430 protein-coding genes, 11 tRNA genes, 1 other RNA gene and 3 pseudogenes (2 of these 445 only partly in view) are annotated in these 456042 nt (G+C 68.3%); 220 read left to right on the forward strand and 225 right to left on the reverse strand.

Annotation, left to right across the window (positions count from 1 at the left end):
* The 8 genes and pseudogenes from xerD to der all read left to right on the forward strand — a co-directional run.
* Positions 1-613, forward strand: partial view of a site-specific tyrosine recombinase XerD gene (gene xerD, locus ABD188_RS10830; RefSeq protein WP_344061768.1) — the 3' portion only. 290 nt of this gene lie to the left of the window's left edge; the window shows 613 of its 903 coding nt (coding positions 291-903); the start codon falls outside the window, past its left edge; its stop codon occupies positions 611-613.
* A gap of 159 nt (positions 614-772) precedes the next feature.
* Positions 773-1606 (forward strand): ParA family protein, encoded by an 834-nt coding sequence (locus ABD188_RS10835; RefSeq protein ID WP_344067025.1) that lies wholly within the window; start codon positions 773-775, stop codon positions 1604-1606.
* The gene (locus ABD188_RS10840) at positions 1590-2429 is read left to right on the forward strand and encodes a segregation and condensation protein A (protein WP_344061771.1); all 840 of its coding nucleotides are present in this window, start codon (positions 1590-1592) and stop codon (positions 2427-2429) included. The genes ABD188_RS10835 and ABD188_RS10840 overlap by 17 nt, the downstream gene beginning before the upstream one ends.
* Positions 2419-3032 (forward strand): annotated as a pseudogene (scpB, locus tag ABD188_RS10845) (SMC-Scp complex subunit ScpB). The gene ABD188_RS10840 and the pseudogene scpB overlap by 11 nt, the downstream one beginning before the upstream one ends.
* Positions 3029-3913, forward strand: a complete 885-nt coding sequence (locus ABD188_RS10850; protein WP_344061774.1) for a pseudouridine synthase — start codon at positions 3029-3031, stop codon at positions 3911-3913. Before scpB ends, ABD188_RS10850 begins: the two are co-directional and overlap by 4 nt.
* Positions 3913-5067, forward strand: coding sequence for a prephenate dehydrogenase (locus ABD188_RS10855; protein ID WP_344061777.1), 1155 nt, complete (start codon positions 3913-3915; stop codon positions 5065-5067). The genes ABD188_RS10850 and ABD188_RS10855 overlap by 1 nt, the downstream gene beginning before the upstream one ends.
* Complete coding sequence (gene cmk, locus ABD188_RS10860; protein ID WP_344061780.1) at positions 5060-5800, forward strand: (d)CMP kinase; 741 nt, start codon at positions 5060-5062, stop codon at positions 5798-5800. Before ABD188_RS10855 ends, cmk begins: the two co-directional genes overlap by 8 nt.
* Positions 5790-7325: a ribosome biogenesis GTPase Der gene (gene der / locus ABD188_RS10865; protein ID WP_344061783.1), complete on the forward strand. Its 1536-nt coding sequence runs from the start codon at positions 5790-5792 to the stop codon at positions 7323-7325. The genes cmk and der overlap by 11 nt, the downstream gene beginning before the upstream one ends.
* 190 nt (positions 7326-7515) lie before the next feature.
* Here der and ABD188_RS10870 read toward each other — a convergent pair whose 3' ends face one another.
* Positions 7516-7929, reverse strand: a complete 414-nt coding sequence (locus tag ABD188_RS10870; protein WP_344061786.1) for a GNAT family N-acetyltransferase — start codon at positions 7927-7929, stop codon at positions 7516-7518.
* An 83-nt stretch (positions 7930-8012) separates the two neighbouring features.
* On the opposite strand from ABD188_RS10870, the gene ABD188_RS10875 reads away from it, so the two are divergent.
* The gene (locus tag ABD188_RS10875) at positions 8013-8915 is read left to right on the forward strand and encodes an NUDIX domain-containing protein (protein WP_344061789.1); all 903 of its coding nucleotides are present in this window, start codon (positions 8013-8015) and stop codon (positions 8913-8915) included.
* A gap of 30 nt (positions 8916-8945) precedes the next feature.
* Here ABD188_RS10875 and ABD188_RS10880 read toward each other — a convergent pair whose 3' ends face one another.
* The 4 genes from ABD188_RS10880 to ABD188_RS10895 form a co-directional block, all read right to left on the reverse strand.
* A complete protein-coding gene (locus tag ABD188_RS10880) occupies positions 8946-9317 on the reverse strand; it encodes an RNA-binding S4 domain-containing protein (protein ID WP_344067027.1) in 372 nt (123 codons plus the stop codon).
* A complete protein-coding gene (locus tag ABD188_RS10885; RefSeq protein WP_344061792.1) occupies positions 9317-10003 on the reverse strand; it encodes a lysoplasmalogenase in 687 nt (228 codons plus the stop codon). Before ABD188_RS10885 ends, ABD188_RS10880 begins: the two co-directional genes overlap by 1 nt.
* A gap of 73 nt (positions 10004-10076) precedes the next feature.
* Complete coding sequence (locus ABD188_RS10890; RefSeq protein ID WP_344061795.1) at positions 10077-10670, reverse strand: GNAT family N-acetyltransferase; 594 nt, start codon at positions 10668-10670, stop codon at positions 10077-10079.
* A gap of 100 nt (positions 10671-10770) precedes the next feature.
* Positions 10771-12765: an Rv1352/Rv1906c domain-containing protein gene (locus ABD188_RS10895; RefSeq protein WP_344061798.1), complete on the reverse strand. Its 1995-nt coding sequence runs from the start codon at positions 12763-12765 to the stop codon at positions 10771-10773.
* A gap of 279 nt (positions 12766-13044) precedes the next feature.
* Here ABD188_RS10895 and ABD188_RS10900 point away from each other — a divergent pair.
* Positions 13045-13118, forward strand: a tRNA-Pro gene (locus ABD188_RS10900).
* 87 nt (positions 13119-13205) lie between these two features.
* Here the strand turns inward: ABD188_RS10900 and ABD188_RS10905 are convergent.
* A complete protein-coding gene (locus tag ABD188_RS10905) occupies positions 13206-14327 on the reverse strand; it encodes an epoxide hydrolase family protein (RefSeq protein ID WP_344061801.1) in 1122 nt (373 codons plus the stop codon).
* Positions 14328-14435: 108 nt separating this feature from the next.
* On the opposite strand from ABD188_RS10905, the gene ABD188_RS10910 reads away from it, so the two are divergent.
* The 3 genes from ABD188_RS10910 (at position 14436) to ABD188_RS10920 (ending at position 17598) form a co-directional block, all read left to right on the forward strand.
* Positions 14436-15440, forward strand: a complete 1005-nt coding sequence (locus tag ABD188_RS10910) for a helix-turn-helix transcriptional regulator (protein WP_344061804.1) — start codon at positions 14436-14438, stop codon at positions 15438-15440.
* A 47-nt stretch (positions 15441-15487) separates the two neighbouring features.
* Positions 15488-16408, forward strand: coding sequence for a L,D-transpeptidase (locus ABD188_RS10915; RefSeq protein ID WP_344061807.1), 921 nt, complete (start codon positions 15488-15490; stop codon positions 16406-16408).
* A gap of 197 nt (positions 16409-16605) precedes the next feature.
* A complete protein-coding gene (locus ABD188_RS10920; RefSeq protein WP_344061810.1) occupies positions 16606-17598 on the forward strand; it encodes an aldo/keto reductase in 993 nt (330 codons plus the stop codon).
* Positions 17599-17705: 107 nt separating this feature from the next.
* Here ABD188_RS10920 and ABD188_RS10925 read toward each other — a convergent pair whose 3' ends face one another.
* On the reverse strand, positions 17706-19589 hold the full coding sequence (locus tag ABD188_RS10925; RefSeq protein ID WP_344061814.1) for a glycosyl hydrolase family 28-related protein: 1884 nt from the start codon (positions 19587-19589) through the stop codon (positions 17706-17708).
* A gap of 139 nt (positions 19590-19728) precedes the next feature.
* Positions 19729-20343: a GNAT family N-acetyltransferase gene (locus ABD188_RS10930; protein WP_344061816.1), complete on the reverse strand. Its 615-nt coding sequence runs from the start codon at positions 20341-20343 to the stop codon at positions 19729-19731.
* A gap of 91 nt (positions 20344-20434) precedes the next feature.
* Here ABD188_RS10930 and ABD188_RS10935 point away from each other — a divergent pair, with 91 nt between their 5' ends.
* The 3 genes from ABD188_RS10935 (at position 20435) to ABD188_RS10945 (ending at position 22072) form a co-directional block, all read left to right on the forward strand.
* Positions 20435-21250, forward strand: coding sequence for a glycosyltransferase family 2 protein (locus ABD188_RS10935; protein ID WP_344061819.1), 816 nt, complete (start codon positions 20435-20437; stop codon positions 21248-21250).
* Positions 21251-21300: 50 nt separating this feature from the next.
* Complete coding sequence (locus ABD188_RS10940; RefSeq protein WP_344061822.1) at positions 21301-21708, forward strand: SRPBCC family protein; 408 nt, start codon at positions 21301-21303, stop codon at positions 21706-21708.
* Between the two features lie 64 nt (positions 21709-21772).
* Positions 21773-22072: a DUF1905 domain-containing protein gene (locus ABD188_RS10945; protein ID WP_344061825.1), complete on the forward strand. Its 300-nt coding sequence runs from the start codon at positions 21773-21775 to the stop codon at positions 22070-22072.
* Between the two features lie 32 nt (positions 22073-22104).
* Here the strand turns inward: ABD188_RS10945 and ABD188_RS10950 are convergent, their stop codons facing one another.
* Positions 22105-23052, reverse strand: coding sequence for an NADP-dependent oxidoreductase (locus ABD188_RS10950; protein ID WP_344061828.1), 948 nt, complete (start codon positions 23050-23052; stop codon positions 22105-22107).
* A gap of 394 nt (positions 23053-23446) precedes the next feature.
* Here ABD188_RS10950 and ABD188_RS10955 point away from each other — a divergent pair, with 394 nt between their 5' ends.
* The 5 genes from ABD188_RS10955 to ABD188_RS10975 all read left to right on the forward strand — a co-directional run bounded on the left by ABD188_RS10955 (position 23447) and on the right by ABD188_RS10975 (position 27354).
* On the forward strand, positions 23447-23854 hold the full coding sequence (locus ABD188_RS10955) for a pilus assembly FimT family protein (RefSeq protein WP_344061830.1): 408 nt from the start codon (positions 23447-23449) through the stop codon (positions 23852-23854).
* Between the two features lie 8 nt (positions 23855-23862).
* Positions 23863-24687: a prepilin peptidase gene (locus tag ABD188_RS10960; RefSeq protein ID WP_344061833.1), complete on the forward strand. Its 825-nt coding sequence runs from the start codon at positions 23863-23865 to the stop codon at positions 24685-24687.
* A gap of 68 nt (positions 24688-24755) precedes the next feature.
* Entirely contained in the window at positions 24756-25757 is a 1002-nt protein-coding gene (locus ABD188_RS10965; protein ID WP_344061836.1) for a YihY/virulence factor BrkB family protein, read from the forward strand.
* A complete protein-coding gene (locus ABD188_RS10970) occupies positions 25750-26436 on the forward strand; it encodes an NAD(P)H-hydrate epimerase (protein WP_344061839.1) in 687 nt (228 codons plus the stop codon). The genes ABD188_RS10965 and ABD188_RS10970 overlap by 8 nt, the downstream gene beginning before the upstream one ends.
* Positions 26437-26757: 321 nt before the next feature.
* Entirely contained in the window at positions 26758-27354 is a 597-nt protein-coding gene (locus tag ABD188_RS10975; protein WP_344061842.1) for a TetR/AcrR family transcriptional regulator, read from the forward strand.
* Positions 27355-27360: 6 nt separating this feature from the next.
* Here the strand turns inward: ABD188_RS10975 and ABD188_RS10980 are convergent, their stop codons facing one another.
* Positions 27361-28092, reverse strand: a complete 732-nt coding sequence (locus tag ABD188_RS10980) for a glutamine amidotransferase (protein ID WP_344061844.1) — start codon at positions 28090-28092, stop codon at positions 27361-27363.
* Positions 28093-28202: 110 nt separating this feature from the next.
* Between ABD188_RS10980 and ABD188_RS10985 the strand changes: the two genes are divergently transcribed.
* The 3 genes from ABD188_RS10985 to ABD188_RS10995 all read left to right on the forward strand — a co-directional run bounded on the left by ABD188_RS10985 (position 28203) and on the right by ABD188_RS10995 (position 31669).
* Positions 28203-30728 (forward strand): glycogen/starch/alpha-glucan phosphorylase, encoded by a 2526-nt coding sequence (locus ABD188_RS10985; protein WP_425561341.1) that lies wholly within the window; start codon positions 28203-28205, stop codon positions 30726-30728.
* A gap of 64 nt (positions 30729-30792) precedes the next feature.
* The gene (locus ABD188_RS10990; protein WP_344061847.1) at positions 30793-31008 is read left to right on the forward strand and encodes a response regulator; all 216 of its coding nucleotides are present in this window, start codon (positions 30793-30795) and stop codon (positions 31006-31008) included.
* Positions 30983-31669, forward strand: a complete 687-nt coding sequence (locus ABD188_RS10995; protein ID WP_344061850.1) for a CYTH domain-containing protein — start codon at positions 30983-30985, stop codon at positions 31667-31669. Before ABD188_RS10990 ends, ABD188_RS10995 begins: the two co-directional genes overlap by 26 nt.
* A 9-nt stretch (positions 31670-31678) precedes the next feature.
* Here the strand turns inward: ABD188_RS10995 and ABD188_RS11000 are convergent, their stop codons facing one another.
* A complete protein-coding gene (locus tag ABD188_RS11000) occupies positions 31679-32554 on the reverse strand; it encodes an alpha/beta fold hydrolase (protein ID WP_344061853.1) in 876 nt (291 codons plus the stop codon).
* A 70-nt stretch (positions 32555-32624) separates the two neighbouring features.
* On the opposite strand from ABD188_RS11000, the gene ABD188_RS11005 reads away from it, so the two are divergent.
* On the forward strand, positions 32625-33128 hold the full coding sequence (locus ABD188_RS11005) for a PaaI family thioesterase (RefSeq protein ID WP_344061856.1): 504 nt from the start codon (positions 32625-32627) through the stop codon (positions 33126-33128).
* 95 nt (positions 33129-33223) lie between these two features.
* On the opposite strand, the gene lpdA (ABD188_RS11010) is transcribed toward ABD188_RS11005, so the two are convergent.
* Both lpdA (ABD188_RS11010) and ABD188_RS11015 read right to left on the reverse strand, forming a co-directional pair.
* Positions 33224-34621: a dihydrolipoyl dehydrogenase gene (gene lpdA / locus ABD188_RS11010; RefSeq protein WP_344061860.1), complete on the reverse strand. Its 1398-nt coding sequence runs from the start codon at positions 34619-34621 to the stop codon at positions 33224-33226.
* A 9-nt stretch (positions 34622-34630) separates the two neighbouring features.
* Positions 34631-35314, reverse strand: coding sequence for a copper resistance protein CopC (locus ABD188_RS11015; RefSeq protein ID WP_344061863.1), 684 nt, complete (start codon positions 35312-35314; stop codon positions 34631-34633).
* Between the two features lie 170 nt (positions 35315-35484).
* Here ABD188_RS11015 and ABD188_RS11020 point away from each other — a divergent pair, with 170 nt between their 5' ends.
* Complete coding sequence (locus ABD188_RS11020; RefSeq protein ID WP_344061867.1) at positions 35485-35886, forward strand: four-helix bundle copper-binding protein; 402 nt, start codon at positions 35485-35487, stop codon at positions 35884-35886.
* Between the two features lie 12 nt (positions 35887-35898).
* On the opposite strand, the gene ABD188_RS11025 is transcribed toward ABD188_RS11020, so the two are convergent.
* On the reverse strand, positions 35899-36249 hold the full coding sequence (locus ABD188_RS11025) for a hypothetical protein (protein ID WP_344061870.1): 351 nt from the start codon (positions 36247-36249) through the stop codon (positions 35899-35901).
* A 175-nt stretch (positions 36250-36424) separates the two neighbouring features.
* On the opposite strand from ABD188_RS11025, the gene ABD188_RS11030 reads away from it, so the two are divergent.
* The 3 genes from ABD188_RS11030 (at position 36425) to ABD188_RS11040 (ending at position 38286) form a co-directional block, all read left to right on the forward strand.
* Entirely contained in the window at positions 36425-36934 is a 510-nt protein-coding gene (locus tag ABD188_RS11030; protein ID WP_344061872.1) for an FHA domain-containing protein, read from the forward strand.
* Positions 36934-37626, forward strand: a complete 693-nt coding sequence (ftsR, locus tag ABD188_RS11035; protein ID WP_344061875.1) for a transcriptional regulator FtsR — start codon at positions 36934-36936, stop codon at positions 37624-37626. The genes ABD188_RS11030 and ftsR overlap by 1 nt, the downstream gene beginning before the upstream one ends.
* Positions 37627-37740: 114 nt before the next feature.
* Positions 37741-38286: a MerR family transcriptional regulator gene (locus ABD188_RS11040; protein ID WP_344061878.1), complete on the forward strand. Its 546-nt coding sequence runs from the start codon at positions 37741-37743 to the stop codon at positions 38284-38286.
* A gap of 46 nt (positions 38287-38332) precedes the next feature.
* Here ABD188_RS11040 and ABD188_RS11045 read toward each other — a convergent pair whose 3' ends face one another.
* Positions 38333-39142, reverse strand: coding sequence for a ParA family protein (locus tag ABD188_RS11045; protein ID WP_344061881.1), 810 nt, complete (start codon positions 39140-39142; stop codon positions 38333-38335).
* Positions 39143-39215: 73 nt separating this feature from the next.
* Between ABD188_RS11045 and ABD188_RS11050 the strand changes: the two genes are divergently transcribed.
* Genes ABD188_RS11050 through def (ABD188_RS11060) form a run of 3 tightly spaced genes read left to right on the forward strand, consistent with a single transcriptional unit; the run spans position 39216 to position 44711 of the window.
* Positions 39216-42623 (forward strand): pyruvate carboxylase, encoded by a 3408-nt coding sequence (locus tag ABD188_RS11050; RefSeq protein ID WP_344061884.1) that lies wholly within the window; start codon positions 39216-39218, stop codon positions 42621-42623.
* Positions 42624-42677: 54 nt separating this feature from the next.
* Complete coding sequence (locus tag ABD188_RS11055) at positions 42678-44213, forward strand: MinD/ParA family ATP-binding protein (RefSeq protein ID WP_344061887.1); 1536 nt, start codon at positions 42678-42680, stop codon at positions 44211-44213.
* Between the two features lie 6 nt (positions 44214-44219).
* Positions 44220-44711, forward strand: coding sequence for a peptide deformylase (gene def / locus ABD188_RS11060; RefSeq protein WP_344061890.1), 492 nt, complete (start codon positions 44220-44222; stop codon positions 44709-44711).
* A 147-nt stretch (positions 44712-44858) separates the two neighbouring features.
* On the opposite strand, the gene ABD188_RS11065 is transcribed toward def (ABD188_RS11060), so the two are convergent.
* Positions 44859-46685 carry an AMP-dependent synthetase/ligase gene (locus tag ABD188_RS11065; RefSeq protein ID WP_344061891.1) on the reverse strand — a complete coding sequence of 609 codons (1827 nt, stop codon included), beginning with the start codon at positions 46683-46685 and terminating at the stop codon, positions 44859-44861.
* A 149-nt stretch (positions 46686-46834) separates the two neighbouring features.
* Here ABD188_RS11065 and ABD188_RS11070 point away from each other — a divergent pair, with 149 nt between their 5' ends.
* The 3 genes from ABD188_RS11070 to ABD188_RS11080 are packed head-to-tail and all read left to right on the forward strand — an operon-like array spanning position 46835 to position 49845.
* On the forward strand, positions 46835-47770 hold the full coding sequence (locus ABD188_RS11070) for an ROK family glucokinase (protein ID WP_344061894.1): 936 nt from the start codon (positions 46835-46837) through the stop codon (positions 47768-47770).
* A 3-nt stretch (positions 47771-47773) separates the two neighbouring features.
* Complete coding sequence (locus tag ABD188_RS11075) at positions 47774-48460, forward strand: lysophospholipid acyltransferase family protein (RefSeq protein WP_344061896.1); 687 nt, start codon at positions 47774-47776, stop codon at positions 48458-48460.
* Between the two features lie 47 nt (positions 48461-48507).
* A complete protein-coding gene (locus ABD188_RS11080; protein WP_344061899.1) occupies positions 48508-49845 on the forward strand; it encodes a class II 3-deoxy-7-phosphoheptulonate synthase in 1338 nt (445 codons plus the stop codon).
* A gap of 7 nt (positions 49846-49852) precedes the next feature.
* Here the strand turns inward: ABD188_RS11080 and pknB are convergent, their stop codons facing one another.
* Both pknB and ABD188_RS11090 read right to left on the reverse strand, forming a co-directional pair.
* A complete protein-coding gene (pknB, locus tag ABD188_RS11085) occupies positions 49853-51787 on the reverse strand; it encodes a Stk1 family PASTA domain-containing Ser/Thr kinase (protein WP_344061902.1) in 1935 nt (644 codons plus the stop codon).
* A gap of 70 nt (positions 51788-51857) precedes the next feature.
* Positions 51858-53042, reverse strand: a complete 1185-nt coding sequence (locus tag ABD188_RS11090) for a LysM peptidoglycan-binding domain-containing protein (RefSeq protein WP_344061905.1) — start codon at positions 53040-53042, stop codon at positions 51858-51860.
* Between the two features lie 207 nt (positions 53043-53249).
* Here ABD188_RS11090 and ABD188_RS11095 point away from each other — a divergent pair, with 207 nt between their 5' ends.
* Positions 53250-53600 carry an Rv2175c family DNA-binding protein gene (locus tag ABD188_RS11095; RefSeq protein ID WP_344061908.1) on the forward strand — a complete coding sequence of 117 codons (351 nt, stop codon included), beginning with the start codon at positions 53250-53252 and terminating at the stop codon, positions 53598-53600.
* A gap of 36 nt (positions 53601-53636) precedes the next feature.
* On the opposite strand, the gene ABD188_RS11100 is transcribed toward ABD188_RS11095, so the two are convergent.
* Positions 53637-54731: a polyprenyl synthetase family protein gene (locus ABD188_RS11100; RefSeq protein ID WP_344061911.1), complete on the reverse strand. Its 1095-nt coding sequence runs from the start codon at positions 54729-54731 to the stop codon at positions 53637-53639.
* 65 nt (positions 54732-54796) lie between these two features.
* On the opposite strand from ABD188_RS11100, the gene ABD188_RS11105 reads away from it, so the two are divergent.
* The 21 genes from ABD188_RS11105 (at position 54797) to ABD188_RS11205 (ending at position 74532) form a co-directional block, all read left to right on the forward strand.
* Positions 54797-55180 carry a DUF3040 domain-containing protein gene (locus ABD188_RS11105; protein WP_344061913.1) on the forward strand — a complete coding sequence of 128 codons (384 nt, stop codon included), beginning with the start codon at positions 54797-54799 and terminating at the stop codon, positions 55178-55180.
* A 196-nt stretch (positions 55181-55376) separates the two neighbouring features.
* The gene (gene mraZ, locus ABD188_RS11110; protein ID WP_344061916.1) at positions 55377-55808 is read left to right on the forward strand and encodes a division/cell wall cluster transcriptional repressor MraZ; all 432 of its coding nucleotides are present in this window, start codon (positions 55377-55379) and stop codon (positions 55806-55808) included.
* A gap of 103 nt (positions 55809-55911) precedes the next feature.
* Positions 55912-56865 (forward strand): 16S rRNA (cytosine(1402)-N(4))-methyltransferase RsmH, encoded by a 954-nt coding sequence (gene rsmH, locus ABD188_RS11115; protein WP_344067032.1) that lies wholly within the window; start codon positions 55912-55914, stop codon positions 56863-56865.
* A complete protein-coding gene (gene ftsL, locus ABD188_RS11120; protein ID WP_344061919.1) occupies positions 56862-57482 on the forward strand; it encodes a cell division protein FtsL in 621 nt (206 codons plus the stop codon). Before rsmH ends, ftsL begins: the two co-directional genes overlap by 4 nt.
* A 4-nt stretch (positions 57483-57486) precedes the next feature.
* Positions 57487-59271 carry a peptidoglycan D,D-transpeptidase FtsI family protein gene (locus tag ABD188_RS11125; protein WP_344061922.1) on the forward strand — a complete coding sequence of 595 codons (1785 nt, stop codon included), beginning with the start codon at positions 57487-57489 and terminating at the stop codon, positions 59269-59271.
* 25 nt (positions 59272-59296) lie between these two features.
* Positions 59297-60709 carry a UDP-N-acetylmuramoyl-tripeptide--D-alanyl-D-alanine ligase gene (locus ABD188_RS11130; RefSeq protein WP_344061925.1) on the forward strand — a complete coding sequence of 471 codons (1413 nt, stop codon included), beginning with the start codon at positions 59297-59299 and terminating at the stop codon, positions 60707-60709.
* Entirely contained in the window at positions 60706-61815 is a 1110-nt protein-coding gene (gene mraY, locus ABD188_RS11135; protein ID WP_344061928.1) for a phospho-N-acetylmuramoyl-pentapeptide-transferase, read from the forward strand. The genes ABD188_RS11130 and mraY overlap by 4 nt, the downstream gene beginning before the upstream one ends.
* Positions 61812-63377: a UDP-N-acetylmuramoyl-L-alanine--D-glutamate ligase gene (gene murD, locus ABD188_RS11140; protein WP_344061930.1), complete on the forward strand. Its 1566-nt coding sequence runs from the start codon at positions 61812-61814 to the stop codon at positions 63375-63377. The genes mraY and murD overlap by 4 nt, the downstream gene beginning before the upstream one ends.
* Complete coding sequence (ftsW, locus tag ABD188_RS11145; RefSeq protein WP_344061933.1) at positions 63331-64578, forward strand: putative lipid II flippase FtsW; 1248 nt, start codon at positions 63331-63333, stop codon at positions 64576-64578. The genes murD and ftsW overlap by 47 nt, the downstream gene beginning before the upstream one ends.
* Positions 64579-64587: 9 nt before the next feature.
* A complete protein-coding gene (locus ABD188_RS11150) occupies positions 64588-65673 on the forward strand; it encodes a UDP-N-acetylglucosamine--N-acetylmuramyl-(pentapeptide) pyrophosphoryl-undecaprenol N-acetylglucosamine transferase (RefSeq protein ID WP_344061936.1) in 1086 nt (361 codons plus the stop codon).
* A gap of 110 nt (positions 65674-65783) precedes the next feature.
* Positions 65784-66170: a hypothetical protein gene (locus tag ABD188_RS11155; protein WP_344061939.1), complete on the forward strand. Its 387-nt coding sequence runs from the start codon at positions 65784-65786 to the stop codon at positions 66168-66170.
* A gap of 66 nt (positions 66171-66236) precedes the next feature.
* On the forward strand, positions 66237-67649 hold the full coding sequence (gene murC / locus ABD188_RS11160; protein ID WP_344061942.1) for a UDP-N-acetylmuramate--L-alanine ligase: 1413 nt from the start codon (positions 66237-66239) through the stop codon (positions 67647-67649).
* Between the two features lie 6 nt (positions 67650-67655).
* A complete protein-coding gene (locus ABD188_RS11165; RefSeq protein ID WP_344061945.1) occupies positions 67656-68759 on the forward strand; it encodes an FtsQ-type POTRA domain-containing protein in 1104 nt (367 codons plus the stop codon).
* A gap of 169 nt (positions 68760-68928) precedes the next feature.
* Entirely contained in the window at positions 68929-70074 is a 1146-nt protein-coding gene (gene ftsZ, locus ABD188_RS11170; protein ID WP_344061948.1) for a cell division protein FtsZ, read from the forward strand.
* A gap of 35 nt (positions 70075-70109) precedes the next feature.
* Positions 70110-70817, forward strand: coding sequence for a YggS family pyridoxal phosphate-dependent enzyme (locus ABD188_RS11175; protein ID WP_344061951.1), 708 nt, complete (start codon positions 70110-70112; stop codon positions 70815-70817).
* Positions 70818-70849: 32 nt separating this feature from the next.
* A complete protein-coding gene (locus tag ABD188_RS11180; RefSeq protein WP_344067035.1) occupies positions 70850-71311 on the forward strand; it encodes a cell division protein SepF in 462 nt (153 codons plus the stop codon).
* Between the two features lie 9 nt (positions 71312-71320).
* Positions 71321-71620, forward strand: coding sequence for a YggT family protein (locus ABD188_RS11185; protein ID WP_344061954.1), 300 nt, complete (start codon positions 71321-71323; stop codon positions 71618-71620).
* A 138-nt stretch (positions 71621-71758) separates the two neighbouring features.
* The gene (locus ABD188_RS11190) at positions 71759-72346 is read left to right on the forward strand and encodes a DivIVA domain-containing protein (protein WP_344061957.1); all 588 of its coding nucleotides are present in this window, start codon (positions 71759-71761) and stop codon (positions 72344-72346) included.
* A gap of 8 nt (positions 72347-72354) precedes the next feature.
* On the forward strand, positions 72355-73008 hold the full coding sequence (gene lspA / locus ABD188_RS11195; protein WP_344061960.1) for a signal peptidase II: 654 nt from the start codon (positions 72355-72357) through the stop codon (positions 73006-73008).
* A 1-nt stretch (position 73009) separates the two neighbouring features.
* Positions 73010-73930 carry an RluA family pseudouridine synthase gene (locus tag ABD188_RS11200; protein WP_344061963.1) on the forward strand — a complete coding sequence of 307 codons (921 nt, stop codon included), beginning with the start codon at positions 73010-73012 and terminating at the stop codon, positions 73928-73930.
* Positions 73931-73962: 32 nt separating this feature from the next.
* Complete coding sequence (locus ABD188_RS11205; RefSeq protein WP_344061965.1) at positions 73963-74532, forward strand: GNAT family N-acetyltransferase; 570 nt, start codon at positions 73963-73965, stop codon at positions 74530-74532.
* A gap of 18 nt (positions 74533-74550) precedes the next feature.
* Here ABD188_RS11205 and ABD188_RS11210 read toward each other — a convergent pair whose 3' ends face one another.
* Positions 74551-75024, reverse strand: a complete 474-nt coding sequence (locus ABD188_RS11210) for an NUDIX hydrolase (protein WP_344061969.1) — start codon at positions 75022-75024, stop codon at positions 74551-74553.
* Between the two features lie 245 nt (positions 75025-75269).
* On the opposite strand from ABD188_RS11210, the gene dnaE reads away from it, so the two are divergent.
* From dnaE to ABD188_RS11235, 5 genes are all read left to right on the forward strand, one after another.
* Positions 75270-78740: a DNA polymerase III subunit alpha gene (gene dnaE, locus ABD188_RS11215; RefSeq protein ID WP_425561372.1), complete on the forward strand. Its 3471-nt coding sequence runs from the start codon at positions 75270-75272 to the stop codon at positions 78738-78740.
* A 73-nt stretch (positions 78741-78813) separates the two neighbouring features.
* The gene (locus ABD188_RS11220; RefSeq protein WP_344061975.1) at positions 78814-79830 is read left to right on the forward strand and encodes a hypothetical protein; all 1017 of its coding nucleotides are present in this window, start codon (positions 78814-78816) and stop codon (positions 79828-79830) included.
* Positions 79831-79889: 59 nt separating this feature from the next.
* Positions 79890-81191 carry a histidinol dehydrogenase gene (gene hisD / locus ABD188_RS11225; RefSeq protein WP_344061978.1) on the forward strand — a complete coding sequence of 434 codons (1302 nt, stop codon included), beginning with the start codon at positions 79890-79892 and terminating at the stop codon, positions 81189-81191.
* 77 nt (positions 81192-81268) lie between these two features.
* Positions 81269-81787, forward strand: coding sequence for a transcriptional regulator NrdR (gene nrdR, locus ABD188_RS11230; RefSeq protein ID WP_344061981.1), 519 nt, complete (start codon positions 81269-81271; stop codon positions 81785-81787).
* Between the two features lie 39 nt (positions 81788-81826).
* Positions 81827-82897, forward strand: coding sequence for a quinone-dependent dihydroorotate dehydrogenase (locus tag ABD188_RS11235; protein ID WP_344061984.1), 1071 nt, complete (start codon positions 81827-81829; stop codon positions 82895-82897).
* Here the strand turns inward: ABD188_RS11235 and ABD188_RS11240 are convergent.
* A complete protein-coding gene (locus ABD188_RS11240) occupies positions 82872-83450 on the reverse strand; it encodes a DUF3043 domain-containing protein (RefSeq protein ID WP_344061986.1) in 579 nt (192 codons plus the stop codon). The two genes, ABD188_RS11235 and ABD188_RS11240, sit on opposite strands and share 26 nt — an antisense overlap.
* Before the next feature lie 47 nt (positions 83451-83497).
* On the opposite strand from ABD188_RS11240, the gene ABD188_RS11245 reads away from it, so the two are divergent.
* The 6 genes from ABD188_RS11245 (at position 83498) to ABD188_RS11270 (ending at position 89416) form a co-directional block, all read left to right on the forward strand.
* Complete coding sequence (locus ABD188_RS11245; protein ID WP_344061989.1) at positions 83498-84898, forward strand: dipeptidase; 1401 nt, start codon at positions 83498-83500, stop codon at positions 84896-84898.
* A gap of 86 nt (positions 84899-84984) precedes the next feature.
* Positions 84985-85350, forward strand: coding sequence for a HesB/IscA family protein (locus tag ABD188_RS11250; protein ID WP_344061992.1), 366 nt, complete (start codon positions 84985-84987; stop codon positions 85348-85350).
* Between the two features lie 166 nt (positions 85351-85516).
* On the forward strand, positions 85517-86410 hold the full coding sequence (gene ctaC / locus ABD188_RS11255) for an aa3-type cytochrome oxidase subunit II (RefSeq protein ID WP_344061995.1): 894 nt from the start codon (positions 85517-85519) through the stop codon (positions 86408-86410).
* 2 nt (positions 86411-86412) lie between these two features.
* Positions 86413-88170, forward strand: a complete 1758-nt coding sequence (gene ctaD, locus ABD188_RS11260; RefSeq protein WP_344061998.1) for an aa3-type cytochrome oxidase subunit I — start codon at positions 86413-86415, stop codon at positions 88168-88170.
* Entirely contained in the window at positions 88171-88605 is a 435-nt protein-coding gene (locus ABD188_RS11265; protein WP_344062001.1) for a cytochrome c oxidase subunit 4, read from the forward strand.
* Positions 88606-88609: 4 nt separating this feature from the next.
* Positions 88610-89416, forward strand: coding sequence for a PP2C family protein-serine/threonine phosphatase (locus ABD188_RS11270; RefSeq protein WP_344062004.1), 807 nt, complete (start codon positions 88610-88612; stop codon positions 89414-89416).
* Positions 89417-89427: 11 nt separating this feature from the next.
* Here the strand turns inward: ABD188_RS11270 and ABD188_RS11275 are convergent, their stop codons facing one another.
* The 5 genes from ABD188_RS11275 to ctaE all read right to left on the reverse strand — a co-directional run bounded on the left by ABD188_RS11275 (position 89428) and on the right by ctaE (position 94473).
* The gene (locus tag ABD188_RS11275) at positions 89428-89847 is read right to left on the reverse strand and encodes a rhodanese-like domain-containing protein (protein WP_344062007.1); all 420 of its coding nucleotides are present in this window, start codon (positions 89845-89847) and stop codon (positions 89428-89430) included.
* 188 nt (positions 89848-90035) lie between these two features.
* Complete coding sequence (gene qcrB, locus ABD188_RS11280; RefSeq protein WP_344067038.1) at positions 90036-91835, reverse strand: cytochrome bc1 complex cytochrome b subunit; 1800 nt, start codon at positions 91833-91835, stop codon at positions 90036-90038.
* A 65-nt stretch (positions 91836-91900) separates the two neighbouring features.
* Positions 91901-92980, reverse strand: coding sequence for a cytochrome bc1 complex Rieske iron-sulfur subunit (gene qcrA / locus ABD188_RS11285; RefSeq protein WP_344062010.1), 1080 nt, complete (start codon positions 92978-92980; stop codon positions 91901-91903).
* Positions 92981-93011: 31 nt separating this feature from the next.
* A complete protein-coding gene (gene qcrC / locus ABD188_RS11290) occupies positions 93012-93812 on the reverse strand; it encodes a cytochrome bc1 complex diheme cytochrome c subunit (RefSeq protein ID WP_344062013.1) in 801 nt (266 codons plus the stop codon).
* A 19-nt stretch (positions 93813-93831) separates the two neighbouring features.
* Positions 93832-94473: an aa3-type cytochrome oxidase subunit III gene (gene ctaE, locus ABD188_RS11295; RefSeq protein ID WP_344062016.1), complete on the reverse strand. Its 642-nt coding sequence runs from the start codon at positions 94471-94473 to the stop codon at positions 93832-93834.
* 175 nt (positions 94474-94648) lie between these two features.
* Here ctaE and trpD point away from each other — a divergent pair, with 175 nt between their 5' ends.
* From trpD to ABD188_RS11320, 5 genes are all read left to right on the forward strand, one after another.
* Entirely contained in the window at positions 94649-95710 is a 1062-nt protein-coding gene (gene trpD / locus ABD188_RS11300; protein WP_344062019.1) for an anthranilate phosphoribosyltransferase, read from the forward strand.
* Positions 95711-95809: 99 nt separating this feature from the next.
* On the forward strand, positions 95810-96313 hold the full coding sequence (locus ABD188_RS11305) for an aromatic ring-opening dioxygenase LigA (RefSeq protein WP_344062022.1): 504 nt from the start codon (positions 95810-95812) through the stop codon (positions 96311-96313).
* A 25-nt stretch (positions 96314-96338) separates the two neighbouring features.
* A complete protein-coding gene (locus ABD188_RS11310; protein WP_344062025.1) occupies positions 96339-97334 on the forward strand; it encodes a PHP domain-containing protein in 996 nt (331 codons plus the stop codon).
* Positions 97313-97876 carry a ClbS/DfsB family four-helix bundle protein gene (locus ABD188_RS11315; RefSeq protein WP_344062028.1) on the forward strand — a complete coding sequence of 188 codons (564 nt, stop codon included), beginning with the start codon at positions 97313-97315 and terminating at the stop codon, positions 97874-97876. Before ABD188_RS11310 ends, ABD188_RS11315 begins: the two co-directional genes overlap by 22 nt.
* A 10-nt stretch (positions 97877-97886) precedes the next feature.
* Positions 97887-99176 carry an MFS transporter gene (locus ABD188_RS11320; protein ID WP_344062031.1) on the forward strand — a complete coding sequence of 430 codons (1290 nt, stop codon included), beginning with the start codon at positions 97887-97889 and terminating at the stop codon, positions 99174-99176.
* Between the two features lie 50 nt (positions 99177-99226).
* On the opposite strand, the gene ABD188_RS11325 is transcribed toward ABD188_RS11320, so the two are convergent.
* The 5 genes from ABD188_RS11325 to ABD188_RS11345 form a co-directional block, all read right to left on the reverse strand.
* Positions 99227-99523 (reverse strand): SHOCT domain-containing protein, encoded by a 297-nt coding sequence (locus tag ABD188_RS11325; RefSeq protein WP_344062034.1) that lies wholly within the window; start codon positions 99521-99523, stop codon positions 99227-99229.
* Positions 99524-99658: 135 nt separating this feature from the next.
* Entirely contained in the window at positions 99659-100324 is a 666-nt protein-coding gene (locus ABD188_RS11330; RefSeq protein ID WP_344062036.1) for a response regulator, read from the reverse strand.
* Positions 100321-101487 carry a sensor histidine kinase gene (locus tag ABD188_RS11335; RefSeq protein WP_344062040.1) on the reverse strand — a complete coding sequence of 389 codons (1167 nt, stop codon included), beginning with the start codon at positions 101485-101487 and terminating at the stop codon, positions 100321-100323. The genes ABD188_RS11330 and ABD188_RS11335 overlap by 4 nt, the downstream gene beginning before the upstream one ends.
* A gap of 288 nt (positions 101488-101775) precedes the next feature.
* On the reverse strand, positions 101776-102699 hold the full coding sequence (locus ABD188_RS11340; RefSeq protein WP_344062043.1) for a 5'-3' exonuclease: 924 nt from the start codon (positions 102697-102699) through the stop codon (positions 101776-101778).
* Between the two features lie 48 nt (positions 102700-102747).
* Positions 102748-103356: a dihydrofolate reductase family protein gene (locus ABD188_RS11345; RefSeq protein ID WP_344062045.1), complete on the reverse strand. Its 609-nt coding sequence runs from the start codon at positions 103354-103356 to the stop codon at positions 102748-102750.
* A 46-nt stretch (positions 103357-103402) separates the two neighbouring features.
* Between ABD188_RS11345 and ABD188_RS11350 the strand changes: the two genes are divergently transcribed.
* Positions 103403-103708 (forward strand): putative quinol monooxygenase, encoded by a 306-nt coding sequence (locus ABD188_RS11350; protein WP_344062047.1) that lies wholly within the window; start codon positions 103403-103405, stop codon positions 103706-103708.
* Positions 103709-103718: 10 nt separating this feature from the next.
* On the opposite strand, the gene ABD188_RS11355 is transcribed toward ABD188_RS11350, so the two are convergent.
* The 3 genes from ABD188_RS11355 to ABD188_RS11365 all read right to left on the reverse strand — a co-directional run bounded on the left by ABD188_RS11355 (position 103719) and on the right by ABD188_RS11365 (position 105765).
* The gene (locus tag ABD188_RS11355; protein ID WP_344062049.1) at positions 103719-104378 is read right to left on the reverse strand and encodes a hypothetical protein; all 660 of its coding nucleotides are present in this window, start codon (positions 104376-104378) and stop codon (positions 103719-103721) included.
* Positions 104379-104512: 134 nt separating this feature from the next.
* On the reverse strand, positions 104513-105052 hold the full coding sequence (locus ABD188_RS11360) for a hypothetical protein (protein ID WP_344062054.1): 540 nt from the start codon (positions 105050-105052) through the stop codon (positions 104513-104515).
* Entirely contained in the window at positions 105049-105765 is a 717-nt protein-coding gene (locus ABD188_RS11365) for a Pr6Pr family membrane protein (RefSeq protein ID WP_344062057.1), read from the reverse strand. Before ABD188_RS11365 ends, ABD188_RS11360 begins: the two co-directional genes overlap by 4 nt.
* Positions 105766-106160: 395 nt before the next feature.
* On the opposite strand from ABD188_RS11365, the gene ABD188_RS11370 reads away from it, so the two are divergent.
* Genes ABD188_RS11370 through ABD188_RS11385 form a run of 4 tightly spaced genes read left to right on the forward strand, consistent with a single transcriptional unit; the run spans position 106161 to position 107970 of the window.
* Complete coding sequence (locus ABD188_RS11370) at positions 106161-106301, forward strand: hypothetical protein (RefSeq protein WP_344062060.1); 141 nt, start codon at positions 106161-106163, stop codon at positions 106299-106301.
* A gap of 42 nt (positions 106302-106343) precedes the next feature.
* Entirely contained in the window at positions 106344-106700 is a 357-nt protein-coding gene (locus ABD188_RS11375) for a TraR/DksA family transcriptional regulator (protein WP_344062063.1), read from the forward strand.
* A 53-nt stretch (positions 106701-106753) separates the two neighbouring features.
* Positions 106754-107137 carry a YchJ family protein gene (locus ABD188_RS11380; RefSeq protein ID WP_344067041.1) on the forward strand — a complete coding sequence of 128 codons (384 nt, stop codon included), beginning with the start codon at positions 106754-106756 and terminating at the stop codon, positions 107135-107137.
* 53 nt (positions 107138-107190) lie between these two features.
* Positions 107191-107970, forward strand: a complete 780-nt coding sequence (locus ABD188_RS11385; protein ID WP_344062066.1) for an isocitrate lyase/PEP mutase family protein — start codon at positions 107191-107193, stop codon at positions 107968-107970.
* A gap of 9 nt (positions 107971-107979) precedes the next feature.
* Here the strand turns inward: ABD188_RS11385 and ABD188_RS11390 are convergent, their stop codons facing one another.
* On the reverse strand, positions 107980-109005 hold the full coding sequence (locus ABD188_RS11390) for a serine hydrolase domain-containing protein (RefSeq protein ID WP_344062069.1): 1026 nt from the start codon (positions 109003-109005) through the stop codon (positions 107980-107982).
* A gap of 86 nt (positions 109006-109091) precedes the next feature.
* Here ABD188_RS11390 and ABD188_RS11395 point away from each other — a divergent pair, with 86 nt between their 5' ends.
* Entirely contained in the window at positions 109092-109757 is a 666-nt protein-coding gene (locus ABD188_RS11395) for an SDR family oxidoreductase (protein ID WP_344062072.1), read from the forward strand.
* Between the two features lie 9 nt (positions 109758-109766).
* Positions 109767-110816, forward strand: a complete 1050-nt coding sequence (locus ABD188_RS11400; protein ID WP_344062075.1) for a zinc-dependent alcohol dehydrogenase family protein — start codon at positions 109767-109769, stop codon at positions 110814-110816.
* A gap of 4 nt (positions 110817-110820) precedes the next feature.
* Here ABD188_RS11400 and ABD188_RS11405 read toward each other — a convergent pair whose 3' ends face one another.
* The 3 genes from ABD188_RS11405 to ABD188_RS11415 form a co-directional block, all read right to left on the reverse strand.
* Positions 110821-111171, reverse strand: a complete 351-nt coding sequence (locus ABD188_RS11405; protein WP_344062078.1) for a DUF805 domain-containing protein — start codon at positions 111169-111171, stop codon at positions 110821-110823.
* A 72-nt stretch (positions 111172-111243) separates the two neighbouring features.
* Positions 111244-111651, reverse strand: coding sequence for a VOC family protein (locus ABD188_RS11410; RefSeq protein ID WP_344062081.1), 408 nt, complete (start codon positions 111649-111651; stop codon positions 111244-111246).
* 58 nt (positions 111652-111709) lie between these two features.
* Positions 111710-112429, reverse strand: coding sequence for an MBL fold metallo-hydrolase (locus tag ABD188_RS11415; protein WP_344062084.1), 720 nt, complete (start codon positions 112427-112429; stop codon positions 111710-111712).
* A 108-nt stretch (positions 112430-112537) separates the two neighbouring features.
* Here ABD188_RS11415 and ABD188_RS11420 point away from each other — a divergent pair, with 108 nt between their 5' ends.
* From ABD188_RS11420 to ABD188_RS11440, 5 genes are all read left to right on the forward strand, one after another.
* The gene (locus ABD188_RS11420) at positions 112538-113062 is read left to right on the forward strand and encodes a TetR/AcrR family transcriptional regulator (RefSeq protein WP_344062087.1); all 525 of its coding nucleotides are present in this window, start codon (positions 112538-112540) and stop codon (positions 113060-113062) included.
* A gap of 215 nt (positions 113063-113277) precedes the next feature.
* Entirely contained in the window at positions 113278-114732 is a 1455-nt protein-coding gene (gene rpsA / locus ABD188_RS11425) for a 30S ribosomal protein S1 (protein ID WP_344062090.1), read from the forward strand.
* A 144-nt stretch (positions 114733-114876) separates the two neighbouring features.
* On the forward strand, positions 114877-115434 hold the full coding sequence (locus ABD188_RS11430) for a GIY-YIG nuclease family protein (RefSeq protein WP_344062093.1): 558 nt from the start codon (positions 114877-114879) through the stop codon (positions 115432-115434).
* Positions 115435-115471: 37 nt separating this feature from the next.
* A complete protein-coding gene (locus tag ABD188_RS11435) occupies positions 115472-117175 on the forward strand; it encodes a sensor histidine kinase (RefSeq protein WP_344062096.1) in 1704 nt (567 codons plus the stop codon).
* The gene (locus ABD188_RS11440) at positions 117172-118338 is read left to right on the forward strand and encodes a hypothetical protein (protein ID WP_344062099.1); all 1167 of its coding nucleotides are present in this window, start codon (positions 117172-117174) and stop codon (positions 118336-118338) included. The genes ABD188_RS11435 and ABD188_RS11440 overlap by 4 nt, the downstream gene beginning before the upstream one ends.
* Before the next feature lie 22 nt (positions 118339-118360).
* Here the strand turns inward: ABD188_RS11440 and ABD188_RS11445 are convergent, their stop codons facing one another.
* Positions 118361-119164 (reverse strand): response regulator transcription factor, encoded by an 804-nt coding sequence (locus ABD188_RS11445; RefSeq protein WP_344067044.1) that lies wholly within the window; start codon positions 119162-119164, stop codon positions 118361-118363.
* Positions 119165-119695: 531 nt separating this feature from the next.
* On the opposite strand from ABD188_RS11445, the gene coaE reads away from it, so the two are divergent.
* From coaE to ABD188_RS11465, 4 genes are all read left to right on the forward strand, one after another.
* Positions 119696-120316: a dephospho-CoA kinase gene (gene coaE / locus ABD188_RS11450; RefSeq protein WP_344062102.1), complete on the forward strand. Its 621-nt coding sequence runs from the start codon at positions 119696-119698 to the stop codon at positions 120314-120316.
* Positions 120317-120397: 81 nt separating this feature from the next.
* The gene (locus ABD188_RS11455; protein WP_344062105.1) at positions 120398-121039 is read left to right on the forward strand and encodes a hypothetical protein; all 642 of its coding nucleotides are present in this window, start codon (positions 120398-120400) and stop codon (positions 121037-121039) included.
* Positions 121040-121115: 76 nt separating this feature from the next.
* On the forward strand, positions 121116-123197 hold the full coding sequence (gene uvrB, locus ABD188_RS11460; RefSeq protein ID WP_344062107.1) for an excinuclease ABC subunit UvrB: 2082 nt from the start codon (positions 121116-121118) through the stop codon (positions 123195-123197).
* 107 nt (positions 123198-123304) lie between these two features.
* Positions 123305-124924 carry a hypothetical protein gene (locus tag ABD188_RS11465; protein WP_344062110.1) on the forward strand — a complete coding sequence of 540 codons (1620 nt, stop codon included), beginning with the start codon at positions 123305-123307 and terminating at the stop codon, positions 124922-124924.
* Here ABD188_RS11465 and ABD188_RS11470 read toward each other — a convergent pair.
* Positions 124908-125168, reverse strand: coding sequence for a hypothetical protein (locus ABD188_RS11470; protein ID WP_425561342.1), 261 nt, complete (start codon positions 125166-125168; stop codon positions 124908-124910). The two genes, ABD188_RS11465 and ABD188_RS11470, sit on opposite strands and share 17 nt — an antisense overlap.
* Positions 125169-125205: 37 nt before the next feature.
* Here ABD188_RS11470 and ABD188_RS11475 point away from each other — a divergent pair, with 37 nt between their 5' ends.
* The 12 genes from ABD188_RS11475 (at position 125206) to ABD188_RS11530 (ending at position 139968) form a co-directional block, all read left to right on the forward strand.
* Complete coding sequence (locus ABD188_RS11475; protein WP_344062113.1) at positions 125206-125679, forward strand: MarR family winged helix-turn-helix transcriptional regulator; 474 nt, start codon at positions 125206-125208, stop codon at positions 125677-125679.
* 143 nt (positions 125680-125822) lie between these two features.
* Entirely contained in the window at positions 125823-128462 is a 2640-nt protein-coding gene (locus ABD188_RS11480) for a 5'-nucleotidase C-terminal domain-containing protein (protein WP_344062116.1), read from the forward strand.
* Positions 128463-128577: 115 nt separating this feature from the next.
* Positions 128578-131478, forward strand: coding sequence for an excinuclease ABC subunit UvrA (gene uvrA, locus ABD188_RS11485; RefSeq protein WP_344062119.1), 2901 nt, complete (start codon positions 128578-128580; stop codon positions 131476-131478).
* A 20-nt stretch (positions 131479-131498) separates the two neighbouring features.
* Positions 131499-133454: an excinuclease ABC subunit UvrC gene (gene uvrC, locus ABD188_RS11490; RefSeq protein WP_344062122.1), complete on the forward strand. Its 1956-nt coding sequence runs from the start codon at positions 131499-131501 to the stop codon at positions 133452-133454.
* A 26-nt stretch (positions 133455-133480) separates the two neighbouring features.
* On the forward strand, positions 133481-134362 hold the full coding sequence (gene rapZ / locus ABD188_RS11495) for an RNase adapter RapZ (RefSeq protein ID WP_344062124.1): 882 nt from the start codon (positions 133481-133483) through the stop codon (positions 134360-134362).
* Between the two features lie 54 nt (positions 134363-134416).
* Positions 134417-135394, forward strand: coding sequence for a DNA-binding protein WhiA (gene whiA, locus ABD188_RS11500; RefSeq protein WP_344062127.1), 978 nt, complete (start codon positions 134417-134419; stop codon positions 135392-135394).
* A gap of 138 nt (positions 135395-135532) precedes the next feature.
* On the forward strand, positions 135533-136159 hold the full coding sequence (locus ABD188_RS11505) for a superoxide dismutase (RefSeq protein WP_344062130.1): 627 nt from the start codon (positions 135533-135535) through the stop codon (positions 136157-136159).
* Between the two features lie 105 nt (positions 136160-136264).
* Complete coding sequence (gap, locus tag ABD188_RS11510; RefSeq protein WP_344062133.1) at positions 136265-137275, forward strand: type I glyceraldehyde-3-phosphate dehydrogenase; 1011 nt, start codon at positions 136265-136267, stop codon at positions 137273-137275.
* Between the two features lie 9 nt (positions 137276-137284).
* On the forward strand, positions 137285-138499 hold the full coding sequence (locus ABD188_RS11515; protein ID WP_344062136.1) for a phosphoglycerate kinase: 1215 nt from the start codon (positions 137285-137287) through the stop codon (positions 138497-138499).
* The gene (gene tpiA, locus ABD188_RS11520; protein WP_344062139.1) at positions 138490-139281 is read left to right on the forward strand and encodes a triose-phosphate isomerase; all 792 of its coding nucleotides are present in this window, start codon (positions 138490-138492) and stop codon (positions 139279-139281) included. Before ABD188_RS11515 ends, tpiA begins: the two co-directional genes overlap by 10 nt.
* Before the next feature lie 82 nt (positions 139282-139363).
* On the forward strand, positions 139364-139612 hold the full coding sequence (gene secG / locus ABD188_RS11525; protein ID WP_344062141.1) for a preprotein translocase subunit SecG: 249 nt from the start codon (positions 139364-139366) through the stop codon (positions 139610-139612).
* The gene (locus ABD188_RS11530; protein WP_344062144.1) at positions 139612-139968 is read left to right on the forward strand and encodes an RNA polymerase-binding protein RbpA; all 357 of its coding nucleotides are present in this window, start codon (positions 139612-139614) and stop codon (positions 139966-139968) included. The genes secG and ABD188_RS11530 overlap by 1 nt, the downstream gene beginning before the upstream one ends.
* Positions 139969-140034: 66 nt before the next feature.
* Here ABD188_RS11530 and pgl read toward each other — a convergent pair whose 3' ends face one another.
* From pgl to tkt, 6 genes are read right to left on the reverse strand one after another with little or no spacing between them, the layout of a single operon-like run.
* Entirely contained in the window at positions 140035-140814 is a 780-nt protein-coding gene (gene pgl, locus ABD188_RS11535) for a 6-phosphogluconolactonase (protein ID WP_344062147.1), read from the reverse strand.
* Between the two features lie 29 nt (positions 140815-140843).
* Positions 140844-141809, reverse strand: a complete 966-nt coding sequence (locus ABD188_RS11540; RefSeq protein WP_344062150.1) for a glucose-6-phosphate dehydrogenase assembly protein OpcA — start codon at positions 141807-141809, stop codon at positions 140844-140846.
* Positions 141806-143398 (reverse strand): glucose-6-phosphate dehydrogenase, encoded by a 1593-nt coding sequence (zwf, locus tag ABD188_RS11545; RefSeq protein ID WP_344062153.1) that lies wholly within the window; start codon positions 143396-143398, stop codon positions 141806-141808. The genes ABD188_RS11540 and zwf overlap by 4 nt, the downstream gene beginning before the upstream one ends.
* A gap of 13 nt (positions 143399-143411) precedes the next feature.
* Positions 143412-145034, reverse strand: coding sequence for a glucose-6-phosphate isomerase (locus ABD188_RS11550; RefSeq protein WP_344062157.1), 1623 nt, complete (start codon positions 145032-145034; stop codon positions 143412-143414).
* Positions 145031-146149 carry a transaldolase gene (gene tal / locus ABD188_RS11555; RefSeq protein ID WP_344062160.1) on the reverse strand — a complete coding sequence of 373 codons (1119 nt, stop codon included), beginning with the start codon at positions 146147-146149 and terminating at the stop codon, positions 145031-145033. Before tal ends, ABD188_RS11550 begins: the two co-directional genes overlap by 4 nt.
* The gene (gene tkt, locus ABD188_RS11560; protein WP_344062163.1) at positions 146146-148263 is read right to left on the reverse strand and encodes a transketolase; all 2118 of its coding nucleotides are present in this window, start codon (positions 148261-148263) and stop codon (positions 146146-146148) included. The genes tal and tkt overlap by 4 nt, the downstream gene beginning before the upstream one ends.
* Positions 148264-148520: 257 nt before the next feature.
* Here tkt and ABD188_RS11565 point away from each other — a divergent pair, with 257 nt between their 5' ends.
* A complete protein-coding gene (locus tag ABD188_RS11565) occupies positions 148521-149462 on the forward strand; it encodes a heme o synthase (protein ID WP_344062166.1) in 942 nt (313 codons plus the stop codon).
* 201 nt (positions 149463-149663) lie between these two features.
* Positions 149664-151088: a glycoside hydrolase family 18 protein gene (locus tag ABD188_RS11570; protein ID WP_344062169.1), complete on the forward strand. Its 1425-nt coding sequence runs from the start codon at positions 149664-149666 to the stop codon at positions 151086-151088.
* Between the two features lie 57 nt (positions 151089-151145).
* On the opposite strand, the gene ABD188_RS11575 is transcribed toward ABD188_RS11570, so the two are convergent.
* Together ABD188_RS11575 and ABD188_RS11580 are read right to left on the reverse strand one after the other, a co-directional pair.
* The gene (locus tag ABD188_RS11575; protein WP_344062172.1) at positions 151146-151544 is read right to left on the reverse strand and encodes a dinucleotide-utilizing enzyme; all 399 of its coding nucleotides are present in this window, start codon (positions 151542-151544) and stop codon (positions 151146-151148) included.
* Between the two features lie 93 nt (positions 151545-151637).
* The gene (locus ABD188_RS11580) at positions 151638-152633 is read right to left on the reverse strand and encodes a COX15/CtaA family protein (protein WP_344062175.1); all 996 of its coding nucleotides are present in this window, start codon (positions 152631-152633) and stop codon (positions 151638-151640) included.
* A 251-nt stretch (positions 152634-152884) separates the two neighbouring features.
* Here ABD188_RS11580 and sufB point away from each other — a divergent pair, with 251 nt between their 5' ends.
* From sufB to ABD188_RS11655, 15 genes and pseudogenes are all read left to right on the forward strand, one after another.
* Positions 152885-154303 (forward strand): Fe-S cluster assembly protein SufB, encoded by a 1419-nt coding sequence (gene sufB / locus ABD188_RS11585; protein ID WP_344062178.1) that lies wholly within the window; start codon positions 152885-152887, stop codon positions 154301-154303.
* The gene (gene sufD / locus ABD188_RS11590; RefSeq protein WP_344062181.1) at positions 154304-155512 is read left to right on the forward strand and encodes a Fe-S cluster assembly protein SufD; all 1209 of its coding nucleotides are present in this window, start codon (positions 154304-154306) and stop codon (positions 155510-155512) included. It begins immediately after the preceding gene.
* Complete coding sequence (locus ABD188_RS11595; protein ID WP_344062184.1) at positions 155509-155838, forward strand: non-heme iron oxygenase ferredoxin subunit; 330 nt, start codon at positions 155509-155511, stop codon at positions 155836-155838. The genes sufD and ABD188_RS11595 overlap by 4 nt, the downstream gene beginning before the upstream one ends.
* Before the next feature lie 47 nt (positions 155839-155885).
* Positions 155886-156680: a Fe-S cluster assembly ATPase SufC gene (gene sufC / locus ABD188_RS11600; RefSeq protein WP_344062186.1), complete on the forward strand. Its 795-nt coding sequence runs from the start codon at positions 155886-155888 to the stop codon at positions 156678-156680.
* Between the two features lie 9 nt (positions 156681-156689).
* Positions 156690-157019 (forward strand): metal-sulfur cluster assembly factor, encoded by a 330-nt coding sequence (locus tag ABD188_RS11605; protein WP_344062188.1) that lies wholly within the window; start codon positions 156690-156692, stop codon positions 157017-157019.
* Positions 157020-157074: 55 nt separating this feature from the next.
* A complete protein-coding gene (locus tag ABD188_RS11610) occupies positions 157075-158670 on the forward strand; it encodes a serine hydrolase (RefSeq protein ID WP_344062191.1) in 1596 nt (531 codons plus the stop codon).
* Between the two features lie 147 nt (positions 158671-158817).
* Positions 158818-159993: a FecR family protein gene (locus tag ABD188_RS11615; RefSeq protein WP_344062194.1), complete on the forward strand. Its 1176-nt coding sequence runs from the start codon at positions 158818-158820 to the stop codon at positions 159991-159993.
* Positions 159993-161702 (forward strand): hypothetical protein, encoded by a 1710-nt coding sequence (locus tag ABD188_RS11620; protein ID WP_344062197.1) that lies wholly within the window; start codon positions 159993-159995, stop codon positions 161700-161702. Before ABD188_RS11615 ends, ABD188_RS11620 begins: the two co-directional genes overlap by 1 nt.
* A gap of 88 nt (positions 161703-161790) precedes the next feature.
* Positions 161791-162954: a MalY/PatB family protein gene (locus ABD188_RS11625; protein WP_425561343.1), complete on the forward strand. Its 1164-nt coding sequence runs from the start codon at positions 161791-161793 to the stop codon at positions 162952-162954.
* A gap of 101 nt (positions 162955-163055) precedes the next feature.
* A complete protein-coding gene (locus ABD188_RS11630; RefSeq protein ID WP_344067053.1) occupies positions 163056-164405 on the forward strand; it encodes an MFS transporter in 1350 nt (449 codons plus the stop codon).
* A 47-nt stretch (positions 164406-164452) separates the two neighbouring features.
* Positions 164453-165382, forward strand: coding sequence for a siderophore-interacting protein (locus ABD188_RS11635; RefSeq protein WP_344062200.1), 930 nt, complete (start codon positions 164453-164455; stop codon positions 165380-165382).
* Positions 165379-166392 carry a FecCD family ABC transporter permease gene (locus tag ABD188_RS11640; protein WP_344062203.1) on the forward strand — a complete coding sequence of 338 codons (1014 nt, stop codon included), beginning with the start codon at positions 165379-165381 and terminating at the stop codon, positions 166390-166392. Before ABD188_RS11635 ends, ABD188_RS11640 begins: the two co-directional genes overlap by 4 nt.
* Positions 166389-167447: a FecCD family ABC transporter permease gene (locus ABD188_RS11645; protein WP_344062205.1), complete on the forward strand. Its 1059-nt coding sequence runs from the start codon at positions 166389-166391 to the stop codon at positions 167445-167447. The genes ABD188_RS11640 and ABD188_RS11645 overlap by 4 nt, the downstream gene beginning before the upstream one ends.
* On the forward strand, positions 167444-168268 hold the full coding sequence (locus ABD188_RS11650; protein WP_344062208.1) for an ABC transporter ATP-binding protein: 825 nt from the start codon (positions 167444-167446) through the stop codon (positions 168266-168268). The genes ABD188_RS11645 and ABD188_RS11650 overlap by 4 nt, the downstream gene beginning before the upstream one ends.
* Before the next feature lie 24 nt (positions 168269-168292).
* Positions 168293-169198 (forward strand): annotated as a pseudogene (locus ABD188_RS11655) (iron-siderophore ABC transporter substrate-binding protein); the annotation flags it as partial.
* A 297-nt stretch (positions 169199-169495) separates the two neighbouring features.
* On the opposite strand, the pseudogene ABD188_RS11660 reads toward ABD188_RS11655, so the two are convergent.
* Positions 169496-170056, reverse strand: a pseudogene (locus ABD188_RS11660) (biotin transporter BioY); the annotation flags it as partial.
* 114 nt (positions 170057-170170) lie between these two features.
* On the opposite strand from ABD188_RS11660, the gene ABD188_RS11665 reads away from it, so the two are divergent.
* On the forward strand, positions 170171-171769 hold the full coding sequence (locus tag ABD188_RS11665) for an ABC-F family ATP-binding cassette domain-containing protein (RefSeq protein WP_344062210.1): 1599 nt from the start codon (positions 170171-170173) through the stop codon (positions 171767-171769).
* A gap of 62 nt (positions 171770-171831) precedes the next feature.
* On the opposite strand, the gene ABD188_RS11670 is transcribed toward ABD188_RS11665, so the two are convergent.
* From ABD188_RS11670 to ABD188_RS11685, 4 genes are all read right to left on the reverse strand, one after another.
* Positions 171832-172710, reverse strand: coding sequence for an SURF1 family cytochrome oxidase biogenesis protein (locus ABD188_RS11670; RefSeq protein ID WP_344062213.1), 879 nt, complete (start codon positions 172708-172710; stop codon positions 171832-171834).
* The gene (locus tag ABD188_RS11675; protein WP_344062216.1) at positions 172707-172937 is read right to left on the reverse strand and encodes a hypothetical protein; all 231 of its coding nucleotides are present in this window, start codon (positions 172935-172937) and stop codon (positions 172707-172709) included. Before ABD188_RS11675 ends, ABD188_RS11670 begins: the two co-directional genes overlap by 4 nt.
* Positions 172934-173299 carry a DUF3099 domain-containing protein gene (locus tag ABD188_RS11680; protein ID WP_344062218.1) on the reverse strand — a complete coding sequence of 122 codons (366 nt, stop codon included), beginning with the start codon at positions 173297-173299 and terminating at the stop codon, positions 172934-172936. The genes ABD188_RS11675 and ABD188_RS11680 overlap by 4 nt, the downstream gene beginning before the upstream one ends.
* A gap of 82 nt (positions 173300-173381) precedes the next feature.
* Entirely contained in the window at positions 173382-174026 is a 645-nt protein-coding gene (locus ABD188_RS11685; protein WP_344062221.1) for a DUF4190 domain-containing protein, read from the reverse strand.
* Positions 174027-174137: 111 nt separating this feature from the next.
* Between ABD188_RS11685 and ABD188_RS11690 the strand changes: the two genes are divergently transcribed.
* Positions 174138-174848, forward strand: coding sequence for a beta-ketoacyl-ACP reductase (locus tag ABD188_RS11690; protein ID WP_344062224.1), 711 nt, complete (start codon positions 174138-174140; stop codon positions 174846-174848).
* A gap of 16 nt (positions 174849-174864) precedes the next feature.
* Here ABD188_RS11690 and ABD188_RS11695 read toward each other — a convergent pair whose 3' ends face one another.
* Genes ABD188_RS11695 through ABD188_RS11705 form a run of 3 tightly spaced genes read right to left on the reverse strand, consistent with a single transcriptional unit; the run spans position 174865 to position 177532 of the window.
* The gene (locus tag ABD188_RS11695) at positions 174865-175557 is read right to left on the reverse strand and encodes an alpha/beta fold hydrolase (RefSeq protein WP_344062227.1); all 693 of its coding nucleotides are present in this window, start codon (positions 175555-175557) and stop codon (positions 174865-174867) included.
* Positions 175558-175603: 46 nt separating this feature from the next.
* Positions 175604-176242, reverse strand: coding sequence for a phosphoserine phosphatase SerB (gene serB, locus ABD188_RS11700; RefSeq protein ID WP_344062230.1), 639 nt, complete (start codon positions 176240-176242; stop codon positions 175604-175606).
* A gap of 45 nt (positions 176243-176287) precedes the next feature.
* Complete coding sequence (locus ABD188_RS11705) at positions 176288-177532, reverse strand: glucose-1-phosphate adenylyltransferase (protein WP_344062233.1); 1245 nt, start codon at positions 177530-177532, stop codon at positions 176288-176290.
* Between the two features lie 76 nt (positions 177533-177608).
* Here ABD188_RS11705 and glgA point away from each other — a divergent pair, with 76 nt between their 5' ends.
* The 3 genes from glgA to ABD188_RS11720 all read left to right on the forward strand — a co-directional run bounded on the left by glgA (position 177609) and on the right by ABD188_RS11720 (position 179989).
* Positions 177609-178802: a glycogen synthase gene (glgA, locus tag ABD188_RS11710; protein WP_344062235.1), complete on the forward strand. Its 1194-nt coding sequence runs from the start codon at positions 177609-177611 to the stop codon at positions 178800-178802.
* Positions 178803-178811: 9 nt separating this feature from the next.
* A complete protein-coding gene (locus ABD188_RS11715) occupies positions 178812-179597 on the forward strand; it encodes an ABC transporter ATP-binding protein (RefSeq protein WP_344062238.1) in 786 nt (261 codons plus the stop codon).
* Positions 179598-179731: 134 nt separating this feature from the next.
* Complete coding sequence (locus tag ABD188_RS11720; protein WP_018170680.1) at positions 179732-179989, forward strand: type B 50S ribosomal protein L31; 258 nt, start codon at positions 179732-179734, stop codon at positions 179987-179989.
* Positions 179990-180058: 69 nt separating this feature from the next.
* Here ABD188_RS11720 and ABD188_RS11725 read toward each other — a convergent pair whose 3' ends face one another.
* The gene (locus ABD188_RS11725; protein WP_344062245.1) at positions 180059-180790 is read right to left on the reverse strand and encodes an exonuclease domain-containing protein; all 732 of its coding nucleotides are present in this window, start codon (positions 180788-180790) and stop codon (positions 180059-180061) included.
* Between the two features lie 91 nt (positions 180791-180881).
* Between ABD188_RS11725 and ABD188_RS11730 the strand changes: the two genes are divergently transcribed.
* Positions 180882-181781 carry an alpha/beta fold hydrolase gene (locus tag ABD188_RS11730; protein WP_344062248.1) on the forward strand — a complete coding sequence of 300 codons (900 nt, stop codon included), beginning with the start codon at positions 180882-180884 and terminating at the stop codon, positions 181779-181781.
* Here ABD188_RS11730 and ABD188_RS11735 read toward each other — a convergent pair.
* Positions 181741-182295, reverse strand: a complete 555-nt coding sequence (locus ABD188_RS11735) for a CGNR zinc finger domain-containing protein (RefSeq protein WP_344062251.1) — start codon at positions 182293-182295, stop codon at positions 181741-181743. The two genes, ABD188_RS11730 and ABD188_RS11735, sit on opposite strands and share 41 nt — an antisense overlap.
* Before the next feature lie 71 nt (positions 182296-182366).
* On the opposite strand from ABD188_RS11735, the gene ABD188_RS11740 reads away from it, so the two are divergent.
* Complete coding sequence (locus ABD188_RS11740; protein ID WP_344062254.1) at positions 182367-183359, forward strand: EamA family transporter; 993 nt, start codon at positions 182367-182369, stop codon at positions 183357-183359.
* Here ABD188_RS11740 and ABD188_RS11745 read toward each other — a convergent pair.
* The gene (locus ABD188_RS11745) at positions 183331-183804 is read right to left on the reverse strand and encodes an Lrp/AsnC family transcriptional regulator (RefSeq protein WP_344062257.1); all 474 of its coding nucleotides are present in this window, start codon (positions 183802-183804) and stop codon (positions 183331-183333) included. The two genes, ABD188_RS11740 and ABD188_RS11745, sit on opposite strands and share 29 nt — an antisense overlap.
* Before the next feature lie 167 nt (positions 183805-183971).
* Here ABD188_RS11745 and pdhA point away from each other — a divergent pair, with 167 nt between their 5' ends.
* Genes pdhA through ABD188_RS11760 form a run of 3 tightly spaced genes read left to right on the forward strand, consistent with a single transcriptional unit; the run spans position 183972 to position 187515 of the window.
* Positions 183972-185138, forward strand: coding sequence for a pyruvate dehydrogenase (acetyl-transferring) E1 component subunit alpha (gene pdhA, locus ABD188_RS11750; protein WP_344062260.1), 1167 nt, complete (start codon positions 183972-183974; stop codon positions 185136-185138).
* Positions 185135-186145: an alpha-ketoacid dehydrogenase subunit beta gene (locus tag ABD188_RS11755; protein ID WP_344062263.1), complete on the forward strand. Its 1011-nt coding sequence runs from the start codon at positions 185135-185137 to the stop codon at positions 186143-186145. Before pdhA ends, ABD188_RS11755 begins: the two co-directional genes overlap by 4 nt.
* A complete protein-coding gene (locus ABD188_RS11760) occupies positions 186142-187515 on the forward strand; it encodes a dihydrolipoamide acetyltransferase family protein (protein WP_344062266.1) in 1374 nt (457 codons plus the stop codon). Before ABD188_RS11755 ends, ABD188_RS11760 begins: the two co-directional genes overlap by 4 nt.
* Before the next feature lie 102 nt (positions 187516-187617).
* Here ABD188_RS11760 and ABD188_RS11765 read toward each other — a convergent pair whose 3' ends face one another.
* Together ABD188_RS11765 and ABD188_RS11770 are read right to left on the reverse strand one after the other, a co-directional pair.
* Positions 187618-189474 (reverse strand): alkaline phosphatase family protein, encoded by a 1857-nt coding sequence (locus tag ABD188_RS11765; protein ID WP_344062269.1) that lies wholly within the window; start codon positions 189472-189474, stop codon positions 187618-187620.
* A gap of 10 nt (positions 189475-189484) precedes the next feature.
* Complete coding sequence (locus ABD188_RS11770; protein ID WP_344062272.1) at positions 189485-190081, reverse strand: SACE_7040 family transcriptional regulator; 597 nt, start codon at positions 190079-190081, stop codon at positions 189485-189487.
* Positions 190082-190185: 104 nt separating this feature from the next.
* On the opposite strand from ABD188_RS11770, the gene ABD188_RS11775 reads away from it, so the two are divergent.
* Genes ABD188_RS11775 through ABD188_RS11795 form a run of 5 tightly spaced genes read left to right on the forward strand, consistent with a single transcriptional unit; the run spans position 190186 to position 196475 of the window.
* Positions 190186-191790, forward strand: coding sequence for a carboxyl transferase domain-containing protein (locus ABD188_RS11775; RefSeq protein WP_344062275.1), 1605 nt, complete (start codon positions 190186-190188; stop codon positions 191788-191790).
* A 5-nt stretch (positions 191791-191795) separates the two neighbouring features.
* Complete coding sequence (locus ABD188_RS11780; RefSeq protein WP_425561344.1) at positions 191796-193961, forward strand: acetyl/propionyl/methylcrotonyl-CoA carboxylase subunit alpha; 2166 nt, start codon at positions 191796-191798, stop codon at positions 193959-193961.
* A gap of 14 nt (positions 193962-193975) precedes the next feature.
* Positions 193976-195127, forward strand: coding sequence for an acyl-CoA dehydrogenase family protein (locus ABD188_RS11785; protein ID WP_344067056.1), 1152 nt, complete (start codon positions 193976-193978; stop codon positions 195125-195127).
* Between the two features lie 5 nt (positions 195128-195132).
* Positions 195133-195654, forward strand: coding sequence for a MaoC family dehydratase (locus ABD188_RS11790; RefSeq protein WP_344062281.1), 522 nt, complete (start codon positions 195133-195135; stop codon positions 195652-195654).
* Positions 195651-196475 carry an HpcH/HpaI aldolase/citrate lyase family protein gene (locus ABD188_RS11795; protein ID WP_344062285.1) on the forward strand — a complete coding sequence of 275 codons (825 nt, stop codon included), beginning with the start codon at positions 195651-195653 and terminating at the stop codon, positions 196473-196475. Before ABD188_RS11790 ends, ABD188_RS11795 begins: the two co-directional genes overlap by 4 nt.
* Before the next feature lie 27 nt (positions 196476-196502).
* Here the strand turns inward: ABD188_RS11795 and ABD188_RS11800 are convergent, their stop codons facing one another.
* From ABD188_RS11800 to ABD188_RS11815, 4 genes are all read right to left on the reverse strand, one after another.
* On the reverse strand, positions 196503-197969 hold the full coding sequence (locus ABD188_RS11800; protein ID WP_344062288.1) for an HNH endonuclease signature motif containing protein: 1467 nt from the start codon (positions 197967-197969) through the stop codon (positions 196503-196505).
* 84 nt (positions 197970-198053) lie between these two features.
* A complete protein-coding gene (locus ABD188_RS11805; RefSeq protein ID WP_344062291.1) occupies positions 198054-198434 on the reverse strand; it encodes an iron chaperone in 381 nt (126 codons plus the stop codon).
* Between the two features lie 9 nt (positions 198435-198443).
* Positions 198444-199049: a histidine phosphatase family protein gene (locus tag ABD188_RS11810; protein WP_344062294.1), complete on the reverse strand. Its 606-nt coding sequence runs from the start codon at positions 199047-199049 to the stop codon at positions 198444-198446.
* Positions 199050-199098: 49 nt separating this feature from the next.
* Positions 199099-199950, reverse strand: a complete 852-nt coding sequence (locus ABD188_RS11815) for a Sir2 family NAD-dependent protein deacetylase (protein WP_425561345.1) — start codon at positions 199948-199950, stop codon at positions 199099-199101.
* A gap of 75 nt (positions 199951-200025) precedes the next feature.
* On the opposite strand from ABD188_RS11815, the gene ABD188_RS11820 reads away from it, so the two are divergent.
* Positions 200026-200835, forward strand: coding sequence for a TrmH family RNA methyltransferase (locus ABD188_RS11820; protein WP_344062297.1), 810 nt, complete (start codon positions 200026-200028; stop codon positions 200833-200835).
* A gap of 16 nt (positions 200836-200851) precedes the next feature.
* Here ABD188_RS11820 and ABD188_RS11825 read toward each other — a convergent pair whose 3' ends face one another.
* Positions 200852-201712 (reverse strand): SGNH/GDSL hydrolase family protein, encoded by an 861-nt coding sequence (locus tag ABD188_RS11825; protein ID WP_344062300.1) that lies wholly within the window; start codon positions 201710-201712, stop codon positions 200852-200854.
* Between the two features lie 149 nt (positions 201713-201861).
* Here ABD188_RS11825 and ABD188_RS11830 point away from each other — a divergent pair, with 149 nt between their 5' ends.
* On the forward strand, positions 201862-203745 hold the full coding sequence (locus ABD188_RS11830; protein WP_344062303.1) for a DEAD/DEAH box helicase: 1884 nt from the start codon (positions 201862-201864) through the stop codon (positions 203743-203745).
* Positions 203746-203870: 125 nt separating this feature from the next.
* Positions 203871-204959 carry a VIT1/CCC1 transporter family protein gene (locus ABD188_RS11835; RefSeq protein ID WP_344062306.1) on the forward strand — a complete coding sequence of 363 codons (1089 nt, stop codon included), beginning with the start codon at positions 203871-203873 and terminating at the stop codon, positions 204957-204959.
* Between the two features lie 9 nt (positions 204960-204968).
* Here the strand turns inward: ABD188_RS11835 and ABD188_RS11840 are convergent, their stop codons facing one another.
* A complete protein-coding gene (locus ABD188_RS11840) occupies positions 204969-205487 on the reverse strand; it encodes a hypothetical protein (RefSeq protein ID WP_344062309.1) in 519 nt (172 codons plus the stop codon).
* Between the two features lie 247 nt (positions 205488-205734).
* On the opposite strand from ABD188_RS11840, the gene ABD188_RS11845 reads away from it, so the two are divergent.
* The 3 genes from ABD188_RS11845 (at position 205735) to ABD188_RS11855 (ending at position 208105) form a co-directional block, all read left to right on the forward strand.
* Positions 205735-205819, forward strand: a tRNA-Leu gene (locus ABD188_RS11845).
* A 110-nt stretch (positions 205820-205929) separates the two neighbouring features.
* Complete coding sequence (locus ABD188_RS11850; RefSeq protein WP_344062312.1) at positions 205930-207231, forward strand: M20/M25/M40 family metallo-hydrolase; 1302 nt, start codon at positions 205930-205932, stop codon at positions 207229-207231.
* A 49-nt stretch (positions 207232-207280) separates the two neighbouring features.
* Complete coding sequence (locus ABD188_RS11855; RefSeq protein WP_344062314.1) at positions 207281-208105, forward strand: undecaprenyl-diphosphate phosphatase; 825 nt, start codon at positions 207281-207283, stop codon at positions 208103-208105.
* Between the two features lie 91 nt (positions 208106-208196).
* On the opposite strand, the gene ABD188_RS11860 is transcribed toward ABD188_RS11855, so the two are convergent.
* A complete protein-coding gene (locus ABD188_RS11860) occupies positions 208197-209060 on the reverse strand; it encodes a PAC2 family protein (RefSeq protein ID WP_344062316.1) in 864 nt (287 codons plus the stop codon).
* A gap of 137 nt (positions 209061-209197) precedes the next feature.
* On the opposite strand from ABD188_RS11860, the gene ABD188_RS11865 reads away from it, so the two are divergent.
* From ABD188_RS11865 to lnt, 9 genes are all read left to right on the forward strand, one after another.
* Positions 209198-209884, forward strand: coding sequence for an HAD family hydrolase (locus ABD188_RS11865; RefSeq protein ID WP_344062318.1), 687 nt, complete (start codon positions 209198-209200; stop codon positions 209882-209884).
* Positions 209881-210888: a tRNA (adenine-N1)-methyltransferase gene (locus ABD188_RS11870; protein WP_344062321.1), complete on the forward strand. Its 1008-nt coding sequence runs from the start codon at positions 209881-209883 to the stop codon at positions 210886-210888. The genes ABD188_RS11865 and ABD188_RS11870 overlap by 4 nt, the downstream gene beginning before the upstream one ends.
* Positions 210889-210928: 40 nt before the next feature.
* Positions 210929-211897 (forward strand): FKBP-type peptidyl-prolyl cis-trans isomerase, encoded by a 969-nt coding sequence (locus tag ABD188_RS11875; RefSeq protein ID WP_344062323.1) that lies wholly within the window; start codon positions 210929-210931, stop codon positions 211895-211897.
* A gap of 54 nt (positions 211898-211951) precedes the next feature.
* The gene (locus ABD188_RS11880; protein ID WP_344062325.1) at positions 211952-212947 is read left to right on the forward strand and encodes a helix-turn-helix transcriptional regulator; all 996 of its coding nucleotides are present in this window, start codon (positions 211952-211954) and stop codon (positions 212945-212947) included.
* Positions 212944-213906: a helix-turn-helix transcriptional regulator gene (locus ABD188_RS11885; protein WP_344062327.1), complete on the forward strand. Its 963-nt coding sequence runs from the start codon at positions 212944-212946 to the stop codon at positions 213904-213906. The genes ABD188_RS11880 and ABD188_RS11885 overlap by 4 nt, the downstream gene beginning before the upstream one ends.
* A gap of 84 nt (positions 213907-213990) precedes the next feature.
* Positions 213991-214257 (forward strand): Sec-independent protein translocase subunit TatA, encoded by a 267-nt coding sequence (gene tatA / locus ABD188_RS11890; RefSeq protein ID WP_344062329.1) that lies wholly within the window; start codon positions 213991-213993, stop codon positions 214255-214257.
* A gap of 65 nt (positions 214258-214322) precedes the next feature.
* Positions 214323-215084 (forward strand): twin-arginine translocase subunit TatC, encoded by a 762-nt coding sequence (tatC, locus tag ABD188_RS11895; RefSeq protein WP_344067062.1) that lies wholly within the window; start codon positions 214323-214325, stop codon positions 215082-215084.
* A complete protein-coding gene (locus ABD188_RS11900) occupies positions 215084-217597 on the forward strand; it encodes a DEAD/DEAH box helicase (RefSeq protein ID WP_425561373.1) in 2514 nt (837 codons plus the stop codon). Before tatC ends, ABD188_RS11900 begins: the two co-directional genes overlap by 1 nt.
* 38 nt (positions 217598-217635) lie before the next feature.
* A complete protein-coding gene (lnt, locus tag ABD188_RS11905; protein WP_344062335.1) occupies positions 217636-219210 on the forward strand; it encodes an apolipoprotein N-acyltransferase in 1575 nt (524 codons plus the stop codon).
* A gap of 3 nt (positions 219211-219213) precedes the next feature.
* Here the strand turns inward: lnt and ABD188_RS11910 are convergent, their stop codons facing one another.
* The 4 genes from ABD188_RS11910 to ABD188_RS11925 form a co-directional block, all read right to left on the reverse strand.
* Positions 219214-219597, reverse strand: a complete 384-nt coding sequence (locus tag ABD188_RS11910; protein ID WP_344062338.1) for an RNA polymerase-binding protein RbpA — start codon at positions 219595-219597, stop codon at positions 219214-219216.
* Between the two features lie 141 nt (positions 219598-219738).
* Positions 219739-220518, reverse strand: a complete 780-nt coding sequence (locus ABD188_RS11915; RefSeq protein ID WP_344062341.1) for a glycerophosphodiester phosphodiesterase family protein — start codon at positions 220516-220518, stop codon at positions 219739-219741.
* The gene (locus tag ABD188_RS11920; protein WP_344062344.1) at positions 220515-221507 is read right to left on the reverse strand and encodes an SPFH domain-containing protein; all 993 of its coding nucleotides are present in this window, start codon (positions 221505-221507) and stop codon (positions 220515-220517) included. The genes ABD188_RS11915 and ABD188_RS11920 overlap by 4 nt, the downstream gene beginning before the upstream one ends.
* Positions 221500-222003 (reverse strand): NfeD family protein, encoded by a 504-nt coding sequence (locus ABD188_RS11925; protein WP_344062347.1) that lies wholly within the window; start codon positions 222001-222003, stop codon positions 221500-221502. Before ABD188_RS11925 ends, ABD188_RS11920 begins: the two co-directional genes overlap by 8 nt.
* Before the next feature lie 120 nt (positions 222004-222123).
* On the opposite strand from ABD188_RS11925, the gene ABD188_RS11930 reads away from it, so the two are divergent.
* Together ABD188_RS11930 and ABD188_RS11935 are read left to right on the forward strand one after the other, a co-directional pair.
* Entirely contained in the window at positions 222124-222888 is a 765-nt protein-coding gene (locus ABD188_RS11930) for an SDR family oxidoreductase (protein WP_344062349.1), read from the forward strand.
* A 2-nt stretch (positions 222889-222890) separates the two neighbouring features.
* The gene (locus ABD188_RS11935) at positions 222891-224873 is read left to right on the forward strand and encodes a S9 family peptidase (RefSeq protein WP_344062351.1); all 1983 of its coding nucleotides are present in this window, start codon (positions 222891-222893) and stop codon (positions 224871-224873) included.
* 64 nt (positions 224874-224937) lie between these two features.
* Here the strand turns inward: ABD188_RS11935 and ABD188_RS11940 are convergent, their stop codons facing one another.
* Positions 224938-225492, reverse strand: coding sequence for an HdeD family acid-resistance protein (locus ABD188_RS11940; protein WP_344062353.1), 555 nt, complete (start codon positions 225490-225492; stop codon positions 224938-224940).
* Positions 225493-225677: 185 nt separating this feature from the next.
* On the opposite strand from ABD188_RS11940, the gene ABD188_RS11945 reads away from it, so the two are divergent.
* The 3 genes from ABD188_RS11945 to ABD188_RS11955 are packed head-to-tail and all read left to right on the forward strand — an operon-like array spanning position 225678 to position 227268.
* Entirely contained in the window at positions 225678-226271 is a 594-nt protein-coding gene (locus ABD188_RS11945) for a sulfite oxidase-like oxidoreductase (RefSeq protein ID WP_344062355.1), read from the forward strand.
* A complete protein-coding gene (locus tag ABD188_RS11950; RefSeq protein ID WP_344062357.1) occupies positions 226268-226993 on the forward strand; it encodes a ferredoxin reductase in 726 nt (241 codons plus the stop codon). The genes ABD188_RS11945 and ABD188_RS11950 overlap by 4 nt, the downstream gene beginning before the upstream one ends.
* Positions 226993-227268, forward strand: a complete 276-nt coding sequence (locus ABD188_RS11955; protein WP_344062360.1) for a DUF6510 family protein — start codon at positions 226993-226995, stop codon at positions 227266-227268. Before ABD188_RS11950 ends, ABD188_RS11955 begins: the two co-directional genes overlap by 1 nt.
* A gap of 4 nt (positions 227269-227272) precedes the next feature.
* Here ABD188_RS11955 and ABD188_RS11960 read toward each other — a convergent pair whose 3' ends face one another.
* The gene (locus tag ABD188_RS11960; RefSeq protein WP_344062363.1) at positions 227273-228193 is read right to left on the reverse strand and encodes an AEC family transporter; all 921 of its coding nucleotides are present in this window, start codon (positions 228191-228193) and stop codon (positions 227273-227275) included.
* A 50-nt stretch (positions 228194-228243) separates the two neighbouring features.
* Between ABD188_RS11960 and ABD188_RS11965 the strand changes: the two genes are divergently transcribed.
* Complete coding sequence (locus ABD188_RS11965; protein ID WP_344062366.1) at positions 228244-229140, forward strand: DNA-3-methyladenine glycosylase family protein; 897 nt, start codon at positions 228244-228246, stop codon at positions 229138-229140.
* A gap of 75 nt (positions 229141-229215) precedes the next feature.
* On the opposite strand, the gene ABD188_RS11970 is transcribed toward ABD188_RS11965, so the two are convergent.
* Both ABD188_RS11970 and ABD188_RS11975 read right to left on the reverse strand, forming a co-directional pair.
* Entirely contained in the window at positions 229216-230022 is an 807-nt protein-coding gene (locus ABD188_RS11970; protein WP_344062369.1) for an MBL fold metallo-hydrolase, read from the reverse strand.
* Positions 230022-230612 (reverse strand): dihydrofolate reductase family protein, encoded by a 591-nt coding sequence (locus tag ABD188_RS11975; RefSeq protein WP_344062372.1) that lies wholly within the window; start codon positions 230610-230612, stop codon positions 230022-230024. The genes ABD188_RS11970 and ABD188_RS11975 overlap by 1 nt, the downstream gene beginning before the upstream one ends.
* A gap of 69 nt (positions 230613-230681) precedes the next feature.
* Here ABD188_RS11975 and ABD188_RS11980 point away from each other — a divergent pair, with 69 nt between their 5' ends.
* On the forward strand, positions 230682-231176 hold the full coding sequence (locus tag ABD188_RS11980; RefSeq protein ID WP_344062375.1) for a winged helix-turn-helix transcriptional regulator: 495 nt from the start codon (positions 230682-230684) through the stop codon (positions 231174-231176).
* 24 nt (positions 231177-231200) lie between these two features.
* Here ABD188_RS11980 and ABD188_RS11985 read toward each other — a convergent pair whose 3' ends face one another.
* From ABD188_RS11985 to ABD188_RS11995, 3 genes are all read right to left on the reverse strand, one after another.
* The gene (locus ABD188_RS11985) at positions 231201-232103 is read right to left on the reverse strand and encodes a patatin-like phospholipase family protein (protein WP_344062378.1); all 903 of its coding nucleotides are present in this window, start codon (positions 232101-232103) and stop codon (positions 231201-231203) included.
* Positions 232104-232182: 79 nt separating this feature from the next.
* Positions 232183-233283 carry a ScyD/ScyE family protein gene (locus tag ABD188_RS11990; protein WP_344062381.1) on the reverse strand — a complete coding sequence of 367 codons (1101 nt, stop codon included), beginning with the start codon at positions 233281-233283 and terminating at the stop codon, positions 232183-232185.
* A 262-nt stretch (positions 233284-233545) separates the two neighbouring features.
* On the reverse strand, positions 233546-233809 hold the full coding sequence (locus tag ABD188_RS11995; RefSeq protein ID WP_344062384.1) for a DUF6458 family protein: 264 nt from the start codon (positions 233807-233809) through the stop codon (positions 233546-233548).
* A 151-nt stretch (positions 233810-233960) separates the two neighbouring features.
* On the opposite strand from ABD188_RS11995, the gene ABD188_RS12000 reads away from it, so the two are divergent.
* On the forward strand, positions 233961-234872 hold the full coding sequence (locus ABD188_RS12000) for a pseudouridine-5'-phosphate glycosidase (RefSeq protein WP_344062387.1): 912 nt from the start codon (positions 233961-233963) through the stop codon (positions 234870-234872).
* Positions 234872-235714 (forward strand): carbohydrate kinase family protein, encoded by an 843-nt coding sequence (locus tag ABD188_RS12005; protein ID WP_344062390.1) that lies wholly within the window; start codon positions 234872-234874, stop codon positions 235712-235714. Before ABD188_RS12000 ends, ABD188_RS12005 begins: the two co-directional genes overlap by 1 nt.
* A gap of 15 nt (positions 235715-235729) precedes the next feature.
* On the opposite strand, the gene ABD188_RS12010 is transcribed toward ABD188_RS12005, so the two are convergent.
* Both ABD188_RS12010 and ABD188_RS12015 read right to left on the reverse strand, forming a co-directional pair.
* Positions 235730-236176, reverse strand: a complete 447-nt coding sequence (locus tag ABD188_RS12010; protein ID WP_344062393.1) for an SRPBCC family protein — start codon at positions 236174-236176, stop codon at positions 235730-235732.
* Positions 236169-236531 carry an ArsR/SmtB family transcription factor gene (locus ABD188_RS12015; RefSeq protein ID WP_344062396.1) on the reverse strand — a complete coding sequence of 121 codons (363 nt, stop codon included), beginning with the start codon at positions 236529-236531 and terminating at the stop codon, positions 236169-236171. Before ABD188_RS12015 ends, ABD188_RS12010 begins: the two co-directional genes overlap by 8 nt.
* A gap of 115 nt (positions 236532-236646) precedes the next feature.
* On the opposite strand from ABD188_RS12015, the gene ABD188_RS12020 reads away from it, so the two are divergent.
* On the forward strand, positions 236647-237207 hold the full coding sequence (locus tag ABD188_RS12020) for a dihydrofolate reductase family protein (RefSeq protein ID WP_344062399.1): 561 nt from the start codon (positions 236647-236649) through the stop codon (positions 237205-237207).
* A 144-nt stretch (positions 237208-237351) separates the two neighbouring features.
* Here the strand turns inward: ABD188_RS12020 and ABD188_RS12025 are convergent, their stop codons facing one another.
* From ABD188_RS12025 to ABD188_RS12035, 3 genes are all read right to left on the reverse strand, one after another.
* Positions 237352-238113 (reverse strand): SGNH/GDSL hydrolase family protein, encoded by a 762-nt coding sequence (locus ABD188_RS12025; RefSeq protein ID WP_344062402.1) that lies wholly within the window; start codon positions 238111-238113, stop codon positions 237352-237354.
* Between the two features lie 18 nt (positions 238114-238131).
* Positions 238132-239487 (reverse strand): MFS transporter, encoded by a 1356-nt coding sequence (locus tag ABD188_RS12030; protein ID WP_344062405.1) that lies wholly within the window; start codon positions 239485-239487, stop codon positions 238132-238134.
* Positions 239488-239550: 63 nt separating this feature from the next.
* Positions 239551-240588 (reverse strand): LLM class flavin-dependent oxidoreductase, encoded by a 1038-nt coding sequence (locus ABD188_RS12035; protein ID WP_344062408.1) that lies wholly within the window; start codon positions 240586-240588, stop codon positions 239551-239553.
* Positions 240589-240679: 91 nt separating this feature from the next.
* Between ABD188_RS12035 and ABD188_RS12040 the strand changes: the two genes are divergently transcribed.
* Entirely contained in the window at positions 240680-241333 is a 654-nt protein-coding gene (locus tag ABD188_RS12040) for a phosphoribosyltransferase (protein WP_344062409.1), read from the forward strand.
* A gap of 121 nt (positions 241334-241454) precedes the next feature.
* Here the strand turns inward: ABD188_RS12040 and ABD188_RS12045 are convergent, their stop codons facing one another.
* Positions 241455-243128 carry a DUF885 domain-containing protein gene (locus ABD188_RS12045; RefSeq protein ID WP_344062410.1) on the reverse strand — a complete coding sequence of 558 codons (1674 nt, stop codon included), beginning with the start codon at positions 243126-243128 and terminating at the stop codon, positions 241455-241457.
* 44 nt (positions 243129-243172) lie between these two features.
* Entirely contained in the window at positions 243173-245827 is a 2655-nt protein-coding gene (gene polA, locus ABD188_RS12050) for a DNA polymerase I (protein WP_344062411.1), read from the reverse strand.
* A 126-nt stretch (positions 245828-245953) separates the two neighbouring features.
* Between polA and ABD188_RS12055 the strand changes: the two genes are divergently transcribed.
* Positions 245954-246349 (forward strand): hotdog fold thioesterase, encoded by a 396-nt coding sequence (locus ABD188_RS12055; protein ID WP_344067065.1) that lies wholly within the window; start codon positions 245954-245956, stop codon positions 246347-246349.
* On the opposite strand, the gene ABD188_RS12060 is transcribed toward ABD188_RS12055, so the two are convergent.
* A complete protein-coding gene (locus ABD188_RS12060; protein ID WP_344062413.1) occupies positions 246346-246966 on the reverse strand; it encodes an ANTAR domain-containing response regulator in 621 nt (206 codons plus the stop codon). The two genes, ABD188_RS12055 and ABD188_RS12060, sit on opposite strands and share 4 nt — an antisense overlap.
* 35 nt (positions 246967-247001) lie before the next feature.
* Between ABD188_RS12060 and ABD188_RS12065 the strand changes: the two genes are divergently transcribed.
* Positions 247002-247084 (forward strand) — tRNA-Leu (locus ABD188_RS12065).
* 41 nt (positions 247085-247125) lie between these two features.
* On the opposite strand, the gene ABD188_RS12070 is transcribed toward ABD188_RS12065, so the two are convergent.
* From ABD188_RS12070 to rpe, 16 genes are all read right to left on the reverse strand, one after another.
* The gene (locus ABD188_RS12070) at positions 247126-248316 is read right to left on the reverse strand and encodes a low temperature requirement protein A (RefSeq protein ID WP_344062416.1); all 1191 of its coding nucleotides are present in this window, start codon (positions 248314-248316) and stop codon (positions 247126-247128) included.
* Positions 248317-248349: 33 nt separating this feature from the next.
* Positions 248350-248727: an SHOCT domain-containing protein gene (locus ABD188_RS12075; protein WP_344062419.1), complete on the reverse strand. Its 378-nt coding sequence runs from the start codon at positions 248725-248727 to the stop codon at positions 248350-248352.
* A gap of 78 nt (positions 248728-248805) precedes the next feature.
* Entirely contained in the window at positions 248806-250257 is a 1452-nt protein-coding gene (gene pyk / locus ABD188_RS12080; protein ID WP_344062422.1) for a pyruvate kinase, read from the reverse strand.
* Positions 250258-250306: 49 nt separating this feature from the next.
* Positions 250307-251773, reverse strand: a complete 1467-nt coding sequence (locus ABD188_RS12085) for a glutamate synthase subunit beta (protein WP_344062425.1) — start codon at positions 251771-251773, stop codon at positions 250307-250309.
* Positions 251766-256373, reverse strand: a complete 4608-nt coding sequence (gene gltB, locus ABD188_RS12090; protein ID WP_425561346.1) for a glutamate synthase large subunit — start codon at positions 256371-256373, stop codon at positions 251766-251768. The genes ABD188_RS12085 and gltB overlap by 8 nt, the downstream gene beginning before the upstream one ends.
* A 69-nt stretch (positions 256374-256442) precedes the next feature.
* Positions 256443-257414 (reverse strand): prolipoprotein diacylglyceryl transferase, encoded by a 972-nt coding sequence (lgt, locus tag ABD188_RS12095; protein WP_344062428.1) that lies wholly within the window; start codon positions 257412-257414, stop codon positions 256443-256445.
* 24 nt (positions 257415-257438) lie between these two features.
* Positions 257439-258233, reverse strand: coding sequence for a tryptophan synthase subunit alpha (gene trpA / locus ABD188_RS12100; protein ID WP_344062431.1), 795 nt, complete (start codon positions 258231-258233; stop codon positions 257439-257441).
* The gene (gene trpB / locus ABD188_RS12105) at positions 258230-259507 is read right to left on the reverse strand and encodes a tryptophan synthase subunit beta (protein WP_344062434.1); all 1278 of its coding nucleotides are present in this window, start codon (positions 259505-259507) and stop codon (positions 258230-258232) included. The genes trpA and trpB overlap by 4 nt, the downstream gene beginning before the upstream one ends.
* Entirely contained in the window at positions 259504-260280 is a 777-nt protein-coding gene (trpC, locus tag ABD188_RS12110; RefSeq protein WP_344067071.1) for an indole-3-glycerol phosphate synthase TrpC, read from the reverse strand. The genes trpB and trpC overlap by 4 nt, the downstream gene beginning before the upstream one ends.
* Before the next feature lie 35 nt (positions 260281-260315).
* Entirely contained in the window at positions 260316-260546 is a 231-nt protein-coding gene (locus ABD188_RS12115; RefSeq protein ID WP_344062437.1) for an HGxxPAAW family protein, read from the reverse strand.
* 43 nt (positions 260547-260589) lie between these two features.
* A complete protein-coding gene (locus tag ABD188_RS12120) occupies positions 260590-261192 on the reverse strand; it encodes a Trp biosynthesis-associated membrane protein (RefSeq protein WP_344062440.1) in 603 nt (200 codons plus the stop codon).
* Entirely contained in the window at positions 261189-261554 is a 366-nt protein-coding gene (gene hisI / locus ABD188_RS12125) for a phosphoribosyl-AMP cyclohydrolase (RefSeq protein WP_344062443.1), read from the reverse strand. The genes ABD188_RS12120 and hisI overlap by 4 nt, the downstream gene beginning before the upstream one ends.
* Complete coding sequence (hisF, locus tag ABD188_RS12130) at positions 261551-262339, reverse strand: imidazole glycerol phosphate synthase subunit HisF (RefSeq protein ID WP_344062446.1); 789 nt, start codon at positions 262337-262339, stop codon at positions 261551-261553. The genes hisI and hisF overlap by 4 nt, the downstream gene beginning before the upstream one ends.
* Positions 262339-263181, reverse strand: coding sequence for an ATP phosphoribosyltransferase (gene hisG / locus ABD188_RS12135; protein WP_344062449.1), 843 nt, complete (start codon positions 263179-263181; stop codon positions 262339-262341). Before hisG ends, hisF begins: the two co-directional genes overlap by 1 nt.
* Positions 263182-263227: 46 nt before the next feature.
* Positions 263228-263491, reverse strand: coding sequence for a phosphoribosyl-ATP diphosphatase (locus ABD188_RS12140; protein ID WP_344062452.1), 264 nt, complete (start codon positions 263489-263491; stop codon positions 263228-263230).
* A gap of 91 nt (positions 263492-263582) precedes the next feature.
* Entirely contained in the window at positions 263583-264281 is a 699-nt protein-coding gene (gene rpe, locus ABD188_RS12145; protein ID WP_344062454.1) for a ribulose-phosphate 3-epimerase, read from the reverse strand.
* Between the two features lie 20 nt (positions 264282-264301).
* Between rpe and glsA the strand changes: the two genes are divergently transcribed.
* Positions 264302-265474: a glutaminase A gene (glsA, locus tag ABD188_RS12150; RefSeq protein WP_344062457.1), complete on the forward strand. Its 1173-nt coding sequence runs from the start codon at positions 264302-264304 to the stop codon at positions 265472-265474.
* Positions 265475-265486: 12 nt separating this feature from the next.
* Here the strand turns inward: glsA and ABD188_RS12155 are convergent, their stop codons facing one another.
* The 13 genes from ABD188_RS12155 to pyrR all read right to left on the reverse strand — a co-directional run bounded on the left by ABD188_RS12155 (position 265487) and on the right by pyrR (position 281152).
* A complete protein-coding gene (locus ABD188_RS12155; protein ID WP_344062460.1) occupies positions 265487-266857 on the reverse strand; it encodes an RsmB/NOP family class I SAM-dependent RNA methyltransferase in 1371 nt (456 codons plus the stop codon).
* Positions 266854-267777 (reverse strand): methionyl-tRNA formyltransferase, encoded by a 924-nt coding sequence (locus tag ABD188_RS12160; protein WP_344062463.1) that lies wholly within the window; start codon positions 267775-267777, stop codon positions 266854-266856. Before ABD188_RS12160 ends, ABD188_RS12155 begins: the two co-directional genes overlap by 4 nt.
* 7 nt (positions 267778-267784) lie before the next feature.
* A complete protein-coding gene (locus ABD188_RS12165) occupies positions 267785-269764 on the reverse strand; it encodes a primosomal protein N' family DNA-binding protein (protein ID WP_344062466.1) in 1980 nt (659 codons plus the stop codon).
* A gap of 20 nt (positions 269765-269784) precedes the next feature.
* The gene (metK, locus tag ABD188_RS12170) at positions 269785-270978 is read right to left on the reverse strand and encodes a methionine adenosyltransferase (RefSeq protein WP_344062468.1); all 1194 of its coding nucleotides are present in this window, start codon (positions 270976-270978) and stop codon (positions 269785-269787) included.
* Positions 270979-271101: 123 nt separating this feature from the next.
* Complete coding sequence (gene rpoZ / locus ABD188_RS12175; RefSeq protein ID WP_179438111.1) at positions 271102-271356, reverse strand: DNA-directed RNA polymerase subunit omega; 255 nt, start codon at positions 271354-271356, stop codon at positions 271102-271104.
* A gap of 66 nt (positions 271357-271422) precedes the next feature.
* The gene (gene gmk, locus ABD188_RS12180) at positions 271423-272331 is read right to left on the reverse strand and encodes a guanylate kinase (RefSeq protein WP_344062475.1); all 909 of its coding nucleotides are present in this window, start codon (positions 272329-272331) and stop codon (positions 271423-271425) included.
* Positions 272324-273172, reverse strand: coding sequence for an orotidine-5'-phosphate decarboxylase (pyrF, locus tag ABD188_RS12185; protein WP_344062478.1), 849 nt, complete (start codon positions 273170-273172; stop codon positions 272324-272326). Before pyrF ends, gmk begins: the two co-directional genes overlap by 8 nt.
* Positions 273169-276456 (reverse strand): carbamoyl-phosphate synthase large subunit, encoded by a 3288-nt coding sequence (carB, locus tag ABD188_RS12190; protein WP_344062481.1) that lies wholly within the window; start codon positions 276454-276456, stop codon positions 273169-273171. The genes pyrF and carB overlap by 4 nt, the downstream gene beginning before the upstream one ends.
* Positions 276456-277700 carry a glutamine-hydrolyzing carbamoyl-phosphate synthase small subunit gene (carA, locus tag ABD188_RS12195; protein WP_344062484.1) on the reverse strand — a complete coding sequence of 415 codons (1245 nt, stop codon included), beginning with the start codon at positions 277698-277700 and terminating at the stop codon, positions 276456-276458. The genes carB and carA overlap by 1 nt, the downstream gene beginning before the upstream one ends.
* Positions 277697-278206, reverse strand: coding sequence for a PH-like domain-containing protein (locus tag ABD188_RS12200; RefSeq protein WP_344062486.1), 510 nt, complete (start codon positions 278204-278206; stop codon positions 277697-277699). Before ABD188_RS12200 ends, carA begins: the two co-directional genes overlap by 4 nt.
* Positions 278203-279513, reverse strand: coding sequence for a dihydroorotase (locus tag ABD188_RS12205; protein ID WP_344062489.1), 1311 nt, complete (start codon positions 279511-279513; stop codon positions 278203-278205). Before ABD188_RS12205 ends, ABD188_RS12200 begins: the two co-directional genes overlap by 4 nt.
* Positions 279510-280496: an aspartate carbamoyltransferase catalytic subunit gene (locus ABD188_RS12210; protein WP_344062492.1), complete on the reverse strand. Its 987-nt coding sequence runs from the start codon at positions 280494-280496 to the stop codon at positions 279510-279512. Before ABD188_RS12210 ends, ABD188_RS12205 begins: the two co-directional genes overlap by 4 nt.
* Positions 280493-281152, reverse strand: a complete 660-nt coding sequence (gene pyrR / locus ABD188_RS12215) for a bifunctional pyr operon transcriptional regulator/uracil phosphoribosyltransferase PyrR (protein ID WP_344067074.1) — start codon at positions 281150-281152, stop codon at positions 280493-280495. The genes ABD188_RS12210 and pyrR overlap by 4 nt, the downstream gene beginning before the upstream one ends.
* An 8-nt stretch (positions 281153-281160) precedes the next feature.
* On the opposite strand from pyrR, the gene ABD188_RS12220 reads away from it, so the two are divergent.
* Genes ABD188_RS12220 through ABD188_RS12230 form a run of 3 tightly spaced genes read left to right on the forward strand, consistent with a single transcriptional unit; the run spans position 281161 to position 282492 of the window.
* On the forward strand, positions 281161-281499 hold the full coding sequence (locus tag ABD188_RS12220; RefSeq protein WP_344062495.1) for a PadR family transcriptional regulator: 339 nt from the start codon (positions 281161-281163) through the stop codon (positions 281497-281499).
* A complete protein-coding gene (locus tag ABD188_RS12225) occupies positions 281481-282302 on the forward strand; it encodes a hypothetical protein (protein WP_344062498.1) in 822 nt (273 codons plus the stop codon). The genes ABD188_RS12220 and ABD188_RS12225 overlap by 19 nt, the downstream gene beginning before the upstream one ends.
* Before the next feature lie 10 nt (positions 282303-282312).
* On the forward strand, positions 282313-282492 hold the full coding sequence (locus tag ABD188_RS12230; protein ID WP_344062501.1) for a hypothetical protein: 180 nt from the start codon (positions 282313-282315) through the stop codon (positions 282490-282492).
* Positions 282493-282508: 16 nt separating this feature from the next.
* On the opposite strand, the gene ABD188_RS12235 is transcribed toward ABD188_RS12230, so the two are convergent.
* Positions 282509-284086 (reverse strand): Rieske 2Fe-2S domain-containing protein, encoded by a 1578-nt coding sequence (locus ABD188_RS12235; protein ID WP_344062504.1) that lies wholly within the window; start codon positions 284084-284086, stop codon positions 282509-282511.
* 64 nt (positions 284087-284150) lie between these two features.
* On the opposite strand from ABD188_RS12235, the gene ABD188_RS12240 reads away from it, so the two are divergent.
* The gene (locus ABD188_RS12240) at positions 284151-285080 is read left to right on the forward strand and encodes a hypothetical protein (protein ID WP_344062507.1); all 930 of its coding nucleotides are present in this window, start codon (positions 284151-284153) and stop codon (positions 285078-285080) included.
* A 1-nt stretch (position 285081) separates the two neighbouring features.
* Here ABD188_RS12240 and ABD188_RS12245 read toward each other — a convergent pair whose 3' ends face one another.
* The 6 genes from ABD188_RS12245 to ABD188_RS12270 all read right to left on the reverse strand — a co-directional run bounded on the left by ABD188_RS12245 (position 285082) and on the right by ABD188_RS12270 (position 292438).
* On the reverse strand, positions 285082-288345 hold the full coding sequence (locus ABD188_RS12245; RefSeq protein ID WP_344062510.1) for a DEAD/DEAH box helicase: 3264 nt from the start codon (positions 288343-288345) through the stop codon (positions 285082-285084).
* A 44-nt stretch (positions 288346-288389) separates the two neighbouring features.
* Positions 288390-288800 carry a transcription antitermination factor NusB gene (nusB, locus tag ABD188_RS12250; RefSeq protein ID WP_344062513.1) on the reverse strand — a complete coding sequence of 137 codons (411 nt, stop codon included), beginning with the start codon at positions 288798-288800 and terminating at the stop codon, positions 288390-288392.
* A gap of 19 nt (positions 288801-288819) precedes the next feature.
* Positions 288820-289380: an elongation factor P gene (gene efp, locus ABD188_RS12255; RefSeq protein WP_344062516.1), complete on the reverse strand. Its 561-nt coding sequence runs from the start codon at positions 289378-289380 to the stop codon at positions 288820-288822.
* A gap of 155 nt (positions 289381-289535) precedes the next feature.
* A complete protein-coding gene (gene aroQ, locus ABD188_RS12260; RefSeq protein ID WP_344062519.1) occupies positions 289536-289994 on the reverse strand; it encodes a type II 3-dehydroquinate dehydratase in 459 nt (152 codons plus the stop codon).
* Positions 289995-290035: 41 nt separating this feature from the next.
* Complete coding sequence (locus ABD188_RS12265) at positions 290036-290584, reverse strand: GNAT family N-acetyltransferase (RefSeq protein ID WP_344062522.1); 549 nt, start codon at positions 290582-290584, stop codon at positions 290036-290038.
* 45 nt (positions 290585-290629) lie between these two features.
* Positions 290630-292438, reverse strand: coding sequence for a bifunctional sugar phosphate isomerase/epimerase/4-hydroxyphenylpyruvate dioxygenase family protein (locus ABD188_RS12270; RefSeq protein WP_344062525.1), 1809 nt, complete (start codon positions 292436-292438; stop codon positions 290630-290632).
* An 81-nt stretch (positions 292439-292519) separates the two neighbouring features.
* Here ABD188_RS12270 and ABD188_RS12275 point away from each other — a divergent pair, with 81 nt between their 5' ends.
* From ABD188_RS12275 to ABD188_RS12285, 3 genes are all read left to right on the forward strand, one after another.
* On the forward strand, positions 292520-293149 hold the full coding sequence (locus ABD188_RS12275) for a TetR family transcriptional regulator (RefSeq protein ID WP_344062537.1): 630 nt from the start codon (positions 292520-292522) through the stop codon (positions 293147-293149).
* A 126-nt stretch (positions 293150-293275) separates the two neighbouring features.
* On the forward strand, positions 293276-294151 hold the full coding sequence (locus tag ABD188_RS12280) for a shikimate dehydrogenase (RefSeq protein WP_344062540.1): 876 nt from the start codon (positions 293276-293278) through the stop codon (positions 294149-294151).
* Positions 294152-294168: 17 nt separating this feature from the next.
* Positions 294169-295488 (forward strand): MFS transporter, encoded by a 1320-nt coding sequence (locus ABD188_RS12285; RefSeq protein WP_344062542.1) that lies wholly within the window; start codon positions 294169-294171, stop codon positions 295486-295488.
* Positions 295489-295531: 43 nt separating this feature from the next.
* Here ABD188_RS12285 and aroB read toward each other — a convergent pair whose 3' ends face one another.
* From aroB to ABD188_RS12345, 12 genes are all read right to left on the reverse strand, one after another.
* Positions 295532-296611, reverse strand: coding sequence for a 3-dehydroquinate synthase (gene aroB / locus ABD188_RS12290; RefSeq protein ID WP_344062544.1), 1080 nt, complete (start codon positions 296609-296611; stop codon positions 295532-295534).
* The gene (locus ABD188_RS12295) at positions 296608-297192 is read right to left on the reverse strand and encodes a shikimate kinase (RefSeq protein ID WP_344062547.1); all 585 of its coding nucleotides are present in this window, start codon (positions 297190-297192) and stop codon (positions 296608-296610) included. Before ABD188_RS12295 ends, aroB begins: the two co-directional genes overlap by 4 nt.
* A 3-nt stretch (positions 297193-297195) precedes the next feature.
* The gene (gene aroC / locus ABD188_RS12300; protein ID WP_344062550.1) at positions 297196-298422 is read right to left on the reverse strand and encodes a chorismate synthase; all 1227 of its coding nucleotides are present in this window, start codon (positions 298420-298422) and stop codon (positions 297196-297198) included.
* Positions 298423-298451: 29 nt separating this feature from the next.
* Positions 298452-299297 (reverse strand): shikimate dehydrogenase, encoded by an 846-nt coding sequence (locus ABD188_RS12305; protein ID WP_344062553.1) that lies wholly within the window; start codon positions 299295-299297, stop codon positions 298452-298454.
* Positions 299291-300892, reverse strand: coding sequence for an endolytic transglycosylase MltG (gene mltG / locus ABD188_RS12310; RefSeq protein ID WP_344062556.1), 1602 nt, complete (start codon positions 300890-300892; stop codon positions 299291-299293). Before mltG ends, ABD188_RS12305 begins: the two co-directional genes overlap by 7 nt.
* A gap of 1 nt (position 300893) precedes the next feature.
* Positions 300894-301361, reverse strand: a complete 468-nt coding sequence (ruvX, locus tag ABD188_RS12315; protein WP_344062559.1) for a Holliday junction resolvase RuvX — start codon at positions 301359-301361, stop codon at positions 300894-300896.
* On the reverse strand, positions 301358-304015 hold the full coding sequence (gene alaS / locus ABD188_RS12320) for an alanine--tRNA ligase (RefSeq protein ID WP_344062562.1): 2658 nt from the start codon (positions 304013-304015) through the stop codon (positions 301358-301360). Before alaS ends, ruvX begins: the two co-directional genes overlap by 4 nt.
* A gap of 60 nt (positions 304016-304075) precedes the next feature.
* Positions 304076-304393: an ATPase gene (locus tag ABD188_RS12325; RefSeq protein ID WP_344062565.1), complete on the reverse strand. Its 318-nt coding sequence runs from the start codon at positions 304391-304393 to the stop codon at positions 304076-304078.
* A gap of 109 nt (positions 304394-304502) precedes the next feature.
* Complete coding sequence (gene rpsD, locus ABD188_RS12330; protein ID WP_344062568.1) at positions 304503-305132, reverse strand: 30S ribosomal protein S4; 630 nt, start codon at positions 305130-305132, stop codon at positions 304503-304505.
* A 163-nt stretch (positions 305133-305295) separates the two neighbouring features.
* Positions 305296-305628: an NUDIX hydrolase gene (locus ABD188_RS12335; protein ID WP_344062571.1), complete on the reverse strand. Its 333-nt coding sequence runs from the start codon at positions 305626-305628 to the stop codon at positions 305296-305298.
* Entirely contained in the window at positions 305601-307007 is a 1407-nt protein-coding gene (locus ABD188_RS12340; protein ID WP_344062574.1) for an HNH endonuclease signature motif containing protein, read from the reverse strand. Before ABD188_RS12340 ends, ABD188_RS12335 begins: the two co-directional genes overlap by 28 nt.
* A 107-nt stretch (positions 307008-307114) precedes the next feature.
* Positions 307115-308407 (reverse strand): replication-associated recombination protein A, encoded by a 1293-nt coding sequence (locus ABD188_RS12345; RefSeq protein WP_344067077.1) that lies wholly within the window; start codon positions 308405-308407, stop codon positions 307115-307117.
* Between the two features lie 224 nt (positions 308408-308631).
* Between ABD188_RS12345 and ABD188_RS12350 the strand changes: the two genes are divergently transcribed.
* The 3 genes from ABD188_RS12350 (at position 308632) to ABD188_RS12360 (ending at position 311389) form a co-directional block, all read left to right on the forward strand.
* Entirely contained in the window at positions 308632-308922 is a 291-nt protein-coding gene (locus tag ABD188_RS12350) for a dioxygenase (RefSeq protein WP_344062577.1), read from the forward strand.
* Positions 308923-309021: 99 nt separating this feature from the next.
* On the forward strand, positions 309022-310740 hold the full coding sequence (locus ABD188_RS12355; protein ID WP_425561347.1) for a DUF349 domain-containing protein: 1719 nt from the start codon (positions 309022-309024) through the stop codon (positions 310738-310740).
* 91 nt (positions 310741-310831) lie between these two features.
* Positions 310832-311389 (forward strand): type IV toxin-antitoxin system AbiEi family antitoxin, encoded by a 558-nt coding sequence (locus ABD188_RS12360; RefSeq protein WP_344062579.1) that lies wholly within the window; start codon positions 310832-310834, stop codon positions 311387-311389.
* Here the strand turns inward: ABD188_RS12360 and ABD188_RS12365 are convergent.
* From ABD188_RS12365 to ABD188_RS12400, 8 genes are all read right to left on the reverse strand, one after another.
* The gene (locus ABD188_RS12365) at positions 311368-313617 is read right to left on the reverse strand and encodes a RelA/SpoT family protein (protein WP_344062582.1); all 2250 of its coding nucleotides are present in this window, start codon (positions 313615-313617) and stop codon (positions 311368-311370) included. The genes ABD188_RS12360 and ABD188_RS12365 overlap by 22 nt on opposite strands.
* A 76-nt stretch (positions 313618-313693) precedes the next feature.
* A complete protein-coding gene (gene secF / locus ABD188_RS12370) occupies positions 313694-314686 on the reverse strand; it encodes a protein translocase subunit SecF (protein ID WP_344062584.1) in 993 nt (330 codons plus the stop codon).
* Entirely contained in the window at positions 314686-316419 is a 1734-nt protein-coding gene (gene secD / locus ABD188_RS12375; protein ID WP_344062587.1) for a protein translocase subunit SecD, read from the reverse strand. The genes secF and secD overlap by 1 nt, the downstream gene beginning before the upstream one ends.
* A gap of 40 nt (positions 316420-316459) precedes the next feature.
* Positions 316460-316894, reverse strand: a complete 435-nt coding sequence (locus ABD188_RS12380) for a preprotein translocase subunit YajC (RefSeq protein ID WP_344062590.1) — start codon at positions 316892-316894, stop codon at positions 316460-316462.
* A gap of 85 nt (positions 316895-316979) precedes the next feature.
* Complete coding sequence (gene ruvB / locus ABD188_RS12385) at positions 316980-318023, reverse strand: Holliday junction branch migration DNA helicase RuvB (protein WP_344062593.1); 1044 nt, start codon at positions 318021-318023, stop codon at positions 316980-316982.
* Complete coding sequence (gene ruvA, locus ABD188_RS12390; RefSeq protein ID WP_344062596.1) at positions 318016-318636, reverse strand: Holliday junction branch migration protein RuvA; 621 nt, start codon at positions 318634-318636, stop codon at positions 318016-318018. The genes ruvB and ruvA overlap by 8 nt, the downstream gene beginning before the upstream one ends.
* A 45-nt stretch (positions 318637-318681) precedes the next feature.
* Complete coding sequence (gene ruvC, locus ABD188_RS12395; protein ID WP_344062599.1) at positions 318682-319257, reverse strand: crossover junction endodeoxyribonuclease RuvC; 576 nt, start codon at positions 319255-319257, stop codon at positions 318682-318684.
* Positions 319258-319321: 64 nt separating this feature from the next.
* The gene (locus tag ABD188_RS12400) at positions 319322-320083 is read right to left on the reverse strand and encodes a YebC/PmpR family DNA-binding transcriptional regulator (RefSeq protein ID WP_344062602.1); all 762 of its coding nucleotides are present in this window, start codon (positions 320081-320083) and stop codon (positions 319322-319324) included.
* 154 nt (positions 320084-320237) lie between these two features.
* Between ABD188_RS12400 and ABD188_RS12405 the strand changes: the two genes are divergently transcribed.
* Entirely contained in the window at positions 320238-321605 is a 1368-nt protein-coding gene (locus ABD188_RS12405) for a pyridoxal phosphate-dependent decarboxylase family protein (protein ID WP_344062605.1), read from the forward strand.
* A gap of 24 nt (positions 321606-321629) precedes the next feature.
* Here the strand turns inward: ABD188_RS12405 and ABD188_RS12410 are convergent, their stop codons facing one another.
* The 6 genes from ABD188_RS12410 to thrS form a co-directional block, all read right to left on the reverse strand.
* The gene (locus ABD188_RS12410) at positions 321630-322316 is read right to left on the reverse strand and encodes a hemerythrin domain-containing protein (protein ID WP_344062608.1); all 687 of its coding nucleotides are present in this window, start codon (positions 322314-322316) and stop codon (positions 321630-321632) included.
* A 73-nt stretch (positions 322317-322389) separates the two neighbouring features.
* A complete protein-coding gene (locus ABD188_RS12415; protein WP_344062612.1) occupies positions 322390-322926 on the reverse strand; it encodes a DUF1697 domain-containing protein in 537 nt (178 codons plus the stop codon).
* Positions 322923-323540, reverse strand: a complete 618-nt coding sequence (pdxT, locus tag ABD188_RS12420; protein ID WP_344062615.1) for a pyridoxal 5'-phosphate synthase glutaminase subunit PdxT — start codon at positions 323538-323540, stop codon at positions 322923-322925. The genes ABD188_RS12415 and pdxT overlap by 4 nt, the downstream gene beginning before the upstream one ends.
* On the reverse strand, positions 323530-324426 hold the full coding sequence (gene pdxS / locus ABD188_RS12425; RefSeq protein WP_344062618.1) for a pyridoxal 5'-phosphate synthase lyase subunit PdxS: 897 nt from the start codon (positions 324424-324426) through the stop codon (positions 323530-323532). The genes pdxT and pdxS overlap by 11 nt, the downstream gene beginning before the upstream one ends.
* Before the next feature lie 96 nt (positions 324427-324522).
* Complete coding sequence (locus ABD188_RS12430; RefSeq protein ID WP_344062621.1) at positions 324523-325065, reverse strand: HIT family protein; 543 nt, start codon at positions 325063-325065, stop codon at positions 324523-324525.
* An 85-nt stretch (positions 325066-325150) separates the two neighbouring features.
* On the reverse strand, positions 325151-327184 hold the full coding sequence (gene thrS / locus ABD188_RS12435; protein ID WP_344062624.1) for a threonine--tRNA ligase: 2034 nt from the start codon (positions 327182-327184) through the stop codon (positions 325151-325153).
* Positions 327185-327289: 105 nt separating this feature from the next.
* On the opposite strand from thrS, the gene ABD188_RS12440 reads away from it, so the two are divergent.
* From ABD188_RS12440 to ABD188_RS12450, 3 genes are all read left to right on the forward strand, one after another.
* The gene (locus ABD188_RS12440; protein WP_344062627.1) at positions 327290-328438 is read left to right on the forward strand and encodes an alpha/beta fold hydrolase; all 1149 of its coding nucleotides are present in this window, start codon (positions 327290-327292) and stop codon (positions 328436-328438) included.
* 191 nt (positions 328439-328629) lie between these two features.
* A complete protein-coding gene (locus ABD188_RS12445; RefSeq protein ID WP_344062630.1) occupies positions 328630-331023 on the forward strand; it encodes a GMC oxidoreductase in 2394 nt (797 codons plus the stop codon).
* Positions 331020-332063: an alpha/beta fold hydrolase gene (locus ABD188_RS12450; protein WP_344062633.1), complete on the forward strand. Its 1044-nt coding sequence runs from the start codon at positions 331020-331022 to the stop codon at positions 332061-332063. The genes ABD188_RS12445 and ABD188_RS12450 overlap by 4 nt, the downstream gene beginning before the upstream one ends.
* Before the next feature lie 7 nt (positions 332064-332070).
* Here ABD188_RS12450 and ABD188_RS12455 read toward each other — a convergent pair whose 3' ends face one another.
* From ABD188_RS12455 to ABD188_RS12470, 4 genes are all read right to left on the reverse strand, one after another.
* Positions 332071-332739, reverse strand: coding sequence for a DNA alkylation repair protein (locus ABD188_RS12455; protein WP_344062636.1), 669 nt, complete (start codon positions 332737-332739; stop codon positions 332071-332073).
* A gap of 292 nt (positions 332740-333031) precedes the next feature.
* A tRNA-Val gene (locus ABD188_RS12460) sits at positions 333032-333103 on the reverse strand.
* Between the two features lie 27 nt (positions 333104-333130).
* Positions 333131-333204: transfer RNA gene (locus tag ABD188_RS12465), tRNA-Cys, on the reverse strand.
* A gap of 56 nt (positions 333205-333260) precedes the next feature.
* A tRNA-Gly gene (locus tag ABD188_RS12470) sits at positions 333261-333333 on the reverse strand.
* Positions 333334-333477: 144 nt separating this feature from the next.
* On the opposite strand from ABD188_RS12470, the gene ABD188_RS12475 reads away from it, so the two are divergent.
* Positions 333478-333550: transfer RNA gene (locus ABD188_RS12475), tRNA-Val, on the forward strand.
* Between the two features lie 49 nt (positions 333551-333599).
* Here the strand turns inward: ABD188_RS12475 and ABD188_RS12480 are convergent.
* The 3 genes from ABD188_RS12480 to zapE form a co-directional block, all read right to left on the reverse strand.
* Positions 333600-334124, reverse strand: coding sequence for a type II toxin-antitoxin system PemK/MazF family toxin (locus ABD188_RS12480; protein ID WP_425561348.1), 525 nt, complete (start codon positions 334122-334124; stop codon positions 333600-333602).
* Between the two features lie 81 nt (positions 334125-334205).
* Positions 334206-335480 (reverse strand): ammonium transporter, encoded by a 1275-nt coding sequence (locus tag ABD188_RS12485; protein ID WP_344062639.1) that lies wholly within the window; start codon positions 335478-335480, stop codon positions 334206-334208.
* Between the two features lie 199 nt (positions 335481-335679).
* Positions 335680-336705 (reverse strand): cell division protein ZapE, encoded by a 1026-nt coding sequence (gene zapE, locus ABD188_RS12490; RefSeq protein ID WP_344062642.1) that lies wholly within the window; start codon positions 336703-336705, stop codon positions 335680-335682.
* Between the two features lie 120 nt (positions 336706-336825).
* Between zapE and ABD188_RS12495 the strand changes: the two genes are divergently transcribed.
* Genes ABD188_RS12495 through ABD188_RS12505 form a run of 3 tightly spaced genes read left to right on the forward strand, consistent with a single transcriptional unit; the run spans position 336826 to position 338930 of the window.
* A complete protein-coding gene (locus ABD188_RS12495; RefSeq protein ID WP_344062645.1) occupies positions 336826-337728 on the forward strand; it encodes a sulfurtransferase in 903 nt (300 codons plus the stop codon).
* 37 nt (positions 337729-337765) lie between these two features.
* On the forward strand, positions 337766-338206 hold the full coding sequence (locus ABD188_RS12500) for a SufE family protein (protein ID WP_344062648.1): 441 nt from the start codon (positions 337766-337768) through the stop codon (positions 338204-338206).
* A 7-nt stretch (positions 338207-338213) separates the two neighbouring features.
* The gene (locus ABD188_RS12505; protein WP_344062651.1) at positions 338214-338930 is read left to right on the forward strand and encodes a dihydrofolate reductase family protein; all 717 of its coding nucleotides are present in this window, start codon (positions 338214-338216) and stop codon (positions 338928-338930) included.
* On the opposite strand, the gene ABD188_RS12510 is transcribed toward ABD188_RS12505, so the two are convergent.
* A complete protein-coding gene (locus tag ABD188_RS12510; RefSeq protein WP_344062654.1) occupies positions 338899-340119 on the reverse strand; it encodes an alpha/beta hydrolase family protein in 1221 nt (406 codons plus the stop codon). The two genes, ABD188_RS12505 and ABD188_RS12510, sit on opposite strands and share 32 nt — an antisense overlap.
* A gap of 25 nt (positions 340120-340144) precedes the next feature.
* Between ABD188_RS12510 and ABD188_RS12515 the strand changes: the two genes are divergently transcribed.
* From ABD188_RS12515 to ABD188_RS12530, 4 genes are all read left to right on the forward strand, one after another.
* A complete protein-coding gene (locus tag ABD188_RS12515) occupies positions 340145-340735 on the forward strand; it encodes a DUF3000 domain-containing protein (RefSeq protein ID WP_344062656.1) in 591 nt (196 codons plus the stop codon).
* Positions 340728-341927 carry a ribonuclease D gene (locus tag ABD188_RS12520; RefSeq protein ID WP_344062659.1) on the forward strand — a complete coding sequence of 400 codons (1200 nt, stop codon included), beginning with the start codon at positions 340728-340730 and terminating at the stop codon, positions 341925-341927. The genes ABD188_RS12515 and ABD188_RS12520 overlap by 8 nt, the downstream gene beginning before the upstream one ends.
* A 74-nt stretch (positions 341928-342001) precedes the next feature.
* The gene (locus ABD188_RS12525) at positions 342002-343204 is read left to right on the forward strand and encodes a thiolase family protein (RefSeq protein WP_344062662.1); all 1203 of its coding nucleotides are present in this window, start codon (positions 342002-342004) and stop codon (positions 343202-343204) included.
* 5 nt (positions 343205-343209) lie between these two features.
* On the forward strand, positions 343210-345369 hold the full coding sequence (locus tag ABD188_RS12530) for a 3-hydroxyacyl-CoA dehydrogenase NAD-binding domain-containing protein (RefSeq protein WP_344062665.1): 2160 nt from the start codon (positions 343210-343212) through the stop codon (positions 345367-345369).
* Between the two features lie 75 nt (positions 345370-345444).
* Here the strand turns inward: ABD188_RS12530 and dxs are convergent, their stop codons facing one another.
* The gene (gene dxs / locus ABD188_RS12535) at positions 345445-347394 is read right to left on the reverse strand and encodes a 1-deoxy-D-xylulose-5-phosphate synthase (protein ID WP_344062667.1); all 1950 of its coding nucleotides are present in this window, start codon (positions 347392-347394) and stop codon (positions 345445-345447) included.
* 120 nt (positions 347395-347514) lie between these two features.
* Here dxs and ABD188_RS12540 point away from each other — a divergent pair, with 120 nt between their 5' ends.
* Positions 347515-347694 (forward strand): hypothetical protein, encoded by a 180-nt coding sequence (locus ABD188_RS12540; RefSeq protein ID WP_344062670.1) that lies wholly within the window; start codon positions 347515-347517, stop codon positions 347692-347694.
* Positions 347695-347706: 12 nt separating this feature from the next.
* Here the strand turns inward: ABD188_RS12540 and acnA are convergent, their stop codons facing one another.
* The 4 genes from acnA to dut all read right to left on the reverse strand — a co-directional run bounded on the left by acnA (position 347707) and on the right by dut (position 352486).
* Positions 347707-350517 (reverse strand): aconitate hydratase AcnA, encoded by a 2811-nt coding sequence (gene acnA / locus ABD188_RS12545; RefSeq protein ID WP_344062673.1) that lies wholly within the window; start codon positions 350515-350517, stop codon positions 347707-347709.
* 138 nt (positions 350518-350655) lie between these two features.
* Positions 350656-351417: a DUF3159 domain-containing protein gene (locus tag ABD188_RS12550; RefSeq protein ID WP_344062675.1), complete on the reverse strand. Its 762-nt coding sequence runs from the start codon at positions 351415-351417 to the stop codon at positions 350656-350658.
* A complete protein-coding gene (locus ABD188_RS12555) occupies positions 351414-352037 on the reverse strand; it encodes a DUF3710 domain-containing protein (protein ID WP_344062677.1) in 624 nt (207 codons plus the stop codon). Before ABD188_RS12555 ends, ABD188_RS12550 begins: the two co-directional genes overlap by 4 nt.
* Positions 352034-352486, reverse strand: a complete 453-nt coding sequence (gene dut / locus ABD188_RS12560) for a dUTP diphosphatase (protein ID WP_344062679.1) — start codon at positions 352484-352486, stop codon at positions 352034-352036. Before dut ends, ABD188_RS12555 begins: the two co-directional genes overlap by 4 nt.
* A 12-nt stretch (positions 352487-352498) precedes the next feature.
* Here dut and ABD188_RS12565 point away from each other — a divergent pair, with 12 nt between their 5' ends.
* On the forward strand, positions 352499-352984 hold the full coding sequence (locus ABD188_RS12565; RefSeq protein ID WP_344062682.1) for a DUF3093 domain-containing protein: 486 nt from the start codon (positions 352499-352501) through the stop codon (positions 352982-352984).
* Here the strand turns inward: ABD188_RS12565 and ABD188_RS12570 are convergent.
* Positions 352959-353252 carry a DUF4193 domain-containing protein gene (locus ABD188_RS12570; RefSeq protein ID WP_344062685.1) on the reverse strand — a complete coding sequence of 98 codons (294 nt, stop codon included), beginning with the start codon at positions 353250-353252 and terminating at the stop codon, positions 352959-352961. The genes ABD188_RS12565 and ABD188_RS12570 overlap by 26 nt on opposite strands.
* A gap of 210 nt (positions 353253-353462) precedes the next feature.
* Between ABD188_RS12570 and sepH the strand changes: the two genes are divergently transcribed.
* Complete coding sequence (gene sepH, locus ABD188_RS12575) at positions 353463-354494, forward strand: septation protein SepH (protein ID WP_344062688.1); 1032 nt, start codon at positions 353463-353465, stop codon at positions 354492-354494.
* Here the strand turns inward: sepH and ABD188_RS12580 are convergent, their stop codons facing one another.
* A complete protein-coding gene (locus ABD188_RS12580) occupies positions 354495-355604 on the reverse strand; it encodes an alkaline phosphatase family protein (RefSeq protein WP_344062691.1) in 1110 nt (369 codons plus the stop codon).
* A 65-nt stretch (positions 355605-355669) separates the two neighbouring features.
* Here ABD188_RS12580 and ABD188_RS12585 point away from each other — a divergent pair, with 65 nt between their 5' ends.
* The 3 genes from ABD188_RS12585 to ABD188_RS12595 all read left to right on the forward strand — a co-directional run bounded on the left by ABD188_RS12585 (position 355670) and on the right by ABD188_RS12595 (position 358869).
* Positions 355670-358120 carry a DNA gyrase/topoisomerase IV subunit A gene (locus ABD188_RS12585; protein WP_344062695.1) on the forward strand — a complete coding sequence of 817 codons (2451 nt, stop codon included), beginning with the start codon at positions 355670-355672 and terminating at the stop codon, positions 358118-358120.
* A 79-nt stretch (positions 358121-358199) separates the two neighbouring features.
* Positions 358200-358415 carry a helix-turn-helix domain-containing protein gene (locus tag ABD188_RS12590; RefSeq protein WP_344062698.1) on the forward strand — a complete coding sequence of 72 codons (216 nt, stop codon included), beginning with the start codon at positions 358200-358202 and terminating at the stop codon, positions 358413-358415.
* Positions 358408-358869, forward strand: a complete 462-nt coding sequence (locus tag ABD188_RS12595) for a Clp protease N-terminal domain-containing protein (RefSeq protein WP_344062701.1) — start codon at positions 358408-358410, stop codon at positions 358867-358869. Before ABD188_RS12590 ends, ABD188_RS12595 begins: the two co-directional genes overlap by 8 nt.
* Here the strand turns inward: ABD188_RS12595 and ABD188_RS12600 are convergent.
* Entirely contained in the window at positions 358853-359296 is a 444-nt protein-coding gene (locus ABD188_RS12600) for an HNH endonuclease (RefSeq protein ID WP_344062703.1), read from the reverse strand. The genes ABD188_RS12595 and ABD188_RS12600 overlap by 17 nt on opposite strands.
* Before the next feature lie 74 nt (positions 359297-359370).
* The gene (locus tag ABD188_RS12605) at positions 359371-361479 is read right to left on the reverse strand and encodes a DNA gyrase/topoisomerase IV subunit B (protein WP_344067086.1); all 2109 of its coding nucleotides are present in this window, start codon (positions 361477-361479) and stop codon (positions 359371-359373) included.
* Between the two features lie 165 nt (positions 361480-361644).
* Here ABD188_RS12605 and ABD188_RS12610 point away from each other — a divergent pair, with 165 nt between their 5' ends.
* Positions 361645-361866 (forward strand): DUF7455 domain-containing protein, encoded by a 222-nt coding sequence (locus ABD188_RS12610; protein WP_344062706.1) that lies wholly within the window; start codon positions 361645-361647, stop codon positions 361864-361866.
* Position 361867: 1 nt separating this feature from the next.
* Here ABD188_RS12610 and ABD188_RS12615 read toward each other — a convergent pair whose 3' ends face one another.
* Positions 361868-362908 carry an alanine racemase gene (locus tag ABD188_RS12615; RefSeq protein ID WP_344062709.1) on the reverse strand — a complete coding sequence of 347 codons (1041 nt, stop codon included), beginning with the start codon at positions 362906-362908 and terminating at the stop codon, positions 361868-361870.
* Positions 362905-363564, reverse strand: a complete 660-nt coding sequence (locus ABD188_RS12620) for an alanine racemase C-terminal domain-containing protein (RefSeq protein ID WP_344062712.1) — start codon at positions 363562-363564, stop codon at positions 362905-362907. Before ABD188_RS12620 ends, ABD188_RS12615 begins: the two co-directional genes overlap by 4 nt.
* A 46-nt stretch (positions 363565-363610) precedes the next feature.
* Here ABD188_RS12620 and ABD188_RS12625 point away from each other — a divergent pair, with 46 nt between their 5' ends.
* Positions 363611-364633 carry a sugar-transfer associated ATP-grasp domain-containing protein gene (locus ABD188_RS12625; RefSeq protein ID WP_344062716.1) on the forward strand — a complete coding sequence of 341 codons (1023 nt, stop codon included), beginning with the start codon at positions 363611-363613 and terminating at the stop codon, positions 364631-364633.
* Between the two features lie 104 nt (positions 364634-364737).
* Here the strand turns inward: ABD188_RS12625 and ABD188_RS12630 are convergent, their stop codons facing one another.
* The 3 genes from ABD188_RS12630 to ABD188_RS12640 form a co-directional block, all read right to left on the reverse strand.
* Positions 364738-365433 (reverse strand): coenzyme F420-0:L-glutamate ligase, encoded by a 696-nt coding sequence (locus tag ABD188_RS12630; RefSeq protein WP_344062719.1) that lies wholly within the window; start codon positions 365431-365433, stop codon positions 364738-364740.
* On the reverse strand, positions 365433-366872 hold the full coding sequence (locus ABD188_RS12635; protein WP_344062722.1) for an RNA polymerase sigma factor: 1440 nt from the start codon (positions 366870-366872) through the stop codon (positions 365433-365435). The genes ABD188_RS12630 and ABD188_RS12635 overlap by 1 nt, the downstream gene beginning before the upstream one ends.
* A gap of 217 nt (positions 366873-367089) precedes the next feature.
* Positions 367090-368007, reverse strand: a complete 918-nt coding sequence (locus tag ABD188_RS12640) for a proteasome assembly chaperone family protein (protein ID WP_344062724.1) — start codon at positions 368005-368007, stop codon at positions 367090-367092.
* A gap of 105 nt (positions 368008-368112) precedes the next feature.
* Between ABD188_RS12640 and ABD188_RS12645 the strand changes: the two genes are divergently transcribed.
* The 3 genes from ABD188_RS12645 (at position 368113) to sucB (ending at position 372818) form a co-directional block, all read left to right on the forward strand.
* Positions 368113-369591 carry a leucyl aminopeptidase gene (locus tag ABD188_RS12645; RefSeq protein WP_344062727.1) on the forward strand — a complete coding sequence of 493 codons (1479 nt, stop codon included), beginning with the start codon at positions 368113-368115 and terminating at the stop codon, positions 369589-369591.
* Positions 369588-370961: a dihydrolipoyl dehydrogenase gene (gene lpdA / locus ABD188_RS12650; protein ID WP_344062730.1), complete on the forward strand. Its 1374-nt coding sequence runs from the start codon at positions 369588-369590 to the stop codon at positions 370959-370961. Before ABD188_RS12645 ends, lpdA (ABD188_RS12650) begins: the two co-directional genes overlap by 4 nt.
* Before the next feature lie 63 nt (positions 370962-371024).
* The gene (gene sucB, locus ABD188_RS12655) at positions 371025-372818 is read left to right on the forward strand and encodes a 2-oxoglutarate dehydrogenase, E2 component, dihydrolipoamide succinyltransferase (RefSeq protein WP_344062733.1); all 1794 of its coding nucleotides are present in this window, start codon (positions 371025-371027) and stop codon (positions 372816-372818) included.
* A gap of 11 nt (positions 372819-372829) precedes the next feature.
* On the opposite strand, the gene ABD188_RS12660 is transcribed toward sucB, so the two are convergent.
* Positions 372830-374122, reverse strand: coding sequence for a hypothetical protein (locus ABD188_RS12660; RefSeq protein WP_344062736.1), 1293 nt, complete (start codon positions 374120-374122; stop codon positions 372830-372832).
* A gap of 125 nt (positions 374123-374247) precedes the next feature.
* Between ABD188_RS12660 and ABD188_RS12665 the strand changes: the two genes are divergently transcribed.
* The gene (locus ABD188_RS12665; protein ID WP_344062739.1) at positions 374248-374958 is read left to right on the forward strand and encodes a DUF4191 family protein; all 711 of its coding nucleotides are present in this window, start codon (positions 374248-374250) and stop codon (positions 374956-374958) included.
* Positions 374959-375083: 125 nt separating this feature from the next.
* On the opposite strand, the gene ABD188_RS12670 is transcribed toward ABD188_RS12665, so the two are convergent.
* Complete coding sequence (locus ABD188_RS12670) at positions 375084-375485, reverse strand: RDD family protein (RefSeq protein WP_344062742.1); 402 nt, start codon at positions 375483-375485, stop codon at positions 375084-375086.
* A 134-nt stretch (positions 375486-375619) separates the two neighbouring features.
* On the opposite strand from ABD188_RS12670, the gene glnA (ABD188_RS12675) reads away from it, so the two are divergent.
* Positions 375620-377044, forward strand: a complete 1425-nt coding sequence (glnA, locus tag ABD188_RS12675) for a type I glutamate--ammonia ligase (RefSeq protein ID WP_344062746.1) — start codon at positions 375620-375622, stop codon at positions 377042-377044.
* A 102-nt stretch (positions 377045-377146) separates the two neighbouring features.
* Here the strand turns inward: glnA (ABD188_RS12675) and ABD188_RS12680 are convergent, their stop codons facing one another.
* From ABD188_RS12680 to ABD188_RS12690, 3 genes are all read right to left on the reverse strand, one after another.
* Complete coding sequence (locus ABD188_RS12680) at positions 377147-380149, reverse strand: bifunctional [glutamine synthetase] adenylyltransferase/[glutamine synthetase]-adenylyl-L-tyrosine phosphorylase (protein ID WP_344062749.1); 3003 nt, start codon at positions 380147-380149, stop codon at positions 377147-377149.
* A gap of 15 nt (positions 380150-380164) precedes the next feature.
* Positions 380165-381502, reverse strand: a complete 1338-nt coding sequence (gene glnA / locus ABD188_RS12685) for a type I glutamate--ammonia ligase (RefSeq protein ID WP_344062752.1) — start codon at positions 381500-381502, stop codon at positions 380165-380167.
* Positions 381503-381594: 92 nt separating this feature from the next.
* Positions 381595-381780: an SPOR domain-containing protein gene (locus ABD188_RS12690; RefSeq protein WP_344062756.1), complete on the reverse strand. Its 186-nt coding sequence runs from the start codon at positions 381778-381780 to the stop codon at positions 381595-381597.
* A 136-nt stretch (positions 381781-381916) separates the two neighbouring features.
* Between ABD188_RS12690 and ppgK the strand changes: the two genes are divergently transcribed.
* Positions 381917-382672, forward strand: a complete 756-nt coding sequence (ppgK, locus tag ABD188_RS12695; protein WP_344062758.1) for a polyphosphate--glucose phosphotransferase — start codon at positions 381917-381919, stop codon at positions 382670-382672.
* A 7-nt stretch (positions 382673-382679) separates the two neighbouring features.
* On the opposite strand, the gene rnpB is transcribed toward ppgK, so the two are convergent.
* The 5 genes from rnpB to ABD188_RS12720 form a co-directional block, all read right to left on the reverse strand.
* Positions 382680-383049, reverse strand: an RNA gene (gene rnpB, locus ABD188_RS12700) — RNase P RNA component class A.
* Between the two features lie 45 nt (positions 383050-383094).
* Entirely contained in the window at positions 383095-384840 is a 1746-nt protein-coding gene (locus ABD188_RS12705) for a bifunctional 3'-5' exonuclease/DNA polymerase (RefSeq protein ID WP_344067089.1), read from the reverse strand.
* Positions 384818-385261 carry a reverse transcriptase-like protein gene (locus ABD188_RS12710; RefSeq protein ID WP_344062761.1) on the reverse strand — a complete coding sequence of 148 codons (444 nt, stop codon included), beginning with the start codon at positions 385259-385261 and terminating at the stop codon, positions 384818-384820. Before ABD188_RS12710 ends, ABD188_RS12705 begins: the two co-directional genes overlap by 23 nt.
* Positions 385258-385989 carry a zinc ribbon domain-containing protein gene (locus ABD188_RS12715; protein ID WP_344062764.1) on the reverse strand — a complete coding sequence of 244 codons (732 nt, stop codon included), beginning with the start codon at positions 385987-385989 and terminating at the stop codon, positions 385258-385260. The genes ABD188_RS12710 and ABD188_RS12715 overlap by 4 nt, the downstream gene beginning before the upstream one ends.
* Before the next feature lie 66 nt (positions 385990-386055).
* Positions 386056-386128 (reverse strand) — tRNA-Val (locus ABD188_RS12720).
* A gap of 168 nt (positions 386129-386296) precedes the next feature.
* Between ABD188_RS12720 and aceE the strand changes: the two genes are divergently transcribed.
* From aceE to ABD188_RS12750, 6 genes are all read left to right on the forward strand, one after another.
* Positions 386297-389026: a pyruvate dehydrogenase (acetyl-transferring), homodimeric type gene (gene aceE / locus ABD188_RS12725; RefSeq protein WP_344062767.1), complete on the forward strand. Its 2730-nt coding sequence runs from the start codon at positions 386297-386299 to the stop codon at positions 389024-389026.
* An 8-nt stretch (positions 389027-389034) separates the two neighbouring features.
* Positions 389035-390255: a PucR family transcriptional regulator gene (locus tag ABD188_RS12730; protein ID WP_344062770.1), complete on the forward strand. Its 1221-nt coding sequence runs from the start codon at positions 389035-389037 to the stop codon at positions 390253-390255.
* Positions 390256-390339: 84 nt separating this feature from the next.
* A complete protein-coding gene (locus tag ABD188_RS12735) occupies positions 390340-391251 on the forward strand; it encodes an ACP S-malonyltransferase (protein ID WP_344062773.1) in 912 nt (303 codons plus the stop codon).
* Entirely contained in the window at positions 391248-392249 is a 1002-nt protein-coding gene (locus ABD188_RS12740) for a beta-ketoacyl-ACP synthase III (protein ID WP_344062776.1), read from the forward strand. The genes ABD188_RS12735 and ABD188_RS12740 overlap by 4 nt, the downstream gene beginning before the upstream one ends.
* A 72-nt stretch (positions 392250-392321) precedes the next feature.
* The gene (locus ABD188_RS12745; protein WP_045276804.1) at positions 392322-392570 is read left to right on the forward strand and encodes an acyl carrier protein; all 249 of its coding nucleotides are present in this window, start codon (positions 392322-392324) and stop codon (positions 392568-392570) included.
* Positions 392571-392669: 99 nt separating this feature from the next.
* Complete coding sequence (locus tag ABD188_RS12750) at positions 392670-393908, forward strand: beta-ketoacyl-[acyl-carrier-protein] synthase family protein (protein WP_344062791.1); 1239 nt, start codon at positions 392670-392672, stop codon at positions 393906-393908.
* A 198-nt stretch (positions 393909-394106) separates the two neighbouring features.
* Here ABD188_RS12750 and ABD188_RS12755 read toward each other — a convergent pair whose 3' ends face one another.
* Positions 394107-394610: a DUF3145 domain-containing protein gene (locus tag ABD188_RS12755; protein ID WP_344062794.1), complete on the reverse strand. Its 504-nt coding sequence runs from the start codon at positions 394608-394610 to the stop codon at positions 394107-394109.
* A gap of 184 nt (positions 394611-394794) precedes the next feature.
* A complete protein-coding gene (locus tag ABD188_RS12760) occupies positions 394795-395568 on the reverse strand; it encodes a hypothetical protein (RefSeq protein ID WP_344062797.1) in 774 nt (257 codons plus the stop codon).
* 226 nt (positions 395569-395794) lie between these two features.
* On the opposite strand from ABD188_RS12760, the gene ABD188_RS12765 reads away from it, so the two are divergent.
* Positions 395795-397801 carry a DUF262 domain-containing protein gene (locus ABD188_RS12765; protein WP_344062800.1) on the forward strand — a complete coding sequence of 669 codons (2007 nt, stop codon included), beginning with the start codon at positions 395795-395797 and terminating at the stop codon, positions 397799-397801.
* A gap of 56 nt (positions 397802-397857) precedes the next feature.
* Here the strand turns inward: ABD188_RS12765 and ABD188_RS12770 are convergent.
* Positions 397858-397931: transfer RNA gene (locus ABD188_RS12770), tRNA-Ile, on the reverse strand.
* Between the two features lie 56 nt (positions 397932-397987).
* Between ABD188_RS12770 and ABD188_RS12775 the strand changes: the two genes are divergently transcribed.
* On the forward strand, positions 397988-398278 hold the full coding sequence (locus ABD188_RS12775; protein ID WP_344062803.1) for a hypothetical protein: 291 nt from the start codon (positions 397988-397990) through the stop codon (positions 398276-398278).
* 12 nt (positions 398279-398290) lie between these two features.
* On the opposite strand, the gene ABD188_RS12780 is transcribed toward ABD188_RS12775, so the two are convergent.
* Complete coding sequence (locus ABD188_RS12780) at positions 398291-399412, reverse strand: DMT family transporter (RefSeq protein WP_344062806.1); 1122 nt, start codon at positions 399410-399412, stop codon at positions 398291-398293.
* A gap of 3 nt (positions 399413-399415) precedes the next feature.
* Between ABD188_RS12780 and def (ABD188_RS12785) the strand changes: the two genes are divergently transcribed.
* The gene (gene def, locus ABD188_RS12785) at positions 399416-399982 is read left to right on the forward strand and encodes a peptide deformylase (RefSeq protein ID WP_344062809.1); all 567 of its coding nucleotides are present in this window, start codon (positions 399416-399418) and stop codon (positions 399980-399982) included.
* 49 nt (positions 399983-400031) lie between these two features.
* Here the strand turns inward: def (ABD188_RS12785) and ABD188_RS12790 are convergent.
* From ABD188_RS12790 to dusB, 5 genes are all read right to left on the reverse strand, one after another.
* Positions 400032-400104, reverse strand: a tRNA-Asn gene (locus ABD188_RS12790).
* A 62-nt stretch (positions 400105-400166) separates the two neighbouring features.
* Complete coding sequence (locus tag ABD188_RS12795; RefSeq protein ID WP_344062812.1) at positions 400167-400955, reverse strand: ATP-binding cassette domain-containing protein; 789 nt, start codon at positions 400953-400955, stop codon at positions 400167-400169.
* Between the two features lie 51 nt (positions 400956-401006).
* Positions 401007-402845: a DNA primase gene (gene dnaG / locus ABD188_RS12800; RefSeq protein WP_344062815.1), complete on the reverse strand. Its 1839-nt coding sequence runs from the start codon at positions 402843-402845 to the stop codon at positions 401007-401009.
* On the reverse strand, positions 402845-404194 hold the full coding sequence (locus tag ABD188_RS12805; protein WP_344067092.1) for a deoxyguanosinetriphosphate triphosphohydrolase: 1350 nt from the start codon (positions 404192-404194) through the stop codon (positions 402845-402847). Before ABD188_RS12805 ends, dnaG begins: the two co-directional genes overlap by 1 nt.
* Positions 404195-404213: 19 nt before the next feature.
* Complete coding sequence (gene dusB / locus ABD188_RS12810; protein ID WP_344062818.1) at positions 404214-405380, reverse strand: tRNA dihydrouridine synthase DusB; 1167 nt, start codon at positions 405378-405380, stop codon at positions 404214-404216.
* A gap of 90 nt (positions 405381-405470) precedes the next feature.
* Between dusB and ABD188_RS12815 the strand changes: the two genes are divergently transcribed.
* Complete coding sequence (locus tag ABD188_RS12815) at positions 405471-405974, forward strand: glutathione peroxidase (protein ID WP_344062821.1); 504 nt, start codon at positions 405471-405473, stop codon at positions 405972-405974.
* An 18-nt stretch (positions 405975-405992) separates the two neighbouring features.
* On the opposite strand, the gene ABD188_RS12820 is transcribed toward ABD188_RS12815, so the two are convergent.
* The 3 genes from ABD188_RS12820 to recO form a co-directional block, all read right to left on the reverse strand.
* On the reverse strand, positions 405993-406667 hold the full coding sequence (locus ABD188_RS12820; RefSeq protein WP_344062823.1) for a DsbA family oxidoreductase: 675 nt from the start codon (positions 406665-406667) through the stop codon (positions 405993-405995).
* A gap of 99 nt (positions 406668-406766) precedes the next feature.
* Entirely contained in the window at positions 406767-407579 is an 813-nt protein-coding gene (locus ABD188_RS12825; RefSeq protein WP_344062825.1) for an isoprenyl transferase, read from the reverse strand.
* Positions 407576-408319, reverse strand: a complete 744-nt coding sequence (recO, locus tag ABD188_RS12830; RefSeq protein WP_344062827.1) for a DNA repair protein RecO — start codon at positions 408317-408319, stop codon at positions 407576-407578. Before recO ends, ABD188_RS12825 begins: the two co-directional genes overlap by 4 nt.
* Before the next feature lie 103 nt (positions 408320-408422).
* On the opposite strand from recO, the gene ABD188_RS12835 reads away from it, so the two are divergent.
* Entirely contained in the window at positions 408423-409109 is a 687-nt protein-coding gene (locus tag ABD188_RS12835) for a trimeric intracellular cation channel family protein (protein ID WP_344062830.1), read from the forward strand.
* 3 nt (positions 409110-409112) lie between these two features.
* Here ABD188_RS12835 and gad read toward each other — a convergent pair whose 3' ends face one another.
* A complete protein-coding gene (gene gad / locus ABD188_RS12840) occupies positions 409113-410537 on the reverse strand; it encodes a glutamate decarboxylase (RefSeq protein ID WP_344062832.1) in 1425 nt (474 codons plus the stop codon).
* 87 nt (positions 410538-410624) lie between these two features.
* On the opposite strand from gad, the gene ABD188_RS12845 reads away from it, so the two are divergent.
* Positions 410625-411284, forward strand: a complete 660-nt coding sequence (locus tag ABD188_RS12845) for a hypothetical protein (RefSeq protein WP_344062835.1) — start codon at positions 410625-410627, stop codon at positions 411282-411284.
* Here ABD188_RS12845 and leuA read toward each other — a convergent pair.
* On the reverse strand, positions 411281-413041 hold the full coding sequence (gene leuA / locus ABD188_RS12850; protein WP_344062838.1) for a 2-isopropylmalate synthase: 1761 nt from the start codon (positions 413039-413041) through the stop codon (positions 411281-411283). The genes ABD188_RS12845 and leuA overlap by 4 nt on opposite strands.
* 194 nt (positions 413042-413235) lie before the next feature.
* Between leuA and ABD188_RS12855 the strand changes: the two genes are divergently transcribed.
* Positions 413236-413877, forward strand: a complete 642-nt coding sequence (locus tag ABD188_RS12855) for a hypothetical protein (RefSeq protein WP_344062841.1) — start codon at positions 413236-413238, stop codon at positions 413875-413877.
* Positions 413878-413990: 113 nt separating this feature from the next.
* Here ABD188_RS12855 and ABD188_RS12860 read toward each other — a convergent pair whose 3' ends face one another.
* The 13 genes from ABD188_RS12860 to ABD188_RS12920 form a co-directional block, all read right to left on the reverse strand.
* Entirely contained in the window at positions 413991-414920 is a 930-nt protein-coding gene (locus tag ABD188_RS12860; protein ID WP_344062844.1) for a quinone oxidoreductase family protein, read from the reverse strand.
* Position 414921: 1 nt separating this feature from the next.
* Positions 414922-415905 (reverse strand): GTPase Era, encoded by a 984-nt coding sequence (gene era, locus ABD188_RS12865; protein ID WP_344062847.1) that lies wholly within the window; start codon positions 415903-415905, stop codon positions 414922-414924.
* Positions 415902-417263: a hemolysin family protein gene (locus tag ABD188_RS12870; RefSeq protein ID WP_344062850.1), complete on the reverse strand. Its 1362-nt coding sequence runs from the start codon at positions 417261-417263 to the stop codon at positions 415902-415904. The genes era and ABD188_RS12870 overlap by 4 nt, the downstream gene beginning before the upstream one ends.
* Complete coding sequence (gene ybeY / locus ABD188_RS12875; RefSeq protein WP_344062853.1) at positions 417260-417730, reverse strand: rRNA maturation RNase YbeY; 471 nt, start codon at positions 417728-417730, stop codon at positions 417260-417262. Before ybeY ends, ABD188_RS12870 begins: the two co-directional genes overlap by 4 nt.
* Entirely contained in the window at positions 417727-418842 is a 1116-nt protein-coding gene (locus ABD188_RS12880; RefSeq protein ID WP_425561374.1) for a PhoH family protein, read from the reverse strand. Before ABD188_RS12880 ends, ybeY begins: the two co-directional genes overlap by 4 nt.
* Entirely contained in the window at positions 418799-419146 is a 348-nt protein-coding gene (locus ABD188_RS12885) for an HIT domain-containing protein (RefSeq protein WP_344062855.1), read from the reverse strand. Before ABD188_RS12885 ends, ABD188_RS12880 begins: the two co-directional genes overlap by 44 nt.
* A 52-nt stretch (positions 419147-419198) precedes the next feature.
* Entirely contained in the window at positions 419199-419930 is a 732-nt protein-coding gene (locus ABD188_RS12890) for a 16S rRNA (uracil(1498)-N(3))-methyltransferase (RefSeq protein ID WP_344062859.1), read from the reverse strand.
* Positions 419931-419935: 5 nt separating this feature from the next.
* Positions 419936-421054: a molecular chaperone DnaJ gene (dnaJ, locus tag ABD188_RS12895; RefSeq protein ID WP_344062862.1), complete on the reverse strand. Its 1119-nt coding sequence runs from the start codon at positions 421052-421054 to the stop codon at positions 419936-419938.
* 54 nt (positions 421055-421108) lie between these two features.
* Entirely contained in the window at positions 421109-422149 is a 1041-nt protein-coding gene (gene hrcA / locus ABD188_RS12900) for a heat-inducible transcriptional repressor HrcA (RefSeq protein WP_344062865.1), read from the reverse strand.
* Positions 422150-422247: 98 nt separating this feature from the next.
* Positions 422248-423465 carry a radical SAM family heme chaperone HemW gene (hemW, locus tag ABD188_RS12905; RefSeq protein WP_344062868.1) on the reverse strand — a complete coding sequence of 406 codons (1218 nt, stop codon included), beginning with the start codon at positions 423463-423465 and terminating at the stop codon, positions 422248-422250.
* Positions 423466-423472: 7 nt separating this feature from the next.
* The gene (locus tag ABD188_RS12910) at positions 423473-424123 is read right to left on the reverse strand and encodes a DUF1990 domain-containing protein (protein WP_344062870.1); all 651 of its coding nucleotides are present in this window, start codon (positions 424121-424123) and stop codon (positions 423473-423475) included.
* 68 nt (positions 424124-424191) lie between these two features.
* Positions 424192-426045: a translation elongation factor 4 gene (gene lepA / locus ABD188_RS12915; protein ID WP_344062872.1), complete on the reverse strand. Its 1854-nt coding sequence runs from the start codon at positions 426043-426045 to the stop codon at positions 424192-424194.
* An 85-nt stretch (positions 426046-426130) separates the two neighbouring features.
* Positions 426131-427273: a pyridoxal phosphate-dependent aminotransferase gene (locus ABD188_RS12920; protein WP_344062875.1), complete on the reverse strand. Its 1143-nt coding sequence runs from the start codon at positions 427271-427273 to the stop codon at positions 426131-426133.
* Between the two features lie 43 nt (positions 427274-427316).
* Here ABD188_RS12920 and ABD188_RS12925 point away from each other — a divergent pair, with 43 nt between their 5' ends.
* On the forward strand, positions 427317-428042 hold the full coding sequence (locus ABD188_RS12925) for an alpha/beta fold hydrolase (RefSeq protein WP_344062877.1): 726 nt from the start codon (positions 427317-427319) through the stop codon (positions 428040-428042).
* Here ABD188_RS12925 and ABD188_RS12930 read toward each other — a convergent pair.
* Both ABD188_RS12930 and ABD188_RS12935 read right to left on the reverse strand, forming a co-directional pair.
* Positions 428031-429278, reverse strand: coding sequence for an MFS transporter (locus ABD188_RS12930; protein ID WP_344062880.1), 1248 nt, complete (start codon positions 429276-429278; stop codon positions 428031-428033). The genes ABD188_RS12925 and ABD188_RS12930 overlap by 12 nt on opposite strands.
* A complete protein-coding gene (locus ABD188_RS12935) occupies positions 429275-430624 on the reverse strand; it encodes a GH1 family beta-glucosidase (protein WP_344062884.1) in 1350 nt (449 codons plus the stop codon). The genes ABD188_RS12930 and ABD188_RS12935 overlap by 4 nt, the downstream gene beginning before the upstream one ends.
* Before the next feature lie 224 nt (positions 430625-430848).
* Here ABD188_RS12935 and rpsT point away from each other — a divergent pair, with 224 nt between their 5' ends.
* Positions 430849-431109, forward strand: a complete 261-nt coding sequence (gene rpsT / locus ABD188_RS12940; RefSeq protein WP_344062887.1) for a 30S ribosomal protein S20 — start codon at positions 430849-430851, stop codon at positions 431107-431109.
* Positions 431110-431244: 135 nt separating this feature from the next.
* Here rpsT and holA read toward each other — a convergent pair whose 3' ends face one another.
* The 5 genes from holA to pabB all read right to left on the reverse strand — a co-directional run bounded on the left by holA (position 431245) and on the right by pabB (position 439336).
* Positions 431245-432282 (reverse strand): DNA polymerase III subunit delta, encoded by a 1038-nt coding sequence (holA, locus tag ABD188_RS12945; RefSeq protein ID WP_344062891.1) that lies wholly within the window; start codon positions 432280-432282, stop codon positions 431245-431247.
* Between the two features lie 9 nt (positions 432283-432291).
* A complete protein-coding gene (locus ABD188_RS12950; RefSeq protein WP_344067098.1) occupies positions 432292-434649 on the reverse strand; it encodes a ComEC/Rec2 family competence protein in 2358 nt (785 codons plus the stop codon).
* 25 nt (positions 434650-434674) lie between these two features.
* Entirely contained in the window at positions 434675-435268 is a 594-nt protein-coding gene (locus tag ABD188_RS12955) for a ComEA family DNA-binding protein (RefSeq protein ID WP_344062894.1), read from the reverse strand.
* Positions 435269-435358: 90 nt separating this feature from the next.
* The gene (leuS, locus tag ABD188_RS12960) at positions 435359-437950 is read right to left on the reverse strand and encodes a leucine--tRNA ligase (RefSeq protein ID WP_344062897.1); all 2592 of its coding nucleotides are present in this window, start codon (positions 437948-437950) and stop codon (positions 435359-435361) included.
* A gap of 69 nt (positions 437951-438019) precedes the next feature.
* Positions 438020-439336 (reverse strand): aminodeoxychorismate synthase component I, encoded by a 1317-nt coding sequence (gene pabB, locus ABD188_RS12965; protein ID WP_344062901.1) that lies wholly within the window; start codon positions 439334-439336, stop codon positions 438020-438022.
* A gap of 42 nt (positions 439337-439378) precedes the next feature.
* Here pabB and ABD188_RS12970 point away from each other — a divergent pair, with 42 nt between their 5' ends.
* Genes ABD188_RS12970 through ABD188_RS12985 form a run of 4 tightly spaced genes read left to right on the forward strand, consistent with a single transcriptional unit; the run spans position 439379 to position 442810 of the window.
* Positions 439379-440065, forward strand: a complete 687-nt coding sequence (locus ABD188_RS12970) for a DedA family protein (protein ID WP_344062904.1) — start codon at positions 439379-439381, stop codon at positions 440063-440065.
* Positions 440066-440069: 4 nt separating this feature from the next.
* Complete coding sequence (locus tag ABD188_RS12975) at positions 440070-441107, forward strand: App1 family protein phosphatidate phosphatase (RefSeq protein ID WP_344062907.1); 1038 nt, start codon at positions 440070-440072, stop codon at positions 441105-441107.
* Positions 441108-441144: 37 nt separating this feature from the next.
* Positions 441145-441858: an SOS response-associated peptidase gene (locus ABD188_RS12980; RefSeq protein ID WP_344062910.1), complete on the forward strand. Its 714-nt coding sequence runs from the start codon at positions 441145-441147 to the stop codon at positions 441856-441858.
* A gap of 55 nt (positions 441859-441913) precedes the next feature.
* The gene (locus ABD188_RS12985; RefSeq protein ID WP_425561349.1) at positions 441914-442810 is read left to right on the forward strand and encodes a 3-methyladenine DNA glycosylase; all 897 of its coding nucleotides are present in this window, start codon (positions 441914-441916) and stop codon (positions 442808-442810) included.
* A 14-nt stretch (positions 442811-442824) separates the two neighbouring features.
* Here ABD188_RS12985 and ABD188_RS12990 read toward each other — a convergent pair whose 3' ends face one another.
* The 6 genes from ABD188_RS12990 to ABD188_RS13015 all read right to left on the reverse strand — a co-directional run bounded on the left by ABD188_RS12990 (position 442825) and on the right by ABD188_RS13015 (position 448739).
* Positions 442825-444024: a glycoside hydrolase family 3 N-terminal domain-containing protein gene (locus ABD188_RS12990; RefSeq protein WP_344062913.1), complete on the reverse strand. Its 1200-nt coding sequence runs from the start codon at positions 444022-444024 to the stop codon at positions 442825-442827.
* Between the two features lie 19 nt (positions 444025-444043).
* On the reverse strand, positions 444044-445723 hold the full coding sequence (locus tag ABD188_RS12995) for an acyl-CoA dehydrogenase family protein (protein WP_344062915.1): 1680 nt from the start codon (positions 445721-445723) through the stop codon (positions 444044-444046).
* Positions 445720-446805, reverse strand: a complete 1086-nt coding sequence (locus ABD188_RS13000; protein ID WP_344062918.1) for a zinc-binding metallopeptidase family protein — start codon at positions 446803-446805, stop codon at positions 445720-445722. The genes ABD188_RS12995 and ABD188_RS13000 overlap by 4 nt, the downstream gene beginning before the upstream one ends.
* A 49-nt stretch (positions 446806-446854) precedes the next feature.
* On the reverse strand, positions 446855-448033 hold the full coding sequence (locus ABD188_RS13005; RefSeq protein ID WP_344062921.1) for a PQQ-dependent sugar dehydrogenase: 1179 nt from the start codon (positions 448031-448033) through the stop codon (positions 446855-446857).
* A 37-nt stretch (positions 448034-448070) separates the two neighbouring features.
* Positions 448071-448547 (reverse strand): VOC family protein, encoded by a 477-nt coding sequence (locus tag ABD188_RS13010; protein ID WP_344062924.1) that lies wholly within the window; start codon positions 448545-448547, stop codon positions 448071-448073.
* Between the two features lie 119 nt (positions 448548-448666).
* Positions 448667-448739 (reverse strand) — tRNA-Ala (locus tag ABD188_RS13015).
* A gap of 415 nt (positions 448740-449154) precedes the next feature.
* Between ABD188_RS13015 and ABD188_RS13020 the strand changes: the two genes are divergently transcribed.
* From ABD188_RS13020 to ABD188_RS13030, 3 genes are all read left to right on the forward strand, one after another.
* Positions 449155-449514: a hypothetical protein gene (locus ABD188_RS13020; RefSeq protein WP_344062926.1), complete on the forward strand. Its 360-nt coding sequence runs from the start codon at positions 449155-449157 to the stop codon at positions 449512-449514.
* Between the two features lie 215 nt (positions 449515-449729).
* On the forward strand, positions 449730-449906 hold the full coding sequence (locus ABD188_RS13025; protein WP_344062929.1) for a hypothetical protein: 177 nt from the start codon (positions 449730-449732) through the stop codon (positions 449904-449906).
* Entirely contained in the window at positions 449903-450631 is a 729-nt protein-coding gene (locus ABD188_RS13030) for a hypothetical protein (protein WP_344062932.1), read from the forward strand. Before ABD188_RS13025 ends, ABD188_RS13030 begins: the two co-directional genes overlap by 4 nt.
* 147 nt (positions 450632-450778) lie before the next feature.
* On the opposite strand, the gene ABD188_RS13035 is transcribed toward ABD188_RS13030, so the two are convergent.
* The 4 genes in view from ABD188_RS13035 to ABD188_RS13050 are tightly spaced (each overlapping or abutting the next) and all read right to left on the reverse strand, a layout consistent with a single transcriptional unit that may run on beyond the window.
* Positions 450779-451531 (reverse strand): M48 family metallopeptidase, encoded by a 753-nt coding sequence (locus ABD188_RS13035; RefSeq protein WP_344062934.1) that lies wholly within the window; start codon positions 451529-451531, stop codon positions 450779-450781.
* The gene (locus ABD188_RS13040) at positions 451488-454580 is read right to left on the reverse strand and encodes a type I restriction endonuclease subunit R (protein WP_344062936.1); all 3093 of its coding nucleotides are present in this window, start codon (positions 454578-454580) and stop codon (positions 451488-451490) included. The genes ABD188_RS13035 and ABD188_RS13040 overlap by 44 nt, the downstream gene beginning before the upstream one ends.
* Complete coding sequence (locus tag ABD188_RS13045; RefSeq protein WP_344062939.1) at positions 454577-455818, reverse strand: restriction endonuclease subunit S domain-containing protein; 1242 nt, start codon at positions 455816-455818, stop codon at positions 454577-454579. Before ABD188_RS13045 ends, ABD188_RS13040 begins: the two co-directional genes overlap by 4 nt.
* Positions 455815-456042: the end of a type I restriction-modification system subunit M gene (locus ABD188_RS13050; protein WP_344062941.1), read on the reverse strand. It continues 2220 nt past the right edge of the window; the window shows 228 of its 2448 coding nt (coding positions 2221-2448); its start codon lies off the right edge, out of view; its stop codon occupies positions 455815-455817. The genes ABD188_RS13045 and ABD188_RS13050 overlap by 4 nt, the downstream gene beginning before the upstream one ends.

Raw genomic sequence — 456042 nt, forward strand, 5'->3', positions numbered from 1 at the left:
TCCGTCGACGCGGCTCCGGCCGCCCAAGCAGGCGCAGCGGCTGCCGAAGGCGTTGACGATCGACCAGGTGGAGCGGCTGCTCGACGCCCCCGACCGTGATTCCCCACAGGGCCTCCGCGACCGGGCGCTTCTCGAGCTGCTCTATGCGACAGGGGCCCGCGTGTCCGAGGTGGTGCAGCTCGATGTCGACGATCTGGCGCACGGTGATGTGCTGCGGGTGCGTGGCAAGGGATCGAAGGAGCGGATCGTGCCCGTCGGCTCGTACGCTCGCGCCGCGATCGACGCCTACTTGACGCGGGCTCGTCCCGAGCTGTCGCGTCGGGGAAGGGCCACGCCTCGGCTTTTTCTCGGCTCGCGCGGCGCACCGTTGTCGCGCCAGAGCGCGTGGCTCGTGATCCGGGATGCCGCGGAGCGGGCCGGTCTCACAGCGCACGTGTCTCCGCACACCATGCGGCACTCGTTCGCCACCCACCTGCTGCAGGGCGGTGCCGATGTGCGGGTCGTGCAGGAGCTTCTCGGTCACGCCTCGGTCGCCACGACGCAGATCTACACGCACGTCTCGGTCGACGCCCTGCGCGACGTCTACGCGACCTCGCACCCGCGCGCCCGGTGATATCCGAAACAGGGTCGCCGATTCCTGGCGGAGGGGGCTGATGCTCCCGGGGGACCGCCCTGCTGGTGGATAGAATCGGGGCACGGCAAGGTGAATCAAGGAGAGTCAGTGGCGGTCAGCAAACGGGGCGCGACGACGACCTCAGATGACGAGACCCCGATGGGGCCGACTGGACGCCCGTATCACGGCTTCCCGACGCCGCCCAAGCTCGACGGTCACGGGCCGGCTCGCATCATCTCGCTGTGCAACCAGAAGGGCGGCGTCGGCAAGACGACGACGACCATCAATCTGGCGGCGGCGCTCGCGGCCTACGGGCGCAAGGTGCTCGCCGTGGACTTCGACCCGCAGGGCGCGATGTCGGCCGGGCTCGGCATCCAGACTCACGAGATCCCGACCATCTACGACCTGCTGCTCGACAGCAAGCGCGATCCGAAAGAGGTCGTAGTCCACTCGCGCGTCGAGAATCTCGATGTGATCCCCGCGAACATCGATCTCTCGGCGGCCGAGGTGCATCTCGTCAACGAGGTCGCCCGCGAGCAGTCACTCTCACGCGCATTGCGTGGGGTGAGCGCCGACTACGACGTGGTGCTGATCGACTGCCAGCCGTCGCTCGGGCTGCTGACGGTGAACGCCCTGACGGCGAGCCACGGCGTCATCGTGCCGCTCGAGTGCGAGTTCTTCGCGCTACGCGGAGTCGCCATGCTGATCGAGACCATCGACAAGGTGCGCGACCGGCTGAACCCGACGATCACACTCGATGGCGTGCTCGCGACGATGTTCGACGCGCGCACGCTGCACTCGCGCGAGGTGCTCGAGAGAGTGGTCGACGCGTTCGGAGACGACGTGCTCGAGACCGTGATCGGTCGCACTGTGAAGTTCCCGGATGCCTCGGTCTCCGGCATGCCCATCACCGAGTTCGCGCCCGAGCACGCCGCCGCCCAGGCCTACCTGCGGCTGGCGCGGGAGCTGGTCGCCCGTGGCGCCGTCGCCTGACGAACGCGACCTTCCGGTCACCGAGCCCCTCGAAGAGGCGGGCGACGGATTCCGCGTCTCACTCGGCGTGTTCGACGGTCCGTTCGACCTGCTGCTGACCCTCATCTCGAAGCACGAGCTCGACATCACCGAGGTGTCGCTGTCGAAGGTGACCGACGAGTTCATCGCCTACCTCCGGCTGCTCGGCCCTGACGAAGAGCTCGATCAGGCATCCGAATTCCTCGTGGTCGCCGCCACCCTGCTCGACATGAAGGTCGCGGGGCTGCTGCCGCAGGGCGAGCTCGTGGACGCCGAGTCCGTCGCGCTGCTCGAGGCGCGCGATCTTCTGTTCGCGCGGCTGCTGCAGTACCGCGCCTTCAAAGAGGTGTCCGCGTGGTTCGCCCGGTGCCTGCAGCGGGAGGATCGCCGCCACACGCGCAGCGTGCGGCTCGACGAGAAGTACCGCAAGGCCGTGCCCGAGCTCGTGTGGACCCTGACCGCGGACGACTTCGCGGCGCTGGGGCTACTCGCATTGACGCCGAAGGAGATTCCCCACGTCGGTCTCGACCATCTTCATGCGCCGCTCGTCAGCATCCGCGAGCAGGCGGCCATCGTCGTGACGCTGCTGCGCGATGCGGGAACCCTCAACTTCCGCGAACTCGTCGCCGGAGTCGCCCAGCCGGGTGTCATCGTGGCGAGATTCCTGTCGGTGCTCGAGCTGTACCGCCACGCCGCCCTCTCGTTCGAGCAGCTCGAGCCGCTCGGCGAGCTCACCCTCCGATGGACCGCGCAGCGCTGGTCCGATGAGAACCTCGCGACTCTGGGAGCCGACTATGACCGATGACGCCGAATCCGTTGGCGCGGAGCTCGTCGAGCCGCCTGTCGCCGAGCGTGCCCAGCCGACGCCCGTGCCGGAGGTCGCTCGACGGCTCGAAGCGATCCTCCTCATCCTCGACGAGCCGCAGAGCCTTGTGAGTCTCGCCGCTGCCGTCGCGGCTCCCGTGCCGGCCGTGCGTCAGGCGATCGAAGGGCTCGTCGAAGACTACGACGGGCTCACCGGCGGTCCTCGCCGCGGTTTCGAGCTGCGTGAGGTGGGCGGCGGCTGGCGGCTGTACGTGCGAACTCGCAGGCTCCGTCGCGGCTGTCGCAGGCGGCGCTCGAGACCCTCGCCGTGATCGCCTACAAACAGCCTGTCACGCGCGGCCAGGTCGCATCGATCCGCGCCGTGAACGTGGATTCGGTGGTGCGCACGCTCCTGTCACGCGGGCTCATCACGGAGCTCTTCACGGATGCCGAGACCGGCGCCATCCACTACGGCACCACGGATGCGCTGCTGGTGAATCTGGGCATCAACTCGCTCGACGAGCTGCCGCACATCTCGCCGCTGCTCGACGGCGCGGACGAAGTGAGCGGCGCCGGTGGTTTCGACGACGGGATGCGGCGATGAGCCCTGCAACAGGTTCAGGGGCCGGAGCCGCAGACGAGCCCGGTGACGGCGAGCGGTCGACCGACGGCATCCGGCTCCAGAAGGTGCTCGCCAATGCCGGGGTCGCCTCTCGCCGAGTCGCCGAGAACCTCATCGTCGAGGGACGTGTACGGGTCAACGGCGAGGTCGTGACCGAGCTCGGCTCGCGGATCGATCCGACGACAGACCTCGTCGATGTCGACGGCACCGCAATCCAGCTCGATCCGTCGAAGCGGTACGTCATGCTCAACAAGCCCACGGGTGTGTTCAGCACGATGCGCGACGAGCGCGGTCGTCCCGATCTGCAGCGGTTCACAAACGAGTGGCCCGAGCGGCTCTTCAACGTGGGACGCCTCGATGCCGAGACCAGCGGCCTGCTCCTCCTCACCAACGACGGCGAGCTCTCGCACGTGCTCGCGCATCCGTCCTTCGGAGTCACCAAGGTGTACATCGCGAAGGTCGACGGCCGGGTGACGGCGCAGACCATCGCGACGCTGACCCGCGGCATCGAGCTCGAGGACGGTGCGATCGCGGCCGATAAGGCGCGACTGCTCTCGAGCTCGACGGATGGTGGGGGCTCGCTCATCGAGCTCACCCTGCATTCCGGCCGCAACCGGATCGTGCGTCGAATGATGGATGCCGTGGGACATCCGGTCGTCGATCTCGTGCGCCGCCAGTTCGGCCCCTTGCACCTGGGAACCCTGCCAGCTGGGCGGGCACGCGAATTGACTAAAGTGGAGCGGGGCGCCCTGCTGACACTGGCGCGCCCGGCCCCGAGCGGCCCGTCGCAGGTCCTTCCACAGGATCAGGAACCGCGCCGCGACGACGACCCGCATTCGGCGGGGAGCGACCAGGAGACATAGTGACCGATCACTCGGCAGCGCCGCGCGTCCGCGGCGAGCGAGACCGCGCCGCCGAGTCGACCCTCGCCTCCCGCGTCCAAGGCACAGTGCGCATCGTCGGCGCGGGCCTGCTCGGCTCGAGCATCGGCCACGCGCTCACAGCGCTCGACATCGACGTGGCCCTCGACGACACGTCGCCTGCTCAACTGCGCCTCGCGGTCGACTACGGTGCCGGCCGCCTCGCCGCCGCTGCAGACGATCCGTCGCTCATCGTCGTCGCCGTTCCGCCGGATGTCACCGCCGATGTCATCGAGCGCGAGCTCGCACAGCACCCGAACGCGGTCGTGACGGATGTCGCGAGCGTCAAGCTCGAGCCGCTGCGGACTCTTCGCGAGCGCGGCGTCGACCTCACCCACTACATCGGGTCGCATCCGCTGGCCGGACGCGAACGCGGCGGAGCGATCTCGGCTCGCGCCGACATCTTCGTCGGTCGTCCCTGGGTCGTCTGCCGCGACGAGGACACCCCAGCCGCCGATCTCGCGCTCGTCGAGGGTCTCGCCCTCGACCTGGGTGCGACGCCGCTCGAGATGACGCCCGAAGATCACGATCGGGCGGTCGCCCTCGTGTCGCACGTGCCGCAGCTGGTCGCCAGCCTGCTGGCCGGCCGCTTCGTCGATGCCCCCGATGGCTCGCTGCGACTGGCCGGGCAGGGTGTGCGCGATACGACGCGGATCGCGGCATCCGCCCCCGAACTGTGGGTCCAGATCCTCGGAGCCAACGCGGCGCCCGTCGTCGACGTGCTCGACGCCCTCGCCGACGACCTGTCGACTGTCGCCGATGCGCTGCGTGCCCCTGAGGCACCGGGCTCGCGTCGGGCGGTCGCCGACACGATCCGCCGGGGCAACGACGGCGTCGAGCGCCTGCCCGGCAAGCACGGCCAGAACCGCCGGTTCGACCAGGTCGTCGTCATGGTCGACGACACCCCCGGACAGCTCGGACGGCTGTTCGGCGACCTCGGCGAGCTCGAGGTCAACGTCGAGGATTTCCGGCTGGAGCACTCTCCCGGCGCACAGTTCGGCCTCGCCGAGATCAGCGTGGTGCCCGGCGCCGTGCGTCGCGCCGTAGACGGACTCGAAGCCCGCGGCTGGAAGATTGCGAGCACCACCAATGACTGACCCCTCGACCCCTTCGACACGCTCAGGGACCGGTGCGACCGAAAACCCCATCGTCGTCGCGATCGACGGTCCGGCCGGAAGCGGCAAGTCCAGCGTGTCCAAGCAGGTCGCGCGACGCCTCGGCTACGGCTTCCTCGACACGGGCGCGGCGTATCGCGCGCTGGCATGGTTCGCGCTCGAGCGCGGCGTCGACACGGCGGATGCGGCATCCGTCGAAGCCCTCGCGACTGACTTCGACTACGCGATCTCGCTCGACCCCGACGACTTCTGGGTCCGTGTCGGCTCGACCGATGTCACCTCCGCGATCCGCGAGGTGCGAGTGACGGATGCGGTGAGCGGCGTTGCGCGCGTGCCCGCCGTTCGCGAATCGGTCAACCGGCTCTTCCGCGCGCTCGTGGCGGCATCCGGACGCCCTGGCGTCGTCGTCGAGGGCAGGGACATCACCACTGTCGTCGCGCCGGACGCCCCCGCGAGGATCCTCTTGACCGCGGCGCCCGAGGTGCGCGCGGCGCGTCGCAGCAAAGAGCTGGTGACACAGGATGCCGCGACTGTCGCCGATGCGCTGCGACGCCGCGACGCGTCCGACTCCGCTGTGGTCGACTTCCTCACCGCGGCGCCTGGGGTCACCGTCGTCGACTCCACCGACCTTGATTTCGAACAGACCGTGGACGCCGTGCTCGGCGTCATCCGCACGGTCGTGTCTGCCCCGACAGGAGCCCCTGATGTCCGCTGAGGACCGCGACACCGAAGAGTACGAGGGCGGTCCCGACCACCTCGAAGCGAAGCTCGCCGACCTCGACGAGGAGCTTGCCGAGCAGCGGGCCGCGTCGCTGCGCGCCGGACTCGCCGATTACGAGCTCGACGACGAGGACGCCGAGCTCCTCTCGGGCGTCGAACTCGGCGAGGACGGCATCTTCTACTCGCCGGCGTTGCCGGTCGTCGCGATCGTGGGGCGACCGAACGTCGGCAAGTCCGCGCTCGTGAACCGGATCCTCGGCCGCCGCGAAGCCGTCGTCGAAGACACCCCCGGCGTGACGCGTGACCGCGTCACGTACAAGGCGGAGTGGATGGACCGGAAGTTCTCGCTCGTCGACACCGGCGGATGGGAGCCCGACGCGAAGGGCATCGACCGATCTGTCGCCGCGCAGGCGGAGGTCGCGATCGACCTCTGTGACGTCGTGCTCTTCGTGGTCGACGCGATGGTGGGCGCGACGTCCACCGACGAGCACGTGGTGCGGCTCCTGCGCAAGAGCGGAAAGCCCGTCTTCCTCGTCGCGAACAAGATCGACGACGCGCGGCATGAACCTGAAGCCGCCGCCCTGTGGAACCTGGGGCTCGGCGAGCCGCACCCGGTCTCGGCGATCCACGGCCGTGGGGTGGCCGACCTTCTCGACGAGATCATGAAGGTGCTGCCCGATGTGTCGGCGGTCGCGAAGCAGGAGATCGGCGGACCTCGCCGTGTCGCCATCCTGGGCCGGCCGAACGTCGGCAAGTCGTCGCTGCTCAACCGGGCGGCGGGCGAGGAGCGAGTGGTCGTCAACGAACTCGCCGGGACCACACGCGATCCCGTCGACGAGATCGTCGAACTCGGTGGCCGGATGTGGCGATTCGTCGACACTGCCGGCATCCGTCGTCGTGTGCACCTGCAGCAGGGCGCCGACTTCTACGCCTCGTTGCGCACGTCCGCCGCTCTCGAGAAGGCCGAGGTCGCCGTCGTCGTGATCGACGTCTCGGAGTCGATCTCCGAGCAGGATGTGCGCATCATCGACCTCGTGCTGGAGTCGGGACGCGCACTCGTGCTCGCTTTCAACAAGTGGGACCGGCTGAACGATGCGGATCTCGAGAACCAGGATCGTCGTCGCTACCTCGAACGCGAGATCGAGCAGGACCTCGCGCACGTCGCGTGGGCGCCGCGCGTCAACATCTCAGCGCGCACCGGTCGGCACCTCGAGCGGCTCGTGCCGGCACTCGACCTCGCGCTGGAGTCGTGGGACCGCCGCATCCCGACCGGCAAGTTCAACGCCTTCCTCTCCGAGCTTGTGGCCGAGCACCCGCATCCGCTGCGGGGCGGCAAGCAGCCGCGCATCCTGTTCGGCACGCAAGCGTCGACACGCCCGCCCACTTTCGTGCTCTTCACGACCGGGTTCCTCGATCCCGGGTATCGCCGGTTCATCCAGCGCCGCCTGCGCGAGCTGTACAGCTTCGAGGGCACTCCCATCGTCATCAACATGCGCGTCCGCGAGAAGCGGCAGCGCTGATCTCGGTGCTGCCGGCCGGGCTGATCCCCGGTCGCAGGCACCGGCTCAGCCTGAGACGGGGGAAAGGGTCGGTCTGTGGCAAGATGTCCCACTCTTCACGCTTCGTGTCCCGCTTTCCCCCGGTTAGTTAGCCGGGAGGCGGGGGAAAGTGGGACATGGCGGGATCTCGGTGCTGCCCGGCGCCATAGGATCAGCCCTGACGGCTGGGCCGGATCATCGCTGTGGCATCGGGGGCGCCGAAGCCGAACTGCTCGTAAAGCCCGTGCGCGTCGGCGGTGAAGAGCACCCAGCGGAAGTCGCGGCCGGGACCGTCGTCGATCATTCGCTGAATCAGCTGCTTGCCCAGCGCGTGCCCGCGGTGCTCGGGCAGCACGAAGACGTCCGCGAGATAGGCGAATCCAATGCCGTCCGACGACGCTCGTGCGAACCCGACCTGCGCGCCGGTATCGGCGCGATACGCGCCGACGACCCGCCACGCCGAGGCGAGCTGGGCTTCGATGTCGACACGCGTGCGCCAGCGTCCCCAATACGCATCGGTCGACAGGTAGGCCCACACCACGTCGGGTTGGATGCGCGCAGGGTCGTCATCGAGTTCGTAGTCCATGCCCCTATTCTCGCGAGACGCCGGATGACGGCACCGGGGCCGATCCGGAGTCCGTGGACTGCGCGGTGTGACAGGCTGAGCGGGTGACCATCGAGCCGCCCGTACCCGGAGGGCCGCGGCGTCCGCTCGGACCACGCAACCCCGGCGACGCGTGGGTCGAGGCGCCGACGGGGGAGCGGTACTGGGGCAGGTTCGGCGCCGCTGGTCTTCTCGCGCTCGATCCCCATCGCGGCATACTCCTGCAGCATCGCGTGTCGTGGAGTCATTTCGGTGACACCTGGGCACTGCCGGGCGGCGCCCGGCACCAGGGGGAATCGGCGAGCGATGCCGCTCTGCGTGAGGCCGCAGAAGAGGCCGGAGTGCCGAGAGGCGCGATCCGGCCACGTCTGCTCAGTGTCTTCGACCTCGGCTACTGGAGCTACACGACGCTCGTGGGCGACGTGACCACACCGTTCGAGCCCACGATCAGCGATCCTGAAAGTCACGAGCTCGCGTGGGTGCCTGCGGATGCGATCGATGATCGACCGCTTCACCCGGGCTTCGCATCATCGTGGGAACAGCTGCGTGCGGTGCTCGGCATCCGTCCGGCTGTCGTGGTGGATGTCGCCAACGTCATGGGGTCGACCCCGGACGGCTGGTGGCGCGACCGCGCCGGTGCCGCCGATCGGCTCATCGCACGGATCTCCGATCTCGCGGTGAGCGGGATACGGGCCGATGCGCTCGCGCTGTCCGAGCACCGCTGGTACCCCGAGTGGGTCGCCGTCGTCGAGGGCCAGGCGCGGCGGGCAGGGACCGATGCGTCGAGCGTCGACGTGGTCGCCGCGCCGGGATCAGGCGATGACGCGATCCTCGCCGAGGCGGTGCGGCTGGTGGCCGCAGCGCGCACGGTCACGGTGGTGACGAGCGATCGCGGACTCGCCGATCGGGTGACGGATGCCGGAGCCGCCGTCCGCGGCGCCCGCTGGTTGACGGAGCTTCTCGGCTGATCGATAGGTCGAGGTCGCTCTCGCTCCCGCTCACTCCTCGCGACCGCGGAGCCTGTCGATGTCGCGACGTTCGCGCTTGGTAGGTCGTCCCGCGCCGCGGTCACGAATAGGCACGAACGCGGTCAGCTCGCGCGGCGGCGGGGGAGGGGTCTGGTCATCGAGAGCCGCAGCCGCCTGCACGGCGCCGACACGCTTCGAGATCGGCTGACGCACGACGAGGATCCGGTCGAAGCCCGAGATGCGCACGCGGAGCTCGTCGCCTGGGCGCACCGGCTGGGCGGCCTTCGCACGGTCGCCGTTGACCCGTACATGCCCGGCGCGGCATGCGGTCGTGGCCGCGGAGCGCGTCTTGTACACGCGGACCGCCCACAGCCACGCGTCGACGCGAGCCGAACTCTCCATCATGGCGCGACCTCCGCCATTTCGGTGCTGGCAGCGGACCTTCGCAACCGGTCGGCCACGATGACGCCCGCCGCGATGAGTCCCTGCCCGAGACAGTACGCGAGCATGATCACCGGGCTCGACCAGGGCGGGGCAGCCGCGGGCGTGAAGATCTCGAACGCGAGGATCGTGTCAGAGGCGAGGAAGAACGCCCCGCCCACGGCGATGAGGGGGTGGCAGCGAGATGCCGCAACCGCCGTCCCCCCGAGGACCAGACCGTAGATCGCGACGGAGATGAGCAGACCGCCGAGCGCCGGCCACAGCACCGCGAGCAACAGGCCCCACCAGAGTCCGTACACGACGGCCCAGGGCGGAACCGGCCGCACCGAGAGGATGCGCCAGAACAGCCAGATGTAACACAGGTGAGCGAGGCCGAAGCAAACCAGCATCGTCGGAATGGTGGGCGCCGCAGGGAAGAAGGTGTCGGCGCCGTCCCCGAGCCACGAGAGCGCGATCGCAGTGAACAGGAGGGCAAAGGTCGTGCCCCAGCGAGAGCCGCATCCACCCCAGAGCACGGCGACGGCAAGCAACGGCATCAGGAGGAGCTTCGTCGGGGCTGCGATCGCGACAGCCTCGAGCGAGAGGGCGCCGACGTGAAGGACCGAGACGACGGCGAAGGGGATGAACCCGATCCAGAGCCGGTGCATGGTCCTCCTCATCGAGCGCACGACACCATCATCGTCGCACGTTCGGCAGGCCGGACCGGGCGCCCTGTGGAGGCTACGCGGTCAGATCGAGTGCGACGATCGCGCGATCCGGCTTGGGCCGGGCGACCTCGTGAAAACCGGCATTCTCGAACGTGGACACGACCCCCCGGAAGAGCGAGTTGGAGGACCTCTTCTTGCCTGAGGCGTCGATCGGCTCAGTCGGATAACCCTCGAGGAGCCGGGCGCCATTCGAACGGGAGAAGTCGATGGCCGCGTCGAGAAGGCGCGCGCTGAGGCCTTCGCCGCGATGCTCTCGCCGGACGACGAAGCACGTCACCGCCCAGACGTCGCCGTCCTCCCATGGCTCTTCGGAGTACGCGATGAACTCCTTCGTTCGTGCCAGCCGCTGCTGCCGGGTGCGAGGACCCACGCGGATCCATCCGGCGGCCTCGCCATCGACGTAGGCGATGAGAGCGGGCGGCGGCGCGACATCCATCTCGTCGTGCAGGAGCGCCTTCTTCTGGTCGCGCGTGGTCCGCTGGAAGTCGGCGTTCGTGATGGTCCACCACGCGCACTGGCACGAACTGCCGTCGCCGCCGCCCGTGAGCGCGTGCTGTGCGTCGTCGAATCTCTCGGCCGTCGCAGGTTCGATGGTGATGGTCGGCATGGTTCGACGCTAGGCCGGGGATCCGACATCGGCAACGACGAAGAGGTGTGCGACGGCCCAGAAGGACCGCCGCACACCTCGCCTCAGTTCAGGAGCCGAGTCAGGGGAGGTTGCCGATGCGCTTCCACGTTCCGCATCCGTCCGAGGTGAAGCCCTTGTCGGTCACGAAGATGTAGTACCGGTCACCCACAGCATCCACATAGAGGCTCTCGATCACGTCGACGTCGGCGATGCCGGTGAACGAGCTGTGGAAGACGACCTTGCACCGATCGCTCGCGAAGGGCCCGGAGACCTGCCAGATGCCGGGGCTCACATCCTTGCCGACGATCCAGGTACCGTCTGCGACGGCGGTCTTCACGCTGGTCGCCGGCAGCTTCCATACGCCACAACCCTCCGTGTAGAAGTACTTGTCGGTCGACTTGATCGTCACGACCTTCTGCCCGCCGTAGCCGGCGCTGTAGAAGTACTGCCAGCCGAGCGCACCGGCCTCAACTCCGACGTTCGCATCGGAGCGGCGTTCGAACCAGCAGTTGTTGCCGCCTGTCGCGACGTAGGTTCCCGGCGCGATGTGCTTGCCGACCTCGTACAGGCCGTCCCGGGTGATCGTGTTGGCAGGGACCACCTTCGCTGTCGCCGCACTCGTGACCGCGCGCGTCGTGTAGCCGGATCGCTCACCTGTGACGGTGACGGTGATGGTGCTTCCGACGTCCCTCGATGTGAGTCGGAATGTCGACGCTGTCGCTCCGGCGATGGCGACACCGCCCCGCTTCCACTGGTAGCTGAGCGTGGGCGTCGGCGACCACGTCGGCATCGAAACGCTCAGCGTGACACCGCCACGTGCCGCACCGACGATCTTCGGCGTCGTGACGCCGGCGAAGGGCTTCAGGACGGTCGTCGTCGGAACGCTGGTGCGCGTCGCGGTCGTGTATGACGTGCGCTTGGCCGTCACCGTCACGGTCATCGTCTTGCCTGCATCGCTCGTCGTGAGCTGGTAGGTCGACTTGGTCGCACCCGAGATGGCGGCGCCGCTGCGCTTCCACTGGTAGGTCAGTGTCGCTGCGGGTGCCCAGGTGCCGGCGGCTGCCGTCAGGGTGCTGCCGACCTGCTTGGCACCGCTGACGACAGGCGCGGGCGCCGTCTGGAAGACACCCGGTGCGATGGTCGCACTCGCGTTTCTGCGTATCGTCGGCAGGTGCCCGGGAGTGGTGCCCGTCACCTCCACGCTGAGCTTCTTGCCGAGCGTCGACGCCGTCGGTGTGTAGGACTGTGCCGTGGACTTCGAGTAGGTGACGACACCCTTGCTGTCGATGAACCTCCATCGGTAGGTGAACGTGGTGTCGGCCGGCCATGCGCCGGGCTGTGCCGTCACGACACTGTCGACGCGCACAGTGCCCGAAAGGGTCGGCGTCGGCGCGTCGGTGACCGGCTGCGCCGTCACAGCGAGCGCACCGCTCGTGGCGGTCTGCGTCGTGAAGCCAGGCGCGGCGAACTCCACGACCACGGTGATGGATGTCGAGACATCCTCGATCGCCACGGTGTACGTCGCAGCGGTTGCCCCGCTGATGGCCACCCCGTTGCGCTGCCAGCGGTAGGTCGCTGTGACGCCGGCGGGGACTGCCGCCGAGAGCGTTGCGGTGAGCGTCGCACCGAGCAGGCCCGATCCTGCGATCGACACCGCCGGGACTCCCGTCAGCACGCCCGCCGCGACGGGAGTCGCGCCGCCCACTACGATGCTCGCCGGGGTGAGTCCGTCGGCGGAACCGGTCACGACAGCCCACACGTATCGGCCGTTCAGCTCGGGACCGATGGTCAGGCTCTCGCTCGCAGCACCGTCGATGACCGTGGCCCCTGGGTTCTGGTCGACACCGTCGACGGGTGCGACATAGGCGGCGGACGATTGCCACCACGCGTACGCCAGAGTTGCAGACTCGGGAGTCCACGGCCCGGTCTGGACGGCGACCGTCGAGCCGACGCGCAGATCGCCGGTCAGCGACGACGTTGCCGGTGCAGTCACCGACACCGCATCGACGTCGTCCGCGAAGGCTGCGGGTGACGCGACCAACGGTGCGAAGACGAGAGCAAGGACGGTGACCACTGCTGCGAAGGTGCGTCTGTGCGACCTGGTCGCTGATGGATCGGTGGATGGATGAAATGCCGTCGCGGACGGCACGAAGACATTCGTCATCGAGATGTGACTTTCCCCAGTCAAGTGCGGCACTCGTCAGGATGTTGACGAATGTTCAGGGGAAATTGTAAGTACGGCGGTCGGCACGTTCGAACAGCCTGTGGATGAGTCTCGAGGAGCGCTCCGCGTTCGCGCCCATTGCGGCGCTCGGGTACGATGGGTGAGTTGTCCGCGCTCAGGCACGGGCATCGGGATGTGGCGCAGCTTGGTAGCGCACTTGACTGGGGGTCAAGGGGTCGCAGGTTCAAATCCTGTCATCCCGACAGTTGAAGAAAGGGTCGGCCGCAAGGCCGGCCCTTTCTTCACGTCAACCGTCCTGTCGAGGGCGTGACGATCCCGCGAGGACGGAATCAGCGGAGCGGACCGAAGAACGCCTGCACGTCTTCGGCGAGCACCTCGGGCAGTTCCATCGCGGGAAAGTGCTGCCCGTTTCCGAACTCGACCCAGCGCGCGTCCTCGGGCGAGCGCATCACCCTGCGAACGGTCTCGTCCGCACCGAAGACCGTGAAGGACTGCGGGACGGTCACCGGTCCGCCCCACTCGCTCGAGTGGGCCTGGTCGTAGAGCGTGTGCGCGGCCGAAGCGCCGGCTCGGCCGAACCAGGCCACGGAGACGAGGGTCAGGATCAGCTCAGGGTCGAGGTCGACATCCGTCCACTCCTGGAGCTTCTCGACGATCCATGCGAGCAGGAACGTCGGCGAGTCCGTCAGCCCGTAGCCGATCGTCTGCGGGCGCGTGTTCTGGATGGCGAGGTAGCCAGAGGCGTCGTTGCGGAAAGCGGCCATCCGCTCGAGGATGAGCTGATCGATCGGATCCGAGGCATCCAGGCTGTCAGCCATTCCCGGGATGAAGGTCGCCGCGCTCGCCGCGGTCATCGGGTCGGTCACGACGTGGATCCCGACGACATGCTCGGGATCACGGCTCGCGACCATGCCCGATACACCGGCGCCGATGTCGCCACCGTGCACGCCATACCGCCTGTATCCCAAACGGCGCATGAGTTCGATCCACGCGTCGGCGATCCTGCCCATCGACCAGCCGGCGCCGGAGAGCGGCGTCGAGAATCCGTAGCCGGGCAGCGACGGCGCGACGACGTGGAACGCTGGACCGTTCGACGGATCGGTCAGCAGGTCGACGAGCCGCGCGAACTCCACATTGGAGCTCGGGAATCCGTGCGTGAGCAGCAACGCGGGCGCGTCTTCGCGGTCGCAACGGGCGTGCAGGAAGTGGACGCGCTGACCGTCGATCTCCGTGACGAACTGCGGAATCCGGTTCAGCCGTTCCTCGTGGGCGCGCCAGTCGTAGTCGCTTCGCCAGGCGTCCGCGAGCTCGCGCAGTTCAGCTGCACGGATGCCGCGCTCGCGGCCGTCGGCGGGTGACTCGTCCGACCATCGGGTGCGGGCGAGCCGATCGCGCAGATCGTCGAGGTCGGCGTCCTCGACGGCGATGCTGAATGGCTGGATGTCGTTCATCGAGGTCTCCTCGCCGAGTCGTTCGTGGAAGTTCGGTGCGTCTTGCTGCGACAAGGCTAGGGCCCCATGCGGAACGCTTCTTTCCGCAATTCGTGAGATCGTGGGACCATGCTCGAAACCTCCGCTCGGCTGCTGCGCTTGCTCTCGCTGCTGCAGGTGCGCCGCGACTGGACCGGGCCGGCGCTGGCCGAGCGGCTCGAAGTGACGACGCGAACCGTGCGAAACGACATCGATCGTCTTCGCAGGCTCGGCTACCCGGTCGAGGCGAGCCCGGGAGTCGCCGGCGGCTATCGCCTGGGTGAGACGGTCACGATGCCGCCGATGCTCCTCGACGACGAGGAGGCGGTCGCGATGGCGATTGCGCTGCGGACTGCGACGTCGGCGACAGTCGAGGGGATGGGCGAGGCATCCGTCCGTGCGCTCGTCAAGCTGCAGCGACTGCTGCCGTCGCGACTGCGTGAGCGCGTCGAGTCGCTGCGGGTGGCCGCGCTGACCATCCCGACAGGCGGCGGACGCATCGACCCGGGAGTGCTCGTCACGATCGCGGCAGCGTGCCGCAATGCCGAGCGACTGCGTTTCTCGTACGAGGCTCATTCCGGCTCGACGAGCAGTCGCGACGTGGAGCCGTATCGACTCGTCACGAGGGACGGGCGCTGGTACCTCTTCGGATGGGATCGCGAGCGAGCGGGGTGGCGGACGTTCCGGGTCGACCGCATTCAACTGCGACTTCCCGTGGGGCCGCGCTTCTCTCCGCGTGCGACGCCGCCCGACGATGCCATCGCGGCCCACGTCGCGCGGGGGGTCGATCGCGGCACGTGGCGGTTCCGCGCGCGAGTCGTGGTGCATGCTTCGGCAGCGTATGTCAGGCAGCGGATCCTCATCCCGATCGAGATCACCGAGCGCGGGCCGGACCGCAGCGAACTCGTGCTGGGATCCGACGACCCCGGCATGCTCGCACTGCACCTGAGCATGCTCGACGCCGAGTTCGACGTGATCGACGCGCCAGCGCTCGTCGCCGCGCTGCGCGCGCTCGCGGCCCGGCTCGACCGCGCGGCGGGAGCATTCGTCGAGCCGGAGCCGGCAGCGACCATGCCGGTCCGCTCCGAGCGCTGACTGTCCCTGGCTTGCGGAGTGCTCAGCCGGACACCGACGATGGGGTCATGGGGGATTCGAGCGAGGCGGCGGTGCAGCCGCGTGGGCGACGCGCCGCGTGGATCTCCCTCGCGCTCGTGCTGGTGCTCGTCGTCGCGGGGCTCATCACCTGGGCATTGCGTCCGGCCGCGCCTGCGGCATCCGCTCCCACAGTGACGGCGACCCCCGTGCCCACCCCCACGCCGACACCGACCCCCACGCCGACCCCGACCGGGTATCCGGCGAACACCGCGTCGTACGACGCGGCGACGCTCCCGCAGGTGAATGTGTTCGCGGTGATCCCCGAGCTGCCCGTCGACGACGATGCCTACGGTGACTTCACGGGCGAGCACGCGGTGGCGCGGGGCATCGGAGCACCGGTGTTCGCCGATCCCACCACCCAGCCGGTCGCGTATCTGCCGAGTGAGTTCCCCTACGACGGCACGACGGTTCCGGTCGTGCAGAAGGAAGAGAACTGGGTCAAGGTGCTGCTCGTCGGGCGCCAGGCGACGCCGTCGCACGGAAACTCCGCACAGGTGACCGGGTGGCTTCGGACGCAGGATGTCGAGCTGGCTCCTGACGACACCGTCGTCGAAGTGAGCATCTCGGCGCGAACGGTCGACATCGTGCGGGCCGGCGTCACCGAGCGGGTGGCGACGGATTTCGCATGGGGCACCCCCGACACCCCGACCCCCGTCGGTCGCGCTTTCATCATGACGACGGCGGTCGTCCCGGAGTTCTGGTACACCCGCGGTCACCCGATCGTCTACCTGTCGGTGCAGTCGCCGACGCTCGACGGGTTCGGTGGCGCGGACGTGGCGATCACGGCATTCCACTATCACGATGAGCGTTCGGGGCCGATCTCGAACGGCTGCATCCGCCTCGACTCCGCGGCGATCGATCGGCTGGCCCAGCTTCCGCTCGGCACGCCCGTCGTCATAAGGGCCTGAGGATGCGGTGCTGCGAAGCGGCTTCGACCCGCGCGCCCTCGTCATCCACACAGCGGCGGTGGCGGCATCCGCCGTCGTGACCACGTGGTGATCCGATCGACGGCGCCGATGAACGCCCACCGTACGGGCCATCGCCGACCCCGAGTCTGACAAGCTGGAACGTGGGCGCGGCGACCGCGCCCCGAAGGAGATCTCCCATGGATCAGCGAGCCCTCGGGCGCACGGAACGCAAGGTATCGGCGATCGGCCTCGGCACATGGCAGCTCGGCGCCGACTGGGGTGCGGTGAGCGCCGAAGACGCGTCGGCGCTGATGGCGGCATCCGTCGAGCGGGGTGTGACGCTGTTCGACACCGCGGATGTCTACGGCGACGGGCGCAGCGAGTCGCTCATCGGGTGGTTCCTCGAAGGGCGGCCGGGCCACGACATCACGGTCGCGACCAAGATGGGCCGACGGATGCCGCAGGAGCCCGAGAACTACACGCCCGAGAACTTTCGCGCGTGGACGGATCGGTCGCGGCAGAACCTCCGCGTCGAGACGCTCGACCTCGTTCAGCTGCATTGCCCGCCGACGGCCGTGATCGAGGATGCCGCGACCTACGATGCCCTCGATGCTCTCGTAGACGAGGGAGTGATCGCCGCGTACGGCGTGTCGGTCGAGACCTGCGAACAGGCTCTCGCCGCGATCGCGAGACCGAACGTGACGAACGTGCAGATCATCTTCAACCCGTTCCGGCTCAAGCCGCTCGATGCGGTGCTTCCGGCCGCTGCGGCCGCGAAGGTCTCGATCTTCGCGCGGGTTCCGCTCGCTTCGGGCCTGCTGTCGGGCAAGTATTCGTCGGCCACCACTTTCGCCGAGAGCGACCACCGCACCTACAACCGTCAGGGTGAGGCATTCGATCGGGGCGAGACCTTCTCGGGGGTCGAGTTCGACACCGGGCTCGCGGCCGTCGCCGAGCTCGCGACGGCCCTACCGGATGGCGTGTCGCTGCCCGCGGCCACACTTGCGTGGATCGTTTCGCAGCCCGGTGTGACGAGTGCGATTCCCGGAGCACGGTCGGTCGCGCAGGCGACGACGAACGCCGACGCCGAGGCGCTGCTCGGCTCGGGGTTCGATGTGTCGGCGTTCGGTGCCGTCATCCGGGATGTGTACGACCGGCGGCTGCGAGAGGCCATCCACCCGCTCTGGTGATCGAGCCGGCGTCCCGCGGTGCCGTACGCGGCGGCGCGCGCGGCTCGCGCCGGCACGACCGAGCGCCCCGGCGCCGAGAGGCACCGGGGCGCTGGCCCCGTGGGGGGTTATGGGGTCGGGTAGTCCGTGATGTAGACGGGTGCCCCGACGCGGGTCGTATCCGCGGCGTCGCCCACGCCGTTCACGACGTGCTCGATCGTGCCTGCGCTGAGGTTCACCGTCATGATGTGGTGCAGCTGAACCCCGGGGCGCTGCGGTACTTCGAATCCGTCGGTCGTCGTGATCGACGGGTTGTTCTGGTTGAAGACGTAGACACCGCCGCCATCAAGGCGATGGGTCTTCACCTTCTTGTCGACCACGTACCCGGGGTAGCCGAGCGTGCCGTCGGGCTGGGTCCAGTCGGCCTGCAAGGGCGGGTCGTAGGGCAGTTCGTTCTGGTACAGGATGACGCGCCCGTTCTCGCCCTTCCAGAGCGTGTTGTAACGCTGGAAGTGCTCTACGAACAACCCCGTCGCGGTGACGTTGTCGCCGTTGACGATGACGCCGTTCTTTCCGGTGTTCGTGTTCCACCGGTCGGTGTCGCCGTTCACGCCGTTCGTGAAGCCTTCCACGCCGTGGTCACCGCGCCACACCCAGGTGTGGTCGATGAGCACGTTGTCGGCGTTGATCTCGAGCGCTGTGGTGGCCTTGCCGATGTGCGGACCGCCGACGCGGAAGTACACGTCGTTCAGCGTGATCGGGTTGTTCTTTGAGAGCTTGCTCGACAGATTGAGCGTCTTCGACAGCCCCACCTTGAGCAGCACCGGCGACAGCTTCTCGCCGGCATCGATCGTGATGCCCGCGACGACGATGCCCGGGACGTCCGCGATCGCCAGGGGAGTGGCACCCTTCTTGGCCGTGAGCGTCGCGTGCCCGAGACCGAGCACCACCGTGTTGGGCCGCCATACCAGCATCGTCGACGGGATGTCGTACACGCCCGGCGTGAAGATGAGGTTCTTGCCGAGTGCGAGCGCCGCGTTGATCTTCGTCACCGAATCGCCGGGCTTCGCGATGTAGAAGTCCTTGATCGGGATGCTGCGACCCGCCGTCTCGCCGGCGCCCCAGCTGATGCCGCTGGACTCGCGCTGCACACCCGGGACGCGGACGTTGTAGCGGCCCTGGTCGTCGACGTACAGGTACGGCTTCTCCCGGCTGATCGGCGTCTTGTCGATCGTCGTATATGGCGGGTCGGGGAACGCGGCGTCGCCTGGGGCGCCGACGACACCCGAGAACACCTGGTTCCACACCGCGTTGCTCCAGTTGGTCACCTCGCTGTTGCGGGTGAGCCACTGCTGCTGCGAGCCGTTGGTGACGGTCTGCAGGCGGGTGTCGCCGATGTACCCGCCGCTGGCATACTGCGGTCCGGCAGTGCAGTAATCCATGAGCGACACGTTGCCCGTGACGTCGACCCGACGCATCGAGACGGCTTGGGACACCGCCCAGAAGTTGGCGGTCTGGCGGCATCCGTCTTGGCCCGCCTTGTTCACGTCGATGGACAGATTCGAGATGGTGCGCCAGAAGTTGACCAGCGCGAGGCAGTTGCTGGTGCCTCCATCCGCGAGGCACCGGTTGTACACCTCTATGGCCCCGTTCACGTTGACGTCGCCCGGATCGGCGCCGAGGCCGGCAACCTCGGTGTAATAGCCCACCTCGAACTGCAGGGGAGCCTCATCCGTGCCGTAGTCGCCCGGCAGGAAGTACACCGCATGACGGGTCGTGCCCATCTCGGCATCGCGCTGCTGATCGGCGAGCGCATCGAGAGACGACTGGATGTCGGCGAGGGGGGTGTCGGGACTGAAGATCGTGACATTCGGGCCGAAGTCCGGATGTATGGGATCGACGGCCGCCGGAGCCACCGCGGCGGCAGGGGACGCCATGAGCGCTCCGGCGATCAGCGCTGCGCCGGTGACGGCCGCAGCCAGTCGTCGCGTGCGGGGGACAGGTGCGTGCATATTGCGAAGGTCCTCTCCGTCGAGGGATGTCCGCGGCGGGGAGCCGCCTCTACTTACAGGACAGTAACCAATCTGTGGGAGCGCTTTCAAGGGGGAAGCCGAGGTTGCTGCAGGACTGCTGGGCCGCGAGGCCGTCCCGTCAGGACGAAAGGTCCTTCCGCATGACGACGCGCCGCTTCGTGGGGTGGGTGACCTCGACGAACCCTGAAGCCAGGAATGGTCCCACTGGACCCACATTCATCTCGTCCCAGATCACCTGCTTGCCCTCGGTGACGAGGGGGTACCCCTCGATCGATGTGGCCCCGCGGGCGCGGGCGTGCTCGACCGCAGCGGCGACCAGCGGATACGTCAGTCCCCGGTTGCGAAAGCCCTTGCGCACGATGAGGCAGGCGATGGCCCAGACCGATTCATCGTCCTTGTCTTCGTGCCGGTCCTTCCACGGCACCGGTGAGCCGCGCACCCGACCGAACACGCTTCGCACGTCGACCGCGCACCAGCCGGCGGGCTCGTCGTCGATGTAGGCGACGATGCCGATGGTCTCGGTTGCCCGCGGGTCGTCGCAATGCGTCTCCTCGCGCAGGATCGCCGAGCGCTCTGCGACTGGGAGGTACCACCAATCGCGATCGCCGAGCCGCTGCCGCTGACACTGGCAGCGAGCTGCCGGGCCGGTGAGGATCGCCTGCAGATCCTCCCACGACGCTTCGTTGCTCGGCACGATCCGAATGATGCCGCTCGAGTCGCCCAGACCGCCCATGACGACAGGGTAATGCCGGGCAGCGACCCGGGCTCGAACCGCTCCCGCGCAGCTGCCGAACGAGGTGAGCGTCCGAGAGTATGGTGAAGCTGTGCCTCTGGTTCCGCGTGTGACGGTCGTCGTCCCGTGCCGGAACGACGCGGACTTCCTCGAGAACTGTCTCGAGGCGCTCGCCGCCCAGTCGCGTCTCGCGGATCGCGTGATCGTGGTCGACAACGGCAGCTCGGATGCGTCCGCCGCCGTCGCCCGTCGCTATGGCGCCACCGTGGTGGAGGAGCCGCTGATCGGAATCTGGCCGGCCGCGGCACGCGGGTACGACGAGGCCATGGCGGATGCCGAGATCATCGCGCGCATCGATGCCGACTCGAGGCCGCATCCCGATTGGGTCGCGCAACTCGTGCGTGCGTTCGTCGCCGATCCCGGTCTCGGCGTGCTCACCGGCGGAGCCGAGTTCTACGGCGGCAGTCCGATGACGAACTATCTCGGCGAGCACTGGTACATCGGCGGCGGGCATTACTGGATCAAGAAGTGGCTCGGCATCCCGCTCGTCTTCGGATCGAACTTCGCGATGCGCACGCGGGTCTGGGAGCGGGTCCGGGCGGAGGTGGATCGCACCAACGCGGGCATCCATGACGATCTCGATCTGACGATCCGACTGCGCCCGTCCGACGGCGTCCGGTACGACCCCCAGTTGCGCATGCCGGTGTCGGCGCGCCCCGTGCAGACGGTTTCGGGCCTGTCGCGGCGGGTCTGGCGGGTGGCGACCACATTCGCGTCGAGCTGGCCGGAAGGCGCCGCGTGGCGACGCAGAGCCGAACTGCGGCCGTCGACGGATGCCCCGTCCATCGCGACCGACTCCTCATGGGTACCCGCCGACGACGACTGGGCACCCGGCTTCGGGCGCTGAGCGACAGCCGGGGCGGCATCGGGACCACTCCGTCGGCTACCGTTGCCCACATGTTCGAGTTGACCGAAGAGACGCTGGTCGCAGCATCCGTCACCACGGTCTGGGCCGACTTCACGGATCCGACACGCCTTGCCGAGTGGTTCTGGCCGGCGCGATTCGAGGCCGAGGCATACATCGACCTGGCTCCGCGCGGGCATTGGCAGATCCGGTCACCCGTCGCCGGCCTCGAGATCGAAGCCCGCGTGCTGGCCACCGATCCGCCGCACTCGCTGCCACTCCTGTGGCGCGAGGCGCGGGAAGAGCACGAGACGGACGTCGAGATCACGTTCGAGCAGGCGGATGGCGCGACCCGCGTGATCGTCCACCACTCGGGGTTCCGCTCGGAGGAAGAGCGGGAGGATCACGTCGAGGACTGGTCGACCTCGCTGGCTCGCCTCGCCGCGCGCCACGCCGGCTGACCACCGGTCGACCGAGGACGGTCGACGCACACGCGCCGTCGGGGGTGCGGACTACCGTGGAGCCGTGATCATCGAGTTCGAGTCCGAGGTCTGGCAGTGGGGGGCACGCGACGACTCGTCATGGTTCTTCGCGACCGTCCCGCCTGAGCTGAGCGAAGACATCCGCGAGATCCCGCGCATGCCACGTGGCTTCGGATCCGTTCGCGTGCGGGCGCGGATCGGCGGTTCGGAGTGGACGACGTCGATCTTTCCCGACAAGGGGTCGGGTACCTATGCCCTTCCGCTCAAGAAGGCGGTGCGGGATGCCGAGGGCCTCGAGAAGGGCGCGAGCACTCTCGTGCGCCTGGAGGTCCTCGACGGCTGAGCCCGCCGCGCGGGACTGACCGGCGGCGCTTTCTAGTCGATCAAGACGACGATGTTGCCGATCGTGTGGGTGCCGTACTCTGCGAGCGCGGTGGCCACATCGTCGAAGGTGTGCTCGCGGTCGACGATGACCTGCAGCTGACCCTGGTCGGCGAGGTCGGCGAGGTAGCGCAGATCCGCCCCGTTCGGATAGGCCGCGATCGGCACGAAGGTGAGCCGTTCGGCCCCGGGCAGCTGGCTCGGGTCGTACACGAGCGGGGACGCGAAGACGCCGCCGTCCTTGACCAGCGACGCGACCGCCGCGGCATCGCCGCTCAGGTGCGCCGCCGCATCCACGCCGTCGGGCGCGAGAGCGATCACGGCGTCTTCCAGCTCGCTGTAGTCGACGGTTGCGCGCGCTCCGAGCTCTTCCAGCAGCTCTCGACCCTCAGCGGTCCGTCCGGTTGCGATCACGTTCACCCCCGCAGCCGCGGCGAGCTGGACGAGCAGGGTGCCGACCCCTCCTGTCGCACCCACGACCAGCAACGTCTTGCCTTCGGGCTCGTCGCCGAGTGAGCGGAGGATCGCGACCGCGGTCGATCCGGTGTGCGCCAGCGATGCGGCCGCCGAGTCGGTCAGGGCATCCGGAGCGAGCACGACCCCACTCTCGACCACCGCGGTGGTGTATTCCGCGAATGCGCCCTCACCGAGGTAAGGCTTCGAGACCACGCCGAGAACTCGGTCGCCGATGACCAGGCCGTCGACCCCGTCTCCGACCGCGTCGACCACACCCGCGAATTCACGCCCGAGGACGACCGGATAGCGGTACTCGAAGTAGGGGGTCATGTACCCCATCCCCACGGCGATGTCGAAGCCGTTGACGGATGCCGCGACCACGCGGACGCGCACCTCTCCGGGTCCGGGGTCCGGGGTGTCGATCTCGTGCTGTGCCGGCTGGGCACCCTCAGCCGGAAGGGCGAAAGCTTTCATGGCGAAGTCCATCCCCGGCGCATTCGTTCCCGAGGATCCGGGGGCGAGGCGAACGCGACTCAAGCACATCAATACACCCGGTCCCGATGGCGGCACAAGAAGGTCGTGCGTGCCGTCGCCGTCGGGCACGCGCGGCCCATGCTGGGGTCGACTTCCACCGCACCGGGCGACACTGTCCGGTTGCTCGAATCAACCTTGAGCCAAACCTGAGCGAATGCCGCGTCCGTGATTTGACTCCCGATCCGGGAACGCTGATGATTCTCGACGGGACAACGCACGTGCACTGCCCGACCTGGCTCTGGGGAGAACCAGGGGATCCGGAGGCGCGGCCGAATTCTGGGGATTCAGTCGAGTCTGGGCGTAGGAGCACCAGCAGCACGAGGACAACGCTCTGGGGGAACCGCACATGCGTGCAATGATCAAGAACTGCGTGGGCGCCGCACGGCACGATCGGCGAGCGAGCGTATCGGGCTTCTCGATCGTAGAACTGCTCGTCGTGGTGGCCACCCTCGGCGTCCTCGTCGCGATCGCCATCCCGCTGTTCAGCGCCCTCCAGGCGAACGCGCGTCTCGGCGATGCCCGGGTGGCTGCCACCGATGGCGCATCCCAGGTGGTCGCAGCCGTGGCCGACGGCACGCCGGCCGTTGCCGGCACGGTGCTCGAGAACCTGACGACGGGCAAGCTCACCGTGACGAATGAACTGCCGGCAACCGAGCCCGACCAGGTGTGCGTCTCGGCGGTGACCCACGGCTACGAGGATGCGACCTGGTTCGCCGGACCGGGCGCCACAGCGGACGGATCGGCCTGCAAGTAGTCCCGCACATGAACTCCGCAGCCGTGATCTTCGTCCTCGTCGCAGCGACGCTCCTCGGCCTCATCGTCGGGTCGTTCCTCAACGTCGTCGTCTATCGGGTGCCCGCCGGAATCCCGCTGACGAGGGGGAGCCGCTGTGCGCACTGCGACTCGCCGGTGCGCTGGTGGCACAACGTCCCGGTCGGGTCATGGCTGGCACTGGGCACCCGATGCGCGACCTGCCGATCGCCGATCTCGGCGCGGTACCCGCTCGTCGAAGCGACGACCGGTGCCCTCTTCGCCGTCGTCACCTGGTGGTTCGTGATCGAACCCCCGGCTCCGAGCCCCGCAGCGAGCTGGACGGTGGCGGCGGCCTTCCTCCACCTCGTCGCGATCAGCGTCGCGCTCACGCTGATCGACATCGACACCCATCGGCTGCCGAACGCGATCGTGCTGCCGAGCTATGCCGTCGCCGTCGTGCTCTTCGTCATCGCGTGCCTCCTCGGATCAGACTGGCGGGCCTTGGGCAGAGCGGCGATCGGGATGTCCCTCCTGTATGCGTTCTACTTCATCCTGCGCGTGGTGCGACCGGACGGGATGGGCGGTGGGGACGTCAAGCTCGCCGGCGTGCTCGGCCTGTATCTCGGCTGGCTCGGCTGGGGAGCGCTCGCGGTCGGAGCATTCGGGGCGTTTCTCCTCGGGGGCATCTTCGGGGCGCTGCTGCTGCTGCGCAAGCGGGCTGGGCGGCGTACCGCGATCCCGTTCGGGCCTTGGATGATCCTGGGCGCTTGGACAGGAGTGTTCGCCGGCGAGGCCCTCGGCAGCCTCTACCTGGGTGCCGCGACAGGACTCTGACGACAGCGGGCACGCGCGGCCCGCCGCGTAGCGCAGGCCGGCCCCGACGCGCGGCTAGTCTGGCGCTCATGGCCGACTTCATCGCCCGGATCACCGCGTGGGCGCTCACCCTCAAGCCGGTGCGCGCGTTCCTGCTGTACCTCGAGAACCGCGGGCCGATGCTGGCGGACAGCATCAGCTACCGCACGCTGTTCAGCGTCTTCGCCGGGGTGTTCCTGGGCTTCTCGGTGGCCTCGCTGTGGCTGTCGGGCAACCCCGACGTCTGGGACGCGCTCATCGAGCTCGTGGATGCCGCGATCCCCGGGCTGCTCGGCGAGAACGGGCTCATCGATCCGGCGACGATCTCTGCTCCCGCCGGCCTGACGTTGGCGAGTGTCATCGCGTTGGTCGCGCTGGTCGGCTCGGCGATCGGCGCGATCGGGTCGCTTCGGACCGGATTCCGCCAGTTGGCGCGGCACGTTCACGACGATGTCTTCTGGATCTGGGTGATCGTCCGCAACGTCCTCATCGCGATCGGCATCGGGGCGTTGTTCTTCGCATCTGCCGTCGCGACTTTCTACGGGACGGCGGGTATCGGTGCCTTCACCGAGTGGCTGGGGCGGGGACCGAACGATCCGCTCACCGTCATCGCCGCCAGCGCCCTGTCGATCTTCGTGGTGTTCGTCCTGGATGCGCTGTGCATCGGACTGCTCTTCCGCCTCCTCTCCGGCCTCAAGCCTTCGGTCCGGTCGCTCTGGAGCGGCGCGCTTCTGGGGGCGGTCGCACTCACCGTGCTGCAGCAGCTGTCCTTCCTGTTCGTCGGCGCGGTGGCATCCAACCCGATCTACACGTCGGTCGCGTCCCTGGTCGCCGTCCTGGTCTGGCTGAATCTGTCGGCGCAGGTGATCCTGATCTCCGGCGCCTACATCATCACGGGCGTCGCGGAAGAGAGGGATCGGGTGCGTGCCCGCTTCGGTGCGAGATCCTTCGCACAGCGACGCGTGCAGCAGGCCGAAGACCTCGCCCGGCTGGCGAACGATGACCTCAGGGACGCGCGGGCCGACGAAGAGAAGGAGCGGAAGGGTGCCTGAGGCTGTCCCGACCTATCGAGCCGAACAGGTCAGGGCTGCCGAGCAGCCCCTGCTCGCGGCCGGTGAGCCGCTCATGAGGAGGGCGGCCGCAGCGCTCGCGGCGATCGTGCGCGAACAGCTGGCGGATGCGGTGACCCCGCGCGTCCTCGTGCTCGTGGGGAGCGGCGACAACGGCGGCGATGCGCTGTTCGCTGCGGCTGACCTCCGCGGCGCGGCCGAGGTCGATCTCCTGCTCGTGTCGGAGCGGTTCCATCGACAGGCGCTCGATGCGGCCGTCGCGGCAGGAGCGCGGCGAATCGACCTGCCGACCGCGCGGGATGCGGCATCCGATTACGCCGTTGTCGTCGACGGGATTCTCGGCATCGGCTCTTCCGCCTCATCCGCACTCCGCGGCGTTGCACGCGAAGTGGTGGAGTCCCTGCTGCCCGCGGTCCGCGGAGGGCGACCTCGTGCGGTCGCCGTCGACCTGCCGAGTGGGCTGCATCCCGACACCGGTGAGGCGGATGATGTCGTGCTGCCGGCCTCGGTCACCGTGACCTTCGGCGCGGTGAAGGCGGGCTGTGCGAGGGCGCGGGGACCGGCCCTGTGCGGACGTGTGGTGCTGATCGACCTGGGGCTTCAGCTGAACGGAGCGGATGCGGTGGGGACGGCACCCGTCGACCGCGTCGTGAATGGCTGAGCGCGGGTCCCCTCGGCGGGGGCTTGCGGGCACGTCCCTCAGGGGCCGGGCCCCCAGAACCCGGTCACTGAGTGTGCCCCCCGATCATGACGTTGGACGCGCGGTCAGCCGTCGACGAACGCCCGTTGCGCGTGGCGTACGCGGTCGCCGACGAGCGCCTGCCGGACGGCTTCGGGGTCTTTACGGGTGACCTAATCGGACCACATCGTCCGATTAGTCTGGACAATAGCAGACCGCGCGAGCGGTCACAATGGACCGAGAAATCCTGAAGTCGGAGCCGGGGGCCAGGTGCGAGCGGACGCTGAGGCGAATCGTGGAAGAGTGCTGGATGCCGCAGCCGACGTCTTCGCGCAACACGGGATCGAGGCGCCGATGAACCTCGTCGCCGAACGCGCGGGTGTGGGAAAAGGAACGCTCTACCGGCACTTCGTCGATCGAGATGCGCTGATGCAGGGGCTCGCCGATCGGCTCCAAGAGCGGTACGCGACCATCGCCCGGGAGGCGGAGAACGCCGCGAGCGGGTGGGATGGGCTGCTCACCTACATCGACGGCGTGACGTCGATGTACTTCGAGCTGCCGTGGATGGTCGTGGTCCGCGCCCGCGCGCGCCGGGTGTCGAGTACGAAGGGACAAGCCGAGCGGGATTTCAGGCTGGTGCTCGAGCGAGCGTGGGCCGAGGGCTCACTGCGCACCGACGTCGACCTGACGGATCTGGCCTTCGTCACGTCGGCCCTGGGGGGTCTCGCCGAGATCTCCGAGCCGGTGCGATCGGTCGTCCTCGCGCGCCTGAGGGGCGTCGTGCTCGATGGGTTGCGCGCTGAGGGGTCTCCGCGTCCGCCGCTCAGCGCACCGCCCTTGGAAATCGAGCACCTGCGCGACTACCTGCAAGGGCAGGACGGCACCCCGGACGCGGACTGACGAGGCTCAGCGGCTGTAGCGGTCGACGAAGTTGCGCAGGATGCGGCTCGGGTGCGAGACCTCGGCACGTCGCACCGCGGTCAGGGTCAGCTCGAGTTCGTCGACGGCGAAGTATCCGTGATCGGCGTACGCGTGGATGCGGGTCGTTATGCCGTCGATGTCGAGTTCGGGGTGGAACTGGGTCGCGTAGACGTTCGCGCCGACACGGAACATCTGCACCGGGCACGCCGGAGACGATCCGAGCAGCACCGCGGACGGCGGCAGGATCGTGATCGCCTCTTTGTGACCGACGAAGGCATCGAAAGTGTCCGGCAAGCCGTCGAGAAGCGGGTCCGAGGCCCCGGCTTCGGACAGCGTCACGGGCACGATGCTGATCGGCTCGGGGTACGTGCGGTCGATGGTGGCGCCCTGGTGCACTCCGAGAGTCCCGATTCCGTAGCAGGCGCCGAGGAACGGGAAATCCCGCGCGACCACGTCGTCGAGGAGAGTCTGGAACTCCGCCTCGACGCGATGCTGCACGCTGGACTTCTTCTGGTCGGGGTCGGAGGCGTTGAACGGGCCACCGCCGACGAAGATGCCCGAGAACGCGTCGAGGTCGAACGCGGGCATCGGCCCGGACTCGAGCCGCACGCGGATCAGCTGGTCGGGTGAGAGCCCCGTGTAGCGCAGGAAGAGCGCGTACTCCTCGTCCGCCGGGCGGTCCTCCGCCCTCGTCGCCAGAAGTGCGAAAGGCCTCACTCCTCGAGCCTAAGTGAGGCCAGACGAACCCCAGCGCATGTTTCCAACGTGCAAACTCTCCCCCGAGAGCGCAGGCGAGTATGCGCGTCAGGACGAGAGGTGGGTAGCGTATGGGGGTGTCTGAAGAGAACTCCGCCTCCGTCTCGCCCGCCCACCGCCTCGGCGCGACGCACCCCCTCGCGCTCGCGCCGGTGATCTCACCCCCCGCGACAGTGGACGGGTTCGTCCGGCAGTTCCTGCAGAACCTCAACTTCGACCAGGGGGTGGCCCTGTCGGACTCGAGTTCCACTGACCAGTACCTCGCGCTCGCAGGCACCGTGCGCGACTACCTCATGGCACGCTGGCTCGACGACCAGAGCCGCCAGCGCGCGCAGCAGTCGAAGGGCGTGTGCTACCTCTCCGCCGAGTACCTGCTCGGACGTCAACTCGACAACAACCTGCTCGCCTCGCGCCTCACCGACATCGCGACCGAGTCCCTCGCCAAGTGCGGCATCGACATCGATGTGCTCCGTCAGGTGGAAGTCGAGCCGGGTCTCGGCAACGGCGGCCTCGGGCGCCTGGCCGCCTGCTTCATCGACTCGCTTGCGACGATGAGCGTCCCGAGCACCGGGTACGGCATCCGGTACGAGTACGGGATCTTCCGTCAGACCTTCATCGACGGACAGCAGGTCGAGCAGCCCGATGCCTGGCTCGCCCTCGGATCGCCGTGGGAGTTCCCCCACCCTGAGGCGGCACAGCAGATCTCATTCGGGGGCCACACCGAGACCTACGACGATGAGGACGGTGTCACACGCAGTCGCTGGATTCCCGCATGGCACGTGCAGGCGGTCCCCTACAACTACATGGTGCCGGGGTACCACAACGGCCGTGTCAACACTCTCCGCCTGTGGAGCGCGGTCGCCTCCGATGCGTTCGACCTGCGCATCTTCAATTCGGGCGACTACGAAGAGGCCGTCCGCGCGCAGACGTTCGCCGAGAACATCTCGAAGGTGCTCTACCCCGAGGACTCCACCCCCCAGGGCAAAGAGCTGCGTCTCCAGCAGCAGTACTTCTTCGTCGCCGCGTCGATCGGCGACTTCCTCGACAACGTGCTCCCGGAGGGCTTCGACCTTTCGAAGCTCCCCGACCGGGTCATCTTCCAGCTCAACGACACGCATCCCGTCATCGCCGTGCCCGAGCTGATGCGCGTCCTGGTCGACGAACGTGGGATCGAATGGGATGCCGCGTGGGCGATCACGCAGCAGTGCTTCGCGTATACGTGCCACACGCTCCTCCCCGAAGCGCTCGAGGTGTGGTCGGTCGATCTCCTGGGGCGCCTCCTCCCGCGCCACCTCGAGATCATCTACCGCATCAACGACGAGTTCCTCCTCGCCGTGCGCGAGCGCTTCGGCGATGACGAGCTCCGCATCCGCGCCATGTCGATCATCGGGGAGCACCCGTATCGCTCCGTCCGCATGGCCTATCTCGCGACGGTCGCGGGTGCGAAGGTCAACGGGGTCGCGGAGCTGCACTCGCAGCTGCTCCGAGAGAAGGTGCTGCCGGACTTCGACGAGTTCTTCCCCGGCAAGTTCACGAACGTCACCAACGGTGTCACGCCGCGCCGCTTCATCCGGCTCGCCAACCCCGACCTCGCAAGTCTCATCACCGAAGCCCTCGGGGCCGGCTGGACCGTGGACCTCGAGCGGCTGCGGGGACTCGAGGCCTTCGCGGCCGACCCGGAGTTCCGCGAGAGATTCGCCGCCGTCAAGGCGCACAACAAGGTGCGCCTGGCGTCGGTACTCCGAGAGCGCGACGGCATCGAGGTCGGCGATGGCCACATGCTCGACGTCATGGTGAAGCGTCTGCACGAGTACAAGAGGCAGATGCTCAAGGTGCTGCACATCGTCACTCAGTACGAGCAGGTCCGCTCGGGTGAGGTCGCCGCGTCCGACATCATCCCTCGCACGTTCATCTTCGGGGCGAAGGCAGCTCCTGGTTACACGATGGCGAAGCACATCATCCACCTCGTCAACGCCGTCGGAGAGGTCGTCAACAGCGATCCGGTCGTCGAGGGCCGACTCAAGGTCCTCTTCCCGCCGAACTACAACGTGACCCTTGCCGAGCGCGTCATCCCCGCCGCGGATCTCTCGGAGCAGATCTCTCTCGCAGGCAAGGAGGCATCCGGCACGGGCAACATGAAGTTCGCCCTCAATGGCGCCCTCACCATCGGCACCGACGACGGCGCGAACGTCGAGATCCGCAAACTCGTCGGCGACGACAACTTCTTCCTCTTCGGCATGAGCGAGCCGGAGGTCGAGGCGCTCTGGGCGAAGGGCTATCAACCCACCGAGTACTACCAGTCCGACGAGCGGCTGCGGCGTGCCATGGACCTCATCGCGTCCGGCGCCTTCTCGGGTGGCGACCGATCGGTCTTCGAGCCCATCGTCTCGAACCTCCTGTACGACGACCGCTTCATGGTGCTGGCCGACTACTCGTCGTACATCGAGGCACAGGCGAGGGTGGACGAAGCATACGCAGACCAGGACACGTGGAGCCGCTCTGCGATCCTCAACATCGCCCGGTCCGGCTTCTTCTCATCCGATCGATCGATCCGCGACTACATCGAGCGGGTCTGGCACACTCCACCGATGTTGTAGCCCGGGCCCGGCGCGAACCGCGTGTGCTCGACGGGCGTCGGCACGCCGGGGCTAGGGTGGGCTCATGGCGATTGCACGACTGCACGGAGGCCCGCTGGATCAGCAGCTGCTTCCTCTCGAGAGTCCGGAGCTGGACTCACTCATCGTTCCCTACGGCGAGGGGCAGGTCGTGTACCGCCGCGGTGGCGCCCTCGAGCACACCGGCGACGGCGACGGACCCACCGAGGCCGAGTTCTGGTTCGTCGAGGCGACGGATGAGATCGGACCCTCCGACGACTGAGCAGCCTCCGGGCGCCGGCTCGAGCCATTCGGTGGAGGTCGAGCGGAAGTTCGATGTCGACGAGGGCACTCCACTTCCCGACTGGCGGTCTGTTCCGGGCGTTGCATCGGTGGGAGACGCCGAGGTGCGGCAGCTCGACGCCCGCTACGTCGACACCGAGGATCGCGCGCTCGCGCGTGCCGGCTTCGCGTTGCGCCGTCGCAGCGGAGGACCCGACCAGGGATGGCACATCAAGGGTCCGCTGCACAACGGCGGCCGCATCGAACTCCACTGGCCGCTGGACGAGGGCGACCCGGACCCGGTTGTCGTTCCCGCCGCGATCCGCGCCCACCTGTCGACCCTGACGGATGCGGCGGGTGCGCCGGTGCTCGGCGGGGCGGATGCGCTCGAGCCATTGGCCCGGATCCGCAACACCCGCACCGCGTATGCGCTGCGTGCGGACGATGGCGGACTCGTGGCCGAGTTCGTCGACGACCACGTGGATGCCACGGACGAGCGATCAGGTGCGGAGCGTCCCTGGCGGGAGTGGGAGTTCGAACTCGGCCCCGCCGCACCGGACGACCACGAGGCGCTCTTCGCCGCAGTGGACGAGGCAGTGCTCGCGGTGGGCGGCAGGCATGCGGCATCCGCTTCGAAGCTGGCGCGCGCGCTCGGGGCCTGAACAGCGACCTCAGGGCAGGCGACACTCGCCGGTCAGCGGCCTCCAGCGGTGGTTGTCGCACTCCGGCAGCGGCTCGTTCGATCGCACCGCGTCGACCACGTCGTCGACGGCCCTGACGACCAGGGCCTCAGCGTCCCAGTGAACGGCGTGGCCGGCCTCGGTCGCAATCACATGGAGGACGTCGTCCGAGAGCGTGGCGAGCCGGTCCTGCGTCTGCAGCCACAGCTCGGGGTCGGGCCAATCCTCCATCGTCCCTTGCGTCAGCACGATCAGGGGGAGATCACCGAGATCGAGGCCATTCAGCTCATCGGTGGTCCTGGCGGTGTCGATGTCTCGGCCGCCCTCGGCCCACGCGAAGAAGTCCCACTCGGGTGAATCGAACAGCTCGGGGGTCGCCGCATCCTCGAGCACCAATCCGGCGAGCAGGTCGCCGTGCCGCACCGCGAATGCCTGCGCCACGACCCCGCCGTACGACCAGCCGAGCATGACATAGGGGCCGGGCTCTTCCCGTGCATCCAGTGTGGCGAGCAACTGGTCGGCGGCGTCGCCCGCGGACGGGTCGTCGAGGTGTTCCGGCCAGCTCGGGCTCCCTCCCAGACCCGCACGCGAGTAGCTGCACACCCGGTTCGTCTCCGCGAGCTCGTCCTGCAGCTCGAGGAAGGCACTTCCGTCGGTGCCCAATCCCGGCACGAGAACCACCGTGGGTGCGCCATCGCCGCTGCAGGTCATCGCGAGGTTCGCGGGGGCGACGCTCGCGGCGGGGGTGTTCGCGGGGGCCCGGGTCGTGTGTGCCGTGGTCCCGGAAGGACTCGCGCAGCCCACGAGCACTGCGACGAGGAGGATCAGCGTGCAGCTGGCCCGGATGCCCGGCTGTGCCGAGGTCATGGCGGGGACGATACTCCCCCCGGGTGCAGTCGTCGATGACCCGGGTGACGGTGCCGTTTAGTCTGGCGGCATGGCCACCGACGACGACCTCGCACGCTCGCGCACCTTTTCCTGGGACGATCCGGTGCCGCCGCTGGCGGCATCCCGCCAGCTGGACGGACTCACCTACCTGCGCGCGCTGATCTCGGGGGACTTCCCGCCGCCGCCGATCGCGCAGCTCATGAACTTCTGGATGATCTCGGCCGAGCCGGGTGTGGCGGTGTTCGAGTGCGAGCCGGGGGAGTATCACTACAACCCGCTGGGCCTGATCCACGGTGGCCTCGCATGTACCCTGCTCGACACCGTGGTGGGCTGCGCCGCGCACACGACACTGCCTGCGGGAGTGGGATACACGTCGATCGACCTCAACGTGTCGTACGTGCGCCCGATCCTCGCCACCACCGGCCTGCTTCGTGCACGCGGGCGGGTGGTCAAGGGCGGTCAGCGCGTGATCTTCGCGTCAGGTGAGTTGACGGATGCCGCAGGGGCGCTGCTCGCGACGGCGACGAGTTCACTGCTCGTCCTGCGGGGCTAGGTGCCGAGAAACCACGATCCCGCCGGGACCCCGCGCCGCGCGCGGGGTGTCAGCGGGAATGCGGTTTCTGAGCCCTGACGAAGCGTCAGCTCGGGTCAGAGGTTGATCATGTGGCCGGCGAGGCCGTGGAAGGCTTCTTGTACGGCTTCCGACAGGGTCGGGTGCGTGTGGACGTTGCGCGCCGCCTCGAGGGCGGTCAGGTCCCACTTCTGCGCGAGGGTCAGTTCGGGCAGCAGCTCCGACACATCGGGTCCGATGAGGTGACCGCCGAGCAGTTCCAGGTGCTCGCCATCCGCGACGAGCTTCACGAAGCCGATCGGCTCGCCCAGGCCGTTCGCCTTGCCGTTCGCCGAGAACGGGAACTTGGCGACCTTGACGTCATAGCCGGCGTCGCGCGCCTGCTGCTCGGTCAGACCGAACGAGGCGACCTGCGGGGAGCAGAAGGTGGCGCGCGGCATCATCCGGTAGTCGCCGAGCGCCATGGTCTCGGCCTTGCCGATGGTCTCGGCGGCGACGACGCCCTGTGCCTCGGCAACGTGCGCGAGCTGCAGTTTCGCCGTGACGTCGCCGATCGCGTAGATGTGAGGGACCGACGTGTGCATGAAGTCGTCGATCTCGATCGCGCCACGATCGGTCAGCTTCACACCGGTGTTCTCGAGACCGAAGTTCTCGACGTTCGGCGCGAACCCGATCGACATCATGACCTTGTCGGCGTCGATCGAGGCCTGCGCGCCGTCCTTCGGGGTGTACGTCACGGTGACGCGATCGCCGTGGTCGACGACGGTCTCGACCTTGGTCGAGGTCAGGATGTCGACGCCGTACTTCTTGTACTGGCGCGCGAGCTCCTTCGAGACTTCCTCGTCCTCCATCGGCAGGACGCGGTCGAGGAACTCGATGATCGTGACCTTCACGCCGTAGTTGACGAGGACGAACGCGAACTCCATGCCGATCGCGCCGGCGCCGACGATGACGATCGACTCGGGTAGGTCGCGAGCGAGGATCTGCTCCTCATACGTGACGACGTTGCCGCCGAGCTCGACGCCCGGCAGCAGGCGGACCTTCGAGCCGGTCGAGATGATCGCGTTGTCGAAGGTCACGCGCTCCGTCGAGCCGTCGGACTTCTTGACGTCGATGGTGTTCGCGTCGACGAAGGAGCCGCGGCCGTCGTACTCGGTGACCTTGTTCTTCTTCATCAAGAAGTGGATGCCCCTGACGTGCGTGTCGGCGACCTTGCGGCTGCGGTCCCAGGCGGCACCGAAATCGAACGTCACGTCACCCGAAATGCCGAACAGATCGGCCTTGTGGTTGAACGTGTGCGCGAGATCGGCGTTCTTGAGAAGCGCTTTGGAAGGGATGCACCCGACGTTCAGGCAGACACCGCCCCAGTACTTCTCTTCGATGACCGCGACGGAAAGGCCGAGCTGAGCGCTTCGGACGGCCGCGACGTAACCGCCGGGGCCGGCGCCGAGAATGACGACGTCGTAGTGAGGCATGGATCCAGCCTATCGGTCGGCGGGAGGCTCGCTCCCGGCCGCACGTGCCGCATCGGCCCGCAGCGCGGCCTTCTCCCGCTCACGCCTCGCGCGCGACACCAGGAGGTAGATGACGGCGCCACCCACGGCGGCGACGATGATCCCTCCGATGATCCAGGGCAGGGCCGCTTCGACGTCGCTGTCATCATCCGGCGCGACCGATGGCGAGGGCGTCGGGGTGATCGTCTCGATCGGTGAGGCGGTGGGCGCGGGCGTTGCGGTGGGCGTCTCCGTCGGAGTGGGCGTCGGAGCCGGGGCGACCGTGAAGGCGAGTTCGCCCGAGACCGGATGACCGTCGCTCGAGACGACCTTCCAGAGCACGGTGACGGCACCGGATGCTGCGCCCGCGAGTGGCTGTGTCAGCACGTTGTCCTGCACGGTCGGCGCACCAGCGGCGAGATTCGTGCCGGCGGCATCCGTCACCTGCACTTCGTTCGCACCCTCCTCGGTCGAGATGTCTGCGCTGAACGTGAGCGTCAACTGCGTGGGCAGTGCATCGAGGGTCGACTCCGCAGCCGGATCCGACGACACCAGCTCATCGTGTGCGAATGCGGGGGAGGCGACGAGCAGGCCGCCGGCGGACAACAGCACCGCTGCGAAGGCGGCGATCACGAAACGGACGGGGGAACGACGAGAGGAAGTCTGTGCAGGCATCCTCACCAGGCTACGCCCGCCGCTTTGCGGTGTTTCGAGATGTCGCACCGTATGACGGGCTTGTGAATTGCTTCTGAGTGCGGTCGAAACCCCGTGACGACGGGCGGTTCTCGGAGTAGCGTGCCGGTCAGGCGGTCATCTCCGCCGAGGATGAGAAGAAGGAGCCCGAGATGGATTCCATGATGATGGACGCCATGTCGAAAGACATGATGTCGATGCCCGGTATGGACTCGATGGACATGTCGGTCCTGCAGGCGTGTATGGACGCCTGCTCGGCCTGCGAGCAGGCGTGCACGGTGTGTTCCACTCAGATGATGGATTGCGCGCCCGCGTGCATGAACTGCGCGGACATGTGCAACACGATGATGCGCGCCATGATGCGGATGCAGGGCATGAACGCGGCGACGATGATGTCGATGCTCGACGCGTGCATGGCCATGTGCCAGCTCTGCATGGACGAGTGCATGAAGCACGCAGACATGAGCGAGGTCTGCAAGATGTGTGCTCAGGCCTGCCAGGCCTGCATGGACGCGTGCATGGCAGTCAAGAACTCGATGATGGCGATGGGCTGAGCCCGAACTGCATCAGCCTCGCTGGATGTTGAACCGCTGGCCTCCGACGGCCAGCACGTTGTAGCGCCCGTGCACAGCCACGGGTGAGCCCGGAGCGACGTGCGCCGCCGCACCGGAGGCGCTCCACAGCGCGATCGGCGCCGAGTCCGTGAGAGTGCGGACGATGACGACGCCGGTCGCGGCATCCGCCCACTCGACGATCGCGTCATCCCAGTCGGAGGGCGTCGCCGATGCGAGACGCGCCTGGATCAGGTGCAGCGCGTGCCCCGGTGCGAACGAGGAGCAGACGTCACCGTGGTCGCACATGCACGCCGCACGCTCCCGCACCTCGACGGGCGGGTTGTGGCGCTGCGGGCTCGACACGGGAGTTCTCCTTCTGGTCGCTTCGGACTTTCACTGAGGTTACGGTGCGGACCCGAGGCACCGCATCCCGAGCGACACGGTGCGAAACATTCCGGAATCGCCCCGCCCGGACGCACATCCGGCCTTTCGCGCCAGGGGCGATCGGATAGGCTTGCAGGCCAGAGAAGGGATCACCGTGGAGGACTACCGCCGACCCGAGCCGGATGAGATCCGCCGAGGTTCGAGCCTCAGTGGGGACGCCGGCGAAATCGATCGCGGCACCGACACGACGCAGACTTTCGGGCACGATTCCGACCTGTCGTTCGTGCCGTTCGGCAGCGATCTCTCGGCGGCGGAGCTCGAGGCGATCGACGCTCTTCCGAGCGGCGCCGCGCTGCTGATCGTCCGCTCCGGTCCCACTGCGGGCGCCCGCTACCTGCTCGACACCGACGTCACGACCGTCGGACGACATCCCGAGGCCGACATCTTCTTCGATGACGTCACGGTCTCGCGGCGTCACGCCGAGATCACCCGGGATGCGGCGAACTTCGAACTCGTCGACCAGCGATCGCTGAACGGCACGTATGTGAACGGCGAGCGCGTGGATCGAGCGGCGCTCATCAACGGCTCCGAAGTGCGCATCGGCAAGTTCCGGCTGAACTTCTTCGTATCGCCCGCTGACCTGGCTCAGCCCGCGGACGGGTGATGCCCGCCGCATCCGCCCGCGAACGTCCATCGTCCGCGGGTCTCCTGAGCATTGGGCAGGTGCTCGCGAGGCTCTCGCCGGAGTTCCCCACCCTGACCTCCAGCAAGCTCCGATTCCTCGAAGTGCAGGGCATCGTGACGCCCCTGCGAACCGAGTCGGGCTATCGCAAATTCACACCCGACGATCTCGAGCGTCTGCGACTCGCGCTCACGCTGCAACGCGATCACTACCTTCCCCTGGTCGTCATCCGCGAGTACCTGGAGGACGTCGATGCCGGCCGCGATCCGGCGACTCCGACCGCCGTGCCGCCGCCGTCGATCGTCCCGGCGCCCCGACGGTATCGCCGCGAAGAGCTGCTCGTGGCCGCGGGTGCCGCGCCGCAGCTGCTCAACGATGCGATCAGCACCGGCGTGCTGGTCGGCTCGGACTCCTACAACGACCAGTCCGTCGCGCTGCTGCGTGCGCTCGTCGCTCTCGACCGGCACGGCATCGAGCCCCGTCACGTGCGAGCGCTGCGCCAGAACGCGGAACGCGACGTCGCCCTCGTCGAGTCTGCGCTGGCGCCACTCTTGCGGCGGACGGACGCAGCTTCGCTCGGTCGAGCCGGGGAACTCGCCACCGAGCTCGCCAAACGTCTCGAGGAGGTGCGCGCGATCTTCGTGCGCTCCGCGCTCGACCGGCTGCTCTCCTGAACGCGGTCGACGAGCCCGCCGCACGCGACACGCCGACGGCTCGCGGCGGATGTCGTTGCCCGAGGCGGGGGGCTGATCTAGCGTGGACATAACGGGCCCAGAGGGGGGATGCGCATGACCGGTCGCGATTCAGGCGACGATCAGCCATTCGTGGCCGATCTCCTCTTCACCGACGGACTTCCGCAGATGGATGACGAAGTCGGCTATCGCGGCGCCGTTGCAGCGCGTGCCGCCGGCATCACCTACCGCCAGCTCGACTACTGGGCGCGAACCGAGCTGGTCGAGCCTACTGTGCGCGGGGCGACCGGCTCCGGTTCGCAGCGGCTCTACGGCTTCCGCGACATCCTGGTGCTCAAGCTTGTGAAGCGACTGCTCGACACCGGCATCTCGCTGCAGCAGATCCGCACCGCCGTCGAGCAGCTGAGGTCATCCGGCATCCGCGATCTTGCCGGCACGACGCTCATGAGCGATGGCGCGTCCGTTTACCTCTGCACCTCGAACGACGAGGTCATCGACCTCGTGAGCCGGGGCCAGGGTGTGTTCGGCATCGCCGTCGGCAAGGTGCTGAGCGAGGTGGAATCGACGCTCGTCGACTTCGACCCGCAGGCCCCCGACACGACGGACGAATTGTCGGCGCGTCGCGCCGCGCGGACGGCCTGACCTTCGATTCGGGCGCTTCGCGGCCCGCTCGACAACCGGGGCGGGACTATGCCCGGGCTTCGCCGGCGACGGGGATGCGTCCGGTGCGCATCACTCGGTCGAGCAGCGCGTCGAAGTCGGCCGCGAGCTCCTGAGCCGAGTCGCCCGGCCAGATGTGCAGCGGCTTCGCCGCACCCTGTGCCTGCTGGAGCGACGTGCGCTCGGGCAGCTGGGGTGCGAGTACGAGCGGGCCGAACATGTCGCGCAGCTCTTTGATGCGGAACTGGTGTTCGATCGACTGCGGGCGGACGCGGTTGACGACGATGCCGAGGGGCTGAAGTCGCGGCGAAAGTCCTCGGCGGATCTCTTCGATCGCGCGCAGGGCGCGATCGGCAGCCGCCACCGAGAACAGACCGGGCTCGGTCACGACGATGACGCGATCAGACGCGGCCCATGCCGTGCGGGTGAGCGCGTTGAGAGACGGAGCGCAGTCGATCAGCACGAGGTCGTAGTCGGCCTCGATCGTGGCCAGTGCCTCCTCGAGCTTCCAGACGTCGCGGACACTGGGGTGCGGGCCGTCGAAGTTGATCGCCGATGGACTGCCGATCATGACGTCGATCGTTCCCGGGTGGACCTTCGCCCAGCCGCTGGACGTGATCGCCTGCCGGACGATCTTCTCCTTCGGATTGCCGAGCACATCCGAGACGTTGAGCCGGCCGGCAACCTGGATGTCCATGCCCGTAGAGACGTCGGACTGAGGATCGAGGTCGACCACGAGCGTGCGAACTCCCCGCGCAAATGCGGCAGAGGCGAGTCCCAGCGTCACGGTTGTTTTACCGACCCCGCCCTTGAGCGAGCTGACGGAGAGTACGTGCACAAGGCTCTACGTTACCTTCCCCTAGGCTGATGGCACACTCAACCCGCTTCCAAGGCTGCTCAGCGAGGTGTGCATGTTCCGAAAGATCCTGGTCGCGAACCGGGGTGAAATCGCCATCCGAGCGTTTCGCGCCGCATACGAGCTGGGCGCTCGCACCGTCGCGGTCTACCCGCACGAGGACCGCAATTCGCTGCATCGGCTGAAGGCCGACGAGGCGTACCTGATCGGCGAGAAGGGGCATCCCGTCCGGGCCTACCTCGACGTTTCGGAGATCATCCGCGTGGCCCGCGAATCCGGTGCGGACGCGATCTACCCCGGCTACGGGTTCCTCTCGGAGAACCCCGACCTCGCCGAGCAGGCGGCCGCGAACGGCATCGCGTTCATCGGACCGCCCGCGAGCGTGCTCGAGATGGCGGGCAACAAGGTGACCGCGAAGCACCACGCGATCGCGGCCGGAGTGCCCGTGCTGCGCTCGACGGAGGCGTCCGACGATCTCGACGCGCTCGTCGCGCAAGCCGACGACATCGGCTTCCCCATCTTCGCCAAGGCCGTCGCAGGTGGCGGCGGTCGCGGCATGCGGCGTGTCGAGACGCGCGAAGAGCTCGCGCCCGCACTCGCCGAGGCCATGCGAGAGGCCGCCAGCGCGTTCGGCGACGCCCGGATGTTCCTCGAGCAGGCGGTGCAGCGGCCGCGTCACGTCGAGGTGCAGATCCTCGCCGACAAGACCGGCACGACAGTGCACCTCTTCGAGCGCGACTGCTCGGTGCAGCGCCGCCACCAGAAGGTGATCGAGATCGCCCCCGCGCCGAACCTCGACCCCGACGTGCGCGATGCGCTGCACCGTCACGCCGTCGCCTTCGCGGAGTCGATCGGGTACGAGAACGCCGGCACGGTCGAGTTCCTGCTCGAGACCGCCGGACCTCGCACCGGCGAGATCGTGTTCATCGAAATGAACCCGCGCATCCAGGTCGAGCACACCGTCACCGAGGAGGTGACGGATGTCGATCTCGTGCAGTCGCAGATGCGCATCGCGGCGGGTCAGAACCTCGCCGACCTCGGCCTGCTGCAGCACCAGATCCAGCTGCGCGGGGCCGCGCTGCAGTGCCGCATCACGACGGAGGACCCGACCCAGGGCTTCCGGCCCGACACGGGCAAGATCACCACGTACCGCTCGCCGGGTGGTGCCGGGATCCGACTCGACGGCGGCACGACAGCCGCCGGGTCGCAGATCAGTCCGCATTTCGACTCGATGCTGGCCAAGCTGACCTGCCGCGGCCGCGACTTCGGCGCCGCGGTCGTCCGGGCGCGGCGCGCGCTGGCCGAGTTCCGCATTCGCGGCGTGTCGACCAACATCCCGTTCCTGCAGGCGGTGCTCGATGATCCGGATTTCGTCGCGGGCAATGTCAGCACGTCGTTCATCGATGAGCGTCCGCAGCTGCTGCGCGGCCGCGAGTCGAAGGACCGCGGCACGAAGATGCTCAACTGGCTCGTCGATACCACCGTGAACCAGCCGAACGGCGAGAACCCGGTCACCGTCGATCCCCGGCTGAAGCTGCCGCGACTCGACCTGACCGTGCCCGCGCCGGCAGGGTCCCGGCAGCGGCTGCTCGAGCTCGGACCCGCGGGATTCGCGCGGGCGCTGCGTGAGCAGACCGCCCTCGGCGTCACCGAGACGACCTTCCGCGACGCACATCAGTCGCTGCTGGCGACCCGCGTGCGGACAAAAGACCTCGCCATCGTCGCACCCTACGTCGCTCGCATGACCCCGCAGCTCCTCTCGGTCGAGGCCTGGGGCGGTGCGACCTACGACGTCGCCCTGCGGTTCCTCGGCGAGGACCCGTGGGAGCGCCTGGACACCCTCCGCGGCGCCCTTCCCAACATCGCGATCCAGATGCTGCTGCGCGGCCGCAACACGGTCGGCTACACGCCATACCCGACCGAGGTCACCGACGCGTTCGTCCGCGAGGCGGCGACGAGCGGCATCGACATCTTCCGCATCTTCGACGCGCTCAACGACGTCAACCAGATGCGCCCGGCGATCGACTCCGTCCTCGCGACGGGAACCGCCGTCGCCGAGGTGGCCGTCTGCTACACCGGCGACCTGCTCAACCCGGCCGAGGATCTCTACACCCTCGACTACTACCTGCGACTGGCCGAGCAGATCGTCGACGCGGGGGCCCACATCCTCGCGATCAAGGACATGGCGGGCCTCCTGCGGCCGAGTGCGGCATCCCGCCTCGTCACGGCGCTTCGCGAGCGTTTCGATGTGCCGGTCCACGTGCACACGCACGACACCGCCGGGGGTCAGCTCGCCACCCTGCTCGCCGCGAGCATGGCGGGGGCGGATGCCGTCGACGCGGCCGCCGCGCCCATGTCGGGCACGACGAGCCAGCCCTCGCTCTCGGCGCTCGTCGCCTCGCTGTCCCACACCGAGCGCGACACCGGGATCGATCTCGACGCCGTGTCGGACCTGGAGCCGTACTGGGAGGCCGTGCGCCACCTGTATCGACCCTTCGAGTCGGGTCTGCCCGGCCCCACCGGTCGCGTGTACCACCACGAGATCCCGGGTGGGCAGCTGTCGAACCTGCGGCAGCAGGCCATCGCCCTGGGTCTGGCAGAGGACTTCGAGCTGATCGAGGACATGTACGCCGCCGCGAACAACATCCTCGGCCGCGTGCCCAAGGTCACACCCTCGTCGAAGGTGGTGGGCGATCTCGCGCTGCACCTCGCGGCAGTCAAGGCCGATCCGGCCGATTTCGCCGAGAACCCGCAGAACTACGACATCCCCGACTCGGTCGTCGGCTTCATGGCGGGTGAACTGGGTGATCTGCCCGGCGGCTGGCCCGAGCCGTTCCGCACCAAGGTGCTGCAGGGGCGTGAGGTGAACATCGCCGTCACGCCGCTCACGGCTGCCGAGTCGACGGCTCTGGAGGGGGATGCCGCGGCTCGCCGCGACATGCTCAACCGGCTTCTCTTCCCCGCCCCCACACGCGCGTTCCACCAGGTGCGCGAGGTGTTCGGCGATCTCAGTGTGCTCGACACGGTGGACTACCTCTACGGCCTCGCTCCCGGATCCGAGCACGTCGTCGAGATCGAACGAGGCGTTCAGCTGTTCGTCGGCCTCGAGGCGATCGGCGCCGCGGACGAAAAGGGCATGCGCACGGTCATGACGACGCTGAACGGTCAGCTGCGACCCGTCTTCGTGCGTGACCGCAGCGTCCAGGTGGATATCCGTCAGGCGGAGAAGGCCGACACCTCCATTCCGGGTCAGATCGCCGCCCCGTTCTCGGGAGTCGTGACGCTCAAGGTCGGCGTCGGCGACACTGTCGCGGCCGGTCAGCCAGTCGCCTCGATCGAGGCGATGAAGATGGAAGCCGCCATCACGGCACCCATCGAAGGTGTGGTCGATCGGCTCGCGATCAGCGAGACGCAGCAGGTGGATGCGGGTGACCTGTTGGTCGTCGTCCGTCCCGCCCGTTAGCCTTGGGATCATCTGCCCCGAAGGCACCCGACCTTTTTCTAGGAGAACCCCGCAGTGACGCCCGATCGCCCAGACCACACCGACGACGACGCAGCCCACGGCGTGCTCTCCGACAGCGGCAGCATCGAGACCAGCGGTCTCGGCATCCTCGGCGGCGCGACCGAGGGGTTCAGTGTGAGCCTGCCCGCCGCGTCGGACGATGATCTGACAGACGATGACGACGTCATCGGCGACGAGATGCCCCTCCAGATCGACACCGACCTGGCCACCGAGACGGCCGAGGGTGAGATCATCGATGTGAGTCCACTCGCGTACGACGAGTCGGACGGTCGGGGCGACGCCGTGGCGGGGCACGATGTGGAGGATGCTGAAGTGATCGACGATCCAGCGGCCAAGAACATCGATGGCGGATCCGCGGCACCGTCGCCTTCCGCCGACGCTGCATCGGGGTACGACGCGTTGATTGCGGGTGCCGTTGCGGCCGCGGTTGCCGAGCCGGAAACCGTCACCGGGTCCACGCCCGCCACCCGCCGCGAGGCCTACCACCCCGACAGTCTCGACCGCGTGCAGTCGGTGGAGCGCGTCACCCCGCACACCGAGGTGACGCTCACCTCGAAGCGTCTGGGTGAGTTCGACGGCAACCGCGAGTCGGCTGACCTGCTCACGGCCGACCGGCTGCTCGATCCTCACCAGGTCGTGCGTCCAGAGCCCGAGGGCGCCTGGCAGCACTTCGTCTACTCGATCTCCGGCCACCGCATCAATCTGGGTGACGGCAAGCGCGCCCGCGCGAGCAAGGAGCTCGATCGCCGCATCGCCGCGCCCCTGACCGGCGGAGCCCGATTCGTGCCGGTGCTCTCGCGCAAGGGCGGTGTGGGCAAGACGACCGTGACCACACTGCTGGGCATGGCCCTGGCAGATGCCCGCGACGACCGTGTCATCGCCGTCGATGCGAATCCCGACAGGGGCACGCTCGCCGAGCGCATCGCACGCAGCAGCGGCAAGACGGTACGCGACCTCGTCCGCGCTCGCGGGGAGGTCGTCGGATACAACGACCTGTCCTCCATCGTCGCTCGTGACGAGACGCGCCTCGACGTGCTCGCATCGGATGCCGACCCGCGCGTGTCGGAGGCCTTCAGCGACCGCGACTATCTCGATGTCGCCTCGCTCGCCGCTCACTACTACTCGATCGTCCTCACCGACACCGGAACCGGCATCGTGCACTCGGTCATGGGCGCGACCCTCGATCTCGCCGATCAGCTGGTCGTCGTCTCGGGGCTCAGCGTCGACGAGGCACGCCTGGCGTCCGAGACGCTCACCTGGCTCGAGACGAACGGCTATGCCGAACAGGTGCGCTCGGCGGTCGTGGTGCTCAACTCCGCCCGTCCCGGCACACCGCTCGTACGGCCCCAAGAGCTCGAGGGCCACTTCCGCACGCGGGTGCGCAACGTCGTGCGCATTCCCTATGACCCGCACATCGCGGCCGGGAGTGCCATCGCGTTCCGCGACCTGCAGCCCGCCACCCGTCTCGCGGCGCGTGAACTGGCAGCCTCGGTCGTCGAGGGCCTGCGCTCGCTCGCCCGCGCTGCCTAGGCATCCATGACCGTTCGTCCCATCCGTGTCTTCGGCGACCCCGTGCTGAAGTCCGTCAGTGCGCCGATCGATCAGATCGACGACGGCGTACGCGCACTCGTGCGCGATCTCATCGAGACCGTCGAGCTGCCAGGTCGCGCCGGGGTTGCGGCACCCCAGATCGGTGTCGGGCTGCGCGCCTTCAGCTACAACATCGACGGTGAGATCGGCTATGTGATCAATCCGGTCCTCGTCGAGGTGTCGGGTGAGCCGGAACCGGTCGGCGAGGGCTGCCTTTCGGTGCCGGGCCTCTGGCACGACGCGCTCCGCCATCCGTGGGCGAAGGTCGTCGGCATCGACCTCGACGGCAACGACGTCGTGCTCGAGGGGGAGGGGCTGCTGGCGCAGGCGCTGCAGCACGAGACCGACCACCTCGACGGCACCCTGTTCCTCGACCGTCTCACGCCCGAGAGTCGTCGCGTCGCGATGCGCGAGATCCGCGAGTCGGACTGGTTCTGACGCGTATCGCCCGTTGAGCGTCGGGCCCGGTTCGTCTCGCGGAGAGCTGCACTGAGCGAGTGGAGCGAGCCGCAGTGTCGCTCGACGACGGGGCGACGGAAAGCCCCGGGATGCGGCATCCCGGGGCTTCGTCGTCAAGCCGCTCTGCTACGAGAGCGACACGTTCGTCGTGCTCACCGGCACGCTGTAGAGCTCCTCGACCGCGATGGCGTAGTCGTCCATGATGACGTTCCGCTTGATGCTCATCTTCGGCGTCAAGTGACCGCTCGCTTCCGTCCACTCATCCGCGAGGATCACGAACTTGCGGATGGATTCGGCGCGCGACACGGACTTGTTCGCGTTGTCGATCGCCCGCTGCACCTCGGCGCGGACGGCGTCGTTCTTCGCGCAGTCGGCGAGCGGCATGTCGGCCGCCAGGCCGTTGTTGCCGAGCCATGTGGGCAGCATCTCGGGGTCGAGTGTGATGAGCGCCGAGATGAACGGCTTCTGGTCGCCGACGACCACCACCTGGCCGACGATCGGGTTGGCGCGGATCGGGTCTTCGAGGGCCGCGGGGGCGACGTTCTTGCCGCCCGCTGTCACGATGATCTCCTTCTTGCGGCCGGTGATCGTCAGGAAGCCCTCTTCGTCGAACGTGCCGATGTCACCGGTCTTGAACCAGTCGCCGTCGAACGCCGCCGCAGTGGCCTCCGGGTTGCGCCAGTACTCGCGGAAGACATTGATGCCGCGCACCTGGATCTCGCCGTCATCGGCGAGACGCATCCCCACGCCGGGGAGCACGGGACCGACGGTGCCGATCTTCGACTTCTTCGCGAGGTTGACCGTCGCGGGCGCCGTCGTCTCGGTGAGGCCATAGCCCTCGAGGATCGTGATGCCGAGGCTGTGGAAGAAGTGGCCGAGCCGCGAGCCGAGCGGCGCGGATCCCGACACCGCGAACTCGACCCGCCCGCCCATCGCGGCGCGGAGCTTGCTGTACACGAGCCGATCGAACAGGGCGAACTTGATCTTCATGAGGAAGGGGATCTTCTTGCCGTCCTGCAGCAGCTTCGAGTGCTCGATCGCGGTCTGCGCGGCGGAGCGGAAGATCTTGCCCTTGCCTCCCGCCTCGGCCTTCTGCTCGGCGGAGTTGTAGACCTTCTCGAACACGCGCGGCACGGCGAGCAGGTACGTCGGCTTGAACGAGGCCAGCGCGGGCAGCAGGTTCTTGGTGTCGGGCTGGTGCCCGGTCTTGACGCCTCCGACGACGTTGAGGATCGAGATGAAGCGCGCGAAGATGTGCGCCGTCGTGATGAACAGCAGGGTGGATGCTCCCGGCACCTCGACGACCTCGCTCAGCGCCTTGCCGGAGTTGCGGGTCAGCTCGACGAAGTTGCTGTGCGTGAGCACGCACCCCTTCGGCCGGCCCGTCGACCCGGACGTGTAGATGAGGGTCGCGATGTCGGCGCCGTTCGCGATGTTTCGGCGCCGCTCGATCTCGGCATCCGTCACCCCCGCGCCCTGTGCGCTGAGCGTGTCGAGGTCGCCGTTGTGCATCGCCCACACCGAGCGGATGAGGGGCAGATCGCTGCGCACCTCATCGAGTCGCGCGGAGTGCTCGGCGGACTCCACGATGCACGCCACGGCGCCCGAATCGGCGAGGTTCCACGCCACCTGCGCGGGCGAACTGGTCTCGTAGATCGGGACCATGACGGCACCCGCGAAGAAGAGCGCGAAATCGACGAGTGTCCACTCGTAGGTGGTGCGCGCGATGAAGCCGACCTTGTCGCCGGGCTCGAGCCCTGCCGCGGCGAAGCCCTTCGCGAGGGCGACCACCTGGGCGTGGAAGTCCGCGGCTGTGATGTCGCGCCATCCATCGCCCTCGGGGACGGCGAACAGGGCGAGCCCCGGGGTCGCCTTCACGCGTTCGACGAGCAGGTCGGTGACGTTCGCCTGCGGATCAGCAGGGACGATCGCGGGGACTTCGAATTGCACCACGGCAACTCCTTCGGTACCGGTTGAATCTCGGGATGAGGTCTGCGTCGAGTCTATCCTCGGGATGCGATCGCCACCGGGGGGTGTGGAACCGGCTCCGCCGCTAGACTGCAAGGCGCCGTCGCCTGAGCGCCGGTGGGAGAGGAACAGCGGTGCTCAAGGTCGGAATCGACATCGGCGGGACGAAGATCGCGGGAGGTGTCGTCGACGAGGACGGACACATCATCGAGAAGCTTCGTGTCGACACACCGGAAGATACGCGTGCACTCGCGGATGCCGTCATCGACATGACGCGGCATTTCAGCGCAGGACACGACATCGCGGCCGTCGGAGTGGCCGCCGCCGGATTCATCGACAGAGATCAGGCCACCGTCATCCACGCCCCGAACATCGCATGGCGAAACGAGCCGCTAAAAGCGACCCTCGAGGCGCGCATCGACGTGCCGGTCGTCATCGAGAACGACGCGAACGCGGCAGGCTGGGCCGAGTTCCGGTTCGGTGCCGGCCAAGGCGTCGGTCACATGGTCATGCTCACGATGGGCACCGGTGTCGGGGGAGCCGTCGTGCTCGACGGAAAGCTGTTCCGGGGCGGCCACGGCATCGCCGGGGAGCTCGGACACACGCGATTCATCCGCGATGGACTGCCGTGCGGCTGCGGGCAGAACGGATGTCTCGAACAGTACGCGTCCGGACGAGCCCTGCAACGGGCGGCGAACGAGATCGCGGACAGCGGAGGGATCGGCGAAGCGCTGGCCGAACTGCGGGCGGACAAGGGCACGATCAGCGGACCGGCCGTCTCACGCCTGGTCCTCGCGGGAGACCCGGGGGCGATCGAAGCCCTCCGGCGCGTCGCTACGGCGCTCGGCGAGGCGTGCGGCGGATTCCAGGCCGTGCTCGATCCCGAGCTGTTCGTCATCGGCGGCGGTGTCGCGCAGCTGGGGGAGGATCTTCTGACCCCGGTGCGGATGGCGTACGAGACGTCTCTGCCCGGATACGGCGACCGGCCCGTCGCTGCGTTCGCCATCGCCCAGCTCATCAACGATGCCGGCCTCATCGGCGCCGCCGACCTCGCGGTCGCGCAGGGATAGCGGATGTTCTACTGGCTGATGAAGTACGTGGTGATCGGACCGATCTCGAAAGCGATCTTCCGCCCATGGATCGTCGGCCGCCGCAATGTTCCCATCGAGGGCGGTGCCATCCTCGCGAGCAATCACCTGTCGTTCATCGACTCGATCTTCCTGCCGCTGATGATCGACCGGCGCGTCTCGTTCCTCGCGAAGAGCGACTACTTCACGGGCAAGGGTCTCAAAGGGTGGGCGACCCGGTTCTTCCTCAATGCGTCGGGCCAGCTTCCGATCGATCGATCCGGAGGAAAGGCGTCCGAGGCATCACTGAACACCGGTCTTCAGGTGCTCGGGCGAGGCGACCTTCTCGGGATCTACCCCGAGGGCACCCGCAGCCCCGACGGCAAGCTGTATCGCGGACGGACGGGCATCGCGCGCATGGCTCTCGAAGCGCACGTGCCGGTCGTTCCCGTCGTGATGGTCGACACCGACACCATGATGCCGATCGGTCGGCGCGTGCCCCGGGTGATCAGGATCGGCATCGTCATCGGCGAGCCCCTCGACTTCTCGCGGTTCGAAGGCATGGAGGGTGACCGGTACATCCTCCGCTCGGTCACCGATGAGATCATGGTCGCCCTGCAGCGGCTGGGGGAGCAGGAGTACGACGACGTCTATGCCTCGACGGTGAAGGAACGGGCCAAGGCGAAGTCCTGAGGCTGCCGGCGCGGCGTCACACCTCCCGGTCACAATAGACTTGGCGGATGCCTGAGCAGCCCGACCACCTCGACCACTGGCGCACCCTGCCCATCAAGCAGCAGCCGCAGTGGACGGATGCTGACGCTGTCGCCGCCGTCTCCGCCGAGATCGCGACGCTGCCGCCACTCGTGTTCGCCGGTGAGGTCGACAACCTGCGCGACCGGCTGGCGCGCGCGGCATCCGGTCGGGCATTCCTGCTGCAGGGCGGTGACTGCGCCGAGACGTTCGCCGGCGCCACCGCCGAGCAGATCCGCAATCGGATCAAGACCGTGCTGCAGATGGCGGTCGTGCTGACGTACGGCGCCTCGATGCCCATCGTGAAGATGGGGCGGATGGCGGGCCAGTTCGCCAAGCCGCGTTCGAGCGACACCGAGACCCGCGGCGACGTCACGCTGCCGGCGTACCGCGGCGACATCGTCAACGGCTTCGACTTCACCGAGAGCTCGCGGCGTGCCGACCCGGCGCGGCTCCTCAAGGGCTACCACACCGCCGCGTCGACGATCAATCTCATCCGCGCCTTCACCCAGGGTGGCTTCGCCGACCTGCGCGAGGTGCACTCGTGGAACAAGGGCTTCGCCGAGAACCCCGCCAACCAGCAGTACGAGCGGCTCGCGCACGAGATCGACCGCGCCATCAAGTTCATGGAGGCGGCGGGCGCCGACTTCGATGAGTTGCGCCGCGTGGAGTTCTACACCGGCCACGAGGGCCTGCTGATGGACTACGAGCGGCCGATGACCCGCATCGACTCGCGCACCGGCACCCCGTACAACACGTCGGCGCACTTCGTGTGGATCGGCGAGCGCACGCGCGACCTCGACGGCGCGCACATCGACTATTTCTCCAAGATCCGCAACCCGATCGGCGTGAAGCTCGGTCCCTCGACCACCGCGGACGACGCGCTGGCGCTGATCGACAAGCTCGATCCCGAGCGCGAGCCGGGTCGCCTGACCTTCATCACGCGCATGGGCGCCGGCAAGATCCGCGACGCACTGCCGCCGCTCCTCGAGGCCGTCCGCAACTCGGGAGCGACACCGCTGTGGGTCACCGACCCGATGCACGGCAACGGGATCACGACACCGACGGGGTACAAGACACGTCGCTTCGACGACGTCGTGGATGAGGTGCGGGGGTTCTTCGACGCGCACCGCGCGGTCGGCACGTTCCCCGGGGGCATCCACGTCGAGCTCACCGGTGACGACGTGACGGAGTGCCTCGGCGGCTCGGAGATGATCGACGAGGCGACGCTCGCGACCCGCTACGAGTCCCTGTGCGACCCGCGCCTGAACCACATGCAGAGTCTCGAACTGGCATTCCTGGTGGCCGAGGAGCTCGAACAGCTCTAGGGGCCTCCTAGAACACCCCGCCTATGACGAGCGCGATGTCTGTTCCTCTGACTCGCATCTCTCCGGCGTTGGGGTTCTGGGACTTCACCTGCGTGAACGGGTCCGGGGCGCCATCCCAGAACTCGTCGTACGAGATCGTGAAGCCCTCGGCTGCCGCCGCATCCCTCGCCTGGGCGAGCGTCTTGCCGCTCAGGTCGGGGATCGCGAACAGCGGTGGACCACTCGACACCACGAGCGTGACGGTTTCGCCGGGTTTCAGCCATCCGTCGTCGGGCCGGATCAGACGGATGACCTGGCCCGCAGCGACGGTGTCGCTCGCCTCGGTCTGGTCCTCGGCCACGACCAGGTTGAGGCCCTCCAGGGTGCTGCGAGCAGCCTCCGCGCTCTGACCCGCGACATCGGGGATGATCCCGAGCGACACCCACAGCGTCGCCTTGTCGCCCTGGTGGGCGGTGCAGCCCTCGCCGCACGCATAGGCTTCCGAGCCGTCGGCGGGCGCGAGCATCGTGCCGACGACGAGACCGGCAGCCGAACCGGTGTACCAGGTCTCGTTCTCGTCGGCGACGTCGATCACATTCGACTGCAGGATGCCGCGGGCCTCTGTCTCCGTGTGGCCGATGAGCTTCTCGATCGTCACTTCGGCCGGGCCGAGGGAGACCAGCACGGTGACCTTCGAGTCTTTGTCGACGCGGGTGCCGCTGGTCGGCTCGGTGCCGACGACGATTCCAGGCTCGGCATCGAGACTGCTCACGCCCTTCTCGACCGCGACGAGGGAGTCGTCGGCCAGGCGTGACTCAGCCTCGGCGAAGGTGAGGTTCTCCACATCCGCCACCGCCACCAGCGAACCCGGGCCCGAGCCGAACCACCAGCCGGCCGCCGCCGCGAGCGCGGCGAGCAGGATGACGAGCGTGATCAGCCACCACCCCTTGCCCTGCCGTCGCCTGGTGGCGCGGCGCAGGCGGGTGACGTTGTCGATGTCGCCGATGGTGGATGTCGGGCCGGTGGCGGTGAGCGGCAGCACCGTGGTGAGCTCGCCCGTCGTCGTGGCCTCGCGGATGGTGCCGGTCTGCGCGGTGCGGGCGATCACCGGGGTGATGCCGAGGTCGCGTTCGATCTCGCGCAGCCGGGTCAGCATCTCACCCGCGTCGACCGGGCGCTCATCGGGCGACTTCTCCGTCGCCCACAGCACGAGTTCATCGAGCTGCTCGGGTACCCCGGGATTCTTGACGCTCGGACGCGGCACCGAATCCGTCGCGTGCTGGAAGGCGATCTGCATGGGCTGCTCGCCTTTGTACGGCTGTTCGCCGGTCAGCATCTCGTAGAGCATGATGCCGAGGGAGTAGATGTCGCTGCGGGCGTCCGCGGTGCCGCGTGTGACGAGCTCGGGAGCGAGGTAGGCGATCGTGCCGAGCAGCTGGGCCCCGGTCGCCGTGTTCGCAGTGGTGGCACGGGCGAGCCCGAAATCGCCGATCTTGATCCGGCCGTCTTCTGCGAGGAGCACATTCTCGGGCTTGACGTCGCGGTGGACGATTCCCGCGCGATGCGCCGCCGACAACCCCGACAGGATCGCGTCCATGATCGTGATCGTCTGCGGGACGTTCAGCCTGCGCTGCTCGCGCAGCAGCTCGCGCAAAGTGATGCCGGGCAGGTACTCCATGACGAGGTACGCCATGTCGCCGTCCTGCCCCTGGTCGAAGACGTTGACGACGTGCGGGTCCGCGAGGCGGGCGGCCGCTCGAGCCTCTTGGATGAAGCGGCTCTGGAAGACGGTGTCGTCGCTCAGGTGACCATGCATCACCTTGAGCGCGATCCGCCGCTCGAGTCGCAGGTCGGTCGCCACATACACGGTCGCCATCCCTCCGCGCGCAATGCGTGCGCGGACCCGGTATCGGCCGTCGACGAGTCGGCCGATGAGCGGGTCGGTCTGCTGACTCGTGCTCACGCTGAGAGTCTACGGACGGGTACCTGCGAGGACGCGGAGCGGCTCACCCCGCTGTCGAGAGCGCCGCGCGTCAGCCGACCGCGGCAAGCCACGCCCAGGCCGACTTCTCCCACTTCGCGTAGGCGTCGGGATAGGCGGAGATCTGAACTGCCTGAGCCGCCTGCGCGAAGGTCAGACCCTGCCACCCGGGGATGTCGAGGAGTCCCTTCGTGCGGCTGCCGTTGGGGTCGGATGCACCGCCGTAGAAGGCCTTCACGGCCCGGACCGGGTCGCTGACCTCGGCCGCCGTGCCCCACCCGGTGCTTGGGCGCTGCTGGAAGAGCCCCAGCGAGTCCCGGTCGCCCCGGTCGAGATTGCGCATCGAGGACTCCTGCATCGCGGTGCCGAGTGCGATCGCGATGCCGCGGTCGGGCACACCCAGCTCGCGCCCGACGCGCACGATCAGCTGGGCGTTGGCGATCTGCTCGCCGTCGAGGCCGGCGCTCGCTGCTGCGGGTGCGGCAGCCGCGGGCATCGCACCGGGAATCGTGATCGTCTGACCGGGGTAGATGATGGACGACCACCCGAGCTTGTTCGCGGCGAGGACCGCCTGAATCGAGACACCGTGACCGGCGGCGATCGAGCTGATCGTGTCCCCGGCCTTGATCTTGTAGCTGCCGCGGGCAGCGGGCGCGGGCGCCTTCGGAGCTGCAGGTGCCGCAGCCGGCGCCTGCGGCGCGGCTGGTGCGGAAGCGGGAGCGGCCGCGAGCGCCGCCTTGCCCGGAATGACGAGTGAGTTGCCCGGGTAGATGATCGAGGACCATCCCAGCCCGTTCGCCGACAGCACCGCTTGGATCGAGACCCCGTGGCGGCTCGCGATCGCGCTGATGGTGTCACCGCGCTGGACGGTGTAGGTGCCGGATGACGCAGCCGGTGCGGCCGGGGCGGGAGCTGCGGGCGCGGCAGCGGCGGGCTTCGAGCCCGTGAGGCGCAGCACGTCGCCGGGGTGGATGATCGACCTCCAGCCGAGGCCGTTCAAGGCCAGGAGGTCGACGGTGCGGAGTCCGAACCGGGTCGCGATCGCACTGACGGTGTCGCCCTGCCTGACCGTATATGTCGCCGGGACGGCGCTCGCCACGACGCGGAGTGTGAGTCCGGAGCCGTGCGCCGAGGCGGGGAGCGCACGCAGCATCCGCTCGTCGGACCGGGTCTCGCTGGCATTCGCGGGTGTCGCGCTCAGAACGAGCGCAATGGATCCGGCGAGCGCAACAGGCACTCCTCCGGCGAGGACGCGCGAAGTGCGCCCACGGTGGATGTGGTGTTCGGGTCGCAAGAGATTCCCCCCTCTATCGACTCAGCAAACCGTGTCACGGAAGTGAATTAGTGTCAACTGATGCTACGCAAGGGGCTCAAGTGACCAATGGGGCGGATGTGACTGGGCAACCGGGATGCACAGGGATCGTTCCGGTGGGATAGTGGCTGGGTGACCGCTGACTCCGCGCCGCGAATCCAGACCGATTGGCTCAGCCTTCCCGAACTCGTGGAGGTGCTGGACGAGCCGCTCGGCCGTGTACGGCGCCTGCTCGACGAATCCCAGCTCGTCGCCACCCGACGAGACGGCGCACTGAAAGTGCCTGCCGTCTTCATCGTCGACGGACATCCGCTCTCATCGCTGCGAGGCACGATCTTCGTGCTGCACGATGCGGGATTCACCGACGACGAGGTCATCGACTGGCTGCTGGAGCCGGACGACTCGATCGGCATCCCGCCCATCGAGGCGCTGCGCGCAGGTCGAAAGAGCGAAGTGCGGCGCGTGGCGCAGAGTCTCGCCTGACGCCGGTTCGACGGGCACAGCGACCGGGGCGCACGCTCAGGTGACGCGGACCGTCGCAGACCGCGCGAGATCCCTCAGTTCGCCGACGGCACCGTTGCCGAGACGCGCTCCGGAGAGGGCACGGTCCGCTTCGCGGGCGTACTCCGCGATGAGTGCCTCGACGCGGTCGAGCGCTCCGGTGTCGGTGATGGTGCGCTGCAGCGATGCGATCTGATCGGCATCGAGATCCGGATCGCCGATGAGCTCGTCGACGATCCGCCGTGCCGACGGTGCGAGCGCTTCGCGTGCGAACGCGACGAGCACCGTACGTTTGCCCTCGCGTAGGTCGTCGCCGGATGGCTTGCCGGTCTCGCGCTCGTCGCCGAAGACTCCGAGCACGTCGTCTCGCAACTGGAAGGCCATGCCGAGTGGATGGCCGAATGCCGCCAGCGCCGCGGACTGCGGTGCATCGGCCCCGGCGAGCGCGGCGCCGAGCGCGAGCGGCCGCTGCACGCTGTAACGCGCGGACTTCAACGACGCGACGCGAAGCGCCCGGTCCGCATGCCGATCGTCGGGCTCGGAACGGAACGCAGACTCCTCGGCGATATCGAGGAACTGGCCGAGCGTGACTTCGCGTCGCATCGCCGCGTACTCCTCGCGTGCGGCCGGCGCGTGCGATCCGACGGCGGCGGCGAGCGCCTCCTCGAGCAGGTCGTCGCTCCACGCCACGAGCAGATCGCCGAGCAGGATGGCCGACGATCGCCCGAAGGCTGCGGCATCCCCGACCCATCCCGCCGAGCGATGCGCGCCCTCGAGCGCCCGATGCGCCGCCGGGCGCCCGCGGCGCGTATCCGAGTTGTCGATCACGTCGTCATGGACGAGCGCAGCGGCGTGGAACACCTCGAGCGCCGCAGCCGCTGTCACCACCGACGACGGTGCGTCGGCAGCGGGATTCGACGCTTCGGCGATGGCTCGCCAGCCCGCGATGCAGAATCGTCCGCGGAGTCGTTTGCCACCGGTCACCGCGACCGTGGCCGCGTCGACCAGAACGGCCGCCTCGGCGCCGAACTCGGCCGCTGCGCGGCGCTGACCTCCGATAAAGATGTCCAGTCGCTGGGAAATCGCTTCGACCGGGTCGATGGAGGCTGTCACGGGCCTAGCCTAGTGATCCAGGGCACGCGTAGAATCGACGTGATCGAGCCACCAGAGGGGGATGAATGCCACTCTCCGAACAGGAGCAGCGACTGCTCGATGAGATGGAACGCCATCTCATGCGCAATGACGCGGACGTCGTCAGTGCGCCCCGCGACGGTCGCACGCTGAGTTATCGCAACATCGTGTACGGCACCGTCCTGGTGCTGCTCGGTCTGGGCGGGCTCATCGTGGGCGTCGCCATCGGCCCCCAGGTCGCCGGCATCATCGTCGGAGTCCTCGGCTTCCTCGTCATGCTCGGCGGCGTCATCCTGGCCGTCACGCCGACGCGCGCCGTCGCGCCGTTGCCCACCGAGCCGGCGCGACCTACGGCCGTACCGCCTCGCGCCAATTCCTCCTTCATGGATCGTATGAACGACCGGTGGGACAAGCGGCAGGGCGAGCGCTGATCCGCATCCACCACTGAGTTCTACAGCTGAGCACCGACCTCCGGGTCGGTGCTTTTGTTTGCGCGGACGGTGGTGACGACTCCCCACCAGCGGATGCCGGCGGCGTTGCCGCGCATCGAATGGGTGACAAAGTGGAGGAAAGTGGAGTAACGTGGCGGGCAACCCGGGGGGCCGGAACAAAGGGGGGTGATGGCGGATGCTGTTGGGCACGCACACTCCCAAACTCGACGACAAGGGCCGCGTCATCCTCCCGTCGAAGTTCCGGGATGACCTCGGGGCCGGCATCGTCGTCACGCGTGGACAGGATCGTTGCCTGTACGTCTTCAGCACGCAGGAGTTCGAGCGGATCCATGAGCGGATCCGCGAGGCACCGCTGAGCAACAAGACGACGCGCGACTTCCTTCGAATGTTCCTGTCGGGCGCCAGCGCCGAGAAGCCCGATAGCCAGAACCGCATCACCATCCCCCCTCCGCTGCGCTCGTACGCCGGCCTCGAGCGCGACCTCGTCGTCACGGGCGTCGGCGCTCACGCCGAGATCTGGAACGCCGAAGCCTGGGCCACCTACGCCGAAGGCAATGAAGAGAGCTATGCCGAACTGGAGCAGGAGGTGATTCCGGGCCTGTTCTGAGGCCCCCCGGTCCTGACTCCCAGCCGCTCCCGCCCTGACGCACTTCCCCGGCGCCAGGTCAGAGCGGATGGGGATCAGGGCCTGGGGACCGGGACCCGACATCATGAACCTCCGCGACATCCATACCCCGGTACTGCTCGATCGCTGCATCGAGCTGCTCGCCCCCGCGCTCGAGCGCGACGGTGCCGTCTTCGTCGACGCCACACTCGGCATGGGCGGGCACTCCGAGGCTTTTCTCGAGCGCTTCCCGGCGCTGCGGCTCGTCGGCCTCGATCGCGACCAGGATGCCCTGCGCATCGCCCGCGAGCGTCTGGCACGCTTCGCCGACCGTGTCACGCTCGTGCACACCGTCTACGACGGCATCGCGGAGGCCGTGGCATCTGCCGGATTCGACGCGGCCGACGCGATCCTCTTCGATCTCGGCGTCTCGTCGCTGCAGCTCGATGTCGCCGACCGCGGCTTCGCCTACTCGCAGGACGCGCCGCTCGACATGCGGATGGACCAGTCCACCGGTACGACGGCGGCAGACATCCTCGCGACGTATGGCGAAGGCGACCTGCGCCGCATCTTCGAGCGGTACGGCGAGGAGAAGCTCGCCGGCCGTTACGCGCGCGCCATCATCGCGGCGCGGGCCCAGGCGCCGATCGAACGTTCGGGGCGCCTCGTCGACATCCTCGTGACCGCGACGCCCTATGCCGCGCAGCGCACCGGCCACCCCGCCAAGCGTGTGTTCCAGGCGCTGCGCATCGAGGTCAACCGTGAACTGGCGGTGCTCGAGCGGGCGATCCCTGCGGCTCTCGGCATCCTGCCGGTGGGCGGCCGGATCGTCGTGCTCGCCTACCAGTCGCTCGAGGACCGGCTCGTCAAGCGCGAGTTCGCGCGGTCTTCGGCATCGACGGCGCCATCCGGGCTGCCGGTCGAGCTGCCCGAGCACACCCCTCGCTTCCGGCTGCTGGTCAAGGGTGCGGAACTCGCGCCCGACGACGAGCGAGCCACGAACCCGCGTGCGACGTCCGTGCGGCTCCGCGCGGCCGAGCGAGTGGAGGCGGCGGTATGAGCGCCACGGCGACCGTACGTCCGGCGGCAGCACCCGCACCGCGCCGGAAGGATGCGCCGCGCGAACGCCTGCGCGTCGTCGAGGCGCCGGCGCGTCGGCGACGGCCGCGCCAGCTCTACGGGATCGTGGCGGTGCTCGGGGCCATCACGATCGGTGCGGCTCAGATGACGCTGTCCATTCTCACGACCCAGACGTCCTACGAGCTGTCATCGCTGGCCGGCGAGCAGCGGACCCTGACGTATCAGAAGCAGATGCTCTACGACGATGTCGCGGGCCTCAGCTCGCCGCAGTACCTGGCGGCGAACGCCGCCGCCCTCGGCATGGTCATCGACGAGTCGCCGAACTATCTGCGGCTGAGCGACGGCGCGCTCCTCGGCGCCGGCGATGTGTCGCTCGGCAAGTCGTCCGTCGATGCGATCGGCCGCGGAGTCGTCGCGAACGCGCTCATCACCGACACGCCGCTCGTCACCGACCCCGACGCCACGATCGAGGGCGTCCCGGTCGAGACACCCGCGGACAACAAGACCGGTGGCAAGAAGGCCGGCGGCAAGAAGGCCGCAGTCGCGAACACTCCGGCGCCGGTGACGGACGGACTCCCCACCCCGAGCACACACTGATCACATGGTGACGAGAGCAACGCGAAGCCCCCGCCGACGAACGGTCGTCGCGCTCGCCGTCGTGCTGGCGGTGCTGGCGGGCTTCATCGTGCGACTCGTCGACATCCAGGTCGTGAATGCCGATGAGCACATCGCAGAGTCGCTCGAGCACGCCCTCGGCGGCTCGCAGACGCTCTACGGCACGCGTGGATCGATCGTCGACCAGACCGGTCAGACGCTTGCGGGGAGCGTGCTGGAGTACGACTGTCAGCTGGACCCACTCCTGATCACCCAGATCGATCAGGACATCCTCGCCGAGACCTCGACCGCGAAGCCGTGGTCCGTGGTCTCCGTCGCGATCGCCGAGCTGACGGGCCAGAAGGTCAAGAAGGTTCAGAAGATCGTCGCGGACGCACTCGCGGAAGACGCCGGGTCACGGTACGCGATGCTCGCCCGCGGACTTTCCACGCAGGTCTACCGCGGCCTCGCCGACCTGGGCGTGCCGTACCTCGCCTGTCTGCAGCATCCGGCGCGCACATATCCGGACGGCGCCGTGGCCGGCAACCTCGTCGGCTTCATGGGCACCGACGGGGAGGCCCTCGAGGGCCTCGAGATGACCGAAGACTCCTGCCTCGCCGCCACCAACGGCACGCTCGCCTTCGCGCGCGGCAAGGACGGCGTGATCATTCCCGGCACGCAGCGCACGCAGCCTGCGGTGAACGGGGGAACGCTGCAGCTCACGATCAACCGCGACCTGCAGTGGTACCTGCAGCAGCTCATCGGCGAGCAGGCGCAGGACATGGGCGCGAAGAGCGGCGGGATCATGGTCGTCGAGACCGCCACCGGCAAGATCCGCGCCGCCGCGGAGTGGCCGAGCGTCGACCCCAACGATGTGACCGCCTCGAAGCCCGCGAACCGCGGCAGTCGCATCTTCCGGGCCTCGTTCGAGCCGGGGTCGACCTTCAAGGCGCTGACCGCATCCACCGTGATCGACGCCGGCGGTCAGTCGCCGACATCGACGGTCGTCGCCGCGAGCACCGAGATCTTCCCCAACGGCGCCCGCGTGCAGGACTCGTTCTCGCACGGGCCGTACACCTACACCCTCGCGGGTGTGCTGATCGACTCATCGAACGCCGGCATCTCCAAGTTCAGCGAGCGGGTGAGTCCCGAGACACGCTACGACTACTTCAAGAAGTTCGGCATCGGCGATGGCAGCGCCGTCGGCTTCAACGGCGAGCAGTCGGGCCTCATCTGGCCCGTCGATCAGTGGGACAACCAGACCATCTACAACACGGCGTACGGTCAGGGCCTCACCACCACGATGCCAGAGCTGGCCGGAGCCTACGACGCGATCGCCAATGACGGGGTGCGGATGCCGCTTTCGCTCGTGGAGTCGTGCACGACCGCCGACGGGCAGGTCGTCGAGCCGACGCTGCCTGATCCGGTGCGGGTGATCAAGAAGTCGACGGCGGCGCAGATGCGCGAGATCCTCGAGAACGTCGGACTCCAGGCCCTCTATGCCGATGCCATCAAGATCCCGGGCTACCGGATCGGAGTCAAGACGGGCACCGGCGAGAAGTCCAACGGCAGCGGTGGATACAAGGCCGGGGCGTACTACACCACGATGATCGGCATGGCACCGGCGGAGGAGCCGGAGTACATCGTCATCGTCACTCTCGATGAGCCGACGAAGGTAAAGTCGTCTGCGGCCAACGCGACCGCGTTCCAGAAGGCCATGACGCAGGTCCTCAAGACGTATCGCGTCATGCCCTCCACGACGGCGCCGGAGCTGCTGCCCAAGTTCGGGTGACACCTCCGATCCGGCCGGAGAACACATGATCGCCCTCACCCTCACACAGCTCGCCCACGCCGTCGGCGGCGAGATCCTGCTCGCCCCCCGCGACACCCCCGACACCGTGGTCTCCGGCGCGGTCGACACCGACTCGCGGCTCATCGGGCCCGGAGGGATCTTCGTCGCCAAGCCCGGTGAAGAGACCGATGGACACCTGTTCGTCGGGGCCGCCGTCGACGCGCGCGCGGTGGTCGCCATCGTCGAGCGGCCCGTCGCGGCGACCGTCACCCAGGTCGTCGTGCCTGATGTCGTCGCGGCCCTCGCCGACCTCGCCCGCGAGGTCGTCGCGCGCGTCCGCGAGCGCGGAGACCTCCGGATCGTCGGCATCACCGGCTCGAACGGCAAGACCACGACGAAGAACCTCCTCGCGCGAATCCTCGAGCCCGAAGGCGAGACGGTGTCGCCCAAAGCATCGTTCAACAACGAGGTCGGCGCGCCGCTCACGATGCTTCGCGTCACCGAAGGCACGAGATACCTCGTGAGCGAGTTCGGCGCCAGCGCGCCCGGCGAGATCGCCAGGCTGGCGGGGCTGGTCGAGCCCGACCTCGGCGTGGTGCTCATGGTCGGCATGGCGCACGCCGGAGGCTTCGGCGGGATCGAGGCGACGCTCGCGGCCAAGTCCGAGCTCGTCCGGGCGCTGCGTCGCGGCGGGTTGGCGGTGCTGAACGCCGACGACGCGCGGGTCGCGTCGATGGCGCCGCTCGCGGCAGAGCGGGATGCGGCCGTCCGCTGGTTCGGGCGGGGCCCCGCCGCCGACGTGCGGGCGGATGATGTCGAGGTGACCGCGGCCGGCACGACGTGCGTCGTGACCGCCGACGGCGAGTCGCTGCCGCTGCGCCTTCGCGTGCTCGGTGAGCACCACGTCATGAATGCGCTGGCCGCGATCGCTGCGGCCACCGCGCTCGGCGTGCCGCTTGCCGCGTGCGTGGACCGGCTGGAAGCCGTCGAGATCGCGGAGCGCTGGCGCATGCAGCCGCTCGGGTCCGAGCGGGTGCGCATCATCAACGACGCCTACAACGCCAGCCCCGACTCGATGTCGGCAGCCCTCCGCACCCTCGCGCAGATCACCGGCCCTGGCGAGCGGACGGTCGCCGTGCTCGGCGCGATGAGCGAGCTCGGCGAGTACGCCGAGGACGAGCACGACCGGGTGGGCCTCCTCGCCGTGCGTCTCGGCATCCAGCGCATCGTCATCGTGGGCGCCGGCGCCCGGAGGATGTTCCTCGAGGCCGTGGCGCAGGGATCGTGGGACGGCGAGGCCGTCTTCTTCGCCACGGCAGACGAGGCGTACGACTACCTCATGGGCGAACTGCGGGATGGCGACCGCGTGCTGGTCAAGTCCTCGAACTCCGCAGGTCTCCGGTTCCTCGGCGATCGTCTGGGAGAATCGTTCTCGTGAGATCACTCCTGACGGCAGCCGCGATCTCGCTCGCATTCACCCTGTTCCTGACGCCCGTCTTCCTGAGGCTGTTCCGGAAGTGGGGCTGGGGCCAGGTCATCCGGACGCCCGAAGACATCCGCAATCCGAGCCACGGCGAGAAGCGCGGAACGCCCACCATGGGCGGCACGATCTTCATCATCGGCACCATCGTGGGCTACCTCGTCGGCTGCTACACGGGCAACAACCCTCCGACGATCTCGGGATGGCTCGTCCTCTGGATGATGGTCGGCTTCGGCATCGTCGGCTTCATCGACGACTACATGAAGGTGCGCCGGCAGCGCAGTCTCGGGCTCACCGGCTGGCGCAAGATCGTCGGCCAGATCATCGTCGTCGTGCCGTTCGGCGTCGTCGCGCTGATGCTCCCCAACGCGTGGGAAGCAACACCCGCGTCCCCGTACATATCGGTGTTCCGTGACATCCCGGCGCTCTGGTTCTTCGTGCTCGGCCCCGTCGTCGGCTGGCTGCTGTACCTCGCATGGGTCACGTTCATCGGCGTCGCATGGTCCAACAGCACGAATGTCACGGACGGGCTGGACGGCTTGGCCGCCGGAGTCGGCATCTTCGTGACCGGCGCATACAGCCTCGTCGTGTTCTGGCAGTTCAACCAGAGCTGCCAGGCGCCGCAGATCCTGGCCGACACCGCGAACGCGTGCTACGCCACCCGAGATCCGTTCGACCTGGCGATCGTGTCGGCGTCCTTCGCCGCTGCGCTGATCGGCTTCCTCTGGTGGAACGCGCCGAAGGCGAACGTGTTCATGGGTGATGTCGGCTCCATGGCGATCGGCGGCGTCATCGCCGCGATGTCGATCCTGTCGCGCACCGAGCTGCTCGGAGTGCTCATCGCCGGCGCCTTCATCATCGGCCCGGGCTCGGTCATCCTGCAGCGGCTGTACTTCAAGATCACCCGCGGAAAACGGCTCTTCCTGATGAGCCCGTTCCATCACCATCTCGAGATGCGCGGCTGGTCCGAGATCTCGATCGTGGTTCGGATGTGGATCATCGCGGGCCTGCTCGCGGTCTCGGGCGTCGGCCTGTTCTACGTCGAGTGGCTTGCGCAGACATGAGCGCACGCCCCCGTTCAGAATCCCGGCTCGACGACCTCACGAGCTGGCGCGCGGATTGGAGGGGCCTGCGCGTCGCGGTGCTCGGTCTCTCGGTCACCGGCTTCTCCGTCGCTGACACGCTCGCCGAGCTCGGCGCAGACGTCCTCATCGTCACCGAGAAGGCCGACGGGGAGTACGAGCGTCTGCTCCCCGTGATCGGCGCGCGGCTGTGGACCGGCTCACTCGAAGGCGTTCCACAGGACCTCGTGGACTTCGCACCCGAGGTCGTCGTCGCGTCGCCCGGGTTCGCGCCGGCGCACCCGCTCATCCGGTGGGCGCAGGAGTCGGGCGTCGCCGTGTGGGGCGACATCGAACTGGCGTGGCGGGTGCGCGACAAGGTGCTGCGAGCGGATGGATCGCCCGCCGACTGGATCCTGGTGACGGGCACCAACGGCAAGACGACGACCACGAGACTCGCCGCGACCATGCTCGTCGAAGGCGGGCTCCGCGCGGCACCGGTCGGCAACATCGGCACGCCCGTGCTCGACGCCGTGCGCGACCCGAGCGGCTTCGACGCCCTGGTCGTCGAGCTCTCCAGCCACCAGCTCTGGTACCTGGGACTCCAGGGCGGTCCCGACCCGGTCTCACCGCACGCGAGCGTGTGCCTCAACCTCGCCGACGACCACCTCGAGTGGCACGGCTCCGCCGAGGCCTATCGCGATGCCAAGGCCCACGTGTACGATAACACCCGCGTCGCGTGCGTCTACAACAAGGCGGATGCCGCGACCCGGCGCATGGTCGAAGACGCCGAGGTCGTCGAGGGCGCTCGTGCGATCGGCTTCGACCTCGGCGTGCCGGGGCCGAGCGACCTGGGAGTCGTGGACGGCATCCTGGTCGACCGTGCCTTCCTCGAGGATCGGCGCACCAGTGCGCTCGAGCTGACCACCGTCGCCGAGCTGGCGGGACTCGGACTGGCCGCACCGCATGTCGTGGCCAACATCCTCGCGGCGTCGGCGCTCGCGCGCTCGCTCGACGTCGGGCCCGCGGCGATCCGCGAAGCGCTGCGCGGCTTCCGGCTGGATCCGCATCGCATCGAAGTCGTCGGCCTCGCCGCCGGCGTCACCTGGGTCGACGACTCGAAGGCGACGAACCCGCACGCCGCCGCCTCATCGCTCGCGGCCTACCCGGGCGCTGTCTGGATCGTCGGCGGTCTGCTCAAGGGCGTCGACATCACGGAACTCGTGGCCACGCGGGGTGCGGGCGCCAAGGCCGCCATCGTCATCGGGGTGGACCGGGAACCCGTCGTCTCCGCGTTCGCGCGACACGCGTCCGGGGTGCCCGTGTTCGAGGTCGACGCCGATGAGACTGAACAGGTCATGGCACGGGTCGTCGAACTGGCGGCGGGAATCGCACGTGACGGGGACGTGGTACTGCTCGCCCCCGCCGCGGCATCCTTCGATCAATTCGCCTCCTATGCCGACCGGGGTCGCCGCTTCGCGGCGGCCGTGAGTGATCTGATCGGAGCGGGGGCTGAGGATGACGACGACCCAGCCGCGGACCCCTCCTCCGCTGACGACGCCTGACCGCCCGCAGAAGCGGGGACTCGCGGCGCGCGTCTCGCTCGGCAAGGTGTTCGCGCCGGTCCCGAGCGAGTTCCTGCTGATCGCGTCGACCGCGCTCATGCTCACCGGCTTCGGGCTCGTGATGGTGCTGTCGGCGACTTCCGCCACCGCGACGGCGGCCGGCGAGCCGCCGTACGACGCGGTGATCAAGCAGGCCGTGTTCGCCGTGATCGGCATCCCCCTCATGTTCATCGCGAGCCGCCTGCCGGTGGCGTTCTGGAAGCGTGTGGCATGGCCGGCGCTCATCTTCGCGACGATCTTCCAGCTGCTGGTGTTCACGCCACTCGGCGTCTCGGCGCACGGAAACCGCAACTGGATCATGATCGCCGGCATCCAGGCGCAGCCCGCCGAGTTCCTGAAGCTCGGTCTCGCACTCTGGCTCGGCTACGTCCTGTACCGCAAGCAGACCCTGCTCGGGCTGTGGCGACATGTCTACATCCCCGTCGTCCCGGTCACCATCGCGGTCATCGCGACGGTCCTCGCAGGGCAGGACCTCGGCACCGCCATGGTCCTCGTGCTGATCGTGCTGGGCGCGCTCTTCTTCTCGGGCGTGAAGCTGCGGATCTTCATCCTCCCCGCGATCGCCGCGGTGGTCGCCGTCGGCCTCTTCGCCGTCACGAACCCCAACCGGCTCGCTCGCATCATGAGCTTCCTCGACCAGGACTGCATCGCCGACTACTTCGACAGCTGCTATCAGCCGCTCCACGGCGTGTGGGGCCTCGCCGGCGGCGGGATCTTCGGGCTCGGGCTGGGCAACTCACGCGAGAAGTACGACTGGCTCCCGGCCGCGGCGAACGACTACATCTTCGCGATCGTGGGCGAAGAGCTCGGACTGATCGGCTGCGCCGTCATCCTCGCGCTGTTCGCGCTGTTCGCCGTCGGCGCGTTCCACGTCATCCGCAAGACCGACGACCCGTTCGTGCGGATCGTCTCCGGCGGAATCACGGTCTGGATCGTCGGGCAGGCGCTCATCAACATCGGCGTCGTGCTGCGCGTCTTCCCGGTGCTGGGTGTGCCGCTGCCGTTCATGTCGCAGGGCGGCACATCGCTGCTGTCGGTGCTCGTCGCCTCGGGAGTGCTGCTCGCATTCGCGCGCTCCCTTCCCGCGAAGCGACCGGTCCAGCCCGTCCGTCGCGTCGCTCCGGTGCGCGCCGCTCGGTAGAGTCACCGGGTGACGACGTACCTCCTCGCCGGCGGCGGCACCGCCGGTCATGTCAACCCGCTGCTCGCGGTCGCCGACGCGCTGCGCGATCGTGATCCGGATGCCGTGATACTCGTGCTCGGAACCCGCGAGGGTCTCGAGGCGAGACTGGTGCCGGAACGCGGCTTCGAGCTGCTGTTCGTCGACAAGGTGCCCTTCCCACGGCGACCGAACCGCGACGCGGCCGCGTTCGTCACGCGCTTCCGCCGCGCCGTCGCCCAGGTCCGCGCGCATCTCACGTCCCGCGACGTCGACGTGGTGGTCGGCTTCGGCGGCTACGCCGCGGCACCCGCGTACGTCGCCGCACGGCGCCTGAAGGTGCCGGTGGTGGTGCACGAGGCGAACGCCAAGCCGGGCATGGCGAACGTCCTCGGTGCGCGCACCGCCGCACGAGTGGGTGTCGCGTTCCCCGGAACGCCGTTGAAGCGCTCACAGACCGTCGGGATGCCGCTCCGCCGGGAGATCGTCGGGCTCGACCGCGCCGCGCAGCGCGCCGAGGCGACGGAGCTGTTCGGTCTGGATCCCGATCGTCCGATCCTGCTCGTGTTCGGCGGGTCGCTGGGCGCCCTCAGGCTCAACGAGGCGTTCGGCGACGGGCACGGCGCCGCCTGGCGAGACGTCGTCGCGGCCGGCTGGCAGCTCATCCATGTGACGGGGGAGCGCTCCGAGCTCATCGACCCCGGTGCCACCGGATACGCGATGCGGCGATACGTCGACCGGATGGACCTCGCATTCGCGGCGGCCGACCTCATCGTGTCGCGGGCCGGTGCAGCCACGGTGAGCGAGATCAGCGCTCTCGGCATCCCCGCGGTCTACATCCCGTACGCCGTGGGCAACGGGGAGCAGGCGCTCAACGCCGCGGCCGCCGTCCGTGCCGGAGCCGCGATCCTCATCCCGGACGGGGAGTTCACGGCAGACCGCGTGCGCAGCGAGGTCATTCCGCTTCTGCTCGACGACCATCGGCGTGCCGCGATGACCGAGGCCGCGGCATCCGTCGGCACGCGCACGGGCACCGAGAACGTCGTCGCCATGATCGACGAGGCGCTGAGCGCCTGACCCACCGGCCCGCGACCAGCCGGCGCCGCATCCGCCGCGGGCGAGACGATCGCGCGCCCGCCGACACTGACGGAGTGAGACCGCAGCGCCGCGAACACGAGGAGGACCCGATGTCGAACGCCCTTCGCCGAATGGGAGCGCCCGCGGCGGCGCTCCTGCTCCTCGCTCTCGCCGGCTGTGCGACCGGCACGCCCGCGGCCCTCGACCTTCCGCCCTCGTGCGGCGAGTACACGCTGGGTCAGGGCGAGAGCATCCCCGATGAAGCGGTGGACTGCATGGCCGCGGCGGGCGAGGCCGGCGCGACGCTCACCGTCACGTCGCCCACGACCGAAGGCGACCCGATCCTGACCGTGTACACGGCGATGCCCGACGGCTCCGTCGAGGTTTACGCCGACATGACCGAAGACCGCTTCGGAGGCGGCATCTCGGTGCAGATCTGCCCCGAAGCGGTCTCGGTGCTCGACCTCGGCGGCTGCGAAGAGGAGCCCGTCGACTGACCGGCGATGACCACCCCAGCGCGCCCTGACCGGGGCTGCACGGACCCAACCTAAGATTGACGGGTCATGATCAGACCCGACTTGAGCCTTCCCATTCCCGAGCACATCGAGGCCGCGCACTTCATCGGCATCGGCGGTTCGGGCATGTCGGGGCTCGCGCGCATGTTCCTCGAGCGCGGCATCCGAGTGTCCGGCTCCGACCGCTCCGACAGCCAGGCGCTCCGTGATCTCGCCGCCCTCGGCGCGCGCGTGCACGTGGGCCACGACGCCGCGAACCTCGGCGACGCCGACACCGTCATCCACACCGGTGCGATCTGGCCCGAGAACCCGGAGTACGCGACCGCGAAAGAACGCGGGATGCCCGTGATCCACCGCTCGCAGGCGCTCTACTGGCTGATCGGCGGGCGCCGACTCGTCTCGGTCGCCGGCGCTCACGGCAAGACCACCTCGACCGGCATGATCGTGATGGCGCTGCAGACGCTCGACGCCGACCCCACGTTCGTCAACGGCGGCGTCATCTCGCAGCTCGGCATCTCGAGCGGAACCGGGTCGGACGACCTCTTCGTCATCGAGGCCGATGAGTCCGACGGCACGTTCCTGCTGTACGACACGTCCATCGCCCTCGTCACGAATGTCGACCCCGATCACCTCGACCACTACGGCACAGACGACGCGTTCCACGACGCGTTCGCCACGTTCGCGAACCGGGCGAGCGAGGCCGTCGTCATCTCAGCCGACGACCGCGGTGCGCGAGTCGTGACCGATCGCCTCACCCACCGGAACGTGATCACGTTCGGCGAGTCGGATGCCGCGAACGTCCGGGTCACCGACATCCTCACCGACGGCCCCGTCTCGTTCACGGTCACGTACGACGGCGCATCGGTCGCCGGCCGCCTGCCCATCCCGGGAGCGCACAACGCGATCAACGCCGCCGGCGCGGTCGCCGTGCTGCTGACGCTCGGCCACGGCCTCGAGCCGGCGGTGCGGGCCGTGGAACGGTTCGAGGGCACGGTCCGGCGCTTCGAGCTGCACGGTGTAGAGCGGGGGGTCAGCGTCTTCGACGACTACGCGCACCACCCGACCGAAGTCGCCGCCGCGCTCGAGGCGGCGCGCACCGTCATCGGCGACGGGCGGATCATCGCGATACAGCAGCCGCACACCTACTCGCGGACGCAGGAGATGTACCGCGAGTTCGCCGAGGTACTCGAGCGCTATGCGGACCACACCGTGATGCTCGACGTGTACGGGGCCCGTGAGGACCCGGTGCCGGGTGTGACGGGCGAGCTCGTGTCGGGCGCGTTCGCCGATCCGTCGCATGTCCACTTCGTCGCCGATTGGCAGCAGGCGGCCGACTACACCGCGACGGTCGCCCGGGACGGTGACTACGTCATCACCCTCGGCTGCGGCGACGTGTACCGGATCATTCCTCAGGTGCTCGACTCCCTGGCACGGACCGCTCCGGCGGATCCGGGGGAGTAGCCCCGCATGCGTCGGCCATCCCCGTTGCCGCCCACCGGCCGTGCCGCTCCGGCAGCCGACTCGGCGTCGGAGCCGGATGTCGAGACGTCCGCGCGACCGCTCGGCACGGGCGGCGCGGCGACGGTCGTCGAGGGTGCAGCGGCGCGGGGTGGTGTTGCGACCGGGTCGGTCACCGAGTCGGCGTCGGATGCCGATGAGCAGCCGTCCACGGGATCAGACTCCGCCGCGGCCGAGGATCGCCCTGCGGCGCCGGTCATCCCGCTCGGCTCGGCGGAACGCCCCGCAGAGCTCGACACGGCGGCGGGGCAGGGCCCGGCCGTCGAGACGCCCGATGCCGCAGACCCGCGCGTCGGGATCCGCGAAGTGTGGCGTGCGGCGCGAGCCCGCCGGCGGGCGCTGCGCGCGGAGGTACGCCGCTTCACGGTTCGCCAACGCCGGCGCCGCGCGGTGTGGCTGGGTGTCGCGGCATCGATCGTCGTCCTCGTCCTGCTGACGCTCGGCGCGGCCTACAGCCCGCTGTTCGCGGTGGAGACGATCACGGTGGAGGGCGCGTCGCAGCTCGACGCGGACGCCGTCGAGCAGGCGCTCGCCGATCAGCTCGGCACCCCCATGCCGCTCGTCGACGAGAGCGCCGTCAAGGCGGCGCTGGTGACCTTCCCGCTCGTCGAGTCGTACTCGCTCGAGGCCCGGCCACCGCACGAACTCGTGGTGCGGATCGTCGAGCGCACACCGGTCGGCTCGATCGAGAGTCTGGCCGGTTACACGCTCGTCGATGCGGCCGGCGTCGCCCTGTCGACCACACCGCAGCAGGTCGCAGGCAGCCCCCTGCTGACAGTCGACGGCGGCACCGACTCCAAGGCCTTCGAGGCGGTGGGCCAGGTGATGCGGTCGCTGCCCGCGGCCATTCGCGCACAGGTGACGGCGGTCGCGGCATCCACCCCCGACGATGTCACGCTCACGCTCGGCGGAACCAATACGCAGGTCGTGTGGGGGAGCGCAGAGGATTCCGCGCTCAAGGCCGTGGTCCTCCAGTCGACGATGGCCGCGCGTCCACCGGAGTCGGTGAGCGTGTACGACGTGTCATCGCCCCGCGCCGTCGTCGTCAGCTGAACCCGCTCGCACCAGTTCGACTGCGGGATGTCGCGACACGCCCACGATGCTCCGGCCTGAGCATCCGCGTCCGCTTACTTTCAATTCAGGAATTGCATACCGGGCAATTCTTTATACCTCTACTAGAGGTTGAAGGTTTTTTCACAGGTTCGGACAGACGGAGGCCGGCATGAGCCAGAACCAGAACTACCTCGCCGTGATCAAGGTCGTCGGCGTCGGTGGCGGCGGCGTCAACGCCGTCAATCGCATGATCGACCTCGGACTGCGCGGGGTCGAGTTCATCGCGATCAACACCGACGCTCAGGCGCTGCTGATGAGCGATGCGGACGTCAAGCTCGACGTCGGCCGCGAGCTCACCCGCGGCCTCGGCGCGGGAGCCGACCCCGAAGTGGGCCGGCGCGCGGCAGACGACCACGCGGAAGAGATCGAAGAGGCGCTCCGCGGCGCCGACATGGTCTTCGTCACGGCCGGCGAAGGGGGTGGCACCGGAACCGGTGGAGCGCCCGTCGTCGCCAAGATCGCGAAGTCGATCGGCGCTCTCACCATCGGCGTCGTGACCAAGCCCTTCTCATTCGAGGGACGTCGTCGACAGCAGCAGGCTGAGACCGGTGTCGCGAAACTGAAGGAAGAGGTCGACACGCTCATCGTGGTGCCGAACGACCGGCTCCTCGAGATCAGCGATCGCGGCATCTCGATGATCGAGGCGTTCGCCACGGCAGACCAGGTGCTCCTCGCCGGTGTGCAGGGCATCACCGACCTCATCACGACCCCTGGTCTCATCAACCTCGACTTCGCCGACGTCAAGTCGGTCATGCAGGGAGCCGGATCGGCACTCATGGGCATCGGCTCGGCCCGCGGCGCGGATCGCGCCATCAAGGCCGCCGAGCTCGCCGTCGAGTCGCCGCTTCTCGAGGCGTCCATCGAGGGTGCGCACGGCGTGCTGCTGTCGATCCAGGGCGGTTCGAACCTCGGAATCTTCGAGATCAACGATGCGGCGCAGCTCGTCAAGGAAGCAGCACACCCCGAGGCGAACATCATCTTCGGCACCGTGATCGACGACACGCTCGGCGACGAGGTGCGCGTCACGGTGATCGCGGCGGGCTTCGACGGCGGCGAGCCGTCTCTGCGACTCGACCCCGTCACGGCATCGCGGGTGATCTCGACTCCGGTCGTGCCATCGACGCCTGCCGTCGCGGCCGCTGCCGAGGCTGTACGCGAGAACGAGCCGGTGCCGGTCGGCGCCGTCGTGCCCGACGGAAGCTACGACTCGGCATTCGGGGACGATGATCTCGACATCCCCGACTTCCTGAAGTAGATCGTCGACAGGCTCAGGGACCGCGGTCATCACGCATGCCATCGCTCCCTGAGCCTGTCGAGGTGCTCGCCGCCCGCCTTGCGGACGTCGATGCCCGGATTGCGGATGCCGCGCGCGCCGCGGCCAGAGACCCCGCCGCGATCACGCGCATCGTCGTGACGAAGTTCCATCCGGCATCCGTCGTCCAGGCTCTCCATGACCTCGGAGTGCGCGATGTCGGTGAGAACCGCCAGCAGGAGTTCAGCGACAAAGTCACGCTCGTCGGCGACCTGCCCGGCTTGCGCTGGCACTTCATCGGGCAGGCGCAGTCCAACAAGGCACGGGCGATCCGGGCGGCGGCATCCGTCGTCCATTCGGTCGACCGCGTCCGCATCGCGGACGCCCTCGACGCCGCGGCGGCCGAGGACGACCCCGTGCTCGACGTACTGCTGCAGGTGAACCTCACCGACGACCCCGCGCGCGGTGGTGTCGCGCCCGATTCGGTCGAGTCACTCGCCGCGCACACGGCAGGATGCCGCACCCTCCGGGTCCGCGGGGTCATGGCGGTCGCGCCGCTCGATGAGAACCCCGCCGCGGCCTTCGAGCGGCTGAGCACGTACGCAGACCGGGTCCGGGCGGTCGTCCCGCACGCGGATTGGATCTCCGCCGGTATGACGGCGGACTTCGTCGAAGCGATCGCGGCAGGCGCGACACACCTGCGGATCGGCTCGGCAATCACGGGACCGCGCCCCCTGCGCGGTTAACCTCGGAACAGATGAGCACAACGGAGGATGCGATGTCGAACCCGCTCAAGAAGACCATGGTGTACCTGGGCCTCGCCGACGAGGAAGAGGTCTACGAAGAGCCCGCGCCGCAGCCGCGCGGTCGCAAGACCGAGACCGCCGTCGAGAAGACCGCGACGGTGACCCCGCTGCACCGGCCCACCGTGGTCCGTCAGCCCGCACCGTCCGCGATCAGTGAGATCCTGACCGTGCACCCGAAGCAGTACCGCGACGCGCAGGTGATCGCCGAGAACTTCCGTGACGGCATCCCCGTCATCATCAACCTCTCGCAGATGAGCGACGCCGACGCGCGCCGCCTCATCGACTTCGCGAGCGGACTGTCACTGGGCCTCTACGGACGCATCGAGCGGGTCACCAGCAAGGTCTTCCTGCTGTCGCCCGAGAACGTCGCGGTGTCGGGTGAGGGAGCGGTTGCACAGGCGGATGCGGACGCGGTGCCCTTCACTCAGCCGTAATCTGTCTATGTGGCAGTCGTTCAACTCATCGCATCCATCGTCAACATCGCACTGCTGCTTTTCGTGTTCGTGCTGTTCGCCCGGCTGATCCTGGACTGGATCCCGTTCTTCAACCGGGAATGGCGTCCCAAAGGCGCGGGCCTCGTGGCAGCCGAGGCCGTGTACACCGTGACCGATCCACCCATCAAGCTGTTCCGGCGTCTCATCCCGCCGCTGCGGGTGGGCGCTGTCGCGATCGATTTCGGATTCGCGCTGACCATGCTGCTGTGTTTCATCCTGCTCGCGGTCACGCGCACGCTCGCGGGCTGAGAATCCTCCCGCGACTCGGTGATTGCCCTTCCACACTCGCCGGATCGCCCGACTATGCTTGCCTGATACGACCAGCCGGAGATGGCGCGGTCGCCCCGGAATCGGCCAGCGACCTGAGCGCTCGAAAGAGGAACCACCATGGCATTGACCCCCGATGACGTCGTCACCAAGCAGTTCCAGCACGTTCGCTTCAAGGAGGGTTTCGACCCGGATGAGGTCGATGACTTCCTCGACGAGATCGTCGTGGAGTGGCGCAAGGCGATTGCTGAGAACGACGAGCTGAAAGCGAAGCTCGCAACGTACGAGTCCGGTGCGACACCCGAAGCACCTGAGGCTGAGCCCGTCGCAGCTGCTGCCCCGGCCCCGGCTGCGGCGCCCGAGACATCCGCATTGGCTGCTCCCGCCGCGAGCGCCGGCATCATCGAGCTGGCCCAGCGCCTTCACGACGAGCACGTCGCCGAGGGTCTCGCGCAGCGCGACAAGCTCGTCGCCGATGCGAAGGCCCAGGCCGCCCAGATCGTCGGCGACGCCGAGGCCCGCGGTCGCGAGGAGCTCGCGAAGCTCGAGCGCGAGCGCACCGGGCTCGAGGGCCGCATCTCCGAACTGCGTCAGTTCGAACGCGACTACCGCGCCCAGCTGCGCAGCTACATGGAGGGCAAGCTTCGCGACCTCGAGACCATGACGACCACCTCGGGATCGACGCCGGTCTCAGCCATCGGCCTCTAGGCCGGCCTTTGACAGGCCGCCCGCCACTTCGTCCATCGGCGGCCGGCGCCATCATCGCGGTTCTCGCGCTGGTGGTGCTGGCCGCTGATCAGTTCACGAAGTACCTCGCCCTCGCGAACCTGCCGCCCGAACAGCCGGTTCACGTGATCGGCGACTTCCTGATCTTCTACCTCATCCGCAATCCCGGAGCGGCGTTCTCGCTCGGCGAGGGCGTCACGTGGGTCTTCACGATCGCGCTCACGGCGGTTGCCGTGATCATCGTGTGGCTTGCCGCAACACGTGTCCGGTCGCGACTGTGGGCGGTGGCGCTGGGCCTGCTGCTCGGCGGCGTGCTGGGAAACCTGACGGATCGCGCGCTGCGCGAACCCGGGTTCCCCGTCGGTCACGTGATCGACTTCATCAACACGCCATGGATGATGCCGGCGATCTACAACGTCGCCGACATGTTCATCGTCACCATGATGATCGGCGTCGCGATCCTCGTGCTGTTCGGCCTTCGCCTGGACGGTCGGCGAGACCACCGGGCGAACGCCGAGGCGGGGGACGGCGACACGCCCCCGGCGGACGGCTCCGAGACCGCCGAGACCGCTGACCCCGCCGAGACGGCGTCGAGCTCTGCGACGGCAGCGGAGGATCCGCCGGGCACGACGGCGAAGGACTGACGTGGAGTCGCGCAGCCTTCCCGTTCCGGACGGTCTCGACGGCACCCGTGTGGACGCCGCGCTGGCCAAGATGCTCGGCTTCTCGCGGACGTTCGCGGCCGACGTCGCCGAGGCCGGCGGGGTGAGCATGGACGGCCGCGTGCTCTCGAAGTCGGACAAGCTCCATGCCGGTGCGTGGCTCGACGTCTCGTGGGCACCCAAAGAGGAGCCTCGCGTGATCCCGGTCGAGGTGCCCGATCTCGCGATCGTCTACGACGATGACGACATCGTGGTGGTCGACAAGCCCGCGGGTGTCGCCGCGCACCCGTCCGTCGGATGGGAGGGGCCCACCGTGCTGGGCGCCCTGGCCGCCGGCGGCTACCGCATCGCCACGACCGGCGCGGCCGAGCGGCAGGGCGTGGTCCACCGGCTGGACGTCGGCACGTCGGGGCTGATGGTGGTCGCGAAGACCGAGCGCGCCTACACCGTCCTCAAGCGGGCTTTCAAGGAGCGCGAGGTCGAGAAGATCTACCACGCCGTGGTGCAGGGGCATCCCGACCCGCTTGCCGGAACGATCGACGCGCCGATCGGCCGGCACCCCACGCATTCGTGGAAGTTCGCCGTGACGCCCGAGGGCAAGGATTCCGTTACGCACTACGAGACGCTCGAGGCGTTCCACGGCGCCTCGCTGCTCGAGATCCACCTCGAGACCGGGCGCACGCACCAGATACGCGTGCACATGGCGGCGCACCGGCATCCCTGCGTCGGCGACCCGCTCTACGGCGCCGACCCGACCCTTGCGGCGCGTCTCGGGCTCACCCGCCAGTGGCTCCATGCGCACCAGCTGTCTTTCGCGCATCCGAGCACGAGGGACTGGGTGACCTTCACGTCCGAGTATCCCTCTGACCTGGCGCACGCACTCGAGGTGCTGCGCGCCGAGTAGCCGGTGTCGGATGCCGGTGGGACAGTGGTCGAATGACGATCGAGGTGCGTCCGGCATCCGTGTTCGAAGATGTCAAGAAGATGGTCGGGCCCAAGAAGCCCGACTCGAATGTGTGCTGGTGCCTCAGCTACCGCATCCCGTCGAAAGAGAACCTCGCCCTCGCAGGGCAGGCGCGGGGCCGTAAAGTCGCCGCGCTGATGAAGCAGGGTCCACCGGGTGTGCTGGCGTATGACGGCGACGAGGTGGTCGGGTGGGCCGCGGTCCACCCTCGCGCCGACACGGCATTCGCGACCAACCGCAGGATTCCGCACGTGGATGATGTCGACGTGTGGTCGGTGTGGTGCATCCGTGTCCGTCCGGGGCATCGTGGCGAAGGCATCTCGCATGCGCTTCTCCGAGGCGCGGTGGATTTCGCCCGCAACAGCGGTGCGCCGGCGATCGAGGGGTACCCGGTCGACAACAAGGGCGAGAGGGTCGATCTCACGATGGCGTACGTCGGCACACGCAGGCTTTTTCAGAAGGCCGGGTTCCGCAAGGCGGCTGACACCGACTCGGTCCTGAACGGCTTTCCGCGCGTGCTCATGCGGCTCGATCTCGGCTGAACCGTCGGAGTGGTCGCCTCAGCGGCCACCCTCGAAGTGAGCTGGGTCGTCCTCCGCCATCGCGAGCGCGATGCGGCGAACGTGATCCGCGTCGAGGTCCCCGAGCTCTTCGAGCTTGCGGAAGCCGACCTCGGTCAGTTCGCCGTCGGCGGGGTGCGGCTCACCGGATACCCACGAGCAGCGGAAGACCAGATCGAGGTAGTCCACCTGGTCTCCATTGGCGTAGGTCACGCGCGGCACAGTCTGTACGAGCGCCAGGCGCTCGGCGCGCACCACGATGCCGGCCTCCTCCAGGCACTCCCGCACCGCGGCGTCCGCCGGCTCCTCCTGCGGATCCACGATGCCCGAGACGCACTGCACCCGCCCGTTGTCGGCGCGACGCCCGACCAGCACCTTCTCGCCGCGGAAGACGACCGCGGTCACGCCCACGAGCGACAGCGGATCCTGCCCGATGCGCCGGCGCAGATCGAGGACGAAGTCAGGGGTCGGCATCCCGCCACATTAGCGGGGCTCACAGACGCAGCCGACCCCGTCCCACGTCTCGCGGCAACGCGACGGACGAGCGCGGAGCGCGCAACCATCCACGAATCTCTCACCCTGAACTCGAACGTTAAGCGACATCCACGACACACGAACAGGACCCCCGCGCGCCCGGCAGGAGCGTCGCATCTCGTACGTAGACTCGTCGCGTGGCATCCGACTCCTTCGTTCACCTGCATGTCCACAGCGAGTACTCGATGCTCGACGGGGCTGCGCGAGTCGGGCCGCTCATCCAGGAGGCCGTGCGGCAGGAGATGCCGGCGATCGCCGTCACCGACCACGGCAACACGTTCGCGGCCTACGAGTTCTACAAGACGGCGAAGGATGCCGGCATCAAGCCGATCATCGGCATCGAGGCCTACGTGACCCCGGGCACCCACCGCTCCGACAAGGCACGCGTGCGCTGGGGAACGCCCGAACAGTCCGACGACGACGTCTCGGGCTCGGGCGCCTACACCCACATGACGCTGCTGTCCGAGACGACGGAGGGCATGCACAACCTCTTCCGACTGTCGTCGAGGGCGTCGATGGAGGGCTACTACTTCAAGCCGCGCATGGATCGCGAGCTGCTCCAGACCTATGCCAAGGGCCTCATCGCAACGACCGGCTGCCCGAGCGGCGAGGTCCAGACGCGGCTGCGGCTCGGACAGTACGACGCGGCACGCGCTGCCGCCGCCGAGTTCCAGGACATCTTCGGCAAGGAGAGCTACTTCGCCGAGATCATGGATCACGGACTGTCGATCGAGCGGCGGGTGATGACCGATCTTCTGAGCATCGCGAAGGATCTCGACATCCCGCTCGTCGGCACGAACGATCTGCACTACACGCACCAGCACGACGCCACGAGCCACGCCGCCCTGCTCTGCGTGCAGTCCGGATCGACGCTCGACGACCCCAAGCGGTTCAAATTCGACGGTGACGGGTATTACGTCAAGACTCCCGCCGAGATGCGTCAGATCTTCCGCGATCACCCCGAGTCGTGCGACAACACGCTCCTCATCGCCGAGCGCTGCGAGGTCGAGTTCAATACGGCGGCGAACTACATGCCCCGGTTCCCGGTGCCCGAGGGCGAGACCGAGGAGTCCTGGTTCATCAAAGAGGTCGAACTGGGGCTGCAGGATCGCTATCCCGCAGGCATCTCGTCCGAGGTTCGTGCTCAGGCGGAGTACGAGACCGCCGTCATCACGCAGATGGGCTTCCCCGGCTACTTCCTCGTCGTCGCCGACTTCATCAACTGGGCCAAGCGCAACGGCATCCGCGTCGGCCCCGGCCGAGGTTCGGGCGCCGGGTCGATGGCGGCGTACGCGATGGGGATCACCGACCTCGATCCGCTGCAGCACGGGCTCATCTTCGAGCGCTTCCTGAACCCGGATCGCGTGTCGATGCCCGACTTCGATGTCGACTTCGACGACCGCCGACGCGGCGAGGTGATCCAGTACGTCACCGAGAAGTACGGCGACGAGCGGGTCGCGCAGATCGTCACGTACGGCACGATCAAGGCCAAGCAGGCGCTGAAGGATGCCGGCCGCGTCCTCGGATTCCCGTTCAGCATGGGCGAGAAGCTGACGAAGGCGATGCCGCCTGCGGTGATGGGAAAGGACATGCCGCTGGAGGGCATGTTCGACAAGGACCACCCGCGCTTCAAAGAGGCGTCCGAGTTCCGGGCCCTCATCGACACGGACCCGGATGCCAAGACGGTGTTCGACACCGCCGTGGGCATCGAGAACCTGAAGCGCCAGTGGGGCGTCCACGCCGCCGGAGTGATCATGTCGAGCGAGCCGCTCATCGACATCATCCCGATCATGAAGCGGGAGCAGGACGGCCAGATCGTCACGCAGTTCGACTACCCGGCGTGCGAGGCTCTCGGCCTCATCAAGATGGACTTCCTGGGGCTTCGCAACCTCACGATCATCAACGACGCCCTCGACAACATCGAGGCCAACCGCGGTGTGCCGCTCGTGCTCGAGGATCTCGCGCTCGACGATGCGGCGGCCTACGAACTGCTCGCCCGCGGCGACACCCTGGGCGTCTTCCAGCTCGACGGCGGACCGATGCGGTCGCTGCTGCGGCTCATGCGACCCGACAACTTCGAAGACATCTCGGCCGTCATCGCCCTGTACCGCCCCGGCCCGATGGGTGCCAACTCCCACATCAACTACGCGCTGCGAAAGACGGGGCAGCAAGAGATCACGCCCATCCATCCCGAGCTCGAAGAGCCGCTCGCCGACATCCTCGACACCAGCTACGGCCTGATCATCTACCAGGAGCAGGTGATGGCCATCGCGCAGCGCGTGGCGGGCTTCACACTCGGCCAGGCCGACATCATGCGACGCGCGATGGGCAAGAAGAAGAAGTCCGAACTCGACAAGCAGTACGAGGGCTTCCAGGGCGGCATGAAGGCGAACGGCTTCTCGGATGCCGCCATCAAGACGCTGTGGGACATCCTGGTGCCCTTCTCGGACTACGCATTCAACAAGGCGCACTCGGCCGCGTACGGGCTCATCGCGTACTGGACGGCGTACCTGAAGGCCCACTATCCGGCGGAGTACATGGCCGGCCTGCTCACGAGCGTCGGTGACGCCAAGGACAAGCTCGCCGTCTACCTCAACGAATGCCGCCGCATGGGCATCAAGGTGCTCCCCCCTGATGTGGGGGAGTCGATCCGATACTTCGCCGCCGTCGGCGAAGACATCCGCTTCGGCCTGGGGGCGGTGCGCAACGTGGGCGCCAACGTCGTCGACGGCATCGTCGCCGCGCGCGCGGAAGATCGGTTCGACAGCTTCCACCACTTCCTCTCGAAGGTGCCGCTCCACGTTGCGAACAAGCGCACCGTCGAGTCGTTGATCAAGGCCGGGGCGTTCGACTCCCTGGGTTCCACCCGCCGCGCGCTGATGGAGATCCACGAGGACGCCACTGAGGCCGCAGTCGAGACGAAGCGCAAGGCCGCCACGGGTGCGATCGGCTTCGACTTCGACAGCCTCTACGACGAGGTGGAGGAGGTCATGCCGGCCAAGGTGCCGGCGCGGCCGGAGTGGACGAAAAAGGACAAGCTCGCGTTCGAGCGCGAGATGCTCGGCCTCTACGTCTCCGACCATCCGCTGGCGGGCCTCGAGATCCCCCTCGCCAAGCATGCGTCGACCAGCATCCACGACCTGCTCGCGTCCGAAGACATCAACGATGGTGACCAGGTCACTGTCGCGGGTCTCGTGACGAGCGTGCAGCATCGTGTCGCGAAGTCGAGCGGCAACCCCTACGGCATGATCACAGTCGAGGACTTCGACGGTGAGGTCACGGTGATGTTCATGGGCAAGACCTACACCGAGTTCTCGCCGATGCTCGCGGCCGACTCGATCCTCGTCGTGCGAGGGCGGGTCTCCCGCCGCGACGACGGCATGAACCTGCACGCCCAGTCTGCGTTCGTGCCAGATCTCGGCAATGTGGACGCCTCCGGCCCGCTCGTGCTGGTGATGCCCGAGCGGCGCGCGAACCAGTCGATCGTCGAAGAGCTGCTGCAGACCCTGAACCGGCACAAGGGAGACACCGAGGTCACCATCAAGCTGCACGCGGGTTCGACGACGAAGGTGTTCGAGGTGCCGCATCCGGTCCGCGTCACCGCGGACCTGTACGGAGAACTGAAGGGGCTGCTCGGCCCCCAGTGCCTCGGGTGACCTCATCGGCATCCGAGATGCCGATGAGTAGTATCAAAACGCTATACACGGCGCGTAGGCGCGGAGGGAAGGGATGATCGTGACAGACCAGCAGAGCGACCAGGATGTCGAGCTCGAGGAGGCTGAGCCGGTCGAGACCGCGCCGGCACCGCAGTACGGCGTCGGTCCCTTCACGGTGCGCGAACTGTCGCTCGTGGGCGTATGGGTCGTGGCGTTCGTCGTCTCGTTCTTCTCAATCGTCAATGACCAGCGCTACCCGACCCTGAGCGGCCTCGGCGCGTCCGTATGGACGACCGGGATCGAGTGGGTCCTCACGATCGGCGTTCCGAGCGTCGCGGTATTCCTCGTCGTCCTGCGGCGGTTCTCACCCGACGGCATCCGCCGCGTGGGCTCGCTCGCGGTCGACCAGTTCGCCTCGGTCGCTTTCTCGGTTTCTGCGGTCGTCTGGCTGACCTGGCTCTGGTCGAACATCGGCACAGCCATCGCCAGCGGAGTCTGGCTGTACAGCTGGGTCGTGTGGGTCGAGTTCTTCCTGATGCTCGTGGGTGTCGTGCTCACGGTCGCCGCGCCCTTCATCCCGCCGTTCGAGCAGGACTTCCAGGGTCGACCGGAGGTGCCCGCGCACCGCAACGCCAGCCCGGTGCGCGCGGTCACGAAGCGTCCTGCACCGGCACCGCGGGTCGTCGAAGAGACCGATGCCGCTCCCGCCGGCGTGATCGCCGGAGAAGTCGCGGACGCGGCGCCGGGCGCGGACGCGGCGCCGGGCACCGATGCGGCTCCGGTCGCCGATGCAGCGCCGGTCGCAGAAGGCGCCGCCGTCACGCAGAGCGAGCTGTGGGCCCCCTCCCATGCGCGCGATACGTTCGAGCCCATCGAGACCGCGCAGCCGTACGCGCGACAGCAGCAGGCCTTCTGGGCGCTCGCTCCCGAGGAGCGCGACGTCGTCGACGAGAGCGGCATCCCCATCTTCCGCATCGGTCCCACCGCGTGGGCCCTGGTGATCGAGGATCGCGGCAACGTCTTCGTCGTGCGCCACGAGGACGGCCGCATCGGCTACCTGCACGACACGTCGGGCGTCACCCGGGGGTAGCACGGCCCTACCGGCGATCGGCGGCACGCGAGCTCCGAGTGGCGCGCTAGCGTAGACGGATGCTTCGGACGATAGATCTGCGCGGTCGTGCGCTGTCACCGGCGGAACTTCTCGCCACCGTGCCGCGCGCGACCGCCGAGCGTGAACGGGCTCTTGCCACGGCCGCGCAGCTGGTCGCGGATGTGGCGGCCGACGGCGAGGCAGCGCTTCGTGCGCAGGCCGAGCGGTTCGACGGGGTGACGGGGCACGACATCCGGGTGCCCGCCGCGCACCTCGACGAAGCGCTCGCGGCGATCGATCCCGCGGTCCGCACCGCGCTCGAGACCGCGATCGATCGGGTTCGTCTCGCGTCGGCCGTCCAGGTTCCAGCCTCCGCTGTGACCGAGCTCGGCCCCGGCGCCCGCGTGCGCCAGCGATGGCAGCCCGTTCGCCGGGTCGGACTCTACGTGCCGGGCGGCAAGGCGGTGTATCCGTCGAGCGTCGTCATGAACGTCGTCCCGGCGCAGGTCGCGGGGGTCGGCCAGGTCGCCCTCGCGTCACCGCCGCAGCGCGAGCACGGCGGGCGCGTTCACCCGGCGATCCTCGCGGCCGCGCGGCTGCTCGGCGTCGAGGAGGTCTATGCGATGGGCGGCGCCAGCGCGATCGGCGCATTCGCACACGGCGTGGCCGTACTCGGACTCGAACCGGTGGATGTCGTGACCGGACCGGGCAACAACTTCGTGGCATCGGCCAAGCGTGTCGTCGCCGGACTCGTGGGAACGGATGCCGAAGCCGGCGCGACCGAGATCCTCGTGGTCGCGGACGACAGCGGCGACCCGCGGCTGATCGCGGTGGATCTGATCAGTCAGGCCGAGCACGATGAGCAGGCATCCGCGGTGCTCGTCACGGACTCCGAGACGCTGGCGGCGGCGGTCGCGGTGGAGATCGCTCCGCGGGTGGCGCGGACGCGGCATGCGGACCGTGTCGCGGCGGCGCTGTCGGGGCCGCAGTCCGCGATCGTGCTCGTCGACGACCTGGCAGCAGCGACGGCCTTCAGCAACGCCTACGCGCCGGAGCATCTCGAGCTGCACCTCGCCGACCCTCACCCCGACGAGTTCGTTCACGCCGGGGCGGTGTTCGTCGGCCCGGACTCGCCGGTGAGTCTCGGCGACTATCTCGCCGGCAGCAACCACGTGCTGCCGACGGGTGGTCAGGCGCGCTACAGCGCAGGACTGTCGGCGGCGACGTTCCTGCGCCCGCAGCAGATCATCGAATACGACCACCAGGCGCTCGCCGAGGTGCGCGATGCCATCGTGGCACTCGCTGAGGCGGAGCAGCTCCCCGCCCACGGCGAGGCGGTCGTGGCCCGGTTCGAGGCGTAGCGAAACCCACTGGGGCTCCGCCCCGAAACCTCCGGCTCGGTGCCGCACACCGCGCGCGGGCGTAGTCTGTCTCTGCCATGCACTGCCCGTTCTGTCGTCATCCCGACTCTCGCGTGATCGACTCGCGTACGAGCGACGACGGTCTCAGCATCCGTCGCCGGCGCCAGTGTCCCGAGTGCGGCGGGCGGTTCTCGACGATCGAGACGGCCAGCCTCAACGTCATCAAGCGGTCGGGAGTGATCGAGCCGTTCAGCCGCGAGAAGGTGATGTCGGGCGTCCGCAAGGCCTGTCAGGGTCGGCCCGTGACCGAAGGCGATCTCGCGGTGCTCGCACAGAGCGTCGAAGAGGCGGTTCGGCAGACCGGCTCGTCGCAGATCGACACGAACGAGATCGGCCTCGCGATCCTCGGCCCTCTCCGCGAGCTCGACGAGGTGGCGTACCTGCGCTTCGCCAGCGTCTACCAGGCGTTCGACTCGCTCGAGGACTTCGAATCCGCGATCTCGCAGCTGCGCGTCGACCACCAACGGCCCGAGGCGGTCGCGGCCGCCGCGAATGCGTCCCCTCGCGACGCCGGCGCCGGGCCAGGTGAGGACTGACGCCCGACACGCCGCCGGGCACCGGATACCCTGGACGGAATGTATCCGCTCCTCTTCCGCACCGTCCTGTCGCGGATGGATCCTGAGACCGCGCACCACGCGGCGATGATCGTCATCCGGGTGCTGGGCGTCCCGCCGTTCTCGTGGGCGGCCCGGGCCATGACGAAGCCGGCCGCCGCGCTCGAGACCTCGGCACTGGGGCTCCGGTTCGACTCGCCGTTCGGTGTCGCCGCAGGTTTCGACAAAGACGTCCGCGCGGTGCCCGGCCTGTATGCACTGGGTTTCGGCCATGTCGAGGTGGGCACACTGACCGCGATCCCGCAGCCCGGCAACCCCCGGCCCCGGCTGTTCCGGCTCATTCCCGACCGCGCCGTCGTGAACCGCATGGGTTTCAACAACAAGGGGGCCGCGGCTGCTGCGGAACGGCTGACGAAGATCCGCCGCCGCGCGAAGCGGGCCGTCATCGGCGTGAACATCGGCAAGAGCCGGGTCGTGGATGTCGCCGATGCGACAGCCGATTACGTGCAGAGCGCGACGCTGCTCGCCCCGCTGGCCGATTACCTCGTCGTGAACGTGTCCTCGCCCAACACGCCGGGGCTCCGTGGCCTGCAGGCGGTCGAGACGCTGCGACCGCTGCTCGAGTCGGTGCGTGATGCTGCGGGATCGACGCCGCTGCTGGTCAAGATCGCGCCCGACCTCCCCGACGACGAGGTGACGGCCATTGCGCGGCTCGCCGTCGATCTCGGGCTGGCGGGTTTGATCGCCACGAACACGACGATCTCGCGTGACCGGCTCAGCACCGCCCCCGACGTCGTGGCCGCGGCGGGGGAGGGCGGGCTCTCCGGGGCGCCGCTCAAGGCGAGGGCGCTGGCCGTGCTGCGCCTGGTGCGCGCCGAGGTGCCGTCGGACTTCTGCGTGATCTCGGCGGGGGGCGCCGAGACCGCTGCGGATGTGCTCGAGCGGCAGGATGCCGGGGCAACCCTGGTGCAGGGCTACACGGCTTTTCTGTACCGCGGTCCGCTGTGGGCGCGTCAGATCAACCGGGGACTGGCGAAGGGTCGCTCATACACGTCGACGGGCGAGGTCAGACGGGGCGGTTTCCGCGCTTGACCTGCGGCTTGGGCAGGCGCAGGAACCGCATCTGCACGATGCGCATCGCGCCGTACCAGCCGAGGCCCTTCTCGACCTTTCCGACGCCGAACTTGTCTCTCGCGGCGCGCTTCACGCGTATCGACGTGATGATCATGTCGCCGATGACGAAGAGGATGAAGATCCACAGGCCGACGAACGAGTAGAACTGGATCGCAGGCAACGGCACGAAGGTCGCGAGGATGACGACGACCATCGCGGGCATGACCGCCTCGGCGAGGTGCCAGCCGCCGTCCACGTAGTCGCGGACGAACTTGCGCTGCGGCCCCTGATCACGGGCCGGAAGGTACTTCGGGTCGCCGGCGGCCATTCCGACTCGCGCCTTGTCGCGCTTGGCGGCCAGTTCAGCCCGCGCTCGGGCCTTGGCTTCCTTCGTGTCTGGAACCAGCGGTCGCTTGCGCGCGGCCTCCTGCTCGGCGCGCGAGGGGGTCGCGCGACCCTTTCCAGCGGCCGTGTCGACCGACACGTCGGGCGGAACGTCCTTGGGTGCCGGGGCGGCGGGTGTCTTTGCCACGGGAGATCCTCGCAGATGCAGTAGGGGTTGGACTTAAGATTACCCGCATGACCTCCGACCTGACCCGACAGGATGCTGTGCGCGAAGCCGCGGCCACCGGCATCCCTTCCGCCCTCGCCGATCTGGGCGCCCTCGTCCGCATCCCCTCGATCGCATTCCCCGGTTTCGACCCCGCACAGGTGGAGCGCAGCGCAGAGGCCGTCGCGGAGCTCGTCCGCGGGACGGGGCTGTTCGAGATGGTCGAGATCCGTCGCGCGGCCATCCCCGGCACGTCCGAGACGGGGAATCCTGCGGTCCTCGCGACACGTGCGGCCCGCAACGGCCGACCGACGATTCTGCTCTACGCGCACCACGACGTGCAGCCGGTCGGCGACGAGGCGCTCTGGGAGTCCCCGCCGTTCGAGCCCACCGTGCGCGACGGCCGCATCTACGGCCGCGGGGCCGCCGACGACAAGGCCGGCGTCATGGCGCACGTGGCTGGGCTGCGTGCCCTGACCGAGGCGATCGGCACCGACTTCGATCTCGGCGTGGTGCTCTTCTTCGAGGGGGAGGAAGAGGCGGGCTCACGTTCGTTCGCGCAGTTCCTGTCGGACAACGCCGATGAGCTGCGGGCGGATGTCATCGTCGTCGCGGATTCCGGCAACTGGGACGACAAGACGCCCGCGCTGACGGTGTCGCTGCGCGGCAACACGCGATTCACCATGCGCGTGCGCACGCTCGACCACGCGTCGCACTCCGGCATGTTCGGGGGAGCGGTCCCCGACGCGATGATGGCGACCGTGAAGACCCTCGCGTCGCTGTGGGACGAGGATGGCGCGGTTGCCGTGGCGGGCCTCACCGAGCGGGACGCCGAGACCCCGGAGTACAGCGAGGAGACGCTGCGCGACGAATCGGGGCTGCCCGCCGGTGTGAGTCCGATCGGCACAGGAACGATTCTCAGTCGCATCTGGAACAAGCCGTCGATCACCGTGACCGGGATCGATGCGCCGAGCGTCGCGAACGCCTCCAACACGCTGAGCCCGGAGATATCGGTGGTGATCAGCGCCCGCATCGCCCCCGGGCAGCGAGCACGCGAGGCCTACGCAGCGATCGAGGTGCACCTGCGAGCGCACGCGCCGTTCGGTGCCCAGCTCGAGTTCACCGACCAGGACTACGGCGATCCCTTCCTCGTCGACACCAGCGGTTGGGCTGTGGGTGCGGCGCGAGAGGCGCTCCACGAGGGCTATGGCATCGAGCCGGTGGACATCGGCGTGGGCGGATCGATCCCTTTCATCGCCGACCTGGTGCGTGAGTTCCCGGGCGCCCAGATCCTCGTGACCGGTGTCGAGGATCCCCACGCTCGCGCCCACAGCCCCAACGAGTCGCTGCATCTCGAGACGTTCCGAAACGCGGTGCTCTCGGAGGCGCTGCTGCTCGAGAAGCTCGACCGCCGCGGCCCGCAGGCCTAGACCCGCGAGGCTCGGAGCCTGCGCGCGTCTACCGGGCGTAGAATCGAGGGAACCCGCCGCGTCCGCGGCCCGTCCGGAGGAGTGCCATGACCGACACTGCACTGTCGACCGCCCAGACCGTCCGCGAGCACGGCGTCCTCCTCACGGACACCGCCGCGCTCAAGGTGAAGAGTCTCCTCGGCCAGGAGGGTCGCGATGATCTGCGTTTGCGCGTCGCCGTCCAGCCGGGCGGATGCAGCGGCCTGATCTACCAGCTCTACTTCGATGAGCGGTACCTCGAGGGCGACAAGACCGTCGACTTCGACGGCGTCGAGGTCATCGTCGACGACATGAGCGTCCCGTATCTCGACGGTGCCACGATCGACTTCAAGGACACCATCTCCGAGCAGGGTTTCACGATCGACAACCCGAATGCCGCAGGCAGCTGCGCGTGCGGTGACAGCTTCCACTGACCTGATCCCAGCGGATTTCCGCGGGCCCGGTGCACTCGTCCGAGTGGGCCGGGCCCGAGCTTTTTTCCGCCACTGGACACAGTCGAACCTGGGCGCTTGGCCCGAATCCGCTGAGCGGTTGCCCTAGACTGGCGAGAGTCAGACGTTCGAGCCAGAAAGGGGCATCGTGCCCACGAAACGCCGTCTCCGCTGGGCCCTTCTCCCCGTCGGAATCGCAGCGGTCGTCGTCCTGGCCGGCTGCACGACGACCGAGTTGAACGGGTACCTCCCCGGTTTCGAGGAGGGCGCCGCGCCGACCACGGACCGCACCGAAATGGTGTCGGGGCTCTGGGTCAACTCGTGGATCGTCCTGCTCGCCGTGGGCGTCGTCACCTGGGGCCTCATGGGCTGGGCGGCCGTGGTCTACCGCCGCCGCAAGGGCCAGGTCGGACTCCCCGTCCAGCTTCGCTACAACATGCCGATCGAGATCTTCTACACGATCGTGCCCCTGATCCTCGTGGTCGGCTTCTTCGCGTTCACGGCGCGTGATCAGAACGTCCTCGAGACTCAGTACGACGATCCCGACGTGTCGATCACTGCGATCGGAAAGCAGTGGGCGTGGGACTTCCAGTACAACGGTGACACCGAGGACGACACGGTCTGGACCATGGGGGTCCAGGCGCAGACCGATCCGCAGGGCGGCGTCATGGGAGAGCTCCCCACGCTGTACCTGCCGGTCAACGAGACCGTGAAGATCAAGCTGCAGTCCCGGGACGTCATCCACTCCTTCTGGATCATCGACTTCCTCTACAAGAAGGACATGTACATCGGGCGTGACAACTACTGGTCGTTCACGCCGACCCGCGAGGGCGAATACGCGGGGCGCTGCGCCGAATTGTGCGGCCAGTACCACTCGAACATGCTGTTCAACGTCAAGGTCGTGAGCGCCGACGAGTACGAGTCCTATCTCGACTCGCTGCGCGCGGCCGGTCAGACCGGTGACATCGATGACGAGTACGACCGTCTTCAGAACCTGCCCGGTACGGGTACGACGACCAAGACCGAGGAAGAAGGAGGCTGATCATGGCGACGACGCTTCCGCTGCAGGAGCAGGGCCGTCCGACCACCCTGCCGCCCCGTCAAGCTGCTCTGCTCAGCGCCACGCGCGTGGATCAGAAGGGCAACATCATCGTCAAGTGGATCACCTCCACTGACCACAAGACGATCGGCTACCTGTACCTCATCTCGTCCGTCCTGTTCTTCATGCTCGGCGGGGTGATGGCGCTGATCATCCGTGCCGAGCTCTTCGAGCCCGGGATGCAGATCATCCCGACGAAGGACCAGTACAACCAGCTGTTCACGATGCACGGCACGATCATGCTGCTGATGTTCGCGACCCCGCTGTTCGCGGGCTTCGCGAACGTGATCATGCCGTTGCAGATCGGCGCGCCCGATGTCGCCTTCCCACGCCTGAACGCGTTCGCCTTCTGGCTCTTCCTCTTCGGGTCCACGATCGCCGTCGCCGGCTTCCTCACCCCGCAGGGTGCTGCCGCGTTCGGATGGTTCGCCTATCAGCCACTCGCGAATGCGAGCTTCTCACCGGGCATCGGCGGCAACATGTGGATGCTGGGCCTCGGTATGAGCGGTTTCGGCACGATCCTCGGCGCCGTGAACTTCATCACCACGATCATCACGATGCGCGCACCTGGCATGACGATGTGGCGCATGCCGATCTTCACCTGGAACACGCTGATCACCAGCATCCTCGTTCTGATGGCGTTCCCCGTGCTCGCTGCGGCCATCCTGGCGGCGGCAGCCGACCGCGTGCTCGGCGCTCACGTCTACGATCCCGCGAACGGCGGTGTGCTGCTCTGGCAGCATCTGTTCTGGTTCTTCGGGCATCCAGAGGTGTACATCATCGCCCTGCCGTTCTTCGGCATCATCTCCGAGGTCCTGCCGGTCTTCAGCCGCAAGCCGATCTTCGGCTACAAGACGCTCGTCTACGCGACGATCGCGATCGCGGCGCTCTCGGTCGCGGTGTGGGCGCACCACATGTACGTCACGGGCGCCGTTCTGCTGCCGTTCTTCGCACTCATGACGATGCTCATCGCGGTGCCGACGGGCGTGAAGATCTTCAACTGGATCGGCACCCTCTGGCGAGGGTCAGTGACGTTCGAAACCCCGATGCTGTTCGCACTCGGCTTCCTCGTGTCGTTCGTCTTCGGCGGGCTGACGGGCGTCATCCTCGCGTCGCCACCACTGGACTTCCACCTCTCCGACTCGTACTTCGTCGTCGCGCACTTCCACTACGTGGTGTTCGGCACCGTCGTCTTCGCGATGTTCGCCGGCTTCTACTTCTGGTGGCCGAAGTGGACGGGCAAGATGCTGAACGAGCGTCTGGGCGTCGTGCACTTCTGGATGCTGTTCATCGGCTTCCACATGACCTTCCTCATCCAGCACTGGCTCGGAGTCGAGGGCATGGTCCGCCGGTACGCGGACTACTCCGGGGCCGACGGGTTCACGCTGCAGAACCAGATCTCCACGGTGGGCTCGATCATCCTCGGCGCGTCGATGATCCCGTTCCTGTTCAACGTGTGGGTCACGGCCCGCAAGGCACCCAAGGTCACCGTCAACGACCCGTGGGGCTACGGCGCGTCGCTGGAGTGGGCGACGTCATGTCCGCCGCCGCGTCACAACTTCACGTCGATCCCGCGCATCCGCAGTGAGCGGCCCGCGTTCGACCTGAACCATCCGGAGGCGGGGATTCCGGTGGGCGTGGGTCCTGCCAAGGATGCACCCGACGCCCCGGTCATGGACGCCGAGACGGAAGAGGTCAAGTAGATGCGGACCAACACCGGTCTGTGGTGGCTGCTCGCCGCGTTCTTCGCTCTCGTGGCGGTCATCTACACGGCATGGAGCATCGTCGCCCACCCCGATATCCCGTGGGTCCGCGGGGTCGAGTGGGTCGGCAGCGTCGCGCTCCTCTTCACGGCGCTGATGGGTTCGCTCATCGCGTTCTACCTCGGACGCGTGCACCGCGCACAGCGCGGTGAGCTGCCCGAGGACATCCTCACGTCCGACATCGACGACGGCGACCCGGAGCTCGGCGAGTTCAGCCCCTGGTCGTGGTGGCCGATCGTCCTGGCGTTCTCCGCCGCGCTCGGCATGATGGGATTCGCGATCGGCAACTGGCTGCTGCCGATCGGCGTGGGCGTGTTCCTCGTCGCGATCGTGGGCTGGGTGTTCGAGTACTACCGCGGCTACTTCGCACGCTGAACACGTGCCAGTCCGGCTGAGAGCCGGTGCGGCCACCGACATCGGGCCCCACCGGAGCATCAACCAGGATGCCGCGTTCACCGCGCCCTGGGGCGTTGCGGTGGCGGACGGAGTGGGCGGCGGCCCGGCCGGAGATCTGGCGTCGGCTGCCTTCATCCATCGGCTCGCCGCAGGAATGGTCGGACCGCTCGACGCGGATCAGCTGGCCGTGCGCATCAGCGAGGCCAACTGGGACCTGCGGGCGCACGTGGAGCACGATCCGTCCCTCGACGGAATGGCGACGACGTTCACGGGCATCCTGGGCTCACGCAGCGGTGGTCTGCTGCTCGCCCACACCGGGGACTCCCGGGCGTACCGGCTCCGTGACGGCGTGCTCACCCAGCAGACGCGCGATGACTCGTATGTCCAGGCTCTCGTCGACAGCGGCCTCGTGGCGGCGGCGGATGCTGCATCCCACCCCCGCCGGAACCTCATCACGGCGTCGCTCAGCGGCGGTGAGCGGGATGTGGCGTCCATCGTCGAACACGACGCGGTCGAGGGCGACCGCTGGCTGCTCTGCAGCGACGGCCTCAGCGACTACGTTCCGGATGCCGTCATCGAGGCACTGCTCGTCCTGCACCCGGAGGCGGACGCCGCCGCCCGCGCGTGCGTAGACGTGGCTCTGGATGCCGGCACGTTCGACAACGTGACGGCGGTGGTGTGCGACATCCACGGCGCGACCCCCGGTGATGCGGCGGCGGACGCCGCCCGCAGGCCGGTGTTCCACGGCGCTGCGGCGGCGCGCTTCTGCGAGGACCTCGAGACGGCCTGAGCGAGTCTCGCTCAGCCTGCGACCGGCTGGCGGACGACCATCACGAGCGGGTCGAAGACGCGGGCGAGCGCACCCTGGTCGTTCTCGGTCGGCTGGCCCTCCCGGACCCAGTACTCGTAGCCGCCGATCATCTCACGGACGCGGTAGCCGAGCTTCGCGAACTCAGCGCCGCCTTTGGCTCCGCCGTTGCAGCCGGGGCTCCAGCAGTAGACGACCACCGGCACATCGGGGTCGAGTTCCCGCGGCGCGCGATCCGCGATCTCGCTGTGCGGCATGTGGATCGCCCCTGAGATGCGGCCCTGCGCCCATGCCTCGTAGCCGCGCACGTCGACGAGCACGAAGGCCTCACCGGTTCGCTGCGCCTCGTAGACATCGGAGGAGTCGGTCTCGAGGGCGAGTTTGGTAGAGAAGTATTCGAACGCGTCGGCCATGGCCCCACCCTATGGCCGGGTGGCGCCGGCTCCGTTCCGCTGAGCGGCCATGCTTCAGCGCTTTTCTGCCGTTGCCATGTCCGGGCGCAACCTGCGGACGCATGACCGTCGGGTGCGCCGCAGGCCAGTCAGAAGCCCGGCCACGAGCATCCTTGCGGAGTCGTGCCGGGGCTTCTTGAGACGGAGGACTATTGTCCGCGTTCCTTCTCGCGGTTGCGAATCGGCTTGCCGTCTCCCTCGGGGACGATCACGTTCGACGGACGGACCGGCACCTCCGAGTTGTGACCGTCGTCGATCGGCCGGTGCGGAGCATCCGGAACCCCGGCACGCTCGTGCGCACCCTGGATCTCGGCATCCTCTTCCTCGGCGATGTGCTCGAGCTCGTGGACCTGGTGCGAGTGAGCCTCGTCGAGCTCGGTCTGCGTGACCGTGGTGAGGCGGTCCTCGAAGAACCAGCGCGACACCGCAGCGCGCAGGTTCTCGTGCCAGGGGATGCGACCCTTGGCGTTCGGACGGACGATCAACGGCTCGTAGTGCTCGATGTCGACCAGTTTGTAGCGGTCGTAGTCGTCGACCGGCTGGTGGACCTCGATGTACTCGCCGCCCGGGAGGCGGACGATGCGACCGGACTCGTAGCCGTGCAGCGCGATCTCGCGATCCTTCTTCTGCAGCGCGAGACACATCCGCTTGGCGACGAAGTAGGCGAGGACCGGGCCGATGAACAGCAGGGCCTGGAGGGTGTGGATGACGCCTTCCATCGTGATCCAGAAGTGGGTCGCGATGATGTCCGAGGCGGCAGCCGCCCACAGCACCGCGTAGAACGTGACGCCGGCTGCGCCGATCGCGGTGCGCGTCGCCGCGTTCCGCGGACGCTGTGCGTAGTGGTGCTCGCGCTTGTCTCCGGTGACCCACGCCTCGATGAAGGGGTAGATCAGAACGAGGACGATGAACAGGCCGAGTGCGGTGAGCGGAATCAGGATGTTGAACGACCACGTGTGTCCCAGGAACACCGCCTCCAGGTGCGGAGGCACCAGCCTGAGGGCGCCGTCGGCGAAGCCGATGTACCAGTCGGGCTGCGTTCCGGCCGAGACCGGCGACGGGTCGTAGGGACCGTAGTTCCAGATCGGGTTGATCGTGAACAGCGATGCGATCAGCACGATCACACCGAAGGTGAGGAACAGGAAGCCGCCCATCTTCGACATGTAGATCGGCATCATCGGGTAGCCCACGACGTTGCTGTTCGAGCGCCCGGGCGCCGCGAACTGCGTGTGCTTGTTGATGACCATCAGCATCAGGTGCACGACGAGCAGACCCACAAGGATCGCCGGGAGCAGCAGGATGTGGAGCGTGTAGAGGCGCCCGACGATCTGGTCGCCTGGGAACTCGCCGCCGAAGATCAGGAACGACGTCCACGTGCCGATGAGGGGGATGCCCTTGACCATGCCGTCGATGATGCGCAGGCCGTTGCCCGACAGCAGGTCGTCGGGGAGCGAGTAGCCGGTGAATCCTTCGCCCATCGCGAGGATGAACAGGATGAAGCCGATCACCCAGTTGAGCTCGCGCGGCTTGCGGAACGCGCCGGTGAAGAAGATGCGGAGCATGTGCACGCCGATTCCGGCGACGAAGACCAGCGCGGCCCAGTGGTGGATCTGGCGCACCAGCAGGCCACCGCGGACGTCGAACGACAGGTGCAGCGTGGAATCGAGAGCGGCGGACATCTCGACGCCTCGCATCGGGAGGTACGCGCCCGTGTAATGGGTCGGCACCATCGAGGCCTGGAAGAAGAACGTCAGGAAGGTGCCCGACAGCAGGACGACGACAAAGCTCCACAGTGCGATCTCGCCGAGCATGAACGACCAGTGGTCGGGGAAGATCTTGCGTCCGAGTTCCTTGACGAAGCCCGAGAGGCTGGTGCGCTCATCGATGTAGTTCGAGGTCGCCGCAAGGAATCGACCGCCGAGCGGCCCACCGTTCTTGCCGGTCGGCATCGAGACCAGGTCATCAGGGATGGGCGGGTCCAGGTGGTCGTGCTCAGTGGGGGGAGTTGAAGTACTCAATGGCGCTCCCAGAAGCTCGGGCCGACGGGCTCGGTGAAGTCGCTCCGCGCGACGAGGTATCCCTCATCGTCGACCATGATGGGCAGCTGCGGGAGCGGACGGGCGGCGGGTCCGAAGATGACCGCGGCGCCATTGGTGACGTCGAACTGGGACTGGTGGCACGGGCAGAGCAGGTGATGGGTCTGCTGCTCGTAGAGAGCCACCGGACATCCGACGTGCGTGCACACCTTGGAGTAGGCGACGATGCCGTCGTACGACCAGTCCTTCTTGTCGGGCTGCTCGATGAGCTGCTCGGGCAGGAGCCGCATGAGCAGCACGATCGCCTTCGCCTTCTCTTCGAGGTAGCCCTCGGTGTGGCTGAGATCGGCGAGGTCCTCGGGGATCACGTGGACGGCCGAGCCGAGTGTGACATCCGCTGCGCGGATGGGCGTGCCCTCGGGGTCGTGCGCCAGGCGGGTGCCTTCCTTCCACATGGTGCGGCTCAGGAGTGCGACGGGGTTGCCCGCATCGGGCTCCAATGGCGAGTCGAAGGGCGCAAGTCCGCGGAACAGCACGATCCCGGGGGCCAAAGACGCGACGACCGCGGCGATCATCGAGTTGCGCACGAGAGCGCGGCGACCGAATCCGGACTCCTCGTTCGCGACGGCGAAAGCCTGGGCGGCAGCCAGACGGGTGGAGTCGCGGCCGCGGGTGGCGTGACGGGGCTCGACGAACTCCTTGTCGGACATGATCGCCTTCGACCAGTGGATCGCACCGATGCCGATGGCCAGCAGCGCGAGCGCGATGCCGAGACCGATGAAGAGGTTGTTGTCGCGGATGGCGACGACCGAGCCGTTCTCGATCGGGAACAGGAAGTATGCCGCGATGGCCCAGATGCTGGCCGCGACCGAAAGGTAGAAGAGCGTGTAGACGGTGCGCACCGCACGCGTCATGGCTGCGGGGTCCTTGTCGGTGATCCGCGCGCGGTGCGGCGGAAGCTCGGGGTCGCGCACCGGATCGGGCACCGCGACGGCGAGCCCGGGGGAGGGCTTCCATGAGGCCCTCTCGTGCTCCAGCGGGTCCTTCTCGAGTGTCATGCTGCTCCTCGTTCTTACGTGTCGGATGCGATCAGTTCGACTTCGCCGTGATCCACACGGTGATGGCGATCAGTGCGCCGATGCCGAAGACCCAGATGAAGAGTCCCTCCGAGACGGGGCCGAGCGAACCCAGCGAGAATCCACCGGGCGACTCGTTCTCTTGGAGGAAGAGGAGGGCCGAGATGATGTCGCGCTTGTCCTCCGTCGTGAGGTTCAAGTCGTTGAAGACAGGCATGTTCTGCGGACCCGTCACCATCGCCGCATACATGTGAAGTGCGCTCGTGGTGTGCAGCGCAGGAGCGTACTTGCCCTCCGTGAGTGCGCCGCCCGCAGCTGCGACGTTGTGGCACATGGCGCAGTTGATGCGGAACAGCTCGGCGCCGCGGGCGACATCGCCCTCTCCGTCGATCGTCTCGTCGTCGGGGAATGTGGGCCCGGGTGCCTGGGTCTGCACGTAGGCGGCCATCGCAAGGATCTGGTCCTCGGTGAACTGCACGGGCTTCTGCGGAGCCTGCGGCCCCTGCATGGCCATCGGCATGCGCCCGGTCGCGACCTGGAATTCGACCGCGAGCTCACCGACTCCGTAGAGCGACGGACCATCGGCCGAGCCCTGGAGGTCGAGCCCGTGGCACGTCGCGCAGTTCGCCTGGAACAGCCTCTTGCCGTCTTCGACGGTGAGCGCCGATGCGACCTGCGTGTCGGTCGTCGCGGCCATCGCAGCGGAAGCGCCGGCGTAGACCCCTCCGGTGATCAGCAGGCCGATGCCGATGAGGGCGGCTGCTGCCCAGGGACTGCGACGACCGTTCGAGCGGCGCGGGGACGTGCGTGCCATGTCGGGAATCAGCTCCGCTCTATTTCAGGAAGTAGATGACGAGGAAGAGGCCGATCCAGACCACGTCCACGAAGTGCCAGTAGTAGGAGACGACGATCGAGGACGTCATCTCCTTTCGACCGAAGTTCTTGACCGCGAATGCACGACCGATGACCAGGACGAACGCGATGAGCCCACCCGTGACGTGGAGGGCGTGGAAGCCGGTCGTGATGTAGAACGCCGAAGCGTACGAGTTGGCGCTGATCGGCATGCCCTCTGTGACGAGCTGGGCGTACTCCCACACCTGACCCGAGACGAAGATCGCGCCGAGCGCGAAGGTGAGCCAGAACCACTCCACCATGCCCCAGCCCAGCCAGCCGCGCTTCTTCGTCGAATACGGCTGGAAGCGCTCGGCGGCGAACACGCCCATCTGGCATGTGACCGACGACAGCACGAGGACGATCGTGTTGACGGTCGCATACGGGATGTTGAGCTTCTCGGTCTCTTGAGCCCACAGCTCTGGAGAGGTGCTGCGGAGCGTGAAGTAGATCGCGAACAGGCCTGCGAAGAACATCACCTCGCTGCCGAGCCACACGATGGTGCCGACAGCGACCGGATCCGGTCGCTTGACGGACCGCATGGCCTGAGAGTAGGTCGCTGTGGAGGTCGTCACGCTCCCCATTATGGCTGACTTCAGGACCTGAGTTCCGCATCGGAGGACAACGATTTGGCTCCATCGAGACTTAGGACCACCTAAGAACATGCCCCCAGTCCGCTGGGAGCCTTCCGTGAGCGCGTGACGGGATGCGTGTCATGGAATCGATCGCGCCCCACGCCCGCGGCTAGGCTTCTGCGTTATGGCGGAGCTGTACACCTGGCCGGAAGTCCTCACGACACTGCTCGATCGGCGCGACCTCAGCGTCTCGGAGTCCACCTGGGCGATGCGACAGGTCATGGCGGGGTCCGCGACCCCGTCCCAGCTGGCCGGATTCCTCGTCGCGCTGCGTGCCAAGGGCGAGACGGTGGATGAGATCGTCGGATTCCGCGATGCGATCCTCGAGGCGGCGCTGCCGCTGCCGGTCGACCCCGCCGTGCTCGACATCGTGGGAACCGGCGGCGATCGCTTCGGGACGGTGAACGTCTCGACGATGGCGGCCGTCGTGGCGGCGGCATCCGGTGTGCCCGTCGTCAAGCACGGCAACCGGGCCGCGAGCTCGTCCTCGGGCGCATCCGATGTGCTCGCCGCCCTCGGTGTCGACCTCACGCTGCCGCCCGAGGCTGTCGCCGAGACGCTCAACCGGGCGGGGATCACGTTCGCATTCGCCTCCGCGTTCCACCCCGGATTCCGACACGCGGGCCCCACCCGTTCCGAGCTCGGCGTGCCCACGGTCTTCAATTTCCTCGGCCCGCTGTGCAATCCGGCCCGTGCCGAGGCGAACGCGGTCGGCGTCGCGCAGCTCGACCGGGTGCCGCTCATCACCGGCGTGTTCCGCACGCGCGGCGCGACCGCCCTCGTGTTCCGCGGCGACGACGGGCTCGACGAGCTGACCACGACAGGACACAGCAGGGTGTGGGAGGTCAGTCGGGGCGACGTCCACGAGCACGATCTCGATCCGCGTGATCTCGGCATCCCGCTCGCCGACATCGCCGATCTGCTGGGCGGTCAGCCCGCGCACAACGCCGCGATCTTCCGCCGGGTGCTGGACGGCGAGGCGGGTCCGGTGCGCGACATCGTGCTGTTGAATGCCGCTGCGGGAATCGTCGCCTACCGGCTCTTCCAGGACGCGACCGAGGTGCAGCGCCCGATCCTCGACCGCCTCGCGGAGGCGAAGGACGACGCCGCCGCCGCCGTCGACAGCGCCGCCGCACTCGCCAAGCTCGACCTGTGGGTCGAGGTCTCGCAGGAGCTCGCCGCCTGATCGGCAGCGCCGTCCTCCGGTGGGCGGCGGGCCTCTTCCGCTCGGCGTCATCGCGCCGCTAGCGTGAACCGCGCAAGCACCCACCGCGAGGAGCACACCATGAGCGACCAGACCACACCGGCCACAGACACCGCCGCCGCGGTGGCGCCGCCCGCCAGGAGCCTGGGTGGGGTGAAGGTCGTCGGAGTACTCGGAATCCTCGGTGGAGCGCTGCTGATCGTGGTCGCCATAATCGCCTGGATCGCGGTCACGAGCCAGCTGACCGCCGAGAACATCACGATCCCCGACGATGCGGTGGCGTTGCAGGGCTATCCGGTGACGGGTCCGGTGACGGCCTACATCCAGGCCGACATCATCAACACCCACGCCCTTGCGGCGTCGGGCGGCAAGACGTACGCCGAACTGGATCAGGACGACCCGGTCCGCGCGACGGTGATGCAGGCCTCATTCCTGCGCGCATCGCTGTTCACGTCGGTCGTCGCCTACGGCGTCGCCCTGTTCGCGGCAGCCATGGGTGTGCTCTCCATCCTGTTCGGATGGGCGCTTCGCCGCCTCGCGTCGGCGCCGGTCGTGATCAAGCAGGCTCGGATCCTCGATACGTGAGCAGTCCCACGACGCCTGGCACCGCATGAACCCGCATGACGCGCTCAGCGAGATCGCGACGCTTCTCGAGCGCGAGCGATCATCGCGCTACAAGTCGAAGGCGTTCCGCGCCGCAGCCGATGCGATCGAGGGCCTCACCGACGAGCAGCTGCGTGACACGGCGTCTCTGCGGCGCCGGAAGGGCATCGGCGACTCGACGTTCGGGGTCATTCAGGAAGCGCTCGCGGGGGATGTGCCGGCGTACCTGGTCGATCTCCGGGAGCGGGCCGGAGTGGAGCAGGTGTCGAAGCTGCGCGGGATGCTGCGCGGTGACCTGCACTCGCACAGCGACTGGTCGGACGGACTGACCTCGATCGATCTGATGGTGGACGCGGCTCGGGCGCTCGGACACGAGTACCTCGCCCTCACCGACCACTCGCCGCGCCTTCGGGTCGCGAACGGTCTCTCGCCCGAGCGGCTGCGCACGCAGCTTGGCGTGGTCGCGGGAATGAGCGGCGACGGCTTCACACTGCTGAAGGGCATCGAGGTCGACATCCTCGACAACGGCGCACTCGACCAGGAACCCGAACTGCTCGACGAGCTCGACATCGTGGTCGCGTCGGCTCATTCGAAGCTGCGGATGGAGCGCGGCCCGATGACCCGGCGTCTCGCGGCGGCCGCCGCGAACCCGCGAACGGATGTGCTGGGGCACGTCACCGGTCGGCTCGTCGAGGGATCTCGCGGCACCCGGCCGCCCTCCACCTTCGACGCGCGCGTCGTCTTCGCGGCCTGCGCGGCAAACGGTGTGGCAGTCGAGATCAACTCGCGACCGGAGCGGCAGGATCCGCCCGACGATCTCATCGCCATCGCCCTCGATCTCGGATGCCTGTTCTCGATCGACTCGGATGCGCACGCGCCCGGCCAGCTGTCGCTGATCGATTACGGCGCACAGCGCGCCGAGCGCGCGGGAGTGCCACCCGAGCGCATCGTGACCACCTGGCCGCTCGAGCGACTGCGCGAGTGGACGAGCCGCACCCGCTGAGCGGCGACATCCGCACCGCGCGATACGTTGTCGTCGTGGATTACACGCATTCAGGCCTCCTCGCTCGCAATGACGAGGAGTTCGCCGCTTTGCTGGCGCTCATCGACGGCATACTTCCCGAGCGGCTCGACGAGGAGTTCGCCGGATCATCGCGAGATCGCAACGTGCGGGATGTCGCCGCCCATCTGCACGCCTGGCACATCCTGCTGGAGCGGTGGTATTCGGACGGGATGAGCGGCGGAACACCGTCCATCCCCGCCGAGGGCTACACCTGGAGCCGGCTCGCCGAGCTCAACGAGGACCTCAGGCAGCAGTGGCAGGACACCAGCCTGGCGGAGCTTCTGCCGCTCCTGCGCGCCTCGCACGAGTCGCTGCAGGCGATGGTGGCGCTGCATGATGACAGTGAGCTCGCCGATCCGCAGGCGTACGCGTGGACCGACGGATCCGCCCTCGGCGAGTACGCACTCGAGTGCGGCGGCAACCACTACGTGTGGGCGCGCGAGACCATCAGCACCGGATTGGGCCTCGGACCCCAGTCCTAGACTCGAGCGTGTGACCTCCGACTCCGCCGCCCGTGCGGGGCGCGGGATGCCATGGCTCGTCGTGTCGGGTGTGCTGCTGGCCGCGGTGAGTCTGCGCGGTCCGATCGTGGCGCCGACCCCGGTCCTCAGCCAGATCGAGAGCGACCTCGGAATCGGACCCGCCACAGCGGGGCTGCTGACCACCGCTCCGGTGCTGATGTTCGCGGTGCTCACGCCGGTCGCCGCGCTCGTCATCCGTCGCGCCGGCGCCGAGCTCGCCCTGCTGCTGTCACTCAGCGGCGTGCTGGCGGGGACCTTCGTCCGCGCGCTGCCGGGGTTCGGCTGGATGCTCGCCGGGATGATCGTGATCGGGGCATCCATCACTATCGGAAATGTCGTCATCCCGGTCATCATCCGCCGTGATGTGCCGTCAGCCCGAGTCGCTCTGGTGACGGCCGCTTACGCGGCAACCCTCAACGTCGGCTCGCTCCTGACGTCACTCCTGACCGCGCCGATCGCCGCAGTGATCGGCTGGCAGCTCGCCCTGCTGGTGTGGTCGGGGATCACCGTTGCGGGAGTCGTGCTGTGGGGCATCCATCTCCGACGGTCGCGCGTCGCGGGAACGGACGGCGACGAGCGGTACAGCGGCGACCCGCCACCACCGCGTACGACGGATGCCCATCGCCGACCCGATCTCGATGCCAGCCAGCTGACCGGACCGCTGCCCGTGATCGGCCGCCACGAGCGCTCGCTGCTGCGGCGACCGGTGGCGTGGCTGCTCACTGCCGCGTTCGCGATGCAGTGCACCATCTACTACGCGCTCACGACGTGGCTGCCGACGCTCACGGCCGACGAGCTGGGTCTCGATGCCGCCGCGGCCGGTGCGCTCTCGTCGCTTTATCAGGGCGCGGGCATCGCCGGCGCGTTCCTCATCCCCCTGCTGATCCGCTACACGCCGCGGTTGGTGCCTGCCCTCACGATCTGCGCCTCGTGGATCATCGTGACCGTCGGCATCCTGCTGTGGCCGGAGCTCATGTGGGTGTGGCTGATCGCGGGGGCGGTCGGGCACGCCGGCGGGTTCGTGGTCATCTTCACGACGCTGGTCGGCGTCGCGCGCAGCGACGCCGAGGCGGCGGGGATGTCGGCGCTCGTGCAGGGCGGTGGCTACGCCGTCGCCGCGCTGGGGGCACCGTTCATGGGCTGGCTGCACGAGGTCACCGGCGGCTGGAATGCGGCCCTCGCGGTGATGGTCGCCCTGGCGCTGGTGTACTGCGTGGCGCTGCTGGCCGCGGTCGCCGCGGCCCAGCGCGCGCGGCGCTGAGATCGCGCGAGGCGCTGGTCCCGCGGGCGGGACCAGCGCCCGGCGACAGCTCAGCTCGCGGCGTTGGCGCGCAGCACTTCGAGCCGCGCGCGGTACTCGACCTCGTCGATGTCGCCCTTGGCGTAGCGCTCCGCGAGTGTCACTTCGGCCTGCCTGGTGGGGTTGAGCCGCCCGTGGGGGCCGAAGCCGATCTCGGCGGCCGACCGGCGCCAGCGGCGGCCGAAGACCGCGAAGAGGATCACGAACAGTGCGATCCAGAACAGCGGGATCAGCAGGAACCACGGTCCCCAGGCCCAGGGGCCGGCGAAGTGGGTGGCCACCGCAGCGGTGGCGAGTGCAGCAGACATGATCGTCCTCTCGTCATGGTCGGCGACAGCGCGTCGCCGATCGGATGACTCGAGTCAACGCATCGGCGGGTCGGAGCGAATCCGCCTGCGGGACGCACTCCGTGTGCTCCTGGGGGAGTACCGCGCGAAGCGACGCTACTGCTGCCATCCCGGCGTCGCGAGTCCGGATTCGTACGCCAGCACCACGAGCTGCACGCGATCCCGGGCATGCAGCTTCTGCATGATGCGCGAAACGTGCGTCTTGGCGGTGAGCGGCGACAGGAAGAGGCGTGCGGCGATCTCGTCGTTCGTGAGGCCCTGCGCCACGAGCCGCAGCACCTCGACCTCGCGCTCGGTGAGCGCGGCGAGGGTGCTCGGGTCCACGGCATCCTTCATTCCCGCCGCGGCCCGTTCGAGAAGCCGGCGCGTGACGCCGGGCGAGAGCAGCGCCTCGCCCTCAGCGACCACGCGGACCGCGCGGATCAGGTCGACCGGCTCGGTGTCTTTCACGAGGAACCCGCTCGCACCGGCCCGGATCGCGCGTGCGACATACTCGTCCAGCTCGAAGGTCGTGACGATGACCACCTTGACCGATCGCAGCATCGGGTCGGCAGCGATCTGCTCGGTCGTCCAGAGCCCGTCGCCGTCGGGCATCCGGATGTCGAGGAGTGCCACGTCCACGGGAGTCGTGCGCAGGACCCGCAGGAGCGCCTCGCCTCCCGACGCTTCCGCGACGACCTGGATGTCGGGCTCGGAGTCGAGCAGGGCGCGGAAGCCCGCGCGCACGAGCTGATGGTCGTCGGCGAGGGCGACCCGGATCACGACAGCGTCTTCCACGGCAGCCGCGCGGTGATCGCGGTGCCCCCGCGCGACGGTGCGGTCACCTCGAGCGTGCCGCCCTGCAGCCCTGCCCTCTCGCGCATGCCGCGCAGCCCGCCCCGCTCGGGCGCATCCGCCGCGATGCCGCTGCCGTCGTCGGTGATCGTCACGACGAGCTCATCGGCATCCCGTTCCAGCAGGATCGTGGCGCGGGATGCCGCGGAGTGCCGGACGACGTTGGTCAGGGCCTCCTGGACGATGCGATACGCCGTCGCCTGGCTCGCGCTGGTGGGCAGGTCGCCCGCGAGGCGATCGTCCAGCTCGACCGCGAGCCCCAGCCCGGTGCGCTGGGCGGCGAGCGCCGGCAGCTGCGCGAGCTGCGGCTGCGGCGTGAGCGGGGCGGTCGAGGTCGTGGGCTCGTCGCCGCGCAGGAACGAGAGCACGCCGCGCACCTCGTCGAGGCCGGTGGCGCTGAGGGTGCGGATGTTGACGAGAGCCTCGCGCGCCCGCTCCGGCTCGCGGTCGAACAGGTGCAGGCCGACGCCGGATTGCACCGCGATCTGGCTGAGCGAGTGGGCCAGCACGTCGTGCAGCTCGCGCGCCATGCGGGTGCGCTCCTCCTGCTCGCTCGCCGTCCGCCGCTCGGCGAGCTGCCTGCGGCGAGCCTCGCCGTGCTCGAGGCGCGAGCGGATGCCCTCGCCGATGCCGAAGCACAGCGCGAGGGCGAGGGTCGTGATCGCGATGCGGAACGGGTGCCAGCTCGTGCTGAGAACCCCGCTCAGGATGACCGCGGTCAGCCATGCGACGCCCACCGAGACGAGCGCCCAGATTCGCGCACCGCGCACGACCGCGCCGACGATGGCGAATGCGAGCGCGACGAAGGGCGGCCCGGCGTCGGGCGGCACGAACAGGTCGGCCAGCGTGAGCAGTGCGACGACGGCGACGGTGAGGCCGGGCCAGCGCCGCGCGGCGAGCAGGGCGAGAGCGGATGCCGCAGCAAGCGCGACGCTCAACGCGGCGTACGGCACGGGCACACGCTGCCACACCGAGATGGCGATCGTCGCAGGCACCTGGATGACGAAGGCGATGAGCACCGGGACGAAGAGCGTCACACCAGGCGGGGGGCGGAACCGCGGCGCGGCGTCGTCCCAGGTCTCGCGCGGCATGCGGTCGATCGTACGCCGCGGCATCCTGGGAGTCGTCTGATCAGCGGAGGGGGTCCGCGTACTCCCGGGGAAGTATGCGGGGGACCGTGCAGGTCGGCGAGCGGGTCGGTGAGGGGCACCCTGGTCGTTGAGCGAGGGAGGGCAGCCACCGAGACGAAACGCACCGCATCAGGCCAGGACGTCGCACTCGCGGACCGAAATCGGAGTAGGGCGCGTGAATCGGATGCCGCGGCCGACCGCATCCGAGAAAGCCGGGATTCTCCGAATATCGAAGGCTGGGACTGCCCGTCAGACGGCGTCGAGCGCGTCGATGATCCTCGTCATCGCGGTGCCGAGCGCCCACCGTTCGGCGAGGGCCGCGGCGTCCTGCCTGGCGGCCTCGTCGAGGGGCCGCAGCCTCGTGTCGGGCTCGGCGAGGTCCAGATCGCGGACCACCGCCACCACTTCGGGCGCGACGGCGAGGTAGGGGAGACCCGCGGTGAGCTTGGCGCGGATGCCCGCCGACATCCCCTCACCGGCTTCGGCTGCGGCGAGGATCCCCGCGAGGTCGCCGTGTGCGGCGAGGAGTCCGGCGGCTGTCTTCTCGCCGACGCCCGCGACGCCCGGAAGACCGTCGGATGCGTCGCCGCGGAGCGTCGCGAAGTCGGCGTACTGGCTGGGCAGCACGCCGTACTTCGCCACCACGACCGCATCGGTCACGATCTCGAGGTTGCTCATGCCGCGTGCCGTGTAGATGACGCGGACGTCGCTGGCATCGTCGACGAGCTGGAACAGGTCGCGGTCGCCCGTGACGATGTCGGTCGGCAGTGTCGAGCGGGTGGCGAGTGTTCCGATCACGTCATCTGCCTCGTGCTCGGCAGCACCGACGATCGTGATGCCGAGGGTGTCGAGCACCGTGCGGATCACGGGCACCTGCACTTCGAGCGGGTCGGGCACCACCTCGATGTCGGGGCCGACGGCGACGATCTCCGCGACCCGGTGCGTCTTGTAGGTCGGGATCAGATCGACTCGCCACTGCGGGCGCCAGTCGTCATCCCAGCAGGCGACGAGATGCGTCGGCTGGTAGGTGGTCACAAGCCGCGTGATGATGTCGAGGAACCCGCGCACCGCGTTGACCGGCACGCCGTCGGGCGATCGAACCGTGTCGGGCACGCCGTAGAAAGCACGGAAATACAGCGAGGCGCTGTCAAGCAGCATCAGTCGGTCAGTCACGGAGTTCATCCTGACACGCGTCCCCGACGCGGTGAGAGGCACGCGGCGTCACCGGAGCGTATAGGTGACGTGCGTAACGTGCGGCGTCGCGCGCACGGTCGTCGACGTGAACCTCAGAGGCGGAACGCCATCGAACAGACGGACCACATCGGTCCGGCCGCTGTACCCGAGCGTCAGCGGCACCACATGGATGCGCAGCTCATCGATGAGTCCCGCCGCGAGGAACTGATTCGTGGTCGAGGCTCCGCCGCCGATCGCGACATCCGCGTCGCCTGCGTCCTCGCGCGCCTGTGCGAGCGCGGACTCGATCCCGTCGGTGACGAAGACGAACCGCGTTCCGCCGGCCATCTCCAGGGTCTCGCGCGGGTGATTCGTGAGCACGAAGACCGGCGCGTGATAGGGCGGCTCGGGTCCCCACCAGCCCTGCCAGTCGCCGGTCCACTCGCCGCGCACCGGCCCGAACATGTTGCGGCCCAGGATGTAGGCGCCCGCGGTGAGGATCGCGTCGATCTCGGGCCGGTGGTCGTCGGCGTGCTCGAACATCCAGTTGTGGAGGACTTCGGGCTCGATGTCGCCGAACGGCGCATCCTCCCGCTGGTTGGGACCGGTCGAGAAGCCGTCAGCGGAGATGGCCAGATCTGCATAGACGCGGGGCATGGTTCCACTCTGCCCCGACGTCGGCAGCGGGTGCCAGACTCCGGTCATGACATTCGCGAACATCGGCACGCTCGGCACGAAGCCTGGAGCGCGCGACGAACTCGTCGCACTGCTGACGCGTCCCGGGCCGGAGCTTGCGGAGATCGGGTGCCTGCTCTACGAGGTCGGCGTGTCCGACGCCGAGCCCGACACCGTCTTCGTCGCCGAGCTGTGGACCAGCGCAGAAGCGCACCGTGACTCCCTGTCGCTCGCGTCGGTTCAGGCGGCGATCAACGAGGCTCGGCCCTTGCTGTCGGGAGTCATGGACGGCCTGCGATTCGAGGTGGTGGGCTCTCCGCTCCGAGGCGGATGACTCCTCCGGTTCAGCAGCCCGGGCCGCTCGGATTCTCGGCGCAGGTCTCGTCGACGAGTGCGGTTCGCACTTCGACCACGCGCACGTCGTAACCGCCGGTCGTCGACGTCACATACCCGGCGACAGGGCGCCAGTTTCCCGATCCGAAGTCGACGGATGCCGAATACTGCACCGTGACCGCCACCGGATATGTACCGCGAGCGAGGTACACGTGACTCGTGGCCGTCGGGGTGAACTGCGCCTGACCGAGTCGCTGCCACGATGTCCCGCCGGTGGCCGAGCGGATGGAGCCGCCATCGCCGTACTCGAAGACGAATGCGGCCGGAACGAAGCGAACTGTCACGTCCCAACCGAGGAGCGTGCCCGCAATACGCTGCTCGGATGCCGCGGCCACGATGTTCGCCGGCATTCCGACGACTCCGAAGCCCGCGGGTTCACCCTCGAGGCTCGGTCGGGCGGGCCGGAAGGAAACGAGGTCGGCAAGCGTGACGTCTGGAGGCGTGACGACGTCGTACGGGAGGTCGCACCGATTCAAGGGACAGTCCTCCGGCACCGTCGGCACGACCGGCAGGCTCGTCGGCGGGTCGGGGGAGATCTGACCGCTGCCGGGGTCGGGGGAGGGGTCGGTAGACGTCGACCCCGGATCGGTTAGCCCGGCTCCGATGTCCACTTGGTCGCCTGAGTTGGAAACGTCGCAGTAGCTCTGCCACCCCGTGAAGTCGCAGTCTCCGTCCGAAGCTCGAGCCGCGACCCCGGTGCTGGAGATCGCGCAGACCAAACCCAACAAAATGGTCGACGCGACCCTCAATCGCACGTTGGATCTCCCTCGCGCCCATCAAACATCGATATGGCCAATCCAGTGTCGGTGCTCGTCGACGGCGAAAGTGTGATCAGCATGCTTTGTACATCCGGGCGGGACGGGTCGATGACCGAGTCACCGTCTGGGCCGACGAGTGAGACGCCGGACACATCGAGGCAGATGGCCAACTGGACCTCGCTCTCGCCGGTGCCACCAGCGAGTCGAGGTTCAACGACGGTTGGCTCGCTCACTCCACTAACCACCCACTCGTCAGCGTGCATCTGGGAAAAGGACTCCCGAGCGCCCGCATTCGCGTCGCCCGTCGTCCACGCATAGACGTCCTCGAAGGTCTCGGGATCGCTCAAATCCACTGCGTTGAGCGCATCGACGTACGCGCGATACGTAGCTTCCGCGGCGGCGAAAGCCTCGTCCTCGCTCGAGAAGAGCGGCGTTGTCGCGGCCGGATCGGCCGGGCCCGAGCATCCCGTCAACCAACCGGTCGCCAGCGCGAGAGCGGCGGCCACAGCGGCGAGGCGGGTCTTCACGCCAACAAGGTAACCCCGATCGCACGGTGCCGATGCGAGTTATCCACATGGGCGACCGGCAGGCGCCGAGCCACGAAATCGGCGGTCCGATCGAGTGCGACCACTCCTGAAGCGAGCACCGCGATGATCGCGAGCACCTGCGCGAGCGCAGCCACTGTGCCCACGAAGCCCAGCGTCGCGAAGTCGAAGAACGGGTAGTTGAACCGGCTCGAGACATCGGGGAACAATGCGCCGCGAAGGAGCGCGGCGGCGCCATAGATGACGGGGTACAGAATCCAGACGATCTGATCGCGCAATCGGACGGTGCCGCGCGGCCCGAAGAGGGCCCAGTCGATCAGCACCATGAGGGGCACCGCGTAGTGAAGGAGGAAAAGCGCCTGGTTCGCCATCGCGACGCCCGGCGCTGCGTCGACGAGGCCCGGAAAAGGGCTTTCGCCGTGATTGAGGATCAGATGCGCGACGAGTCCGGTGGTCACGATCCACAGCGTCACCCCGCCTCGAAGGCGCGGGGCAGGGGCTTTCGTGGTGCGGTGGACGACCATCCACCACACCGCCACCGCGAAGTATGCGAGCACGATGATGTTGCTCTGGGTCGTGAAGAAGAGGAGCGGCTGAGCGCCCAACCCGAGTCCCCACACGCAGACGAATACGATGGCGAGGCGCCACCAGAGTTGTCGCGCCTTCCAGACGTGTAACCCAGACTTCTCAGTCATATATCCCCCTAGTTCGAGCGTTGCAGGGTACCGGTCGCGGGCAAGCAATCAAAACGCCGTCACATGCAAGGAGCCGACGACCGCTCCGGGGGGACTGCGGTCGCCGGCTCCGAGGCGGTTCGGTCGAGACCGCCCCTCGCGCCCGCGGAAACGAGCACGAGAGGCGGCCACGCTCTGAAGAAGTCCGCCAGAGTTCGCAGAGCGCGCGCCGGTGGATCGGGTACCACCTGTGCGTCTGCCCCACGAAGACCTGTCCAGGATGCCAATGCCACCTGCGAGGAGCCCGCCGCAAGACCGGGTGCGGGCTGAGAGATTCAGGTGTGCTGGCAGGGAGCCCCAGCTCGATGCCAGCGACCCCGCTAAAAGCAGTATCGCATGGCTGGCAAGCCGGACGGATGAGGAAGAGACCACTGGCCATCGCCGTCGCTGTTGCCGGCGTGACCGGACGCGCGGCGGGCAGCACGCCGCTCGTGCTGTCGAACTCTGATGGCGGCATCCCGGACGTCAAGTTCACGGTGGAGGTGTCGTCTCACTGAACAGCGAACCGGTCGTCGCCGTGCCCGCATAGGCTCGGAGCGATGACTCTTGCGGCCGAGCACGGCATCCTTCTTCGCGATTCCCGCGCCGATGCGCGTGCACGTCTCACCGCTCTGGATGTCGCGATCGCCGAGCTTCGTGTCGAGCGAGGCGTCGACGTGGCAGACGATGAGCACGATCCCGAGGGCGTGACGCTCTCGGTGGAGTGGGGTCGACTCACCGGGCTCCGTGCCGCCGCCGAGCGCGAGGTCGCCGAGCTCGATGATGCGCTGGCGCGGTGGGATGCGGGCACCTACGGCATCTGCGTCGACTGCGGTCGCCGCATCCCGGTCGAAAGACTGCGCGCGCGGCCGGCCGCAACGCGTTGCGTCGCGTGCGCCGAGAGAGCGGGTGAGTGAGCGTGTCATTCGGCGCCGCATCCGGTCGACCATCGACCGACGGATTCGTTCGAGTGGGTGACGCGCAGACCTGCCCCTGCGGAAGCGGTGCGCGATTCGACGGATGCTGCGCCCCGCTCCTTCGCGGTGCCGCGGCTCCGACGGCGGAAAGCCTGATGCGCTCGCGATATTGCGCGTTCGTCGTCGGCGACCTGCGCTACCTCATCGAGACGTGGCATCCGGGAACGCGTCCGTCCGACGTGGAACCAACCCCGTCGCTCCGGTGGACGGGGCTCGAGATCCTCGATGTCGGAGCCGGCCGAGAGGACGACACCCGGGGCACGGTCGAGTTCCGCGCCCACTGGCGAGATGGTCCGACGACCGGTGTGCTGGCGGAGCGGAGCCGGTTCGTCCGCCAGAGCGGCCGCTGGTGGTACCTCGACGGTGACGTCTCATGACCTGCAGCTGTCAAGGGGACGTGGGGCGCGAAATCCGCAGCTAGCGTGTGGGGATGAGCACCCAAGCCGAGAAAGCCCAGACCCTCGCGCAACTGCACGCCGCGCCCGAGATCCTCCGTGTTCCCAATGTGTGGGACGTCGTGTCGGCCAAGGCCATCGCCGCGCTCCCGGAGACCCGCGCGATCGCCACCGCCGGCCACTCGATCGCCGCGACCTTCGGCTACGCGGACGGTGAGAAGATCCCGCTCGAGGTCATGCTCGACATGGTGGGCCGCATCGTCGACGCGGTGGGCGACCTGCCGGTGACAGCCGACCTCGACGCCGGATACGGAAACGCGGGCGAGACCGTGCGCCGCGCCATCGGCGTGGGAGTCGTCGGGGCGAACGTCGAAGACCGGCTGCGCCCGCTTGACGAGTCCGTCGCGGCCGTCGCGGCGATCGTCGCGGCGGGTGAGGCGGAGGGCGTGCCCTTCGTGCTCAACGCCCGCACCGACGCTCTGGTGCGGGGCGGCGACCGGCCCCTCGCGGACTCCATCGCCGACGCGATCGAGCGAGGCCGCGCCTTCCTGGATGCCGGGGCGGACCTCGTCTTCGTTCCGGGTCTGCTGAATGCGGATGTCGCCCGCCAGCTCGTCGAGGGGATCGGAGAGCGCAAGGTCAGCGTCATCGGGATTCCCGGCGCACTCCGCGCCGCGGAATACGAGGCCCTGGGCGTCGCTCGCATCTCGTACGGTCCGACCACGCAGCGACTGGCGCTCACAGCGCTGCAGGACCTCGCGATCGATCTCTACGCCGACGGCGTTGTGCCCTCGACGATCCGCGCCCTGAACTGAGGGGCGGGATCAGAGTCCGAGCGCTCGGCGGAACGTTCTCGCGATGCCCCAGGCGCCCTCCGGGGTGTTCGAGATCACCGTCGCGGTGAACCTCGACTCGGCGTCGAAGCGGGAGCTGATCGACACGCCGGCGTCGTAGCCGACGAGGTCGAGCCCCGGTGCCTCGAGGTCGATGTACACGCCCATCCCGTAGCGCATGTTGTCTTCTTCGGCGACGTTCCTGGGCGCGGTCATCTGCGTCACGCTCTCGGACGAGATGATCTTGCCGTCCACGAGCGCGCGCCAGAACCGGCTCATATCCGCGACGGTCGTGAACGCGCCGCCGTCGCCGTTGCCGCGGACCGGCATGTGGAGGATGTTCGTGCGGAGCGACTCGGGAGACTCGTAGAGGTAGCCCTGAGCCGCATCGCCGGGCAGCTCATCGATGCGGAGGTAGCCGGTCCGCTCGAGACCGGCCGGTGCGAACACCCGTGCCCCAACGAGGTCGTGGAAAGGCACGCCGCTGGCGCGCTCCGCGACGATGGCGAGAACGATATAGCCGCCGTTGCAGTACGAGAATCGCTCGCCCGGTGGGAACTTCTGAGGCTGTCCGTCGACAGCGCGAACGAATGCCTCGGTCTCGGCGAGTTCATGCACCGGCACGGTCAGAATGTAGTCGTCGACCTCCCAGTCGGACTCCTCGTCGAGGTAGTCGCCGATTCCCGAGGTGTGGCTCAGCAGGTGCTCGATGGTGACACCGTCATCGATCAACGGAAGATCGGCCCTCAGGATGTCCCGGACCGGCGTGTCGAGGCGAAGCGTGCCGTCATCGACGAGCGACCATACGGCGGCCGCGGTGAATGCCTTGCTCGCACTCGCCATCGCGAAGCGCGTGTCGACGGTGTTCGGGATGCCGTGGGCCCGATCGGCCATGCCATAGGCAGCGGCGAACACGATGTCGGCGTCTACGTCGAGGGAGATCACGCCGCTCAGTGCGTCGGTCCTGGCCTGAGCGTCGAGGGTCGCTCCCAGCGCTCGGACGTCGATGTCAGGCATGCGCATCACGTTACGGCGCGCGTGGCCGCCCCGCCACCGCGGGTCGCGTCGGGGTAGCGTGACACCACATCGGCGAAGGGAGCCTCATGTCTCGCATCCTCGTGTTCGGCGGACACGGCAGAGTCGCTCGACTGCTCGAACCACTGCTCGTCGAGCGCGGCGACAGTGTGACTGCCGTCATCCGCAATCCGGACCATGAGGCCGACGTGGCCGCGACAGGCGCGACACCGCTCGTCGCCGACGTGGAGACGTTCGATCTGGATCAGCTGCGCGACCTCGTCGCCGGCCATGATGCCGTCGTGTGGTCGGCCGGCGCCGGCGGCGGCGATCCGGAGAGGACGTACGCCGTCGACCGCGACGCGGCGATCAGGACGATGGATGCCGCCGCCGCTGCCGGTGTGCCGCGCTATGTGATGGTCTCGTGGATCGGCTCACGTCCTGATCACGGTGTGGATCCGGAGTCGTCCTTCTTCGCGTATGCCGATGCGAAGCTCGCCGCGGACCAGCATCTGCAGGAGAGCCGTCTGGACTGGACGATCCTGGGTCCCGGGTCCCTCACGCTCGATCCGCCGACCGGTCGGATCTCGCTGGATGTGCCCGGCATCGCCGAGGTCGCCCGTGCGGATGTGGCCGCCGTCATCGCAGCCACGCTCGTCGACGACTCGACGATTGCGCGCACCATCCGCTTCGGCATGGGAGATGTGCCGATCGGCGCTGCGCTGTCGGAGGAGCGCCCCGCCGGCGAGCCTTAGGCTCGTCTCATGCTCGCCACCGTCATCCACGCCCCTCGCGACATCCGTGTCGAAGAAGTCGCCGACCCCGCCCTTTCGACGGGAGGGGACGCCATCGTCCGCGTCGTCGCCGCGTGCGTCTGCGGTTCGGACCTCTGGCCGTACCGCGGTGTCACGCCGACTCGTGAGCCGCACCGCATCGGTCACGAGTTCATCGGCATCGTCGAAGAGGTCGGGCCGGATGTCCGGAGCATCGCGGCCGGTGACTTCGTGATCGCTCCGTTCTACGTCTGCGACGGAACGTGCGCGAACTGTCGGAACGGAGTCAGCACGTCGTGCCTGAACGGCGGATGGTGGGGCGGTGACGACCGATTCGGCGGCTTCGCCGACGGCGGTCAGGGCGAGCGCGTCCGCGTACCGCTCGCGGATGGAACGCTCGCCGTGGTCGAGGGTCCGGTTTCGGACGACGAGATCCCCGGACTGCTGACGCTGAGCGATGTCATGGGCACCGGCCACCACGCGGCGGTCTCGGCCGGGGTCGGTCCGGGTGACTCCGTCGCGGTCGTCGGTGACGGAGCCGTGGGGCTGTGCGCCATCATCGCTGCGAAGCGACTCGGCGCGACGACGATCATCGCGATGTCGCGGCATCCGCAGCGCCAGGCGCTGGCTCGCGAGTTCGGCGCCACGCACGTCGTCGAAGAGCGGGGGGATGCCGGCATCAAGGCCGTCAGGGCGCTGACCGGCGGCATCGGAGCCGACCGCGTGCTGGAGTGCGTAGGCACGAAGGAGTCCATGGACCAGGCGCTGCGCTCCACCCGCCCGGGCGGGATGGTCGGCTACGTCGGGGTGCCGAACGGCGGTCCGGAGCTGCCGATCCGACGGATGTTCGACCGCAACGTCGGCGTGAACGGCGGCGTAGCGCCGGTGCGCGGCTACATCGACGAGCTCTTGCCCGACGTCCGCTCGGGCGTGATCAATCCCGGTCTCGTCTTCGATCTCACGCTGCCGCTGAGCGAAGCGGCCGAAGCGTACGCGGCGATGGACGAGCGCCGCGCGACGAAGGTGCTGCTTCAGCCCTGACGCGTCACTTCAACGGGCCGCCGGGCTCCTTCGACGGCTGCGAGCAGAAGACAGCCAGGATGATCAGTCCGGCGATCGGCACCAGGAGCCAGAACGCGTGGCCCCAGCCGTAGCCGGCATCGCGCAGCCGTCGCACGAGCACGGCCAGCGTCGGGACCAGCACCGCGGTGTTCCACAGGCCGACGAGGATATACCCGAGCGTGGCGTCGCCGACCGGGATCACGTTGAAGAGACCGAGTGCGCTCGAGACGAGCGCGGTGAAGAGGATCCACCACCAGAACTCCGGTCGCGCGGCGAGACCGGTGAACTCGGCGTACTTGCGGAAGACGGTCTGGATGGCGGCGCCGAACGACATTGTTCTCCTTCAGGATGCTCGGCTCATGGTACGAGCGCCGTGAGGTGGACCGCCAGAGGGGTCGTCAGCCGGTCACCTGCGCTGCGCCACCATGTCGAGATAGTGCTGGTTGAACATCACGCCCAGCGGGTTGCCGAACGGGTCGATCACCGACGCGGTCACGAAACCGGGGCCCTGCTCGGCGACGGGTTGGTGGGATGTGGCTCCGAGCTCCAGAAGCCGGTCGTATGCCGACTGAACGTCGTCGACCGCCCAGTATGCGACCGTTCCGCCCTGATGCTCGGGGGTCGGCCCGACATACCGGCGATCCAGGATGCCGAGCTCGTGGCTGTAGTCGCCGATGCGGAACTCGACGTAGGCGAGTGCCCCGGCGAACTCCTTGCTGAAGTACGGCTCGACTCCGAGGACGTCCGAATACCAGTCCGCCGCCGCGGCGACGTCGTCGGCGGAATAGGTGATGGTCGTGAGGCCTCGCAGCATGGGCATCCCTTTCGTCGATCCCATCCTGGCGAGGGGTGCCGACATCCGAGGGCCGATCTCAGCGCACGACGGCAGCGCTCCGCACGGCGCCCACGAGTTCGCGCGGCGACCCGTGCCAAGGCGCTCCATGCCCGGGCAGAACCCAGGCTGCCTCGAGGTCCTCGATCCCGCTGAGCGACCGGAGGGCGCCCTCCGGGTCGTCCGTGAACGGCGCCGGCTGACCACCGGTCCGACCGGTGAGCACGTGGCGCGTGGTGAGCGCATCGCCCACGAACACCGCATCGGCGACGGGCACGTGGATCGCGATACTGCCGGGGGAGTGGCCGGGCATGCCGATGATCCGCGGTGCGCCCGGGAGCGGCAGCACATCGCCGTCCGCGACCTCGACGACCTCGCCCACATAGGTGGTGCGCATTCCGCCCTTTCGCAGTGCGTACGCGAAGAAGCCGAGCATGGGTCCGAGGCGCTTCGGGCCGATCTCGTTCTTCGGCTTCTCGGCGCCCCGCGCGCGAGCGGCGTCGGCGGAGTGCACGTAGACGGGCACGCCCTGCTCGCGGCGCAGGCGCTCGGCGAACCCGAGGTGGTCCGAGTCGCCGTGCGTGAGGATCACACCGCGGATCTCGGTGACGGATCGGCCCATGTCCCTGAGCTCCGCCTGGAGGTCGCGCCAGTGCCCGGGCAGCCCGGCATCGATCACCGTGATCCCTTCCGGAGTCTCGACGAGATACGCCGCGACGATGTCGTTGCCGATGCGGTGGAGATGAGGACCGAGATTCATGAGAGCTCCTGTGTCCGGATGTCGCTGCCCACTGCAACGAGGTGATGGCTACGATACCTAGCTATGATAGCTTAGGTCAATAGCCATCGCACGAGTCGAGGAGGAAGCATGCCGACGCCGGATCGCACGTCTCTTGATCAGATCGTCGAGGCGGGTCGCGAGCTCATCGAGACCGGTGGATCATCGCGGCTGACCATGCAGGCTGTCGCCGAGCGGGTCGGGGTGCGGGCGCCGTCGCTCTACAAGCGCGTCCGCGATCGAGATGCGCTGCTGCTGCTCGTCGCGCAGGCCACCGTGGACGACCTGGCGCAGCGGCTCGAGGCATCCGACCGCACGCTGGCGGGCCTCGCGCACGCCTACCGGCTGTTCGCGCAGGAGCACCCGGAGGGGTTCCGGCTGCTGTTCGCGATCGATGGCGCCGTCGAGTCGATGGATCGCGTCAGCGCCACGGTGCTGCGGCTCGGCCGTGAGCTGGTCGGCGACGATGAGGCGCTCGAGGCTGCCCGACTCATCACGGCGTGGGCGACCGGATTCATCAACATGGAGCTGGCCGGTGCCTTCCGCCTCGGCGGCGATGTCGACCGTGCGTTCGAGTTCGGCCTCGAGCGGCTCGAGATCGGTCTCCGCGCCTAGCGCGTGGTTCGCGCCCATCTCCGGGAACACTGCGGAGTATCGGGGCGTTCTGATACCCTGAGGTGTCACGAGTGTGGCTTCTACAAGCACGTATCCGTGGCATCCGCAAGAAAATCCGCTTCGCTTCGGCTCGAGGCATCCGTCTGCGCCCACGCTCAGATCGACACCACGAGGCTGAAGCCCGACACCCCAACCCAACAAGGACAACCCACTACATGACTATCGCAACGACCGCCCCGGCCACCAAGCAGGTCGCCATCAACGACATCGGATCTGCTGAGGACTTCCTGGCCGCGGTCGAGAAGACCCTGAAGTTCTTCAACGACGGAGACCTCATCGAAGGCACCGTCGTGAAGATCGACCGCGACGAGGTGCTCCTCGACGTCGGCTACAAGACCGAGGGTGTCATTCCCTCGCGCGAGCTTTCCATCAAGCACGACGTCGACCCCAACGAGGTCGTCAAGGTCGGCGACGCCGTCGAGGCGCTCGTTCTCCAGAAGGAGGACAAGGAAGGCCGCCTCATCCTCTCCAAGAAGCGTGCGCAGTACGAGCGCGCCTGGGGTGACGTCGAGAAGATCAAGGAGACCGACGGTGTTGTCACCGGCTCCGTGATCGAGGTCGTCAAGGGTGGACTCATCGTCGACATCGGCCTCCGTGGCTTCCTGCCGGCATCGCTCATCGAGCTGCGCCGCGTCCGCGACCTCACGCCGTACCTCGGCCAGGAGATCGAGGCGAAGATCCTCGAGCTCGACAAGAACCGCAACAACGTCGTGCTCTCGCGCCGCGCCCTGCTCGAGCAGACGCAGTCCGAGTCGCGCACCACGTTCCTCAACAACCTGCACAAGGGCCAGGTCCGCAAGGGCACCGTCTCGTCGATCGTCAACTTCGGTGCGTTCGTCGACCTCGGCGGCGTCGACGGTCTCGTGCACGTCTCCGAGCTCTCGTGGAAGCACATCGAGCACGCGTCCGAGGTCGTCGAGGTGGGCCAGGAGGTCACCGTCGAGATCCTCGAAGTCGACCTCGACCGCGAGCGCGTCTCGCTGTCGCTCAAGGCGACGCAGGAGGACCCGTGGCAGGTCTTCGCCCGCACCCACGCCATCGGCCAGGTTGCTCCGGGCAAGGTCACCAAGCTCGTCCCGTTCGGTGCGTTCGTTCGCGTCGCAGACGGCATCGAGGGCCTCGTGCACATCTCGGAGCTCTCGGGAAAGCACGTCGAGCTCGCCGAGCAGGTTGTCTCGGTCGGCGAAGAGGTCTTCGTCAAGATCATCGACATCGACCTCGAGCGTCGCCGCATCTCGCTGTCGCTCAAGCAGGCGAACGAGGCTGTGGACCCCTTCGGCACCGAGTTCGACCCGGCCCTGTACGGCATGGTCACCGAGTACGACGAGCACGGCGAGTACAAGTACCCCGAGGGCTTCGACCCCGAGGCCGGCACCTGGCTCGAGGGCTTCGACGCCCAGCGCGAGAAGTGGGAGCAGGAGTACGCCGCCGCCCAGGCTCGCTGGGAGGCCCACAAGGCCCAGGTCGCCAAGACCCTCGAGGCCGAGGCCGCCGCTCCCGCCGAGTCGGCGTCGAGCTCCAGCTCGTTCTCGTCCGACAGCACGTCGGGCGGAACCCTCGCGGACGACGAGGCGCTCGCCGCGCTGCGCGAGAAGCTCTCGAGCCGCTGAGCAGTTCATCGGTGATCGACTAGCGGGCAGCCGCTGATCGAGCCCGCACAGCAGGGCCGGAACCTTCGGGTTCCGGCCCTGCTTCGTCTCCGGCGAACGGATGCCCCACCTCGCGCTGTCGGCGTCTCCGGGTACGCTCCCGACGTGCCCACCTCGACTCGCTGTCTCGCGCCAGGCGACGGATGCCGGGGCGCCGTGCCCGCGGACGCCCCCCTCGCGCTCTGCGAGGGGCACCTGGCGGTGGCAGCAGACTGGGCGGGCCGGACATACGGCATCACCGACCTGCTGCCCGCGCCATGCCGCCTGTGCGGCTCCCGCCTGGGCATCCACCACCCCTCTGGGTGGATCTGCGCGGTGTGCGAGTGGCGACACGGCGAGGTGCCCGACGCCGACCTCGCACCACCGCGCGTCGATGTCGTCTACTACCTCCGGTACGGCGACCGCGTGAAGATCGGCACCACCGCGAATCCGCATCAGCGCTTCGCCGCGATCTGGCACGACGAAGTGATGGCGTTCGAGCGCGGTGACCGGATGCTGGAGCATCGGCGTCATGTGGAGTTCGATGCCGACCGCTACCCGGGCACCGAGTGGTTCCGGCTGTCCGAGTCGATCCGCAGCCACATCGGCGTTCTTGCGGCGGGCGTCGACGATCCCTGGCGACTGCACGCCCGCTGGATCAGCGAGGCCAACGCAGTCCGCTGACGGCGCGGAGCGCGCCGGCATCCGTTAGCGTCACGGTATGACCGTCGCAGCGCAGGGCGATCCGGACGCGGGTGAACCGCGCAGCAGCCGCGCGCGCGCGTCGCGGCGGCAGGCCGAGGTCGTCGATCACACACGCGAGCGAACCGCGATCCTGAACCAGCTGCTGCTGGGCTCCGTCGTGTTCGTGCTCGCCATGCTCGTCGCGATCGGCACCTTCAGTGGCAACCTCGTGCTGTTCTTCATCGGCGTCGTGGTCATCTTCGTGGTCACGGGAGCGACATTCGTCATCCCGTGGAACCGCATCGCCGCCGGCTGGGTCACGCTGGTGCCTGTGATCGACATCGTGGCCATCACGCTGATCCAGGTCTCGGCTCCGAGCACCGCACTGGGTCTGCTGTGGATCTTTCCGACAATGTGGCTCGCATCGGGATTCGGTCTGATCGGTCTCACGGCGGTCATCGTCTCGATCGCCGGCATGACGACCATCCTGATGGCGCTGGGCGACCAGGACCTCAGCTACACGACCCTGCTGCTGCCGCTCGTGCTGTTCGCCGTCGCGGCCACGACCTACCTCAATGCGCGGCGCTCCGATGCGCAGCGCAGTCTTCTCGCCAAGCAGGCACTGCTGCTGGGGCGCGTGCTCGAGCGGACCCGAAGACAGGAGCAGGAGGTCACCGAGGTGCTCGACGCCGTCGACTTCGGCGTGATCCGCATCGCGGCCGACGGGCAGGTCTCGGTCACGAACGAGGCGCACGGGCGCCTGCAGCAGACGAGGAGGGCGGATGACGCGGATGCCGAGGCCCCGGCCTTCCGCGATGACGGGGTGACGCGCCTGCCCCCCGATGAGCTGCCACTCGAGCGTGCCCTGCGCGGCGAGGCGTTCGATGCCGAGGTGGTGTGGTTCGGCGAAGAGCCCGGACCTCGACAGGCGCTGAGCATCAGTGCCCGGCGCCTCACCGACTCCGCCGGCGAGGACGCGGGCGCCGTCGTCATCTCGCGCGATGTGACGACCGAACTGGACGCGCTGCGCGCACGGGACGAGCTCGTCGCCTCGGTCTCCCACGAGCTGCGCACCCCGCTCACGTCGATCCTGGGATACCTCGATCTCGCGATCGAGGAGCCCGACATCCCCGATCATGTGCGCTCGAATCTCGACGTCGCCGAGCGGAACGCCGAACGGCTGCTGCGGATCGTCGCCGACATCCTCGCCGCATCGAGTTCGTCGTCCTCGTCGGTCGAGGCGTCCATGCATCTGATCGACTTCGACGCCCGTGACATCGTGCGCGCCGCCGCCGAGGCACTGCTGCCTCGCGCGTCGGACCGTGCAATCGTGATCGACATGTCGGGCCTCGAGGCGGCACCGGTCTCGGCCGATCCGATGCGGCTCAGGCAGGTCGTCGACAATCTGCTGTCGAACGCCATCACCTACAACCGCGACGGGGGAACCGTGTTCCTCGGCACGACGAGCGACGGGACGTCGAGCTGGGTGCTGGTGCGCGACACCGGCATCGGCATCAGCGAGGCGGACCGGTCGCGACTGTTCCAGCGGTACTACCAGGCGGGCGCGCCGCGCCGCACCGGAACGGGGCTGGGCCTCGCGATCACGAGGGACATCGTGCGCGCGCACGGCGGCGACCTCGCCCTGCACAGCACGCCGGGTGCGGGCTCCACGTTCATCGTCAAGCTGCCGGCCCCGGCGCCGCTCGCCGAACGCTCCACCGAGGAAGGGACCCCACCGTGACACTCGACCTCATGAGCGTGCTCGTCATGACCACGCTCGTCGTCAACGTCTGCGGCATCCTGTTCATCGTCGAGACCCTGCTGCGCCGAGACGAAGGGGCGGGCAATGTGTGGGCGCTCGCGTTCCTCGCGGGCATGCTCACGACCCTCGCCTACGCCCTGTGGGCGCAGACGCCCGATGCCTGGTGGGCGATCGCCGTCGGGAACGCCGCATTCGTGGCGAGCACCGGATGCATGTGGCTCGGATGCCGCCGATTCAACGGCCGGCGGACGGGATGGGGCACAGCACTGGTGGCGGCAGCAGTGCTGGTCGCCGGGGGAGCGGTCGCCATCGCCGGGCCGGAGGGCGGCGACTGGGCAGGAGCACTCGGGATGTTCATCCCGCTGATCGCCTTCGCCGCAGCCGGGTGCATCGAGTGCCTCCGGGGTGAGCTGCAGGAATCCCGCACGGCGTGGGTCCTCGCCGCGGTCCTCGGGCTGCAGGCCCTCTTCTACGTGTCGCGGACGACCGCGTTCATCGCATCGGGCCCCGACAGCGACCTCTTCCTGAGTGCGTTCGGCATGGTGAGCACAGGTTTCCTCACCGTGACGCTGACGATCGTCGCGGTCGTCGTCACCTCTGTTCTGCGTGCCACCAGAGCGCCCATGCGAGGATCCCTGCTTTCGCGGGCCCCGGGAGCCACCCATGAGGGAATCGTCGTCGAGGGTGTGTTCGCCGACGAGCTGCGCGATCTGTGCGAGCGGGCGACGTGGCGATCCGAGCTCGTGTCCGTCATCGCCGTGCGGGTCGAAGACCTCGAGCAGATCTCGACGGCGTTCGGCACCGAAGTCGCGCGCACGGTGACCGAGACATGGCGCACCGGAGTGCGGCGGTACGCGCCCTCGAACGCACTGGTGGCGGACGACGGGCCCATGGGTCTTCTGGTGAGCGTCCTCGTGGAGTCGCCCATCCACGCGCGCCGCGTCGCCGGCGTCATCTACCGCGGGCTGTTCGAGGATCTCGGCCGGGTGGGCGGGGGAGTGATCCCGGTCGTCGGAGTCGGCGTGGCGCTGAGCGACGCATCCGGATACGACTCGGAAGCCCTCATGCGCGTCGCACGTGAAGCTGCGACGCGAGCGGCGACGAGCGTCGAGACATCAGTGCTCGTCGGACACGACGAGTAGCGGCATCCCCTCGCCGAGCGGCTCAGGAGGCGGTCAGTCGGTAGCCGACCCCGCGAACGGTTTCGATCCAGCGCGGGTTCGCCGGCGACTCGCCCAGTTTGCGCCTCAGGTTGGCGACGTGCACCTCGATCGCCCGGGCATCGCTGTCGCTCACGTAGTCGTAGCCGGTGTACTGCTCGCCGCGGAGCATCAGCGCGAGGTCGGACTTTCCGCGGACGCGGCGTCCTGCGACGAGGAGGTCGGCCAGGATGTCGAACTCGCTGCGGGTGAGCTCGACATTCGCACCGTCGACCGTCACGATGCGCATGTCGGGGTGCAGTCGCACTCCCTGGTGCTCCAGCCAGCCGATCGGCGCGGATCCGCCGTCGTCCGCAGCGGGCTCGGCTGACGCGGCGATGTGGTGCCGCGGGCGTCGGAGCATCGCGTCGATGCGGGCACGCAGCTCTCTCGGGCGGAAGGGCTTCGCGACATAGTCGTCGGCGCCCGCCTCGAGGCCCTGCAGAGCGTCGATCTCCTCGGTGCGAGCGCTCAGCATGACGATGTAGGTCGTGCTCACCGCGCGGATCTGCTTGGCGGTCTCGAACCCGTCCATGCCGGGCATGTTGACGTCGAGCGTCGTGACGAGTGGCTGGTGCTCTCGCACCAGCGCGAGGCCTTCGGTGCCGTTGGCTGCGGCGTGCACGCCGAACCCGGCCTGCGACAGGATGGCGGACAGGAGAGACCTGATGTCTTCCTCGTCCTCGATCACGACCGCTACGCGAGATTCATTCACCGATGCGCTTTCCGGCGCCGGCGAGTCGAACGCCGGAACCTGGACGTCGGTCAGGATATCCCAGAAGGCGGTCTCAAGGGCACGGCGGGTGTCGGCCACTCAGACCCCGATGCCGGCGGAGCGACCACGTCGCCTGCCCATTCGCGCCGATCCGGCCTGGCGGCGGCCCGAGCTCCCCAGAGGCATCGGGCCGCGCGCCAAGCCGGAGCGAGCGACTTCGCGGGGCGCAGGATCGGTCATCCTCTTCGCGCGCCCGCGCATTTCCCGTGGACGGTGAGAAGTGGCGATCGTCCCCCCGATCGCCACCTCACCGACACGGAAACGGATCGCTCCACCGCGCCTGGTGGCGCGGTGGCACGAGCAGGGAGCGCAGCGGGCACCCGACGTCGCGCAGTGGCGGCACCGAGTCATCGCTTTTCCTCCCCAGGACCCTGCTGTACGGATCCGTCTCTTTCGGGTTACGCACGACGTTAGCCGCGGCTGCTCATGCCACGCTCAGGTCCCGCTCAGGACAGTCCAAAGGTTCGGCCGGAGGCGATCGACCCGTGCGATGTCGTCGAGCTCGGGGCGTGGCATCCTCGTTGCATGCCCCTCGTTGCACTCACCGGCGGCATCGCGTCGGGAAAATCCACCATCGCCCGCAGACTCGCCGAGCACGGTGCCGTGATCGTCGACGCCGACCAGATCGTGCGCGACGTGCAGCAGCCGGATTCGCCCGTGCTGGCCGCGATCAGGACCGAGTTCGGCGACGGGATGCTGCGCCCCGACGGTTCGCTGGATCGAGCCGCGCTGGGTGGCAGGGTCTTCGGCGACGCCGATGCGGTGGCGCGACTCAACGCGATCGTGCATCCCGCGGTGCGTGCGGAATCGGCGCGGCGCTTCGCCCAGGCGTTCGCCGCCGACCCGGCCGCCGTGGTGGTCTACGACGTGCCCCTTCTCGTGGAGGCCCGCGTCGACGACCCCTGGCAGCTCATCATCGTCGCCTACGCCCCCGAGGACGTGCGGCGGCGGCGACTCGTCGACCTGAGGGGCATGAGTGAGGCGGCCGCGGCCGCCCGGCTGTCGTCGCAGGTGCCGGATGAGGCTCGCCTGGCGATCGCCGACGTCGTGATCGACACGGCAGGTTCCCTCGACGACACCGAACGACAGGTCGACGAGCTGTGGCAGGGACTGGCAGAGCGGATTGCGGCACGCGCCGCCGGCTGAGGCGTTCCGTGACCGCAGCAGGTCTGCCGCTCGTAGGGCGCTCGGGCATACGCTGGGACCACCCAATTCGGAGGTGCGTCCATGAGTTTTCTCTCGAGGTTCCGTCGACATGGAACGCCCGACGCCGCGCTCACCGAAGAGGAGAGCATCGCTCGCTACGTCTACCTGCTCAACACGCTGCCCCCGTCGGTGATCGAGAGCGCCCACGCGAAGGCCTTCCAAGATGTGCCTCCCGAGCGCCGGCGTGAGATGTTCGACCAGCTCAAGCCCTTCATGTCCGAGACCGAGAAGGACGCGGCATCCGACGACCCGACGGTCTTGGCGCGTTTGATCCGGCGGGCGGAGGAGCGACGCGCCGAGCGTGCGGCGAGCAACGGCGCGACGGCGTCGGGCGAGCCGGACGACGGGCGCGACTCGGTCGACCCGCGGACGATGATGCAGAACACCGGCGTCATGACGCTGGTGGCCTATCAGTTCCTGCTCTCGAGCTCGGTCTCCTCGTACTTCGTCTACGGAGCCGGATCTCTCGAGCTCGCGGATCAGCCCGACTGGGTGGCGCAGACCTATGATCCCGCCCCGGGAGTCGACCCCACCGGCGCCGGTGCAGACCAGTACGGCGCCGGCGGGTTCGACGGCGGCAGCGGGTTCGACGGTGGCGGGTTCGGCGGCGGCTTCGACGGGGCAGGATTCGGCGGCGGCGGGTTCGACGGCGCCGGCGGCTGAGCGACGCGACCGGATGGCGGCATCCGCCGCTCGCGAACATCGCCGCCGTGTCGGTGGCGCCGCCTACCCTGGATAGGTGCAGACCACTCGCTCCGTGCGCCCGTTCGAAGTCATCAGCGACTACGAACCATCGGGCGACCAGCCGACGGCGATCGCTGACCTCGCCGCACGCATCAACGCGGGCGAGACGGATGTCGTGCTGCTCGGCGCGACCGGAACGGGCAAGTCGGCGACCACCGCGTGGCTCATCGAGCAGGTGCAGCGTCCGACCCTGGTGCTCGCGCACAACAAGACGCTCGCGGCGCAGCTGGCCAACGAGTTCCGCGACCTCATGCCGAACAACGCGGTCGAGTACTTCGTCAGCTACTACGACTACTACCAGCCCGAGGCGTACGTCCCGCAGACTGACACCTTCATCGAGAAGGACTCGTCGATCAACGCCGAGGTCGAGCGGCTTCGGCACTCCACGACGAACTCGCTGCTCAGCCGGCGAGATGTCGTGGTGGTGAGCACCGTCTCGTGCATCTACGGCCTCGGCGCGCCCGAAGAGTACATGCGGGCGATGGTGGCTCTGCAGGTGGGGGAGCGATACGACCGCGATGCCCTCATCCGCAAGTTCATCGCGATGCAGTACAACCGCAACGACGTCGATTTCTCGCGGGGCAACTTCCGGGTTCGTGGCGACACGATCGAGATCATCCCGGTGTACGAGGAGTACGCGATCCGCATCGAGCTGTTCGGCGACGAGATCGAGGCGCTGTACATGCTGCATCCGCTGACGGGTGACGTCGTGCAGAAGCTCGACTCTGTGCCGATCTTCCCGGCGTCGCATTACGTCGCCGGCACCGAGACCGTGCAGCGCGCGATCGGCACGATCGAAGAAGAGCTCGAGGTCCGGCTGAAAGAGCTCGAGTCGCAGAACAAGCTGCTCGAGGCGCAGCGGCTGCGCATGCGGACGTCGTTCGACCTCGAGATGCTGCAGCAGCTCGGATTCTGCTCGGGCATCGAGAACTACTCGCGGCACCTCGACGGACGGATGCCGGGCGAACCGCCGCATACGCTGCTCGACTTCTTCCCGGACGACTTCCTCATGGTGATCGACGAGTCCCACGCGACGGTGCCGCAGATCGGTGCGATGTACGAGGGAGATGCCTCGCGCAAGCGCACCCTCGTCGAGCACGGTTTCCGGCTGCCGAGCGCGCTCGACAACCGGCCGCTGCGGTGGGACGAGTTCAAGAACCGCGTCGGGCAGACGGTGTATCTCTCCGCGACGCCCGGTCGCTACGAGATGGGCATCGCCGACGGTGTGGTCGAGCAGATCATCCGGCCCACGGGTCTGATCGATCCCCAGATCATCGTGAAGCCCTCGAAGGGTCAGATCGACGACCTGCTGGAAGAGATCCGCGTCCGGGCGGAGCGCGATGAGCGCGTGCTCGTCACGACCCTGACGAAGAAGATGGCCGAAGAGCTCACCGACTTCCTCGGCGAGCACGGCGTGCGCGTGCGCTATCTGCACTCGGATGTCGACACCCTCCGCCGCGTCGAACTCCTGAGCGAGCTGCGCGCCGGCGTCTATGACGTGCTGGTCGGCATCAACCTGCTCCGCGAGGGTCTCGACCTTCCCGAGGTGTCTCTCGTGTCCATCCTCGACGCCGACAAGGAGGGCTTCCTCCGCAGCGGCACATCGCTCATCCAGACGATCGGCCGCGCCGCGCGCAACGTTTCAGGCGAGGTGCACATGTACGCCGATTCGGTAACGGATTCGATGCGAAACGCCATCTACGAGACCGACCGACGGCGCGAGAAGCAGGTCGCGTACAACCTCGCGAACGGCATCGATCCGACGCCGTTGCGCAAGCGGATCGCCGACATCACCGAGGTGCTGGCTCGCGAGGCGTCGGACACGAACGCGATGCTGTCTCGCAAGGACTCCGCGCGACTGAAGTCCGGCAAGGGCAAGTCGCCGACTCCGCAGCTGCGCCGCGAGGGGATCGCGGCAGAGGGTGCAGATCAGCTCGAGGCCACGATCGGCGACCTCAGCAACCAGATGCTCGCGGCCGCCGCCGAGCTCAAGTTCGAGCTCGCCGCCCGCCTGCGCGACGAAGTGCAGGACCTCAAGAAGGATCTGCGCGCGATGGAGCGAGCCGGGCACGCCTGACGCGGTCACGCATCGCGTGAATCCAGCGCTGTACCGCGGACGGCGCGCAGAGTAGCCTTTCGCCAGCCTCATCCTCGCCCCATCGACCCGACGGGGGGTGCGCACCGGTGTCGACCGCACCGCTGCGGCGTCTCACCTCGTCCGCGTGGCTCGCCCTCGCGGCGCTGATCGGCGTCCTCGTCGTGCTGCCCGCCGGTGCCGCCTTCGGCGGGAGCGACGTGGAGCCTTCCGACCCGGATGCCGGATGGACCGTCCCGGTCAACCACGACTTCATCGCCGATCCCGCATCCGTGCCCGAGCTCACGGGCGAAGTGTGGAACAGCACGTGGGGTGACATCGTCTTCGACATTCGCGCCGACGGATCGTTCACGGCAGCGTACGCATACCGAGAAGGCGTCGTGGTGGGGTCGGTCGTCGGCGAGACACTGGTGGGCTGGTGGTGCGAAGCACCTTCGCGCCAGCCGCCGGCGGGAGCGGGCGAGGCGCAGTTCCGGATCTACGAGAGCCCGTCGGGCGTCGCGATCGTCGGTCGATGGTCGTTCGGACTCGACACGGCAGACGTGGGCTGGGAGGGATGGAACGCGACACCGCTCGGATCACCGCCCACGGCCGACCTGCAGGATCGGATGGCGCGCGCCGACGAGCTGTGCGCCTCGCCGTTCGCGGCCCTCACCACGGCTGCATCCATGGGCATCGACACACCCTCGACGCTGAGCGCACTCACGACGATCCAATCCGTGACGCCGATCGCGGCCGCGGTCGCCGGAGGCGGTGCGGTCGTGCTGGTGGCTGTCGCCGCCTATCCGGCGGTCTTGCTCGACGGCACCCTCACAGCGAATCGCGATCGCCTGTTCGGCTGGGCACGCCGACCCGCCGCCCGCTTCCGTCAGTGGGGAGGAACGCTCCGCACGCGGCTGCCGGCCTGGCTCGGAGTCACCCTCGGCCTACTGGCGACGGTTGTCCTTTCGGGCTTCATCGAACCGCGCTTCGGCCTGAACCCGGGCTCCGCGCGACTGCTGGCATCGCTCGCCATCTCGCTCGCGATGGAGCGACTCCTCTTCCTCATCATCGTTCGGCGGATCGTGCATCGCCGGTCGCCCGCGCTCAGGCCGACGATCCAGTTCGCGGCGAGTTCGCTCTTGTTCGTCGCGGTGGCCGTGCTGCTCACACGCGTGACCGGCTTCGAGCCGGGAATCGTGTTCGGCCTGGTGCTCGGCCTCGCGGTGGCATCGGATCTGACGCGTGCAGGCGAGGCCCGACTGGCGCTCGGGGCGAGCGCGTGGGCGCTGGCGATGGGGCTCGTCGGATGGTGCTGCTACAGCATCCTGGTTGCGATCCTCGGGTCGGAGCCGCCGGCCCTGGGCCTCTTCGCGATCGAGACCTTCAGCGGGTTCGCAGTGGCGGGTATCGCGGCGCTTCCGATCGCCCTGTTGCCCCTCGCGGTGCTCGACGGGGGTGCGATCTGGGCCTGGCGCAAGCTCGTGTGGCTCGCGGTGTACGTGGTCGGGCTCGTCGCGTTCCTGATCGTCGTACTCCCGATGCCGACGAGCTGGGACGAGGTCTCGCTGACCTACGTCGCCTGGATCGTGCTGTACTCGGCGTTCTGCGTGTTCGCCATCGGGCTCTGGGCGGTTTTCCGGTTCGTACCGCGCCGCAGTGGCGTTCCGGGCGAAACTCCGGCCGCGGCCGATCCTTCCGCGAGCGGCCCGGTCACGGGCAGTGCATGAGGGGCTTCGGCCCTGAGCGCTCGAACGAGTGCTCCGTCATCGCGTGACCGCACAGCGGGCACGGCCGCGCCGCGCGCTCGGCGTTGGACGGCGGGGGAGTCGTCTCGTAGGGACCGACGGCCGCCGGCCCCGCCAGCCGGATGAGCTTCGCATTGAGCCACGCGTACCAGCCGCCGGCGGCACCCACTCGATCGCGCAGCGGCAACCGGCCATCGGCTTCGGCATCCATTCGATCCATACTCATTAGTGTACTAAACATTCGTGCACGATAGGATGCGGTCATGGACTCGCCGGACGATCTGCTCAAGCTCGACAACCAGGTGTGCTTCGCCCTCGTGACGGCGGCGCGAAACGTGGTGTCGATCTACCGTCCGATCCTCGAGCCGCTGGGGCTGACGCACCCGCAGTACCTCGTCATGCTCGCGCTGTGGGAGAGCGCGCCCCGATCGCTCGGCGAGCTCGCGGATGAACTCGCACTCGAGCCGGCGACGGTCTCGCCGCTGGTGAAGCGGCTCGAGGCTCAGGGTCTGGTCGTGCGTTCGCGCCGCGCCGGCGATGAGCGTGTGCTCGATGTCGCACTCACGCCGCAGGGCGTCGCGCTGCGGGCGCGCGCCCTCGACGTGCCGCGCCAGGTCATGGCCCGGACGGGAATGGATGCCGACGAACTCGCTGGCCTCCGCAACGCGTTGTCCGCCTTCGCCGGTGGTCGAACCCGATGGGATGCCACACACGCGGCGTCGGGTGCCGTGCATTGAGGTATCGGATGGGACTCGATTCCAGGAATTGAGCAACTCGTCTCTAGGCGGAGTCCCAGGTTCTGCATAGGCTCGATTCCAGCGCACCCGACGCGGCAACACCGCGCGGTGGCGCCATCCCCATCGGCGAGAAAGAGGATGCGATGCCATCTCGGTCATACCCCGGCCACCGGTCACACCCCACCCGACGGCGACTCGCGTTCGGCGCGGGCATCGCAGCGGCCGCGCTGGGAGCGAGTCTGCTGACGGCTCCCGCGGCGCAGGCGGCTGACCCGGTCGTCCTGAACCTGTTGACGGTCAACGACTTCCACGGGCGGATCGACCCGAACACCGTGAAATTCGCGGGCACCATCGAGGGTCTTCGGGCCGCTGACGGCGCCGGCGGAGCCAACACGCTCCTGATCGGCGCGGGCGACTTCATCGGAGCGTCGCTGTTCGCATCCTCGGTCGCGCAGGACCAGCCCACGATCGATGTCTTCAACGAGCTCGGGATGGTCGCATCCGCAGTCGGCAACCACGAGTTCGACGCGGGCTGGCCCGATCTCCGTGATCGGGTGCTCAATGACGGCAACAATGCGCAGTGGGACTATCTCGGCGCGAACGTCTACCTCGCCGGCACCACGACGCCCGCGCTGCCCGAGTACGGCCTCTATGAGGCCGCCGGTCTCACTGTCGGCATCATCGGCGCGGTGACCCAGGAGACACCGGCCCTCGTATCGCCCGGCGGCGTCGTCGATCTCTCGTTCGGCGACCCCGTCGAGGCGGTGAACCGCGTCGCCGACCAGCTCACGGACGGGAACGAGGCGAACGGCGAGGCCGACGTCCTCGTCGCGACGTTCCACGAAGGCGCCCCGACGGGCACGCTGACGCTCGACCAGAACGAGGCCATCAGCCCGGTCTTCGCGCGTATCGTCAACGAGGTCTCGCCGAAGGTCGCCGCGCTCGTCAACGGGCACACCCACCAGGCCTACGCCTACAACGCTCCGGTCCCCGGCCAGCCGGGAGCCACCCGACCCGTCCTGCAGACCGGCAACTACGCCGCGAACGTCGGGCAGATCACACTGACCGTCGACCCCGACACGGATGTCGTCTCGGCATACACGGTGGCGAACGTCCCTCGCGTCACGACCGCCGACCCCACGCTCATCGCCACCTACCCGCGGGTGGCTGCGGTCAACACGACCGTGCAGGCGGCCATCACTGCTGCAGGGGTCATCGGCAACCAGCCCATCGGCACGCTCGGCGACGATGTCACCACCGCGATGACTCCCGGAACGCCTGCCTCGAAGCCCTACCCGAACTTCGAGCGCGACGACCGATCGAAGGAGTCCACTCTGGGCAATCTCGTCGCCGATGCGATCCTCGACGCGCTCGCGCCACCGGATCGAGGTGGGGCCGAGATAGCGGTCGTGAATCCGGGGGGCCTGCGTGCCGAACTCGTGTACGCGAAGGATGCCGCGAATCCGGCGGATTCGGATGGCGTGATCCTCTACGCGGAGGCGAACGGGGTGCTCCCGTTCGTGAACAACCTCGCGACGGTGGACATGACCGGCGCGCAGCTGAAGACACTGCTCGAGCAGCAATGGCAGCGCGACGCGAACAACCAGGTGCCGACGCGTCCGTACCTTCAGCTCGGCACCTCGGCCGGCTTCAGCTACACGTTCGACCCGGCGCTCGCCGAGGGAAGCCGCATCACGTCGATGATGTTCAACGGCGCTCCGATCGATCCCGCCGAGACCTATCGGGTGGGCACCTTCACCTTCCTGACCGGCACCGGCACCCCGGCGAGTGCGGGAGGCGACAACTTCTGGGTTTTCCGGCAGGCGACCAACTTCCGCGACTCCGGCCTCGTCGACCGCGACGCGTGGATCGCCTACCTCAAGGCACACCCGGGTGTGGGGCCCAACTTCGAGAAGCACGCCGTCTCGGTGTCTGGGCTGGACGCGACGCCGATCGCCGGTTCCACTCAGACGCTCACGGTCGGCACGCTCGACCTGACGAGCATCGACTCACCGGCTAACACGTCACTGACCGCGCAGTTCGCGGCGACGGCCGACGGCGCCGGTGCGGTCGACATCGGATCGGCCACTGTGGCCGGCGGTGCGGCCACGATCGGCGTGACGTTCCCGGCGAGCGCCTCCGGCGCGGGGTTCCTTATCCTCACGGCCCAGCCGACGGGAACCAGGGTCGTCATCCCGGTCGAGGTGGCCCTGCCCGAGAGCACCGTGTCTGCGACCGCCGCCGCCGTGCAGTACGGCAGCAGCCCGAAGGTGAAAGTCACTGTCGCCTCCGCAGGTGTGACTCCCACCGGAACCGTGACGGTCAGCGATGCAGAGGGGGCGATGCTCGGAACCGCCGCTCTCACGAACGGCGCCGCCACGGTATCGCTCGGCCGCACGGCGGTACCGCCAGGGACGCACACACTGACGGTCTCGTACAGCGGCTCCGACACCGTGGCAGGGTCGACCACCACAGTCGAGCTCGTCGTCAAGCGGGCATCCTCGACCACGGTGGCCATCGGCTCGGCCCTCATCGTCAAGAAGGGATCGGCGCTGAACATCACGAGCTTCACCGTGGCGAACGGCGGCGTGCAGGTCGGCGGCACGGTGACGGTCACGACTCGCGGCGGAGAGGTGCTCGGCACCGCCACCGTGACCAACGGACGCGCGAAGGTGGCCCTGGCGCCACTCACGGCCCGTGGCCTGCAGGTCCTGACGGTCCGCTACGACGGATCCGCCACGGTCGCGCCGTCGTCGGGGAGTGTCGTCGTGCTCGTTCGCTGAGCAGCTTTCGCACAGACGGATGCCGCGAAGCCCCGAGCTTCGCGGCATCCGTCGTCTACGCGGCGAGCGAACGGTGGCCGGGACCGATGTCGGAGGCCGCACCTAGACTTGTCGGGTGCCCATCGTCCCCGTCGCCGCGCCCGGAAACACCAGCGGAAAGCTCAGCGTCCGGGGTGCCCGTGTCCACAATCTCAAGAACGTCGATCTCGACATCCCTCGCGACTCGCTGGTGGTCTTCACTGGTCTCTCGGGGTCCGGAAAGTCGTCGCTCGCGTTCGACACGATCTTCGCGGAAGGCCAGCGGCGCTACGTCGAGTCGCTGAGCGCGTACGCGCGTCAGTTCCTCGGCCAGGTCGACCGACCCGACGTCGATTTCATCGAGGGACTCAGCCCCGCGGTCTCGATCGACCAGAAGTCGACGAACCGCAACCCGCGGTCGACGGTCGGCACGATCACCGAGATCCACGACTACATGCGTCTGCTGTGGGCGCGCATCGGCGTACCCCACTGCCCGGAGTGCGGCGAGGTCATCCAGCGCCAGACCGTGCAGCAGATCGCCGATCAGCTCATGGAGCTGCCCGAGAAGACCCGATACCAGATCGTCGCGCCGGTCGTCTCGCAGAAGAAGGGCGAGTTCGTCGACCTCTTCAAAGAGCTCGGCGCCAAAGGCTACGCCCGTGCGATCGTCGATGGCGACCTCATCCAGCTCGCAGAGCCGCCCACGCTCAAGAAGACCTACAAGCACGACATCGGCGTGGTCGTCGACCGTCTCGTCGCGAGCCCCGACATCCTCGGCCGCGTCACCGATTCGGTCGAGACGGCGCTGGGCCTGGCCGCGGGAATCGTGCAGATCAACTTCGTCGACGAAGAAGGAGATGCCGCGTGGCAGTCCTTCTCCGAGAAGCTGGCCTGCCCGAACGGGCACCCGCTGCAGCTTACCGAGATCGAGCCCCGGACGTTCTCGTTCAACGCGCCGTTCGGTGCGTGCCCGACGTGCTCGGGACTCGGCACCCGGATGTCGGTGGATGTCGACCTGATGCTCGGCGACGAGGAGGCCTCGATCCGCGAGGGCGTGCTCATCCCGTGGACGACGCAGGGAAAGGGGCTCTTCCAGTATTACGAACGCCTTCTCGAAGGACTCGCCGACGACCTGAACTTCTCGCTCGACACCCCGTGGAACGAGCTGCGGGTCGACGTGCAGGAGGCGATCCTGCGCGGTGAGAACTACAAGGTCACCGTGAAGTGGAAGAACCGCTACGGGCGCGAGATGCGCTACTCGTCGGGATTCGAGGGCGTCGTGCCCTACATCGAGCGGCAGTACGTGCAGGCGGAGTCTGACTCCCAGCGCCAGCGCTGGTCGGAATACCTGCGCGAAGTGCCGTGCGCGGTGTGCCACGGCGACCGCCTGAAGCCGGAGGTGCTGGCCGTGCTGGTGCACGGGCACTCGATCGCAGACGCGTCGCGGCTGAGTCTCGGCGACGCCCAGGCCTACTTCGCACAGCTCCAGCTGACACCGCGCGAGGCGAAGATCGCGGCACAGGTGCTGCGTGAGATCCGGGTGCGGCTGGAATTCCTGCTGCAGGTGGGGCTGAACTATCTGAGCCTCTCGCGGTCGGCGGGCTCCCTCTCCGGGGGAGAGGCACAGCGCATCCGTCTCGCCACCCAGATCGGGTCCGGCCTGACCGGAGTCCTGTACGTCCTCGATGAACCCTCCATCGGCCTGCACCAGCGCGACAACCGGCGGCTCATCGAGACGCTTCTCACGCTCCGCGACCTCGGCAACACGCTCATCGTGGTCGAGCACGACGAAGAGACGATCCATGCCGCGGACTGGGTCGTCGACATCGGGCCGGGCGCGGGGGTGAACGGCGGCGAGGTCGTGCACTCGGGGCCGTACGCTCAGCTGCTCGCCGAGAAGGAGTCGCTCACGGGGGACTACCTCGCCGGGCGGCGGTCGATCGAGACCCCGAAGAAGCGGCGCCGCATCGACAAGGAGCGCCAGATCACGGTCGAGGGTGCGCGCGAGAACAACCTCCGCAACGTGACGGTGAAGTTCCCGCTCGGGGTCATGACCGCGGTCACCGGTGTGAGTGGTTCGGGCAAGTCCTCGCTCGTGAACGGCATCCTCTACGAGGTGCTGGCGACGAGGCTCAACGGAGCCCGGCGGGTCGCGGGCAAGCACACGCGCGTGACCGGCCTCGACAACCTCGACAAGGTCGTGCACGTCGACCAGGCGCCGATCGGTCGCACGCCGCGATCGAACCCTGCGACCTACACCGGCGTCTTCGACCGAGTCCGCACGCTGTTCAGCGAGACTCCCGAGGCCAAGGTGCGCGGGTACCAGCCCGGCCGGTTCAGCTTCAACGTGAAGGGCGGGCGGTGCGAGGCGTGTGCCGGCGACGGCACGATCAAGATCGAGATGAACTTCCTTCCCGACGTCTATGTGGACTGCGAGGTGTGCCACGGCAAGCGGTACAACCGCGACACGCTCGCCGTGCACTACAAGGGCAAGAACATCGCCGAGGTGCTCGAGATGTCGATCGAGGATGCCGCAGATTTCTTCGAGCCGATCCAGGCGATCCACCGCTACCTGCGGACGCTCGTCGACGTCGGCCTCGGATACGTGCGGCTCGGTCAATCGGCCACGACGCTCTCCGGTGGCGAAGCGCAGCGCGTGAAGCTCGCGACCGAGCTCCAGCGTCGCAGCAACGGCCGCAGCATCTACGTGCTCGACGAGCCGACGACGGGCCTCCACTTCGAAGATGTCCGCCGGCTGCTCGAAGTGCTGCACAGCCTCGTCGACAAGGGCAACACCGTCATCGTCATCGAGCACAACCTCGACGTGATCAAGTCGTCGGACTGGGTCATCGACCTCGGGCCCGAAGGCGGATCCGGCGGCGGCGAGGTCGTCGCGACCGGCACGCCCGAGCAGGTCTCGCGCATCGAGGCGAGCCACACCGGGACATTCCTCGCCGAGGTCCTCGGCACCTCGGCCGAGCGCCGCAAGGCCGGCTGAGCCCGATCTCGTTCCCCCGCATGCCCAATCAGCTCTCCTACCGGCCGAGGCCGGGCGAGATCCCCACCAACCCCGGCGTCTACCGCTTCCGCGACGCGCAGGGGCGCGTGCTGTACGTGGGGAAGGCGAAGAACCTGCGCGCTCGGCTGTCGAACTACTTCGCACCGCTGCACACCCTGCACGAGCGCACACGGCGCATGGTCACCACCGCGGCATCCGTCGAATGGACCGTCGTCGCGACCGACGTCGACTCCCTCCAGCTCGAGTACATGTGGATCAAGGAGTTCGATCCGCCGTTCAACGTGCGCTACAAGGACGACAAGTCCTACCCGTTCATGGCGATCACGCTCGCGGATGAGGCGCCCCGCGTCATCGTGACCCGCAATCGGCGCATCAGCGGGGCCAAGTACTTCGGGCCGTATCCGAAGGTCTGGGCCGTGCACGACACGATCGACCTGATGATCAAGGTGTTCCCGATCCGCACCTGCAGCGACGCTAGTTACAAGAAGGCTATGGCGACGGGCCGCCCGTGCTTCCCCGGCCAGATCGGCCGCTGCGGCGGCCCATGCTCGATGAAGGTCACGATCGAGGAGCATCGCGTGATCGTGGACGACTTCATCGCGTTCATGGCCGGCGGCGATCAGCGGTTCACGAAAGAGCTGACGGCACGGATGCGGGAGGCATCCGCCGCCATGGACTACGAGGCCGCCGCGATCTACCGCGACCGGCTGCAGTCCATCGACGCGGTGCTCAACAGGAGCGCGCTCGTGCTGGCGTCCGACACGGATGCCGACCTCTTCGGGATCGCGGAGGATGAGCTCGCCGCGACGGTGCAGCACTTCATCATCCGCGGCGGGCGCGTGCGCGGTGTGCGCGCGACCACGATCGAGAAGGAGCTCGACATCTCAGGCGGCGACCTCGTCGATCAGGTCCTGCAGCGCACCTACGGGGATGCGGCACCCGTCGACATCCCTCGCCAGGTGCTGGTGCCCTCGCTGCCGGACGATTCCGAGGAGCTGGAGCAGTGGCTGCGAGACAAGCGGGATCGACCCGTCACCATCCAGGTGGCGCAGCGCGGGCGCAAGGCCGAGCTCATGAAGACCGCGACCCTCAACGCCCAGCAGGCGCTCATCCTGCACAAGACCCGTCGCACCAGCGACTACGTGGCGCGCACTCAGGCGCTCACCGACCTGCAGGAGGCGCTGGGCCTCGCCGAGGCACCGCTGCGCATCGAGTGCTTCGACGTCTCGCACCTCGGTGGCACGAACGTCGTCGCCTCGATGGTGGTCTTCGAGGACGGCCTGCCGCGCAAGGACCAGTACCGGTCGTTCGGCGTGCCCGAGACGACCGACGACACGGACTCGATCTACCAGGTGCTCACCAGGCGGCTGGCGTACGTCGACCGCGGCGACGCGGAAGACGCGGCCGAACTGGCGGCCGCAGCCGCCGCCGCGACCGATCCTGAAGGCGCCCTCCGACCGGTTGGTGAGCCTGTCGAACCCCAGGAGCCGGTCGTGACGACCCGCAAGCGGCCCCGCTTCGCGTACCGCCCGCAATTGCTCGTCGTGGATGGCGGCAAGCCACAGGTCGAGGCGGCCGCCCGCGCGCGGGCCGATGCCGGGCACGAGGAGATCGCCCTCTGCGGCATCGCGAAGCGACTCGAAGAGGTCTGGCTGCCGGGAGAGGACTACCCCGTGATCCTGCCCCGGACGTCTGAGGCCCTCTATCTCCTGCAGCGTCTGCGCGACGAGGCGCACAGGTTCGCGATCACGCACCAGCGCAAGCGCCGGCGGAACGACATCCAGACAGTCCTGGCCGAGGTGCCGGGCCTCGGCGACGCGCGCATCAAGGCGCTGCTGCGCCACTTCGGATCGGTGAGCGCGCTCCGCCACGCGACATCCGACGAGATCGAGGAGCTGCCAGGGGTCGGACCCAAGCTGGCCGCCGCGATCCATGCCCATCTGTCGAGTGGCTAGGCTGAGTCGCGACAACGGGGGTGGTCATGACCGAGGCAGAGCGCCGCGAGAGCGGCGAGGTGCTGATCGTGACCGGGATGTCGGGAGCCGGCCGATCGACGGCCGCCAACGCCCTCGAGGACCTCGGTTGGTACGTCGTCGACAATCTGCCGCCCCAGATGCTCCGGCCGCTCCTCGACCTGACCGAGCTGGCCGCAGGGGTGCTGCCACGCGTTGCCGTCGTCGTCGATGTGCGCGGCCGTGACCTGTTCTCGGAGCTGCCCGAGGCGATTCTCGCGCTGCGCGAACGCCGGCAGATCCGGCTCATCTTCCTGGATGCCGCGGACGGCGTGCTCGTCCGGCGCTTCGAGGCCGTCCGCCGTCCCCACCCCCTTCAGGGCGACGGCACGGTGCTCGACGGCATCCGTCTGGAGCGCGAGCGCCTCGCCGCCGTACGCGAGAGCGCCGACATCATCATCGACACGTCGTCGCACAACATCCACCAGCTCTCGTCGCAGGTCGCAGAGCTGTTCTCCGAAGCGGGTGCCGCGCGGCACACGCTCACCATCCTCAGCTTCGGATTCAAGTACGGACTGCCGCCGGACGCCGATCTCGTCGCCGATATGCGCTTCCTGCCGAACCCGTTCTGGAACGATGAACTGCGCGCCCTGACCGGTGAAGACGACGCGGTGCGCGAGTACGTGCTCGCTCAGGACGGTGCGCGGGAGTTCATCGAGACTTACGCGGCAGCACTGCATCCCGTCCTCGCGGGCTACCAGCGCGAGAACAAGCGGCACTCCGTCGTCGCGATCGGCTGCACCGGCGGCAAGCACCGCTCGGTCGTGATGGCCCGCGAGCTCGCAGAGCTGCTCGCGGCGGAGCCCGGGGTGGCGGTGCGGGTGAAGCATCGAGACCTCGGCCGTGAATGAGGCCGCCGCCCGAGTAGGCTTGACCCTCGTTCCCACCGACGACAGAGGAGACACGTGTCGCTGACCGCTGACGTGAAGGCCGAGCTCACTGCGGTGCGCGATCCGCGCCCGACGGCCCGGGTGGCCGAGCTCACCTCGCTGCTGCGGTTCTCGGGTGGACTGCACTCGATCGCGAACCGGGTCGCCGTCGAGGCGGAGCTCGACTCCGACGTCCTCGCGCGTCGCGTGGCACGAGACCTGATGGAGATCTACGGCGTCCGGCCCGAGCTCGTGCACGTGCAGGGCTCCGGTGCCCGCAACGGCAGCCACTTCGCCGTCCGCGTGATCGAGGGCGGTGAGACGCTCGCTCGCCAGACCGGGCTGCTCGATCAGCGCCGGCGCCCCGTGCGCGGGCTGCCGAACAAGCTCACGACCGGATCCCGCGGCGACCTCGCTGCGATCTGGCGGGGCGCGTTCCTGGCTGCCGGCTCATTGAGCGAGCCCGGCCGTTCCGCCGCGCTCGAGATCACGTGCCCCGCGTCCGAGGCCGCCATGGCGCTCGTGGGCGCCGCCCACCGGCTGGGCATCCCGGCGAAGGCCCGCGAGGTCCGGGGAGTGCCACGGGTCGTCGTCCGCGAGGGCGAGGCGATCCGCCTGGCACTCGCGCAGATGGGCGCCGAGAAGGCCGCTGCCCAGTGGGACCAGCTGCGTCAGCGCCGCGAAGTGCGTGCCGGCGTCAACCGGCTCGTGAACTTCGATGACGCCAACCTGCGCCGTTCGGCTCAGGCGGCGGTCGCGGCGTGCGCACGCGTCGAGCGAGCGCTCGAGATCCTCGCCGACGACGTGCCCGACCACCTGCGCGAGGCGGGCGAGCTGCGCCTCGCGCATCGCGACGCGAGTCTCGACGAGCTCGGCCATCACGTCGACCCGCCGCTGACGAAGGATGCCGTCGCCGGGCGCATCCGGCGGCTCCTCGCCATGGCAGACAAGAAGGCAGAGACCGAGGGACTGCCCGACACCGAATCGGCCGTACCGGCCGGCCTCGACGACTGAGCCTCCGCGGCGCAGTCTCCGCCAGGTCATACGGGGAAGCAACCCCCTCCTCGGCGCGTTGCCGCTCACTAGGATGAAATCGTCACCCTCGCTGCCCCCGAGGAGCTTCGGCGGCAGCGCCGATAGGAAGAAGAGAACATGGCGAAGTACACGTTGCCCGACCTCCCCTACGACTACGCCGCACTCGAGCCGCACATCAGCGGCAAGATCATGCAGCTGCACCACGACAAGCACCACCAGGCCTACGTGACCGGCGCGAACACCGCGCTCGACCAGCTGGCCGAGGCGCGTGAGACGGGCAACCTCGCGAACGTCAACAAGCTCGAGAAGGATCTCGCCTTCAACCTCGGCGGGCACGTGAACCACTCGATCTTCTGGACCAACCTCTCGCCCGACGGCGGCGGGCAGCCCGACGGCGAGCTCGCGGCCGCCATCGACGAGTTCTTCGGCGGGTTCGACAAATTCCAGGCGCACTTCACGGCCGCCGCGACCGGTATCCAGGGCTCCGGCTGGGCCGTGCTCAGCTGGGATCCCCTCGGCGAGCAGCTCCTGATCCAGCAGCTGTTCGATCAGCAGTCCAACACGGCGCAGGGCACGATTCCGGTGTTCCAGCTCGACATGTGGGAGCACGCGTTCTACCTCGACTACCTCAACGTCAAGGCCGACTACGTCAAGGCCGTCTGGAACATCGCCAACTGGGCGAACGTCGCTGACCGTCTGGCGGTCGCCCGCGAGAAGACTGCAGGCCTGCTGGTACTGTCATAGCAAGTGCGGGCGTCCCGGTGGGCTGCCCCACCGGGACGCCGTTGTCCACCGTCTGAAAAGCAATGAACCGCGCAATCGCGCACGACATATCTCAGGAGAATTTCCGTGGCTGTCAAGATCGGAATCAACGGCTTCGGCCGCATCGGGCGCAACTTTCTTCGCGCGGCTCTCGCGCAGGGCGCAGACCTCGAAATCGTGGCGGTGAACGACCTCACCGACAACAAGACGCTCGCGCACCTGCTCAAGTACGACTCCGTGGGCGGACGCCTGGCAGAGGACGTGTCGTACGACGAGGGCTCCATCACCGTCGGCGGCAAGTCCATCAAGGTCTTCGAAGAGCGCGACCCCGCGAATCTCCCCTGGGGTGAGCTGGGCGTCGACATCGTCATCGAGTCGACCGGTCGCTTCACCAAGGCCGACGACGCCAAGAAGCACATCGCGGGCGGCGCCAAGAAGGTCATCATCTCGGCTCCTGCCACGGGCGATGACGCGACCCTCGTCATGGGAGTGAACGAAGAGACCTACAACCCTGAGACCGACGTGATCATCTCGAACGCGTCGTGCACCACGAACTGCCTGGCACCCCTCGCCAAGGTCTTCAATGACGCATTCGGGATCGAGCGCGGGTTCATGATGACCGCGCACGCCTACACGGCCGACCAGAACCTGCAGGACGGCCCGCACAGCGACCTGCGCCGCGCGCGTGGCGCTGCGATCAACATCGTCCCCGCGTCGACGGGTGCGGCCAAGGCCATCGGCGTCGTGCTGCCCGAACTCGCCGGCAAGCTGAGCGGCTCGTCGTACCGCGTCCCCGTGCCCACCGGCTCGATCGTCGATCTGACCATCGTCACGCCGACCGAGGGCCTCACCGTCGAGACGGTCAACGCCGCCTACAAGACTGCTTCGGAAGACGGCTCCCTCGTGGGCTACCTGAAGTACACCGAAGACCCGATCGTGTCGAGCGACATCCAGCTCGACCCGCACTCCTCGATCTTCGACGCCGAGCTGACCAACGTCAGCGGCAACCTGGTCAAGGTGTCGGCGTGGTACGACAACGAGTGGGGCTACTCGAACCGTCTCGTGGACCTCACCGAATACGTGGCCGAGCGCCTCTAGGCGTCCACCATGGCTCTGCGCACCCTCGATTCGCTGGGTTCGCTCGCAGGAAAGCGCGTCATCGTCCGTTGTGACCTGAACGTCCCTCTGAAGGACTCGGCGATCACGGACGACGGCCGCGTGCGAGCCTCCCTGCCCACGCTGAACGCCCTGATCCAGCAGGGCGCACGGGTCGTCGTCTGCTCGCACCTCGGGCGTCCGGATGGCGCGCCGGACCCGAAGTACAGTCTCGAGCCGGTCGCGCAGCGCCTTTCGGAGCTGCTCGGGAAGCCCGTCGCGTTCGCCCTCGACACCGTGGGGGAGTCCGCACACGACGCCGTCGCGGCGCTCGAGGACGGCGACATCGCCGTCATCGAGAACCTGCGCTTCAACACCGGTGAGACGGCGAAGGACGACGCTGAGCGCGGAGCGTTCGCTGCTCAGCTTGCCGAGCTCGGTGACGCACTGGTGTCCGACGGGTTCGGCGTGGTGCACCGGAAGCAGGCGAGCGTCTACGAGCTGGCCGAGATCCTGCCATCCGCGGCCGGTCTGCTGATCGCCGCGGAGCTGGATGTGCTCGACCGACTCACAGAGAACCCGGAGCGGCCCTACACGGTCGTACTCGGCGGCTCGAAGGTCAGTGACAAACTGGGCGTGATCTCGCACCTCCTGCCGCGCGTGGACCGACTGCTGGTGGGTGGTGGGATGCTGTTCACCTTCCTGGTCGCGCAGGGGCACAGAGTCGGCGCGAGCCTGCTCGAGGCCGACCAGCTCGACACCGTGCGGCAGTACCTCAAGACTGCGGAGGAGTCGGGGGTCGAGATCGTCCTCCCGACGGATGTCGTGGTCGCGTCGAAGTTCGGTGCCGACGCGGAGCACGTGGTGACTTCGGCGGATCGCATCGAAGACACGCCGTTCGGGGCATCCGGTCTCGGTCTCGACATCGGACCCGACACGTCGGCACGCTTCGCGGAAGTCATCCGCGACAGCCGGACCGTCTTCTGGAACGGCCCGATGGGCGTGTTCGAACTCGCTCCGTTCGCCGCCGGCACGAAGGCCGTCGCCCAAGCTCTCACCGAGGTGGACGGGCTGAGCGTCGTCGGCGGCGGGGACTCGGCGGCCGCGGTGCGACAGCTCGGCTTCCAAGACGATCAGTTCGGCCACATCTCGACGGGTGGCGGCGCCAGCCTCGAGTTCCTCGAGGGCAAGAAGCTACCTGGACTGGAGGTCCTCGGATGGCAGTAGCAACGCGTACGCCGTTCATCGCAGGCAACTGGAAGATGAACCTCGACCACTTGCAGGCGATCGCATTCGTGCAGAAGCTGCACTGGTCGCTCAAGGACGCCAAGCACGGCGACGACTCGGTCGAGGTGGGGCTCTTCCCGCCTTTCACCGACCTCCGGACCGTCCAGACGCTCCTCGACGCCGACAAGATCCCGTTCGCCCTCGGCGGCCAGGACCTGTCGACCAAGGACTCCGGGGCGTACACCGGAGAGATCTCCGGCGCTTTCCTCGCGAAGCTCGCGTGCCGGTACGTCATCATCGGCCATTCCGAGCGTCGTGAGTACCACGCCGAGAGCGACGAGGTCGTGGCCGAGAAGGTCAAGGCCGCGCTGCGGCACGGCCTGGTCCCCGTGATCTGCGTCGGTGAGACATCCGAGGATCTCGAGAAGTTCGGCGCGAGCGCGGTGCCCGTCGGGCAGCTGCAGGTGGCGCTGGACGGCGTCGCCTCGAGCGCCGACATCGTCGTCGCCTACGAGCCGGTCTGGGCGATCGGCTCGGGACAGGCGGCGACTCCCGAGCAGGCGCAGGATGTGTGCGCCAAGCTGCGCGACGTCATCGCCGACAAGCTCGGGGCGGATGCCGCGGCCCGCACCCGCGTGCTGTACGGCGGATCAGTCAAGGCGGCGAACATCGCGAGCTTCATGCGCGAGCCCGATGTAGACGGCGCCCTCGTGGGCGGCGCGAGCCTCGTGGTGGACGAGTTCTCGGCGATCGTGCGCTTCCAGAAGCACGTCGGCGTCTGACAGTCCGAGACGAAACGGCGCAGCACGTATACTTGACCCTTGTGCGATCGGCGGATGATCGCCACGAAAGGCTTGAACGACTGTGCCAATCCTCGAGTTCGTCCTCCAGGTTCTCCTCGGAATCACGAGTCTGCTGCTGACACTGCTGATCCTGCTCCACAAGGGGCGCGGCGGCGGGCTGTCCGACATGTTCGGGGGCGGCATGACGTCGGCGCTCGGATCATCCGGCCTCGCAGAGCGAAACCTCAATCGCTTCACGATCGTCCTCGCCCTGGCGTGGTTCGTATCGATCGTCGCGCTCGGGCTGATCACGAAGTTCCAGGGCATCTGATGGCCACGGGGGGCAACGCGATCCGCGGCACTCGAGTCGGTGCCGGACCCATGGGCGAGCAGGACCACGGCTTCCATGCCGACCGCGTCGCCATCTCGTACTGGGATGCCCTCGGCAACGAGACCGTCCGCTACTTCGCGGCCGGCATTCCCGAGGAGGAGATCCCCGACACGATCGACTCCCCGCACTCGGGTCTGCCCGCGGGGCGTGACAAAGAGAATCCGCCGGCGCTCGCCAAAACCGAGCCGTACAAGACGCACCTCGCCTACGTGAAGGAGCGACGCACCGAGGAAGAGGCCGAGGCCCTGCTCGACGACGCGCTCAAGCAGCTGCGTGACAGGCGCGGTCAGGACTGAACCCACCGCTCAAGCGACAGCGGATGCCACCGGCATCCGCTTTTCGCATTGTTGACCCGCGCCGCGTCAATACTCCCCGTCGATGAGTTCCGGCGGCACCTGTGCGGCGGCGGCATCGTCGACGAAGAACACGGTGCGCTTGCGCCCCTTGGCGCCCGCTGCGGGCACGCTCGCGTAGCTCGCGCCCGCCAATGCCAGCCCGAGGGCTGCGGCCTTGTCGGCGCCCGAGAGCACCATCCACACCCGCTGCGAGCTGTTGATCACCGGACGCGTCACGCTCACGCGCTCTGGCGGAGGCTTGGGGGACTCCCGCACCGGAACCGTCGAACGATCCGTGATGAGGATCTCGGGCCGGTCGGGAAAGAGCGAGGCGATGTGCGCATCAGGGCCGACGCCGAGGAAGCATACGTCGAACGAGGGCCAGTCCCCGTCCTCGCCGGCGAAGCGGGCGAGCTCCGCCGCGTACCGTTCGGCGGCGCCCTCCAGGTCGACGCCGTCGTCGCTCGAGGCGATCGCGTGGATGTTGGCGTCGGGGATGTCGAGTGCGTCCAGCAGCGCGGCGCGCGCCTGCTTCTCGTTGCGATCGTCGTCGGCGCGTGGCACGAATCGTTCGTCGCTCCACCAGAAGTGGACGCGAGACCAGTCGATGCGGTCCCGACGCGGATGGCGCGACGCGGCCACCAGCACGGCCGACCCCATGGTTCCGCCGGTAAGGGAGATGTGGACGAGTGCATCGCTGTCGAGGCGCTTCGCCACGCGATTGAGCAGCCGAGCAGCGACCGAATCCGCCAGAGTCGTGGGATCGGGGCTGATCACCACGCGCTTCTCTGCCCAGGCCTCAACCATGCGTCTCGCTCATGTGTCTCGCGTCTCGCTCAGACCTTTCGGCCGGCGTCCTCGGTACTGCTCGGAGGGCCGAGGAGTTCCCAGCCCTGGGTGATCACTCGACCATACAGGACGTCCGGATCGAGGCGCCGGAGCTCTTCGGCGAGGCATTCCCGCAGTGTGCGGCGGGGAAAGGCGAGGTCGTGGACCGGCTGTCCGGGCTGGGTGAGCACGGCGACCCCTGACTCGGGCCGCTCCAGCTTCACTTCGCCGCTCTCTCGGACGAGCGTCACGGACTTGATGCCGTGGGGCCACTCTTCGGCGTCGAGATAGGCCCAGTCGACCGGCACGTCGAGAGCGAGGCGGAGCCACGCCGCGAGGAGTGCCGTGGACGGCGAGTCGGAGGCACCCCGCACTCGCACCGCCGTGATCGCCTCGTACGGAGGCTGGTCGAGGATCGCGGCGAGCTGCTCGCGCCACCGGGTGAGGCGAGTCCAGGCGAGATCGGTGTCGCCCGGAGCATAGCTGCCGCCGAGCGCGGCAACCCACGCCGATGGGTCGGACTTCGTCGCGGCATCCGTGATGCGGCGCTGCGCGATCTTGCCGATGGATGTCGCCGAGGGCACATCGGGCGTCTTGTTCGGCCACCACACCACGACGGGTGCATCGGGCAGCAGCAGTCCGGTCACCAGGCTTTCGAGGTTCGAGTTGCCGGCCTCGCCGTTGATGCTGAGGGTGATGACCTCACTGGCGCCGGCGTCGCCGCCGACGCGGATCTGCGCGTCGAGGCGCGAGTCCGCTGCGCCGCTGTCGCCGATCATGAGGACGATGACGCGCATCGGATGCTCGCGCGACGCGTCGTTCGCGGCCTCGATGACCTCTTCCAGCGCGCCCTCACGGGTGAGGATGATGAGGGTCAGCACCCGGCCGAGGGCGACCGCCCCGCCTTCTTCGCGCACGTCGACGAGCGCGCGTGTGATCTTGCTCACGGTGGTGTCGGGCAGATCGACGATCATGGGCGCCTCCAAGTGCGGCCATCGCGGGCGAGCATCTCGGCCGCGGACGCCGGGCCCCACGACCCGGGCGCGTACTGTTCGAGGGGGCCGCCCTGCGTCTCCCAGAACTCCTCGATCGGGTCGAGGATCTTCCACGAGAGGTCGACCTCCTCGTGGCGCGGGAAGAGCGGCGGGTCGCCCAGCAGCACGTCGAGGATGAGCCGCTCGTAGGCCTCGGGGCTCGCCTCGGTGAAGGCGTGGCCATAGCCGAAGTCCATCGTCACGTCGCGCACCTGCGCGCCGGCGCCCGGCACCTTGGAGCCGAAGCGGATCGTCACGCCCTCGTCGGGCTGGACGCGGATGACGAGCGCGTTCTGCCCCTGACCGGCGGTCTGGCTGCGTGAGAAGAGCTGCTCGGGCGCCGTCTTGAAGATCACGGCGATCTCGGTCACGCGGCGGCCCAGCCGCTTGCCCGTTCGCAGGTAGAACGGCACACCCGCCCAGCGGCGCGTGTTGATCTCGAGCGTGATGGCGGCGTAGGTCTCGGTCGTCGAGTTGGGCTTCATCCCGTCCTCTTCGAGGAAGCCGAGCACCTTCTCGCCGCCCTGCCAGCCGCCCGCATACTGGCCGCGTGCGGTGGAGCGCGCGAGGTCCTTGGGCAGAGTCACCGCAGCGAGCACCTTCTCCTTCTCGGCGCGAAGGTTCTTCGCGTCGAATGAGATGGGCTCCTCCATGGCGGTCAGCGCGAGGAGCTGCAGGAGGTGATTCTGGATGACGTCTCTTGCTGCCCCGATGCCGTCGTAATACCCCGCGCGACCGCCGACGCCGATGTCCTCGGCCATCGTGATCTGCACGTGGTCGACGTAGTTGGCATTCCAGATCGGCTCGTACAGCTCGTTGGCGAAGCGCAGCGCGAGGATGTTCTGCACCGTCTCCTTGCCGAGGTAGTGGTCGATGCGGAAGATCGAGTCGGTCGGAAACGCCGAGCGAAGGGCATCGTTGAGCGCCTGCGCGGAGGCTCGGTCGTGTCCGAACGGCTTCTCGATGACGACGCGCCGCCAGCGCTCGGGCTGGTCGGCGGTGTCGTCGACCAGTCCGGAGGCCTTCAGCTGCTCCGCGACGATGGGGAAGTCCTTCGGCGGGATGGACAGGTAGAACGCGTGGTTTCCCATCGTGCCGCGCTCGGCATCCAGCCGGTCGACTGTCTCACGAAGACGACGGAACGACTCCTCGTTGTCGAATTCGCCGGAGACGAAGCGGATGCCTTCCAGCAGCTGCTGCCACGTCTCGTCCCGGAATTCGGTGCGTGCGTGCTGGCGGACCGCGTCCTCCACGACTTTCGCGAAGTCCTCGTCCTCCCAGTCACGGCGTGCGAAGCCGACGAGTGCGAATCCGGGCGGCAGCAACCCGCGATTGGCCAGGTCGTACACGGCCGGCATCAGCTTCTTGCGCGAGAGATCGCCGGTCACGCCGAAGATGACGAGCGCGCTCGGGCCGGCGATCCGGCTCAGCCGGTGATCGTCCGGGTCGCGCAGCGGGTTGTGGCCGCGCGTGATCTCTATTCCGTGGCGCTCCTGCGCGTCACTCGATTCTTGGACCTCGTTGGGCATGTCGGGGTGGCTCCTACTGTGCCGCTTCGAAGAGCGACAGCACTTCGAGCTGGGGGTCGGTCAGCGTGAGGGTGACGACCGGACGCCCGTGTCCGTCGGCGAGGACGCTCGCATCTCCGGCTGCCTGCGCCTCGATGAGCTGACCGAACGTGAAGGGACGCCCGGGGATCTCGAGATCGACATCGCCGCGCTCGAGGATCTGGAGGAACACCCCGTTGGCGGGTCCGCCCTTGTGGTACTGCCCCGTCGAATGCAGGAAGCGAGGTCCCCAGCCGAACGTGGTGGGGCGCCCGGAGTCGGCGGCCACGAGCTCGCGCAGACCCTCGAGCTGGGGGAGTGCGAGCCGGTTGACGTATGCCTGGATCGACACGTAGCCGTCGGCGGGCACAAGTGCCCAGAGCGCGTCGAGCACTCCGGCGACGGTGCCGGATGCCGCGAGCCCGGGCTGCGACACACGCACCTCGACGCCGTCCACCTCGAATGCGGGGGCAGTCGCCTCGGGGCGCGCGTCCAGGAGGCCGCGCGTCGCGACCTTCGCGGACTCGACATCAGGCTGATCGAACGGGTTGATGCCCAGCATCCGCCCGGCGGTCGCCGTCGCGTACTCCCAGACGATGAACTGCGCTGCGAGCGACCCGCTGATGAGGACTTCACCCTCGTGGTGCTCGCGGAAGTGGAACTCGTGCGCCTCATCCACGATCCGCACGATCTGCAGGTCGTGCGGCTTGCTGTCGAGCTCGGGTGAGACGGGGAGAAGCACGACTGGCAGGATGCCGGTGCCGTTCTTTCCGGTCGACTCGGCGACGAGCTGCTCGATCCAGTCCGGCAGTCCCACGATGTGGGTGCCGTCGCTCACGAGGCCGAGCTTGTCGCGTCTGGGCTGTCCGCCGGCGATGGCGGCGGCGAGCACCAGGGCGGGGTTGTCAGGGCTGTCGATCGCGACCTCGAGCAGTGACGCATCCGCCTCGTCGAGCAGTTCGGCCAGGTCGACGCCGGCCAGGCCGGTCGGGACCAGACCGAAGGCCGTCAGCGCCGAATAGCGTCCTCCGACACTGGGGTCGGCATTGAAGACCGTGTAGCCCTCGCCGCGGGCTGCGACGTCGAGGGGGGACCCAGGATCGGTCACCACGACGATGCGTTCGAGCGGGTCGATCCCGAGATCGCGGAATGCCGCTTCGAACGTGCGCTTGGCCGAGTCGGTCTCGACCGTGGAGCCGGACTTCGACGACACGACGAGCACGGTCTGCGTCAGGCCGCCCGACTCCGCGTCTCCGTCGAGAGCGGCCAGCACCTGCCCGGGTGAGGTCGAGTCGAGGATGACGAGGGGCACGCCGCTCGTCTGCGCGATGACCTCGGGTGCGAGCGAGGACCCGCCCATGCCCGCCAGGACGACACGCGTCACGCCCTTCGCGAGCAGCTGTGAGCGAAGCGCCTCGATCTCGGCGACGAGCGGCCGTGAGGTGGTCACGGCATCCACCCAGCCGAGCCGAGAGGATGCCTCCGTCTCGGCGTCGGGTCCCCACAGGCTCGGGTCCGCTGCCGTGATGCCGGATGCGACGAGGTCGGCGACGAGGCCCGGGAGCGTTTCGTCCACGACGGACTTGACGTGGCCGCTCAGGTGGAGCTCGAAGCTCATCGGGCGATCTCCGGCGCGTTGCTCAGTGCAGCCGCGACGGTGTCCTTCAGCTCGTGCCAGGACGCGATGAACTTCTCGACGCCTTCGTCCTCGAGCACCTGCGTCACGTCGTCGAAGTCGACGCCGACCGAGGCGAGCTGGTCGAACAGGGCGTGTGCATCGGCGTAGGCGCCGGTGACGGCGTCGCCGCCGATCTCACCGTGGTCGAACGTGGCCTCGAGGGTCTTCTCCGGCATGGTGTTCACGGTGCCGGGCGCGACCAGTTCGGTCACGTACAGCGTGTCGGGAAGGGCAGGATCCTTGACCCCGGTCGAGGCCCACAGCGGCCGCTGCACGTTGGCACCGGCATCCGTCAGCGCCTTCGCACGATCGGTGGCGAACTCCTTCTCGAACAGCTCATACGCCAGTCGAGCATTCGCGACGCCGGCCTTCGACTTCAACGTACTCGCGACCCCGTTGCCGATCGCGGTGAGGCGCTTGTCGACCTCGGTGTCGACGCGCGACACGAAGAACGATGCGACCGAGTGGATGGTCGAGATGTCGTGGCCGGCCGCCTGCGCCTGCTCGATTCCGGCGAGGTACGCGTCGATGACCTCGGCGTAGCGCTGCAGGCTGAAGATCAGCGTGACGTTGACCGAGATGCCCTCGGCGAGCGTCGCGGTGATCGCCGGCAGCCCGGCCTTCGTGGCGGGGATCTTGATGTGCGTGTTCGGCCGGTCGACCGTCGCCCACAGCTGCTTGGCCTGATCGATCGTGGCTGCGGTGTCGTGGGCGAGGTCGGGGGAGACCTCGATCGACACGCGTCCGTCGACACCGGCGGTGGCGTCGTACACCGGGCGGAAGATGTCGGTCGCGTCGCGGACGTCATCCGTCGTGATCTGGAAGATCGCGTCATCGGCGCTCGCACCGGCGGCCGCCAGCTGCGCGACCTGCGTCTCGTAGGCGTGGCCGTTCGAGAGGGCGCCGGCGAAGATCGTCGGGTTCGTGGTGACGCCGACCACATTCCGCGTGGCGATGAGTTCGGTGAGGTTGCCCGACGTGATCCGCTCCCGCGAGAGGTCGTCAAGCCAGATGCTCACGCCCTGGGCGGTGAGCTGTTCGGTGGGGGTGCTCATGACTGCTCTTCCTTCTTCTTCGCCACGACGGCGAGGGTCTCGCGGGCCGCCGCTACGACGGCTTCGGCGGTGATGCCGAACTTCTCGAACAGGGTCTTGTAGTCGGCGGACGCTCCGAAGTGCTCGATCGAGACCGAGCGGCCGCTGTCGCCGACGATGCCGCGCCACGTGAGGGCGAGGCCCGCCTCGACGGACACCCGCGCGGTGACGGATGCGGGCAGCACGCTCTCGCGGTAGGCGTCGTCCTGCTCGGCGAACCATTCCAGCGACGGCGCCGAGACGACGCGCGCCCCGATGCCTTCGGCGGCGAGCGTCTCGCGTGCGGCGACGGCCAGCTGCACCTCGGAGCCGGTGCCGATGAGGATCACGTCGGGCTTTCCACTGGGTGCCTCCGCCAGGACGTAAGCGCCCTTGGTGGCATTGTCCGCCGAGGCGAACACGTCGCCCGAGGCCTCGCCGTCGCCGCGCGCGAACACCGGGATGTTCTGGCGGGTGAGCGCCAGGCCGGCGGGCCCGCCGTGACGGCGCAGGATCTCGAGCCACACGACGGCGGTCTCGTTCGCGTCGGCCGGGCGCACCACCGTGAAGTTCGGGATGGCGCGCAGCGCCGCCAACTGCTCGATCGGCTGATGGGTGGGCCCGTCTTCGCCGAGCGCGACGGAGTCGTGCGTCCAGACGTAGATGCTCGGGATGTTCATGAGAGATGCGATGCGCACCGACGGGCGCATGTAGTCGCTGAAGATCAGGAACGTGCCGCCGAATGCCCTGGTGGGCCCGTGCAGGACGATGCCGTTGACGATCGCGCCCATCGCGTGCTCGCGGATGCCGAAGTGCAGAACGCGGCCGAACGAGTCACCCGCCCACTCGTGCGTCGACCACTCCGACGGGATGAAGGACTTCGCGTCCTTGATCGTCGTGAGGTTCGACTCGGCGAGGTCGGCGGAGCCGCCCCACAGCTCGGGCAGTTCGGCGGCGAGGGCGTTGATGACGGTGCCCGACGCGGCACGGGTGGAGACATCCTTGCCGGACTCGAAGACGGGGAGCGCCGAGGCGATGTCGCCGGGCAGCTGACGGGCCTGCAGGCGGTCGAAGAGAGCCTTGCGATCGGGGTTCGCCGTGGCCCAGGCGTCGAACGACTCCTGCCACTCGGCGTGCGCAGCAGCACCGCGCTCACCGAGCGAACGCGTGTGCTCGAGCACGTCCTCCGGAACGACGAATGTGGTGTCGGGGTCCCATCCGAGCACCTTCTTGGTCGCGGCGAGCTCGTCGCCGCCGAGGGCGGAGCCGTGGATCTTTCCGGTGTTCTGCTTGCCGGGGGAGGGCCAGCCGATGATCGTCTTCAGGACGATGATCGAGGGCTTCGACGTCTCGGCCTTCGCGGCTTCGATGGCGGCATCCAGCTCGGCGACATCCTCGACGTATTCGCCGGTCTTCTTCCAATCGACCGTCTGCACATGCCAGCCGTAGGCTTCGTATCGCTTGGCGACGTCTTCGGTGAACGCGACGTTCGTGTCGTCTTCGATCGAGATCTGGTTCGAGTCGTACAGGACGACCAGGTTGCCGAGCTCCTGGTGGCCGGCGAGTGATGACGCCTCTGACGTCACGCCCTCCTGCAGGTCGCCATCCGACGCGATGACGTAGATGAAGTGATCGAACGGCGACGTGCCGGGCGCGGCATCCGGATCGAACAGTCCGCGCTCGTAACGCGCGGCGTACGCGAACCCGACGGAGGACGACAGTCCCTGGCCGAGCGGCCCGGTCGTGATCTCGACGCCGTCGGTGTGCCCGTACTCGGGGTGGCCGGGGGTCAGCGATCCCCACGTGCGCAAAGCCTTGAGGTCGTCGAGCTCCAGCCCGAACCCGCCCAGGTAGAGCTGCACGTACTGCGTCAGGGACGAGTGACCGGCCGACAGGATGAACCGGTCGCGGCCCGTCCAGTGCACGTCCGCGGGGTCGTGGCGCATGACCCTCTGGTAAAGCAGGTACGCGGCGGGGGCGAGGCTCATCGCCGTACCGGGGTGGCCGTTGCCGACCTTCTCCACCGCGTCTGCTGCCAGCACACGAGCGGTATCGACCGCGCGCCTATCGATTTCGTCCCACCGCAGTTCCGACACAGGGCCGCCTTTCTCGAGGGTTTGGCCCCAGCGTCGCCGGTCCGCGTCCCAACTCGACGAGGAGAAAGGGGGAATCGGCGCGGGGCGCGCGAATGACTTCAGCATAGCGAAGCGGTATGTCGCACCGATCATGCGTGCCGCTGTGTGACGGACCCCTGCCCCCGAAACGACCCGTCGCAGGGCGGTCGGTGGGCCGGGTCGCCGACATGCCATGCCATAGACTGAGGGCTGTTCGACAGGCGGCGATTGCGGGGGCGATGGACATCACGACGACGGCCGGTGCCGAGGCCTCCGTCCACGGACGACGCGATCCCCGCCACGGTTTCGGCCGCACCCTTCGCGCGTACATCGCACTCACGAAGCCGCGGGTCCTCGAACTGCTTCTCGTCACGACCATGCCGGTCATGATCCTCGCCCAGGGCGGACTGCCCAGCCTGTGGCTCGTGTTCGCGACCGTCATCGGCGGCTCGATGAGCGCCGGCTCGGCCGCCGCCTTCAACATGTACCTCGACCGCGACATCGACGCGCACATGCAGCGCACCGTGAACCGGCCGCTCGTCACCGGCGAGGTGTCGCCGAGGGGTGCCCTGATCTTCGCGTGGACGCTCGCCGTCGTCTCGACGATCTGGCTGTGGCTGACGACCAACTGGCTCGCCGCGACCCTGTCGGCGACGGCGATCTTCTTCTACGTCGTGATCTACACGATGATCCTGAAGCGCCGCACCGAGCAGAACATCGTGTGGGGCGGCATCGCCGGCTGCTTCCCGGTGCTCATCGGCTGGACGGCCGTGACCGGCTCGCTCGCCTGGCCCCCCGTCATCCTGTTCGCCCTCGTGTTCCTCTGGACGCCGCCGCACTACTGGCCCCTCTCGATGAAGTACAAGGACCAGTACGAGGATGTCCACGTCCCGATGCTCGGAGCCACCCGCAACGGCTCGCAAGTCGGGCTGCAGGTCATCCTCTACGCATGGGCGGCCGTCGCCTGCTCGCTGCTGCTCGTACCGGTCGCCGGGATGGGTCTCGTCTACACCGTCTCGGCTCTCGTGTTCGGAGGCTGGTTCATCTACGAATCGCACCGCCTCTACAACCGCGCGATCCGCGGCACCGAGCCCCGCCCGATGCGGGTTTTCCACGCATCGATCACGTACTTGACGCTGCTTTTCGTCGCCATCGCGATCGACCCGCTGCTGCCGTTCTGACGGCCATTGCACGCCTCGGTCGTTGAGCGAGCGGAGCGAGACGAAACGTCGCGGGTCCGGCTTGCGGCGTTTCGTCTCGTCGCTTCGCTCCTCGCTCAACGACCGGCGGGTTTGTTCGGAGTCTTTAGTAAATACTCTTGACAAACACGGATCGCCTTCGCCACAGTGATGCCATCACATCGCCGTGGAAGGAATCCCCCCATGTCCTCATTCACCAGATCCATCGCCGTGGCCACCGCGGTGCTCGTCGGGCTCGGCCTCGCGATCGCGCCTCCGGCGCAGGCGACCTCCTCGAAACCACCGTCCGATGCTCCCGCGAAAGTCGTCAGCGCCTATTTCGCGAACTGGGACGTGTACGGCCGCGGCTATTTCGTCAAGGACATCCCCGTCGACAAGCTCAACGTCATCCAGTACGCCTTCGGTGACGCGACCTACGACCCGGCGACGGGGAATGTGGGCTGCTCATCGCTCGACCCGTGGGCCGACTACCAGCAGGTGTACTGGGGGCCTGAGAACACCGTGGACGGCGTGGCCGACAACTTCGGCGCCAACGGCAACCTGTACGGCAATTTCAACCAGCTGAAGAAGCTGAAGGCCGCGAACCCCCACCTGAAAGTGGAGATCTCACTCGGCGGCTGGACGAAGTCGAAGTGGTTCTCGACGCTGGCGTCAACCAGCCAACTCCGCGAGAAGTTCGCCGCGGAGTGCATCGACACGTTCATCAAGGGCAACCTTCCGACCGGTGGATGGCCCGAGGACGCCGGCGGACCGGGAGCGGCAGCGGGCATCTTCGACGGCATCGATCTCGACTGGGAGTATCCGACATCGGTGGCCGACGGCAACTACAACGTGAGCCCCGCCGACCGCAAGAACGCGACAGCGCTCGCGGCCGAGTTCCGCACGCAGCTCGACGCGTACGGCACGAAGACCGGCAAGCACTACCTGCTCACGGCGGCACTGCCCGCGGCGACGAGCTCGACGAAGTACTACGAGCTCTCGGCGTTCGTGAAGCACCTCGACTGGGTCAACATCATGAGTTACGACTACAACGTCGCGGGCAGCCCCGTCGTCGCCCACAACTCGCTGTTCGGACTGGATCCGCGCGACCCGAACGCGAAGAACCCGACATGGAACACCGCCGGCACCGTTGCGTACTACCTGCTCAGCGGCGTGCCCGCATCGAAGATCGTGGTCGGCATGGGCTTCTACGGGCAGCAGTGGCTGCGCACCGGCACGAAGAACAACGGGCTGTACACATCGTTCGACAACACCGGCCTCAGCGCTGATTCGCTCACTGCGGACTCCGCATTCCAGCCGAGCTTCCACGCGCTGGTCGAGGCGGGCTACGTCAGCTCCGACGGCAAGACCGGTGGCAACGGCTACACGGTCGCCTGGAACGCCCTCGCCGGCGAGCCATATCTGTACAGCGCCGCGGCCGAGCACCCGACGTTGACGACGGGACCGGCCACCGTGCGCACCGTGATCACTTTCACGAGCCCGAAGTCGGTCGCCGAACGCATCGCGCTCATCGACAGGCTCGGGCTGCGCGGCGCGATGGTGTGGGAGATCAGCCACGACAGTGATGACCACGCGCTCATGAGTCAGGTCGCGAAGATCCTGCGCTGACGCACGGAACGACGGCGCCGATCCATGGGGTCGGCGCCGTCGTCGTGCGTGGAAGGGTCAGCGGCCGACGGGGACCTCGGCCTCGGTCGCCACCGGTTCTGCGTCGGCGACGGGTGCGGCGGGAACCGTCACGACCTCGACGATCTCTTCCTCATCGGTCCAGCCGATGGGCTCGACGACCTCGACCGGAGCCTTGGGGCGCAGCGAGGACGCCGCGGCGACCGCGAGGGCGAGGAGCAGACCGATGACGCCGGCACCGACGAGCACGGTGCCGAACAGCGCGACCGACGGGCCGACATAGACGTCGACGGCGGTGGCGCTGCCGTCGGTGAGAGTCGCGGTCATCTGACCGAGTCGCATGCTGAAGATCCATGCGCCGAGGACGACCGAGACGAGCGACGCGGCGACCAGGATCCAGAACGGGATGCTGCGAAGCAGGCTGGGACGGGTGTTCATTTGTTTCTCCTTGAAGCGGGCACGATCGGCCGCGCCATTCCGCCAGCGTGCCCGCAGCGGCGGAGCGTGGAGTGTGTGAATTCGATGAATCGCCTATGAACCTGAGCGAGCGGGATGCCGGCGCGCGTCGGTGATCGCGGCATCCGAGGGTGTCGCAACCGGTGCGGTGAGGTGCATGACGACGGTGGTCGTGGCCGCGACGAGAAGCACGGCGAGCACGAGATGGATGTTGACGAGGGCGATCGGCAGACCCGCGCGCGCCTGCCACAGCCCGACGAAGATCTGGACGATCTCGACGGCCAGAACGAGCCCGGTCCACAGGGGCAGCCGCTGCGCGCGGGGCATGCGCCACGATCCGGCGAAGATGACGACCGTGAGCGCGAGCAGCGCGTAGGCGGGCCACGAGTGGACGTGCTGCATGAACTCGGGATTCAGCCCGTTGCGAGACGCCCCGCCGTCGCCGGCGTGCGGACCGGATCCGGTGACGAGGATCCCGACGATGATCGTCACGAGCGCCGCGGCGGCCGTGACGCGCGTGGTGACGGCGTACCAGCCGGGCACGGCGGTCTCTCGGCGACCAGGAGTCGCGTAGACCCGCACCACCAGCGCCGCCGAGAGCGCCACCAGGATCACGGATGCGAAGAAGTGGAGGCCGACGATGTAGGGGTTCAGGTTCGTCAGCACTGTGATGCCGCCGATCACTGCCTGCAGCGGCACATAGAGACCGACTCCCAGAGCGAGCCAGAACAGGTCGCGACGCTGTGCGCGCATCCGGACGACGAACAGGAACGTCACGATCGCCACCACGACCAGGACGAACGTCAGCATGCGGTTGCCGAACTCGATCGCGCCGTGGAACCCCATTTCGGGCGTCGCGATGAGCGAGTCGGCGGTGCAGCGCGGCCACGTCGGGCATCCGAGGCCCGAACCCGTCAGGCGCACGAGTCCGCCCGTGGCGACGATCCCCACCTGCACCGCGAGTGTCGCCCACGCTGCGGCGATGACACGCCGGTCCACGTGGTCGGGCAGTCGGGTCCACAAGCGTCGGAGAAGTCCGGACGCGGGCGGAGTCGTCGTCTCGGCGGGCATCGTCAGCTGCCTCCTGGGATGGTGCTGGCACAGTGGGTGCATGATCCAGGCGCCCGCGCGGAGGCGGACCCTGTAGAATCGAGGGGTCGGCTTCGGGCACCCCTGGGTGCCTCGAACCACTGACAGTCTAGGCGCGATGGCCAGCGCCGCTTGAGAGGGCCCACCAGCGGCATCCCCTTCCGGTAACTCCACCTGAAGAGTCGGAATGCCGGTGCGGATGACACCGCAAGGACCCGGAGGAGAACGTGACGATGTCTGATGTGCTGATCGACCGACCCGAGCTCGCCAGCCTCGGACAGTACGAATTCGGCTGGCACGACACCGACGCCGCCGGCGCCACTGCCCAACGCGGCCTGAGCGAGGCCGTCGTCCGGGGCATCTCGACCCTCAAGACCGAGCCCGACTGGATGCTCAAGAACCGCCTCAAGGGTCTGCAGCTCTTCGGCCGCAAGCCGATGCCGACGTGGGGCGCCGATCTCAGCGAGATCGACTTCGACAACATCAAGTACTTCGTGCGCTCGACCGAGAAGCAGGCGGGCTCGTGGGAAGAGCTCCCCGAAGACATCCGCAATACCTACGAACGGCTCGGCATCCCCGAGGCGGAGCGCCAGCGTCTGGTCTCGGGCGTCGCCGCCCAGTACGAGTCCGAAGTGGTGTACCACCAGATCAACGAGCAGCTCGAGGCTCAGGGCGTCATCTTCATGGACACCGACACGGCGCTCAAGGAGCACCCGGAGTTCTTCGAGGAGTACTTCGGCACCGTCATCCCCGCCGGTGACAACAAGTTCGCGGCGCTCAACACCGCGGTGTGGTCGGGCGGCTCATTCGTCTACGTGCCCCCGGGGGTCCACGTCGAGATCCCGCTGCAGGCGTACTTCCGCATCAACACCGAGAACATGGGCCAGTTCGAGCGGACGCTGATCATCGCCGACGAGGGCTCGTACGTGCACTACATCGAGGGCTGCACCGCGCCGATCTACAAGAGCGACTCGCTGCATTCGGCCGTCGTCGAGATCATCGTGAAGAAGAACGCCCGCGTGCGCTACACGACGATCCAGAACTGGTCGAACAACGTCTACAACCTGGTCACGAAGCGCGCGATCGCGCACGAGGGCGCGACCATGGAATGGATCGACGGGAACATCGGCTCGAAGGTCACGATGAAGTACCCCTCGATCTTCCTGGTCGGAGAGCACGCCAAGGGCGAGACCCTGTCGGTCGCCTTCGCCGGCCCCGGTCAGCACCAGGATGCCGGCGCAAAGATGGTCCACATGGCCCCCTACACGCAGTCGTCGATCGTCTCGAAGTCGATCGCGCGAGGGGGCGGGCGCGCCGGCTACCGCGGCGAGGTTCGGGTCGAGGCCAACGCGCACCACTCGGCCAACACCGTCCGCTGCGATGCGCTGCTGGTCGACACGATCTCGCGTTCTGATACGTATCCGGCCATCGACATCCGCGTGGATGATGTGCAGCTCGGCCACGAGGCGACCGTCTCGAAGGTGAGCGAAGAGCAGCTGTTCTACCTCCAGTCCCGCGGCATGCCCGAGGACGAGGCGATGGCGATGATCGTGCGCGGCTTCATCGAGCCGATCGCGCGCGAGCTTCCCATGGAGTACGCGATGGAGCTCAACAAGCTCATCGAAATGGGCATGGAAGGATCGGTCGGCTAGATGACGGCCACGACACAGGCGCCTCCGACGGCGCCCGGTTCCACCGCGCACACCGACGGCGCCTGGGCGGTCATCCCCGTCCAGACGCGCTCGGAGCGTCCGCGATCGTTCGACCCCGCGGACTTCGACGTCCCGACGGGGCGCGAGGTGAACTGGAAGCACACACCCGTCGACCGTCTGTCTTCGCTGTTCGCGGATGTCGCGGCCGACGATCGCCCCGGTGACGCCGCCGTCGTCTTCGACGTGGCAGCGCCCGACGGAGTCGAGGTCGGCGCCCGGCGAGTGGGGGAGGCGCCCCGCGGCGAGGTCTTCGAGCCCGAGGACCGGTCAGCCGCGATCGCGTGGACCCGCGCCGACGAGGCGCTCTACCTGCGCGTGCCGTCGAACACCGAGCTCGATGCGCCGATCGTGGTGACCATGACCGGCGCGGGCGCGGACCGCCGCGCGAACGCGCACATCGTCTTCGAGGCGGGTGTGAACTCCCGGTGCACCCTGCTCCTGCGCCACGCCGGCTCGGCCCAGTTCGCCCAGAACGTCGAGGTGATCGTCCGCGACGGCGCTCACGTCGAACTCGTGACGGTGCAGCAATGGGACGACGATGCGGTGCACGCGGCATCCCATCAGGTGCGCGTCGAACGCGACGCGACGCTGCGGCACGTCGTCGTGAGCTTCGGCGGCGGCGTGGTCCGCGTGAACCCCAGCGTCGAGCTCGCGGGTGCGGGATCGCGCGGCGAGCTGTTCGGTCTCAGCTATTCGGATGCCGGCCAGCATCTCGAGAGCCAGGTCTTCCTGCACCACAGCGGCCCGGACACGAAGGGCGACGTCCTGTACAAGGGCGCCCTCCAGGGCACCGGCGCGCGCAGCGTCTGGATCGGCGATGTGCTCATCGGACCGGATGCCGTGGGCACGGACTCGTACGAAGCCAACCGCAACCTGGTGCTGACCGAAGGCGCGCGTGCCGACTCGGTGCCGAACCTCGAGATCGAGACCGGCGACATCCGCGGTGCCGGCCATGCCAGCGCCACCGGCCGATTCGACGACGAGCAGCTGTTCTACCTGCAGGCTCGCGGAATCACCGAAGACGAAGCGCGTCGCCTCGTGGTGCTCGGCTTCCTCACCGAGATCGTGCAGAAGATCGGCATCCCCGCCCTCGAGGCCGAGCTGTTCGCAGCCATCGAGATCGAACTCGCCCAGGAGGTCGCCCGATGACGGCTCAGCGCGTGTGCGCCCTCAGTGAGCTCGAGCAGGATTCGGCGATCCGGGTCGAGGTCGACGGCGTTGCCATCGCCGTCGTCATGGACTCCGCCGGGGACGTGCACGCCATCGGCGACACCTGCACGCACGGCGACATCTCGCTCGCCGAGGGATTCGTCGACGGCGACTCGCTCGAGTGCTGGGCCCACGGCTCGGCGTTCTCCCTGAGCACCGGCAAGCCCCTCAACCTCCCCGCTTATGAGCCGGTCCCGGTCTTCGCCGTCACGATCGACGGCGACGACGTGCTCATCGACCCCGCCGTGACGAAGCCGACCTCGTAGGCCTCGCCTAGGGTCGGCCACCACGCATCATGAAAAGAGAAGTCTGAATGTCTGTCCTAGAGATCCACGACCTGCATGTGACGGTCGAGACGGATGCCGGAACCACCCCCATCCTCACCGGGGTGACACTCACGATCCGCACCGGCCAGACCCACGCCATCATGGGTCCCAACGGCTCGGGCAAGTCGACGCTCGCGTACACGATCGCCGGTCACCCCAAGTACAAGGTCACGAGCGGCACGATCACGCTCGACGGTGAGGACGTGCTCGCGATGACGGTGGACGAGCGTGCCCGCGCCGGCCTCTTCCTCGCGATGCAGTATCCCGTCGAGATCCCCGGCGTCACGGTGACGAACTTCCTCCGGACCGCGAAGACCGCGATCGACGGAGAGGCGCCCTCGATCCGGACGTGGACCAAGGACGTCAAGCAGTCCATGAAGAACCTGCGGATGGATCCGAAGTTCGCGCAGCGCAACGTCAATGAGGGCTTCTCGGGCGGCGAGAAGAAGCGCCACGAGATCCTCCAGCTCGAACTGCTCAAGCCCCGCATCGCCGTGCTCGACGAGACCGACTCCGGCCTCGACGTCGACGCTCTCAAGATCGTGTCCGAGGGCGTCAACCGCGCCAAGGCCGAGAACGACCTGGGTGTGCTGCTCATCACGCACTACACCCGCATCCTGCGCTACATCCACCCCGACTACGTTCACGTCATGATCGGCGGACGCATCGTCCAGGAGGGCGGTCCGGAACTCGCCGACCGTCTCGAGGACGAGGGATACGACCGGTATCTTCCCGTGGGCGAGGAAGAGCCCGCTGATGCCGCCGTCGGCAGCGAAGCGTAGAATCGTTATATGACCGCAACGCTTGCACCCGAGAAGTTCGACGAGGTCACCGAAGCTCTCAAGGACGTCATGGACCCCGAACTGGGGATCAACGTCGTCGACCTGGGTCTGATCTACGACCTGGGGTGGGATGACGAGAACGACGCCCTGGTCATCCACATGACGCTCACCTCAGCAGGCTGCCCGCTGACCGACGTTCTCGAGGAGCAGACCGCACAGGCGCTCGACGAGGTCGTCGAGCGGTTCCGCATCAACTGGGTGTGGATGCCGCCGTGGGGCCCCGAGCGCATCACCGACGACGGCCGCGACATGATGCGGGCGCTCGGCTTCGCCATCTGACCCCTCGCCGACGGCCCCCTGGTGAGCCCGTGCCGTGCTCTGCCAGACTCTGGGCATGGCCGCGCGGCGTGCTCGATCGACCCGTCTGCTGGCACTGGTGTTCGTGAGCGCAGCTCTGGCGGCCTGCACAGCGGGCGGCCCGGACGCCGCTCCTGAGCGATCCCAGAGTCCGATGGTGAATCCCAACCCGGGCGCCGACGCGGTGGCGGTCGTGACCGACGAGCATGTCGAGGCGGCCGTGGCCGATGTCGAGAAGTCCGTCGGCGAAGCGATGGATGCAACCGGCACCCCCGGCATCGCGGTCGCCGTCATCCACGGCGGCGACGTGATCCTCGCCGAGGGCTTCGGCGTCCGCGACGTCGAGAGCGGCGTACCGGTGGACGCCGATACCGTCTTCGCACTGGCATCCGTCTCGAAGTCGGTCGGTTCGACCGTCGTGGCGCGCGCGATCGATGAGGGCATCGTGGCGTGGGATACGCCCGTAGCCGAGAACCTCGACGGATTCACCCTCTCCGACCCCGTGGCGGGCGCACGGGTCACGATCGCCGACATGTATGCGCATCGCTCGGGTCTCTACGAACATGCGGGAGACGAGCTGGAGGAGATCGGTTACGATCGCGCGGCGATCATCAAGCAGCTCCGGTACATCCCGCTCGAGCCGTGGCGCGCCGTGTACCACTACGGCAACTTCGACATCACGACCGCGGCGGAGTCGGTGGCACGAGCGGCAGGCGAGGACTGGGCAACGCTCTCGGAGCATCTGGTCTACGAGCCCCTCGGGATGACGTCGACCAGCTCGAGGTTCTCCGACCTCGAGGGTCGCGACAATCGCGCGCTCGGACACATCAAGGTCGACGGGGAATGGGTGGTGACCCCCGAGCAGCGCCAGCCGGACGCGCAGTCTCCTGCCGGAGGCGTGAGCTCCAATCTCACCGACATGGCCATCTGGACCAAGATGCTCCTCGCGGCCGGCATGAACGACGGCGAGCGGTTCGTGGCGGAGTCGGCGCTGCTGCCGGCGATGTCGCCGCAGATGGTGATGGGACTCCCCAGCGAGTGGGGTGCTCGCCCGGGCTACTACGGATACGGCTGGAACGTCGGCACGACTGTCGGCGGCCTCGTCGATGTGAACCACTCGGGCGCTTTCGCGCTCGGTACCGGGACCATCGTCAAGATGCTCCCGGGCGCCGATCTCGGGATCATCGTCTTGTCGAACGCCTCGGCCAACGGTGTGGCCGAAGGGATCGCGAACCGCTTCATGGACATCGCCCAGTTCGGTGAGGAGCGGCGCGATTGGCTCGGCTTCTTCATCTCGGTGTTCGAAGGGCTGATGAACGAACCGGCCGGAGAGTTCGACGGGCAAGAACCGCCGACCGACCCCGAACCGGCGCGCGATCTCGCCTCGTATGCGGGGAAGTACGCCAACGAGTACTTCGGACCCGCGCGCGTGGCGGTGGAGGGTTCCGGCCTCGTGCTCTCGCTCGGTCCGAGGGGGCGATGGCCACTCGAGCACTGGTCCGGAGACACATTCCTCTTCCGTCCCACGGGGGAGAACGCCAATCCGGGCGCGACGTCGCAGGCGACCTTCGACAGTGCGACACTCGTCCTGGAGTATTTCGACAAGCACGGTCTCGGCACTTTCACACGCTGACTCACGACCGGAGCTCGGCCTTCCGAGACATCGCCCCTTGTAGCTTGCGACCGCGACCCCTAAGCTTCGCTCAATGACCGCCGTGGGGTGCGGTCCCACTTCTGGGGAGTGGTTATGGGCGCGCGCGCTCTGGGGATTTGTGCTGTCTTGATTCTGTGTGGAGCGCTTGCGGCGTGCGCTCCACCCGCAGCCGACGACGGCGGGCCGCCGACCGCATCCGCTGTGCTGGCCATCCGGGCAGGGGAGGCCGAGGTCGACTCCGGCGACGGCCCCGAAGCAGCCGAAGACGGCCAGGACCTCGCGCCCGGCGACGTCGTCACAGCGGTGGGCGACGGCGCGATCGTCGAGCTCGCCTGGTCCGACGGGTCGGTGACCCGTCTCGGACCCGACACCGTGTTCACGGTGGGTTCGCCCGGTGAGCCGCTCTCGACTCGCGGAGTTCAAGAGGCCGGGATCAGCTGGAACCGGGTCGCGGATGTCGACCAGGATGCTGGCGCCACGGTGCCGTACATCGTCGATGTCGCAGAGGGGGAACGCGCCGGAGACCGCGGATCGCTGTTCGTGATCGACTGCCAGGCGACCCCGTGTCGCATCGTCGGGACCGGCGGGAGCGGAGCGGATGGATCGAAGACGTCGTTCCGCCGCGGTGGCGTCACGACCGAGATCGTCTCGGGTGACCCGGCGGCGTGGAACCAGCTCATGGTGGACGAGTGGGCAGCAGCGAACGCCGACCTCGATGTCGAGGCAGGTTTCCTTCCCGTGGCGGAGCTCTTCAACGGCGAAGACCCGTCACGGGGGCTGGTCGACGGCACCTACGAGGTGCTGCGCACCGACACCGGATGGAATTGCGCGGGGCAGGGCTGCTCGTCTCTGCGTAGCCGCTCGCTCGGTGAGACGCGCACGCTGGCCTATCGGTTCCACACGGATTGTCCGGAAGAGGGCGGGCCCTGCAGCACCATGGTCGACACGCAGGCGATCAACACGCTGACGAACGAGATCATCGACTCGACAGTGCCCCTCGTGAGCGGGGCGGAGTCATTCGCGTGGGGCACCGACGACACGGGGGCGGTGTGCATCTGGACGTACGCCGACGGCTCGACGGCGGAGACGGGGCAGACCCGAAACCTCATCAGATGGGAGGTCACTCCGACGCATGCCGAGGTGATCGACGGCGTCTACCGCGTCACCGAGCTCACAGGCGGCTCCGTCGCCTCGCTCAAGATCGTCGAGCACACGTCGCCGGCTTTCCCCGGCTGCGAGACGCTGGAGTACGAGTGGGATTCGTCCGCTGATCTCGTGCTGACCTGGGCGGAGGAGGGCTGATGCGTCGACTCACGAGAGCCATCGTCGCCGTCGCACTCATCGGCGGGGCGGCCTGCAGTGCCTCTCCCGCTGCAGCATCCACCGACGAAGCCCTGGCAGGAACGGCGATCTACGCCGTCGACATCTCGGATGTCAGCACCGGACCCGAAGGCGAATCAGCCGAGGAGGCGGCGAGCGGTGAGCTGCGGATCGCGTGCGTCGGAACGGACTGCGCCATCGTGAGCGAACCTGCACGGCTGCTGCTCGGCGGGGCGCCCTTCACAACCGCGGAGACACTCGTCTCGCAGCGCGAATCGGGGCAGACGGGGTCGCCGTGCGTCGGCGGCCGCGGTGGGCGGACCGTGTCGATCGAAGCTACCGCCGACGGGTTCTCCGCAACGCTCGTGCAGCAGCCCATCGACTGGCAGCCGTGCGACGACGGCACGGAGGCCTTCGGCCACGCTCGCGAGGTCGTATGGACGGGGACGGTGATCTCCGCCGACCCGTGCGTGTTCACCGACACGGGTTGCGTCGCGACAGCGACCACCACATCCCAGCTGGCGTCGGGCAATCCCGCTGCGCCCAGCGTATTCAGCGCGCTCGCCACGCCGGCCGAGGCGGGTACGGCTCCTCAGCAGCTCATCACCGCGGTTCTTCTCACCATCATCCTGGTGCTCCTCGTCGCGTTCCCGACGTCCCTCCTCAACTCGGCGGTCGAAACCGGTTCGGAGCGGATGTCGGGCTGGTGGGCCGCGCGGCGGCGTCGCGAGCCCGAGCCGATCGGTCCCGCGATCGAGTCGATACCGGCCGTCGATGCCGTGAATGCGGTCGATGGTGAAGCCGACGCCACCACGCGCGACGCCGACGGACATGAGTCGGCCGAGCAGCTCGCCGTCACCGAACCGTCGAGCGCGCCGCGGCTCGGCCGCTGGTGGTGGGCGGCATCCGGAGTCGTCCTCGCGGGCTTGATCTCTGCGTTCGTGGATCCGGAGTTCGGGTTCAACCCAGGCAGCGTCCGTGTCGTACTCTCGCTGCTCGTGTCGTTCGCCATCGATGTGGCGCTGGGGTGGTTCCTCCTCATCTGGGTGATGCGCAGACTGGTTCCCGGGGCGACGCACACGTTCCTGTTCCGCCCCGCGACACTTCTCGTCGTGGTCGCCGCCGTCGTGTTCACCCGCCTGACCGGATTCGAGCCCGGCATCGTCTTCGGACTCGTCGCCGGCGTCGCGTTCGGCGCCCTCGTCGGCAAGGCAGCGGAGGCACGCGGGGCGCTCGTCACGCTCGGCTATGCGTTCATCGTCGCCCTCGCGGCGTGGGCGCTGTACGGCGTGCTCGGCGGCGGTGCCGCCACGGGGCAATCGTTCTGGTCGGCGTTCCTCATCGAGACGCTGAGCGCGATCGCCGTGGGCGGGATGGCGGCGCTGCCGATCGCACTCTTCCCGGTGCGAGGGATGGCGGGCTATGCGATCTGGTCGTGGCGTCGATGGGTGTGGGCTGCCTGCTACGCACTCGGACTCTTCGCATTCTTCGTGGTGCTCATGCCCATGCCCTTCGCGTGGGAGGGAGTCGCATGGGATCTCACGGCGTGGATCGGCGCGTACCTCGTCTACGCGATCGGGGCGGTCGTGGCGTGGGTGGTGATCGCCCGTCCCTGGCATCGTGACGACGAGTCCGGCACGACGACGGCGGAAGCCCCCGCCGAGGATGCTCAACCCGAGACGGTCCGCTGACTCGCTGCGATCGCCGGCGCGACAGCGCATGAGTCGTACGGCGACACGACCACGGACGACTCGGGACGGCCGCCGATAGGCTCGACGAGTGAGCGTCATCACCCCCCTGCAGGCACTGCCCATCGAAGAGCTGCGACAGCGTTCGAGCACGAAATGGCGTCGCTACCCGGCTGAGGTCCTGCCGCTGTTCGTCGCCGAGACCGACTTCCCGATGGCAGATTCGATCACCCGGGTGCTCGCCCGCGCCGTCCAGCTCGGCGACACCGGGTACACGCCGCCGGATCCCGGCATCCGAGACGCGTACGCGGGCTTCGCCCGGCGTCGATTCGGCTGGACGGTGGATCCCTCACGCATCCGCACCACCTGCGACGTGATGATGGGCGTCGTCGAACTGCTGCGCAAGGTGACACAGCCGGGCGACCGAGTGATCGTCACCCCGCCGGTGTACCCGCCCTTCTACGAGTGCATCCCCGAGGCAGGCGCCGTTGTCGAACGCGTGCCGCTGATCGAGAACGAATCGGGCTGGCACCTCGACCTGCCCGGCATCGAGGCGGCCCTGGCCGGAGGAGCGCGCGCGGTGCTGCTGTGCAACCCGCACAACCCCACCGGCACCGTCCACTCGCGCGAGACCCTGGCGGCCCTCGCCGATCTCGCCGCGGGTTTCGGTGCCACCGTGATCAGCGATGAGATCCACGCGCCACTGGTGCATCCCGGCATCCTGTTCACCCCGTTCCTGGATGCCTCGCCCGCCGCCGCCCGGATCGGCTACACGGTCGCGAGCGCGAGCAAGGCGTACAACCTCGCCGGTCTCAAGTGCGCGCTCATGATCACCGCGTCGGATGACACGGCTCGGGTGGTGCGATCCCTGCCCGATGAGGTCGAGTGGCGCACCGGCCTGTTCGGCGCTCTCGCGGCCGTAGCGGCGTTCGCGGAGGAGAGCGATCCGTGGCTCGATGCCCTGCGCGCCACCCTCGACGACAACCGCAGGCTGCTCGCCGAGCTGCTCGCCGAGCACATTCCGGGGGCGCGCTACCGCGTCCCGGATGCGGGGTTCCTCGCGTGGGTCGACCTGTCTACGCTCGGCTGGGGCGACAACCCCGCCGTGAAGATCCTCCGCGATGCGAAGGTGGCGCTCCACCTCGGCCCGCTGTTCGGCGAGGAGGGCAAGGGACACGTCCGGATCAACTTCGGCTGCTCGCCCGCTGTGCTGCGCGAGGCGGTCGAGCGCATCGGTGCGCTCGTTCGGACGTGACCGGTCCGATCGGACAGCCCCCCGCCGACTGGTCCACCGGCGGTTCCACAGGCGGCGGCGCGTCGCCTGCCGGTCCTGGGCTCGCCGGGCGTGGCGGAGGGATCTGGGGGCCCTCGTATGTCTGGGTCACGGTCGGCTCCGCAGCCCTGATCTTCCTCGCGGCGATCCAGTCCCTCGCGGTGACGACCGTCATGCCCGTCGTGAGCGCGGATCTCGATGGCGCGGCGCTCTATGCGGTGGCGTTCGCCGGCACCCTCGCGACAAGCGTCATCGGCATGGTCGCCGTGGGCGCATGGTGCGATCGCAGCGGCGTGCTCGCACCCCTCACCGCGTCCGTCGCGCTGTTCGTGGTCGGACTCGTCATGGCTGGGTTCGCACCCACGATGGAGGTCCTCGTCGCCGGTCGCCTCATCCAGGGGCTCGGCACCGGCGGTCAGACGGTCGCGCTGTACGTCGTGGTGGCCCGCGTCTATCCTGCCGCCGTCCACGGTCGGGTGTTCGCGGCCTACTCGGCGGCTTGGGTCGTCCCTTCGCTCATCGGACCGTTCCTCGCAGGAGCGGTGGCGGAGTACCTCCACTGGCGCTGGGTCTTCCTCGGTGTCGCGATCCTCACCGTCGCCGCCTACACCCTGGTCGTCCTGCGACTTCGCGGACTCGCGCTCGGGACGGACCACCCGGCAACCGATCGGATCGCGCCGCGACTGGCGTGCGCGGTCGCCGTCGCGGTCGGGGCATTGCTGCTGAGCCTGGCCGGATCGCTCGGGCCATGGGCGTGGGCAGCGGTCGCGGCATCCGTGCTCACCATCGGCTTCGCCTCCCGGCCACTGCTGCCGCGCCGGACGCTCCTCGCGGGGCGAGGACTGCCGAGCGTCGTGCTGATGCGCGGGCTGATCGCAGGCGCTCTCTTCGGCGCCGAGATCTACGTGCCCTACCTGCTCATCGACGAGTACGACTTCTCGCCGACGTGGGCGGGCCTGGGTCTGACGGCGGCGGCGATCGCGTGGGCGACCGCGGCCGACATCCAGGGCCGATTCGGCGATCGGATCGGCAATGCACGGATCACGCTGATCGGCATCGCCCTCCTGTTCAGTTCGCTCGCGATTGCCGGGATCACGGCGCTGGCGCATCTCCCTGCGGCGGTCGTCATCGCCGGATGGACCCTGGCGGGCGGGGGGATGGGGCTCATGTATCCGCGCCTGACGGTGCTGACGCTCGCGTATTCGACGCCCCAGAACCAGGGCTTCAATTCATCCGCGCTGTCGATCTCGGACTCGATCGGGGCCGCGACGACCATCGCGGCGATGGGGCTCGTCTTCACAGCGCTCACGGCCACGGATGCCGCGTTCCCCGCGGTGTTCGCGCTGGCGTGTGTGCTGTCGCTGCTGGCACTCCTCCCCGGGCTGCGGCTCGGTCACGCGCATGAGATCGGGGGGCGCCGACCGGGCGAGTGATGGACCTCGATTTGAGCGGCGGGAGAAGGTAAGGCTAACCTAATTCGGTGACCTCCCACTCGATCGCCGTCCGGCCCGCCTACCGTCCGTACGTGACACAGGTCTCCCGCGTCGAGCGGCTGTCTCCGCATTTCGTGCGCGTCGTGCTCCACGGCGACGACCTCGAGCACTTCGGCACTGCCGGCCTCGATCAGCGCATCAAGGTCCTCTTCCCTCATGCCGACGGCAGTTTCGCCGAGGTCGGGCAGGATGCCGGGGCGGGGGACTGGTACGACCGCTGGCGTTCGCTCCCGGATGCCGCGCGCAACGTTTTCCGCACCTACACTGCGCGTCGCGTCAACCCTGCCTCGCGGACCGTGACCGTCGACTTCGTGGTCCACCACGACGCGGGTCCCGCCGGCGCGTGGGCGGAGCGGGCAGTCCCGGGCGATGACCTCGTCATCGTCGGTCCGGACGAGCGCAGCCCGCAGTCGCGGATCGGGCTGGACTGGCACCCGGGCTCGTCCCGCCGCCTGCTGCTCGCGGGCGATGAGACCGCGGCGCCCGCGATCGCCGGCATCCTCGAGTCGCTCGACCGTGACTGCGACGTCGATGCCTTCATCGAGGTGCCGGCCGCCGCCGACGCCGTGGAGCTCGATCTGCCGGAGACCTTCCGCGTTCAGTGGCTGGCCCGGGACGATCGTGCACACGGATCGTCGCTGATCACCGCGCTCTCGACATGGGCTGGCGCGTCGGGCGACCTGCTCGAGCGTGCCGCCGCACCGCGGCCGCAGAGACTGGATGACGTCGACGTCGATGTCGACCTGCTCTGGGACAGCCCCGAAGCCGCGGACGGCGAGTTCTACGCCTGGATCGCGGGGGAGGCGGCGATGGTGAAGACGATCCGCCGTTCCCTGGTCAGCGACCACGGCGTCGACCGCAAGCGCGTCGCCTTCATGGGCTACTGGCGGCTCGGGCAGTCGGAACGCACGGAATGACGGCATCCGCCCGCACTCGCCGGGCGCGTCTCGTCCTCGCCGTCGCGATCGCCGTCTTCCTGGCGTCCGTGGTGCTGAGCCTGGGCGTCGGGGCGCGACCGATCACGCCTGCCGCTGTGGTGGATGCACTCTTCGGACCGGATCCGTCCAACGCGGACCACACCGTGCTGCTCACGCAGCGCGTGCCGCGCACGATCATCGGCATTCTGGCCGGGGCGGCGCTCGCGGTCGCCGGCACGGTGATGCAGGGGCTCACGCGCAACCCGCTCGCCGACCCCGGGCTGCTGGGTGTCAACGCGGGCGCCTCGGTGGCCGTGCTCGCAGCGATCACCCTGGTCGGGATCAGCACTCCGTCGGGCTTCCTCTGGTTCGCGTTCGGAGGAGCGGCGGTGGCCGCCGTGGTGGTCGCGTTCATCGGCTCGCGCGGGCCCGACGGCGGCAACCCCGCCAAGCTCGCACTCACGGGTGCTGCCGTGACAGCGGGGCTCACCGCCGTCACGCTTCTCATCCTGAACACCGACTACGTCGCGCTCGATGTGTACCGGTACTGGTCGGTGGGTGGGCTCACGGCCCGCGGGCTGGACAGCGTCGCCCTCGTCTTCGTTCCGATCGCTGTCGGCATCGGCATCGCGCTGTTCTGCGCCCGAGGCCTGGACCTCATCGCCCTGGGTGCGGATACCGCCACGGGTCTCGGTCACGACGTCGCGCGCACACGGGGGCTCGGCATCGTGGCGACGATCCTGCTGTGCGGGGGCGCCACCGCGATCGCCGGGCCGATCGTCTTCATCGGCCTGGTGATTCCGCATACGCTGCGCGTGATCGTCGGCGACGACTACCGGTGGCTCCTGACGATCGGGATCCCCGCCGGCGCGAGTCTTCTCCTGCTCGCCGATGTCGTCGGGCGTGTCATCGCTCTGCCGGGCGAAGTCCAGGCCGGCATCGTCATCGCGTTCGTGGGTGCGCCCGTCCTCATCACCCTCGTGCTGCGTCGTCAGCAGGTGATGCTGTGAGCCCGAGTGCGACCGCCGCCGGCGCTGACGCCGTCGCGCCGAGTGCTCTCGAAACAGTGCGCCGCACCGCGCGCCGCCGGCGAGCGGTCGTGGTCGTGGCGACCGTCGTGCTCGTCGCGGTCATCTCGCTCGTCGCGCTCAGCATGGGGGACTACCCGCTCACGGTCGAGCAGGTCTGGCACGCGCTCTGGGGCGGCGGCACCCGGGCGGAGGCCTACGTCGTCTTCCAGGTGCGTGCGCCGCGCCTCGTCATGGCGCTGATCGCCGGCGCCGCGCTCGGCATCGCCGGAGCGCTGCTGCAGTCTCTGCTCGGCAATCCGCTCGCGAGCCCTGACCTGCTCGGAATCTCAGGTGGCAGCGGCGCGGCAGCCATCTTCGCGCTGCTCGTGCTCGGCATGTCGGGCCCCTCGCTCGCGCTCGCGGCGTTCGTCGGGGGAATGGTCGTCGCGGGGCTGCTGCTGCTGGCGGGTCGCGCGCAGACAGACGGCGGGTATCGCCTCATCCTCGCTGGTGTCGGCATGTCGTTCCTGGCGGGTGCAGCGACCAGCCTCCTGATGGTGCGGGCTCAGGTCGAACAGGCCCAGATGGCCATGCTGTGGCTGACCGGAAGCCTGTCCTCGACGCCCTGGTGGCAGGTCGCCACGGTCGCCGTGGTGTTCGCGCTCGTCATCCCGGCCGTCGTCGCAGCGGCACGCTGGCTGCCCATCGTCCAGCTGGGAGCGTCGACGGCATCCGGTCTCGGCGTCCGCCCTGGGCTGGTGCGCGTGGTCACGGTCACCGCGGCCGTGATCCTGACCGCCGTCACCTGTGCGTTCCTCGGGCCGATCTCATTCGTCGCCCTGTGCGCCCCCGCGATCGCTCGGCCCCTGCTCGGCCATGCATCGGCCGGCATCGCCACGAGCGGGCTCATCGGCGCGGCGCTGCTCACGACCGCCGATCTGGTCGCCCAGTACGCGATCCCCGGGATGTCCGTGCCGGTCGGCGTCGTGACCGGTGCCATCGGGGCCCTCTTCCTGCTGTGGCTCCTCGCCACGTCGAAAGGACGTCAGCTGTGAGCTCCACCATCTCGCCGCCCGAGCTCGTCGCGCGCGGGCTCGACGCCGGCTATCCGGGTCGCACGGTGATCGAGGACCTCGATCTGGCGATCACACCGGGGCGGATCACGATGATCATCGGCGCGAATGCGTCGGGCAAGTCCACGCTCCTCGGTGTCCTGGCGCGGCTTCGGCCACCGCTCGCGGGCCGGATCGAGCTCGGCGGCGAGGACATCGCCACGATTCCCCGTCGCAAGCTGGCACGCAGCATCGGCCTGCTGCCGCAGCATCCCACCGCTCCAGACGGTCTCACCGTGGCGGAGCTCGTCGCGCGCGGCCGCTACCCCCATCGCGGAGTGTTCCAGCGATGGTCACCGGGCGACACCGAGAAGGTGGATGCCGCCCTCGAGCGCACCGGGCTGTCCGCGCTGGCCGAGCGCCCCCTCGGAGATCTGTCCGGTGGTCAGCGTCAGCGTGCCTGGATCGCCATGGCTCTCGCGCAGAACCCGCAGATCCTCCTGCTCGACGAGCCGACCACGTTCCTTGACTTGAGCCACCAGCTCGACGTCCTCGACCTGCTGCGGGACCTCAACCGGACTCAGGGAACGACGATCGTGGTCGTGCTCCACGAGCTCAATCTCGCAGCCCGCTACGCCGACCAGCTGGTCGTCATGGCGGAAGGCCGCATCGTCTCACACGGATCGCCCACCGAGGTTCTGACGGCGGATGTCGTCGCCGAGGCATTCGCGCTCGACGCCCTCGTCATCCCCGACCCGCTCACACAGACTCCCCTCGTCATTCCACGTCCCGGCGGCGCCCATGCGTCGGCGGATCGCGGCTGACCCCACGAAGAAAAGGAAGAAGAGATGACCCGACAGCGCGCCCGCGCCATCCTCGCCATCACGGCCGCCACGGCGACAGCCCTCGCCCTGGCCGGATGCTCCGGATCCGCCGCACCCGAAGGCACAGCGAGCGGCGACGCAGCGTCTGCGGAAGGATTCCCGGTCACGATCCACCACGCCTTCGGCGAGACCACGATCGACGCTGCCCCCGAGCGCATCGCCACGTGGGGCTGGGGCGCGACGGATGCGGTCCTCGCACTCGGCGAGGTACCGGTTGCCGTGTCTTCCATGGACTACGGCGGCGGCGACAACAAGCTCACGCCCTGGATCGAAGAGGCCATCACGGGGCTCGACGGTGAAGAGCCCGTTCTCCTCGACTCGTCCGCCAACGAGGTCTCGGTCGAAGAGGTCCTGGCGACGGACCCGGATGTCTTCCTCGCACCGTACTCGGGACTGACGCAGGAGGAATACGACGAGCTGACGGATGCAGGCGTCCCGGTCATCGCCTACCCCGAGACCGCGTGGTCGACTCCGTGGCAGGACGTCATCACGATCGTCGGCGAGGCGATGGGCAAGTCGGCCGAGGCCGAACAGGTGCTCGCCGATCTCGACACGCTCGTCGCAGACACCGCCGCTGAGCATCCGGAGTTCGCCGAGGCGACGATCGCCTACATCGACGACGACGTGGACACGTTCTACATGTACCTGCCGTCCGACCCGCGTGTCGTGATCCTCGAGCAGTTGGGCTTCACCACGCCCGACAGCGTGACCGCGCTCGACACCGGCGAGGGCACGTTCTACACGACCGTGAGCTACGAGAACCTCGATCAGATCGACGCCGATGTCATCCTCACGCAGGCCGAGCAGCAGTCTGCGCTCGATGAATTCCTGGCGTCGGATCGCGGTCAGCTGATCCCCGCGGTGAAGAAGGGTGCCGTCGCGGCCGTCGTCGGCGAGGTCGTCGGCGAGGAGAACGTCTCGGCGACCACCCCGACGGCGCTCTCGCTGCCCTGGCTGCTCCCGACCCTCGCCGACGACGGCCGCGACGGCACCCTTCTTCACCGCGGGGATCAGCTGACCGCGATCCGACGCCAGGAATTCATCGAGCGCAGACTGCTGCTCGGCCTGCGTGAGGATGACATCGGCGTGGTCGACCGCGTTGACGCCCTTCCAGGCGAGAGGTACGAGCAGACCCGCGAGGACGGCCTTCAGGACATCCCCGATCAGGAAGGGGACGAGACCGGCGCCCAGGGTCGCCCCGAGCAGCGTCTCGTAGCCGAGGGCGTCCTGCCAGACGGCGGCGCCGAGGTTGTTCAGCGAAAAGTAGAGCCACGTCAGCCCGAACGCGTAGATGACCACACTGCCGGCGAGAAACGAGACGAACATGCCCAGGAACTTACGGTCCCACGCTCGACGGGCGAGCCAGCCCACCACGATCGCGGCTGCGATGAAGCCGATGATGTATCCGCCGCTCGTCAAGGCGAACAGACTGCCCGACTTGCCCTCCGAGAAGATCGGCAGTCCGATGACGCCGAGCACCAGGTAGAGGGTCATCGACAGCGCACCGCGCAGCGGGCCGAGTGCGGTGCCGACAAGCAGGACAGCGAAGGTCTGACCTGTCAGCGGGACGGGCCAGAACGGGATGACGACCTGGGCCGCGAGTGCGACCAGCGCGGTGCCGGTCACGACGAGGGCCGTGTCGGTGGCCAGAGCGAGGGCGCGAGAGCGATCGGGAACGAGCACATCGGCAAGAACACGACGTCGGGGGGCGGGTGCGGCGAGAGTCATGAGGCTCCTCGTGGTCGGACGCCGGGAAGGTGCGGGTGGCGTTGCGACTTATACTAGGGGGCTGGCCCATCGGGCCCCTCTGTATCCCTTCTTCCAACGAAACGGACAATCGCTGTGCTCGCCGTGCACGACCTCGAAATCCGCGTGGGCGCTCGCGTCCTCATGTCGGACGTGTCGTTCCGCGTGAGCAACGGCGACAAGATCGGTCTCGTCGGCCGGAACGGCGCCGGCAAGACCACCCTCACCAAGGTGCTCGCGGGCGATCTCCTTCCCGCCGACGGCAAGGTCGATCGCACCGGGGAGCTCGGCTACCTGCCGCAGGACCCGCGCACCGGCGACCCCGACATGCTCGCGCGCACCCGCATCCTCGATGCTCGAGGTCTCGGCACGATCGCCCTCGGCATGCACGAGGCATCCCTCGCCATGGGCGACGAAGATCCGGACGTCGCAGCCAGGGCGATGCGGAAGTACGGCCAGCTCACCGAGCGCTTCGAAGCGCTCGGCGGGTACACGGCAGAGGCCGAGGCGGCATCCATCGCGCACAACCTCTCGCTGCCCGACCGCATTCTGGACCAGCAGCTGCGGACGCTCTCGGGCGGCCAGCGACGTCGCATCGAGCTCGCCCGCATCCTGTTCTCGGATGCCGAGTCGATGATCCTCGACGAGCCCACCAACCACCTCGATGCCGACAGCGTGGTGTGGCTGCGGGAGTTCCTCAAGAACTACAAGGGCGGCCTCATCGTCATCAGCCACGATGTCGAGCTCGTCGGCGAGACTGTCAACCGCGTCTTCTACCTCGACGCGAACCGCCAGGTCATCGACGTCTACAACATGAACTGGAAGAACTACCTGCGTCAGCGGGTGGCCGACGAAGAGCGCCGCAAGAAGGAGCGCGTCAACGTCGAGAAGAAGGCGACGCAGCTGCAGCTGCAGGCCGCGCGATTCGGCGCCAAGGCCTCGAAGGCGGCAGCTGCGCACCAGATGGTGGCGCGTGCCGAGAAGATGCTCTCGGGCCTCGATGACGTGCGGCAGGAGGATCGCGTCGCGAAGCTGCGGTTCCCGAAGCCCGCGGCGTGCGGCAAGACCCCGCTCATGGCATCGGGTCTGTCCAAGTCGTACGGTTCACTCGAGATCTTCACGGATGTCGACCTGGCCATCGACCGTGGGTCGAAGGTCGTCGTGCTCGGCCTCAACGGCGCCGGCAAGACCACGCTGCTGCGCATCCTCGCTGGTGTCGACAAGCCCGATACCGGCCAGATCGAGCCCGGCCACGGGCTCAAGATCGGCTACTACGCGCAGGAGCACGAGAACCTCGACGTCGGCCGTTCGGTGCTCGAGAACATGATGTCGGCGGCACCGGACATCACCGCGACGGATGCGCGCAAGGTGCTGGGGTCGTTCCTCTTCACCGGCGACGACGTCCTCAAACCTGCCGGCGTGCTGTCGGGCGGTGAGAAGACGCGCCTGTCGCTCGCCACGCTCGTCGTCTCGAGCGCCAACATGCTGCTGCTCGACGAGCCCACGAACAACCTCGATCCGGCGTCGCGCGAAGAGATCCTGGGCGCGCTGTCGCACTATGAGGGCGCGGTGGTCCTGGTCTCACACGATGAGGGAGCCGTCGAGGCGCTGAATCCCGAGCGTGTGCTCATCCTGCCGGACGGGGTCGAAGACATCTGGGGCCGCGACTACGCGGAGCTCATCAGCCTTGCGTGATCGAGCCCCCCTTCCGCAGGTTGAGTAGGCTCGCCGCAACGAAGCTCGCCGCGCCCGGGTCCTCAGCGCCCCGCCGCGTCGATGAGCGCGTCTTCGTCGACCGCGTCGCGGTCGCGCCGGCGGCGGGGGAGCTCCGGCTGGGGCGCCGCACCATCCTCGGAATCCTCTGACTCGTCGCGCCGGTGGCGTCGCTCGGTGTGGATCACGTAGCCGATGAACACGAACCCCATGATCGCGAACAGGATCCACTGGATCGCGTACGAGAGGTGCGGCCCCGGGTCCTCGGACGGCGATTCCAGCGCGGTGGGCCGGGTCGCCGGTGGAGGATCCTCCGACACCATCAGCCCGTAGGTGCTCTGCTCCAAAGCAGCGCCGATCGATGGATCGACGGCTGCCGAGACCAGTCCCAGGTTGATCGTGGGGACCTGTCCCTCCGGCGCGGATCGTCCGGAAGAGGGGCGCGCTTCGCCCGGACGCAGCCGAGCGATCACCGTCACCTCGCCCTCCGGTGGTGAGGGAACGACGTCTGGGTTGGGCTGGCTGTCACCGGGCGGCACCCAGCCTCGGTCGACGAGGACGACGCGGCCATCCTCGAGCTGGAAGGGCACCAATACCTCGAATGCGGCCGTGCCGCCGTGGGCGCGGTTGCGCGCGAGAAGCTGCTGGTCGCTGAGATAGACGCCCTCGAGTCGCACCGGCCGCCACTCATCGCCCGGATCGAGTTCGGCCCCGGGCGGAATGAGCTCGTCGAGCGGAACCGGATCGGCGTCGTGGTTCTGCGCGACGAGGGCGAGTTGTGCCGCGCGCTGTTCGTTGCGTGAGAACTGCCACTGCGACAGGAACGCGCATGCCACCGCGAACAGCACGGCGAGCGCGATATAGATCGCCCATCGACCCGCTTTCGGCAGATTCTGCATGCTGACCTCGCGGCTGGCGCTCATCCGGCGACCGCCTCGGCATCCGTGTCCGATTCCAATGGATGCACAGCGACCGGAAAGTCACGAGCCGCGAGGAACTCCTTCAGGTAGTCGCGGTGCTCGTCGCACGCGACCCACGACTTGATGCGGTCCGCGGCGTGGATGCGGGGATTGCGCCAGTCGATCCGCCAGTGGGCGGGGGCGCGGCAGCCCGCCCGCGAGCACGTCGGCTCGCCGTGCGCGTCGCTCATGCTCGCGGGTCCGGGTCGTCGAGCGGCGCAACCGCACGGATCTCGTCGACGCGCACGACTTCCGGGTCGGCAGTGGGATCCTCGTGCGCTTCGGCGGAGATGGCCAGCTCAGGGCGCTCGACGTCGGTGGTGCGCACATTCGAGCTCACGTTCGCGAGGACGACGGCGACGTAGGGGATGAAGATCGCCGCGGCGCCGAAGACCCACGTGTACCAGCCGTACGGCGTGATGACCACCATGAGGATGAAGCAGGCCACGCGGATGCCCATCATGATGAGGTACCGCTTAGATCGCGCGTCGGCCTCGTCGCGCGGTGCGCGCGGCAGCGACGTGGCCGAAGGTGGCCGGCCCGAACTCTTCACGGTGCTTCAAGACTACGCCGCGCGTGGCGTCCGGTCGCCGTCTGCACGCGTCATGCGGGAGCTGCGTCCACTTCTGGCGAAGTCAGGTCGATGACCGCGTGTCGATGGCGACGAGGAACGGGATGAGCGCGATCAGAGCGATGATTCCGAGGATGCAGAGCCCGAGGCCGACCCACCCGAGGATCGTGCCCGTGAGCGCCATGCCGCGGCCGCCCTCGCCGTCCCGCTTGATCTGCGACAGGGAGATGTGACCGGTGATGACGCCGACGATCGACCCGATGAACGGCACCAGCACGAGCCCGACGATCGACGAGATCAGCGAGACGATCGCGAGCGCATTCGTCTTCGGCTGGGCGGCGTAGCCACCGTACGCCGGGGCTGCGCCGTACGGCGCGGCGGCACCGTACGGCGCTGGTGATCCGTAGGGTGCCGGCGACGACCCATACGGCGGCGGAGCCGACGCGTAACCGGGGGCCGGTGCACCGTAGACCGGCGGTGCGGCGTAGCCGGGGTCGGTCGCGCCGTAGGCGGGCGCACCGCCGGCGTACGGATCCGCGGCACCGTATGCCGGCGGCGCGTACGACGGCGGCTCCGGCGTCGGTTCCGGTGACGGGTCCGGCGTCAGGCCTGGTGACGGCTCCGGCGTGAGCGCCGGTGACGGGTCCGGTGCGGGCTGGGCGCTCGAGGCGTCGGACGCGGGGGAGTCGGGCGTGCTGTTGTCGCTCACGGGAATGCCTTTCCTCAGGGTGCTGAGCCCAGCGTTCCAGCGGGTGCGGCAGGGTGTCAATGCGGCGCCGCTAGGCTGGGGCGGATCCGTCTCGAACCTTGGGAGCTGCACATGTCCACCGATCGCGTCGTCCTCGTCACCGGCGGAAACCGCGGCATCGGCCGTTCGATCGCCGAACGCTTCGTGGCCGCCGGCTACAAGGTGGCGGTGACCGCCCGCTCTGGAGAAGGGCCGGAAGGAACGCTCACCGTCCGCGCGGACGTGACGGATGCCGTAGCGGTCGATGCCGCGTTCACCGAGGTCGAGAGCGCCCTCGGGCCCGTGGAGATCATCGTCGCCAACGCCGGCGTCACCAAGGACACACTGCTGCTGCGCATGACCGAGGACGACTTCGACAGCGTCATCGCGACCAACCTGGGCGGGACTTTCCGCGTCGTCAAGCGCGCATCGAAGGCCATGCTGCGCGCCCGCTGGGGCCGCGTCATCCTGATCTCCAGTGTCGTCGGCCTCTACGGCTCGCCCGGCCAGGTCAACTACGCGGCGTCCAAGAGCGGCCTCGTCGGCTTCGCACGGTCGCTGACACGCGAACTCGGCGGTCGCGGCATCACCACGAACGTCGTCGCGCCTGGGTTCATCGAGACCGATATGACGGTGTCATTGCCCGAAGAGCTGCAGGCCGAATACAAGCGCAACATCCCCGCCGGTCGCTTCGCGACCGCCGACGAGGTCGCCGGAGTCGTCGCGTGGATCGCCTCGGATGACGCGGCCTACATCTCGGGCGCGGTGATCCCCGTCGACGGTGGACTCGGGATGGGGCACTGACCCACCTCGGCGAAGGTCAGCGAACCGCGGCGACGATCGCCTGACCCAGTCGCTCCGGCTGCGAGAACTGCGGCCAGTGGCCGGAGTCGAGCTTCACGACCTCGGCGGACTGGATCGCGTTGAACTCATCCGCGAACCTGCCCCATTCGGCCAGCATGCCGCGGAACTCCGCCTCGGAGGACCCTCCCGACAGCACCGTCACGGGCACCTGGTGGCGTCGGTCGTCCGTCAGTGCGATCGGATCGGATGGCACCTTCGCCGGCACCGAGGCGGCCCGTGCGGACCACTTCGCCCGCGTGTCGTCGTCGATGTCGCCGACCTCGGGCGCGTCGAAGAAGTCCCAGCCGGGGAACGGGATCACACCATCGACCAGCTCGAACTCGGAGATGTCGGCCCCGTTCGGCGGGGGAGTCGTGTCGACGAAGACCACCCGAGCCACGCGATCGGGGCGGGCATCGGCCGCGCCCCATGCGACGTTGCCGCCGCCGCTGTGGCCGACGACGACCACAGGTGCGTCGATCGAATCGATGGCTGCGACGACGGCGTCGACCCAGTCCGCGATGCCGATGTCGGACGATTCGGGGGCGGGAACGCCGACGCCGGGCAGCGTGAGGGGGTGGACCGTGTGGCCCGCCGCCTCGAGTACCGGTGTCACGTCCTCCCAGGACGACGCGTCGAGCCAGAGACCGGGGATGAGGATGATGTCCATTCGGCGAAGCTATCGCGGGCCACGGACACGACGAAGCCGTGGGTGCTCACGGCAGGAGCGCGATGACCTCGGCGAGATCGACGGGACCGACCACCACGTCCGCGCGTTCGCGCACCGCGGGCTTCGCATTGAACGCGACGCCGAGTCCGGCATCCGCCATCATGCGGAGGTCGTTCGCCCCGTCGCCGATCGCGATCGTGCGTGAGAGTGGGAGGCCGGCATCCGCCGCCCACGCGCGCAGCGCGACGGCCTTGCCCTCCGCGTCGACGATCTCGCCGTCGACCGAACCGGTCAGCATGCCCTCCGAGACCGCGAGGCGGTTCGCGCGCCACGCGTCGACTCCCAGTTCGGGCGCGATCGTGTCGAGGATCTCGTGGAAGCCGCCCGACACGACGCCGACCCGGCCGCCACGCGAATGCACCGCCTCGATGAGCTCGCGTACCCCCGGTGTCGGCTGGATGCGGGCGAGCACCCTCGCGAACGATGACACCGGCACGCCGGCCAGTGCGTGGACCCGCGAGCGCAGACTCGTGGCGAAGTCCACCTCACCGCGCATCGCAGCCTCCGTCGCCGCGGCGATCTCGGCACCGCGACCCACCTCGTCGGCGATCAGCTCGATGACCTCGTTGCGGATGAGGGTGGAGTCCGCGTCGAGCACGACGAGGAACCGGATCGGCGAGGGCATGGCATCAACGCTAGCGCCGCGGCCGCCCGCGACCCGCACCGCGGGTCATCGCGCGACGCGGACGCCCTTTCCGACGACTGTGAGACCCGTGTCGGTCACCGTGAACCCGCGGGAGAGATCCTTCTCTCGATCGACGCCCACGGTGGCACCGTCGTCGAGTACGACGTTCTTGTCGAGGATCGCACGGTGGATCCGCGCCCCGGCTCCGACGTGCACGTGATCGAACAGCACAGAGTCGGTGATCGTCGAGCCACCGCCCGCGAGCGTCCACGGGCCGACGACGCTGCGCTCGAGGTGCGTGCCGGAGAGCACGGATCCGAGCGAGACGATCGAGTCGATCGCGTTGCCGATGCGCCCGACGGAGTCTCGGACGAACTTCGCGGGCGGCGAGTTCACGGCCTGCGAGTGGATCGGCCACTCCATGTTGTAGAGGTTGAAGATCGGCAGGGTCGAGATCAGGTCCTGGTGGGCATCGAAGAACGAGTCGATCGTTCCGACATCCCGCCAGTAGTCGCGGTCGCGATCCGTCGACCCGGGCACGTCGTTGCGCTTCATGTCGTAGACGCCGGCTTCGCCGCGGTTGACGAAGTACGGCACGATGTCGCCGCCCATGTCATGGTTCGAGGTGGGCAGCTCGCCGTCGGCCTCGACGGCCTCGATGAGAGCGCTGGTGTCGAAGATGTAGTTGCCCATGGACGCGAGCACCTCGCCAGGAGAGTCGGTGAGCCCGGCCGGGCTCTGGGGCTTCTCGAGGAACTCGTTGATCTTGACGGGATCCTTGCCGTCCACGTCGATCACGCCGAACTGGTTCGCGAGCGAGATCGGCTGGCGGATGCCGGCGACCGTCGAGCGGGCGCCCGAGTCGATGTGCGCGGCGAGCATCTGCCGGAAGTCCATGCGGTACACATGATCGGCGCCGATCACGACCACGATGTCGGGCTTCTCGTCGTTGACGAGGTTGAGGCTCTGCAGGATCGCGTCGGCCGAGCCTGAGAACCAGCGCTTGCCGAGGCGCTGCTGGGCGGGCACCGAAGCGACATACGAGTCGAGCAGCGCCGACATCCGCCAGGTCTGCGAGATATGGCGGTCGAGGCTGTGCGACTTGTACTGCGTCAGCACCACGACTTGACGGAGCCCGGAGTTGATCAGGTTCGAGATCGCGAAGTCGATCAATCGGTACTGCCCCCCGAACGGCACAGCGGGCTTTGCCCGATCTGCCGTCAGAGGCATGAGGCGCTTTCCCTCGCCGCCGGCGAGGATGATTCCGAATACCTTCGGCGCTGCTGGCATGGCACCACCCTAGGCCCCGGAGCACTCGTCGAACCAGCGCTATCCCACGCCGTGCGTGTGTACTAGCGTTCGTGCCATGCGCGTCGACATCATCACGAAGGAGTACCCGCCGGAGATCTACGGCGGTGCAGGGGTGCACGTCACCGAGTTGGTCAAGTCGCTGAGAGCCACCATGGAGGTGCGGGTGCGTGCCTTCGGCGGCCCTCGCGACGAGCAGGGCACCACGTCGTACAGCGTGCCGGCCGAGCTCGCCGACGCCAACGCGGCCCTCCAGACGCTCGGCACCGATCTCGAGATCGTGACGGATGTCGCCGGCGCCGACGTCGTGCACAGCCACACCTGGTACGCCAACTTCGCCGGTCACCTCGCGTCGCTTCTGCACGGCATCCCGCACATCGTGACGGCGCACTCTCTGGAACCTCTGCGCCCGTGGAAGGCCGAGCAGCTCGGCGGCGGGTACGCGGTGTCGAGCTACATCGAGAAGACCGCGTACGAGGGGGCCGCCGCCGTCGTCGCCGTGAGCGGCGGCATGCGCAACGACATCCTGCGGAGCTATCCATCGCTCGATCCCGACAAGGTTCGCGTGATCTACAACGGCATCGACACGGAGGGATGGCGGCCCGTGGAGAACCCCGAACTCCTGGCGGAGTTGGGAATCGACCCGAGCCGCCCGTCGGTGGTCTTCGTCGGCCGCATCACGCGACAGAAGGGCCTGCCGTACTTCCTGCGCGCCGCGGAGAGGCTCCCCGCCGACGTGCAGCTCGTGCTCTGCGCGGGCGCGCCTGACACACCGCAGATCATGGCGGAGGTCGAGGGACTCGTCCGCTCGCTCCAGGAGACGCGGGAAGGCGTGATCTGGATCGACACCTTCCTGCCCCGCGATCAGCTCTGCGCCGTGCTGACGTCTGCGACCACGTTCGTCTGCCCGTCGGTGTATGAGCCGCTCGGCATCGTCAACCTGGAGGCGATGGCGTGCGGCGCGGCCGTCGTCGGCACCGCCACCGGCGGCATCCCGGAGGTCGTCGTCGACGGCGTGACGGGCCGTCTCGTTCCCATCGAGCAGGTGCAGGACGGCACCGGGACTCCCATCGATCCCGAGGGATTCGTGGCGGATCTCGCCCGGGTTCTCACCGAGGTCGTCAGCGATCGGGACCGCGCCCGAGAGTACGGCGCCGCGGGGCGCGAACGGGCCCGGGTCGACTTCAGCTGGCAGAGCATCGCGGATCAGACGGCCGCGCTGTACTCGGAGGTGGCCGCCGGCGGCCGATAGGCTAGCTGCATGCCGCAGGTGCTCGAGTTCTCCGACGTCGTCGTCCGCAGAAATGAACGAGACATCGTCGATCACCTCGACTGGACGGTCAGCGACGACGAACGCTGGGTGATCCTGGGACCGAACGGTGCGGGCAAGACCACCGTGCTGCAGCTTGCCGACACGATGCTCCACCCGACCTCGGGCAGCGTCACGATCCTCGGCGAGCGCCTGGGTCGCACCGACGTGTTCGAACTTCGTCCTCGCATCGGTTTCGCGTCCACCGCGATGGCCAAGCAGCTTCCGCAGGACGAGACGGTGCTCAACGTGGTGCTTACCGCCGCCTATTCGGTGCTCGGGCGCTGGAACGAGTCGTATGAAGACATCGACGAGCGGCGGGCGCTTCGCGTCCTCGCGGAATGGCACCTCGACCACCTCGCGGACCGGACGTTCGGCACGCTGAGCGACGGCGAGCAGAAGCGGGTGCAGATCGCCCGTGCGATCATGACCGATCCCGAGATGCTGCTCCTCGACGAGCCGGCGGCGAGCCTCGACCTCGGAGCCCGCGAAGAGCTCCTCGGCCTCCTGGGCGGCTACGCCCAGGCGCCGAGCACCCCCGCGATGATCATGGTCACCCACCACGTCGAAGAGATCCCGGTCGGGTTCACGCACGTGCTGCTGCTCGCGGACGGCCGTGTCACCGCCGCCGGGCCGCTGCGCGAGACGCTCACCGCCGAGAACCTCTCGTCGACGTTCGGGGTGCAGATCTTTCTCACCGAGTACGCCGGTCGCTACTCCGCTCGCGCGGCGCATTGACGATCCGAACCGCGCTTCGCCGGCCGATTCCGTGTGCGGGCCTCAGGCCTGGTAGAATCGATCCTTGGTGCGTTCGCACCGCGGACTTTTGACGCCCTGGCCAAATCCAGGGCACACTCCCTAGAGGATTCCGAATGAAGACTGACATCCACCCCGACTACCAGGCGGTCGTGTTCCGCGACCTCGGCTCGGGCGAGACCTTCCTCACCCGCTCGACGGTGACCTCCGACAAGACGATCGAACTCGACGGTGTCGAGTACCCGGTCATCGACGTCGAGATCTCGTCGGCATCGCACCCGTTCTACACGGGCAAGCAGCGCATCATGGACTCGGCCGGTCGTGTCGAGAAGTTCAACCAGCGCTTCAAGAACTTCGGCGGCGCGAGCAAGTAAGCCCGCGCTTCGCGAAAGCCCCGCCTCGGCGGGGCTTTTCGTCGTGGTCGAGCAGGCGCTCCGACAAGATCACCGGATTGGCCAACTCCCATCCAGCCGCTTCTCGGGGTCGAGCCGCCCGATCTGGATGAAGTAGTCCGTGAGGCTCGCGGCCTGCGCTCGGGCCCACCCGATCTGGCGGGTGTGCAGCTCACCGGCACTCGGCGGCAGCCACGGTGCGAATCGCTCCGCGAGCGCCTGCGCCACTCGTCCGGCGGCGACTGCATCGGCTGACGCTTCGTGAGCACCTTCGAGTCGCACGGCGTAGTGCGCCGCGACCACCTGGAGCGTGCGCTTGCCGCGCCGCCATCGGTCGTAGGCCTTGTCGACCACGAGCGGATCGATCACCGGCGAGGGGTCGATGATCGGATCGATGCCGTGGCGCAACGCCTCGTACTTGAGCAGCGAGAAGTCGTACGGCGCGTTGTAGGCCACGATCGGGATGCCCGCATCCAGCAGGGCACGCAGAGCCACGACGACCTCGGCGACGACCTCCGACGCACGGCGTCCGTGATCCCGGGCGTGCGCGGTCGTGATGCCGTGAACGGCGGCGGCACCGTCGGGGATCACGACACCCGGATCGGCCATCCAGTCGCGCGCACGGATGATCGAGCCGTCGCCGTCGAGCAGCCCGACGTGCGCGGTCACGATGCGGTCGGTCGTCACATCGACGCCGGTCGTCTCGAGGTCGAACACGCCGACGATCTTGACCCACTCGGGGGCACGGAAGATCGGGAGCGGCTCGCGCTGCCACAGGTCCATGCCGATCAAGGTATGCGCTGCCCCCGACATCGTCCGCGAGCCACTCCGCCCCGCAGCCACTCCGCCGGACAGGCACTCGTAGACTCGACGCGTGGCAGTCCCGAACCCGTATGCACCGCTGCTCGACACGATCCCCGTCGAGCGGCGCGAGACCGAGGTCGGCGGCTCGACGACGGCGTACTGGGTGTACGGCCCCGACGGTGCCGAGACGACGGTGATCGCGGTGCACGGCTTCCGGGGCGAGCATCACGGGCTCGAGCCGGTCGTCGCGCACCTGCCCGACGTGCGGATCATCTCGCCCGATCTTCCGGGTTTCGGCGAGACGCCTCCGATCCCAGCCACCCGGCACGACATCGACGCGTACGCGGCATGGCTCCGCGAGTTCGCCGAGGCGGTGGCGCCGGGCGCCGTCATCCTCGGTCATTCATTCGGCTCGATCGTCGTGGCGGCGGCCGTCGCCAGCGGACTCGCCACGCCGCGCGTCATCCTGGTGAATCCGATCGGCGCCCCCGCTCTGGAGGGCCCGCGCGGAATCCTGACCCGGCTTGCGGTCCTCTACTACTGGGCCGGAGCCCGGCTGCCCAAGACTGCGGGAGACGCGCTGCTTCGCAACGGAGCCGTGGTGCGGGTCATGAGCGTGTCGATGGCCAAGACGCGCGATGCCGACCTGCGCCGCTTCATCCACGATCAGCACGACACGTACTTCTCCCGCTTCGCCGACCGAGACGTCCTCCACGACGCATTCCTCGCATCGGTCTCGAACGATGTTCGCGTCTACGCGCCGAACATCAGCCAGCCGACGCTGCTCGTGGCAGCGCAGCGCGACGACATCACGCCGATCGAGGCCGAGCGCCACCTCGCGACACTCTTCGCCGATGCGACCCTCGTCGAGATACCGGATGTCGGACACCTCATCCACTACGAGACGCCGGCGGCGGCCGCCGAGGCGATCAGACGGTTTCTCGCGCCTGCCGACGCCGATACGCGTTGACGTTCATGCGATTGCCGCAGTTGCCGGTGTCGCAGTAGCGCTTGGATCCGTTCTTCGAATAGTCGATGTAGACCGACTCGCAGTCGTCCGCGGAGCACACCCGCACGCGGTCGTATTCGTCGGCGCGGATGACGTCCACGAACGCCATCGCCGCCTCGACGAGGATGCGCGTGGCCAGCGGCGCGTCGTCCGAGGTCGCATGGATGTGCCAGTCGTAATGATCGTGCTTCGACAGCTGGGGGAGGGCATGCCCGTCGCTGAGCATCTTGTTCACCAGCGGAACGGCGCCCTCGCGGTCGACATCCCACAGCTCGCGCAGCTGCGAACGGATCCCGCGTACCGCGGCGACCTCGGCGTCATCCCTCCGCATCGTGCCGGTGTAGGGGTTCACGACGAGGTACGCCTCGAGGTCGGCGGGAGTGGTCATGGTGTCTTCGCCGTCGAACCCCGGGAGGGTGTTGACGAGGTGGACGGCCGCCACGAGCGACTGTCTCGTGTCATTGATGAAGACCATGTTGACTCCTGACATCGGGTTCGATACTGTCACTAGTGTACGCACTTTCACTCCTGACAGATGGATACGCCATGGCGACGTCGACGGCATCGCTCCCGATCATCGGGTCGCCCTCGGCGAGGATGCGCACCACGGGTCTCGTGATGGCGATCGCGTCGGCGCTCGCGTTCTCGTCCAGTGGTCCGTTCGTGAAGCCTCTGCTCGAGGCGGGCTGGTCGCTCGGCGCCGCGCTCCTGGTGCGGATGGGGGTGGCGGGGCTCGTCCTGGCGCCCGCTCTGGTGGTGGCGATGCGCCGTGAGCGCTCCTTCCTGCGCCGGCACTGGGCCATCATCCTGGGCTTCGGCCTCACCGCGGTGGCAGGCTGCCAGATCTTCTTCTTCTCCGCGATGCAGCGGATGCCGGTCGCGGTGGCGCTCCTCATCCAGTACCTCGCACCCGTATTGCTGGTCATCCTGGCCTGGGTGCGTACCCGTCGCGCGCCATCCCGCCTCGTCATGGCCGGGTCGGTCGTGGCGATCGTGGGACTCATCCTGGTGGTCGACATCTCCGGGGCGTCCTTCGATCTGCTGGGGACGCTCTTCGCGCTCGGCGCCGCGGTGTGCGTCGGAGCGTACTTCCTGATCGCGGAGCGGGCGGGCGACGACCTGCCGCCGTTGGCACTCGCATCCGGAGGACTCCTGATCGGGGCGTCGCTCATGGCCGTCCTCGGCGCGGTCGGCATCCTGCCCTTCCGAGCGCCGTCCGTGAGCGTCGTGCTCGCCGGGGCGGAGGTGCCGTGGTTCGTGCCGCTGCTGTGGGTCGCCGGAGTAGCCACGACCGTCGGCTACGCGCTCGGGGTGATGGCCGTACCCCGCATCGGGTCTCGTGTCGCGTCGTTCGCCGGGCTGTCAGAAGTGCTGTTCGCGCTCGGCTTCGCGTGGCTCTTCCTCGCCGAGGTGCCGACCACGATCCAGTTCGCCGGCGGCGCACTGATCCTCGTGGGCGTGGTGCTCGTGCGGATGGATGCCGAGGCCGGCGCCGCGGGGGGCGAGACGTCTACTGCTGCCGCCGTGCCAACTCCATGAGCGGTGCGACGCGGTGACTGATCACTTCACCCATCACGAGTGAGGTCTCGGTGCGCTCGACGCCCTCGATCGCGAGGATGCGCGCGTCGGTGTCGAAGAGGTGCTGGGTGTCGCGGCACGCGACGCGCACCAGAAGGTCCACCTGGCCTGAAAGTCCGTGCGCGTGCACGATCTCGGGCACCTTGGCGAGCTCCACGGTGATGCGGGGCAGATCCGCCTGGCGCACGATGACGCTGATGAACGCCTCGATCGGGAACCCGAGCGCCGATGACGAGATCGCCCGCTCGTACGAAAGGAAGACCCCGGAGCGCTCGAGCCGCGCCATCCGGGCCTGCACGGTGTTCCTCGACAGACCGAGCCGTTCGGCGAGGGCGACGACGGTCGCTCGCGGGTCGGCCGAGAGGGCGGCCAGCAGTTCAAGATCGACGTGGTCCAGGGCACTCATAATGCGAAACGTTAGCACGGTCCGCGCACCGGTGAGTTGGCAACATGCTCAAGTGGAGCGAGATTACTTGAGCTAGGTGCGAGATCGACGTACTCTCGGCAGTGTCGGCGACGCCGCCGGCGATCCACGATGACCCACCTCACGAGGGTGGGTTGCACCGAGGAGTGATGACGATGACGCACACCCTGAACCCGACTGCCGATCTTGCGACCGACATCGACGATGTCGCCCGGCTGCTGACTCCCGATGGCGAGCGGGTCTCCGACCCCGACCTCGAAAGATGGGTGGCGGATGTCGATTCCGCGGCCCTGCGGAGCCTCTACCGCGACATGGTGCTGGTGCGGCGCATCGACACCGAGGGCGTCGCGCTCCAGCGGCAGGGCCAGCTGGGACTCTGGGCACCGTGCCAAGGCCAGGAGGCCACGCAGGTCGGCACGGCGCGGGCCTTCCGGGCAGACGACTTCGTGTTCCCGAGCTACCGCGAGATCGGCGTGAACCACGTCCGCGGGGCGAAGCCCGCGGACTTCGTGATCGCGTGGCGCGGCGAAGAGCACTCGACGTACAACCCCTACGACATCAACACCGCGACGCCGCAGATCATCATCGGCGCTCAGGCTCTCCACGCCGTCGGGTACGCCATGGGTATCAAGATCGACGGGACCGACCAGGTCGCGGCGGCCTACTTCGGCGACGGCGCCTCGAGCCAGGGCGACGTCAACGAGGCGCTCGTCTTCGCCTCGTCGTTCCGGGTGCCCGTCGTGTTCGTCTGCACAAACAACCAGTGGGCGATCTCGGAGCCGGTGGCGGTGCAGGCGAAGTTCCCGATCGCGGGACGCGCGCCGGGCTTCGGCATCCCCAGCATGCGCGTCGACGGCAACGACGTGCTCGCGTGCCTGGCCGCCATGCGCTGGGCGCTCGACAACGCGCGCCACGGCAACGGCCCGGCGTTCATCGAGGCGGTCACCTACCGCATGGGTCCGCACACCACATCCGACGACCCCACGCGCTACCGCGACAAGGAAGAGGTGGAGCGCTGGCGTCGCCGCGACCCGATCGCCCGCGTCGAGGCGCTGCTGCGAGCGGAAGGGGCGTTCGACGACGCGTTCGCCGCCGAGGTCGCAGCCGATGCCGACCGGCTCGGTGCCGAGGTGCGAGCCGCGACCCTCGGGGCCACCTCGCGCGAGCCGATCGGCGTGCTCGACCACGTCTACGCCGAGCCGCACTCGGGCCTCGATGAGGAGCGCACTTGGTTCGCGTCGTATCTCGACGGCTTCGCTTCGACAGAGCTCAGCACGGACGCAGAGCCCGCAACGAGCGAGGGGGCAGCGCGATGACGCAGCTCACGATGGCGAAGTCCATCAACGAGGGACTCCGCCGCGCAATGGCCGATGACCCCAAGGTGCTCGTGATGGGCGAAGACATCGGCAAGCTCGGCGGGGTCTTCCGCATCACCGACGGGCTCCTCGACCAGTTCGGTGCGCAGCGCGTGATCGACACCCCGCTCGCGGAGGCCGGGATCATGGGCACCGCCGTCGGCCTCGCGTTCCGCGGCTACCGGCCGGTCGTCGAGATCCAGTTCGACGGCTTCGTGTACCCCGCGTTCGACCAGATCGTCTGCCAGGTCGCGAAGCTGCACTACCGCACGCGCGGGAACGTGACGATGCCGATCACGATCCGCATCCCATGGGCGGGCGGCGTGGGCGCTGCCGAGCACCACTCCGAGTCGCCCGAGGCGTACTTCGTGCACACGTCGGGCCTCAGGGTCGTCGCCGTCTCGAACCCGCAGGACGCGTACATCATGCTGCGTCAGGCGATCGCCTCCAACGACCCGGTCGTGTACTTCGAGCCCAAGCGGCTGTACCACACCAAGGGCGACGTCGACCTCGACGCGGACCTGGCGGACGCACCTCCGATGGGTCTGGCACGCGTCGCGCGCGAGGGCACCGATGTCACGCTTCTCACCTACGGTGCGCAGGTGACCACGGCTCTGGATGCCGCCACCGCCGCCGAAGACGAGGGCGTGTCGATCGAGGTCATCGATCTGCGCTCGATCTCACCCGTCGACTACCGGACGGTGACGGCATCCGTTCGCAAGACCGGACGCGTGGTCGTCACCCACGAAGCAGCGCGCGAGGCGGGCGTCGGGGCCGAGCTCGTCGCGAGCGTGACCGAACGGTGCTTCAACTACCTGGAGGCAGCGCCCGCGCGCGTCACCGGCCACGACATCCCGTACCCGCCCGCGAAGCTCGAGAAGTACCACCTCCCCGACCTGGACCGGATTCTCGACGCGGTCGACCGCGTGCTGGATCGTCCGAACTCGTTGACAGGTGTGGAACTGTGATCCAGGACTTCAAGCTCCCCGACCTCGGCGAGGGACTTCCCGAGGCAGAGCTCGTGCAGTGGATGGTCGCCGAGGGCGACACCGTAACTCTCAACCAGACGATCGCCGAGGTCGAGACGGCGAAGGCCGTCGTCGAACTGCCGTCGCCGTACGCCGGAACCGTCAAGACGCTCCACGCGGCCGCCGGCGACGTCGTCGAGGTCGGCTCGGTGCTGATCTCCTACGACGTCGAAGGGGCGGATCAGGTGCCGCAGGCGTCGCCCGCGGTCGAAGCGTCCGCGCCGGTCGCGGAGTCGCCCGCCGAAGAGAAGGCGCAGCCGAACCTCGTCGGCTACGGCGCAGCCCCTCGCGGAGCGGCGCGGCCACAGCGCCGGATGCGCTCGACGGCACAGCACTCCGCTGCCACCGATACCGCTGTGCTCGAAGCCGCGCCCCACGATGCGATCCACATGAGCGAGGTCATTCCGGCGCCGATCGAGCGTCCGCGGTCCACGCCTCCGGTCCGGATGCTCGCCAAGCAGCTGGGCATCGACCTCGCACTCGTCGAGGGCACCGGTGAGTCCGGTCTCATCACCCGCGGCGACCTCGAGGCTTACGCGTCGCGGCTGGATGCGCCATCCGTCACGGTCGCCGAGATCACTGCACCGGCGCGCAGCCAGACACCCGGCGAGCGCACGACGCGAACGCCGATCCGCGGAGTCCGCAAGCATACGGCCGAGGCCATGGTGCGGAGCGCCTTCACCGCTCCGCACGTGACCACGTTCGTCACCATCGACGTCACCGCGACGAGCGAGCTCATCGCGTCCCTGAAATCCGATCGGTCGCTCCAGGAGCACAAGATCGGCATCATGGCCGTCGCGGCCAAGGCGGTGTGCCTCGCGCTCGCGCGGCACCCGGGCCTCAACTCGAAGTGGGATGAGGAAGCCGGCGAGATCGTCGAGCACCACTACGTCAACCTCGGCATCGCCGCGGCCACGGGGCGCGGACTGGTCGTGCCGAACATCCGGGACGCGCAGGAGCTCAACCTCGTCGAGCTGTCGGACGCGATCCGCAGGCTCGCCGAGACCGCTCGAGCCGGCCGTACCTCGCCGGCCGAGATGATGGGCGGCACGTTCTCGATCACCAACGTCGGCGTCTTCGGTGTCGACGCGGGCACGCCGATCATCAATCCCGGCGAGGCGGGAATCCTGGCGCTCGGCGCCGTGCGGCGTCAGCCGTGGGAGCACCGCGGCGAGATCGCCCTGCGTGATGTCATGACGCTCGCGCTGTCGTTCGACCATCGGCTGGTCGATGGCGAGCAGGGCTCGAAGTTCCTCGTCGACGTCGCCGACATCCTGCGCGAACCCGGCCGCGCGATGCTGCTGCGCTGAAGCCGCAGGCACCAAGACCACTGGGGCGCATGGCGCCGGTTCGCGGAAGCGGCCGGCGCCGGCGGCATCCCACGCCGGGTCGGGTGGTCCGTCCCGGCGTGTTCAGGTGCGCTTCGGATAGAACAGCCCCAGTCCATGAGCCTGCAGGATGCGGTAGGCGTCTGCGTAGGTCATCGGCTCCTCGGAGTCCCCGCGGCCATAGCGCGCGAGCAGCAGGCCGAGCAGACCGCGTCCCGGCGGGCTCAGTGGATCGTCGCGGTGCGGTCCGTTCTTCAGGTCGATGCGCTGGTCCTCTGCCGTGTTGTCCGGAACGTACATCGGCTGCACGGTCGGCCAGTCGCGCGGATCGCGCGGCGCGTCGAGGTTGACGACCGAGAACAGGTCGTTGGCGCCGTCGTCGCGGCGCGTGAGCGGTCGCAGCCCGTGGAGCCTGCTTAGCGTCGCGATGACCGCGCCGTGGTGCGTCTCGTCGTGGATGATCGTTCCGGCGCGGGTGTACGCCGACACCGCGATCGCCGGCACGCGAAGGCCCAGCCGGTCGAACGTGAAGCCCATCTCACCGGCCCCGGTGTCGGCGATCGGGGGAGTGGCCGCGGGCGGCGCGACGTGATCGTAGGTGCCGCCATGCTCATCGAACGTGATGAGCAGCAGAGTGTTGACGGCATTCGAGCCATCGGCGGTCGCGCTCGTCCGGATCGCGTCGTAGACGTCGGCGACGAGCTTCTCACCGGCACGGACATCCGACACCGCGGAATCGAGCACCAGGGTGCCCTCCACATCGCTCGACCGATAGATGCCGACGGGCGGGTGGAAGTCGTTGTGGTTGTAGACGAGGCGCGGTTCGATGAAGGCGTACGCAGGGAGTGCGCCCTCCTTCGCATCCTTGAAGAAGTCCGTCATGTGGACGAAGTGCTCGGTGCGCCAGAACTCCTCGAGAGCCGGCGCATGCATGACGCCCGTCAGTGAGACCAACTGGAGCTCGTCGAAGTAGACCTTCCACGAGACGCCGGCCTCTTCCAGGCGATTGAAGATCGTGGGTGCCGGGGCGGCGTCGAGCCACTTGTCGTATCCGCCGCCGTCCTGATTCGTGACGAAGCCGTGCGATGTCGACGCGTGGAAGAACGAACGGTTGCAGTAGGTCTGTGACGGCACAGCGGCGAACCAGGCATCGAAGACGGCGAACTCCCGCGCAAGAGTGGAGAGCACGGGCAGCTGCTCGGGTGAGAACCCGCCCATGATGTGCGACGCGTCCTCGAGGCTCGGCTCCTCGCCGTGGCGGAGCCGCGTGACGTTGTTCCAGTAGTCGATGAGGAAGCCGTCGAGCGTCGGCACGGTTCCCGCAGCCGGTGCGTTGAACGGTGCGCTCATCTGCCCGATCTCGCTGGTCGCGTTGGAGCGCGGATCGATGGTGCCGAAGAGCTGGGTGTTGACGTGCGGGTATTCCTCACCGGGGTCGGGGTTGGGCCTGCCCATCACGACATCCGTCTCACCCGAATACACGTGAGCGGCCACGCGGTCGCCCGACGGCGCGGCGTTCGAGTGGTCGCCGAACGCGAGGCCCTCGAAGGTCTCGCCCGCGGGGAGGGTCTCGGGGGTGTAAAGCCAGCCGAGCAGGTTGTCGAACGAGCGGTTCTCGCCCATCAGCACGACGACATGATCGAAACCGGGCACTTCGCGTGCGGGCAGCGCTCCGAAGTCGACCGAGCCCTCTTGCCGCCCGATCGTGGTGCCGATCGAGACACCGGCCGCGGCACCGATCGCGCCTCCTACGACAAACCCCGCCGTGACCAGTCCGCCGTTGCGGAGGAACTCACGCCGTGTCGACGCGGTGTCGCCCGGCGTCGGCTCGGCCGTGACCTCCGTCTCGGACTCGGGCGCACGATCCTTGGGAGCGTCATCCGCTCCATCCGCGTGATTCCCCTGATCCTGCGACGGCACACTCTCACCAGATGAGGACACGACCGTCTGCTCAGGCGGTGAGGGCGGCGAAGGCCATGGCCTCCAGGATGCCGCGCACGGTGCTGTCCGCGGGGGTGCCGCGGAGTCCCCGCGAGCTGTAGGGCGTGGAGTTGATCAGGCCGAAGCACGCATGTGCCCGCACGCGCAGATCGCTCTCGGTATGAGTGGGATGCACCTCCGAGAGGATGCCGATCCACAGCTCGACGTATTCGCGCTGAAGCCGGCGAACGGTGTGGCGGTCCTCATCCCGAAGGCTCGCGAGGTCACGATCCTGAACCCTGATGACGTCCGCGTCGGTGAGGGCGAAGTCGGCGTGGAACGCGATGATGGCACGCAGCTGCTCGTTGGGCGATCCGCCCGCTGCGACGACCGCGCGTCCGCCGGAGTGGAGCCGCTCGCTGACTCCCACGAGGATCGCGCCGAGGAGTGCCTGCTTGTTCTCGAAGTGCCGGTAGACCGCGGGCCCGCTCACTCCCACCGCCGCCCCGAGGTCTTCGAGGCTCACTCCGCTGTAGCCTCGCTCGGCGAACAGCCGCGCCGCTTCACGCAGGATGGCGGCCTGACGGCCTGCTTTGGCGCGATCACGCTCCGTGACACCGCTTGTCATTTCAGTTAATCCTCGCTAACCTAGACTCCGGTTAGTGAACACTAACCAATCCGATCGCGGCGAGACAACAGACGTGATCCGATCGTGACGTCGACGGAGATGACATGAGCGCGCTGCGGACCGCCGCCACGCACGACGAGCGCTTCGAGCGCACGCGCGACGCACAGGCGTCGCTGAGCGCAGACCTGCGCGAACGGCTGGCCGCGGCATCCGTCGGCGGACCGGCGGCATCGCGCGAACGCCACGTCGCACGCGGCAAGCTGCTGCCGCGCGAGCGCGTCACACGACTCCTCGACGAGGGGAGCCCCTTCATCGAGGTCGCACCCCTCGCGGCCGAAGGGCTCTACGGCGGCGAAGCGCCGGGTGCAGGGGTCATCGCAGGCATCGGGCTGGTGAACGGCCGGCACGTCATGGTGGTCTGCAATGACGCAACGGTGAAGGGCGGAACGTACTACCCGCTCACCGTGAAGAAGCACCTGCGAGCGCAGGAGATCGCGCTCGAGAACCGGCTGCCGTGCGTCTATCTGGTCGACTCCGGCGGCGCGTTCCTGCCGATGCAGGACGAGGTCTTTCCGGATCGCGACCACTTCGGTCGCATCTTCTACAACCAGGCCCGGATGTCGGCCGCCGGCGTGCCGCAGATCGCCGCGGTACTCGGATCGTGCACCGCGGGCGGCGCGTACGTTCCCGCAATGAGCGACGAGACCGTGATCGTGCGCGACCAGGGGACGATCTTCCTCGGCGGCCCGCCGCTCGTGAAAGCGGCAATCGGCGAGGTCGTCACCGCAGAGGAACTCGGCGGGGGTGACCTGCACGCTCGACGCTCCGGCGTCGTGGACCACCTGGCCGAAGACGACGAGCACGCCCTCGAGATCGTGCGCGACATCGTGGCGACGCTGCCGCGGCCACTCGCTCCGGCATGGGATGTCGTGCCCTCCACCCCGCCCGCGGTCGACGCTTCAGACCTGTACGGGGTGGTTCCCGTGGACGTGAATCAGCCCTACGATGTGCGCGAGGTCATCGCCCGGCTGGTCGACGCCAGCGAGTTCCACGAGTTCAAGGCGCTGTACGGCGAGACCCTCGTGACCGGGTTCGCCCGGCTGCACGGGCATCCGGTGGGGATCATCGCGAACAACGGCGTGCTGTTCTCGGAGTCCGCGCAGAAGGGTGCGCACTTCATCGAGCTGTGCGACCAGCGGGGCATCCCGCTGCTGTTCCTGCAGAACATCTCGGGCTTCATGGTCGGGCGGGATGCCGAGGCCGGCGGCATCGCGAGGGACGGTGCCAAGATGGTCACCGCCGTCGCCACGACCCGCGTGCCGAAGTTGACGGTCGTCATCGGAGGATCCTTCGGCGCCGGCAACTACTCGATGTGCGGACGGGCGTACTCGCCGCGGTTCCTCTGGACCTGGCCCGCGAGCCGCATCTCGGTGATGGGCGGGCCGCAGGCTGCATCCGTTCTCTCGACCGTGAAGCGCGATCAGCTCGAGGCGCGCGGCGAGGAGTGGACGCCCGACGCCCAGGCCCGGTTCGAAGCGCCGATCCGCGCCCAGTACGAGGAGCAGGGGAGTCCCTACTACGCGACTGCCCGGCTCTGGGATGACGGGGTCATCGATCCGGCAGACACGCGTGACCTGCTCGGCCTGGCCCTCGACGTCGTCTCTCGCACGCCGCTTCCCGAACCGCGCTTCGGCGTGTTCCGGATGTGATCGCCATGGCTATCCCTGAGCCCTCGCCTTCGGTCACTGAGTCACGGCCTTCGATCCCTGTGGTTCGACAAGCTCATCAACCGGTCGAAGGGTTCGACACCGTACTCGTCGCCAACCGCGGCGAGATCGCGCGGCGCGTCATCCGCACCCTGCGTCGGCTCGGCATCCGCTCCGTCGCCGTCTACAGCGACGCCGATGCGGGTGCGCCCCATGTGATGGAGGCTGACGATGCGGTGCGGATCGGGCCGGCCGCGGCCGCCCGGTCGTACCTCGACATCGACGCGGTGCTCTCCGCCGCGCGTGAGACGGGGGCGCAGGCGATCCACCCGGGATACGGGTTCCTCTCCGAGAACGCCGACTTCGCCCGTGCGTGCGCGGACGCGGGGATCGTGTTCATCGGTCCGGGGGAGCGCGCGCTCGAGGTCATGGGCGACAAGATCCGCGCGAAGGCGCATGTGATCGCCCACGATGTGCCGACGGTGCCCGGTTTCAGCGCACTGGGGATGTCGGATGCCGCGATTCGGGCGGCGGCGGAGTCGACCGGCTTTCCGCTGCTGATCAAGCCATCGGCCGGCGGCGGCGGCAAGGGCATGCAGGTCGTCCGCGCCGCAGAGGAGCTGTCCGAGGCGCTCGCCACGGCGCGCCGAGTGGCGGCTGCGGCGTTCGGCGACGACACGCTGCTGCTCGAGCGGCTCATCGAACGCCCTCGTCACATCGAGGTGCAGGTGCTCGCCGACGCGCACGGTCGCGTCATCCATCTCGGCGAACGCGAATGCACGCTGCAGCGTCGCCACCAGAAAGTGATCGAAGAGGCTCCGTCCCCGGTCGTCGACGCCGCCACTCGTTCACGGCTCGGCGCCGCTGCGTGCGCCGCAGCGGCGAGCGTGGACTACCGGGGCGCGGGAACAGTGGAGTTCCTCGTCGCGGCGGACCGTCCCGACGAGTTCTTCTTCATCGAGATGAACACGCGTCTGCAGGTCGAGCATCCGGTCACCGAACTCGTCACCGGTGTCGACCTCGTCGAGCAGCAGCTGCGGATCGCGGCGGGCGAGCCGCTCGCGATCGCGCAGGACGACATTCGGCTCGCCGGTCACGCGATCGAGGCCCGGGTCTACGCCGAGAGTCCCGAGCGCGGCTTCCTTCCCGCGACGGGCGATGTGCTGGCCTGGGAGGCCGCCGGAGACGCGCGCACGGATGCCGCGGTCGAGACCGGATCGGTCGTGACGGCGGACTACGATCCGATGATCGCGAAGGTGATCGCCCACGGCGCGGACCGCGCCGAGGCGCTCGTCAGGCTCGACACGGCGCTCGCCGACACCGTCGTGCTCGGCGTCGACACCAACATCGCATTTCTGCGCACCCTCCTCGCCCAGCCCGAGGTTGTCGCCGGCGATCTGGACACGGGCCTCATCGACCGGATGCCGGCATTCGTCGCCGCGCCGCCGTCCGAACGCACGCTGGGCGCTGCCGCCGGCTACCTGGAGACCGTGAAGAACCACGAATCGACTGAGACATATCGCGCCGCGCGACGTCTCGGCGTCGATGCGGTGTCTCGCGACGCGTCGCGTGGCCCGGGAGAGCTGTGGGCGTCGCACTCGGGTTGGCGCCTCGGATCCGCCGCCGTGCCGCTGGTGCACCGCTTCGAAACCGAGACGGGCGCAATCGTCGAGGCGAGCCCTGTGGGACCCGCGCCCGAAGTCTCGGCCGGCACCGCGCCCGCCGCGTGGTCGCTCGGGCGAGCGCTACCCGCCGGCGTGACGGTGCGCCAGGCCGCTGATGGGCTGCTGTGGGTGCACGTGCACGGCGAGACCACGACGCTCCGGCCCCTGTCTCGCATCTCGGCCATGGAGCTGCGGCTCGCACGGCGCCATCGAGAGGCGGGGGCGACCGACCCGCAGCTGCGCGCGCCGATGCCCGGCGCCGTCGTCGCGATCCACGTCGAGGGTGGTGCCACGGTGAGTGCGGGTGACCGCATCGTCACGATCGAGGCCATGAAGATGGAGCACCCTGTCACCGCTCCCCACGATGGTGTCGTCACGCTCGATGTGGCAGTGGGGGAGCAGGTGCGCCGCGATCAGCCTCTCGCCCACGTCGTCGCCGCACCCGACGCAGCGGCATCCGACACCGATTCTTCGCTCCCACCCGGGGCGGATCCCGACCACCGCTCATGACCCACGAGGACACCATGAACAACTACGACCTGACCGATGACGAGCGCGAACTCGCCGGCATGGTGCGCGAATTCGCCGACGAAGTCGTCGCGCCGCGCTCGTACGAAGCCGACCGCACGCACACCCTGCCGCTGGATGTCGTCGCGCAGATGGGGGAGCTGGGGCTGTTCGGACTTCCGTTCCCCGAGGAGTACGGCGGACAGGGCGGCGACTACTTCGCGCTGTGCCTCGCCATCGAGGCGCTCGGACGGGTCGATCAGTCGCTGGCGATCACCCTCGAGGCCGGCGTGAGCCTGGGCGCGATGCCGGTGTTCCGCTTCGGCACCGAGGAGCAGAAGCGCGAGCTGCTTCCCGACCTGCTCGCCGCGCGAGCGCTCGCGGGCTTCGGACTCACCGAGCCCGAGGCGGGGTCGGATGCCGGTGCCACGCGCACCACGGCAAGGCTCGATGACGATGGGTGGGTGATCAATGGGTCGAAGCAGTTCATCACCAACTCGGGCACGGCGATCACGCGGTTTGTCACGGTCACCGCTGTCACCGGCGAACGCGACGGACGCAAGGAGATCTCGACGATCATCGTGCCCAACGGCACACCCGGATTCACCGTCGAGGCGCCGTACGACAAGGTCGGATGGAACGCCTCCGACACCCATCCGCTCACCCTCCAGGACGTGCGTGTGCCCGAGTCGAACCTGCTCGGCGAGCGCGGCAGGGGTTTCGCGAACTTCCTTCACATCCTCGACGAGGGACGCATTGCGATCGCCGCTCTCTCGACCGGCGCGGCCGAAGGCTGCCTCGAGGCGGCCGTCGACTACGCGAAGAAGCGCACAGTCTTCGGCGAGGCCCTGTCGAGCAGGCAGGGCATCCAGTTCATGCTTGCTCGCATGAGGGCGCGCGTGCACAACGCCCGCCTGGCATGGCACCACGCGGCGCGCCTGCGCGATGCGGGCAAGCCGTTCAAGGCCGAGGCCGCGATCGCAAAGCTCACGGCGAGCGATGCGGCGATGGACAACTCGCGTGACGCCACGCAGATATTCGGCGGCAACGGCTTCATGAACGAGTACCCGGTCGCGCGCCATTACCGAGACTCGAAGATCCTCGAGATCGGCGAAGGGACGACCGAGGTGCAGCTTCTCGTGATCGCTCGGAGTCTCGGAGTAGCGTGAGGCCCGTGGACGGCCCTGAACGCGCAACAGGAATAGTGCAACGCGGCCTGTACTTCGAGGAGTTCGATGTCGGCGCCCGCTACCTGCATCGCCCGGGCCGCACCGCGACGGAAGCCGACAACGTGCTGTTCTCATCGCTCACGATGAACAGCCAGGCACTGCACCTGGATGCGGCCTATGCCGCTTCGCAGCCGTTCGGCCAGCGCCTCATGAACTCGATGTGGACGCTGTCGACGATGGTCGGCGCATCCGTCACGCAGCTGACCCAGGGAACGCTCGTGGCTCAACTGGGACTGAGCGACATCGCCTTTCCGGCACCGCTGTTCCACGGCGACACGCTGTACACAGAGACCGAGGTCGTCGACAAGCGGCTCTCGAGCTCGCGACCAGGACAGGGGATCGTGACGATGCGCCACATCGGCCGCAATCAACATGACGACATCGTCGCGAATGCGACACGGGTCGCGCTCATGTGGTGCACACCGGATGCTGCAGCCCAAGCGCCCGCGGGGGAGCAGAAGTCGTGACATCGCCACACAGTCGCTTCGACCTCGGACCGGCGCTCCTGTTCTGCCCGGCCGATCGACCGGAACGGTACGACAAGGCCCTGGAGCGCGCAGATGCGGTGATCATCGACCTCGAGGATGCGGTCTCTGCCGACGCCAAGGCAGCGGCTCGAGGTGCGCTCATCGAGTCCGAGCTGGACTCTGCGCGAGTCATCGTGCGCGTCAACCCGCCCGGCACTGACGCGTATGCTGCCGATCTGGCGACACTCTCACAGACCGACTACCGGCGGATCATGGTCGCGAAGTCGGAGTCGGCCAAGCGCCTGTCCAAGATCGATCGCCGATTCGAGGTGATCGCGCTGTGCGAGACCGCGAAGGGCGTGGCGCAGGCGGATCGGATCGCCGCACTCGGCAACGTCGTCGCGCTCATGTGGGGAGCGGAGGACCTCGTTGCGAGCCTCGGAGGCACTTCGAGCCGCAAGCCGAACGGGCGCTATCGCGACATCGCACGGATGGCCCGTGCACGCGTGCTGCTTGCGGCAGGCGGTCGCGGCAAGGCTGCGATCGACGCCGTCCATCTCGACATCGCCGACACGCGACGTCTGTCGATCGAGGCGACGGATGCCGCGGCATCCGGTTTCGTCGCCACCGCATGCATTCACCCGAGCCAGGTCGACGTCATCCGCGACGCGTATCGACCCGACGCGAAGACCCTGGCCTGGGCGCGAGGAGTGCTGTCGGCCGCGGAGGGCGAGCGCGGTGTCTTCACCTACGACGGTCGCATGGTCGATGAGCCGGTCCTCCGGCACGCGCGGGGTGTCCTGAGTCGCGCTGACCGCTGACCGCTCCGGGCGGCCCCCGCGTATCGACTATGCAGCGGCGAACCTTCCCGGCGCCTTGGTGATCAGCCGGATCAGTGGCCCGCCGGTCCCGCCTCGTTCGTTCGGCGGCGGATGCAACCAGAACGAACCGTCGCGTCGCGTGATCTTCCATCCCTGATTGTGCAGTCGGAGGTGGTGGAACATGCAGAGCATGACGCCGAGGTCGACATCCGTGCGACCTCTGTGTTCGGCCCAGTGTTCGGAGTGATGGGCCTCGCAATGAGACGGAGGTTCCGGACAGCCTGGCCACAGGCATCCACCATCTCGGATGCGGAGAGCGGTGCGCTGCTTTGCGGTGAACAGCCGCTTTTCACGACCGACGTCCAGCGGGTTGCCGGATGAGTCGACCGTGATGTCCACCCATCCCGCATCGCACAGGTACTTCTCGACGATGCTCGCAGGAAGCGCCTGACCACCGTCTTCTAGATATGCGTTGGCGCCAACGGTGGCTGCCTCGCCACCGGGACCGACGGTCGACACGATCCGAATCCCGGGCTGGCGATCCCCGAACGCCTGATCAGGGTCGGCAGCCGCACCGGTGCGCAGGATCGCGATCAGACTGTCGTACTGAATCTGCTCCTTCGACCGCTCGTCCTCGATGCCGACTTCGGCCGGACAGGCAACGTCCGGGGCCGCGTCTTCGAGAGCGCCCGATGCCGGGACGAACCTGGGCCCCCGGCGCCGACGCATCGCTGCCGAGAGGACCGTCTGCACCCACGCTCCTGCCTCGTCATCGAATCGCAGCCGCGCATTGTGCTGCCCCGTCTCATCGATCCAGACGCGGAAGGATCGGTTTTCGTACCGTTCATCGAACCGCAGACTCACGCCGATCGGATCAAGCCGGTCCCGAGCGGTGCGCGCTGCGGCGCGCAGATCCTCGATCGCCGACACAGCTGCTTCATCGATCAGCATCGTGGCAGCCCTGTACCACGCGGCCTGCAGGGAAGCAGGGTCGACGTCCTGATAGCGATCCACGGGCGGCTCGCCTAGGCTGCGGCGGATCGCGTCGTACTGCGCATTCGTCAATGCCCCGTCCGTCAACGCATCGGTCAGAGACTTGTGCCAAGCATCAGCCACGACGGCAGCTCCCGCGCTGGAAGCGGGAACGGGTGATCGTCGAGCGGCAGCATCCCGGAGATCTTCGCCGGTCTGTACGCTGCGGAAGACATGGCCTCTCGACTGACCGGTGATGTGCTGCACAAGTGCGGTCGGCGTGCGATGGCCCTTGCGCTGCGCGAGACCCGCTTGGCCGAAGGCGCGATCGGACCGACGCGCGACGATTGACGAAGCTGCGGAGATCAAGACGTCGGCGGCCTTGCGCGCGTCAGTGGCGTCGGCGATGAGAGCGAGCACCGCCTCGTCGTCGAAAGTCTCGAGCTCGGCGACTTCATCGACCGTGACGAAGCGCGACGCCATGCGGTCGCCCGCCTCGGTGATACGCTCGATGATCGACATGCTGGAAGCATATAGGTATCCGCCGACATTCGAATCTTTGAACGAAACGGCCGATTCGGTCCAGCACCGCCATCCGCCGCACGCTCAAGACTTGCCGGCGGCTCCGGCCCCTCGCTTCGCAACCACCGCTTCTGCGACGCGCGCAATCAGCTCGTACGGCACGGGATCGCGGTGCAGGAACACCACCGAGTCCTTCTCTGCCCGATACGGCGCGACCTCGCCCTCCAGCGGTTCGTCGAGTGTGCCCACCGGATAGAGGCCGATGTGCTTCTTCCACCCCGCGAAGTGGATGGCGTAACGACCGCCGAGCATGACGGCCCCGATCCCGTAGCGGATCTTCTGCTCCGGTTCCACGCCGGATTCGGCGACCGCGTCCACCAGGATCCCGCGGATCCGCTCCAACCGCTCGGCAACATCCGGCGGGAAGCTCGCGATGTACGCGTCGACCGTCGTGGGTGCCGCCATGGCGAGAGCCTAGGCGGTCGCCGACGCGTACGACAGCAGCTGCAGCCGCTCCCGCTCGTAGAGCAGGGTATGTGCCGACCCGTTCGCGAGCCGCTCGCCCACCGCCGGCAGCTCACCTGCCGTCGCGTGGCGGATCAGCTCGCGGATCATCGCACCGTGCGTGACGACGATGACGGATGCCGCGAGCGGCGCCGTTTCGCGGCGTGCATCGCGCACCACGTGGCGCAGCGCGCGCAGTCCGCGGGCCCGCACGTGCGGCCACGGTTCTGCGCCGGGAACGTCGGCGTTGTGCCAGTCGCCCCACCGCGCATGGAACTGCTCGGCATCGATTCCCTCGGCTTCGCCATAGGCGCGTTCGCGAAGGTCGGGGTAGAGGCGCGAGACCTGAACGCCCAGGTCGGCAGCGATGATCTCGGCCGTCTCACGGGCTCGCGACAGATCGCTCGCCACCACGACCACCGGCGCGTCGACATCGAGCCCGGTGCGGAGAGCGGCCGCGGCATCCCTCGCCTGCTGCCTGCCGACGTCGTTCAGGGGGATGTCGGTCGACCCCTGGATGCGGCGCGTGCGGTTCCACTCGGTCTCGCCGTGCCGGACGAGGGTCAGAACAGTCATGCGTCGAGCCTAACTGTGACTTCAGATGCGGCGGCTCGCGGCACATCCATCACAGGGTGGCCGGGAGGGCCGCGGCGAGCGCCATCAGCACCTCGCTCGTGCCGGCGTCGATCTTGACCGTGGCGTGGACGTCGGCGCGAGTCGCGCCGCGGTTGACGATCACGACCGGAAGGCGACGTCGGCGGGCCCGTTCCAGCAGGCGGACGCCGGAATTGACGACCAGCGACGAGCCTGCGATGACCAGCGCCTGGCTCGTCTGCACCAGCTGCTCGGCCTCACGGAACTTGCCTGCCGGAATGAACTCGCCGAAGAACACGACGTCCGGCTTCAGCATCCCGCCGCAGTTCGTGCAGTCCGGAACCACGAACCCCTCGGTGGTCTCGGGCGCCACGTCTCCGTCGGGACCGAGGGCGATGTTCTCGGGGACGCGGATCCACGGGTTGTCGGCTTCGACACGTTCAGCGAGATCGCGGCGGTCGAACACCTGGCCGCAGTGCGTGCAGAAGACGCGGCGCATCGTGCCGTGCAACTCGACGACACGGCGACTGCCCGCGCGCAGGTGCAGTCCGTCGACGTTCTGGGTGATGATGCCGGTCGCGACTCCCTGACTCTCGAGATCAGCGAGCGCAACGTGCCCCGCGTTCGGCTCGGCGGCGGCGAACGCGCGCCAGCCGAGGTGGCTGCCCACCCAGTACCTGCGCCTCGCCGCGTCATCGGCCAGGAACTGCTCCACCGTCATCGGCGTCCGCACGGGGGCGCCCTTTCCGCGGTAGTCGGGGATGCCTGAGTCCGTCGAGACTCCGGCGCCGGTGAGCACGGCGACTCGGCGCCCAGCCAGGGCGGCGATGGCTTCCGACACGCGGTCGGTGGCGGCGGCGTCGAGCTCAGTCACGGTCGTCACCCGATCACCCCCTCGGGACCGAGTGTAGGCGTCGCGGTTTTCGGGGATGTTTCGGGGCTCTGCCAGAGTTGTGCCGTGCGCATCGAACAGGTGGGATCGGCCGACGACGAGCGCCTTGCGGATTACCGCGATCTGACGGATGTCGCGCTGCGCCGCATCCTCGAGCCGGCAGGCGGACTTTACATCGCTGAATCGACGAAGGTCATCTCTCGCGCGCTCGGCGCCGGACACCGTCCGAGGTCGTTCCTCGTGCAGGAGAAATGGGTGCCGGATGTCGCGATACTCACGGCCGATCATCCCGATGCCCCCGTGTTCGTGGTCGCGGCGGACGTCGCCGAACAGCTCACCGGGTACGCCGTGCATCGCGGTGCGCTTGCGGCGATCCACCGACCGCCGCTCGCATCCGTCGCGGACATCGTCGCCGGCGCACGGCTCGTCGTCGTGCTCGAAGACCTGGTCGACCATACGAATGTGGGGGCGATCTTCCGTGCGGCGGCCGGCCTCGGCGCCGACGCCGTGCTGGTGAGCCCGCGCTGCGCCGATCCGCTCTACCGCCGGAGCGTCCGGGTGAGCATGGGGACGGTCTTCCAGGTGCCGTGGACACGCCTTCCGCCGTGGCCAGAGGCGGGCGCCATCCTGCACTCGGCCGGACTGCACCTCGCAGCGCTGGCCCTGGCCGACGGCGCCGTGTCGCTCGACGACTTCGCCGCGGCGCGGCGTGAGCGAGTGGCGCTGCTACTCGGCGCCGAGGGCGACGGGCTCAGCCGTCGCGCGCTCGCGGCGGCCGACACCGTGGTCACCATCCCGATGGCGGGCGGGGTCGACTCGCTCAATGTCGCCGCCGCCAGCGCCGTGGCGCTGTGGGCGCTCCGCCCCTCGCCGTGACCGTGGAGGGTGTCGCCTAGACCGTCTCACCGCGCCCGACGGTGGGGTCCTCGGCAGGTGCGAGCGTCGTGATCGGGAGCGGATCCGGACGCTTCGCCGTGATCTCGTCGCCCGATGACTGGTGCCGCACCCGCCGCAGCACCCACGGCACCAGGTACTCGCGCGCCCACACCAGGTCCACGGCGCGGGCTTCACGCCAGGTGCGGCGGGGGAGCGGGTCGGGCTGCATCGGCTGCAGGTCGTTCGGCACGTTCAGCGCTCGCAGCACCATCCTGGCCACTTCGTGGTGACCGAGGGCGTTGTAGTGCAGGCGGTCGTCGTCGAAGAAGCGCATGTCCTGCACCTCTTTGAGCGCCCACTGGTCGGCGACGATGCAGTCGTACCTGTCGGCGATCGCGCGGATGTTCTCGTTGTAGATCGCGACCTTGCCGCGGATGCCGCGGAACACCGGCGTGAAATCGGTGTCGATGCCGGTGAACACGACGAGTGTCGCACCATCCTGAGACAGCCGCACCACCGCGTCCTCGAAGAGCTGCGCGACGGCATCCGGGTCCGATCCGGGGCGGATGACGTCATTGCCGCCTGCCGAGAAGGTGATGAGGTCGGGCTTGAGGGCGATCGCCGGTTCGATCTGCGTGTCGACGATCTGCCGGATGAGCTTTCCGCGCACCGCGAGGTTCGCATATGCGAAGTCGTCGACCTGCCGCGACAGCACCTCCGCCACGCGATCCGCCCACCCGCGGTGTCCACCTTGAAGGTCAGGCTCGGGATCGCCGATTCCCTCGGTGAACGAGTCGCCGAGGGCCACGAAGCGGCGCCATGGGTGCGGGCCTGGATTGGGGATGTAAGGGGTGCGATTCTCGTCGGTCGTCGTCATTCGTGTTCTCCCGGTTCGTGACCGGAATTCAGGCTATCGCTGTGCACGGACGTCCCGCTGCGGTGTCGCCGAGCCCGCACGTCGCACGGCTCGTCTAGGGTGGTGACTCGTTGTGCGCGGCGGACGCGCGACGTGGGCGGGAGGGGCCGATGGACGACGACGCGCTCCTCACGGCTCACGAATCGGCGGTCGACGGCGACCGGGATCGGCACGCGGGCGGCGAGAGCCACTTCGGGACCTTCGCAGCCGAACAGCTCTCGCCGGCATATCCGCAGCGCGCTCCATGGGGCACCGCCGAGCGGCTTCGCGCGTGGCAGGCCGAAGCACTCGATCACTACTTCAGCCTCGACGGACCGGATGGCCCGGGATCGGGCCCCCGCGACTTCCTCGCAGCGGCCACCCCCGGCGCCGGAAAGACCACGTTCGCCCTCCGTCTCGCGAGCGAATTGATGCGTCGGCGGGTCATCGACCGGATCGTGGTGGTGGCGCCGACCGAGCACCTCAAGACGCAGTGGGCGGATGCCGCAGCCCGCGTGTCGATCCGGCTCGATCCGGCGTTCAGCAACCGGCATGCGGCGCCCGCGCGTCAGTACCACGGCGTCGCGGTGACGTACGCGCAGGTCGCGGTCAAGGCGACGGTGCACGAGCGGCTGATCCTCGATGCGCGCACTCTCGTCATCCTCGACGAGGTGCACCACGGCGGTGACGCCCTCAGCTGGGGCGACGCGCTGCGCGAGGCCTACGACCGCGCGACGCGCCGCTTGCTGCTGTCGGGCACTCCGTTCCGCAGCGACACCGCGCCCATCCCGTTCGTGGAGTACCACCCCGACGAGCACGGCATCCGCCTGTCGCGCACGGACTACAGCTACGGCTATCGCCGGGCGCTCGAAGACGGCGTCGTGCGTCCGGTGATCTTCCTCGTCTACGCGGGGCGGATGCGGTGGCGCACCCGCACCGGCGACGAGATGGAAGCGCAGCTCGGTCAGGACAACACGAAGGACATCACCGCCCAGGCATGGCGCACCGCGCTCGACCCTGAGGGGGAATGGATTCCGGCCGTCCTGCGGTCCGCCGACCGTCGCCTGAGCGAGGTGCGCGAGCAGGTGCCGGATGCCGGTGGCCTCGTGATCGCGACCGATCAGACCGCGGCGCGCGCCTACGCCGAGATCCTGCGCGGCATCACCGGGGAGGAGCCGGCCGTGGTTCTCTCCGACGAGGCGGAGGCGTCATCCCGGATCGAAAACTACGCCACGTCGACGAAGCGCTGGATGGTCGCCGTGCGCATGGTGTCAGAGGGCGTCGATGTCCCACGTCTCGCGGTCGGAGTGTATGCAACCTCGGCGTCGACTCCGCTGTTCTTCGCCCAGGCGATCGGCCGCTTCGTGCGGGCGCGCCGTCGCGGCGAGACGGCGAGCGTGTTCCTGCCGAACGTGCCCCAGCTGCTCGCGCTCGCCGGCGAGCTCGAGCGACAGCGCGACCATGCCCTCGACCGCGACAGTGAGGGCGACGAGGAATGGGGCCTCGATGACGACCCGCTCGATGCCGCGGAGCAGGGGGAGTCGGCATCCGACGCCCTCACGTACGAGTTCACCTACAAGGCGCTCGGCTCACTGGCCCATTTCGACCGCGTGCTCTTCGACGGCAAGGAGTTCGGGCAGCTCGCCGTACCCGGCACCCCGGAGGAGGAGGAGTTCCTCGGACTCCCCGGCCTCTTGGAGCCCGAGCATGTGCACGAACTGCTGCTCCAGCGGCAGGCGCGACAGGGTAGGCACCGTCATGCGCGAGAGGCGCGCGAGGCGGCCGGCGGAGCATCCGATGAGCGAGCGGTGCCGGCACCGCTTCACCGCACGCTCAAGGAGCAGCGCCAGCTGCTGAACAGCCTCGTCGGCCTGTATGCCCGCCAGTCCGGCGAGCCCCACGGAGCCGTCCACGCCGAGCTACGGAGGCTCTGCGGCGGTCCCGCCGTCACCCACGCCACGGTCGCGCAGCTGCAGGCTCGCATCGACCTGCTGCGCAGCCGCGTGAGGTCCTAGCGTCGGGCGGACCACGACCGTTCGGAAACCCGAAATGCTGGCAATCCGCGGCTTCGCGGGCTGTGACATCCGCGCCCTCACTACCGTGGAGGGGTCCCCGTCACACCGCCGCTCCGGAGGCTCACTTGCGCGCGCCCGCCGAACCCACGCCCCACGACCGACGTCGCTGGGCGAAATACCTCGTCAATGAGCGCGCCGAGGCCCACGTGTATCGCGAGCTCGCCGCGCGTCGCACGGGTGAGGAGCGCGACATCCTGCTCGCTCTCGTCGATGCGGAGGGTCGCCACGAAACCCACTGGCTGACCCTGCTCGGCGGCGAGCCGGCACGATTGCCGCGGCCCGACGCCGGCACGGTGCTGATCGGATGGCTCGCCAAGCGGTTCGGTTCGATCTTCGTTCTCGCGCTTGCACAGAACGCCGAGGCGCGATCGCCCTACGAGTCCGAGCCCTTCGCGACACCGGCGATGGCGGCGGACGAGAAGATCCACCACGAGGTCGTGCGCGGGCTTGCGGCCCGCGGTCGGCGCCGGCTGTCGGGCACCTTCCGCGCGGCGGTCTTCGGCGCGAACGACGGGCTCGTCTCGAACCTGGCGCTGGTGATGGGCGTCGGAGCAACCGGTGTGCCTGGGCAGTTCGTGCTGTTCAGCGGCATCGCGGGGCTTCTCGCCGGCGCACTCTCGATGGGCGCGGGCGAGTTCGTCTCGGTCCGCTCGCAGCGCGAGCTGCTCGAAGCGACCGAGCCGAACAACTTCGCAGACAGCGTGCTGCCCGACCTCGACCTCGATGCCAACGAGCTCGCGCTCGTCTACCGCACCCGTGGGATGTCGGCGCCCGACGCGCTCGCGCGCGCACGCGAGATCGTCGAAGACGCTCAGCAGTCCGACCGATCGCAGCCGTACCGGCGCCCCGCCGAGGTCGCCGACGATCACGAAGTGGTCGGCAGCGCCTGGCGCGCTGCGCTGTCGAGCTTCCTGTTCTTCGCGTCGGGCGCCATCGTTCCGGTCCTGCCGTGGATCTTCGGCCTCTCGGGCTTCCCCGCGGTGATCACGGCGCTCGTGCTGGTAGGAATCGCCCTGCTCGCGACCGGAGCGGCGGTGGGACTGCTCTCGGGCGGTCCGCCGCTGCGCAGAGCCGTGCGTCAGCTGCTGATCGGCTACGGCGCCGCGGCCATCACGTACCTGCTCGGACTGCTCTTCGGAGTGTCGATGGGATGATCGGGCGCGCTAGTCGAGCTCGGCGCAGATGTCGCGGGTCCGGCCCGATGAACCGGTGATGGTGAAGACATCATCGGCGGTCGCGGTGAAGGTCACCCGCCCGGTGTACAGCGTCGTGGATGCCCCTTCGGGATCCTCCTGCTCGGAGATGAGGATCACGGTGTGCCCGGTGTTGACGACTGCGTACGACCCGTCGGGATTGAAGGACTGCTGCGTCGAGAATCCATTGCTCTTCAACGAGACAGCGTCACCCGTGGCGACCCTGGTGAACGTCAGAGCGGAGCCCCTGCCGGCCTGGATGGTGCGGACGGTGTTCCCGTCAGCGTCTGTGAACACCTTCTGCACGGTGTGGGCGCTCGGTGCGATCGTCACAAGCAGGGCGAATTCGCACGCCACGCCGGCGGGAAAGGGGATGTCGAAAGGCGTGGGCGGCACCGGAGGAGCAGCCTGTGCCGACAGGGACGCGCCTGACAAGGCGGCGGCGAGAAGAGCGGCGGCGACAACACGGCCACGCGTGCGAAATGTCATGACTACCTCCGGAGATGCGGGCGGTGCCGTTGACGTGGCTGATCGAGCGAGGAGCCGGACGCAGCGGAATCGCCGTCGATGGACTGCGTGAACGCCAGGATCCCACTCGATCGGCGCCGTCACAAGGAGCGCACGACCGCCGCCATTCTGGGGAGCGCGCGTCTGCGAGCAGATGACGGCTCCGATTCTGTGTGTCCGCGTGGACATGGTAATGTCGATCCTCGGTTGCGAAACCGAAATACACCTTGCGCGGGTGGCGGAATAGGTAGACGCGCTAGCTTGAGGTGCTAGTGCCCGTATAGGGCGTGGGGGTTCAAGTCCCCCCTCGCGCACGAAATGAAGATGGCCCCCGAAAGGGGGCCTTCTTCATTGCGCGGACGAGGATGTCGGAGGAAACCCCGGCGTAACAGGGCTGTTCGCCGGGCCAGGTAGCGTTGTCGGCATGCCCTCGCCCGACCCTGCTCTCCCTGAGGTCGTCTCGATCGCTCGTGATCTCATCCGGTTCGACACCACGAACCACGGCGGTGGCCGCGCCGCCGGTGAGCGCGAAGCCGCCGAATACGTCGGCGCCTATCTGGCGGCGCTCGGACTGACGCCCGAGTTCTACGAGCCGGTTGCACGCCGCACGAACGTCATGGCCCGCATCCCCGGCCGCAACCGCGACAAGCCCGCGCTCGTGCTGCACGGCCACCTGGATGTGGTCCCGGCGATCGCCGAGGACTGGAGCGTCGACCCGTTCGCCGGCGAGATCCGCGACGGCATGCTCTGGGGCCGCGGGGCCGTCGACATGAAGGACATGAACGCCATGATCCTGACGTCCGTCGCCGACATCCTCCGTTCCGGCGAGCAGCCTGAGCGTGACCTGGTGCTCGCGTTCTTCGCGGATGAGGAGAACGGCGGCGTCGAAGGCTCGGCGCTCGTCGTGCAGAACAAGCCCGAGTGGTTCGACGGCGCGACCGAGGCGATCAGCGAGGTCGGCGGCTACTCGATCGCGGTGGGTGATCGCCGTGCGTATCTCCTGCAGGTGGGCGAGAAGGCACTCGTATGGATCCGCCTGGTCGCTCGCGGACGGGCGGCGCATGGCTCGAGCTTCCACGGCGACAACGCGGTGACCAAGCTCGCAGCAGCCGTCGCTGCCCTCGGGAGCACCGAGTGGCCCGTGCAGCTCACCGACACGACGCGCGAGATGGTGGCCAGGCTGGGGGTTCTCACAGACACGGCGTCCGACGACCCCGACGCGCTCGCCGCTGCGACGGGCGCGGCAGCCGGATTCCTCCGTGCGACGCTCCGCACCACCACCAACCCCACAGGTCTCACCGCGGGGTACAAGCACAACGTGATCCCGGATCGCGCCGAGGCCCTCATCGACGTTCGCGCGCTTCCCGGCACCGAGGAGGCGGCGCTGGCCGACATCCGGCGCATCGTGGGCGATGAGGTCGAGGTCGAGGTCGTCCACCAGGACATCGGGCTCGAGGTTCCCTACGAGGGCGATCTCGTCGACGCGATGGTGGAAGCGCTGGGGCGTCACGACCCCGGCGTTCCGGTCATCCCGTATCTCATGGGCGGCGGCACCGACAACAAGGCGCTCGCCTACCTCGGCATCGCCGGCTACGGCTTCGCGCCGCTGCGGCTCCCGGCTGATCTCGACTTCACCGGTATGTTCCACGGCGTCGACGAGCGGGTGCCGCTCGACGCGCTCGTGTTCGGACAAGCCGTTCTCACCGACCTGCTCCGCACTTACTGACGAAAGACGGACGCCTCGCCCGTGAGGCTCCGCCGACCGAAAGGCATCCATGCTCATCGAGGCGATCATCCTCGGCCTAGTCCAAGGGCTCACCGAGTTCCTGCCCATCTCGTCGAGCGCGCATCTGCGGATCGTCGGGGAGTTCATGCCCGGCGCGCAGGACCCCGGCGCCGCATTCACCGCGATCACGCAGATCGGCACGGAGGCTGCGGTCATCCTGTTCTTCTGGCGCGACATCGTGCGGATCATCGGCCATTGGTTCAGGGCCCTGTTCGGACGGATTCCGCGCAACGACCCCGATGCCCGCATGGGATGGCTCATCATCATCGGAACCATTCCGATCGTCGTGCTCGGGCTCCTCTTCCAGGATCAGATCGAGACCACGCTGCGATCGCTCTGGCTCGTGGCGGGCATGCTCATCTTCTTCGGAGTCCTGCTCGGCATCGCCGACGTTGTCGGGGCCAAGAAGCGCCAGCTGAACGACCTCACGGTCGGCCACGGCATCATCTACGGCTTCGCGCAGTCACTTGCGCTCATCCCGGGGGTCTCGCGTTCGGGTGGCACGATCACGGCCGGGCTGTTCCTCGGGTACGAGCGGTCGGCGGCGGCGCGCTACGCGTTCCTCCTCGCGATCCCCGCGGTGCTCGGCAGTGGCTTCTACCAGCTCTACAAGAGCTGGGACGAGCCCGGAGTCTTCACGCTCGGCGAGACCGCCGTCGCGACGGGCGTCGCCTTCGTCGTTGCGCTCGGCGTGATCGCGTTCTTCATGAGCTGGATCTCGAAGCACAGCTTCCTGCCGTTCGTGATCTACCGCGTTGCGCTCGGCTCGCTGATCCTGATCCTGCTGGCCACCGGCGCCATCCAGCCCCTCTGACGCTTCGACGGGCTCAGCGACCGGCGGGAGCACAGCGATCGGTTGGCGGGCTCAGCGACCGGCCGGGGGCTCAGCGACCGGCCGGCCAGTGCTACCGGCGCGGGTCGTCGCGTCCGGGCTTGGTCGGCCCGTCGCCGCCGCGGCGGAGGTAGCGCTCGAACTCCTGCGCGATCGCGTCGCCGGACGCTTCGGGGGAGTCCCATGTGTCGCGGGTGCGTTCGAGCTGCCGGATGTACTCCGTCATCTCCTCGTCATCCGCGGCTGCGGCGTCGATGGATGCCTCCCAGGCGGCCGCTTCGGTGGAGAGGTCACCACGGGGCACGGGGGCTCCGGTGAGATCCTCGAGGCGGTCGAGCAGCGCGAGTGTCGCCTTCGGCGAGGGGGTGTGACCGGCCACGTAGTGCGGCACACTCGCCCACAGGCTCGCGGACGGGATGCCGGCGGCGTCGGCCGCGTGACCGAGCACGCTCAGGATGCCGACCGGTCCCTCGTACGTGCTGCGCTCGAGTTCGAGCGACGTGCGCAGCTGGTCGTTGTCGCTGCCCGCGAACACCGAGATCGGACGCGTGTGCGGTACATCCGACATCATCGATCCGATCGCCACCATGCCGGTGATGTCCTCGCGCAGCGCGACGTCGATGGACTCCGTCGCGAAGGCCTGCCAGGCGCGTGCGGGCTCGACTCCGGTGAGCAGCCACAGCTGCGTGCCCCGCGTGCTGCGGACCGGTTTGAGCAGCGTCGCCTCCGGCCAGCGCAGCGTCCGCTTGCCCTCGCCGTCGATCGCCATCTGCGGGCGGGTGTACTGATAGTCGAAGTACAGCTCGGGGTCGATCGAGAAGACGGGTTCGTAGGTTCCGTTCTCGCGCAGATGGGCGATTGCGGATGACGCGGCCTCGCCGGCGTCGTTCCACCCGTCGAACGCGGCAACGAGCACTCTGCGTCCCAGTCCGTCCACGCGACCTCCTCCGCCCGCCCAGCGGGCTCCTTCCAGGATAGGCCCGCGCTCCCGTGGCGGGGCGCCTGCGGTCCCGGCGAGCCCATGAGCCCGGTCCCACGCGGGTCGCGCTGACGGCCGGTCGGTAGCATGGACCGGTGAATGCGCCTCCGCTCGCCGCGGTCCTCTGGGACATGGACGGCACCCTCGTCGACACCGAACCGTATTGGATGGCGGCGGAGACACCACTCGTCGAGAGCTACGGTGGCAGCTGGTCGCACGAACAGGCGCTGGGCCTCGTCGGGCTCGGCCTCGAGGATTCCGCCCGGATCTTCCAGGAGGCGGGCGTGCGCATGGGGGTGCGCGACATCATCGACCACCTGACCGATGAGGTGATGCGGCAGCTGAGCGAGACCGGCGTGCCGTTCCGCCCCGGAGCTCGCGAACTCCTCGCCGGGCTGCGCGCCGCGGGCATCAAGACCGGGCTCGTCACGATGTCGATGCGCCGGATGGCCGACACGGTGGTCGACCTCATCGAATTCGAGGCATTCGATGTGGTGATCGCGGGGGATGAGGCGACCCGGCCGAAGCCGTTCCCCGATCCGTACCTCCAGGCGTGCGAGGCGCTCGGCGTCACTCCTGAGGAGACGGTCGCGATCGAGGACTCGCCCAATGGACTCCGGTCGGCCGTCGCCTCGGGTGCTGCGGTGATCGGCGTCCCGTTGATGGTGTCCATCGCCGGTGCCGGCGCCCACGCAGTGTGGCCCACGCTCGAAGGACGCACGGCCGACGACGTGGCGGCGTTCCACGCCGGCCATTTCACAGCGAAAGCGGGCCTTCGATGATCGGGCGACCCAGCGGGCCCTTCCGGGTCGGCGATCGCGTTCAGCTGACCGGGCCGAAGGGGCGGCTGTCCACCATCACGCTCCGCGAGGACGGCGAGCTGCACACGCACCACGGCGTGCTGCGCCACACGGCGCTGATCGGCCAGCCCGACGGGTCCGTCGTCGCGAACAGCGCCGGACACGAGTATCTGGCCCTCCGTCCACTGCTGCGGGATTTCGTGATGTCCATGCCGCGTGGCGCGGCGATCGTCTACCCGAAGGATGCCGCACAGATCCTCGCCGAGGCCGATGTGTTCCCGGGCGCGGTCGTGGTCGAGGCCGGGGTGGGCTCGGGCGCGCTCTCGCTGTGGCTCCTCCGCGCGGCAGGACCGACTGGTCGGCTCCTCTCGTTCGAGCGGCGACCGGAGTTCGCCGACGTGGCGCGGGCGAACGTCGAGACCTACCTCGGCGACACTCCCGAGAACTGGGATGTCGTCGTCGGCGACCTGGTCGAAGCACTTCCTGCAACGGCCGCCCCGGCATCCGTCGACCGCGTGATCCTCGACATGCTGGCGCCCTGGGAGTGCATCGAGGTCGTCGCCGACGCGCTCACCCCCGGAGGCGTGGTGCTCTGCTACGTCGCCACGGCGACCCAGCTGAGCCGCGTGGCGGAGTTCATCCGCGGCACCGGGCTGTTCACCGACCCTGAGGCGAGCGAGACCATGGTGCGCGGCTGGCACGTCGAGGGCCTCGCGGTGCGTCCCGACCATCGGATGATCGCGCACACCGGCTTCCTGGTGTGGGCTCGGCGGCTGGCACCCGGCGCGGTTCCGCCCGAGGTCAAGCGGCGCGCGTCCAAGTCGAGCTACGGCGACGAGGACGTCGAGCTGTGGACCCCCGGCGCCGTCGGCGATCGCCAGATCACCGACAAGAACCTCCGCAAGCGAGTGCGCGAGGCGCAGCGCGCGGCGGATGGCGCACGCCTGGCAGCAGGTTCCGAAGCACCCGGACCGGTTGTCGAGTAGCGCCGCGGGCCCCGACCGGGACACCATCTAGACTGTTGCGGTGCGCAAGATCCCCGCTGCCCTCGCGGTCCTCACCCTCGCCGTCGTCGGCCTCACCGGCTGCTCGATGCCCGGTGCGGCCGAGTGCACGCGACCTGCCGTGCCCGACCAGGACGTGATCGATCTCATCGCGGTATCGGGTTCCACCGACGACGCCCCGGATGTCGACATCCGCACGCCGTTCCATTCGACGGAGGTCTCGTTCGCCGACGTCGTCACGGGCGAGGGAACGCCGATCAGCGCCGACGATCAGCTCGTCGTCCTCGACATCACGGTCTTCAGCGGCGAGACCGGCGAGCCGGTCGGCTCGACAACCTACGACGGCGCCCTCACCGCGGTCTTCCCGGTCTCGCGCTGGGAGCAGACGTTCCCGTCCTTCGACCAGGCGCTGGACTGCGCGACCGAGGGTTCCCGCGTCGTCGTGGCGCTCCCGCCTGGCGAGGTCGAGGCCGAGACGGCCGCAACGATGGGCCTTGCCGAGGATGACTCCGCGGTAGCGGTGGTCGACATCCGCAAGGTGTACCTGCCCAAAGCCGACGGCAAGAACCAGTACAACACCGGCCAGGGGCTGCCGAGCGTGGTCCGCGCACCGGACGGCAGGCCGGGCATCATCGTCCCCGACGGCGCACCTCCGACCGACGTCGTGGTGCAGACCATCAAGAAGGGCGACGGCCCCATCGTCACGGGCGATGTGCCGGTGCGCGTCCACTACACCGGCGTGCTGTGGGACGATCACACCGTCTTCGACACCACATGGGATGGCGATCCTGCGTCCGTGACACTCGATTCGGTCGTTCCGGGCTTCGCTCAGGCGCTCGAGGGACAGACCGTGGGGTCGCAGGTGATGGTCGTCATTCCGCCTGATCAGGGGTATGGCGACGAGGAACAGGCCGGCATCCCCGCCGATTCGACGCTCGTGTTCGTCGCCGACATCCTCGGGCTCGATCCGGAGCCGGCACCGGCGCAGTAGCGGCCCGGCAGGCGGTCGGCGCAGGAGCGAGGCCCACGACTCTAGGATTAGTGGGTGCCCCCCACTGTGCCCGTGAAGAGTCCTCCCGAGGAGCGGCTCGTCAACCTCGTTGTCGCGCTCATGGCGACCGAGCAGGGCCTCACGAAGGACACGATCCTCTCGTCCGTAGCCGGGTACCGTGAGCAGAGCGACGCCGGTGCCACGAAGGACGCGCTCGAGAAGATGTTCGAGCGCGACAAGGAGAGTCTGCGCGGGCTCGGCATCCCCATCGAGACGATCGGCGACTGGGCCGACCCTGACGACCTGCGCGAGGCGCGGTACCGCGTGCCCACTGCGGAGTACGCGCTTCCCGATGACATCTCCTTCACTCCGGCCGAACTGGCGCTGCTGAATCTCGCCGGAGGGGTGTGGAGTGAGAGCTCCATGTCGGATGACGCGCGCAGCGGCCTCCGCAAGATCCGCGCCCTGGGCATCCCGGTCGACGAGCCGATCATCGGGTACTCGCCGCGTATCAGCCTCCGCGATCCCTCGTTCTCAGCCCTGCAGCGTGCGATCGAGCAGACCCGCGTGGTGACCTTCCTCTACCTCAAGCCCGGTGAGGATGCGCCGCGAGTGCGGCGGCTGCAGCCGCTCGCGCTCGTCGACTACGAGTCGAGATGGCACGTCTTCGGCATCGATCTCAATATGCGCGCCGACCGCACGTTCCTGCTCTCGCGCATCGTCGGTCCGGTCGAGACATCGCGCGAGTCCTTCGATCCCGCGCTGCGCGAAGGCGCGGGCGACCGCGCGCTGGAAGGGCTCGAACGCGTCGCTGCACGCAACACCGCCCTCCTCGAGGTGAACCCGGGCAGCGAGGCCGCGCTTCGCCTCAGCCGCCGCGCGACGACGGCTGAGCAGGGCATCCACGTGTCGTTCGTCGACATGCATGTGTTCGCGGACGAGCTCGCCTCGTACGGTCCCGAGGTCCGCGTCGTCGAGCCGGTCGAGCTCACCGCCCAGGTCATCGCGCGGCTCGAGCGGACCAGCAGCACGAACGGCGGGGGATCATGAGTCGTCGCCGGCCGCTGGTCGCCACGGATCGCGCCGCGCTCATGCTGCAGCTCGTGCCGTATCTGATCGGCAAGGGCGAGGTGTCGATCCTCGAGGCGGCCGATGAGTTCGACGTCACGCCCGATCAGATGCGGGCGATGGTCGAGCGGCTCACCGTCATCGGCCTGCCCGGTGACGGTGGCTACTGGCAGATGGCCAACGACCTCTTCGACATCGACTGGGAACTGCTCGACGAGCGCGACATCATCGTCATCACGAACTCGGTCGGGCTCGAGCGCTCGCCCAAGCTCACCGCTCGCGAGGCCGCCGCGCTGCTCGCCGGACTCCAGCTCGCCCGGACGATCCCAGGAGTGGGCGACACCGACCTGTACACCGGTCTGCTCGCGAAGCTGGCACGCGGCGCATCGAGCACCCCCGCCGACGTGATCGTCGCACCCGGCCCGGTCGACGCGGTGCGCGATGCAGTGGCCGAGGCACTGAAGCGCCGAGTCGCCGTCGCGTTCACCTACAAGGCTCCGGATGCCGCACCCACCACCCGCACCGTCGATCCGGTCAAGGTGCACATCGCCGACCGCGAATGGTACCTGCAGGGCTGGTGCCACCTGCGCCAGGCGATGCGGACGTTCCATCTCGACCGGGTCAGCGACCTCGAACTCACGGACATCGCGATCACCCACGGCGAAGAGCCGGTTCCCGGCTGGTTCGACGAAGATGCCGGCGACGTCGTGGCCCGCATCCGGTTCCCGGCGTCCCTCGCGCCGCTCCTGGGGGACTACCTCGATCGTGCCGCGGTCGAGACGATCGAGGGCCACATGATCGCCACGATGCGCGTCGCCGATGAACTGAGTCTGCGCCGTCTCGCGGCCAAGCATGGCGGTGAAGTGGAGATCCTCGAACCGGCCGGAGCGCGACGCGCGGCAGCCGATTGGGCCCAGGCCGGTCTCGCCCAGTACCGCTGACCCGGCGCGGCGACTTTCGCCGCGCGTCGGCCCCTGCGATACCCGCGGGCTACAATGTGTACAGACCTGCCGAGAGGAATCGACATGCTAGGGAACCTGACAGGGTGGCACCTCCTGATCCTCCTTGCGGTGATCCTGCTGCTGTTCGGCGCGGCCAAGCTTCCCGCTCTCGCCAAGAGCATGGGGCAGTCCGCTCGCGTGTTCAAGGGCGAGATGAAGGCGATGAAGGAAGATGACGTCGCGGCGCAGCCCGCCACGACCGTCCCCGACGCCGGAGCCTCCGCGTCCGTCGCGGCGCCCACGACCGACGTACGCGCAGACGCGGGCGGAACCGCAGACACCAAGTCCTGACCGCCGTGGCCACGGCGGGACCGCCGCGCATCGAAGATCCGAACGTGCCGCGGCGTGAAAAGCGGATGTCGCTGGGGCAGCATCTCGTCGAGCTGCGCAGGCGGTTGATGATCGCAGCCCTCGCGCTCGTGCTGGGCATGGTCATCGGGTTCTTCATCACCGACCCGGTGCTGTACATCATCACCCAGCCGATCCGGGTCGTCGCGGAGTCGCGGGGTGAGGCAGGCTCGGTCGAGCTGATGTTCAGCACCGTCACATCGGGATTCGACCTCAAGCTGCGGATGTCGTTCGCGATCGGACTGCTGATCTCCGCTCCGTTCTGGATGTGGCAGATCTGGGCGTTCATCATGCCGGGGCTCACGCGCAAAGAGGTCCAGTACACGATCGGCTTCCTCGCGGCGGCGATCCCGCTGTTCTTCGCCGGGTGCTGGGCGGGCCTGCTGACGATGCCCCACATCGTCGAGCTGATGGCCTCGTTCGTTCCCGAAGGTGCCGCCGCGTTCTACGACGCCGCGTACTACTACGACTTCGTCTTCAAGCTCCTGATCGTCGTGGGCGTCGCGTTCGTCCTTCCGGTCTTCCTGGTCGCGCTGAATCTGGCCGGGGTGATGTCGGGTCGCGCCATCCTGAAGGGCTGGCGAGTGGCCGTCCTCGTCGCGATCGTGTTCGGCGCCCTGGCGACGCCTGCAGCCGATGTCGTGAGCATGCTCCTGCTGGCAGGCATCATGGTCCTCCTCTTCTTCGCGGCCGCAGGCGTCTCGCTGCTGTTCGACCGTCGTCGAGCGAAACGCGAAGCGGCGATCCTGCCTCCCGAGGCTCTCGCGTGATCGAGCCCGGTCCGGCCGAGAGGTACCAGCGAGCCGCTGAGACGTCGCGACAGGACCGGAGCCATCCGATCACCGCAGCCTTCGCTGCATCCCAGCGATTCACGCTCGATCCCTTCCAGCTGGCCGGATGCCGCGCGCTCGAAGAGGGGCGCAGCGTGCTCGTTGCGGCCCCGACCGGGGCGGGCAAGACGATCATCGGCGAGTTCGCCGTTCACCTCGCGATGCGCGAGCCGGCGCAGAACGGCTACGGCGACAAGGCGTTCTACACGACCCCCATCAAGGCGCTGTCGAACCAGAAGTTCCGCGAGCTGCAGGATGTCTACGGGGCCGACGAGGTGGGTCTTCTCACCGGCGACACGAACATCAACGGCAACGCGCGCATCGTCGTGATGACGACCGAGGTGCTCCGCAACATGCTGTATGCGGACTCTCCCGCGCTGCGCGGGCTGCGCTACGTCGTGATGGACGAGGTGCACTACCTCGCCGACCGATTCCGGGGCGCGGTGTGGGAGGAGATCATCATCCACCTGCCGCAGACCGTCCGGCTGGTCTCGCTGTCTGCCACCGTGTCGAACGCCGAGGAGTTCGGCGACTGGCTCGACACCGTGCGCGGCGACACCGAGGTGATCGTTTCCGAGATCCGTCCCGTGCCGCTCGAGCAGCACGTCCTGGTGCGCGGTGACCTTCTGCCGCTGTTCGACGATCGCGCCGGGATCGCGACCGCACAGGTGAACCAGGAGCTCATGCGCATCCGCTCGTTCAAGGGGCCGATGTACGAGAACAACCGCCGCGTGCAGGAGATGAACAGCGGGCGCCAGAAGGGACAGTACGTCGATCCCCGACGTCGTCCGCAGCGCGGTGCCAAGCGCCCGGTGCGCTCCGCGAACGTCCAGCGCATCGAGCGGCTCGACCGCCCTGATGTCGTCGAACTGCTCGCGCGCGCGAATCTGCTGCCCGCCATCTTCTTCATCTTCAGCCGCGCCGGCTGCGACGCGGCCGTCCAGCAGGTCCGCCGAGCGGGCGTGCGGCTCACCTCGCAGGAGGAGCGCGCCGAGATCCGCGCGATCGTCGAGCAGCGCACCCGCACCCTTCTCGACGAGGATCTCGCGGTGCTCGGCTATTACGACTGGCTCGACAACCTCGAGCGCGGCCTCGCCTCGCATCACGCCGGTCTGCTGCCGGCGTTCAAGGAGATCGTCGAAGAGCTGTTCCAGCGCAAGCTCGTCAAGGTCGTGTTCGCCACCGAGACGCTTGCTCTCGGCATCAACATGCCTGCCCGCACGGTCGTGCTCGAGAAGCTCGAGAAATTCAACGGCGAGGCGCGTGTAGCCATCACGTCGGGCGAGTACACCCAGCTGACCGGGCGTGCGGGACGCCGAGGCATCGATGTCGAGGGTCATGCGGTCATCCAGTGGACCGAGGGGGTCGACCCGCAGGCCGTCGCCGCCCTCGCGTCGCGACGCACCTATCCGCTGAACTCGAGCTTCCGCCCGACCTACAACATGGCCGTCAACCTGATCGACCAGTTCGGCCGCGCACGCGCTCGCCAGATCCTGGAGTCGTCCTTCGCGCAGTTCCAGGCCGACCGGGCCGTCGTAGGACTCGCGCGCCAGGTGCGCGAGCAGGAGGAGTCGCTCGCGGGCTACGAGAAGGCGATGACCTGCGACCGGGGCGACTTCACCGAGTACTCTGCGATCCGACGGGACCTGAGCGAAGCCGAGAAGCTGAACCGCAAGGATGCGAACGCGTCGCGTGCGACGCGCGACGCCCGGCACCGCGAGATCAGCAGCCTGCGACGACGCATGCAGCGGCATCCGTGTCACCAATGTCCGGACCGTGAGAATCACGCGCGATGGGCAGAGCGGTACTGGCGCCTCAAACGCACGGTCGACAAGATGCGCCAGCAGATCGAGACGCGCACGGGAACCGTTGCGCGCATCTTCGACCGCGTGGTCGACGTGCTGGCCGTCCTGGACTACGTGCGCATCGCCGATGACGGCCGCACCACGCTCACCCCGTCGGGGCGCACGATGCGCCGCATCTACGGAGAGCGCGACCTGCTCGTCGCCGAATCCCTGCGGCTCGGGCTGTGGAAGGACCTGGATGCCGCATCCCTCGCCGCTCTCGCCTGCTGTCTCGTGTACGAACCCCGACGCGACGAAGCGGGTACGGGGGAGCGGGGCTATCCGCGAGGAGCGTTCCGGGTGGCGCTCAGCGAGACCCAGACGCTGTGGCAGCAGCTCGACGACCTCGAGCGCGATCACCGGCTCCCTGGCTCGGATCCGATCTCGGCAGGGCTGGCGCAGGCCATGCACTCCTGGGCGCGCGGTGTGGCGCTCGAGCGCGTGCTCGACGAGGCAGACCTCGCAGCGGGAGATTTCGTCCGGTGGGCGAAACAGACGATCGACCTGCTCGACCAGCTGTCGATCGTTGCGGAACCGGCCCTCGCCGGCATTGCGCGTGCGGCGCTCGATGCCGTTCGGCGAGGCATCGTCTCGTACTCGTCGGTCTGACAGAGGGTCTCCAGATTCCGACATCTAGGGTGGACTTCGTGCCCCTCGCCGCCGACCGCCGACCGATCCTTCCGCTGTGGGCGGGGGTCCTGGCATCCATCGCCTCCGGCCTCCTGCTTACGACGGCATTCCCGTCGCTGTCGTGGTGGCCGATGGTCTTCGTGTCTGTCCCGGTCGCGCTGGTGAGCCTCATCGGCCGCCGCGCGTGGTCCGCCGTGCTCGTGGGGTTCGCCTTCGGCGCGGCCTTCTACTTCGTGAACCTGTCGTTCACGGCGAGGTACCTCGGACCCGAGCCGTGGATCGCGCTGTCGATGCTCGAGGCGATCCTCACGGCGGCGTTCGCGGTGCCGATCACGTTGGCGTATCGCTGGACGCCGCGTGTGCTGCCGGGCGGGTGGGGTCGGCTCGTGGTGCTGCCCGCTCTCGTTGCGGGGCTTTGGACCCTGCGAGAGGAGGTGCTCGGCACGTTCCCGTACGGCGGCTTTCCGTGGGGCCGGCTGGGGGTGTCGCAGGTGAACGGTCCGCTTGCCGAGGTCGTGTCGTGGGTCGGGATGTCGGGGCTGTCTTTCGTCATCGTGTTCGTATGCGCCGCCGGCGTCGAGTATGTGCGGGTGGGTCGGTGGCGCGATGTACGGACCGTGCTGCCCGTGGTCGTGGGTCTCGTGCTGCTGCTGATCCCGCCTCAGTTTCCGACCGCAGCCGACGGCACGATCCGCGTGGGGGCCGTCCAGGGGAACGGGCCCACCGGATACTTCGACGAGCGCGGCCCGAACGATGTCCTCAACGCACAGCTGGAGGCCACCGCGCCGCTGCTCGGAGAGGATATCGACGTGCTGCTGTGGCCGGAGGGCGGGATCGACTCCGATCCGACGCAGAACGCGTCGACAGCCGCCGTCCTCGACGCCATCGCGGAGCACCTCGACGCTCCGCTGCTGGTCAGCGCCGTGACCCAACGTGGCGATGAGTTTTTCAACTCGTCCCTGCTGTGGCAAGCGGGAGTCGGCAACCCCGTCGACACGTACGACAAACGCCATCCGGTGCCGTTCGGAGAGTTCGTGCCTGACCGCTGGCTCTGGCGCATGTTCGCCCCCGACCTCATCGACCTGATTCAGCGCGAGTACACCCCGGGCACCTCATCACCTCAGTTCGACGTCAACGGCGTCGGCGTGGGGCTCGCGATCTGCTTCGACGTGATCTATGACGATGTGATCTGGGATGGCGCGCGGGACGGCGCCGAGGTGTACATGTTCCAGACCAACAACGCCGACTTCCGCGGCACGAACGAGAACCTGCAGCAGCTCGCGTTCGCGCGGATGCGTGCGATCGAGACAGGGCGCTCCGTGGTGAACCTCTCGACTGTCGGCACCAGCCAGGCGATCGCTCCCGACGGGACGACGATCGCTGGACTGCCGGCCGACACGGCGGGCCACATGCTGACCGAGGTGCCGCTGCGCACCGGGCTCACTCCGGCAGTCGTGGCCGGCTCCGCCATCAAGACGCTGCTCGCGTGGGGAAGCCTCGTCGTGCTGATCGCACTCGGTGTGACAATCGAAGTCACGCGGCGGAGGAACGCGAAAACGCCGGCTCCCGAAGGAACCGGCGTTGCGCGGTGAGCGTCAGGCGCTGATCTTGTCGCGCGAGACATCCTCGCCGGCGCCGCGCCGCGCGCGGACATAGGCGAGTCGCTCTTCGAGAAGCTCTTCCAGCTCGGGGATCGTGCGGCGCTCGAGCAGCATGTCCCAGTGGCTGCGCGGGACCTTGTCGCCCGAGTGGTCGACGCTCGCGGTGCCCTCGCCGATGCGCAGAAGTGCCTCGGCGCCGCACGTGCGGCATTCCCACGCCTCAGGAACCTCGGCGTCGGCTGCGAATGTCATGGTCGTGTCACGTCCGCACGACGTGCACGTGTAGGTGTGCTTTGCGCGCTCATGGAACACGACGCCCTCTTCGCTCTGTAGGCTCTGGGCGCCGAGTCGGATGCCGCGCAGACTGCGGTCTGCCATTGTGTGGTCCTCTCGTCGCTCTTAGGTATAACGAAGTGACCTGAGCAGATCATCCGAACGGCGGAGGGTTGACAACCATTCACAGTGTATGCACAGTGTGGCACACCGCCGGTGCGTCCCTTGCCGATTGCGCTGCGACGGTCATGTCCGGAGTGTGCGGAGTGCGACATCCGCTCTGTCCGTGACGATGCCGTCGACGCCCATGTCGACAAGGCGACGCATGTCGGCAGGATCGTTCACCGTCCAGACGTGAACCTCGACGCCGGACCGGTGCGCCGCGTCGATGAGCCGCGGCGTCACGACCCGCACGCGCCCCTTGCGTTCGGGCACCTGAATGGCGTCGATGCCTCGCAGCGGACGGCTGACGAGGCGATCGGAGTGTGCGGCGACCGCTACCAGCAGTCGCACGATCGTCGACGTGCCTGCGGATGTGGCGGGAAGGATGCCGCTCCCGGCGGTCTCCGCCGCGGCCAGTGCGTCGCGACGTCGTGCATCCGAGAAGCTCGTGACCAGCACCCGGTCGGCGTGCGGGGCGATGATGGTGCCGACCGCGCCGGCCGCCGTGGGTGCCTTGACGTCGAGGTTGAATCGGACGTCGGGGAACGCGTCAAGTGCCTGCGCGAGCGTGATGAGCCCCCCGCGCCCGGCCATGAGCGCCTCGAGTTCGCGGACCGTCACATCCGCCACGCGACGCGGGTCGCCGGTCACCCGGGTGAGGTCCGCGTCGTGGAACAGCACGACGACGCCGTCGGAGGTGAGGTGGCAGTCCGACTCGACGTAGACGCACCCCGCCGCGTGCGCAGCAGCGACCGCGGCGAACGAATTCTCTGCGACGGCATGGGAGGCATCGGCCTGAGTCACGAGGCCCCGGTGGGCGAGCACGCGCGGTACGGTCGTGCCCTGGAACCAGGGGTGGGTCACGGCCCGGGCGGGGTGCCCTCGACGCGTGGCGTCTCGACGCTGGGTGTCTGGGCGCTGCGCGTCTCCTGACGCGCTGCGGCCGCGGCATCCGCAATCGTGGCGGTGAAGCCCCCGCTCATGCCCTTGAGGGCGTCCGTGAACTCGCTCGGGATGATCCAGAGCTTGCTCGAGGCGCTCTCGGCGATCTTCGGAAGTGTGAGCAGGTACTGGTACGCGAGCAGCTTCTCATCGGGGTTGCCGGCGTGGATCGCATCGAAGACGGTCTTGATCGCCTCGGCCTCGCCCTGTGCGTGCAGCACCTGCGCCTGCTTGTCGCCCTCGGCACGCAGGATGTCGGCTTGCCGGCGGCCTTCGGCCTCCAGGATCTGGGACTGCTTCGAGCCCTCGGCCGTCAGGATCACCGCGCGGCGATCGCGCTCGGCGCGCATCTGCTTCTCCATCGAGTCCTGGATGGAGTGGGGCGGATCGATCGCCTTGAGTTCCACACGGTTGACCCGGATGCCCCATTTGCCGGTGGCTTCATCGAGGACGATGCGCAGCTGGCCGTTGATCTCGTCGCGGCTGGTGAGGGCCTCTTCGAGGTTCAGGCCGCCGACCACATTGCGGAGCGTCGTCGTGGTGAGCTGCTCGACCGCGCCGAGGTAGTTCGCGATCTCGTATGTTGCCGCGCGAGCATCGTTGACCTGGAAGTACACGACGGTGTCGATCGATACGACGAGGTTGTCTTCGGTGATCACCGGCTGCGGCGGGAACGACACCACGGTTTCTCGCAGATCGACCAGCGGCCGGAGCCGGTCGATGAAGGGCACCAGGATGTTCAGGCCGGGGCTCAGAGTACGCTGGTACCGGCCGAGCCGCTCCACGACCCCCGCGTACGCCTGCGGGATGATGCGGATCGAGCGGAAGAGCACGACCACGACGAAGATCGTCACAGCTGCGACCAGTGCGATCACGAGGATCTGGCCGATGAGGGTGCCGACGTCATCCATCGAGTGCCGTCCTTTCGTCTGAGGTGCCGGTGACGGCGGTGGCGGGGACGACTTCGACGGTCGCACCGTGGACCGTCGCGACGACGATGCGGTCGCCGACATCGAGGTCGGCGCCGGACTGCTTCGGCGCGAGACGCGCGGTCCAGGTCTCGCCGTTGTCGAGCTTCACCAGCCCGGCGTTGTCGACGAACCGCGACATGACTCGTCCGCCGATCCCGTAGAGCGCGTCCACGTTGGTCTTGGCGTCGGGATCGCTGCGGTGAAGGCGGCGCAGCATCCAGGGTCTGATCGTGAAGATCAGCAGCACGGACAGCACTGCTGCTGCCAGGATCTGAAGCCACCACGGGCCGCCGAGGAGGTTCACCACGAGCCCGCCGATGAGGGATCCGGTGGCGAGCATCAGGAAGGTGAACTCGAGCGTGACGAGCTCGATGATGATGAAGACGACCGCGAGCGCGATCCATCCGATCCACATGTACTGCGTGAGATCCGGCACCGGCGCCCAGCTCCTTCTTCTCTTCCATCGACCCTAACACCGGCTTGAACGGGCGCGGTTGATAGGGTCGAATCGGCCCGCACGACTCATTCGCGCACCGATCCACCAGGAGCCGCCACCATGCCTCAGCCCCTCGACGTCGACTCTCTGAAGGGCAAGACCGCGCTCGTCACCGGGTCTTCCCGTGGCATCGGCGCAGACACGGTCCGCTACTTCGCAGAGGCGGGCGCGAACGTCGTGATCAACTTCCGCAACAAGGCGCCGCGGGCGGAGAAACTGGGAACCGACCTGCGCGCGCTCGGGGTGGAGGCCCTCGTCGTCGGGGCCGACCTCACCGATCCCGAGTCGGTGGCGGCGATGTTCGCGGAGGTCGAGCGTGCGTTCGGCCATCTCGACATCCTGGTGCTGAACGCATCGGGCGGAATGGAGTCGGGGATGGCGGCGGACTACGCGCTGCAGCTCAACCGCGACGCGCAGGTCTCGGTGCTCGAGCACGCGCTTCCGCTGCTCGGCGAGGGGTCGCGTGTCGTGTTCGTGACGAGCCACCAGGCCCACTTCATCCGGACCACTCCGACCATGCCCGAGTACGAGCCGGTGGCCCTGTCCAAGCGTGCAGGCGAGGACGCGCTGCGGGAGCGCATTCCTGCTCTCACCGAGCATGGGGTCGAGTTCGTCGTCGTGTCGGGCGACATGATCGAGGGCACGATCACCGCAACGCTGCTCGAGCGGGCCAACCCCGGCGCGATCGCCGAGCGGCGCGAGTCGGCCGGCAAGCTCTACAACGTCAGCGAGTTCGCGGCCGAGGTGGCCCGCGCCGCCGTCGACCCGATCCCGGCGGACAATACCCGCCTGGTCGGAGACACGAGCTCGTTCGCGGGGGAGTGAGCATGCGCGCCGACGACATCGAGAAGCTCATCTCGGTCGGACGCCCTGAGCTCAGCCCTGACGGCTCGTTCGCGGTGTTCGCGGTTTCGCGTCCCGACCTCGCGGCGAACCGTGCCGTAGGCCAACTGTGGCGCATCGATCTTCCCGACGGCACACCGCGCAGGCTCACTCGAGGAACAGCAGACGGCTCTCCCCGCCTGTCGCCCGACGGATCGCGCATCGCGTTCGTGCGGGGTGATGCCAAGGGCAAGACGCAGGTCTTCATCGTCGACGCCGCCGGCGGCGAGCCTGTGCAGGCGACCGATGCCGCGCTCGGTGTCGGCGACTTCGACTGGTCGCCCGACGGGCGGACGCTCGCCTTCACCGCGCGAATCCCCGACCCGGGTCGGTACGGCTCGGTGGAGGGCCTGGATGCCGGTGCCGAGCCGCCACGGCGCATCACCGGGATCCGCTGGCACGCCAATGGCCTCGGCTACCTCGCCGACCGGCCGGCCCGGCTCTTCGTGATCGACGTGCCGGCGACGGATGCCGAGCCGTTCTACGAGCCCGCGGCCACAGTCGTCGGCGAGGGCGAGACGCCGCGCAAGAAGCAGATCGTCGCGCACGAGGCGGTGCAGCTCAGTGCCGACGACGTCTCGGTGACGGGTGCCGTGTTCGCCGGCGCCGAGATCCTGACCATCGAGGACGAGGTCGATCCGTCGCTGCGCGACCTGCGCAGCGTGCTCGTGGCCATCCGCGTCGACGGCTCTGGTCAGCGTGAAGTCGTCGGGCGCGGTGCCAACCTGTCGATCGGCGAAGCAGTCGTTGCAGCGGACGGCACAATCGCTTTTCTCGCGGACGACGTCGGTGCCGAGGGCATCGACTTCATCGCGCCGGGGTCGGCGCTGTGGATCCTCGAGCCGTCCGGACCGCGCCGCCTCACCGATCCTGAGACCATCGACCTCGGCGAGGTCGGCAGCCACATCACGGCGACGGAGGACGACTTCCTGGTGCAGGATCGCACGCGCGGCCGTGTGAGGCTGCTGCGCGTGACCCGATCCGGAGAGGCGACCGAGGTCCTCGGCGGCGACCTGGAGGTCGCAGGTCACGCTGCGGCGGGCGACAGGATCGTCGCGGCCGTGGCCACCCCCGACTCGTTCGGCGAGCTCTTGCTGCTCGAAGACGGTGTGGCACGGACACTGACAGCCTTCGGGGTCTCGGCCGCCGCGACCGGACTGGTCACGCCACGCGAGGTCACCGTCGAAGGGCGCGACGGCTATCCGGTCCATGGCTGGGTGGCCAAGCCCGACGGCGACGGTCCCTTCCCCGTCATCCTCCAGATCCACGGCGGACCATATGCCTCATACGGCATCCATCTGTTCGATGAGACGCAGGTGCTCGTAGCGGGGGGTTACGCGGTCGTGTACTGCAACCCTCGCGGATCCGCCGGCTATGGCCGCGAGCATGGCCGCGTGATCCGTCAGGCGATGGGCACCGTCGACTTCGCCGATGTCGTGGACTTCCTCGATGGCGCTGTGGCGGCCGACTGGACCCTCGACGCATCGAGGGTCGGCGTCATGGGCGGTTCGTACGGCGGCTACCTCACCGCGTGGGTGATCGCACACGATCACCGTTTCGCGGGAGCGATCGTCGAGCGCGGATTCCTCGACCCGGTCTCCTTCCAGGGCACCAGCGACATCGGCACCTTCTTCGGTGACGAATACGTCGGCATCTCTGCTGAGGACATCGCACGTCAGAGCCCCATGGCCGTCGTCGATCGCGTCACGACCCCGACCCTCATCATCCATTCCGAGCTGGACTTCCGCTGCCCGCTCGAGCAGGCGACGCGGTACTACAGCGCGCTCAAGCGGCAGGGCACGGATGCCGAGCTGCTCGTCTTCCCTGGCGAGAACCACGAGCTCACCCGGTCTGGCCAGCCTCGTCACCGTGTGGAGCGATTCGCGGCCGTCCTCGACTGGTGGGAGCGCAGGCTGCCCATCACCTGACGTGCGCAGACACACGCAAGGGGCTCGGGACCTGACGGCCCCGAGCCCCTTGCGTGTGTGAAGGCTATTCGCCGCGGAAGGTGAAGGCGCGGACGATGTTGATGATGCCGAGGACCACCAGCGCGATGCCCAGCAGCCACCAGAGCACCGCAGCGCCCCACAGCGGGGAGAAGAGCAGGACGAGACCGGCGATGATGCTGATGATCGCGAAGATGATCGACCACACCTTGGAGCGGGCGTCGCCGAGCGTCGAAAGCGACACGATTCCCTCGACGATCCACATGATTCCGACGAGGATGCCGAGGAAGACCGCGAGCCAGGCCGTGGTCTGCTGGAGGTTCGCGAACGCGACGACACCGGCGATCACGAAGAGGACGCCGAGTGCGATGTGCCCGATGCGCGACCAGCCGCCACGGTTCCTCGTGAAGATTCCGAGGCCCGCGTAGACCAGGCCGGCGGCGATCGCGTAGATCGCGATGATCGCGGCCACGACCGCAGCCGTCTTGCCGGGCCAAGCGAGGATCAGGATGCCGACGATGACGGCGAGGACGCCGCCCACTCCGAGTGCTGTACGGATGCCGTTGATGGCGGACTTCTCGGCCGATGATTCGGTGGACATGCGAGGGTCCTTTCTGAGAGTTCCCTGTGAGGTGCGCGCCCCAGCATAGACCCGTCCTCGTGTCATCCGGCGACCGCGTCGGAGTGTGTCGCGGCATCCGCCCCCGACCTGTGACAATCGCCTTCCCGGTCAGGGCGGATCGGCGTTACGGTGAACGAACGAGCACCCGACGGTTTGGGGGACACATGGCAGTCTTCTCGAGAGGCTTCGGCGCGCGGCGGCGCGAGAGCGATCCGCGGCTTCCGCCCGGGCAGTACATCACCGAGGATTTCCCGGTGCTGTCCGCAGGCCCGACGCCCCGGATCGACACGGCGGAGTGGTCGTTCGACATCCGCAGCGAGAGCGGCGCGGTGACGAGCTGGTCGTGGGACCAGTTCATGGCGCTGCCGATCGAGGATGTGGCGACCGACATCCATTGCGTCACTCGCTGGTCGAAGCTCGGCACATCATGGCGAGGCGTGTCGATCGACACGCTTCTCGAGCACGTGGACTCGGACGCGGATTACTCGATGGTGCACTCGTACGGCGGCTACACCACCAACGTGCCGATGGAGGACCTGCGGGACGGCCGTGCCTGGGTGGCGTTCGAGTTCGACGGCGAGCCGCTCGACCCCGAGCATGGCGGGCCGGCCCGCCTGCTCGTGCCGCACCTCTACTTCTGGAAGAGCGCCAAGTGGGTGCGGGGCCTCACCCTGATGGGCGACGATGCGCCGGGATTCTGGGAGCAGAACGGCTACAACATGCACGGCGACCCCTGGACCGAAGAGCGCTACTGGTGATCGTCGGCGACTGGCGCGCAGCGCGCGTCGTCGATGTGTCGGATGCGACCGCGACGGCGAGAGTCCTGCGTGTCACGGTGCCGGGCTGGCCGGGGAGCGATCCGGGTCAGCATGTCGACATCCGTCTCACCGCGGAGGATGGCTATCAGGCTGTGCGCTCGTACTCCCTCGGTTCGTACGGGGCCGACGACACGATCGAGCTCGCCGTCGATGAGATCCCCGAGGGCGAAGTCTCGCCCTACCTCGTCCGGGACGTGCGACCAGGGGACGAGCTCGAGGTCAAGGGGCCGCTCGGCGGATACTTCGTGTGGCGAGCCGGGGGAGTGGACCCCGTGCAGCTCATCGCCGGTGGTTCGGGCATCGTGCCGCTGATGGCGATGGCACGAGCGAGGACGGATGCCGCGACCGGCGCTCCGTTCCGGCTGCTCTACTCGGTGCGCACTGGCGGAGACGCGATATATCGCGATGAGCTCGGAATGTTGAGCGAGTCCGGGGGAGTGGCTGTCACCTGGGCCTACACGCGCGCCGCGCCGCCTGGGTGGGACGGTCGCGTCGGCCGGCTGGACAGGGCGGGTATCGAGGCCGCGATCTGGTCGACGGATCGGATGCCGGCCGTCTACGTGTGCGGGCCGACGGGATTCGTCGAGCACGTCGCCGACACGCTCGTCGAGCTCGGGCATGACGCCCGAAGGATCAAGACCGAACGGTTCGGAGGTGCGTGATGAGAGCTGAGAACGCCGCCGCGGTCGTCGACGGCAATGCGGCGGCCGGCATCCTGTCGGAGATCTTCGCCGGCGATGCCACGACGATGATCGGCGTGTGCGGGGGATGCGGATCGGTCGCGCCGCTCGCTGAGGCCGTCGTCGAACTCGACGATGACTGCGCGATCGTGCGCTGCCGGGGCTGCACGCACACGCTTGTGACGGTGATTCGCGCTCCGGCGCAAATGCGCGTCGTGCTCGGAACGCTGCGAGAGGTCGCTGCACCGCGACCCTGAGACTTCAGCCCAGCAGGAGCGTGATCGCGATGAGCACCGGCACACACCCGATCGTCGTGAGGAAGACGGTGTCGCGCGAGATGACCTCGCCGACCCCGTAGCGCTGCGAATAGTTGAAGACGTTCTGCGCGGTCGGGAGGGCGGCGAGAACGGTCACCACGAGCACGTCGTGGGCCGACAGGTGGAACAGGAACAGGGCGCATGCCCACGCGACCAACGGCATCAGGAAGAGCTTCAGCATGGTGGCCAGGATGACGTCGCGTCGTCGGCCGGACGCTCCGAGCACGCGCTGCCCGTGCAGCGAGATGCCGTAGCTGATGAGCATGACGGGCACGCACGCGTTCGCGATGAGCATCGCCGGCTGGAGCACGACCGGCGGCAGATCGATGCCGCTCACCGAGACGAGGGTGCCCAGCGCGGATCCGATGACGATCGGATTCGACAGGGTTCGCAGGATCGTCCGCGACGGCGACGAGCGACCGGAGGTCGCGGCATCCAGGACGGCCATGGCGATCGGTGCGAACACCAGCAGCTGCAGCAGGATGACGGGAGCCGGATACGCTGCACTGCCGAGCAGGTAGAGCGAGAGCGGGATGCCGATGTTGTTGGAGTTCACCTGACCGGCCGACAGCGCTCCGATGACCGTCTCGCCGACGGGCCGCTTCCACGCCAATCGTGCGGTGAGCGCGTAGGAGCCGATGATCACAGCCGCCGCGATCGCCGACACCGGCAGGAGCGCCGAGAAGAGCGTCCGCACGTCCGCCTGAGAGAGCACGACGAACAGCAGGAACGGTGACAGTACGAAGAACGTCAGTCGTGCCAGCACCGGCCGGGCGTGCTCGCCCAGCAGATCGATGCGGCCGATGATCCAGCCGACGACGATCGCGACGCCCACGACGACGAACCCCGTGAGCGACTCCAGCATTCTCCGAGCCTAGGGGCGTGACTGTCCGAGGTCGCACGTAGGCTCCGACCATGACACCCGAGCGCGGAGCTGTGCGGCCGGACCTCGTCGTTGAGCTGGAGGTGCTCGGACCGTGGTCCCTCGCGACGAGCAAGTCCTTCTGGGAAGGCTTCGCGCCTGCGTCGCTGCCGTCGCGCGGGTCCTCCGACGAGCTTCGGACGGTGTTCGTCGCCGAAGGCGATTGGCAGCGCGTCGAGGCGGTCGTCGCTCAGGAAGGTGACTCCGCACGGATCGCCCTGTCGGGGTCGGGCGACCTGCGGTCGGCTGCCGCGCAGGTGGGGCGGTTCCTGTCGCTGGACATCGACGCCAGGGGCTGGCCCGACGTGGGCCGCCGCGATCCCGTCATCGCCGACGCCCAGAAGCAGCTCCCGGGACTGCGGCCTTGCGGCTTCCATTCGCCCTACGAAGCCGCCGCATGGGCCGTGCTGTCGCAACGCATCCAGATGACGCAGGCGGCATCCTTGCGCAGATCGCTGATCGAGAACCACGGCGACGACGGTGCGTTCCCCGCGCCGGGCGTACTGCGAACGCTGGATGTCGACCTGCCGGGACGGAAGAGCGAGTACCTTCACGCCGTCGCCGAAGCCGCGTTGGACGGCGTTCTCGACGGAGCCCACCTGCGGTCGCTGGCTCCGGCCGACGCCATGCATCTGGTTCGGCAGATCAAGGGTCTCGGCCCGTTCGCGGCAGAACTGGTCGTCATCCGTGGTGCGAACGCGCCCGACGTGATGCCGACCTCAGAGCGCCGACTGAATGACGAGATCGTCCAGCGATACGGTGCCGGCGCGTCGCCGGACGAGATATCCGAGCAATGGATCCCGTTCCGCAGCTGGGCGTCGGTTCATCTGCGTGCGCTCCGTGCGATCCGGATGTCCGAGACTTCGATGTCGATGAGCAATAGCCGATAATGCACATTATGTCAGATCCCGTGAATCCGAGCGCAGTGGGGTCACTCCCCGGTCGCGAGGCGGGCTCGTCCCCACTCACGCCTGAGCGACGCGTTCTCGCTGCCCCTCATGCACGTAACTCACCCATTCCCACCCGGGCTCCGGCGAGTCGAGCCGCGGGTCGCTGACATCCGTGCCGTCCCGCAGCGCCTCCACGTATGCCCGATCCCGTGCGATCCTTTCGCGCAGCTCCGCTGATCCGCCGACGGATCCGTGGCCCGGGATCACGACGTCCACGCCGCGCGCGGCATCCTCGATCATTCGCAGGGCTGTCAGGTAGTCCTGGATCGGGTCGGCGGCCCCGTGGAGGTCGAGCATCGGAACCAGGACGTCCGAGAGCATGTCGCCCGCGACGAGGACTCGACCCTCCTCGATCAGCAGCGCCGCGTGACCCTGGGCGTGCGCCCGATGCTCGATGATCCGGACCGTAGGGCCATCCCACGGAACCTGCGTCGTCCCCTCCGGCAGGCCGATGATCAGGCCGAGCAGGTCTCGTGGGATGTCGTCGGCGAACTCCGGCGGCAGCCCCTCGGCCAGCTGGTCCTCCCAGTCCGCGTTCGACAGGAACTCGCGGATGGATGCCGCGGCGCGGGCTGTGCCGTAGCGGGGCGCATCGCCGAGCTCCGGATGCCAGAGCACGTGGTCCCAGTCGGGATGCGTCGAGAAGCCGACCTCCACGCGCTGCCCGAGGTCGCGAAGATCGTTCGCGATGGTGATCAGCTCGTCCCGCGTGATGCCGGGGTCGATCAGCAGAACACCTGTCTCCCCCGCAACGACCACGGCGTTGCTCTGGATGCACTCGCTCTGGTGCACGAGCACACCATCCACTGCCTGCGTGAGCATCAGCCTTCCCCTCCGGCATCGACGATGGCGTAGCGATGCATGGTGACGCCCGATGCGAACGATCGCTGCTCGAGCAGCTCCAGTTCGATCGGCTGGTCGTAGTCGTCGAACAACGGCCTTCCGAACCCCAGAATGGCGGGATGGGTGGTCACCAGCAGCTCATCGAGCAGACCCGCGCGCAACAGCTGCGTCGCCACATCGGCGCCGCCCACCCCGATCGTCCCGTCGGTCTCGGCGCGCAGCGCTGCGAGCTGGCCCATCGCATCGTCTCCCCCGATGATCCGGGTGTTGTGGTCCGCGTTGTGGCGGGTGCGCGATACGAGCACCTTGGGCTTGGCGGTCCAGATCTCGCCGTATTCCCGCAGGAAGTCCGGCAGCGATGCGTCTTCGCGTGCGCTCGGCCAGAACTCCTCCATGGTCTCGTAGAAGATCCGCCCGTGGACGATCAGCTCGACCTCCTCGGCACGGGCATTGAACTCGCGATGGAGTTCCTCGTCGATGCGCATCCACTCCCCCGCGCCGTTGTCCCCCGCAACCTGCTCGATCCGCAGGTCGAGGGACACGTTCATCGAGTACACGAAGCGGCCCACGGCTCCTCCATAGTGATTGCGTTCTGCAATCACTATAGTGAGAACTCCATAGCTGTCAAGGAGGGCGTCGTGGAACCGATCTCTGGGAGTCCGATCACCGCCGCCGTCGAGGTGCTCGGAGATCGATGGTCGCTGCTCGTTCTGCGCGACGTCATCTTCAGTGACCGCCGCTACTTCCGCGCACTGCTCACGGGGTCGCCCGAGGGCATCGCTTCGAACATCCTCGCTGACCGCCTGAAGCGCCTCCTCGACGCGGGGATCCTCACCCGCGGCACGGCGGCCCGAGGACAGCGCGCGCGCTTCAGCCTGACGGAAGCCGGCATCCAGACCCTGCCGATCCTTTACGCCCTGGGCAACTGGGGCCTGAACTGGCGCTCCGGCGAGGGTCAGTCCCCCACCGCGCAGCAGTTCATGCGCGACGGGGGTCCTGAATTCCTCGAGGAGCTCATGGACGAGCTCCGTGTCCGCCACCTGGATGCCCCGCCGAAGCCGCGCGCCGGTCCCGGCGCGTTCGAGCGGCTCGAAGCTGCGCAGGCCGCGGCATCCGGTCCACCCCCGCCGTGACCTACGACGGCTGATTCAGCACGTTCAGCGCCAGAACTCCTCAAGCCGCGCATGGAGCGCTGTCGCCTGTTCATGCCCGGAGGTCGCCGCCGCGGGACGCAGCGAGTGATCCATCGCGTTGGCGCCGAACAGGTGCTCGGCGTCGCTGTCGGGAAAGATCGTCTCGACGAGGCTGCCGACGGCGCGAAGCTCGTGGACCTGCGTGGCGAGCTGGGTGCCCCACTCCGGCGGCGTCCACCACACGCCGCCGAGCGGCGCGATTACCAGCACCCGCTCAAAGCCCGCTGCCAGATCGGCGTTGTCGGCGTTGGTGCGGTAGCCGCCGTCGATGTACCTGCGGTCGCCGATGCCGTAGGCGAAGCCACCGCCGGCGGTGCTGGCCGCGACGGCGTCGACCAGGTCGACGCCGCTGTCGCGGTCGAACACGACTGGTTCGCCGGTGCGGGCATCGACCGCGGTGAGTTGAATGAGCCGTTCCGGCCACCGCGTGCTGGCCAGCCGAGCGGCGACGGTCGCGCGCCACCGCGCCGTTCCGGCGCCGTCCGACGCCGCATCCGCTTCGAGTGCCGCCGCGCCCATTCGGCGGCGGAAGTCGGCCGCATCCGCCGCGGCGGCGATGACGTCTCGCACCTTCTGCATGTGGTCCGCCGCGGCGCCGGCCGGACCGCGTCCGCGGGCTGATCCTCCCTCGCCGCGCCGTTGCGGGGGCGCCGCGGCAACCGTCGCGGCGAACAGCTCGGGAGCGGGCGCGCCCGCGATCTGGGCGGCGGCCGTCGCGCCGGCTGAGGTGCCGACGGTCAGGTCGGCGGTGGTCACGTCCAGCCCGGCGTCATAGAGACCGGCGACGACGCCGATCAGCCAGGCATTGCCGGTCGATCCGCCGCCGCCGAGGACCAGTGCGGTTCGGGTGGGTGTCGAGTGAGTCATGGTCGCAGCTTCGTGGCAGACCCGAACGGCCCGGTATGACGTTTACGCAAGACGCCTTGCCGGGCCGTTCGAGCGACTGTCACCAGGTGCCATGATAGCCGTTGCCGGCGCAGCCGCCTCCCCGGTGATGCTTGCCCGCGCTGGAGACGTCGCTGACCTTCCACACCTCGCCCTCGAGCGTGACCACGTACGCGGTGTCCCGCTTGAAGCTGACCGAGATCGGAAGATCCAGCCCATCGGAGACCACCGAGAACGTTCCGTTCCGGTTGACCTTGAGAAGTTCGCCACTGTCAGGTAGCGCGGGAGAACCCGGATCCACGATCCCCGGTGAGTCGCCCTGCGACACCGCGTAGAGCCCGCATGCGCCGGCTTCCACGTCGGTCAGGAGGCTGTATCCGGATGCCACGACTCGCGGTTGCGGATTCCGCAGCCCGAACGCGACCACCTTGCCCGTCGCAGGATCGTGCGGAACCGGGCCCGCCTCGGCCATGAACACCAGTCGTCCGATCGTCTGGAGGCCGGTCGGCACGATGTTGTCGAACTGCTCGACCAGGCGGACGTCGCCGTTGAGCGACGCCTTGACCACCCGGTTGTGGTGACCGTCGGTCACGAGGAAACCGCCCTTGGTCGGCTCCATGGCGAACTGCACACCACGCAAGAGGAAGAAGTCGATGTCCGGCGGTGGTGGGTTCTGCAGCGACCAGTCGCCGATGTCGGCGATCACCGTGAAGCTGTCGGAGTCATCGATGCGATAGATGCCATCGACGTCGTTGACGGAGTCGCCCGGCACGTCGTCGTCGCCGGGGACGTCGTCACCCACATTCGCCACCAGGACGTACGCCGTCCGGCCGAGGAAGGCGACGTCGATCGCCCCGCCGATGGGAATCGCCGGGCGTGGCAAGCCCGTCACATACGCGGACTTCGCTCCGGTGTGCACGTCGATGCGCGTGACCTGGCCGATCGCCCCTTCGGCGACGTACAGCGCGCCGTCAGGACCGATCGTGCTGCCGCTGGCCCCCTGCAGTCCCGAAGCGAGAAGCGATTCGACAGGTCCGCCGCCTCCGCCGTGCCCTCGGCCGGTCGCGGGTGTCGCCGCGCTCGCCATCGCGGGCGCGAAGAGCGTTGACAGGACGAGGGCGGTGATGGCTGTCCCCGAGAGCAGTGTTCTTCTGATTCTCATGAGTTCCTCCGGTCGACATTCGTCGGTACCGGTCGCTCGGCAAGCGTTCGTCGTGCGGCCGGGGTATGGATGTGCCGCCCATGACGTATCAGAACACCACTGCACGCTCCATCGTCATCGCAGCTGGCCAACACCTTCCTCCGCCCGCACGTTGAGGTCAAGAGGGTGTCCGTACGCACGAGCTCGGTCTGCAGGCAGCGAAAGAGCCCGGACCGGGGTTGCGACAACCACCCTGGTCCGGGCTCAAAACCGCTGAGTGGTCTCAGATGGTGGTGTCGTCCGGGGTCGCGCTCGTGGAGCGCTGCGTCACCCGTTCGCCCGCGACGGGGTCGACGGATGTGCGCGTTGTGCTCGCGACCTGACGGCGACGCATCACCAGTACGAGACCGATGATGAAGACGACAGCTCCCGCCGCCATCAGGATGTAGCCGACCATGTCGAGGTTCACCCAGTCGACCTGCACATTCACGGCGAACGCGAGGATGGCTCCGATGGCGAACAGCAGGATGCCTGCTCCGATGCTCATGCGAGGATTCCTTTCCGGGGATTGCGACGACGCACCCCTCGTAGACGGCGCGAAGCGCCTTGCACATCAGGTTGGTCGATGACGTGGCAGACTGCCAAGGGGTTGACACAGGATGCGGCAATGTGCTGACTCCGGACGAAAGGATGACGGCATGACGGGTCTGAGGGTGTCTGATGAGGTGCGTGCGGCCGTCGACGAGGGTTCGCCGGTGCTGGCGCTCGAATCGACGATCTTCACGCACGGACTGCCTCGACCACGCAACCTGGAGGTGGCGCGGCTGGCAGAGCAGCTGGTGCGCGATCTGGGCGTCGTGCCTGCGACGATCGGCGTGGTGGACGGCGTGCCGACGGTCGGGCTCTCGCCGCGGGAGATCGAGCGTCTTTCGACGTCCGATGGCGTGGTCAAGGCGAGCCTCCGCGACCTCGCGGTCGCGGCTGTCAAGGGCCTGAGCGCCGGCACGACTGTCGCAGCGACCGCGCACCTGGCCCATCGCGCCGGAATCCGGGTGTTCTCGACCGGCGGTCTGGGCGGCGTGCATCGTGGCGCGCAGCAGACGTTCGACGAATCCGCGGATCTCGGCACGCTCGCGACTCTTCCCCTCGTCGTCGTCAGCGCCGGCGTCAAGTCGATTCTCGACATCCCGCTCACCCTCGAACGTCTCGAGACCTTGAACCTCGCCGTGGTGGGCTACCGGACGACCGACTACCCGGGTTTCTACATCGCCGACTCGGGGCACGACATCGAATACGAAGTGGACTCTCCCTCCGAGATAGCCGATATCGCTCGTGTTCGCGACGCGCTCGGCATCGCATCCACTCTGCTCGTGGCGAACCCCGTGGCGGCCGAGCGCGAGCTGCCGCCCGAACTGCACGACGAGGTCCTCGCCCGTGCGCTGGCCGCGGCCGCCGAGGGTGGGATCGAAGGACACGACACGACGCCGTTCCTGCTCGACTTCATCCAGCGCGAGACCGGTGGTCGCAGCCTCGACGTGAATGTCGACGTGTACTGCGGCAATGTCGCGCTGGGTGCCGAGATCGCCGTCGCGCTCGCGGCGGCGCGCTGATGCTCGTCGTCATCGGCGACCTCGTCGCCGACCTCATCGTGCTCGGCGGCTCGATGCTCGAGCGCGGAACGGACAACCCCGCGGAGGTGCGGCTGACTCGCGGTGGGAGTGCCGCCAATGTGGCCGTCGCGGCCGTGTCGCGGCATCCGGTCCGCTTCATCGGCTGCGTCGGCGACGACACGCTCGGGCGCACGCTCGTGCGCGACCTCGAGGATGCCGGCGTCGACGCACGGGTGCAGCGGACGGGTCGCACCGGCGCGATCGTCGTCCTGGTCGACGCCGTCGGGGAACGAACCATGATCACCGACCGGGGCGCAGCGGCCGAGCTCGGGCCGATCGATGCGTCGTGGCTGACGGATGCCGAGTGGGTTCACCTTCCGCTCTATGGGTTCACCTCCCCTCGCTCGCGGCAGGCGCTGCTCGAAGTGACGCGCGGCCTGGCAGAGCGCGGAGTCCCGGTCAGCCTGGATCTTTCGAGCACCGCCACGATGCGCGCACTCGGCGGGGAGGTGCTGAACGGCATCATCGCCGAGGTGGCGCCGTCCGTCGTCTTCGCGAATGCCGACGAGGCCGCTCTCGCCGTGGAGCTGAGATGCGAACCGGCCGGGTCCGTGGTCTATGTCGTGAAGCGCGGTGGCGACCCCGCCGTCGTGCGATTCGGAGGCGAGAGCCTCGAGGTGCCGGTCGATCGAGTCCCCGATGTGCTCGATTCGACCGGAGCCGGCGACGCCTTCGCCGCCGGATACCTCACCGCCGCGGTCGCGGGCGCGACGGCCTACGACAGCGCCCGCGCGGGGAGCGTGCTCGCGATGAGCGCGCTCCGTCGCGCGGGCGCCCTGTGAAGCGGGGTCGATCGATCAGGCCGACGGCAGACCCGCGACCACCCGCTCGATGTCGTCGATGAAGGCGTTGTATCCGGCGATGGTCGCCGCGACCTGCGCGTCGGTGAAGTCGGAGCGATCCTGACTGATGGTGAGCTGCGTGCCGCCGTCGACCTCCTCGAGATCGAACAGCACGGGGAGGCCGGTGTCGTCTCCCGGCTGGTCGCTCAGCGTCATCGCGAGATGCGACGGCGGGTCGACTTCGACGTACGAACCAGACCAGTCGATGCGGTTGCCGTCGGGCAGCAGCATCGCGGCACGGAAGTCGCCGCCGGGTCGCACATCCATGGTCAGGCTCTCGCGCGGCACCTCGACGGCTGCCGTGCCGAACCACACCGCGAAGTGCTCGGGCTTGGTGATCGCCTCGAACACGAGCTCGCGGGGTGCGCTCAGTGTGCGGGTGATGGTGAAGTACTCAGCCATGGTTGTTCTCCTTGTCATCGGCTGTCGTGCGGAGCTGTTGAAATGCGTTGAGGTAGTGGTCGAGTGCGCCGAGGCTGTCGCCCCAGAAGCGGGCATAGTCGCCGATCCATTCGGATGCCGCGGCGAGCGGGCGTGCGTTGAGACGGGCCGGCCGAAACTGCGCGTCACGGCCGCGGGTGACGAGTCCTGCGGCCTCGAGCACACGGAGGTGCTTCGACACCGCCGCCAGCGTCATGTCGAAGGGTGCCGCCAGCTCCCCCACCGTCGCCTCGCCGTCGCTCAGACGCGCGAGGATCGCCCGCCGGGTGGGATCGCCGAGGGCTGAGAATGTCGCACTGAGCTGATCGCCAGCCATCGTCATCCTCCTCTGGAATCGTCGTATTCAACTGATCAGTACAATACCAAACGGTTGAATACTCGTCAACCCCCGGTTTCCGGCGACGTCGAGGGGTCGCGGTACGGTGTGCGCCATGACCAAAGTCATCTTCAACACCGCCACGACTCTCAACGGCTTTCTGGCGGATGACCAGGACTCACTGTCGTGGCTGTTCACGGTTCCCGGAGCAGAAGGAGCCGAGAATGAATTCGGGGGCTTTCTGAAGGGCATCGGAGCGCTCGTGATGGGTTCCACGACCTACGAGTGGCTCCTCGCGCATGAGAGCCTCGCAGAGCACCCGGAGAAGTGGTTCTACGCCGATCAGACGGCGTTCGTGATGAGCTCGCGTGAGCTCGGCGTCGTCGCGGACGCCGACATCCGGTTCCGCTCCGGCGACGTCGTGGCCATCTGGGATGAGGTCCGTGCCACCGCGGGCGATCGCGACGTGTGGCTCGTGGGAGGTGGCGACCTGGTGGGCCAGTTCGCCGACGCGGGACTCCTGGACGAGATCCGGGTCTCGGTGGCGCCGGTGACCCTGGCCTCGGGCCGCCCGCTCCTCCCCCGTCGCATCGAGTCGGATCGATTGAGCCTCGAGTCCGCGCGCCAGGCCGGGCAGTTCGCCGAACTCGTCTACTCGGTGAGTGGGCCGCGCTGAGCGACCGCCGGCGCAGTGCTCGCGGCCGATGCCGTGGTCCCGGGCGTCACCTCGTCGACCACGGGATGTGGGGGTGAACCCGATCAGGTCGGAGTACGCACCGGTCGCCCCCGACGGATGACGGCGACTGCGCGCGGCCGAGTGTCAGCCGTGCAGCGGCTCGAACGTCGTCCACGCCGCGTACTTCGGCTCGCGTCCGTCCCCCGACGACGTGCCGGTGAGGCGGCGGCGCACCCAGGGTCCGACGTGCTGCCGGTAGTACGCAGCGCCGCGAGCGGAGGTGGCCGGCAGTGACGGCAGCGACCACCATTCCGCGGGAGGCTCCATCCCGAGCGCGGTGAGCACGCGCGCGGCGACGCGATGATGACCCCGAGCGCTCATGTGGAGGCGGTCCTCGGACCAGTACGCGGCCGTCGACAGTTCGCGGTCGGGCCAGTTGAATGCCCGCACGATATCGGGGCGATCCGCGAACACCGCCGACACGGCCTCCGTCAGCAGGTCCCCGCGACGCTGGAACACCCGGCCCAGGGGCAGCTGGCCGGAGGGGTTCGCGCCGGACAGGATGATCAGCTGCACGCCCTCCTCATCGCAGCGCCGCGACACGTGCGTGAACGCCTCCACGACGCGTGCGACGCTCGTGCGAGGGCGGAGCATGTCATTGCCTCCGCCGTTGAACGACAGATGGGTCGGCTTCAATGCGAGGGCTGGTTCGAGCTGCTCGTCGACGATCGGCCATACGAGCCGCCCCCGGATCGCAAGGTTGGCGTACTCGACCGCTTCGGCGGTGGCATCCGCCCAGCCCTGCGCGGTGATGTCGGCCCACCCGCGCACGCGTCCGTCAGGCAGCTCGTCGCCGACGCCTTCTGTGAACGAGTCGCCGATGGCGACGAAGCGAACGGATGCCATCCGCACAGCCTACGTCGATCACCGGTCGTCGAGCGCCCGTCCTCGCCGGTCGACGAGACCCCAGGCTGCGGCCGCAGCGATGGTGAAGAAGGCCGCGAACACCGTGAACAGCACCGGAGCACCGCCGGTGACCAGCAGGAGCGGAACCGTGAGCGGTGCGACGATCGAGGCGATCCTGCCCACCCCGGCTGCCCAGCCCGACCCGGTCGCCCGCAGGGAGGTCGGATACATCTCGGGCGTGACGGCGTACAGAGCTCCCCAGGCGCCGAGGTTGAAGAACGACAGAGCCATGCCCGCGGCGATCACCGAGAACTCGGTGATCGCCGTTCCGAAGAACACGGCGGCCACCGCGGATCCGACGAGGAACACCGAAAGGGTGAGCCTTCTCCCCCACACTTCGATGAGCCAGGCCGCCAAGGCGTAACCCGGCAGCTGGGCGAGCGTGATGATGAGCGTGAAGCCGAACGAGCGCACCAGGTCATAGCCCTGCGCCACGAGGATCGACGGTATCCAGATGAACGCGCCGTAGTACGAGAAGTTCACGCAGAACCACACCAGCCACAGGCATGCGGTGCGGACGCGGAACTCAGACGACCACAGCGCTGCGAGGCGACCGCCGGCGGAGGTCGCCGCCGGCGGGGCCACGTCTGCCGCGGTCGGAGTATCGACGGGCGACGCCCGCCCGGCCGATCTCTCGAATGTTGCCACGACGGCCTCGGCGTCGGCATGTCGGCCGCGTCGCTCGAGCCAGCGCGCGGACTCCGGAAGCCCCCACCGGACGACCAGCGCATAAGCAGCCGGGATCGCGCCCAGTGCGAAGGCCCAGCGCCAGCCGTTCTCCGAGGCGGGGATCACGAGGAAGCCGATGAGAGCCGCCGCGGTCCAGCCGATCGCCCAGAACGCCTCGAGGATCACGATCAGCCTGCCGCGGATGCGCGCCGGTGCGAGTTCGCTGACGTAGGTCGAGGCGACCGGCAGCTCCGCGCCGAGTCCGAGGCCCACCAGGAACCGGAGCACGAGCAGCGCAGCCAGGCCGCCGACGAGCGCGCTCGCCCCGGTCGCGAGTCCGTAGATCAGGAGTGTCACGGCGAAGACCCGGCGTCTGCCGAACCGGTCGGCGAGGAGGCCACCGAGGCTCGCACCGATCGCCATGCCCATGAATCCCACCGAGGCGATCCACGCCGTCTCGCCGGGCTGCAGGCTCCACTGCGCGGCCAGCGCCGCGATGATGAACGAGATGAGGCCGACATCCATCGCGTCGAGCGCCCAGCCGAGCCCCGAACCTGTCAGCACGCGCAGGTGCGAGCGGGTGAAGGGCAGTCGGTCGAGGCGCTCCGAGAGTGTCAGCGACGTGCGCGTACCGGCATCCGTCATGGTGACATGCTACGGATGCCGCACGCGGGGTGGGCGCTCATGCCCGCGCAGAGGTGCGATCTGTCAGGACAGCAGGTCGCGCACGAGTGGCGCCACCCGGGTGCCGTAGAGCTCGATCGAGCGCATCATCTTCTCGTGCGACAGCGTGCCGGTGGAGAACTTCATGTCGAACCGCTGGATTCCGAGTGAGCCGACCGTATCGGCGATCTTTCGCGCCACGGTCTCGGGCGAGCCCACATAGAGCGCGCCCTCGGGGCCCACATCGTGCTGGAACCGCATGCGGCTGTAGGCGGGCCAGCCGCGCTCACGGCCGATCGTGTTGTTCATCGCCTCGAAGCCCGGATACGCCTCATCCCACGCCTGCTGGTCGGTCTCGGCGATGTGGCCGGGCGAGTGAACGCCCACCGGCAGGCTGTCGCGCTCGAACGATTCGAGTGAGCGGTGGTACAGGTCGACGAACGGGCGGAAGCGCGCCGCCGGACCCCCGATGATGGCCAGCATGAGCCCGAACCCGTGACGTGCTGCGCGTACGACCGACTCGGGTGTGCCACCGACTCCCACCCATGCCTTCAATCCGTTGTCGGTCTTCGGGAACACGTCGGCCGCATCGAGGGCGGCTCGGGTCGTGCCCTGCCACGTGACCGGCTTCTCTTCGAGAAGTCGTGAGAAGAGCTCGAGCTTCTCGTCGAAGAGCACCTCGTAGTCGCGCAGATCGAAGCCGAAGAGTGCGAAAGACTCGATGAACGAGCCGCGGCCCAGGATCACCTCGGCGCGGCCGGATGACACAGCATCGAGCGTCGCGAACTTCTCGTAGACCCGCACCGGGTCATCGCTCGAGAGCACAGTGACGGCGGTGCCGAGATGGATGTTCGCGGTGCGCGCCGCCGCAGCCGCGAGCACGATCTCGGGGCTCGAGACCGCGAACTCCGGTCGATGGTGCTCTCCGACGCCGAAGAACGAGAGCCCGACCGCATCTGCGAGCACGGCCTGCTCGACGACGTTGCGGATGGTCTCGGCGTCACTCAGGACAGCGCCCGATTCGTCGCGCGTCACATCGCCGAAGGTGTCGAGACCGAGTTCGATTGCGGCCGGTTCGTTCATGTGGAGATCCTTTCCATGCAATTGCATAGAACGACGGGCGTGCGGTCACCATTCCCGAGACAGCCGGATGCCGCGGGCGTAGCGTTGGCGCATGGCCATCTTCGCCGACCGCACCGCCGCGGGGCGCGAACTCGCCGAGTCGCTCACCCAGTGGCATGGCGCGGATGCCGTCGTCTTCGGCATCCCGCGCGGCGGCATCGTGGTCGCAGCCGAGGTGGCACGGCAGCTGGGGCTGCCGCTCGATGTCGCGGTCGTCCGCAAGCTCGGTGCTCCGTCACATGAGGAGTTCGCGGTGGGAGCCATCGCTGAGGGTGTGCGCGTCGTGAACCCGGACGCGGTGCGGGCAGGCGGGGTCAGTCCGGAACAACTCTCCATCGTCGAAGACCTCGAGCGCATCGAGTTGAACCGCCGGCTTCGGGCCTTCCCGCGAACGGGTGCCGCGATCGCCGGGCGCATCGCGATCGTCGTGGACGACGGAGTCGCCACCGGCGCGACCGCCTCGGCAGCCTGCCAGGCGCTGCATGCCGAGAGTCCGGAGCGCATGGTGCTCGCCGTCCCCGTCGCTCCCGAGACGTGGGTCGCGGACGCGGCGGTCGTGGACGAGTTCGTGTGCCCGCACCGCATGCGCGACTTCTGGGCCGTCGGCCAGTACTACGACGACTTCACCCAGACGACGGACGAGGAGGTCGCGCGACTGCTGGCGCGCGCTTCGACGGGCTCAGCGACCGAACAAGGCAGTCCCTGACCCCGTCGGTCCCTGAACCTGTCGGTCCCTGAGCCTGTCGGTCCCTGAGCCTGTCGGAGGGGTCCCTGAGCCTGTCGAAGCGGTCCCTGAGCCTGTCGGTCCCTGAGCCTGTCGAAGGTCGTCAGCGCGAGAGCGCCTCACGCAGCGTGTCGAGTCCGACTCCGCCGATGTCGAGCGCGCGCTTGTGGAAGTCCTTGATCGAGAATGCCGCTCCCTCGCGCTCGGCGACATCGTCGCGCAGCTGCTCCCAGATGCGCTGACCCACCTTGTACGACGGTGCCTGGCCGGGCCAGCCCAGGTAGCGGTTGACCTCGAACTTCACGAATTCGTCCGGCATGTTGACGTTCGCGCGCATGAAGTCCAGCGCGTAATCCGCATCCCATGTGCCCTTCCCGTCGAGCCGCGGCTTCTCGAGGTGCACGCCGAGGTCGAGCACGACACGTGCGGCGCGCATGCGCTGCCCGTCGAGCATCCCGAGCCGGTCTGCGGGATCGTCGAGGTATCCGAGCTGCTCCATGAGGCGCTCGGCGTAGAGGGCCCAGCCTTCGGCGTGGCCGGACGAGCCGCCGAGGAGCCGCCGCCAGGAGTTGAGCTGTGCGCGGTTGTAGACCGCCTGCGCGATCTGCAGGTGGTGACCGGGAACGCCTTCGTGGTACACGGTCGTCAGCTCGCGCCACGTGTCGAACGACTCGACGCCCTCGGGCACCGACCACCACATCCGGCCGGGACGGGAGAAGTCGTCGGTCGGACCGGTGTAGTAGATCCCGCCTTCCTTCGTGGGCGCGATCATGCACTCCAGACGACGGATCGGCTCGGGGATGTCGAAGTGCGTCTTGCCGAGCTCGGCGACGGCGCGGTCGCTGGTCTCCTGCATCCACCGCTGCAGTTCATCGGTGCCGTGCAGCTTGCGGCTCTCGTCCTGCTCCAGGAAGGCGACGGCCTCTTCGACCGAGGCGCCGGCCTTGATCTCGTTCGCGATCGACTCCTGCTCGGCGACCATCCGCGCGAGCTCTTCGACGCCCCACTCGTAGGTCTCGTCGAGGTCGATCGTCGCGCCGAGGAACCGCTGCGACTGCAGGGCGTACAGCTCGCGGCCGACAGCATCCTTCTCGCTCGCGGCGGGAGCGAGCTCGCCACTCAGGAACTGCGCGAGCTCGTCGTACGCCACGCGGGCTGCGTTGGAGCTGACGGCGAGTTCCCGGGCGATGGAAGCCGGCAGCTGGCCCTCGTCCGGTGCGGCGTTGCTCGCGAACGTGGCGAAATACCCGGTGTCGCCCGTGTAGCGGCCGATCTGCGACACGACCTCGCCGACCTGGCGGCGGGCGGGAACGATGCCCTGTGCGATGCCCTCGCGCAGCGACTCGATGTAACCATCGATGGCGGCGGGAAGCGCCGCGAGGCGCCTCGCGATGACGGACCAGTCGTCGGTCGTCGCGGTCGGCATGATGTCGAAGACCGATCGGATGCTCTGCGCCGGCGACGAGATGACGTTGACGTCTCGCAGGTTCCACTTGGAGTCGATGACCTCGAGTTCGAGTTCGAGCTCACGGACCAGGTCCAGCTTGGTGACGACGTCGATGTCATCGGTGGGAACGGCGGCGGTCAAGGCCTGAACGGTTGTGCGGGCCTCGTCTGCGAGGCGCTGCTGTCCGGCCGGACTGTAGTCGGCGAACCGATCGTTGTGCTCGAATCGACCGATGTAGGTGGCGAGGCCGGGTTCGAGTTCGGCGAGTGTGTCGACCCAGGCGTCTGCGATCGTGTCGATCTGCGTGGGCGTGCGTGTGGCTTCTGTCATGCCTTCGAGCCTAAGGATCGGGCACCCGACGCGCCAAACGCCGGTCAGTGACCGGCGTCATTCCAATCGTCGCCGCGACCGATCTGCACATCGAGCGGCACCGTCAGCTCGGCCGCGCCGCCCATCCGATCGCGGACGATGCGCTCGGCGGCATCCCACTCCCCCGGCGCGATCTCCACCACGAGCTCGTCGTGGATCTGAAGCAGCACGCGGGAGCGGAGCTCATGCGAGGCGAAGTCGTCGTGGATGCGGAAGAGCGCGATCTTCATGATGTCGGCGGCGCTGCCCTGGATCGGCGCATTGAGCGCCGCGCGCTCGGCGTTCTCGCGCAGCACGCGATTAGGGCTCGCGAGGTCGGGGAAGGGGCGGCGACGGCCGAAGATCGTCTCGGTGTAGCCGTCGATCTTCGCGCGCTCGACCGAGGATCGGAGGTAGTCGCGCACCGCGCCGAAGCGGGCGAAGTACTCCATCATGAGCTGCTTGGCCTCGGCCTGCTCGATGCGCAGCTGCTTCGACAGGCCGAACGCGGAGAGACCGTACACCAGGCCGTACGACATGGCCTTGACCTTCGTGCGCATCGCCGAGGTCACTTCTTCGGGCTGCACTCCGAACACGCGGGCTCCGACGAAGCGATGCAGGTCTTCGCCCGAGATGAACGCCTCGACGAGACCCGGGTCTTCCGACAGGTGCGCCATGATGCGCATTTCGATCTGCGAGTAGTCGGCGGTCAGCAACGTGTCGTACCCGTCGCCGACCTGGAAGGCGGCACGGATGCGGCGGCTTTCGCTCGTGCGCACCGGGATGTTCTGCAGGTTCGGGTCGGTGCTCGACAGCCGGCCGGTCTGGCTTCCGGTCTGCACGTACGTGGTGTGCACCCGGCCATCGCCGCCGCTGGCCGGGTTCTGGATGGCACTGTCGAGCGACTCGATGATCTGGCGCAGCTTCGTGGCCTCGCGATGCTGCAGCAGCAGGTCCAGGAAGGGATGAGGATTGGTCTCCTGCAGGTCGGCGAGGACCGCGGCATCCGTCGAGTACCCGGTCTTCGTCTTGCGGGTCTTCGGAAGATGGAGCTCGTCGAACAGCACCTCTTGCAGCTGCTTGGGTGAACCCAGGTTCACCTCGCGGCCGATCGCGGCGTAGGCCTCGAGTGCGAAAGCGTCGGCACGCTCGCCCAGATCGGATGAGAATGCCGCGAGCTTCTCGTGCGACACGGAGACCCCCGCCAGTTCCATGTCCGCGAGCGCGAGCAGGGTCGGCAGTTCGATGTCGGAGAGCACCGTTGCCACGCTCGGCGAGAGCTCGGCCCGCAGAGCGGCCGTGACACGCAGCGCGAACCAGGACAGCTGACCGGGGGTGGCACCTTCGGTCTCGGGCACCAGCTGCGAAGGGTCGGCTTCGGGCAGCTTCTCGTCGAGGTAGCGGTCGACCAGGTCGGCGAGCGTCTTGTCGGGAAAGCTGGGACGCAGCAGCCACCCCGCCACGCTGGTGTCGAATGCCAGCCCACCGAGACGGATCCCCGCTCGTCGCAGTGCCTTCACCTGTGGCTTGGCATCGCTGAAGACCTTGGGTGAGGCCGAGGCCAGCCACCCCGAGATCGCTTCTGACACCTCGGGCGTCCACGAGGCCTCGGCTGCGGCATCCGCCGTCGCGAAGCCGATCCGGTTCGGAAGGCCGCCCTCGAGAGTGATCGTGACGCCCACCTCGCCGGCGGCTGCATCCAGCCAGGCTCTCAGGTCGGTCGGGGAGGGCTCCACGGCGACGGGCATGGGCACGGCGGCGGCCGATGTCACGGCAGCCATCTGCTGTTCGATGCCCGCGAGCTCGGCGACGCGCGGGATGAGGGTCTTGAACTCCAGGCGGGCGAAGATGTCGCGCACGGCCTGCGCGTCCATGGGCTGCACGGCGAGGTCGAGCGGACCGACGGGCAGCTCGACATCCCGCAGCAGGCGGTTGAGCGTGCGGTTGCGGCGCACGTCCTCGATGTGCTCGCGCAGGTTCGCGCCGACCACGCCCGTCACCTTGTCGGCGTTCTCGAGGAGCGCGTCGAGCGACCCGAACTGGCCGAGCCACTTGACGGCGGTCTTCTCGCCGACCTTGGGAACGCCGGGCAGGTTGTCGCTCGTCTCGCCGACGAGGGCCGCGATGTCGGGGTACTGCTCCGGACGCACGCCGTAGCGCTCGATCACCGCGGCGGTGTCGTACCGCTTGAGCTGCGAGACACCCTGCACGTTCGGGTAGAGCAGCGTGATGTCGTCGTCGACGAGCTGGATGGTGTCGCGATCGCCGGAGCAGACGAGAACGGAGAACCCGGCTTCGGCTCCCTGGGTGGCGAGGGTCGCGAGGATGTCGTCGGCCTCGATGTCCTCCTTCTGGAGAACAGTGATGCTCATGGCGGCCAGGCAGTCCTGCAGGAGTGGGATCTGGCCCTTGAACTCGGACGGCGACTCGGAGCGGTTCGCCTTGTACTCGCTGTACTCGCGGGTGCGGAACGACTGGCGCGACGTGTCGAACGCGACCGCCAGGTGCGTCGGCTGCTCGGCCTTGATGAGGTTGATGAGCATCGCCAGGAATCCGTAGATCCCGTTCGTGTGCTGGCCGTCCTTCGTGGAGAAGTTGTCCACGGGAAGGGCGAAGAAGGCCCGATACGCCAGCGAATGGCCGTCCACGACGAGGAGGGTAGGCTTTGCGGAGTCCGTCACCCTGCAACTCTAGTCAGGGCGGACGACACCCCATCCCGCCCCTTGGAGGGCGCCGCACCGAGGTGAGACGTGACCGAGAACACCCCCGAGAACGTCGACGCACTCGACTGGGCGACCAAGCGCGGCATGGGTGCACTCGCGGAGAAGATGGGCATGGAGTTCGTGGAGTTCACGCTGGAGCGGTGCGTCGCGACGATGCCCGTCGAGGGCAACACCCAGCCGGTCGGACTCATGCACGGCGGCGCGTATGTCGTGCTCGGCGAATCGCTCGGCTCGATGGCCGCGAACCTTCACGCCGGCCCTGGTCGGCTCGCCGTGGGCGTCGACATCAACGCGACGCATACGCGGTCGGCCACATCAGGCGTGGTCACCGGGGTCTGCACGCCTGTCCATCTCGGCAAGACCATCGCCGTGCATGAGATCGTCGTCACCGACGATCACGGACGCCGGTGCTCGACGATCCGGATCACGAACCACATCCGCCGGATCGGGCAGCCGCGTGGAGCGGAGACCGGGCGCTAGCCCTTCTTGGGTGCCAACTGCTCGATGATCGCCTTGGCGACATCCTGCATCGTGAGGCGGCGATCCATCGAGGCCTTCTGGATCCAGCGGAACGCCTCGGGTTCGGTCAGGCCCATCTTCTCGTTCAGAAGGCCCTTCGCCCGATCGACCAGCTTGCGGGTCTCGAAGCGCTCGACCATGTCGGCGACCTCGGCCTCGAGCGTGATGATCTGCTCATAGCGCGCCAGAGCGATCTCGATCGCCGGAAGCAGGTCGTTCGGCGTGAAGGGCTTGACGACGTATGCCAGGGCGCCGGCTTCGCTGGCACGCTCGACGAGCTCTTTCTGGCTGAAAGCCGTCAGCAGCACGACCGGCGCGATGTGGTTCTTGCTGAGCTTCTCGGCGGCGGAGATGCCGTCGAGCTGCGGCATCTTCACGTCCATGATCACCAGATCCGGACGGAGCTCTGTCGCCAGCGCGACGGCCGTCTCGCCGTCGCCTGCCTCCCCCACGACGTCGAATCCGTTGTCACGGAGGATCTCGACGATGTCGAGGCGGATCAACGACTCATCCTCCGCGACGACGACGCGACGGGGGGCGGATGTCGAAGACCCACTGGCCTGCTCTTGGTCGGTCACACTTGAATCCTACGGTATGGTCGTTCGCGAGCCGCGCCGGTGTGGCGGAATGGCAGACGCGACCGACTCAAAATCGGTTGCCCGTGAGGGCATGTGGGTTCGAGTCCCACCACCGGTACGCAAGAGAAAGGGCGCCGGTCCACCAGGGCCGGCGCTCTTTCACGATGCGAGGCGGTCCACCCCTCGCGCAGCATCCGCCTCGAGCCGCGCCTGCACGCGGCGGAAGTTGAACTCGTTCAGTCCGAGCATGATGGCGATCACGATCGCGGATGCCGCGACCACCGCTTCGGCGGTCACCACAGTGCTCAGCGGCACGAGCACCCATGGCAGCAGCACCCCGGCCGGTCCCCACACCACGATGTCGCGCCACGGCGCGCCGTAGCGAAGGGACTCGCCGAGGCTCGTGGCGAAGAACAGGCTGGTTCCCCCGGCGAGGCAGACGACGGCTCCGACGGGCAGGTGGTGCCCGGCATCCGCCACCGCCGTTCCGAGGCCCGCCGCGAAGAGCACGATGCCGGCGATGAGGAAGAACGGCAGGTACATCACGGTGTCGCGCAGGCCGCCGACGCTGCCCCGCAGTTGCAATCGCCGGAGTCCGCGCTCGACGGCGACCGTGGCGTATCCGAAGAAGATCCACGCCAGCATCGACACGGTGGCGAAGCCGAGGATCGCTGCGACGCCGGCGGGTGCGCCCCAGTGCTCGTCCAGGTCCGCGATGATCGTGAGAATGGACTCGCCGAACACGATGACGACGAGCAGGCCGACGCGTTCGACGAGGTGATCGATGTCGAGATGGTCACGCAGCCAGGTGCGCTGACGGCCGAGGAAGCCCAGCAGCATGATCTCGATGCCCACGGCGATCGCCCAGAGCAGGTACTGCCACGGCGGCGGCACTGCGATCGACGCGAGCCACAGCGCCGCCGGAATGCCGCTGTAGACGACGGGACGCCACCACGGGGCGCCGGTCGTGCGGCGCTTGAGCAACCACGGGAGCGCCCAGACCAAGCGAATCACCGCATTGCCGATCGCGAACGCGGCGGCGCGCTCGGTGAGGGCGTCGGGTACGGCGGCCGCCATCACACCGATCGCGATCATGGCGATCGTGACGGCGATCCAGATCGACGGCGTCACCCGGGCACCGAACAGGTTCATCGTGATGGTCGCATTGACCCAGGCCCACCATGCGGCTGCGAGCAGTGCGAAGAAGACGAGCGCGTCGGTCCAGCGCGGATCCCCGTGCATCGTGTGGGCGATCTGGCCGATGTAGGCCACCATCACCAGATCGAAGAACAGCTCCAGCCAGTGCACGCGACGACCGACGACGGCGGGCGCCAGCGGCTGGTCGCTCACCGGCGGATCAGCGGCCGGCATCCGGGCTGCGCTCTACGCGCCGAAGTACTGGTTTCCGAGCGCCTTGCTCTTCAGCGCGTCGAACTCCCCCTGGCTGATGGTTCCGGCATCCAGAAGCGCCTTCGCTTTTGCGATGTCGTCGGCCGGAGTGGATGACGCGGTGGGCTTGTAGTCGTCGGATTCCGCAATCGTGTAGCCCCTCGATGCGGCCGCGCGCTCGGCCATGCCCTTACCGCGGGCGATGACATACACCAGGGCCGTCAGGAACGGCACGAAGACCAGGACGATGATCCAGACGGCCTTGAGCCAGCCGCTCAGCTTCTCGTCTCGGAACAGGTCCGAGACGATCAGGATGACGACGTAGATATACGCGGCGACGTAGAACAGCCACAGCAGCCACCAGAAGAACATGCGAGGTACCCCCCAGTTGCGAAAAGGATCGGTCGCGCTCAGCCTAGCGAGCGCGACCGATCCTGAAGACGATTGGGCTTACAACTCGCCGGACTTGTAGATCGGCGCCTTGCCGTGCACGGCGTCGCCGACCTTGTGGATGCGGATGTCGTTGGTCGACCCGATGATTCCCGGAGGGGATCCCGAGATCACGACGACCTTGTCGCCGACCTTCGCGAGGTCGTTGGCGAGCAGGTAGTCATCGACCTGGATGAACATGCGGTCGGTGTGCGCGACGTGCTCGACGAGCGTGGACTGGACTCCCCATGTGAGGGCCATCCGGCGCCGGATCGCGGGCTCGGGTGTGAAGCCGATCATCGGGATGTGGGGGCGCAGCCGCGACATCCGGCGTGCGGTGTCACCAGACTCGGTGAAGATGCAGAGGAACTTGGCATCGACGAACTCGGCGACCTCCATCGCGGCGAGCGTGATGGCACCGCCTTGGGTACGAGGCTTCGTCGTCAGCTTCGCGATGCGCTCGAGACCGTGGTCCTCGGTCGACGCGACGATCCGCGCCATCGTCTCGACGACGACGACCGGGTACTTCCCCACGCTGGTCTCACCCGAGAGCATGACCGCGTCGGCCCCGTCGAGCACGGCGTTGGCGACGTCGCTGGTCTCTGCGCGCGTCGGAACGGGGTTGTCGATCATCGACTCGAGCATCTGGGTCGCGACGATGACAGGCTTGGCCATCCGGCGGCAGAGCTCGACCGCACGCTTCTGCACGATCGGCACGGCCTCCAGCGGCAGTTCGACGCCGAGGTCGCCGCGGGCGACCATGATGCCGTCGAACGCGTCGATGATCTCCTCGAGGTTGTCGACGGCCTGCGGCTTCTCGATCTTGGCGATGACGGGGATGTGTCGCCCCTCCTCCGCCATGATGACGTGGACGCGCTGCACATCCTTAGCGCTCCGGACGAACGAGAGGGCGATGAGATCCGCCCCGGCCCGGAGGCCCCAGCGCAGATCTTCCTCGTCCTTCTCGGACAGTGCCGGAACATTCACGGCGACGCCCGGAAGGTTGATGCCCTTGTTGTTCGAGACCGGTCCGGCGACGATGACCTCGGTCGTGACGACGGTGCCGTCGGTCTCGAGGACCTTGACGCGCACCTTGCCGTCGTCGATGAGCAGGAAGTCTCCGGCCTTGACGTCGTTCGGGAGGCCCTTGAACGTCGTCGAGACGATCTCTTTGGTGCCGAGGATGTCTTCGACCGTGATCTTGAAGATGTCGCCGACGGCGAGGTCGTGCGGGCCGTCCGCGAACTTGCCGAGACGGATCTTGGGGCCCTGGAGGTCGACCAGGATGGCGACCGCGTGGCCCACGTCATCCGCCGCCTTGCGCACGTTGGCGAAGTTGGTGTCGTGTACCGAGTAGTCACCGTGGCTGAGATTCAACCTGGCTACGTCGACGCCGGCTTCGATGATCGCGCGGACCATCTCATACGACGAGGTGGCGGGGCCGAGCGTGGCCACGATCTTGGCGCGTCTCATCCTTGTTCATTCTCCGGGAGGGTATCGGTGGCGAAGAGCCTCGGCCAGCCTACGCGGGCTGCAGACCTATCGCGACATCGGTCGGGTGAACGGGAGCAGGCAGCTCCGTCTCGCCCATGAGGTACTTGTCGACGTGCGCTGCGACCGCGCGGCCCTCGGCGATCGCCCACACGATGAGGGACTGCCCGCGGCCGGCATCGCCGGCGACGAACACGCCCGGCGCCGTGGCCTGGTAGTCATCGGCCCGCAGAACGTTGCCGCGATCGGTGAACTGCGCGCCCAGCTGCTCTTCGAGAAGAGCGCGCTCCGGGCCGGTGAAGCCCATGGCGATCAGCACCAGGTCGACGGGGATCTCGCGCTCGGTCCCGCTCTTGGGCACGCGCCGGCCGTCGACGAACTCGGTCTCGGCGACGCGCAGGCCTCGCACTTCGCCGAGTCCGTTGCCGACGAACTCGACGGTCGAGGCGAGGTATGACCGCTCGCCGCCCTCTTCGTGAGCGGACTGCATCTCGAAGAGCAGCGGCGTCATCGGCCAGGGCTGATGCTCGGGGCGCTCGCCCGGGGGGCGGCGACCGATCGCGAGGTTCGTGACGCTCAAAGCCCCCTGGCGGTGGGCGGTGCCGATGCAGTCGGCGCCGGTGTCGCCACCGCCGATCACGACGACATGCTTGCCCTCAGCCGAGATCTGGTTCGGCACCGAGTCGCCGGCCGTGGCGTGGTTGGACTCGACGAGGTACTCCATGGCGAAGTGGACGCCGGCGAGGTCGCGACCCGGGATGGCGAGTTCGCGCGGGACCGTCGCTCCGGTGGCGATGACGACGGCGTCGTAGCGCGCCCGCAGGTCGCTCCACGAGATGTCCTTGCCGATCTCGACGCGGGCGCGGAATCGGGTGCCCTCATCCTGCATCTGGCGCAATCGCGACTCGAGGTGGCGCTTCTCCATCTTGAAGTCGGGGATGCCGTAGCGCAGCAGCCCGCCGATGCGGTCGTCGCGTTCGAAGACGGCGACGGTGTGCCCGGCACGCGTCAGCTGCTGCGCGGCCGCAAGCCCTGCGGGACCGGATCCCACGACGGCGACCGTCTTGCCGGTCAGACGCCCCGGCGGCTCGGGTTCGACCCAGCCGTTGGCGAAGGCCTCGTCGATGATCGAGACCTCGATCTGCTTGATCGTGACCGCGGGCTGGTTGATCCCCAGCACGCACGCGCTCTCGCACGGCGCGGGGCACAGCCGACCGGTGAACTCCGGGAAGTTGTTGGTCGCGTGCAGCCGCTCGATGGCGGACCGACCCTCGTTGCGCCAGGTGAGGTCATTCCACTCCGGGATCAGGTTGCCGAGCGGACACCCCTTGTGGCAGAACGGGATGCCGCAGTCCATGCAGCGTCCCGCCTGGCGGCGCAGCACGCTGGGGTCACCCGGTTCGTAGACCTCTTTCCAGTCCATGATGCGCACCGGAACCGGTCGCCGCGGGGGCAGCTCCCGCTCCGTGACCTTCAGAAAGCCCTTGGGATCAGCCACCTGTCACCTCCAGGATGCGGGTCCAGACGACATCGCCATCGGGGTCGAGCCCCTCGGCGACCGCCTCCTGGCGGGTCTGCAGCACCGCTGCGTAGTCGCGGGGCAGCACCCGCACGAAGTTGTCGAGCTCGGTCTCGAAGTTCTCGAGGAGCGAGGCCGCCAAGGTCGAGTCCGTCTCGGCGACATGCTGCACCAGCAGGTCGCGCAGGATCGCGGCATCCCCCGCACCGAGTCCGCCGAGTTCGAGCTCTCCTGCGGCGAGAGCCTCGCGATTGACCAGTGCGGAGTCCAGCTTGTAGATGTACGCGGTGCCGCCGGACATCCCGGCACCCAGGTTGCGGCCTGTGGCACCGAGGATGACGGCGAGCCCGCCGGTCATGTATTCCAGCGCGTGGTCGCCGACGCCCTCGACGACGGCGGTGGCACCGGAGTTGCGGACGAAGAATCGCTCGCCGACCACTCCCCGCAGGAACATCGTGCCCTGGGTCGCGCCGTAGCCGATCACGTTGCCGGCGATGACGTTCTTCGACGCGTCGAACGTCGCGTGCCGCGGTGGGCGGATCACGATCTGCCCGCCCGAGAGCCCCTTGCCGACGTAGTCGTTGGAGTCGCCTTCGAGGCGGAGAGTGATTCCGGCGGGCATGAACGCGCCGAACGACTGCCCGGCCGATCCGGTCAGATTCACGACGATCGATCCGGACGGCAGCCCGTTCTCGCCGCGCGCCTTGGTCACGTGGTGTCCGAGAAGCGTGCCGACCGCGCGCTCCGTGTTGCGGATCGGCAGGTCGACAGTGAGGTTGCCGCCGTGCGCGATGACATCCTGCGCGCGCTCGATCAGCGGCACGTCGAAGTGCTTGTCGAGCTCGTGCAGCTGCTCGCGGGTGTTGCGGCGCGGCTCGTCTTCGGCGAAGGCCGGGCCGTTGAGCACGGGAGCGAGGTCGAGCCCGCTCGCCTTCCAGTGCTGCACGGCGCCGTTCACGTCGAGCAGCTCGGTGTGGCCGATCAGCTCGTCGAGCGAGCGGAATCCGAGCTCGGCGAGATACTCGCGCACCTCTTCCGCGATGAACTCCATGAAGTTCACGACGAATTCCGGCTTGCCGCTGAAACGGGCGCGCAGCGCCGGGTTCTGCGTCGCGACACCCACCGGGCAGGTGTCGAGGTGGCAGACGCGCATCATGACGCATCCCGATACGACGAGCGGAGCCGTCGCGAACCCGAACTCCTCGGCACCGAGCAGCGCGCCGATGATCACATCGCGGCCGGTCTTGAGCTGCCCGTCGACCTGCACCACCACGCGGTCGCGCATGCCGTTCAGCATGAGCGTCTGCTGCGTCTCGGCGAGGCCGAGCTCCCACGGTGTGCCGGCATGCTTCAGCGAATTGAGCGGGCTCGCGCCCGTGCCGCCGTCGTGACCCGAGACCAGGATGACGTCAGCCAGCGCCTTCGCGGTGCCTGCGGCCACCGCGCCGATCCCGGATTGGCTCACGAGCTTCGCGTGCACCCGAGCCTTCGGGTTGGCGCGCTTGAGGTCGTAGATCAGCTGCTTGAGATCTTCGATCGAGTAGATGTCGTGGTGCGGAGGTGGCGAGATGAGCCCGACGCCCGCGGTCGCGTGACGCGTGCGCGCCACCCACGGATAGACCTTCGTCGGCGGCAGCTGTCCGCCCTCGCCGGGCTTGGCGCCCTGAGCGAGTTTGATCTGGATGTCGGTGGCCTCGGTGAGATAGAGGCTCGTCACTCCGAAGCGCCCCGACGCGACCTGCTTGATCGCGCTGCGGCGCTCGGGGTCGAGCAGCCGATCGACATCCTCGCCGCCCTCGCCGGTGTTCGACTTGCCGCCGATGCTGTTCATCGCGATGGCGAGCGTCTCGTGCGCTTCGCGCGAGATCGAGCCGTAGCTCATCGCCCCGGTCGAGAACCGCTTCACGATCGCCGAGACCGGCTCGACATCGTCGATCGAGATGCTCTCGCGGCCCTCGGTCTTCAGCCGGAAGAGCCCGCGCAGGGTCTTGAGCTCGCTCGCCTGGTCGTCCACGAGCTTGGTGTACTCGCGGAAGATGTCGTACCGGCGGGAACGTGTGGCGTGCTGCAGCCGGAACACGGTGTCAGGGTTGAACAGGTGCGGCGATCCATCGCGGCGCCACTGGTACTCCCCACCGTTCCAGAGCCGCTCATGGGCGCGGATGGCGGCATCCTGCGGGTAGGCGTAGTTGTGACGGGCGGCGTTCTCGGTCGCGATCACGTCGAGCCCGACGCCGCCGAGCTTGCTCTCGGTGCCGGTGAAGTACCGCTCCACGAAGTCGTGCGACAGGCCGACGGCCTCGAAGACCTGGGCACCCGCGTAGGACGAAACGGTGGAGATCCCCATCTTCGACATGATCTTCAGGACGCCCTTGCCGAGCGCGTAGATGAGGTTCCTGACCGCCTTCGCGGGCGGGATGCCCGTGATGTAGCCGGCACGCACCAGGTACTCGACGGTCTCCATCGCGAGATACGGGTTGACGGCGGACGCGCCGTACCCGATCAGCGTCGCGACGTGATGCACTTCGCGCACGTCGCCGGCCTCGACGACGAGTCCGCACTTCATGCGCGTCTCGTTGCGGATCAGGTGGTGGTGCACCGCGGCGAGCATCAGCAGCGACGGGATCGGGGCGAGGTCCTTGTTCGAGTCGCGATCGCTCAGCACGATGAACTCGGCGCCGTCTTCAATCGCCTGATCGACCTCGTCGCACATCTGCGCGAGACGCTTCTGCATGCCCTTGTGTCCCGCTTCGACACGGTAGAGTCCGCGGATCGTGACAGACGTCCGACCGGGCAGAGCCGTGTCGATGTGCTGGATCTTCGCGAGTTCGTCGTTGTCGATGACGGGGAAGTCGAGGGTGACGACGCGAGTGTGATCCGGTCCCCACGACAGCAGGTTCCGCTCGGGGCCGAGCCCGAGCGCGAGCGAGGTGACGACTTCTTCGCGGATGGAGTCCAGCGGCGGGTTCGTCACCTGGGCGAACTGCTGCGTGAAGTAATCGAAAAGCAGCCGGGGCCGCTCGCTCAGCACGGCGACCGGCGTGTCGCTGCCCATCGCGCCGAGCGGTTCAGCACCGGTCTGGCCCATCGGGGTGAGGAGGATGCGGACCTCTTCCTCGGTATAGCCGAACGTGCGCTGACGTCTCGTGATGGACGCGATCGGGTGCACGATGTGCTCACGCTCGGGCAGGTCGGCGAGCCGGACACGTCCGGCATCCAGCCACTCCTGCCACGGGTGGAGTTCAGCCAGCTGCGTCTTGATCTCATCCTCTTCGACCACGCGCCGCTGGGCCGTGTCGACGAGGAACATGCGTCCGGGGCGAAGCCGGCCGCGGCGCTTGATCCGCTCGGGGGCGAAGTCGAGCACGCCGGTCTCGCTGCCGATGACGATCAGGCCATCGGTGGTCTCGGTCCAGCGGCCGGGGCGCAGCCCGTTGCGGTCGAGAGTCGCGCCCACGAGGGTGCCATCGGTGAAGATCAGCGCAGCGGGGCCGTCCCACGGCTCCATCTGCATCGAGTGGAAGTCGTAGAACGCGCGGAGTTTCGGGTCGATGTCGACCTGCTTCTCGTATGCCTCGGGCACCATCATCATGATCGCGTGCGGCAGGCTGCGCCCCGTCAGGGTGAGCAGCTCGAGCACCTCGTCGAAGGATGCGGAATCGCTGGCGCCGGGGGTGCAGATCGGCAGCACGGGGCGCAGGTCGCCGAGCAGCTCGGACTCGAGCTGCGACTGGCGCGCCCGCATCCAGTTGCGGTTGCCGTTCACGGTGTTGATCTCGCCGTTGTGGGCGAGCATCCGCAGCGGCTGCGCCAGGGGCCAGGACGGGAAGGTGTTGGTGGAGTAGCGGGAGTGCACGACCGCGAGCTCGGAGGCGAACCGCTGGTCCTGCAGGTCGGGATAGAACGGCTCGAGCTGCAGGGTCGTGACCATGCCCTTGTAGCCGAGGGTGCGTGCGGACAGCGAGACGAAGTAGGCGTCGCATTCGCGCCGCGAACGCTTGCGCAGCCGGAACGTGCGCCGGTCGAGGGCGATCCCCGACAGCGCCGGTGCGTCGCCGACCGCGGGTCGCGAGACGAACAGCTGCTCGAACACCGGCCGCGCCGCGAACGCGAGCTTGCCGAGGTTCTCGTCGGCGGTGGGCACCTCGCGCCAGCCGAGCACGACGAGGTTCTCCTCGGCCGCGATGCGCTCGATCCCTGCCTTCTGCGCGGCGCGGGCGTCGTCGTCGCGCGGCAGGAACACCATGCCCGCCGCGTACTGCCCCGCAGGAGGAAGCTCGAACCCGACGACCGCGCGGAGGAAGGCATCCGGCATCTGCGTCAGGATGCCGGCCCCGTCGCCCGTGCCGGCATCCGACCCGATCGCGCCGCGGTGCTCCAGATTGCGCAGCGCCGTCAGAGCGAGGTCGATGATGTCGTGGCCGGCCTCGCCGCGGAGCGTCGCGACCATCGCGAGCCCGCAGGCATCCTTCTCGAAGGCGGGGTTGTACATGCCCTGACGCGGGGGGAAGCCGTTCAGGCCGGACTGCTCGGAAGTGCTCGCCTGCGGGGAGTCACTGCGACGGTGGCTCGATGCCATATCTACCGTCCTCACATTGATGCTCAAGATGGGACGACGTCGGCCCGTGCTCCGGGGGCGGAGCCTGCGTTACTTCGTGACGGCTGTGCTTGTGGCGGTGTCCGCGATCGTTTCCGACGTCGGGGGGTCGCTGACGTCGACGAACTCGTCGGTGTTCTGCGATTGTACAGCGCCTTGCGGCCTCCACTCGCGGCCCGGCACATAAGGCGAAGGCTCGAATCCGGGATGACGTCGCTTCTGCACGTAGAAGAGCACGACGCCGAGGATCACGCCGAAGATCGCGGCCCAGACGTTCGTGCGAAGGCCGAAGATGATCTCGCTCTGGTCGATGCGGATGGACTCCCAGACGATGCGGCCGGCGCTGTACCAGACGAGGTAGAGCGCGAACACCCGGCCCCACTGCAGGCGGAATCGGCGGCCTGCCCACAGCAGGACCAGCACTCCCAGGGTGTTCCAGATCACCTCGTACAGGAAGGTGGGGTGGAAGAGCGTTCCCGGCTCGAGGCCCGGGGGGAACGCCGGGTTGTCGCTGTCGATCTCGAGCCCCCAGGGCAGGTCGGTCGGCAGGCCGAAGAGCTCCTGGTTGAACCAGTTGCCGAAGCGTCCGATCGCCTGCGCGAGCAGCAGCCCGGGGGCGAGCGCGTCGGCGAACGTCCAGAAGCGGATGCCGGTCCACTTGCACCCGAGCCAGGCGCCGATCGCGCCGCCGATGAGCGATCCGTAGATCGCGATGCCGCCCTCCCAGATGAAGAGCGCCGACCAAGGGACGGCGCCCGGGCCGAAGTAGAAGTCCCAGTGGGTCACCACATGGTAGATGCGCGCACCGATGATCGCGAGGGGCACGGCGAGCAGGGCGATGTCGATGACGACCCACGGCTCGGCACCGCGCTTGGTGAGCCGGCGGTTCGTCATCAGCGTGGCGACGATGATGCCCGTGATGATGCACAGCGCGTAGATGTGGATGCGCAGGGGTCCGATGTCGAAGTAACTGATCGACGGGCTCGGGATGCTGGCGACGACACTCGCGGCGGTGGAAAGCATGAGTGCGAGTCTAACGAGCTTGGTTCAGTTCACCTGCGCGCGCGTGCCTGCGGCCAGCGCGCGTGCGACATCGCGGAGACCGTCGATGCCGCCGTCCCGCAGCGCTCGCACGAGGGCGGTGCCGACGATGGCGCCGTCTGCGTACTCGAGGACCCCGGCGACCTGCGCGGCGTTCGAGATGCCGATCCCGACGCAGGCATGCGCGGCACCATGGGCACGGAGACGCGCGACCAGCGTGCGGGCTGCGGCATCCAGCTGCGCCCGCTCCCCCGTGATGCCCATGGTCGAAACGGTGTAGATGAAGCCCGTCGACTCACGGACGATGAGCTCGAGCCGCTCATCGGTGGAGGTGGGCGCCGCGAGGAAGACCCGGTCGAGCCCGGTACGCGTGCTGGCCGCGATCCACTCCGCCGCGGCATCCGGGGTGATGTCGGGTGTGATGAGTCCCGCTCCGCCCGCAGCGAGCAGGTCATCGGCATAGCGGTCCACGCCGTACTGCATCACAGGGTTCCAATACGTCATCACGAGCACCGGAACATCGACGCGGCGGGTGATCTCCCGCACCGCGGTGAATGTGTCGCGCAGCCGGAAGCCCCCGGCGAGAGCCGCCTGGGTTGCCTCCTGGATGACGGTGCCGTCCATCACGGGGTCGGAGTACGGCGGACCGAGTTCGAGGATGTCGGCGCCGCTCTCGGCGAGCGCGACAGCGGCGTCGATGCTGGCCTGCAGGTCGGGGAACCCGAGGGGCAGGTAGCCGACGAAGGCGCCGCGGCCTTCGGTCCGGGCAGCGTCGATGGCTGCCGCGACTCGGGAGGTCATAGCTCGATGCCCTCGCCCGACGCCGCGTCGACGGCCGCCGGCGCGGCGACGTTCTCGGGGACGAGCTGAGGCTCATGCTCGGCGTCGTACAGGTCGAAGTAGCGGGCTGCCGTGTCCATGTCCTTGTCGCCCCGGCCCGAGAGGCACACCGCGAGGATCGCGTCGGGGCCGAGTTCGCGTCCGATCCGCAGGGCGCCGGCAAGTGCATGCGCCGATTCGATCGCGGGGATGATTCCCTCGGTCTTCGACAGCAGCCGCAGGGCCTGCATGGCCTCGTCATCGGTCGCCGGGATGTACTCGGCGCGTCCGATCGACGCGAGCCACGAATGCTCCGGCCCGACGCCCGGGTAGTCCAGCCCCGCCGAGATCGAATGCGACTCGACCGTCTGGCCGTCCTCATCCTGCAGCACATAGGTCTTGGCACCGTGCAGGATGCCCAGCCGGCCACGCTCGATGGATGCGGCATGCCGCGGCGTGTCCACGCCGTCGCCGGCCGCTTCGACACCGAAGAGCTTGACGCCCTCGTCGTCGAGGAAGGCGTCGAACATGCCGATCGCGTTGGACCCGCCGCCCACGCACGCGATGACCGCGTCGGGCAGTCGCCCGGTCTCGAGCAGCAGCTGCTCACGGGCCTCTTCGCTGATGATCTTCTGGAAGTCGCGGACCATCGCCGGGAACGGGTGGGGTCCGGCTGCCGTCCCGAAGATGTAGTTCGTCGTCTCGACGCTCGCGACCCAGTCGCGGTAGGCGTCGTTGATGGCGTCCTTGAGAGTGCGCGAGCCGGTCTTCACAGGCACCACCTCGGCGCCGAGCAGTCGCATGCGTGCGACGTTGAGCGCCTGTCGCTCGGTGTCGACCTCGCCCATGTAGATCGTGCACTCGAAGCCGAACAGGGCCGCCGCGGTCGCGGTTGCGACACCGTGCTGCCCCGCACCGGTCTCAGCGATCACGCGGGTCTTGCCCAGCCGCTGGGTGAGCAGTGCCTGACCCAGCACGTTGTTGATCTTGTGCGAGCCGGTGTGGTTGAGGTCTTCGCGCTTGAGGAACACCCGGGCTCCGCCGGCGTGCTCGGCGAAGCGGGCGACCTCGGTGATAGGCGATGGCCTCCCCGCGTACGAGTTCAGGAGCCTGGTGAACTCGGCCGCGAACGCGGGGTCGGCCTTCGCCGCCTCGTACTCCGCCGTGAGCTCGTCGATCGCGGCGATGAGCGATTCGGGCATGTAGCGCCCGCCGAACTCGCCGAAGAAGGGGCCGGATGCCGCGCGCAGACTCACGAGCCGGCCTCCAGGAACGCGCTCAGCGTGGCGATCGGGTCGTTTGTCACGAGGGCCTCCCCCACGAGCACGGCGTCGGCACCGGACGCGCGGTAATGCGTCACGTCGGCCGGGACCAGCACCGCGGACTCGGCGATCTTCACAGTGCCCGCGGGGATCCGCTCGACCAGGCGGCCGAAGAGGTCGCGGTCGAGGTCGAACGTCGAGAGGTCTCGAGCGTTCACGCCGATGACGCGCGCCCCGACAGCAGCGGCACGATCGATCTCCTCAGCGGAATGCGCCTCGACGAGCGGTGTCATGCCGAGATCGAGCGCGAGCGAATGAAGGCGTTCCAGCACATCCTGCTCGAGGGCGGCGACGATGAGCAGGACGAGGTCCGCTCCGGCCGCACGGGCCTCGAACACCTGGTACTCGTTCGCGATGAAGTCCTTGCGCAGCACCGGAAGGCCGACGGCTGCCTTGACGGCGACGAGGTCGGACAGGCTGCCCTTGAAGCGGCGACCCTCGGTCAGGACCGAGATGACGGCCGCCCCGCCCTGCTCGTACAGCCGGGCCTGGTGAGCAGGATCGGGGATCGCGGCCAAGTCGCCGCGCGAGGGACTCGCACGCTTGACTTCGGCGATGATCCTGACCCGGTCGGCCGGTGCCAGCGCAGCAAGCGCGGCCAGCGCTGGCGGCTGCGCGAGGGCTGCCGCCTCGACGGCCGCAAGCGGCTGCTCGGAAGCCCGGGCGTCGGCATCCTCAACCGCGCCGGCCGTGAGGTCGGCGAGCATGCTTCGACTCACTGGCGTTCGCTCAGCACGAGTGCTCAATGGTCTTTCGGCGCGTACTTCGGACCGTTCGCGCCGTAGCCGGCCTTGGACATGCCCCATCCGACGAGCGCACCGATGAGGACGATGCCGGCCGAGATCCATACCACCACGGGCATGTCGAGGAAGAAGAAGAATGTGCCGATGGCGACCCCGACGAGCATGATGATGACGGCCGTCCAGGCTGCGGGCGAATGTCCGTGTCCGGGATCGCCGATGGGGTTGCTCATGGATCTCCTCCAGGGGTGCGCGGGGGCGAGGTCAGTCTAGCGGTCAGGCCGTCGGATCCTCGCCACGCGAGAGGTCATCCCACGAGTCGATCGCGTCGTGTGGGCGCGAACCGGCGGTCGCCGACGCGCCGGAAGCCACCGGCGCGTCCGTTCGATACCGTCGTCCGCTCCCCCGCCACCGGTGTGCCGTCGCGAGCACGAACACGCCGGCGGCGACCAGCGCGATCCACCCGACGAGCGCGACGAAAGGCCATGCTGTCGCGTCGACCTGCGCGATGAGATCACCGACAGCGCCTTCGCCGGTGATGCCGGTCGCGTCGGTCACGCTGCTTGCGACGGCCGATGTCGGACGCGTGATCGCCACCGATGCGGTGAGCCACGCGAGCAGCGCCGCGATCGCCACGGTGAGCGCGCCGAAGAGGTAGCGCAGCACGAGTCCCGCGATGGAGAGGGCACCGCCGAGTGCGAGAACGGCGAGACTCAGCGGCGCGAGGACCGGGATCGCCGCCGCACCGGGCACCTCGAGAGTGTGCGCCGCTGCGCCGCCGAGCACGACCGTGAGCCAGGTCTGCGTCGACGAGATGATGCCGACCGCGCCCGTGGCGAGAACGACCACGACGGCGAGCAGCCGTGCGCGTCGCGTCATGCCGGTGCCTCGGGGCCCCGGATCGGGTCGAGGTCGTCGGCGTCGAAGCACGTGTGCGTGCCGGTGTGACACGCCGGTCCGACCTGTTCGACCTCGACCAGCACGGCATCGCCGTCGCAGTCGAGGCGAGCTCCGCGCACGAGCTGGATGTTGCCGGACGTGTCGCCTTTGCGCCAATACTCCTGGCGCGATCGCGACCAGAAGGTCACCCTGCCCTCGGTGAGAGTGCGGCGGAGGGCCTCGGCATCCATCCAGCCCAGCATGAGCACCTCGCTCGTGTCCCACTGCTGGATGATCGCCGCGACCAGTCCGTCGGGGTTGAACGCGACGCGTGCGATGCGCTCGTCGATCGTTTCGCTCACGTCGCCACCTCGCGCACCGCGATTCCTTCCGCCATCATGGCCGCCTTCACGTCGCCAACCGTGAGCTGACCGGAGTGGAAGACGGATGCCGCCAGCACTGCGTCGGCGCCGGCGGCGATCGCGGGACCGAAGTCCTCAGCCTTTCCCGCTCCGCCCGACGCGATCACCGGCACGCTCGAGATCTCGCGCATGAGCGCGACGAGCTCGAGGTCGAAGCCCTCTCGCGTGCCGTCGGCGTCGATCGAATTGACCAGCAGCTCACCGGCACCGCGCTCGATGGCCTGACGAGCCCACCCCAGGGCGTCGAGGGCGGTCTCGGTGCGGCCGCCGTGTGTCGTGACGACGAAACCGGACGGGATGAGGTCGCTCGGTCCCGTCGTGGCTCGTTTGACGTCGAGCGACAGCACGAGCACCTGGGCGCCGAATCGGTCGGCGATCTCGTCCACCAGGTTCGGGCGCGCGATCGCGGCGGAGTTGACCCCGATCTTGTCGGCGCCGACCGCGAGCAGGCGGGCGACGTCCTCGGTGGTGCGAACCCCGCCGCCCACCGTCAGCGGGATGAAGACCGCTTCCGCCGTTCGCCGCACGACGTCGTAGGTCGTCGACCGCTCGTCGACGGTCGCCGTCACATCGAGGAACGTGATCTCGTCGGCACCCTGGGCGAAGTATTCACGGGCCAGCTCGACGGGATCGCCCATGTCACGCAGGTTCTCGAAGTTCACGCCCTTGACGACGCGCCCGCCGGCGACGTCGAGGCATGGGATGACGCGGCAGACCAGGGACATCAGAGCCTCGCTGCGTGGATCTCGGTGACCAGGATGGCGCGCGCGCCGATCGCGTAAAGGGCATCCATCACCTGGTTGACGCCCTTGCGCGGGCTCATGACGCGCACCGCGACCCACTCCGGGTCGCGCAGCGGCGAGATCGTCGGCGACTCGATGCCCGGTGCCAGGGCGACCGCCTCGTCGATCAACTTCGCCGGAAGGTCGTAATCGATCAGCACGTACCGGCGTGCCACCATGACGCCGCGCAGCCGTCGCAGCAGTGTCTGCGTGCCATCCACCTCATCGGGTGCTCCGATGAGCACGGCCTCGGACTGGAGGATCACCGGCCCGAAGATCTCGAGCCCGGCCTGCTTGAGCGTCGTCCCCGTCGAGACCACGTCCGCGACGGCATCCGCCACCCCCAAGCGCACGGCGGATTCGACCGCGCCGTCGAGGGGCACGAGATCCACGGCGACACCCCGCTCGTCGAGGAAGCCGTCGACGAGTCCGGGGTACGAAGTCGCGACGCGCGCCCCTTCCAGATCCTCGATCGCCGTGAAGCGGCCGGGAGGACCCGCGAAGCGGAACGTCGAGTCGCCGAAGCCGAGGGGCTCGATCTCGCGCGCGCCCGGCATCCGTGCATCGAAGAGCAGGTCGCGGCCGGTGATGCCGACGTCGAGTGCACCCGAGCCCACGTAGGTCGCGATGTCCTTGGGACGCAGGTAGAAGAACTCCACCTCGTTCTGCGGATCGATGACGTGGAGGTCCTTCGGATCGCGACGGCCGGTGTAACCGGCCTCATGCAGCATCTCGGAGGCGGTGTCGGCGAGGGATCCCTTGTTGGGCACGGCGATTCGCAGCATGGGTGCGGAGCTTTCCGGGTGGTGGTGGCGGATGTCGGACGCAGTCTCAGAGATGTCGGTAGACATCCTCGGGCGTGAGCCCCTTCGCGAGCATCAGCACCTGCAGGTGGTAGAGAAGCTGCGAGATCTCTTCGGCCGCGGCATCCGTCGACTCGTACTCGGCCGCCATCCACACCTCGGCGGCCTCTTCGACGATCTTCTTGCCGATCGCGTGGACTCCGGCGTCGAGCTGCGCGACCGTCCCCGATCCCTCGGGGCGCTCGACCGCTTTGGCGGCGAGCTCGGCGAACAGCGCGTCGAACGTCTTCACCTAGCCAGGGTATCCAACGAGCGGACGCCACGGCTCCGCGTGACGTCGGGGTCGCGTGGGTGAGGATCAGTGGGCGAGGAGCATCGACGGCTCAGTGTCTGTGCGCAGCCCTCGACGCCGTCGCGCGCAGGGCGGTGATCGCGGCATCCGGATCCCCCGCGCCGAAGACCGCCGAGCCCGCGACGAACGTGTCTGCACCGGCCTCGGCCGCCTGCGCGATCGTGGACTCGCCGATTCCGCCGTCCACCTGGAGCCAGACCGCCGACCCTCGGCGTCGGGCCTCGTCGGCGAGTCGGCGGAGCTTGGGCATCGTCTCGGGCATGAATGACTGACCGCCGAAGCCCGGCTCCACCGTCATGACCAGAATCTGATCGACTTCGTCGAGCAGGTCGAACAGGCCCTCGACGGCGGTGGCGGGCTTGACGGCGATCCCGGCTCGCGCTCCGATCGCCCGCAGGCGCCGCGCCAGCGTCACCGGCTCGGTGGCGGCCTCGAGGTGGAATGTGACCGACGCTGCGCCGAGCTCGGCGTACTCAGGTGCCCACCTGCCGGGATCGTCGATCATGAGGTGCACGTCGAGCGGGACCGGACTCGTCGCCTGGATGCGTCCGACCATCTGGGGTCCGAATGTCAGGTTCGGCACGAAGTGGTTGTCCATGACGTCGACGTGGACGAAGTCCGCCGTCGAGATCCGGGCGAGGTCCGCCTGCATGTTCACGAAGTCGGCGGCGAGGATGCTCGGATTGATCCGGATGCCGCCGGGGCGGCTGTTCTCGTCGAGCGGGGGCACGCGTCCATTATGGTCGAGCCGTGGACCCGATCACCGCGCTGCTGGACGACGTACTCGAAGAGATGCGCGGGCTGGAGAGCGGTGAGCCCGCCGCGTACATCCCCGAACTGGCTGACGCCGACGTCGACACGCTCGCTTTTGCGGCGGTCGGACCGCGGGGACGCGTGCGGGCCGTGGGCGACGCCGACACCGAATTCACGATCCAGTCCATATCTAAGCCGTTCGTGCTCGCTCTCGCGCTCGCCGAGCGCGGCCGCGAGTCGGTGCTTCAGAAGGTCGGCGTCGAACCGAGCGGCGAGCCGTTCAACGCGATCAGCCTCGAACCGGGCACCGGACGGCCCGCGAACCCGATGGTGAACGCCGGCGCGATCGCCACGACGGCGCTCATCGTTGGAGACGATGTCGACACCAAGACCGGCCGTATCGTCGAGATGCTCTCGGCCTTCGCGGGACGCTCGCTGTGGGTCGACGAGTCGGTGTACGCATCGGAGTCGGCCACCGGTGACCGCAATCGCGCGCTCGCGCATCTGCTCCGCTCGCACGGAGTGATCACCGGATCGGTCGACACCGTCGTCGAGTCGTACTTCCGGCAGTGCTCGCTGGTGGTCACGGTGCGCGATCTCGCCGTGATGGCCGCGACGCTCGCATTCGGCGGCAGGAACCCCGTCACCGGAGTCCGCGTCGTCGAAGAGGCGGTCGCTCGCGACGTGCTCTCGATCATGACAAGTTGCGGCATGTACGACTTCTCGGGCGAGTGGCTGCTGCGCGTCGGGCTTCCCGCCAAGAGCGGGGTGAGCGGAGGACTGCTGGCGGTGGCGCCCTCGCAGTTCGGCGTAGCGGCGTTCAGCCCGCGATTGGACCAGCACGGCAACAGCGTGCGCGGGATCGCCGTCGTCGAGACTTTCGCCGAGCGATTCGGGATGCATCTGCTCGAGCCGCACGAGAGCGTCGCGGTACCGGCGGTGCGGGTGGAGACGACGGAGTCGGGTCGGGTGCTGCATCTGGGTGGTGAGCTCGGATTCGCGGGCTCGGAGCGCGTCGTCGCGGTGCTCAGGGAACTCGCCGAAGCCCTGCCCACCGAGGCGGTCGTGACAGTGGACGCGCGAGAGCTGGCGCGCGCTCATCCCGCCGCGATGATCGCGCTCAGAGCGGAGTTCGAGACGATGCCCTCGCGGTTCCGCCTGCAGGAGTGACGCCGGAGAATCTCAGACGCGACGCAGCAGCGAGATCGACATGGCGTCGGTGTTGTGTCGATGCGGCCACAGCTGCGCGCGACCCGAGCCGTCGGACTGCGGCGGCAGGGCGAGGTCGGCCGACGCGATCTCGGTGACGACGGAGCGGGCGTCGAGCTCCTCCAGCGCCTCCCCCCACTCGCGGCGCGCCTCGGCCATCACTCCGGCGGTCTCGCCGAGGTGGGGCGAACAGGTGATGTAGGCGACGATCCCGCCGGGTTTCAGGGCGCCGATCGCCGACGAGAGCAGTTCACCCTGCAGCTGCGTGAGCTCGGGGAGATCGGCGGGCGACTTGCGCCATCGGGCCTCGGGCCGCCGGCGGAGGGCGCCGAGACCCGTGCAGGGCGCGTCCACCAGGATGCGGTCGTACGTTTCGGGTGATTCGTCCGCGCGCGCGCGTCCGTCCTGCTCCGAGACGTGAACATCGAGCGGAACCCCGGTGAGGGCCTGTCGCACCAGCCCCGCGCGCGCGGGAGAGATCTCGTTCGCCTCGAGCTGCGCGCCGTGGTTCAGCGCCTCGGCGGCGAGCACCGCCGTCTTGCCTCCGGGGCCGGCGCAGAGATCCAGCCAGCGCTCACCCTCGGCGATCGGCATGGCCCGACTCAGGGCCAGCGCGGCGAGCTGCGACCCCTCGTCCTGTACGCGGAGTCGCCCGCCGGACTCGCGGATCGTGGCTTCGGGGTCACCGCCGCCGAGGCGGAAGCCCAGGGGCGAGTACGGCGTGCGGCGCGCGTCATCCGGCACCTCCGCCAACCCCGGCAGCGCGATCATCGTGACGCGCGGGGCCGCGTTGTCGGCCGTAAGCAGGGCCTCGAGCTCGTCGGTGCGTCCCTCGGCGGCGAGAGCCCGCCGGAAGGCGCGCACGACCCACACCGGGTGCGAGAACAGCAGCCCGAGACGCTCGTCGTCGGACCTCGCGCTCTCGGCCACCCGGGTCATCCAGTCGCCAGGGGTGTCGCGCGACACGCGTCGGAGCACCGCATTGACGAAGCCGGCTGCCCCTCGGCCGACGGCGACCCGCGCGAGCTCGACCGACTCGTTGACGGCTGCGTGGGATGCGACGCGTGTCGACAGCAGCTGATGGACGCCGAGGCGGAGCGCATCGAGCACGCCGGGGTCGATCTCGGATGCCGGCCGATCGGCCGCGATCGCGATCACGGCATCGTACGTGCCCTGGCGCCGCAGTGTGCCGTACGTCAGCTCGGTGGCGAGCGCGGCATCCGCGGTGTCGAGCCCGCCCCGCTCGATCGACTTCGGCAGCAGCAGGTTCGCGTAGGCGTCCGACTCGTGGACGGCGCGCAGGGTCTCGTAGGCGATGCGTCGCGAATCGCTCGCGCCGCTCACGATTCCGCCACCACGGTGTCGGCACGGACGCCGCGCCACCAGTCCGCGGCATTCATCGGGCCCTTGCCGGCGGGCTGGACGCGGTCGAGTGCGACGGGTGAGGTCGCGGTGCCGATCAGCACCGCACCGGCGTGAGAAAAGAGGGTGCCGGAGGGGAGGGCCGGCGCGTCGGCGGGGGCAGGACCTGCGGCGAGCAGTTTGACGCGCGTGCCGTTCACCGTGGTGTGGGCGCCGGGCTCGGGCGTGACACCCCGGATGCGGCCGAGCACCGCGCCGACCGGCTCGCCCCAGCGCACGCGTCCGTCGTCGTCCGAGAGCTTGGGCGCATATGTCGCCTCGCCGTGCTGGGGTCGCGCCACGGCGGTGCCATCGGCGATCGCGTCGACCACGTCGGCGAGGAGTGCGGCGCCGATGTCGGCGAGTGCGGACAGCACGTCGCCGGCCGTGTCGCCGCTCGCGGGTCGATGCTCGACCTCGCCGTAGACGTCACCGGCGTCGAGCTCGGGGACGAGCTGGAACACGCTCGCGCCGACCACGTCATCACCCGCGATCAGGGAGTGCTGCACCGGCGCCGCCCCCCGCCAGCGGGGCAGCAGCGAGAAGTGCAGATTGATCCAGCCGTGCGGCGGCGCCGACAGGAGGGGTTCCCGCACCAGACCGCCGTAGGCGACGATGACTCCGAGGTCGGGCGCGAGCGCCGCGATCCGCTCCGTGGCCTCGGCATCCAGCCGGTCGGCGCGGATGACCGGCAGCCCCAGTTCGTCCGCCGTTGCGGCCACCGGCGACGGGGTCAGCACCCGCTTGCGGCCGAGCGGCGCATCGCGGCGCGTGACGACCGCTGCGATGCCGTGTGTCGACGCCGCGAGCCGTCGGAGCGACGGCACGGCGGGCGCCGGCGTGCCGGCGAAGACGAGGCGCATGGAGTCCTTAAAGATCGAGGTCGGGCACGTCGACCCGAACTCTGAGTGTATTGCGCGGCCCGGTCGGCCGCCCTTTCGCCCGCCTGGTCTTGAGCGCCTGACGGACGACCGAGGCGCGCAGGCTTTCGGTGACCTTTGCACCGAGCGCGTAATCGAATCGCACGAGCGCGCGGACCGTTCCTTCGCGATCGACCGGGCCGAGCACCGCGGCGTCGTCGAGCTCGGTCACCGCATTTCGCAGTGCGTCGAGCGCGGTCGACACGGTGCGCGCGTCGCCCTCGAGCGCGGCGACCCGCACCGTCGGCGGCATCCGCAGCGGCGCGCGATCTGCGAGCTCGGCCCGCGCGTAGGCCGGCTGCGTCCAGGTGGCGAGAGCGCGCGCGACCGGTCCGGCGACGCCGACCAGGTGCACGGGTGCACCCGGTGCCGCCAACGCCGCGGCGTTCGACCACCACCGCAGACAGGATTCACCGATCCGCAGGTCGTCTCCCAGCAGCATCCGGTCGCCATCGAGCAGGATGACGGCACGGTACCCGCCCGCGGCGATGGGCTCGGCACCACGGGTGGCGACGACGAGCGCGGGTCGCGCATCCACGTGCGACATCGGATGTGCACCGTCGGCGATGATGACACGCGTGCCGGGAAACGCGCGACCCAGTTCGTCGGCCGTGCGCTCGCTGCCCGCCGACGCCATGCGCAGGCGGGTCGACGAGCAGTTCGGGCAGGTCCAGGCGGGTGCGGCCCGTCCGCACCAGCCGCATTCGGGAGTCGCGCCCTGGCTCGTGGCATGCAGCGGGCCGCCGCAGTGGAGGCAGCGGGCCGGATGCCGGCACTCGGCGCACACGAGCACGGGAGCGTAACCAGGGCGGGCGACCTGCACGAGCACGGGCCCATCGGCCAGCGCAGTGCGGGCGGCGGCGAAGGCCGCGGAGGGCACGCGGGCGCCTCGCGACTCGCCCTCGCGTGTGGCGCTGAGCACGACGCGCGGACTCGATCGTCGAGCTGTCGAGATCTCACGCACCCATCCGACAGCGACGAGACGCTCGACGTCGGTCGTGCGCGTGTGGCCTGCGAAGACCAGCGCGGTGTGGTCGAGCTCCTGGCGCAGCAGCGCCGCGTCACGCGCGTGGACTCCGGGACTGAGCGGCTCGGCGAGAAGGGGGTCTCCGTCATCCCACAGCGCGATGAGCCCTGGTTCGTGAACGGGCGCGTAGACCGCGGAGCGGTTGCCGATCACGATGCATGGGACGGGCGTCAGCATCCGGAGGAAGGCGGCGTAGCGCACCGGCGAGCTCTGCTGCGAGTCGTCGCGGACGATCGCTTCGGCGGCGACTCGTCCGGCGAGCACCGCCTCGAGCTGCGCGCGGTCGCGGTGATCGGGCACGATGATGATGGCCGATCGGCCGCCCGCGAGCGAGTGCACTGCGGCCGCGGCCAGCACGACCGCCCAGGCTCCGGCCTCGCCGCCGTCCGGGAGCCGGACAGTCGAAGGCGGCGCATCGAGGGCCAGTCGGTCGCCGCGCGAGACCGCCTCGCCGAGACCCGTGAAGGGCGCGAGGGATGCCGCGGCCCAGGCGCGCGCGGCGTCGTGGACCTCGGGCGTGGTCACGGGCGGTGACGCGAGCCACGCCTTCTCGGCACGCACCATGCGCTTCGGGATGGCGAGGCGCAGGATGTCGCTCGCCGATCCCGCCGCACGGTCCGCGGCTCGCCGCGCGAGCGCGTAGAGCCCGGGAGTGAGCACCGGCACCGCCGAGACGACGGCGTCGATCTCGGAGAGCGGCCGGTCCGAGGAGTCGGGCTCGCCGACGTCGACGATGAAGCCCTCCACCATGCGACCGGCACTGCGCAACGGCACCTTCACGCGCACACCGGGCAGCGCTTCGGCTGTGAACGCGTCGGGGACGGCGTAGTCGAAGAGCCGGTCCAGCTGCGGCAGCGGCGAATCGATCAGTACACGAGCGACACGGGGTCTCGGGTCGGACATCCGCGCTCAGCGGCTCCGAGTCACAGCCCGGCGGCCGCGCGCAGCTCGTCGACCCGGTCGGTGCGCTCCCATGTGAAGTCCGGCAGCTCCCTGCCGAAGTGGCCGTACACCGCCGTGAGCGCGTAGATCGGCCGCAGCAGATCGAGCTGATCGATGATCGCCTTGGGACGAAGGTCGAAAACCTCGAGGATCGCCCGCGTGATGACCTCGTCGGAGACCCGCCCGGTGCCGAAGGTCTCGACGTACAGGCCGACGGGCTTCGCCTTGCCGATGGCGTAGGCGACCTGCACTTCGAGTCGGTCGGCGAGTCCCGCCGCGACAGCGTTCTTCGCGACCCAGCGCATCGCGTACGCCGCCGAGCGGTCGACCTTCGACGGGTCTTTGCCGCTGAATGCGCCACCACCGTGACGCGCCGCGCCGCCGTAGGTGTCGATGATGATCTTGCGCCCGGTCAGTCCCGCATCGCCCTTGGGACCACCCGTGACGAATGGCCCGGCAGGGTTGATGTAGAACCTCACGTCGGGCAGCTCGAGGCCGGTCGCCTCGAGCACCGGATCGATGACCTCGGCGCGAACCGCGGCGCGTAGGGCCTTCGGCGAGATGTCGGGATGGTGCTGTGTGGACAGCACGACGGATTCGACGGTCTTCGGCACGGCGCCGTCGTAGCCGAGTGTGACCTGGGTCTTGCCGTCGGGTCGCAGGAACGGGAGCGCGCCGGAGCGGCGGACCTCGGCGAGCCGCTCCGCCATGCGGTGCGCCGTCCAGATGGCCATCGGCATGAGCTGCGGGGTCTCGGTCGTGGCGTAGCCGAACATGATTCCCTGGTCGCCCGCGCCCTGCTCATCGCGGGGATCGGTCGAGCCGTCTTCACGGCGCTCGAAGGCCTGGTCGACGCCGGCCGCGATGTCGGAGGACTGGGCGCCGATCGACACGCTCACGCCGCACGAGTCGCCGTCGAAGCCGGTGTCGCTCGACGTGTAGCCGATGCGGTTGACGACGCGTCGCACGATCGCGGGGATCTCGACGTACGCCGATGTCGACACCTCGCCCGCAACGTGCACGAGGCCTGTGGTGACGAGCGTCTCGACGGCGACTCGGCCCCGCGGATCGGCCTCGAGGATCGCATCGAGGATGCTGTCCGAGATCTGATCGCAGATCTTGTCGGGGTGCCCCTCGGTGACGGACTCGGACGTGAACAGACGCAACTCGGTCATCGAGGCTCCCGGGTGAAGACGGAGGCGAGTGAGGGACGGCACCAGTATGCCGGGAGAGAACGACACCGCCGGACCCGCGCCTTGCGGCGTCGGGGCTCGGCGGTGTCGGCGTCCCAGCGGGAGTTACTCGACGTGGCGCAGGCGCAGCTTGTCTTCGTGGATCTCGTGCAGTGCGATCGTGAGGGGCTTGTCCTCGACGGTGGAGTCGACGAGCGGACCCACGTTGTCGAACAGGTTGCCCTCGTGCAGATCCGAGTAGTAGTCGTTGATCTGGCGCGCGCGGCGGGCCGCGAAGATCACGAGCTGGTACTTGGAATCCACCTTCTCGAGCAGTGAGTCGATGGGGGGCTCGATGATTCCCTGGTTCGTTCCGGCCATGGCGAAACCTCCTGATTCGGCGACGGATGTCGCGGGAAGATGATGGGCGACGAGCGCGCGCAAGTGTCAGAGCGCGGGCGCCCTCACCAATTCTACGACCTCTTGCGCCGCCGAGGCGACGTCCTCGTTCACGACACGGAAGTCGAACTCGTTCTGAGAGGCCAATTCGACCTTCGCGGTACGCAGTCGGCGGGCTCGTTCGTCAGGCCCTTCGGTCCCTCTGCCGACGAGTCGGTGGACGAGTTCGTCCCAGCTGGGCGGCAGCAGGAAGACGAGCGTCGCGGACGGTTCGGCAGCTCTCACCTGGCGCGCGCCCTGCAGGTCGATCTCGAGCAGCACCGTGCTCCCGGCAGACAGCGCGTCGATGATCGGGCGTCGCGGCGTGCCGTAGCGGTACTGGTTGTGCACGGTCGCGTGCTCGAGCAGCTCGCCGTCCGCGATGAGCCGGTCGAACTCGGCGTCGTCGACGAAGAAGTAGTGCTCGCCCTCGGTCTCCCCCGGGCGCGCCGGGCGAGTGGTCGCAGACACCGAGAGGTGGATCTCGGGGTTTCGAGCCTTGATCTCGGCGGCGACCGTGCCCTTGCCGACCGCCGTCGGCCCGGCGAGCACGACGAGTCGGCTGCGCCCGCCGCGCGGCCCCTGTTCGGGCCACCGCTCGTCGAGGAACTCCTGCAGCGAACGGCGCTGCCTCGCCCCGAGCCCGCCGAGCTTCTTGACCGGTGAGATCGCGAGCTCATGCAGGATGCGGTCGCGTTTGCCCTCGCCGACGGCAGGGATGCTCGTGAGGAACTCGGTGACGCGCATCGCGCCGGCGGGCGACTCCGGGTCGGCCAGCGCACGGCGCAGCAGCGTCTGCGGTGAGATGACCCTCATCGCGACGTCCTTCTTGAGCGACGCGCGTTCGCGACGTGCTGCGACAGCTCGTCGGGACGCGGCGATACGGTCGACCTCGGGTGGGGTCCGGTGTTCAGCCACGGGTACTACGGTATTCGCTCACGCGGGCCTCGATTGCCGCGTCCAGTGCGTGCGGACCTGCATTGAGCAGACTCCGACTCTCGCCGGCGATGACGCAGGGGGCCATCTCTCCGAATCGCCGGACGAGATCGGCGGGCTGAGCGCCCTGATATCCGAAGCCCGGCCCGAGGATCGGGGCTCGCGGTGAGAACGGGCGGATGCCGGCCTCGGCCCAGTCGACGGTGGCGCCGATCACGAATCCGAGACTCGCCCAATCGCCGTCGGGGGTGGTGTTGTCGTTGCGCTGCGACACCTCCGCGATGATGCCGGCCGACACCGTCGCTCCGGCGGTGCCGATTGCGCGCTGCCCGGCGAGGGCTTCGGAGTTGCTCGTCGCCGCGAGGACGAACACGCCCTTGCCCGAGCGCTCGGCCGCGCGGAACGTGTCGTCGAGGGTCCCGATGCCCAGGAAAGGGTTCACCGTCAGGGCGTCCGCTTCCAGTGGCGAGCCGGGCGTCAGCCACGCCTGGCCGTAGGCATCCATCGTGGAGCCGATGTCGCCGCGCTTGGCGTCGGCGATCACGATGAGGCCCGCCGCTCGCGCGACCGCCATGACCTCTTCCAACGCGGCGAATCCGGCCGATCCCCACCGCTCGAAGAACGACACCTGGGGCTTCACCATCCCCACGCGGTCGGCCGCGGCGTCGACCACCCGCAGGCCGAACTCGCGGACGCCGGCGGCGGACGCATCCAGTCCCCATGCCTCCAGCAGGCTCGCGTGCGGGTCGATTCCCACGCACAACGGTCCGAACCGGTCGAGGGCGGCCCTCACGCGCTCACCGAACGACGCGGCCGAGCTCATGAGCGTGCTCCGCGATCGAGGGCGTACTCCTGCAGACTCCTGACCCGGAACCCCTCGCGCAGCACCGGCAGTGCGCTCACCGCAGCGCCGAGGACCGCCATGGTGGTGAAGAGGGCCTTGTCGGCAGCAACGGCGGCGGCTCGGATCTCGTAGCCGTCCGCGCGCGCCATCCCACCGCTCGGCGTGTTCACGACGATGTCGATCTCGCCCGCGTTGATCAGGTCGACGATGTTCGTCTCGCCCGACTCCTGCGTGGCAGAGAACTTGTTGACGACCTCGACCGTGATTCCGTTGCGGGCCAGTATCTCGGCCGTGCCCTCGGTCGCCACGAGTCGGAAGCCGAGCTCCTGCAGGCGGTGCGCAGGCAGGATGACGGCCCGCTTGTCGCTGTCCGCGACCGAGATGAAGACAGTGCCGGTGAGCGGCATGCCGCCGTACGCGGCCTCCTGGCTCTTCGCGAACGCCGTCGGGAAGTCGCGGTCGATGCCCATCACCTCTCCTGTGGAGCGCATCTCGGGTCCGAGCACCGAGTCCACGATGAGCCCTTCCTTGGTGCGGAAGCGCTTGAAGGGCAGCACGGCCTCCTTCACGGCGACCGGGGCATCCAGCGGCACCCGGGAGCCGTCCGACGGCGGCAGCAGTCCCTCCCGCTTGAGCTCGTCGATCGTTGTTCCGACCATGATGCGCGAAGCGGCCTTCGCGAGCGGGATGCCGAGCGCCTTCGAGACGAACGGCACGGTGCGGCTCGCGCGCGGGTTCGCCTCGATCACGTAGAGCACCCCGGCGCTGATCGCGAACTGCACGTTCAGCAGCCCGCGCACGCCGACCCCCTCTGCGATCGCCAGAGTGGCGTCGCGCACGCGGTCGATGTCGCTGCGTCCGAGGCTGACCGGCGGAAGCGTGCAGCTCGAGTCGCCGGAATGGATGCCGGCCTCTTCGAGGTGCTCCATCACCCCGCCGATGTAGAGTTCGTCGCCGTCGTAGAGAGCGTCGACGTCGATCTCGATCGCGTCGTCGAGGAAGCGATCCACGAGCAGCGGCTTGCCCGGCTCGACGATCACCTCCCCGGCGGTGCGGACGAAGTAGTCGCGAAGGCTCGGCGAGTCGTAGACGATCTCCATGCCGCGGCCGCCGAGGACGAAGCTCGGGCGCACCAGGACCGGGTAGCCGATGTCCTCGGCGATCACGACGGCGCCGTCGACGTCCACCGCCGTGCCGTGCCTCGGGGCGAGCAGACCTGCGGCATCGAGGATGTCGCTGAACAGCTGGCGCTCCTCGGCGAGGTCGATCGCCTCGGGGCTCGTTCCCAGGATGTTGTAGCCGGCATCCTGGATGCCCTTCGCGAGCCCGAGTGGCGTCTGCCCGCCGAGCTGGCAGATCACGCCGAGGATCTCGCCGGACTGCGCCTCGGCGTGCAGCACCTCCAGGACGTCCTCGAGCGTCAGCGGTTCGAAGTAGAGCCGGTCGCTCGTGTCGTAGTCGGTGGAGACCGTCTCGGGGTTGCAGTTGACCATCACGGTCTCGTACCCCGCATCCGACAATGCGAACGACGCATGCACGCACGAGTAGTCGAACTCGACGCCCTGGCCGATGCGGTTCGGGCCTGAGCCGATGATGACGACCTTGGTGCGCTCCGATGGCTCGACCTCGGTCTCGAAGTCGTAGCTCGAGTAGTGGTAGGGCGTGAGCGCGGGGAACTCCCCCGCACAGGTGTCCACGGTCTTGTACACCGGGCGAAGCCCGAGTCCATGACGGATGCCGCGCACCTCGGTCTCGGAGATGCGCCGAAGCTGTGCGATCTGCGCGTCGCTGAAGCCGTGCTCCTTCGCGACGCGGATGGTCGCGGCATCCAGCTCGTCCGCACCCGCGACGTGATCGGCGACTTCGTTGATGAGCACGATCTGGTCGAGGAACCAGGGATCGATGCCGGTGGCGCGGTACAGCTCGTCGACGGTGGCGCCGCTGCGCAGCGCCTGCTGCACGACCACGATGCGGCCATCGGTCGGGCGTGACGCGATCTCGAGCAGTTCGGAGGTGGTGCGGGACTCCACCCCCCAGTGGAAGCTCGAGCCGCGCTTCTCCAGCGAGCGGAGCGCCTTCTGCAGTGCGGTCGCGTAGTTGCGGCCGATCGCCATGGCCTCGCCGACCGACTTCATGGTCGTGGTCAGCGTCGTGTCGGCGGCGGGGAACTTCTCGAAGTTGAACCGGGGCACCTTGACGACGACGTAGTCCAGGGTCGGCTCGAAGCTGGCCGGGGTGACCTTCGTGATGTCGTTCGGGATCTCGTCGAGGCGGTACCCGATCGCGAGCTTCGCGGCGATCTTCGCGATCGGGAAGCCGGTGGCCTTCGACGCGAGCGCGGACGACCGCGACACACGCGGGTTCATCTCGATGACGATGATGCGACCGGTCGCGGGATCGACGGCGAACTGGATGTTGCACCCGCCGGTGTCGACGCCGACGGCGCGGATGATGTCGATGCCGATGTCGCGGAGCTTCTGGTACTCGCGGTCGGTCAGTGTCAATGCGGGCGCCACGGTGATCGAATCGCCCGTATGCACGCCGACGGGGTCGACGTTCTCGATCGAGCAGACCACGACGGTGTTGTCGGCGGTGTCGCGCATGAGCTCGAGCTCGTACTCCTTCCACCCGAGGATGGACTCCTCGAGCAGCACCTCGTGCGTGGGCGAGTCGTGCAGGCCGGCGCCGGCGATGCGGCGGAGGTCCGTCTCGTCGAAGGCGAAACCCGAGCCGAGACCGCCCATGGTGAACGACGGGCGCACGACGAGCGGGTAGCCGAGCTCTGCGGCGGCGGCCAGGCACTCGTCCATCGAATGCGCGATCCGGCTGTCGGCGACATCCGCCCCCGCATCGAGCACGAGCTGCTTGAAGATCTGGCGATCCTCGCCCTTGTTGATGGCCTCGAAGCTCGCGCCGATCAGCTCGACGTCGTACTTCTGCAGGATGCCGTGGTTGTGCAGGTCGATCGCCGCGTTCAGCGCGGTCTGGCCGCCCAGCGTCGGCAGGATCGCGTCCGGCTTCTCCTTGGCGATGATCGTCTCGATGACCTGCCACGAGATCGGCTCGATGTAGGTCGCGTCCGCGAAGTCCGGATCGGTCATGATCGTCGCCGGGTTGCTGTTGACGAGGATGACGCGCACGCCCTCTTCGCGAAGCACACGGCACGCCTGGGTTCCGGAGTAGTCGAACTCGCAGGCCTGGCCGATCACGATCGGCCCGGAGCCGATGACGAGAACGGACTTGATGTCGTCGCGCTTGGGCATCAGTTGGTGTCTCCGTGTCCCGAATCATCCGCTTCGTGTCCCGATTCCGCCCGGTCTGGCGGCTCCGAAGCGGGCGATTCAGGGACATGGTCGGTGGGAGTGGCGGCGCGGGTCGCGAGCACGAGGTCCCGGAAGCGGTCGAAGAGGTAGTTGGCGTCATGCGGGCCGGCTGCGGCTTCGGGGTGGTACTGCACCGAGAAGGCGGGGATGTCGAGGGCCCGGAGCCCCTCCACCACGCTGTCGTTGAGCCCGACGTGGCTCACCTCGACGCGGCCATAGCCGTTGGGGCTGTCGAACTCGCCCTCGAGCGGAGCCTCCACGGCGAACCCGTGGTTGTGCGCCGTGATCTCCACACGCCCGGTCGTCTTGTCGAGCACCGGCTGATTGATGCCCCGGTGGCCGAAGGGAAGCTTGTACGTGCCGAGGCCCAGTGCACGTCCGAGCAGCTGGTTGCCGAAGCAGATGCCGAAGAACGGCAGACCGTCATCGAGCACGCTGCGCAGCAGCTCGACGTGATCACCCGAGGCCGCCGGGTCACCGGGGCCGTTGGAGTAGAACACCGCGACCGGGTCGATCGCACGGATGTCGTCGATCGTGACGTCCTGCGGCAGGACGTGCACGTCGAAGCCGCGAGCTGCGAGGTTCACGATCGTCGCCTGCTTCACCCCGAGGTCGAGCACCGCGAGGTTGCCGATCCGCTCCGAGGTCGCCGGTGTGACCTCGGCCGTGGCGACCGAGACGGCCGCCGACAGGTTGAGGCCCGCCATCTCGGGCGCACCGCGCACGAGACGCAGCTGCTCGTCCTCCGCGAGGGCTGCGGCCTCCCCCGAGAACACTCCCCCGCGCATGCTGCCGGCCGAGCGGATGTGGCGCGTGACCGCTCGCGTGTCGATACCGCTGATGCCGACCACCCCGTCGCTCTCGAGCGCGTCGTCGAGGGACTCGTCGGCACGCCAGTTCGACACGATGCGCGAAGGATCGCGGACGATGTACCCCGACACCCAGATGCGGCGCGACTCGGTGTCTTCGCCGTTCATGCCGGTGTTGCCGATGTGCGGAGCGGTCTGCAGCACGATCTGCCCGGCATACGAGGGATCGGTGAGGGTCTCCTGGTAACCGGTCATCCCGGTCGCGAAGACCACTTCGCCGAGGGTCGTGCCGCGCGCGCCATAGGCGTGCCCGACGTGGCGGGTGCCGTCCTCGAGCACGAGGACGGCGGGGTCGGCGTGGAACAGCGCGGTCATGCGTCGCTTCCCGTCTGGGTAGGGATCAGGATGCCGGCCATGGCATCGGCGAGAGCCTTGGCCGAGACATCCTGGGGTCGGAAGTAGGAGTCGACGACCGTCTGGGCGTCGGTTCGCCAGGTCACACGTGTCAGGCCGCCGGCCTCGACGACACGGTCGATGACCACGGTCGACTGACCGACGTCCACGATCCGGTCGGCGGTCAGCACGATGCGTGGCTGCCCGGTCAGATCGATCGCGATCCCGGCGTCGGAGACCGTGATGCCGGCGCGGCTGCGGAAGGCGAGACCAGGCGCGGCGATCCGCTCGAGGGGCAGCTCGTGCTTCGTGGTCGCGACGTAGAGGGTCTCGAAGGTCGCGATGACCGATGCGGCCGCGGGCAGCTCGGTCGGGTGCACGAGGGCGCCCGCGTCGCGCTTCGTGTGCCGCCGCCACGCCCAGGCGATGACGCCGATCAGCACCACGGCGGCCGCGATCATGACCGCGAGAGCACCCTGCTGGGTCATGCGCGCACCCCCGGAGAGTCGAGCAGGGTGCCGTCGGCGACCGTGGGGACGCCGTGGTGCAGCGTCCAGCGCACCTCTCCCGGGAGTTCCCGACCGAGGTAGGGCGAGTTCACGCTGCGTCCCCGAAGGTCTCCGGTCGTGAACGCTCGGACGGGCTCGGGGTCGTAGAAGGTGAGGGATGCCGGCTGTCCCTCGGTGAGCGGCGTGCCGTGGCTCGTCAGCCGCCCGATGCGCGCGGGCTCGCGCGACATCACCCGTGCGACATCGCCCCAGGTCATCAGGCCGGTGTCGACCATCGCCGACTGCACCACGCGCAGCGCGCTCTCGAGACCGACCATGCCGTTCGCCGCGGCGTGCCACTCGCACGACTTCGCCTCGGCAGGATGCGGCGCGTGGTCGGTGGCGACGATGTCGATCGTGCCGTCCGCGAGTCCCTCGCGCACCGCGAGCACGTCCTCGTCGCGGCGGAGCGGCGGGTTGACCTTGAAGCGCGCGTCGTAGCCCCGCGCGAGCTCGTCGGTGAGCAGCAGGTGGTGCGGGGTGACCTCGGCGGTCACGTCGACCCCGCGCCGCTTCGCCCATCGGATGATCTCGACCGATCCGGCCGTCGACAGGTGGCACACATGGAGGCGGGAGCCGACGTGCTCGGCGAGCAGCACGTCTCGCGCGATGATCGACTCCTCGGCGACGGCAGGCCAGCCGGCGAGACCGAGCTCTGCCGAGACGGCGCCCTCGTTCATCTGCGCGCCTTCGGTGAGGCGCGGGTCCTGCGCGTGCTGGGCGATCACGCCGTCGAACGCCTTCACGTACTCCAGCGCTCGCCGCATGATCAGCGGATCCCACACGCAGAAGCCGTCGTCGCTGAAGACCCGCACGCGGGCCCGAGAGTCGGCCATCGCACCGAGCTCGGCGAGGCGCTCGCCCTTCTGTCCTACGGTCACGGCGCCGATGGGCTGCACCGTGACGAAGCCCGCGGCCTCGCCGAGGGCGAGCTCCTGCTCGACGACGCCCGCTGTGTCGGCCACGGGCGACGTGTTGGGCATCGCGAAGACCGCCGAATATCCTCCGGCGGCGGCTGCGCGAGATCCGGTCAGGATGGTCTCGGATGCCTCGTACCCGGGCTCGCGCAGGTGGGTGTGCAGGTCGACGAGGCCGGGTAGCACGACCAGCCCGGCGGCATCGACGACCGTTGCGCCGGCGCGGCTGAGGCCGTGGCCGACATCTGCGATCAGACCGTCTGCGACGATGACGTCGGCGGGCGTGGAGCCTTCGAGCCGTGCCCCGCGGAAGAGGAGAACCTCGCTCATCGGACGTCCTTCCCCTGGGTGCGCACCGTCGTGTGCTCGTTCGGCTCCGCGCCTGCCAGCAGCAGGTAGAGCGCTGCCATGCGCACCGAGACGCCGTTCGCGACCTGCTCGAGCACCGTCGAGCGGGCCGAGTCCGCGGCCTCGGCCGAGATCTCGAGGCCCCGGTTCATGGGTCCCGGATGCATGACCATGCTATCGGCCCCGAGTGCGGCGAGCCGTCGCGCATCGAGCCCCCAGCGCCGGGAATACTCCCGTTCAGTCGGGAAATACGCGGCGCCCATCCGCTCGAGCTGAATGCGCAGCATCATCAGCGCGTCGGGGCCCTCGGCGATGGCCTCGTCCAGGTCGTAATGCACCTGCACCGGCCACGCTGAGATGTCGTGAGGGATCAGCGTGGGCGGGGCGACGAGTGTCACCCGGGCGCCCAGCGTATCGAGCAGCCACACGTTCGACCTGGCGACGCGAGAGTGGAGGATGTCGCCCACGATCGTCACGGTCAGTCCGGCGAGATCGCGCCCGCGACTGTCGGCTCCGAAGCTCCGCTTGCGGATCGTGTAGGCGTCGAGCAGTGCCTGGGTGGGATGCTCGTGCGTGCCGTCGCCGGCATTCACCACGCCGGCCGTGATCCATCCGCTCGTGGCGAGCGTGCGCGGAGCGCCGGACGCACCGTGACGGATGACGACGGCATCCGCCCCCATCGCCTGCAGCGTCTGCGCGGTGTCCTGCAGGGACTCGCCCTTCGAGACGCTCGAGCCCTTGGCCGAGAAGTTGATCACATCGGCGCTCAACCGCTTGGCGGCGGCCTCGAACGAGATGCGGGTGCGGGTCGAATCCTCGAAGAACAGGTTCACGACGGTCTTGCCCCGCAGCGTCGGCAGCTTCTTCACCTCACGCTGCTGCGTGTCGGCCATGTCTTCCGCGACGTCGAGGATGCGGAGCGCATCCTCGCGGCTGAGAGTCTTCGTGTCGAGCAGATGCCTCATGATTCGATCGTCACCTCATCGATGCCGTCGACATCGGCGAGTCGCACGTTGACGCGCTCGTCCGGGGCGCTCGGCAGGTTCTTGCCCACGAAGTCGGGCCGGATCGGCAGTTCGCGGTGTCCGCGGTCGACGAGTGTGGCCAGACGCACGGCGGCCGGGCGACCGATGTCCTGCAGTGCATCGAGGGCTGAGCGGATGCTGCGCCCGGAGTACAGCACATCGTCCACGAGGACGACGACCTTGCCGTCGATTCCGCCCGCGGGGATCTGCGTCGGCTGGGGCGTCCTGGTCGGCTTCCGACGCAGGTCGTCGCGGTACATCGTGACGTCCAGTGCTCCGACCGGAACACTCGCTCCTGCGAACTCGGCGATGAGGGCGGCGATGCGGTGCGCGAGAGCGACACCTCGGGTCGGGATGCCGAGAAGCACGAGGCCCTCGGGACCCTTGTTGGACTCGAGGATCTCGTGGGAGATCCGAGTCAGGGCCCGGGCGATGTCCGCTTCGTGAAGCACGGTGCGCGTGCTCATCTGCGCTCCCTTCTCCGCCTCACAGGACGGGGTTAAAGGTTGCTGTGGTGATTCGAGTCTAGTCGTTCCCGTCCGCGCCATATGCCGAGGCGATCGACGATTGACACCTAGCGTCACTAGGCCTAGCATCACTAGGTATGAAGAGCGAAGCACTCAAGGGCCACCTCGATCTGCTCGTGCTGGCGGTCGTCTCGAGCGGTCCGATCCACGGCTACGGCGTCATCGAGGGTCTGCGAGCCCGCAGCGACGGATCTTTCGACCTCGCAGAGGGCACGGTGTACCCGGTCCTGCATCGGCTGGAACGAGCAGGGATGCTCGACCACGAGTGGTCGGAGGCCTCCGGTCGCCGTCGCAAGCTCTATCGACTCACCCCCACCGGCTCGGCGAAACTCGTCGAGCAGCATCGCGGCTGGCGCGAGTTCACTGAAGCCGTCGATTCCGTTCTGAGGGGGCGGCCATGGCCGGAGACAGCCTGATCGAGCGCTATCTGGCGTCGCTCGACAACCAGCTGGCGAGCCGCAAGGACCGTGCCGACCTCGTCGCCGAAGTGGGTGATCACCTCTACAGCGCGGCTGAGCACTGGCAGGCGACGGGGATCGATGGGACGGATGCCGAGCGTCGTGCGCTTCAGCAGTTCGGAAGGACGGACATCGCGGCATCGCTCGTCACCGTAATGCCCGCCGAGAGCACGAAGGGGGCCATCTTCTTCTCACGTCACCTCGGCGCCCTCGCCGCGGCGACATCTGCGCTCTGGCTCGTCGTCGGTCTGGTCGGCCTGTACGGCCGGATCGAGTTCCACGGCTTCTCCTGGCCCGAGGGCATGGCAATCGTCGCTGTGCTGGCGATCTCTTCGGCGGTGCTCTCGACCACGGCGACGCTGATCGCACTGAACATCCGAGCCGTCGGGGAGGTCGATGACGCCGCCCGCGCGATCGGTCTGATCGGAATCGTCGCGTCGTTCATGGCGCTCACCATGCCGTGGCTCGCCGTCTTGTGGGCATCGCTGTTCACCCTGACCCTGGTATGGACCTTCGCACGCACCTGGCGCACCCGAGCAGGTTCCCGGGCGTCGATGCTGGTGGTGATGGTCGTGCTCCTGGCGATAACCGCCGCCATCTTCGTCGTGCCGATCGTCAGCGGTGCTGTCGGCGGCATCCCGAGCGACCCGGTCGTGCTGATCCTCTTCTTCGCAGGGGCCGTCGTCCTCACTGTGGGCTTCGCCGACATCGCTGCGCGGACGGCCTATCGCTCGGCGCGCGCACGGGCCCTCATCGCATGAGGAGGACGCGATGCCGATCGAGGATCTGCTCAGCGGGGATCGCCTCGCTGACTTGATCGACGCCTGCATCGCGGGTTCTCAGATCGCCCTTGCGACCGCCGTACTGATGCTTCAGAGCGACCACATCGACCTTGAGAAGCTGCGACACGCACTCCGGCGGCTGAGGATCGGCTTGCGCGTGAACCGCTGACCCCGTGGCGGCGAATTCACACCGCAGCGGGAGCCGTAGCTCCCTGAGCGAGCGCGGTTTCGACGTCGTGCGAGCGGATCGGGTGCCCCTGCGACGTCAGGCACTTGCCAGAGGTGAGATCCCAGCTCCAGTCGTGCAGCGAGCAGGTGAGCACGCCGTCCTCGATCTTGCCGGTCTTCGACAGGTCGGCACGCAGGTGCGGACAGCGGCGCTGGACCACCCACTCCCCCAGTTGGACGTCTTCCGAGACATCCGACTGTTCGGCGTACCAGTTCTCGACGTACTCGATGCGGTCGCGTGACAGGCACTTCATGAAGGTGTAGATGAACTCGTTGAACTTGCCGACGCGTCCCGCGCCGAACTGCATCGACAGGAAGATCGAGTTCGACCAGTCGATCTCGTGATCGCGGATGTTCGTCGAGACGAGGTCCGCCGGGATGGTGAACCAGTACCCGGTCTCCTCTCCCGCGTACTCGCGAACCTTGGCCTTGGGAAAGTCGACCACCATGTCGAGCTCGCCGATCGTGTAGCGGACCGGCCCACCGACACCTTCTCGGAAGATCCTGCCGCGACGCAGCAGCGGCTCCCACCACTCCTTGATCGCGGCGAGCATCTCGTCCGGGGCGAGCACCGGAGGGCGGGATGCCTCCTCCGCACGGATCTCGTCCTGCCGCGTGTCGCGCTGCTCGGCGAGGTACGCCCACTTGTCGTCGAAGATCCGGTCGATCTCGGCATCCGTATACAGCGTCTGGGTGACAGCGAGTTCGCCGCCGCTGAGCTCGACGACCGTGCCGGGAAGGAACTCGTAGCCCTTCTGCTCGGGCCGGTGCTCCTTCATGTGCGCGAGGAACTCCCGCTGATCGGTGAAGATCGCGTCATTGTCGAGTCCCTGCCCGTTGTACTTGAACAGCTCCTCGCGCAGGAACATCGGCGGCCCGGCCATCGGGAAGACGTGGGGGGCATCCACCTTCTCGATGTAGTACATGGCTCGCTTGTTCTGCGCGTCACGCTTGAGCCTCGCGAAGTTCTGCTTCGCGTCCTGCGGCAGGTCGTAGACCATCGGCCACCAGATCGCGCCCGACACCTGCGTGAAGTACGCCTCCGGCTTCGAGAACGACAGCAGCTTCTCAAGGTCGAGCGGATGCGAGTCGTTCTGGTTCAGGATGCTGGCGGTGCCGTCGTCGACCGACAGCGACGAGTCGCCGATCGGGCCGTCACTCGGCGCCCGCAGCGGCGTGACCATGAGCTTCAGGTCGCCGAACTGCAGGGGCACACCCGCCTGGGTGTAGACGATGTTGTCGTAGCCGAGCTTGCGCAGATCGGTCTCGAGGTCGTCCGTCGGGTATTCCGGCAGGAGCACCTTGATGTCGGTGGGGACGTAGCGGCGCATGAGCGCGGGGTCGAAGTGATCGCGGTGCCGGTGCGAGACGTACAGGAAGTCGGCCTTGCCGAACCGCTCCCAGTCGAGGCCCCGGTTGTCGGGGAACGGGAACCACGATCCGAAGAAGGTCGGTCCGATCACCGGGTCGCAGAGGATGCTGCCGCCCGCCGTCTCGATGAACATCCCGGCATGGCCGAGTCCCGTGATCCGCATGCAGCCCCTCCTGAGTCGTGCCCGTAAAGTCTACGTGGCGGGGGTGCCGGACCACGGATGGAGGATGGCGATGCGTGCGATCGCGCGGCTCTTCACGCGGTTCAACGCGCCGCGCGCCAGTCGATGGCTGATCGCGACATGCCTGGTTCTCCTGACCGCGTGGCTCCAGGCTCACATGATCCTTGCGGCGCTGCACGATGACGGCACGACGGTACGAAGCGCGATCGCCGTCTACAACGATGATGCCGTTCGGGGTGAGGTCGCGGGCGTGGTGGACTGGGCATTCACGCAGGGCGCCACGCTCACCGGAGCGGGTGCTGCGGGCGACGAGGTGCGAGGGGCCGTCGTGACCGCGCTCGGCTCGGGCCGGATCTCCGCGCCGGTCGCCGATGCACTGGTCGGCGGACTGCTGGGACTCCGCGACGACGCGCTCGCACAGTTCGCCCAGGCGGGGCCGACGCGGCCGCTGACCCTGCAGGTAGGGCCCCTGCTGGCGGCGCTCGGCATCCCGGTCACGGCGGAAGTCGCGACGCAGCTGGGGCTGCCGGCATCCGCCGAGCTGGCCATGCCGATCGTCGATGCCAGGACCGTCGACACGCTGCGCACGCGCTATCACTGGACCGAGCTGATCGACACCTGGGCGCTTCTCGCCGCGGCGGTCCTGGGACTGGCGGGGGTCTGCCTGTCGCCGAGACCGCTTCGCACGCTCGCGATCACCATGGGCCTCGGCTGTGTGGTGTGTCTTCTCGCGATCCCGCTGTTCGGGCTCATCGAGGGGTGGCTGATCGGCGGCGGTGCGGGCCCGTGGTCGCCACTCGTGGCTCCGCTGGTGCAGTCGGCGATCGCCGAGCTGCGACCGTGGCTGTTTCCGCTCGGAGTCGCGGCCGTGGTGCTCGGTGTGGGTGGCCTCGTGGGCTGGCTGGTGCTCGATCGTCGTGCCGCTCGGGGCGACGTGCCGCCGCATTCGGCCGAGGTCCCCGACCCGTCACCGTGAGTCAGGTGTCGAACAGGCCCCGGATGTCGTCTGCCGTGAGCGCCTGCGAGAACAGTGCGTCGTCGTCCATGACCGCGCGGAACAGGCGCGCCTTGCGCCGCTGCAGGGCCATGACCTTCTCTTCGATCGTGCCGCCCGCGATGAGCCGGTAGACGTTGACGGGCCGCGTCTGTCCGATTCGGTGCGCGCGATCGACCGCCTGCGCCTCTGCCGCCGGATTCCACCACGGGTCGAGGAGGAACACGTAGTCCGCCTCGGTCAGGGTGAGCCCGAAGCCACCGGCCTTGAGGCTGATCAGGAAGACGGGCGCCTCGCCGTCGCGGAACGACGAGATGGCGGCATCCCGATCCCGTGTCGAACCGTCGAGGTACGCGTACGGGATGCCGCGCTCCGCCAGTCGCGCTGCCACCAGCCCGAGGAAGGACGTGAACTGGCTGAAGACCAGCGTGCGGTGGCCCTCGGCCAGGATTTCGTCCAGCTGCTCGAACAGCGCCGTGAGCTTGCTCGGGGCGATGTGCGCGTGGGCGGGATCGATGAGCTCGGGTGCGAGGCTCAGCATCCGCAGCAGCGTGAGCGAACGGAACACGATGAACCGATTGCGGTCGAGGTCGTCGAGGAGGCCCAGCACCTTCTGCCGCTCGCGCTGCAGCACCGCGTCGTAGAGTGCGCGGTGCGCAGCGCCCAGTTCGATCCGCACCTCCTGCTCCTGCTTGGGCGGCAGATCCGCGGCGACCAGCTCCTTCGTCCGGCGCAGAACGAGTGGGCGGATCCGTCGCCGCAGCCTCGCGAGCCGAAGCGCCCGGTGATCGCCGTCTTCGTGATCGTCGGGGACCTTCCCCTGTTCGATCGGGCCCACGTATTCGTCCCGAAAGCGCCGAGCCGACGGGAAGAGCCCTGGGGCCGCGAGCGACAGCAGCGCCCACAGCTCGGTCAGGCTGTTCTCGAGCGGCGTGCCGGTGATCGCGAACGTCACATCGGCGCGCAGCCCCCGGGCGACGCGGTGCGCCTTCGTCTGCGCGTTCTTGACGAACTGGGCTTCATCCAGCACGAGTCCCGCCCACTCCACGCCCGCGAACTCGGGTTCGTCGAGGCGCAGCAGCGTGTACGAGGTGATGACGAGGTCGGCTGTCCCCACGGCATCCGCGACGGCGAGCCCGCGCTTCGCACGCGTCGCGTCCACGATCGCGACATCGAGATCGGGCGTGAAGCGCGCTGCTTCGGTCCGCCACGTCGAGAGCACGGATGTCGGCGCCACCACGAGGAACGGCCGCCTTTCACCCGCTTCGCGCGTATGCGCGATCAGGGCGAGCATCTGGATCGTCTTGCCGAGCCCCATGTCGTCGGCGAGGACGCCGCCGAGCCGGTTCTGCCACAGGAACGCCAACCACTCGAACCCGGTGCGCTGGTAGGGCCGGAGCTGCGCGTGAAGGCCGGCCGGCAACGGCGTCGACGGAATCCGATCGAGGTCGCGGAGGGCATCGGCGGTGGCCCGCCAGCTCACGGCAGACTCGGACTCGTCCGCGACATCCTCGAAATCGGCCCAGAGCCCCGTCTGGTAGCGACTGATCCGAGGACCGGTCTCCCACTCGGCAAGGTCGCCGGCCTCTTCGATCAGATCGCGAAGCCGCTGCAGCGAGGGGTGTGCGAGCGAGAAGTAGCGCCCGTCACTGAGCAGCAGCTTGCGGCGCCCCCGAGACAGGGCGGCGAACAGTGGTGCGAAGGGGATCGTGCGCCCGTCGATCGTCACGATGACGCCGAGATCGAACCAGTCCGGATCCGTGCTCTCGACGGTCGACACCGTCACGTGCGGGTCGCCGGTCAGTTCGCGATAGCGCGGCCGCTCCCCCTCGATCTCCACGATGACGTCTGTGATCGCCTCCAGGGCCGGCAGCACACGTGTGGCGAATTCCGCTGCATCGATCCCTGAGAGGCGCCCGGCGGATGCGAACGGCACGGCGCGGACCTCCTGCCAGGCGGCTGCGACGCGCAGCCGGATGGTCTCTTCGGCACCCGCGTCGCGGTCGTCCGACATCGGCGCCTGATAGGGCACCGTCACACGGTCGCCGTAGCGCCACGCGAGCGCGAAATCGAGGTGGTGCGCGGGCGAGAACCGCACAGTCACCACGAGAGTGGGGCTTTCGGGGGCCGGCAGGTCGACCCCGGGCGCTTCGACCGTGACGTGACGGAGGAGTCGCGGCAGGTGCTGGGTCAGGAACTCCTCGGTGTCGTCGGCGGGCACGGTGACAGGGGTGCGCGCCGTGACGAGCGCATGCACCGGAGCCGAGAGAGGGAGCGGGGCAAGCGTGAGTTCGATGCGGTCGCCCGGCGCGAGGAATCGGTAGATTCCGACGTGGCCGATCGGACGCACCTGGTCGGTCTCGGCCGGCTCATCGTCGATCGAGAGGCGGGCGGCGAGCTCGAGTCCTGCTCTCCCCTGCTCGGCACGGACGATGACCGATGCGCTGTGCGCGACGCTCACGGTCGTGTGCTTCTTCGTCGGCACCACGACGATGCCGTGCTCGTCGGCCGTGGCCAGCTGCGGCCAAAGGAGATGGGACTCGATGTCGTCGAGGGTCACCCACTCCGAAACGTCGGAGAAGGACCCGAACAGGCGCATGTCGCGGGCGATGCTGTACAGCTCGGTGAACCACCGCGCTTGGGCCGGCTCGTAGCCGCTGCCTGGGCGTCGCAGCACCTCCCACGAGACGGCGCCCTTGATCCACGAGTCGCTGCGCGCGCTGCGCTCGAGCGGGCGCAGTCCGACCAGGACGTCGGCGCCGAATTGATGGAGCCCCCGTGCCGAGGCGCTCTCCACTCGAACCGGCGCCCAGCGCGACGAGCTGCGGCGCACCCGCTGCCGCAGCTCGATCCCGAGGGCGAGGGCGGTCGGCGCCGTCGTCGCGTGGGTCGACTGCGGGGCGAGCAGGGCGCGCCACTGCGCCGGAGCGGCCGGCGTGGCAGGGCTGCTGTCGGCGAGCTGATTCGCCGCGAGAAGTGTCGCCACCGTGTGCTTGCAGTTCTGTCCCAGCGGACAGGTGCAGAAGGTCGACACGATGAGCTGCTCGGGACGCTGCGGGTCGATTCGGATGCGACACCGGTAATGGCTCGAACCGCTCCCGTCGACGATCGACTCGAGCACCGACGAGTCCGGGTCCCACGCGACCGTTCGCACCGCGTCGCCATGGAAGTAGGCGAGCCCGCGTTCGTAGCCGCCGCCATCCGTCTGCCGGCGGATCTGCGCGGCGTCGACGAACGGCGGACGCATGTCGACCATCCTCGCAAAGTCCGCAGGGTCCGGGCGCGGGGTTGTCAGGACGAACGCGCGACCTTGGCGAGCACGCCGTGGACGAACGAACCGGAGTCGTCGGTCGAGAACTCCTTGGCGAGTTCGACCGCCTCGTCGATCGCGACGCCGGACGGCACCTCATCGTTGTAGAGCAGCTCCCACACACCGATGCGCAGCAGCGCCCGGTCGACGGCGGGCATGCGCGCGAGCGACCAGTCCTTTGCGTAGGTCGTGATCTGCTCGTCGATCTCGTCCTGGTTGTCGATCACGCCGTCGACGATGTCGCGGGCGTAGAGCCAGGATGCCTCGCGCGACGGCTCGTTGGCGGCCCGCTTGGCTTCGGCGGCAAGAACCGTCGAGACCTCGTCGCCTCGGACGTCGGCTTGGAACAGGATGTCGAGGGCGCGCTTGCGCGCCTTGGTGCGAGCACTCATCGCGAGAGCACTGCCCCGTTCAGTTCACGCGACCGAGATAGTCGCCCGTCCGCGTGTCGACCTTGACCTTGGTGCCGGTCTCGAGGAACAGCGGCACCTGGATCTCGTAGCCGGTCTCGACCGTCGCGGACTTCGTGCCCGCCGACGAGCGGTCGCCCTGCAGGCCGGGCTCGGTGTACGTGATCTCGAGGACGACGGATGCCGGAAGCTCGACGTACAGCGGGTTGCCGTTGTTGAGCGCGATCTGCACCTGCTGGTTCTCGAGCATGAAGTTCGAGGCGTCGCCGACGACGGTTGCCGGCACCGTCAGCTGGTCGTAGTCCGCGACATCCATGAACACGAAGCCGTCGCCGTCGTTGTACAGGTAGGTGAAATCGCGACGGTCGACGTTCTCGATCTCGATCTTGGCGCCGGCGTTGTAGGTGCGATCGACGACCTTGCCCGAGACGACGTTCTTGAGCTTGGTGCGGACGAACGCGCCGCCCTTGCCCGGCTTGACGTGCTGGAACTCGATGACGTTCCACAGTTGTCCGTCGATGCTGAGGACGACGCCGTTCCTGATGTCTGCGGTGGATGCCATGGGTGAGAGTCCGATCGTGTGGGGAAAGTCGTCGGGGCGCGATGAAGTGGCCCGACGTTCGATTCTACGGGATGCCCCATGCCCGCGCGGGGACGCCGGTCGGCGGCGCCGTAGGACCGCGTCAACTCGTCGGGAGCGGGCGCAGGAGCGGTGCGTCAGCCCTCGGCCTGGCCGGTGAGGACGTCGATCAGCCGTGCGACGGCGGTTGCATAGCCCCGCACGCCCTCGCCGATGACATGGACGATGGCGACATCCGCCACGTACGAGTGATGGCGGAAGGACTCACGCGCCATGACGTCGGAGATGTGGACCTCGGCAACCGGCAGGGCAACGCCCGAGAGCGCGTCGCGCAGGACGACGGAGGTGTGCGTCAGGCCCCCGGGATTGATGACGATACCCGCGCAGTCGGTCCTCGCCGCGTGGATCGCATCGATCAGCACCCCCTCGTGATTGCTCTGCACCGCTCGCACCTCGAAGCCGCGCGCGGCGGCGCTCTCGGCGACGAGGGCTTCGACATCCTGCAGCGTCTGGGATCCGTAGACCTCGGGCTCGCGCGTTCCGAGCAGATTGAGGTTCGGTCCGTTCACGAGCAGAAGTCGACGAGGAGCAGTCATGCTCGCACGATATCAGCGGCGAGCCGCGGGGCCTCGGCAGGTCATGGCACGGGTCTCGCCATGACGATCTCCGGACCGATCGGGCCCGTGAGGGTTTCACCGGTCGGCTCGAATCCCGCCCGTCGGTACGCTCCCTGCGCTCGCAGGTTGTCGCGGTGCACGTCGAGGAAGACCCGATCCAGGCCCTGCGTCGCAGCCCACTCCGCGGCGGCGGCGAGCAGCAGATCGACGGCTCCCGTCCCGCGATTCACCGGGCGCACGTAGACCCCGACGACGAACGCGCGACGGTCGTCGACGATCCGACCGAGGTGATCGCGGTCTCCGGTGGCCCGCACGAGCACCGAGAGGCTTCCGACCCACTCCTCGTCGACGACGGCGACGTACTGCGCCGCGACGTCGCTCCCGGCAGCCTTCTCGGCGCGATCGCGCCAGAAGTCGTCTCCCCGCTCGGCGACCTCGTGGGGGCGCTCGAGGAAGGCGATCGCGGCATCCGGGTCTGCCGTCGACTCCAGCCGCAGTCGCCGCACCGCTTGCCACTCATCGGCGCGGATGCGGCGCACCGAGATCCCAGGCTCACGGGGATTGGTCATCCGCGCACTTTACCCGCGATGAGGACTCGACGTGACGGCGGTGGTTCAGCGTCCCTGGGCGGACAGCCGTACCGGCGCGTTGCCGGCCCCATAGCCGTCGTAGTGTCCCCGGCGCTCGACGAACTCGCAGAACAGATCGCCGACGGTCGCGGTGTAGAAGTGCAGGTACTCCCCCGTCTCGTCGCGGTCGTAGACGAGGTCGAGTTCGCGGAGGGTGACGAGCAGCTCCTCGTCGAGGTCGAACCGTGCCGCGAGGTCGTCGTAGTAGTTCTCGGGGATACGAAGAGGGTCGAGACCCCGAGCGCGCGAGGAGCGGGCGAGCGCCACGATGTCGGAGCATGCGAAGGCGACGTGCTGTGGCAGCGATGCGCGTCGGCCCGGTTCGGAGAGGATCGGAGGCGAGACGTTGAGCGGGATGCGGATCGCCCCATCGAGGGACTGGATGACGCGGCTCTGGACCAGGCCCTGCGGGCTCGCGACCTCGGTCGAACTCGTCGACGGGAGTCCCAGCACCGAGGTGAAGAACAGGATCGCCTCCTCGATGACCTGCCACGGCTGACTCAGGCTGACGTGGTCGATGCCGACGATGGGGCTGTCGGCGAGCGGCGCGCCGTGCTCGAACTCCGCCACCCACGCGGGCTCCGAGGCGCTCGGCTCGGTCCAGAACACCTCCGTCCCGTCGGGAGCGACCGCGCCCTCGAGCACCTGCTCCGCAGCGTATGTCCGCCGGTAGGCGACGGGTGTGCCGAGCTGGCCGGCGCGCTCGGTCAGAGCGGTGGCGTCCGGCACGGCGAAGCCGACGGCGGCGATGTGGGGCGCAAGGCCGCGGGCGTGCTGCTCGTTCAGGACGAGGCGCGCGCTGCCGGCAGTCCAGAGCGTCACCGGCTTCGTCCGGTGCTTGCCGCGCGGCGTGAAGCCGACGGACTCGAGCAGGGCCTCGATCGGTGACGTGTCCTCCGCCTTGATCTCCACGAAGTCGAACCCGAGCGGCGAGCCGGCGTCCGGCAGCAGGTCGAGTGCGCTCGGCGCGGCGGGACCCATCCGTCGCGCGACGGCATCCTCGAGCCACCGCAGCGACCGCCGTGCATGAACGGCGGTCTGCCGCGCCTCGGTCTGCCTGAACGTGTCGTTGAACACCTCGAGCGACACCGGGCCGTCGTACCCCGTGCGCAGCACATGCTCCAGGAACGCCGCGAGGTCGAAGCTGCCCTCGCCGGGAAAGAGCCGGTGGTGACGGCTCCACGAGAGCACGTCCATCGACAGTGCCGGGGCATCCGCCAGCTGGAGGAAGAAGATCTTCGCTGGCGGGATGGATTCGATCTCTGCGGGATCGTGGCCACGCGAGAGGATGTGGAACGAGTCCAGGCACACGCCGACCGCGGGATGGTCGGCGAGCTGCACGACCCGCCATGCCCGGCGGTAGTCGTCGATGAACCTCCCCCATGCGAGGGCTTCGAATGCGATCCGGATGCCGTGGGCGCCGGCCAGATCGCCCAGCCGCCGCAGCTGCGCGGCACTGATCGCATCGTCGTCGATCGTCGCCGTGGCGACGTTGCTGCAGCACAGCACGACATCCGTGCCGAGCCGGTCCATGAGCCGGAACTTCGCCTCGGCGCGGCGCAGAACACCCTGGAACGCCTGCTCATCGACGCCCTCGACATCGCGCAACGGCTGGTACAGGTCGAGCGTCAGCCCGAGGCGCGCAGCGAGCGCACGGATCTCCTCAGGGCTCTCCGGCGAGCCGATGAGGTCGGGCTCGAAGATCTCGACCCCGTCGAATCCCGCCGCGGCCGCCGCATGCAGCTTCTCGGCGAGCGTGCCGCTGAGGCAGACGGTCGCGATCGAGGTCCTCACGGGCCACAATGTACCATGCGGTACATTGTGCCCGCGCGGTGTCTGCTCGGCCCAAACGATGACGACCACTATCCTGACGTCGTGCCATCCGTATCGCGAGACGCCGAGCGAACCCGGGCGGAGCTCCTCGCCGTCGCCACCGAGGTCTTCGCCGAAGAGGGCTACTCCGGCGCGAGAGTGGATGACATCGCCGAGCGTACGCGCACCACGAAGCGGATGATCTACTACTACTTCGGGGGCAAGGAGCAGCTGTATCTGGCAGTCCTCGAGAACGCCTACCTCGGCATCCGCGAGGCAGAACGCACGATCGACGTGGATCACACCGACCCGGTCGCGGCGATCCGCCAGCTCGCCGAGCTCACCTTCGACCATCATGTGTCTCACGACGCCTTCATCCGGCTCGTGGCGATCGAGAACATCCATCGCGGCGAGTTCATCCGGCGCATCGAGTCGCTGCGCACGCTCGCACAGCCTGCCAAGACCCTGCTCGACGAGATCCTCGAGCGCGGTCGTACCGCCGGTGTCTTCCGCACGGATGTCAACGCCATCGACGTGCACCTGGTCATCAGCGCGTACTGCGTCTTCCAGGTCGCCAACAAGTACACGTTCGGCTACCTCTTCGACGTGTCGTTCACGGATCCCGAGAGCCGGCGTCACCTTCGCGGCGTGATCGGCGATGTCGTGGTGGGCTGGCTCACCACACCGCGCTGACCCGCTCGCGCCGCCGATGTCCCTCGGAAAGGGACTCTTGACAGTGCGCCCTCGACGTGGTTTTCTGTGAACGTACCAGTTAGTACACAGCCGATCATCCAAGACTCACCGGGACGAAGGAGTGCCATGAGCGCGGCCCGCCCCTATCTCGTCGGACTCGTCGGCACCGGCGTCACGCCGTCGCTCACCCCGGCGATGCACATGGTCGAGGCCCGGGCTCTCGGCATCGACTACCTGTACCGGACGATCGACCTGACGACGCTGGGACTCGCGCCCGACCAGCTTCCCGACATCCTGGCGTGGGCGCGTCGATTCGGATTCGACGCATTGAACATCACCCACCCGTGCAAGCGGCTCGTCGTGGAATACCTCGATCACATCGACCCCCTCGCGCAGGCACTGGGATCGGTGAACACGGTCCTCTTCACTGATGACGGGCTCATCGGCCACAACACCGACACGACGGGGTTCGAGACCGCGTTCCGGTCAGGCCTGCCGGGGGCTCCGGTCGACCGCGTCGTGCTGCTGGGTGCCGGCGGCGCCGGCTCGGCGGTCGCCGACGCCCTGCTCCGAGTCGGTGCGAAAATGCTCACCGTCGTCGACCTCGACCTCGGGCGGGCGGAGGAGCTCGCGACCGACCTCGCCGGCCGGCACGCTGCCGAGGTGGACTTCGCCGCACCCGACGCCCTGCCCGAACTCCTGCGCACCAGCTCCGGCCTCGTGCACTGCACGCCGACCGGCATGAAGGAGCACCCCGGCATGCCGTTCGCCGCCGAACTCCTGCGACCCGAGCTGTGGGTCGCCGACATCGTCTACCGCCCGCTCGACACGGCCCTCCTGCAGGCCGCGCGCGAGGCCGGCTGCGAGACCCTCGACGGCGGGCGGATGGCGGTCTACCAGGCCGTCGACGCCCTCCGCCTCATCACGGGCCGGCACCCCGACCCCGAGCGAATGATCCGGCACTTCCACGACCTCGTGACCCCCCGCGAAGTCCTCACCTGAAAGGGAATGACAGACCGATGACCACCACCGCAACGACGCGGACACCCGTGAAGGCCGCCGTGGCCAGCTTCATGGGCAGTGCCGTCGAGTACTACGACTTCTTCCTCTACGGCTCCGCCGCCGCCCTCATCTTCCCCACCGTGTTCTTCCCCTCTGATGATCAGGCGGCGCTCATCATGTCGTTCGCGACGTTCGGGTTCGCGTACGTCGCGCGCCCTGTCGGCGCCATCATCCTCGGACACTTCGGCGACCGGATCGGTCGTCAGCGCGTGCTGATGTTCACGCTCCTGCTCATGGGGATCGCGACCTTCGCGATCGGCTGCATCCCGAGCTTCGAGCAGATCGGCTGGGCCGCACCGGCGATCCTCATCCTCTGCCGTCTGCTGCAGGGCTTCTCGGCGGCGGGCGAGCAGGCCGGAGCCTCATCCCTGACTCTCGAGCACGCGCCCGACAACCGGCGATCGTTCTTCACGTCGTGGACACTGACCGGCACGCAGGGCGGCCAGATCCTCGCGGCGCTCGTCCTCATCCCCGTCGTCGCCCTGCCTGACGACATCAAGTACACGTGGGGATGGCGCATCCCGTTCTGGCTGAGCGCGTTCGTCGTGCTCGTCGCCTACCTCATCCGCCGCACGCTCCACGAGACCCCGGAGTTCGAGCAGGCGAAGGCCGAGGGCAAGATCGCACGGATGCCGCTCGTGCCGCTGCTGCGCGACCACTGGCGCGACGTGCTGCGCGTCATCCTCTGCGCCTTCATCGCCGCCGTATCGACCGTGTTCGGCAATCTCGCGATCGCCTATGGGGTCGAGGTGGGACTCAACGCGTCCGTCACGTTGTGGCTCGTCGTGGTCGCCAACATCTTCGCGCTCGGCACGCAGCCGCTGTGGGGCATGCTCGCCGACCGCATCGGCCGCAAGCCGGTGTTCATCTACGGGGCACTCTCGTCCGCCGTGCTGATGCCCTTCTACATGCTGTCGATGGGCGCCGGCAACGAACTGCTGACGTTCGCGCTCGCGGTGCTGACCTTCTCGTTCGGGTATGCGGCCGCCAACGCGGTGTGGCCGTCGTTCTACGGCGAGATGTTCAGCACCCGCGTCCGGTTCTCAGGTGTCGCCATCGGAACCCAGATCGGCTTCCTGATGGCCGGGTTCGCCCCGGCGATCGTCACCGCGCTCGGCGGCGTCAAGGAGGGCGGCTGGGTCGTGATCAGCGTGTTCACAGCCGTCATCGCGCTCATCGCGTCCGCGAGTGCACTGACCGCCCGCGAGTCGAAGGACATCCCGACGTCGGAGCTGGGGCTCGCCTCCGAGAAGCGCGAGCTCGCTCCCGCCGTCTAGTTACGCCGACAGCCTCGTCCCGCGCACCGCGGGGCGGGGCTGTTCAGCGCCCGACCTCCTGGTAAGCGGCGAACAGCAGCGACTCGTCCGGCGCCTGGAGTACGGTCGGCCGAGCGATGTCGTCGAGCACGATGAAGCGGAGCATCCCGCCGCGGCTCTTCTTGTCGCGCTGCATGGTCGCGAGCAGCTGCGGCCACGCGCCGGCACGATAGCTCGTCGGCAGTCCGAGAAGCTCGAGGATGTCGCGGTGGCGCTGGGCCGCGGCATCCGGAAGCCTTCCCGCCAGGCGCGAGAGCTCGGCCGCGAAGACCATCCCGACCGAGACCGCCGCGCCGTGCCGCCACCGGTAGCGCTCCGCGTGCTCGATCGCGTGCCCGAGCGTGTGGCCGTAGTTGAGGATCTCGCGAAGCCCCGCCTCTCGGAGGTCCTCCCCCACGACGCTCGCCTTCATCTGGATCGCCAGTTCGATCGAGCGACGGAACGCGGCGCTCCGCGGGTCGACGGCCGCTTCGTGGTCGGCCTCGATCAGGTCGAGGATCTCGGGCGCCCAGATGAACCCCGCCTTGACGACCTCGGCGAAGCCTGCCGTGCGCTCGTTGGGCGACAGCGAGTCGAGCAGATCGAGGTCGCACACGACGGCACGCGGCGGCCAGAACGCCCCGACGAGGTTCTTGCCTTCCGCGGTGTTGATCCCCGTCTTGCCCCCCACGGCAGCGTCCACCATGCCGAGGACCGTGGTCGGCACCTGCACGAGTGCGACGCCGCGCAGCCACGTCGCGGCGACGAAGCCCGCGACATCCGTCACCGCTCCCCCGCCGAAGCCGACGATCGCGTCCGTCCGGGTGAAGTCGGCCTGGCCGAGGATCTGCCAGCAGAAGGCGGCGACCTCGACCCGCTTGCCCTGCTCCGCATCGGGGATCTCGGCGATCAGCACCTCTCGGGTGCCGTCGCTGAGCAGCTCTCGCAGCGTCGCGGCCTGGGCCGCGAGCGTCGGAGGGTGGACGATGAGGACTTTGCGGGCGGATGCGGGCAGCGCCGTCCCGACACGATCCAGGATGTCGCGACCGACCGTGACGTCGTACGGCTGGTCGCCTGCAACGGGGATCGTTGTGAGGCCGCTCACTTCGACTCGCTCGGCTCGCTCAGTGCATCGCGCACGTTCTCGTCTCCTGGTCCCGCGTGGTCTTCGACGACACCCCGCACCCACGACACGATGTCGCTGACGACATGCGAAAGCGGGCCGCTCGAGGTGTCGAAGGTGACGTCCGCGACGTCGGCGTAGAGGGCGCTCCGAGACGCCATGATGCTCTCCCAACGCGCGACGGGGTCGTCGCCGTCGGCGAGCAGTGGACGCGATGCGCCCTGAATCCGCGCCCGCACGATGCGGGGTGAGACCGTGAGCAGCACGACGTGGTGCGCGGAGAGGTCCGCGCGCGTGTCGGCGTCGAGCACGGCGCCGCCGCCGAGCGCCACGACTCCGCCCTGAGCGAGGGCCTCCAGCACGGCGCCGCGTTCGATCTCGCGGAAGCGCGCCTCGCCGTGCGACGCGAAGAGCTGAGCGATCGGACCGTGATCCCGCACGATGAGGCTGTCGGTGTCGCTGAACGGCAGCTGCAGTTCGCGTGCGACGCGCCGGCCGATGCTGGTCTTACCCGCGCCCATCGGTCCGACGAGGACGATCGCCTCGGTGCTGCTTCGGGTCATAGGTCAGGAGAGCTCGTGATCGAGCAGCGCGGCCTGCGAGGCCGATGCGGTGCGGAGTGTCGCGGGGATCGAGGCGAGGTAGGACTCGAGATTGCGGCGCGTCTCTGCGACGCTGTCGCCGCCGAACTTCTCCAGCACGACCTCGGCGAGGACGATCGCGACCATCGCCTCGGCGACGACGCCCGCCGCGGGCACGGCGCACACGTCCGAACGCTGGTGGTGCGCCGCGGCGGTGTCGCCGGTCGCGATGTCGACCGTCCGCAGGGCGTGCGGGATCGTGGCGATGGGCTTCATGCCGGCGCGCACGCGCAGCACGGTGCCGGTGGACATGCCGCCCTCGGTGCCGCCTGCACGGTCGCTCGAGCGGGTGATGCCGTCGTCGCCGGCGAACAGCTCGTCGTGCGCCCGTGACCCCCGCCGGGTGGTGGTGAGGAATCCGTCTCCGACCTCCACGCCCTTGATCGCCTGGATGCTCATGAGCGCCTGCGCGAGCTTGCCGTCGAGGCGGCGGTCCCAGTGCACGTGCGAGCCCAGCCCGGGCGGAAGGCCGTATGCGAGCACCTCGACGATGCCGCCGAGCGTGTCGCCGTCCTTGCGCGCCTCGTCCACTTCTTCGACCATGCGCGCCGAGGTGGCGGGGTCGAAACACCGGAGCGGGTCGGCATCCATCACGTCGACGTCTTCGGGTGCAGGAAGCGGCGCATCCTCGGGAACCCGGACCGGGCCGATCGAGAGGGTGTGGCTGACCAGCCGGATGTCGAGCTCTGCCAGGAAAGCGCGGGCCAGAGCCCCGAGCGCGACCCGCGCGGCGGTCTCGCGCGCGCTCGCACGCTCGAGGATCGGCCGAGCTTCGTCGAACCCGTACTTCTGCATGCCGACGAGATCGGCGTGGCCCGGACGCGGTCGGGTCAGGGCAGCACCCCGCCCGCGCGACTTGTCGGTCAGATCGACCGGGTCGGGGCTCATCACCTCGACCCACTTGGGCCATTCGGTGTTGCCGATCCGCAGGGCGATGGGGCTGCCGAGGCTCTCGCCGTGGCGGACACCCGCCGAGATCGAGAGGTCGTCCTCCTCGAACTTCATGCGCGAGCCGCGGCCGTAACCCAGCTTGCGGCGAGCGAGGTCGGCTTGGATAGCGGCGCGCGAGATGGGGACGCCGGCGGGCAGGCCCTCCATGATGGCGACGAGTTCGGGGCCGTGCGATTCGCCGGCCGTGAGCACGCGGAGCATTCGACTAGTCTCCCACGCGTGGGGAGGCGTCACTCTCCCATGACGGCGTCGCGCATCGCGGCGACCACGGCAGGCTCATTCTCGAGCGGAATGTCGAGGTCGCCCGACGTGAACAGCCGCACCTGCAGCACAGCCTGGTGCAGCAGCATCCACAGCCCCGAAAGCGACGTTCCGCCCGCGCGCTCCCACGCGTTCGCCAGTGCGGTGGGCCAGTGTCCGTACACCGCGTCGAACAGCAGGCCGCCGGCGGCTGCCAGGGCATCGGCGGTGGAGTCCCCCAGCGCAGCATCCCCCGGAAGCGTCGCGACGGTCACCGCCACAGGCGTGTACGGCCGGTCGTCGAACGGAGTGGCGACGACCGCGACGCCGAGCTGCGCGCCCAGCGCGGCGAGCTTCTCCACCGCCTCAGGACGTCGAGCCACGACCTCCACCTGCGTCGCGCCCAGCTCGCTCAGAGCGACGATCGCGGAGGTCGCGGTGGCACCCGCGCCGACGATCCGGGCGGCATCGATGCCGTCGATCCCCTGCTCGACGAGGGCCCGGATGATGCCGCCGACGTCGGTGTTGTAGCCCTGCGGGCCGTCTGCGGTGAGGAGGAGCGTGTTCACCGCGCCGGTGAGCAGCGAGCGTCGACCACGGTGTCGGGCCGCCTCGAAGGCGACGCCCTTGAGGGGCATCGTCAGCGAGAGCCCGCGCCACGTGCCGTCGAGCGATGCGAGCTCGGCGGCGAATCCGCTCTCGTCGACACGGCGGCGACCGTACGACCAGTCGAGCCCGAGCACGTCGTACGCCGCCGCGTGCAGCAGCGGTGACCGGCTGTGCGCGATCGGGTCGCCCCACACCTCCAACCGTGCCCCAGGGAAGGGGTTCAGCATCCGGAGTCCGGGTGGTCGGCACACCACGCGATCCACTGCGCGCGGGCACGCTCGTGATCGGCAAGGTTCGACGTGAAGACGGTCTCGCCGGTGTCGAGGTTCACCGTGACGAAGTAGAGCCAATCACCGTCAGCCGGGTGCATCGCGGCGTCGATCGCCGTGTCACCCGGGTTGGAGATCGGACCGATCGGCAGCCCGGTGTGAAGGTACGTGTTCCACGGATTGTCGTCGTTGAGCGCTTCCTCCGACGAGCTCACGGTGCCGTCGTGCAGCTCGCCGTACCCGTACTGCGCTGTCGAGTCCATCTGCAGCAGACCGAAGGTCTCCTGGTTGTCGGGGTCGAGACGGTTCTGGATGACGCGAGACACCTTGTAGAAGTCATCCTCGAATCGCGCTTCGCGCTGGATGATCGAGGCGATCGTGAGGATGCGCGGGCGATCCTCGACCGGAACCTCCGCTTGGTCGAGGGATTTCACGGCGCGGTCGACGAGCGTCTGGATGACCTGCGGCGCGGTCACGCCGGGATCGAACGTGTACGTCGCGGGGAACAGCCAGCCTTCGAGGCTGTCGGCGGCGACACCGTAGTCGGCCGGGTTGGCGACGGCCGCCTGGAAGTCCTCGACCGGGAGTCCGGTCGCCTCGGCCAGGATCGGGAGCGACGCATCGACAGTGAGCCCCTCACGCAGCTGGGCTGTGTTCTCCATCTTGTTCGCCGGGTCGAGCAGGGCTGCGAGCGCCGCTTCGGACGTCATCTGCTTCTGCATCTTGAACACGCCGGGCACGAACGGCGGGTTCTGCTGCGTTTCGATGAGGTAGTCGTAGAAGGCGCCTGGGGTCTTCGTGATGCCGGCGTCGTAGAGAGACTGCGAGATAGGGCTTCCGGTGTCGCCCTCTGCGACCGTCACGTAGGCCTCGCCGTTGGCCTCGCCGTCGGCGTAGTCCTTCGGCTCCTCCCAGCCCATCACCTCGCGGATCTTGTCTTCGTAGGTGTTCCAGACCCAGATCCCGCCGGACACGACTCCGCCGATGAGGAGCAGCACGATGCCGAGCGCTATCCACCCGCCGATGCGGCGCTTGCGCTTGTTCTTCGGCGGCGGCAGGTGGCCGAAATCGTCGGTGCTCGCATGACCTGCGAAGAGGCTCTCGAGCGAGTCGGTGCGCTGTGCCTCGGGACCGTTCTCACGCGAGGCAGCACCCCGTCCGTATGGCATGGCTGGAGCGGCCTCGGCCCCGGCGAACAGCCACGGTTCGTCATGGGGGTCGACCTGGATCGGCGCCGTTTCGTGCTGGGCTGCCGCTGCGGCGGCGGCGCTCGTGCCAGCCGGCGGCGCAGTGGCCGGGAGCGGCGGGACAGGTGGCGGTGGTGCTGCAGCGTCGGCGGCGGTCGCCGACTGCTGAGCCGCAGCCTCTCGCGCGGCGCGACGGGAAAGCGGCACGCCGCCGGTGTCGGCCAACGAGGACGTGGGAGCGCCGCCCGCGTTCGCGCCAGAACCGGAGGCGGAGTCCTCGCTGGAGGAGCGGAGCTGACGTGAGCGCGGGTCGGGGAGTTTGCCGAAGAGATCCGCGAACGGATCATCGGACGAGGGATCGGGCATTTCAGGCGGGCTCCTGGAAGACGGGGGTACCGGCCGGGCGACCAGTGCTCTTCTCGACATCGAGCGCTTGCTGGAGGAGTACGACTGCCGCGACCTGGTCCACAATGCTACGAGACGAACGCTGAGATCTCCCCGATTCGCGCAGTGCCGCGTGTGCCGAGACCGTGCTGAGACGCTCGTCGACGAGTCGGACGGGCAGCTCGGATGCGGCTGCGAGCTCGGACGCGAACCGCCGGGCGTCCGTGGTCGAGGCGGTGTCCTCGCCGCGCATATTGAGCGGAAGGCCGACGAGGATCTCGGTTGCGGAGTGCTCGGCAGCGAGTGTCACGACCCTCTCGACCGACCGGTCGTCGCGCTGCACGGTCTCCACCGGAGTCGCGAGCAGACCGTCCGGGTCGCATCGCGCGACGCCGACGCGCGCCTTCCCGACGTCTATGCCGAGGCGCACGCCGCGCCGGAACCCACTCACGCGGCGAGCGCCGCCTTCACGGCTGCGAGCGCAGCAGGCAGGGCTGCCGCATCCGTCCCGCCGCCCTGTGCGACATCGTCGCGCCCACCGCCGCCGCCGCCGAGCGCCGTCGCCGCGACCTTCGCCAGCGCGCCGGCCTTCGCACCGGCGCCGCGCGCCGCATCGTTGGTGGCCACGATCACGACCGGACGCCCGCCGACCTCGGCGCCGAGAGCGACGACACCAGCCGAGGCGCCCAGGCGGTCCCGCAGCTGCAGCGCGAGCCCGCGGACGTCGTCCGTCGATGCCGCGGTGCCGAGTGACTCGGCGACGACCCTGTGTGCGCCGACCGTCGATGCCTTCTCGACGAGCGCGGGCAGCCGGTCGCCGAGCGCCTTGGTCTCGTAGGCCGCGATCTTCTTCTCCGCTGCCTTCAGGCTCGCGGTGAGCTCCGCGATACGTGCCGGAAGCTGCTCGCGCGGGGTCTTCAGCGTCGAGGTCAGCTGGGACACGAGCGCGCGCTCCGCGGCGAGCGAGCGGAACGCGTCGAGCCCGACGAGAGCCTCGACGCGGCGGTTGGACGCGCCGACCGAAGACTCCCCCACGAGGCTGATGAGGCCGACTTCGGCGCTCGTCGAGACGTGCGTGCCCGCGCAGAGCTCGCGCGACCACGGACCGCCGATGTCGACCATGCGCACCGTCTCGCCGTACTTCTCGCCGAACAGCGCCATGGCGCCGAGGCTCTTCGCCTCGTCGAGCGCCACCACGCGGGTGGTGACCTCGAGGTTGTCGCGGACGGCGTTGTTGGCGATCTCTTCGATCTCGGACTTCGTCGCATCCGACAGGGACTGGCCCCACGTGAAGTCGAAGCGCATGTACCCGGCGCGATTGAGCGATCCCGCCTGGGTCGCGGTCTTTCCCAGGGTGTCGCGGAGGGCCGCGTGCACGAGGTGAGTCGCGGAGTGCGCCTGCCGCGCCGCGCGCCGGTTGGCGGCATCCACGACGGATGTCGCCGGCTGCCCGACGCCGACCTCACCCGACGTGACCTCCACGGTGTGGCTGACCAGGCCTGCAACGGGCTTCTGCACGTCGAGGACCTCGAGCTCGTAACCCGGACCGATGATGACGCCCCTATCGGCGACCTGACCGCCCGACTCGGCGTAGAGCGCGGTCTCGGCGAGGATCACCTCGGCGATCTGTCCCTGCGAGGCGCGGTCGGCCGGCAGCCCGTCGACCAGGATGCCGAGCACGCTCGACTCGGTCTCGAGATCCGTGTACCCCGTGAAGACCGTCTCGCCCTTCAGACGCAGGTCGCGATAGACGCTCAGGTCGGCCAGGGCTCGCTTGCGCGAACGGGCATCCGCCTTCGCGCGCGCACGCTGCTCCTGCATGAGCGTGTCGAACGCAGCGCGGTCGACACTGAGCCCGGCCTCCTCAGCGATTTCGAGAGTGAGGTCGATCGGGAATCCGTAGGTGTCGTGCAGCAGGAACGCCTCGTCACCTGCAAGAGCAGTGCCGCCGGCATCCTTCGTCGCCTCGAGGGACGCGTCCAGGATGACGGAACCGGCAGCCAGCGTGCGCAGGAACGTCGCCTCTTCGGCGTAGGCATAGGCCGAGAGGCGTGCGTAGTCCTCGGCGACGATCGGATAGGCGTCGCGCATCGCGTCTCGCGACGCGGGGAACAGGTCGGGGAAGGTCGGGCCGTCCACGCCGAGCAGTCGCATCGAACGGATGGCGCGCCGCATGAGGCGGCGGAGGATGTAGCCGCGGCCCTCGTTGGACGGGGTCACGCCATCGGAGAGCAGCATGAGCGACGACCGTATGTGATCCGCGATGATGCGGAACCTGACGTCGTCCTCGTGATCGGCGCCGTAGCGGCGGCCCGAAAGCTCGACGGCTCTGTCGAGCACCGGTCGCACCTGGTCGGTCTCGTACATGTTGTCGACGCCCTGCTTGATGAACGCCACGCGCTCGAGGCCCATGCCGGTGTCGATGTTCTTGTTCGGCAGCTCGCCGACGATGCGGAAGTCGTACTTGGAGCGCACGTCTTCGATCGCGTACTGCATGAAGACGAGGTTCCAGATCTCGACGTACCGGTCATCGTCCGTGGCGGGGCCCCCGTCGATGCCGTACTCCGGACCGCGATCGAAGAAGATCTCGGAGCAGGGCCCCGCCGGTCCTGGCAGGCCGGTGCTCCAGTAGTTCGTGTCTTTGCCGAGCCGGTGGATCCGGTCTTCGGAGAGACCTGCGATCCGCTTCCAGAGTTCGAATGCCTCGTCGTCCTCTTCGTAGACCGTGACCCACAGGTCCTTCGGATCGAATCCGAGCTTTCCATCTGCCTCGGCTCCGGTGAGGAAATCCCACGCGTACGTGATGGCGCCCTCTTTGAAGTAGTCGCCGAAGGACCAGTTGCCGAGCATCTGGAAGAACGTGCCGTGTCGCGGCGTCTTGCCCACTTCCTCGATGTCGTTCGTGCGGATGCACTTCTGGACGTCTGCCGCGCGGGCGTACGGCGCGGGGACGTTGCCGCTCAGGTATGGGATGAACGGCACCATGCCTGCGACGGTGAAAAGCAGCGCCGGGTCGTCGGTGACGAGCGAAGCGGACGGCACGATGACGTGGCCGTTCCTCTCGAAGTACTCGAGGTAACGCTGGGCGATCTCGGCGGTCTTCATTCAGGTCCTCGCAGTGGGCGCGGTCGTCTCCCCTCATGCAGGGGGCGGCGCCTCGATGGGTCAGTCGGTGAGCTTGTACGCGGCGTCCGCGGCGGAGTCGATGGCATCTGCCGCCTTGGACTTCGCGGCGTCGACGGCATCGGATGCGGCCGACTTCGCGGCCGCGCCGGCTTCGGCTGCGGCATCCTTCACTTCATCGACAAGGCCGGTGATGCGGGATTCCTGCTCCCGATAGGCGTCGCCCATGCGATCGGTGAACGCGCCGATGCGCGCGTCGACCTCGGCGAGCAGCTCGTGACCGCGCGGATCCTTGTTGACGAGGTGTGCGAGGACGAACCCGCTGGCAACGCCGAGCAGGAACAGCAGCACGTTCTTCATCTCATCACTTCCTTGGGGAGCCGCCGGGGCGCGGCGCATCCCATCGTATGCGGAAACGACGAAGGGCGCCGGGGGTTGAACCCCGACGCCCTTCGATCGAACGCTGGCTCTACCGCGCTGCGTAATACTCGACGACGAGCTGGACGTCACAGACGACAGGAACCTCGGCGCGCTTGGGGCGACGCACCAGGCGCGCCTGCAGCTTGTCGAGCTCGACCTCGATGTAGGCGGGAACCGGAGGCAGAACCTCGGCGTGACCGCCGGCGGCTGCGACCTGGAAGGGCTCGGTGCCCTCGCTCTTGGCCTTGACGTGGATGAGCTGACCCGGCTTCACGCGGAACGACGGGCGGTCGACGGTCTGGCCGTCGATCAGGATGTGGCGGTGCACGACGAGCTGGCGTGCCTGCGCGGTGGTGCGGGCGAAGCCGGCGCGGAGCACGAGGGCGTCGAGACGCATCTCGAGCAGCTCGACCAGGTTCTCACCGGTCAGGCCGTCCTTGCGGCGGGCCTCGTTGAACGTGTTGCGCATCTGCTTCTCGCGGATGCCGTACTGCTCGCGCAGACGCTGCTTCTCGCGGAGACGGACGGCGTAGTCGCTGTCCTGCTTGCGCTTGGTGCGGCCGTGCTCACCCGGCGCGTAGGGGCGCTTCTCGAGGTAGCGGGCGGCCTTGGGGGTCAGCGCAACGCCGAGCGCGCGCGACAGACGGACCTTGCGGCGGTCCTGGGACTTCGTGGGCACGAAGGTGTCCTTCCGATGACGTGGCCGCGTCTTTCGCAGCTCACGGACGTATCGCCTTCCCTGCCGGTCGGCGCGCACGTCGGGGCAGGCCGATGGTCTTGTGGGGGAAGGGGATGCCCGAAAACTGGGTTTCGAGCCGGTCAAGTCTACCAGACCTGGGTCTTCACGCCTGCCGTGCGCCGCATGCCACCGCACGCGCGGCGGCGAGCTCCGCCATACCGACGGGATGGAACGGCGGGTCGCCCGCGCGGAGCGCGTCGAGCGGGATCCAGCGGGCGGTCCTGTGGTTGTCGAGTACCGGAATCTCGGCGCCGATGTCGAGCTCGTCGAGCTGAGGGCTCGCGACGCCGAAGACGTGCACGACCTCGTGCCCCCTCCGCCCGTCGACGTCGAAGGCGGTTTCGAGGAAGGCTCGGGTCGCTGTGCACTCGAGGTCTCGCGGCGCCGACGTCAGAGACAGCGCTCGCATCACGGCATCCGCGCCTGTTCGCGACATCCGCGTCGTCGATCGATGGCGCGGATGTCGCGAAGTGGCGCGGTCGTGGTGTCGGCGGCGCGGCGTGATGGCGCGGATACCGCAAACTGACGCGGTCCGATCTCGCGAGTGCGGAGCGCTGGCGCGGACCCCGCACATCGACACGGAAGGTTCGTGTCACTCGTAGTGCCGCCGTACTGCCAGTCGAGACGGTGGTCGATCTGGCAGTCGCGAGCAGGTCGAGTGCACCCGGGGAACACGCACACGGGATCGCGAACTCCCAGCCACCGGCGCAGTGCCTTCGGCACGCGGTGCGCCTTGCGATCGATGTCGAGCACAGTTCCGGTGACAGGATGCGTGAGTATCCGAATCCAGCTCGACGCTCCGCCCGCGAGCCGCTTCGCTGTCTCGAGATCGATCGGACCATAGCCTTCGAGGGTCGCGGGAGTGTCGTCGCGACCGAGAAGGGTGAGCGCCGGCACGGTGATGGCGACGGCGGCGCGCTGCCGAATCCCTTGAGAATCGGCGGTGTCACCCTTGGCCAGGAGGTCGGCCAGCACGTCGGCCCGCAACTGCGCGAGCGTGCGCTCTTCTCCGTCCTGGGCGTGCAGATGCCGAGCGATCGCGTCCACCCGAGCAAGACCGGCATGGGCGCGGTCAGCAGGAAGGTCGGCGGTCAGCGTGCCCATGCCGTCCAGCTCGGGTGTCAGCCACACGCCGCGGTCTGCGGCAGCACCCCTATGACGGTCGTCGATGCTCTCGGGGTGAACCCGCTCGCGCACAACTCGGGCGCGGATCCTGAACTTGCCGGGTGGCAGCGAGCGTGCGGCATCCGCCAGCGCAGCATCGAAGCGTGCCCACGCGTCTCGATCGCGGCGCGGGAGTGTGGAAGCGAGCTGAGCTGCCGTGACGGTGTTCTGCTCCGGAACTCCGCCCGACGAGAAGTTCGCCCAGACTGTTGGACACCTCTCCCGAAGGGTCTCGGCGTAGGCGGCCCTGTTGCGCACCATCGACTCCGACAGCTGCAGCCTCGTCGCGAGGTCGGCGGCAGCCGCGCGAACGGCGATGTCACGACGCTCACGTCGGACCTCCCCCGCGCTTCGATCGCGCGGGTCGACCCAGTCGGGCTGCCGAGTCGGATCGGGTCCGACCCAGGGATCCGGGTGCGCAGCGGCATCCCTCAGCACCGCCGCCAGGCCGGCGTACTGTTCCGCCGTGAGAACCCGGGCGCGAACCATGACTGCCTCGAGTGCCGCCGCTGCGGCGCTGTGGGCCTCGCCCGAGGACCACACGTCTTCGTCCGCCCGCTGCGGGACCTCACCGGGCAGCAGCACATCACGCTCATCGAGGAATCGCTCCGGATCCTCCATGTCGATCCAGGCTGTCGAAGCTATGTTCACCTATTCAGGCTACTGCGCACCGCCGACATTCGAACCTGATGGATTGCCGGATCGGCCTTGTCGTAGCACACCAAGCCCGGTCGGAGGAGAGGCGACCAGCGGATCGGTCAGTCGCCGTCGAGGATACGACGGATCTTCTCGAGTCGCGCCTGCACTTCGCGCTCCTGGCCGTGGTTGGTCGGTGCGTAGTAGCGACGACCCCGCAGCTCATCGGGTAGGTGCTGCTGGGCGACGACCCCGATGTCGGAGTCATGCGGATAGATGTAGCCCTTCCCGTGGCCGAGTCGCTTCGCCCCCGGGTAGTGCGCATCGCGCAGCGGTGCGGGGACTCGACCGAAGCCCCCGGCGCGCACATCCGCGACCGCGGCGTCGAGCGCCAGGTAGGCGGCGTTGGACTTGGCCGTCGTCGCGAGGTACACGGTGGCCTCTGCGAGCGGGATGCGGCCCTCGGGCATGCCGATGAGCTGCACGGCGTCCGCCGCCGCGACCGCGATCACCAGCGCCTGGGGGTCGGCCAGCCCGATGTCTTCGGCTGCCGAGATGATCAGGCGGCGCGCGATGAACCGCGGATCTTCCCCCGCCTCGATCATGCGAGCGAGGTAGTGGATGGATGCATCGACATCGGAGCCGCGGATCGACTTGATGAACGCGCTGATCACGTCGTAGTGCTCGTCGCCCTGCCTGTCGTACCGCAGCAGCGCACGGTCGACCGCGAGTGCGACGTGCTCGGGAGTGATCTGGGGCCTCACGACCTCGTCGGAGCCGCCGTCATCCGCAGGGGGCTCTGCGAGGGATGCCGCGGCCTCCAGCGCCGTGAGCGCTCGACGGGCGTCTCCGGACGCGAGCCGGACCAGGGCGTCGCGCGCGTCATCCCGCAGCACGATCTTCGCCGCGAGTCCTCGGGCGTCCTCGACGGCTCTATCGATCAGCATCCGCAGGTCGTCATTGGTCAGTGGGCGAAGGGTCAGCAGCAGCGAACGTGACAGGAGGGGCGAGATGACGGAGAACGACGGGTTCTCCGTCGTCGCCGCGATGAGGACGACCCACCCGTTCTCGACACCGGGCAGCAGCGCATCCTGCTGTGCCTTTGTGAAGCGATGGATCTCATCGAGGAACAGGATCGTGGACTGCCCATAGAGGTCGCGCTGCGTGAGTGCCTCCTGCATCACTTCGCGCACATCGCGAACGCCCGCGCTGACCGCAGACAGCTCGACGAACCGACGCCCCGACGAGCGCGCGATCGCCTGTGCGAGCGTGGTCTTGCCGGTACCAGGGGGTCCCCAGAGGATGACGGATGTGGCCGTCGCGCTCGCATCGGGGTTCGCAAGGGTCACGAGGGGTGATCCTGGCCGGAGCAGATGACCCTGGCCGGCGACCTCGTCGAGCGAAGTCGGACGCATCCGCACCGCGAGAGGCGTCTGCCCCTGGAAGAGCGCGGTCGGCGGGCCGACACTCCCAGGGGCTCCACGCGACGCGCCGGGGGCGCGTGGGGAGGGAGCGGGGACGGTCATCGGTCCAGGCTAGTCGGGGCCCGCGACCACCAGCCCCGCGGTTTGGACGCAGCTCCGGGCGGCACGTAGGATCAACGCGGCCCGGCCGCTGACCGGGAGGTGAAGGAGATCCCGTGGCGACCGGTGGCAAGGATCGCGCGACGCGCGAGCGGACGCGTGTGTATCAGGCACGCCAGCAGTTCCGCGACGGCCAGATCCGGCGCCGCACGCGCGACAACCTGATCGCGGGAATCGCCGGGGGGCTGCTGATCCTCGGCGTCGTCGCCGCACAGACCGCCTACTTCGTCGCCGGCCCTGGCGCGCCCGAACCCACCCCCACCTCCACGCCGACACCGACCACGACGCCGACGCCGACGGGCACCGTGACGCCCACACCCTCGGTCACTCCGACCCCGACGCCCTGACCGTCGAGCTGGGAGCCCCGGGAGAGCAGGCTCCGCCGTACTAGGCTTGGGAGCCGTCCATCCCCCACAGGCGGCCCATGCCGCAATGAGGTGCATCCCGTGACTGCCGCAGCAGATCTCACTCCCGAGTCCACCGTTGACGAGCCCGCCGAGGCGGAGACCGCCGTCGACCCGACAGCCCCCGCCGCAGACCGCGTCGAGGTGGTCGAGGCCGCATCATCCGACGACACCGAGACTGTCGGCGCAGAGGCCGATGATCAGCCTGCTGATCTGATCGAGTCGGATGCGGGCGAGCCCACCGTCGCACCGGTCGATGCCGAGGTGCCGACTGCAGAGGAGCCGCTCGAGGCGGACCCCGTCGAGGAGGACTCGCCTGTCGAGGAGTCCGTCGCTGAGGAGCCGGCCGCTGAGGAGCCGGCCGCTGAGGAGCCCGTTGCCGAGGAACCGGCCACTGAGGATTCCGTCGCGGACGAGTCCGCACCCGCCCAGCCCGCCGTACCTGGTCCCGTCGTACCCGGCCCGACCCTCCCCCGTCCCGCGCCGCGTCCCGTCGCCCCGCAGGCGGCGGCCGCCCCGGCCGCACCGAGCAGCTCAGGTGAGCCCTGGGGACGCGTCGACGACGACGGCACCGTCTCGGTGCGCGAGGGTGACAGCTGGCGCGTCGTCGGGCAGTATCCCGACGGATCCAGCGAAGAGGCGCTCGCGTACTACGAGCGCAAGTACGCCGATCTCGCGAGCGAGGTCGGACTCCTCGAAGTTCGGCACCACCGCGGTGGTGCGTCCGCGGCGGACCTGCGGAGCGCCGCACGGGCCGTGAACGCGAAGCTCGACGGCGCGGCCGCCGTCGGCGATCTGGCAAGTCTCGTCGCCCGCGTCGCTGCCCTCACGGAGTCGCTGACCGCGGCATCCGAGACCGAAGCGGCGGCCGCACGCGAAGCCGTCGACGAAGCCGTGCGCACCCGCACCCAGTTGGTCGAGAAGGTCGAGGCCATCGCCGCTCGTGACCCGCGCACCGTGCAATGGAAGCAGGCGTCGGCAGATGTCTCAGCACTGTTCGACCAGTGGCAGTCCGATCAGCAGAACGGGCCTCGCCTGCCGAAGTCGGTGGCGCAGCAGCTCTGGAAGCGGTTCCGGGATGCGCGTGCCACGTTCGACAAGCACCGCCGCGAGTTCTATGCCGAGCTCGACGAGGCACACAAGGGCGTACGCGACCGCAAGACGCGTCTCGTCGAGAAGGCAGAGGCGCTCGCGCCGAAGGGCGAGGACGGGATCCCCGCGTATCGCGAGCTGCTCGACGAGTGGAAGACTGCCGGCCGCGCCGGCAAGAAGGTCGACGACGCGCTGTGGGCACGGTTCAAGGCTGCCGGCGACGCGTTGTATTCGGCGCGGATCGAGCGGGAGTCGGCGGATGCCGAGGCCTCGCGCGAGAAGATCGAGGCGAAGCGGGCACTCATCGAGGAGGCACGCTCGGTCGCGGATGAGCGCAACATCGTGAAGGCGCGGACGACGCTCACCGGCATCCAGCGTCGTTGGGACGAGATCGGGCGCATCTTCCCGCGCGAATCGGAGCGGGCGCTCGACGATGACCTGCGCAAGATCGAACAGAGCCTGCGCACGCGCGAAGAAGCCGACTGGAAGCGCAACAACCCCGAGACCAAAGCCCGTGCCAACGACATGACGCGTCAGCTCACCGACGCCATCGAGAAGCTCGAGGACGAACTCGCCGCAGCCCAGAAGTCGGGCGACAAGGCTGCGATCGCCAAGGCTGCCGAGGCGCTGGACGCACGGCGCTCGTGGCTGAAAGCGCTCGGCGGCTGACGCTCCGCCACACGGGCTGTGGCAAGGGCGGTTTGTCCACAGCCCCCGCTCAGGACGCTCGCGCGGGGTCGGCGTGGGACACACTGCCCTTATGGCCTCACCGTTCCTGTACTTCGTCGACGATCGGCTCTCGCAGGCCGAGCTGTCGGCTGCATGCCTCGACGGCGACCTCGTCGGGCTCGGTGACGCCTACATCCCGGCCGATGCCGTCGAGACGAGCGCACTCCGCGCCGGATCGCTGGCCGGCATCCTCGGCGACACCCTTGCGGCGACCCATCTGACGGCCGCCTGGATCCACGGCGTGCTGCCCGCGCAGCCTCCGCGGCACACCGTGCAGCGCGCGGTCGCGCGCCGGCTGCATCGCATTCCCGACCGGCGCCTGGTCTACCGCGACCTCAGCGTCGATCCGGCTGACCTCGTGCGCATCGGCGGAGTCTGGGTCACGACGCCGGCCCGCACGCTTGCCGACCTGTCACGGGTCGACGACCCGGAACATGCGCGGGCTGTCGTGCTGTTCGGCGTGAACGATCCGGGTTCGGTGGATCGGGCCATCGAGTGGCTCACGGCGCATCCGAGGCTCCCCCACAAGCGCGCCGGGCTTCGCGTTCTTCGCCGCTGTGCGCTCGATCAGGATGTCGTGACGCGGTAGACGTCGTACACCGCGTCGATGCGCCGGACGGCGTTGAGCACTCGATCGAGGTGCACGATGTCGCCCATCTCGAACACGAACCTGCTGAGTGCGAGCCGGTCGTTCGTCGTCGAGACCGTCGCCGAGAGGATGTTGACGTGATGCTCACTCAGCACGCGGGTCACGTCGCTGAGCAGGCCCGAGCGATCGAGCGCTTCGACCTGGATGTGCACGAGGAAGATGCTCTTCGTGGTGGGCGCCCACTCGACGTCGATGAGTCGTTCCGGGTCGGACTGCAGCGACTTGACGTTCGTGCAGTCGGCGCGATGCACCGAGACGCCGCTCCCCCGGGTGACGAAGCCGACGATCGGGTCGCCGGGCACCGGCGTGCAGCATTTCGCGAGCTTGACGAGGATGTCGGGCGCCCCGCGTACCAGGATGCCGGAGTCGCCGTTGCGCGACTGCCGCGCACGGCCGACGGCAGGAAGATCGATGGGGCCCGTTGTCGTGTCGTTCGAACCGACGAGCGCAGTCACCTTCTCGATGACCGACTGCGTCGAGACGTGGCCCTCGCCGACCGCGGCATAGAGCGCCGTGACGTCTTCGTACCGCAGCTGCTGGGCGACCTCGGTGAACGAGTCCTGACTCATCAGACGCTGCAGCGGCAGGTTCTGCCGGCGCATCGCTCGCGCGATCGCCTCTTTACCCTGCTCGACCGCTTCTTCGCGACGCTCTTTTGTGAACCAGCCGCGGATCTTGCTGCGCGCCCGGGTGCTCTTGACGAACCCGAGCCAGTCCTGGCTGGGTCCGGCATCCGGATTCTTCGATGTGAAGACCTCGACGACGTCGCCGCTCTTGAGCTCGGATTCGAGCGGCACCAGCCGGCCGTTCACCTTCGCGCCCATGGTCCGGTGCCCGACCTCGGTGTGCACCGCGTAAGCGAAGTCGACGGGCGTGGCGCCCGCCGGAAGTCCGACGACCCGGCCCTTCGGGGTGAAGACGTAGACCTCCTTCGCGCCGATCTCGAACCGCAGCGAGTCGAGGAACTCGCCCGGATCGGCGGTCTCCGCCTGCCAGTCCGAGATGTGCGCGAGCCACGCCATGTCGGTGTCGGAGCTCTTCGGGTCGATCTTGCCGCCCGCCATGCGCTCCTTGTACTTCCAGTGCGCCGCGACGCCGTACTCGGCCTGCTGGTGCATCTCGTTGGTGCGGATCTGTATTTCGACCGTGCGTCCGCCAGGGCCGATCACGGTGGTGTGGAGCGACTGATAGAGGTTGAACTTGGGCGTCGCGATGTAGTCCTTGAACCGCCCGGGCAGCGGCGTCCACCGCGCGTGGATCGCGCCGAGCACGGCGTAGCAGTCGCGGACGCTGCCCACGAGGATCCGGATGCCGATCAGGTCGTAGATGTCGTCGAACTCGCGACCGCGCACGACCATCTTCTGATACACGGAGTACAGCTGCTTGGGCCGGCCCAGAACGCGCCCGCGGATGCGCAGATCGCGCAGGTCGCCGTCGACGGCCTCGATGACCTTGTGCACGTACTGCTCGCGCTGCGGCGTCCGCTGCTTGACCAGGCTCTCGATCTCGACGTAGAGCTTCGGGTGCAGCACCGCGAACGACAGGTCCTCGAGCTCGGACTTGATCGTCTGGATGCCGAGCCGGTGTGCGAGGGGAGCGTAGATCTCCAGCGTCTCGGTGGCCTTCTTCTGCGCCTTCTCGGGCGGGACGAAGCCCCACGTGCGGGCGTTGTGCAGTCGGTCGGCGAGCTTGATCAGCAGCACGCGGATGTCGCGCGACATCGCGACGATCATCTTGCGAACGGTCTCGGCCTGTGCGCTCTCGCCGTACTTGACCTTGTCGAGCTTGGTGACTCCATCCACCAGCATCGCGACCTCGTCGCCGAACTCGGCGGTCAGCGATTCGAGGCTGTAATCGGTGTCCTCGACCGTGTCGTGCAGCAACGCCGCGGCGATCGCGCGGGGTCCGAGCCCCAGGTCCGCGAGGATCTGGGCCACCGCCAGAGGATGCGTGATGTACGGCTCGCCGCTTCGCCGCTCCTGACCCCGGTGTGCCTGTTCGGCGACGGCGTATGCCCGCTCGATGATCGACAGATCGCCCTTGGGATGGTGCGTCCGCACGGTGCGCAGCAGCTGCTCGACGTCATCGCGTCGCGCCGATCGTGAGAAGATCCGAGGCACGAGCCGCCGCAGTGACGAAGTCTGTGCGGGAGGGACGGTCTCGGTCATCCGATCCCCTCCCCTCCGCTGGACCTCACAATCCTACGCCGCGTGAGAGGTGCCCTTCGCCGGGCCGGCGTGCCGGTCAGGCGGGTGTGCCCGCCAGCGCGCGAGCGGCAAGCACTCGCTGGTCGCGCGCCTTGATCGGGGGCTCGTTTTCGCGCAGCAGCGAGTACAGCGGCGCGGCCACGAAGATCGTCGAGTATGCCGCGACGATCGTTCCGACGAAGATCGCCAGCGAAAGGTCTGTCAGCGTCTGCGCGCCGACCCAGATCACGCCGATGAACAGGATCGCTCCGGTCGGCAGGACGGCCACGATCGTCGTGTTGATCGACCGGATCAGCGTCTGATTGACCGCGAGGTTCACCGAACCGCCGAACGTGCGACCCGACACTTCGCCGTCCTCGCTCGTATTCTCCCGGATCTTGTCGAACACGACGGTCGTGTCGTACAGCGCGTACGACAGGATCGTCAGGAATCCGATGACCGCGGCCGGTGAGATCTCGAACCCGAACAGCGCGTACACGCCGATCGTGATCACCAGCACGTCGATCAGGCCGATGATCGCGGAGACCGACATCTTCCAGGTGCGGAAGTACAGCGCCAGGATGAGGAAGGTCAGTGCGAGGAAGATCGCGAGTCCCCACAGCGACTGCCGCGTCACGTCGGCTCCCCAGCTGGGGCCGATGAACGACGCGCTCACCTGGTCGGTGGGAACGTTGTATGCCTCGGCGAGCGCGGCAGAGACCTCGCGGGTCTCGGCATCCGTCATCTGGGTCGTCTGCACGCGGACGGTGTCGGTGCCGACAGTCACGACCTTGGTCGTCGAATCAGGGACGACGGACTGGACGGCATCGGTCGCGATGGTCTGGTCGGTCGTCTCGACGCCGCTCACCGTGAACTGCGAGCCACCGGTGAACTCGATCGAGAACTGGATCGGACGGAAGAGCGGCACCAGCGCCGAGCCGATCACGAGGATCGCGGCGATCAGGAACCACAGGCGACGACGGCCCACGAAGGGGAACGAGGTCTTGCCGGTGTAGAGGTCGTTGCCGAGCTGGCTCATGGAGCGTGCCATCAGTCGTCTCCCTCCTTGGCGGTCGTGCCGGGTTTGGACTTGTCCGTCGTCGCGCCGGCGAGCTCCGCCTGCTTGCGCTCTGCGATCGTCTGACGGCGAACCGCCTCACCGCGGGACTTGCCCGTACGGCGGCCCGCGGCGGTGGTCGTCTGCGCTACGGGCGCGCGGAACTGCGCACGACCGCGGTAGACGGCGCCGAGGGCGACGGGATCGAGGCCGGACAGCGGATGCCCGGAGCCGAAGAACTTGGTGCGCGCGAGCAGCTGGAGCACCGGGTGGGTGAACAGGATGAAGATCAGCACGTCGATGGCCGTCGTGAGTCCGAGGGTGAACGCGAAGCCCTTCACGGTCGCATCCGCGAGGATGTAGAGCACCACCGCCGCGAGGATGTTGATCGACTTCGAGATGTAGATCGTCCGCTTGGCGCGACCCCAGCCGTCCTCGACGGCGCTCGTGATCGACTTGCCGTCGCGGAGCTCGTCTCGTATTCGCTCGAAGTACACGATGAACGAGTCCGCCGTGAAGCCGATGGTGACGATGAGGCCCGCGACGCCGGCGAGCGACAGGCGGAAGCCCATGCGCCACGCGAGTATGCAGAGCGTGAGGTAGGTGAGCACCGCCATCACGATGAGCGACGCGATGATGATGAAGCCGAGCGCGCGATAGACGATGAGCGAGTAGAGCGCGACGAGTGCCAGACCGATGAGGCCGGCGATCACGCCGATCGCGAGCTGCTGCGACCCGAGCGTGGCTGAGATCGAGTTGGAGCTCTCGACGGTGAAGCTCAGCGGCAGCGCGCCGTACTTGAGCTGGTCTGCGAGCGTCTTCGAGCTCTCCTGCGTGAAGCTGCCCGTGATGCTGGGGTCTCCGCCGAGGATGATCGCGTTCATGGAGGGCGCCGAGAGCACCGAGCCGTCGAGCACGAAGGCGAACTGGTTGCGCGGCGAGTCGGCGCCGTACAGGCGCTGGCTGATCTCGCCGAAGGTCTTGGTGCCCTCGTCGTCGAAGCGGAGGTTGACCGCCCACTGGCCGCTGTTCTGCTCGAGGCCGAAGGATGCGTCGTCGATGGACGAACCGTCGAGCTCGACCGGGCCGAGGATGTACTTCGCGGTGCCGTTCACGTCACACGTGACGAGCGGCTCGTTGGTCGGCTCGGCGGCCGGGTTGTTGTCGGGGTTCGCGCAGTCGTACGCGAGGAACTCGGCCTGCAGTGCGGGCGTGATCCATGCAAGGTCGCTGCCGTCCGTCGGCGTTGCCGTCGGCGTCGCGACGAGCGTCGGATCGGGCGTCGGGTAGGGAGTCTCCTTGCCGTCCTCACCCACGAACGAGGTGGCCGGAGCGGCGGTGAAGAGCACCGCGCGCAGCTGGAGCTGCGCGGAGGCCTCGATGCGGTTGCGGGTCTCTTCGTCTGCCTGACCCGGGATCTGCACGACGATCTGGTTGCCTGACTGCGTCGTCACGTCGGCCTCGCCGACACCCGACGCATCGACGCGCTGGCGGATGATCGTGACGGCCTGATCCATCTGCTCGGTCGTCGGCGGCACACCGTCTTCGGTCTGCGCCTCGAGGATGATCTGCGTACCGCCCTGGAGGTCGAGGGCGAGCGAAGGAGCCCACGAACTCTGCTGGAAGACGTAGACGCCCAGGGCGTTGATGCCGGCCAGGAGGGCCGTGATCACGAGGAGGCCGGTCAGCGCGCGCCAGGCATGCCGGACGGGGGTGGATGTCGCCACGAAAGGTCAGCTTTCTGAGGGTGCCGAGCAGGCAGGAAGGTCAGGCCTGCGGCTTCGAACCGGACTCGGGCTCGGGGTCGGTGGTGTCGCTCACGATCTGACGGCTGTCTTCCGCGACATCCTCGACGTAACCCTCTTCGGTCGCCTCGTCGTCGGCGAGATCGTCTTCGGTGAAGGTGTCTTCGGTCGGGGTCACGACGCGGAGGATGGCCCCGCTGTGCACCTTGATCTCGACACCGGGCGCCAGCTCGACGATGGCGGGCTGGTCGAGGTTGTCGGGGTCGTACGAGACGATCGTCCCGTAGAGCCCGCCCTGCAGGAGCACCTCGGCGCCGGGCACCGTCTGACGTGCCTTCGCCTCCTGCTCGAGCTTCTGCTTCGCCGTGCGACGACGCGAGCTCCAGAACATGAAGACCAGAAGTACGACGAGGAGAAGGATCAGGCCGTAGTTCTGGAAGAACGTCGCAATGTCCATGGCGGCGGGGCACCTTTCGGGTGAGGCACGCGCCACGACGGCGGCACTGCCTTGCAGGAGGGGGTTCGGCGAAAGCCTTCAGCGATTATAGGTCATCGAATCTGAGCGCCGACTCGACGCGTGGCACGCCGAGGTGGGCGTACGCCTCGGGTGTGGCGATCCGACCGCGCGGCGTTCGTCCCATGAACCCTATGCGCACGAGATACGGCTCGACGACCGATTCGATCGTCTCGGGCTCCTCGCCCACCGCGACCGCCAGTGTGCCGAGACCCACCGGTCCACCTCGGAATCGGCGCACGAGCATGTCGAGCACGGCCCGGTCGAGGCGGTCGAGCCCGATCGAGTCGACGTCGTAGAGGCTGAGTGCGGCATCCACGGTCTCGGCATCCGCTTCCGCCGCTCCCGACCCGCTCGACGGGCCGTGCACGACGAGATAGTCCCTGACGCGGCGGAGCAGTCGGTTGGCGATGCGTGGTGTGCCGCGGGATCGGCGAGCGATCTCGGCTCGCGGCTCCGCGGGAACGCTCACGCCGAGCATCGCGGCGGAGCGCTTGAGCACGCGCTCGAGCTCTTCCGGCTCGTAGTACTCGAGGTGCGCCGTGAATCCGAAGCGATCTCGAAGCGGGTTCGGCAGAAGACCGGAACGGGTCGTCGCACCCACGAGGGTGAAGGGTGCGAGATCGAGCGGGATGCTGGTCGCCCCGGCGCCCTTCCCGACCATGATGTCGATGCGGAAGTCCTCCATCGCGAGGTACAGCATCTCCTCCGCGGCGCGGGCCATGCGATGGACCTCGTCGATGAACAGCACCTCGCCCGGCGTCAGACTCGACAACAGGGCGGCGAGATCTCCGGCGTGCTGGATCGCGGGTCCGCTCGACAGACGGAGCGGCCGGTTGCTCTCATGGGCGACGATCATCGCGAGGGTCGTCTTGCCCAGTCCTGGCGGGCCCGAGAGCAGGATGTGGTCGGCAGGACGCTGCTGGATGCGCGCGGCATCCAGCAGCAGCTGCAGCTGTCCCCGCACCTTCTGCTGTCCGACGAACTCCGCGAGCGAGGTGGGTCGCAGGGCGCCCTCGATCGCGAGTTCGGTCTCATCGACGGGCTTGGCCGTCTCGCGCAGCTCATCCACTGACGGACTCCTTGCGCGCCGGGCCGAGCGCTGCCAGCGTCAGGCGCAGCAGGGCAGGTACCGAGGCGCGATCGGCGTCGCCGGCGTCCGCGGCGACCGACTCCAGTGCCTCCGTGGCGGTGCGTTCCGACCAGCCCAGCCCGACCAGTGCCTGGACGACCTGCACCGAGACCATCGGCGTCGAGACGCGGCTGGATGATGCGCCGGACGATGGAGCCTGGATCTTGCCGGCGAGCTGGACCACGATCAGCTTGGCTGTCTTCGGCCCGATCCCCGATACGCGACGGAACGGCGCGTCGTCGTCGGCCGTGACGGCATCGGCGATCTGCGAGACCGTGAGCGTCGAAAGGACGCCGAGTGCCGATTTGGGTCCGACGCCGGTGACCCCGAGCAGCTGGGTGAAGACCTGCAGCTCATCGCGGGACTCGAAGCCGAACAGCGACAGCGCGTCCTCACGCACGATGAGGCTGGTGTGCAGCGTCACGGAGTCGCCGACGTGCGTCGCCCTGGCGACCTGCGAGGTCACGGCGACGGCGAGTCCGACTCCGCCCACCTCGACCACCACCGAGTCCACGTCGACATGCACGGCGGTGCCGCGGACTGAAGAGATCATGCTGGGAGCCTACGGTCCGTTCGCAGGTTTGTTCGAGCGACACGCTCACCGTCGCGCGAGCCGCTCCGCATCCGCCCACGCGCGCTGGGCGGGCGTCAGGGGACCGGATGCCGCCGCCACCGGACCGCCGCGCCAGGCGTGGCACAGCGCGAGCGCGAGAGCATCGGCGGCGTCGGCCGGCTTCGGGACCTCATCCAGGCGCAGGATGCGGGCGACCATCGCCTGGACCTGCCGCTTGTCGGCCGCGCCGTAACCGGTGATCGCCGCTTTGATCTCGGTCGGCGTGTGGGTCGCGGCCGGAAGCCCGCGCTCGCCCGCCACGAGCAGCGCGATGCCGCTCGCCTGCGCCGTGCCCATGACGGTCTGGCGGTTGTGCTGCGCGAAGACGCGCTCCACGGCGACGACCGCCGGACCGTGATCATCGATGACCGCGCGAAGGCCCGCCGCGATCGAAGCCAGCCGGCGCTCGATCGGGTCGCCGTGGTCGGACCGCAGCACGCCGACGTACACGAGCGTCGCAGAACGGTCGGGGGCCACATCCACCACCCCGACGCCGCACCGGGTCAGTCCGGGGTCGATCCCGAGCACTCGGAGCGCACCGCGTGCAGGTTTGGAAGGCACTCCCCCAGGCTAGGTGCGGGCGCGCGGCTGGACGCCGAGGCGCGCCCGGCCCCGGCGGCGAGGGCTACTCGTCGTCGTCCTCGAGTTCGGCCTGCACCTCGGGCGTGAGGTCGAAGTTGCTGTAGACGTTCTGAACGTCGTCGCTGTCTTCGAGCGCGTCGATGAGCCGGAACACCTTGCGGGCGGTGTCGGCATCGACCTCGACCTTGAGCGAGGGAACGAACTCGACGTCGGCGGATTCGTAGTCGATGTCGGCCGCTTGCAATGCCGAGCGCACCTTGACGAGGTCGGATGCCTCGGTGATCACCTCGAAGCCCTGCGCGTGCGGCTCGATCTCCTCGGCGCCGGCCTCGAGGACCGCCAGCATCACGTCGTCTTCGCTGGTGCCTTCGCCGCCGACGACGATCACGCCCTTGCGGGAGAAGTTGTACGCCACGCTGCCGGGATCCGCCATGGTGCCGCCGTTGCGGGTCATGAGCGTGCGCACCTCTGCGGCGGCGCGGTTCTTGTTGTCGGTCAGACACTCGATGAGCAGTGCGACGCCGTGCGGCCCATAGCCCTCGTACATGATCGTCGTGTACTCGATGGACTCGCCGGTGAGGCCCGCGCCGCGCTTGATCGCGCGATCGATGTTGTCATTGGGCACCGACGTCTTCTTGGCCTTCTGAACGGCGTCCTGCAGCGTCGGGTTGCCGGCCATGTCGGCGCCGCCCATCTTGGCTGCGACTTCGATGTTCTTGATGAGCTTGGCGAACGACTTGGCTCGGCGGCCGTCGATGACGGCTTTCTTGTGCTTGGTGGTGGCCCACTTGGAATGACCGGACATCGGCACTGCCTCCTCGGTAGATCACTTCCATTTTACGGGAGTTCAGCACGTCGCCCGGTCTATGCGGGCGCCGGCCGGCGGCTGGTCCGCTCGCATCGGCCGCTCGAACGCACCGTCCTTGTCCGCCCTGTGCGTCGATGCCACACTGAGCCGCATGGATGAGCGCGCCAGAGCGCTCGATGCTGCGCACCGAGCTGCCACCGACTTTCTCGCCAGCCTCCCCGATCGCCCGGTCTGGCCGCGCGCGACGCTCGACGAGATGGTGGGCGTCTTCGGCGGCGCGGTGCCCGATCAGGGGATGGACGCCGAGGCGGTCGTGGCCGAACTGGCTGCGAAGGCGGATCCGGGCCTCGTGGCGATCCCCGGTGGCCGGTTCTACGGCTTCGTGATCGGCGGCACCCTCCCGGCCGCCCTCGCCGTGGACTGGCTGGTCTCGGCCTGGGACCAGAACTCCGGGTCGAGCCTCGTGACGCCGACCACCGTCGCGCTCGAGCGCATCGCCGGTGACTGGATCCTCGAACTGCTGGGGCTTCCGGCATCCGCATCGGTGGGATTCGTCACGGGCGCCCAGGTCTCGAACTTCACCTGTCTCGCGGTCGCACGGCGGGCGACGCTCGCACGCCTCGGATGGAACCTGAACGAGCGCGGCGCCCGTGGCGCGCCCGAGGTGCGGCTGGTGGTCGGGGAGCACCGGCACGGCTCCATCGACCGCGCGGGGCGATTCCTCGGCTTGGGCAGCGATGACCTCGACACGGTCGCGGCCGACGGCGCAGGGCGGATGAAGCCGGAGGCGCTCGAGGGCGCGCTCGCCGGCATCCAGCCCGGCCACGCCATCGTCTGCCTGCAGGCCGGAGAGGTTCACACCGGCGCTTTCGACCCGTTCGCGGAGCTCATCCCGCTGGCGCGCGCGCACGGTGCATGGGTGCACGTCGACGGCGCGTTCGGGCTGTGGGCCGCGGCATCCCCCGCCCTTCGCCCGCTCATGGCGGGCGCCGAAGAAGCGGACTCGTGGACCACCGACGCCCACAAGACGCTCAACGTCCCCTACGACTGCGGGATGGCGATCGTTCGCGATCCCGCGGATTCGATCGCGATGTTCCGCACCGGTGGCGACTACCTCGTGTACACGGGGCTGGACCCGTGGGATATCAGCCCGGAGCTGTCGAGGCGGGCACGCGGGGTGCCCGTCTGGGCCGCGCTGCGCAGCCTCGGCCGGAGCGGCGTCGTCGAGCTGGTCGACCGCCTGCACGCGAACGCCGCCGCGATGGCGGCGGGCCTCGCCGACATCCCGGGCGTCACCGTCGTGAACGAGGTGCCGTATACGCAGGTGATGTTCCGGCTCGATGACGACGACGCGACGCGAACGCTCGGCGCCGACATCCTCGAGGAGGGGACGGCGGTCGTCACCGGCGCCGAGTGGGATGGTCACGCGGTGCTGCGCTGCTCGATGTCATCGTGGGTGACGTCGCCGGACGACATCGAGCGCACCCTCGCCGCGATACGCCGGCTCGTCGCGGCCTAGACCTCGTCCGGAGGACGTGGCCGCTCAGCGGGTGGGTCTCAGGTCGTGCATGATCCGCGCGTACTGACGACGCCCGACGAGCGCGTAGAGCACCTTGATCGGCAGCGGGACCTCCTTCTCCAGCTCCGCCCGCTCCGCGGGTGACATGACCTCGAGGATCAAGCCGTAGAACATGAAGATCTGGGAGCGGTGGTAGGTCTTCTGCACGACCTCGCCCATCTCCTCCCACTCGGTCGCGGTGATGACCTCTTCGATCACCGGGACGATGTGCTCCTCCTCAGCGTTCAGGTGCGCGCCGAGAACGCGAGCGATGTCGTCCAGCTTGTCGCCCAGCGCCGTGGCGGTGTCGGGGCCGGGAGCCCTGCGCCATGCCTCGATGAGTTGGGGCGCGTCGTCGAGCAGGTGGGCGACATCCGCATGATCGCGCTTCATCGCGGCCACATGGAGCGCGCACGCCGGCCGACGCCCCTCGAGGGTGTCCCAGAGATAGTCGTCCTCGAACCGGTGGTGATGATGAAGCGCGTCGTTGATGAGGGCGACGTTCTTCGCGATCGAGTCGATCCGGCGTCGATCATCGGCATCGGCATGCCGCACCGCGTCGGGGGCGAGCGCGTAGAGCCGCCGGAAGCTCTGATGTGCCAGCACGAGATCGTTCGCATCGCAGAGCTTCGCGGGCGGCTGATCGCCGGTGGCGGGCATCGGAACGCTCATCGAGTCTCCTCGTCGTCGATGGAGTGCGGATGCCGCGCAGGCTACAGCCGGCCGGATGCCCCGGGCAAGCGGGTCATGAGGCGATCTTGACGAGAGTCCGGAGGTTCCGGGTCGTGGTGGTCGCCTTGTATCGCGCTTTCGACAGCACCTTGGCGAACGGAGTGTCGGTCGAGGTGCCCTTGACGGGGTTCCAATAGATGACGCCGGGGCCTTCCGCCACCGGATCCACGTCCTTGTCGAAGACGTCCGCGGCGGCGATCACCTCGTCGCGGGTCTCGTCGTCGACGCAGAACACCACCCATGGCTGACGTGCATCCGCCCTCGCGTCGAACGGGAACCTCTCGATCGCGTGCTCCAGTTCTGGCAGCGTCACGAGCACGATCCAGGCGTCGTAGTCGAAGCGCCCGCGGAGCGCCTTCTCGATCGCGGCTTTCAGCTTCTTGCGGGCGGATGCCGCATCCGCCGTCTCGAATCGGACGTTGCCGCTCGCGAGGAAGGTCCGCACCGCATCGAAGCCCAGCTCGTCTCGGAAGAGCGCCGCGAGGTCGGCGCTTCGGATCGTGATGCCGCCGACGTTCACTCCGCGGAGCAGCGCGACCCAGCACGTCATGCCGCCGAGCGTACCCGCCCGAGGAACCGCTCGTGGAAGCGCGTCTCGCCCGACACCTCGGGATGGAACGCGGTCGCGAGGATCGAGCCCTGCTCGACGGCCACGACTCCCCCGTCGGGGAGAGTCGCGATCGCCGTCGCCCGGTCGCCGACGCTGGTCACGAGCGGGGCGCGGATGAAGGTCGCGTGCACCGGACCGCCGTCGAAGCCGTCGACCTCCAGTTCGGTCTCGAACGAGTCGACCTGGCTGCCGAACGCGTTGCGCGCCACCACGATGTCGAGCCCGCCGAAGGTCTCCTGGCCGTCGATCGCGCCGGTGATCCGGTCGGCGAGCATGATCATGCCCGCGCATGTGCCGTATACCGGCATCCCCGCTGCGATCGCGGCGCGCACCGGCTCCTGCATGCCGAAGGCGCGCGAGAGCTTGTCGATCACGCTCGACTCGCCGCCGGGGATGACCAGGCCGTCGACGGCCGCGAGTTCAGACGGACGACGCACCAGGGACACCTCGGCGCCGAGGTTGCGCAGCACCAGCGCGTGCTCCCGCACGTCGCCCTGCAGTGCGAGGATGCCGACGTGCGGACGCCTCGGCAGACTCAGGGGGTTACCAGCCACGCTCGGCGAGGCGGTGCGGCGCGGCGAGGTCCGTCACGTTGATGCCGACCATCGCCTCACCGAGGCCGCGCGACACGTCCGCGATGACCTTCGCGTCGTCGAAGAACGTGGTGGCCTTGACGATCGCAGCGGCACGCTCGGCGGGGTTGCCCGACTTGAAGATGCCGGAGCCCACGAACACGCCGTCGGCGCCCAGCTGCATCATCATCGCGGCGTCGGCAGGAGTCGCCACGCCGCCCGCGACGAACAGCACCACGGGCAGCTTGCCGGTCTCGGCGACCTCCGCGACGAGCTCGTAGGGCGCCTGCAGCTCCTTGGCCGCGACGTACAGCTCGTCCTTCGTCAGTGAGCGCAGCACGTTGATCTCGCCCAGGATCTTGCGGATGTGCTTGGTCGCCTCCGACACGTCACCCGTGCCGGCCTCGCCCTTCGAGCGGATCATCGCCGCGCCCTCGTTGATGCGCCGCAGCGCCTCGCCCAGGTTCGTCGCACCGCAGACGAACGGAACCGTGAAGCCCCACTTGTCGATGTGGTTGACATAGTCCGCCGGCGAGAGCACCTCGGACTCGTCGATGTAGTCGACTCCGAGCTCCTGCAGCACCTGCGCCTCGACGAAGTGCCCGATCCGTGCCTTGGCCATCACCGGGATCGAGACCGCCTCGATGATCCCGTCGATCATGTCGGGGTCGCTCATGCGCGAAACGCCGCCCTGGGCACGGATATCGGCGGGCACTCGCTCGAGCGCCATCACGGCGACGGCTCCGGCATCCTCGGCGATCTTCGCCTGCTCGACGGTGACGACGTCCATGATGACGCCGCCCTTGAGCATCTCGGCGAGACCGCGCTTGACGCGACTCGAACCGACGGTGGGGGTCTTCTCAGTCATAATCTTCGATTCTAGTTCGGGTGGGATGCCGCGCCCGCCGCAGCCGCAATGCCACCGGTGCGGTCGTGGCCCGGCATCCGGACGGATCGTGTGGGACTACGCGTGCCAGGCGTCTGCGATCGACTGGCGAACCTCGCCCAGCAGCTGCGGGAGCGCCTTGGTCTTGGCGATGATCGGAAAGAAGTTCGCGTCAGAGCCCCAGCGGGGCACGATGTGCTGGTGCAGATGCTCGTCGATGCCCGCTCCCGCAACGCTCCCCTGGTTCATCCCGAGGTTGAAGCCGTCGCATCGCGAGACGGAGCGCAGCACGCGCATCGCCTGCTGTGAGAGCGCGCCGATCTCCGCGACCTCTTCGTCGGTGGCCTGGTCGTACGTGGCGATGTGGCGGTACGGACAGATGAGGAGGTGACCGGAGTTGTAGGGGAAGAGGTTCAGCAGTGCGTAAGCGGTGCGTCCTCGTGCGACGATGAGCGCATCCTCGTCCTTCATGCCGGGTGCCGCGCAGAACGGGCAGGTCTTCCGCAGCGGTTCGGGGCCCGCCTTGATGTACGCCATGCGGTGAGGCGTCCAGAGCCGCTGGAACTCGTCGGGCACGCCCGGAAGCGTTGCGGCATCGATGAGCTCGGCGTCGTCGGTCATCGATAGGTCCCTGAGCCTGTCGAAGGGCCGGAAGCATCGGACGCTTCGACAGGCTCAGCGACCGACGCTCGCGCGCATTGCCGGGTCACGCGAACTCCTCGGCCGTGTTCACGAGCGCCCGCGACGCGATCGCTTCGTGGATGCGGCGCACGGCGTCCGCGATCGGCACGCCGTTCTGCTGCGACCCGTCCCTGAACCGGAACGACACGGTGCCCGCCGAGCGGTCCTGCTCACCCGCGATGAGCATGAGCGGAACCTTGTGCGTGGTATGGGTTCGGATCTTCTTCTGCATCCGATCATCACTGTGGTCGAGCTCGGCGCGAACACCGTCCGCGACGAGCTGTGCGACGACCTCACCGAGATAGTCGGCGTACTCCTCGGCGACCGGGATGCCGACGACCTGCACCGGCGAGAGCCACACCGGGAACGCACCGGCGTAGTGCTCCAGCAGGATCGCGAAGAACCGCTCGATCGATCCGAACAGCGCGCGGTGGATCATGATCGGGCGCTTCTTCTGACCGTCGCGGTCGGTGTACTCGAGCTCGAACCGCTCCGGCAGGTTCGGGTCGACCTGCACGGTCGAGAGCTGCCAGGTGCGGCCGATCGCATCCTTGGTCTTCAGGTCGATCTTGGGTCCGTAGAACGCTGCCTCGCCGGGCACCTCGGTGAGCTTGAGCCCGCTCTTCAATGCGACGTTGCGCAGCGCATTCGTCGAGTAGTCCCAGAACTCATCGGAGCCGATCCACTTTGCCTTCTCGTCATCCCGCATCGACAGCTCGAGCTCGAACTCGCTCAGCCCGAAGTCGCGGAGCATGGAGACGACGAACTCGAGGACGCGAGTGGTCTCCTCCTCGAGCTGGTCGGGGGTCACGAACAGGTGCGAGTCGTCCTGCGTGAAGCCGCGGACGCGGGTGAGGCCGTGCAGGGCGCCGGAGAGCTCGTTGCGATAGACCGTGCCGTTCTCGGCGAGCCGCATCGGCAGGTCGCGGTAGCTGCGGGCGCGCTCCTTGTAGATCAGGATGTGCATCGGGCAGTTCATCGGCTTCAGGTAGTAGTCGACGCCGTGCTTGGTGATCTCGCCGTGCTCGTCGCGCTCCTCATCGAGGTGGATGGGCGGGAACATCCCCTCCTTGTAGGTCACGAGGTGGTTCGACTGGATGAAAAGATCCTGCTTCGAGATGTGCGGCGTGTAGACGTACGTATAGCCGGCGGCCTTGTGGCGTCGCAGTGCGTGCTGCTCCATCTCCTGGCGCACGACACCACCGCGCGGATGCCAGACCGACAGGCCCGAGCCGATCTCCTCGGGGAACGAGAACAGGTCGAGCTCCTTGCCCAGCTTGCGGTGATCGCGCTTGGCGGCCTCTTCGAGGCGCTGCTGGTAGGCGCGCAGCTCGTCCTTGGTGGGCCACGCGGTGCCGTAGATGCGCTGCAGCTGCGGGTTCTTCTCGCTGCCGCGCCAGTAGGCGCCGGCGACGCGGGTCAAGGCCCAGCCGTTGCCGATCAGGCGGGTGCTGGGCAGGTGAGGGCCGCGGCAGAGGTCCTTCCACACGGTCTCGCCGTCGCGGTTGACATTGTCGTAGATGGTCAGCTCGCCCGCGCCCACCTCGACGGACGCGCCCTCGGCGATCTCCGCTGCCGCGGTCCCTGAGCCGGTCGAAGCGGGGCCCTTCAGCCCGATGAGCTCGAGCTTGAACGGCTCATCGACGAGCTCGGCTCGCGCCTCTTCATCGGTGACGACGCGTCGAACGAAGCGCTGACCCTCGCGGATGATGCGCTGCATCTCCTTCTCGATCGCCTTGAGATCGTCGGTGCTGAAGGGATGCTCGACCCCGAAGTCGTAGTAGAAGCCGTCCGTGATGGGCGGACCGATGCCGAGGTTCGCCTGCGGGTTGATCCGCTGGACAGCCTGGGCGAGCACGTGGGCGGCCGAGTGCCGGAGGATGCCGAGCCCGTCAGGGCTGTCGATCGTGATCGGCTCGACGGCATCCGTCGCGTGCACGACCGTCGCGAGGTCTTTGAGCTCGCCGTTCACCCGCAGGGCGATGACGGAGCGGTCGGGGTACAGCGCGAAGCCGTCGGCCGGGAGGGGCGCGGCAGAGGGGGTGTCGACGTCAGTCACAGGGGAACTCTCCAGGAAGTGGCTCGGGTTCCAGGCTATCCTCTGCCCGCATGCGCGAGAGCCGCGACGGCTCCTCCTGGGGGCAATATGCTGAGCGGCGTCGGCGTGGCCGTGGTCGCGCCGCAACTCGGGGCACAGAGCACACGACCGGGGGTCGACATGGGTGGGGCCGGAACGACGTCGGGTATCGACATCGAGGCGACGCCTCGTGAGCATCGACCGCTGCGCTGCGGCGAGCCCAGGATCTACCAGTTCGCCACCGAAGACGGCGTCGTGCTGCGCCTTACGCGCTTCGAGGGCGGAGCCAAGGGGCCGGTCATCCTGTCGCCCGGATTCGGCACGTCGTCGATCGCATACACGATCGACACCGTCGAGACGAACTATCCCGAGTATCTGTATGAGCACGGCTACGACGTGTGGGTGCTGGACTATCGGGCGAGTCCCCTGCTGCCGTCCAGCGCGACCCAGTTCACGCTCGACGACATCGCACGATTCGACTACCCGGCGACGGTCCAGAAGGTCCGCGCCGAGACGGGCGCCGAGTCGGTCCAGATCATGGCGCATTGCGTCGGGTCGCTCACGATGCTGATGTCGCTGGGGCTGGGACTCGAGGGGGTCCGATCGGCCGTCTCGTCGCAGCTCACTCTGCACCCGCGCGCCGGCGCGCTCAACCAGCTGCGGGCCGGCATCTTCGCCGCCGACCTCATCGACGCGGTCGGCATCGACGTTCTCACCACCGACATCGACGACGACCCATCATGGTTCGAGCGCCTGTACGACAAGGCGCTGGCGTTCTACCCCGAGGGCGACGAGCCGTGCGATCGGCCATTCTGCCGCCGGGTGGCGTTCACGTTCGGCGAGTCCTACGACCACGACCAGCTCAACCAGGCGACGCACGAGCACATCGACGAGGCGTTCGGGGATGCGAACATCCTGACCCTCCGCCACGTCACGAAGATCATCCGCGAGGACCACGCGGTGAGCTGGGACGACGATCACGACTATCTGGACGACGTCGCCCGGCTGCGACTGCCGATCTCGTTCATCCATGGCGAGCACAACCGGCTGTTCCTGCCCGAGGGCAGCGCGCTCACGTACGAGTTCCTCCGCGAGCACAACGGCCCTGACTTCTACACGCGTCAGATCATCCCGGGCTACTCGCACATGGACTGCTTCATCGGCAAAGATGCCGCGCGCGACGTGTACCCGGTCGTGACGGCCGAACTCGACCGCTACAACGGACCCGGCCGGTGATCGTCGCGATCGTCTGATTCACCGGGGTGCGCGTGATTCCCCTGAATGCGCGCGCGTATCCATTGCGGGCAGGCCTCGGGCGTCAGTAGTTTGAGACCCGACGGGCGGAGCCGCGCTGGGGCGGCTTGCAGCACCCCGAGCGGCCCGTGTCTCCTTCGTCGTGCCGCCGACTCTCGAGGAGAGGAGCACCGATGAACCACGTGGAGCACGTCGACGCGGTCGTCGTCGGCTCGGGGTTCGGAGCATCAGTCTCGGCCTTCCGCCTCGCCGAGGCGGGCCGCTCGGTCGTCGTGCTGGAGCGAGGTCGCGCGTACCCGCCGGGCAGCTTCGCACGAAACCCGTACGAGATGAGTCACGCATTCTGGGAGCCGAAGGATGAGCTGCTCGGGCTCTTCGACATCCGTTCGTTCCGCAAGGTCGAGGCGATCGTGTCATCCGGACTCGGCGGCGGCTCGCTGATCTACGCCAATGTGCTGCTGCGCAAGGACGAGCGGTGGTTCGTCCACGACTCGCCTCTGCCGGGCGGCGGCTACGAGAACTGGCCGATCGGAAGGCAGGACCTGGATCGCCACTACGACGCCGTCGAGGCGATGATGACGCCGACGCCGAATCCCTACCCCGATCTGCCCAAGGCGAAGGCGCTGCGAGAAGCGGCCGAGAAGCTCGGTCTCCAGACGTTCGCACCCGGGCTGGCGATCGCATTCGCGTCACGTCCGGGTGGTGAGCCGCTCGCCAAGCAGGTCGTCGACGAGCCCGCCTACGGCAACCTGCACAACATCACCCGGCTGACGTGCCGCCTCTGCGGCGAGTGCGACATCGGCTGCAACGAGGGATCCAAGAACACGCTCGATCACAACTACCTGTCGGCCGCGACGTATCACGGCGCCGACATCCGCACCCTCTGCGACGTGGCGGGCATCACGCCGCTCGACGGCGGCGGATACGAGGTGCGCTACACGCGGTACGGCGACCGCGATGAGAACGGCATCCACAGCCGCGCATTCGAGCGGATCACATGTGATCAGCTGATGCTCGGCGCGGGCACCTTCGGCACGACCAGCCTGCTGCTGCGCAACCGCGTCGGACTGCCGGCGCTCGGCCGCGCCGTCGGCAGCCGGTTCAGCGGCAACGGAGACCTGCTCACCTTCTGCTTCGGGGCGGAGGGGACCTCCGAAGCGGGGCAGGTCCGTCTCATCGATCCCGCGTACGGACCCGTCATCACCACGGCGCTGCGCAAGCCGGACGGCGTCGACGAAGAGGGCGCCGGGCGCGGCTACTACGTGCAGGAGGCGGGGTTCCCCGACTTTGCGAACTGGCTCATCGAGACGTCGCAGATGACCGCATCCGTCCACCGCGCAGCGAGCGTCGTCAAGCAGTTCATCGCCTACCGGCTCAAGAATCGCAATGAATCCACGATCTCGGCGGAGGTCGCGAAGCTCGTCGGCCAGGGACGACTGACCTCGAGCTCCCTTCCCCTCCTCGGCATGGGACGCGACACTCCGGACGGCCGCATCATCCTCACCGACGGGGAGCTCGATGTGGTGTGGACCACCGCGACCAGCCAGGAGTACTTCGGCGCGATGCGCTCGACGATGCGCGACATCTCGCAAGCGCTCGGCGGGCGCTTCCGCGACAATCCGCTGTGGTGGACGAAGCGGGTCGTCACGGTCCACCCGCTCGGCGGGGCGCCGATGGGGAGGCATGTTCACGAGGGCGTCGTCGACAGCTGGGGCGAGTCGTTCGGGCACCCCGGGCTGTACATCGTCGACGGTTCTTCGGTTCCGGGGCCGGTGGGGCCGAACCCCTCGCTCACGATTGCCGCGATCGCGAATCGCGCCGTGGAGCATCTGCTCGAGAAGCCCCGCCGACGGCCCACGTCGCGCGCCCGCCAGGCAGAGGTCGCCCAGGATCTCGCCGTGGCGGATCCCGTCGCCGGCAGGGGCATGGAGTTCACCGAGAAGATGAAGGGGTTCTTCGCCCTGGGCGAGACCGACCCCATGACCGGGTGGCGGCTGGGCAGGCACCTCTCGCACCGGTTCATGTTCCACCTCACCATCACGGCCCCGGATGTCGAGCGCTTCGTCGAGCAGGGCGAGCACACCGCGGTCGCGGAGGGATTCGTGGGGTGCGACCTGCTCGGCGGGGAGCTGCCGGTGCAGCGCGGCTGGGCAAACCTCTTCGTGGCGACCGATGACGCACTGACCCGCGAGATGCGCTACCGGCTGTGGTTCAGCGACCTCTCGGGCAACCCGCTCACGATGTACGGCTTCAAGGTCGTCCGCAACGACGTGGGACTCGACATGTGGAACGACACCTCGACGCTCTACATCACGATCATGAGGGGCCACGTGCCACCCGGTGTGAACGGCGGGCAGGATGCGCCTGCGGAGGTGATCGGCGCGGGAGTGCTCCGGATCCTGGTGAAGGATTTCGCCCGCCAGGTGACAACCTTCCGTGGGTCCGGCGGCGGTCCCCTCACGTCGATAGCGAGATTCGGAGCGTTCTTCACGAAGTCCGTGAAGGATGTCTACCTGCGCCCCGCCCCGCGGGTCGATCCCGTGACGGCTTCACGGGAGGACACGTGAGGCGTCCTACCACTCGCGGCATCCATCGCGACGTACCGCACTTCCTGAAGGGGGACGACGGCACCCCGCTCACCCTCATCCGGGTGCGCGGAGAGTCCGCGCCGCGGCGAGGTCCCGTCATCCTCATACACGGGGTCGGAATGCGCGGCGAGTCGTTCCGTCCCGGCGGGATCCGATCGCTGGTGGATGTTCTCCTCGACGACGGGTGGGATGTGTGGCTGTTCAACTGGCGCGGATCCATCGACCTCGATCCGGTGCCGTGGACGCTCGACGATGTCGCTCTCTACGATCACCCGGCGGCGGTGCGCTACGTCGTGGCAGAGACGGGGGCGGCAGCCGTCAAGGTGATCGCCCACTGCCAGGGTTCGACGACGATCTGCATGGCGGCCGTGGCCGGGCTCGTGCCCGAGGTCACGACCATCGTGTCGAACGGCGTGTCGCTGCACCCGCACGTTCCGGTTGCCTCACGCGCGAAGCTCCATGTGCTCCGGCCGCTCCTCCAGTCACGTGAGGCCTACGTCGACATCGCGTGGGGCGATGGACCCGAGCGAGGTATGCGAACCCTGACACGCAACGCCGTGCGCCTCTGGCACTTCGAGTGCGGCAACCCGACCTGCAACATGGCCAGCTTCGCGCTCGGCTCGGGCCACCCCGCCCTGTGGCTGCACTCGAACCTCACCCACACCACCCACGACTGGATCCGGCACGAATTCGGCAAGATCCCGATGAGCTTCTATGCGCAGCTGGCGGCATCCGAACGTGCCGGCCAGATCATGTCGATCCGGCCGCGTCCCGAGCTGCCGACTCGGTATGCGACTGCCCCACCGCAGACGCAGGCGAGGTTCGCGCTGTTCGCCGGCAGGCACAACCGCGTCTTCCTCCCCACCAGCCAGAAGACGACGTACGCCTTCCTCAAGCGGCATCAGCCGGGTCGCCATTCGCTGCACGTGCTCGACGGCTACGGACACGCGGATGTGTTCCTCGGCCGGCACGCCCATCGCGAGGTGTTCCCCAAGATGCTGACCGAGCTGCACCGCTGATCGGTGGTCAGGCGGTGCCGAGATGCTTGAGCGCCTCGCGTCTGCTCAGCGGGCTCAGGTCGTGTGCCGCGACGTAACCGCGCACCCAATCCGGGTCCACGCGTGCATACTCGCGCAGCGCCCAGCCGACCGACTTGCGGATGAAGAACTCCGGATCGCCGAGATTCGGCTTGATGACGTCGGCGAGCAGCAGCCGATCGACTCGCGAGCCACGGCCGAGCTGGGAGATGATCGCGACCCGCCGGATCCATAAGTCGTCGTCGCGCGACCATCGCCGGATCACCATCGCGGTCCCGAGGGGACGGATGTCGAGCAGTTCCGCCATCCGGTGCGCCACTTCGTCCGTGAAGTCCCACCATCGGCCGGTCCGCACCATGTGCTCCACGATGTCGACGACCTCGGGCGATCCGCGCACGGGTCTGGTCGCAAGGAGGGCCATCGCGGCATAGCGCTCCTCGCGATGGGTCGCGTCATTCCAGAGTTCGAGCGAGGCGGAGCGCAGGGCCGTGGCATCCGTCTCGGTCTTCGCACGCGCCCGCGCGATTCGCCGCGCTTCGGGAACCTTGACGCCGAGGTAGGGCATGGCCGATTTCATGTACGCCTGCTGCCCGGGGGCGAGCGCCGGGTCTGCGGCAGCGCGAAGCGCGGTGCGGATGTCGTCGGCCAGCGCGCTCACAAGAGCATTCTCGTCGCCTACCGGCCTGTCGAGAACGTGTCGTCCCGGGGCACGTCCTAGCGGCCCCCTCGGCGCTCGTGTGGGGGCACGCCGCGCCGAGGGAACCTGGCCCTAGTCAACAGCGCACACGGTTGGTTCCGACGCCCCAGTGGTCGGGTTATCACTGAGGATAGGTCCCCGACCGATCCGCTGGGAAGAGCGGAAAGGTCACGGTTTGCCGGGAGAACGCCCGCACGACCGCCGAAGGCGCCCAGAACGCAGAAAACCCCCGGAAATCCGGGGGTTCTGTCTGTGCGCGATACTGGGATCGAACCAGTGACCTCTTCCGTGTCAGGGAAGCGCGCTACCGCTGCGCCAATCGCGCCCGTAAGGGCTTTTCAGTTGAGAGGAGTGGAGGTGGCGACGGGATTCGAACCCGTGTAAACGGCTTTGCAGGCCGGTGCCTAGCCGCTCGGCCACGCCACCGCGTGTGGTTTGACCCCACGTGCCGTGGTCCCTCCGAGAAGAGACCCCTGCACTCGAGCGGATGACGAGACTCGAACTCGCGACCCCAACCTTGGCAAGGTTGTGCGCTACCAACTGCGCTACATCCGCATGCCCGGATCGCTCCGGGCGCTTGAACGACTTTAGCCGATGATCCGCACGGTGCAAAACCAGCGCGGGCCGCGCGTGTCATAGACGCGCGTTCGTGCCGGTGGGCGGCATCCGGTAGGATCGAGACTCGGCCCGCAGGGCCCTGGGCGATTGGCGCAGTTGGTAGCGCGCTTCCTTCACACGGAAGAGGTCATCAGTTCGAGTCTGGTATCGCCCACGAGTCAGGCTTCCGGAATCCGGGGGCCTTTCTCTTTGCGCGACGTGCGTCACTCTCCCACCGGCCAGCCGTAGCGCTGGTGCAGCGCGGCTGCGACGCGTGAGAACCGGTCGAGGTCGAGAGCGGATGCCTCGCGTCGCATTCCCTCGGCGTGCACGCTGTAGACCTGCTCGATGTCGATCCACGACGGGCGGCCCTGGGTGTCCCATGGACCCGAGCCGATCGCGAGGAAGTCGCGATCGCCGTCGTGCGCCTTGCTGGTGAGACGGACCGCATACACGCGGTCCGCGTCCTGGCGCCCGATGATGAGGACCGGACGGTCTTTGCCACGCCCATCGTTCTCGGTGTAGGGCACCCACGTCCAGACGATCTCACCCGCATCCGGATCGCCGTCCGTGGCGGGTGAGTAGGTGATCCGCAGACCGTTCCGGTCCGGCGGAGGGATCTCGACCGTGGCGGAGACGCCGGAACGACCTTCGCCGCCGGCGGGTGGGGCATCCCGTGCGGAAGGTCGTGGGGTGGGCTTCAGCAGCCGCGCGAGTGTCGAGAACAAGCTCTTCCGCTCTGCCGCCACATCGTCACCCTAGTCGCCGGACAGCACGCGAGAGGGCGCCGCGGTTGCCGCCGCGACGCCCTCTCCTGCGTGGATCTCGGGTCAGGACCGGATGTCGGCGAGGACGTAGCCCTCTTCGCCGTGGACGATCGTGTCGATGCCGGCGATCTCGTCCTCGTTCTTGACGCGGAAGCCCATCGTCTTCTGGATGACCCAGCCGATGGCGTATGCGAGCACGAACGAGTAGATCAGCACCGAGAAGGCGGCGATCGCCTGGACCATCAGCTGCGTCAGGTTGCCGCTGTAGATGAGGCCCGTGCTGTTCGCGAAGAAGCCGAGGAACAGGGTTCCGATGAGACCACCGACGAGGTGGATGCCCACCACGTCGAGCGAGTCATCGAAGCCCCACTTGAACTTGAGCTCGATCGCGACGGCGCAGACGGCACCGGCGATGAGGCCGAGGAGGATCGCCCACTCCGGACGCAACGATGCACAGGCGGGCGTGATCGCGACGAGGCCGGCGACGGCGCCGGACGCGGCGCCCACAGACGTCGGCTTGCCATCCTTGATCTTCTCCACGATCAGCCAGCCCAGCAGGGCCGCCGCCGGGGCGATGATCGTGTTGACGAACGCGATGGCGGCCGTGTTGTCGGCGGCCAGCTCAGAGCCGGCGTTGAAGCCGAACCAGCCGAACCACAGCAGGCCGGCGCCGAGGAGCACGAACGGCGGGTTGTGCGGAACCGTGATGCCCTTCTGGAACCCGACGCGCTTGCCGAGCACGAGCGCCAGGGCCAGGGCCGCGGCACCGGCGTTGATGTGAACGGCCGTGCCACCTGCGAAGTCGATCGCGCCGACACCGAACCAGGTCTGCATGCCATACGTGATCCAGCCGCCGGAAGCGAAGCTGCCGTCGTCGCCGAGGGTGAAGTTGAACACCCAGCTCGCAACGGGGAAGTAGACGATCGTGGCCCAGACGGCAGCGAAGACCATCCACGCGCCGAACTTGGCGCGATCGGCGATCGCGCCGGACACCAGCGCGACGGTGATGATCGCGAACGTCGCCTGGAACGCGACGAATGCGAGCGGCGGATATGCGGCGCCTTCAGGGGTCTCCAGCAGGCTGGACAGGAAGATCTCCGAGGTGTCGATCGACCACGGGAATTGGATCACTCCCTCCGTCAGCGTCGGGAAGGCGATCGCGTAGCCGTAGATCGCCCAGAGGACGCCGATCAGGCCCATGGCGCCGAAGCTCAGCATCATCATGCTGATGACGCTCTTCGCTTTGACGAGACCGCCGTAGAAGAATGCCAGTCCGGGCGTCATCAAGAGCACGAGTGCGGCTGCGAGAAGAATGAATGCTGTGTTTCCTTGATCCATCTCGGGGGAAACCTCTCTGCGAGGACGCAGGTGTAGCGTCGGGTGTCTTCAGTGTCCACACACCTGGTTTCGGCTGGCCTGCGTGCCGTGTTTCCCTCCGGTTACGTAGGGCGCGCTGGCGTAAACATCATGTTTCCTGACCCTCGCAGAACCCCACGAATCCGCGTCGCCGGTGGGTGCGATTGCTGTCCGACGGCGCTCAGGAGAGGGTGGATGCCACGAGTCGCGAGATCGCGCGCAGATACTTCTTCCGGTAGCCGCCCGCCAGCATCTCTTCGGGGAACACCAGATCGAGCGAGACGCCCGTCGCTCGGATCGGCAGTTCGGCGTCGTAGACGCGGTCGATGAACGCGACGAAGCGCAGCGCCGCAGATTGGTCGGTGAGCGGCTCGACATCGCGCAGACCCACGACCGACAGCCCGTCGATGATGCGGATGTAGCGGGACGGGTGCACCCGCGCAAGGTGACCCACCAGATCGGCGAAGGCGTCGTCGGACGCCAGACCGATCGCCGCGGCGTCGGCGATGTCGGAGTCGTACGCGGCCGGCTCGAGCACCTTCGCGTGCCCGTCGACGGCGCGGTGCCGGTAGTCGTTCCCGTCGATGCGGATGGTCTGGAAGCTGGCGGCCATCGCGTGGATCTCGCGCAGGAAGTCCTGCGCGGCGAAGCGACCTTCGCCGAGCGCGTTCGGCGGTGTGTTGGATGTCGCCGCCAGCTTGGTACCCGAGCCGACGAGCTCCGCGAGCAGCCGCGTCATCACCATCGTGTCGCCCGGATCGTCGAGTTCGAACTCGTCGATGCACAGCAGGTCCGACCCGCGGAACAGCTCCACGGTGTTCTTGTACCCGAGGGCGCCGACCAGCGCGGTGTACTCGATGAACGAGCCGAAGTACTTCCGTCGCGCCGGCATCGCGTGATAGACCGCCGCCAACAGGTGGGTCTTGCCGACGCCGAACCCGCCGTCGAGATAGACGCCGGGTTTGAGCTCTGGGCCGCGCTTGGCCCGGCGGAACCAGCCGCCGCCCCCGCGCGCCTGCTCGCCGCCGCCCGAGAACGCGATGAGCAGATCCTTCGCCTCCTGCTGTGACGGGAACGCGGCATCCGCCCGGTACGTGTCGAACGTGGCGTCCTCGAACTGCGGTGGAGGCACGAGCGCCGCGACCATCTCGGCACCCGAGATCTGCGGCATCCGCTCCGTCAGATGGACGATGCCGGTGGCGGTCATGAGGAATCCTGTGTCGGAGTCTTACAGAGGCGATGCGCGCGCGCACCGGGGAATCTAGGGTCGGAGGGCGCGGTTCAACCCTACGCGGTCGCACCTGCCGCCCAGCCCCGAGGAGTCCCGTTGTCCGTCGAGACCGACACATCGTCCGCCAAGTTCGCCGAATACGCCGACCCCGGCCGGCTCGTCACAGGAGAGTGGCTGGAGCCGCGGCTCGGCAGCCCGGGACTCGTCGTGGTCGAGTCGGACGAGGACGTGCTGCTCTACGAGACCGGCCACATCCCCGGCGCCGTGAAGGTCGACTGGCACACCGAGCTCAACGACCCCGTCGTCCGTGACTACGTCGACGGGGCGGGATTCGCAGAGCTGCTCAGCCGCAAGGGCATCGCCCGAGACGACACGGTGGTCATCTACGGCGACAAGAACAACTGGTGGGCCGCCTACGCCCTCTGGGTGTTCTCGCTGTTCGGGCACCAGGATGTGCGACTGCTCGACGGCGGCCGCGACAAGTGGATTGCCGAAGGTCGTCCCTTCACGACGGATGCCGCGACACCGACCCCGGCCGAATACCCCGTCGTGGACCGCGACGACACCCTGCTGCGCGCCTACAAGGACGACGTGCTCGCGCACTTCGGCAACCCGCTGATCGACGTGCGATCGCCCGAGGAGTACGACGGCTCGCGGACATCGGCGCCCGCCTACCCCGAAGAGGGCGCGCTGCGCGCGGGCCACATCCCCACCGCTCAGAGCGTGCCGTGGGCGAGGGCGGTCGCGGAGGACGGCGGCTTCAAGCCGCGCGCCGAACTCGACGCGATCTACAGGGGCGACGCAGGGCTGGAGGACGGCGACTCCATCGTCGCCTACTGCCGGATCGGCGAACGCTCCAGCCACACGTGGTTCGTCCTGAAGCACCTGCTCGGGTTCGAGAACGTGCGCAACTACGACGGATCGTGGACCGAGTGGGGCAGCGCCGTGCGCGTGCCGATCGTCACCGGATCCGAGCCGGGCGAGCTGCCCTCGCGCTGACCGCCGCGCCATCGACAGCCGTGGGAGGATGGCGGAGATGACCGTTTCCGCCCTGCCCGACTCGCTCGCCGACATCCGTGACGAGTTCCTCGAGCTCGCCGAGCCCGACCGACTGCAGCTCCTTCTCGAGTACTCGCGCGAGCTGCCAGCCATGCCCGCGCGTTACGAAGGTCACCCCGAGCTGTGCGAGCGGGTGGCGGAGTGCCAGTCCCCCGTCTACATCGTGATGGATGTCGACGCCGACGGGATCGTGGCGATGCACGCCACGGCACCGCCCGAGGCGCCGACCACGAGAGGATTCGCCAGCATCCTCGCGCAGGGCCTCACCGGCCTCACTGTCGACGAGGTCCTCGCGGTGCCCGCCGACTTCCCCCAGAGCATCGGGTTGACGCGCGCGGTGTCGCCGCTGCGGATCGCCGGGATGACGGGAATGCTGATGCGCGCGAAGCGTCAGGTGCTCGCAAAGCGCGGCGCGTGAACCCAGGATGATCGTCACCGAGGTCATGCCGCGAAGCCTCGCGGCGTGCGAGGTGCTGACGGCCGAGGGGCGGGAATGGCTCCGTGAGCGATATCACCGGTCAGACGCCGAGTACGTGCGGCTCAACATGATCACCACACTCACGGGCGCGGCATCCGGATCGGACGGTACGAGCGAGACCCTGACCAGCAGGGTCGACCGCCGGGTGCTCGGCGTGATCCGGGCCGACGCCGACGTGGTACTGGTCGGTGCCCAGAGCGTCCGCGCCGAGGGATACGTCGTGCCGCGCACTGCGCGGCTCGCGGTCGTCACCTCGTCAGGCGATCTGAGCGGTCATCGGCTGTCGCTCGGCCCCGATGCGACGCCGGACCGCGTGCTGCTGGTATGCCCCGCGGAGGCTGCCGCACGTCTCGCCGAGCGCACGTCGCAGTACGGCGTGCAGATCGTGCCGGTGCCGGGTGGCAGCCACCTCGAGCCGCGCGCGATCATCGAAGCGCTGGCCGCGCGAGGCTACACCCGGATCGTGTGCGAGGGCGGCCCGTCGCTGGCGACCCAGTTCGCCGATGCCGGGGTCATCGACGAGTACTGCGTCACCGTCGCCCCGGTCGTGGAGCCCGCCGACCGCCCGTTCCTCAACCCGGGCATCCGCCCCGACACCGAGGTCGTCGGCGCGCTCGTCGACGAGGCGGGCTTCAGCTATCTTCGTCTTCGCGTGCGGCGCTGAAACCGAGCCGATCGACCCAGTCGCGGATGCTGGCGCTCCACCGCTCCTGGTCGTAGTTCCACAGCTTGGTGTGGCGGGCGACTTCGAAGACCTTCAAGTCCACGAGATCGGGCCGTGCGACGACGAGGTCGTGCGAGGCGTCCGACGGAACGAAGCCGTCGTCGTCGCTGTGGAGGATGAGGATCGGATGCCGGAGCTCTGCGGCACGTGCGACCACATCGAGCCGGTCGAACGGGATGGCGCTGCCGGCCCGCGTGATCGGCGTCGCCCACTCCGACTGCAGGGCCCCGATCGCGAGGCCGCTGACGGCAGCCGGAACGCCCTGGACGTGCGCCTGGTACTCCAAGACGATGCGCCAGTCGATGACGGGCGATTCGAGGATGAGTCCGACGATCGCATCGCGATGGGCCGAGTTGAGCGACACCTGCAGCGCGATCGCGCCTCCCATCGACCAGCCCATCAGCAGGATGCGCTTGGCCCCCCGGCGGCGTGCGAAGCCGACGGCCGCGTCGACATCTCGCCATTCCGTCGCGCCGAGTGCATAGGTGCCGGCCCGACTGCGCGGAGCCTCGCCGTCGTTGCGGTACGACACGAGGAGGCTCGTGATGCCGAGCGCGTGGAAGACCGGCACCGCCCGCAGGCACTCCGCGCGGGTGGTGCCGCGTCCATGCACCTGGATGACCCACACATCGGCGTCGCCGGCGGGGAACAGCCATGCCGGGCACGGACCGACCCCCGTGCCGATGAGCTCGGGGCTGAAGGGCAGGTGCAGCTCTTCTGCGCTGTCGTAGTACCAACCGCTGAACGACGCGTCCGGCGAGAGCTGCGCGGTGGTCCCGATGTGCGTCAGGAGTTTGCGCTTGACCGACACGTCGTCCTGCGAGAGCACGGATCCGAGCTTGATGTAATCGGTGGTCCCGCTCGTGAACAGCCCGTAGCGCCCCGGCAGCTCCGTGTCAGGGGTGCGGGCGAGGGTGATCGTCTGCGCCGACGTGTCGAGCGACAGGATGCGGGTGTCGGGCCGCCGAAGCTCGGGAGTGACGACACGGCGGGCCATGTGCGCGGACGCGACTCCGAGCGCTGCGAGCACGCCGGCAAGCGCCAGGCTGACCACGGTGAGCGCGGTTCGCACGCCGGCGATGAGAGAGGGAGAGGCGCCGCGCATCGCGGCGCGCCTGGGGGCGACCATCGAGGCCTCAGCCTAGTCTGTCCGCGTGGCTGACCATCGTCCTCCGACGGGACCGGCATCCTTCGAGGAGGCCGTTGCCGCTGTGCGCAGCACGGCGTTCCGCGACGACCTGACCGTCCGCGAGATCCCCGCCCCCGCAGGACTCGCCCCCGACGCGATCGCGCTCGCCGGCGACGTGCGCCCCGAAGCGGGCGCAGTGGACTCCCCATATGGCACGGGCCGCTTCATCCTGCTCCACGATCCGGTCGAGCCCGCCCCGTGGGACGGGCCGTGGCGGATCGTGTGCTTCGCGCAGGCGCCGCTCGAGCCCGACATCGGCGTCGACCCGCTGCTCGCAGATGTGGCCTGGTCGTGGCTCGTCGACGCACTCGCCTCGCGGCAAGCGGGGTTCCACTCGGCCTCGGGAACCGCCACCAAGACCCTCTCGAAGGGATTCGGCTCGCTCGCCGCCGAAGGTGACGGCGCTCAGATCGAATTGCGCGCCTCGTGGTCGCCGGTGGGCTCTATGGCCCCGCACGTGGAAGCATGGGCAGAGCTCGTGTGCATGCTTGCCGGGCTGCCGCCGGGCTCGGAAGGGGTTGCGATGCTGGGAACACGAAGGGTGACGGATGGCTGACTATGTCGTGATCGACGACATAGCCGGCCTGGAGGCCGCCGCGGCCCAGCTCGCGGCCGGAGAAGGACCTGTCGCCGTCGATGTCGAGCGCGCCTCGGGCTTCCGCTACTCGCAGCGGGCCTATCTGATCCAGGTGTTCCGGCGCGGTGCCGGTGTCTTCCTGTTCGATCCCCCTCCGATCGGCGATTTCCGCGCGCTGCAGAATGCGATCGGTCAGGAGGAGTGGGTGCTGCATGCAGCGAGCCAGGACCTTCCGTCGCTGCGCGAGCTGTCGCTCGAACCGGTGTCGATGTTCGACACCGAGCTCGCCGCGCGACTTCTGGGCCACGAGCGGGTGGGGCTCGGCGCGGTCGTCGAGGACACCCTCGGGATCACCCTCGCGAAGGCGCACTCGGCATCGGACTGGTCGACGCGGCCACTCCCCCAGGCATGGCTGGAGTATGCGGCGCTGGATGTCGAGCACCTGGTCGATGTGAGAGACGCACTTGCGGCGGAGCTCGTGGAGCAGGGAAAGACCGAGTATGCCGCCGAAGAGTTCCGCGGCGTCCTGGAACGGGTGCCGAAGCCGTTGCGCGGCGAGCCGTGGCGCAGGCTGAGCGGTCTGCACACGGTGCGCGGGCGCAAGGCGCTCGCGGTCGCGCGAGCACTGTGGACCGCCCGCGAGGACTACGCACGACGCGAGGACGTCGCCCCGGGCAGACTCGTACCCGACCGCGCGCTCGTGGCCGCTGTGCTCGCCGACCCGAAGTCCAAGCAGGAGCTCGCCGCGGTGAAGGAGTTCACCGGGCGCGCCAGCCGTTCGCAGATCGACCGGTGGTGGGCGGCCATCGAGGCCGGGCGCGCGAGTGACGAACTGCCGCTGGAGCGCGCGACCGGCGGTGATTCGCTGCCGCCTCCGCGCGCGTGGGCGGATCGAAACCCCGAAGCCGACGCACGACTCAAGGCCGCACGGCCGGTGGTCGAGGAGCGCGCCGCAGAACTCGCGATGCCCACCGAGAACCTGCTGACCCCCGACCTGCTCCGTCGGCTGGCGTGGTCACCACCGGATCCTGTGACGCCGACATCCGTGTCCGTCACTCTCGAATTGCTCGGCGCGCGCCGATGGCAGATTGACCAAACCTCACAGTTGATCGCGGATGCTTTTGTGGGTTCCGTGCAATCGCCCTCCGAGGCGTCCGAAGCCGATTCGTAGGTTTCCGCCACCCGGTTCTGCCACGCCGGAGCGTCCTCCGTAGGCTGACGGCATCCCATGATTTTGGAGGCATAGTGGCCGAGATTTCCGACGTCTTCTTCGTCGATGGCATGCGCACACCCTTCGGGCGCGCCGGCGAGAAGGGCATGTACTGGAACACCCGAGCAGACGATCTCGCCGTGAAGGCGACGATCGGGCTGATGGGGCGCAACCCCGGGGTTCCGGCGGGTCGCATCGACGACGTGGCCATCGCTGCGACATCGCAGACCGGCGACCAGGGGCTCACGCTCGGGCGCAGCGTCGCGATCCTGGCGGGCCTGCCGCAAACGGTGCCGGGCTTCGCGATCGACCGCATGTGCGCGGGCGCGATGACGAGCGTCACGACGATGGCCGCCTCGATCGGCGTCGGAATGTACGACCTCGCCCTGGCCGGTGGTGTCGAGCACATGGGACACCACCCGATCGGCGCCAACACCGACCCGAATCCCCGATTCGTCGCCGAGAAGATGGTCGATCCCGGCGCGCTCAACATGGGCGTGACGGCGGAGCGCATCTTCGATCGGTTCCCGCACCTCACCAGGGAACGCTCGGACCGGTACGGCATGCTCAGCCAGCACAAGGCTCAAGCGGCCTACGACGCCGGCAAGCTCCAGCCCGACCTCGTGTCCGTCGCCATCAAGGACGCGGAGGGCGCGTGGGGTCTCGCGACCGTGGATGAGGGCCGCCGCCCGCAGACCACCATGGAGGACCTCGCCGGTCTGAAGACACCGTTCCGCGCCCATGGGCGCGTCACCGCCGGGACATCGTCGCCGTTGACCGACGGTGCGACGATGAGCCTGCTGGCGGGCGGCGCCGCCGTCAAGGAACTCGGACTCGCCCCCAAGATGAAGCTGGTCTCGTTCGCCTTCGCGGGCGTGCAGCCCGAGATCATGGGCATCGGACCGATCCCGTCGACCGAGAAGGCACTGAAGAAGGCCGGACTCACGATCGATGACATCGGCCTCTTCGAGTTGAACGAAGCCTTCGCGATCCAGGTGATCTCACTGCTCGACCACTTCGGCGTCGCCGACGACGATCCGCGTGTCAACCAGTGGGGCGGTGCGATCGCGATCGGTCACCCCCTCGCCGCCTCCGGTGTGCGACTCATGATCCAGCTCGCCGCCCAGTTCGCCGAGCGTCCCGATGTCCGCTACGGCCTCACCGCCATGTGCGTGGGTCTCGGCCAGGGCGGCTCGGTCGTCTGGGAGAACCCGAACTACGACGGAAAGAAGAAGTAAGCGCGATGGCGAAGACCGTTTCCGAACAGTACGCGGACGTCGACTTCTCTCCGATCCAGGCGCTCACCGACGGCGAGGTGATCACGAACTCGACCGTGCGCGACATCCGTCTCGGCTCGGGCAAGGTGCTGGCCCTGATCACGCTCGACAACGGGCGTGACCACAACCGCCCGAACACGCTGGGGCCGGCCACCATGACCCAGCTCGGCGAGACCCTCGATGCGCTCAAGGCACGCGCGGCCGCGGGTGGGATCCAGGCCGTTGGCATCACCGGCAAGCAGTACATCCTCGCCGCAGGCGCCGACCTCTCCGACATCTCCCGCGTGGGATCCAAGGAGAACGCGAAGCTCGTTGCTCAGCTCGGCCACAAGGTCTTCGGCGAGCTCGAGGATCTCGGCGTTCCGGTGTTCGCATTCGTGAACGGGCTCGCGCTCGGCGGCGGGCTCGAGATCGCTCTGAACTCGACGTATCGGACGGTGGATGCCTCGGCCGCGGCGATCGCGCTGCCCGAGGTGTTCCTCGGCATCATCCCCGGGTGGGGCGGCGCCTACCTGCTGCCGAACCTGATCGGTATCGAGAACGCCCTCGAGGTCGTGATCTCGAACCCGTTGAAGCAGAACCGGATGCTCAAGCCCCAGCAGGCGTTCGACTACGGGATCTTCGACGCCATCTTCCCTGCGGCGAACTATCTCGAGGACTCGCTGAAGTGGGCTGACGGCGTGCTCAGCGGCTCGGTCAAGGTCGTCCGCAAGAACGAGCCGGGCAAGATCGAGCGCCTCACCAAATGGCCCATCGCGATCAAGATGGCGCGAGGGATGCTCGAGAGCCGGATCGGCACGGTTCCGAAGTCGCCCTATGCGGCCCTCGAGCTGCTCGACAAGGCCAAGAGCGGCACCAAGGCAGAGGGGTTCGCCCGCGAGGACGACGCGCTCGCCGACCTCGTCACGGGAGACCAGTTCGCGGCATCCATGTACGCGTTCGATCTGGTGCAGAAGCGCGCCAAACGCCCGGTGGGCGCGCCCGACAAGGCTCTCGCCAGGACGGTCACGAAGGTCGGCATCGTCGGCGCGGGCCTCATGGCCAGCCAGTTCGCGCTCCTGTTCGTGCGCAAGCTGCAGGTTCCCGTGCTCATCACCGACCTCGACCAGTCCCGCGTCGACAAGGGTCTGGCGTACATCAACGACGAGATCGGCACGCTCGAAGCGAAGGGCCGCCTCGACGGCGACACGGCGAACCGGCTGCGTGCGCTCGTGCGCGGCACGACCGACAAGAGCGAATACGCGGACTGCGACTTCGTGATCGAGGCCGTCTTCGAAGAGGTCGGCGTGAAGCAGCAGGTGTTCGGCGAGATCGAGCAGATCATCGCCGAGGACGCCATCCTCGCCACCAACACTTCGTCCCTGTCGGTCGAGGAGATCGGCGCGAAGCTCGCGAACCCCGAGCGGCTCGTCGGCTTCCACTTCTTCAACCCGGTCGCGGTCATGCCGCTCATCGAGATCGTGAAGACAGCGGACACCTCGGATGCCGCGCTCTCGACGGCCTTCGTCGTCGCTCGCGCGCTGGGCAAGAACGCCGTGCTCACCGCCGACGCCCCCGGCTTCGTCGTCAACCGTCTGCTCGCGAAGGTCATGGGCGAGGCGGCACGGGCAATCTACGAGGGCACGCCGCTCCTGACCGTCGAGAAGGCGTTCCAGCCACTCGGACTGCCGATGACGCCCTTCCAGCTCATCGATCTGGTCGGCTGGAAGGTCGCCGCGCACGTGCAGGACACCATGGCGACGGCGTTCCCGGCGCGCTTCTACGCCTCCGAGAACTTCCACCGGCTGGCGGAGCTCACCGAGGTCGTCGAGAAGGACAGGGCGGGCCGGGTCACGGGTTGGTCGAAGGGGGCCGAGAAGGTCCTGAAGGGTGCCGTCGGCTCCTCCCCCGCAAGTGAAGCCGAGATCCTCGCCCGTGTGCAGGATGGGCTCGCGCAGGAGCTCAAGATCATGCTCGACGAGGGCGTGGTTCCCGAGGTCGAAGACATCGACCTGTGCCTCATCCTCGGTGCCGGCTGGCCCTTCATCGACGGCGGTGCATCGCCCTACCTCGATCGCGAAGGTGCCTCGCAGCGTGTCTTCCACGACACCTTCCACCACCCGGTGATCAAGGGCATCGCCTCCTAGGCTGCTGAGGGGGGGCGGCCGGTCGCTGAGCTTGTCGAAGCGTCCGCCGGCCCCTGAGCTCCGGGACCGCTGGGCTCAGGCGTCCCGGCGCGCGTGCGCCGCGAGGCTGGCGATCTCGGATGTCGCGGGCCGGGCGACCGGGATCCGCGTGCCGAGCACCTGCGAGACGACGTCGTGGGCGATCTTGGCAGCGGTGAGCCCGGCATCCTCGAGGATCTGCTCGCGCGATGCATGGTCGATGAACTCGTCCGGCACGCCGAGTTCGTCGACGGCGGTGTCGACGCCGGCTTCGCGAAGCACCTGACGCACGCGCGTGCCGATGCCTCCGACGCGGATGCCGTCCTCGATCGTGATGACCAGGCGATGAGATGCCGCCAGTTCGGTGACCGAGGGCTGCACCGGGATCGCCCAGCGCGGGTCGATGACCGTTGTGCCGATGCCCTGCGCCCGGAGTCGCTCAGCCACGTCGACGGCGATGTGCGCCATCGGGCCGATGCCGACGATGAGGACATCCTGCGCATCGGAGCGCACCAGCACATCGACGCCGTCCGCGAGGCGCTCCAGGGCGGGCAGCTCGGGGCTGACGCCGCCCTTGGGAAAGCGGATGACGGTCGGCGCATCCGAGACCCCGACTGCCTCACGCAGCTCCTCGCGCAGCCGCTCGGCGTCTCGTGGCACCGCGATGCGGATGTGGGGCACCAGCTGCAGCATCGCGAGGTCCCAGATGCCGTGGTGGCTCGGGCCGTCGGGTCCCGTGACTCCCGCGCGATCGAGCACGAAGGTGACGCCGGCGCGGTGGAGCGCGACATCCATCAGCACCTGATCGAACGCGCGGTTCATGAACGTCGCGTAGATGGCGACCACGGGATGCAGCCCGCCGAAGGCGAGACCGGCGGCGGAGGCCACGGCGTGCTGTTCTGCGATGCCGACGTCGAGGGCACGCCCGGGGAATCGCTGCGCGAACGGCAGCAGCCCCGTGGGCCGAAGCATCGCCGCGGTCATCGCGATCACGTCTTCGCGCTCGTGGCCGATCTCGACGAGTTCGTCGGCGAAGACATCCGTCCAAGCCGGCCCGGCGCTCGCGCCGCCGACCGTCGCGCCTGTCACGGGATCGATCCTGCCCACCGCATGGAATTGGTCGGCTTCGTCGTCGAGGGCGGGCTGGAAGCCCCGGCCCTTCTCAGTGATCGCATGGACGATCACGGGAGCGCCGAACTGCTTTGCCAGCTCGAGGGTCTCCATCAGCACCGGCAGGTCGTGTCCGTCGACCGGGCCCAGGTACTTGATGTCGAGATTGGAGTAGAGAGCCGCGTTGTTGATGAAGCGCGACAAGAAGCCGTGGGTTCCGCCGCGAACGCCGCGGTAGACGGCGCGAGCGGCGGGGCCGAGACGGCGGAACATCTGGTCGGAGCCGCGGTGGAGGTTGCGGTAGGTGTCGGCGGTGCGGACACGATTGAGATAGCGGGCCATTCCGCCGATCGTGGGCGCGTACGAGCGACCGTTGTCGTTGACGACGATGATCAGGTTGCGGTCGTTGTCGTCGGAGATGTTGTTGAGCGCCTCCCACGTCATGCCGCCGGTGAGCGCACCGTCCCCGACCACCGCGATGACATGCCGGTCCTTGCGACCGGTGCGGGTGAAGGCGCGCGAGATCCCATCGGCCCAGCTGAGCGAGCTCGACGCGTGCGATGACTCCACCACATCGTGCGGGCTCTCGGAGCGCTGCGGGTAGCCGGCGAGGCCGCCGCGCGTGCGCAATTCGCTGAAGTCCTGGCGCCCGGTGAGCAGCTTGTGGACATACGACTGGTGGCCGGTGTCGAAGACGAACGGGTCGAAGGGCGAGTCGAAGACGCGGTGCAGCGCGATCGTGAGTTCGACGACACCGAGGTTCGGGCCGAGGTGACCACCGGTCCGAGACACGTTCTCGACCAGGAACTCGCGGATCTCACCGGCGAGCTGTTCGAGCTGCTCAGGGCTGAGGGCGTCGAGATCGCGGGGTCCTGCGATGTTCGGAAGGATCGCCATCCATCTCCCTCTGCGCTCAGCGGAGCCCTCGTCGGGCGGGCGATCCGGTGCTCGGACGCCGACTCAGAGTCTACCGTGGCGGCCGCACACCGTCTGGGAGGTCCTCACCAGGGTGCGGGTGTGGTACGTCCCTTCTCGGGACCGGTGACGAGCCCCACGTGGCGTGGCGCTGCGGAGCAGTGGATCGTCCAGGACGTCTCGCAGCGAGGGATGTCGATCACCGGAGCCCTCACGCCCGTGCGCGCCCGCGCGTGGTCGAACGACACAAAGCCCCGGACGCTGTCCGCGTCCGGGCCTTGAGTGACCTCACGCTCAGACGAGCGACCGCAGCACGTACTGCAGGATGCCGCCGTTGCGGTAGTAGTCGGCTTCGCCGGGCGTGTCGATGCGCACGACCGCGTCGAACTCGACGGGCTGTTTGCCCGGGGCAGAGAACTCGCTCGGCGCGGCCGTAACGTGAACCGTCTTCGGTGTGACGCCCTCGTTGAGCTGCTCGAGACCGCTGATCGACACGATCTCGGTGCCGTCGAGGCCGAGGGACGTCCAGGTCTGTCCCGTCGGGAACTGCAGCGGCACCACGCCCATGCCGATCAGGTTCGAGCGGTGGATCCGCTCGAAGCTCTCGGTGATGACGGCTTTGACGCCCAGCAGGCTGGTGCCCTTCGCCGCCCAGTCGCGCGACGAGCCGGAGCCGTACTCCTTGCCCCCGAAGATCACGAGCGGCGTGCCTTCGGCCTGGTAGTTCTGGCTCGCGTCGTAGATGAACGACTGCGGGCCGCCCTCTTGGGTGAAGTCGCGCGTGTAACCGCCCTCGACGCCGTCCAGCAGCTGGTTCTTCAACCGGATGTTGGCGAACGTGCCGCGGATCATGACCTCGTGGTTGCCTCGGCGCGATCCGTAGGAGTTGTAGTCCTTGCGGTCGACGCCGTGGCCGTCGAGGTAGTGGCCCGCCGGGCTGTCGGCCTTGATGTTGCCGGCGGGGCTGATGTGGTCGGTCGTCACCGAGTCGCCCAGCGTGGCGAGCACTCGAGCACCGGCGATGTCGGTGACAGGCGTCAGTTCCATCGTCATGCCGTCGAAGTACGGGGGCTTGCGCACGTAGGTGGATGCGGCATCCCACTCGAAGACATCTCCGGTCGGGGTCGGCAGTGTGCGCCACCGCTCGTCGCCCGCGAACACCGCGGCGTACTGCGTGTCGAACATGCCCTTGTTGATCGACGAGTCGATGGTCGCCTGCACCTCTGCCGAGTCCGGCCAGATGTCGCGCAGGAACACGTCCACGCCGTTCTGATCCTTGCCGAGGGGGTCGGTCTCGAAGTCGAAGTTCATCGACCCGGCGAGGGAGTACGCGATGACCAGCGGAGGGCTCGCGAGGTAGTTCATCTTCACGTCGGGGTTGATCCGACCCTCGAAGTTGCGGTTGCCCGAGAGCACCGCGGTGACCGCGAGGTCGTTCTGCTGAACCGCCGCCGAGACCTCTTCGATGAGCGGGCCTGAGTTGCCGATGCAGGTCGTGCAGCCGTAGCCGACGGTGTAGAAGCCGAGCGCTTCGAGATCGTCGGTGAGGCCGGCCTTCTCGTAGTAGTCGGTGACGACCTTCGATCCGGGCGCGAGGGTGGTCTTGACCCACGGCTTGGCCTTGAGGCCCTTCTTCACGGCGTTGCGCGCCAGCAGCCCGGCGGCGAGCATGACCGACGGGTTCGAGGTGTTCGTGCACGAGGTGATCGCCGCGATCGTGACCGCACCGTGGTCGAGCGTGAACCGCTGGCCGTCACCGAGCACGACCGGGGTCGGCTTGGAGCCCTTCTCGGGCGCGTGGCTGTGGTGGTGGTGCGCGTGGGCGCTGTACTCGTCGTCCGGCGAGTTTCCGGGCGGGTCGGATGCCGGGAACGACTCAGAACCCTCGAGGTCGACGAGATCGTGCTCGACGTCGGCGTAGTTTGTCAGGTCGCTCGCGAACTGGGCCTTGGCGTTCGTCAGGATGATGCGATCCTGCGGGCGCTTCGGCCCGGCGATCGAGGGCACCACGGTCGACAGGTCGAGCTCGAGATACTCGCTGAAGACGGGCTCGACGGCCGCATCGTGCCACAGCGTCTGCTCCTTGGCGTACGCCTCGACGAGCGCGACCTGCTCGTCGCTGCGTCCGGTGAGGCGCAGGTAGTCGAGCGTGACGTCGTCGATGGGGAACATCGCCGCGGTCGACCCGAACTCGGGGCTCATGTTGCCGATCGTGGCGCGGTTCGCGAGCGGAACGGATGCCACACCCGGACCGTAGAACTCGACGAACTTTCCGACGACCCCGTGCTTGCGGAGCATCTCGGTGATCGTGAGCACCACGTCGGTCGCGGTCACGCCGGTCGGGATGGCGCCCGAGAGCTTGAAGCCCACCACCTTCGGAATGAGCATCGACACCGGCTGGCCGAGCATCGCGGCCTCGGCCTCGATGCCGCCGACGCCCCAGCCGAGCACGCCCAGCCCGTTGACCATCGTGGTGTGCGAGTCGGTGCCGACGCACGTGTCGGGGTAGGCGCGGAGGACGCCGTCGACCGTCCGGTCGTAGATGACCTTTGCGAGGTGCTCGATGTTGACCTGGTGGACGATTCCGGTTCCCGGCGGGACGACCTTGAAGTCGTCGAAGGCAGTCTGGCCCCACCGCAGGAACTGGTAGCGCTCGCCGTTGCGCTCGTACTCGATCTCGACGTTGCGCTCGAGCGCGTTCTCGGTGCCGAACAGGTCGGCGATGACCGAGTGGTCGATGACGAGCTCGGCCGGCGACAGCGGGTTGATCTTCGTCGGATCGCCGCCGAGGTCGACGACGGCTTCGCGCATCGTCGCGAGGTCCACGATGCAAGGAACGCCTGTGAAGTCCTGCATGACCACTCGGGCCGGCGTGAACTGGATCTCGGTATCGGGCTCGGCTGCGGCATCCCACGACCCCAGAGCCTCGATCTGCTCCTTGGTGACATTCGCGCCGTCCTCGGTGCGGAGCAGATTCTCGAGCAGCACCTTCAGGCTGAACGGGAGCTTCTCGTAGCCTTCGACGGTGTCGATGCGGAAGATCTCGTAGTCGGTGCTGCCGACTGTCAGGGTGCTCTTGGCACCGAAGCTGTCAACCGTGGACACGCGTGTCTCCTTCGTCGGCGGCGGGAGCGGGCCCAGGGCCCGGCACACCCCATCTTCCCCCGCTCCGGAGCCCTCGGCTAGTGAGGTTCACCTAATCCGGCGACGAGGCGAATTTATCTTGATGTCAAGATAAATGTATCACTTCGGAGTGGGCGGGTAGAGCGCTCTGACGGCCAGCCAGGTCACCGCGACCATCGGCGCGAACAGCGGTATGCCCATCACGAGCTTGAGCGTTCCGAGCGCGGTGACGTTGTCGGCGAAGTAGAGCGGGACCTGCACGATGAGCCGCGCCGCGAACAGGCTCGCCCATGCGATCGCGAGCCAGAAGAACGCGCGGCGCTTGCGCTTGTCGCGACGCCACGCCGTTCCCTCCCCCATGAGGAAGCCGACCGCGAGGCCGATGAGCGACCATCCGATGAGCGCCGAGATGAGGAACGCCGATCCGTACAGGATGTTGGTGATGAAGCCCGGGATGAAGTTGTTGCTCGCCTGTCCCGTGAAAGCGGCGAGCGCCGCGGCGACGCCGGCCGCGATCAGCCCTCCGACCGCCGCGTTGACCGGCTGGCGCGCGATGAGACGCGCCACGACGAAGACCGCGGCGATGCCGACCGAGAGCGCCAGCGACAGCCACAGGTCGCCCTGACCTGTGCTCGGATCGATCGTCACCGTGTAGGCGATGATGAACACGAGCCCCGGGACGACCGACTCCAGGATGCCGCGCCAGCCGCCCATTGCGCGCCACACGACGTGCCCCGTCGACTTGCCCTCGGCCGGGTCGAGCCCGGCCCGACGGGCCGCTCCGCCGAGAGCCGCGCTGAGGATGTCGGACGCCGACTGCGGCGCGCTCTCGCTGCCGGACGACGGCGTCTCTGGGGTGTCCGGGCGCGGTTCGTCGCTCACGTGGTGCCCGGTGTTGCCGGCATCCGCAGCGGGATCAGGTCGCGGGGTGGCATAGGCGAGCCGCCTCGCACCACGACGATGGAGCGGAACAGGTCCTCGATCTTCTCGGCCGCCTCGACGTCGGCCGTCGCCGCTCCGCCGATGACGCCGCGGAGGAACCAGCGCGGACCGTCGACGCCCACGAAGCGCGCGAGGCGCTTGCCCGCGGTGCTGTCCGGGCCCGCGACGACGGGCACCTCCGCGAGCAGCTCGGGACCGAGCGGTCCCTGGCGCTCCTCGACGCGGCCGCCCTGCTGGCGGATCTGCCCGCGGATCTGCTCGCGCGTCTCCTCCCACAGTCCCGTCGAGCGCGGCGCGGCGAACGGCTGCACCTGAAGGGTGGAGCCGGCGTAGTCGAGGCCGACCGCGACGATCCGCTTGGTCTGCTCCTCGACCTCGAGCCGGAGGTTCAAGCCCTCGCGGGGGAGGATCTTGATGCCGCCGAGGTCGATGTACGGACGGACCGGATTCGCCTCGGTCTCATCGAAGGGGCCCAGGACTGCGCGGTCGGGCAATGCGGGCGCGGCTGTGCGGTCGTCGTCGACGGGGATGCCGTCGTCCGAGGATGTCGGGTCGGTCATGCGAGGATTCCGTCCTTCTTGATTCCGGTCGATCCGAAGCCGCCATCGCCTCGGACGCTCTCGGGCAGAGCCTCGACCGGAATGAACTGTGCGCGCGTGACGGGCATCACGATGAGCTGCGCGATGCGGTCGCCGACGGCGATGTCGTACGCCTCATCGAGGTCGGTGTTGAGCAGGGTGACCTTCAGCTCGCCGCGGTAGCCGGCATCCACTGTTCCCGGCGAGTTGACGATCGTGATCCCGTGCTTCGTCGCGAGCCCGCTGCGCGGGACGACGAACGCGGCGAAGCCCTCGGGAAGGGCGATGCGGACACCCGTGCCCACGAGGGCCCGCCTGCCGGGTTCGAGGCGCACCGCCTCGGCGGCCACCAGGTCGGCTCCGGCGTCACCGGGATGCGCGTAGGTGGGAACGTCGGGGGCGATAATGAGGACGTCCACCGTTTCAGTCACCCAACGAGGGTAATGCAGAAGACAGCGCGCAGTGTCGGCCCCCAGTACCGGGAGCGGCTCGGTCCATCGTTGTGGGCGCTCGTGAGTGCCGCGGTGGCCGCGCCCATGGCGGCGCTGGTGTTCGCCCCGCTCAACACCACGATCGCCCTCGTGATCGGCGCCGGGGTCGGAGTGGCCATCATCGCGCTGATGGTCGCGGGAGCACCGGTCCTCGATGTGCGCGACGGTGTACTGCGGGCCGGACGCGCTCACATCGATGTCGACCTGCTCGGCGACGCGGTCGTCCTGACCGGCGACCCGGCACGCCACGCACGCGGTGCTGGTCTCGACCCGCGCTCGTGGCATGTCATCCGCGGCGGAATCGACGGGATAGTGATCATCACCGTGACCGACCCGGACGACCCCACCCCGATGTGGGTGGTGTCATCGCGGACGCCGGACCGGTTCGCTGCGGCGCTCCGGCTCGCTCAGGCTACGCGGCGCACTCCGAGCAGATAGGGCCATCCGCGCCCTCGTGATCGAGTTGCGAGCGATGCTTCACCAGGAAGCAGTTGGAGCATGTGAATTCGTCCTCCTGCGCGGGCAGCACGACGACGTCGAGCTCGAGGTCGGACAGGTCCGCCCCGGGCAGTTCGAATCCCGAGGGGTTGTCGGCGTCTTCCACATCGACCGAGCCCGACAGCTTGTCGGGCACTCGCTCCTTGAGAGCCTCGATCGACTCGCTGTCGTCTTCGGTCTTGCGGGGGGCGTCGTAGTCGGTTGCCATTCGTAAACGTCTCAACTTCCGGAAATCACTGGGGTGCATTCGCCCTTTCGAGCGGGCATAGTTTGCACGACCTCCCCCGATTTCGCAAATGCACTGCTGATCGGAGTAGTCCGTGCCGGTGCTGAAACTCGCGGCACGCGCTGGATATTCCCGCTCGCCGGTGTTGGCCGTGTAAGCATGGGCCGACACGCAGGATCGGAGGGCGTCCGCATGGAACAGCTCAAGGTGATCGGTACCGAGGACGAGGTGCTCGTCCTGGCGACCGACTCGGGCGAGCGATTCTCGCTCGCCGTCGACGAGGTGCTGCGCATGGAGCTCCGCAGGGCACGCCGCGAGCGTGATGCCGAACCATCGGCGAATCGGCCGAGTCCGCGCGAGATCCAGGCGCATATCCGGGCGGGACTGTCGGCCGAAGAGGTCGCGGCGCTGCTCGGAGCCCGGGTGGAGGACGTCGCGCGGTTCGAGACTCCGGTGCTCGCCGAGCGCGAACACGTCGTCGCGCAGGCCCTGGCCGTGCCAGTGCTGCTCGGCGGCGATCTCGAAGGCGACGCACATCCCACGTTCGGCTCGGCCGTGCGGGGCAAGCTTGCCGAAGCGGGTGCGACCGGGGAACGCTGGACCAGCTGGAAAGAGCCGACGGGCTGGATCGTCAAGCTCCAGTTCACCGCGTCGGATGTCGATCACGACGCGCGGTGGAGCTTCGAGCCGCGTCGCAGCACGCTGTCTCCTCTCAACGCCGATGCGATCCAGCTGTCACGGCAGGGTTCCCTGCCTGACGGACTGATCCCGCGGCTGCGCGCTCTCGAGACCGTGCCGCCGAAGGATGAAACGCGCTTCGACAGCGGCGCGTTCGGGCCCCGGAGACTTCCCGACGCCGACCTCGAGACGCCAGAGCTGAGCACGCCGACCGCCCCGGCCGTTCAAGAGGCCGCGATGAAGCGTGCGAACGAGCCCAACGTGACGTCGGCCGAGACCGCCGACCTGCTGGAGGCCCTCCGCCGCCGGCGTGGGCAGCGTGAGCCGCTGCCAGGTCTGGACGACGTGGCCGCTCCGCGGTCCCACTCCCCCGTCGCCCTGTTCGATGCACTCGAGCCCGGCTATGACGAGGCCCCCGTCGACACCGATCCGATCCCGGACTACGACGCGCCGGCATCGGCAGTGGCCGAGGCCGGGCGGCGCAAGGGACGCACATCGATGCCGTCGTGGGACGAGATCGTGTTCGGAGCTCGCACCGAGGACTGATCAGGCGTAGGCGCCGAGACGGATGAGGGGCACGATGCGCTCCTCGTTCGAGAGCGAGCCATGCTGCCCGACCATCTTCTGGGCACCCTTGTCGGTCAGCCGGTCGTCGTAGTACACGATCCCCGACCGGGCTGCCACGAGAACATCGCCGATCCGATCGTGCACCTCGTCCGCGACGGGCCCGAAGAGGCCGGCAGCTATCGCCTCGGAACGTGACAGCACCCACGAGCGGGATGCCTCATGCGCGCGCCAGACGGCGAGCACATCGCTCTGGGCGTCATCCTCCGCATAGAGGTGCAGCATCCGGGGCTCACCGCCGATGAGACGCACTCCGTCGACCATTTCGTCGCCTGAGGCGAGGAGCACATGCCGGTGGAGAGGAATGTCCACCATGCCGTGGTCGGCGGTCACGACGACTCCTGTGCCGCGCGCGATCGCGCTGTCGAGGGTGCGCGCGGCGGCATCCGCCTGCTCGAGCCCGGCCAACCATTCATCGGACTGCCACCCTCGCCGGTGGCCCAGCCCATCGAGCTCGGGCGCGTACACGTAGACGAAGGAACCCGGGTTGCGCGCGGCGAGGTCGGCTGCGAGCTCGGCCCGTTCGTCGAGGCCCTCGGCTGCGTGGAACTCGGCACCGCGCAGAATCGCCGCCGTGAAGCCGGTGTCGGCGTACTCGGCCTTCGACACGGCGAAGCTCGGACGCCCGACGGTCAGTGGCTCGGATCGCTGCCACTCGATCGGCAGGCCGTCGGTGTCCCAGCCGCGCAACTGGTTCACGACCTCGTCGGTGCCGGGGATGCGGGCGCGATAGCCCACGATGCCGTGCTGGCCGGGCATGGTGCCGGTCAGCAGGCTCGTGAGGGCGGACGCCGTCGTGCTCGGGAAGACGGTGCGGGCGACATCCCGTTTCGACGAGGCCTGGGACAGGAAACGCGCATGCCCCGTGCGCGCAGCGAGGTTGTGCGCGCCCAGCCCGTCGAGCACGAAGACGATCGCGCTCGTCGCGGGCCGGAACCAATCCGAACGGCCCTCGAGCGAGGCGAGCATCTGCGGCACGACACCGGTGAGGCTCCGGGCCCGTGGCGGGTCCGCGGGTAGGCTGAGGGACATCGGGGTCAGTCTCGCACACCCGCGGGAGGCCCCTGCCGCTCCGCCGTCACCGAGGCCTCATCGTCATGCCCGCATCCCGCACCGACTCCTCCCCCGCCGCAGAAGAACGCATCGAAGACGTCGACGTCTCGACCGAGATGCAGGGCTCCTTCCTCGAGTACGCGTACTCGGTCATCTACTCGCGTGCGCTTCCCGATGCGCGGGACGGACTGAAGCCCGTGCAGCGCCGCATCCTGTACCAGATGGCCGATATGGGCCTGCGCCCCGACCGCGGTCACGTCAAGAGCGCCCGCGTCGTCGGCGAGGTCATGGGAAAGCTCCACCCGCACGGCGACGCGCCGATCTACGACGCGCTGGTGCGCCTCGCGCAGCCGTTCTCGCTGCGCGTGCCGCTCGTCGACGGTCATGGCAACTTCGGGTCGCTGGATGACGGCCCCGCCGCGCCTCGCTACACCGAGGCCCGGTTGGCGCCCGCAGCGCTCGCGCTGACCGAGAACCTCGACGAAGATGTCGTGGACTTCATCCCGAACTACGACGGCCAATTCCAGCAGCCGGCGGTGCTGCCTGCGGCCTACCCGAACCTCCTCGTGAACGGTGCGGCCGGCATCGCGGTCGGCATGGCGACGAACATGGCGCCCCACAACCTCATCGAGGTCGTCGCGGCCGCCATCCACCTGCTCGAGAATCCGGACGCGACGGTCGAAGACCTCATGGACTTCGTGCCCGGTCCCGACTTCCCGTCGGGCGGGATCGTGATGGGCCTCGACGGCGTCAAAGACGCGTACACCAAGGGTCGCGGCGCGTTCAAGGTGCGCGGCAAGGTCGCCATCGAGTCGCTGGGCCCCCGTCGCACCGGCCTGGTCGTGACCGAGCTGCCATACCAGGTCGGTCCCGAACGAGTGATCGAGAAGATCAAGGATGCCGTCCAGGCCAAGCGCCTGACCGGGATCGCGGATGTCACCGACCTGACCGACCGCAGCCACGGTCTGCGGCTCGTCATCGGCATCAAGACCGGGTTCGATCCGCAGGCGGTGCTCGACCACCTCTACCGGCTCACCCCGCTCGAGGACTCGTTCAACATCAACAACGTCGCCCTCGTCGAAGGGCAGCCGCAGACGCTGGGGCTCAAGGAGCTGCTGCGCGTCTACCTCGACCACCGCATTCAGGTCGTCACGAGACGCAGCCGGTTCCGCCTCGCGCGGCGCGAAGAGCGCCTGCACCTGGTCGAGGGACTGCTCATCGCGATCCTCGACATCGACGAGGTGATCCAGGTCATCCGCACCTCGGACGACAGCGAGCAGGCGCGCACCCGGCTGCGCGAGGTGTTCGACCTCAGCGAGGTCCAGGCGGAATACATCCTCGAGCTCCGCCTGCGCCGGCTGACGAAGTTCTCGCGGATCGAGCTCGAGTCGGAGCGCGACTCGCTCAAGGCCGAGATCGCTCAGCTGCAGGCGCTGCTGGGCAGCGAGGTGCTCATCCGTGCCCAGGTCGCGCGCGAGCTCGAAGCCGCCTCGGACGAGCACGGCACGCCGCGGCGGACGATGCTGATGAACGCGAAGCCGGCCGCGCCCCGTCCCACCCGCGGTGCGCCGGCTCCCGATCTGCAGATCGCCGACGCGCCCACCGTCGTCGTGCTCTCCACGACGGGGCGAGCCGTGCGAGTGGACCTGAGCGAGGGGCAGGATCTCACCGTGCCCGCGCGCAGGAGCAAGCACGACGCCGTCTTGGACACGGCGGCCTCGACGATCCGCGGTGAGCTCGGCGCGGTGACGACGGCCGGGCGCGTCGTCCGGTTCAGCCCCGTCGACCTGCCGTCTGTGCCGCCGGCGTCAGTGCAGCTCGCGGCCGGCGTTCTGCTGCGCGACTATCTCGGCATCCATGACAAGACCGAGCGGGTGATCGCACTCATCCGGTTCGACGACGACACGCCTCTTGCACTGGGCACCCGGCAGGGTGTCGTGAAGCGCATCGTGCCCTCGGGTCTGACCCCTCGCCCCGAGCTCGAGATCATCGGACTCAAGCCGGGCGACGCAGTCGTCGGTGCGGCGTCGGCGGCGGATGACGCGGAGCTCGTGTTCGTGACCAGCGACGCACAGCTGCTCCGTTTCTCCGCCTCCGCGGTCCGACCGCAAGGAGCTCCAGCAGGTGGGATGGCGGGCATCAACCTGTCGGCCAAGGCGGAGGTCGTGTTCTTCGGCGAGGCATCGGGCGACGACGTGATCGCCGTCACGGTGTCGGGTGCGGACGGGGTGCTGCCGGGGACGGATGCCGGTCGGATCAAGGTTTCGCGGTTCGACGACTTCCCCGCCAAGGGTCGCGCGACAGGCGGAGTGCGGGCGCACACGTTCCTGCGCGGCGAGGATCGGCTGACGCTCGCGTGGATCGGGCGGACGCCTGCGCTGGCGGTCGGTCCGGACGGCTCGGCGCGGACGCTGCCGCCGGCGACCGCCAAGCGCGACGCCTCCGGCCAGCCGCTGCCGGCCGCGATCGGCTCGGTCGGCCGCACCCTCGTCTGACCCCGGCTCGCGAGCGCCATCGAGGTCATCTGTCAGTCTGACTTGACAAACCACGCACCGTCAATCCAGACTGACAGGCATGGAGTCATGGGATCTCGAATCGCTTCGTACCACCGATCCGGCCACAGGGCTGCGCGCGGTCGGTGCATTGCACCGTCTCGCCGAAAAGGTCGAGGCGCTGCATGTCGCCGCGGCGCGACGCGCCGGATGGTCATGGGAGCAGATCGGCGACGCACTCGGCGTCACGCGCCAGTCGGTGCACACGAAGTATGGAAAGCGGGAAGGCAATGTTTGAGCGATTCGCCCGGGAAGCCCGGTCTGCGGTGGAGGGAGCACGGCGCGAGGCGGGTCGCCGCGGCGACAGGCGGATCGGCACGGAACACCTGCTGCTCGCCCTGCTGCACGACCGCGCGGTGGCTCAGACCGTGGGCGTCGATGCCACAGCCGCCGAGAAAGCCGCCGACCAGCTCGATCGTGACGCGCTTGCGGCGATCGGCCTCACCATCGGAGAGTTCGAGCCGACAGGATCGGCGGGCGCCAGGCGGGTTCCGCGCATGACGTCCGGCGCCAAGTCGGTGCTCCAGGGCGCCCTCGTCACCGCGACGGCCGAGAAGGCGCGAGCCATCACGTCACGCCATCTGCTCCTCGCGCTGCTCGACCGGCACGAACCGGATCCCGCGGCAGCCCTGCTCGACGCGCTGCACGTCGACCCGTCGTTGCTGCGGAGCCGCCTCACGACGGCGGCATAGCGCCGACCTGCGCACTCGTCAGGGCCCTGTCGCCGTCCATCACAGGAGAGTCACCGGCGCCCACCGGCGCGGCCATGATCGAGGGTTCCGACATCAGCAGCGCCAGGACCTCGCGGTGACGCAGCAGAAACGCTCGCTCGTCCAGGCGCTTGCGCCGCAGCCACCGCGTCACCTCATCGTTGCTCTTGCTGGCGTTGCATGAGCGGCACGCCGGCACGATGTTCTCGATCGTGTAGCGGCCGCCTCGCGAGAGTGCGAGGACGCAATCGCGCTGGAGCGCGGCATCCGTCGCACCGCAGTATGCACAGCCGCCCCAGGCTTCACGGATCCTCGCCCACTGAGAGACGGTGAGGTCGTTGTCGGCGGCATCCATGCGGCGCTTTCGCTTTCGAGCGGCACGCACGCGCCTGCTCCCGCCGACTGCCATGGCGTCAGGTTAACCACGGCGTCGCCGCTCGGGCGGCAGACACGCTCGGCGGCCGTCACTCGGCGAGCGACCCGCTACGCGTCGATCGCGTCGCGAGACAGACGGTGCGAGGACTCGACGATGAACTCGCGGCGCGGGGCGACCTCGTTGCCCATCAGCAGTTCGAAGATGTGACCAGCGCTCTCGGCGTCCTCCAGGCGCACGCGCCGCAACAGACGCCCGCCCCGGTCCATCGTCGTGGTGGCGAGCTGATCGGCGTCCATCTCACCGAGTCCCTTGTAGCGCTGGACTGGTTCGTGCCAGCGTCGTCCGGACTTCGTGACCTTCGTGAGCAGGGTGTGCAGCTCGGGCTCGCTGTAGGTGTAGATCGTCTCGTTCGGCTTCGTGCCGGGGTTCATGACGATCACGCGGTGAAGCGGTGGCACGGCCGCGAACACGCGCCCTGCCTCGACCAGTGGGCGCATGTAACGGAAGAACAGGGTGAGCAGCAGGGTGCGGATGTGGGCGCCGTCGACATCCGCGTCGCTCATCAGAATCACCTTGCCGTAGCGTGCCGCATCGAGATCGAACGAGCGACCCGAGCCCGCGCCGATCACCTGGATGATCGAGGCGCACTCCGCGTTGGAGAGCATGTCGCTGACAGAGGCTTTCTGCACGTTGAGGATCTTGCCGCGGATGGGCAGCAGCGCCTGGAACTCGCTGTTGCGCGCGAGCTTCGCGGTGCCCAGTGCCGAGTCGCCCTCCACGATGAAGAGCTCGGAGTGGGCGACATCCGATGAACGGCAGTCGACGAGCTTCGCGGGAAGCGAGGAGGACTCGAGGGCGTTCTTGCGCCGCTGGGTCTCTTTGTGCGAGCGCGCAGAGATGCGCGCCTTCATCTCGGCCACGACCTTGTCGAGAAGCAGCGCCGTCTGATTCTTGTCGTCGCGCTTGGGAGACGTGAATCGCGCCGTGAGCTCTCGCGTCAGGACATTGTTGACGATCTGGCGCACCGCGGGCGTGCCGAGGACCTCTTTCGTCTGCCCCTCGAACTGCGGCTCCGGCACCCTGACGGTGAGGACCGCGGTCATACCGGCGAGGATGTCGTCCTTCTCGAGCTTGTCGTTGCCGACCTTGAGACGCCGGGCGTTCTGGTCGACCTGGGCGCGCAGCACCTTCATGAGTCCCTGCTCGAACCCCTGCTGGTGCGTGCCGCCCTTGGGCGTCGCGATGATGTTCACGAACGAGCGCGAAACTGTCTCGTATCCGGTCCCCCAGCGCAGTGCGATGTCGACGTGGCACTCGCGCTCGACGTCGGTGGGCACCATGGCGCCGGTCGGCTGGAGCACCGGCACGGTCTCGGTGAAGGTCCCGGAGCCGGTGAGCCGCCAAGTGTCGGTCACCGCGGAGTCGGGAGCGAGGAAGTCGACGAATTCCGAGATGCCGCCGTCGTAGCGATACCTCGTCTCGACCGGCTGATCCGTGCTCGAAGCGCCTGCGGTTGGTGAGCCTGTCGAAGCACGTTCGTCTCGCACCACGATCTCGAGTCCCGGGACGAGGAACGCGGTCTGGCGAGCGCGCTGCGCCAGATCGTCGAGGTTGAAGGCGGCATCCTTCGTGAAGATCTGCCGGTCCGCCCAGTAGCGGATGCGGGTGCCGGTGACGCCTTTCGCGGCACGCCCGGTAACCCGCAGCTCGGAATTCGTCTCGAAGGGCGTGAACGTCGATGACGGCGATCCGTTCGAGAACACGCCGGGTTCGCCGCGGTGGAAGGACATCGCCCACGTCTTGCCGTTGCGATCCACCTCGACGTCGAGCCGCTCGGACAGGGCGTTCACGACGGATGCGCCGACACCGTGCAGTCCGCCCGAAGCGGCGTACGAGCCGCCGCCGAACTTGCCGCCGGCGTGGAGCTTGGTGAAGACGACCTCGACACCCGAGAGGCCGGTGCGGGGTTCGATGTCGACCGGGATGCCGCGCGCCTGGTCGCGCACCTCGACGCTGCCGTCCGCGTGCAGCACGATGTCGATACGCGATCCGTGCCCGCCGAGAGCTTCGTCGACGGAGTTGTCGATGATCTCCCACAGGCAGTGCATCAGGCCGCGGGAGTCGGTCGAGCCGATGTACATGCCCGGCCGCTTGCGGACCGCTTCGAGTCCCTCAAGCACCTGGAGGTGATGGGCGGAATACTCGGAGGTCACAATTCTCAAGCGTATCCGGGGGCGGCGACGGCGTCGGGGTGACACGCTCCAGGCGGATGCGGGGTACGCGCACAGCGAAATGTCATCGGTTCGCGGCATTCTGGTAACAAACGCGTGGTTGTATTTCTTACCTGCACCGGAGTTCTACATATACGAGGAGGCACCGAGATGAACACGCTATCCACACCGACCGAGCCGGGTGTCGTTCTCGAGCACCGACTGACGGCGCTGGACCGCTGCGATTCCTGTGGTGCCCAGGCCTATATCGCCGCAGAGGTGAACGGAAGCGAGCTCCTGTTCTGCGCACACCACGGCCGCAAGTACGAAGAGAAGCTTCGTGCGATCGCGACCAGCTGGCACGACGAGACGGCACGCCTGATCGAGTCCTGACTCAGCCTCCGAGATACTCGCGGCTGACCAGCGGCGAGATCCGAACGGCGATCTCCTCGCCGATGCTGGCGAACGCCTCAGCGAGATCCGTCGCAGAGGCGGCCCCTTCGCCGTAGAACGTCACCTCGTCACCGAGGAGCGCTTCAGGCCAGCGTTCCACGACGCTCTCGAGACGATCGACGCGCAGGAGTGCCCGCGGGCCCGAGGGACTCGCGACCACGACACGGCCCGCCAGCGTCGACGGCAGACCGTGCAAGGCGCCCAGGGCAACGTGGGCGCCTTCGTCATCGATACGGATGACGGGTGCCGAGAGCGTGGCGATGGGCCGGATGCCGAGCATCCCCTCGTCTGGTCCCCCGGCCGGCCGGATTCCATACGCGAAAGCGCCGATCCGGACCAGATCGTGACGTAACTCGGGGCGCGCGAACGCGGCTGCACTGGCGGTGAGGTGGCGGACCGAAGGTCTCAGCCCTGCGCGCTCGGAGGCCTCGACGGCCGCGATGAACTGCGCGGACGCGGCATCGTCTTCTTCGTCCGAGGCCTCCGCGAGGTGGCTCCAGACGCCGACCACACCTATCGCGCCGGTCGATTCGAGGGCGGCCGCATCAGCCGCAGCCGCATCCCATTCCTCGGGTCGGATGCCGTTGCGGTGCAGGCCGGTGTCGATCTTGAGGTGCACCCGAGCCGGCTGAGCGATCTCCCGCGCGATCCGGGCGACATCGTGGAGCAGATCCCGGTCGCCGACCCCGAGATCGAGTCTGAGGTCGATCGCGGTGCGGATCTCGTCGTCCGAGCCGGCGAGCCACACGAAGATCCGTGCATCTTCGCCCAGCGTGGCGCGAACGGTGGCGCCGGTCTGCACGTCGAAGGCGCCGAACCACCGAACACCCGCCGTCCACGCGCGCTGGATGATCGGTACGAGGCCGTGGCCGTAGGCGTCGTCTTTCACGACGAGCATGTGCTCGGAGGGCGCGATCTCGCCTCGGATGTGCCGGAGATTCGCGGCGAACGCGTCGAGGTCGATCCTCAGCGCGGAGGTCACGGTCGGTGCTCCCGCACGGCGCGAAGGCCCACCGCGGTGACGAGTTCACCCGAGGTGAGACCCGTGACGGCGACCCATTCCTCGATCGACGGCTCGCCGCCATCCGATCCACCGAAGAAGACCACTTCATCTCGGCGTCGCACCGGCGTTTCGCCGATGTCGACGACGCAGACGTCCATCGCGACCCGTCCGACGATCGGATGCCGCTCCCCGGCGATCGAGACCGACACCCGGTTGCCCAGAGCCCGCACGATGCCCTGCGCGTACCCGCCCACGACGAGCGCGACGTGCGTATCGCGCTCGGCGCGGTGCGTGTACCCGTAGGAGACTCCCTCGCCGGCGCGGAGCACCTTGACCGACAGCACGCGGCCGGACAGCCGCATCACCGGATGGAAGCCGTCAGCGAGGCCCAGCAGCGCCTCGGCGTGCGGGGAGCCGACGTCCGCGTCAGCGACCGCAAGCCCGGCCGCGGCGAGGGTGCCGGCGACCTCCGTGAAGCCGTGCCCGTACGCGTCGGCGGGCATGCCGACGAGCGTGCCCTCGGGCAGGGCGAGCACCTTGACGTTCTCGCGCAGCGCGGCATGCGAGATCTGCGCGACGGGCGCGCTGCGCGTGGAACCGGCAGACGCGGAGGCATCCAGGTCGGCCGCAGTCACGCCATCTAGACTATCGGGGACCCCCGATCCCCATCCCGGAGCATGCATGCCTTCTCAGGGCCTCGGCCTCGCGCCCCGCCTTCGTTATCTCGCAGGACGCGCACGGCGCATCGATGTCGGCTCGGTGTTCGAGCGCGCCAAAGAGACGTCCGCACATCACGGCAAGTGGATGCCTGCCGTCGTCGTCGACATGCTGTGGTCGGCCGGCTTCAAGCAGGTGGGATTCCAGGACTACGTCGACTACGACTTCGCGATTCTGAACGCCGCCGAACGGGCGACCTACATGACCCATCCGGTCTCGAACGAGCTCTCACAGAAGTACGACCACCCCGACTACCGGCACATCTTCCAGGACAAGGTCGAGTTCGACCGCGTCTTCTCGGAGCATCTCCATCGCGAGTGGATGGTGGTCGACGCGGGAAACGCCTCCGAGCTGCGTGCGTTCACCGAGCGCCAGGGCACCATCGTGACGAAGGAGCCCGTCGGCCAGGCCGGGACGGGCGTGCACCGCTACCACGCGGCCGAGGTCGACGATTGGGATGCCTTCCACGCCGGCCTGTTCGCCCGCGGCGAGCTCCTCGTCGAAGAGGTCATCGTGCAGCATCCGGACCTTGCCGCCGTGTGCCCCGGAACCGTCAACACCACCCGCGTGACCGCCTTCTTCGACGGCGAGCGGGCCCACATCCTCGCGATGGCGCAGAAGTTCGGCCGGGGTGCCGTCTCGGACCAGATGACCTTCGGCGGTTTCTACACGATGCTCGACGAGAACGGCCATGCCTTGGGTGCCGGTTATGACTCGCACGCGCACGTCCACGAGACGCACCCCGATTCGGGGTTCCGGATCGCCGACTTCCGGCTGCCGATGATGGACGAGGTCCGAGCCTTCGTGGATCGCGTCGCACGTGTCGTGCCGCAGGTGCAGTACGTCGGCTGGGACATCGTCGTGACACCCACCGGACCTGTGCTCGTCGAGGGCAACTGGGGTGCCGGCGTCTACGAGAACAAGCCGAGCGTCACCGGCATCCGCACCGGTAACAAGCCCCGCTATCGCGAGGCCATCGGGTTCTGACGTTTCGATGTCTCAGCGACCGGTCCGTAAGCCTGCCGAACCGGTCCCTGAGCCTGTCGAAGGGTCACTCGTCCGGTCGAACCGATCCCTGAGCCTGTCGAGGGCTAGGCGGGCCGGACGACGCCCAGTGGCGTGGACTGGTGGCCCTGGCCGAGCGGGTTGTCCTTCAGGATCGCGACGAGACGCTTCTCGCCGGCCCGATCGAGGGTCGACCCCAGGATGTTGCCGCCGAGATCGTTGATGTCGACGACCGCAACCTCCGCAGTGCCGCCGAGCAGCGACTTCAGGTGCGCCGACACCTCGCGCGGACGCTCCGGGCCGAGAACGACCGCCTTGTTGTAGGGCGGGATGGTGCCACTGGTCGGGCCGTCGATGGCGCGCGCCTTGTCGCCCGCGATGCGATAGAAGTCGCCCTTGCGGCCGAACAGCTTGGTCACGGCCGAGACCGCTGCCGCGAACAGGATGCGGATCGTGCCGCACTCGCGCAGCGCCATCTCCATCGTCTCGGGCATGCCGAGGCCGATCCCGTACGGCGTGCGCACCACGAACTTCGAGAGGAACAGCGCGAGTCGACGCGGCTTGATGTCCTCGACGAGATAGGACCGCCCCTGCGTGATCGCCACGATCTTCTCGGTGACGAACAGGATGTCGCCGGGCTGCACGACATCGGTCGCGTACTGGCTGACGAACGCGTCTAGGTCGTCACCCGGCATCACGACATGCGTGCGGATCGGGATCCGCGACACCTTCTCGCCGTTTAGTTCTACAGTCAGCGCCTTGCCGGCGTTGGCTTCGGACATCACTCGAGGTAGTCCCGCAGCGACTGCGAACGGGAGGGATGCCGCAGCTTCGCCATCGTCTTGGACTCGATCTGACGGATCCGCTCGCGCGTGACGCCGAACGTGTCGCCGATCTGGTCCAGGGTCTTGGGCTGGCCGTCGCCGAGGCCGAAGCGCATCCGGATCACGCCGGCCTCACGCTCCGACAGGGAGTCGAGCAGCGACTCGAGCTGGCGCTGCAGCATCGTGAAGCCCACCGCGTCTGCCGAAACAACAGCCTCGGTGTCTTCGATCAGGTCGCCGAACTCGCTGTCGCCGTCCTCGCCGAGCGGGGTGTGCAGTGAGATCGGCTCGCGGCCGTACTTCTGCACCTCGACGACCTTTTCGGGCGTCATGTCGAGTTCGCGGCTCAGCTCTTCGGGCGTGGGTTCGCGGCCCAGGTCCTGCAGCATCTGCCGCTGAACGCGGGCGAGCTTGTTGATGACCTCGACCATGTGGACAGGGATGCGGATGGTGCGCGCCTGGTCGGCCATGGCGCGGGTGATCGCCTGGCGGATCCACCACGTCGCGTAAGTCGAGAACTTGAAGCCCTTGGTGTAGTCGAACTTCTCGACAGCACGGATGAGGCCCAGGTTGCCCTCCTGGATGAGGTCGAGGAACTGCATCCCACGGCCGGTGTAACGCTTCGCGAGCGAGACCACCAGACGAAGGTTGGCGCCGAGCAGGTGCGACTTGGCGCGCTGGCCGTCACGGGCGACCCACTGCAGGTCGAGGCCCGTCTGGTTCGACTTCTCGGCCGGCGTCATGTGCGACAGCTTCTCTTCGGCGAACAGGCCCGCCTCGATGCGCATCGCGAGCTCGACCTCTTCGGCCGCGTTCAGCAACGGGACCTTGCCGATCTGCTTCAGGTAGTCCTTGACCGGGTCGGCGGTCGCTCCGGTGATCTGCGTCGAGTAGACCGGGATGTCGTCCTCGTCGTTCGACGAGATGATGATGGCTCCGGTCGGGAGCGGCTCCGCGAATGCCGGCTTCGTCTCGTCTTCGTCCTCGTCGTCCTCGGCGTCGCCGTCGGCGGCCTCGTGATCGGCTTCGGGCTCGGCGGCCGCATTCTTCGCCTTACTGGCGGTGGGTGCGGCGGGCTCATCGCCGTCGGCATCCGCGTCGATGTCTACGACGACTTCTGCCAGCTCGGACTCGTCGAGGTCGGCATCGACATCCAGTTCGACGTCATCGTCGAGCTCTTCGACATCGCCCTTGCCTGCGGCCTTGGCCGGCGCCTTGGCGCCCTTGGTGGCGGCCTTGCCGGCCGGCGCCTTAGCGGTCGCGGACTTCTTTGCGGCCGTCGTCTTCGGCGCGGCCTTGCCGGCCGGCGCCTTCTGAACGGAATCGTCTGGGACCGTATCGCTCGCGGCGTCCTTCTGGCCGCGCGCGCGGGTCGTGGTGGTCGTGTCTGAGGTCACGGTTCGCCTTTCACCGACGGACGGAGTGTCGCTCGTCCCCCGGTAGATTTCGGACACTAGTAAGACCCTTGTCAAGTCCCCGCCCTGCTGAGGAAGCCTCGCGGGACCGGTTGACAACGGGTCAGATCATCTATTGTCTCACACTTGCCATGGACTGCAGACGTCCATGCCGACACGATGAGTGAAACGCGCGCCGCGCGTCGGGCATTCCGCGCGGTCAGCGCTTGTCGTCGTCGCCGGTGGGTCGGGTCGCGAGGAAGCGCTCGAGCTCGGCGGCGAGTTCGTCGGCGCTGGGGAGGTCACCGGTGTGGATCATCGGCGTCGCGAGCGTCGATCCGGCCATGTAGGCGTCATACCGCTCTTCGAGACCCTGCACCATTCGAGACAGCTCGTCGCTCCCCGCGACCTGCTCGTCCACCTTCGCGAGGTATTCCCGGTTCTCTTCGCGGAGGTCGTCGCCCGTGAATACGAGCCCTGTCGCGACGGTGAGGCTGTCGAGACCCGCCAGAGCCGCAGCTGGATACTCGGTGTCGCCCAGGTAGTGAGGAACCAGCAAGACGAATCCCGACACGCTCGCTCCGGACTCGGCGAGTCTGTACTCCAGCAGATGACCGGCCGTCGATGGCACCTGCGTGTGCGGCTGCCACACCGAGTGCGCCTCGGTGAGTTCGCTGCGCGTGCCGCTCACGGTCGTGCCGATCGGGCGGGTGTGCGGAACGGGCATCGGGATGGCGTGAACCCACGTGACCGTCGAGATCGCGAAGATCTCCACGAACTCCAGTACGGCGGCGGTGAAGGCGTCCCACGCGAAGTCCGGCTCGTATCCGGAGAGGAGGAGGAACGGCTGCCCCAGGGCGTCGTGCGCGAGGGCGAGCTCGAGCCGCGGCGGGCGATAGTCGGTGAGGTGGTCCTGCTCGAACGAGATGACCGGCCTGCGAGCGCGGTAGTCGAGCAGCACATCGTTGGCGAAGACCGCGAGCGGAGTGGGATCGAGTTCGTCCTGGAAATAGTCCACGAGCTGACTCACTGCGCTTCCCGCATCCGTGAACCCCGTCAGCGCGATGACGAGCGGCAACGCGCGCGGCACCGGCGGGGCGGACGCCGAACGCACGTAGAGCGGACCGGTGAGGGGCATGGATCCATGCTACGAGTCGCATGTGCGCGCGCGGGTCAGGCTGGTCCCGCTCACAGCGAACAGCAGGCGCCGAGCGACGCACCCGGGGATACCTAGGATGGGTCCATGTCGTTTCCCGAGCTCGTGTACCGCAGCGATTCGATCCGAGACTCTGATGCAGACGCCATCCTGCTGGCGCTTCCGCCTCTCGATGAAGGCGACTTCCCCGTGCTGGACGACTGGCCGGGCGTCAGAGAAGCCGCGCTCGCCGTCGGATTCACCGGTGCACCGTCGGCGATCCTGCGCATCCACGCCCCCGAGAGCACGGCAAAGCCCCTCGCCGTCGTCGGCACCGGGACAGATCCGGATGCCGCCGCATTGCGTGACGCCGTCGGCGCCGCCATCCGCACCATCACCGGGTTCGCGACGATCGCCGTCGCGGCGCCGGTGGCGGACGAGTCCCTCTGGCCGGCGATCGCCGAGGGTGCGGGTCTGGGTGGATACCGGTTCGAGGGCTACAAGTCCGAGGCGCCGAAGCCCCGCGCATCCCGAGTCGTGGTGCACGGATCTGCGGATGCCGACCCGGAGCGCCTCGAGCGTGTGACGGCCGTCGCCTCGGCGGTCGCCCTGGTGAAGGATCTCGTCTCCACGCCCGCCGAGTGGCTCGGGCCCTCGGACTTCGCAGATCAGGCCGCCGCCTCGGTAGCCGAACTGCCGGTGACCGTCGAGGTGCTCGACGAGGACGCGCTCCGAGCAGGGGGCTACGGAGGCATCATCGGCGTGGGCCTGGGCTCTGACCGGCCGCCGCGGCTCGTCCGGCTGGAGTACTCCCCCGAAGGCGCCGCGAGGCATGTCGCGCTGGTCGGCAAGGGCATCACGTTCGACACCGGCGGACTCTCGCTCAAGCCGGCGGCATCGATGGTCGGCATGAAATACGACATGTGCGGTGCGGCCACGGCATTGGCTGTGCTGCGCGCCGTCGCGACGGTGGGGGCACCCGTCAAGGTGACCGCCTGGCTGTGCATCGCCGACAACATGCCGTCGGGTCGGGCTACCCGGCCGGGAGACGTGCTGCGAATTCTCGACGGCACCACAGTGGAGGTGCTCAACACCGACGCCGAGGGCCGGCTCGTGCTCGCAGACGGACTGGTCGCGGCCAGTCGCGAGCATCCCGACCTCATCATCGACGTGGCGACGTTGACCGGAGCGATCACGATCGCGCTCGGAACCCGGCACGCCGGCGTGATGGGCGAGGGCGCCGCGGTCGCGGAATATCTCGCCGCCGCATCCGAGACCGGCGAACTGGCCTGGCACCTCCCGCTTCCGGCGCACATGATCGATGACCTCGACTCGCCCATCGCCGATCTGCAGAACGCCAAGATCGGCGACCCGGCCGGCGGCTCGCTGTTCGCGGGCCTGTTCCTGCGCCATTTCGTAGGGCGCACCAGCGATGACCCGGACGCAGCGCGCATCCCGTGGGTGCACCTCGACATCGCCGGCGTCGGCATGAACAAGGGTGGACCGTTCGGGTTCACCGACAAAGGTCCGACGGCCGCGACGGTGCGGACGCTCATCACCCTGATCGCAGGAGAGGCGACACGATGACCGAGCACGACTTCGACCTCGTCGTTCTGGGCGGAGGCAGCGGCGGCTACGCGGCAGCCCTGCGGGCGGCGGAACTCGGCCGCTCGGTCGCTCTGGTCGAGAAGGACAAGGTCGGCGGCACATGCCTGCATAAAGGCTGCATCCCGACCAAAGCGCTTCTCCACGCCGCCGAGGTCGCCGAGGTGACGCGGGATGCATCGACCATCGGCATCCGTGCGTCGTTCGAAGGCATCGACATGGCGGGTGTTCGGGCCTATCGGGAGGGAATCGTCGCCAAGAAGTACAGGGGGCTCGAGGTTCTCGTCAAAGCGCGAAAGATCACGGTCGTCACCGGTGAGGGACGGCTCGAGGCAGGCCCCGCGGTCCGCGTGGGCGACGACCTCTATCGCGGGAAGGATGTCATCCTGGCCACCGGCTCGTACAGCCGGACTCTTCCAGGGCTCGAGATCGGCGGCCGCATCATCGCCAGCGAGCAGGCGCTGGAGCTGGATACGATCCCCGATCGAGTCGTGATCCTCGGCGGAGGCGTGATCGGAGTCGAGTTCGCGAGCGTCTGGAAGTCGTTCGGAACGGACGTGACCATTGTCGAGGCGCTGGACCACCTGGTGCCCAACGAAGACGTCACCCTGAGCAAGGCGCTCGAGCGGGCGTTCCGCAAGCGCGGCATCGCGTACTCGCTGGGTGTTCGGTTCCAGGGCGCGACACAGACGTCGGATGCCGTCACGGTGACTCTCGAGGACGGGAAGACCTTCGAGGCCGACCACCTCCTCGTGGCCGTCGGGCGCGGGCCCGCGGCGGCGGGACTCGGCTACGAAGAGGTCGGCGTGACCCTCGACCGTGGGTTCGTCGTGACCGACGATCGCCTGCGGACGGGCGTCGAGCATGTCTGGGCGGTGGGCGACATCGTGCTGGGCCCGCAGCTCGCCCACCGAGGCTTCCAGCAGGGCATCTTCGTCGCGGAGGAGATCGCGGGCCTCAAGCCGGTCGTGGTGCCGGACACCCACATCCCGAAGGTCACATACTGCAGCCCCGAAGTCGCCTCGGTGGGCCTCACCGAAGCGCAGGCGGTCGGCATCCACGGCGCCGACGGCATCAGCTCGTACGAGTACAACCTCGCCGGCAACGGCAAGAGCGAGATCCTCGGCACGGCCGGCATCGTGAAGGTCGTGCGTGCCAAGGACGGTCCCGTTCTGGGGGTGCACATGGTGGGAGACCGCGTGGGCGAGTTGATCTCCGAAGGCCAGCTCGTCGTCGGGTGGGAAGCGCACCCGGAAGACGTCGCGCCGTACATCCACTCCCACCCCACCCAGAGTGAAGCGCTCGGCGAGGCATTCCTCGCACTCGCCGGCAAACCACTGCACGCGCTCTGACGCTTCGCCCGAACCGCATCACTAAGCTAGAACGACATCGGCAATCCTGAAGGAGACAAGCCCATGAGCACTTCCGTGGTCCTCCCCGCGCTCGGCGAGAGCGTCACCGAGGGAACGGTCACCCGCTGGCTGAAGAAGGTCGGCGACACCGTCGAGGCCGACGAGGGGCTGCTCGAGATCTCCACAGACAAGGTCGACACCGAGATCCCGTCGCCCGTCGGCGGCGTGATCGAAGAGATCCTCGTCCAGGAGGACGAGACCGTCGAAGTCGGCGCCATCCTCGCGAAGATCGGCGATGGCAGTGGGTCCGGTGCAGCGCCTGCGGCGGATGACGCGGCCGCACAGGCCGCTCCGGCCGAGGAGCCGGCCGCCGAACAGGCCGCGCCCGCAGAACCTGCACCCGCAGACCCTGCGCCCGCTGCAGCGGAGGCGCCCGCCCCCGCCGAGGCGCCTGCACCGCAGTCCGCGCCCGCATCGGGCGGCAAGGACGTCGTGCTCCCCGAGCTGGGCGAGAGCGTCACCGAGGGGACGGTCACCCGCTGGCTGAAGTCCATCGGAGACAGCGTCGAGGTCGACGAGCCGCTGCTGGAGATCTCGACCGACAAGGTCGACACCGAGATCCCTTCGCCGTTCGCCGGCGTGCTCGTCGAGATCCTCGCCAAGGAGGACGAGACGGTGGAAGTCGGTTCCACCCTCGCGCGCATCGGTGAGCCGGGTGCCGCGGCCGTGACCGCCCCCGAAGCACCGTCGACCGAGAAGCCGGTCGAGGCCGACGCCCCGACCGCGGCTGAGCCCGACACAGCACCCGAGCCCGCCCCCGCGCAGGAGACTCCGCCGGCGCCGGCACCAGCCCCCGCTGCCCAGGCGCCTGCGCCCGCGGCACCCGCCCCCGCGGCACCAGCGCCCGCCGCTGCGGCTCCCGCACCGGCGGACGACTCGGATGTCGTCGCGTATGTCACTCCGTTGGTACGTCGTCTCGCACAGCAGCAGGGCATCGACCTGTCGACGGTGTCGGGAACCGGCGTGGGAGGTCGCATCCGCAAGGAAGACGTCCTGAACGCCGCGGCTGCCGCATCCGCCCCCACCGCCGAGCAGCCCGCCGCCGCGGCTGCATCGGCCCCGGCACCCGTGGAGATCTCGCCGCTGCGTGGCACCACGCAGCCGATGTCCCGCCTCCGCAAGGTGCTCGCCGAACGCGCGGTCGCCTCGATGCAGGCCACGGCACAGCTGACCACCGTCGTCGAGGTCGACGTCACCAAGCTCGCGAACTACCGCGACAAGGTGAAGAACGACTTCGTGGCCAAGACCGGCGACAAGCTCTCGTTCCTGCCGTTCTTCGCCCTGGCCGCTGCCGAGGCTCTGCAGTCGAACCCGGTGATCAACGCCACGGTCGACGGCACCGACATCGTGTACCCGGCGAGCGAGAACCTCTCGATCGCGGTGGACACCGAGCGGGGGCTTCTCACGCCCGTGCTTCGTGACGCTGCGACCAAGAACCTGGCCCAGATCGCCCACGAGATCGCCGACCTCGCGGCGCGCACGCGCGACAACAAGCTCAAGCCCGATGAGCTGGCCGGCGGAACGTTCACCCTGACCAACACCGGCTCGCGCGGCGCGCTCTTCGACACCCCCGTGGTCTTCCTGCCGCAGTCGGCGATCCTCGGCACCGGTGTGGTCGTGAAGCGCCCGGGCATCGTGTCGGTCGACGGCAAGGACGCGATCTCGGTGCGGTCCTACGTTTACCTGGCGCTGTCATACGACCACCGCGTCATCGACGGTGCGGATGCCGCGCGGTTCCTCGGCGCGGTGAAGGCCCGTCTCGAGGCTGCGGCTTTCGAAAGCCAGCTCGGAATCTGATCGCACGGCCGCTACGGCTGCTTCGCAAGGTGAACGTCGCGAAGCAGCCAGCGGTCGTCGTCGAGCATCACGACGACGAGCTGAGACGCCGCCGCGCCGTCCGCGCCGTCCACCCGCAGCACGGCCATTCCGCCGAAGTCGTCGAGCAGGGTCGTCGTGCGCTGCGACGGATCGAGGTCGATGGCGCCCGCGTCGAATGCCGCCGCGGGATCGAGCACCACCCCGGCGAGACAGCCGACCTCGCCCGCGCAGGTCGTGCGAGCAGCGAGGAGCGCATTCGCCACCGCGACGAGGTCGGCCGGTGCGGCTCCTCCGCCGGCGTCGACCGAGGTCCCCGCGGTGGGGGACGGCGTCTTGGCGGTAGGCGTCCTCACCGGTGCGGTCGGGTCTGATCCCTGCGTCTCGGCCGTCGCCGGGCCCCCGGCCCCCGTCGGCCATAACAGCCCGGCCGCCAGCACCGCCGCCGCGGCAGCCGCCGCCAGCATCCACGGCTTCCGCGAGGTCGCCCGCGGTCGTCTGAGCCTGCGCCACACACCGGTGGTCGCGCGAGACACCACGTCGGCGAGATCTGCGTCGACGTGGCGGGCGATCGTGTCGACCCACGTGAATGGACGAGGGTCGTCATCGATCGCCGTGGCCGGCTCGCGATCGACCGCGAAGAAGTCGCGAGCGGCCCGAGGGCCGAGCAGCGAGGTCGCGAGCGGCTCAGGATCTGCGACGGCGAAGAGCTGCTCCTCGGCAGTGCGCAGATCGTGTGCCGACAGGCGTTCGCTTTCCACTGCCCGCGCCCCGGCAGCGAGGGCGGCGTCGCAGCGCGGGTCTCCCTCGAGCGTCCGCAGCAGCTGCGCCGTGTGCGCCACGGCTTCGGCATCGGAAACGTCGGTGACGAGGACCGGACGCCCCGCATCCGTGAGCCACCACTGCCCCTTCATGCGGGGTGCCGCCTGGATCTCGGTCACGCCGCGGATGAGGCTCACACTCAGCGTGACGATCTCGCCGAGCGACAGCGGCACCCGGCTCGACGATCGCCGCACGAGGAAGTCCGCCACCCGTTCCACGCACAGCGGCAATGCCAGGCTGTGACCGTCCGCGCGGCGGGCGACATCCAGCGCGGTGAGGACATGACCTTCCGGGTCGGCTGCCCACCCCGCCCAGTCGGCTGCGAACTGGTCGGCGTCGACGAGCACCCTCGACTCGCCCCCCGCCATTCGGACGAGCATTCCCGACCAGGGAACGTCTTCCACGCCCACTCGGCGCACCGGGCGGTACGGCGCCAGGAGGCGTTCGTCGGGTTCGGGGGTCACACCCCCAAGTGTCCGGACGGACGACGGCGGCGAGCCTGTCTGCGCCATGCGGTGCACAATCGACGGCCGTCGACCCGGGTGTGGAGGAACAGTGGGTCCGGCTCCGGAAAGGTACGCTGGGGGGTATGTCCGCGCGCAGTACCGCACCAGAGAAGCGGCCCGGCTTCTTCTCTCAGCTCAGAAGTCTCTACACCTTCACCCACAAGGCCTTCCGGTGGCTCCCCTTCATGCTGATCGGGATCATCCTGGTCGGAATCGCCGTCGGTGTCGGCATCGGCCTGCTCATCCCGCCGGTCGCGATCTGGAGTGTCATCCTCTGGGGCGTGACCGGTCTGATGGCCGGCATCCTGGCAGGGCTCATGGTGATGACGCGCCTCTCGACGCGCGCGATGTACAAGCAGATCGACGGGATGCCGGGAGCCGCCGGCCACATCCTCTCCACCTCGCTCGGCCGCAGCTGGCAGTCGAGTGATATGCCGGTGGGAGTCAACCCGAAGACGCAGGAGGCGGTCTACCGCGCGGTCGGCCGTGGCGGCGTGGTCGTCGTCGGCGAGGGCTCGCGCGGCCGTCTCACCCGTCTCGTGAACGACGAGCGCTCGAAGGTCCAGCGCGTCGCATCGGGCGTGCCGGTCACCGTCATCTACGTCGGGCACGGCGAAGGCGACGTGCCGATCTCGAAGCTCGCGCCGACCATCAAGTCGCTGCCGAAGAAGATCGACCGGTCGACGATGGCCGCGGTCATCAAGCGCATCGACTCGGTGTCTCAGTCGCTCGCATCGATGCCGATCCCCAAGGGCATCGACCCCACGAAGGTCCGCGCGCCGCGACCCCGCTGACGCGAGTTCATCCCCGGGCGAGCCCACGGATCTCGCCCGAGACCGGGGCTTCGCGCCCGGACCGGGCTGCGGACCGCCACGTGTCGGCGTCAGGCCGGGTCTCGACGCTCGAGCAGCGCTCGGCGTCAGGCGCGGAGCAGCACCGTTCCGGCCGCCTTGTCGTGAACGCCGCGGTTGTCGGCATCCCAGATCACTGCGGGAATCACGAGGATGAGCAGCAGGCTGCGCACGATGGGTCGCCACAAACCCGGCCAGCCGCCGGTCACGCGCTGAACGCGCATGCCGAGCAGCCGGTGGCCAGGGCTGCCGCCGATGGTGGGGATGAAGAGGCACTGCACCACGACGAAGATGAGGGATGTCGCCAGCGGATCGTACGAGAAGAACGCGATCGAGATGAGCACCGCGCAACCCCAGTCGATGATGATCGCCCATACGCGCCGTCCGAGTGTGGCCAGGCTGCCCGGCCCCGCTGGAGGCAGCCCCAGTCGCTCTCCAGGATAGGAACCGGGTGCGAGTGCGTCGGGCATATCTCCAGCGTATCCAGCCGCATGTAACAAACCGGAAATAAAGGTGTCACTGCCGGGCAATCCCCTCCCGGTACGTTGCCAATCAAGCCCGCGCTGCGGGCGGCGAACCCGAATGCCCTACCTCTGGAGCCTCCATGTTCAGTGATTCATCCGAGGTACTGAAGTTCATCAAGGACGAGGACGTCAAGTTCCTCGACATCCGGTTCACGGACCTTCCTGGTGTGCAGCAGCACTTCAACATCCCCGCATCGACTGTCGACGAGGAATTCTTCACCGTCGGTCAGCTGTTCGATGGCTCCTCGATCCGGGGTTTCGCGAACATCCACGAGTCCGACATGCAGCTCATCCCCGACGTGACGACGGCCTACATCGACCAGTTCCGCGAGGCGAAGACGCTCATCATGATCTTCGACATCTACAACCCGCGCAACGGCGAGATCTACCACAAGGACCCGCGTCAGGTCGCCAAGAAGGCCGAGAAGTACCTCGCCTCGACCGGCATCGCCGACACCGCGTTCTTCGCCCCCGAGGCCGAGTTCTACATCTTCGACGACGTCCGCTTCGAAGTGAAGCAGAACTCGAGCTTCTACCACGTGGACTCCGAAGAGGGTGCGTGGAACAGCGGCCGCGTCGAAGAGGGCGGCAACCTCGCCAACAAGACCCCCTACAAGGGCGGCTACTTCCCGGTGAGCCCGGTAGACAAGACGGCCGACCTGCGCGACGACATCACCCTGAAGCTCATCGACGCCGGGTTCACCCTGGAGCGCTCGCACCACGAGGTCGGCACGGGCGGTCAGCAGGAGATCAACTACCGCTTCGACACGATGGTGCACGCGGCTGACGACATCCTGAAGTTCAAGTACATCGTCAAGAACACGTCCGAGCAGTGGGGCAAGGTCGCGACCTTCATGCCCAAGCCGCTCTTCGGTGACAACGGCTCCGGCATGCACGTGCACCAGTCGCTGTGGCTCGAGGGCAAGCCGCTCTTCTACGACGAGAAGGGCTACGGGGGCCTCTCCGACCTCGCTCGCTGGTACATCGGCGGCCTCCTGGCGCACGCCCCGTCGGTGCTCGCCTTCACCAACCCGACCATCAACTCGTACAAGCGTCTGGTCAAGGGCTACGAGGCGCCGGTCAACCTGGTCTACTCGGCCGGCAACCGCTCGGCCGCCATCCGCATCCCGATCACGGGCACGAACCCCAAGGCCAAGCGCCTCGAATTCCGGGCTCCGGATGCCTCGGGCAACCCGTACCTCGCGTTCGCTGCGCAGCTCATGGCCGGCCTCGACGGCATCAAGAACCGCATCGAGCCCCACGAGCCGGTCGACAAGGATCTTTACGAGCTGCCCCCCGAGGAGGCGAAGAACATCCCGCAGGTGCCGAACTCGCTGCTCGACTCGCTCGACGCCCTCGCGGCCGACCACGAGTTCCTGCTCGCCGGAAATGTGTTCACCCCCGAGCTCATCGAGACGTGGATCGAGTACAAGATCGAGAACGAGATCAAGCCGATCGCTGCGCGGCCGCACCCGTTCGAGTACGAGCTGTACTTCGGCGTCTGACCTGATTCGCTCCAGCGCGAGAAGGCCCCGGGTCGTCCCGGGGCCTTCTCGTCCTTCTGGGCGAATCCACGCGGTGATGCGGGGCTCACGTCCGTGCGCCGCTCAGCCGTAGAAGAGCTTCTCGAAGACCCGCCGCGAGCGACGGGTCGTGCCGAGGTAGTCCTCCTCGACCTGGGTCGCCGATCGAGGGGCGTACTCCAGCAGACGCCCGATTCCGTCGAGCCGTTTGCGGTCGCTCGGGAGCAGGTCGCTCGTCTGACCCGAAAGCAGCGTGTTCGCGGAGCGCAGACGGCTGGCCAGCCGCCACGCCTCGGCCAGCCGGTCGGCATCGTTCGCAGAGACGAGCCCCGCGTCCGTCGCGGCCCGGAGCGCGCCCATCGTCGAGGTCGTGCGCATCCCCGGCACGTTGCGGGCGTGCTCCAGCTGGAGCAGCTGCACGAGCCATTCGACGTCGCTGAGCGACCCGGGACCGAGCTTCAGGTGGCGAGCGGGATCAGCGCCCTGCGGCAGACGTTCGTTCTCGACGCGCGCCTTGATCCGCTTGATCTCGCGGATGCCCTGTCGATCGACGGATGCCGGATACCGGACGTCATCCGCAAGCTCGGTGAAGGCGCGGATCAGCTTCACACTGCCGGCCACACCCCGACCCCGAAGCAGCGCCTGCGCCTCCCACGAGAGCGACCAGCGCCGGTAGTACTCGGCGTAGGCGTCGAGAGACCGGGCGATCGGTCCGTTGCGTCCCTCGGGGCGGAGGTCGGCGTCCAGATCGAGTGGCACACGGTGGTCCTCGGAGTATTTGCGCAGTCCCGCGACGAGCTGCGTCGAGAGCTCGTGGGCACGCTGCGGATCGAGGCCGTTCGGTCGGTAGACGTACATCACGTCGGCGTCCGACCCGAACCCGAGCTCTCCGCCGCCGAAGCGGCCCATGGCGATGACCGAGAAGTCCAGTGCCGCGTCCTCCGGTGGCACGACGAGTCGGCGGACGGCTCTGAGCGTCGCCTGGATCGTGACCTCGGTGATCGTGGTCAGGGAGTCGGCGACCTCCTCGATCGTCACGGTGCCGATGATCGCCGCCATCGCGGTGCGCAGCAGCTCGCGGCGTCGCAGCGCGCGCACCGAGCGCATCGCATCCTCGATGGTGGTGTGGCGGGTCTGGATCGCGCGTGCCTCCTCCTGCAGCGCGACTCCCGACCGCGGCCGCAGCGAGGGCGGGTCGTCGAGCCATGCCGCCGATTCCGGAATCCACTCCATGAGCTCGCCGATGTACCGCGACCCGGAGAGCACCCGCGTGAGACTCTCGGCTGCACCGGACGAGTCGCGCAGCATCCGGAGGAACCAGGGCGTATCGCCCAGGCGCTCGCTCAGACGGCGGAAGGTCAGCAGCCCGTAGTCGGGATCGACCCCGTCCGCGAACCACCGGATCATCACCGGCATGAGGTGTCGCTGGATGGTGGCCTTCCGGCTCAGTCCTGTCGTCAGGGCCGCGATGTGCCGGAGAGCCCCCGCAGGGTCGGTGAACCCGATCGCGGCGAGGCGGTCATGCGCCTGCGCGGCCGAGAGCGACCGCTCTTCGGCCGGGAGCGCCGCGACCGCCGACAGCAGCGGGCGGTAGAAGAGGCGTACGTGGATGTCGCGCACCTCTCGCTTGACCGCTTCCCACTCGCTCCACACCCGCTCGCCGGTGTCGGCGAGTCGACTCGACCGAGCGAGCACCCGCAGCTCCTCCGGGCGCGACGGCATCAGGTGCGTACGCCGCAGATTCCGCAGCTGCACGCGGTGCTCCAGCAGTCGGAGCACGCGGTAGTCGTGCGAGAACGCCGCGGCTTCGGCCCTCCCGATGTACCCCTCGGCGGCGAGGGCGTTCAGAGCATCCAGCGTCCCGCGCTGGCGGATCCGGTCATCCGAAAGCCCGTGCACGAGCTGCAGCAGCTGCACCGTGAACTCGACATCCCGGATGCCGCCGGGCCCGAGCTTGAGCTGGTACAGCATCTCGTCCCGTGGGATGTGCTCGGTGACGCGCTCCCGCATCCGCTGCACGCTGTCGACGAAGTTCTCCCGCGCCGCGCTCGTCCAGATCTTGGGCTGCACGGCAAGCACGTAGGCGTCGCCCAGGGCGGCGTCGCCTGCGATCGGGCGCGCCTTCAGCAGCGCTTGGAACTCCCAGCTCTTCGCCCAGCGGCCGTAGTACGACATGTGCGAATCGAGGGTCCGCACGAGGGCGCCCTGCTTGCCCTCGGGTCGCAGGTTGGCGTCGACCTCCCACAGCGGCGGTTCGATCTCGATGCTCGTGATCCCCCGCATTGTCTGCACGGCCAGTCGCGTTGCGATGTCGACGACGCGCGATTCGCTCATCGTCTCGGAAGCCGACTCGTCCGCTCCGGCGACGAAGATCACATCCACGTCGCTGACGTAGTTGAGCTCCCGAGCGCCGGTCTTTCCCATCCCGATGATCGCGAGCTGCGTGGCGGCGACCTGGTCGCGGGGGAACAGTCCCGCCCCCGCGGCACCGCTCGACACCCGGGTACGAGCGATGCAGAGGGATGCCTCGAGGGCCGCGCCTGCGGCATCCGCCAGCCGTGCCGCCACCGCGTCGACCACGTCGACCGGCGATGCGCTCAGCAGGTCGTAAGCGGCGATCCGTCCGAGTAGGCGGCGGTAGCGGACGCGCAGCTGCACCCACGCGGCCTCTCCCCCGTCCACGGCGAAGCCGTCCTCGGCGCGAACGGCATCGAGGAGGGATGCCCGCAGCTCGTCGCCCGTGGGCAGCGTGTCGCCGGCGCCGGCGAGGTGGGCGAGCTCGTCAGGATGACGCAGGTAGAAGTCGGCGAACCCCGTGGAGGCGCCGAGCAGCGCCCACATGGCCTGCCAACCCCGTCGATCGGCCTGCAGGGCACGGACGGCTGATGCATCCCTCCGGGTGATGCGCGTCAGCCCAGCGAGCGCCTCATCAGGGTCCGCCGCAATCGCGGTGCCGGCGAGCACGGCGTCGCGCGAGATCCCCGCCTCGGACTCGAGCTCGCTAAGCAGCCCCTCGGCGCGAGCGAGCTCGCTGAACCCGAGCCGGGCGAGGACGGTGAGAGAGCTGGATCGTTCGCTCGCGGACATCAGTCGGAGGCGGGCTCAGAGCATCTCGAGGTTGCTCTTCAACTCGAATTGCGTCACCTGCGAGCGGTAGTCCTGCCACTCCTGGCGCTTGTTGAGAAGGACGTAGTTGAAGACCTGCTCGCCCAGCGTCTCGGCGACCAACTCCGATTCCTGCATGTATTCGAGGGCGTGATCGAGGCTGGCTGGCACCGGCGCGTAACCCAGCGCACGACGCTCCGAATCGCTGAGCGACCAGACGTTGTCCTCCGCCTCGGGGGGCAGCTCGTACTCCTCTTCGATGCCCTTGAGTCCTGCGGCGAGCATGAGGGCGAACGAGAGATAGGGATTCGCAGCGGAGTCCAACGCCCGATACTCCACGCGGGACGACTGGCCCTTGCTCGGCTTGTACAGCGGAACGCGAACCAGAGCAGACCGGTTGTTGTGTCCCCAGCAGACGAAGCTCGGAGCTTCATCTCCGCCCCACAGTCGCTTGTACGAGTTCACGAACTGGTTCGTGACAGCCGAGATCTCGTGCGCGTGCGCGAGCAGACCTGCGATGAAGTGACGGCCGACCTTCGACAGCTGGTACTGCGCGCCCTCTTCGTAGAACGCGTTGAGGTCGCCCTCGAACAGCGACATGTGGGTGTGCATGCCGCTGCCCGGCTTGCCGCTGAGCGGCTTGGGCATGAACGTGGCATAAACGCCCTGCTCGATCGCGACCTCTTTGATCACGGTGCGGAACGTCATGATGTTGTCGGCCGTCGCCAGCGCGTCGGCGTAGCGGAGGTCGATCTCGTTCTGGCCGGGGCCGCCCTCGTGATGACTGAACTCGACCGAGATCCCGAGGTCTTCGAGCATCCGCACCGAGCGACGCCGGAAGTCGTGGGCGGTGCCGCCGGGAACGTTGTCGAAGTAGCCCGCGGAGTCGACCGGCTCCGGTCCGTCAGCGCCGAACGAAGACGACTTGAGGAGGTAGAACTCGATCTCGGGGTGCGTGTAGAAGGTGAAGCCGGCATCGGCTGCCTTCGCGAGCGACCGCTTGAGGACGTGCCTCGGGTCTGCCACAGCGGGCTGGCCGTCCGGAGTGGTGATGTCGCAGAACATGCGCGCGGTGGGGTCGATCTCGCCCCGCCAGGGCAGTGTCTGGAACGTCGTCGGGTCGGGGTGCGCGAGCAGATCCGACTCATAGGAGCGCGTGAGGCCCTCGATCGCCGAGCCGTCGAATCCGAGCCCCTCGCTGAAGGCCCCCTCGACTTCCGCGGGTGCGATCGCGACCGACTTGAGAGTGCCGATCACATCGGTGAACCACAGCCGGACGAACTTCACGCCCCGTTCCTCGATCGTTCGCAGAACGAAGTCACGCTGCTTGTCCATCGGATCCCCTCTGACGATCGTGACGGGCGTGTCGGGCCCGCTCCTAGGCTAGTGCGAGAGGGGCCGGGGAGCGGACGGCGCGCAGTGAACGCTCAGTCGTCGCCCCGGGCATCCTCTTCGGCCCAGGCCCGGGAGCGCTCACGGATGATCTCGGGAGCCCGAGCGGCCTCCTCGGAGGTGTCGAAGGGTCCGGCGCGGTCCGGCGACGGCGAGGCGTAGCCCTTCTCGACCTCTCCCGTCTTGAGGTTGTACCAGTACTTCTCGCTGTCGTCGCTCACGGTGTGCTCCTCTGGTCGCTGCCTGTCGACAGCGTCCCTGAGCCCGCCGAGGGTCCCTGAGCCTGTCGAAGGGTGCAGGCTCGATCCTAGTGATCCGCACTCCGATCCGCCCGCGTCGCCTCGATAGGGTGGACCCATGGCATCTCAGTCGCTGGCCGTCGGTGTGGACATCGGGGGCACCGGGATCAAGGCGGGAATCGTCGACTTGCAGAAGGGTGAGCTGCGAAGCGACCGGATCAAGGTCGCAACGCCCACCGGGGCGGAGCCGCCGGACGTCCTCGTCGCCGTCAAGGAGGTCCTGTCGATCCTGAAGGTCGACAGCGACCTGGCGCTCGGCGTGGCCTTTCCCGCCATCGTGAAGAACGGCCGCACCCTTTCCGCGGCGAACGTCTCGCCGAAATGGGTCGGCTTCGAAGCCGAGCAGTTCTTCGAGGACGGCCTGGGTCGCGACATCCACTTCGCCAACGACGCGGATGTCGCGGGCGTTGCCGAGATGAGGTACGGCGCAGCCAAGGACCAGCCGGGGCTCACGATCCTCACGACGCTGGGCACCGGCATCGGCTCAGCGCTGCTGTACAACGGCGTCCTCGTGCCCAACTCCGAGCTCGGTCACGTGCAGCGCGCCAAGCACGGGAAGGATGCCGAGGCGTATGCCGCCTATTCGGCGATGGAGCGCGACCACCTGAGCTGGAAGGACTGGGCCGAGCGGCTGCAGTGGTACTACAGCTACATCGAGTTCCTGTTCAGCCCCGACCTGTTCGTCGTCGGCGGCGGTGTGTCCAAGCACGCGGATCAATTCGTCCCGCTGCTGGACCTGAAGACGCCGATCGTTCCGGCTGTTCATCGGAACAATGCGGGGATAATCGGGGCCGCCGCGCTCGCGCTCGACTGACGAGAGGCGAATGGGCCGGCCTGTACGCCGGGTTCTGTCCGGGGGCGTGAGCCCCGTGGACGGTCATCTCTCTCGACGACACGTTGCCGTGCCGTTCCAGCGGCCTACCCGGGGACTCGGCGAGCCGCGTCAACATCCCCTGTCTGGCCTTGCTCCGGGCGAGGTTTGCCGTGCGAGTCGCGTCACCGCGACCCCGGTGGTCTCTTACACCACCCTTTCACCCTTACCCCGGCCGAAGCCGAGGCGGTCTGCTCTCTGTGGCACTGTCTCGCGGATCACTCCGGGTGGGTGTTACCCACCGCCCTGCCCTGTGGAGCCCGGACGTTCCTCGGCGCTGCGCGGCGAACCGCGAGCGACGCGACCGTCCAGCCGACCCATTCGCGGTGCGAGTCTAGTCGCGTCCCCTCGGAGCCACTCGGTGGTCAGCCCTTGAGCGCTGTCTCGGCGATGGTCACGTCCAACGGGAAGTCGATGGGGAAGTCGCCGAACAGCAGCCGCGCGGCCGAGGCCGCGGCATCCTGAACCGCCTGAGCTGCGGCATCCGCGTGGACGGCCGGTGTGTGCACGATGACCTCGTCGTGCAGGAAGAACGCGAGATGCGGATGCCGCGCGAAGACCGGCCCGGACCGTTCCGCGGCATCCGTCTCGGCCACCGGCGGGAGCGCGGCGAGCCGGGTGCGCAGGTCGGCCATCCAGGCGAGCGCCCACTCTGCTGCCGTTCCCTGCACGATGAAGTTGCGTGTGAATCGGCCCCGATCTCGCGCCCAGCGTCGCGCGCGGGTCTCGTCGACCCCGGATGCCTCGGCCTCGGTCGCCCGTGACTGCGCCTGTGCCCAGCCGTCCGACGGCCCGGGAGACGTCCGGCCCAGCCATGTCGACACCAGACCTCCGTCCTCGCCGGTCCGCGCCGCGTCGTCGACGAGCCCCATCGCCCGCGGATACGTGCGGCGCAGGCGGGGCACGAGCCGCCCCGACTCCCCCGTCGTGGCGCCGTACATCGCCCCGAGGATCGCGATCTTCGCCTCCTGACGTGTGGCGACGGCACCGCTGTCGACGACGCCCGCGTAGAGGTCGCGTCCGCGAGAGGCATCCGCGAGGGCCGTGTCGCCCGCCATCGCCGCCAGCACCCGCGGCTCGAGCTGTGCCACATCGGCGATGACGAGAAGCCAACCAGGTTCGGCCCGCACCGCCTCTCGAAGCTGACGCGGGATCTGGAGCGCCCCGCCGCCCGACGACGCCCAGCGCCCGGTCACGACCCCGCCCGGAACGTACACGGGCCGGAAGCGGCCATCGTGCACCCACTCGGCGAGCCACGTCCAGCCGTTGGCAGACTGGAGGCGCGAGAGCTTCTTGTATTCGATCAGGGGCTCTATGACCGGATGCCGCTGCTGGGCGAGCTCCCACCGGCTCGTGGACTCGACGAGGACGCCTGCGCGGTGGAGTGCGCGCAGCAGTTTCGGCTGCGAGTCCAGACTCGCGCCCGGGTCGCCGAGCGCGGCGCGGACACGATCCGCGGCCGCTGCCAGCTTCGCCGGTGATCCCCCACCCAGCGGCCGCGCACCGAGGACCTCGGTGAGGATGCGGTCGTGGGCGGCGCTATCCCAGGGCAGACCCGCCGCACGCAGCTCCTCGGCGATCAGGGCGCCCGCCGATTCCGCGGCGGTGAGCAGGCGCAGCCGACCCGGATCGCTCGACGTCGCGATGGCCCGTCGCTGGCGCGCGAACTCGGCTTGGGCCTCTGCCAGTCCCGACGGCGGACCGCTCGGCGCGAGGGTGGCGCCACCTTCCCAGTCGAACAGTGCGGGAGTCTTCACCTCGGCCGCCGTCGACGCGACGGCATCCCACGCCGCGGCGGCGCGAAGGTCACCGCCATCGGTGACGAGGGCGGACGAGCGGAGGATGGCGTGGCACAGCCGCAGATCATGGCACTTCGTGACACGGACACCGGCCGCCAGCAGATCGGCGTACCACGCGGGGGCATCGCTCCAGACCCAGCGCGGCGCCGTCCCTGCTTCGATGTCGCGCACCCACTCCGCGAATTCCGACGCCGACACGTCATGCCTCGACTGCTCGGCGCCCTCGGTGTCGAGCAGCGCCGCGGAGACCCCGTCATCCGTCCGGCCGAGGACGATCCAGACCGTGCGTTCAGTCCTGTCCGGCGTCGACATCACGTCGGAAGCCCTCGCCCAGGTCCATCGCCTCGTTCGCGGCGGCATCCGCTCGTGAATTCTCGAGCCGGGGCACCCACTCGAACGTCACATCGCGTCCGTCGATCAGCGACTGGGCGCGCTGCGCCAGCACTCGCATGTCGGGATGCTTGATCTTCCAGCGGCCGGACATCTGCTCGACGACGAGCTTCGAGTCCATCCGGACGAGGACGGATGCGGCGGCATCCCGCTCGAACGCGACCTCGAGCCCCGCGATCAGCCCGCAGTACTCGGCGACGTTGTTGCTCGCGACACCCAGCGAGACCCCGACTTCGCTCAGCACGACACCCGTCTGTGCGTCGATGACGACCGCTCCCCCGGCGGCGACGCCGGGATTGCCGCGGGATCCGCCATCGGCTTCGACGACGAAGCGGTGGGTCACAGGCCCGAGTCCTCCCCGCGCACCAGGATGCAGCCGCACTCCGGGCAGGTGACGATGTCGTCATCGGCGGCCTGGCGGAGGACCTGCAGATCGGTGCCCGCCAGCACCATGTTGCAGCCCTCGCACGTGCGAGCCCGCAGGTATGCCGCGCCGGCGCTCCGCGCCGCGATGCGCTCGTACAGCGCGAGCAGGTCGGCGGGCACCGTGCCCGAGACCGCGGCACGATCGCGCGTCGCGGCATCGAACGCCGCGGACGCCTCGGCGACCGTGCGCTTCGCCGCGGCGCTCAGCTCGGAGCCCTCGGCATTGGTCTGCGCGATGAGGACCTCCTGCTCGGCAGCAGCGGCCTCGGCCAGTTCGAGCCGTTCCATGACCTCGAGCTCGGCATCCTCGAGATCGCTCTTGCGGCGCGCGAGCGATGCGAGCTCGCTCTCGAGGCCTTGAGCCTCTTTGGGGTTGCTGCTCGCGGCGAGGCGTTCGGCGTCGCGGGCGGCCCGCGCGTCGACCACGGCCACGTCCGATTCGATGCGCGACAGCTCGATGCGGAGGTCGTCGCGCGATCCCAGCCGGGTCGCGAGCTCCTGTCCGAGCTCCTGGCGCCGCGCCAGCAGCTCGTGCACGCGCCCCGCCTGGGGCGGATTCCGACGGGCGTGGTCCGCCTGACGGATGCGGGCATCGAGCTCGGCGACCTCGATGAGGCGGCGCTGGTCTGCGGGGCTGGCTTTCACGCGTCCAACCTACCCCGGGCATCGACAGGGCAACCCGCGCTTGCCGGCGATGCAGGCGGAAGACGGTGGGCCCAGAGAGACTCGAACTCCCGACCACCTCGGTGTAAACGAGGTGCTCTACCAACTGAGCTATAGGCCCGCGACGGCAAGTCTACGAGGTGGCGCGGCGGCGGCGTCACGCTCGTCCGTCCACCGGCCCTCCGACTCGCTAGGCTGACAGATGGTGCGTTTGTGCAAGACAAACAATGTCTGCACCGCTGATGTTGCGATTCCCTGGCACGACCTGCCAGACGACGAAAGGTCTTACGTGACTGTCAACGACCAGGATCCGTACTCGCAGAGCCCGCTCGACAGCGATCCCGACGAGACGGCGGAGTGGCGAGAGTCGCTTCAGCAGCTCGTCCAGGCCAAGGGCCACGGGCGTGGTCGCGAGATCATGCTGAGTCTGCTGCAGACGTCGCACGAGCTCCAGCTCAATGTGCCGCAGGTGCCGACGACGGACTACATCAACACGATCGCGCCCGAGAACGAGCCGGAGTTCCCCGGTGACGAGGCGCTGGAGCAGCGCTACCGGCGCTGGCTTCGCTGGAACGCCGCCGTCACGGTCCACCGGGCGCAGCGCCCGGGGATCGGTGTGGGCGGTCACATCTCCACCTACGCTTCGTCGGCGTCGCTCTACGAAGTCGGCTTCAACCACTTCTTCCGCGGCCTCGACGACCCGAACGGCGGCGACCAGATCTTCATCCAAGGTCACGCGTCGCCGGGCATCTACGCTCGCTCGTTCCTCGAAGGACGCCTGACCGAAGAGCAGCTGGACGGCTTCCGGCAGGAGAAGTCCAAGGCTCCCAACGGCATCCCGTCCTACCCGCACCCGCGGCTCATGCCCGAGTACTGGCAGTTCCCGACCGTGTCGATGGGCCTCGGTCCGATCAACGCCATCTACCAGGCGATGACGAACAAATACCTCACCAACCGCGGCATCAAGGACCTCGACGACTCGCACGTGTGGGCGTTCCTCGGCGATGGCGAGATGGACGAGGTCGAGAGCCGCGGTCAGCTGCAGGTCGCCGCGAATGAGGGTCTCGACAACCTCACGTTCGTCGTCAACTGCAACCTCCAGCGTCTCGACGGGCCCGTCCGCGGCAACGGCAAGATCATCCAGGAGCTCGAGGCGTTCTTCCGTGGCGCCGGCTGGAACGTCATCAAGGTGGTCTGGGGCGGCGGCTGGGACGAGCTTCTCGCCAAAGACACCGACGGCGCGCTCGTGCATCTCATGAACACGACCCCGGACGGCGACTTCCAGACGTATCGCGCCGAGAGCGGCGGATTCATCCGCGAGCACTTCTTCGGGCGCGACGAGCGCACGGCGGCGCTCGTGAAGGACTGGTCCGATGACGAGATCTGGGGCAAGCTCCGCCGCGGCGGCCTCGACTACCGCAAGGTGTACGCGGCCTACAAAGCGGCCGCCGAGCACAAGGGCCAGCCCACCGTCATCCTCGCCAAGACGATCAAGGGCTACGGTCTCGGCCACCACTTCGAGGGCCGCAACGCGACCCACCAGATGAAGAAGATGACCCTCGACGACCTCAAGCAGTTCCGCGACGGGATGCGCATTCCGATCACGGACGCGCAGCTCGAGGAGAACCCGTACCTGCCGCCGTACTTCAACCCGGGCGCCCAGGACGAGACGATCCAGTACATGCTCGAGCGCCGTCGGGCGCTCGGCGGCTTCCTTCCCGAGCGACGCACCCATCACGTCGGACTGCAGCTGCCGGGCGACGACGCGTACGCGCTGCCGAAGAAGGGCTCGGGCACACAGGAGATCGCCACGACGATGGCGTTCGTGCGACTGCTGAAGGACCTGCTGCGTGCCAAGGACTTCGGACACCGCATCGTGCCGATCATTCCGGACGAGGCCCGCACGTTCGGCATGGACGCGTACTTCCCCACGGCGAAGATCTACAACCCGCACGGCCAGAACTACACGTCGGTCGACCGCGAACTGCTGCTCGCCTACAAGGAGAGCCCGCAGGGTCAGATCATCCACGTCGGCATCAACGAGGCCGGCGCAGTAGCGGCCTTCACCGCGACCGGGACGTCGTATTCGACGCACGGCGAGCCCTTGATCCCCGTCTACGTCTTCTACTCGATGTTCGGCTTCCAGCGCACCGGCGACGCGCAGTGGGCTGCCGGCGATCAGATGGCGCGCGGCTTCATCATCGGCGCGACCGCCGGTCGCACGACGCTGACCGGTGAGGGTCTGCAGCACGCCGACGGTCACTCGCACCTGCTCGCTTCGACCAACCCGGCGACGGTGTCGTACGACCCCGCCTACGGCTATGAGATCGCGCACATCGTCCGCTCCGGAATCGAGCGGATGTACGGCGGCAACCATCCCGACCCGAACGTCATGTACTACCTCACGGTATACAACGAGCCGCTCGTCCAGCCGGCCGAGCCCGAGGGCGTCGATGTGGACGGCATCGTCCGTGGCATGCACCGCGTCTCGACGGCGGAGGGCGAGGGCCCCCGCGCCCAGATCCTCGCTTCGGGTGTCGGAGTACCGTGGGCGTTCGAGGCTCAGCAGCTCCTGCGTGACGACTGGGGCGTGCAGGCCGACGTGTGGTCGGTCACCTCCTGGACGGAGCTCCGCCGCGACGGACTCGCCGCCGATCAGCACAACTTCCTGCACCCGGAGGAGGAGCCGCGCACGGCTTACATCACGCAGAGGCTGCGGGATGTCGACGGGCCCGTGGTCGCGGTGAGCGACTTCATGCATGCGGTCCAGGACCAGATCCGCCAGTGGGTGCCCCGGCGGTTCGCGAGCCTCGGCGCGGACGGATTCGGCTTCTCGGACACGCGTCCTGCAGCCCGTCGCTTCTTCAAGATCGACGGCCCCTCGATCGTCGTACGGACGCTTCAGTCTCTTGCCGAGGACGGCGTGGTGGATCGCAGTCTCGCAGCGCAGGCCATCGAACGCTATCGCCTGCACGACGTGACCGCCGGCACGAGTGGCAACGCGGGCGGCGAGAGCTGACCGACCGCATGCCCGGCCCCGGCGCGCAGATGGACAAGACCGAGACGCTCGTTTGGCTGCGGCGCATCTCGGGAGATCTCGCGACGGCCACGAACCGGCGCCTCGAGGAGACACTCCCGTGGTATGCCGAGATGCCTCCCGCGCGCCGTTCGGCGGTGGGTCTCGTGGCTCAGGCCGGCATCACGTCGTTCATCCAGTGGTACGACGACCCCGGCTCGACGCCGTGGATCGCCGCCGACATCTTCGCCACGGCGCCCCGGGAACTGCTTCGGAGCGTGAGCCTCACCCAGACGCTCCAGCTCATCCGAGTGACGGTCGAAGTGACAGAAGACCGGATCAAGGACAAGGGCGAGCACCTTCGCGAGGCGATCCTGCTCTATTCGCGCGACGTGGCTTTCGCGGCGGCGGATGTCTACGCCCGCGCCGCCGAGGCACGCGGACTCTGGGATGCGCGACTGGAGGCGCTCGTCGTCGACTCGATCCTGACCGGCGAAGCCGACGAGGAGCTCCCCAGCCGGATCGCGGCGCTGGGCTGGCACGGTCACGGTGAAGTCTCCGTGCTCGTCGGCACCACTCCCCCGCTGTTCGACGTCGACCAGCTGCGCCGCACCGCGCGCAAGCTCGGTGTCGACGTGCTGATCGGGGTCCAGGGCTCCCGCCTGGTGCTCGTGCTGGGTCGCGCCGATCCGCCCAATCGCACCGAGGACATGCCGTCGGACCTCCCTTTCCCCGAGATCGCCAAGCGGCTCGAGCCGGGATTCGGAAACGGCCACCTCGTCCTCGGGCCCGCCGTCCCTGCGCTCGTGGATGCCAGTCAGAGCGCGCGTGCGGCGCTCGGCGGATTCGCCGTCGCGCGGGCGTGGCGCCATGCACCTCGACCGGTCGAGGCCGACGACCTCCTCCCCGAGCGCGCGCTGGCCGGCGACCCGCTCGCCAAGCAGACCCTCGTCGAGCGCATCTACCGCCCGCTGCAGGCGCACAGCGCCGATCTCGTGACGACCCTGTGGAGCTACCTCGACAACGGGCGTTCCCTCGAGGCGACCGCGCGGGAGCTGTTCGTCCACCCGAACACGGTGCGCTACCGGCTGAAGCGCGTCTCGGAGGTCATCGGCTGGGATGCCACTGGTCCACGTGAGGCGCTGATCCTGCAGACGGCGCTGATCCTCGGTTCGATGGGGCCGGATGCGACCCGTCGACGGCCGCCTGCGGCCCGGAGAACTCATCACTAGTCTGTGCGACCCGCACAAAGCATCTCGTCATTCTTGTGACCGGATCGCCAGAACCACCCGACCGATCCTTGAAAGGATGAACAAGTGATCATCGCGGTCTTCCCTGGCCAGGGCTCCCAGTCCCCTGGCTTCCTCACCCCGTGGCTCGCTCTCGACGGCGCCGCAGATCGAGTGGCCGCCTATTCCGAGTGGGCGGGCGTGGATCTCACCGCCGCCGGCACCGAATGGGATGCCGAGCAGATCCGCGATACGCAGGTCGCCCAGCCCCTCATCGTGGCTGCCAGCCTTCTGTCGTGGAACGCGCTGACCGACCGTGATCGAATCGCGGGCGTCGCCGGCCACTCGGTCGGCGAACTCGCCGCGGCTGCGGCCGCCGGCATCCTGAGCGAGGAGGACGCCCTGCGCCTCGTCGGCATCCGCGGTCGTGCCATGGCGGATGCCGCCGCGGTCGAGCAGACCGGAATGAGCGCCGTGATCGGCGGCGACGAGGCGGCAGTGGTCGCCCGCCTCGCCGAGCTCGACCTCACTCCCGCGAACTACAACGGCGGCGGGCAGGTCGTCGCCGCAGGCGCCCTCGACGCACTCCAGTCCCTGTCGGCCGAGCCGCCTGCGGGCACGCGGGTCATACCGCTGCAGGTCGCCGGCGCCTTCCACACCCGCTACATGGCGCCCGCCGTCGAGGCGCTGCGTGCTGCCGCGGCGGATGTCGCGGCATCCGACCCGTCCGTCGCCATCTGGAGCAACCGAGACGGTGCCCGCGTCGATTCGGGCGCGGCGTTCGTCGACCTCCTCGTGGACCAGGTCGCGTCCCCGGTGCGCTGGGACCTGTGCATGTCGTCCTTCGCGGACCAGGGCATCACCGGTCTGATCGAACTCGCGCCCGCCGGCACGCTCACTGGACTCGCCAAGCGAGCACTGCGAGGTGTTCCGGCCGTTGCGGTGAAGACACCGGACGAACTCCCCGCCGCCGCCGCACTGACCGGAGACTCCGCATGACCCATGCACTCATCCAGCCCACCGGCGTCGCCCACACGCGCATCTATGCGTACGGTGCGGCTCGCGGCGAGATCGCCGTCCCGAACGACGATCTCATCGGCCCGATCGATTCGAGCGACGAGTGGATCCGGCAGCGCACAGGCATCGTGACGCGTACCCGCGCCGTTGCCGAGACGACGGCCATCGACCTCGCCGCGGATGCGGCCACCGAGGCGATCGCCCGTTCCGGCGTGGACCCGACGCTGGTCGACGCCGTCATCGTCGCCACCATCAGCAATCCCAAGCAGACGCCGTCCGTCGCGGCGATCGTCGCAGACCGCGTGGGATCGAATCCAGCAGCCGCGTACGACCTCAATGCCGCATGCGCAGGGTTCTCGTACGGGGTCGCGCAGGCGGACGCTCTCATCCGGGGCGGCCTCGCCCATTACGCGGTCGTCGTCGGCACCGAGAAGCTCAGCGACATCGTCGACCCCACCGATCGCAGCATCTCGTTCCTCCTCGGCGACGGCGCCGGAGCTGTTGTCATCGGCCCCAGCGACACGCCCGGCATCGGACCGACGGTCTGGGGCTCGGACGGTTCGAAGGCAGACGCCGTCGGCATGAACCACACGCTCACCGACTTCCGAGACGGCACGGCGCCGTGGCCGACGCTTCGCCAGGAGGGTCCGACGGTCTTCCGCTGGGCGGTCTGGGAGATGGTCAAGGTCGCTCGGCAGGCGCTCGAGGCGGCCGGAGTCGAGGCATCCGACCTCGCGGCGTTCGTTCCCCACCAGGCCAACATGCGGATCATCGATGAGTTCGCCAAGCAGCTCAAGCTGCCGGAGTCCGTCGTCATCGGCCGCGACATCGAGACGACCGGCAACACGTCCGCCGCGTCCATCCCGCTGGCGACCCACCGCCTGCTCGAGGAGCACCCTGAGCTCAGCGGCGGTCTCGCGCTGCAGATCGGGTTCGGTGCCGGACTCGTCTTCGGCGCGCAGGTCGTCGTCCTTCCCTGACCGAGCAGAACCCGACCCTAGACTGAACAGCGGCCCCGCCAGGGCCGGAGAATCCCGAGAACAGGAGAAACCATGGCATTCACCACCGACGAGGTCCTTGCAGGACTTGCCGAGCTCATCACCGACGAGACGGGCATCTCAGCCGACGAGGTCGCGCTCGAGAAGTCGTTCACCGATGACCTCGACATCGACTCGATCTCGATGATGACGATCGTCGTCAACGCCGAGGAGAAGTTCGGCGTCACGATCCCCGACGACGAGGTCAAGAACCTCAAGACCGTCGGCGACGCCGTCACCTTCATCACGTCGAACCAGGCGTAGCCGGACCCACGGGGCCAGCGCCCCGAACCCTCCGGCTCGCTTATGCCCCCGGTGGGGGCCACGGCCCCCACCGGCACACCCACGAGGATCTTGATCTCCATGAGCAAACCCCGCATCGTCGTCACCGGGATCGGTGCCTCCACGCCGCTCGGCGGCACTGCGCCCGAGACATGGACTGCACTCCAGGCCGGAGTGTCCGGTGCGCACACCCTCGAATACGACTGGATCGAGAAGTACCAGATCCCGGTCACGTTCGCGGCTGAGGCGGCTGTCCGTCCCGACTCCGTGCTCGAGCGCCCGGTGGCCAACCGGCTCGACCCGTCCGCGCAGTTCGCGCTGGTCGCGGCGCAAGAGGCATGGGCGGATGCCGGTCGCCCCGACGTCGACCCCGAAAGATTCGGAATCGACTTCGCCACCGGCATCGGCGGGCTGCAGACCACGCTCGCCGGCTGGGACACGCTCAAGGAGAAAGGACCTCGTCGGGTCATGCCCATGAGCGTTCCGATGCTCATGCCGAACGCGCCGGCTGCTGCGGTGTCGATGCACCTCGGTGCTCGTGCCTATGCACGCACCGTCGCGTCGGCCTGCGCCTCGAGCACCGAGGCGGTCGTCAACGCGTTCGAGAACCTCCGCGACGGCAAGGCGGACGTCATCATCGCCGGTGGCTCGGAAGCGGTCATCCACGCGCTGACGCTTGCGGCGTTCTCATCGATGCAGGCCCTGTCGAGGCGCAACGACTCGCCTGAGACGGCGTCGCGCCCCTACAGCGTCGATCGTGACGGCTTCGTCATGGGCGAGGGTGCCGCGTGCCTGGTGCTCGAGACCGAGGAGCACGCGAAGGCGCGAGGCGCCAAGATCTACGGCGAGATCGTCGGAGGCGGCGTGACCGCCGACTCGTACCACATCACTGCCCCCGAGCCCGAGGGTCTCGGAGCGTCGCGCGCGATGCGCATGGCCCTCGAGCAGGCAGATGCCTCGCCCGACGACGTGACCCATATCAATGCCCACGCGACGTCCACTCCCACGGGCGACATCGCGGAGTACAAGGCGCTCCTCAGTGTTTTCGGCGACCGCGTCCACGAGATCCCGATCTCCGCGACGAAGGCCTCCACAGGGCACCTGCTCGGCGGCACCGGCGCGATCGAGGCCATCTTCACGATGCTCGCGCTCCGCGATCGGCTGGCTCCACCCACGATAAACCTGAGCACGCAGGATCCGGAGATCCCGCTGCTGGTCTCGGGCGAGGCCATGCCACTGGGCGATGGCCCGCAGCTGGCGATCAGCAACTCGTTCGGCTTCGGCGGCCACAACGCCGTCATCGCGTTCCGCTCGGTCTGACGCTCGGTCGCTGAGCATGTCGAAGCGTCACACGAAGACGCCCCCGGGGAAGCCTGCCGGGGGCGTCTGTCGTGTCAGGCGGTGATTCGCGTTCCCGCGGCCCGGGACATCCGTCTTCCGAGCATCGGTATTTGCGCCTCAGCCGCCTGAGTCTTGTGGAGTTGTCGTGCGACGCTCGCGTACCGGCGAGGGGTCGCGTCATCCGACCTTGTGAAGCCACACCACCGGAGCGTCGTCACTGGCATGACGGAAGGGTTCGAGCTCCTCGTCCCACGCCGCCCCGAGCGCGACGTGCAGCTCACGGTGAAGCTCGAAAGCATCGCCGGCCGCAACTTCCATGGCGTACCGGAGGCGGTCCTCGCCGATCACGACGTTGCCTGCGGAATCGGTCTGCGCGTAGTGGATGCCCAGGCCCGGAGTATGCAGCCACCTGCCGCCATCACTGCGTGGCGTGGGGTCTTCGGTCACCTCGAACCGCAGATGCTCCCAGCCGCGGATCGCAGTGGCCAGCGCAGCACCGGTGCCCGCGGCACCTTCCCAGTAGTACTCCGCGCGCCGACTGCCGCCGAGGACGGGCTGGTCGGCCCAGTCGAAGCTGACTCCGCGCCCGAGGGCGCGACCAACGGCCCACTCGAGGTGGGGGCATAATGCTCGTGGCGCAGAGTGAATATAGATCACTCCACGCGCCTGTGGTGTCGCCATGATCTCTCCGTTCGTCAGGTGCGTCTTCCCCAACGACCTGAAACGGGATTCGTGGCTGTTCAGTTGTGCTGTGGCCCATTATCGCGCACGCGGCGGTGAAATGACAAGCATGTGATTCGACCCGAATCCAGCGCGACGGATGCCCCGACTGCGTGAGCCGGGGCATCCGTGGCGGATCCGCGCGTCAGGCCTCGCTCATGGCCTGGACCTCGACCTGGCCCTTCGCCGCGTAGTACGCGGCGCGAGCGGCGTCCTTCCTGGCCTGCTCGAGGTAGCCGGCGTCGAGGATGTCCTGGTCGACCGGGAAGTTCTCGACCTTGTTCACGCCGTGGTATTTCTCGATGTAGGCGTCGAGCTCGGGGCCCGAGGTCCAGGACGTGATGAGGTTGTACCGCGGTTCGGTGCCCACGTGGGTCGCGGCGTGCCAGAGGCGCTGGGTGTCGATGATGAGCTGAGCCCCGGCGGGAAGCGCGATGCGCGTCTCGCCCTCGGGGTCGGTGCGATTGTCGCGCAGGACGAAGAAGCTGTCCTTGTCGTCGGTGAGGTTGAAGAAGCCGCGGACGACCCAGCCGGTGCCGTCAGGGTTCAGGCGATTGTTGTCGTCCTGGTGCAGGTTGTAGAGGGTGTCTCCGTACGGAGTGGGCTGCAGCTCGATGACACGGCAGCGACCGACGTTGGCACCGGGCTCCTGGGCGCGGCGCGTGAGATTCGGAGCCTTCGCGACCTGTGAGTCGATCCAGACGCCGTCCTTGTCGGTGCGCGGCGGCTTGTGGTTCCAGAACCCGTTGCACTCGATCTCGCCGAAGGCGCTCGCCAGCGGTGCGAAGCGGGTGTCGCCGGACGACTTCCAGTCGTTGTACTCGATGTCGAGCCACTCCTTCGGATCGAGCTCCTGGTTGTAGCTGTCGAGGACGACGTAGCCGGTCTCTTCGAGAGCGGCGGACTTGATGTAACCCATGAGGTGGATCAGCCTTTCGTAGGGGGCCAGCACGTTTTAACAGGCCCGACTAAGGCAAGCCTACCCGCGGGGTCCTCGACGCCCCTGGGTGCGCCACGCGCCGCACCGCGCTTCGGATCCGGATGCGGCATCCGCCTCGGTTAGACTCCCCTTCGGTCGAGTGCCGTGTCGTGGATCAGGATGCGCGCTCCGCGCAGACACCGGTTAGGGAACACGAAGCGAGATCATGGTCACTGCGACGAATGTCGATGCGAACGCCGTCAACACGATCGCATGGCTGTCAGCGGGCGAGACCAGCATCGTGGTGCCGGTCTACCAGCGCCAGTATCGGTGGGACATCGGCGGCTGCGAACAGCTGCTCTCCGACATCCGGGATGTCGCCGCGGCGGGCGAACGCGAGACGCACTTCATCGGCTCGATCCTGTCGACCAGGAGCAACGGCGATGCCTCGGAGCTCGTCCTCATCGACGGGCAGCAGCGGATCACGACGCTGATGCTGCTCATCGCGGCCCTTCACCACACGGTGCGGACGGATGACCCATCGCTCGCCGCCGAGCTCGAGCGAGTGCTCGTCAGGGCCGACGATCCGACCCGCACCAAGCTGCGCCCCCATCGCGCGTGGGCGGAGGTGTTCGAGGGCGTCGTCCTCGACCGGAGGCTGCCCGGAGACGAGCCGCGAGACTCCCGCTTCGACGACAACTACGCGTTCTTCCGCAGCCAGATCCTCGCCGAAGAAGCACCTCGCATCTGGCGGGGACTGCAGAAGCTCGAGCACGTCGCGATCTCGCTCGGCGCCGACGCGAACGCGCAGCAGACGTTCGAGAGTCTGAACTCCACCGGCGAGCCGCTTCGCGACCATGAACTGATCCACAACTACGTGCTGATGGGACTCTCGCACTCCGAGCAGAGCGAGATCGAGGAGTCGTTCTGGATTCCGGTCGAGCAGAACACCGGTGAGTCGATCGGCAGCTTCTGGCGGCACTACATGGTCATGTCGACCGGCCGTGAGGTCGCCGTAGCCGGCCCGCGAGGCGTGTACGACGCGTTCCGGCACGAGTTTCCGCGTCTCGACCTCGGTACGCTGCGCCGCCACGCGGCGGAGTGGCGGGAGTACTCGGACATCTATCGCGTCCTGCTGGATCCGTCGCAGGAGCGGGATGCCGAGATCCGCCGCCAGCTCGGCTACGTCAACACGTTCGGTCGAAGCACCTACCCGCTCGTCATGCGGGCATACCGGGATCATGCGCAAGGGATCATCGATCGCGAGTCGTTCGCGCGCATCCTCGAGCACATCCAGGCGCTCTTCCTGCGCCGCACGGTCGTCGGCGTCACGACGAACCACCTGGTCGCCCGGCTGTGTCGTGCTCGCGCGGAGGGCACCGCGAGTCTCGTGCATGCGATCGCCCGGATCACACCATCTGACGAACGGGTGCGCGTTGCACTCAAGTACGGTGATCTGCCGCACGCCCCATACGTGCTCGGGCGCCTCGCGGGCGTCGATCGACTCAACGATCTGGAGGTCGAGCACATCTTCCCGCTGTCGCCCGGCAACGCCTGGAGCGGCGACGGGGTTCGTGAGTGGGCTGACTACAGCGAAGACGAGCAGAACAGTCATCGCGCCCTCGCGCAGACCCTCGGGAACCTGACACTGCTCGAGGAGCCGCTCGCCGAGCGAGCGCTGGATGCACCTTTCCCTCGGAAGCGCGACTCGATCTACGCACGCAGCGAGGTCGCGGCCACGAGAGAACTCACGGGTGTCGCTGCGTGGGGCACGGCGGCGATCGGCGAGCGCACCTCCCGGCTCACCTCCGACTTCGTGCAGATCTGGGAGCGCCCGGCGACCGTCGGAATCGATGACGACGATCTCACGCCGATCCTCGACGCGCAGCGACGCCGAGGCTGGCCGCCGGGCTGGCAGCGCGAGTTCGAGTACGTGGAGTATCGCGGCGAGCACTGGGAGGTGCACGACGTCAAGTACCTCTTCAACCGCGTGTTCAAGCGACTCTGGGCCGACTCGCGCGACGACGTGGTCGCCTTCAGCGCTCGACGCGGCGGGCCGATCTTCGCCGCCCGGGCCTGGAACGGACAGTGGGATGTCCTCGGTGAGGCGCAGTTCCTGTACATGGGATGGGATTCCAAGTACATGCTGACGGCGGTGCAGGGAGTGCTAGAGGAGGCGGGCCTCGCACCGGAGGTGTTCGTCAAGTACTCGTACATCGGCGCCGCGATGTGAGCATGCTGTCGCGCCACGAAGAGACGAGCCGCCCTTTCGGACGGCTCGTCTCTTCGTGGGGCGGGTGGGACTTGAACCCACGATCGTCGGGTTATGAGCCCGCTGCCTTGACCAGCTTGGCCACCGCCCCGCGGCAGAAAGCCTATCGCCTGGCGGGTATTCAGCCGGTCATGCGATGATCGTGCGGTGGATGTGATCGCCTGGCTCGTCATCATTGCCGTGCTCACGGTCGCCCTCATCGCGGTCGGCCTGGCTCCTCGTCTCAAGCGCGACAATCTCCGGCGTCAGCTCGAGGGCGGCGGCGGCTCGTTCGCGGCTGTCGGCATCGGCTTCGATGCGGTCTGGCGGCCGTCCGCCGAAGATGCTCGCGCGACCTGGGAAGCCCAGGTGGAACTGCCCGCGCCCGCACCGACGCCCGGCGACAAGGGCCGCCTCGAAGAGGGACGCATCGTGATCGAGGTCGACCCGCGCGACTGACTCCGTGCGACGTCAGCGGTCCTGACCGTCGCCCTTGTCCTTGACCGGCGGGTCGGGCCAGACCTTCGAGACGGCTTCGGTGACGCGGATGGATCCCGTGCTCGGGTGGGCGACATCCGGGCCCCCTGAACTTCCGCGCTGGATCGCATGCTCTTGACTGTTGCTGAGGATCTGAGGGTGGTAGCGGGCCAGCTGGAACACCCCCCAGACGGCGACAGCGCCGACGGCGGCGAATGCGAAGTAGACCCAAATGGGGGCGCCGGCTGTCTCATTGAGGACGATGAGGCCGATCAGGATGGCGACGATCGGGTCGATGACGGTGAGTCCGGCGATGACGAGATCGGGCGGTCCGGAGGAGTACGCCGTCTGCACGAAGTAGGCGCCGACAGCCGCGACGATCAGGAGCGCGGCGAGACAGATGAAGGTGAGCCCCTCGAAGTCGCCGAACTGGATGCGTGTGATCACGACCTTTGCGAGGGTCGCCACGAAACCGTAGATGACGCCCGCGGCCGTGATGTAGAACAGCGCCCCCATGCGCTTGCGCCGCCAGATCCAGAGGCCGGCGAACACCAGAGTGACGACCAGGAGCAGCAGCAGGATCACGATGAGCTGGCGGTCGGAGACAGGAGAGTCGATCGCGTAGAGCGCCGCGATCGTCACGAACACGAAGATGCCGCCGACACATGCCGCGATGGCGATGAGCGACCTCCGCGTCGGGCGGTGGCCGCTGATCTGCGCGTTGAGGAGGGTCGTGATGACGAGCGCGATCGCTCCGAGTGGCTGCACCACGATCAGTGGAGCGTACGAGAGCGCGGCGAGCTGGCACACGATCGCGAGCCCCAGCATGACGGTGCCGACCACCCACGAGGGCCGGGTGAGCAGGCGCTTCAGCTGTGCGCCGTTGAGGCCGCCCGCGGCGCCAGAGCCGCTCAGCTTCTCGACCTTGGTCACGCCGCGGTGCTGATACTGCGCGCCGAACGACATGAACACGGCGCCCAGAAGAGCGAGCGGGATGCCGATGAGCAGACCGGGGTTCTGAAACACGCCGACCAGAGTGTCGCCTACGCCCTCGAGCCCGTCCGCCGTCAACACCACGTTTCGACCATAGCCGCCGATGTCGATCGCTAGGCTCATTGCGTGGCCGTTCTGCCGATTCGCATCATGGGTGACCCCGTCCTTCACGCTCCTGCCGCACCGGTCGGAGACATCACCGACGACATCCGTTCTCTCGTCGCCGATATGTTCGAGACGATGGATGCCGCGCCCGGCGTGGGCCTCGCGGCTCCGCAGGTCGGTGTGTCGCTGCGGATCTACACCTACAACTACGCCGACGACGACGGTGTGCCGTGGCGCGGCGTGCTCATCGATCCGGAGCTGTGGATGCGGCCGCTCGAGCCGGGCGCCCCGGACCCCGACGAAGAGTCGGAGGGGTGCCTCTCGTTCCCCGGTGAGCGGTTCCCGCTCCGCCGATCCGAGTCGGTGCTGGTGACCGGTACGGACCTCGACGGGGAGCCGGTCCGCATCGAGGTGGACGGCTGGCGAGCACGCATCATGCAGCACGAGTTCGACCACCTGGACGGCGTGCTCTACGTCGATCGACTCGACGACTCGGACTGGAAGACGGCGCAGAAGATCGCTCGCAAGCGGGGTTGGGGCCGTCCCGGTCAGGCGTGGACTCCTGGCGTCGACGCCATCGAACCCTGACCGCCGCGCAAACGAAGAACGGCCCAGGAGTGGAGTCCTGAGCCGTTCGCTCCCCGGCTTGGACTCGAACCAAGAACCTATCGGTTAACAGCCGATTGCTCTGCCAATTGAGCTACCGAGGATCATGCCCGCTCGCGTGGGCAACCCGACTATGTTATCAAAGCCGGGGGTGTGCTCGTGCACGTCACGAGGTGATCAGCCGCCTGTCGGCCTCCCCGCTGGGCGTCCACAGCAGGTCGCTGGTGCCGTGTCCGTAAGCGATCGCGTGCCCGCCGCGCAGCAGCAGCACATCCGCATCGAGTTCGCGCACCACCTCGACCTCGTTGGTCACGATGAGCGCCGACATCCCGTACTCACGCCGACGGCGGATGATGGCGTCGCGCGCCGCCTTGCGGACTTCGACATCCATGTTCGAGAACGGCTCGTCGGCGATGAAGATTCGTGGCTGCAGCACGAGCGAGCGCGCGAACGCGACGCGCTGCCGCATGCCGGCGCTGAGTTCGTAGGGGTATTTCGCCGCGGCGCCGAGCGGCAGCATCAGCTCATCGAGAAGCGTGGCCACCCGCACGGCGAGTGCTCGCTGGTTGACGTGGCGATCGCGACTGGTGATCGGCTCGCCGATCACCTCCGAGACCGTCTGGCGCGCAGGCAGGGACGCACCCGCGGACTGCGCCAGATGCCCGGTCACGTAGGCCAGATACCGGTGGTCGCGCCCCGGTCGTCGCGCGCGGACGCCCTCCACGAGCGCGTCGCCGCCGACCACGGCGAGTCCCATCTCGTCCGTGCCCGCGAGGACTGTGGCGAGGCTGGATTTGCCGGAGCCGGTGGGACCCATGACCGCAAGAGTCCCGGCGTGCGGCAGCACGAACGACACACCGTCGATGACTCGCTGAGCCGGGCCACCGCGGGTCGCGCGGGCGATCGACAGATCCACGCAGCGGATCGCCACGTCGGCCTCTCTTCGTCGAGCCATATGCTCATCCTGGCGTGCGCGGGCGCCAGAAGCCAGCCGGACGCTCGGATGTCATGCGTCAGCGGCGAGACTCTGGCGTTCGACGTCGAGTTCGCGCAGGCGCAGACGGATGACGCGACCCTCCGTCGAGCCGGCGGCGACCCGCTGGATCGCGCCCAGCAGCTCAGCCTTCTCTCGGTCGAGCGTGCGGGCGACCAGTCGCCGTGCCAGGTCCGCCGTCGATGCCACGGCTGCCTCGTCGGTGAGAGCCGGGAAGTCGGTGGTCAGCAGTTCGGCCGCGAGAGAGCGGTAGGGCTCGCGCACCGAACCCACGGCATCCGCAGCCCAACCGGGCCGAGAGATATCGGGAGCCGAGTTCACCGCCTCGCGCACGGCATCGAGTGCCGGATGCCGGAACGGCAGACTCACGGCACGCCGGAGCAGGGCGTCGTCGATACGATGACCGAACTGGAGGAATCCCATCAGCGCATCGCGCTCGAGCGCGACATCCGCCGCCTTCGGCAGTGACGCGATCGTCACCCGGGTCGGGCCCTCGTCGTCTGTCGAGACCGGCGTCGCCTCGCGGGTCGGGCCGCCGCGGCCGGCCCGCTCCACTTCGCGCCGCACGTCCTCGGTGTCGAGGCCGAGCCGCCGGGCGAGCACCCGAACGTATTCGGGCTGGAGGAGCGGGTCGCGCAGCTCCGCGACGACGGGCGCCGCGGCTCGCAGGGCGCCCACGCGTCCTTCGACGCTGGCGAAGTCGTAGCCCGAGATCCGCTGGTCGATCACGAACTCCACCATCGGCACCTTGAGCTCCATCAGGGCGCGAACGGCGCCGTCGCCGCGCTGCAGTCTCAGGTCGCACGGATCGAGACCCTCGGGACCGGTGGCGACATACGTCTGGGCATTGAAGCGCTTGGCGTCCGCGAAGGCCCGGAGCGCCGCCTTCTGGCCCGCGGCATCCGGATCGAACGTGAACACCACCTCACCGGCGGTCGAGTCGTCGCCCATGACACGGCGCAGCACCGTGATGTGATCGGATCCGAATGCCGTGCCGCATGTGGCGATCGCCGTCGTGATCCCGGCGAGATGGCACGCCATCACGTCGGTGTAGCCCTCGACGACCACGACGCGGTGCTCGCGCGAGATGTCGCGTTTGGCGAGGTCGAGCCCGTAGAGCACCTGCGCCTTCTTGTAGATCGTGGTCTCGGGCGTGTTGAGGTACTTCGGGCCGTTGTCATCGTCGTACAGCCGCCGCGCGCCGAAGCCGATCACCTGGCCCGTGACATCGCGGATCGGCCAGATGACGCGGCCACGGAACCGGTCGTAGACCCCCCGCTGTCCCTGCGACACGAGCCCGGCCGCGGTGAGCTCGTCGTCGGAGAAGCCCGCAGAGCGCATCGCGGAGTGCATTCCGGACCAGCCCTTCGGTGCATAGCCCACGCCGAAGTGCGCCGCGGCGCCGGCGTCGAATCCACGCTCTCCGAGAAAGCTCCGGGCGGCGACAGCCTCGGATGTGGCGAGCTGCGACCGGAAGAACTCCGCCGCAGCGGCGTTGGCGGCGTACAGGCGCGTGCGACCGCTGTTGTCGGGAGTTGCTCCCCCGTCCTCGTAGTGCAGCGAGTATCCGATGCGCGCGGCCAGCCGCTCGACCGCCTCGGTGAACGAAAGATGGTCCATCTGGCGGAGGAACGAGTAGACATCGCCCGACTCGCCGCACCCGAAGCAGTGATAGAACCCCGCCTGCGGGCGCACGTTGAAGCTCGGGCTGCGCTCGTCGTGGAAGGGGCACAGACCCTTCATCGCGCCCACGCCGGCGCTCTTGAGGGCGACCCGTTCCCCGATGATGTCGGCGATGTCGGTGCGCGCCTTCACCTCGTCGACATCGGCCTGCCTGATGCGTCCGGCCATCAGAAGCCCTCGAGCGGTTCGGGGAGCGCGTGCAGGGCGGGCGGCACAGGGCGGATCCCCGGCATCCAGATCCCCAGCCCGGCGACATCGACCTCGCCGACGAGCCGTTGGTGCCAGGCGATCGCGAAGCGGTCGGTCAGGCTTGCCACCTGATCGACGACGACGCGCCGACGGGCGGCGTCCGTCCCGGCGACGGCGAAGTCCTCGCTGTGGATCGTGTCGAGGTTCTCGGGCATCTCCCACAGCGCCGACGCGAGCCGCTTGATCACGCGACGCTGCTCCCTGTAGATGCTCTTGCGCCCCTCGATGGAGACGACGAATGCGCCGATCGTCCCCTTGAGAACCGCCATCTCGGCCTCGATGACGTGCGGCACGACGACGTGCCCACGGTAGCGGGTGAGGACGGGGCCGGCATATGCCTCGCGCGTGGCCGCGGTCGCGGCACGCGCGAAACGGCCGATCAGGTCGGACGTCAGGTTCTTCAGGTGGCCGAGCGCCGCCCGTGAGCCGTCGAAGCTCTGGATCCATTCCGGAAGCCGCATGAGTCGGTACAGGGCATCGGCCAGCTCGTCTCGCGTGAAGTCGTAGCCGACCCACGCCTGAATCGCGCTCAGCAGCGCCTGGTGCTCGCGGACGTCTGAGAGCCGCTGCGGGTCGAGGTAGCGGTTCACGACCGCATCCTCGAAGTCGTGAACGGAGTAGGCGATGTCGTCGGCGAGGTCCATGACCTCGGCCTCGATGCATCGGACGCGCCCAGGTGCGCCCTCGCGCATCCAGCGGAAGACCTCTTCGTCCTCGGGGTATACGCCGAACTTGTTGCGTCCGCTCGCATCGGGAACCGGATGCTCTGCCGTCCACGGATACTTGCACGTCGCGTCGAGGCTGGCACGGGTGAGGTTCAGCCCGAAGGCGCGGCCCGAGGCATCGACCACCTTCGGTTCGAGCCGCGTCACGATCCGAAGGGTCTGCGCGTTGCCCTCGAACCCACCGATGTCTTCGGCCCAGTCGTTCAGTGCTCGCTCGCCATTGTGCCCGAACGGCGGGTGGCCGAGGTCATGACTCAGACACGCGGTGTCGACGACGTCAGGCGCGAGGCGCAGCTCGGTCGCGAGCTCGCGACCGACCTGGGCGACCTCGAGGGAGTGGGTCAGGCGATTGCGCGCGAAGTCCGCGGGGCTCGCGGGACTCAGCACCTGGGTCTTGGCGGCGAGCCGCCGCAGCGCAGCCGAATGCAGGACTCGCGCGCGGTCGCGGGCGAAGTGATCGCGCTGCGAGCGGTGGTGTTCCCGATGGAAGCGCTCGACATCCTCGTCGTCATAGCCTGCGGGTCGCTCCGCCGCGAATCCCATCGCCACGGAGGCGTCGCCGTCAGCCGCCACTGTGGTCGAGCTCCGCTTCGGCAAGGGCACAGGATGCCTCGACCCCGAGCTCACGGGAGTCGAGCCAGCCGTCGGGCAGTGCGGGTCGCTTCGGAGTGCCCGCGCGTCCGCGCTGTCCCTCGGCGGCCGCACCGGGGTAGGGCGCGTCGAGCTCGAGGGTCGCGAGCAGCTCGTCGATCTCGGCGAGGCTCGACGCCGTCGCCAGCCTCGCGCGCGTGTCGCCGCCCACCGGATAGCCCTTGAAGTACCAGGCGACGTGCTTGCGGATATCGCGGCAGCCGCGATCCTCGTCCTCGAAGAACTCGACCAGCAGCTCCGCATGGCGGCGGAAGGCATCCGCGACGAAGCCCAGGGTGGCGTCCACCTCACCCGCCCCTGAGTCCGTCGAGGGCCCCAAAGCTCGCGCCAGGTCACCGAACAGCCAGGGTCGGCCGAGGCAGCCACGACCGACCACCACGCCGTCGCACCCGGTCTCGTCCATCATGCGCACGGCATCTTCTGCAGACCATATGTCGCCGTTGCCGAGTACCGGAACGCTCGTCACGGCCTCTTTGAGCTTCGCGATCGCCGACCAGTCCGCCTGGCCGGAGTAGAACTCGGCAGCTGTCCGGGCGTGCAGCGCGACGGCCGCGACTCCGGCGTCCTCGGCGATCCGACCGGCATCGAGGTAGGTGAGATGGTCGGAGTCGATGCCCTTCCGCATCTTCACTGTGAGCGGGATGTCGCCGGCGGCGCGGGCGGCTCGGGTGACGATGTCTCGGAAGAGCTCGAGCTTCCACGGGAGCGCGGCGCCGCCGCCTTTGCGTGTCACCTTGGGCACCGGGCATCCGAAGTTCAGATCGATGTGGTCGGCCCGGTCCTCTTCGACGAGCACCCGGACGGCGCCTTCGACAGTCGCCGGGTCGACGCCGTACAGCTGGATCGATCGCGGCGTCTCGGACTCGTGGTGGGTGATGAGCCGCATGGTGGTCGCATTGCGCTCCACCAGCGCGCGTGACGTGATCATCTCGCTGACGTACAGTCCGGCGCCGTATTCGCGGCACAGTCGGCGGAAGGCGGTGTTCGTGATGCCCGCCATCGGCGCGAGCACGACGGGGGCGTCGAGCGCGATCGGACCGATGCGAAGGGTCCGCTCGGGGGCAAGGGCGATGGTCACCCTCCTATTCTCCCAGACATGCGCTGTGCGGGCGGTGCGAGACCCACCGCCGCGCGGCTCCTCCCGAAGCGGGTGCATTAGCCTGCATATATGACAGCGGCCACGCTCACAGACCTTCGCCGGATCCCGTTCCATACGGCCGATGGCGCGACCGCGACGCTGTCGGACTACGCCGATGACGTGGTGCTGATCGTCAACGTCGCTTCGAAGTGCGGCCTCACTCCCCAGTACGAGCAGCTCGAGAAGCTGCAGCGCGCGTACGCCGACCGTGGCTTCACGGTGCTCGGATTCCCGTGCAATCAGTTCATGGGTCAAGAGCCGGGATCGATGGACGAGATCCTCGAGTACTGCTCGGTGACGTGGGGCGTCAGCTTTCCGATCCTCGACAAGGTGAAAGTTAACGGCGGCAAGGCTGCGCCGATCTACAAGGCTCTCAAGAAGGCGCGGGACGCCGAGGGGAACAAGGGTCCGGTCGTGTGGAACTTCGAGAAGTTCGTGCTGACGCCACAGGGCGATGTGCACCGCTTCCGCCCGCAGGTGAAGCCCGACGACCCGGCCATCGTCGAGGTCATCGAGCAGCACCTCCCGCGCTGACCTCTGCCGGGCGGCGAACTAGGCCTCGACGGACTCGCGGTGCTCGGCCCACACCTGACGGACGATCTGCGTGAACGCCTCGGCGGGCTGCGCCCCTGACACGCCGTACTTGCCGTCGATCACGAAGAACGGGACGCCGTTGATTCCGTAGGCCTCGGCCTGCGCCTGGTCGGTCCGGACGGCGGGCAGGAATCGTCCGCTCTGCAGCGCCTCGCGGGCATCCGCGGCGTTCAGCCCCACGTCCGTCGCGAGGGAGACGAGCTCGTCATCGCGACCGAGGTGGCGGCCCTCGGTGAAGTAGGCCGACATCAGGCGCTCGGCGAGGTCGAGCTGGCGGCCCTGCTCCTTGGCGAAGTGGAGCAGCTCGTGCGCCTTGACGGTGTTCGTGTGCTTGAGCAGATCGAAGCGGTACTCCAGGCCCGCCGCGGCCGCGACACCGGTGACGCGCTCGAGCATCTGCCGCGCCTGATCGGCCGAGATCCCCTTGTGCTGGGCGAGGTATGCCGACTCGTCGCCCTCGAAGTCGGTCGGGGTGTCGGGCGAGAGCTCGAACGAGTGGTACGTCACCTCCACCCGAGGAGCGTTGTCATCCGTCGACGCTTCAGCCAATCCCTTCTCGAGATTGCGCTTGCCGATGTAGCACCAGGGGCAGGCGATGTCACTCCACACGTCGATCTTGATGGCATCCGTCATGCCAGGCACAACCGCGTGCGGCCCTCCGGCTATTCCGTCACCGGGCGGGAGCCCTCCGACGCTCGCAGGATTCGCTCGGGGACCCATTGCCGGAGGGAGTCAGAGCGCAGGCGGCTCGGGGATGTCGACCGCGCCCCCGAAACGGCGATCGCGGTCGAGGTACAGCTCGATCGCGCGCCAGAGGTCGGTCCGCGAGAAATCCGGCCACAGCGTGTCGAGGAAGACGAACTCGGCGTACGCAGACTCCCACAGCAGGAAGTTGGAGGTGCGCTGCTCGCCGCTCGAGCGGATGAACAGGTCGACGTCGGGCATGTCGGGCTGATAGAGCCGCTTCTGGATGAGCTTCTCGGTCACCGCAGAGGGCTTGATCCGCCCCGCGGCGATGTCGTCGCCGATCGCCCGCACCGCGTCGACGAGCTCGACCCGACCGCCGTAGTTCACGCACATCGTGAGGGTCAGCACATCGTTGCCGGCGGTCAGACGCTCGGCGAACTGCAGCTCCTTGATGACGCTGGACCACAGGCGCGGGCGTCTTCCCGACCACCGGACGCGGACGCCCCACTCGTTCAGCTGATCGCGGCGGCGATGAAGCACGTCACGGTTGAACCCCATCAGGAATCGCACCTCGTCAGGCGAGCGAGACCAGTTCTCCGTCGAGAAGGCATACACCGAGAGGTGCTTGACGCCGGCCTGGATCGCGCCCGCGACGACATCCAGCAGTGCCGACTCCCCCGCCTTGTGACCCTCGATCCGGGTCAGGCCCTGGCGGTTTGCCCATCGCCCGTTGCCGTCCATCACGATCGCGACGTGCTTCGGCACCGCACCCTTCGGGAAAGCCGGCGGGTACAGCCCCGTCCAGTCCACGGCGCGGTACGCGACGGCATCCCGGTGCGTGAACGGCTTCGGGGTCATCCGTGCGTTCCCGGAGCGCTGAAGGAGACGTGCTCGAGCGAGCGGATGCCGCGCTCGAGGTGCCACTGCGCGTACGCCGCGACGAGCCCCGACGCCGCGCCGGACGATCCGGCGGATGCGGCATCCACGTCCGCCCAGTCGCCCGAGAGCAGGGACTGCAGCAGCCTCGCGGTCGACGGATCGACTCGGGCGGATCCGGCGGGCGCGCAATCGCGGCACACCATCCCGCCGAGCTGCGCGACGAACGAGTCGTGCGGTCCGGGTGCACCGCAGCGGGCGCATTCGGTCAGGCCGGGCGCCCATCCCGAGAGCGACATCGCGCGCAGCAGGTAGGAGTCGAGGATGCTGCGCGATGCGTGATCGCCGGCGGCGAGGGCTCGCAGCCCGCCGACCAGCAGCAGGTACTGCTCGACTGTCGCCTCGGCCTCATTCAGCCGGTCCGCCGCCTCCACCATGGCGTGCGCCGAGGTGTAGCGGTCGTAGTGCACCGCGATGTCGGCGCCATACGAGCCCAGCGACTCGGCCTGCTGGACGATGTCGAGCGATCGGCCCTGGTACAGCAGCACGTCGGCCACCATGAACGGCTCGAGCCGCGCGCCGAACCGCGACGACGTGCGACGAACGCCCTTGGCCACCGCCCGGACCTTGCCGTGACGGCGGCTCAGCATCGTCACGATCCGATCCGCCTCGCCCAGCTTGTGGGTGCGGAGGACCACGACCTCGTCGCGGTAGGTGGGCACCACTCAATTATGGCCGCCGCCTCCCCCGCCGGCTCGGCGGCGCGCACGCAGGTCGACGGCGGTGCGCACCGGTGTCGCGCAGTCGGACGCCCACAATGGAGGCGTGGATGAGAAGCTCTTCGTTATCCCGCTGTGGGCGGACCTCATCGCGGTCGGCCTCGGCGGTGTGCAGGGAGCCCTGTTCGCATCCGGATTCCGTGGTCAGCGCCGACTCGACCTGCTCGGAGTCACGATCATCGGAATCGTCATGGGCATGGGCGGCGGCCTCATCCGCGATCTGCTGCTGAATGTGACCCCTGTCACCCTGCAGAGCAACTGGTACCTGATCACCGCGACCGGAGCCGCATTGGTCGGGATGCTGCTCGCCGGCCTCTTCCGACGTCTCAATGCCGTGATCGTCGGCCTCGACGCCCTCGTGATAGGACTCTTCGGCGCGTTCGGCACCAGCAAGGCCCTGGTGCTCGGACTGCCACTCATCCCCGCGGTGTTCGTGGGGGTCTGTTCCGCTGTGGGCGGCGGCATCCTGCGCGACGTGATCATGGGACTTCCGGTCGCCATCATGCATGTCGGCTCGCTCTACGCCGTCGCCGCCGGTGTCGGGTGCCTGGTCGTCGCGACGATGGACGCGTTCGGCGCCGATCTGGTCGTCGCCGCCTCCGTCGGCGTCGCCGTCACCACCGCCATCCGGCTGCTCGCCGTGATGTTCGACATCTCGCTGCCAGAGCAGCGCGCACTCCATCTGCGCAAGGTCGCGGTCGAGACCTCTGCGATCCCGATCGTCAAGCAGTGACGGTCAGTGAGTGAAGGTCGAGATCAGTCCCTCGGTCGGCATCGGTGACTCGAGTGCGTCGAGGTAGGCGACCGCTTCCTGGATGTCGACCACGAGGCTCTCCGCGAGGTTGCGGCTCAGTCCGTTCCGCACCACGATCCGCTGGACGACGACATCGGTGAGGTCATCGGGCATCGGGTAGGCGGGGATCAGCCAGCCCTTGAGGCGAAGGCGCTCGGACAAGTGATACAGGTTCCACTTGTCGGTGTAGTCCTTCGTCAGCCGCCACGCGAAGACCGGGATGTCCGTGCCGTCGTTCCACAGGTCGAACGCCGGCATCTTGGCGATCTCGCCGGCGAGATAGACGGCGACATCCTGGGATGCCTTCTGCACCTTGTAGTATCCGTCCCACCCCAGGCGCAGGAACAGGTAGTACTGCAGGAGCACCTGGGCGCCCGGTCGTGAGAAGTTCAGGGCGAAGCTCGGCATGTGGCCGCCGAGATAGGTGACATCGAACACGAGCTCCGCGGGGAGATCGTCGACCGTCCGCCACACCACCCAGCCGAGGCCCGGGTAGACGAGGCCGTACTTGTGCGCCGAGGTGCTGATCGACGCGACCCGCTCCACACGGAAGTCCCACTCGAGCTCGGGCTGCAGGAACGGTGCGATCATGCCGCCGGATGCGCCATCGACGTGAATCGGGATGTCGAGTCCGGTGTCGGCCTGGATCTTGTCGAGCGCCTTCGCGATCTCGGCGACGGGCTCGTAGACACCCGTGTACGTCACGCCCATGATGGCGACGACGCCGATGGTGTTCTCATCGACGTACTTTTCGAGGTCGTGACCGTCGAGGCACTTGTGCTCGTCCGTGATCGGGACGTAGCGCGGTTCGACGTCCCAGTAGTTGCAGAACTTCTCCCAGCACACCTGCACGGCGCTCGAGAGGATGAGGTTCGGCTTCTCGGTCGACGTGCCGGCCGCGCGTCGCGCGAGCTGCCAGCGGCGCTTGAGGGCAAGACCGCCCAGCATGCAGGCTTCCGATGACCCGATCGTCGATGTGCCGATCGAGTTCTCGGTGTCGGGCGAATTCCACAGCGTCGCGATCATCTTCCAGCAGCGCGTCTCGATGGCCGCGGTCTGCGGGTACTCGTCCTTGTCGACCATGTTCTTGTCGGCGGTCTCGGAGTACAGCCGATCGGCGTGGGGATCCATCCACGTGCCGACGAAGGTGGCGAGGTTGAGCCTCGAGTTGCCGTCGAGCATCGCCTCGTCGTGGACGACCTGGTAGGCCGTCTCGGGGAGGGACTCGCTCGGCGGGAGCTGGTTGAGCGGGAAGTCGGTTGCCTCACCTGCCCGTGCGAAGAGGGGGTTGAGCTGGTTCTGATCGCCGATACCGGTGAAGGCGTGGGCGGGCTCTGCGCGGTGCGCGGGCTCATTCGTGATCGTCATGCCGCTCATGCTATTGGGACCGCATCGGGCTCTGCGTCATGCTCCGGGAGTGACGTTCCCACGCACCACCGGCTCTACGCTCGGATCATGACGCACGACACCGGACTGCGACTGCGGCGCGAAGCGTGGGGCTTCGCGATCGGATCCCTTTTCTTCATGGTCGGCGCAGTCCCTTGGTACGCGACTGCGGTCGGCCCGGTCCTCGATGCCGCCACGTTCTTCGTCGGTGCGCTGTTCTTCACCGCCGCCGCCGGCATCCAGCTCGCACTGAGCGGCCGCAAACCACCCCGACGCGACACCGACCGACCGAATGTCTTCGACTGGTGGGCAGCGGCAGTCCAGTTCGTGGGAACCCTCTTCTTCAACGTCAGCACCACGGAAGCCCTCATCGTTGCGATCCAGTCGCCCGGGGACAGCGGCGGATGGCGACCGGACGCCCTCGGGTCGATCGCATTCCTCGTGGCCAGTGCCTTCGCCGTCGTGGCGACGACCGAGCGCGACCGCCTCTGGGACCCGCTCGCGCGAACCTGGCAGTGCACGTGGCTGAACATGGCCGGCTCGGTGTTCTTCGGCATCTCCGCGATCGGGGCCTACGTCATCCCCGAAACCGGCAACCTGGTGAACGAGCTCTGGGCGAATGCCGGCACGTTCCTCGGCGGAGTCTGCTTCCTTGTCGCGGCGCTGCTCAGCAGACCTGCGCCGCAGCCCGCGACGACGACGGCGTCGCGGACCGCGGCCACGACTTAGGCGCTGGTCAGCACACCCTCGCGCTCGCGCGTGCGGATCGCCCGATTGACGCCCGACACGATCGCCTTGAGCGACGCGGTGGAGATGTCACCGTCGATGCCGACGCCCCACAGGCGCTCGCCATCGACCTGCAGCTCGACGTACGCGGCCGCCTGCGCGTCGCCGCCGGCGCTCAGGGCGTGCTCGACGTAGTCGTACAGGACGACGTCGAACCCCTGTGCGCGGACGACCTCGAGGAATGCGGCCACCGGGCCGTTGCCGTGACCGGATGCGTCGACCCGATCGTCGCCGTCGCGCAGCGTGACCTCGAGTGACACATCGCCCGACATGTCGCTCTGCGTACGGGTGGCGACGAGTTCGAATCGACCCCACCGCTCATCCGCGACGGTCGACGGCAGGTACTCGTCGGTGAAGATGGACCAGATCTGGTCGCTCGTCACCTCGCCGCCGTCGGCATCCGTCTTCGCCTGAACGACCCCCGAGAACTCGATCTGGAGCCTCCGCGGCAGGTCGAGAGCATGGTCGGTCTTGAGCAGATAGGCCACACCGCCCTTGCCGGACTGCGAGTTCACCCGGATGACGGCCTCGTACGAGCGACCGAGGTCCTTCGGGTCGATCGGCAGGTACGGCACGGCCCATTCGAGGTCGTCCAGCGTCACGCCGTCCGAGACGGCGCGGGCCTCCATGGCCTCGAAGCCCTTCTTGATGGCGTCCTGGTGCGACCCGCTGAACGCGGTGAAGACCAGGTCGCCCGCCCACGGGCTGCGCTCCGGCACCGGCAGCTGGTTGCAGTACTCGACGGTGCGCTTGACCTGGTCGATGTCGCTGAAATCGATCTGCGGGTCGATCCCCTGCGTCAGCAGGTTGATGCCCAGCGCGACGAGGTCGACGTTGCCGGTGCGCTCGCCGTTGCCGAACAGGCAACCCTCGATGCGGTCCGCACCCGCCATGTAGCCCAGCTCGGCTGCGGCGATCGCCGTGCCGCGGTCGTTGTGCGGGTGCAGCGAGAGGATCACGTTCTCGCGGTGCGCCAGGTTCCGGCTCATCCACTCGATCGAGTCCGCGTACACGTTCGGCGTCGCCATCTCGACGGTCGCTGGCAGGTTGATGATGACCTTGCGGTCGGGTGTCGGTTCGAACACCTCGAGCACCTGGTTGCAGACGTCGAGAGCGAACTCGAGCTCGGTGCCCGTGTAGCTCTCGGGCGAGTACTCGTAGTAGACCTTGGTCTCGGGGATGCGGTGCTCGAAGCTGCGGCACAGGCGCGCGCCGTCGACGGCGATGTCGATGATGCCCTGCTTGTCGGTGCGGAAGACGACGTCGCGCTGCAGCACGCTCGTCGAGTTGTAGAGGTGCACGATGGCCTGCTTCGCACCGGCGATCGATTCGTACGTGCGCTCGATGAGGTGCTCGCGCGCCTGGGTCAGCACCTGGATGGTCACGTCGTCGGGGATGAGGTCGTCTTCGATGAGCTGGCGGACGAAGTCGAAGTCCGTCTGGCTCGCCGAGGGGAAGCCGACCTCGATCTCCTTGTAGCCCAGGCTGACCAGCAGGTCGAACATGACGCGCTTGCGCTCGGGGCTCATCGGATCGATGAGCGCCTGGTTGCCGTCGCGCAGGTCGACCGCGCACCAGCGCGGCGGTGCGGTGATGCGGGCATCCGGCCAGGTGCGGTCCGGCAGATGGACGGTGAGCTGCTCGTGGTACGGGCGGTACCGGTGGACCGGCATGCTCGAGGGCTTCTGGTTGTTCTTCATGGGTCGCTTCTTCCTCGTCAAGTGAGCGGGCCGACAACAAGCTCCGCGACGAGGGGGGCCCTAGATCGAGGCCTCGTCGCGGCAGCTAAGGAGAAGCGAGCGTGCACGCATGCGCCCAGGCTACACCCGCCGCGCGGCCGGTGCGAACCTCCGAGATCCTGAGACGATCTGCCGAACGCTGACACTCTGGGGGTATGACAGGTCATCGTCGAAACCTTCTCGCGCTCGCGCTGGGCGCGGCATCCGTCATCGCGCTCTCGGGATGCGCGACTCCCTCTGCCGCGCCCGCGGCTTCCGACGCGCCTCCCGGGCAGTCGCTCGGTTCGCTGTGGCCGGCGCCGCCGGAGGGCGACGTGGTGGCGCAGGGCACGGTGATGGATGTCGACGGCACGGCCGAACTGTGCCTCGGCGCGGTCGCAGAGTCTTACCCGCCGCAGTGCTCCGGCATCCCCCTCACGAACTGGTCGTGGGACGGCGTCGACGGCTCCGAGACGTCGGGCGACGTGACGTGGGGCACGTACGCGGTGCAGGGCACATATGACGGCGAGCAGTTCGCCGTCACGCAGCCGCCCATCATGCTGGCGCTCTATGACCCCATGCCGGCCGCGGACCCCACCGGCGGAAAGGCAGGCGCGGGTGACGAGGACGAACTGCTGCAGATCCAGGAGTCGCTTCCCGACATCCTGGGCGATGCGTACCTGTCGTCGTACCCCGAGAACGGCTGGCTTTTCGTGGATGTCGTGTGGGATGACGGCACCTGGCAGGATGCCGCGGACGACGACTACGGCGACGATGTCGTGATCATCCGCTCCGCGATGCATCCGGTCGACGGGTAGCAGCCCCCCGCTTCGCGCCGCGGTTCCGAACCGTCGCGATGCGGCCCCAGGCGCTGACGAGCGCCGCTCGCGCGCCCCGCCATGGCTTCGGCGGGGCGCGCGGTGCTCTTCGTTCAGGGCAGGAGGGCGATCTTGCCGCCCGGATGCCCTTCTGCGAGGAACCGCAGTGCCGCGGGCGCATCGGCGAGCGGGAACGTGCGCGCGATCGGCACCTCGAGTGCACCGGCACCTGCGAGGTCGATGAGGTGCGCCCGGATCCCGTTGCGGTAGGCGGCGCTCGCCGGCATGGCCCCGCCGATCGCCAGGATCCCGTCCTGCGCCGCACGGCGCTGCGCCGCGATCGTCACGATCCTCGAGCGATCGGCCACGAGCTCGAGTGAGGCGTCGACCGCCTCGTCGGTGCCGACGGTGTCGAGAGCTGCGACGATCGGGCCGGCGGCGGCATCCCGCACGCGGTCGACGAGCCCCGGACCGTATGCCACTGGGATGCCGCCGTACCGCTTCACGCGCTCGAAGCTCGACGGGCTCGCGGTGCCGACGACACGCGCACCCAGCAGCCGCGCCTGCTGCAGCACGCTGACGCCCACGGCGCCGGACGCACCGTGTACCACGATGTTCTCGCCGGTGACCACGCCGGTCACATGAAGCATCTCGGACGCGGTCGCACCTGCCAGCAGCAGGTTCGCGGCCGCCTCGAAAGAGAGCGATTCCGGCTTGGCGAAGACCTTGTCGGCGGCGACGGTGAGCTCGGTGGCGTACCCGCCCTGCACGCGGAAGGCGATCACCTCGTCGCCGACCTCGACCGTGCCCGATCCGATCCGGGTGCCGGGCCCGATCCCCGTGACCACTCCCGACACCTCGTAGCCGATCGGAATCGGGAACGTCGCACCCGGCCGCGCGACGTGCTTGTAGTCGGCCGGATTGACTCCCGCCGCCCGCACCAGGATCGTGATTTCGCCCGTTTGCGGAGCGGGCACGTCGTACTCGGCGAACTCCCACGTGTCGGGACCGCCTGGGGCGGATGCTGTCCATCGCCTGGCCACGTCAGAAGCCCATTCGCCCGAGCTGCTTCGGGTCGCGCTGCCACTCCTTCGCCACACGAACGTGGAGCGATAAGTAGACCCGCGAGCCGATGAGCGGTTCGATGCCGGCACGCGCCCTCGCGCCGACGTCTCGCAGTCGGGATCCCTTGCGACCGATGATGATCGCCTTCTGGCTGTCTCGCTCCACCACGATGTCGGCGAAGACGTCGGTCAGGTCGGAGTCCTCTCGGGCTCGGATCTCCTGGACGACCACCGCGATCGAGTGCGGCAGCTCATCGCGGACGCCCTCCAGCGCAGCCTCGCGGATCATCTCGGCGATGCGGTCCTCGTCGGACTCGTCGGTCACCACGCCGTCGGGATACAGGGCGGGGCCGACCGGCAGGAGCGCCAGCAGCTCGTCCGTGAGCACATCGAGCCGATCTTCGGTGAGCGCCGAGAGGGGGATGACGGCAGCCCAGTCCTCGCGAAGACTGTCGACCTCCATCAGGCGGTCGGTGATCTGCTCGCGACTGGCGACATCCGTCTTGGTCACGATCGCCACCTTCTTGGCGCGACGGTACCCGTCGAGGGATTCGGCAATGCGTTTGTCGCCCGGTCCGACCTTCTCGATCGCCGGCACGCAGAAGCCGATCACGTCCACGTCGCCGAGAACCTGTTCGACGAGGTCGTTCAGCCGCTGGCCGAGCAGCGTCCGAGGCTTGTGCAGCCCGGGCGTGTCGACGATGACGAGCTGTCCGCCAGGACGGTTCAGGATGCCGCGGATGGCGCGTCGCGTGGTCTGCGGCTTGTCGCTCGTGATGGCGACCTTCTCGCCCACCAGAGCGTTCGTGAGCGTCGACTTGCCGACATTCGGCCGGCCGACGAATGTCACGAAACCGGATCGCCCTTCGACACGCTCAGCGAAGCCGTCGACCGGTTGGTCAGCTTGTCGAACCACGGGAGCCCCGAGGGACCCCTCCTCGGGCTCAGGGACCGTCGCGGTCATGATCGCTCCTTCTTCTTGGAGACGCGCACCTCGCCGCTTCGCGGCGTCAGGGTGCGGATCTCTTCGGTGCGCGGTGCTCGTCCCGAGGCGGGCTCGGCGTCCAGCGCCTCGCCTCGCTCCACGAAGACCGACGAGATCCCGCGACCGCGACCGCGTGAGGCGCCGCCGGTCATGATGAGGCCACCGTACTCCGCCGTCGCACCGGGCTGCGGGACGCGCCCGAGCACCTTGCCGAGCAGTCCGCCGATCGAGTCGACGTCCTCGTCCTCGAGTTCGATGCCGAACAGGTCGCCGACCTCATCGAGCCCGAGGCGCGCGCTCACCCGGAACCGACCGGGTTCGAGCTCGGTCACCTCGTCGGCCCGCGGGTCGTACTCGTCGGCGATCTCGCCGACCAGCTCCTCGATGAGGTCCTCGAGGGTCACGAGCCCAGACACGCCGCCGTACTCGTCGATCACGAGGCAGACGTGGACGGCGTCGCGCTTCATCTGCTGCAGGAGCGTCTCGGCCTTCATGGACTCAGGCACGAACACGGCCGGTCGTGTGATCCGGGTGATGGGTGCATCCCGCCAGCCGGACTCGTCGCGGAAGCCGAACTGCACGAGATCCTTGAGGTACAGCACGCCGACGACGTCGTCCGCGTCGTCATCGACGATCGGCACACGCGACACGCCCTTGTCGAGGAAGATCGCCATGGCTTCGCGCGTGGACGCCGACGCATCCACCGTGACCATGTCGGTGCGCGGCACCATCACCGCTCGCACGTACGTGTCGGTGAAGTCGAACACCGAGTGGATGAGCTCCCGATCGTCCTGCTCGATGAGCTCGTTCTCGGCGGCCTCGTCGATGATGCTGAGCAGCTGCTGCTCGGACGCGAACGACGACCCGCGGGATGCTCCCGGCGTGATCCTCATGCCGATCACCACGAGTCCGTGCGCGAGCGGACCGAGGATGATGCGCACGCCGCGGATGACGGGTGCCGACGCTCGGAGCAGGCCGGTGGCGTGAAGCCTTCCGACATTCCGGGGGCTCGCGCCCACCACGACGTACGAGACGCCGGTCATGAGCACGGCTGCCGCGAGCATCGCCCACCAGATGCTGTCGAACAGCAGCGTGAAGGCCACCGTGACGAGCACCGCCGCTGTGGTCTCCGCGAGCACGCGGATGAACACGACAGCGTTGGCGTGCGCGTCGGGATCGGCGGCGATGTTGCGCAGATAGGGAGCGTTGCGTCCCCCTGCGCCGAGTTCGGCGAGGTCGGCACGCGATGTGACGCCCAGCGCTGCGTCGATCGCGACCATGAGGAAACCGAAGGCGAGGAGCAGCGCCGCAGCGACGAGGAGGAGGGCCGCTGTCATGTGCGGCCGCGGCGACGTTCGGCGGCCTGGAAGCCCACGATGAGGTCCTTCTGGATCCCGAACATCTCGCGCTCCTCCTCGGGCTCGGCGTGATCGAAGCCGAGGAGGTGGAGCAGGCCGTGCGTCGTCAGCATCACGAGTTCGTCCATCGTGGAGTGCTTCGCCGCGACGGCCTGGGTCTCGGCGACCTGCGGGCACAGCACGATGTCGCCCAGCAGTCCGGCGGGGGTCGGCATGTCCTCGGTGCCGGGGCGGAGCTCATCCATCGGGAAGCTCAGCACGTCCGTCGGGCCCGGCTCGTCCATCCACTGGACGTGGAGCGCCTCCATCGCGCCCTCATCGACGAGCATGATGGCGACATCCGCATCGGGACTCACGTGCAGTTCGGCCAGATCGTGCTCCATGAGTCGCAGCAGCACGGTCTCATCGACCGGAATGCCGGATTCGTTGTTGATCTCGATGGTCATGAGCGGCCTCGCTTGGGCAGATGGTCCCGCGGCCCGGCGGGGCGCACCCCGGAGCGGCGATCGGCGCGATTCGCGAACTCGGATGCCTCATCCCGCTCGCGACGCCCGGCGAGACGTCGCTCGTCGTACTCGGTGTACGCATCCACGATCCGGCCGACCAGGCTGTGCCGCACGACGTCGTCGCTCGTCAGGTAGGCGAAATGGATGTCGTCGATCTCGTTGAGCACTCGGGTCACCAGCCGAAGCCCCGAGGCGCCCAGCGGCAGGTCGATCTGCGTGATGTCGCCGGTGACCACCATCCGAGTGCCGAAGCCCAGACGCGTGAGGAACATCTTCATCTGCTCGGGCGTCGTGTTCTGCGCCTCATCCAGCACGACGAACGAGTCGTTCAGCGTGCGTCCGCGCATATAGGCCAGCGGGGCGACCTCGATCGTGCCGCTCGCCATGAGCTTCGGCACGATCTCGGGGTCCATCATCTCGTTGAGCGCGTCGTAGAGCGGCCGCAGGTAGGGGTCGATCTTGTCGTTCAGCGTTCCGGGGAGGAATCCGAGCCGCTCCCCTGCTTCGACCGCGGGCCGCGTGAGGATGATCCGGCTGACGTCCTTGCGCTGCAGCGCCTGCACCGCCTTGGCCATCGCCAGGTAGGTCTTGCCCGTGCCGGCGGGCCCAATGCCGAACACGATCGTGTTCTCTTCGATCGCGTCGACGTAGGCCTTCTGCCCGAGGGTCTTGGGGCGGATGATGCGCCCGCGCGTCGAGAGGATCGCCTCGCCCAGCACCTCGGAGGGTCGCTGGCCGCCGTCGACACGCAGGATCTTGTTGGACGACGAGACGTCGGCGGGCGCGAGGTCGTGGCCGGCCTTGGTCATCGCGAGCAGCTCGTCCACCAGCGCGCGCGCGGCTGCGACGGCCTCGGCCGAGCCGGTGAGGGTGATCTCGTTGCCGCGCACGAGCACGTCGACGGTCGGATGCTCTCGCTCGACCACTCGCAGCAGTCTGTCCTGCGGGCCGAGAAGCTGGACCATGGCGACGCCGTCCGCGTAGACGCGGTCGACCGTGGGTGAATCGTCAGGCACCGAGACTCTTCTCTTCGAGCCCACCGGCCAGGACATGGGCGTGAACATGGAACACCGTCTGCCCCGCCCTCTCGCCGGTGTTGAAGATGAGACGGAAGTCACCGTCGGAATGCTCGGAGGCGGCGCTGTTCGCCAGTCCGACGAGCTCGACGAGAAGATCGGGGTCGCCGGCGGCCAGCTCGACGACGTTGCGGTAGTCCTCGGTCTTCGGGATCACGAGGAGATGCACCGGGGCCTTGGGTGCGATGTCGCGGATGACGAACGCGTTCTCGGTCTCGGCGATGATCTCGGAGGGGATCTCTCCCTTCAGGATTCTCGTGAAGATCGACGGTTCGCTCATGCTTCAAGTCTAGCGACGGCCTCCGCGGCCGGTCCGCGGCCGCCGACGCCGGCTACCAGCGCCCGAGCTCGGCGCTCACGATCGCGAGGGCGGCCGGTCCGGCGGTCGATGTGCGAAGCACGGTGTCGCCGAGTCGTACCGTCGTCGCTCCGGCCGACGTCAGCGCGTCGAGCTCCTCGGGTGCGATGCCGCCCTCCGGTCCGACGACGAGGACGATGTCGTCATCCGTCGTGAACGACAGCGCGGTGAGGGCGGTCTCGGCGGTCGGCTCCAAGACCAGCACACGGGCGGCCGCGGCACGGTGCGAAAGGTCGGCGGTGGTCTGCAGCGCGGCGACCTCGGGGAGCCAGGCGCGGTGCGCCTGCTTGGCGGCCTCGCGGACGATCGCCGCCCAACGTGCGCGACCCTTGGCCGCCTTGGCCTCATCCCATCGCGACACGCTCCGCGCCGCCTGCCACGGCACGATCTCGTCGACGCCGAGCTCGGTCGCCGTCTGCACCGCGAGTTCGTCCCGGTCGCCCTTGGCGAGGGCCTGCACCAGCACGATTCGCGGTCTGGGCCGCGGCACGTCGGAGCGGGCGAGGATCCGCACCACGACCTCGCGAGGCGCCACCGACTGGCACTCCCCCGTCAGCCACGCTCCGCGACCGTCGCCGATCGTGACGTCCTCGCCGACTCGCACCCGCCGTACCGTGGCCGCGTGATGCGCCTCTGCGCCGGTGAGCGTCACGACGTCCCCGGCACCCGCAGCTGTGGGCTCGTCGAGGACGAAGTGGAGCGGCATCCGGCTCAGCCGTTCCGGAAGCGATCGCGGAGCTTCGCGAACAGTCCCTGGTGGAACTCGGCAAGCCGCGGCCCCGGAGCCTTCGTGCGCCGGGCGAACTCCTCGATGAGCGCGCGCTCCCTGGCGTCGAGGCGCGTGGGCGTGACGACGTGCACGCCGACCCGCAGATCGCCGCGCTGCGAGCCGCGTAGCGGGGTGATGCCGCGGCCCTTGATGGTCAGGATGTCGCCGGCCTGCACGCCGGGCCTGAGCTCGAGTTCGACGGAGCCGTCGAGTGACTCGATCGTCGTCGTGGTGCCGAGGATGGCATCGGGCATCGAGACCTCGAGCGTGGCGAGCAGATCGTCGCCGTCACGGCTGAAGGTCTCGTGCGGAGACACCGTGACCTCGATGTACAGGTCGCCGTTGGGGCCGCCGGCAGGACCGACCTCGCCCGAGCCGGGCAGCTGAAGCCGCAGACCGGTCTCGACGCCGGCGGGGATGTCGAGCGACACCGTTCGGCGGGCGCGTACACGGCCTTGTCCCTGGCAGGTCGCGCAAGGGTACGGGATCGTCGTGCCGTAGCCCTGGCAGACGTTGCAGGGCTGCGTGGTCACCACGTTGCCGAGGAGGCTGCGCACCTGCCGCTGCACGTTTCCGCTGCCATGGCAGATGTCGCACGTCACGGGCGAGGTGCCCGGCTGGCAGCAGGAGCCCTTGCATGTCTCGCAGACCACCGCGGTGTCGACCTCGATCTCTCGGTGGACGCCGAACACGACATCCCCGAGCTCGAGGGTGACGCGCACCAGTGCGTCCTGTCCGCGCTCGCGCCGTGAGCGCGGGCGACCCGCCCGGCCGCCTCCGGCCGCGCCGAAGAACGTCTCGAAGATGTCGCTGAAGCCGCCGAACCCGCCGGCACCTCCGGCGCCGCCGAACGGCTGGTCACCGCCCATGTCGTAGCGGGCGCGCTGGTCAGGGTCGCTGAGCACGTCATAGGCGTGAGTCACGAGCTTGAACCGTTCGGACGCCTCCGCACCGGGGTTCACGTCGGGGTGCAGCTGCCGCGCCAGGCGTCGGTACGCCTTCTTGATCTCGTCGGTGCTCGCATCGCGCGCGACGCCGAGCACCTCGTAATGGTCAGCCACAATCGCCTTCCTTGCCGCGGCACGCCGCGGATCGTGTCAATTCGTCGCCGACGTTCAGCGGCTGCTCTCGTCTTCTTCGAGCAGCCGCGTGAGGTAGCGGGCCACAGCCCGCACGGCGGCGAGGTTCGTCGGGTAATCCATTCGCGTCGGTCCGAGCACGCCCACGCGGGCGCGCGAACCGGTGGCGTCGTAATCGCTTGCGAGCACCGAGGCCTCACCCAGACCGAACGGCTCGTTCTCGCGGCCGATGCTCGTGGCGAGCCCCTGGTCGTCGGCGACCATCTCGCTCATGAGCCGGAGTATCGTCACCTGCTCCTCGATGGCCTCGAGAAGGGGGTAGATGCTGCCGCGGAAGTCGGCCTCGCGTCGCGCGAGGGTGGCGCTTCCGGCGAGGACGAGCCGGTCCTGACGGAACTCCTCCAGCTCCTCGGCGACGACCCGCAGAATCACCGCGATGGCTGCGTCGCGTGACGCGGCTGCCGGACTGGCCTGCGCGAGGTGGTCGCCGATGCGCTGCACGCCTTCACGCACCGAGCGGCCGACGAGGAGCGTGCCGAGTTCGGCGCGCATCCGGGCCAGATCCTCGTCGTCGAAATCGGCGCCGACGACCGTCATCCGCTGCGAGACCCGACCGGTGTCGGTCACGACGATGACGAGCATGCGTCCAGCGCCGAGCTGCACGAGCTCGACATGCGTGACGCGTGCTCGCGCGAACGACGGGTACTGGACGATGGCGACCTGGCCGGTCAGCTGGGTGAGTGCCCGCACGGTGCGGACCAGCACGTCGTCGAGGTCACCGGGGCCCTCGAGGAACGAGGAGATCGCGGTGCGCTGGGCGGGGCTGAGCGGGCGCAGAGCCGAGAGGTGATCGACGAACACCCGGTAGCCCTTGTCGGTGGGCACACGGCCCGATGAGGTGTGCGGGGCGGCGATGAGCTCTTCGTCTTCGAGGAGAGCCATGTCGTTGCGGATGGTCGCGGCAGACACGCCGAACGCGTGCCGTTCGACGATCGCCTTGCTGCCGACGGGTTCTCGCGTGTCGACGTAGTCCTGGACGATCGCTCGCAGCACCTGCAGACCGCGTTCGCTGACCATCCCGCCTCCTCACGCCGCTCTCGGCACCAGGGTCACTGGCACTCGCATGACTGGAGTGCCAATTCTACCGGATGGATCCTGCCCGGTCTGGAAGCGCGTCAGTCGGTGAGCGCCCGCACCACGGCATCGGCGAGCAAGCGCCCGCGCCGGGTGAGCACGATCGTGCCGCGCACTGCCGACGGCCCGTCCACCAGGCCATCGGCGATCAGCGCCGCGACCGCATGGCGCCCCTCGCCCAGCAGCTCGGAGATGGGCAGTCCCTCGCGGATCCGGGTGCGCAGCAGCACGCTCTCGAGCGCGCGAGCCGCGGCATCCGGCCTCTCACGACCAGCCGCGGGAGACTCACCCGCCGCGAGCCGCTGTGCGTAGGCCGCGGGATGCTTGACGTTCCAGAAGCGCACACCCCCGATGTGGCTGTGTGCGCCGGGGCCGAAGCCCCACCAGTCGGTGCCCTGCCAGTAGGCGAGGTTGTGACGAGAGCGCTGCGACTCGTCTCGCGCCCAGTTCGACACCTCATACCACTCGTAGCCGGCCGCGGCGAGCAGCTCGTCGGCGAGCTCGTACATGTCGGCCTGCAGGTCGTCATCGGGCGCCGGCACCTCGCCGCGACGGATCTGCCGCGAAAGCTTCGTGCCGTCCTCGACGATCAGCGCGTACGCCGAGATGTGATCGGGCGCGAGCGCGATGGCCTCTTCGAGCGATGTGCGCCAGTCGTCGAGTGTCTCCTCCGGTGCGCCGTAGATCAGGTCCAGGCTGACATCGAGCCCCACGCTGCGCGCGGCGATCAGCGCCGTCCGCACGTTCGCCGGCTCGTGCGTGCGGTCGAGCGCCGCGAGCACGCGCGGGACCGCCGACTGCATACCGATCGACATCCTGGTGATTCCGGATACCGCGAGCTCGGCCGCGACGTCATCCGTCACCGTGTCGGGATTGGCCTCGACGGTGACCTCGGCATCCGCCTCGATCCCGAACGCCGAACGCACTCCCCCGAGCATCCGTCCGAGATCGCCCGGCGGCAGGAGTGTCGGCGTGCCGCCGCCGAAGAACACGGTGCGCGCCGGCCGGAGCGGGCCTGATGCCTCCAGCACCCGCCGGGCGAGGGTGATCTCCTGCAGCAGCGTGTCGGCGTACTGGTCCTGCCTTGCCCCTTGCAGCTCACTCGATGTGTAGGTGTTGAAGTCGCAGTAGCCGCACCGAACGCGGCAGAACGGCACGTGCAGATAGACGCCGAACGATGTGCGGGCGTCGATCGCCGTGCCGGGCGGCAGTGAGCCGTCGGCCGGCGCCGGCTCGCCGAGCGGCAGCGCGGAGCCCATCAGCGCCTCACGCGGATGTGCTGTACAGCGGCGAGATCGCGCGGAGATACCGCGTGAACAGCTCCCGTCGGCGTCGGCGCGTCAGCCGAGGCAGCACCTTGTAGAGCACGGCCTCGGGGGCGTCGAACGCGCGGACGGTGAACCAGACCTCATCCTTGTCGTTCCACTCGAGCATGAACGACTCCTCGCCGCTCACGACCGAATCCGACACCGTGCCGAGCGCGAATCCCACGCGACGTGGTTCTTCGACGGCGAAGATGACTCGCAGCACGGCATCCGCGCGCAGGCCTTTCACCCGGCCGTCGACGCGGATCGTGGTGCCCGCTCCGACGTAGGGGGTGCCGTCCGCGTCGTAGCGCAGATCGGCATCGGTGCGGCTCGGCGCGATCGCGTTGCCTTCCCCGTCGAAGCTGACACCTGAGTACATGGGTCCGGATGCCGGGCGCACATCTTTGAGCTCCAGCCCGGCTCCCCGCTGCGCCGCCCAGGACAGCAGAGCATCGCTCGCGGTCTGGAAACGAGACTCGCCGCTGCCGATCCGCCACGACTCCTCGGCCGGGATGCTCCGCTCCGGCGGGTACTGCATCAGGTCGGGCGCCTGCGTCGCGCCGACGGCGGCGTAGTCGACGGTGTCGTCCCGGAAGGTTCCTCGACGCATGGTGTTCAGCCTACCGATCTGCGCAGCGCGCGCACCGGCAGCCTGACGGCGCCGGGGCGCGGCATCCGCTACTTCTTCTCTTTGCTCTCGGTGTCGCCGGAGAGTGCCGCGATGAACGCCTCCTGAGGGACCTCGACGCGCCCGACCATCTTCATGCGCTTCTTGCCCTCCTTCTGCTTCTCGAGCAGCTTGCGCTTGCGGGTGATGTCGCCGCCGTAGCATTTCGCGAGGACGTCCTTGCGCATCGCTCTGATCGACTCGCGGGCGATGATGCGGGCGCCGATGGCCGCCTGGATCGGCACCTCGAACTGCTGGCGCGGGATGAGCTTCTTCAGCCGCTCGGTCATGAGCACCCCGTATGCGTAGGCCTTGTCGCGGTGCACGATGGCGCTGAACGCGTCGACCGCCTCACCCTGCAGCAGGATGTCGACCTTCACCAGGTCGCCCTCCTGATCACCGCTCGGCTCGTAGTCGAGGGATGCGTAGCCCGCCGTCTTCGACTTCAGGTTGTCGAAGAAGTCGAAGACGATCTCGCCGAGCGGCATCTTGTAGCGGATCTCGACGCGGTCCTCGCCGAGGTACTCCATTCCGAGCAGGGTGCCGCGCCGGGACTGGCAGAGCTCCATGATCGTGCCCACGTAGTCCTTGGGTGCGAGGATCGCAGCCTTCACCATCGGCTCGGTGACACTCGCGATCTTGGTCCCCGACGGGAACTCGCTCGGGTTCGTGACCGTGTACGTCTTCTTGTCGTCGGTCGTCACCTCATAGGTCACGGACGGCGCGGTCGAGATCAGATCGAGGCCGAACTCGCGCTCGAGCCGCTCGGTGACGATTTCGAGGTGCAGCAGCCCGAGGAATCCGCAGCGGAATCCGAATCCGAGGGCCACAGACGTCTCGGGCTCGTAGTTCAGCGAGGCGTCCGAGAGCTTCAGCTTGTCGAGCGCTTCACGCAGCACGGGGTAGTCGCTGCCGTCGATCGGATAGAGCCCCGAGAAGACCATGGGCTTCGGGTCGGTGTATCCGGGGAGCGCGTTCTTCGACGGCTTCGCGGCGTTCGTGACCGTGTCGCCGACCTTCGACTGGCGCACATCTTTCACACCCGTGATCAGGTAGCCGACCTCGCCCACACCCAGACCCTTGGTCGGGGTCGGCTCGGGCGACGAGACGCCGATCTCGAGCAGTTCGTGCATGGCGCGCGTCGACATCATCTGGATGCGCTCCCGCGGGTTGAGCGATCCGTCGATCATGCGCACGTAGGTGATGACTCCGCGATACGAGTCGTAGACCGAGTCGAAGATCATGGCGCGCGAGGGCGCATCCGGATCACCCTTCGGCGGGGGGATCTGCGCCACGACATGGTTCAGCAGCTCTTCGACGCCGAGGCCGGTCTTGCCGCTGACCCGCAGCACGTCCTCTGGCTTGCCGCCGATGAGGCTCGCGAGCTCCTTGGCGTACTTCTCGGGGTCGGCGGCCGGCAGGTCGATCTTGTTGAGCACGGGGATGATGTGCAGATCGTTCTCGAGGGCGAGGTACAGGTTCGCGAGGGTCTGCGCCTCGATGCCCTGCGCGGCATCCACCAGCAGGATGGCGCCCTCGCACGCCGCGAGCGAACGGCTGACCTCGTACGTGAAGTCGACGTGCCCGGGGGTGTCGATCATGTTCAGCGCGTAGGTCTGCCCATCGAGGGCCCACGGCATCCGCACCGCCTGGCTCTTGATCGTGATGCCGCGCTCGCGCTCGATGTCCATGCGGTCGAGGTACTGCGCGCGCATGTCACGGTCCGAGACGACGCCGGTGATCTGCAGCATCCGGTCGGCCAGCGTCGACTTGCCGTGGTCGATGTGGGCGATGATGCAGAAGTTGCGGATCAGCTCGGGCGGGGTCGCGGCGGGCTCGAGAGACTTCAGGGCGCGGGGTGACATGACTGCCTGATTCTACCGGGGCGGAGCGCGCCGCCCGGCGCGACCCCTGTACGGGGACGGTGCCTGTGCAGAACGTGCGGGGGGATCAGGCCGGGGACGGCAGCCTGCGCAGTCCCTCGAGCAGGGACGCGCGGTCGCTCGCAACGCAGACGCGGATCCAGCCCTCGCCGGAGGCGCCGAACGCAGTCCCGGGGGCCACCGCGACCCCGGCCTCGTCGAGCAGCCGTTCGCACCACCGGGCGACATCTCCGGCTGAAGCATGCGAGACATCGATCCACAGGTAGAACGCGCCCGTCGGGGTCAGATAGCGGATGCCTTGCGCGTCGAGCTGCGTCATCGCCGCCGCGAGGTTGTCGCGGTAGTGCGCACCGGCCCTCATCACCGAGTCCTGCGGACCGGAGATCGCCGCCAGTGCCGCGCGCTGCGCCGGAGCGTCGACGCAGCTGACGAGCGCCTCCTGCACGCGGAGCATGGTCGGCCGCCATCCCGGCGGGGTGACGAGCCAGCCGACGCGGGCACCGGTCATCGCGTACGTCTTCGAGGTGGAGAACACCGACAGCACCCGGCCGCTGTCGTCGAGCGTCGCCGGACTGACGTGCGGCTCTCCCCAGGTGAACCGTTCGTACACTTCGTCGCTGATGACCCAGAGATCGTGCCGGCGGGCCAGGTCCATCAGGGCGACCAGCGTCTCGCGGTCGAACGTCGAGCCCAGGGGGTTGGACGGCGTATTGACGATGATGGCGCGCGTGCGCTCCGTGATGAGATCCCCGAGCTCGGCGAGGTCGGGCTGGAAGCCGCGCTCCGGCCGCAGCGGATATCCCACCGGCACCGCCTGCAGGAGGTGGGCGCTCATCGTGAACGTGGTGTATCCCGGGTCCGGCACCAGGACTTCGTCGCCGCGGCCGAGGGTCAGAGCCATCGCCATGTGCAGCGCCTGCGTGGCGCCGACCGTCACCCACACCTGCTCGATGTCGACATCCATCGCGTTCTCACGAGCCAGCTTCGCGACGATCGCCTCACGGAGCGGCAGGATGCCGCCGTTCGGAGTGTAACGAGTGTCGCCTTCGCGCCACGCTGCCGCCGCCTCGTCCCGTACGCGGGGCTCGACGACCTCGCCGGGTTCACCGACGGCCAGGATGATCGTGTCGGGACGCCGCAGCGCGAGCTCGAGGATGTGGCGCACGCCCGAGCCGGGCATGGCCGAGATATGCGGGGCGATCTCTGGCATGTGGCTCATGCTAGGGCCGGCATCCGGCGGTTAGCCTGGTTCGATGGTGGTCCAGGTCGTCATGGTTCACGGCATCCGGACGTCCGCGACGATGTGGCGCGCACAGGTCGAGTATCTCGAGGCGCGGGGCAACGCCGTCGTCGCCGTCGACCTGCCGGGCCACGGCTCGCGGATGGCCGAGGAGTTCACGCTCGCCGGCGCGTTCGCGACGATCGACGACGCGGTTCAGGATGCCGCGTCCCACGGCCCCGTGCTGCTGGTGGGCCATTCCATGGGTGGCCTGCTCTGCGTCGAGTACGCCGGACGACAGGATCCGCCGCCCATCGCGGGATTCATCGCGGCGTCGTGCACGGCCATTCCGCGCGGCCTCGGCCTCTCCGCCTATCGACTCCTGGCGCGCGGCGTGGATTCGCTCCCCGACCGCGGGATGTGGCTCACGAACCGAATGCTCGACCGCATCCTGCCCGCCGAGACCCGCGCCGATTTCGGCGCCGGCGGCTATGCACTGGATGCGCAGGACCTCGCGCTGCGCAGCCTGTCCGTCCTCGACCTGCTCGCGGCGCTGCATCGCATCGAGGTGCCGCTGTGGTTCATCAACGGGCAACTCGATCAGCTGCGCGTCAACGAGGGCCTCTTCATGCGGGTGGCGAAGCACGCCGAGCTCATCGTGGTGCCCCGCACCACTCACCATGTGACGGTCATGCGGCCCCGTGTGTTCAACGCCCTGTTGAACCTCGCACTCACGACACTGGAGCAGTCAGACCGCTGACGTCGCGCGGTTTCGCTTGCGGATGGCGAATGTCATCACGCCGCCGACGATCGACAGCACACCGCCGACGGCGAACATCAGCGAGAAGCCCCCGACGAGCGCGACGAGTCCCGCGCCGATGAGGGGCCCGAGGAGCTGGCCGAGGCTTGCCGAGACGTTGACGAAGCCGAGGTCGCGTGCGTGATCTTCGGGGTGAGGCAGCAGGTCGGTCCCGAGGGCGAGACCGACGGACATGTACGCGCCGTACCCGACTCCGAGCAGTGCTGCCCCGACCATCGTCGTCTCGAACGTCGGCACCAACGCGATGAAGAGCGCGGCCACGCCCTGGAGGATCGCCGACCACACGACGATTCCGACGCGTCGGCCGGTGCGGTCCGAGACGCTTCCCGACACGATCGACGACGCGACGACGAACACGGTGTAGATCACGATCAGCAGGAGGAGGTCGTCTTCGGCCGAAGCGGGGTCGCGATCCAGGCCGTACAGCAGGAAGAAGAACAGCAGCCCCGTGCCGAGGGCATTGCCGATGTTGACGACGAGGCGGCCGCCGAGCAGCCAGGCGAAGTCGCGATCCCGCAGCGTCGCGAGACGGTCGGACAGCGAACGCCGCTCGCGCGCGACGGCCGACTGGGCCGGTGCGGGTGGGTCCGGAAGCAGCAGAGCGGCGCCCACTCCGACGATCGCCAGGAAGCCGGCGAGGACGAGATAACCGGTGACCGTGCCCAGTTCGAGGAGCACGATCACCCCGACACCGACGATGATCCCCAGGGCCTGCGATGACGACACCGCGGCGGATGCCGTGCCGCGCTGTGTCGTGAGCTGATCGGCGATCAGCGCGGTGAACGCGGCCGACGCGACGGCCGTGCCGACCGACACCCCGATCCACGCGAGGCCGACCCCCCAAGCGCCCTCGGCGAACGCGATGGCGATGAGCGATGCCGTCCCCAGCCCCACCCCTGCGAGAGCCCAGGGGCGGCGCCGGCCGAACGCGCCACGCGTCCGGTCCGACAGCCCGCCTGCCAGCGGGCCGGCGATGACGCCCGCGACGCCGCCGACGGCGAGGACCAGACCTGACGAGATCACGCCCGAGATCCATCCGTCCGCATCGTCGGGCGTGTTCAGCTGCAGCGGGATGAGCAGCTGCAGCGGTGTGAGCTGCACCGTCCAGAGCGCGAGCCACGCGAGGGTGAACAGCACGAACCACTTCGCTCCGACGCGTCCTGCGGTCGTGTTCACGATCGTGCCTCCTGGATGTGAGTGCGATACCAGTCGAACGACGCTTTCGGCGTACGCTCCCCCGTTGCGTGGTTGACGTGGACGAGCCCGAACCGCTGAGTGAAGCCCTCGGCCCATTCGAAATTATCGAGCAGCGACCAGACGGTGTATTCGTCGATGCGCACCCCCCGCTCGCGTGCGTCCTCCACTGCGGCGATGTGACCATCGAGATATCCGATGCGGTCGACATCATCGATGGGCCCCGTGACCGAGTCGGGCTCGGCGAACGACGCGCCGTTCTCGGCGATCGCGATGGGCGGGAGCCGATCGCCGTAGCGCGTCTGGAAGTCGACGAGCACCTCCGTGAGGGCCGAAGGCACGATCGGCCACTCCGGACCGAAGCCGGTGTGCGCAGCTCCGGGCGTGGGGACGACCTCGAACGGCACCGGGCTCTCGGGGGCGGATGCCGCGATCGTGGTCGGGTTGTAGAAGTTCAAGCCGTAGACGTCGGTGGTGGTGGAGATGATCTCGAGATCATCCGCCAGCACGGGCATCGGCGGCATCCCCAGCGCGTCGAGGTCGGGATAGCCGCCCAGGAGCACGGGCTCCGCGAACACGCGGTTGTGCAGGATGTCATACGCGAACGCGGCCTCGTGATCCGCCGCGGAGTTCGATGCCGGCCGCACAGCGGTGTGATTGTTGACGATTCCGATGGTGGTCGCCCCGCATTCGCGCAGGATGCGGGTGGACAGGCCGTGTGCGAGAAGCTGATGGTGCACCGTGGGCAGCGATGCGAAGAGAAGCTGCCGGCGCGGTGCGAGCTCACCGATGGCGTAGCCCTGAAGGGATGTCGAGACGGGTTCGTTGATCGTGTACCAGTCCGTGACCCGATCACCCAGAGCGTCGGCGATGAGCGCGCTGTAGTCGGCGAAGCGGTAGGCGGTCTCTCGATCCAGCCATCCGCCTCGCCCCTCCAACGTCGAGGGCAGATCCCAGTGATACAGCGTGGGGAAGGGCGTCACGCCGGCGTCGAGCAGCGCGTCGACGAGACGGTCGTAGTACGCCAGCCCTTCCGGGTTGGCTGCACCGACGCCGGAAGGCTGCACGCGCACCCACGAGATCGAGAAGCGGTAGCTGTCCACCCCGAGCTGGGTCAACAGCTCCACGTCGTCGAGATAGCGGTGATAGCTGTCGGGACCGGGCTCAGCGGTCGAGCCGTCGCGCACCGCGCCCGGCGCATCGACGAAGTCATCCCAGATGGATCGGCCCCGGCCGCCTTCCTCGCGCGCTCCCTCGATCTGGAATGCGGCGGTGGCCACCGACCATCGAAGTCGGCGCGACGAATCGGCGAGGGGAAGGTCGGTCACGGCGGAGCTCCTTCGCTCTCGATGAGGCCGGCGGCGGCGTGCCTCCGATCTTTCCTCATCCGCGACCGCTCGCCCGACCATCCCCCGCTGCGGGGGATAACTCCGGGACCTGGTAGACTCCTTGTTTGGCTTGCGTGTGGGGTTTCCCGCACGACGCCGGACGGCATCCCTCTCATGACGACCGGCACATCACTCACATCACTCCGAACGAAAGACGTCGACACGTGGCGAACATCAAGTCGCAGATCAAGCGCAACAAGACCAACGACAAGGCGCACGAGCGCAACAAGGCCGTCAAGAGCGAGCTGCGCACCGAGGTGCGTCGCACCCGCGAGGCCATCGCCGCCGGCGACAAGGCCGCCGCTGAGCTCTCGCTCGCGAAGGCGACCAAGAAGCTCGACAAGGCCGTGAGCAAGGGCGTCATCCACGAGAACCAGGCGGCGAACCGCAAGTCGGCCATCGCCAAGCAGGTCGCGGCGCTCTGAGCCGTCCTCTCGCGGAGGCCCGCACCGTCCCGGTCGCCGAGCTCCTCGAAAGCTGCTGAGTTCGTCGAAGCATCCGAAGACCCGTCCCGCTGGGGCGGGTCTTCGTCGTTCCGGTCGAAGCCGCCCGCCGAACGATCAGGAGCCGTACGGCGCGCGGGTCGCGATGACCGTGACGAGTCGCTCGAGTGCGAACACCGAATCGCGGGAGCCGCCCTTGACTTCGGCATCCGCCCGGGCGGCGGCCTGGATGGCCATGCCCAGCGTCGCCTCGGTCCACCCCGACAGATCACGCCTGGCGCGGTCCACCTGCCAGTCCTTGAGTCCGAGCCGGGCGGCCAGTGCGACGCTCGACTCGCGGGTACCTGCCACTCGAGCCATCGTGCGAAGCTTCGATGCCACCGCTGCGACGAGTGGAACCGGATCGGCGCCCGACGCCAGGGCGTGGCGCAGCGCGATGAGCGCGTCCCCGTAGCGCCCGGCGATCGCGGTGTCTGCGACCACGAAGGCGGATGTCTCCACCCGGCCGCCGTAGTAGCGCTGTACGACCTGTTCGGTGATGTCGCCGGGAACGTCGGAGATCAGCTGCTGGCACGCGGCGGCCAGCTCGGTGAGATCGTCGGCGAAGGCCGAAACGAGCGTGCGGAGCGCCACGGGGGCGATGCGCTTCTTGGCTGCCTGGAATTCTCCTGCGGCGAAGTCGAACCGATCCGAGTCGCGTTTGATCGCGGGGCACGCCACCTCGACGCCACCGCCTTCTCCCGCGCGGATCGCATCGAGGAGCTTCTTGCCGCGGACGCTCGCGCCGGTGTGGCGAAGGATGACGGTCGCTCCCTCCTGCGGGAACGCAAGGTAAGAGACGGCCTCGGCGAGGAAGGCGTCGGAGCACTTCTCGACCCCCGACACGCGGACGAGCCGGGGTTCGCCGAACAGCGACGGCGAGGTGACCCCCAGCAGTGACCCCTGCGCGTAGTCGTCCGCTCGGAGATCGGTGACCTCGAGGCTCGGATCCTCGGCGCGCAGATACTCCCTCACCCCGGCGATCGCCCGCTCGGCGCAGACCTCTTCGGGGCCCGAGACGAGCACGATCGGCGCCGGCTGCGGCGAGCGCCAGGACAGCTGCGGAATCGCACTGCGCGTCTTCGCCGTTGCGGGTCGACGAGCGCTGGCGGGCATGCCTCCAGCCTAGCGATCGCCGCCGACGCCGCCGCCGCGCTCGCGCCACACCTCCACCCCGCCGCCGACGCTCGAGATCGCGACGACGCCGTCGGCATCCGTTCGGAAGATGCGCGCCCCCACCTCTTGGAGGATCGCGAGCGTCTCTGCCCGGGGGTGTCCGTAGTCGTTGCCCGCACCCACCGTGATGAGCCCGATGGCCGGCGCCGCGGCGTGGTAAAGGGCGACGGCCTGATCGGCGCTGCCGTGATGCGCGACCTTCACGATCACGTACGGCGGATTCAAGGCGCCGGATGCCGCGATCGCACCCTGCGGGGAGGCCGAGAGGTCGCCGAGGAACAGCGCGCCCGGAATTCCGCCGCCGCGGACGTCCAGCACGACGCTGGCGTCGTTGCCGTACGGGAAGGCGCGGCTGGGCGCCATCGGCCAGATCACGGTCCATCGCGCCTCGCCGAGTGCGCCCTGCATGCCCGCCTCGGCATCGACGAGGCGGGCACCGCCGGCTGCCAGCTCGGCCAGCAGGTGCCCCGCTGGGCCGTACTGGGGTCCGTGGAGCACGGTCCCGACTCGGCCTTGCACCCCCGACACGCCGCCGACGTGATCGAGATCGAAGTGCGTCAGCACCAGCAGGTCCACGCGTGCGATCCCGGCCCGGTCGAGGCACGCCGCGAGGGGTTCGGGGTCCGGCCCCGTGTCGATGAGCATGATCGCTCCCGCCGAGCGCAGCAGCACCGCATCACCCTGACCGACATCGCAGGCCAGGACGCTCCAGTCCGCCGGAAGCGTCCATCGACCGGCGATCGTGCTGAGCGCGACACCTCCCCCAGCGACGCCCATCACGGTCGCCAGGAGGAGCATCGCTGCGGCTCGCGCCGAGCGTGCACGTCGCGAGCCGCCCGCTCGCACCGCGATGAGGACGCCCAGCGCGACGCCGACGGCCGCGAGCACCGCTGCTCCGGGCCAACCATCGATCCAGGGCAGCAGGTCGCCGGGGATGGCGGTGACGGTCGCGGCTGTCGCGGCGATCCAGGATGCCGGGACCCACGCGAGCGCGGCGAGGCCCGACTGCAGCGCCGGCATGGGCGCCGCGACGCAGGCCGCGAGTCCGACGAGCGTCGCGATCGGAGCGGCCGGCGCCGCGAGCAGATTCGCCAGCACACCGAAGATCGGCACGACGGGTGAGATGAGCACGAGCAGCGGGCCGCACGCCAGCTGCGCCGCCAGCGGCACTGCGAGGGCCAGGGCGAGGGCGCGCGGAAGCCGCCTGGACAAGCCGCCCGCGAGTGGCCGCACGAACAGCAGCAGCGACGCGGTCGCCGCGGACGACAGGGCGAAACCGAGGGACGCCGCGAGCCACGGGTCGGCGACGACCAGGATCGTGACGGCGAGCGACAGGATCGCCATCCCGGCTCCCGGTCTGCCGAGCAGCACACTCACCATCGCGACCGCGGCCATCGTCGCCGCCCGCAGGACGCTCGGTTCCGGCGTGACGAGCAGCACGAAGCCCGCCAGCGCAGCGAGACCCGACACCACGCGGATGCTGCGGCGTGCACCCAGCGCTGCAGCCGCGAGGAATGCCAAGCCGACGACCAGGGCGCAGTTCGCACCGGAGACCGCCGTCAGGTGCGAGAGCGACGACTCCTTCATCTGGGCGTCGAGGTGCAGATCGACCGCAGACGTGTCGCCCACGGCGAGACCCGGCACGAGTCCGGCGCCGGGGCCGGGCAGCCCGTCGACGGCGGCGACGAGCCCCTGACGCAGGCCGGCAGCGACGGCAAGCGCTCCGGTGGGTGCGTGCACCACGGTGACGCCGCGCGAGGCCATCATGTTCAGCACGGCGCGGTCTCCGGTCATCGACTCTCGCGCGCTCCCGCGAGCCTCGATCACCGCACCGACGTCGAGGCCACGACGGTCGTCTACCTCGGAGGGGTCGACCTGGACCACGATGGCGGTCTCGAGCGCTCGCTCGGCGCCTCCGATCCGGATACGTGTGGCGATCGCATCGAATGCGACGGCGCCTCCTGCTCTGCGTTCCACCTTGCCCGTCACCGTGGCTTCCACCGCGATGGCCCGACCGCCGCTGATGGCCAGTTCGGCAACGGCGACGCGGGCAGGCTGCGCGAGAGCGACGTGGGAGGCCACGGCGGCGGAGGCCGCCACCGCGAACACCACGACGGCGATGATGCGTCCACGGGCGAACGGAGGCCGCCCTCGCCGGATGGACGTCGCCGCCACGATCAGGACGACGCCCACCACGGCCCACAGCCCGAGTGCGAGGCCGGGTGCGGCGTCCGGCACCAGCACCGCGCAGAGACCGGTCGCCCACGCGGCAGCGGCGACGGGGGCGAGCCGCAGGCCCGGTCGCACGCTCAATCGCTCACCTGCAACCGGCTCACACCCTCACGAGGTCGCGCAGCGCCTCGAGCATCTTGTCGCCGATGCCTGGGACCGCGAGCAGGTCCTCGACGCTGGTGAATCGCCCGTTGGCCTCCCTCCAGTCCACGATGCGTTGCGCCATCGCTTCACCGATGCGCGGGAGCGTGTCGAGTTCGGCCACGCCGGCCGTGTTGAGATCGATCGGACCGGTGCCCGCCGCGGCGGCCTCGGGGGCCGAGACTTCGCCGATCAGCGGGACCTGCAGCTGTTCGCCATCGCCGACCGGTCGGGCGAGGTTGACGGCGGACTCGTCGGCTCCTTGGACGAATCCCCCTGCGGCGGCCACCGCGTCGATGACCCTCGCGCCTTCGGCGAGCACGTAGAGCCCTGGTGACCGCACGGCGCCCGACACGTACACGTAGACGGGAGCAGCGGTCGCGGCAGGCGACGCGCCGGTTCCATCGATGGCCACCGACACCACCGGCGCGGAGGCGCCGCGGAGGATGCCGATGCCCACCGTCACCGCGAGCACGACGATGACCACGACGACCGCGGCGCCCAGGCCGAGTCGTCCCTTCGCCCCCTTCGCAGGAGGGTCGGCTGCTGTCACGCGCTCACGCTAGGGGCCCCGGGCCCGCGGAAAGACCCGTGATCCGCAAGCGGTGGATCCCGCCGACGCGAACCGTCCTGGGGAGGAGCCTCAGCGCGTGGTGAAGCTCACGACCTTGGGGGGACGTACCACGGCGCGCACGATCTCACGACCGGCGAGCCCCCGCACGACGCGGTCGTCAGCGCGGGCGAGTCGCTCCAGTGTCGCGCCGTCGACCCGCGAGGGCACCTCGAGGGTGGCTCGCACTTTGCCGTCGATCTGGACGACGGCGGTCACCGTGTCCTCCACGAGAAGCGTCGGATCGGCGGTCCGCCAGGTGACGAGTCCGACGAAGGGCTTGTAGCCGAGGATCTCCCACATCTCCTCCGCCGTGTGCGGCGCGAACATGTCGAGGATCATCGCGGTGGCCTCGGCGGCTTCACGCACCGCCGGATCGGCGGGCCCGGCCCCGGTGTCGATCGTCTTGCGAGTGGCGTTGACCAACTCCATGAGCCGGGCGACGACCACGTTGAACTTCGTCTGCTCGACGAGAGCGGGCACGTCGGCGAGGACGCGATGCGTCACACGCCGCAGTGCCTGGTCGCCCTCGGCCCAGATCACGTCCGGGGCGCTCGTGACATCGTTCGCAACGCGCCACGCACGCGCGAGGAACTTCTGCGCTCCCGTTGTCGACACGTCCTCCCAGTTGATGTCGTCCTCGACAGGTCCGGCGAAGACGAGCGCGACGCGCACCGCGTCCGCGCCGGGGTCGACCATGCTCGAGGCGAACTCGACGAGATTGCCCTTGCTCTTGGACATCTTCGTGCCGCCGAGCAGCACCATTCCCTGGTTGATCAGGGTCGAGAACGGCTCTGTGAAATCGACCTCGCCCATGTCGAAGAGCACCTTGGTGATGAATCGGACGTAGAGCAGGTGCAGGATGGCGTGCTCGACGCCGCCGATGTAGGAGTCGACCGGCGCCCACTTGTTGGCCTCGCGCGTCGGGAACGCCTCGTCTGCATCGTTCGGGGCGAAGAAGCGCAGGAAATACCACGAGCTGTCGACGAACGTGTCCATCGTGTCGGGGTCGCGCAGCGCAGGCTCGCCCGTCTCGGGGTCGACCGCCTGCATCCACTCGGTCGCGCCGCCGAGCGGCGACGTGCCCCGTGGCGCGAGGTCGAGTCCGGCAGCGTCGGGCAGGGTCAGGGGCAGCTGCTCGTCGGGAACGAGAACGATTCGGCCGTCCTCGGTGTGCACGACAGGGATCGGCGTGCCCCAGAAGCGCTGACGCGAGATCAGCCAGTCGCGCAGCCGGTACGACTTCGCGGCGCGTCCCGTTCCCGCTGCCTGGAGCTGCTCGATGATCCGTGAGATGGCGTTGCGCTTGGACAGGCCGTCCAGCGGGCCGGAGTTGATCATCCGGCCCTCGCCGGTGAGTGCGATGCCGGTGCGCGCCGGATCCATCTCGTCGAGCGACGAGGCCTCCGTGCCGGGATCGATCGGAACGCCGTCGTCGTCGAGCTCGATCACGGGGATCGATCCCGTGATCGGCGCCGTCGTGTCGACGACGACATTCACGGGCAGGTCGAACGCACGAGCGAAGTCCAGATCGCGCTGGTCGTGCGCGGGCACCGCCATGACCGCGCCGTGGCCGTAGTCCGCCAGCACATAGTCGGCCGCCCAGATCGGCAGCCGCTCGCCGTTGATCGGGTTGATCGCCCAACGATCGAGGAAGACACCTGTCTTGGGCCGGTCGGTGCTCTGCCGCTCGATGTCGGTCTCACGCTGCACGCGCTCGAGGTAGTCCTGGAACCGCATCCGCACCTCGGCGGTCGAGCCGGCGGCGAGCTCCGCCGCCAGATCGCTGTCGGGTGCGACCACGAAGAACGTCGCACCGTGGAGGGTGTCAGGGCGCGTCGAGAACACCGTCACACGCCCCTCGCGGCCCTCGATCTCGAAGTCGATATCGGCGCCGACCGAGCGGCCGATCCAGTTCCGCTGCATGCGGATGACCTTCTGCGGCCAGAAGCCCTCGAGCTGGTTGAGGTCGTCGAGCAGACGGTCGGCGTAGTCGGTGATCCGGAAGTACCACTGCGTCAGCTTCTTCTTGATGACCTCGGCGCCGCATCGCTCGCAGCGCCCGTCGACGACCTGCTCGTTGGCGAGCACGGTCTGATCGTTCGGGCACCAGTTGACCGGGCTCTCCTTCCGGTAGGCCAGGCCGCGCTCGTAGAGGCGCTGGAACAGCCACTGGTTCCAGCGGTAGTACTCCGGGTCGCTGGTGTGGAGGATGCGGGACCAGTCGTAGGAGGAGCCGTACTCGCGGAAGCTCTTCTTGTGCTTCTCGATGTTCGCGTACGTCCACTCGCGCGGGTCGGCACCGCGCTGGATCGCGGCGTTCTCGGCCGGCAGTCCGAACGAGTCCCAGCCGATCGGGTTCAGGACGTTGTAGCCGCGGTGCCGCCAGAAGCGCGCCACCACGTCGACGTAGGCGTAGTTCTCCGCGTGTCCCATGTGGAGATCTCCCGAGGGGTACGGGAACATGCCGAGCACGTACTTGCGGGGGCGGGTGTCAGCGTCGCCTCCGGCTCGGAACGGGTCGGACTCGGCCCAGCGTGCCTGCCACTTCTGCTGGATCGCGTACGCATCGTAGCCACCGCCTTCAGCGGGCGCAGCGGTGTCGGGAGGGGAGGTCTGGGACACGAGGGGAACCAATCAGAGGTATGTCGGCAGCGCACGAAACGCGAAACTCCAGGTTACCCGACGCCTGCGCTACCAACCCGGCGGGAGCGTTGCGCCGAGTGCCGCGAGCGGCCCCCGCGCCTTCACACCCACCTCGGCGACCTCGTCCGCGGCATCCGATCGCCACGTGATGCCGCCGCCCGCGCCGACGTACGCCCCGCCGGGGTGGACGACGATCGAGCGGATGACCATGGCGAGATCCAACGCGCCGTCGTCGCCGATCCAGCCGAAGCACCCGGCGAAGACACCGCGAGGTGCGGCCTCCAGGCGGTGCAGGATCGTCATGGCGGAGAGCTTGGGCGTGCCCGTCATGCTCCCGGCGGGAAATGCGGCATCCAGCAGATCTCCCACCGTCGTGCCCGGCTGCAGGTGCCCCGACACCGTGCTCACGAGCTGGTGGACTGCGGCGTAGGACTCGACCTCGAGCAGGCCGTCGACACCGACCGATCCTGGCTCGCTCACGCGCGACAGGTCGTTGCGCATGAGGTCGACGATCATGACGTTCTCGGCGCGCTCCTTCTCGCTCGCCCGCAGTTCGGCGGCCAGTCGACGGTCCTCCGCTTCGTCCGCACCGCGCGGACGGGTTCCCTTGATCGGCCGCGTGCGGACGGTGCCGGCCTCGACCTCGAGGAACCGTTCGGGACTCGCGCTGGCCAGTGCGAGATCGCCGGAGCGCAGGAATCCGCCATGGTGCGTCGGGGTCATCTCCCGCAGGCGGATGTAGGTCGCGGCGGGGTCGACGCCGGCTGCGACCGAGAAGCGGGTCGTCAGACAGAGCTGGTAGGCGTCGCCCTCGCGGATCGCCTCCCTGCACTCCTCGATGAGCGCGGCGTATTCATCGGGGCGGTGCCGGCCGACGGCGGCCGCCAGCGGACGAGCGGGCGCGGTGCCCGAGCTCGGAGGTGCGTCGTCCATCTCATCCAGCTCGCGCGCGAATGAGGGAGCCTCGTCGGCCGGAGCGACCGCCCAGGCCCGCCGCGCGCCGTGGTCGAAGGCGACGAACCGGTGCACGCGCAGCCACACGTCGGCCGGCTCGCTCGGGTCGCTCGTCGCGACCGGCGCGCCGGCGCGCTCGGCAGCCGCTTCGTATCCGAACCAGCCGACCCAACCGCCGCGGAACCTCCCTGCCGGCCAGTCGTCGGCCGCGGGTTCGACCGCGCACGTGAGAGCCCGCACCCGATCGGCGTCGTTCTCGGGTCGACCGGTTCCGACCCAGCTCCATCCCACCGATGCGCCGGGGCCGGCGTCGAGCCAGAACGCATGATCGGCACGGGCAGGGCCCGCGGCGAAGACGGATGCCGGATCCCGCCATCGCGCGAGCGGGACGGCGACCAGCGGCGGAGACATGTTCCCAGGCTAGAGCGCGGTGTCAGCGCCTAGGCTCAGGGCGTGAACGAGTTCCTGACGTGGCTTCTCGACACTGTGCAGAGCGTCGACCCCGTCGTGCGGACTCTCGTCGCCGGCATCGCGATCATGCTCGAGACGAGCGTGCTCGTCGGACTCTTCGTACCCGGTGACACGGTCGTCATCATCGCCGCGACCGCTGTCGCGAGCCCGTTGGAGGGAGTGCTCCTCGGCGTAGCAGTCGTCATCGGAGCGCTCATCGGGGAGAGCATCGGCTTCTGGCTGGGGCGCTTCCTCGGTCCGAGGATCCACCATTCGCGGCTCGGCCGGCGGATCGGCGATGAGAACTGGAACCGCTCCGAGCGATACCTTCGCCGCCGCGGCGGTCCGGCGATCTTCATCTCACGGTTCCTGCCGGTGCTGCACTCGCTGGTTCCTCTGACCGTCGGCATGAGCGGCTTCCGCTACGGCCGGTTCCTCGCCTGGACGGCGCCCGCCTGCATCCTGTGGGCCGCGCTGTACATCACCGTCGGCTCGCTCGCCGCCGGCACCTACCGCGAGCTCGCCGACCAGCTCCATTACGCCGGCTACATCTTCGTCGCGATCATCGTGCTGTTCATAGGGCTCGTCTTCCTCAGCAAGAAGGTCATCGAGCGGGCCGAGCGCAAGCACCTGACCGCAGACGACGAGCCCACCGCGCATCAGGGCATCCAGGACGACGTGAAAGACTGACAGGATGCCCGAAACGCCACAGTCTCCGCAGCCGCCCAAGGTGCTGTGGCTTGCGCGGATGGAGTACCGGTTCCACTCCTGGCGCGAGCGACGCGCTCGCAAGCGCGGGCTGCTGCCGGAAGTCACCCCGTTCCCTGGCTACGGCGGGGTGGATTGGGTGCGGGTACTCGGTCGAGTCCTCATCGTGCCTCCCACGCGGCAGCGCACCTCCGGCGAGTACGCGAGTGTCCGTGGCTGGCGCAGCTTCGCTGCTGTGGCGGTCGGCTACGCGCGCGTCACCATCACTGTGGCGGGAACGACGCACGAAGTGGTGGCAGACCGGGGCGGGGTCATCGACACCGTGATCGCGGGTCGCCTCGAGCCCGGCTGGCAGATCCTGACGATGGCGGTGGAGGATGGCGAACCCGTCGAGACACGGGTCTTCATCGTGGGGCCGGACGTGCGATTCGGCGTCGTCTCCGACATCGACGACACCGTCATGGTGACCGCGCTTCCGCGCCCGCTTCTCGCTGCGTGGAATTCCTTCGTGGTGGACGAGCACGCACGTCAGCCGGTTCCGGGCATGGCGGTGCTGATGGAGCGTCTGGTACGTGATCGCCCGGGCACACCCGTGATCTACCTGTCGACAGGTGCGTGGAACATCGCACCGACCCTCATCCGATTTCTGCGGCGGCACCTCTACCCGCCTGGCGCCATGCTGCTCACCGACTGGGGACCGACGCATGACCGCTGGTTCCGCAGCGGCAAGGAGCACAAGCTCTCGAACCTCAAGCGGCTGGCGGGCGAGTTCCCCGACGTCAAGTGGCTGCTCATCGGCGATGACGGTCAGCACGATCCCGAGCTGTACACCACGTTCGCGAGCGAGCAGCCGCACAGTGTCGCCGGCGTCGCCATCCGGCGCCTGTCCCCCGCCGAGGCGGTCCTCGCCGGCGGACGGACGACCGTCAACGACCACTCTGCCGCGGCCGTTCCGTGGGTCACCGATTCGGATGGTGCCGGTCTGGTGGAGAGGCTCGTCGAGGTCGGAGTGCTCGAGAGCTGACTGGTTTGCTGTCGGACCCCACGCCTAGGCTGGTCGCATGTGCGGACGGTTCGTCGTGGCGAGTGTGGCATCCGAGCTGGTCGGTGTCCTCCGTGTAGACCTCGAGGACGACGATCTTCCGGCGCCCTCGTACAACGTCGCTCCGACCGCACAAGCTGCGATCGTCATCGACTCGGCGAAGACCGAACCCCCGACCCGTCGGCTCGAGTCCGCGAGATGGGGTCTCATCCCCGCGTGGGCGAAGGACACCAAGATCGGCACCCGGGCTTTCAACGCACGCTCCGAAGAGCTCGAAGACAAGCCGATGTTCCGCAAGGCGCTCGCGAAGCGCCGAGCGGTGGTGCCGACATCCGGGTACTACGAGTGGAAGACCGTCGACGGCGTAAAGATCCCGCACTACATCCACCCGGCGGACGGCTCGCCGCTGTTCATGGCCGGGCTCTACGAGTGGTGGAAAGACCCGGCCAAGCAGGATGACGACCCCGACCGGTGGCTGCTGAGCTTCACGATCCTGACACGCGACTCGATCGGTCGGCTCGGATCCATCCACGATCGGATGCCGCTGTTCATCGACGCCGACCACGCCGACGCGTGGCTCGATCCGACGATCGACAACGTGCGAGACGTGCTCGACGCCACGATCGATGCCGCCCCGGCACTCGCGAAGACGCTCGACGATCACGTCGTGTCGAAAGCGGTCGGCAACGTGCGCAACAACTCGCCCGAGCTGATCGAACCCGCCGACGGCTGAGCCCGTCGAGCGCCGACCCCGTCGAACCGACGGATGTCCGACGTATCCTCGAAGGGTGAGCGCCGCCCTCCCCACCGCCGGCCCCGTGGTCCTCACGGGGCCGGAGTGGCGATCGTGTGAGGAGGCACACGCAGCGCGCGCAGATGAGCTGACCCGGATGCATCGTGTCCGCTCCGCACGCGGCGAGCGGCATCCCGTTGAGGACTTCCTCTTCACGTACTACTCGTACAAACCTGCCGTACTGCGCCGCTGGCATCCCGGTGACGGAGTCGAACTCGCGGACGCGTCTGACACGCCGCGAGCCGCGTGGCGATGGTACGCCGCGGGCTCCGAGCCCTCATCGCTGGTCGTCGACGGCGCGACGTATCGTGCAGAGAGGGCGGCGCTGATCGAGAACATCGGCCGCATCGTCCGTGCGACGGCAGCACGGCCAGGCGGCTTCGGCTGTTTCGGGCTGCACGAATGGGCGATGGTCTACCGCCAGCCCGAACACCGGCACGCAGCACCGTTGCGGCTCGGGCAGACGGCGACCGATGCGGTGGTCGAGGCCCACGAGCTTCGGTGCACGCACTTCGACGCGTTCCGCTTCTTCACCCGGGATGCTGCGCCGCGAAACCGCGAGACCCCCACTCGCGACCGGCAAGCCGCGCTCGAGCAGCCGGGCTGCCTCCACGCCGGCATGGACCTCTACAAATGGGCGGTGAAGCTCGGCCCTCTCGTGCCCGGGGAACTGCTGCTCGACACGTTCGAGCTGGCGCGGGATGTCCGCACCCTCGACATGCAGGCGTCGCCGTACGACCTCGCCGAGTGGGGCTACGCACCGGTCGCGATCGAATCCGCGGAGGGCAAGGCCGAGTACGTGCGCCGGCAGCGTGGGTTCACGGAGCGTTCGCAGACGCTCCGCCGGCGGCTGATGGCCGTGATCGACGGGCCGGGTTCGCCCTCGGGCTGACCCTTGCGTCCAGGTCACCCCACCGGAGTGCAGTCGGTGCAGGGCATGAGGCCCCGGCCTTCGGCGGCCAGCTCGAGCCGCAGCTGCGTGACGCGCGTGGCTGCCTCATCGAGACGTTCCGTGGGGAGCGCCCCGGACTCGACGGCGGCGACAATGCCGTCGACGATGCGTGGCGCGCTGTCGGGGGTCGAGAACATCACCGACAGCACCATGTCGTTGCCCGCGGCGAGCGCGGACACGGCATTCGCGACAGGGTCCGAGTAGGCGGGAACTCCCGAAGCCTGGAGCATGCCGAGATCGTCGGTGATGCTGACACCGGTGAACCCGAGCTCATCGCGGGCGATGCGGTGCCATTCCGCGGACAGCGACGCCGGTGCGGTGTCGACCGCGCTGTACACGAGGTGGCCGAACATCAGCAGCTCCGCGCCCTGGTCGATGCCCGCCTCGAACGGCAGCGCGTCGGTCGCCGCCCATTCGTCCTTCGACATGCCGGTCGACGGGATGCCGGAGTGGGAGTCACCCGGGGCTGCGCCGTGACCGGGGAAGTGCTTGAGTGTCGAGAACGCATCGACTCCCTCTCCGTCGACAGCCGCGGCGACGCGGGACGACCCGGCATCCGGGGTCGTGCCTAGCGCTCGGCGATAGATGAACATGCCCGGGTCATCGGTGACGTCCGCGACGATGCCGAAGTTCACCCCGACGCCGGCGCGCATCACGAGAGCTCCCCGGCCGGCGAACGCGTCGCGACTGGCATCGGCGGGCTCATTCTTGAGCGTGACCGAGGAGGCGAAGTCGTCCCACGGAAGGCGCGAGACATCGCCGCCCTCCTGATCGATCGCGATGAGCGGCGGCAGGGCGCCATCCCGCGTGAGCGCGGCGGTGAGGGCGCGCAGCTCGGCCTCGGATTGCGGAACGTTCGCCCCCATGAGGATGAAGCCGCCGACCCCGGTGGTCGCCATGTAGTCCTGGAGCGCCGCGGGATCCGTGGTCGGAATGTGCCCCATCACGACGGCGGCCGCCTTCTCGCGGATGGACATGGCTGACACGAGAGCGGATGCCGCGGCCTGCGTCGCGTCCGCATCCGCAGCGACGACCTTGACGGTGCCCTCCGGCGTCGTGGCTTCGGGTGAGGCGCTCCACGCCGCCGGCGGCCCCGAGAGGGCGAGAGCGCCGGTCATCAGACCGGCGACGAGGATCCCCGGACGTCGCAGCACCTCTTCAGCCTAGGCTCGCTCAATGGCGCGCGACGATCGTGGCGGCATCCGTCCCCCGGGGGAGGACGCCGTACTGTGCCGCGCGATCGTCGCCGAGTCGCGCGGCGATGAATGTCTCGGCATCGAGGGACGGCGCATGGCGAAGCATGAGGGACGCCTGGAGGGCCAGGGCGAGTGACTCGCTGAGACGGCGTGCCTGCGGCTGCGCGTCGACGTCGGCTGCGCCACGAAGGCCGTCGAGGAGCGACAGGGTGCGCGCCACGTGCGCGTCGAGGATGCCGGACGCGCCCTGCGTCGTCGCGAGTTCGTCCCCGAAAGCGGCAGCGGAGTCGGGGTCGCGCGTGAGGGCCCGCAGCACGTCGAGCGCGATGACGTTTCCCGAGCCCTCCCAGATCGCGAGCACCGGCTGCTCGCGATACCGGCGCGCAAGCGGGAAGCCCTCGGCATAACCGTTGCCACCGAGGCATTCCAGCGCCTCGTACGCGTGGTGCGGCCCACGCTTGCACACCCAGTATTTCGAGACCGGCGTTGCGAGGCGCCGCAGCGCCACGTCGCGATCGGAGGCATCGGCTTCGAACAGCTGAGCGAGCCGCAGCCCTGTGAGCATGGCAGCCTCGGCCTCGAGCGCGAGGTCGGCCAGTACCGAGGTCATCGCGGGCTGCTCCACGAGCAGGGCGCCGAAGGCCTCACGACCGCGCGCGTGCCACACCGCCTCGGCGACGCACTGCCGCATCCCCGCGGCGGTGCCCAGCACGCAGTCCAGGCGCGTCCGCTGCACCATCTCGATGATCGTGCGCACGCCGCGGCCCGGCTCGCCGAGCAGGAAGCCGACGGTTCCGTCGAACTCGACCTCCGCGGACGCGTTCGACCGATTGCCCAGCTTGTCCTTCAGTCGCTGGATGCGGAACACATTTCGCATTCCGCGCGGCAGGAGTCGCGGTACGAACAGGCACGACAGCCCCTCCTCGGTGGCGCCGCGACGCGTCTGTGCGAGGACGAGGAATCCATCCGACATCGGTGCGGAGCAGAACCACTTGTGGCCCGTGAGCTGGTACGCGTGCCCACCCATCGAGACTCCGACGGTTGTGCCTGCGCGAACATCGGAGCCGCCCTGCTTCTCGGTCATGGCCATGCCGATCAATGCGCTCGGCTTCTCCTCGTCAGGCAGCAGTCGCGGCTCGTACTCCCGCGAGTACAGGCGCGGCAGCCACTCATCGGCGATCCACGGCGAGCCTTCGATCGACGCGACGGCGGCGTGGGTCATCGATACCGGGCAGGCGTGCCCGGGCTCGACCTGCGCGAAGAGCATGAACATCGCGGCGCGCGCGACGTGCGCTCCGGGTCGTGGCTCGGCCCACGCCGACGTGTGAGCGCCGCGGGCGATGGCCGCGCTGATCCCGCGATGGTACGACGCGTCGTACTCGACCTCGTCGAGCCGGAAACCCCATCGATCGTGGGGGTACGCGGTGGGGGTGTGGATGTTCGCGAGCTCGGCGTCCTGCTGGAAGGATTGCGAGCCGACGAGCGCTCCGGCCTCGCGCAGATCCGAGTCCGCCCAGCCGGCGCCGAATGCGTCGACCGCCGCCCGCAGGGGCGTGTTGAGTGAGTACTCGTCGACATCCACACGCCACGGTGGCTGATTCTCGACGTAATGCGTGAACGCCCCGATGACCCGCTGGCCTCTGGCGAATGTCGTCACGCGCGCTCCGTCTCTTCCACGAAAGCAAGCGCGTACTGCTCGGCCGTGGTCAACGGCGCGCGCGTGACGATGTCGTGCATGAAGGCGAGCTTGTGGCGGACCGGGCCGGCGATCGTGAACGGGTAGAGGTCCCCGAAGCCCATGGCTCGGTTGATCCGGTTGAATCCCTGCGACATCCACTCCCAATCCGACAGGAGTCGCTGGATCGGCTCATCCGCGTACGACTCGAGCGGCACGACATCCGTGTCGCGCAGGTTCGTCACCGTGGAATCGAGATGAATGCCGATCGCGGCCGCGGTCTGCAGGGTGCCGGTGATGTGGAGGTAATGCGCCCATGTCTCGGCGAAGTCCTCCCAGGGGTGCATGGTGGCGTACTCCGAGATGAAACCCTGATGCCAGTCGGCGGGTGCACCGAATTTGTAGTGGCGCTGGATGGCGTCACGATAGCTTGCGCGCTCATCGCCGAACAACGCGCGACACTGCGCCCAGCTTTCGTCATCCCGCAGCAGCACGTTCTGGTAGTAGTGCCCGACTTCGTGACGCAGGTGCCCGAGCATGGTGCGATACGGCTCGCCGAGCCGCACGCGCAGCGCCTCGCGGCGATCGTCGAGACTCTCGGCCAGGTCGATCGTGACGATTCCGTTCGAATGCCCGATCATGACCGGCTTGCCAGCCGACAGGCTCGAGATGAGGTCGAACCCGAGCCCCCCGGGCTTGACATCCCATGGCACGATCGGCAGTCCGAGATCGCCGAGCTGCAGCACCAGCCGCCGCTTGGCCTCCTCGGTCTTGGCCAGCTTCTCCAGCGCGACGGTGTCGTTCATCGCAGGCCGCGTGCGGGTGAGTCGGCATGAGAAGCACCGGCCCGCCGGGGCGTCCTCCCAGACGAGCCAGTTGCAGTCCCACTCCCGATTGGAGCACGTGTACCAGGTCTGGCCGTCGATGACGACCTGACGATTCCGGATGCCGTAGAACTGTCGAGTCAGGATGTGATACCCGAGCTCGGCCTCGCAGTTCGGACAGTTCAGCGCGTCCAGGTAGAGGAAGTGACGGCAGTGCGGGCAACGAGGCTGAGAGCTCACGACATCACCGTAGCGCGCGATGAGGCAGCGCGATCGGACGGATGGAACATCACGGTGCGGGCTGGATCGGCAGACGCAGCAGGAGGTCGTCGTCGGGTCGCGGGTCGCCCCGCCCGTCGGTGTTGTTGGTGAGCACCCAGAGTGCACCGTCGGGCGCGAGCACGGCATCTCGCAGGCGACCCTGCTCGCCCACCATCGCGTCCGTCGGGCTGCCGACGACCTCGCCCTCGGCGGTGTCGATGATCCAGAGCCGCTCGCCGCGAAGGCCGGCCATGAACAGCGTGTCGCCCACGGCGGCGATGCCGCTCGGACTCGCCTCCCTCGTCGGCCAGACGGCGACCGGCTGCGCGAAATCGTCCCCGTCAGCCATGCCCTCGACGATCGGCCAGCCGTAGTTGCTGCCAGGCTCGATCCGGTTGAGCTCGTCCCACGTGTTCTGCCCGAACTCGCTCGCCCACATCGTGCCGTCACTGGTCCACGCGATGCCCTGCACGTTGCGATGGCCGAGGCTCCAGACCGGCGAGTCGAGGGGGTTGCCGGGCGCCGCGTCACCCTCGGGGGTCAACCGCAGGATCTTGCCGCCGAGGTTCTCGGGATCCTGCGACGCGTCGTGATTCTGCGCGTCGCCCGTCGTGACGTACAGCATCCCGTCCGGGCCGAAGGCGATGCGCCCGCCGTCGTGGGTGCTCGCCCGCGCGATGCCCGAGAAGATCACCTCGGGCGCACCGAGTCCGAACGCACCGGGCTCGCCGGTGAGCGGCATCCGCACCACCCGGTTGTCGTTCGCCGCCCCGTGGTATGCGTACAGCCACGTGGTGTCGCCCTCCTGGCGCACCGCGAGACCGTGGAGCCCTGACTCGCCGCCGGACACCACCCCCGGCACGGTTCCGGCGCTGCGCAGCTCACCGGAAGGTGTCAGCTCGAGAATCGCTCCGTCGTCACGCTGCGAGATCAGCGCACCGCCGGCGCTGAGCGGCACCACCGACCACGGGGCTTCGAGACCCGATGCCAGGGTCGTCGCACCCGACACGATGCGCCACCGTCCAGCGGTGACGGGCCCAGCGGGTGCCGATGCCGAAGGCGCCGCCGATGCAGACGGCGGCACCGGCCGATTCGCGGGTGCCGATGTGCAGCCGGATGCCGCGGCCAATGCGGCGAGAACGCTCAACGTGATGGCGACTCGCGCCTTTCCGCGTCTGTCGCCGTCGCGATCCAGAACCGAAAGCACGCCGAAACGTCGTATCGAGCTCGGCGACCGGTGCATTTCACCCCGCGGCGGCAGCGGCCTCGATCGTTGCGATGTCGATCTTGCGCATCTGCAGCATGGCCTGCACGGAACGGTGGGCCCGCTCAGGATCGGGATCGCGGATCAGTTCGATGAGGCGATCGGGAACGATCTGCCACGACAGTCCCCAACGATCCTTGAGCCAGCCGCACGGCTGCTCCTGACCGCCGTCTCCGGTGAGCGCCGCCCAGTACCGATCGACCTCGCCCTGGTCGGCACACGACACGTACAGCGAGATCGCGTCCGTGAAGGGGAACTGCGGGCCCGCATCCATCGCGTAGTAATCGCGCCCCGCGAGTCGGAAGTGCGCGTGCATCACCTTGCCGCCCATTCCCGGCACCTCGTCGGGGTACCTTCCGATCGCCACGATCTCGGACTCCGGGATCAGGCCGGTGTAGAACGCGATCGCCTCCTCCGCCGAGTCGTCGAACCACAGGAATGGCGTCACATCGCCCATCGGTGCCTCCTCGCCCCGCTCCCAGAGTCGCCGGTTGCGTGGCCGGGGTCAAGGGGGGTCCACCATCGCTCGGGGTGGAAACGAAAGAGCCTCCCGACAGCGGGAGGCTCAATCTTCGGTGGACCTGAGGGGACTCGAACCCCTGACCCCCTGCATGCCATGCAGGTGCGCTACCAGCTGCGCCACAGGCCCGGATGGTCACGCGGATACCCAAAACCCCCGGAATCCTGCCCTTCGGCTTCACTCCAGTGGTGACAATGGCAAGCATACGTGACTGGGCTTCGAGAGATCTGGACGCACCTGGAGGGACTTCGAGGTATCTGAACCGTCGAGTAAGTGTCTACATCTCAAGTCCGAGCCGCCCGGGGAGTGTCCCTTGTCGACGCCGCCGCGCCCGCCGGTGATCGCTCGCCGTCGAGGATCGCGATCTGCTCCACAGACGGGCGCTCCGCCCACCCACGGCTGACCTCGCAGAAGGACTTGTTCGGTGCTGGATTGCGGGCGCGCACCTTCCCGATAGAGAAGGGAGCTCGAAATGCACAGCATCAGCCCCGCATCATCCGATCCAATGGCGCTGTCGGTCGCACCACCGGTCGAACATCGCTGGATGAGCATCGTCTTCATACAGGGCGAGGAAGCCGGCGCCGTCCTCGACATGATCGACAAGGCCGGCCCCGAAACCGCAATCCATCATCTATCCCAGTGGGACTTCGGCACCGAGACGAAGGATGCCGCGCTGGTCAACGGCTACGTCTACGCGGAGATCCCTCAGAGTCCGACCGACCGTGTCGTCCGAGACAAGTCTTCCGGGTACGCACTCACCTACAACCATCAGTTCGCATACGTGTCGCTTCTCCGCCGCTTCGATCCGGTCGTCGAGGACGTACGAGGATCTGTGGCACCACCGGCGCGGTTGGGATTCGAAAGGCAACGGCCCGCGCGCCGCGCGAACGGGCTGCGACTCTGAACCACATCAACAATCCCCCTCGGCGGCAGGGATCCCTTGCCGGTCGTCGACCGCTAGAGGGAGGTCGCCGTGCGCTCGGATATCCTCAAGCGGCTGCCGAGGATGTCGGAGCGACGCCAATGCATCGCCACTCGACCATAGTCGCGGCTAGGGCGATGTCTGAGGTCGGTGGTCTACTGTGAGTCCCAATAGAGGCAGGAGGTTGCCATGGCCCCGTGATCGACGTCACTCGTGAGGAACTGCTCGCGCGTCGCGCCGACATCCTGCATCGCATCGAGCTCAGTGAAGAGGAGTTCGATGCTGTCCGGGCCACCCGAAGCCTCTCCAGCGAGGAGTGGGAAGCCAAAGAGGAGCTCGAGGAAATCGCCTTCCTCCTCGGCGCCGACAGGTGACGGTCGACGAGTCACCTTTGGACGACTTGGATCAGCGTGCGGCAGCATTCGCGCAGGAGGTCCAGGACACGCTCGCTGGTGTACTTCCGGGCACCTTCCAAATCGTGTCGATCTCGCACGGCGGCCGATATGTTGTTCGACCAGCTGGCGACCAGCCGGCTAAGCAGCACATCCCGCTGTACGTGGATGGCCAGAAGCTCGCGACTCTGGGGGTTCAGAACTACCTTGGGCTCGACAGCTCGGGGACGTTCCTCAAGACATGGCGTTCGAAGATCGCCGTTCACTCGACGCTCGACCGAACGCCCCTCGTCAGGCAGGAGTTCGATGCGGAGATTTCGGAGGGCGCACCGCTCGCCCATTGGCACGTACACGCCGACCGGGGATCGCTCTCGCACTTGCTCGGGCGAGCGCATGCGGTTCGCGGGGACGTGGTCAGAAAGCCTCACGACATGTCCTCGCTTCACTTCCCGGTTGGCGGAGAGCGCTTCCGACCCTGCCTAGAGGATGTCCTCGAGTTTCTTGTTCGCGAGTTCGGCATCGACAGCAAGCCTGGCTGGGAAACGGTAATCAAGGCGGGCCGCGCGAGGTGGCGCCGAACGCAGCTGCGATCGACTGTGCGCGACCTTCAGGACGAGGCTGCCGAAGTGCTCCGCCGACACGGATGGTCGGTCGAGCCACCCGAGTCAGATCGGTCCGAGGGCAACGGGGTGCTCCACCGGTGGTAGCCAGGACACTCGCCATCTCGCTCGCGCCGAGGTGGTGGATGGGGATCCTTCGGCGGCAGCCACCGTCGGACAATCACGACCCCGAGCGGCAGTACGCGTGAAGGGGCTCTCGCGTGAGGACGAACCGTTCTCGCCCGTGCCGTGGTGTCACCCCCACTCCTCCTCGGCGAGCGGGGCTTCGTTGAGTTCCTCTCGGCGGGCCCGCCAGTCGGGGAGGAACTCGTCCATGTACGCGACGAAGCGATCGCTGTGGGTGCGTTCGTGGAGGTGGGTCAACTCGTGGACGACAATGTACTCGAGGCAGCGCGGGTTCTTCTTCGCCAACTCGGGGTTGAACCAGATCGTCCTCGAACTCGCGATGCAGGTTCCCCACTTGGTCTTCATGCGACGGACAACGATCTTGTCGGCCTCGGCTCCGATGATCGGCTGCCACTTGGCGAGCAGCGGCGGGATAGCGGCCTTCACCTCGCGGCGGTACCAGCGGTCGAGCGTCGCACGTTTCTCGTCCGCGTCCGATCCCTCAGGTGTGACGACCCAGAGTGTCTGACCCTTGATCTCGACGTGGTGGTTGCCCGCTGTGCGGGAGATGTCGAGGCGGTACCGCTGTCCCCAGACGTAGTGGGTCTCTCCTGATTCCATCCCCCGCTTGGTCTGGCGCTCGGCGCGCTGCAGCTCCTCGCGCTGTCGTTTGATCCATGGGAGGCGCTGCACGATCGCGAGCCGGATGGTGTCCTCGCTCGTGTTCTCGGGCGCGGCAACTCGCACACGGCCTACCGGCGGGTAGACCGAGATGTGCATGTTCTTGATGTCCTTGTAGACGACATCGATGCCAAGTCCGGCGACCGTGAGGTAGGCGTTACCGGAACTCATCGTGCTGCCCGAGAAGGGTGAGAAGGTCATCGATCGTTGCGAGCGGGAACCCGGCGGGAAGCTCGTCGTGGAGTGCGCGCGCGAGCGCCTTTCGCTTGATGGGGTGCGAGACCCAGTCGTGCTCCTTCTGCCTCTGGACGGTGTGGAACACGTCCTCGACCTCGATGACGACGTCGGCCGGCCATTCGAAGTCCACAAGAGCGCGTCGCGCGGGCGTGGACGCCCATCCCGGATAGGCCCCGGTCGGTGCGCCGGTGCCCACCTGGGCGGCGAGCGCGACGAGGTCCTTGAGGTAGTCCGCGTATGCAGCAGCGTCCTGCTTCTGCCTGTCGATGAGGTCGTCGATCAGCTTGGACATGCTGTCGTAGTACTTCGGGTTCATCGCCCGCTCGTCGACGATGGTGCGACGGACGTTGTTGACGATCGTCTCGGCCACGGCCGCGGGGTTGTTTTTAATGCCGTCGGGCAGTGAGTCGAGCGCACTCATGCCGTTCTCGACGATCAGGTGCACGAGGCCCTGGTCGAGGGTGGCCACCTTCTCGACTGGGTCGGCCTGAATGTAGGTGTCGAGGAGGGCGCGCATGCCTGCCTCGAACTGCTTCACGTCAATGTTCTCGCCCGCACCGACTTCGACCTCGTTGCGGACGGCGACGTAGTGCGCGACCTCGTCCTTGATCGCCTTCGCCTCGACGGGGCCGTACCCGGCGGTGTCCATCTCGTTCGCCAGCGCACCGAACGCGCGAACGAGGGCCGCGACGCCCTTGTAAAGCTCGACCCGCTTCGGTTCGTTGGTCTTGATCTGCTCAGCGTCGCCCGGCTCGGACGAGACGAAGTAATGCTGGTACTCGAGGGTCCCCTTCGGGGGCTTCACCGGCTCGCACAGGGCGCGGATCTTCTCCAACGCCTCGTCGAGGTCGGCGCGGGCCTGGGTGATGCGGTCCTTGAGGAGTCCGTCGACGTCCTCTTTTGCGTAGTCCTCGAATGCGCCCGAGGTGTAGTCGGTGATCGCTTTGTCGAGCGACTGGAACAGGTCGCGGTAGTCGATGACGTAGCCGTAGGTCTTGTCGTCCCCGTCGAGCCGGTTGACCCGGCAGATGGCCTGGAACAGGCCGTGGTCCTGCATCTTTTTGTCGATGTACAAGTACGTCGCACTCGGTGCGTCGAAACCGGTCAGGAGCTTGTCGACGACAATGAGCAGCTGCATCTGACCGGGCTCTTCGATGAAGCGCTTCTTCGCGTCCTTCTCGAACTCCTCGATCCGGCCGACCGCCTCGTCGGCGGGCACACCGAAGTAGTCGGCGAGCATCTTTCGGTAGATCTCGTACTTTCGAAGTTCCTCCGTGTCGCCCTCGCCGGCATCCTCCTTGGAGATCGCGGTCGCGTTCGGGACGTAGCTCGACACGATCGCGCACTTGCCCTTGAACCCGGCCTGCGCGAACAGCTCGTAGAACTTGCAGGCCTGGTAGACACTGTCGCCGACAAGCATCGCGTTGCCCCGTCCCGAGACCAGGCGCGGCTGGGTGGCGAAGTCGAGAAGGACGTCCTGGACGATCATCTCGGCGCGAGCTTTCGCCGAGAAGACCTTCTGCATCGTCCCCCACTTCTGCTTCAGGCGCGCCTTCGACAGATCAGTGAGGCCCTTGGTCTTGGTGTCGAACCAGGTATCGACCTGCTTCGAGCCCTTCAGCTCCTGCTCGATGTTGCGCGCTTCGTAGCGCAAGTCCAGAACGACGCCGTCGCGTACGGCCTCGTCGAACTTGTAGGTGTGGATGAACGAGCCGAACGTCTCGATGCTCGTCGCCTTGTCATCCTTCAACAGCGGCGTGCCGGTGAAGCCGATGAACATAGCGTCGGGCAGGAGCTGCTTCATGGCCCGGTGCATCTTGCCGCTCTGTGTGCGGTGAGCCTCGTCGACGAAGACGAACAGGTTGCCCTTCGCGGCGAAGCCCGCGGGGAGCTTCGCATGGAGGTCGGCGAGGAACTTGTCGCTTTCCTTATCAAGCTCGGCGTCGTCGTCGGAGCCCCGGAACTTGTGCACCAGGGAGCAGATGAGCCAAGGGTGTGCCTGGTTGAGCCGCCCGATCAGGTCCGCGCCCGAGGCGGTGCGGTAGATGTTCTCATTCACACCGCCGAAGACCTTCTCGATCTGTTCGTCGAGTTCAGTGCGGTCGGTGATGATCAACACGCGGGCATCGTCCTGGTGCTCGCGAATCCACTTCGCCAGCCACACCATAGTGAGACTCTTGCCCGAGCCCTGCGTATGCCAGATAATGCCGCCCTCACGGTCGGCAACCCGCTCCTGAGCGGCCTTCACGCCGAAGAACTGGTTGTGACGGGCGGTCTTCTTAACTCCTGCGTCGAAGACGATGAAGTCACGGATCAGCTCGAGGAATCGCTGCTTCGAGCACATCTGGAGCAATGAGCGGTCAAGCGGGCTCGGTTCGTCGCCAGGCTCTTTCCACTGCAGCCAGTACTTCTCCGGCGTCTCGATCACGCCGTATCGAAGTCCCTCGACGTCGTTTCCGGCGAACAGGAGCTGGACGGTGGTGAAGAACGGCCGGACGAAGTGCTGGTTCTGGTTGCCGATGTTTTGTCGGATGCCCTCGCTGACGTTGACGTAGGAGCGCTTCAATTCCACGACGCCGAGGGCGATGCCGTTTACGTAGAGCACGATGTCGGGGCGCTTGCTGTGCTCACCCTTGATCGTGACCTCCTCGGCGACGACAAAATCGTTGGCGAGCGGGTTCGTCCAGTCGATCGGCCAGACAGTCTCTGTCGCCTCACCGACGTCGCGCTTAACCTTTACGCCGTATCGGAGGAGTTCGTAGAACTTGCGGTTCCCGTCGTAGAGCTTCTGACCCACGCCGAGCGACGCCGCCGTAAGGAGCTGGGAGACCGCGCGATTGACGATCTCGTCGTCGTGGCCGCGCCCGGCGAGGCTACAGCGCAGACGGGCCTCGTCGATGTTGGAGTTGTCTTGGTCCTCGCGATTGCCGCCGTAGATGTAACCGAGCTGCTCATGGAACAGCTTGACGACGCGGTTCTGCGTCTTCCGCTCGACCTGACCGACGGTGCTCATGCTGCGACCTCCGACACCAGCCGGGTCCGCCCGGTCAGTAATTCCTGCATCATGCCCTGCCTAACCGCGCGGGCCGACTCCAGTCGACGCTGCAGCGCAGCGATCTCAGCATCGGCATCCGTGAGCACGCTCGCGATCGCTCGCTGTTCATCAGCGCTCGGCAGGACTAGATCGATGCTCGAGACGTAGCTGCGTGTAGTCGCCAGCACCTTCGTGCCGGCAGCTAGTCGCAGGAGTGACTCGCGGAAAGTCGGAATGAACTGCAGGTAGGCCTTGAAGCCGTCGGCGAGCACCGTCTTGTCGAATCGCGCTGCGATTGTGTGGAGCCCGGGTACGACGCCTTCGGCAGGTACAGAGGTGATCTCGACAGACTTGCCTACGCCCGCGGGGTCCTCGGAAGCGTCGGCGAACACCACATCACCGGGTGCGAGGCGTCCTGCTCGACCCGCGAGTACGGCCGATGCGCGGGGCATGTCCTTCGCCGTCGCGTCCAGCCGTACGGCACTCGTCGTGTGGATATCGCCGTAGTGCAGGTACTTCAAGGGCGAAGTCCGGTCGAGCTGGTCACGCGAGAGCGGGACGCTCCTGACAAATGACACGTGGTCGCCGAGGTGGACCTCGCGCCATTCGCCGGCGAAGCCGGGGAGGCGTGTGTGGCCGGACAGGAGCTCCTGCATCACCCCATTCTGGATGTCTCGCTTCTTCGCGATCAGCCGCTCCAGCGCAGCCACCAAGCTATCGATCGACTCAAGTGCTTCGACAGTCCACGCTTGCTCGCTCGCCGGCATTACAGGTAAGGGAACGCGCAGCAGGTTCTCCTTTGTGAGATGAGCCAGCGTTGCCTTGCCAACCACTGCCGAGAGTTCCCCAGTTGCTGCCCACCGCTCCAGATACGCAACAAGCAGCCTTGGACTGTAGCGGCCACGCGATCGAAGGCGGTGCAGCGTGTTGAGGAAGTAGGCTTCCGCGAGTTCCCCGCGCCAGACCGCGGCGCGTCCGATCTCCCCGCCCTCGCAGACGAGGACATCCCCTTCGGTCAGTCGAAGATCGCGAATGTCAGCCGGCGTTAGTGGTGCTTGGATCGACTCCCCTACCAGCACCCGCCCCCATCGCACTCCGCGGTTGTTGATGCACCACCGCAACTCACCTCGGTTGACGGCCGCGTCCAGACGTTTGCCGAGTTGGACGTCAAACTCCTGGGCGACCGTGGAAAGCTCCCACTGGGTTGGCGTGCTCACACCGTCACCCCCATTTCGGCGAGGTGGTTGGCGACCTTGGCAGTGAGGACATCGAGCTCAGCATCGAGCTCGTCCAATGTGGCCTCGTAGCGATTGGCGAGCACTCGCAAACGCGTCGTGAACCGTTGCACCGAAACCACCAACTCCGCCGAGATTCGGGCAGCGATTGTCGCGCCCCACTTGTCGTCGATCACGAGGGTCTTGATGTCGTCGGGGCTGAGCTG

This window comes from Microbacterium pumilum (genome assembly GCF_039530225.1).
GTDB classification, from domain to species: Bacteria; Actinomycetota; Actinomycetes; order Actinomycetales; family Microbacteriaceae; genus Microbacterium; species Microbacterium pumilum.

Excerpts from the sequence above, each read along its gene's own strand:
- ABD188_RS11265 (WP_344062001.1), top strand. The coding sequence starts at position 88,171 with ATGCGGACCAACACCGGTCTGTGGTGGCTGCTCGCCGCGTTCTTCGCT.
- ABD188_RS12165 (WP_344062466.1), bottom strand. The coding sequence starts at position 269,764 with ATGTCCGACCCGAGACCCCGTGTCGCTCGTGTACTGATCGATTCGCCG.
- trpA (WP_344062431.1), bottom strand. The coding sequence starts at position 258,233 with ATGACCTCCCGAGTCGCGGCAGCCATCGACGCTGCCCGGACCGAAGGC.
- ABD188_RS10880 (WP_344067027.1), bottom strand. The coding sequence starts at position 9,317 with ATGGAGAGTTCGGCTCGCGTCGACGCGTGGCTGTGGGCGGTCCGCGTG.
- ABD188_RS12580 (WP_344062691.1), bottom strand. The coding sequence starts at position 355,604 with ATGTCCCTCAGCCTACCCGCGGACCCGCCACGGGCCCGGAGCCTCACC.
- def (WP_344061890.1), top strand. The coding sequence starts at position 44,220 with ATGACCGTTCGTCCCATCCGTGTCTTCGGCGACCCCGTGCTGAAGTCC.
- ABD188_RS11830 (WP_344062303.1), top strand. The coding sequence starts at position 201,862 with ATGGACGACGACGCGCTCCTCACGGCTCACGAATCGGCGGTCGACGGC.
- ABD188_RS12205 (WP_344062489.1), bottom strand. The coding sequence starts at position 279,513 with ATGAGCGAGGTTCTCCTCTTCCGCGGGGCACGGCTCGAAGGCTCCACG.
- ABD188_RS12530 (WP_344062665.1), top strand. The coding sequence starts at position 343,210 with ATGGCGAAGACCGTTTCCGAACAGTACGCGGACGTCGACTTCTCTCCG.
- ABD188_RS11985 (WP_344062378.1), bottom strand. The coding sequence starts at position 232,103 with ATGACTCACTCGACACCCACCCGAACCGCACTGGTCCTCGGCGGCGGC.
- glnA (WP_344062752.1), bottom strand. The coding sequence starts at position 381,502 with ATGGACAAGCAGCGTGACTTCGTTCTGCGAACGATCGAGGAACGGGGC.
- ABD188_RS12235 (WP_344062504.1), bottom strand. The coding sequence starts at position 284,086 with ATGCGGATCACGGGACTCGGCCATGCCGGGATGTTCATCGAGACGGCG.
- ABD188_RS12510 (WP_344062654.1), bottom strand. The coding sequence starts at position 340,119 with ATGGTCGCCCCCAGGCGCGCCGCGATGCGCGGCGCCTCTCCCTCTCTC.
- aroC (WP_344062550.1), bottom strand. The coding sequence starts at position 298,422 with ATGCTCCGCGTGCTCACGGCCGGCGAATCGCACGGCCCCGAACTCGTC.
- ABD188_RS12885 (WP_344062855.1), bottom strand. The coding sequence starts at position 419,146 with ATGAGCGAACCGTCGATCTTCACGAGAATCCTGAAGGGAGAGATCCCC.
- ABD188_RS11165 (WP_344061945.1), top strand. The coding sequence starts at position 67,656 with ATGCGTCGGCCATCCCCGTTGCCGCCCACCGGCCGTGCCGCTCCGGCA.
- ABD188_RS12845 (WP_344062835.1), top strand. The coding sequence starts at position 410,625 with ATGACGCACGACACCGGACTGCGACTGCGGCGCGAAGCGTGGGGCTTC.
- ABD188_RS10885 (WP_344061792.1), bottom strand. The coding sequence starts at position 10,003 with ATGCACCGGCTCTGGATCGGGTTCATCCCCTTCGCCGTCGTCTCGGTC.
- ABD188_RS11565 (WP_344062166.1), top strand. The coding sequence starts at position 148,521 with ATGGACATCACGACGACGGCCGGTGCCGAGGCCTCCGTCCACGGACGA.
- ABD188_RS11530 (WP_344062144.1), top strand. The coding sequence starts at position 139,612 with ATGGCCACGGGGGGCAACGCGATCCGCGGCACTCGAGTCGGTGCCGGA.
- ABD188_RS11325 (WP_344062034.1), bottom strand. The coding sequence starts at position 99,523 with ATGTCTGCTGCACTCGCCACCGCTGCGGTGGCCACCCACTTCGCCGGC.
- ABD188_RS12740 (WP_344062776.1), top strand. The coding sequence starts at position 391,248 with ATGACCCATGCACTCATCCAGCCCACCGGCGTCGCCCACACGCGCATC.
- pyrF (WP_344062478.1), bottom strand. The coding sequence starts at position 273,172 with ATGAGCTCGGCCGCGTCGTTCGGTGAGCGCGTGAGGGCCGCCCTCGAC.
- ABD188_RS12445 (WP_344062630.1), top strand. The coding sequence starts at position 328,630 with ATGAACCACGTGGAGCACGTCGACGCGGTCGTCGTCGGCTCGGGGTTC.
- ABD188_RS12680 (WP_344062749.1), bottom strand. The coding sequence starts at position 380,149 with ATGTCCGCGAGCGAACGATCCAGCTCTCTCACCGTCCTCGCCCGGCTC.
- ABD188_RS12055 (WP_344067065.1), top strand. The coding sequence starts at position 245,954 with ATGGGTGCACTCGCGGAGAAGATGGGCATGGAGTTCGTGGAGTTCACG.
- murD (WP_344061930.1), top strand. The coding sequence starts at position 61,812 with ATGAGCGCACGCCCCCGTTCAGAATCCCGGCTCGACGACCTCACGAGC.
- ABD188_RS11370 (WP_344062060.1), top strand. The coding sequence starts at position 106,161 with ATGAGGAAGAGACCACTGGCCATCGCCGTCGCTGTTGCCGGCGTGACC.
- ABD188_RS12880 (WP_425561374.1), bottom strand. The coding sequence starts at position 418,842 with ATGTCCTGGCCGGTGGGCTCGAAGAGAAGAGTCTCGGTGCCTGACGAT.
- ABD188_RS12030 (WP_344062405.1), bottom strand. The coding sequence starts at position 239,487 with ATGACGGATGCCGGTACGCGCACGTCGCTGACACTCTCGGAGCGCCTC.
- ABD188_RS12025 (WP_344062402.1), bottom strand. The coding sequence starts at position 238,113 with ATGGCATCCGTTCGCTTCGTCGCCATCGGCGACTCGTTCACAGAAGGC.
- ABD188_RS11785 (WP_344067056.1), top strand. The coding sequence starts at position 193,976 with ATGAACAACTACGACCTGACCGATGACGAGCGCGAACTCGCCGGCATG.
- ABD188_RS11940 (WP_344062353.1), bottom strand. The coding sequence starts at position 225,492 with ATGTCCACCGAATCATCGGCCGAGAAGTCCGCCATCAACGGCATCCGT.
- ABD188_RS12870 (WP_344062850.1), bottom strand. The coding sequence starts at position 417,263 with ATGACAGCGGCCCTCCTCCTCGTCGCTGCGGCGCTGCTCCTCGCCTTC.
- ABD188_RS11595 (WP_344062184.1), top strand. The coding sequence starts at position 155,509 with ATGACGGCTCAGCGCGTGTGCGCCCTCAGTGAGCTCGAGCAGGATTCG.
- ABD188_RS11385 (WP_344062066.1), top strand. The coding sequence starts at position 107,191 with ATGAGCACCCAAGCCGAGAAAGCCCAGACCCTCGCGCAACTGCACGCC.
- ABD188_RS12755 (WP_344062794.1), bottom strand. The coding sequence starts at position 394,610 with ATGGCGACACCACAGGCGCGTGGAGTGATCTATATTCACTCTGCGCCA.
- ABD188_RS11040 (WP_344061878.1), top strand. The coding sequence starts at position 37,741 with ATGACCGGTCGCGATTCAGGCGACGATCAGCCATTCGTGGCCGATCTC.
- ABD188_RS12855 (WP_344062841.1), top strand. The coding sequence starts at position 413,236 with ATGACAGGTCATCGTCGAAACCTTCTCGCGCTCGCGCTGGGCGCGGCA.
- ABD188_RS10905 (WP_344061801.1), bottom strand. The coding sequence starts at position 14,327 with ATGAACGACATCCAGCCATTCAGCATCGCCGTCGAGGACGCCGACCTC.
- ABD188_RS12610 (WP_344062706.1), top strand. The coding sequence starts at position 361,645 with ATGAACACGCTATCCACACCGACCGAGCCGGGTGTCGTTCTCGAGCAC.
- ABD188_RS11410 (WP_344062081.1), bottom strand. The coding sequence starts at position 111,651 with ATGCTGCGAGGCCTCACGACCATCACCTATTCCGCCGACGACGTCGCC.
- ABD188_RS11415 (WP_344062084.1), bottom strand. The coding sequence starts at position 112,429 with ATGAATCTCGGTCCTCATCTCCACCGCATCGGCAACGACATCGTCGCG.
- ABD188_RS11770 (WP_344062272.1), bottom strand. The coding sequence starts at position 190,081 with ATGACAAGCGGTGTCACGGAGCGTGATCGCGCCAAAGCAGGCCGTCAG.
- ABD188_RS13020 (WP_344062926.1), top strand. The coding sequence starts at position 449,155 with ATGAGCATCGTCTTCATACAGGGCGAGGAAGCCGGCGCCGTCCTCGAC.
- ABD188_RS11345 (WP_344062045.1), bottom strand. The coding sequence starts at position 103,356 with ATGCCCCGCGTCTATGCAGATCTGGCCATCTCCGCTGACGGCTTCTCG.
- ABD188_RS11245 (WP_344061989.1), top strand. The coding sequence starts at position 83,498 with ATGACCTCCGACCTGACCCGACAGGATGCTGTGCGCGAAGCCGCGGCC.
- ctaE (WP_344062016.1), bottom strand. The coding sequence starts at position 94,473 with ATGGGGAGCGTGACGACCTCCACAGCGACCTACTCTCAGGCCATGCGG.
- ABD188_RS11375 (WP_344062063.1), top strand. The coding sequence starts at position 106,344 with ATGACTCTTGCGGCCGAGCACGGCATCCTTCTTCGCGATTCCCGCGCC.
- ABD188_RS12805 (WP_344067092.1), bottom strand. The coding sequence starts at position 404,194 with ATGGGATTCGCGGCGGAGCGACCCGCAGGCTATGACGACGAGGATGTC.
- ABD188_RS11020 (WP_344061867.1), top strand. The coding sequence starts at position 35,485 with ATGGATTCCATGATGATGGACGCCATGTCGAAAGACATGATGTCGATG.
- lpdA (WP_344061860.1), bottom strand. The coding sequence starts at position 34,621 with ATGCCTCACTACGACGTCGTCATTCTCGGCGCCGGCCCCGGCGGTTAC.
- mltG (WP_344062556.1), bottom strand. The coding sequence starts at position 300,892 with ATGCCCGATCCCTCGTCCGATGATCCGTTCGCGGATCTCTTCGGCAAA.
- ABD188_RS11955 (WP_344062360.1), top strand. The coding sequence starts at position 226,993 with ATGAGAGCTGAGAACGCCGCCGCGGTCGTCGACGGCAATGCGGCGGCC.
- ABD188_RS12765 (WP_344062800.1), top strand. The coding sequence starts at position 395,795 with ATGGTCACTGCGACGAATGTCGATGCGAACGCCGTCAACACGATCGCA.
- qcrB (WP_344067038.1), bottom strand. The coding sequence starts at position 91,835 with ATGCCGACCGGCAAGAACGGTGGGCCGCTCGGCGGTCGATTCCTTGCG.
- ABD188_RS10890 (WP_344061795.1), bottom strand. The coding sequence starts at position 10,670 with ATGCCGACCATCACCATCGAACCTGCGACGGCCGAGAGATTCGACGAC.
- ABD188_RS11395 (WP_344062072.1), top strand. The coding sequence starts at position 109,092 with ATGTCTCGCATCCTCGTGTTCGGCGGACACGGCAGAGTCGCTCGACTG.
- ABD188_RS10995 (WP_344061850.1), top strand. The coding sequence starts at position 30,983 with ATGAGATCGGACCCTCCGACGACTGAGCAGCCTCCGGGCGCCGGCTCG.
- glgA (WP_344062235.1), top strand. The coding sequence starts at position 177,609 with ATGCGCGTCGACATCATCACGAAGGAGTACCCGCCGGAGATCTACGGC.
- ABD188_RS12295 (WP_344062547.1), bottom strand. The coding sequence starts at position 297,192 with ATGACCCGAAGCAGCACCGAGGCGATCGTCCTCGTCGGACCGATGGGC.
- tatC (WP_344067062.1), top strand. The coding sequence starts at position 214,323 with ATGTCGCTGGGGCAGCATCTCGTCGAGCTGCGCAGGCGGTTGATGATC.
- ABD188_RS12890 (WP_344062859.1), bottom strand. The coding sequence starts at position 419,930 with ATGCCGCTCCACTTCGTCCTCGACGAGCCCACAGCTGCGGGTGCCGGG.
- ABD188_RS12920 (WP_344062875.1), bottom strand. The coding sequence starts at position 427,273 with ATGCCAGAGATCGCCCCGCATATCTCGGCCATGCCCGGCTCGGGCGTG.
- ABD188_RS12975 (WP_344062907.1), top strand. The coding sequence starts at position 440,070 with ATGCCCGAAACGCCACAGTCTCCGCAGCCGCCCAAGGTGCTGTGGCTT.
- ftsL (WP_344061919.1), top strand. The coding sequence starts at position 56,862 with ATGAGCGCCACGGCGACCGTACGTCCGGCGGCAGCACCCGCACCGCGC.
- ABD188_RS11910 (WP_344062338.1), bottom strand. The coding sequence starts at position 219,597 with ATGGCAGACCGCAGTCTGCGCGGCATCCGACTCGGCGCCCAGAGCCTA.
- ctaD (WP_344061998.1), top strand. The coding sequence starts at position 86,413 with ATGGCGACGACGCTTCCGCTGCAGGAGCAGGGCCGTCCGACCACCCTG.
- ABD188_RS13035 (WP_344062934.1), bottom strand. The coding sequence starts at position 451,531 with ATGACCTTCTCACCCTTCTCGGGCAGCACGATGAGTTCCGGTAACGCC.
- ABD188_RS11350 (WP_344062047.1), top strand. The coding sequence starts at position 103,403 with ATGACATTCGCGAACATCGGCACGCTCGGCACGAAGCCTGGAGCGCGC.
- ABD188_RS10940 (WP_344061822.1), top strand. The coding sequence starts at position 21,301 with ATGTTCGAGTTGACCGAAGAGACGCTGGTCGCAGCATCCGTCACCACG.
- dnaG (WP_344062815.1), bottom strand. The coding sequence starts at position 402,845 with ATGGCCGGACGCATCAGGCAGGCCGATGTCGACGAGGTGAAGGCGCGC.
- ABD188_RS11475 (WP_344062113.1), top strand. The coding sequence starts at position 125,206 with ATGGACTCGCCGGACGATCTGCTCAAGCTCGACAACCAGGTGTGCTTC.
- ABD188_RS13010 (WP_344062924.1), bottom strand. The coding sequence starts at position 448,547 with ATGGGCGATGTGACGCCATTCCTGTGGTTCGACGACTCGGCGGAGGAG.
- ABD188_RS11960 (WP_344062363.1), bottom strand. The coding sequence starts at position 228,193 with ATGCTGGAGTCGCTCACGGGGTTCGTCGTCGTGGGCGTCGCGATCGTC.
- ABD188_RS12600 (WP_344062703.1), bottom strand. The coding sequence starts at position 359,296 with ATGGCAGTCGGCGGGAGCAGGCGCGTGCGTGCCGCTCGAAAGCGAAAG.
- ABD188_RS11725 (WP_344062245.1), bottom strand. The coding sequence starts at position 180,790 with ATGGACCTGTGGCAGCGCGAGCCGCTCCCGATCTTCCGTGCCCCCGAG.
- gad (WP_344062832.1), bottom strand. The coding sequence starts at position 410,537 with ATGACGATCACGAATGAGCCCGCGCACCGCGCAGAGCCCGCCCACGCC.
- ABD188_RS11735 (WP_344062251.1), bottom strand. The coding sequence starts at position 182,295 with ATGGTCTTCATCAATGACACGAGACAGTCGCTCGTGGCGGCCGTCCAC.
- ABD188_RS12015 (WP_344062396.1), bottom strand. The coding sequence starts at position 236,531 with ATGGCTGGCGATCAGCTCAGTGCGACATTCTCAGCCCTCGGCGATCCC.
- holA (WP_344062891.1), bottom strand. The coding sequence starts at position 432,282 with ATGCCCGCCAGCGCTCGTCGACCCGCAACGGCGAAGACGCGCAGTGCG.
- ABD188_RS11435 (WP_344062096.1), top strand. The coding sequence starts at position 115,472 with ATGACCGTCGCAGCGCAGGGCGATCCGGACGCGGGTGAACCGCGCAGC.
- dnaE (WP_425561372.1), top strand. The coding sequence starts at position 75,270 with ATGCTCGACGGGGCTGCGCGAGTCGGGCCGCTCATCCAGGAGGCCGTG.
- ABD188_RS11000 (WP_344061853.1), bottom strand. The coding sequence starts at position 32,554 with ATGACCTCGGCACAGCCGGGCATCCGGGCCAGCTGCACGCTGATCCTC.
- ABD188_RS11805 (WP_344062291.1), bottom strand. The coding sequence starts at position 198,434 with ATGGCGGCACCCACGACGGTCGACGCGTACATCGCGAGCTTCCCGCCG.
- rsmH (WP_344067032.1), top strand. The coding sequence starts at position 55,912 with ATGAACCTCCGCGACATCCATACCCCGGTACTGCTCGATCGCTGCATC.
- ABD188_RS11640 (WP_344062203.1), top strand. The coding sequence starts at position 165,379 with ATGACGGCATCCGCCCGCACTCGCCGGGCGCGTCTCGTCCTCGCCGTC.
- nrdR (WP_344061981.1), top strand. The coding sequence starts at position 81,269 with ATGCACTGCCCGTTCTGTCGTCATCCCGACTCTCGCGTGATCGACTCG.
- ABD188_RS12120 (WP_344062440.1), bottom strand. The coding sequence starts at position 261,192 with ATGACGCGACGCGCACGGCTGCTCGCCGTCGTGGTCGTTCTCGCCACG.
- ABD188_RS12410 (WP_344062608.1), bottom strand. The coding sequence starts at position 322,316 with ATGAGCGTTCCGATGCCCGCCACCGGCGATCAGCCGCCCGCGAAGCTC.
- efp (WP_344062516.1), bottom strand. The coding sequence starts at position 289,380 with ATGGCATCCACCGCAGACATCAGGAACGGCGTCGTCCTCAGCATCGAC.
- sucB (WP_344062733.1), top strand. The coding sequence starts at position 371,025 with ATGAGCACTTCCGTGGTCCTCCCCGCGCTCGGCGAGAGCGTCACCGAG.
- ABD188_RS12795 (WP_344062812.1), bottom strand. The coding sequence starts at position 400,955 with ATGGCTCGACGAAGAGAGGCCGACGTGGCGATCCGCTGCGTGGATCTG.
- ABD188_RS11870 (WP_344062321.1), top strand. The coding sequence starts at position 209,881 with ATGATCGGGCGACCCAGCGGGCCCTTCCGGGTCGGCGATCGCGTTCAG.
- coaE (WP_344062102.1), top strand. The coding sequence starts at position 119,696 with ATGCCCCTCGTTGCACTCACCGGCGGCATCGCGTCGGGAAAATCCACC.
- ABD188_RS11505 (WP_344062130.1), top strand. The coding sequence starts at position 135,533 with ATGGCGAAGTACACGTTGCCCGACCTCCCCTACGACTACGCCGCACTC.
- ABD188_RS11105 (WP_344061913.1), top strand. The coding sequence starts at position 54,797 with ATGCCACTCTCCGAACAGGAGCAGCGACTGCTCGATGAGATGGAACGC.
- pdhA (WP_344062260.1), top strand. The coding sequence starts at position 183,972 with ATGACGATGACGCACACCCTGAACCCGACTGCCGATCTTGCGACCGAC.
- ABD188_RS12925 (WP_344062877.1), top strand. The coding sequence starts at position 427,317 with ATGGTGGTCCAGGTCGTCATGGTTCACGGCATCCGGACGTCCGCGACG.
- ABD188_RS10985 (WP_425561341.1), top strand. The coding sequence starts at position 28,203 with ATGGGGGTGTCTGAAGAGAACTCCGCCTCCGTCTCGCCCGCCCACCGC.
- secF (WP_344062584.1), bottom strand. The coding sequence starts at position 314,686 with ATGGCACGCTCCATGAGCCAGCTCGGCAACGACCTCTACACCGGCAAG.
- ABD188_RS12045 (WP_344062410.1), bottom strand. The coding sequence starts at position 243,128 with ATGACAGAAGCCACACGCACGCCCACGCAGATCGACACGATCGCAGAC.
- hemW (WP_344062868.1), bottom strand. The coding sequence starts at position 423,465 with ATGGGCTCCGCGCTGCCGCTCGGCGAGCCGGCGCCGGCCGACGGCTCA.
- hrcA (WP_344062865.1), bottom strand. The coding sequence starts at position 422,149 with ATGGTCAGCGAACGCGGTCTGCAGGTGCTGCGAGCGATCGTCCAGGAC.
- ABD188_RS11190 (WP_344061957.1), top strand. The coding sequence starts at position 71,759 with ATGGCATTGACCCCCGATGACGTCGTCACCAAGCAGTTCCAGCACGTT.
- ABD188_RS11515 (WP_344062136.1), top strand. The coding sequence starts at position 137,285 with ATGGCTCTGCGCACCCTCGATTCGCTGGGTTCGCTCGCAGGAAAGCGC.
- ABD188_RS11005 (WP_344061856.1), top strand. The coding sequence starts at position 32,625 with ATGGCCACCGACGACGACCTCGCACGCTCGCGCACCTTTTCCTGGGAC.
- ABD188_RS11250 (WP_344061992.1), top strand. The coding sequence starts at position 84,985 with ATGACCGACACTGCACTGTCGACCGCCCAGACCGTCCGCGAGCACGGC.
- rapZ (WP_344062124.1), top strand. The coding sequence starts at position 133,481 with ATGACCGAGGCAGAGCGCCGCGAGAGCGGCGAGGTGCTGATCGTGACC.
- pyrR (WP_344067074.1), bottom strand. The coding sequence starts at position 281,152 with ATGCTAGGCCTAGTGACGCTAGGTGTCAATCGTCGATCGCCTCGGCAT.
- ABD188_RS12400 (WP_344062602.1), bottom strand. The coding sequence starts at position 320,083 with ATGTCCGGTCATTCCAAGTGGGCCACCACCAAGCACAAGAAAGCCGTC.
- ABD188_RS11155 (WP_344061939.1), top strand. The coding sequence starts at position 65,784 with ATGTCGAACGCCCTTCGCCGAATGGGAGCGCCCGCGGCGGCGCTCCTG.
- ABD188_RS10920 (WP_344061810.1), top strand. The coding sequence starts at position 16,606 with ATGGATCAGCGAGCCCTCGGGCGCACGGAACGCAAGGTATCGGCGATC.
- ABD188_RS12245 (WP_344062510.1), bottom strand. The coding sequence starts at position 288,345 with ATGCGTCCGCCGTTCGTCGACGCCGCGCAGATCCGCCGGCAGACGGAT.
- ABD188_RS11800 (WP_344062288.1), bottom strand. The coding sequence starts at position 197,969 with ATGTCGATCATCGAGCGTATCACCGAGGCGGGCGACCGCATGGCGTCG.
- ABD188_RS11690 (WP_344062224.1), top strand. The coding sequence starts at position 174,138 with ATGTCCACCGATCGCGTCGTCCTCGTCACCGGCGGAAACCGCGGCATC.
- ABD188_RS11080 (WP_344061899.1), top strand. The coding sequence starts at position 48,508 with ATGCCTGAGCAGCCCGACCACCTCGACCACTGGCGCACCCTGCCCATC.
- ABD188_RS12705 (WP_344067089.1), bottom strand. The coding sequence starts at position 384,840 with ATGTCGACGCCGGACAGGACTGAACGCACGGTCTGGATCGTCCTCGGC.
- ABD188_RS11610 (WP_344062191.1), top strand. The coding sequence starts at position 157,075 with ATGGCCGCGCGGCGTGCTCGATCGACCCGTCTGCTGGCACTGGTGTTC.
- ABD188_RS10850 (WP_344061774.1), top strand. The coding sequence starts at position 3,029 with ATGAGCCCTGCAACAGGTTCAGGGGCCGGAGCCGCAGACGAGCCCGGT.
- ABD188_RS12585 (WP_344062695.1), top strand. The coding sequence starts at position 355,670 with ATGCCCGCATCCCGCACCGACTCCTCCCCCGCCGCAGAAGAACGCATC.
- pyk (WP_344062422.1), bottom strand. The coding sequence starts at position 250,257 with ATGAGACGCGCCAAGATCGTGGCCACGCTCGGCCCCGCCACCTCGTCG.
- ABD188_RS12230 (WP_344062501.1), top strand. The coding sequence starts at position 282,313 with ATGCCGATCGAGGATCTGCTCAGCGGGGATCGCCTCGCTGACTTGATC.
- ABD188_RS11335 (WP_344062040.1), bottom strand. The coding sequence starts at position 101,487 with ATGCCGCGCGAGACCTGGGACGACGCCGCGCCGCGGTTCCGCCCCCCG.
- ABD188_RS11540 (WP_344062150.1), bottom strand. The coding sequence starts at position 141,809 with ATGATCGTCGATCTGCCCGACACCACCGTGAGCAAGATCACACGCGCG.
- ABD188_RS12485 (WP_344062639.1), bottom strand. The coding sequence starts at position 335,480 with ATGGATCAAGGAAACACAGCATTCATTCTTCTCGCAGCCGCACTCGTG.
- ABD188_RS12430 (WP_344062621.1), bottom strand. The coding sequence starts at position 325,065 with ATGACCGACGACGCCGAGCTCATCGATGCCGCAACGCTTCCGGGCGTG.
- ABD188_RS11580 (WP_344062175.1), bottom strand. The coding sequence starts at position 152,633 with ATGCCCGCCGAGACGACGACTCCGCCCGCGTCCGGACTTCTCCGACGC.
- murC (WP_344061942.1), top strand. The coding sequence starts at position 66,237 with ATGATCAGACCCGACTTGAGCCTTCCCATTCCCGAGCACATCGAGGCC.
- ABD188_RS12415 (WP_344062612.1), bottom strand. The coding sequence starts at position 322,926 with ATGACGTGCTGGGTCGCGCTGCTCCGCGGAGTGAACGTCGGCGGCATC.
- alaS (WP_344062562.1), bottom strand. The coding sequence starts at position 304,015 with ATGAAGACCGCCGAGATCGCCCAGCGTTACCTCGAGTACTTCGAGAGG.
- ABD188_RS12405 (WP_344062605.1), top strand. The coding sequence starts at position 320,238 with ATGGATGAGCGCGCCAGAGCGCTCGATGCTGCGCACCGAGCTGCCACC.
- serB (WP_344062230.1), bottom strand. The coding sequence starts at position 176,242 with ATGCCCTCGCCGATCCGGTTCCTCGTCGTGCTCGACGCGGACTCCACC.
- ABD188_RS11205 (WP_344061965.1), top strand. The coding sequence starts at position 73,963 with ATGACGATCGAGGTGCGTCCGGCATCCGTGTTCGAAGATGTCAAGAAG.
- ABD188_RS11695 (WP_344062227.1), bottom strand. The coding sequence starts at position 175,557 with ATGGACATCATCCTCATCCCCGGTCTCTGGCTCGACGCGTCGTCCTGG.
- pdxS (WP_344062618.1), bottom strand. The coding sequence starts at position 324,426 with ATGACTGAGAAGACCCCCACCGTCGGTTCGAGTCGCGTCAAGCGCGGT.
- ABD188_RS12240 (WP_344062507.1), top strand. The coding sequence starts at position 284,151 with ATGGCGATGCGTGCGATCGCGCGGCTCTTCACGCGGTTCAACGCGCCG.
- ABD188_RS12570 (WP_344062685.1), bottom strand. The coding sequence starts at position 353,252 with ATGGCAACCGACTACGACGCCCCCCGCAAGACCGAAGACGACAGCGAG.
- ABD188_RS10930 (WP_344061816.1), bottom strand. The coding sequence starts at position 20,343 with ATGGGCGGTCTGGGCGACTCGAGCGGCATCATTCGGATCGTGCCGAGC.
- ABD188_RS12555 (WP_344062677.1), bottom strand. The coding sequence starts at position 352,037 with ATGACCGACCCGACATCCTCGGACGACGGCATCCCCGTCGACGACGAC.
- lgt (WP_344062428.1), bottom strand. The coding sequence starts at position 257,414 with ATGCTTTCCACCGCCGCGAGTGTCGTCGCCAGCATCCCGAGCCCGTCG.
- ABD188_RS11220 (WP_344061975.1), top strand. The coding sequence starts at position 78,814 with ATGATCGTGACAGACCAGCAGAGCGACCAGGATGTCGAGCTCGAGGAG.
- ABD188_RS11305 (WP_344062022.1), top strand. The coding sequence starts at position 95,810 with ATGAGCGACCAGACCACACCGGCCACAGACACCGCCGCCGCGGTGGCG.
- ABD188_RS12565 (WP_344062682.1), top strand. The coding sequence starts at position 352,499 with ATGCAGAAGACAGCGCGCAGTGTCGGCCCCCAGTACCGGGAGCGGCTC.
- ABD188_RS10910 (WP_344061804.1), top strand. The coding sequence starts at position 14,436 with ATGCTCGAAACCTCCGCTCGGCTGCTGCGCTTGCTCTCGCTGCTGCAG.
- ABD188_RS11365 (WP_344062057.1), bottom strand. The coding sequence starts at position 105,765 with ATGACTGAGAAGTCTGGGTTACACGTCTGGAAGGCGCGACAACTCTGG.
- ABD188_RS12825 (WP_344062825.1), bottom strand. The coding sequence starts at position 407,579 with ATGACCCCGAAGCCGTTCACGCACCGGGATGCCGTCGCGTACCGCGCC.
- ABD188_RS12285 (WP_344062542.1), top strand. The coding sequence starts at position 294,169 with ATGACCACCACCGCAACGACGCGGACACCCGTGAAGGCCGCCGTGGCC.
- ABD188_RS11810 (WP_344062294.1), bottom strand. The coding sequence starts at position 199,049 with ATGACTGTTCTGACCCTCGTCCGGCACGGCGAGACCGAGTGGAACCGC.
- ABD188_RS11130 (WP_344061925.1), top strand. The coding sequence starts at position 59,297 with ATGATCGCCCTCACCCTCACACAGCTCGCCCACGCCGTCGGCGGCGAG.
- ABD188_RS11715 (WP_344062238.1), top strand. The coding sequence starts at position 178,812 with ATGCCGCAGGTGCTCGAGTTCTCCGACGTCGTCGTCCGCAGAAATGAA.
- ABD188_RS11570 (WP_344062169.1), top strand. The coding sequence starts at position 149,664 with ATGTCCTCATTCACCAGATCCATCGCCGTGGCCACCGCGGTGCTCGTC.
- ABD188_RS12500 (WP_344062648.1), top strand. The coding sequence starts at position 337,766 with ATGACCGTTTCCGCCCTGCCCGACTCGCTCGCCGACATCCGTGACGAG.
- ABD188_RS12745 (WP_045276804.1), top strand. The coding sequence starts at position 392,322 with ATGGCATTCACCACCGACGAGGTCCTTGCAGGACTTGCCGAGCTCATC.
- ABD188_RS12010 (WP_344062393.1), bottom strand. The coding sequence starts at position 236,176 with ATGGCTGAGTACTTCACCATCACCCGCACACTGAGCGCACCCCGCGAG.
- ABD188_RS12595 (WP_344062701.1), top strand. The coding sequence starts at position 358,408 with ATGTTTGAGCGATTCGCCCGGGAAGCCCGGTCTGCGGTGGAGGGAGCA.
- ABD188_RS11920 (WP_344062344.1), bottom strand. The coding sequence starts at position 221,507 with ATGGATGACGTCGGCACCCTCATCGGCCAGATCCTCGTGATCGCACTG.
- rpoZ (WP_179438111.1), bottom strand. The coding sequence starts at position 271,356 with ATGGCCGGAACGAACCAGGGAATCATCGAGCCCCCCATCGACTCACTG.
- ABD188_RS11850 (WP_344062312.1), top strand. The coding sequence starts at position 205,930 with ATGCCCTCGCCCGACCCTGCTCTCCCTGAGGTCGTCTCGATCGCTCGT.
- gltB (WP_425561346.1), bottom strand. The coding sequence starts at position 256,373 with ATGGCATCGAGCCACCGTCGCAGTGACTCCCCGCAGGCGAGCACTTCC.
- ABD188_RS10960 (WP_344061833.1), top strand. The coding sequence starts at position 23,863 with ATGAACTCCGCAGCCGTGATCTTCGTCCTCGTCGCAGCGACGCTCCTC.
- leuA (WP_344062838.1), bottom strand. The coding sequence starts at position 413,041 with ATGAAGAACAACCAGAAGCCCTCGAGCATGCCGGTCCACCGGTACCGC.
- trpD (WP_344062019.1), top strand. The coding sequence starts at position 94,649 with ATGGCGGAGCTGTACACCTGGCCGGAAGTCCTCACGACACTGCTCGAT.
- ABD188_RS12780 (WP_344062806.1), bottom strand. The coding sequence starts at position 399,412 with ATGAGCCTAGCGATCGACATCGGCGGCTATGGTCGAAACGTGGTGTTG.
- ABD188_RS12520 (WP_344062659.1), top strand. The coding sequence starts at position 340,728 with ATGGCTGACTATGTCGTGATCGACGACATAGCCGGCCTGGAGGCCGCC.
- ABD188_RS12380 (WP_344062590.1), bottom strand. The coding sequence starts at position 316,894 with ATGGACATTGCGACGTTCTTCCAGAACTACGGCCTGATCCTTCTCCTC.
- ABD188_RS12980 (WP_344062910.1), top strand. The coding sequence starts at position 441,145 with ATGTGCGGACGGTTCGTCGTGGCGAGTGTGGCATCCGAGCTGGTCGGT.
- mraZ (WP_344061916.1), top strand. The coding sequence starts at position 55,377 with ATGCTGTTGGGCACGCACACTCCCAAACTCGACGACAAGGGCCGCGTC.
- era (WP_344062847.1), bottom strand. The coding sequence starts at position 415,905 with ATGACCGCGACGGTCCCTGAGCCCGAGGAGGGGTCCCTCGGGGCTCCC.
- ABD188_RS11745 (WP_344062257.1), bottom strand. The coding sequence starts at position 183,804 with ATGAGTGCCCTGGACCACGTCGATCTTGAACTGCTGGCCGCCCTCTCG.
- ABD188_RS10950 (WP_344061828.1), bottom strand. The coding sequence starts at position 23,052 with ATGGACTTCGCCATGAAAGCTTTCGCCCTTCCGGCTGAGGGTGCCCAG.
- uvrC (WP_344062122.1), top strand. The coding sequence starts at position 131,499 with ATGCCCAATCAGCTCTCCTACCGGCCGAGGCCGGGCGAGATCCCCACC.
- ABD188_RS11180 (WP_344067035.1), top strand. The coding sequence starts at position 70,850 with ATGTCGAACCCGCTCAAGAAGACCATGGTGTACCTGGGCCTCGCCGAC.
- ABD188_RS11620 (WP_344062197.1), top strand. The coding sequence starts at position 159,993 with ATGCGTCGACTCACGAGAGCCATCGTCGCCGTCGCACTCATCGGCGGG.
- ABD188_RS12040 (WP_344062409.1), top strand. The coding sequence starts at position 240,680 with ATGGCCATCTTCGCCGACCGCACCGCCGCGGGGCGCGAACTCGCCGAG.
- ABD188_RS12035 (WP_344062408.1), bottom strand. The coding sequence starts at position 240,588 with ATGAACGAACCGGCCGCAATCGAACTCGGTCTCGACACCTTCGGCGAT.
- der (WP_344061783.1), top strand. The coding sequence starts at position 5,790 with ATGTCCGCTGAGGACCGCGACACCGAAGAGTACGAGGGCGGTCCCGAC.
- ABD188_RS11970 (WP_344062369.1), bottom strand. The coding sequence starts at position 230,022 with ATGCTCACGCAGGCAGTGGATGGTGTGCTCGTGCACCAGAGCGAGTGC.
- ABD188_RS12730 (WP_344062770.1), top strand. The coding sequence starts at position 389,035 with ATGCCCGGCCCCGGCGCGCAGATGGACAAGACCGAGACGCTCGTTTGG.
- ABD188_RS11050 (WP_344061884.1), top strand. The coding sequence starts at position 39,216 with ATGTTCCGAAAGATCCTGGTCGCGAACCGGGGTGAAATCGCCATCCGA.
- zwf (WP_344062153.1), bottom strand. The coding sequence starts at position 143,398 with ATGCCCAACGAGGTCCAAGAATCGAGTGACGCGCAGGAGCGCCACGGA.
- ABD188_RS12160 (WP_344062463.1), bottom strand. The coding sequence starts at position 267,777 with ATGCGCCTCGTCTTCGCCGGCACGCCGGCGCCCGCCGTGCCGTCGCTC.
- ABD188_RS12345 (WP_344067077.1), bottom strand. The coding sequence starts at position 308,407 with ATGCGTCCGACTTCGCTCGACGAGGTCGCCGGCCAGGGTCATCTGCTC.
- ABD188_RS12335 (WP_344062571.1), bottom strand. The coding sequence starts at position 305,628 with ATGTCGCGAACAGGCGCGGATGCCGTGATGCGAGCGCTGTCTCTGACG.
- lpdA (WP_344062730.1), top strand. The coding sequence starts at position 369,588 with ATGACCGAGCACGACTTCGACCTCGTCGTTCTGGGCGGAGGCAGCGGC.
- ABD188_RS12075 (WP_344062419.1), bottom strand. The coding sequence starts at position 248,727 with ATGTTCTTCTGGTGGCTGCTGTGGCTGTTCTACGTCGCCGCGTATATC.
- ABD188_RS10990 (WP_344061847.1), top strand. The coding sequence starts at position 30,793 with ATGGCGATTGCACGACTGCACGGAGGCCCGCTGGATCAGCAGCTGCTT.
- ABD188_RS11400 (WP_344062075.1), top strand. The coding sequence starts at position 109,767 with ATGCTCGCCACCGTCATCCACGCCCCTCGCGACATCCGTGTCGAAGAA.
- ABD188_RS10835 (WP_344067025.1), top strand. The coding sequence starts at position 773 with ATGGGGCCGACTGGACGCCCGTATCACGGCTTCCCGACGCCGCCCAAG.
- ABD188_RS12365 (WP_344062582.1), bottom strand. The coding sequence starts at position 313,617 with ATGACCGAGACCGTCCCTCCCGCACAGACTTCGTCACTGCGGCGGCTC.
- nusB (WP_344062513.1), bottom strand. The coding sequence starts at position 288,800 with ATGAGTGCTCGCACCAAGGCGCGCAAGCGCGCCCTCGACATCCTGTTC.
- ABD188_RS11775 (WP_344062275.1), top strand. The coding sequence starts at position 190,186 with ATGAGCGCGCTGCGGACCGCCGCCACGCACGACGAGCGCTTCGAGCGC.
- qcrA (WP_344062010.1), bottom strand. The coding sequence starts at position 92,980 with ATGACACTCGAGAAGGACCCGCTGGAGCACGAGAGGGCCTCATGGAAG.
- glnA (WP_344062746.1), top strand. The coding sequence starts at position 375,620 with ATGTTCAGTGATTCATCCGAGGTACTGAAGTTCATCAAGGACGAGGAC.
- metK (WP_344062468.1), bottom strand. The coding sequence starts at position 270,978 with ATGACCGAGTTGCGTCTGTTCACGTCCGAGTCCGTCACCGAGGGGCAC.
- pabB (WP_344062901.1), bottom strand. The coding sequence starts at position 439,336 with ATGTCTCCGCCGCTGGTCGCCGTCCCGCTCGCGCGATGGCGGGATCCG.
- zapE (WP_344062642.1), bottom strand. The coding sequence starts at position 336,705 with ATGACCGCCACCGGCATCGTCCATCTGACGGAGCGGATGCCGCAGATC.
- aroQ (WP_344062519.1), bottom strand. The coding sequence starts at position 289,994 with ATGACTGCTCCTCGTCGACTTCTGCTCGTGAACGGACCGAACCTCAAT.
- ruvA (WP_344062596.1), bottom strand. The coding sequence starts at position 318,636 with ATGATCTCTTCAGTCCGCGGCACCGCCGTGCATGTCGACGTGGACTCG.
- hisF (WP_344062446.1), bottom strand. The coding sequence starts at position 262,339 with ATGTCCCTGGTCTGCCGCGTCATCCCATGCCTCGACGTCGCCGGCGGG.
- ABD188_RS11210 (WP_344061969.1), bottom strand. The coding sequence starts at position 75,024 with ATGCCGACCCCTGACTTCGTCCTCGATCTGCGCCGGCGCATCGGGCAG.
- lepA (WP_344062872.1), bottom strand. The coding sequence starts at position 426,045 with ATGTCACCCCGCGCCCTGAAGTCTCTCGAGCCCGCCGCGACCCCGCCC.
- ABD188_RS11935 (WP_344062351.1), top strand. The coding sequence starts at position 222,891 with ATGCGCGCCGACGACATCGAGAAGCTCATCTCGGTCGGACGCCCTGAG.
- ABD188_RS10915 (WP_344061807.1), top strand. The coding sequence starts at position 15,488 with ATGGGGGATTCGAGCGAGGCGGCGGTGCAGCCGCGTGGGCGACGCGCC.
- ABD188_RS11930 (WP_344062349.1), top strand. The coding sequence starts at position 222,124 with ATGCCTCAGCCCCTCGACGTCGACTCTCTGAAGGGCAAGACCGCGCTC.
- cmk (WP_344061780.1), top strand. The coding sequence starts at position 5,060 with ATGACTGACCCCTCGACCCCTTCGACACGCTCAGGGACCGGTGCGACC.
- ABD188_RS11275 (WP_344062007.1), bottom strand. The coding sequence starts at position 89,847 with ATGGCCGACGCGTTCGAATACTTCTCTACCAAACTCGCCCTCGAGACC.
- ABD188_RS11990 (WP_344062381.1), bottom strand. The coding sequence starts at position 233,283 with ATGAGAATCAGAAGAACACTGCTCTCGGGGACAGCCATCACCGCCCTC.
- ABD188_RS12000 (WP_344062387.1), top strand. The coding sequence starts at position 233,961 with ATGACGGGTCTGAGGGTGTCTGATGAGGTGCGTGCGGCCGTCGACGAG.
- ABD188_RS10925 (WP_344061814.1), bottom strand. The coding sequence starts at position 19,589 with ATGCACGCACCTGTCCCCCGCACGCGACGACTGGCTGCGGCCGTCACC.
- ABD188_RS12325 (WP_344062565.1), bottom strand. The coding sequence starts at position 304,393 with ATGAAGAACGTGCTGCTGTTCCTGCTCGGCGTTGCCAGCGGGTTCGTC.
- ABD188_RS12305 (WP_344062553.1), bottom strand. The coding sequence starts at position 299,297 with ATGCTGAACCCCTTCCCTGGGGCACGGTTGGAGGTGTGGGGCGACCCG.
- ABD188_RS11965 (WP_344062366.1), top strand. The coding sequence starts at position 228,244 with ATGACACCCGAGCGCGGAGCTGTGCGGCCGGACCTCGTCGTTGAGCTG.
- ABD188_RS12020 (WP_344062399.1), top strand. The coding sequence starts at position 236,647 with ATGACCAAAGTCATCTTCAACACCGCCACGACTCTCAACGGCTTTCTG.
- hisG (WP_344062449.1), bottom strand. The coding sequence starts at position 263,181 with ATGCTGCGAATCGCCGTGCCCAACAAGGGATCCCTCGCCGACACCGCC.
- ABD188_RS12220 (WP_344062495.1), top strand. The coding sequence starts at position 281,161 with ATGAAGAGCGAAGCACTCAAGGGCCACCTCGATCTGCTCGTGCTGGCG.
- ABD188_RS11390 (WP_344062069.1), bottom strand. The coding sequence starts at position 109,005 with ATGCCTGACATCGACGTCCGAGCGCTGGGAGCGACCCTCGACGCTCAG.
- ABD188_RS11995 (WP_344062384.1), bottom strand. The coding sequence starts at position 233,809 with ATGAGCATCGGAGCAGGCATCCTGCTGTTCGCCATCGGAGCCATCCTC.
- ABD188_RS12210 (WP_344062492.1), bottom strand. The coding sequence starts at position 280,496 with ATGAGGCATCTGCTCGACACGAAGACTCTCAGCCGCGAGGATGCGCTC.
- sepH (WP_344062688.1), top strand. The coding sequence starts at position 353,463 with ATGGAACAGCTCAAGGTGATCGGTACCGAGGACGAGGTGCTCGTCCTG.
- ABD188_RS12665 (WP_344062739.1), top strand. The coding sequence starts at position 374,248 with ATGTCCGCGCGCAGTACCGCACCAGAGAAGCGGCCCGGCTTCTTCTCT.
- sufB (WP_344062178.1), top strand. The coding sequence starts at position 152,885 with ATGTCTGATGTGCTGATCGACCGACCCGAGCTCGCCAGCCTCGGACAG.
- rpsA (WP_344062090.1), top strand. The coding sequence starts at position 113,278 with ATGACTATCGCAACGACCGCCCCGGCCACCAAGCAGGTCGCCATCAAC.
- tal (WP_344062160.1), bottom strand. The coding sequence starts at position 146,149 with ATGAGCACCCCCACCGAACAGCTCACCGCCCAGGGCGTGAGCATCTGG.
- ABD188_RS11075 (WP_344061896.1), top strand. The coding sequence starts at position 47,774 with ATGTTCTACTGGCTGATGAAGTACGTGGTGATCGGACCGATCTCGAAA.
- carB (WP_344062481.1), bottom strand. The coding sequence starts at position 276,456 with ATGCCCAAGCGCGACGACATCAAGTCCGTTCTCGTCATCGGCTCCGGG.
- ABD188_RS11755 (WP_344062263.1), top strand. The coding sequence starts at position 185,135 with ATGACGCAGCTCACGATGGCGAAGTCCATCAACGAGGGACTCCGCCGC.
- ABD188_RS11825 (WP_344062300.1), bottom strand. The coding sequence starts at position 201,712 with ATGACGACGACCGACGAGAATCGCACCCCTTACATCCCCAATCCAGGC.
- tatA (WP_344062329.1), top strand. The coding sequence starts at position 213,991 with ATGCTAGGGAACCTGACAGGGTGGCACCTCCTGATCCTCCTTGCGGTG.
- ABD188_RS12280 (WP_344062540.1), top strand. The coding sequence starts at position 293,276 with ATGAGCGCGGCCCGCCCCTATCTCGTCGGACTCGTCGGCACCGGCGTC.
- ABD188_RS11235 (WP_344061984.1), top strand. The coding sequence starts at position 81,827 with ATGTATCCGCTCCTCTTCCGCACCGTCCTGTCGCGGATGGATCCTGAG.
- ABD188_RS12360 (WP_344062579.1), top strand. The coding sequence starts at position 310,832 with ATGGCCTCACCGTTCCTGTACTTCGTCGACGATCGGCTCTCGCAGGCC.
- ABD188_RS12815 (WP_344062821.1), top strand. The coding sequence starts at position 405,471 with ATGACAGCGGCCACGCTCACAGACCTTCGCCGGATCCCGTTCCATACG.
- tpiA (WP_344062139.1), top strand. The coding sequence starts at position 138,490 with ATGGCAGTAGCAACGCGTACGCCGTTCATCGCAGGCAACTGGAAGATG.
- ABD188_RS11670 (WP_344062213.1), bottom strand. The coding sequence starts at position 172,710 with ATGAGCGCCAGCCGCGAGGTCAGCATGCAGAATCTGCCGAAAGCGGGT.
- ABD188_RS11480 (WP_344062116.1), top strand. The coding sequence starts at position 125,823 with ATGCCATCTCGGTCATACCCCGGCCACCGGTCACACCCCACCCGACGG.
- sufD (WP_344062181.1), top strand. The coding sequence starts at position 154,304 with ATGACGGCCACGACACAGGCGCCTCCGACGGCGCCCGGTTCCACCGCG.
- ABD188_RS12645 (WP_344062727.1), top strand. The coding sequence starts at position 368,113 with ATGTCGTTTCCCGAGCTCGTGTACCGCAGCGATTCGATCCGAGACTCT.
- ftsW (WP_344061933.1), top strand. The coding sequence starts at position 63,331 with ATGACGACGACCCAGCCGCGGACCCCTCCTCCGCTGACGACGCCTGAC.
- ABD188_RS11405 (WP_344062078.1), bottom strand. The coding sequence starts at position 111,171 with ATGTCGTTCGGCGCCGCCATCCAGACCGTCTTCCGCAAGTACGCCGAG.
- dxs (WP_344062667.1), bottom strand. The coding sequence starts at position 347,394 with ATGGCGATCCTTCCGAACATCGCAGGACCCCGCGATCTCGACGCCCTC.
- hisD (WP_344061978.1), top strand. The coding sequence starts at position 79,890 with ATGCTTCGGACGATAGATCTGCGCGGTCGTGCGCTGTCACCGGCGGAA.
- ABD188_RS12225 (WP_344062498.1), top strand. The coding sequence starts at position 281,481 with ATGGCCGGAGACAGCCTGATCGAGCGCTATCTGGCGTCGCTCGACAAC.
- ABD188_RS11855 (WP_344062314.1), top strand. The coding sequence starts at position 207,281 with ATGCTCATCGAGGCGATCATCCTCGGCCTAGTCCAAGGGCTCACCGAG.
- ABD188_RS12670 (WP_344062742.1), bottom strand. The coding sequence starts at position 375,485 with ATGCCCGACGCACTCGCACCCGGTTCCTATCCTGGAGAGCGACTGGGG.
- ftsZ (WP_344061948.1), top strand. The coding sequence starts at position 68,929 with ATGAGCCAGAACCAGAACTACCTCGCCGTGATCAAGGTCGTCGGCGTC.
- pgl (WP_344062147.1), bottom strand. The coding sequence starts at position 140,814 with ATGGTTGAGGCCTGGGCAGAGAAGCGCGTGGTGATCAGCCCCGATCCC.
- ABD188_RS12910 (WP_344062870.1), bottom strand. The coding sequence starts at position 424,123 with ATGCGTCGAGGAACCTTCCGGGACGACACCGTCGACTACGCCGCCGTC.
- ppgK (WP_344062758.1), top strand. The coding sequence starts at position 381,917 with ATGGCATCTCAGTCGCTGGCCGTCGGTGTGGACATCGGGGGCACCGGG.
- ABD188_RS12505 (WP_344062651.1), top strand. The coding sequence starts at position 338,214 with ATGATCGTCACCGAGGTCATGCCGCGAAGCCTCGCGGCGTGCGAGGTG.
- ABD188_RS11125 (WP_344061922.1), top strand. The coding sequence starts at position 57,487 with ATGGTGACGAGAGCAACGCGAAGCCCCCGCCGACGAACGGTCGTCGCG.
- ABD188_RS11840 (WP_344062309.1), bottom strand. The coding sequence starts at position 205,487 with ATGACATTTCGCACGCGTGGCCGTGTTGTCGCCGCCGCTCTTCTCGCC.
- ABD188_RS12820 (WP_344062823.1), bottom strand. The coding sequence starts at position 406,667 with ATGACGGATGCCATCAAGATCGACGTGTGGAGTGACATCGCCTGCCCC.
- ABD188_RS10955 (WP_344061830.1), top strand. The coding sequence starts at position 23,447 with ATGCGTGCAATGATCAAGAACTGCGTGGGCGCCGCACGGCACGATCGG.
- ABD188_RS11175 (WP_344061951.1), top strand. The coding sequence starts at position 70,110 with ATGCCATCGCTCCCTGAGCCTGTCGAGGTGCTCGCCGCCCGCCTTGCG.
- trpC (WP_344067071.1), bottom strand. The coding sequence starts at position 260,280 with ATGCTCGCCGACCTCACGGCCGGCGCGGTTGAGGATGCCGACGCCCGG.
- ABD188_RS12750 (WP_344062791.1), top strand. The coding sequence starts at position 392,670 with ATGAGCAAACCCCGCATCGTCGTCACCGGGATCGGTGCCTCCACGCCG.
- ABD188_RS12640 (WP_344062724.1), bottom strand. The coding sequence starts at position 368,007 with ATGCCCCTCACCGGTCCGCTCTACGTGCGTTCGGCGTCCGCCCCGCCG.
- ABD188_RS11720 (WP_018170680.1), top strand. The coding sequence starts at position 179,732 with ATGAAGACTGACATCCACCCCGACTACCAGGCGGTCGTGTTCCGCGAC.
- ABD188_RS13040 (WP_344062936.1), bottom strand. The coding sequence starts at position 454,580 with ATGAGCACCGTCGGTCAGGTCGAGCGGAAGACGCAGAACCGCGTCGTC.
- ABD188_RS10870 (WP_344061786.1), bottom strand. The coding sequence starts at position 7,929 with ATGGACTACGAACTCGATGACGACCCTGCGCGCATCCAACCCGACGTG.
- ABD188_RS11015 (WP_344061863.1), bottom strand. The coding sequence starts at position 35,314 with ATGCCTGCACAGACTTCCTCTCGTCGTTCCCCCGTCCGTTTCGTGATC.
- ABD188_RS10965 (WP_344061836.1), top strand. The coding sequence starts at position 24,756 with ATGGCCGACTTCATCGCCCGGATCACCGCGTGGGCGCTCACCCTCAAG.
- ABD188_RS12630 (WP_344062719.1), bottom strand. The coding sequence starts at position 365,433 with ATGTCCGAAGCCAACGCCGGCAAGGCGCTGACTGTAGAACTAAACGGC.
- ABD188_RS11740 (WP_344062254.1), top strand. The coding sequence starts at position 182,367 with ATGGCGACGTCGACGGCATCGCTCCCGATCATCGGGTCGCCCTCGGCG.
- ABD188_RS11470 (WP_425561342.1), bottom strand. The coding sequence starts at position 125,168 with ATGAGTATGGATCGAATGGATGCCGAAGCCGATGGCCGGTTGCCGCTG.
- ABD188_RS11675 (WP_344062216.1), bottom strand. The coding sequence starts at position 172,937 with ATGAGCGACGCGCACGGCGAGCCGACGTGCTCGCGGGCGGGCTGCCGC.
- ABD188_RS12590 (WP_344062698.1), top strand. The coding sequence starts at position 358,200 with ATGGAGTCATGGGATCTCGAATCGCTTCGTACCACCGATCCGGCCACA.
- ABD188_RS12760 (WP_344062797.1), bottom strand. The coding sequence starts at position 395,568 with ATGGGTTACATCAAGTCCGCCGCTCTCGAAGAGACCGGCTACGTCGTC.
- ABD188_RS12005 (WP_344062390.1), top strand. The coding sequence starts at position 234,872 with ATGCTCGTCGTCATCGGCGACCTCGTCGCCGACCTCATCGTGCTCGGC.
- ABD188_RS12200 (WP_344062486.1), bottom strand. The coding sequence starts at position 278,206 with ATGACCCAGCAGGGTGCTCTCGCGGTCATGATCGCGGCCGCCGTGGTG.
- carA (WP_344062484.1), bottom strand. The coding sequence starts at position 277,700 with ATGACCGCGCTGTTCCACGCCGACCCCGCCGTCCTCGTGCTCGAGGAC.
- ABD188_RS11885 (WP_344062327.1), top strand. The coding sequence starts at position 212,944 with ATGAGTCGTCGCCGGCCGCTGGTCGCCACGGATCGCGCCGCGCTCATG.
- ybeY (WP_344062853.1), bottom strand. The coding sequence starts at position 417,730 with ATGACCATCGAGATCAACAACGAATCCGGCATTCCGGTCGATGAGACC.
- ABD188_RS11705 (WP_344062233.1), bottom strand. The coding sequence starts at position 177,532 with ATGCCAGCAGCGCCGAAGGTATTCGGAATCATCCTCGCCGGCGGCGAG.
- ABD188_RS11310 (WP_344062025.1), top strand. The coding sequence starts at position 96,339 with ATGAACCCGCATGACGCGCTCAGCGAGATCGCGACGCTTCTCGAGCGC.
- ABD188_RS11780 (WP_425561344.1), top strand. The coding sequence starts at position 191,796 with ATGGCTATCCCTGAGCCCTCGCCTTCGGTCACTGAGTCACGGCCTTCG.
- sufC (WP_344062186.1), top strand. The coding sequence starts at position 155,886 with ATGTCTGTCCTAGAGATCCACGACCTGCATGTGACGGTCGAGACGGAT.
- ABD188_RS12625 (WP_344062716.1), top strand. The coding sequence starts at position 363,611 with ATGCCTTCTCAGGGCCTCGGCCTCGCGCCCCGCCTTCGTTATCTCGCA.
- ABD188_RS12115 (WP_344062437.1), bottom strand. The coding sequence starts at position 260,546 with ATGAGCAACCCCATCGGCGATCCCGGACACGGACATTCGCCCGCAGCC.
- ABD188_RS11575 (WP_344062172.1), bottom strand. The coding sequence starts at position 151,544 with ATGAACACCCGTCCCAGCCTGCTTCGCAGCATCCCGTTCTGGATCCTG.
- ABD188_RS12265 (WP_344062522.1), bottom strand. The coding sequence starts at position 290,584 with ATGACCAATCCCCGTGAGCCTGGGATCTCGGTGCGCCGCATCCGCGCC.
- ABD188_RS11605 (WP_344062188.1), top strand. The coding sequence starts at position 156,690 with ATGACCGCAACGCTTGCACCCGAGAAGTTCGACGAGGTCACCGAAGCT.
- qcrC (WP_344062013.1), bottom strand. The coding sequence starts at position 93,812 with ATGGCACGCACGTCCCCGCGCCGCTCGAACGGTCGTCGCAGTCCCTGG.
- ABD188_RS11420 (WP_344062087.1), top strand. The coding sequence starts at position 112,538 with ATGCCGACGCCGGATCGCACGTCTCTTGATCAGATCGTCGAGGCGGGT.
- ABD188_RS11550 (WP_344062157.1), bottom strand. The coding sequence starts at position 145,034 with ATGAGCTTCGAGCTCCACCTGAGCGGCCACGTCAAGTCCGTCGTGGAC.
- ftsR (WP_344061875.1), top strand. The coding sequence starts at position 36,934 with ATGCCCGCCGCATCCGCCCGCGAACGTCCATCGTCCGCGGGTCTCCTG.
- ABD188_RS11945 (WP_344062355.1), top strand. The coding sequence starts at position 225,678 with ATGGCAGTCTTCTCGAGAGGCTTCGGCGCGCGGCGGCGCGAGAGCGAT.
- ABD188_RS11455 (WP_344062105.1), top strand. The coding sequence starts at position 120,398 with ATGAGTTTTCTCTCGAGGTTCCGTCGACATGGAACGCCCGACGCCGCG.